Raw genomic sequence first — 458,524 nt, forward strand, 5'->3', positions numbered from 1 at the left:
TCGTCCGCAGGACGTCCAGACCCAGCGCGAAGAGGTTGCCCGAGTGCCTCAGCGCTCCGGTGGGCGACAGGCTCATATGCCCGCCCCCCTTCCGCGCACTGCGGCCCTCACCTGTCGCAGCGCCTCCCGCTCGGCGATCGCCTCCCAGCGCGGCGGGCGGGTGATCCCTGCGGTTGGCAGAAGACGTGGAGTCAGCTCGGGCAGGCCCCGCGGCACGGGATCGGCGTCATCGCCGAGCTGCGCCAGCTCCTGTTCGACCTGGGCCGCGTCCTTCTCCTCGGCCATGCCGATCGGCCCCTGCATCCGGCCGTTGAGGAATTGCCGTACCACCGGCTCCTCGCTGGTCAGCAGCTTCTCCCGGGGGCCGAACATCACCAGCTCGCGCCGGAACAGCAGCCCGATGTTGTCCGGGACCTGCCGCGCCGACGCGATGTCGTGGGTGACGATCAGAAAAGTCGCGTCGATCTGCGCGTTGAGGTCGACGATCAGCTGGTTGAGATAGGCCACCCGGACCGGGTCGAGCCCCGAGTCCGGCTCGTCGAAGAGGATGATCTCCGGATCGAGAACCAGGGCCCTGGCCAGTCCGGCCCGTTTGCGCATACCGCCGGATATCTCGCCGGGCAGCTTCTCCTCGGCACCGATCAGGCCGACCATGTCCATCTTCTCGAGCACGATCCCTCTGATCGCGCTCTCCGGCTTGCGGGTGTGCTCCCGCAGCGGGAAGGCGATGTTGTCGTAGAGGTTCATGGACCCGAACAGCGCGCCGTCCTGGAACAGCACGCCGAACAGCTTCCGCACCTCGTACAGGTCGTGTTCGCGCAGGGCGGTGATGTCCGTACCCGCGATCCGGATCGACCCGCGTTCGGGCTTGAGCAGCCCGACGAGCGTCTTGAGGAACACCGACTTGCCGGTGCCCGAAGGACCGAGCATCACCGAGACCTCGCCGGCGGGCAGCGTCAGCGAAACGTCCTGCCAGATGACCTGGTGACCGAAGGACTTGGTCAGCCCTTCCACGCAGATCTCGACACCCATCCGGTTCACCCTTCAGCCGTGTAGCAGCTCCGACATCTGCTCTACGAGGAAGGGCGGCCCGTCCGTCGCTGCGGACCGAAGATTTTTTCCGGACGGTTCCCGAAGGTTCCTACGGGTGGGGGATCGGCGACGCCGCGTCCGTCGCGTCGGCCGGTAGGGCCACCGTGGGCAGTGAGGTCGACGGCAACGGTGCCGACGGCAGGTCGGTCAGACCGGGTACCGGAACCTCCGGCACGGCCGGCACCTCCGGGACGGCCGGAGTGCTCAGCGGCAGAGCCGGCAGCGCAACCCGGGGCAATGGCGTGAGCAAGGGACCACCGGAACGCCGCCCGGCGTCCGCAGCGCCCCGCGCCGGCCCGGTGGGAGTGGATGCGGTCGGCGGTGCCGTACGGGTGAGGGCCGGCTCCCGCGCATCCGCGGCCTGTGAGACCCCGGGGGACGCCGGACGCGACGAACCGGGCCCGTCACCGTCATGAACGTACGGGAGGAGAATCAGGCCCGCGAACGCCAGCGTCGCCGCTGTAGAGGCCACCGCCACTGCGTGGGCGTTCCCGCCCCGTGGGCGGCCGTGCCCGACCAGCCACAGGGCGAGGCCCAGCGTGGCCGCCAGCGAATGGCGCAGCGTCCGGCGGGCCCGAGCCAGCAGGGACTCGACGGTGCGGTAACTCAGCCCCATCTTCACGGCGACCTGGCCGACGTCCAGATCCTCGGACTTCAGCCACAGGGCCTCGGCCTGGCGGGCGGGCAGTTCATCGCTGTGGCGGGCGAGCCACCTCGCCTCGGCGCGGTCGCAGACAGCCTCCTCGACCGGCACCGGGACCGGCGAGAGAAGCCGCGGGTTGCTGCGCACCTCGCTCTCCCGGTTGACCTGCCGGTAGCGGTCCACGCACAGCCGCATCGTCACCGTCGTCAGCCACGCGCCCAGCCGCTCGTCGTCCAGTTCCGGGTGCTCCACTGCGCGCAGCATCGCCTCGTGTACGGCGTCCTCGGCGTCCTCCGGACTCATGGATCTGCGCCGGGCCACCTTGAGCAGTTGCTCGCGGTGGCTCCACGCGCGCTGCCACCGGTCGTCGGCCGCGTTTGTGTCCGTCGCCATGAGGGCCCCTTCGCGCTCACCCGGCCGAGCATGGTTCGGCCCGGCGCGGGGAGATTACCGCCCGGTATCCGGGCTTGTGGAGGGGGCGGCTCGCATCGTTCTGGTTCCGTTGCTGGTCAGCCCACCGACGCCCGGCAGCTCGGCGATGGGGCTCGGGAGCGCGGGCAGCGGCAATGCGGGCTCCGCGCCGCCGCCAACGCTCTTCGAAGGCGAGGGTGAAGAGGAAGGTGGGGGCGAGGAGTTGGGCGTTTCGGACGCACCCGCCGGGTGACCTGGAGCCGTGGAGGACGCAGTCGCCCGCGGCTTCTTCGTCGCCTTCGGCCCGGGACGGACGGCCGGTCCAGAACCCTGGTCCGCGACGACCCGGTGGCCGTCGAGGTAGTACGCGAACCATGCCTTGACCGTGCGCAGATACGCACTGGAGCGGTTGTAGCCGAGGATCGCGCGGTCCAGGTCCGCCGCCCGGGAGAGATCGCGCCCGCCCGCGCACAGATAGCGCCCCGCCGCGAGCGCCGCGTCGTAGATGTTGCCCGGATCGCTGCGCCCGTCGCCGTTGCCGTCGGCGCCCCAGATGCCCCAGGTCGACGGAATGAACTGCATCGGCCCCACGGCACGGTCGTACGCGACGTCCCCGTCGTACGCCCCGCCGTCGCTGTCCCTGATGACCGCGAACCCATTGCCGTCAAGGCGTGGGCCGAGGATCGGTACGAGCGTCGTGCCGTCCGCTCGCACCAGGCCGCCACGTGCCTGCCCGGACTCGACCTGCCCGATCGCGGCGAGCAGTTGCCGGCGCAGCCGGCAGCCCGGCCTGCTGTCCGCGAGCTCCCCCTCGGCCTGCCGGTAGGCGGCCAGGAGGATGGCCGGCAGCGCACCTCCGACCTGTACGCCTGAGCCGCCGCTGCTCCCGGTGCCGCCCGCTGCTCCGCGCGACCGCAGGGGTGGGAGCTCGGTGCGGTACAGGGTGTCGCCCGAGACGCTCGGCCCCGACGGGCCCGGGTGAACCGTTGCCGGGGCAGGGGCGTGAGCCGCCGTCCCCGGCGCCTGCGAGGCGGTCAGTGCTGCCATGGCAGCCGTGACGACCGCAGCCGCCCGGGCACCTCTGCGCTTGACCCCTGTCATGATGCGGCCCCCTCCCGGGGCCGCTGTCGTACGGCCCGTTCACCTGCTCTACGCGGCAGCGGCGCGGGTCCGTCGGTGCGTGTCATGCCTTTTCTCCGGAGCCTCTCCAGGCCGGGAGGGCTGACAGCGGCGGCGGAGGGCGCGGCTCCGTAGCAGTCGCCGCGAGCCATGGCCCCGGGCGGCACCGGGCCACGATCCGGAAGTGTGCGTCCGATCGGGCGACCTTGCCGCGGTCGAGAGCGCTCGGGCCGGTACCCACCGACCGCTCAGGGGCGTCGGGCGCGGGTGGTGCCGGACGATGCGGCAGCTCGGCTTCGGAACACGACATCTGCGCGGGTGTGTCTGTCGAGGTAAAGCCGACGCCACTGAACGGCCAGGCGGCCGAACAGCGGTGGCGGCGCGGAGGGACGTTCGTAGGCTTGTTGGTGTCAGTCAACGGGCCTCCCGTTCGGGGGCCCAGTCCCTTGTGCTCTCGAAGGAGAGACGCCATGACCGAATCCTCCGCCCCTGGGGGCTCACGGCGTTCAGAGACCGATTCCGCCGGCTTCACGGCGTCGCCGCAGCTCGCCCGAGCCCTGCAGCAGATCGTGGTGGACCTGGTGGAACTGCAACTCCAGGGGAAGCAGGCCCACTGGAACGTGGTCGGCCACAACTTCCGGGACCTCCACCTGCAACTGGATGAGATCGTCGACGACGCGCGGGAGGCCGCCGACACCATCGCCGAACGCATGCGGGCCCTCGCGACGTTCCCGGACGGCCGTTCCGACAGCGTGGCAGCGGCCACCACCCTCCCCGCGTTCCCGGAGGGCGAGCAGAATGTGAGCACCGTCGTCGACCTCGTCACGGCACGCCTGCGCGCCACCGTCGATACGCTGCGCACCCTGCACGACCGGGTCGACAGCGAGGATCCCGCCACGGCCGACCTGCTGCACGCGATCATCGACTCGCTGGAAAAGCACGCCTGGATGGTCAGCGCGGAGAATCGATCCGTCTGACAGCGTCTCCCTGGAGCTGCCCGGAGAAAGGCCCCTGCGTGTTGCAGGAGGCTGAGCGTGCGGTGGAGCCGGGAGAGTTCGCGATCGAGACGGGCCCGTCCTCGGACCGGACCCGTGGCACCCGGCTCACCGTGACCGCCCCGACGAGCGGCAGGGAGGCGAAGAACTGAGCCAGGACGCTCAATTCCGCCCCCCTTCCCCGGAAGGGGGGCGGAATTGCGCCCGGTCGCGGTCAGTCACTGACAGTTGCTCAGACCGGGCGGCAGAAGCAGCTAACCAGATCACCCGGTTCCGAACAAAACGCCGATCGGCCAGACGGGTGTACGGCCCGTAAGTGCGGTGCAGCGACGGGTATTTGGAGACACCCTGAAGCCATGGTGACACCCCGCTGGACCATTCAGCCCCCCACACCTTCCGGAGGCAGACTTGTAACGATGCACGTCAACGGTTGCGAACGGCGGTTGGGGACCGCGCACAGCGATCACGACCTTGTCGTGCTTCTGTCCGCCGCCGGACTGGCTGACCCGGAGCGGGTTCTCGACGATCCCAGCGTGATCGAATGGCAGGGCGCCCGCGCACACGTGTACCAGGCAGGCTGACCGAGCGGCACGACAGACGACCCCTGCCCGGCCTGTCATGGGGATGTTGTCACCGGGGCCGCCCCGGTAGGTTGGGGATCTTCGGGCAGCACAATCTCCCGGAGTCCTCGAAGGCGAAACGCCATGATGAACCTCGACCGGCCCCGCGCACGACTTCGTCTCGACGCAGCGCTGGACGGCCTGGCCTCCACTTTCCGCGGGATGATCGCCCGCCCCGACGAGCACAACTGTGAGTGCCACTGGGGCAGCGCTGAAGATCTCGCGCAGCTCAAGGTGGCGGACACGGAGCTGGACCCCGACCTCCTGCGGCGCACATGGCAGGCCATCGACTGGAGCGATCACTCATCCGTGCTGCGCCGGATCCTGCCCCAGTTCGCCACGGCCCTCGCCGGCGGTCTCATCGAGTCCCACTTCCGCATGGAGGAGGCCGGGCGATCTTTCGCTCGCGGCCACTGGCAGCAGTGGCCTCCGGAGCAAGCTGCGGCAGTCAATGAATTCCTGCAGGCATGGTGGGTGCACACGCTCACCGATCCGGATCCCGGCGTACCCGCGTACGAGGTCCTCGTACTGTGCGCTGAGGCATCGAGCACCCTGAGCCCGTGGCTCCGCACCTGGGAAGTACTGGCTGCCCCCGTGGCCGACCAACACCTGGCCGTAGCGGTGGGACATTGGGGGGACGACCTGCTCGGTGACCGACTTCCCTGGCACGCGTGGGAGGACGAGGAAGAGATGCGCGTCGAGCTGACTGGCTGGCTTGTCCACCACGCACCGGCCCGGCTCCGTGGCCTGGGCGTATCCGAGGAACTGCTGCACCGGGTGCGGCTGCTGGGGGTCACCGGTCTTGATCGCTGGGAGGACCCGCATTGGCCCGGCCACCGCTACTGATACACCGGATCACTCGCTCCTTGTGTGCGTAGCGAGGCGCGTACGCTCGGGCAGGCCGTGTCGCAATATCAGCGGCAGAGCCGGTCAACAGGAGTCCGGGGTATCGACGGACTCCGGACGTCTGGCGGGAATGCCTCGCCGTCACACGCCCATCGCGCCATCGATGCGCTCGCGGAGCAGATCGGCGTGTCCGTTGTGCCGGGCGTATTCCTCGACCATGTGGATGAGCACCCAGCGCAGCGACACCACCCCGCGCCACTCGTCCTCGCCCACAATGTCCAGGTGGGGCGCGTCGGTCACGAAGGCGTCGGCGAACGCCACCTCGGCGCGCCATGTCTCCCAGGCCTTGGCCACAACGGCGGGATCGGACACCGCGCCGTCGAAGTCGCCGTCGGGCTCGGCCGACGAGGAGAAGCGCGGTGGTGCGTCCTGGCCGGCGAGGACCTGACGGAACCATCGACGTTCCACGTCGGCCAGATGCCGGACGAGGCCGAGCAGAGAGAGAGTGGAGGGCTCGACGGAGCGCCGGGACAGTTCCGCGTCCAGACCGGCGCACTTCAGTTCCAGCGTGGCGCGCTGAGCCATGAGGAATCCGACGAGCATGCCGCGTTCTTCGCCGGTCGAGGGAGCACCGAGCCGGGGGTCGTCGTCGGGTCCGACGAACATGGCGGCTCTTCTCTGTCGGCTGGTCGTACTCATGCTGTCTCTCCTTCAAGGCTTGTGGGCACTGCCCGAGTGATCAACGGCCCGAACCGGTCCAGTTGAGCCGTCGGCACCGGCGTCTGCTTCGGGATACAGGATCTGACTGATTGTGACCGGTCATCCTGATTGGAAGGTGGCGATCGGGTCACACGGATGCAATGACGTCCACTGACGCAAGGAAGGCCGGCAAGCAACGCGGGAGTTCCGAACGCCCCGAATTGTCCGGGAAGTCGGGAGAGCGTGAACCCCGCCCCGACCGCCCCCGGTGGTGGGTGAAAGCGGTCGTGCTCGGCGCGGCCGCACTCGCTCTGCTGCTCGTGGGCACTCGCCTCAGCGTGCTTCCCGGCATCGGTGACCTCTTCGGCGAAAAGACACAGGACCGCTCGGGACCAGCCGTGCTGAAGTCGATTCAGGACATGAGTTCGTACGAGGCGGCCTCCGGCAACTTCCAGGTCGTGGTGGATCTGGAGAAGGACGCGAAGTTCCTGCCGGATGCCATCCGCGGCACCCGCACCCTGTATGTCGGTGCCGGCACCGTCGGTGCGTCCGTCGACCTAGGGAAGGTGGCGAGTGACGGTGTGGTGATCAACAAGGAGCGCACCACGGCCGAGATCCGGCTGCCGCATGCCGTACTGGGCAAGCCGGCACTCGACCCGGACCGCTCCTACGCCGTCTCCAAGCAACGCGGGTTCCTCGATCGAATCGGCGACTTCTTCTCGGACAACCCCAGTAGTGAGCAGGCGGTCAACAAGCTCGCCGCCCGGCACATCGGCGAGGCTGCCAAGGACAGCGGCTTGACCGGCCGCGCCGAGAAGAACACCACGAACATGCTCAAGGGCCTGCTCGGCTCGCTGGGGTTCGACCGGGTCACCGTGCACTACGGACCGGCATCCCAGTAGTTCAGCGGCATCGCACCCACGTTGCGCCCGGTGCGGTCGGGCGCACCGAGAACGCAACGAGCTCCGAGCCGCCGTCGGCCGTGCCGCCGGTGCCTGCGGCATCGGGGCATCCGGCACACGACCCCGGAGAAGACCGACAGCCGGGCCGTCCGCCTGCGCAATGGCTCACGCGGCGGACGGCCCCGGCTTCGACGACGATCCTTACGTCCTAGCCGATGAGGGTCTCCTTCGGGCGGACTACGCAGAACTCGTTCCCCTCCGGATCGGCCAGCACGGTCCACGACTCGCTGCCGCTCTGTCCGACGTCCGCCCTGCGGGCGCCGAGTGCGAGGATGCGCTCGATCTCGGCCTCCCGGTCCTCCGCGGCGGACGTCAGATCGAGGTGCAGACGGTTCTTGACCAGCTTACGGTCCGTAACAGGCATGAAGCAGATGCCCACCGGCGCGGTCTCGTCCGGCCCGATCACGACCTCCCGCTCCCGCTCGGACAGGATCCGCCAACCCAGCACCTCAGCCCAGAACCGGGCCAGAGCGGGCAGGTCGTGGGCGTCGATGACAATGTGATGCAGCGAGACAGGCATGTCGGCCAGTGTGCCCGGCGATCGCCCGGGCAGACCCTAGTACTTGCTGATCTCCCAGAAGCGGAAGACGGTCGAGGCGTCCAGGGTCCACTCCAGGCCGGAGATGTTGTCGTGCGCCACCGCGTACTGCTTGCCCTGCCACAGCGGCAGGATCGGCAGGTCCCGGGCCACGTCGTCCTGGAGCTCGCCGAAGTCCTTCTCGGTGGAACCCCGCTCGGCCTGGGCGGCGGTGTCGGGGATGATCCGGCGAGTGATGTCGTCGTTCACGTAGCGGTTCTGCAGGACGTTGTCCTTGCCGAAGAACGGCTGGGTGAAGTTGTCCGGGTCGGGGTAGTCCGGGACCCAGCCCTTCACATAGACGCCGAGCTCGCCTGCCGCGATCCGCTTCTCGTACTGGTCGATGGGCAGGGACTTGACCTCCGCGTCGAACAGTCCGCTCGCGTTGAGCTGCTTGGCGATCGCCCGGAACGCGTCATCGGTGGCGGGGCCGTAGCGGCTCGGTGTGGACCACAGCGTGAGCTTCACCTTGTCGGTGATGCCCGCGGTACGCAGTGCTTCTTCGGCCTTGGCCGGCTGCGGGCTGCCGCCGTACATGTCGAAGTACGCGGTGTTGTGGGCCGTGATGCCGGCGGGGACGATCGAGTACAGCGGGGTGGCCGTGGAGTGGTAGACCTCGCTGACGAGAGCGTCACGATTCACCAGGTACGCGATGGCCTTGCGTACGGGGAGCTGTCCGACCACCGGATCCTTCATGTTGAAGACCAGGTGCTGTACCTCGGCGCTGGTGCCTTCGACGACGTCGATGCCCTTGTCGGCCGCGGCGGCGGAATCCTCCAGGTGGGAGATGTCCCGCGCGGTCAGACCGCGGTAGGCGACATCGATGTCTCCCTTCTGCAGCGCGGACGCCAGCTTCTTCTGGTCGCCCCGGAAGAAGTCGAGGGTGACGCCCGAATTCTTCACCCGTGCTGTGCCCTGGTAGCCGGAGTTGACCGTGAAGACGGCCTTCGACTTGTCGAGGGACTTGAGCTTGTAGGGCCCCGACCCGACGGCCTTGCCGTCCTTGCGCAGGCTGTTCGCCGGGTACTCGCTGTGGTCCACGATGGAACCGGCGCCCGAGGCGATCTTGCTGGGGAAGGTGGCGTCAGGAACCTTGAGCTGGAAGACGACCGTTCGCGCGTCCGGAGTGCTGATCTTCGCGATCGTGGAGAGCAGCGGCGCGGGGCCGGCGGGGTCATCGATCCTGATCGCTCGCTCGAAGGAGTACTTGACGTCCTCGGAGGTGAGGCTGTGGCCGTTGCTGAAGGTCAGACCGTCACGGAGCGTACACCGGTAGGTCCTGTTGCCGTCCTCGAACGAGCAGGACTTAGCCGCTTCCGGCTGGGGGGTCGTAGTCCCTCGGGGAAAGCTGAGCAGGGACTGGAAGACATTGTTGAACAGCAGCCAGGACCCCGGGTCGTAGCCCGAGGCCGGGTCCGCGGCCAGGACGTCGTCCGACATGCCCACCACGATCGAGTTGCCGGGCTCGGCTGCGCCTCCTTCGGTCTGAAGGCTGCAGCTGCTCAGCAGGGCCGCCGCGAGACCGGCCCCGACAGGAGCGCTTGTCCACCGCTTGCGTATGTTCACAGAACTGCCTCGTGTTTTCTGTCGGCCGCGCGGGGTGTCCCACGCGGCCGGGATTGATCAGGAACCATCGGTTGCGGACCTGGTGGGTCCGTTCGGGGATGGTGCAGCCGCTGCCCCACCGCCTGAGCCAGGTCCGGATGGACCGGGAGCTGTAGCCTTTGCCGCCCAAGACACGGTCAGGCCGGACCCGTGGCCGTCCGGGGCATCCGAATCTCCTCCATCACAGCGGTGCACCGGGGCAGTCGTTGCTGTTCCCAGCCTCCGTCCGCGGTCCCCCTCCGGACGCGGGGCGGCTCCGCGCATCCGGACCGGGGAAGCGAGCGTTTTCACCCTGATCATAATGGCGGGCGGCAGCTCCTCTTTGCGCCCCCAGCAGTTGGTGGTGTACGAAGGGGGTTTTTGTCCACGTGCTCCGTCAGTCCGTCGTGACCACCGGTAGCGATCGCCGGAACGCTCCGAGAACACGAAGCGTCCGGGAGGTTGCAGGACGCGATGCGGGACGATCGCGCTTCGCCCCAAAACCCCTGATATCGCCACATTTCAAGGACAGTTGGGATCTCCTGGCGGGATTATGGCTAGGTTTCCCCGGCTGGGGCACCTGTGCGCTGCTGAAGTCGCCGGCTGCACCTGCCGGAGCTGATCGATGAGGCCGCGGACGACGGGCATCAGGAGTTCCGGCCGCTGGTAGACGTCAGTCCTCAGGAACGGCGGGAGGTGATCACACTGCCGCCGAGCGCCAAGGTCACCGGCGCCGGCCGGGGACAGCGGTGCGTCGCACAGATCTGAGACAGTTCACCGTTCGCTTACTCGTCAGCAGGAGGAGGCACCGTGGAATGGGTCGTTGGATCCGGGATGATCCTTGGCGTTCTGGCGATCGTCCTGGGAACTGCGTCGATACGCACGGGGTGGACATTGCCGTGGGCGCGCCGCCGTGTCACCCGCCCGCGGATCCATGGCCTCGGGGCACTGTTGGTGGGCACGAACTGCGTGGTGCAGGGCTTGTTCTACTTCCGAATAGCACCGAGCCCGCCCTGGGAGATCCGCTTCTTCAGCACGACCGCGCTGACTCTCTGCGGACTGATCCTCATGGGAGTGGGGCAGATGCTGCCGCTGCGCCGTAGAAGCTGACCGGGCTCTGCGGGGTCGACGTCGCTGCGGCAGGCGGCCGTGGTCGGTCACACACCAGAGGTGCCGTCATTTCCCAGTGATGCCTGTCTGGGTTCGAGACGGTCACTCATCAGATCGTCGAGCCTGGGGGATCTTCCGTTCAGGTGCCCGTCAGATATTCGGCCCGTTGTCGTTCGAGAGGTCCATGCCGAAGCGGGCGCCGGGCACCGGGGCGCCCAGGTCGACCGGGTTGAAGGCGAACGCTCCCGTGGCGGTCAGGCCCGAGGAGCCGCCGCGCAGGGACCACACCGCGCCGCCGTCCGCGACTGTGCCGAGGTCCTCGCCGGGGGCGCCCGCCGCGAGGTCCGCCTTCCCGTTGCCGTTGATGTCCAGCAGCCGGACCGCGCCGCCGAAGTGGTCGCCGGCCTCCGCGACGCCGGGGATGCCCGACGTGTTCTGGTGGAACGCCTGCGCGCCGGTGCCGCCCAGGCCGCCCGAGCCGCCCTTCAGCAGCACCACCGAGCCTGCGGCCCTGGTCGTGCCGATGGCCTCGAAGGGAACACCCACGGCGAGGTCGGCGTAACCGTCGCCGTTGACGTCGCCGGCGTTGAGTCGCGCGCCGAACTGGTCGCCCTTCTCACTGACTCCGGGCACGCCCGTGGTGTTCTGCGTGATGGTCTTCGTCCGGGTGGTGCTCGGGCCGGACGCCGAGCCGTAGTAGATCTTGACGCTGCCGGCGTCGTAGGGGAGATCCTCCGTGATGCCGTTCGGGATCACCCTGGTGGCGAGGTCGGCCTTGCCGTCCTTGTCGAAATCGCCGACCGCGGTGGCGGCGGCGGAGGGCAGCGGGGTGGAGTTCGCCGACAGACCGTGCGCGGTGCCCAGCCACAGCTTGCCGCCTTCGGCGTGCTCCTCGTAAGCGTAGAAGGTGCACAGGTCGTCGATGCCATCGCCGTTGAAGTCGCCCGCCGCGGTGCTGATCATGGAGTTGTCCGTGCTGAACATGGTCACCTGCTGCTCGCGGGCGGGCGCCCCGGCGCGGGTGAACGGCCCGTACATCACGCTGCGCAGGTCGTAGTCGTCGCTGTGCGACATCATCAGGTCCGTCTTGCCGTCGCCGTCGAAGTCGCCGGCGGTGAGGTTCCCGCCGACAGTGGCGTCAGCGGGCGCCGGGATACGCACCGAGCCCTGGCCCGTGACGCCGCCACTGCGCCCCCAGAGGACGATGACGGAGCCGGAGTTGTTCGTGGCCGCGAGCGCCTCGTTGGTCACCAGGGCGAGGTCGGTGAGGCCGTCACCGTCGAGGTCGCGGGCGAACATCCGGTAGCCGAAGCCGTGGTCGTCACCAGAAGTGCCTGGCACGCCCGGGGTGTCCTGGGTGATGATCGTGGTGTGCGCCGTGCCGAGGCCCTGCGCGGAGCCGTAACTGATGGCGATGTAGCCCGCCCAGGAGTGGCCGTTGATGGTGGCGGCGGGGGCGGAGACCGCCAGGTCCTGGTAGCCGTCGCCGTTGAAGTCCTCGCGTGCGGTGGCAGCGGCCGGGCCCGCCGTGGTACTCGCGGGCGCCGCGTCGGCCATGCCACTCGAAAGCGCCGTGGCCGCGCAGACGGCGGCTGCAACCAGGGTGCGAATACCCACAATTCCTCCAAGAATCGGGTACGGAGAGCCAAGGTGGCGCCAGGCGTGAGGGCTCGACTGTGAGACACGCGTGGCACGCGGATGGTTGCCCGGTTAACAGGAAGTGAATGCGGCTGTCGGGGCCGGAGGCGAGGCTGAGTGATGCTTCCGCAGGTCGCAGCCCGGTCGCTGCACCCATGCTCAGACCTCCGAAGCCCCCGCCGAAACCTGAGGCCAACAGCCCGAACCGGGCTGCGGACGCCTACGCCGGCGCCGTCACAACCGATGTCCTGACCGAACCGAGAACACCGATCACCTAGCGGGGCGGCTTCACCTCGGAGGATCTCGTCATCCTTCTCATTGCCGACGCTGGTGTCATTGCCGCCACGGGGGACGCCTGGCGCCGCCTGGCCGGCCAGATGCTCCGGGCGTACGCCGCCCCGGGCACTCGCACCCAGCGCCCTCTGCTCGTCACGAATTCTCGGTGAAGCGGACCGACCAGGCGTAGCCACTCAAGCTGTCGTACGGGACCCGCCGGACTTCCCTGACCTGGCAACCGTCATGGGCGTACTTGCGGGCGAACCGTTCGAGGCGCTGCGCGTCGGTGAGATCCTCCATGGACAGCGGTGCTCCGACGACCAGGTCCTCGTGAAGAACTGGGTCGGTCGCGGCATTGTCCGAGCAGGCCGAGCAGAGATGCGTTTTGGGTAGGGGCATACGAACAGTGTCCTCCAACCTGGATGCCTCTACCTGCAGAGCGCGAATGGCCACGCCACAAAGCGCCTGGGTGAACCTGGCGAGGCGGCTTGTCAGTGGCTGTTGCTAGCTTCCGCTGCACTGTCGGAAGCGGATGCAGAGGCGGGGCTGTCGTGGGTGCGTCGGGGTGGGAGTACTACGTTCCTTATCAGGGGGATCTCGGAGCGGCGCTGGATGCCCTGAGGCAGGAAGTCTTCGAGGCGCAGGACTACTACTGGGATCCCTGGGACGAAGACGACGCTGACGAGGCCAGGGCCCGACCGTCAACGATTCACCAGCTGTGGGAAGACGAACAGGTTCAGGAAGAAGGGACGCACTCGATCCTGGACATGCACAGGATCTTGCGGCCGGGTGAGGATCCTGACTACGGCACCGTGCAGCCCGTTCAGCCCGCGGAGGCCCACCGGACGGCCGGGACCGACCGCCTTACGCGGGCACACGTGCAGGCCATGGCACCGCTTGCCCATCGACGTTGGTTCGGCAGATGCGCGGTCCTGCACGACGCCCATGGCCGGCCGGAGGAAATCTACTTCTGGGGCTTCTCCGGCGACTGAAAGGGACTTGCGAGCCGGTGCTCGAGAAACCACCTCGCACGACGGCTCAACCGCATGAGGTGCCCTGTCGCCTCCGTGACGAACTGGGGCCGCCCTGCATCGAACGACCGTCCGGCGCGGCGTACAACCCTGGATGAACCTCGGATGTCATCTAGGTGAGTGCAATACGGGCATTGCCCTCACCGCACTACCCCACGGGGAGGCCGCACATGATCCCACGCCGTTCTGCGGCGGGCGCGGCGGCGTTGCCCGGCACTCCCGGGCACCTGCACCGGTCTGCGCTTCGGCGTCTCGCCGGGGAACCGGCCATGCGCCTCCGCCGACGACGCCCACGCACAATCCACCGCGGCTGAGCAGGACGCCGTAGGCAACCTAGGAGACCAAGGAGGTTCTTGTGCGTCACATCAAAAGCGCGGCCCTTACGGCCGCGGCACTCCTCACCCTCGGTGGCGGCGCCGTGTTCGCGGCCCCCGCCGCAGAGGCCGCAGTGCCGTTTCCGTCCATCGGCTGGCAGCAGCGCAATTGCGACTACGACGGCAACGGTTTCGACGACGTGCTGGTCGGCGCCCCGGGCGCCACGGTGAGCGGCGCCAAGGGCGCCGGCTACGTCACTGTGCAGTACAGCTCGTCGAGCGGTCTCAGCACCACCAAGAAGAGCGTCCTCCACCAGAACACCTCGGGCGTCCCGGGCGGTGCCGAGGCCGGCGACGGCTTCGGGAAGGCCGTGGCCTCCGGCGACCTGGACAACGACGGCTACGACGACGCGATCGTCGGTATCCCCGGCGAGGACCTGGCCGGGCTGTCCGACGCGGGCGGCGCCATCGTCTTCTGGGGCTCGCCGACCGGGCTGCACGGGGCCGACAGCACCTGGCTGGAGAACCCCGACCAGCTGCGGGCCGGCGCGAACTTCGGGCGGGCGATCGAAGCGGCCCGGTACTTCGCCCCGGACCCGGCGCACCCGGACGCCAACCTGCGGGACAGCGTTGCCGTCCTGGAGAACGACGCGCTGCTGTTCTTCACCGCCCCGCCCGGCGCGACGACGCAGCAGCTGAAAGTGTCGGACCGTGGCATGCGGGCGCGGGACTTCGCACCGCTGGACACCGACTTCGAGTTCCGCAACCTCAGCCACGGCAACTACAACGAGGACTCCTGGGCCGACCTGGCGATCTCCGGGGTCACCAAAGGTGACCAGCCGGGCATCGGCTCGGTGCAGGTGCTGCACGGCGCGCCGGACATCGCCGACCTCGGTGACGGCGGCACGTTCCGGGGCGGGCCGGCCATCGTCTCCGGCGACTGGGACGGCACCGGCCAGGACGACCTCATCATCGGCGACACGGGCGTGGGCTCGCCGCTGGGCGGCGGCATCTCCGTCTATCTGGGTAGGGGCGACCTGTCCGGCCTCGAACCGGAGGAGGTGCAGACGTGGACCCAGGACTCTCCCGGCGTTCCCGGCGTCGCTGAGGCGGGCGACCAGTGGGGCGCCGAACTGTCGGCCGGCGACACCGACGGCGACGGCCACCCGGACCTCGCGATCGGCGCTCCCGGCGAGGACATCGGCACCGTGGCCGACGCGGGCGCGGTATGGGTGATGCGCGGCGCGCCGTTCGGCCTCACCGACGTCGGTGTGAAGAGCTTCGACCAGAAACTCGCCGACATCCCCGGCGTGGCCGAGACCTCGGACCGCTGGGGTGGCCAGGTCCGGCTGATCGACGCCGACAAGGACGGCCTCTTCGGCCTGCTGGCGGCGGCACCGGGCGAGAACACCGGCGACGGCTTCGTATGGGTCATCCCCGCGTCGTCGTCGGGGCTGGTCGCCAAGGGCACGTGGACCTACGACGGGGCACGCCTCGGGGCGCCGGTGGCCGATGCACAGTTCGGGGTGGCGATCGACGAATAGCGGAAACCTCGAGGAGGGCTGGGGATTCACCGGGAATCATAAAACTCACCGGTCCCGTACAACCCTGGGGCCAGGTCACACCGGTGGCCTTCCGGTCGCCGGACGAGGCGTTGTGCCCGTGACAATCGGGCACAACGCCGGACTCAGCCGTCGAGACGCGCTCTCTGCATCGCGGCAAGCCGCCGCACCACACCGATACACAGCACTCCTGCGACGGTGTACAGCGCGGCCCCGGCCATCTCTGTTGGCAGTGGGCCCCGGGAGGGGGAGGGATAGGCGAGAAGCTGCGCCGCCACGAAGAGCAGCCACCACGACGTCAGCAGCACATCGGTGCGCCGCGGCCTGTCGGGCGGAGAGCTGGCGGCCCAGATGTCATTGATGATCCGCTTGGGCAGGAAGAAGCAGGCGACCGGCACCAGCCACCCGCCTGTGGTCCAGCCGCGTTTCATCCGGTGTCCGCGGGGCGCCAGCGCCTCGGCGTTCACCCGCATCTGCCACAGCCAGCGCAGGAAGACGAATCCGGTCACCAGGAAGGCGAGCAGCCTCATGCCAGTGAGGTTGCCGACCCATATCTCCCTGTGGAAGGCAGCGTACGAGCCGTCAGTCGCGCGATAAAGCCGCAGTTGAGCGATGAGCAATGCGGCATTCACCAGCACGCAGACCCCGAGTGCGGCGATGACCACGGTCGTCATCGCCCTCGGTACGAAGAGCGGCTCGCGCTCGGTCGATGGCACGGGCGGGGATATGACAATGGCGTCGTCGTGACTCACAGGGACGCAACCTAATGCCGCGCTCGTCATGCAGTCCAGCTTGGACTCCCCCCTGGTCACAGGCCGGGCTCTGCCGCACACACGGGTGTCGGAGTGACCGGCCGACGGGCGGCACTGTCCCGGCTGCCGCGTCGAACCCGCCCACCGGCCCAAGTCCCGCATCGCCCGGATGATGCGCCGCTACCGGGTGAGCCGCAGTCGGTTTCCGCGGATCAGTGGGTTTCCCCGTATGCGGCCGCCATCAGAGCTCGCAGGAGGAGCCGGAACTCGGTGTCGTCGACAGCGTGGATGACGCGCTGCAGTTGGATGGGGGCGCGCCCCACGAGGGACGCGGCGAACTCCAGCACAGCCACTTCGCTGCTCGATGCCTTGCGTGCCGGGGGTCTGTCGGCGAGCAGGAGCAGCCCCACCGCGTTCCAGTCGATGGAAGGGTGCGGTCCGGCATGTTCGAGGAGCGGTTGGCCGGCCGCGTCCGCGAGTTCCTGGTCCTCGAAGAAGCGCCGGAGCCAGTAGCCGTCGTGGTGGGCACCGAGGAGGCGTGTCGCCGCCCTCATCTGTTCACTGCTCACGCCCTGCAGCAGGTCGTCGGCGAGCTCCTTGCCCGTGATACCGCGGGTGGCCATGAGCATCGACCGTCTCCGTTCCCTCGGTGGTCGAGGCCGGGTCGGCCCTTGCTCCACTGTGCCTGGCCGGGTCCTCCCGCCTCGCCGTACACGCCGAACGATCGCCCGTGGCGTGCTTTTTCCCCGCGCACATTGCTATTCAGGACCCGGGCCGATGCGTTGCCGTCCGGGCATCAGCACGCACTTTCGGACGGCGTGCAGGCCGATGGGGTCAGCGTCGAAGAAACGTGCGAAGCGTTCTGTCGGAGCCGACAACCGCAGTTGTCTTTTGTCGGACAAGTCCCAATCGGGGACGTTTTGCCCATGCTGGCTTCGCGGCCGCTAGGGGGCGACGGGCAGTCGGCGCTTGTGGTCGGTGAGGCGGTAGCGGCGGACGATCGTTTCGAAGGCCCGCTCGTCCACCGGCTTGCCCTCCAGGAAGTCGTCGATGTCGTCGTAGGTGACCCCGAGCGCGTCCTCGTCGGCCTTGCCCGGGTCGAGAGTTTCCAGGTCGGCCGTCGGGGTCTTCCACACCAGCTCGGCGGGCGCGCCCAGCGCGTCCGCGACGGCGCGCACCCGGCGCTTGGTCAGGCCGGTCAGCGGGACCAGGTCGGCGGCGCCGTCGCCGAACTTGGTGAAGAAGCCGGAGACCGCCTCGGCGGCATGGTCGGTGCCGACGACCAGGCCGTCGTGCGCGCCGGCCACTGCATACTGGGCGATCATGCGCTGCCGGGCCTTGATGTTCCCGTGGACGAAGTCCTGGTGGTGGGCGTCGCGGTAGCTCACACCGGCGGCCAGCGAGGCCTCGAGCGCGGCGTCGCTCGCGGGCTTGATGTCCACGGTCAGCACGTGGTCGGCCAGGATGAAGGAGAGCGCGAGCTGGGCGTCGCGCTCGTCGGCCTGGACCCCGTAGGGCAGCCGCATCGCGTAGAACCGCGCCTCGTGCCCGGCGGCCCGGGCCCGCTCGACGGCGAGCTGGCACAGCCGGCCGGTGGTGGTGGAGTCGACGCCGCCACTGATGCCGAGCACGAGCGAGCGCAGACCGGTGGAGGTCAGTCGCTCGGCGAGGAAGGCCACCCGGCGTTCGATCTCCTGCTCGGCCTCGAAAGTCTCGGCGACCTCGAGTTCCCGGGCGATCCCCTGCTGCAGGGCGATGGACGCCGGCTCGCTCACGTCTGCTCCTTGTTCCGGTTCACGGTGGGCTGTCGCGCCCACTTTACCGAGTAGGGCTTTGTTACGTGTCGGGGCCGGTTCGAGGGGGTTCGCCGGGGAGGTGTTCGTGCCATTGGCGCGTGCGGATCAGCAGGTGAGGGTCGGTTGCAACGGTGGGATCTGCTGCTCGGCGGGCGGCGGAAACGCGTACGACGACGAGATCGAGACGCCATCGCGTATTTGCGGGACCTGGCGGGGCTCAGTGAACGGAGAACCCCCCGTCGACGAAGATCGCCTGCCCGGTGACATAGGCGGAGGCGCGGCCGGCCAGGAACACCGCCGCTCCGGCGAAGTCCTCGGCCAGGCCATTGCGCCCGACCATCGTGCGCGCGGCCAGCGCAGCCACCTTCTCCGGGTCGGACGACAACCGCGCATTGAGCGGGGTCATGACGAAGCCGGGCACCAGCGTGTTGCAGGTGACACCGTGTGGCGACCACGCCTCGGCCTGGGAGCGGGCCAGTGACTCCAGCGCCCCCTTGGAGACCCCGTAGGCGCCGCTCTGGACGAACGCCCGGTGCGCCTGCTGGGAGGTGATGTGGATGATGCGTCCGAAGCCCCGCTCCGCCATGCCGGGCCCGAACCGCCGGCCCAGCAAATAGGGCGCCTCCAGGTTCAACGCCATCGTGGCGTCCCACACCTCCTCACTCAGCTCGCCCATGGGCGGCCGCAGGTTGATCCCGGCGCTGTTGACGAGAATGTCGGGCTCGCCGAACACCTCGGCTGCCTGCTCCGCCGCCGCGCGCACCCCGTCGCGGGTGCTCAGGTCGGCCCTCACCCAGGCCGCCCGGCAGCCGTCCGCCGCCAGCTCGTCGACCGTGGCGGCCAGTTCGGACTCCTTGCGCGCCACGATCACCACGCTCGCCCCCGCTCGCGCGAGAGCCCCGGCGATGGCTCGACCGATGCCGGAACTGCCGCCCGTCACCACGGCGACCCGGCCGTCCAGCGAGAACAGCTCGGAGAGATAGCTTTGCGAGATCATGCCCGCACCCTAAGGGCGGCGCTTCCACGGCGACAGCGTCGCCCAGGACCTGGGCAGGTACAACTCCCGGTTCACCAGGGCCCGCCCCTGCTCGTGGTCGGCGAACGGGGACACGACAGGTAGTGCCCGGTCAGGAGCAGTGGGCTGCTTCTGCACGGCCTGCCGTGGTGAGCGAGTACGGCCTTCGCCACGCGGTCACTCGAAGCCGAGATCATCCGCGCTCGGATCCAGAAATGGAACGTCGGCCCAACACTGTTCATCCGGAGTGTGGCGGCCGGGAAAATCCTCAAATCCGTCGCCGGTTTTCGCGGACAGATCTCCGGCGTACGAAGTTAATATCGCGACCCGCCCATCCGACTGAAACCGCGAGGCACCCGTGGCGCCCCTCAGCAAGCTCTACCTCCAGCTCGACGACGTCGAACTTCCGGACGAGATCCCTTACTCCCAGGTGAGCGCATGGGAATTGCGCTTTCTCTACCTGTTGGGACGTCATCGGCTGACTGGAGGGGGCAAGGTGATCGAGCTCGGGTCGGGCGGCGGCGGATCGACGTACGCGTTCGCACTCGGTCTGAAGGAGAACCCCGACTTCGACAAGACCACCGACAAGCTGCACGCGTACGACTTCTTCCGGGTCGGGAAGGGCACCTTCGCCTCCGAGAAATTCTTCTCTGCCGGGGTCGCACCCGAGGACACCAACTCCTTCCTCGACGACTTCAAGGACAAGCTGAAGCCATTCATCGACTTCATCGAGCTGCACCCCGGAGACATCTGGCAGACCTCCGACCCCGAGGACCACAGCCCCATCGAGTTCCTGCACGTCGACATCGCCAAGACGGCGCGGGTCTTCCGCTGTGTGGCCGAGCGCTTCCTGCCCCGCCTGGAGCCAGGCTCCGTGCTGCTGCACCAGGACTTCGCCAGCCCCCGCCTGCCCTGGCTGCACTACAGCACCGGTCTGCTGCTGCCGTACATCGAGATCGCCGGGCCGCCCATCCGCTCCACACTCGCCTTCGAGGTGATCAAGCCGATCCCGCAGGACGTGCTGCGGGCCATAGCCGAAGACGCCTTCACCACCGACGAGAAGCTGAAGCTGATGTCAGCCGTCCAGGAGGTCGTCGACCGGGACTACACCGACGGGATCCCGTTCAAGGCCGTGATCGAACTCGCCAAGGCCTATGTCGCCCACTACGAGGGTGACCACCGCCGCGCCTGGAAGATAGCCAAGCCGCTGACCTCGAACGAATACCTGAGCCGGACACGCAAGGACCACTTTGCCCAGCTGGAGAAGGCGCTCAACGAGGCCAAGCTCAACGGTGGATCCTCCCGTCTTGCCAGGCTGATCAGGAAGGTGACGCGCAAGGCGTAGCCGCCCGGTGGTGCCGGGGGCGCCGAAGCGTCCCCAGGGTGGCCCCGTCGGCTTCGACGGCAGTGCACGCGTGACCCTTGGCCTCGGATACTGAGGGCATGGAATTCGTCGTTCTCATGACCTTGCCCGGAGTGGTCATCCTGCTGACCGTGCTGGCATTCGCCGATCAGTTGTTGTTGCGCGCCGGGCGGGCCGGCGTTCTGCCGTGGCGGAACGGGGCACGTCAGGGCCAGGTATCGGCAACCGGGTTCGAGCAACTGCACGCGAGTCTTTCGCCGGGGAAGCAGAACGAACTGAAGGAACGGCATTCGGCACTGCTGATGCGGGATGACGAGGAGGACGGCGCACCGCCGAACCGGACAACGGTAGACCTGGCGAGAGGCACCGCAGTCGTCCGGATGCCGCAGGCGACTCCGACCGGGCACTCCGACCAGCACAACGGAGAAACGCTGTACTAACCGGCGTCCAACGGCCGTTCGAAGAAGGTCTCCAGAACCACCGTTGCCTGCGTCCCGCTGACCCCCTCGATCGCGTACAGGCGGCGCAACACGTCCTGGAGCCGCTCGGTGGACGCGGTGCGGACCTTCACGAGGACGGCCGCGCTGCCTGCGATGACGTGCGCCTCCTGGATCTCCGGCACTGCGGCGAAGTCCTCGGCCCGGTCGCCCATCCACGCCGTCGAGTCGACCAGCACGAAGGCGAGGACTTCGCGGTCGAGCGCCGCGGGGTCGACATCGATCGTTGTGGCCCGGATGACCCCCTGTTCCCGCAGCTTGCGCACGCGCTCGTGCGCGGCACCCGCCGACAGGCCGACCGCCTTGCCCAGTGCGGCATACGACTGGGTGGCGTCCCGCTGAAGCAACGCAATCAGCCGACGGTCAATGTCATCCACTGGTTTCATATGAAGACCATACTTGGTTCTGTCGCGTGCATGTTACGTTGAATCATGTTCTGGTCAATCCTTCCGAGAGGACGCCATGCCCGCCGACGGCCTGTACGAGATCCTGGACGATCGCTTCCGTACCGAACGCTGTGCGAACGGTGACAGCCGGCTGGAGGTCCTGCACGACGACTGTCGCTGGGCCGAGGGCCCGCTGTACCTCCCCGCCTGGCGCCAGCTGATCTGGAGCGACATCCCGAACGACCGCATCCTGCGCTGGGACGAGGCCACCGGCACGGTCGGCGTCTTCCGCGCCCCGGCCGGCCACAGCAACGGCAACACCCTCGACCGGCAGGGCCGCCTGGTCACCTGCGAGCAGGGCAACCGCCGCGTCACCCGCACCGAGCCCGACGGGACCGTGACCGTCCTCGCCGACCGGTACGCCGGCAAGCGGCTGAACAGCCCGAACGACTCCGTCGTACGCTCCGACGGCACGATCTGGTTCTCCGACCCCGACTTCGGCATCACCAGCGACTACGAGGGCCATCGCGCGGAGTCCGAGATCGGCGCGTGCAACGTGTACCGGATCGACCCCGCGACGGGCGACGTACACCTCGCTGCCGACGGGTTCGAGGGACCGAACGGCGTGATCCTGTCCCCCGACGAGAAGCGACTGTACGTCTCCGACTCGCGGACCGCCCGGATCCAGATGTTCGACATCCGCGAGGACGACACGCTCTCCGACGGGAAGGTCTTCGCCGAGGGCTGGGGCAACGTCCGCTTCGACAACATCCGCTTCGACGACGGGGGCCGCCTATGGGCCGCCGCCCTGGACGACAGCGTCCACTGCTACCACCCCGACGGCACCCTCATCGGCCGGCTGCGCGTGCCCGAGCCCGTCTCCAACATCGCCTTCGGTGGCCCGAAGAACAACCGCCTGTTCATCACGGCCACCACCTCCCTGTACTCGCTGGTGATGTCGGTGACCGGGGCGCCGCGCCTCTAGGCCGTTGCGCTGTCCATGAGCCTCGCGGTCGAACCCGGTTGGCCTGCCGCTCTGTTGACCAACCGCCTGCGCTCCGTCCTGCACGTGCTACGCCTGCCCGAGGTCAGCGACGGCGTCGCGCCACACAACACATCACACCGCTCCCCAAGCCTGCCGCAGTCAAGGAATCATGAACGGTTCCGGCTGAGCCGGCGGGGTTCCAGGGCTGGTCATACAGGGGGCTGGGGTTCGTGAGGGTGCTGCTGAGCTGTGTGATGATGCACGGACAACGACCGGCCCTGGGGAGGGACCGGGCGCGTGGGAAGGGACGGGAACACATCGTGGGCAAGGGCGGGGCGTCCATACCGGACGAGGAGTGGGAGCGCTTCCTGCGGGAGGCGGAAGCCGGGACCCAGGGCGCACTCGAGGAACCTTCGGCGCGGGCCCGGATGGTGACGCGGCGGCTGCAGGAGGAGACCGGTCCGCCGGAGGGGTGGCGGACTCACCAACTGGCCCCGCGGCGCCGGGGCAAGGGGTGGTACGCGGTCGGTCTGCTGGTTACGGTCGGCTTGCTGATCGTGGCACTCGATCCGGGGCGGGTCACTGGATGGTTCGGAGGCGGAAGCGGCGAGAGTCCGCCGCTCGCCGCGGAGTCCGAACGTCCGGATCACCCGCCGGCGACGCAGGCGGCAATCCAACTGCCCACGCTGGAGGAACCGTTCAGGGGCTCTCCCGCGGTGCGGTGGGACAACGGGACGTCAGGCATCAGCCTCCCTGCGGCACGGGCGACCGGCTGGATGAGCAAGAAGCAGGTCGCGCAGGCTCTCGATCGGACCCGGGACTTCCTTGCCGCGTCCAGTCTGGATCGTGGTGTGCTGCGCGGGGAGCGGCCGACGAAGGCGATCGCGTTGATCAACCCGCATCAGCAGGATGTCCAGGACTACCTGGCGACCGCGTTCAGCGCGCCCAGTCGGGAGAACGATCCTCTGCTGCTGTTCAGCCGTCTCGCGACAACGAAGGTGCGGCTTGTCGGCAATGTGGTCAAGACACGAGGACGGATCACCTATCGGGAAGGTAAGCGCGGCGCTGTCGAGGTGACCACCGATGTCACGTACGTCTACCCGGTCGTACGCGCTGCAGCGGGAAGCGACGAAGTCGCGCGTACCCTCGTGCGCCGCGAGGTCGTGATGAGCTGGGACAACCCGGCGAAGGTGGTCATCGAGCCGGGGACATTTTCCCTCGTCTCCTACAAGGTGGACACCACCAACGGCGGCTGCGACACCTTCACCGGCTACCTCACCCCCGAGTTCATCGCCGAGCGCGCGGCCAAGCACTCGGGACACGGCCCCGAGGTCGACCCGTACGACCGGAGCACGTCGATGGACGCGCTCATGCAGGAGTCCGGCGACAAGTGCAGGACCGCCACACGGTCGTGAGCGGCAGCGGCTCATGCGTTCGAGAGGATCTCGGGACGGCGCCCGGACGAATCCCTCCGGAGGCCGACGTGGCACCCGCTGCGCAGACATGCCGGGCTCTGGAGCAGAGACCGGGTGCGCGTACGAAGAGCCTGGGCGTGCTGCTCATCCGAGGGGCGGCCGGGGCGGTCGTCGCCGTCCGACGGTTCCGCCGGGAGCCGTGGCCGGAGTGAGAGTTCGCCGGCCGACAAGGCCGGGGGCTGCCCTGCTCCCCCCTTTCCCCCGCCGGCCCTGTCGATGGTGGCACGGGGGCAACACCTGACCATGCCGACCGACGTTCTTCGGCACAGACCGGGCGTGGGGCAGGATGTAGCCATGAGCGTCGTCAAGATCAACGTACTCACTGTCCCCGCCGAACAGCGCGAGACCCTGGAGAAGCGCTTTGCGTCCCGCGCCCACGCGGTCGAGAGCTCGGACGGCTTCGAATGGTTCGAACTCCTCCGCCCTGTTGAAGGGACTGACAACTATCTGGTGTACACGCGGTGGCGCGACGAAGAGTCCTTCAAGGCCTGGGTGGAGGGCCCGATGAAGGAGGCGCATCAGGGGGGTGGCGACCGGCCGAAGCCTGCCGCGAGTGGGTCGACGCTGTGGTCCTTCGAGGTCGTGCAGCAGGCCGCGCCGGCAGGATCGTAGGCCAGGGTGGGTGCCCCGATCATCCGGGGCGAGCCGTGACGCCGTGCGCCTCGCCTGCGCCGAGCGGGCGGCACACAGCGATGGCGATACGTTCGGGAGTCGCTGCGGCCTTCATCGCCGACCGAGCGTGGCGGTCACTTGCCGTTCCTCCAAGTCGTTCGCCCTCTCCGGCGACCGCGCTCATGGACCGGACAACTCCTTGAGGAGTGCTGGGCAAGCAGGCGGGCGCACTCCGTTCCTCCCCCCAGGGCCAGCAGCAGGATGAGGGCGGCGGCCACCAGTGCCTGAGATCCGCACGCCACCGGCAGGTCTGCCCGGTAGAAGCCGTAGCTGACCGCTACAAGGCCGGTCGGCCCGACGGTCAGCACCAGGAGGAGCCGGGCCGTCGCGCCAGGAGGACGTGCTCCCCCTGCGGCCCATTGCTTGAGGCCTTCGGCGAACCAGAACGCGACGAGGGAAGCCACCTCCAGCGCTGTGAGCACGGCTGCCGAGCCAAGGTCCACAGTCCACATGAGCATGTTCACCATGCTCCGCGAGCGGACCGCTTCGAGCCTGAGTACGGCTACTCAGACCCGGATACCACACGCTCGAGGACCGATGACACCGAACAGCCACCGGCCGGAGCGAGGATCAAGCGCAGGAGTGCGGCTGTTTCATACGTCGATGGTCTTCCGAGCGTGCTCAACGAACTGATTGCGCTTCGAGGACGCATGGTTCAGAAATCGTCTGATCCGCTGGGAATTCCTCACGGCGACGGGGCCGGTGGGACTCTCCCCGAGCGTGCCCGCATGGAGGTTGGCGACACAAGCCGAGAGCGATCAGGAAAGCTCTTCCGCCATGCGTGCCAGCTTCTCGGGCCCTTCGATCTCCACCGTCGCTTGGGCGCCGGCGAGCCCGTCGTGGAGCGCTGCCCGGGCTCGGGCGACACCCTCCCGTGCACTGTCGAGATCTGCCCCGGGTTTGGTCAGCTCCGCATCGATATCGCGCAGCAACTTGTGTACCTCGTCCGCCTTGGCGGTGAACGCCGAGTAGGCGTCACGGCGAAGCTGCCTGCGCCAGTGCCGATGATCTGCCCGGACCTGCCTCTGCGCCGATATGCCTGCGGTAGCGGCCGCAAGCGTCGTACCCACAACGCCCACAGCTGCACCTACAACCGCGGCCACCCCTGAATCCATAGGGCAATTCTGACGGCCGCATACCGTTCAGGGGAGCCGAATCCTGGTACCCGAACTCCCGAGGCGCGTCAGCACGATCATCTCGTCCGTGTCCGCCGTGTCCGGCACCGCGTAGCGCCCGGATGATGCGGTGTCGCAGAGCCGACGCCTGCGGCGTGGAACGACACCGCACCCGCTCCTCAGCCCATGCACCTGAACGGAGCCCCCGGCTCAGGACACCAGGAGCCGGGCGAGCTCGGTCGGCTTGCTGAACATCGGCCAGTGACCCGAGTCGATGTCGACGAAGTCGAGGTGCTTGGCCTTGGCGAGCTCAGGTACGTCACCGGCGCCGATCCACTCCTGAGCCTGGGCGGGGGTGAATTCGGGGCACACGAGCACGACCGGGACGTCGAACCGTCGCTCGTCCGTCAGACGCACCAGGCCCTTGGTCACCCCTGCGGGGACGGGAATCGCGGCAGACGCGATGCTACGCCTGGCCTCCTCATCGAGGTCAGCAGAGTCCGGCCCCTCGAACGGTCCCCAGCCGGGGAAGGGCATGACACCGTCCTTCGGCTCGAAGAGGTCGGCGTAGGGCTCCCCGTCGGCGGCCGGGAAGCCGCCGATGAGGACGACTTCGGCCACCTTCTCCGGCCGCGCGTCTGCGGCCAGCCAAGCCAGGGTGCAGGCAGCGGAATGCCCCACCACCATGGGCTTTTCGGGCGCTGCGTCTACGGCAGCGAGCACCGCCGTCACCTGGTCGTCGAGCGTGGCCGACGCAGATCCGTCACCCTGGCCGGGGAGGGTGAGCGGCACGGGGCGGTGGCCGAGTGCCTCGAGCGTGGGCACGACATCGTCCCACGCGGATCCGTCGAGCCACAGGCCGGCAATGAGCAGGATGTCCACGATCAGTTCTCCTTCTCCGGTGAGGTCAGATCACGTTCGGCATAAAGCCGGTGTTCCCATTCCTCGTCGAGGACGATGCTGAGACATTCCTTGAAGGGGAAGTTCTCCATCCGGGGCCGGCCGGACTCGGTGCGAGTCACCGCAGAGGCGAGTTGCTCGTCGGTGAGTGACTCCATGACGTGGCGGACCATCGCCTGGCGTTCGCGTCGGACCGTGAGCACCTCGTCGAGCGAGGGTCGTGCCTCGCGATCCCACGGGATACCGTCCCACCCGGGCGCCTCGTCCCACGGGAGGTCCAACTGGTGCCACGGCGAGGGGTCGCCGAGAATCATCCGGCCCACCCATGCGGCGCCGGCGAAGTTGAGGTGCCGCAGCGTCTGGATGAAGGACCACTCGCCGTCGATACTGCGGTGGAGCACACCTTCGGGGAATGTCCCCGCACGCGTGACGGTGCCCTCCCAGAGCCGCTCCAGGATTGCCCACGCCTCACGGAACCCGTCGGCGTCGTCAGGGCGCATCCTCGCCCGCTCGGGCATGCGACGGTTCAGTTCGGCGTCGACGAGCGGGTGCGATGTCGACGCCGTTCACGACGACGTTCTTCAGCTCGCCGCTGATCTCGACGTCGACCAACTCGACGCCGCGCATGCGGCTCTCATGGAACAGGGCGCCGCGGACCTGCGCCCCGGTGAAGTCAACTGCGTGCATACGGACGTCATTCAGGGACACCTGGGTGAAGGTGGCGGCCTGGAGGCTCACCCGCTCGAAGCATGCTCCGGTGAGGTCCTGCTCGCGGAACTCGTTCATGAGCATCACCCTAGGACCAATTCCGGACGATCCACTTCCTGCTTATCTCGTGACCATCTAATCTGCTCGCGTGCCGAACGATTCCAGCCCCACCGCACGAGCTCTGCGCGCCATCGAGATCCTCCGGAACCGCCCCGGCGTGACGGCCGACGAACTCGCCGCGTCGTTGGGAGTCACGGAGCGGGCCGCGCGTCGGTACGTCGGCATCCTCCGAGAGGCGGGCGTCCCCGTGGAGTCGACCCGGGGTCGCCATGGCGGGTACCGGCTCGGGCGCGGGACGAGGCTGCCTCCGGTCGTCTTCACGGAGCACGAGGCACTTGGCCTGGTCATGGCGGTGCTCGACGGCCAGCCGGCAGCAGCCGATGTCGACGACCTCGTCGGTTCTGCCCTGGGCAAGGTCATCCGGGCGCTGCCCGAGAGCGTCGGCCGACAAGCAGCGGCGCTGCGAGAGCACGCGTCAGCTGCGCCCGACCGGCACTCGGCCCTTCCGGATCCCTCCACCACCAGCGCACTCGTCGCTGCCATCGCGGCCCGACGTCGCGTGCTGGTCACGTACCGGAGCGAGTCCGGCAACGAGTGGGAGGCCGAGGTGGACCCCTGGGCGGTCGTCGTCCGCTACGGGCGCTGGTACCTCCTGTGTCACTCCCATCGCGCTGACGCGATCCGCACCTACCGGGTCGACCGGGTCCGCGCGGTCCAGCAGACCGCCCACGGGTTCGATCCGCCCGACGGCCTCGACCCTGTGACAGCAGTGGAAGAGAACCTGGGCACCGGGTGGGAGTTCCCCACCCACGTCGTGTTCGACGCTCCTCTGGCCGAGGTGGCGCCGTGGATCCGGCCCCCCATGGGACGGCTTGAACCATCGGGAGACGGGTGCGTGCTCGTCGGCAGCACGAGCAATCCGGCGATGTACGCGCAGGAGTGGTTGGCGAGCGTGCCGTTCGCCTTCCGCGTCGACGGCGGGCAAGAACTCCGTGCCGCCGTCGCGACGCTCGCGGCACGTTTCGCTGCCGCCCTGGCGGACCAACCCTGACAGCAATGTCGAAGGACTTGGTCGACGCGTTGCACAGCGAAGGGAGCGTGACGGTCCAGTGGCGCCGGCTCTCACGAACGACTGTGCCCGGGACTCCGGCCAAGTGGCGCCCGAAGTAACGAGCACGCGGCTCCCGCTCTCGGGCGCTGGCTCAAGTTCCCTGGCATATAGCCATGTTGGTGCACAACGGCAGCGGAACCGGCACACCGCAGGCATCGCGCCCCCCCCTTTCACCGCGACCCCGGAAATGACCAGGGCAGCGGCCTGAGGGAGTGGCGCTGACATGCGGGATACGCGTGGCGCGGGTGCAGCGTCGAGGGTCACAGCCAGCCGTTGCGCTTGAAGCCCCGGTGGATGACGAGGCAAGCGGTCGCGATGACGGCGAGAGCGAACAGGTAGCCGAAACGCCAGTGCAGTTCGGGCATGTGGTCGAAGTTCATGCCGTAGACGCCGCACACCATCGTCGGCACAGCGATGATCGCGGCCCAGGCGGTGATCTTCCGCATGTCCTCGTTCTGACCGACGGTGACCTGGGCGAGGTGGGCCTGGAGGATGGAGTCGAGCAGCGCGTCGAAGTCGGTGATCTGCTCGATGACGCGGGCCAGGTGGTCGGCGACGTCACGGAAGTACGCCTGTATCTCGCGGTCGACGGAGCGCATCGACTGAGTGGCCAGCACCTGGAGGGGGCGGCCGAGCGGGACCACAGCCCGCTTGAGTTCCAGAAGCTCGCGCTTGAGCTGGTAGATGCGACCGGCGTCGGCGCTCGGGGAGCCCTGCGGTGAGAAGACGTCCGTCTCGACCTGGTCGATGTCGTCCTGGACGGCATCGGTGACGGTCAGGTAGTCGTCGACGACGTGGTCGGCGATGGCGTGGAGCACAACGGCCGGCCCCTTGGCCAGTTGACGCGGGTCCGCTTCGAGGCCTTCGCGCAGGGCGCCCAGGGAGCCGTGGCGCCCGTGCCGTACGGTCACCACGAAGTCGGGTCCGGCGAAGACCATGATCTCGCCGGTGTCCACCACCTCGCTGGTGGCGGTCAGTTCCTCGTGCTCGACGTAGGCAACCGACTTGAAGACGGCGAACAGGACATCGCCGTACTGCTGGACCTTGGGCCGCTGGTGGGCGTGGACGGCGTCCTCGACGGCGAGCGGATGCAGACCGAACAGTGCGGCAACCCGCACGAACTCCGCCTCGGTGGGCTCGTGCAGGCCGAGCCATACGAAGCCGTCGCCACGCTTGCGTACACGGGCGACGGATTCCTCGACGCTGGGGGCGGCCTCCTGGCGGACGCCGGCGCGGTAGATGACGCAGTTGACCACGGTGGAGCCCAGCGGCGAACGGGCCGGGTGGCTGAGGTCCACAGGCCGCCCCCGCCGCGCCAGACGGGCGACTTTGCGCAGACTGCCGACCATCGACATGAAGTACTCCTTCGCCAGGTGCGGGCCAGTGTGCCAGGCGAAGGTAAAGGGGACGTCAGAGCCTGCGGCGGCCCTGCTCGTGCACACCGAGCCGAACGAAGCCGCCCCTGCGGGTTCGCCCCGAAGGCCCTGACGCCACGCTGACCAGGAACACCGTGCCCGTCAGCGTCGCGTTACGGGGCGGGGGCTCGGCGTCAAGCATCCGTCAGTGTGGCGGCCCATCCCCGGTGGGCGGGCATAGCTTCGGTGGAGCGCCCGGCCGGACCGACCGGGCGGCGCCAGTCGCCTTCTGCGAGGAGCAGCACCATGTCTCCACTCGAGATTCCCGAGGACCCCGAGCCTTCTGAACGGTTCCCGGCCGGACTCCTCTACGTCCCTGTCCGGTCGGGGCCCTCTGGATGTACGACCCGGTTCTTCCGCACCCCCCTGGGCGGCCGCACGGCCGTCGGATTCACCTCGGCGGCGAAGCTCACCGCCACTCTGGGCTCGGGTCAGGCCTGCATCAGGCTCTCCGAACCCGCGCTGCGCGCTCTCGCAGCCCCCCTGGGTGTGACCGCCCTCACCGTCGACCCGCAGTTCTCCGCCCCCGCGACAACCGATTCGGTCTCCAGGGACAGCGAACGCGCGCGCTCCTCGCGTGAATGGCATCCCCAGCACGTCGGTGTCCTGCGAGTGACTGGCGCCGCTGCTGTCGTCGCGTGTCTGAACCTGCTGATCGGCTGAGGAGACGCCATGTCAGTTTCCGTTCCGTCGCCCCTTGCGTCCACGCTTCCGGCGTCGCGCCCGGCTTCCCTGCCCTCGGATCCCCAGGCCTCGTCCCGAATCCTCGGCAACGCCGACGGCCTGTCCGTCTGGCCCCGCTCCACCCGTCCCGAGGCCGACGGGGACGTCTCCGTCGGCGGGGTTTCCCTCGCCGAGGCAGCCGACCGCTTCGGCACCCCCATCTACGTACTGGACGAACAGGAGGTCCGCGAGCGCTGCCGTACGTACCGCACGGCGTTCCCCGAAGCCGACATCGTCTACGCCGCCAAGGCGTTCCTGTGCCGTGCGCTCGCGCACTGGGTGCAAGAAGAGGGCCTGGGCCTGGACGTCTGCTCCGCAGGGGAACTTGCGCTCGCCGTCACCACCGGCTTCCCGCCCGAGAACATCGTGATGCACGGCAACGCCAAAAGCCCCGAGGACCTGCGCACCGCCATTCGGCTCGGTGTCGGACGCATCGTCGTGGACAGCCCCTCCGAGATCGCCCGCCTCGCCGCGATCACCCCTGCCGACACCCGCCAGAAGGTCATGGTTCGGGTGGTCCCCGGCATCGCCGCCGGCGGACACGCCAAGATCCGCACCGGCACCGACGACCAGAAGTTCGGCCTGTCGATCACGGACGGATCCGCGCAGCACGCGGTCACCCGGATACTCGACCAGCGGCACCTGGAACTCGTCGGCCTGCACTGCCACATCGGCTCGCAGATCGCCGCGGTCAAGCCGTACGTCGTCGCCGTGCGGCGCATGGTCGGCCTGATGGCCCGGATCAGGGACCAGCACGGCATCGCCCTCCCCCAGCTGAACATCGGCGGTGGCCACGCCATCGCCTACCGGCCCGGTGAGGAGAGCATGAACGTGGCCGTGCTGGCCGGGCGGGTCCACGCCGAGCTGGAGGACGGCTGCGCCCGCGCCGGGCTCCCCGTGCCCCGGCTCACCCTCGAGCCCGGCCGCGCACTCGTCGGACCGGCCGGAGTCGCCGTTTACCATGTGCTCGCCGTCAAGCGCACCGGCGAGCACACGTTCGTCGCCGTCGACGGTGGCATGAGCGACAACCCCCGGCCCGCGCTCTACGGCGTGCAGTACGCACCCCGCCTCATCGGCCGCCCCTCGTCGGCGCCGCCCCGCCTCGTCACCGTCGTGGGCCGGCACTGCGAAGCCGGCGACGTCCTCGCCGACGACGTAGCACTCCCGGGCGACATACGCCCCGGCGACCTCCTGGCCGTTCCGGCGGCCGGGGCCTATCACCTCTCCATGGCCTCCGGTTACAACATGATCGGCCGACCGCCCGTCGTCGCGGTGTCCGACGGCACCGCACGCGTACTCGTACGCCGCGAATCACTGGACGACATGAGCCGCAGGGACATCGGCCTGTAGCACCGGCCCCATTCCCGGCGTCCATCGAAACACTCTTTCGGTGGACGCCGCTCGGCGAGCGCGAGGTACTCCTCCCGCGCTCGCGCAGACGTGTGATCACCGCATCGATGTCCGAACTGTGAAGCATTGTGCCTGTTACCCGATTTATGCGAGCGGTGGTGGGGCGCGGGGTGTTGCGGCGCGGGGTGCAGAGGGGCCGCTAAGGGCTTGTTGGTGCGGGTGACCGGGGTGGTTGCCGTATTCAGCGAATGTCAGGGCCACGCTCATGCGGGGTCTGTGACCGTTACAGTCGTCGGTTACGGAAATATCCGCATTTTGTAACGCAGGCCGAAGTCGCCGATCACAGGCGGGCGGGTGGTTCAGAGTGTGGGTCCTCGGCTTGTTGAGCCGGGACCCGCACCGCGCAGCATGGCTCTGACCTGGGCCTGGGCGCCTCTACTTGAGGGGACATCACGTGTCTGCTTCTCGTACTGTCCGTCGTCTCGTCGCTACCGGTCTGGCGGCCGGTTCCGTTGTCGCCGTCGCGGCGATGCCGGCATCCGCCGACGACGGCCACAACCGTGGCCGTCACCACCAGTCGTACTCGCGTGTGGTGCTCGGCAGCATCCAGTACGACAGCCCGGGCCGTGACGACTACTCCAACCGTTCGCTGAACAGGGAGTGGGTCGAGGTCACCAACACCGGTTACCGGTCGGTGAATCTGGACGGATGGACACTCTCGGACCGGGACGGCAACCGTTACCGCTTCGACGACCTGCGTCTGGCCGGCCGGGCCACCGTCCGCGTCCACACCGGACGCGGCTACGACACCCGCACCGACGTCTACCAGGACCGCCGCACCGACTACGTCTGGAGCAACTACTCCGACACGGCCACCCTGCGCGACAATTACGGCCGGACCGTCGACACCGAGTCCTGGGGTCGTGACCGCGACCACCGCGGCCACGACCGTGACCACCGCAGCCACGACCGCGACCACCGCGGCCACGACGGCGACCACCGCAGCCACGACCGTGACCACCGCCGCTGACCTGACCCCCACCCGCCACTGACCGCGGACCCCCTCTCGGAACCGCTGCGTGCCGCCACCCCCCGCCCCCGGAGTGGCGGCACGCAGCTCGCGCGCTCACCGGCCTCCCCCAGGGCGGGTTGGGCGCGGGCCTGTCGGCGGGCGACGGGCCGCTCCAAGAGCCAGGACGGCACAACCTGACGAGCAGCCGCCGTCGCACCTCGGTTCGGTGCGACGGCGGCTGCGTGGACAGGGCCGTTACTACAGCTCCCGCTCGATCTGGTTCTCCGTGATCTTCTCTTCGCGCATGGTCATCTCGTTCTGGACGGCATAGCGAGTCTGTGCACCGCTGCCCTCGGCCTGCCGGATCTCACCCCGCTGGATCTCGTCCTGATGGTCCCGGTACTCCACGTGCTGTCCCTTGCGGTAGGGCATGGGGAATCTCCAAGTCTCGTGTAGGTCGACGAGGGGATCGGTCCCCGCTCGTTCCGCGGGTGACGCCCCTCCTGGCGCCCGCGACCAGCACTGGGCGCACTGACAGCCCACCCCCAACTCCGCCCTCCAGCAACCACAACGGGCCGAATGGAGGACCCGCTGCCCTCCCGACCCACACCGCGCTCACGCTGATCGACACGTCGATGACAGCGCACTGTCACAGGGCAGCCGCGACGAGCAGCACCGGACCCGGTCTCAGGGTCCGTACACCGCTCTCCAGGGACATGACGTCGGCGTCGGCGGCCCTGATGACCTCGTCGAAGATCGCAGCCCGGCCGGCCGGGGCGTGCGGGCGGAAAGCCATGTGGGCGGGCAGCCGCCACTCCAACGGCCCACACCGGCCCGGCCTGGCGGCGGCACGTGGCCATGCGTAGCGGCCGGGCATTTGTGGGCACGAGCCGGACACAGCTGTCCGACGAGTGACTCCGAGGAGCCGAGCTCGAGAGCCGGCGCGTAATCGGAAGGTGCCGAGCAACTCGGCCTTCACCCGGGCACCTTGGCTGCGAGCACCACGACTCCTCGGAGCACGCCGACACGCCTCGAACAGCGGTAGCCGGGGTTCCTCCTCGGCACGGCGTGGGAGGTGTTCCCGCTGGACGACCCCCGGAACCTCCCTTGGTCGTTTCGTGACCATGTCCCTTGTGGGGACCGGTCGTTGGACGCTGACTGATTGCTGACCTGGCCCCCACAGCAACGCTGTGACCCGAGCGTATGTCCAGGCACTGAATCCTGGACTTGAACATGGTCGTACCCTGTGCGGCAGAACGCCCTACGCTGACCCTCATGTCGACCCAGGTGCCGATCAGCGACGAGCTGCGCTCCGTAGTGGGCTCCCCCACGCGCGCCACACTGCTGGACAGCAGTCCGCGCTCCCGGGTGTGGCGGGTCGAGTTGCGCGGTGGTGGTCGCGTGATCGTCAAACAGATCGCTGACGGAGGGGGCACCGGGCCCGACGCGGATGCGCGCTACGCGCGGGAGGTCGCCGCGCTGCGGCTCGCCGCAAGGGCTGCCCGACCGACCGTCGCGCCGGCCCTGCTCGGAACGGACCCGGCGTCCCGGGTGATGGTCCTGGAGCACCTGGACGATCTTGGAGCGGCTGACGACTGGATGCCCGGCTATGCCGAGGCCCTCGCCCGGCTGCACTCACTCACCGGGCCGGCTGATACAGGCGCGCTCCCCGCTTGGTCCGGGCCGACGGCCGCCGACGCCGAGTCCTTCATCGCCCTCGCCGAGGTGCTCGGCGTCCCCGTCCCACCCGCAGTGCCGAACGAACTCGCCGCCCTGATCGACCGGCTGGACCCCACGCCTCATCATGCGCTCCTCCACGGAGACCCCTGCCCCGGCAACGATCTGCGTACCGCCAACGGCGTCCGTTTCGTCGACTTCGAACAGGCGTCGCTGGGCAATGGTCTGGTCGAACTCGCCTACTTCCGCATCGGTTTCCCGACCTGCTGGTGCGCCATGTCGGTCACCGGCACGCCGCTGGCGGAAGTCGAGGACATCTACCGTGCCACCTGGCGGAGCCTCACCGGCACGGATGTCCCCGGGGACCTCGCCGACGCCTGCGCCGGCTGGCTGATCCGAGGTGACGCGCTCGTCGAACGCGCCCACCGCGAGTCGGTCGACCACCTCGCACGGGTACCGGCAGAGGACTTCGAGTGGGGCTATGTTTCCGCTCGGGAGCGCCTCGTCCACCGGCTCGGCGCAGTCGCCGACCAGACCCGCGACCACGACGATCTGCACGCACTCGGTCATCTCAGCGCGGCAATGGCCGTACGCCTGCTGGAGCGCTGGCCCACCTTGCGCCCGCTGCCCGCGCAGGACAAACGCCCCTGGTACTGACAGTCCTACGCGGTCGAGGACCGCGTAGCGAAGGGTTCGGGGGACTGGAATGGCCGGATCACCGGGGCGGCATCCGCTGGGGCGGACGCTCCCTCACCGCAGCTGCCTGACCGTCCCGCGCACCGCGGTCAGGACAGCAGGCACCCGGGCTGTCGATCACTTGACCCGGGTGACGATGGTCCGCGCACACTCCATCGACTCGGTATGCGTAGCATCCACCTCCAGGTCGTAGGACACGCCACGGTGGACCGCATCCGCCTGTGACACCGCCATCCCGGCAACCCGGTCACCACGCGCGATCTCGCGGCCCGCGGCAATTGTGGCGTCGCACCTGACTCCTACCCACAGCACCTGCAGTCCGCCAAGAGCCTGCTGCCACCGTTGCTGGGACGCCGCTCCGCCGAGGAAGACCTCATCAACGATGATCCGTGCACCCGCACGGGCCATCGTGGCAAGCCCTTCGATCCACGCCGTTTCCAACGTCCGGAACTCAGGACCGACGATCACCTCACCGTCCGGAGCGAACACGATGCCCGCATCCGACGTCCGCACGGACGCGGGCATCGCCTCGATCAGTGTGTCGACCCCGAAGGACAGCCAAGGGTCCGGCAGCAACGCCTGCAGACACCTGGCGATCCCGGACTTCCCCGAACTGGAGCCACCGTTGAGAACGATCATCTGTGTCATCACCGCGCCACAGTAGAGGCACCTCAGTGACGACCGAAACGGGTTTCTACGGCCGGCTCCACCCCCGTGCACGTGACGCAGGCGCGGTCTACTTACCGCGTCGCAGCCGTGCCGAGAGATGGTGTTGCAACGGCTGACCGACGGCCGCGAGATCGTGGACGAACGTGAGCGTGGCGTCGTCGGCCAGGGCATAACGACGGCGGGTGGCAGTGACCTCCTTGGCGGTGGGAGTGAGGGCCACCTCGTGGGTGGAGAGGTCGACCGTGTTGTCGGTCGCACGGCCGACCGCGATCTCCGCGATGCCGGTGGGCTGGGTGATCAGTGCCTCCACGCGGCCGTCGGGCTGGAGCCGCCACCAGCCGCTCTCCCGGGCCGCCGGACGCAGCGGTGCGTCGTCGGCGTCGAGCAGCCAGGCCCGGGCCTCATAGCGAAGGAAGGGACGGCCGTCGTGGCTGAAGGTGACCTCCTGCGCGTATTCGAAGTCCCCGGCAAGCGTCGGGTACCCGCCGCGTCCGCGGCCGCGCCAGGTGCCCAGGAAGCCGATCACGGGCGACAACAGTGCGTGCGGAGCGGGCTCCTCGTCCGGTCGGTGGCCATCGGGGTACGGGGGCTCCGCTGCGGGGTCGAACACGGTGTGCGCTCCTGGGGTCGTGGCCGGTGCCGGGTGGAAGCCTAGAGTGTCGTTCCACTCGGCGACGGACAGGAAAACTCCCGCAGCGGGTGGCGGACGATTTTTCTCGGCGGGGGCGCCCGCGCTGTCCTGCGACCTGACGTCGTCGGAGCTGTCCCGCAGCTGCGGCTCGGGGCGCGGATCGGACGGGAGGACGCATTGGGACGGTGCGGCAGCCGTTGCGGACGAACCAGCCGGAGATCCAAGTACCGACTACGTACGTCCATGGCCCCGATGTCGGCCGCCTGGCTAGTTTCCGGCCATGTCGATCTCCCTGATACGCAGCAAGGCAGCCGTGACCGCGCTCGCGGCCGCGGTGAGCGTGACCGGTCTGCTCCCGGCCGCCGCTTCCGCACACGAAGGACCCGGCAGAACGTCAGGCACCACGTACTACGTGGACTGTCTGCGCGGCAGTGACCAGGCCTCGGGCACGAACAGCGGCACAGCATGGCGCACCCTCACCAAGGCCTCGCGCGCGTACGAGCCGGGCGACCGGCTGCTGCTGCGGCGTGGCCGCACCTGCACCGGGGTGCTCGCCCCGACCGGTTCCGGAACGGCCGCGGAGCCGATCTCCATCGACGCGTACGGGAAGGGGGCGAAGCCGCACATCGAGGGCGGGGGTGCCAGGGCCGCCGTGTACCTGTTCAACGTCGAGGGCTGGGAGCTGCGCTCGACATCTCCAACACCGGCGCGCACACCACGACGGACCGCCGCGCGGGACTGCTCGTGCGGCTCACCGACCACGGCGTGGGCAGCCACTACGTCGTCGACGGGGTGGACGTGCACGACGTCAACGGCGCCGACTTCAAGGACCCCGACCCCAGCGGCGGCATCCTCTTCTCCGTCACCGGCTCGGCGGTCCCGACCCGTTTCGACGGCGTACGGATCGACGACTCGACCGTCCGCCGCACCGACCGCACCGGCATCGGCACCAGCTCCAGCTGGGGCCGCAGGGCCGAGCACCCGAACGGCCCCGGCACCAGTTGGGAGGCGATCACCGGCCTGCGGATCCAGCGCAACAAGGTGTACGACGTGGGCGGCGACGGCGTCGTCGTACAGACCGCGAAGGGCGCACTGGTCGAGCACAACTACGTGAACGGCTTCAACATGCGCTCGGCCGGCTACAACGCCGGTATCTGGGCCTGGAATTCGGACAACGTCATCTACCAGTACAACGAGGTGACCGGCGGCCACGGCACCCTCGACTCGATGGCGTACGACATCGACGGCGGCAACAACCGCAACGTCTACCAGTACAACTACAGTCACGACAACGAGGGCGGCTTCCTGCTGATCTGCAACGGCGCGGGGATGACCACCGACGGCGACCGGGTCCGCCACAACATCAGCATCAACGACCGCAACACGATGTCCCCGTACGGCGTGATCTCGGTCGTCTGCGCCGCCACCACCGACACCCGGATCTACGGCAACACCATCGTCACCGACGAGGCGAACACGGCCCTCGTCTCCGACAACGGCCCGACCGGGGTCACCTTCCGCAACAACATCTTCGTCGGGGCGTCCGGCGGTTCCCCGATCAACGACACCCGGAGCGTCTACGAGAACAACCTCTACTGGCGCACGGCCCAGCCCCTCGACACCTCTGCCCTCACCGCCGACCCGCTCTTCGCCTCGGCCTCCCCGACCGCCCCGCGCGACGTCCGCCTGCGCGCGGGCTCCCCGGCACTCGGCACGGGAATCCCGGTCGCCGACGGAATCACCCGCGACTACTTCGGCAACCGGATCCCGACCCCGCCGAACCTGGGCGCGGATCAGGACCGTTAGCCCCTGGCTCGCACCCGCATCACCCCTGCCGCCCGGCCGCCGGTGCCATTTCCCACCCGGCGGCCGGGCCCTGCGCTCCCTGAGGCCCGGCGGGTACCCCCTGTTGGATGAGTGGTGCCGGGTTCTCCACCGGTCTCACCAGAACCGACCAGGACCCGCTCGGCGTACACCGTCGCCATCCGCTCGGGATACAGCCGACGCGCGCGGTCAGGCCTTGGGAGCGAGTGCGTCGACTGTCTCCGGGTCGAGCCCGATCTCGGCGGGCACCCGTCGCCTCAGTCGTGGGCGTGCAGCTGCATCACCGGTCAGGGGGTGTCACCACGCCAGTCCCACTTCAAAGGTGCGACCAGCCTGGGCTTGTACTCGGCCCGCCCGCCAGGACCGTAGGCCCCGATCTCCGTGGTCAGCCTCGCGCCTTCGCGCAGCGCTGCATCGGTCCACCCGGTGACGTCCACGAGCAGGCCGTCGAGGGGGCCGCCGACCAGCTCCCGGTACTCGTGGCCCGCTTTCGGTCCGGGGTCGGGGTCGTCGTGGTCGGCGCCGTAGACGCGACGCTGCCGCATGAGCTCGTCCATGCGAACAGCATTCCATCGAGCACTGACACCGGCTCGACCCCACTGGCCAGGAACGGCACGAAAAGCTCCAGACACCCCCGAACCGACGACGCGTTCAGCTTTCCCACGCAACCGCAGTGCTTGCTTGAACTGGAGCCGCCTCCAAGCCGTACATGATGGGTGGCGGAATCCGGCCCCCCATCCTGGTCCGCCGTGCCACCATTTGGCTTCGCACGGAAGGATCTTCGGGTGTCGCACCCTGACCGCGCTCCGATCCCACCCCATACGGATAGCGCACGCACGAAGGAGAGCCCGACACGGGACGGTTCCCCGGAGCACGTCCCAGGCTGTGACACCGCGGGCCCGGACGGCGCCGCAGGTGACGACCCCGGCGAGGCCGTCGCCCGTGGCCGGCGGGAAAGGCACCCGGTCGCGGTGCGGAGCGTGGCGTGGGTGACCACTGCCCTGGCCACCGCGCTCGTGCTCCTCGCTCTTCTTCTGCCGAACCAGGTCGGCCGACTCACACCCGGCGCATTCGCCCGTATTCCGGTGGAGGGGATCCTCGGCGTCGCCGTACTGCTCGTCCTGCCGCCGAAGGCGAGGCGGGTGGTGGCGGTGCTCGCCGGGGTGGGCCTCGGCCTGCTGACCATCCTGAAGTTCCTCGACATGGGTTTCTACGCGAGTCTCGACCGGCCGTTCGATCCGGTACTCGACTGGATCCTGCTCGACGACGCGGAGGCGTTCCTCAGGGACTCGGTCGGCCGGGCCGACGCGATCGGTGCGCTGATCGGGATCGCGGCCCTCGCTCTCGCCTTGCTCGCCTCCATGACGCTGGCCGTGGTCCGGCTGAGCCGCCTCTTGGTCCGGCACAGCGCCGTGGCGACCCGTACCACCTTGGTGCTCGGGACCGCCTGGATCACCTTCACGGCACTCGGCACGCAGATCGCCGGTGTGCCGGTCGCTTCCAGGAACACGGCCACCCTCGTCGAGGACCGTGCCGACTCGGTGCGTGCCGGCCTCAGGGATGAGCGGGAGTTCCGGAAGGAGTCTGCCGTCGATGCCTTCGGCGACACGCCGGCCGACCAGCTGCTGACCGGGCTGCGCGGCAAGGATGTCATCTTCACCTTCATCGAAAGCTACGGCCGCTCCGCAGTCGAGGACCCGGCGATGGCGTCACAGGTCGACGCGGTGCTCGCGGACGGGACCAGTCGGCTGAGCGCGGCCGGGTTCTCCTCGCGAAGCGGCTGGCTCACCTCCCCGACGACGGGCGCCGGTAGCTGGCTGGCCCACACCACCTTCATGTCAGGCCTGTGGATCGACAATCAGCAGCGCTATCGCAGCGTCACCTCGAGCAACCGCCTGACCCTCACCGGCGCCTTCCGGCGCGCCAACGCCTGGCGGACGGTCGGTATCATGCCGGGCGTCACCCGGGCCTGGCCGGAGGGGAAATTCTTCGGCCTCGACCACATCCACGACTCCCGGCAGCTCGGGTACAAGGGCCCGAAGTTCAGCTGGACGCCCGTACCCGACCAGTACAGTCTGTCCGCGTTCGAACGCCTGGAGCACGGCAAGCCGGGGCGCGACCCATTGATGGCAGAGATCATTCTCGCCTCCAGTCACAATCCCTGGGCGCCCATACCGAGGATGACCGGCTGGGACGAGGTCGGTGACGGCTCGGTGTACAACGCCATGAAGAAGGCCGGCAAGGACCCCAAAGAAGTGTGGCGGGACCCCGCCCAGGTGCGAACCGAGTACCGGCGTGCCATCGAGTACTCGTTGCACAGCCTCATCTCCTACGTGGAGAAGTACGGCGACGACAACACCGTGCTCGTCTTCCTCGGCGACCACCAGCCGGTGACGACCGTCACCGGCGGCGAGTTCGGCCGGGACGTACCGGTCGCGATCGTCGCCCGCGATCCGGCCGTGATGAACCGTGTTTCCGGCTGGGGCTGGCAGGACGGCCTGAAGCCCGGCCCGTCCGCTCCGGTGTGGAAAATGGACACCTTCCGAGACCGCTTCCTGACCGCCTTCGGTCCGCAGTCAGGCCCCGATTCGTCCCCGCCGACCCGGTGACCAGGGGCATCAGCAGGTGACAAGGTGGAGCCATGGTGTCGCGTCGGCCCGCCACAGCACAGTCGACGTCACGCCGGATGCGCGACAGAAGGAATGGAAGGTTCGCGCACTGATGCGGCAGGCCGCTCGACGAGCGGGCGAAGGGCTGCGGAGACACCGGCGGTGGCTGTTCGCACTCGTCGTGGTCGCGCTCCTCGCCGAGATGGCGGTCGCGATGGTCACGACGGCCGTGAAGCAGACCCCGACGATCGACGAGCCCGTGTACGTGGGCACGGCGGAGATCTACCTGCAGCAGCGCAGCCTGCGGTACAACCCCGAGCATCCGCCGCTGGGCAAGCTGCTCATCGCGTCCGGGACGGCATTCGCCGACGCGCACCTCGACCGCGCCTTCGTCGGCGATCAGACGGAGCTCGGACGGCACCTCCTGTACGAATCGGGCAATGATCCGTGGCGTCTGATGCTGTTGGCGCGGTTGCCGATGATCGTGCTGACGCTGCTGTTCGGGCTGGTTGTCCTCGCGTTCGCCCGTGACGTCGCCGGCCCCGTGGGCGGATTGGTGGCGCTCGGTCTGTACGCGTTCTCGCCCGACATCATCGCGCACGGGTCGCTGGCCACACTTGACGTGCCGATGGCCGGCTTCCTGCTGACGTCGGTCTGGTTGCTGTGGCGGGCGCGGCGGAGGCCTCGCCTCTGCCTCCCGCTCGCCGGAGGGGCGCTCGGCGCGGCCGTGGCCACGAAGATGAGCGCGTTGCCCGCGGTTCCGGTGCTGTTGTTCCTGGTCGTCCTGTCGGTCTGCTACGCCCACCGGACGCACAGCCCCGGCACCCGTGAGCGGATGCGGCTTCTCGTGCTCGGCGTGGCGGCCGCCTTGGTCGTGGCGCTGGTCGCGATCGCCGTGGTGTGGGCCACCTACCTCGCCGTCGACCCGCAGTTGCGATGGGCCAGACCCGAGAACCTGCCGGTCACCCACGGGTGGCGCGCACGTGTCGTCGACCGGCTCCCGTTCCCGGAGCCGTACCGGGACGGTATGCGCGTCCAGTTCGGCTTCGAGAACATGACGTGGAGCGGCTTCCTGTTCGGCCGCCTTTACCACGGTTCGCTGTGGTATTACCTGCCTGCCGCCCTGCTGATAAAGACGCCGCTGGGCATGCTCGCGCTGTGGTCGACCGGTGCCGTCGCCACCGTGAGGGTGCCCCGGTTGCGGCCTGCGGCACCGTACGTACTGGTCCCCCCGGTGGTGCTGCTGGCCGCGGCCCTGACCGGGTCCCGTGATCTCGGTGTCCGGTACGCCCTCTTCATGCCGGTGTTCCTGGCCGTCGCCGCGGCCGGCGTGACCGCCTGCCGACGGCGGTCGGCGCACATCGCGACCGCGGCGCTGATCCTTTTCGTTGCGGTGAGCTCGCTGCGGACGTACCCGTACTACCTGCCGTACTCCAACGAGGCGTTCGGCGGCCCGGCCAGGACTCACCTGCGACTGCACGACTCGAACGTCGATTGGGGTCAGGACCTGGGCCGGTTGGCCGCCCGTCTGCGGCAGCGGTACCCGGACGAGAGGATCTGGCTCGTCTACAAAGGCAGCGGCGTACCCTCCTACTACGGCATCGACGCGTCCGACCCGCGCAGGGTCCCGCCGAGCGAGGTTCACGGGCTCCTCGTCGTGTCGGACTCCTCGGTCGCCAAGGCCGATCGCCGTCTGGCGACGCTGATCAACACCAGCAGGCGCATCGACGAAGTGGGACACTCGATCACGATCTACCGCCGCGCAGCGCGCGAGGACGGGGCACTCCAGTGAAGTGGCCCCAGTGCGAAGAGGTCCCTCACAACCGTTCCACGACGTGACCGGACAAGCGAGCGATCATGCGTTTTCGAACACCCTGTCCCGGGCCTCCCCTGCGTTTTCACGGGACCTGACGCACCACAGCCACCCGATGTCACGCGCGAAGGACCAGACGAGCAGTGCCAGCGCCACGAGGACTGCTGCATACGCGGGCAGACGCGGCATGATCCCGGCGCCGACAGCGAGCAGGACGATCCCCTGCAGGGCGGCCACCGTCTTACGGGCCACGCTCGGACGTAGCGGTCCCGACAGCCACGGCAGGACCCGGGCCGCCACGACGAATACGTAGCGCATGGCACCGATCGACAGCACCCATGTGCCCAGTGACATGGCGACGTAGATGCTGAGCATCAAAATGAGGAAGGCGTCGACTTCCATGTCGAAGCGTGCCCCCAGGGAGGACGCCGTCCCGGTGCGCCGGGCGACGTGGCCGTCGACTGCATCGAGGATCAGCGCCACCGTGGTGAGGGCGACCAGGACGCCGACCGGCGGTCGGCTCACGAAGGAATCTGCGACCAGCGCGGTCACACCCCCGACGAGCGTCGTGCGGGCCAGGGTGACGCCGTTGGCGGGACCGAAGGGCCTGTTGCCCGCCTGGTCCAGTGCTCGTGTGAGGACGGCCCACACGCCGGCTGTGAAGACCAGGCCTGTCACCCATCCCGTGGTTCCCAGTCCGGTCGTCGTGCCGAGAAGAACCAGCAGGAGTGTCTGTCCGGCTGCCCCCGACGCCGTCTCCGGGCGCAGCAGACGAGTTCTGTATGTGCTACTCCGGGTCACCGCGCGCCGTCCTCCTGCCGTGTGACACATTCGCCGAGAGCCGCGTACGTTTACGCGGTCTCACGATCATCAGAACGTAAACCATCACCCGAGCGTTCAGCAGGAGGTCATCGATGGAGCGCACCGCACGCGCCTTCTGGCTCCGCTCCCCCGGCCGTGGCGAGATACGGGATGTTCCGCTGCCGGAACCGGCCGGCGACGACGTCGTGGTGCGCACGCTGTTCTCCGGTGTGAGCCGTGGCACCGAGAGCCTCGTCTTCCGCGGCGGCGTACCGGAGAGTCAGTACACCGTGATGCGGGCGCCGTTCCAGGACGGTGATTTCCCCGGTCCGGTCAAGTACGGCTATCTCAACGTCGGCCTTGTCGAGGAAGGGCCGGGTCACCTCGTGGGCCGTACGGTCTTCTGCCTCTACCCGCACCAGAGCCGGTACGTCGTCCCTGCGAGTGCTGTGACCCCGGTGCCGGACACCGTCCCCGCCGGGCGGGCCGTGCTGGCCGGAACGGTGGAGACGGCGGTGAACGCCTTGTGGGACGCCGCACCGCTGATCGGCGACCGGATCGCCGTCGTCGGAGCCGGCATGATCGGCTGCTCCGTCGCCGCTCTGCTCGCCCGGTACCCCGCCGTCCGCGTCCAGCTGGTCGATTCCGATCCCACCCGTGCCGCCGTTGCCCGGGCGCTGGGCGTCGACTTCGCGCTCCCCGAACACGCCCTCGGCGACTGCGACCTGGTCGTCCACGCCAGCGCCACCGAAGGTGGGCTCACCCGCTCGCTGGAGCTCCTTGCCCCGGAGGGCACGGTCCTGGAGCTGAGCTGGTACGGCGACCGGCGAGTCAGCCTGCCGCTCGGGGAGGCCTTCCACTCCGGTCGTCTGGTCCTGCGCGGCAGCCAAGTGGGAACCGTCTCTCCGGCCCGGAGCTCCCGCCGTACCTTCGCCGATCGGCTTGCGCTCTCGCTCGATCTGCTCGCCGACCCCGCCTTCGACGCACTGATCACGGGCGAATGCGCCTTCGAGGAGCTGCCGTCGGTGCTGGCCAGGATCGGCAAGGGTGACCTTCCCGGGTTGTGCCACCGCGTGCTGTACGACACGGCTCCGGCGCCACGGGTTCCGGCTGAGCGTTGAACGCCATTGAATCTCTCGGGCCGTGAACGCACAGCATGTTCCAGCCGTACTGAACGACAAGGGCCGCGAGCGGCCACATGGGTCGGACCAGGAGGTCACAGCCGTTGTTCAGTGTCACCGTCCGCGAGCACTTCATGATCGCCCACAGTTTCCGCGGGAAGGTGTTCGGTCCCGCGCAGCGTCTGCACGGAGCGACGTACGTGGTGGACGCCTCCTTCCGCCGTCCCGAGCTGGACGCCGACAACATCGTCGTCGACATCGGGCTGGCCACCACTGAACTCAAACGCGTGGTGGGCGAGTTCAACTACCGCAACCTCGATGACGAATCCGAGTTCGCGGACATCAACACCTCGACGGAATTCCTGGCCAAGGTCATCGCCGACCGCCTGGCCGACCAGGTGCGCGCCGGAGCACTGGGCGAGGGCGCACATGGCCTGACCGGCATCACAGTGACCCTGCACGAATCACACATCGCATGGGCGAGCTACGAGCGGCTCCTGTGAACCCCGCGGCTGCCACCACAATGACCGGGCGCTCGGTCATTGTGGTGATGCCCGGTGGCGTCGACGATCCGTCCGCGCCGAGTGGGGGCAACACCTACGACCGCAGAGTGTGCCGGGACCTGCCCCGGATCGGCTGGCAGGTCCACGAGTACGCCGTCGCGGGCACCTGGCCACAGCCCCGAGCCACCGCACGTGCGGAACTGACCCAGGTACTCGGGGAGTCGGCGGACGGCGCCGTCGTCGTCCTCGACGGACTCGTTGCCTGCGCCGTCCCCGAGATCATCATTCCCGAAGCCGAACGGCTGCGCCTGGTGGTGCTGGTCCACCTGCCGCTGGGCGACGAGACAGGCCTCACCCCTGGCACGGCAGCAGCCCTGAACGCCGGAGAGCGCAGGACGCTGCAGGCCGCGGCGGCAGTCGTGGCAACCAGTGACTGGGCGGCCGTCCGGCTCGTGACCCACCACGGACTCGACCCCGGCCGGGTCCACGTCGCCGCCCCCGGAGCCGACACGGAACCCCTGGCGACCGGCACCGCAACCGGTACCGACCGCGCACCGAGCCTGCTGTGCGTGGCCTCTGTGACTCCGCGCAAGGGGCAGCTCCAGCTGGTGGAATCCCTCGCGGCCGTCGCAGATCTTCCGTGGAACTGCGTCTGCGTCGGCGGACTGGGCCAGGATCCCGGCTACGTCGCCCGGATCCGGGAGCTGATCGGACGGTACGGCCTCGGCGACCGGGTACACCTTGTCGGCCCACGGACAGGCGCCGAGTTGAACGCGAGCTACGCCGCCGCCGACCTGCTGGTGCTCGCCTCGCACGCCGAGACGTACGGCATGGTGGCGACAGAGGCTCTTGCCCGCGGCGTCCCCGTACTGGCGACGGCGGTCGGTGGACTCCCGGAAGCAGTCGGACACGCACCCGACAGGGGCGTGCCGGGCTTCCTGGTACCACCGCAGGACCCGGCAGCGTTCGCCTCGGCATTGCGCCTCTGGCTCGGTGAGCCGGTCGAACGCCGACGGTCGAAGGAGGCCGCCTTGGTTCGGCGCACTGCGCTGGCCGGCTGGGACACGACCTCGCGCAGTCTGGCCGCGGTGCTGGAACAACTCCGCCAGGAATCCCGGGAGGCCGCGTGAGCGGGACCGGTGCAACTCGCTATGCCCCGGAGTGGCTGGCGCTGCGGGAGGGTGCCGATGCGGCCGCCCGCGCATCCGGACTCCTCGGCCCGCTGCAGCGGCACCTGGAGGCCGCAGCCAGTCGGCCCGGTGGCGCAGAACCGGCGTCAGGGCGTTCGACGTTGGTGATCCGCGATCTCGGGTGCGGCAGTGGTTCCATGGGCCGCTGGCTCGCTCCCCGCCTGAACGGCCCCCAGCACTGGATTTTGCACGACCACGACCCGGATCTGCTCGATTTGGCCGCTGCTCGGACGCCTCGTACGGCCGCCGACGGCAGTCCCGTGACCGTCACAACAGAACGCGGCGATGTCGCGCGACTGACCGCGAACGTCCTCTCAGGCACCTCGCTGGTGACGGCCTCCGCTCTGCTGGACCTGCTCACCCGCGACGAGCTGAACGGGCTGGCCGCGGCCTGCGCCGGGGCCGGTTGCCCGACGCTGCTGGCGCTCTCCGTGGTGGGAAGGGTCGACCTCACCCCGGCAGACCCGCTGGACGCCGAGATCGCGCACGCGTTCAACGCCCACCAGCGCCGCGTGGACCAGGGCCGCCGGCTCCTCGGGCCCGACGCCGTCACGGCGGCCTCCGAGGCCTTTGCGTGCCATGGCCTGACCGTACGAGAGCACGCGAGCCCGTGGCGGCTCGATTCCGGTCCTCGCTCTCTGCCCTGCGACGGGACGGGCCGGACGCAACGGGCCGATCCGTGCGGATCAGGAATTCGGGACCCGGACACCGGCGAGTCCACGCTGTTGACAGAGTGGCTTCGGGGCTGGGTCGGCGCCGCTCGTGACCAGCGGCCGGACCTCGAACAGCGTGCCGATGCGTATCTGCGGCGCCGTCTGGCGGAGTGCTGGGCAGGCGAGTTGCAGGTTGTGGTGCATCACAAGGATGTCCTGGCCCTGCCCGGACCGACGGGTGGGTCCTCGTGACACGGCAGGTCGTACGGGCCCGTCTCGGCATGCTCGTCGGAACGGCCATCGTCGTGGGGCTGCTGTGGTGGCAGGGCACCGACGTCATCGTGGACGGCATGCGTGGGATCGACGGCCCCACCCTCTTGGCCGCTCTGGGTCTCGGCATGCTCACCACCGTGTGCAGCGCGTGGCGTTGGTGCCTGGTGGCGAGGGGGCTGAGCGTACGGCTGCCGCTGGGCCGGGCCGTCGCCGACTACTACCGCGCTCTGTTTCTGAACGCGGCGCTGCCCGGTGGCGTCCTCGGCGACGTACACCGTGGTGTGCGGCACGGGCAGAGTGCGGGTGACGTCGGCCGGGGGGTCCGCACCGTCGTCCTCGAACGCGTTGCGGGCCAAGTGGTCCTCGTCGCAGTCGGCGTGACGCTCCTGCTCACGCAGCCCTCCCTGGCGCTGGACAGGATCGGCCACCTCGCCGATCGGATCGCCACTGCACCAGGTGCCCTGTCCGCTCTCCTCGTGATGTCCGGTCTGGTGGCCGTGGGTGCTGTGCGGCTCCGCGGGAAGCAGTACACGTCTCGATGGCACCGCGCGGTTCGGGCCGCGCTGGCCGAAGTGCGCCTCGGACTGCTCGCCCGGGGAAGCTGGCCGGGGGTGTTGATCTCGTCGCTTGCGGTGCTGGCAGGGCATCTCGGCATGTTCCTGCTCGCCGCCCGAACCGCAGGATCGACGGCGCCGGCGACCGAACTGGTACCGCTGATGGTGCTGGCACTTCTCGCCATGGCACTGCCGCTGAACGTCGGGGGCTGGGGGCCGAGGGAAGGGGTCACCGCATGGGCCTTCGGAGCTGCGGGCATGAGTGCCGCGCAGGGACTGACCGTCGCCGTGGTGTACGGACTACTCACCTTCGTCGCGAGCCTGCCCGGTATCGGCGTGCTCGTCACCCACTGGTTCACCGGGATGCGTCGTCCGCAGATCGAGCTCGAAGAGAGTGTCCTCGCCGAGAACGGCACGCCGGGTCGGCGGACGAAGCGCGTCGCGCATCAGCTCCGGGCCGGGAAAGCCGAGCCCCCGGACGCCGTCGCCGAGCAGGACCGGTGCCACTGTGAGGTAGAGGCGGTGCAGCGCCCGCGCGTGGAGGAAACGCGACACGGTGATTCCGCCGCCCTCGACAAGCACGCGGCCCAGCCCACGGCCCGCGAGTTCCCGCAACAGGCGTCGAGGCGCGAACGCAGCGGTGTCGGGCAGGGGCAGTATGTCGATGCCGTCCATGGCCGGAACGTCCTGACCCCGCTCCTTGTCCGCGCCCACCACCCACAGGGTGGGTGCTGCCCCGTCGCTGAACACTCGGTGGCGGAGCGGTACCCGGCGGTGCGGATCGAGGACAACACGGACCGGGTTGGTACCCGCGCAGGTACGGACCGTCAGCTGGGGATCGTCCGCAACAGCGGTGCCGGCACCGATGACCACCGCGTCGGAGAGAGCACGCAGGTGGTGCAGATGGTCGCGGTCCTCCGCGCCCGTGACGTAGTCGGCGTCGCCGGTACGGCTGGCGATGAATCCGTCCAGGCTCTGTCCCAGCTGCGCGAAGGCGAAGCGCGGACCGCCCAGGCAGAGCGGCAGATAGCGGTCGGCGAGGATATCCGCCTCGGGCGAGGCGCACCCCCACCGGCGCCGGCCGTCGGTTCCCCGGATCAGTCCGGCGGCCTCGGCATCCGCCTCGGACCGGATGCCGCGCAGCCGCTCCCAGGCTTCCGACGCATCAAGCATGCCGTCGCGTTGTTCCGCGGAGCGACCGGTCACCGCGTTCCCCGCCGGGCGACGGCCGACGGCCGGCTGTCCGCGACGCCGGACGGCCGGGACCCGGGCTCCGCCGGGACCAGGAGCTCATCCGGTGCCAGAAGTGAGAGGTACTCAGCGAAGGAATCGACGAGACCGGTCAACAACAGCTTTCCCTTTTCCGCAGATGCCAAGGAAGGACGGCCGATCACGCCGGATTCCGTATAGGCCCGCATACCGAGAGTGAGCAGATGTTTCCGGTCGTCGGCGAGGAAGTCGGAGGTCTCATGGCCCGGTCGGATCATTCCTGGATCCACATGCAGCAGGATGGACGTCTCCAATTCTCCGGCATGCATGTCGCTGTAGGAAGACGTACGTAGACCGGCCCTGTCCCGCGCCTTGTCCCAGTCGGCCGATCCGGGGAATAGCGCCATGCGGGTCCCGGTCCCCGCCGACTCCTGAACCACGTTACGCAGTGCGTAATTTCCACCGTGTCCGTTGATCAGAACCAGGTTATTGATACCGGATCGACGGAGCGATTCAGCGATGTCCCGGACAACGGCACACAAGGTGGTCGCAGAAATGCTGACCGTTCCCGGCCAAGCGGCGTGCTCGTGCGAGCAGGAGATCGTCACCGGAGGCAGACGGTGCACCGCATGGGTGGCGGCGATCTCCCGGGCGATGGCGCAGGCTATGAGCGTATCGGTCATCAGGGGCAGGTACGGCCCATGTTGCTCGAAGCTGCCGATGGGAAGAACTGCGACACCGGCCCGACCGGCCCCCGCATCCACCGTCGTCGTGTCCAGTGACAACAGATCAGATACCGGTGTGCGCCCTTGCCGTTCACTCATGTTTCCCGACCCATTCCTTCTTCGCGCCACGCGACCTGCCCACCGACCGGTCCGAATAAGGCAGCACACGGAGGGGAGTTCCGTACGCCTCCACGAGAGCAGGCTACGCAAAGTCGATGCATTCATCAGTCGAACCCGATGAACAGGAAGACCAGTTGTCTTCCTGTCATCGACTTCCGGCCCACCGGCCAAGGCTACCCGATATGATCGGGCCATGATAGAGAGCGATGGCGCACACCGCGACAGCGCGCGTTCAACAGGCGCTGAACGAGCGACAACTGTCCAGCTGTCAACCGAGCACGGTGTATTCCGTGCTGTCGGCTACTTGGATCACAATCGCAGGGATGAACAAATAGCTCTGGTATACGGCGACATCGAGGGAGACGATGCGCTCACCCGGGTACATTCGGAGTGTCTGACCGGAGATACCTTTGGATCCAACCATTGCGAGTGTGGGGACCAACTGTCCGCGGCACTGCGCGCCATCGTGGGCGAAGGACGCGGCGTACTGATCTACCTGCGGGGTCACGAGGGCCGGGGAATCGGCCTGTTGGCCAAGCTCCGGGCGATGCAGCTCCAGGCAGAGGGACTTGACACGGTCGAGGCGAATATCGCGCTCGGACTCCCTGTCGACGCGCGCGACTACCAGGTGGCGGCGGAGATTCTGCACGACCTCGGCGTCCGATCCGTGCGACTGTTGTCGAACAACCCACGCAAGCGCGAGGCGCTGCTGCAGCACGGCATCAAGGTTACCGAACAGGTTCCGCTGCTGACACAACCGCGTGAGGAGAACCTCGCCTACCTGCGGACCAAACGAGAACGCCTTGGCCATCACCTGCCGCATCTGGATGGCGGGATCGACCGGACCTGACGCGTGAGTGAAGCCCCGTGCGCGGCGCAGCCCGCACAGGGGCGTCCGGTTCCGATGCCGGGGCTCCGGTGGCGGAGTGAGCCGTTCGGTGTATCTACTGAGACGGTGCGGAGCCGGCCGCTCACGAGGCAATGCAGCAGAGCCGGACGTGACATGCCTCCGTACCGGGAGTCGGGCGCACATGGCGGTGGCCGACGTCGGCCAGGAAAATGGCGCGCGCCTCGTCAATGGCCCGCATCCTGCCCGTACGAGAACACCGCCGGCCGACTGCCTCCGCTGATCAAGGACCTCACCTCCGTGACGGTGGAAGGGGTCCGCACAACGTCGCCGGGACACCCGCGGAGGTAATCGACCCCGCGCTGCCGGACTCCATGAAGGGATGAGCGGACTATGACAGGAATCAGCGGTCCGGCCCGGCACCTGCGTGGTCTCCTGGCCGGGGCCGCCGCGGGCGCTGCCGGGACCACGGTCCTGGACACGGTCGGGTACCTGGACATGGTGATCCGCGGCCGAGGAGCGAGCACGACACCCGAGGTCACCGTGGAGCGGCTGTCGGAGACCCTGCACGTTCCGATCCCGGGCGACGAGAACGCACGGGAGAACCGCGTCAAAGGTCTGGGCCCTCTGACCGGTACAGCAGCGGGTGTGGGGATGGGCGCCCTGCTCGGCCTCGCTCTCTCCTGCGGCTGGCGGCCGGGCAACGCGGTCCTGACCGCCACGGCGACCACGGGGGCGTTGATCGGGACCAACGGCCCGATGACCGTGCTGCGCGTGACCGACCCGCGCACGTGGTCACGCTCCGACTGGGTCGCCGACATCGTTCCGCACGTGGCCTACGCGCTGGTCACCGTCGCCGTCGTCAAGGGCCTGGAACCCGGCCCGGCCGATCGCACCGGCGGGATCCGTGCGGGAGTGCGGCAGTGCGGCGCCGCGCTCCGGCACACCTTGTGCTCGTGACCGACGCGCACGCGGGAGGGGCGCGGGCAGGTTCGAGCAGGTCCTGTTCGACCAACCGCGGGCAGGTGGCGGACCATCAGCGTCGCTCATTGGGTCCGGCGGCTCCCGCGGGCAGCAGCTCCCGGCGCTCGCGCAGCGCGGTCATCAGCGGATGAGGCGTCGCCCACCATCCCTGCCTGCACGAACGGGACCGGCCGGCCTCCGCTGCGGGGCCGCCGCACGTACGCGCCAGGTCACTCCAGCAGCCCAACCCGGCTGGTCGGTGACCCGCGATGCCAACAGGCTGACCCGGGGGACCTACGATCACGTTGGGAATCCACAGAACATGGCACCCTCGCAACGACGTCCGATAGCCCGCAGGACCCGCTACGGCACCATGGTCGCGCTCCTGGTGGCGACCAGCGCGACGCTCAGTGGCTGCGCCGGCCACAGCGACCGCGCCGCCGGCAGCAGTCAGGTGGTAGCCGCCGGGGCCAAACAGATCCAGACCGAGTACGTGCCCTGCGGCAAGCCACCGGTGAAGCTGGAAAAGATCGACCAGGACTTCCTCGACTCGCTCGCGGCAGCCGGCGGCACCCCGCTGTACGAGCAGTCGTACAAGGACGCCCGGGAAGTGCTGAACAAGCTGCAGGCAGGTCCCGTGGACATGCTGCCCGCGCAGATCAGTGAGCGGACCGTGCCCGGTGGTCCGACCGGTCCGGTGTCCATCCACGTGGTCCGCCCTGACGGTGTCCAGGGCGATCTGCCCGCCGTCGTGTACATCCATGGCGGCGGCTGGGTGCTGGGCAACTTCAAGACCCATGAACGCCTCGTCCGGCAGATCGCCGACGGTGCCCGCGCCACGGTCGTCTTCGTCGACTACACCCCCTCCCCCGAGGCCCAGTTCCCCGTCCCGGTCGAGCAGGCCTACACCGTCGCCAAGTGGGTGGCCGACCACGGCCGTGAGATCGGCGTCGACCCCAGCCGACTGGCAGTTGCCGGCGACTCGGTTGGCGGAGACATGACCGCGGCCGTCACCATGATGGCCAAGGAGCGCGGAGGCCCCCACTTCAAGCAGCAGGTCATGCTCTACCCCGTCACCGACGCCGACTTCGACACCGCCTCCTACACCCGCTTCGCCGAAAACTGCTGGCTCACACGGCCGGCCATGAAATGGTTCTGGGACGCCTATGCGCCCCGCGTGGCCGACCGCAGCAATCCGCTGGCCTCCCCGCTGCACGCCACTGTCGACCAGCTGCGCGGTCTGCCGCCCGCCCTGATGATCACCGACTCCGATGTTCTGCTGGACGGGGCCAACGCCTATGCCACCAAGCTCCGCGCGGCCGGCGTCCCGGTCACCTCGTCCCACCACAGCGGCGTCACCCACGACTTCATGATGCTCAACGCACTGGCCGACACCCAGGCCGCCAAGCAGGCCGTCACCCAGACGACCGCAACTCTGCGCGAGGCGCTGCGCGCACCGACCGACCCCGGCCCCGGCAAGTAACCGGCCTCTCCCCCGTTTCGGGCCCGCCGCGATCTGCGGCGGGCCCGTCCGCGCGCGCTGCCGCCCCCGGCGCACCGAAGAGTTCGTCGAAGTGCTCCGGAGCCGCCTGTGCGCCCGACCGGGTCGCGTCGTTGTGGCTCCGGACATACCGGCTCTGACTCCTGGCGGACAGTCACCGCCCGGCCGGAGTCGCTGGTGTCGGTGGAGCCACCACACCCTCCGGCCATGGCGTGATGTGCTGCGCAGTTCCTGGCCTCATACGTGCTGGGGCAGCAGGGCGATGACCACGGACAGCGAGGCGATGCCCGCGATCGTCGAGAGCATCAGAGTCGATCCGGCGACCCTGGACTGCACGCCGAAGGGCGCGCCGAATACCAGCCCGAAGAATCCGCAGGGAATGGCGGTGAGCAGCACGGCCTCGGTGGTGCTGAGCCTGTCCAGGCCGAGCAGCAGGCACAGCCCCCAGACGAACAGCGGCATGAGCGCGTTCTTCGCCACGATGCCGTACGCCACGTTCGGCCCGAACGAGACCTTCTGCGCGGAGAGCAGGAGCCCGGTGAGGAACAGCGCCGCACCCGCACCGGCCTGACCGATGGGGGTCAGCGTCTTCTCGACCAGGTCGGGCATGTGAACGCCGCAGAGCACGAGCACGATGGCGAGCATCGGGGCCCAGAAAATGGGCCGCCGCACCGACTTCCCCAATGCCCCGCCGAAACGGGAGAGAGTGGAGCCCGGTGCATTCGGGCCCAGCATGGCGTCCTCCAGCAGAGCCAGACTGAACGGCACGATGGTCACAGCCCCTACCGCGAGGCCGATGGCGACGGCGATCGCCCCACGGGCGCCGACCACGGCGGCGGACAACGGCAGGCCGATGGAGGCATAGTTCGGGAACGCGACGGTGAGGGCCTGCACCGCGGCCTCCGCCTTCTGCAGCCGGAACGTTCTTTGCTGCAGCACGAGAGTCACGGCATACACGACAGCCAGGGCAACGACTGTCACCACGATGTACCCGGCGTGCGCGGTGATGTCGGACCGGTCCGTGGAGGAGATCGATACGAACAGCGAGGCCGGGATCGCGAAATCCATGACCAGCTTGTTGATCGAGGAAACGTCGCGGTTGTCCACGTATCCGCGCAGGCCGGCGCCGAACCCGAGGGCGAGGGCGAAGAAGACGGGGAGCAGAGCCGTCGCGATCTCGTGCACCATGCAAAAAACTATAGACTTCTGCAGGAATCGTTACGGAGAATGACTTTCCCTTATATTTCCATGAATGTGCGGCACAGGTGGCCCTTAAGTGCTCACCCGGCATGGGTGAACGCGGCCAGGACCGGGCAGGCGACTTCGGCCTGAAAGTCTCCGGACGGACGGTGCGCACGGGGTCCTGCCGGCCGAGGCGCGGGCGGCTTTCCCTCCAGGAGTCACGCGGGCCCGCGATGGCCAGGCCGGCGCTCCGACCGCGAACGCGGATGCCGCCGACACCACACACGTCCGTCGATACGAAGCCGCCGAAGCACCCATGCGTTCAACTCCTTGCGCATACAGAGCAATTACGGGGTCTTCTCGCTTCACATCTTGACGTGCCTGGTTCAGACCTTTAGGTTCACCGATCACCACCGTTCCACGAATGCACTCGACGTTCACATGTCTGGACGGGCCACGCACCTTCCGTTTCCGTCCCGATGCCTGCACCTGCGCGCCACGCTCCCACCCCCCACCGTCGGCCACGCACGAAAGGCTGTGACCCCTCGATGACCAGACATCCCCCTCTGCCCTCCACAACGCCGCACGGCACCCTCTCGACAGCGGTACTCACCCTCTCGGCCAGTGCGCTCGGCGTGTCGTCCGCCGCGGCCGCCACCGGCACGATCACCCCGCTCCCGGGCAAACGCCTCGACGTCACCGGCTGACGGACACGTCCGCCTCTCCCACCCCCCACCCCGACCCGCACAGGAGATCCCACCGTGCCCGGATCCAGGAGAGAAACCGGCCGTCGCCGGATACCGAAGCTGCTCATCGTGATCGCCCTCGTGGCCACGGCCGGAACCGGTGTCGCGGCCGCCTCGCAGGACACGGCGACCGCACAGACCGCCGCAGTGCCGACCGGTTGGGCCACCGTGGTCAACGTGGGCAGCGGCAAGTGCGTCGACGCGCGCGCCGCGGGAACGGCGAACGGCACCGCCGTCCAGCAGTACGCCTGCAACGGCAGCCAGGCCCAGCAGTGGCAGTTCGCGGCCACCTCGGGCGGATACGCCCAGGTCGGCAATCGTACCGACGCCATCAAGGTCTGGGACGTCACCGACGTCTCGACGGCGGACAGCGCGCTCGTGCAGCTGTGGACGTACGGCGGCGGAAACAACCAGCAGTGGCAGGCCGTGGCGGAGTCCAGCGGCGCGTACCACTTCGTGAACCGCAACAGCGGCAAGTGCCTCGACGTGCCGAGCGCCTCGACCGCGGACAGCGTGCAGCTCCAGCAGTACGCCTGCAACGGCAGCGCGGCCCAGTCCTTCCACGTCAACCCCGTGGATCCCCAACAGCCGCCCGGGACACCGGACCTGGGCCCGAATGTCACCGTCTTCGACCCGTCCACACCCGCTGCCACCATCCAGAGCAGTCTGAACGCGGCCTTCGCCCAGCAGGAGACCAACCAGTTCGGCACCGCCCGCAAGGCCTTCCTCTTCAAGCCGGGCACCTACGACGCCGATGCCAATGTCGGCTTCTACACCCAGGTCGCGGGGCTCGGCCTCTCCCCCGACGACGTCACCATCCGCGGTGCGGTACACGCCGAGGCGGACTGGTTCCAGGGCAACGCCACCCAGAACTTCTGGCGGTCGGCGGAGAACCTGTCCGTGACCCCGACCTCCGGCACGGACCGCTGGGCGGTGTCGCAGGCCGCCCCGTACCGCCGGATGCATCTGCGCGGCAACCTCCGGCTGGACGACGGCGGTTGGTCCAGCGGCGGCTACATGGCCGACACGAAGATCGACGGTCAGGTCACCTCGGGTTCGCAGCAGCAGTGGCTGTCGCGCAACACCGAGTGGTCGAGCTGGACCGGCTCCAACTGGAACATGGTCTACGTCGGCGCCAAGAACGCTCCCGCGAACAGCTTCCCGAGCCCGCCGTACACCACGGTCGACCAGACCCCCGTGTCGCGTGAGAAGCCCTTCCTGTACGTCGACCCGTCGGGCGCCTACAAGGTGTTCGTGCCCGGCGTACGCACCAACTCGTCCGGCACCTCGTGGAGTTCCGGAACGCCCACCGGCACGTCCCTGCCCCTCTCCGACTTCTTCATCGTCAAGCCGGGCGCGACGGCCGCACAGATGAACGACGCGCTCGCCCAGGGCAAGAACCTGCTGGTGACACCAGGTGTCTACCACCTCGACCAGACGCTCAAGGTGACCAGGGCCGGCACCGTGGTCCTGGGCCTCGGCCTGGCCACGCTCATTCCCGACAACGGGATCTCCGCCATGACGGTCGCCGACGTGAACGGCGTCCAGCTGGCCGGGCTGCTGATCGACGCAGGCACCACGAACTCGTCCCAGCTCCTGGAGATGGGGCCGAGCGGCTCGTCGGCCGACCACAGCGCCGACCCCAGTTCCCTGCACGACGTGTTCATCCGCATCGGCGGCGCGGGCGTCGGCAAGGCCACCACCAGCCTGACCATCAACAGCAACGGCGTCATCGGCGACCACCTGTGGCTGTGGCGCGCCGACCATGGCAGCGGCGTGGGCTGGACCAGCAACACCGGCGCCACGGGACTCGTCGTCAACGGCAACGACGTGACGATGTACGGCTTGTTCGTCGAGCACTACCAGAAGCACCAGACCGTCTGGAACGGCAACGGCGGCCGCACGTACTTCTACCAGAACGAGATGCCGTACGACCCGCCCAACCAGGCGTCCTGGATGAACGGTTCGACGCAGGGCTACGCCGCCTACAAGGTCGCGGACTCCGTAACGAGTCATCAGGTGTACGGCTTCGGCAGCTACTGCTACTTCAACGTCAACCCGGGTGTCACCGCCGAGCACGCCATCGAGGCGCCCAACAACGCGAATGTGCGCTTCAAGGACATGGTGACGGTCTCGCTGGGCGGCACCGGGACGATCCGGCACGTCATCAACGACCGGGGTGGCCCGTCCAACTCCACGACCAACGTCGCCAACCTCGTCAGCTACCCCTGATGCTCAAGGAAGGATCGTCGATGGACACCAGCAGATCCGGTCCGGCGCGCGCGACCCTGTGGGTCCTCGTCCTGCTGGCGACACTGCTCGGCCTGGCGGCACCACCCGACGCCCGGGCGAGCACGGCGGCAACGCCGTTCAAGGTGCTCGCCCTCTACAACGGCACCTGGGACGCCGCGCACATCAGCTTCGTCCACGAGGCCAACGACTGGTTCCCCGAGCAGGCCACGCAGAACGGCTTCACCTACACGGCCAGCAACAACTGGGACCTGCTCAGCAACGGTGGCGTGAACGCCTATCAAGTCGTCGTGTTCCTCGACGACTTACCGCAGACTGCCGCGCAGCGGTCCGGCTTCGAGCAGTACATGCGCGGTGGCGGCGCCTGGATGGGCTTCCACGTCTCCGCCTTCACGACGGACGCACAGTCCTGGCCCTGGTACCACAACCAGTTCCTCGGCAGCGGCACCTTCAGGTCCAACACCTGGGGTCCGACCACGGCCGTCCTGAAGGTCGAGGACCGCACTCACCCGTCCACCAAGAGCCTGCCCGCTACCTTCACCTCGTCGGTCAGCGAGTGGTACAGCTGGTCCAACGACCTGCGGCAGAATCCGGACATCAAGATCCTCGCCTCGGTGGACCCCAGCAGCTTCCCGCTGGGAACGGACCCCAACCAGACCTGGTACAGCGGCTATTACCCGATCCTGTGGACCAACACGAAGTACAGGATGCTGTACGCGAACTTCGGTCACAACGCGATGGACTACGCATCCAACACCGCGCTGTCGTCGACGTTCGCCAGTGAGACACAGAACCGGTTCCTGCTCGACGGGCTGAAGTGGCTGGGCGGGGCCGGAGACACCGTGCCACCGGCGGACCAGATCTCCGAGACCGCCTGGTACTCGCTGACGAACGCCGCCAACGGCACCTGTGTGGACGCCCGTTCCGCCGCCACGGCGAACGGGACCGCGATCCAGCAGTACTCCTGCAACGGGACCCTGGCACAGCAGTTCCAGTTCCGCTCGACGGACAGCGGATACACACGGATCACCATCCGCGGGAACCCGCAACAGGTCATCGATGTGACCGACCGCTCGACCGCCGCCAACGCGCCGCTCCAGCTGTGGAGTTACGCGGGCGGGCAGAACCAGCAGTGGCAGCCCGTGAAGGAGAGCAGCGGGCGATACCACTTCAGCGCCCGCCACAGCGGCCAGTGCCTGAGTTCCGCGAGCTCCTCTGCGAACAGTGTCCAGCTCACCCAGCGACCCTGCGACGGCTCCTCCGCGCAGAGCTTCACGCTCACAGCACAGCCCTGACCGCTCCATCTGACGGTGTCCCTCGCCGCTGATCCGCGGCGAGGGGCACCGGGTCGCTCTCACGACGGCACTCACGCAGGGGCGGCCGGCATCCTCCGGGGCGGCCCGCAGGTTGTTCCGGCCACTCATACCGACGAACCGCCCTTCTCACCTCCGGGTCATGCACTGACACCCGCAGGTCAGCGCACTCGCCCTCGCGGCTTCAGCGCCACCGGCGGCAGTTCGGGGGCAGCCAGCCGGCCGCCGTCGTAACCCTTCACCTCTCCGAAGCGGGACCCTTCCATCCAGCCCCTCCGAGCCTCTTCGATCTCCTCATGGGAACGGCCGATGAAGTTCCACCACATGACGATCTCTTCCTCGAACGGCTCGCCGCCCAGAAGCATGAGGCCGGCGTCGGAGGCGGCACGGAGGGGGAGTTCGGTGCGGCCGCAACCGAGGTAGAGCATCGATCCGGGCTGCAGCGGCACACCGTCGACCTCCGCCTCGCCGGACATCGACAGCACTGCGTACTCGAAGTCGGGGTCGAGCGGCAGTCGCGCCTCGGCGCCGTCCGTCAGAGCGATGTCTGCGCCGACGATGGGGGTATAGGCCGTACCCGGTGACGTGGCACCGTCGAGTTCGCCGAGGATCACCGTGGCGGTGAAGCCGGGGGCGGTGACGGTGGGCAGGTCGGTGTGGTGCTGGAAGTGCGGCTCGACCTGCCGGTGCGCGTCGGGCAGGGCCACCCAGAGCTGGGCGCCGTGCAGAAAACGGGCGTGCGGCTTCGGGCTCTCCTCGGAGTGGCTGATCGCCCGGCCGGAAGTCATCAGCCCCAGTTCGCGCGGGCGGACCGTCTGCAGACTGCCCAGGCTGTCGCGGTGCAGCACCTCGCCCTCATGGAGCCAGCTCACCGTCTGCAGACCCATGTGGGGGTGCGGCGGGACCTGCATCCCGGGCTCGTCGGCGATGTCGTCGGGGCCGTAATGATCCACGAAGGCCCAGGCGCCGACCATGCGCCGGCCGAGATTGGGCAGCAGTCGGCGGACCTCGGTGGACTCGCCGAGCTGGACGTGGCGCGGGGCGAGGAGTTCACGTACCGGCTCGGCGACGACGAAACCCCGCCCTCCGCAGACGGAGAGTGCGGCCTGGCGATCGAGATTGCTCATGGCGCTCAACCTATTCCCGTGCGGGCGCGGGTGGTCGATACCCACGCCGAGATTTTAGTGGAATGTTCAACCATTATGCTGTGTTGTCAACGTCGAACGAACGGCTGGGCGGACGACCGGACGCCCGACCGGAAGGATCCGGGAAGGCCGCGACCGAGGAGGACAAGTGAACGACAGCTACTTCGAGTTCGGTACCGCAGCCGACCGCTGGGACCGTGCCCGGATGTTTTTCGAGGCGAAGGAGTATCTCACCGCGGCCCGGATCCTGGGTGGGCTGGTCGAGGAAGCGCCGGAGCAGGTCGCCCCGCGGCTGCTGCTGGCCCGTGCCTACTACCACTCGGCACGGCTCGGCAAGGCCGAGACGGAACTGCGGGCCGTGCTGGAGCGCGACCCCGTGGAGCACTACGCGCGGCTGATGCTCGGTCGCACGCTGGAGCGGCAGGGGCGGCAGGCCGAGGCGACGCCGCATCTGCGGATGGCTGCGGCGATGTCCGGCGACTTGGGGGACGACTCGGACGTCTGAGGCGGAGCGCCTTCGAGCGGGCTGCGGGCGTGTTCCTGAGGGAGTCGAACGGGCGCAGTCCCGAGGGCCGGCGCCCCTGGCCGGTTTCCGGCCATCGGCGTCATGGCCCAGGGTTCGGCCCCTCAGCCGGACCGATCGGTTTCCGCGTCGTCCGCGGCCCGGCTTCCCGCAGCGTTCGATACGCGGTCCAGCCATTCGGTCATCAGGGCCGATTCGGCCTTGCTGAGTCCGGCGCGGGGAGAGCCGTGCATCAGGGCCCTCAGCCGGTTGGCGGCGGAGGGGATCTGCGCCTCCCCCACGTCGTCCGGCTTGCTGTCGCCCGCTTCGGGTACGAACACGGCCGCGTGCACCGCATCGCGTACCCGTTCGGACATGCTGTTGTCGGTGAACGTCGCCGGGCGGGCGACCAGCATCAGCGCGACGCCGACATTGGCAGACATGATCATCTGGGCGGCCGGGTCGGGCGCGATCCGCAGCTTTCCCTGTGCTGCGGCCCGCTCCAGGTCCCTGGTGAGGATCCGATGCGATTCCAGCGCGGCGGCCGGCGGGGTGCGCATGGCGGGGGAATTCATCAGCCGGTACAGGTTCGGATTGCGCAGGGCGAACTCGACATGGCTGTCCCAGCCGTCACGCAGGTCCTGGACGGGGTCCGCGGTGTCGCCGCGCTCCCGCTTCGTCGCCAGGTACGCATCGAAGCCATGATCGACGACGGCCGAGAGCAGTCCTTCCTTGTCGCCGAAGTACCGGTAGAGGGCCGGGGCCCCCACCTGGGCGGCCTCGCACACGGCCCGGGTGGAGACGCCCCCGTCCGGCGACTTCGCGACCAGGTCGGCCGCCACTTCCAGGATGCGTGCTCGAGTGCTCATCGAACGGACGCTATCAAGGGGAGCGTGCGGGGGTCAGCGCGCTGCATGGGGAGCCAACAGGTCGTCGAGGCCGATGCGGGTGAGGAACTCGGTGCGTATGTGGTCGGCGACGGCGCTGACCGTCTCGCTGCCGTCGTCGACGGGGTCGATGTGGACCCTGAAGGGGCGCTTGCCGTGCTCCGTCCCGACCACCCGGACGATGGCGTCGGCGACCTGGGAGACGTCGGCGTCGGCGGGTGCGAGGGCGGCCAGGCGTTGGGAGACCTGGTCCATCATCCCCGCGTAGCGCTCTTCGTACGCCGGGACGACGGTCAGGTCGGAGGGGTGGCCGCCGGTGACGAAGTGGTTGGTGCCGGAGGTGAAGGAGCCGGGCACGACGATGGTGGTTTCGATGTTGAAGCGGGCCAGCTCGGCGGCGTACGAGACGGCGAGCGCGTCCATGGCGGACTTGGCGGCGAAGTACGGGGCGAGATAGGGCGGGGTGCCTCCCCTGGTGGACGTGGAACCCACCCAGACGACCAGCCCGTGTTCCTGGGCGCGCAGGTGCGGGAGGGCGGCCCGGTTGACGCGTTGGGTGCCCAGCACATTGGTGTCGTAGACCGCCGCGAGCTCCTCTGGCGTGAACGCCTCGGTGGGGCCGGTGACCATGTGTCCGGCGTTGTGGATGATCACGTCCAGCTGTCCGGCGTCGGCGAGGACGGTGGCGACGGCGGCGTCCGCCGACTCCTGGGACAGCACGTCGAGTTCGACGGTGCGCAGGTCCACCTGGTGCTCGGCGGCGTACGCCGCCGCCTCGGCCACACGCGCGGCGTTGCGTGTCCGGGTGTTGCGTATGGCCGCGTAGACGGTGTGGCCCTCGCGGGCCAGGGCGCGGGCGGCCAGGGCGCCGAAGCCGGATCCCGCGCCGGTGATGACGATGGTCTTGCTCATGACTCAGTCCTCGGTCTTTCGGTCGGTGAAGGAGAGGAAGAAGAGATGGAGGGTGACAACGGTCGTGGGAGCGGCGGTCTGCTGCCGTCAGCGGGCGGGGTCAGACGATGCCGCCGTTGGCACGCACGACCTGGCCGTTGACCCAGCGGGCGGGACCGGCGAGGAAGGCGACGACCTCCGCGATGTCCTGTGGAGTCCCGAGGCGCTCCAGCGGTGCCTGGCCGGCGAGCTTCTCGATGGTCGCCTCGTCCTTGCCGTCCAGGAAGAGAGCGGTGGCGGTCGGCCCGGGGGCCACGGCGTTGACCGTGATGTCCTTGCCTCGCAGTTCGCGGGCCAGGATCAGGGTCATGGCCTCGACCGCGCCCTTGGTGGCGGCATAGGCGGTGTAGCCGGGGAGGGCCAGCGACAGCACGGAGCTGGAGAAGTTGATGATCGCTCCGCCGCCGCGCAGGCGGCGGGCCGCCTGCTGGTCGACGACGAACGTGCCACGGATGTTGGTCCGGTACATCCGGTCCAGCGCGTCCAGGTCCATGTCGACGAGCGGTGCGAGCGTCATGACGCCCGCGGCGTGGACGACGACGTCGACTCCGCCGAAGGTCTCCTCCGCCGCATCGAAGAGCGCCGCCACCGCGGCCTCGTCGGCGACGTCCGCACGGTGGGCGATTGCCTCGCCACCTGCGGCGGCAATCACCGCGACGACGGCCTCGGCCTCCGTCCGGTTGCCGGCGTAGTTGATGACGACGGCGAATCCGTCGGCAGCCAGGCGTTCGGCGCTCTCGCGGCCGATACCCCTGGATCCTCCCGTGACGACCGCGACCCGGCGTGCGGTGGTGGTCTGCTCAGTCAAGGCGTTGCTCCCGTTTCAAGGGGGTGCGGTGATGCCCGCTTCCCGATGGAACAACGCTAACACCATTTGCGTAGCGTCGCTACCACCACCGCGTAGCAACGTTACGAGCGCCGCTACCCACTTTTCGATCGGTCAAAATTCCGATGCGTCGAGGCTTGCCGCCGTGATAGTCCGGCGAGTCATGGAATCTCTTGTGACAACGCGGCTCGTGCTCCACCCACTGACCCCCGCGGAGGCGGAGTGCGTAGTGCAAGGCCGTCCCGGGCCGGACGCCCTCTGGGCACCTGACTACCCCAACGACGGCGACCGGGCCGGCGCGAGGCACTTCCTGGAGCACTGCGCGGATACCGGCAATCCTCAGCCGTTCGGCGCGTACGAGATCCGCCTCCGCGAGAACGGGCACGCCATCGGCGGAGTCGGTTTCCACGGTGTCCCGGACGACCGGGGGCAGGTCACGATCGGCTACGGCCTGATACCGGCAATGCGCGGAAAGGGGTACGCCTCCGAGGCCCTGCGTGCACTGCTGGAGATTGCCCGTGCCGCGGGTGTCGCGTCGGTCAGGGGCGACGCCGACCTCGACAACACCGCGTCCCAGCACGTCATGGCAGCGGCGGGCATGCACTTCGTCGGGGAGGACGACCTGCTGAGGCATTACCGGATCGACTGGACGGCCGGACCGGCGGCCGAACCCGGGGGCGGAGCGACTGCGACGAACGGAGCCGCCGGGTCCGAACCTTCTCCCGAGGTCTCCGCTCGACGTCCGTCATGACGCCGGGCACCCGGGCGGCTCTGCCCCGACCACGACTGAACCCGCCAGGCGTCTCCTGGCGGGTTCGGTCGTAGCGGATTTTCGGCCGGTCAGCCGGCAGCGGTGGCCGTGCGGGATGCCGTGCCGCCACCCGCCGGGACCGTGTCCGGTCCCGGCACCAGCAGCCGTTCGGTCAGGTAGCCGAAAAACAGACCGAAAGTGGTCCAGAGCGTGGCCTGAACGGCGAGGGTGGCGAGGCGGAACTCCCACAGCAGACCAGCCGGGAAGTCCTTGCCGACCTCGTTGAACGAGGGCAGGAAAGCGTAGGCGAGACCGATGACGAGGACGTAGCCGGCGGATGCGGCGATCGTCGCGTTCCAGTTGCCCAGGCGAGGAGCCAGCCGCTTGCCGAGGATGACGGCCGCAACGGCGAGCAGCACGCTGAGAGCGACCATGAGGAAGAACAGGGCGGTGCGTTGGCCGATCGTGTCGGGGTTGCCGACGGCCGGCGGGTTGGCCGGGTATTTGAGGAACGGCACGACATACACGGTCAGCAGGGCGCCGAACGCGATCAGTGCAGACGTGGCCCGCGGGCCGAACCTGCCGATGCGGCCGAGGGCGTAGCAGAAGACGAGCGCGGCGATGCCGCCGATGGCCACGCCGAAGACGAGGACACCGGTGGCGAGGCCGGCCGTGGACTGCATCGTGCGGCTGACGAGTTCCTCGCCGCCGCCGTGGTCGTGGCTGTGTGCCTCTTCGAGGGCGATCGCCGCGTCGACCCGCGACTCTCCGAGGAAGTAGGCGACGGCAAGTGCGAGCGCGCCCGCGACGAGGCCGGCCAGCATGCCGCGGACCAGCAGGGCTCTGACGGATATGGAGTTCATGAGGGGTTCCCCTGGCTTGCGCGGCGTGTCAGTGGCAGGGGAAACCGAGCAGGTGGCGACCGTCATGTACCCACTCGTGGACACCCTCGCCGGAGATGACCGAAGTGGCGCCCTGCTCGGCGCCGACGAAGTACAGCAGGACGAGCATGAGAATGCCGAAGAAGACCGCCCATGGGGCGATGGCCTTCAGCGAGATGGGGGTGATGGCGGGTGATGCGACGGCGGCGGGGGCAGCAGTCTGTGCCATGGCAGAACCTCCTGGGGGAACACGCGTCCCGATCGTGGTGCCTGAGACGACAGCGCTGGGTCTGACTTCCCGTACGGATACGGGTTCACAGTGGCGCGACCGTGCCGGATTCTCACCGGACTTCCATCACACCGTCGTCATGTTCGTCGCGACCATACCGTCTGGGAGCACCCCGCCGCCATGGCACCATCTGCCCACCCCACAGCCCTGGATGCCATGGTGTGCTTACTGAAGAGGCCACAGTTCAGGGAGTTGACGCGGGTGTTGACGGTACGGGTGATGTTGATCTCACCGGCGCTCAACGCGGCGCTGCGCGAGGCCCGGTTCGACGGCGACGCCCCGCTCGACGCGTCCGGCGTCCGGCGGGCGCGTGCGGCCGCGGCCGCGGTGCCTGCTGCCGATCGCCGGGTGCACGGCCCGGACGAACGGTGCACCGGGACCGCCGAGGCATTGGGTCTGCGGTCCGATCCCGAACCTGCCCTTCGTGGCTGGGACTTGGGGCGCTGGAGCGGGCAACGGCTGGCGGAGGTGAGCCGGGACGAGCCGGGGGCGGTATCGGCCTGGCTGTCCAAGCCCTCGGCGGCCCCGCACGGCGGTGAGTCGCTGCTGGATCTGCATGCGCGGGTGGGCGGCTGGCTGGATTCGCTGCATCGGGAGGGCGCCGATGACGGCAGCGTGCTCGCCGTGGCCGAACCCGCGGTGGTGCGGGCCGCGGTCGTGCATGCGCTGGGCCTTCCGCCCCAGACATTCTGGCGGTTGGACGTCGCTCCGCTGACGCTGACCGAGCTCAGCGGCCGGTCCGGGCGGTGGAACCTGCGTTGCGGGCGGCCCCTGGGCACCGGAACCGACGAGACCACCGCACTGCACAGACAGTAGCCGGACGAGTCGTATCCGTGATGGATCACGGAATCACGTGCGCCGCTTTCGCCATGCGTCACGACGGACTTCACCTCCCCGCCCCGGACCGGAGAGCCGACGCCCGAGACCGGACTCCCCCACAGCGACCCACTCCCCTCAGTGACGGGCCCGACCGTGCACTCTTCCGCTCAAGCAATGCTGACAAATAGTACGTAAAATGGCCAAGGCGATCGAGCCCACCTCCTCTTCGGAAGGGCGACCGACCATGAGCGATCAAACGCAGCTGAGCCGGCCCGAGACCACCCGCCCGGCATCCGAGTCCACGCACGGAGCGGGACCGCATGGCGAAAACCGCCGAACGGAGCCCGGGGCACGGGGGCGTACCACGATCGCCGACGGCGTAGTGGCGAAGATCGCCGGGCTGGCGGCCCGGGGCGTGCCCGGGGTCCAGAGCATGGGCGGAGGATTCGTCCGCGGTATGGGGACCGTGCGGGATCGAGTGCCCGGAGCGGGAAGCCGGTCCGTCACCAGCGGTGTCAAGGTCGAGGTCGGCGAGGTTCAGACCGCTGTCGACCTGTCGATCATCGTCGAATACGGCTTCCCGATCGTCGAGCTCGCGGGCGATGTCCGGACCGAGGTGATCGCCGCCATCGAGCGGATGACCGGTCTGGAGGTCGTAGAGGTCAACATCACGGTGACCGACGTGAAGCTGCCCGACGAGGAAGAGGAGCAGCAGGCGCCGGAGAGGCGAGTCGCGTAGTGGTTCGCCGGACCGGATCGCGCCTGGTCGAAGGGGGTGCCCATCGGCCGTGTCGTCGGCCTGGAACCTCGGCTGTCTCCCGAGGCCCATCGGATGTTCGCCTGGTACAGGGCCACTGAGGCTGCCGCACATGACGGGGATGTGGCCGACCTCGATCGGAGGACCAGATGTCCACTGGAATCATTGTTGCCATCGTCGTCGTGGTGGTGGTCCTTGTCGCCCTCGCGGTGATTGTCCGGCTCGCCATTCGGCGGCGGCATCTGCAAGAACGCTTCGGGCCCGAGTACGAGCACGCTGTTGAAACCGGTGACAGCCGCACGGCGGCAGAGCGTGATCTGCGCGACCGCGAGCAACGGCACGACGACCTCGATCTGAAGCCGCTGGCCTCGACTGCCCGTCAGCAGTACACGCAGGACTGGAGCAGCGTGCAGGAGCACTTCGTGGACCGTCCGCGAGAGGCGGTCGGTGAGGCGGACCAGCTGGTGACCCGGCTCATGAACGAACGCGGCTACCCGACCGAGGGCTACGAGCAGCAGGTGAAGGACCTGTCGGTCGAACACGGGCGCACGCTGGAGCATTACCGTGCCGCCCACGAAGTCAATGCACGAGCCGGCGGTCAGCAGACGACCACCGAGGAACTGCGGGGAGCGATGGTGCACTACCGCGCACTCTTCGACGACCTGCTCACCAACGGCGACAGGCCGGGGCAGCAACACACTTGACCCGGCGCCCGCGCATACCGGCGGGCCAAAGGATCGAGAGCCCGTCGAAACCCATTCGGACGAGGTGAACAAGCATGCAGCGCGAACACAGTGGATCGGGCGACCACAGCAGCGCGGCCGACGCGGGCCTCAGCACCGAGGATCCCGCCCGGCCTCGGGATGATCGAGATGCAGATCGTGGGACGCCGTCGGCCACGGCGGATGACGCTCCCCCGTCCACCGGGAATGCCGCTGAGAACGCCGCTGACGCTGAAGACACCGCCAAGGACGCCGCGCCAGCAGAGCAGGCCGCAGCGGGTACACCGCACGCTTCGGCGCCGGACCAGGGCCAGGAGAACGAGCCGCTTCTCGGTCCCGAGGAAGCCGAGGCCTTCAAGTCCAAATGGCGGGCCGTCCAGACAGCCTTCGTCGACGATCCGCAGGACGCCGTCCGTACGGCCGACGCCTTGGTCGCCGAGGTCATGCAGACGCTGGCGCGGTCGTTCGCATCCCGCAAGGAAGGGCTCGAAAGCCAGTGGGGCCGGGGAGAAGAGGTCCTCACCGAGGATCTGCGCATTGCCCTCCAGCGCTACCGCTCGTTCTTCAACCGCCTGCTCAGCGCCTGATCGCGGAGAAGGGGTCGGCAGGCGTGATCGACTGCGCTCCGGGCCACGGTCTGCCGGCCCCGGACGACAGTGTGACCACAGCAGTCGTCGGCCACGTGGACAAGCACGCATGCTTCGTCCGACGAGCTCGCCGCCACTTCGTCTGCACCTCGGGACGCAGGTACAGCGTGCGGGTACGCGGAGGCGACGGATCCCGACGACGCATCGACCCCGTCTCTTGCCCGGGGGTTGTGAGCTGCCGTCGGTTAGCTGAGCTGGAGTGAGTTGTAGCGAGTGGGAGTGAGTCCTGTCGGTTAGTTCGTGGGGGGAACGGGAGTTCCGGGGTCGAATGGGTGACCTTGGTGGCTGGTGCTCGTTGGGCTGGGTGGCAGGTGTCGGGCCTTGAGGGGGTGATGTGATGGGTGGTGTGCGGAAGTTGACGGCGTCCTTCGTGGTGCCCGGGCCTTGCGGGGTGGCGGTCCGGGACCGTCTCAAGCACCTCACGCCCCAGGACGAGAGGGTGCTGCGTGCGGTCGGTGAGCATCAGGGTGCGCTTGCTTCCCGTGATCTCAAGGCCCGCTGTGCGGATGGTCTCGAGCACGGTGCAGACAAGTGGGCAGCACGTAAGCGGGACCTTACGAAGGAGTCGTCGTCGCGGATCGCCGGTGCGATCACCAAGGCCACGCACGATCAGTGGGCGCTGGCCCGCCGTTGCCACGCGGCACACATCCGGAAGTTGGCAGCCGGGATCAAGACGCTGCGGCACCGCCTGGCCCTCCCAATCGGGGCGCCCGGAACGAAGCGGGCCGCGGGCGGCTACCGGTCGAAGAACGAGTGGTTCCGCAAGTCCCGCCGCCTCGCGGCACTGGAAGACCGGCACGATGCCGCTGTCGCCGACTGGCAAGCCGGACGGGTCCGGGTGGTGCGGGGCGGTAGACGTCTCCTCAACACCCGCCACCACCTCACCCAGGCCCAGCTCACTGAAGATCAGTGGCGGGAACGGTGGGAGGCGGAACGCTGGTTTCTCGCTGCCGATGGTGAGTCGGGGAAGCGGTTCGGGAACGAGACGATACGCGTCACCGACACCGGCGAAGTGTCGGTCAAGCTGCCCGTTCCGCTCGCGCACCTGGCCAACACCAAACACGGCCGGTACACCCTCACCGCCCGTATCGCGTTCGCGCACCGGGGCCAGGAGTGGGCCGACCGCATCACCGCGAACCGAGCCGTCGCCTACCGCATCCACCTCGACGTGGAGCGCGGCCGCTGGTACCTCACCGCATCCTGGCAACGCCCCGCCGTGAAAACCATCCCGCTGGAAACCGCCCGCGCCCGGGGCATGATCGGCGTCGACACCAACGCGGACCACTTCGCCGCCTACCGGCTCGACGTCCACGGCAACCCCATCGGTGACCCGCACCGCTTCCCCTACGACCTGTCCGGAACCGCCGGCCACCGCGACGCACAGATCCGGCACGCGCTCACGCGTCTGCTGCACTGGACCCAGCAGGCCGGCGCGAAGACCATAGCCATTGAAGATCTGGACTTCACCGCTGAGAAGACCCGCGAGAAGCACGGCAGCGGCAAGCGGTTCCGGCAGCTCATCTCCGGCATGCCCACCAGGAAACTCAAGGCCCGGCTCGTCTCCATGGCCGCCGAACAGGGTCTCGCGATTGTCGCGGTCGACCCCGCCTACACCAGCATGTGGGGTGCCCAGCACTGGCAGAAGCCGCTGGCCACCCCGCACCGCACCATGTCCCGTCACGATGCCGCCGGCATCGCGATCGGGAGACGCGCCCTCGGACACCCGATCCAGCGACGGACGGCACCGCCCCCACACGACCAGGGTGATCGTGCGAGGCATCGGACCGTCCAGGCCGGACCAGGCGCCCGGGGGCGTGAGGAAACCCGCCCGCCCGCAACGGACCGGCCCCCCGGAGGGCCGCCGCCGAGCGGGAAGCGAAAGCGGGAACCCAGCGCATCCAAAACCGTTCGGGATGCGCCCAGTACGCAACAGTGGGTCCAAGACTCACTTACGCCCACTGGTTAGGAACGGTCGGCCACGTCGGGATCCGTCCCACGCGCCGGCTCACCGTCCGTGCTCAGCCGCGGTACGCCTCCAGCAGGCGCAGCCAGACCTCGCTGATCGTGGGGAAGGCAGGGACCGCGTGCCAGAGCCGGTCGATGGGAACCTCGCCCGCGACCGCGACGGTCGCCGAATGCAACAGCTCGCCGATGCCCGGCCCGACGAAGGTGACGCCGAGCAGGATCTCCCGGTCGAGGTCGACGACCATGCGGGCGCGGCCCCGGTAACCGCTCGCGTAGAGGCCGGAGCCCGAGACCGCGGCGAGGTCGTAGTCGACGGCACGTACGCGATGGCCGGCCCGCTCCGCCCCGGCGAGGGTGAGACCGACGGAGGCGGCCTCCGGGTCGGTGAAGACCACCTGGGGGACGGCCGCGTGGTCGGCGGTCGCGGTGTGGGCGCCCCAGCGACCGGTCGCCTGCGGGGCGCCCTGGGCGCGGGCGGCGATCGCGGCACCCGCGATACGGGCCTGGTACTTGCCCTGATGGGTGAGGAGCGCCCGGTGATTGACGTCGCCGACGGCGTAGAGCCAGTTACTGCCCTCTACACGGCAGCTGTCGTCGACCGGGAGCCAGGATCCGGGCTTCAGGGCCACCGTCTCCAGCCCCAGGTCGTCGGTGCGCGGTGCGCGGCCGGTGGCGAAGAGGATCTCGTCGGCCTCGACGATCTCGCCGTTGTCCAGTTCGACGGTGACGGGGCCGTCCGGGGCTGTGCGGTTGACGGAGGTGGCCGATACGCCGGTACGGATGTCGGCTCCGGCCTCGGTCAGCGCCTCGGCGACCAGCTCACCCGCGAACGGCTCCATCTTCGGCAGCAGGCCCTTGCCACGGATCAGCATCGTGACCTCGGCGCCGAGCGCCTGATAGACGGTGGCCATCTCCACGCCGACGACCCCACCGCCGACGATCACCAGGCGGGCCGGGACCTCCTTCGCGCTGGTCGCCTCCCGGCTGGTCCAGGGGCGGGCATCGGCGACTCCGGGCAGGTCGGGAACCACGGCGCGGCTGCCGGTGCAGACGGCGACGGCGTGCCGCGCGGTGAGCCGGTGTTCGGTGCCGTCGGGGGTGGTGACGGAGACCTGTTTCGTACCGGCCAGACGTCCCTGGCCCCGGTAGAGATCCGCACCGACGCCCTCCAACCAGGCGACCTGCCCGTCGTCGTGCCAGTCCGCGACGTACCAGTCACGGTGGGCAAGGACCGCAGCCGCGTCCAGCGGGCCCTGCACGGCGCCGCTGAGACCGGGGACCCTGCGCGCGTCCGCACGGGCGACGACCGGGCGCAGCAGGGCCTTGCTGGGAATACAGGCCCAGTACGAGCATTCTCCGCCGACCAGCTCCGCCTCGACGACCGCCGTACTCAGCCCGGCCGCGCGGGTCCGGTCCGCCACGTTCTCCCCCACCGGCCCCGCGCCGATCACCACGACGTCGTATTCGGCGTTCTTCACAGCATCAGCATCTGTCATGGGGACAGTCTGGTGGTGGGTGTGGGCTGCGGCCACATGGGCAGGCGGAATAGCGCAAAGGAAGCCACCGTTGTCCCGGGACAGGTCCGAACGGGCACAGGAAGAGGTAAAGACGCATGAGCACCGTAGAGCTCACCAAAGAAAACTTCGATCAGGTCGTCAGCGAGAACGAGTTCATCCTGATCGACTTCTGGGCTTCCTGGTGCGGCCCGTGTCGGCAGTTCGCGCCGGTCTACGACGCGGCGTCCGAGCGCCACGACGACCTGGTCTTCGCCAAGGTCGATACGGAGGCGCAGCAGGAGCTGGCGGCGGCCTTCGAGATCCAGTCCATTCCGACGCTGATGATCGTCCGGGACAATGTGGCGGTGTTCGCCCAGCCCGGGGCGCTGCCGGAGGCTGCGCTGGAGGATGTCATCGGGCAGGCCCGGAAGCTGGACATGGACGAGGTGCGCAAGTCCATCGAGAACCAGCAGAAGGAACAGCAGCAGTAGCCCGCGCGCGCCGGAACTGCGGGTGGAGGAGGGCCCGGCCGTCGGCCGGGCCCTCTCGGCGTTGCGGAGGCGGACAGGCCCTAGAAGGGGTGGCCGGCCGGTTCGTGGCGCACGGTCGTCCAGCGCAGCTCGGTGAAGGCCTCCAGATTGGCCCCGCCGCCGAACCGTGCGCCGGTGCCGGACGCGGCGATGCCGCCGAATGGCGCGACCGCCTCGTCGTTCACCGTCTGGTCGTTGATGTGGACGATGCCGGTCGGGATCCGGTCCGCGAGTTCCAGGCCGAGCGCGGTGTCACGGGTGACGATGCCGAGGGAGAGTCCGTACGGGCTGTCGGCGGCCAGTGCCGCGGCCTCGTCAAGGGTCTCGAAGGACCGTACGGGGGCCACCGGGCCGAAGACCTCCTCGGTGTAGGCAGGCGTGTGGTCGTCGACGTCGGTGAGGACGGTGGGGCGGTAGAACAGATCGCGGTGGGTGCCGCCGGCCGCGAGCTTCGCGCCACCTGCGGTGCTGGACTCGACCAGCCGGTGGATCTTGCCGAGCTGGCCGCGGTCGATGATCGGGCCGAGGTGGACCTGCTCTCGGTGCGGGTCGCCGACCGCCAGCGCGTCCGCCTTGGCGACGAGCCGTTCGACGTACTCGTCGAGCAGCGAGGCGTGTACGAGGTGTCGGCCGGTGGTCATGCAGATCTGGCCCTGGTGGAAGAACGAGCCCCAACTGGCCTGGGCCACCGCGCCCTCCAGGTCGGCGTCCTCCAGGACGACAAGGGCGGAGTTGCCACCGAGCTCCAGGTGGGCGCGCTTGAGGAGCCGTCCGGCGGCCTCGCCGACGGCTCGGCCCGCCGCGGTGGAGCCGGTGAAGGAGATGACCGGGACGCGCGGTTCGGCGACCAGTGCCTGTCCGGCCTCGGCGCCGCCGGGCAGGACGTGCAGCAGGTGTTCGTCGAGTCCGGCCTCGGCGAAGACTGCCGCCAGCGCGAGCCCGCCGCAGACGGCGGTGCGCGGGTCGGGCTTGAGGAGGACCGCGTTGCCCAGGGCGAGCGCGGGGGCGACGGACCGGATGGAGAGGATCAGCGGCGCGTTGAACGGGGCGATCACGCCGACGACGCCGACCGGGACGCGCCGGGTGTAGGAGAGACGCTCGTCCTCGCTGGGCAGGACCTCACCGGCCGGCCGGGATGCGAGCGCGGCGGCCTCGTAGCACTCCTGGGCGGCGACGTGGAGCTCGAAGTCGGCCTTGCCGGGGATCGAGCCCGACTCCCGTACGATCCATTCGCGTAGTTCGGCGGCGTGCGCCGTGAACAGGTCGCCGGCCCGGCGCAGGACCGCGGCGCGGACGAAGTGCGGGGTGCGGGACCAGGCTGCCTGGGCGGCGGCCGCGGACCGGGCGGCTGCGGCGATGTCCTCGGGCGCGGCGAGGGTGACACGTCCGAGCACCTCGCCGGTGGCGGGCTCGACGACGTCCGACTCACCTCCCGCAAGCGTGCGGGACTGCCAGGCTTTGGGGTCGAGCAGGGACATGAAGACTCTCCAGTCGATCGGTTCGAGGGGTGGTCCCATGCGGTGGGGCGCGGGGGGGTGCGGCCGCGGCTTCGCGGGACGACGCGATCCGGCGCAACCGTGCGAGCTGCGTTCGGTGATCGAACGTGTCCCCGCTCGGTTGAACGTGCAACATGGTAGCCACGCGGCACCCACCGACAAGGGAATTGATCGAACTGCTGCTCCCTTTTGTGCTCGACGTTCGGTGCTGACCTCACGCAGCGACGGTCCCTCCCAACTCTTCCCCTTCAGAAGGAAGTTGCCCGCTTCCCGGCTCAGTCTTCGGTCTTCCGTTCCGAGACCCTGACCGAGAGGCCGTAGTCCAGTTCGGCGCCGTCGATCAGCAGGGCCTCCACGGTCCGGGTCGCCGGATCGATGTCCGCCACCATGCCCTCCCCGGCGTACCGGGGATAGCCCGAGGCCCCCGTCTCGCCCGTGGCCTCCACGACGGCCGAGCGGATGGCGGCGACGGAGTCGGGAGCCTCGGTGGTGTCGGTGTGCTCGGTGTCGTCGGTGGCCTCTGGGCGTTCGGTGGCTTCGGCCGGTTCGGTCGTGGTATCGGTGAACCCGGGGACGAGCAGGATCTCGTAACTCTGCGGATAGCTCATGGTCATGACGCTAAGCAAGCGACGCGCGGCGCGCACGTTGCCGCGCTGCCGTGTTGCAGTGCCGGGCGGGCCGGCCCGTGTGCTGCCGCCGGTGAGCCCGGCGGACCGCCGCCGCCTCAGCTCGACTCGCGAGGGATCGCCCGTGCACTCAGCAGGTCGTGGCGCTCGGGCTCGCTGCCTGGGTTCTGCACCAGCCGGTCGACGAGATCGGCCAGCGGCTGCGCCGTCGCCAGTTCCATCCGCACACTGCTCAGCCGGGGCCTCAGCAGCTTGCCCAGCATCAGGTCCCCGGCTCCGATCACGGCGGTCTCGGCCGGCACCTCGATGCCCGCGTCCTGGAGCGCCCGCATCAGTAGCATCGCGTACTCGTCGTTGTACGCGAACACGGCGTCGAGTCCGAGCGTGCGCCACCTCGCGGCGAGGGCGGCGGCCGACTCCTCCTCGTACCGCAGGGGCAGCGGTTCGATACGGGCTCCGCCACCGGCCGCGGCTCGCCGGGCTCCGGCCAGCCGGGGTTCGGCGAACACGCCGACGCCCCGTTCCTCGGGCATGACCACTCCGATCCTGCGGCGGCCGCGCTCCAGAAGATGCATGGTGGCGTACCTGCCCACCTCCCGCTCGTCCATGACCAGGGCGTGGGCGCCGTCGACCGGCTGCGGCCCGAGGGTGATCACCGCCTTGGCCCCGGAACGGCGGAGCACGGCGATGCCCTGCGGGGTGAGGGCGATCCCGCCGGGTGCGACGACGGCGACAGGACGGAGCTCGGCCCAGGCGCGGGCGGCCTCCTCGGCGTCCAGGCCCAGACTGCCGTGCCGGACCACGGTGTAGTCGAGGCGGCGCAGGCCGGACTCGAGCTCATGGAAGAAGTGGTGGTGAAGCGATCCGGCCGGATGGCTACCCGTGGGCAGCAGCACCATCCGGGTGTGTCCGGCGCGCAGACTACGGGCCGCCGCGTGCGGCACGTAGCCGAGTTCGCCGGCTGCTTCCCTGACCCGACGGCGGGTCGGATCACTGATCCGCACGGTCGAGTTGTTGTTGAGTACGTACGACACGGTGGCCCGGGAGACACCTGCGAGTCGCGCCACGTCGGCGCTCGTCGGGACCGGACCTTCGGAGGGCTGCTCGGGTAACTGGCTCATGGCGTCGGGCAGTCTTCCAGACCGGTCCTGCGTGGGTACGCTCCGGGGCATGGATGACTCGTCGATGGTGGGACTGCTCGGCCGGGTGACCGGGACGGTGGGGCCGGGGCTGGTCGGCGAGGTGATCGTACGGATCCGTGGCGGCGCCGAGCACTTCCTCGCGTACCCGTCCTCGCCGAAGGACCGCATGGAGCCGGGGACGGTGGTGACGGTGATCGACTATCTTCCCCCGCGCACGGTGTATGTGGCGTGCGCGTACGACAGTTGAGGTTCACCCACAGAACACTGGAGTTGAGGTGTGTGACGCACAGGCGTCGGGTCCGCGCCAGTCAAGAATGCGGCAAGGTTTTGCACACCCCTTCTCCGTCGCCGCGCGCAGGAGAAGACTCCGTCTGTTCAGCAGTGCCGACGGGGCACTGCGATAAGGGGGCGCATGCCGATGGTCATCGGCGTCATGGCGGGGCTGGTTCTCGCCGCCATCATTGTGTTGATCGGCCTGTTCAAGCTGATGTGGCGAGTGGCCGAGCCGAACGAAGCACTGGTCATCTCGGGCTCCAAGCACAAGACCGAAGGCCTCGGGCAGGGCATGGGGTTCCGTATCGTCACCGGGCACGGCACGCTCGTCCTGCCCGGCGTGCAAGCGGTACGGAAGATGTCTCTCGACCTCAACGAGACGGAACTGTCCGTCGATTGCGTCACCCATCAGGGGATTCCCCTGCGGGTGCGCGGTGTTGTCATCTTCAAGGTGGGCGACGACTTCGTGTCGATCGCCAATGCGGCCCGCCGTTTCCTCGACCAGCAGAAGATGATGGCGGAGCGGGTGCATAACGTGTTCGCCGGCCATCTCCGTTCCATCGTGGGCGGGTTGACCGTCGAGGACATGATCCGGGACCGGGAGAAGCTCACCGGTCAGACCCGGGCGGCGTGCGGCAGCGAGATGGAGAAGCTCGGGCTGATCGTCGATTCGCTGCAGATCCATGAGATCGAGGACCCGACCGGGTACATCAAGAATCTCGCCATGCCGCATGCCGCCGCCGTTCAGCGGGATGCCCGGATAGCGCAGGCCGAGGCCAACCGGCGGGCGACCGAGGCGGAACAGCAGGCCGCCGCCCGGATGTCGGAGGCGACCCGCGACAGCGAGATCCTGCAGGCCGGCTACCAGGCCGAACGGGACAAGGCCGCGGCCAAGTCGCGGCAGGCAGGTCCGCTCGCCGACGCAGCGGCCCGGCAGGAGGTCGTGGTCCAGGAGACCCGGGTCGCCGAGCTGGAGGCCCAGCGGCGCGAGCAACAGCTGCAGGTCGACGTACGGAAACCCGCCGATGCCCAGGCGTACGAGAAGCGCACGCTGGCGGAGGGCGAGCGCGACGCCCGGATCTCGGCCGCCGAGGCGCATGCGAAGGAGACGGAGCTCGCCGCGATCGCCGAGGCCAACCGGGTGAAGACGGCGGCGATCGCCGAGGCCGAGGCGACCAAGGCACGTGGCGCCGCCGCCGCGTCGGCGACCCGCGCGACCGGTGAGGCGGAGGCAGCAGCGGCACAGGCCAATGGGCTCGCCCTGGCCGAGTCGACCCGGGCGAAGGGTCTGGCCGAGGCAGAGGCGATCAAGGCGCGGGCCGCAGCCCTGGCCGAGAATCAGGAGGCCGTGGTCGCACAGCAGTTGGCGGAGAAGTGGCCGGAGATCGTCGAGGCCGGCGCAGGCGCCTTCAGCAGCGTCGATCACATGGTGCTGCTGAACGGGGCCGACGGCATGTCGGAGATGTTCGCGAAGGCGCTGACGATGGGTGGTACGGGGCTGGGCCTGGCCCGTCAGCTGCTGTCCACGATGAGCCAGGGCGACGGCCGGAACAACGGCGGGACGGAGGCTGCGCCCCCGGTCAACGGTGTCGCGCCCGCTGTCCCGCCCACGCCGCGCAAGGAGCACATTCCGGTGACGGGTGGTCAGGAGGGCAGCACGCCCTCCTGACCACTCGTGGCAGCTGTGGCCGGTGCTTGTCCGTCAACCACGGGCGAGTACCGGCCACAGCTATGTGCTGTCCCGTCCAGGTCCCATCGAGCGGCACGGCGCGCCCGGTGCACTCCCCAGCTCATCCGCGTCGTCCTTCCCCCTCCGCTGCGTGTTCGGTGGACCCGACTCCACGGAATGGGGCGTATACGTTCTACGGTGTCCGGATGACGATCCCTCACCGTTCAGTCGGCACATTCAGCATGACCAGCACCGACGGCTCGGCCGGCTTTCCCGGCCGTTCCGGTCCGACCGCCACCGCAGAGGCCGACCCGCACGATGTGGGCCAGGTCCGCACCTCGTACGCTCCCGACCGTGACGGCGATCCCGACCCCGGCGAGATCGTGTGGACCTGGGTGCCGTTCGAGGAGAACGACGGCCGGGGCAAGGACCGCCCGGTGCTCGTGGTGGCTCGGGAGGCGACGGGCACGCTGCTCGCCGTACAGCTCTCCAGCAAGCAGCACGACCGGGACCGCGAGTGGGTCGCCCTCGGCGCCGGACCGTGGGACAGCTCGGGCCGGCCGTCCTGGGTCGACCTGGACCGGGTGCTGCGGGCGCACGAGGACGGGATGCGCCGCGAGGCGTGCGCGCTGGACCGAGACCGGTTCGATCTGGTCGTCGGGCGGCTGCGGGAGCGCTACGGCTGGAGCTGAGCGACGGGACCGGGCCCACCGGTCGTGGCGGCCGACGTCGACCCCTCCGGCGCGACACCGTCACGGTCGGCGCCCATGCCTCCAGCTCAACCTGACGGTTACGGTTGGCACCCGCCTCTCCGGCGCGACGTCACCTCACAGTCGGTAGCCACACCCCCGGCCCGACGTCAGCCGTCACGGTCGGTGCACACTCCTATGGCTCAACGTGACCGTTACGATTGGCCTCCACCCCTCCGGCCCAATGTCACGGTTGCGTCTGCGGCTCACGACCGAACGTCCGGGCGAACGCGTTACGGGTGGCCGCTGTCCGGCTGCGGTCGAGGATGCCGAAGACGATCTGCTCGAAGTGGCCGGCGAACCGGCCCCCGTCGGCGAGCAGCGCCCGGAACGCGCCGGCCACCTGCGCCGGATCGTTCATGAACACGCCGCAACCCCAGGCGCCGAGTACGAGCCTGCGGTACCCGCGCACGGCGGCGACCTCCAGCACCCGCTCGGCACGGGACGCGAGCGCCGCAGGGATGCGGTGGGCGTCCTGGGGCGTCCGGCTGCGGATCACTCCGGCGTTGGGCGCCGGCGAGGTGAGGAAGCCGACGGTGTACGGGGTGTCCAGCAACCGCCCCCGGTCGTCACGGAACACCGGCACGCCGGGCGAGTGGATCACCCGATCGGTGTAGAAGGCGCTGCGTTCGGCCCGGTGGCGGGCGTAGTAGTCGGGGGCCCGCAGCAGCGTGGCGTACAGCGCGGAGCCGCGGCACAGGGCCTCCTCCTGGGCCTGCGCGCCGTTGAGGTAGCCGCCCCCGGGGTTACGGGCGGAGGCGTAGTTCAGGACGGCGATCCTGCCCGGCCCTTCGCCGGTCATCCGGCGCGCCGCCTGCAGGCTGCTCTCGCCGGTCACCTCGATGACCGCGGTGCGGTCGGTGTCGAGTGCGGCGACGGGCACCGGATCGGGCCCGTACAGCCGGGTCCCGGAGAGCGCGGCGGCCAGAGTGCGCTCAATACTGATCTCACGCCCCTCGGGCGTGCGGTAGAGCCCGGCTTCGACAATGGACTCGGTCTCTGTCGCGATGGCGCGCAGCCGTGCGCTCATCGGCACTCCCCCGTGTGATGCATACGGGGCATGATCGACGCTCCCGCGCTCCCTGCGCAACGGGATTATGTGCCGCGCAAGGGCACCCTTGTGCGATCTCCCCGCAAGGGTTTGGGTGGTACGGACGTACCGAAAAAGGAGGCCCCGGCATGTCACCGGACGCACCCGTCGGCCACGGTCCGACCGATTACGACCGCCCCCTCGGTGAGGGCGAGGCTGAGGATTTACTGCGATGCATCTGCTTCAAGACCGGCCCGCCCCGGACGGTCGGTGTCGAGCTCGAATGGCTCATTCACGACCGTGACCGGCCCCGTACCCCGGTCGCCCACGACCGCATCGACGCGGCCGTCGCCGCCGTGGGCGCGCTGCCGCTCAGCGCGGCGCTCACCTTCGAACCCGGCGGACAGCTGGAGCTCAGCTCACAGCCGGCGGACTCCCTGATGGCCTGTGTCGATGCCATGGCCACCGACCTGGCCGCCGTACGTGCCGCGCTCGGCCGGCTGGACCTCGTACCGGTCGGTCTCGGCGTCGATCCGTGGCATCCCCCACGTCGTCTGCTGCACGAGCCCCGCTACGACGCCTTGGAGGCCTCGCTGGACCGGTCGGGACCGGCGGGTCGCGCCATGATGTGCTCCACCGCGTCCGTCCAGGTCTGTCTGGACGCCGGCGAGGAGGAGCCGGGGCCGCTCGGCTACGGGCGGCGCTGGCAGCTGGCGCATCTGCTGGGTGCGGTGCTGGTGGCGGCGTTCGCCAACTCGCCGTACCGGGAGGGCCGGCCGACGGGATGGCGGTCCACCCGCCAGTCGCTGTGGGCCGACCTCGATCCGGTACGCAGCCTGGCACCGCCGGGCCGTTTCGCCCCGCGCGACGACTGGGCCACGCATGTGCTCGACGCCCCGGTGATGTGCATCCGGAGCGACGAGGCGCCGTGGGCCGTGCCGGTCGGTCTGACGTTCCGGGACTGGATCCGTACGGGTGCGCCGCGGCCGCCGACGCGCGCCGATCTCGAGTACCACATGACCACGCTGTTTCCGCCGGCTCGCCCGCGCGGACATCTCGAACTGCGCATGATCGACGCACAGTTCGGTGACGACGGATGGCTTGTGCCGCTCGCCGTCACCACCGCCCTGTTCGACGACCCGGAGGCTGCCGAGACCGTGTACCGCACCGTCAAACCTCTGGCCGAGATAGCAGGCGCGCGGTCCGCTCCGCGCAATCCTCTCTGGGTCGGCGCCGCCCGTGACGGCCTGGCCGACCCGGAACTGCGGGTGACAGCCACGACCTGCTTCGAAGTGGCGCTGGAGGCTCTGCCCCGACTGGGTGCGTCCGAGGCCGTTCAGCAGGCTGTGGCGGACTTCCACGACCGTTTCGTCGCCCGGGGCCGATGTCCGGCCGACGATCTGCCCGAACTGCTCGCGATGCCCTCGGTGCATGCGGTGCCCCCGGCGCTCCGTCCGGAAGAGGGAAGGAAAGCCCGCTCATGACTGAATCCCCCGCAACCCCGACGCCCGATCTCGATACGGAGGCGCTCCGGCAGCGCGCTCTCGCGGCGCTCCTCACCGCCCGGGAACGCACCACGCTCCTCACCGACAGCGTCGACGACCGTGAACTGACGGCCCAGCACTCACCGTTGATGTCGCCCCTGGTCTGGGACCTCGCGCACATCGGCAATCAGGAGGAGTTGTGGCTGCTGCGCGGAGTGGCCGGGCGGGAGGCGATGCGCCCCGAGATCGACGGGCTGTACGACGCCTTCGAGCATCCGCGGGCCAGCCGCCCCTCTCTTCCGCTGCTGCCGCCCGCCGAGGCCCGCTCGTATGCCGCGGAGGTGCGCGGCAGGGCCCTGGACGTCCTGGAGAGCACCGCACTGATCGGTGACCGTCCGCTCGTGGAGGCCGGCTTCGCCTTCGGAATGATTGCCCAGCACGAGCAGCAGCACGACGAAACCATGCTGATCACCCATCAGTTGCGATCGGGTCCGGCCGTCCTCACCGCACCGGAGCCGCCGCGACCCACCGACGCGGCCTCGCTGCCCGCCGAAGTCATGGTTGCCGGCGGCCCGTTCACCATGGGTACGTCGACCGAGCCGTGGGCGCTCGACAACGAACGCCCCGCCCATGTGCGTGAGGTGCCGGGGTATTTCATCGACACGGCTCCGGTCACCTGCGGCGCGTACGAACGCTTCATCGAGGACGGCGGCTACACCGATCAGCGCTGGTGGGCACCCGAGGGCTGGGCGATGGTCCGTGAGCACCGGCTGACCGCTCCGCTGTTCTGGCACCGGGACGGAGGCCAGTGGCTGCGCCGCCGTTTCGGGGTGACCGAGCCGGTGCCCGCCGACGAGCCGGTGATCCATGTCAGCTGGTACGAGGCGGACGCGTACGCCCGCTGGTCGGGGCGCCGGCTGCCCACCGAGGCCGAGTGGGAGAAGGCGGCGCGCCACGACCCTGCGTCAGGGCGTTCGCGGCGGTATCCGTGGGGCGACGAGGACCCGTCCCCCGAGCGGGCCAACCTGGGCCAGCGCCATCTGCGGCCCGCACCGGCCGGGGCTTATGCGGCGGGTCGGTCACCGCTAGGAGTACGGCAGTTGATCGGCGACGTGTGGGAGTGGACGTCGAGCGACTTCCTCGCCTATCCGGGCTTCTCGGCATTCCCCTACCGCGAGTACTCGGAGGTCTTCTTCGGGCCTGCCCACAAGGTGCTGCGCGGCGGCTCGTTCGCCGTGGACGCCGTGGCCTGCCGGGGCACGTTCCGGAACTGGGACCTTCCGGTGCGGCGCCAGATCTTCTCCGGATTCCGTACCGCGAGGGATCTCTGATGTGCCGCCATATTGCCTATCTGGGGCCTCCCGTGGCGCTCGGTGAGCTGCTGACCCGGCCGCCCCACGCGTTGGTCCGCCAGTCGTGGGAGCCACGCCGGCAGAAGTACGGAACGGTCAACGCGGACGGCTTCGGCGTGGGCTGGTATGCGGACGGCGACCCGGTCCCCGGACGTTACCGGCGCCAGGGACCCATCTGGGCCGACCAGTCGTTCGACGATCTGGCCAGAGTCGTACGCAGCACGGCGCTGCTCGCCGCCGTCCGGGACGCCACCGAGAGGGACGCGGACGGTGAGGCCGCGGCTGCGCCGTTCGCAGCGGGGCGGCTGCTGTTCAGCCACAACGGCGCGGTGAAGGGCTGGCCCGGATCGCTGGCGCCGCTTGCCGCCACCCTGCCCCCGGCCGAACTCCTCGCCCTTGCCGCCCGCTGCGACTCGGCCCTGATCTGGGCGCTGGTGCAGCACCGGGTCGCGGATGGCGACGACGTGCCCCAGGCGGTCGCCGACACGGTGCGCGAGGTCGCGGAGGCGGCGCCCGGTTCGCGGCTGAATCTGCTGCTCACCGACGGTACGACGATCGTGGCCACGGCCTGGGGCGACACCCTGTGGTATCTGGCCGAGCCGGGCCACCGAACGGTCGTGGCCTCGGAACCCTACGACGACGATCCGCACTGGCGCGAGGTCCCCGACCGCACTCTGCTGGCCGCGACCCGCGCCGACGTTCTGCTCACCCCGCTCAAGGAGCCCACCGAGTGAGTCCCTTTCTGCTGACCCGCACCCTGCCGGTGGACGCGACGGACGCGGCGCTGCGCGCCGATGTGCTGCACGGCCTGACCCGGCACCCGAAGACGCTGCCGCCCAAATGGTTCTACGACGCGCACGGCAGCGAGCTGTTCGAGGAGATCACCCGGCTCCCCGAGTACTACCCCACCCGCGCCGAGCGGGAGATCCTGGTCGCCCGCGCGCCGGAGATCGCCGCGGCGTCCGGGGCGAAGACCCTGATCGAGCTGGGTTCCGGCTCGTCGGAGAAGACCCGGCATCTGCTGGACGCGCTGCCCGGACTGCACAGCTACGTGCCGGTGGACGTGAGCGAGAGCGCGCTGCGAGGCGCGGCCGAGGCGCTGCTCGTGGAACGGCCGGATCTCTCGGTCCACGCCCTGATCGCCGACTTCACGGGCGAGCTCGTGCTGCCCGACACGCCGGGACCGCGACTGGTCGCGTTCCTGGGCGGCACGATCGGCAACCTGCTGCCGGACGAGCGGGCGGTGTTCCTGAAGTCCGTACGGTCGCTGCTCTCGCCGGGCGACGCGCTGCTGCTCGGCACGGATCTGGTGAAGGACGAGGAGGTGCTGGTCGCGGCGTACGACGATGCGGCCGGAGTGACGGCGGCGTTCAACAAGAACGTACTGACCGTCGTCGACCGGGAGCTGGGCGCGGACTTCGACCCGGCCGACTTCGACCATGTGGCGCTGTGGGACCGTCGGCAGGAGTGGATCGAGATGCGCCTGCGGGCCCGCAGAGCGCTGACGGTGAAGATCCCCGGGCTGGATCTGGTGGTTCCGTTCGAGGCCGGCGAGGACATGCGCACGGAGGTGTCGGCGAAGTTCCGCAAGGAGGGGATCCGTGGCGAGCTCGCCACGGCCGGGCTGAGGTTGACTCAGTGGTGGACGGATTCCGCGGAGCGCTTCGCACTGTCGCTGGCAACGGCGGTCTGAGCGGCACGGGCGAGCGCGCGGCGGCCGGGCAGCGTGCCCGCCGGGATCGGCGGCAGGACGCGGATCTCTGCGGTCAGCCCGGCCGCCGTGACCACACGCCACAGTGAGGCGGTGAGAGGATCGTCCCCGACGAAGGCGGCGGCGCCGGCGGCCGGCTCGCCCGGCCGCGCGGTGCGGTAGGTGATACGTACCGGGCGGACATCGACGTGCGCGTCGAGCGCGGCCTGGAACGCGGCGGGCCGGAACCGGCCGCCGGTTCCGCGCCCGCACCAGGTGCTGCCTTCGGGGAACACCACCACCCGGGACCCGCCGCGCAGCGCCCCCGCGATGTCGCGCACCGTCGCGGGCAGCGCCCGCAGCCGGTCGCGCTCGACGAACAGCGTGCCGCCGAGGGCGGCGAGCGCGCCGAGCACCGGCCAGCGCCGGATCTCGCTCTTGGCGAGCATCCGGCCGGGGAGCACGGCGGCGACGAGCGGTATGTCCAGCCACGAGATGTGGTTCGCGACGACGAGCGCGCCGGCGTGCGCCTCTCCGGCCGGTGGCTGCGGTCGGCCGATCACCCGTACCCGTACACCGAACGCCCGCACCACCCCGTACGCCCACCACCGGATCAACCGGTCGCGAGGTGCCTGGCCGAGCACCAGCACGGCCGGGACGCACACCACGCCGACGAGGACGACGATGCATCCCGCCACCAGCAGGGCCGAGGCCGCGAGCCGGCCGCGCACGGGGCCGGTGTGACCGGCGCAGGTGTGCGGGGTGCAGGGTGCCGTGGGCAGCCAGACGCTCATGTCAGCGGAGCGAGTGACAGGAAGTGGCGCAGATAGCGCGGGTCGGTGCGGCGCAGCGACAGCAGTACGTAGAGGTCGGCGACGTTGAAGTCCGGGTCGTGCGCGGGCGCACCGCAGACCCAGGCACCGAGTCGCAGATAGCCGCGGAGGAGCGGCGGGAGGACGGCGAGCCCGGTGCGCGCGGTGGTCCGCCCGGCGGCGCCCACGGCTCCGGTGGGGCGGGTGGCGGCGGTGGGCTGCCAAAGACGGTGCGGGGCGACCCAGTACTCCTCGGGGGCCAGGTACTTCGTCCGCACCGTGTCCCAGGAGTCGGCGGCCAGCACGCCGCCGTCGGCCAGGGAGATCGAGCAGCAGCCGGCCAGCCAGTTGTGCCCGCTGCGCTCCATGTAGCGGGCCAGGCCCGCCCAGATGAGGGCGATGACGGCGCCGTCCCGGTGGGCCGGGTGGACGCAGGAGCGGCCGACCTCGATCAGGTCGTCGCGGATCGGGCCGAGGCGGCCGAGATCGAATTCGCTCTCCGCGTAGAGACGGCCGGCGATCCGGGCCCGCTCGGGCGGCAGGAGTCGGTACGTGGCGATGACGTCGCCGCTCGCCACCTCCCGTACCAGCAGGTGGTCGCAGTACGAGTCGAAGGCGTCGCTGTCCAGGCCGGGTTCGGGGCCGTCGAGGCGGGCGCCGAGTTCACCGGCGAAGACCTGGTGGCGCAGCCGCTGAGCGGCGCGCACGTCTTCCTGGCTGACGGCGAGGGAGACCCGGTAGAGCGGCGCGGCCGGACGGTCCGACGGGGCCGGGGCTTCGGACAGTGCCGGGGTGGCCGGCACCGGGGCGGGCTGCTGCGGTACGGAGGGGACGGAGGTGAGCGGTCCGGCGACGAGTGGTGGAGTGGGCAGCGCGTTCATGACGGTCTCCGGGGACGGATCGGCAAGGGCGGCTGCCGGGCTGCCGCACTGCTGCGACGGCCCGGCCCCTTACTTCTTCCGTGACCGGCTGGATTCGACATGACCGCTGTGGAGAGCCTGGATGTGCGACGGCTGAATCCCGAGGTGCGGGGCGGCGGACCGGGCGCCCTGCCGTACATCGATCAAGCTGTCCCTCAGCTGCCCGCGAGCTGGGCGGTGATCCGTTCCGAGGCGGACTTGGCCTCCTCCAGCGGGTCGCCGCCCTGCAGGACAGCCGTCATGTACGGCTTGATGGGGTTTGCGGCCTCGACCGCCGCCCACTGGGGCGAGCTGGGGGTGGCATGCCCACGCCTGGCGCCCTCGGCCATCGCGGCGGTGCCCTCCTGGCCCTCGATGACATGGGCGAGGGTCGGCTTGTTGGGCACGTAACTCATGGTCCGGGCGAGGTCCTCCTGCCACTTCTCGCCCGCGAGCGCCGTGATCACGTCTATACCGGCGCTGCGCTCGGCCGCCTTCTCCGGAACGATCAGATCGGAACCGCCGGTGAATACGGAGCCGGGGTTCTTCACGGTCTTTCCGGGGATCGGGAAGTATCCGAGTTTCCCCTTGAGTTCGGGGTTCTTCTGCTCGATGAGCTTTGCGCTGCCCGGCACGGAAATGATCTGCGCGACATCGCCCTTGGCGAACACGTCGGTCTGCGGGGGCCTTTCCTCGTCGGCGTCCTTGGGACCTTTGCCGTACGACTGGAGATCCTTGTAGAAGGCCATACCCCTGAGTGCGGCGGGAGTGTCCAGGGCACCTTCCCATTCGCCACCGCTGTCGATGGCCAGCTCGCCGCCCTCGTCCCAGATGAACCCGGCGAGCACGTACCAGTTCTGGCCCGCGAGATACATGCCCTGGTTGCCCTTCCGATTGAGCACCCGGCTGTCCTCGATCCACTCCTGCCGGGTCTTCGGCGGGTTCCTGATGCCTGCCTGCTCGAAGAGGTCCTTGTTGTAGATCACCACACGGTTGGCCGCGTACCAGGGGATGCCGTACTGAATGCCCTCGATGCTGCCCGGGTCGGCCAGGCCGGGCAGCCAGTCCTCGCTGCCGAGGTCACGCATCGATTCGAGAGTGAGGTCGCGCAGACCGCCGCTCTCCGCGTACTGGGCGACCTGGGTGTTTCCGACTTCGATGACGTCCGGGGTGTCCTTGCCCTTGAGGGCCGCGGTGACCTTGGGGCCGATTCCACTCCAGCTCTGAATCTTGAACTCCAGTTCGATGGAGGGGTGTTCGCCCTCGTACGACTTCGTGAAGCGGTCCAGAAAGTCGGCGGAAACACTGTCCTTCATCAGCCAGATCGTGACCTTCTTGTCGCCGGACCCACCCGATCCCGGGAGATAGCCGCAGCCACCCAGTACAACGGTGGACACGAGCGCGACGGCGCCGATGAGTACGCGGTTCTTCACAGGGGTCACCTTCTGCGAAACAGCACGACTGGTACAGGACCCGATGTGGGGGGACTGCGGGCGGTGCTCGCACGGGCGTGGCTGGATTTTGGTATGGACCAATCAATTTGGTCAAGACCAGTTCACGACACGTTCCCCACCCCGACCCCTCGCGTACCAGGGCCGGATGGGGCACCGTGGTAAGGACGAAAGGAGACACACGATGTCAAGCCACACCTATCGGGTCACCGAAATCGTAGGAACCTCCCACGAAGGGGTCGATGACGCCATCCGCAGGGGCGTCGCAAGGGCTTCGGAAACGTTGCACAACCTCGACTGGTTCGAGATCACCCAAGTGCGCGGGCAGATCGTGGATGGCCGGATCGAGCACTACCAGGTAGGCCTGAAGGTGGGCTTCCGGCTCGACGAGACCAGCTGAGCCGGCGCAACCTGCACAGCCGGGCCGGCCCGACGTGACGACCCGAGCCGGCTCGACGGCGTCACGTACGCCCTTCGCGCTCCTGCGCGTCCCGCATCGAAGCCGAGGTCACGGCCCAGCGGGCCCGCACGACGGCGAACCCGGCCTGCTCGGCCGCATCACAGACCAGCTCGTCGTCATCGACCAGCATCCGCACGTCACGCTCCCGGCCCAGCCTCTTCAGGATCTCCAGCTTGGTGTGGCGGGCCGGCCGGCGGTCGTCGTTGCGGCGCATGTACACCCGCCCCTCGGGCAGGCCCTGTTCCTCCAGCCAGGCCACGGTGTCGCGGCGGCAGCGCTCGGGGCGTCCGGTGAGATATCTGATCTCGCACTCCTCGGCGCTGCTCAGCACCAGCCGTACGCCCTCGTCGAGCGGCGGATCGTCGACGGCGGCGGCGAAGAAGCCGGTCCAGTCACGCCGGGCTCCTTCCAGGAAATGCTGCCGGTGGCCGCTGTCCGCGAGCGTGCCGTCCAGGTCGAATACGGCCAGCGGCCGGGCGTCGTCCATCACGCCTCCAGTGTCCTGGGCGCCGAACAACGCGTCCACACCTCCGGACTCCCAGGTCACTTCGCACGGCCTGCGGCAGGCCTTTTCCCGGGCCCGGCCACCATCGACGCCTAGGATCATGCTGTTTGCCCTCAGGTGTCATCCCTGTCCCGATCCGTACGGAGCCCCGCGCGCATGCCCACCCCCCACGATCGGTACGTCCGGGTGCGCGGCGCCCGCGAGAACAATCTGCAGGACGTCCGGGTAGACATCCCGCGCGACACCCTCACCGTCTTCACGGGCGTCTCCGGCTCGGGGAAGTCCTCGCTCGCCTTCGGGACGATCTACGCCGAGGCTCAGCGCCGCTACTTCGAGTCCGTCGCCCCGTACGCCCGCCGGCTGATCCACCAGGTCGGCGCGCCCAAGGTCGGCGAGATCACCGGGCTGCCGCCCGCGGTCTCCCTGGAGCAGCGCCGGTCCGCGCCCGGCGCCCGGTCCTCCGTGGGGACGGTCACCACGCTGTCCAACTCGCTGCGGATGTTGTTCTCGCGCGCCGGGGAGTATCCTGCGGGCGCCGAGCGGCTGGACTCCGACGCGTTCTCGCCGAACACCGCCGCCGGGGCCTGCCCGGAGTGTCACGGCCTGGGCCTGATCCACCGCACCACGGAGGAGCTGCTCGTCCCCGACCCGTCGCTGTCGATCCGCGACGGTGCGATCGCGGCCTGGCCGGGCGCCTGGCAGGGCAAGAACCTGCGCGACGTGCTGGACACGCTGGGGTACGACATCGGCCGGCCCTGGCGCGAACTGGACGCGAAGGACCGGGAATGGATCCTCTTCACCGACGAGCAGCCTGTGGTGACGGTCCATCCGGTGCGTGACGCGGGCCGGATCCAGCGCCCCTACCAGGGCACGTACATGAGCGCGCGGCGCTATGTGATGCACACCTTCGCGGACTCCAAGAGCCGCACCCTGCGGGCCAAGGCCGAACGCTTCCTGACCGGTGTCCCCTGCCCGGTCTGCGGCGGCAGCCGGCTGCGCCCGGAGGCGATGGCCGTCACCTTCGCGGGCCGTACGATCGCCGAGCTGGCCGCACTTCCCCTCGCGGATCTCGCCCAGTTGCTGTCGGCCGCGGGCGGCGACGACACCGCGCGGGTGCTGACGGCGGATCTGCTGGCCCGGATCGAGACGGTGACCGAGCTCGGCCTCGGCTATCTCGGCCTCGACCGTACGGCTCCGACGCTGTCCTCCGGCGAGCTGCAGCGACTGCGGCTCGCCACCCAGCTGCGGTCGGGACTGTTCGGGGTCGTCTATGTGCTGGACGAGCCGTCGGCCGGTCTGCACCCGGCGGACACCGAGTCGCTGCTCGCAGTCCTCGGGCGGCTGAAGGAGGCCGGGAACTCGGTCTTCGTCGTGGAGCACCAGATGGATGTGGTGCGGCGGGCGGACTGGCTGGTCGACGTGGGGCCGCTGGCCGGCGAGCACGGGGGCAGGGTGCTGCACAGCGGGCCCCCGGCCGGGCTCGCGGACGTGCAGGAGTCGGCGACGCGACGGTTCCTCTTCGACGGGGGTCCGGTGCCGGCACGGGAGCCGCGTACGCCCTCCGGGTGGCTGGAGCTGATCGGTGTCGACCGGCACAATGTGCGCGGAGTCGACGCCGCGTTCCCGCTCGGGGTGTTCACGGCGGTCACCGGTGTCTCCGGCTCGGGCAAATCTACGCTGGTCGGCCAGGTGCTCGCCGGGGCCCTCGCCGACCGACAGGCTTCCACGACCGCCGATCTCCCCGCCGAGCGGCCCGTGCCGGGGTGCGCATCGGCGCTGGGGCTGGAGGCGGTGGACCGTCTCGTCCAGGTCGACCAGCGGCCGATCGGCCGCACCCCGCGCTCCAACCTGGCTACCTACACCGGGCTTTTCGACGTCGTACGGAAGCTGTTCACCGCGACCGACCTGGCGCGCGAGCGCGGCTACCGGGCGGGGCGGTTCTCGTTCAATGTGGCGGGCGGACGGTGCGAGACCTGCCAGGGCGAGGGGTTCGTCTCCGTCGAGCTGCTCTTTCTGCCGAGCACGTATGCGCCCTGCCCGGACTGTCATGGTGCGCGGTACAACCCGCAGACGCTGGAGGTGACACTGCGCGGGCTGAACATTGCGCAGGTGCTGGACCTGACGGTGGAGTCGGCGGCCGGCTTCTTCGCGGGGACGCCCGCCGCCGAGCGCAGTCTGCGGACGCTGCTCGATGTCGGGCTCGGCTATCTGCGGCTGGGGCAGCCGGCGACGGAGCTGTCCGGTGGTGAGGCGCAGCGGATCAAGCTGGCCACCGAGTTGCAGCGCACCCGCCGCGGCCACACCCTGTATCTGCTCGACGAGCCGACCACGGGTCTGCATCCGGCCGATGTCGAGGTGCTGATGCGGCAGTTGCACGGGCTGGTCGACGGGGGCAGCACGGTGGTGGTCGTGGAACACGACATGGCGGTCGTCGCGGGCGCCGACTGGGTGATCGACCTCGGTCCGGGCGGCGGGGACCGGGGCGGCCGGATCGTCGCCGCCGGACCGCCGGCGGAGGTGGCGGGTGCGGCGGACAGCCGGACGGCACCGTACCTGTCGGCGGCGCTACGACTGGGCTGAGCCTTCGCCCTCCGGTCCGGGAGCGGGCGGCTCCCGGACCGGAATGACGGCGAGGCCTTAGCGGTGTACCTTGCGGGTCGCTCGCAGCCACTCCTTGTTCATGGCCGAGATGGACGGCAGCGGGATGCCCTTCGGGCAGGCCGTGGCGCACTCCCCGGTGAGCGTGCAGCCGCCGAAGCCCTCGCTGTCCATCTGGTCGACCATGTCGAGCACCCGCGTCTCGCGCTCGGGGGCGCCCTGCGGCAGGACGTTGAGGTGGTTGATCTTCGCCGAGGTGAAGAGCATCGCCGAGCCGTTGGGGCAGGCCGCCACACAGGCGCCGCAGCCGATGCACTCGGCGTGCTCGAACGCGAAGTCGGCGTCGGGCTTGGGCACAGGGGTGGCGTGCGCGTCGGGTGCGGTGCCGGTCGGGGCGGAGATGTAGCCGCCCGCCTGGATGATCCGGTCGAAGGCCGAGCGGTCCACGACCAGGTCCTTGACGACCGGGAAGGCCGAGGCGCGCCACGGTTCGATGTCGATCGTGTCGCCGTCCTGGAAGGACCGCATGTGGAGCTGGCAGGTGGTCGTGCGTTCCGGGCCGTGGGCGTCACCGTTGATGACGAGGCTGCAGGCGCCGCAGATGCCTTCACGGCAGTCGTGGTCGAAGGCGACGGGATCGTCTCCGGCGAGGATGAGCTCCTCGTTGAGGGTGTCGAGCATTTCCAGGAACGACATGTCCTGCGAGATGCCGTCCACCTGGTAGGTGGACATGGCGCCGGGGGCGTCGGCGTTCTTCTGGCGCCAGACGCGCAGGGTGAGCTTCATGCGTAGCTCCGCTGAGTGGGGTGGACGTACTCGAAGACGAGGTCTTCCTTGTGCAGGACGGGGGCTTCGCCGGTGGCGCTGAACTCCCACGCGGCGGCGTACGAGAACTCCTCGTCCCGGCGGGCGGCTTCGCCGTCCGGGGTCTGCGACTCCTCGCGGAAGTGGCCTCCGCAGGACTCGGCGCGATGCAGGGCGTCGAGGCACATGAGCTCGGCGAGCTCCAGGTAGTCGACGATGCGGTTGGCCTTCTCCAGGGACTGGTTGAACTCGTCACCGGTGCCGGGGACCTTGATGCGACGCCAGAACTCCTCGCGGATCTGCGGGATCCGGTCGAGTGCCTTGCGCAGCCCCGTCTCGGTGCGGGCCATGCCGCAGTACTCCCACATGAGTTCGCCGATCTCCCGGTGGAAGGAGTCGGGAGTGCGGTCCCCGTCGACGGCGAGCAGCAGGTTCAGCCGGTCCTCGGTCTCCGCGAGGGCCTCTTCCACGGCCGGGTGCGAGGCGTCGACCTCGTCGTGGTGCGGGTTGCGGGCCAGGTAGTCGTTGATGGTCGACGGCAGGACGAAGTAGCCGTCGGCGAGCCCCTGCATCAGCGCCGAGGCACCGAGCCGGTTGGCCCCGTGGTCGGAGAAGTTGGCCTCGCCGATCGCGAACAGGCCGGAGATCGTGGTCTGCAGGTCGTAGTCGACCCAGAGTCCGCCCATCGTGTAGTGCACGGCGGGGTAGATCCGCATCGGAGTCTCGTACGGATTTTCCGCGGTGATCCGCGCGTACATGTCGAAGAGGTTGCCGTACTTCTCCTCCACCTCGGCCCTGCCCATCCGCTGGATGGCCTCCGCGAAGTCGAGATAGACGCCCTGTCCGCCGGGGCCGACGCCGCGGCCCTCGTCGCAGACGTTCTTCGCGGCGCGCGAGGCGATGTCACGAGGTACGAGGTTGCCGAAGGCCGGGTAGATGCGCTCCAGGTAGTAGTCGCGCTCGTCCTCGGGGATCTCGTTGGCCGGCCGGTTGTCGCCCTTGGCCTTCGGGACCCAGATCCGGCCGTCGTTGCGCAGTGACTCGCTCATCAGCGTCAGCTTGGACTGGTGGTCGCCGGTGCGCGGAATGCAGGTGGGGTGGATCTGGGTGAAGCACGGGTTGGCGAAGTACGCGCCGCGCCGGTGGGCGCGCCAGATGGCGGTGGCGTTGGAGTTCATGGCATTCGTCGACAGGTAGAAGACGTTGCCGTAGCCGCCGCTGGCCAGCACGACCGCGTCGGCGAAGTACGTGTCGATCTTCCCGGTGACCAGGTCGCGGGCGACGATGCCACGGGCCTTGCCGTCGACGATGATCAGGTCGAGCATCTCGGTCCGTGCGTGCAGCTCGACGTTGCCTGCGGCGATCTGACGCGACAGCGCCTGGTAGGCACCGAGGAGGAGCTGCTGCCCGGTCTGGCCGCGGGCGTAGAACGTACGGGAGACCTGGACGCCGCCGAAGGAGCGGTTGTCGAGCAGACCGCCGTACTCGCGGGCGAAGGGAACGCCCTGGGCGACGCACTGGTCGATGATCTCGACGGAGATCTGGGCGAGCCGGTGGACGTTGGACTCGCGGGCGCGGAAGTCGCCGCCCTTGACCGTGTCGTAGAAGAGCCGGTGGATCGAGTCCCCGTCGTTGCGGTAGTTCTTCGCGGCGTTGATTCCGCCCTGGGCGGCGACGGAGTGGGCGCGGCGGGGCGAGTCCTGGAAGCAGAACTGGACGACGTGGTAGCCCTGTTCGGCCAGCGTCGCCCCCGCCGAGCCGCCGGCCAGGCCGGTGCCGACGACGATGACGGTGTGCTTGCGCCGGTTGGCCGGGTTGACGAGCTTGGCCTCGAAGCGGCGGGTGTCCCAACGTTCGGCGACGGGGCCCTTGGGGGCCTTGGTGTCGACGACGGGTGCACCGGTCTCGTAGTGCGAGTAGTCGATCATGTCAGCTCACGACTCCGGTCATGACGGCGACGGGTACGGAGATGAAGCCCACCGTCAGCACCAGTGCGAGGACGTTGGCGATGGTCTTGAGAACACGGTCGCGGGTCGCTCTGCCCGCGCCGAGGGTCTGTGCGGCGCTCCAGAAGCCGTGCTGGACATGGAGTCCGACGGCGAGCATGGCGACGATGTAGATGACGTTGCCGTACCAGGTGGAGAAGGTGTCGATGACGTTCTGGTACGGATGCCCGGACTGGAAGCCGCCGGAGTGCACGGTGCCCGTGGTCAGGTCGAGGATGTGCCAGACGATGAACAGGGCGAGGATGATCCCGCCCCAGCGCATGGTGCGGGTGGCATAGCTCGCGCGGGCCCTCTTGTGGACGTACTTGCTGGGGCGCGCCCTGATGTCGCGACGGCTCAGCTGGTACGCGGAGGTGGCGTGCAGCACGACAGCCGCGACGAGCACCACCCGGACGATCCACAGGGCCCACTCGTAGTGCAGGAAGGGCTCACCCAAGGTCCGCAGCCAGTGGGCGTAGTGGTTGAACTCGCCGGACCCGAAGAAGATCTTCAGGTTGCCCGCCATGTGAACGACCAAGTAGAGGAGCATGATCAGGCCGCTCACGGCCATGATCGCCTTCTTGCCGACGGACGAGTCCCAGAGCGTGCGCGTCATGGACGGTCGTCGGTCCGTCCGGGTTGCCAATGCCATGCAGACGACGCTAGGACGGAAGGGCCTCATCAGTCCAAGACATGACATGGCTCATATCCATAGGCACGGCCTATCGCGAGGTTTATGCTGCGTGTATGCAATTCCAGCAGCTCACGTATTTCGTGGCCGTCGCCGAGGCGCGGCATTTCACTCGCGCCGCGGAGGAGGTGCATGTCTCCCAGCCGTCGCTCTCCCAACAGATCAGGGCCCTGGAGAACGAGCTGGGGGCAGAACTGTTCAGCCGGGCCCGCGGCAACATCACGCTCACCGACGCGGGCGAGGCGCTGCTGCCGCTCGCCCGCCGGATCCTGGCTGACGCCGACACCGCCCGCCACGAGGTGCAGGAGCTGGCCCAGCTGCGCCGGGGCCGGGTCAGGCTCGGCGCGACGCCGAGCCTCTGCACAGGACTGCTGCCCGACGTGCTGCGTGCCTTCCACGACCGGCATCCGGGGATCCAGCTGCTGCTGGAGGAGGGCGGCTCGCACGACCTCGTACGGGAGCTGGCGCGCGGCGCACTCGATCTCGCACTTGTGGTGCTGCCGCTGCCTGCCGCGTCTCCGGCGCTGACGACGGTGGAGCTGTTCCAGGAGGACCTGGTGGTGGTGTCGGCGGCGGAGGCTCCGCGGCCCGGGAGGGGCGGCAGCGTACGGATCGCGCATCTGGAGGGCGAGCCGTTGGTGATGTTCCGGCACGGCTACGACCTGCGGGAACTGACGGTGGCTGCCTGCCGGACGGAGGGCTTCGAGCCGTCGTTCACGGTGGAGGGCGGCGAGATGGACGCGGTGCTCGGGTTCGTACGGGCCGGGCTCGGGGTGGCGGTGGTGCCGAGCATGGTGGCGACGCGGGCGGGGCACGATCTGCGGACGACGCCGTTGGCCCCGCCGGGGTTGCGGCGCACCATCGCGCTGGCGCACCGCAGTGACGTGGCGCCGCCACGGGCGGCGCGGGAGCTGCAGAAGGTGCTGCTGGCCAGCCGGCCGGACCGGGATCAGCTCGCCGGACGGGCTTGATCTCCCCCGGACCGTGTTCGGCTGTGGGCGCCCGACGGGCTTGGTTCCGGCCTTCGTCGGCGGTTGCCGGACGGGGTGATCAAGCCCGTCCGGCGGTTGAGGACGGAACCGGTGCCCCGTCTCCCCGTTCAGACCGCGTCGGCCAGCAGCAACGAGTGGATCCGGTCCGGCGCACCGGGCCGCGCGTAGTACCACCCCTGCGCCGTGTCGCAGCCCAGCTTCCGCAGCTGCTCCGCCTGGGCGCCCGTCTCCACGCCCTCCACCGTCACTGCCAGGTCCAGGCTGTGCGCCAGCGACACGATCCCCTCGACGATCTTCAGGTCGACCGGGTCCGCCGGATGCTGCTGCATGCCCTGGGTGAAGGAACGATCCAGCTTGAGCACGCTCACCGGCAGCCGACGCAGATTCGCCAGGTTCGAGTACCCCGTGCCGAAGTCGTCGAGCGCTATGTCGACGCCCATTTCGGCCAGTTGGCGCAGCGGCTTCAGCAGATCGTCGTCCGCCCCGATGAGCGCGGACTCGGTGACCTCCAGGCAGAGCGCCCTCGGCTCCAGGCCCGAACGCTCCAGGACATCGACCGTCTCGGCAACCAGTTGCGGGTGGTGCAGCTGGGTCGGCGACAGGTTGACGTTGATCCGCAGCGGGCCGCCGTCGCTGTGCCGCTCCTGCCAGAAGTTGGCCTGCCGTACGGACTCCTCCAGCACCCAGCGCCCGAGCGGCACGATCAGCCCGGTGTGCTCGGCGAGCGGGATGAACCGGTCCGGGCCGAGCACCCCGTGCTGCGGGTGGCACCAGCGCACCAGGGCCTCCGCACCGTGCACCGTACCGTCACCGAGGTGCACGAGCGGCTGGTACTCGATGAAGAACTCGCCACGGTCCAGGGCGGCGGGCAGTGCGGTGGTGAGCCCGTGCCGGGTGATGGCGCGGGCGTCCGCCTCGGCGTCGGCGAGTTCGAAACGGTTGCCGCCCGCCGACTTGGCCCGGTACATCGTGATGTCGGCGCTGCGCAGCACTTCGGCGGCGGTGCGTTCGCCCGCCGGTCCCTCGACGACGCCGATGGAGCCACGCACCGTCAGTTCGCGGCCGTCGAGCCGGATCGGGCCGGCGAGTACGCCGAGGATCCGGCCGGCCAGCTCGTCGACCTCCTCCTCGGTGCCGGGCCCGGTGGTCAGTGCCACGAACTCGTCACCGCCGAGCCGCGCCACCATTTCCCCGGGCGCGGTCGCACAGCTCTGCAGCCGGTCGGCGACCTCGACGAGCAACCGGTCCCCTGCCGCGTGGCCCAGGCTGTCGTTGATCGCCTTGAAACCGTCGAGGTCGAGGTAGCAGAGCCCGAAGCGGCTGCCGTCGTCGGCGGACAGCGCCTTCTCCAGCCGCTCGAAGAACAGCGTCCGGTTGGGCAGCCCGGTGAGCGCGTCATGGGTGGCCTCGTAGCGCAGCCGCAGATTGAGCAGCCGGCGCTCCGTGGTGTCCTCCATCAGCGCCAACTGGTACTCCGGCCGTCCCTCGGAGTCGCGGAGCAGCGACACCGTGAGGTTGGTCCACAGCACGGTGCCGTCGTTGCGGTAGTACGGCTTCTCGACCCGGTAGTGCTCGCGTTCGCCGCGTACCAGCTCGTCGTAGTACTTCCACACGTACGGCGAGTCCTCGGGGTGGACCCACTCGTTGACCTTGTGGCTGCGGACATGGTGGTCGAGCCCGCCGAACATCCGGGTCAAGGTGTCGTTGACCTCCAGCACGTTGCCTTCCAGGTCCGCGATCCCGATGCCGATGGCGGCGTCCTTGAAGACGGCACGGAAGCGCGCCTCCGTGGCGTGCAGGGCCTGTTCGGCGTTGGAGCGGGCGGTCAGCGCCGAGCGGGCGATGGCCTCCTGCTCGGCAAGGGTCCGTTCGCGCAGCGCCTGGGTGAAGCCGCCCGCGAGGGCGTGCTGCATCCGGGCGCAGCGGGCCCGGCTGTCCTCGGTCGACAGCGCCACCGGGCCATTGCCGCCGCAGTAGAGCACCAGGTACGAGTCGACGACGCCGAGCGTGGAGCTGAGCGCCTCCGGGTCCGTGCAGTGCGCGTCGACGAGCGCGGCCCCCACCTTGTTCGCGGCCGCCGCGTCGAAGGGCCGGGCGTGCAGGATGTCACTCAGTCTGCGGGCCAGCGGCAGCAGGTGTTGCTCGAACTCCGGACGGGTCATGGAGGTGGCCGTCGACGGGAAGGTGGCCCGGCTCCAGATCGTCGCGAATCTTCGGAGCCGGTCCTCGGGACCGTCGGGCTCCGCGTCCGGTGCGTCGGACGCCTGGGCGGGAATGCTCACGCCTTGCGTCCCACTCCGGCGAAGCCCGAGAACGCATAGGGGTCTTCCGGCTCCTGCGCCGCGGAGGTATCGGGACGCCACTCCGGCATCGCCACGAGACCGGGCTCGACCATCTCGTAGCCGTCGAAGAACCTGGCAACCTCGTCGCGCGACCGCATGATCAGCGGGTTGCGGATGTTCCGGTAGACGCCGACCGCACCCCCCGCCTCCTCCTGGGTGAGCGGAATGCCCTCGTACGAGGCGTGGGTGATGATGATGAGGCTGCCGGGCGCGAGCCCCTCGCGCAGTTCGGCGACGGCCGCCTGCGGGTCGTCGGCGTCCTCGATGAAGTGGAGGACGGCTACGAGCAGCAGCGCCACCGGACGGTCCATATCGAGGAGTTCGGTGATCTCGCGGCTCTTCAGGATCTCCTGCGGGCGCCGCAGATCGGCGGTGACGATCACCGCCCGGTCGTTGCCCTCGAGTACGGCCTGGCTGTGCGCGACCGCAACGGGGTCGTGGTCGACGTACGCGACTCGGGCCTCGGGGTCGGCCGCCTGGGCGATTTCGTGGACATTGCCGAAGGTCGGTATACCGGAACCTATGTCCAGGAACTGAGTGATGCCCTCACTCACCGCATGACGCACGGCCCTGCGCATAAAGGCGCGATTGGCTTGCATGATCTTGGGAAGTCCCGGCATGAACTCCATGGCCTTGCGGGCCGCTTCCCGGTCCACCTCGAAATTGTGCGATCCGCCCAGATAGAAGTCATACATGCGTGACACGCTCGGCACCGAAATGTCAATGCCCTGCGGTGCCCAGGCGGGACGCTCCATCGATGTCTCCAACAAGTCGCCACGGCGATCCGGCCATGTTCATGGTCAGTGTGGACCAGAGGCTACTGATCGACCGCCAGGAGAGCGAGCGGAAACGGAAATTAGCGGTCCGTTATTGGTCACACACCAGTGGCATGTGCAACCGGCCCGTCGCTAAGTGTGACATTCAGCGACGGGCCGGTCCGGAACGGCTGTTGTGGGGTTACTTCGAGGCGCCCACGAGCTTTGCGTCGGGCGACACCGCGTACCATGTGCCCCCGACGCCTTGGCCGTTGGTGTCACCGGGCTTCGTGTCACCGGAGAACGTATAGATGGGCCAGCAGTTGATGGACTGCTGCTTGAGTCCGTCGGGCCGATTGAAGGTGACAAATCCCTTGGTGGTGACACCCGAAACATCATTCTTGGCCAACGGGGCGACAACCGGCCACTTCGAGAGGCAGGCCCCGGTGCAGGCCGACTTCATCGGCCAGGCGCTGTCCTTCTTGAACCGGTAGACCGTCATGCCGCGCTTGTCGACAACGATGTTCCCGAGTTTCGGGTCCTTGCGGACCGAAAGTCCCGCGAGATCGGCCTGCTCGCCACCGACAGGACCGTCGGCGTTCACCGCAGCCTTCTTGCCGTCGGGAGCGGAGGCGAACCAGGTGCCTCCCACACCCTGCCCATTGGCGTCGCCGGGCTTGGCGTCCTTCGCGTACCGGTACATCGGCCACCCCGCAATGGTGAGTTGCTGGGTGCCGTCCGCGCGGGTGACCTTGCCGATCAGAGCATCATCGGTGCCGGCGGCGGCCGTGACATTGCCCGCTGGAACCACCGGCCAGATCTTCGCGCAGTCGCCTTCGCAATTCGACTTCGGCGGACTCGCGGTGTCCTTGTCGAAGCGGTAGAGCGTGAATCCCTCGCTGTCCGTCAGCACCTTGCCGAGCTTCTTGCTGTCCCACACCGCGAGCTGTCCGGCCTGCTTCGACTTGGCGGACTGCGCCCCGGAATCGGAGCCGTAGCCGGTGTCGGAGCCGTACCCGCTGTCCGTGTCGTAGCCGCTGCCCGCCTGTCCGGCCGGGCTCGCATTGCCCACGTTCTGCCCGTTGGGGGACTCGGTTCCCTTGTCCTGACCGCACGCCGTCGTCAGCGCCAACAGGGCCGCCGCGGTCACCGCGAGCGAGGCGTTCCGCCAGGTGTTCATGTCAACTCCCGTAATTCTTCCGCTAGTTGCGACGCAAGTCCGCGCCGTTCATGGCCCTAGGTACGGGCGGCGGGTGCTTCTTTGTTCAACGCGTCCGCAGAATTTTCCGGGGCCGCAAACGTCCGGCGCCCCAGGTCCCCTCCATCAGGGGAACCTTGGCCGCGGTCCGCGTGTGGTCCGACCAGCCGGAACATGCTCCCCGTCGTGTACGGATCACTCGTAGGGCGGCTCACCGCAGCCCTCGCCCTCATCTGGCTCCTGGCCGCCCCGGTACCCGCGGCGGCCGACAACTGTTCGTACGCCTCGATCGGGGACGACAGCGAGAACGCGGCGGTCGCCACGACGGGCGACGGGCACTGCCAGGCGGGCCCGGCGCCCAAGCCGACCCCCCGGCCCGAGCCCCCACCACCGCCTCCGCCCCCTACGCCCCCTCTGCCTCCTCCTCCGCCGCCTCCTCCCCCGCCACCACCGCCACCGCCACCGCCCGCACCGGAACCGGAGCCCGCGCCGCCACCTCCGCCGCCGCCCCCGCCCCCGCCCTCCGCACGCCCCACGCCGCCCCCGCCCAGGCCGGTGGCACTACCCGCCTACCGCAGGCCGCCGCGCAAGGTCCCGCAGCGCGGTCCCTCCCTGGTCACTCTCACCCTGCTGATCACCGCCCCCGCGGTGTTCGCCGTCGCCGTGCTACGTCCCCGCTCCCGATGACCCACGGAGAAGCCCATGTCGGAATGGCTTGTTCTCACCCTCGCCATGGCCGCGGCCTGCGCCGTCGTGCTGACCATCGCCGTACTCAACAACCGCCGGATCGCGGAGGACGACGACCCGTCGGAAACCCCTGACGTCATCGAGTACATGACGATGATGATCGGCGTGGTGTACGCGATCGTGCTCGGCCTCGCCATCGCGGGCGTCTGGGAGGGTCGCAGCGCCGCCCAGGAGTACGTACGCCAGGAAGCCCAGGCCCTGCACGAAGTGAACGTCCGCTCCTCCGTCTACCCGGCCGAGGTGCGTTCCCGGATCCGCGCCGACGTCGACGCGTACGTCGGCTATGTCGTCGACGACGAGTGGCAGGCGATGAGCAAGCACGGAGATCTCACCGACCGGGGCGCGGAACTCCTCGGCCGGGTACGTGCCGATGTCACCGAATACCGGCCGAAGACCGACCACGAGGGGCAGGCCTATCAGCCACTGGTCGACCAGGTCGCCGCGGCCGACGACGCGCGCAGCGCCCGCGGGCAGAGTGCCGGCGCCACCATGCCGGGCGTCGTCTGGTTCGGTCTGATCACCGGGGCGCTGGTGACCGTCGGACTGATCTTCACCCTGCAGATCCGCAGAACGTTCCGGGAACTGCTGCTGGCCGGACTGTTCAGCGTGCTCATCGCCTTCCTGCTCTTCCTGATCTGGGACTTCGACTCCCCCTTCGGCCGCGGCATCTCCGCCACCGCGGCGCCGTTCCTGGATCTGTTCCCCAACGCGGGGGGCGGGCCGTCGTCCTGACGACATGGCGGTGCGCCGCCCGAGGGACACCCGTGCCCCATTCGCCGGACCCCGATCGCGCATGATATGCGGCACTTCTAGCGTTTCTCCCATCGAGGTGCATATCTGACGCTTTGTGGGAAACCGTTCCGCAGCTGCTCCTCGGGGACTCGGAGGAATCACCATGCGCCCCATAGGTGTCGCACCCGTCGCCCTGCTCGGCGCCACCGCTCTTGCTCTGACCGCTCCGGCCGCGACCGCGCATGCCGCGATGTCGAAGGAGGCGCCCAGCGCGACCCGACCCATCGTCGCCCCGTCGGTGGTCGCGCCGGGCGGCCAGGTCACCCTGGCCGCCCGGGGGTGCTCAAAAGCAGCGACGGCCAGTTCGGGCGTCTTCGACAGCATCACCATTCCCAGCGGGGGCACCGCCGCGGCCACGGTCGACTGGGATGCCAAACCTGGCGCTGCCTATGAAGTGACGTTCATCTGCAATACGTCCCCTACCTCCATGGCGAAGATCCGCCTCACGATCTCCGCCGGCAATCCCACACCCACCGGCTCCACGACGATCGCGCGGCACAGCGTGCAGGGTGGCCTCGGCGGCATCGGCCGGATGAGTTCCGCGGAGGTCGTCGGCGCTACCGCACTCGCAGTGGTCGCCACCACCGGCGCGGTCTTCGTGATGCGCCGGCGGAAGGAGAGCCGTCACCACTGAACGGCGCGAGCCGACGGTGGAACGTCCGTCGCCCCGGGTCCTGATCCAGGACCCGGGGCGACGCGCACACCGGACCGATGATCCGACACATCCCGTCAGCATTCATTGATCTGACGGGACCGCATGTAATGGATGGACAGAATCGTCACCCGGTCCCGGCTCCTATGAGGACGACCTCTCGGCCGGCCACTCCTTCGCTCTTCCCTGATCGCCGCCCGGGCGCCGCGCGCCTAGTGTTCCTAGCATCGCGACGAAGGGAGAACCGTGACTCCTCCCCCTCGTAAACGAGGCGGCTTCTCACCTGACCCCACGGGGTCTCATGACGGCCAAGCCCTGACCGCTGCCGAAGCAGGATCACAGGCTACTACGCAGCTTCGCGGCTCCGAATCTCAAGATGCGTTTCCCGCCAGGCCTGAAGGCCGGAATGCCCACCCAAGATCAGGGATGGGCCGGGACCACTGGCGCGTCGAGCGGACCAGATACTCGCCCTGGGGCGCGCTCGCCCTGGTACTGCTCACCGGGCTCGCCCTGGTGCGGAACGGTCCGGACCCCTCGCCGGCCCCGCCCCAACCGGTCCCCGCTGTCTCGGCCCACCGCCATCAGGCGTCCGCCGGTGCGCCTCCAGCGGACGTCACGGTGCGGGCGCCGGCCCACGCCCCCGCCTCGCGCGTGGTCATCCCCGCGATCCGGGTCGACGCGCCGCTCGTCGATGTGGACCTGGAGCCGGACGGCTCGCTCGGGACACCCCTTCCGGAGGATCCTCAGCTCGTCGGGTCGACACCATGGCGGGACCTGCGGTGTTCCACGACCTCGGTTCGCTGAGGAAGGGCAACCGGATCGAGGTGCCACGCCACGACGGCCGGGTCGCGGTGTTCGAGGTCTACGGGGTAGAGGTGCTCTCCACAGCCGACTTCCCCGGCGACCGGGTGTACCGCGACACCGGCAGGGCGGAGCTGCGGCTCATCACCCACGGCGGCTGCACGACACCCGACGGCCCCGACGGCCCCGACGGCAGTGTCGTCGTCTTCGCCCGCCTGGCCGCGACCCTCTGATACCGGGCCGAGCAGCCCGCCGCCGCGCGTTCAGCCGCGGTGCGGCACCGTGATCCGGCGGCCGTCGTCGGGAGCGGCGTCCTGCGCTCCGGAGCGCTTTGCACCCAATGGAGGGAGCGCACCCGTGGTAACCGGCGGCTCCGGACCCGGCAGCGGGGCAGCCCGGGTCGGGGGTGGCGGCGGGAGCGGCTAACCTCACTGCCGTGACAGAGCAGCAGCCCCACCAGTTCGAACGTGGCACAGACGGTCCGAAGGTGATCGTCGCGGGCCTCGACGGGTCCGATTCCTCGATGCGCGCCGCCGCGTACGCCGCCGGGCTGGCCCGCCGGCAGCGCGCCTTGCTCGCCCTCGTCTATGTGCAGCCCGTGATGCCCGCGGGTGCCGCGCTCGGCGCCCCGGTCGCCGACACGACCGGCGAGGTCGCGGAGGGTCTGGTGAGCGAGATCCGTGCGGCGACCGAGCGGCTGAAGGACATATGGGATGTGCGCTGGGAGTTCCACACCTTCCGCGGTGATCCGTACAACGGGCTGGTCACCGCGGCCGACGAACTCAAGGCGGACGCCGTGGTGGTGGGCGCGTCGGAGTCGGCGGGGCACCGGTTCATCGGTTCGGTGGCGATCCGGCTGGTGAAGGCGGGGCGCTGGCCCGTCACCGTCGTTCCGTAACCGGCCGACGATGTCGGGGCGGCCCCCGCCTTCCGGGCCGTCAGGCGTTCTTCTCGATGGACTTCTGGAACTCCCGGGCCATTTGGTCCAGCCCCTTGGAGCGCCACTCGGTCCAGAACGGCTTCCACTCGCCGATCTTCTTGCGGCCGCTGACGATGTCGTTGACCAGGTCCGTGGCCTCGGTCGACATGCGCCCGTAGTGCTCGGTGTACGCGTCGGAGTAGTGGCCCACCGTCGGGTTGGCGATGGCGGTCTCGATGAGCTTCTGCTCGACGGCGTACATCGCCTTCACGTCCTCGGGGCCGTGGGTGCCGGGAAAGGCCGAGGGCAGCAGCGCGAACGGTGCGGTCGTCGCGGTCGCCAGTCCGCTGTAGAACCCCTCGACCTGCTGCTTCCCCTTCTTGGTGCGCTGCGGGAAGCCCTGCTCGTCGTACGTGAAGTCGGCTCCCTCGGTGCCGAACTCCAGGAGCTCGCGCTCCTTGCTGCCGAACGGCGCAGCGAGGTAGTTCAGCACGCCGAGCAGCATCCGTACCCGCTTCTCGCTGCCCTTCTTGATCGCGGTGTAGCCGATCGTGCCCAGGTGGTAGTGGTGGTTCGGCCGGCGGCCGCCCGCGGCGAACGGGATCAGGATCTCCGCCGCGAGCGACGGGTCGTTGGTACGGAGGTTGGCACGGGCGCCGGACGGATTGGCGAACACCGTGGCGCCGATGGATCCCTGCGCCATCTTCAGATAGGCGTCGGCCATCTTCGGGTCGCCGGGGTAGAAGACACCGGCCTGCTTGAGTTTGAGCACGAAGTCGAGTGCCGCCAGGTACTCGTCGGTCTCCTGCCAGAAGGTGAGCGAGCCGTCCTTGTTCTGCCGCCACTTGTTCGGGGTGCCGAAGCACTGGCTCATCACGCTGACGGCATTGACATAGATCGGTTCCAGCGCCCAGACCTTGCCGCCGGTGACCTCCTTGCACTTGGCCAGGAACTCGTCCGGGCTGCTCGCGGACAGGCCACCCGCCTTCTCCCAGACCTTGGGGTTGCCGGCGTAGACCTGGCCGAACGCAGGATAGGGGCTCGGCGCGCCCCAGATCTTGCCGTTGACCACGGCGGTCTTCCAGTGTGCGGGGGTCATCGCGGCGAGGTTCGGGTAGTCCTTGACCGCGTCACCCGAGACGTACTCGGTGATGTCGGCGCACTTCGATTCCAGCAGCTGGGCAATGTGCTGGATGCCCTGGTTGGGCGGTATCCACATCAGGTCGGGCAGGTCCCCGCCGGCGACGGTGGCGGAGAACTTCTCCTCGTACCCGGGATCCGTGCCGAGGATCGCGGAGAGGTCGACGCCGAGCTCCTTGTTGATCTTCTGCCAGTGCTCGTTGGACCCTTTGGGGAGCGGCGGCTGGGTCCAGATCTCGGTGAGCAGGGTGACCTTCGAGCCGTCACCGGGGGCCTTGGGGACGCTCTGGATCAGCTCCTTGGGGTACGAGAGGTAGCCCGCGGAGAGGCCCTTCGCATTGGCCGGCAGATCGGGTGTGATCTTGGTGAAGGGGACGTACGCGGGAAGCTTCACCTTTGCCGAGGCGGCTTCGGTCCGGTGGCCGGTGGACGAACCGCAGCCGGTGAGCGCGGTGGCGGCGGCGCCCGCCGCGACGGCGGTGCTCAGGCCGAGGAAAGTGCGTCGGGACATGCCGGTCATGGAAATCTCCGCAACAGGGTGAGAGGGGGGACGGGTGAGGGGAAGGACGGCGAGGAGCGGGCGTGGGTCAGCCCTTGATCGCGCCGGTGAGCACGCCCTTGGTGAAGTACTTCTGGAGGAACGGGTAGAGCAGCAGAATCGGGATCAGCGCGATCATGACGACAGCCATGGAGATCGACTGCTGAGGCGGCAGATGGGCCACGCCGAGCTGGTCGGCCGCCATCTGCTTGTTCTGCACCACATAGGTCCGCAGCAGCAGCTGGACCGGCCACTTCCCGGAGTCGTTGAGGTAGAGCATCGCGTTGAAGAACGCGTTCCAGTACGTCACCGCATAGAAGAGCCCGACGACGGCGATGACGCCTTTGGAGAGCGGCAGCACGATCCGGGTGAGGATCCGCCAGTCGCCCGCACCGTCGATCCGGGCCGCCTGGTAGAGCTCGTCGGGGATGTTCATGAAGAACGCCCGCATCACCACCAGGTTGAAGGCGTTGACCAGGCCCGGCAGGATCAGCGCCCAGTAGGAATCGAGCAGACCGAGCTCCCTGACCAGGACGTACATCGGAATCATGCCGGGGGCGAAGAGCAGCGTGAACAGGACGAGCAGCAGGACGGGTTTGCTGCCGGGGACGCCTCGCTTGCTCAGCGCGTAGGCCAGGGCGATGGTCGTCAGGAGGGAGAGTGCCGTGCCGACGCCGGTGATCAGGACGCTGACCGTGACGGCGCGGGTGACCAGTCCGCCGGACAGGATCGTGCGGTAGGCCTGCAAGGTCGGCTCGGTCGGGAAGAGGACATACCCGCCGGCGGCCGTGATCTCCTCGCGGGAGGCGAGACTGGTGGAGAGCACGATGAGGAACGGCACTGTCATCACAGCGACGATGACAGTGATCACGACGGCCTTGGCGGCCGAGCCGAGCCGGGTGGGCGGCTCCTCCCAGGCGGCCCGGCGGTCCGTGGTCCTGGGCTTCGACAAGGGCAGTCCGATGCTCATCTGCTGTACACCCCTTGCTCTCCGAATGCGTGAGCCAGCCGGTTGGCGCCCCAGATCATCAGTGCGCCGACCACGCCCTTGACCAGGCCGGCGGCGGCGCCGATGCCCCAGTCGCCGTAGACAACGCCGTGGTAGTAGACGTAGGTGTCGAGCACCTCGGCGGCCCGGGCGCCGACCGCGTCGCGCTGCAGCAGGAACTGTTCGAAGCCGACGGACAGTACGTCGCCGAGGCGCAGCACCAGCAGCATGATCGTGACTCCGCGGACGGCGGGCAGCGTGACATGCCACATGCGCCGCCAGGGTCCGGCACCGTCCACGGCGGCCGATTCGTACAGGCTCTGGTCGACGTTGGCGAGCGCCGCCAGATAAATGATCATGCCCCAGCCGATGTCCTTCCAGATCACCTGTGCGGTGATCAGCACGGGGAAGGTGCCGGGGTCGGTCATCACGTCGAGGGCCGAAAGGCCATGGTCACGAAGGAAGTTGCTGATCAGTCCGGCGCCGCCGACCACTTGCTGGAAGAGGGCGACGACCAGCACCCAGGAGATGAAGTGCGGAAGGTAGACGACACTCTGCACGAACCTCTTGACGCGGCTGCTGACCAGGCTGTTGATGAGCAGGGCGAGGGCCAGCGGGGCCGGAAAGAAGAAGATCAGTTGCAACGCGGCGAAGGCGAGGGTGTTGCGTACGGCCTCCCAGAACGCCGGATCCGAGAACATCTCCTGGAAGTTGGCCAGGCCCACCAGGGGGCTGTCCTTGAAGCCGATGAACGGCTGGTAGTCCTGGAAGGCGACGATGTTGCCCAGCATCGGCACGTAGAAGAAGACGGCGAAGAAGAGCAGGCCCGGGGCCATCAGGGCGAGCATCACCCAGTTGTTGCGCAGCCGGACCCGCACGGGTACGCGCCGCAGCGGGGGCCGACCGCTCTCGGCCCTGGGCTCGGGTGGGGACGCGGCCCGTGGGCTGCGTGCTGTTGCAGCGGATGTCACACGTACTCCCTGGCCTGACGGCTCGACGAATTTAGAAACCAACTTTCCGAAAAGAGTGGCCACATCATCGAAGCGTCACGCCAGTAGGTCAACAGCCAATTAGTCCTGGGCAGTTGGACTTTTCTGCACGGCGTGATCGATGCGTTCCAATGCCAGCCGGGCTGCCCCGATTGCAGTTGATTCCTCGCCCAGTGCGGAGTTCCGCACGGATGGCGCATTCGGGCAGCGGCCCGCCAGCTCCGCGGCGAACGGCTCGCTTAGCAGCGCGCCGGCCCGGGAGATGCCGCCGCCCAGCACCACCAGTTCCGGATCGAGCGCGGCAACGTGGGGCGCCAGACATTCGGCGAGCGACTCGGCGAAGGCGCGCAGGGCGTACCGTGCGCCGCCGTCCCCGGCGGCCGCGGCCTCGACCACTGCGCGGGCGGCGCTGTTCCGGGTGGGCAGCTCGGCGCCCTGGTGTCCGGCGGCCCAGTCCAGGAGCCGTCGGTAGGCCGCCGACCAGCCGTCCGGGGGCAGCAGTTCGCCGGCTGCACCGCCGTGGCCCCGGTGCAGTCTGCCGTGCAGCCACAGGCCGATGCCGGGGCGGTTGCCGACGTACAAATAAATGGCGTCCCGTACGCCGACGGCCACTCCCCCGGCGCATTCGGCGAGCGTCGCAAGCTGGATGTCGTTGCCGACCAACACCGGCCCCGGCGCGCAGTCGGCGAGCTCGTGGCCCAGGTCGAGTCCGGTCCAGCCGGGCAGCGCGGTGCTCCGCACCACCCGGCCCGCCAGGTCCACCATGCCGCTGGTGCCGATCCCGGTGGCGAGGGGGCGGACCCCGGCGGCCTCCGGCTTGGCCAGGCAGGCCTCGATCGCCCCGCGGACGGCCTTGAGTCGTCGCCGAGCGGTCATGGCGGGGGTGACGACGACGCGCTGTGCGGCGACCGTGCGGCCGAGCAGGTCCACGGCGTGGACCAGCACCTTGTGCGCTCCGATGTCCACACCGACGACATGTCCCGCCTCGGCCCGGAAGCGGAACCGGCGGGCCGGACGGCCGACGGCGCCGCTGCTGGCCTCCAGCTCCACCAGCATGCCCTCACGCAACAACTGTGCCGTGAGGTCCTGGGCGGTCGGCCGGGACACCCCGATCAGCCCGGCGAGCTCCGGCACGGTCACCTCGTTGCGTTCCCGCATCACCCGTAGCGCGGCGGCCGTGTTCAGTCGGCGCAGCAGCGAGGCGTCCCCACCCCGGTCCATGGCCTCTCCCTTGACAGCGTGATCGAAGTCTCTCCATGGTGGCCCATGGCGATTGAGCAACTTACCTAATAAATAGCGCCCTTGAGGGAGTGCGGACATGGGTGAGCAGGGCCATCCCGAGCTGGAGTGCGGGCTCGGATCATGGGACAGCGACATGTACGGCAACCACCGGATCCTGGTACGCGCACCCTCGGGCGGCCCGGTGTTCGGGGCCGAACTGCCATGGCGTCGCCGGGATCCGGACCCCGCGGCGGTGGACGTCATCGTGCTCGCGCCGTCCGGTCGGCGGGTACGGAACACGGTACCGATCGAGGTGACGGCCGGGCACGGCCGGATCGCCTTCGAGCCGGTGGAGGGCGAGGGCGACTACGCCGTGCACTACCTGCCGTACGCGCATACCGGCCGGCCGTACTATCCGCAGGCCGCTTACCGGCAGCCGACACCGACCGCCGACCCCGGCTGGGTGCATCGGTGCGGGCTGAACCGGCCGGAGCGGGTCTGGGCGACGCTGCCTCGCGCGAAGGCGTTCCGGTACGAGGCCGTGAGCACCGTCGACTCCTTCGCGCCGATGGGATTCGCGGCCACCGCCGACGAGTGCGCGACGCTGACCGCGGCCCACCCGGACGAGCCGTTCCTGCTGTTCGGCGAGGACCGCGACCGTCCGCTGGGCCGGTACGACGGGCTGCCCGCCCGCTGGGCGTGCGCCGTGCCGTTCGCGCCGTTCTCGGGTTCGGCGGCGCGGGGCGAGTTCTATGTGCTGCAGACCGGGGTGTACGCGGTGCGGGCGCTGGGGGAGGTCCGTACCGAGGTCCGCGGGCTCCCCTTCCCGGTCCGGTCGCTGACCGCCGGCGGCATCGACGCACGCGGACTGCCGTTCGAGAATCGGATCGGCATCGGCGCGGGGCGCGTACACGTGCTCTGGTTCGGCCTGGACGTCCCCGAGGACACGGAGCCCGGTACGTACGAGGGCGAGGTCGCCGTACGCGCCGACGGCACCGGCGAGCGGGTACTGCCGCTGCGGATCACCGTGGGGCCGCGGACCGTCACCGACCACGGCGCAGGGGATCCGGCACGGCTGGCCCGGCTGCGCTGGCTGGACTCGACGCTCGGCCAGGACGACGAGGTCGTCCCGCCGTTCACCCCGGTGAAGGTGGCCGGAAGCCGGCTGGAGATCCTCGGCCGGGCGGTCGAGATCGGCCCCGACGGGCTGCCGCAGCGGCTCACCTCTTCGTTCACCTCGGCGGTGACCGGCACGGACGGGCCGGAGCGCGATCTGCTGGCCGGGCCGGTGACACTCACGGTCGACCGCCCGCTCGACCGGGTTCCGCTGACGCTGGACCGTACCGGACCGGCTCGGGTGCGCTGGTCGACCGAAGCCACCGGTCCCGGACTCCGCCTCGTCACCGAGGGTGAGTTGGAGGCCGACGGTTTCCTTGTCGTACGGACCACCGTCGAGGCCGTCGACGACCTCACCCTCGACGTACGGCTCGATGTGCCGGTCGTTGCCGAGATCGCCCGGTACGCGATGGGGCTCGGACTGCCGGGGCAGGTCTGCCCGGAGACGTACGACTGGAAGTGGGACACCCCCACGCGCAATCAGGACTCCCTCTGGCTCGGTTCCCCCTCGGCCGGCATCCAGGTGTCGCTGCGCGACGAGCACTATGCGCGGCCGCTGAACACCAACTACTACCGCGAGAAGCCTCTCGTCGCGCCGCGTTCCTGGGCGGGGGACGGGCACGGCGGCATCCGGCTGCGCACCGCGGACGGAGTGCGGACGGTGACCGCGTACAGCGGCCCGCTGAGGATCGCCGCCGGGGAGCGCCGCTGCTTCGAACTGCGCCTCCTGCTCACGCCGTTCAAGCCGATCCGGGTACGACGCCAACTCTCCGAGCGCTACTTCCACGCATACGCCTCCCCGGCCGAGGTCGCCGCCTACGGCGCGAACGTCGTCAACCTCCACCACGCCACCCCGCCCAACCCGTACCTGAACGACCCGCTGCTCGCCGCCGATGTGCTCCAGGAGTACACCGCCGAGGCGCACCGGCTGGGCATCCGCGTCAAGGTGTACGACACGGTGCGCGAACTTACCCGGTACAACCCGGAGTTGCCCGTCCTGGCATCCCTCGGAAGCGAAGTGCTGGCGCCGGGGCCCGGCGGTGGACACGCCTGGCTGCACGAGCATCTGGGCACGGACTACGTCCCCGGCTGGGTGGCACCCGATGTCGCCGATGTGGCCGTCGTGACCTCGGGCGACTCGCGGTGGCACAACTCCTATGTGTGCGGCATCGACCGGCTGCGCCGCCGGATCGGGGTCGACGGCCTCTATCTCGACGATGTGGCGTACGACCGGACCACCATGAAGCGCGTACGCAAGACCCTGGCCCGCTCCGGCGACACGGCGCCCCTGATCGATCTGCACTCCTGCAACCAGTACCGGGAGCCGGACGGCTTCGCGTCCAGCGCCAATCTGTACGCGGAACTGATGCCGTACACCGACCGGCTCTGGCTGGGCGAGCTGTTCGACTACGAGGGGACCGATCCCGCGTACTGGCTGGTGGAGTTGTCAGGCATCCCGTTCGGGCTGATGGGCGAGATGCTGGAGGGCGGCGGCAACCCGTGGCGGGGCCTGGTCTTCGGGATGACGGCGCGCGCCCCGATGACCGATGTGCGTCCGATGTGGCGAGCCTTCGACGAACTACGTCTGCCCGACGCCGAGTTCACCGGCTGGTGGGCGGACGAACCCTCCGTGGCCACGGGCCGGGACGATGTCCTCGCCTCCACCTGGGAGGGACCCGGTGGGACGGTGACCGCGGTCGCGTCATGGGCGGCGGAACCGGTGGGGTGTGTCCTGACTGACGCCGACGGCCCGGTGGCGGCGTATGCGCCCGCGATCGAGGGATTCCAGCCGGAACGCTCCTTCGCGGCGGGTGAGCGGGTGCCGGTGGCGCCGGGACGCGGCTGGCTGCTGTCCGTACGGCCGGCTCCGGTGCCCCGCTGACCGGCCCGTCCTCGGCCGCGGCGGCCGAGGACGGGCCGGGGGTCTGCCGAAGAAGGCCCTGAGCCCGCTCGGCGTGCGCCCGACCGTTCACCGCACCATTCGCCGCTCTGTGCGACCGCTCGTCGCACGCCTCGGTGCATCTGCTGTTCGTCTCGGCGCGAATGCGTTCGTATACGGCGCAGGCAGCGGCGCGGCGGCAGGGGCCTCCGCGGGAAAGGGCGTGCACGATGACCACGACGACGACCGATGAGCAGGCCCTGGCGAAGTTGCAGCGCGAACACGGCCCCGCGCTCCTGCACTTCCTGCTCGGTCTGACCTTCGGCGACCGGCAGCGGGCCGAGGACCTCCTCCAGGAGACGCTGGTACGGGCCTGGCAGCACCCGGAGGCGTTCGACGGTCCGTACGACTCGATGAGGCCCTGGCTCTTCACCGTCGCCCGGCGCCTCGCGATCGACGCGCGCAGGTCCCGGCAGGCCCGGCCGGCCGAGGTCGGCGACATCGCGCTGGAGAGCGCCCCGGACCGGGAGGACACCACGGAGTCCACCGTCGCCGCGCTCGATGTGCGCGAGGCGGTGCGCACGCTCAGCCCCGAGCACCGGGCGGTGCTGGTGCAGATATATTTCCGCGGGCTGAGCGTGGGCGAGACGGCGCAGGTGCTCGGCATACCGGCGGGCACGGTCAAGTCCCGCTCGTACTACGCGCTGCGCCTGCTCTCCCGTAATCTGCCCGGCTACTCCCCGAGCAGGTCCTCCTCGCTGACCAGGCCGAGCAGGGCCGCGGCCTCCGCGACCTCCACATAGTCGGCGGCGCAGCCGTCGCACTCCCGCAGATGGTGGCAGACGCGGCGGGTCTCCCCGGGCGTGAGCGCGTCGAGAACATAGGCGCCGAGCAGCTGCCGCACATGCGGGCCCTCCCCGGGATCGGCGGTCATCGCAACCTCATGTCTGTTCTGTGACGGATCCGGTCCGACGGATCCTGTCCTTCTGGCCACGCGGGGCGCGCTCCCCCGGTTCAATGCTGCGTGTAGCCCGGTGCCGAGAAGAGAAAGAGGCGAGACGGGATGCGTCCGGAACGTACGGATGGAACCAGTGGGGGCGGGCTGCTGGTCCCGATGGCCTGGATGTACGCCGAGTACATCGCCGATGAACTGCTGCGGACCGGCGATCTGATGGAGCCGTCGACGCTGGAGTACCGCGCGGGGCGCGATGCGCTCGCCCTGACCATCTTTCTCTCCGACGGAGGCGTGGCCGATGCCCTGCCCGCGACCAGGATGGACGAGCTGCGGCTGCTGACCGCGTACGGGACGGCCTGGCGCATGTGGGTCTGCGAGCGGCTCGACGCACTGGCGGCGGCTCCGGCGCCGGACGGTGAGCGGGACGGACCGGACCCCGATCTGGCGCTGGCCCGCGTCGCGTGGCGGTGGCTGGAGGAGACCGAGCTGCTCGCGGCCGACCTCGATGCGATCGGTCCGGCGCCGTGGGAGCCGGTCGATCTCGAGGAGGATCTGGAGTGGCCGCAGGACACGGCCCAGGTGTGGACGCCGGCCTGGCAGCTGGGGCTGCCGCTGGGACATCTGGCGATCCACCTGTACTGACCGCTGCCCGCCCGGCGGGTGCCGCCCGTGGCGGCGGTCATGAACCGTGCACCCCGGCGCGGTACTTCGGCAGCCGCACCGTGATCTTCATTCCTGCGCCGATCCCCGTCTCGATGACGAGCCCGTAGTCGTCGCCGTACACCTGGCGCAGCCGCTCGTCGACGTTGAGCAGGCCGATCCCGGTGGAGGTACCGCCCTCGCCGCGCAGGATCTGCCGGAGTCGTTCGGGATCCATGCCGGTGCCGTCGTCCTCGATGACGACTACCGCCTCGGAGCCCGCGTCCAGGGCGCTGATGGTGATGCGGATCGGGCTCTCCCCTGCTCGCGCGGAGTTGAGATCTCGGGGAAGGGTGACGGCGCCTTCGAGGCCGTGCTTGACCGCGTTCTCGACGAGCGGCTGGAGACAGAGGAACGGCAGGGCGACGGGCAGCACTTCGGGGGCGACCTGGAGTCTGACCGAGAGCCGCTTGCCGAAGCGGGCCCGCACGAGCGCCAGATACTGATCGATGGAGTGCAACTCGTCGGCGAGGGTGGTGAAGTCGCCGTGGCTGCGGAACGAGTAGCGCGTGAAGTCGGCGAACTCCAGCAGCAGCTCGCGGGCCTGCTCGGGGTCGGTTCGGACGAACGACGCGATGGCAGCGAGCGAGTTGAAGATGAAGTGCGGGGATATCTGGGCGCGCAGGACCCTGATCTCGGCCTCGATGAGCTGGGTCCGGGACCGGTCGAGTTCGGCGAGTTCCAGCTGTACGCAGACCCAGCGGGCGACCTCTCCGGCCGCCCTCGCCAGCACCGCGGACTCGCGCGGGGCGTAGGCGATCAGGGTGCCGAGGACCCGGTGGTCGACGGTCAGCGGTACGGCGACGGCCCAGCGCAGGGGGCAGTCGAGGTCGTCGCAGTCGCTGTGGAAGGCGGTGTCCCTGCCGCTGGCGAGGAGGCCCCGCACCTGGTCCATGACGTGCTTGCCGTGGTGGTCGCCCTCGCCGTCCCAGACGAGCACCCGGTCCCGGTCGGTGAGGCATAGTGCGTCGGTGCCGAGCAGGGAGCGCAGTCTGCGGGCGGACCTGCGGGCGCTCTCCTCGGTGAGTCCGGCGCGCAGCGGGGGCGCGGCGAGCGAAGCGGTGTGCAGGGTCTCGAAGGTGGCGTGCTCGACGGGGGTGCCGACGTCGCTGGTGCGTACGGGGCGGGCGGTACGGCGGCCGAGCAGAAAGCCGCCGCCGACCAGCAGGAGTACGAGCAGGACGAGTACGGCGTATCCGGCCCCGGTCATGGCTGTCCCCCCGTCCTCGCGGCCCCCGGCGCACCGCGTCCCTCAGCCATCGCGGCCCCGGTCATCGGTGTCTGCCGGGCATCAGCGCTTCCGGCAGGTGGAAACGCGTCATCGCGGCGTTCGTCCCGGGCGGTATGCGGCCGGGCGTGGCCAGCGACACCAGAACCATCGCGAGGAATCCGACCGGCACCGACCAGACGGCGGGCCAGGCGAGCAGCGTGTGCGGCCATCCCGGCGGACGCACCGCACCACTGACGGTGATGGCGACGGACAGGAACGCCGAGCCGCCACCGAGCAGCAGTCCGGCGATCGCGCCGGGCGGGGTGAGCCGCCGCCACCAGATGCCGAGGACCAGCAGTGGGCAGAACGACGACGCCGATACGGCGAACGCCATCCCCACCGAATCCGCCACCGGCACCCGGCTGACCATCAGCGAGCCGGCCAGCGGGACACACATGGCGAGCACGGTGGCCAGCCGGAAGTGCCGCACCCCGCGCGACGGCAGGACGTCCTGGGTGATGACTCCGGCGACGGCCATGGTGAGTCCGGAGGCGGTCGACAGGAACGCGGCGAACGCGCCGCCCGCGATGAGCGCGCCGAGCAGATCCCCGCCGAGGCCGCCGATGACCCGCTCGGGCAGCAGCAGCACAGCCGCGTCCGCGTCCCCGCCGTGGATCAGCTCGGGGGCGTACACCCTGCCGAGCGCTCCGTAGACGGGCGGCAGCAGATAGAACACGCCGATGAGGGCGAGCACGACGACGGTGGTGCGGCGGGCGTCACGGCCGTTGGGGCTGGTGTAGAAGCGGACGACGACGTGCGGCAGCCCCATGGTGCCCAGGAACGTCGCGATGATCAGCCCGTACGTGGCGTACAGCGGATGGTCGGCGCGGAAGACGGACAGCTGCTCGTCGAAGGTGCCCCGGGGATGCCCGCTGCCGTGCCAGGCCAGCACCAGGAAGATCGCGGGGACCAGGAGCGCGGTCAGCTTCAGCCAGTACTGGAAGACCTGCACGAAGGTGATGGACCGCATGCCGCCCGCGGCGACGGCTGTCACGACGACCGACGCGACGAGCACATCGCCGAGCCAGCCGGGCGCCCCGGTCAGGATTTTCAGGGTGAGCCCGGCGCCCTGGAGCTGCGGTACGAGATAGAGCCAGCCCGCCCCGACGACGAGGACGCTCACCAGCCTTCGCACCTGCCGCGATTCGAGCCTTCCCTCGGCGAAGTCGGGCAGGGTGTACGCCCCGGAGCGGCGCAGCGGCGCGGCGACGAACACCAGCAGCAGCAGATAGCCGGCGGTGTAGCCGACCGGGTACCAGAGCATGTCGGGGCCGTGCACGAGCACCAGGCCCGCGATGCCGAGGAAGGAGGCGGCGGAGAGGTATTCGCCGCTGATCGCGGCGGCGTTGAGCCGGGGTCGGACGGTGCGGGAGGCGACGTAGAAGTCCGAGGTGGTGCGGGAGATGCGCAGCCCGAAACCGCCGACGAGGAGGGTGGTGAGAACGACGGCGGCCACGGCCACCACCGCGTACGTCCGGCTCACTGTGCGGGGCGGCCTTCCACGAGCCGCGCGAAGTCGCGCTCGTTGCGCTCGGCCCGCCGCACGTACCACCAGGCGATCAGGGTCAGCGGCGGATAGGCGGCGAAGCCGAGGACCGCCCATACGACGGCGGCGCTGTGCAGGGCCTCGAAGACCAGCGGGAGCGTTCCGACAACCACGGCGAGGACGCTGAAGGCGGTGAGTCCGGCGCGCAGCTGACTGCGCATCAGTGAACGGACGTAGGCGCCACCGAGAGCGGTCTGCTCGTCGATCTCCGACTGGGTGCGGTAGCGCGGCAGCGGGCGCACCCGCCGGGGCTCCCCCGTCACCACTTCACGCCGGGGCGTCGACTCTGCGGACATGGGCCCGGAGTGTACGCAGCCGGGGGCGCTCTGGGAAGGGTTCGAACCCGGGTAGGCCCTGGTCAGCGGCCGGTCCGCCGCATCAGCAGGTCGCGCAGCGCGCGGGTGTGGCGTCGGCTCACGGCAAGCTCCGCGGTGCCGATGCGGACGCTCATGGTGCCCGCGTCGAGCCGCAGTTCGTCGATGCGGGCGAGGGAGACGAGATGGCGGCGGTGGATGCGTACGAAGCCGCGCGAACGCCAGCGCTCCTCAAGGGTGGTGAGGGGAATACGGACGAGGTGGCTGCCGGTGGCGGTGTACAGCCGCGCGTAGTCGCCCTGGGCTTCGGCGTATGCGATGTCGTCGACCGGGACGAACCGGATGACTCCGCCGAGTTCGACGGGTATCTGGTCGGCCGCGGTGTCGTGGACGGACGCGGAGTGGACAGGCGTGGAGTGCATGGGTGCGGAGCGGTCGCCGAGCTGTTCCGCGACGCGGCGCACGGCTTCGGAGAGCCGTTCGCGGCGCACGGGCTTGAGGACGTAGTCGACGGCTTTGAGGTCGAACGCGTGGACGGCAAAGCCTTCGTGGGCGGTGACGAAGACGATGAGCGGGGGCGCGGCGAACCCGGCCAGCAACTGGGCGACATCGAGTCCGGTGAGGCCCGCCATGTGGATGTCGAGGAAGACGACATCGATGGCGGACGGGTCGTCAGGTCCCGCGTCGACGGCGCTGCCGATCCGGCGCAGTGCCTCGGTGGCCCCGGTGGCGCCCTCGGCGCTGCGGATGCGCGGATCGGCGCGAAGGAGGTAGAGCAGCTCCTCCAGGGCGGGTGCTTCGTCGTCGACGGCCAGTACGCGCAGCATGAGGCCGGAGTGTAGAGCGTGTCCGGTGGAGTTGGCTTGAGTGATTCGCGGGCCGGGTCCGTACCAGACGGCATGCGCACCCCGGAACCTCATCGCAATGTCGGCGCCTATGCACTGGGCGTGCTCGGCGCTGCCGATGCCTTCCGCTTCGAGGAGCATCTGGCCCAGTGTCCCCTGTGCGAGATCAGGGCGGCGGAGTTCGGCGCGGTGACCGAGGTGCTCGCGGAGCATGCGCGGCGGACGCCGCCGGGGGTGGATCCGGTGGTTCGGGCGGGCCCGGAGTTGATGCGGCGTGCGGTGGGTGCGGTGGTGGCCGCGCGGCGCAGGAGCCGCAGGCGACGGCTGGCGCTGGTGGCGGCGGCGGTGGTCCTCGCGGTGGGCGGGCCGCTCGTGGTGGTCGGTGGATCGGACGGGCCGCCGGGGCAGGCGCAGGTGCAGCGGTGGGCGGCGGCCGACCGGTCCACGGGGATGGCTGCCGTGGTGACGACCGGGGCGAAGGAGTGGGGCACGGATGTCGGCCTGGAGGTGTCGCGCGCGCCGTTGGCGGGGGTGTGCGCACTGGTCGCGGTGGGGCGGGACGGCAACGAGGAGACGGTCACCACCTGGTCGGTGGCCGACCCGGACGAGAAGCCGCTGTCGATGCAGGGCGGGGCTGCGTTGCACCCGGCCGCCATCGACCGTTTCGAGATCCGTGCGGCGGACGGACGGCGGCTGCTGCAACTGACCCGCTGAGGGCCGGCGGTGAGCACGGCGGTGCGCTATTTGAGCAGCTTCGAGAGCCGGCGGTCGGCGAGCGGTTTGCCGCCCGTCTGGCAGGTCGGGCAGTACTGCAGTGACGAGTCGCTGAACGAGACCTCCCGGATGGTGTCCCCGCAGACCGGGCAGGGTTCGCCGGTGCGGCCGTGGACGCGGAGCCCGCTCTTCTTCTCCGCCTTCAGCTTTCCGGCCGCCACGCCGCTGGAGCGTGCCACAGCGTCGTGGAGCGTGGTGCGCAGCGCGGCGTGCAGCCGGGTGGTCTCGTCGTCGGTGAGGCTCGCGGCCAGTTTGAACGGTGACATCTTCGCGGCGTGCAGGATCTCGTCGCTGTAGGCGTTGCCGATGCCCGCGATCAGCGATTGGTCGCGCAGAGCTCCCTTGATCCGACGGCGTTCCCCGGCGAGCAGCGCGGCGAACGCGTCACGGTCGAAGGCGTCGTCGAGCGGATCGGGCCCCAGGCGGACGATGCCGGGCACCTCGGCCGGGTCGCGCACCAGATACACGGCGAGGCGTTTGGTGGTGCCCGCCTCGGTGAGGTCGAAGCCGTCGCCACCGGTGAGTACGGTGCGCAGCGCCAGGGGTCCCTTGCCGGGGCGCGGCGGGGTGGCGGGGAAGCTGTCCTTCCAGTGCAGCCAGCCGGCCCGGGCGAGATGGGCGACCAGGTGCAGCGGGCCGACGCCGATGTCCAGGAACTTGCCGTGCCGCGCGACGCCGGTGACGGTGAGGCCTTCCAGGGCGGTGAGCGGTGGGTCGTAGGTCTTGAGCACGCTGACGGCGAGCGGCAGGACGCGGGCGATCTCCTTGCCGACCAGGTTTTCGTCGAGGAAGACCCGCAGGGCCTCGACCTCCGGTAGTTCGGGCATGGTTCCCAGGGTGCCGCACCCGACGGGCCCGTGCCTATCGAAGTCCGTACACCCGCTCGGCGGTGGTCGCGAAGACCGCCGTCCGCTCGTCCTCGGAAAGGTCTTCGGTGAGGGTGCGGGCCGCGTCGACGACTTCCGCGTAACTCGCCGCGAGCCGGCAGACCGGCCAGTCGGAGCCGAACATCAGCCGGTCGGGCCCGAACGCGTCGAGAACGGTGTCGGCGTACGGGCGGAGGTCGTCGACCGTCCAGGAGCGCAGGTCGGCCTCGGTGACCAGGCCGGAGAGTTTGCAGACGGTGTTGGGGTGGTCGGCCAGGGCCTTGAGGTCGGCCGCCCAGGGGTGCAGGCTCCGGGTGGCGATGGGCGGCTTGCCGGCATGGTCGAGTACGAAGGTGAGTTCGGGCAGCAGGGCGGCGGCCGAGACGGTGGCGGGCAGCTGATGGGACTGGACCACCAGGTCGTAGACGAGTCCGGCGGCGGCCACGGCGGACAGCCCGCGGCGGACGTCGGGGCGCAGCAGCCACTCGGGGTCGGGTTCGCCCTGGACCTGGTGGCGGATGGCGACGAGCCGGTCGCCGCCGGGGAGTTCACGCAGCGCGGCAAGCGTGTCGGCGATGTCGGGCGCGGTGAGGTCGGTCCAGCCGACGACGCCCGCGACGAGGTCGTTGCCGTCGGCGAGGGCGAGGAACTCGGGGCTCTCCTCGGGGACGGTGACGGTCTGGACGAGGACGGTGGCGTACACCCCGGCGGCGCGGGCCTCGGGCTCCAGGTCGGCGAGGGTGAACGTGCGGGCGAGCGGGGCCAGTTCGTCCCCGGTGATCCACTCCTGGTCGCGTACCGCCAGGTCCCATACGTGGTGGTGGGCGTCGACGATCCGTTCCCGGCCGGTCATGTCACAGCTCCCAGGCGACGGGGAGACCGGCTGCGGCGCCGTCCGACGAGTAGTCGTGCGCGACATCGAGGAGCTCGTCCATCCGGGCCTGCCAGGCGACGTTGACGGGCAGCTGCTCGAGTTCCGCGAGGAGCCGGACGTAGTCCGCGCACTCGATGACGTGGAAGAGGTCGGTGCCGCTGCGCCAGATCGTCCACGAGGTGGCGCCCGCCGCCCGGATCGCGGTGGTGAGTTCCGCGGGGACTTCACGGTGCGCTGCCTCGTACTCCTCGATGCGGTCGGCGCGGACCTTGGTGTGCAGGGCGATCCTCATGATCAGCGTCCGTCCTCGTCGAGCGGGTCCTCGGTGAGCAGGCCCTCGGCGCGCAGGTCGTCCCAGACGGCGTCCGGGATCTCGCGGGAGAGCAGGTCGGCGGCGTCGTGCATCTCGTCCGGCGAGCGGGTGCCGACGAGCACCGAGGCGACGGCCGGGTGAGCGAGCGGGTAGTGCAGCGCGGCGGCGCGCAGCGGTACGCCGTGCGCCTCGGTGACGGCTTTGATGCGCAGGGCCCGGTCGAGCAAGGTGATCGGGGCGGCAGCGTAGTCGTAGGTCGCGCCGGGGCGCGGGTCGGCGAGCAGCCCGGAGTTGAAGACCCCGCCGATGACGACGGAGCGGCCGCGGGCGGCTGCTTCGGGCAGCAGCTCGGCCAGCGCGGACTGGTCGAGGAGGGTGTAGCGACCGGCGCAGAGCACGGCGTCGACGTCGGTGTCGCGCAGGAAGCGGGTGAGCATTGCGGTCTGGTTCATGCCCGCGCCGATGGCGCCGACAACACCTTCCGCGCGCAGCTTCTCCAGGGCCGGATAGGCCGTGCCGAAGGCTGCCTCGGCGTGGTCGTCCGGGTCGTGCAGATAGGCGATGTCGATCCGGTCGAGGCCGAGCCGTTCGAGGCTGTCCTCGATGCTGCGTCGTACACCGTCGGCGCTGAAGTCCCAGCGGCGTCGGTGGGTGGCCCTTACGGCGAATCCTTCGGAGAGACCGTCGTCCGGGGCCGGCGCGCCGGCCGGCAGGGGGTCGAGCACCCGTCCGACCTTGGTGGACACCACATACGTGTCGCGGGGCCGGTGGCGCAGGGCCTCGCCGAGCCTGCGTTCGGAGAGGCCGAGCCCGTAGTGCGGTGCCGTGTCGAAGTAGCGGACGCCCTCGTCCCAGGCGGCGTCCACGGCGGCGGCGGCCTGCGCGGGATCGACCTCGTGGAAGAGATTGCCGATGCCGGCCGCCCCGAAGGACAGCTCGGTCACCTCGACCGCACTGCTTCCCACCCTGTTTCGCCGCATGCCGTTGCCGCCCTCCCCGATGATCGCTGTTTCTGCACAACGAATATTCATCGGATCACTTGGGCACGTCAACTCCCCGAACGCCACCACGTGCCGCTTGTGCGAGGAAATTTGTCCGACCTATAGATGGACGCCTTCCGACAGCCGGGCGCCCTGGTCCGCCGGCATCAGGGCGAGCAGCTCGCGCAGCTCGTCCTCGGCGCAGCGGGCCAGCCGCTCCAGGTCCGGGACCGCTTTGCCGTCGGCAACCAGACCGATGTGCACCCGGCCGCTGTACGTGGACAGGGCGACAGCCAGGGACTGGCCGCGGGCCAGCGGCGCCATCGGATAGACGGCCTGCAGCGGGCAACCGCCGAGCGAGAGCGCCGAGCGCGGCAGCGGCACACTGGTGACCAGCACGTCGAAGAGCATCCGGGCCGCGCTGCCCGCCAGCGGGGCACCGAAGCGATGCGCCAGCGAAGGCAGTTGATCGGCGAGTACGGCGACCGCACCCGCGCCCCGCAGCGGTCCGGCGGCCTTGTTGCGGTCCATGGCCGTACGGACGGCGCGCAGCCGGTTCCACGGGTCGGCCTCGGAGACGGGGAGGCCCAGCAGATAGGCGGAGAGCCGGTTCCCGGTGGCGGCGGTGGCACCGGGCCTGCGCCGGGAGACGGGGACGAGGGCGCGCGGGTCGGCGTCGGGCAGCTGGTCGCCGCGCTCCAGCATCCAGCGGCGGAGCGCCCCGGCGACGACCCCGAGCAGGACGTCATTGGTGGTGCCGCCCACGATCCGGCGGATCCGGCGGACGGCCTCGGCGTCCAGGTCGGTGGTGGCCAGGCGCCGGGTGCCGCTGGAGGTCGCGGTGAGTGCGGGGGCGCCGCGCAGATCGAGGCGGCTGGCCCGCACGACGGAAGCGCCGACACCGAACGCCCGGCCGAGATCCTCGATCCGGCCCAGCGCGAAGCCGGCCACCTGGCGTGGCCCGGGCATCCAGGAGCGGGGCGGGACCGGGCGTGCCAGGCGGGTGCTCGAACCACCGCGGGAGCGGGCCCCGACGGAGGCGATCTCGTCGAAGATCCCGGCACCGATGGCGACCGCGCGCATTCCGTCGGCGAGCGCGTGATGCAGTTTCACGAGCACGGCGAAGGGGCCGTCGTCGGCGCCGCTGATGACGTACATCTGCCAGGGCGGCAGCCCGCGTTCGAGGGGCTGCTCCATCAGCTCACCGGCGAGCCGGGTGGCCCCTGCCATGAACCCGCCGCCCGCCGGGTCCACCTCGCTCCGGGGCAGCCGCACCCGCTTGACGTGCCGGTACACGTCGAACTCCTTGTCGACGGACCAGGCGGCGCCGCCGACCGGCAGCAGGACGTCCCGTACGCGCATCCGCAGCCGGGGGATCGCGGCCGCGCGGGTGCCGAGCAGCTGAAGGACCGCCCCCGCGTCGACACCTGGCGCGGAGACAGGGGGCGGCGAGAAGACGGCGAGCGCGCCGAGGTGCATCGGGTGCGCATCGGTTTCGAGGTGCCAGAAGGCCAGATCGAGAGGTGCCAGTAGCTCAGTGCCCAACGGATCCTCATGTCATCGAAGACAAAGATTGCCGGAGTCAACGACTGCCGCAGTCGCAGTCAATCCCCCTCGATCGGTTACGGTCAAGTACAGACATGTTACGTTCTGTTACTGTCCGGTAGTGTCCCCCGCTCCCTCCACCGGCCCAGCCCCTCCGCCCGACCCGTCATTCGCGCTCCGGAATGATGAATTCGCACCAGACGCACTTGCCGGTGCCGCGGGACTCCACACCCCAGGTGTCAGCCAGCCGGTCCACCAGCATCAGGCCCCGTCCGGACACCCCGGTCTCGCCCGCGTCCCGGCGTCGCGGCAGGGCGCTCGACCGGTCCTCGACATCGACCCGCAGCCGCCGCCCGGACCCGGTGAGCACCCGAACGGTGACGATCGCCCCGCCGTCCGTGTGCATCAGCGCATTGGTGATCAGCTCGTCGGCGGCCAGCTCGACCTCGTCCGCCCGTTCCTTCGCGCCCCAGGCGCGTACCGCGGCCCGGATCATGTGCCGGGACGAGCTCAGCGCCTCCGGGTCGTTCTGGGCCACGTTCTGCTGGAGCCGACCGCCCGGCTGGGGCGCGTGCGCGGCCTTGCGGCGCAGCAGCAGCAGCGCCACATCGTCCTCGCCGCCGCACTCCTCGACCTCCTCGCAGAGCTGGTCGGCCAGTTGCTGGAGGTCCTGCGGACCGTTGCGGATCATGGCGGCCAGCAACTGCATCCCCTCGTCGAGATCGGCGCCGGGCACCTCCACCAGGCCGTCGGTGTACAGCACCATCGTCTGACCCGGGTCCAGCTCCATGGTGCTGACCGGGTACTCGAGCCCTCCGAACTCGGCCGAAAGCCCCAGCGGCAGCCCGCCCTCGACGGGCATCCTGCGACAACTCCCGTCGGCGTCCCGGACCAGCGGATCGATATGACCGGCCCGGACCAGCTGTATGACTCCGGTGGTCAGGTCGAGCTCGGCGTACGTGCAGGTCGCGAAGCGGTCGGTGTCGAGTTCGTGGAGGAACGCGGAGGCCCGCGCCATGACCGTGGCCGGGCTGTGCCCCTCCGCCGCATACGCACGGAGCACGATGCGCAGCTGTCCCATGACGGCCGCCGCGTGCGTGTCGTGGCCCTGTACGTCGCCGATGACTGCGCCGACGCGGCCGCCGGGAAGCGGAATGACGTCGTACCAGTCGCCGCCGATGTCCTGCCCCTGCCGGGCCGAGCGGTACCGGACGGCGATCTGCGCGCCCGGTACCTCGGGGATCCGGCGGGGCAGCATGGCCTGCTGGAGGCCCTCGGCGAGGTCGTGCTCCTGCTCGTACAGCATGGCCCGCTGGAGGCTCTGGGCGATGGAGCTGCCGAGTGCGACCAGCAGATTGCGTTCGTCGCCCTCGAAGCCGTCCTTGTCGCTGTAGAGGAGTCCGAGTGCACCGATGGGCCGGGCCTGGGCGATCAGCGGCAGATAGGCGGCGGAGGTGATGCCGAGACCGCTGATGCGCGGCCACAGGATCGGGTACGAGGCGGCGAAGTCCTCGGCGGACACGATGAATCGAGGCCTGAGCGTACGGATCACTTCGCTCATCGGGTACGGCTCGTCCGTACGGGTGAAACGGGTACCCGGCACGAAGGACCCCGCGGGACCGTCCGCGACGAGATGGATGCGCCCGGCTTCGAGGAGCCCCACGACGAGGCTGGTCGCACCGAGGTGGGCCAGGCCCTGCGAGTTCTTCAGCACCTCGATGACGTCCTGGACGGTACGGGCATGGGCCAGGGCGGCCGTCGTGGTCTCGACCAGGCTGGTGCGGCGGTGCCGCTCCTCGTCCAGCTCCCGGCGGGCGGTGGAGTCGGCCAGTTCCTCGGTGGCGTCCCGGACAATGCCGATGATGCGATGGGGGCGGCCGGCCTCGTCGCGACGGATGAAGCCCTGGGTGTGGGTCCAGCGCAGCGTGCCGTCGCGCCGGAGTATGCGGAAGTACGCCCCGTAGTTGACCTGCCCGCGTTTGAGGGCCTCGGACACCATGGCATCGAGTCGTGCGGCCTCGTCGGTCGGTACCCGAGGACCGAGGCACTCCGGCCGGCCGTCGTATTCGTCGGCGCGCAGGTCGAACACGTCGAGCGCGGGCCGGTCCATATGCATGAGGCCGCTGTCGAGGTCCCAGTCGAAGCTGCCCATACGGTTCAGGGCGAGGCTGAGATCCGGGTGGGCGGGCCAGTCGTCCGGGAGTGACAGGGCACCCGCAACCCGATCATCCATGCGGGTCACTCTGCCATCAATTGTCCGATTCCTCGAATGATCCCGATCGCCGGACGCCAGAGGGCCCGGACACCGCTGTCATGGTCGGCCGCCCACCGCACCGTCGAAAGTTTCAATCATGCACCTGACAATGCATACGCCAAGATGGTCCAGACCTTCCGTCAATGGGCCTGGACCAGCGACAGGCGAGGTCGCCGAGCGGGCCGCTCGGCGCGGGAGGCTGCACGAGCAGGGCGCGGCACTGCCCGCGCCGCGCCCGAGCGGCGGCACGGAAGAGCGCATATCGTTCACTAGAGGTGGTGCGCCGGTGCGGCTGCAGTCCGCGCGCACAGCACCCCGGAATCCGTGGCGGACGGAGGACGGAATGTCAACGGCCAAGAATCTGCTGGACGCGCTCCCGCCCGAAGGGCGCGCGCGACTGCTCGAACAGGCGGCCCGCGAGGTGTCATTGCCCGTCGGCACCCGGATCTTCGAAGAGGGCCGAAAGGCCGACCGCTTCTGGATCATCCGATCCGGCCAGGTCGAACTCGACTTTCATGTGCCCGGCGGTCGTGCCGCGGTGATCGAAACGCTGGGCCGGGACGAACTGCTGGGCTGGTCCTGGCTGTTCCCGCCACGCATTTGGCATCTCGGCGCCGTCGCGATCTACCCGGTGGACGCCGTGGAGTTCGATGCCGCGGCCGTCTGCGCACTGTGCGACGAAGACGCCGAGTTGGGCCGCGCGCTGTACAAGTACGTCGCCGAGACCGTGGCGGCACGGCTGCGCGGGACCCGGACCCGGCTGCTCGCCCTGTACGGTCCACAGTCCGGCAACCGGGCGGGTACAGCCCATGAAGCGGACATCGGCCAGGACCTCGCGGACATCTGACCCGCCGCGCACGGTTGCACGCCACCCGTCCTTCCTCCACCCCCTGTCGGAGCGGCACACATCCCCGGCACCACTCCTTGAACACGTTCAAGAAAGGCTCTAGAGTCGGCACCGGCAACTACTTGAACACGTTCAAGACGGGGGATGTGCGGTGTCCGTACTGGTCGACCTGATCGTGATGCTGGGCATGCTGGTCGTCGTACCGGCCGGGCTGCGGCTGACCGGGGCACCCGAGCTCGACCGGATCCGCCGGCTGTGGCCGCTCTTCGCCGTCCCCGGCGCCGTCGCCCTCTGGCTGCCGCGCGGCGGACCCGCCACGATCCTCGCCGGCTGCTACGCGCTCGGGGCCGTACTCCTCGCCCTGCATGCGCCGCCCCGTCTGCTCCGCAAGGTCCGGGCTTCCGCCGCTCACCGCACCGCCGAGATCGCGCTGTTCACCGCCCTGGTCGCCCCGTCGGTCGCCGCCACCGCGCTGGTCGCCGAACGCTCCGGGCATGCCCTCTTCGGCTTCGGGCTCGGAATCCTCGCGCTGACCGTGCCGCACTTCCACTTCGCCGGGTTCGCCGCCGCACTGATCGCCGGACTCGTCTGCCGGGTCGCGGACGGCCCGGCCGGCCGGTTCGCCGCGTCGAGCGTGCCGCTGGGCACCCTGCTCGTGCTGATCGGCTACTTCATCGGCGACTGGGCCGAGCTGGCCGGGGCAGTCGTGCTGACGGCCGGGATGTGGACCGTCGCCCTGTTGACCTGGCGCACGATCCGCGGCAGCAGCCGGGACCGGACCACCCACATGCTGTTCGCCGTCTCGTCCGCCGTGCTCGTGGCGACCATGGTGCTCGCGCTGAGCTGGGCGCTCGGCGAGGCGACCGGGCTGCCCCACCCCACGTTGACCTGGATGGCCGCGACCCACGGTCTCGGCAACGCACTGGGCTTCGCGCTCTGCTCGGTGCTCGCCTGGCGAAGGCTCCAGGACCGTCCCGAACAGGCCCCACCCGAGCAGGCCCCACCCGACCGCCCTCGCACCGGGCGGCCCCCTGCCGACCCGGCGCTCACCACCTCGGTCCGCACCGACCCGCCCCTCGCCGGCCTCGCCCTCACCGGCCTCAAGGACAGGACGTCATGAGCACCCTCACCTATCCCGAGGTCGGCGCCACCCGGCTCGGCCCGCTCCCCGACGGGTACCACCATCTCCACCACCGGGTCGCGGTGGGCCGCGGCCGCGCCGACTTCGAGACTGCGGGCGCCGCCATCACCGACTGGCGCATGCATCGCACGTCGGGCGCCCGGGTTCGGGCTTCGGCAGCACGTGCCGAGGCCGGGGCCACCGTGCGGGTATCGATCGGGGTCGGCCCGTTCCGGTTCACCGCGCCGTGCGAGGTGGTCTGGACCGCGTACGAGAAGGAGCGCATCGGCTTCGCCTACGGCACACGTCCGCACCACCCCGAGTGCGGTGAGGAGTGCTTCGTGGTGGACCTGGCGAACGACGGCACCGTGTGGTTCACCGTGCTGGCGTTCTCCCGTCCGGTCGGTTGGTACACCCGGCTCGCCGGGCCGCTCGTGCCGGTGGCCCAGCGAATGTACGCGCGCCGGCTCGGCACCGCACTGCGCCGGATCGTATCGGCGAGCTGAACCGGCTCAGTCGCTCCGCAGCGCCGATACTGGACGTGATGGAGTGGTTCACCGCAGATGGCTACTGGCTCAGCCGGCTGATCTTCCAGCGGGCTCTCGCCGGCATCTATCTGGTCGCCTTTCTCGCCGCCGCGCTCCAGTTCCGGGCGCTGATCGGCGAGCGCGGCATGCTCCCGGTGCCGGAGTTCCTGCGGCGTACGGACTGGCGGGACGCCCCCGGTCTCTTCCGCCTCCATTACTCCGACCGCTTCTTCGCTGCCGTCTGCTGGACGGGCTGCGCCGTCGCGGTCGCGCTGATCGCGGGGGTGGACTCGTACGTGCCGCTGTGGGCCGCGATGCTGCTGTGGCTGCTGCCCTGGGCGCTGTATCTGTCGATCGTCCAGGTCGGCCAGGTCTGGTACAGCTTCGGCTGGGAGTCGCTGCTCCTGGAGACCGGCTTCCTCGCCGTCTTTCTCGGCAACGCCGGTACGGCTCCGCCGGTCCTGGTGCTGTGGCTGCTGCGCTGGGTGCTGTTCCGGGTCGAGTTCGGCGCCGGACTGATCAAGATCCGGGGCGACGAGTGCTGGCGCAGGCTGACCTGTCTGGACTTCCACCATGAGACCCAGCCGATGCCGGGCCCGCTGAGCTGGTTCTTCCACCGGCTGCCGAAGCCGCTCCACCGGGTCGAGGTGGCGGCCAACCATGTCACCCAGCTCCTGGTCCCGGTGCTGCTGTTCGCCCCGCAGCCGGTGTCGAGCGCGGCCGCCGGGCTGATGATCGCCACCCAGCTGTGGCTGGTGCTGTCCGGGAACTTCGCCTGGCTGAACTGGGTGACCATCACCCTCGCCCTGTCCGCCGTCGACTGGTCCCTGGTGGCCACGCCACCCGCACAGTCCGCCCCGCCGCTCTGGTACGAGGTGGTGGTCATCGCCGTCACCGCGCTGGTCGTCGTGCTCAGTTACCGTCCGGCGCGCAACCTGATCTCCCGTCGCCAGGTGATGAACCGCTCCTTCGACCCGCTGCATCTCGTCAATACGTACGGTGCGTTCGGCAGCATCAGCCGGGTCCGCCTGGAGATCGTGGTCGAGGGCACCGACGAGCAGCTGCTCCACCCGGGCACGGCCTGGCAGGAGTACGGCTTCCACGGCAAACCGGGTGATCCGCGCCGACTGCCGCGCCAGTTCGCCCCGTACCATCTGCGGCTCGACTGGCTGATGTGGTTCGCGGCGCTGTCCCCCGCGTACGCACAGTCCTGGTTCGGCCCGTTCGTGGAGCGGCTGCTGGAGAACGACCGGGACACGCTGCGGCTGCTGCGCCACAACCCGTTCCCCGACGTCCCGCCCACCCACATTCGCGCCAGGGTGTACCACTACCGGTACACGACCTGGCGCGAACTGCGGGCCACCGGACGCTGGTGGCACCGCACCTATGTGCGGGACTTCATCCGGCCCGTCTCGCTCGGTCCCTCGTTCCTCAGCCCGACCAGGCGACCTTGAAGACCCAGGCGTGCTTCCCGGTCCTCCGGGCGCCCGCCGGTACGTCGATCACCAGCGAGCCGCCCGTGGTGCGCCAGTGGAGCGGCCGGTCGTACCCGAGCAGGGTGACCCGGTCGCCGCTGCGGATCGGCACCGGGGCCTCGACGGTGAGGGTGGCGCCGGGCTGCGCCAGCGAGTGGATGTAGAAGGCCTTGTCCGGCCGGACGGTGAACCGCAGGTCCTCGCCGAGCTGCGGCATCCGTGACCAGTACGTGGTCCCGTGGATGGCTTCGCCGTTGGTCTTGAGCCACTCCCCCGTCTCGCGCAGCCGGCGCTGCATGATCTCGGGGATCGTGCCGTCGGCCTTCGGTCCGATGTCGAGCAGGAAATTGCCGTTCTTGGAGACGATGTCGACGAGCGAGTGCACGACCTCCTCGGTGGTCATGTACTTCTCGTCGGGTGTCTGGGCGTTGTAGCCGTACGAGAACGGGTCGAGGCCCCGACTGGATTCCCATTTCGCCGTGACGATCTGGTCGTACGTCGTGTATTCGGGCGTCGTGAAGTCGTATGTCCCGATCCCGGAGCGGTTGTTGACGGTGACATCGATGGGCCGGGCCCGGTTCTTGGCGTGGTTGAAGTACTCGGACAGCACCCGGTGGCTGTCGTTGTCGCCGCCGATGTCGCACCAGAGGATCTCGGGGTCGTACCCGTGGACCAGCTCCAGCATCTGCGGGCCCTGGAACTCGGTGACGTAGTCCTTGCCCGCCGTGTATCCGGTGTACGGGACGGGCTCCAGGGTGTACGGGTTGCGCGGGGCGTGGCCCATCCAGGGGTGGTCGGGGTTGAACCACTCGGGCATCGAGAAGTACAGCCCTCGGTGCAGTTCCGGGGTGTAGCGGCGCGAGGCGTCGAAGAGCTCCTTGACCAGGTCGCGCCCCGGCCCCATCTTCACCGCGTTGCGGTCGGAGAGCTTGGTGTCCCAGAGCGCGAAGCCCTCATGATGCTTGGAGGTGAGGACGTGGTACTGCGCGCCCGCGTCCCGGAACAGCTCCACCCAGGACCGGGGGTCGAAACGCTCGGCACGGAACTGCGGGATGAAGTCGTCGTAGTTGAAGGACTCGCCGTACGTGTCGCGGTGGTGGGCGTACGTCGGGTTGTTGGGGTCCTGCATCTGGTTCCAGTACCACTCGGCGTACTGCGTACCCACCGGAGCCCAGGCGGGTACCGAGTAGACCCCCCAGTGGATGAAGATGCCGAACTTCGCCTCCTGGAACCAGTACGGCGCCTGGTGGGTGGAGAGGGAGGTGTCGGTGGGCCGGTAGTCGGGGACGCCGAGGGTGAGCGAGCGGCGGACGGTGGCCGCCTGCTGTCCGCGGCCGCGCGCGACAACGTTGCCGTCCTGGGCGGTGCCGGGTGCGGTGCCCGGCCTGCTGCGGATGCCGATCCGGACGCGAGCCTGGTCGCCGGGGGCGAGCCGGGTGATCCGGGCGGGTTCGACGGTACGGGCTCCGGGGACGTCCACGGAGAGGCTGAGGCCGTCGGCGGCGAGGACGGCGACGGTGCCCGCGTTGACGACGGTGGCCTCGACGCTCTGCGCGCCGGAGTCCAGCAGCGAGGTGGTGGAGTGCGCGTCGCGCAGGGACAGTGCCCGCCCCTCGGCGGCCGGCTGGAGCGAGAGCGCGAAGATGTGCAGGGACGAGCTGTTGGCCTCGGCGGGCCGGGTGGTGGGCAGGGTCAGCGCGACGGCTTCCCGGCTCGGGTCGAGCGCGATCTCGGTGACGGCGATGGAGACCTGGTGCGCGTCCTTGTCACCGTCGGGGCGGTAGCGGTACGGAGCGGTGAGCGCACCGCTGCCGGAATACCAGTCGGGGCCGCCGAGGGCGGGGGTCGATGTGGTGCCGTCCGCGTAGTGGACGGTGGCCTGGCCGGAGGCGGCTCCGTAGCTGCATGCGGTGAGGAAGAGCCCGGAGAGGTAGCGGCCGGGCGGCAGATCGATGCGCTGGCCGAGGGCGACGATGTTGTTCTCGGCTCCGGCGCCGGAGGCCGGGAAGAGGAACGTGGTGCCGTCGATCTCTGTTTCTCCGGCGGGGAGCTCCTCACCGGGGAAGGTGTAGCCGGAGCCGTCGAAGTTGCCGCCACGGGCCTCGGCGGTATCGATGCCGTCGTTGTCGAACCAGCTGTCCAGGGGCACGGGGACGGCGGCGGGGACAGTGCCCCAGTCGCTGCCGTGGGCGTCCGGCCCCGGGAGTGCGGCTCCGGTTCGCGGGGCCGCATCGGCGGTGGCGGGGCTGAGCAGGGCGGCGCCGACTGCCGCCCCTGCCGTCATTCCGAGTACATGGCGTCTGGGAAGTTCGGTCATGACGTCCGATGATTGGAGCGTGGCGGAGACCTGTCAATGAAATTTTCCAGACAGAACGAAACTTCTTCCCCGCAACCATCGGATGACTGGATGCATTTGCGGTCAGGACGTGCGGTCCGCCGACCCTGCCGAACTGCTGGACCACATGCCGAAGCCCCGGCTCTCCATGGTGGCGGAGGGCCGGGGCTTCCGAGCTGACGGACCGGGGCGAGTGATCGGGCCGCGCGGGTCGGGCCGGAGGATCAGTCGATGCCCTGCAGGATGTGCGGCTCGGCGAGATCGTCCTCGTAGCCGGCCAGCCGGATCGGTGCGGATCTGGCCCAGACTTCGATGTTCCGGAGCTTCTCGGGCCGCTTGGCCTGCTCTCCGTGTCGCTCCGCCGGTCGCTTCTCGTGCTTCGTCAGTTCTGGTGTCACCGCGCACTCCTTTGTGTCACGTCACCCCGGGCGGCGCCGAGCCTCCGGCCTCAGTAACCGGAAATCGACTGCCCATAAGGGGCAGGGGCAGGAACAGTTCGGTCGCGGTGGCGCCGGGTGTGGGTCGGGGACGGCGGCCTGGTTACAGACCTGTCCCAGGACGGCCGAGGAGGTTTCGTGGATCCCTTGGTGGCGTCCGTGCACATCAGCCTAACCAAATGAGCGCGTCCGCGCTCGATGGAATGCGTGCAGTAGGTCACTTTCGGACAACCGGGTGATCTACCAGCCTGCGGGCGCGTAGTCCTTGAGGAAGCAACCGAACAGATCTTCGCCCTCTTCGCCCCGCACGATCGGGTCGTAGACCCGGGCGGCTCCGTCGACCAGGTCGAGCGGGGCGTGGAAGCCCTCCTCGGCGAGGCGGATCTTGTCGGGGTGCGGACGCTCGTCGGTGATCCAGCCGGTGTCGACGGCGGTCATCAGGATGCCGTCCTTCTCGAACATCTCCTGCGCGCTGGTGCGGGTGAGCATGTTCAGCGCGGCCTTGGCCATGTTGGTGTGCGGGTGGCCCGCGCCCTTGTAACCCCGGCTGAACACGCCCTCCATCGCCGAGACGTTGACCACATAGGCCCGCTTGGCGGCCGTCGCGGCCATCGCCGGGCGGAGCCGGCTGATCAGGATGAACGGCGCGGTGGAGTTGCAGAGCTGGACCTCGAGCAGTTCGATCGGTTCGACCTCTTCGACCGTCTGGATCCAGCTGTTGGTGTGATGCAGGTCGGGTACGAGGCCGCCCGCGTCGATCGCGGTGCCGGCGGCGATCCGTTCCAGGGACGCGGAGCCGGTGACCAGAGCGAGCTCGGTGACGTCCTGCGCGGTCAGGCCCTCCTTGCGGGCGGCAGGCAGGGCCGCGACGCGGTCGACCGAACCGCTGCCGAAGGTGCCGATGACCTCGGCGGCGGGGAGCTCGCCCGCAGGCAGCGGGGCGGATTCGGCACTCACCAGTTCGCTGTACGCCTGCGGGGAGCGGCGCACCGTCTGGGCGGCGTTGTTGATCAGGATGTCCAGCGGTCCTTCGGCGGCGACCGAGTCGGCGAGCGCGACGACCTGGGCGGGGTCACGCAGATCGATGCCGACGATCTTCAGCCGGTGGATCCACTCGGCGCTGTCCGGCATCGCCTTGAAGCGGCGGATCGCGTCGTTGGGGAAGCGGGTGGTGATCGTGGTGTGCGCGCCGTCGCGCAGCAGCCGCAGCGCGATGTACATGCCGATCTTGGCGCGGCCGCCGGTGAGGAGCGCCCGGCGCCCGGTGAGGTCGGTGCGCGCGTCGCGGCGGGACCGGTTCTCCTTGGCGCACTGCGGGCAGAGCTGGTGGTAGAAGGCGTCGACCTCGACGTACCGGGTCTTGCAGATGTAGCAGGACCGGGGCCGCTGAAGTATCCCGGCGATCTCGGCACCGGCCGAGGAGGACGGCAGGACGCCCTGGGTCTCGTCGTCGATGCGTTCGGCCGAGCCGGTGGCTGTGGCTTCGGTGACGGCCTTGTCGTGCGCGGTCTTGGCGGCCCGGCGCTCCTGGCGGCGACGCTGCTTCACGGTCCGGTAGACACCGGCGGTGGCGCGGCGCACGGCGATGGCGTCCGGGTGGTCGACCTCGATGGTGTCGAGTTCGTCGAGCACGCTGAGGCAGACGGCCAGCCGCTCCGGGTCGATACCGGGACCGAACTCCTCGATACCGGGAGCGAACTCCTGGCTGTCCTCTGTCACCGTCATTGCCGTTCCTCTGTCGCTGGTCATGGGGTCACTGGTTGCGGGCAGAGCGCCCCGATCAAGTTTGCCATGCAACGGGCGCTGCTCCGTTCGCGTGAAGCGGCGCGCGGCAGGGAATAGGCATGACTTCGCCACGGCCGGGCAGGAGCGCGTCGACAACATTCCGCCGTAGGGGAGGACGACGTCATGGCAGCCAGGTCCGCACGGACGACCGCAGTGATGGGCGTACCGGCACAACGGATCGAGCCGACCAGTGGGCTGCCACTGGTCGAGGACGCCGGCAGCGTCGCACCGACCGATGCCCGCGCGCTCTCGAAGCTGTTCTTCGACCGCCTCCAGGATCTGGAGGAGGGGACGCACGCGTACGCGTACGCCCGCAACACGCTGATCGAGATGAACATCTCCCTGGTGCACTTCGCCGCGTCCCGCTTCCGCAACCGGGCCGGTGACGACGCCGAGGACATCATCCAGGTCGGCACGATAGGTCTGATCAAGGCGATCGACCGGTTCGACCTGTCCCGCGAGGTCGAGTTCGCCACCTTCGCGGTGCCGTACATCGTCGGCGAGATCAAGCGGTTCTTCCGTGACACGACGTGGGCCGTCCATGTGCCGCGGCGGCTGCAGGAGCTCCGTGTCGATCTGGCGAAGGCCAAGGAGCGGCTCGCGCTGGAGCTGGACCGGGACCCCACCGTCACGGAGCTCGCCGCGCATCTGGAGCTGCCCGAGGACGAGATCATCGAGGGCCTGGTCGCCGCCAACGGTTACGCGGCGGGGTCCCTGGACACCCATGCGGTCGACAGCGACCACGGCAAGGACCGGCGCACGTTCGCCGACGTGCTGGGCGCACCCGATCCGGCCATGGAGAGCGTCGAGAATCTGCATGCGCTGGCGCCGCTCCTCGCCGGGCTCGACGACCGCGAACGGCGGATCGTGCAGATGCGCTTCGGTGCCGAGATGACGCAGTCGGAGATCGGGGCGGAGCTGGGGGTCTCCCAGATGCATGTGTCCCGGCTGCTGTCCCGGATCGTGAAGCGACTGCGTACCGGCATGTGCGTGGTCAGCTGAACCGCGTCGTCCACTTTTGCCTGGAGTGAGACCGTTCGCCGCGGGTAGGCGCACGGTGAGACATGGTCACCGACCATCCCTGCGTCGCCCTGGCTGGAGCACATGAACGATCAGGTCATCCTGCGGCCGACCGACCGCCCGTACGGGCATCGGCCCACGGAGGTGCTCCACAGCGCCGCGGCGTTCGACGGCGAGCCCGGCTGCATCGCGCAGGCCCGGGCCCTTGCCGACAGCTTTCTGGCGCGGCTCGCGGCCCAGTCGGGGACGGGGTTCGGTGAGCACACCCGGGGCGATCTGATGCTGGCGGTCAGCGAGCTGGTCACCAATGCCGACCGGTACAGCCAGGGCCCGTATCTGCTGGAGCTGGAGGGTACCGCCGAGCGGGTCAGCGTCACGGTGTACGACAGCAGCACGGCGCTTCCGCTGTTCTACTCCCCCGACCCGACCCGCCCCGGCGGTCACGGCATGGAGATCGTCATCGCCCTGTGCGACCGGCTGACCGCCGAGCGGGTGCCGGTGGGCAAGCGGATCCGGGCCGAGTTCGAGCTCAGCAGCTGAGCTGTGGGGCGGGCGGGACGCCGCCCACCCCACGACCACGCCGGTCAGCCCAGGGCGGGCGGAGCGTCCGCGGGCGAGGTGCCCCATGCCGAGGGCGCGCTGCCCACGGTGAAGGCGAGCGACCGCGCCGAGCGGATGTCCTCGGTGGTGAGGTACGTGCGCGACTGCGCCGCGCCGTCGATGCTCGCCGACTGGATGTAGCGGTCGGCGTCCGACGTCCCGGAAGCCTTCACCGTGAACGACCCGTGCGGGTAGTAGCGGCGGTCGAGCGTGAGGTCGACACGCTCGAAGGCCGGCGTGGACAGACCCCAGGTGTCGGTGCCGGGCTGGACCGGGAAGACACCGATCGAGGAGAGCACCATCCAGGCGGACATCGTGCCGAGGTCGTCGTTGCCCGTCATGCCCGTCGGGGCGTCGGTGAAGAGCGTCAGCGCCGCGTGCACCACGTCGGTGGTCTTCCACGGCTGCCCGGTGGAGAGATAGGTGTACGGGGCGATGAGGTCGGGCTCGTTCTGCGGGTTGTACTTGTCGGCGTTGTAGTACGCGTACGGGCCGTTGACCCAGACCTCACGGGCGGTCTTCGCGGGATCGGCGAGCAGCTTGTCGTAGGCGAAGAAGGAGTCGAGCCGCTGGTTGGCGGCGTCCTTCCCGCCGATCAGGCCGACCATGCCGGGCAGGTCCTGCGGCACGAGCCACTGGTACTGCCAGGACGTGCCCTCGTGGAAGCCCTCGCTCTGCGCCGGGTCGGCGGGGCCGGTGAAGGCTCCTGAGGCGTCGCGGGCGCGGAAGAAGCCGGTCGAGGGGTCGAAGATCTTGCGGTAGTTCTGGGCCCGGTCCTCGTACCGCTTCGCGTCGGCGTCGTGGCCGAGGTCGCGGGCCATCTCACCCAGCATCGCGTCGGAGAGGGCGTACTCCAGGGTGGCGGAGGCACCGTGGTCGAAGTCGGAGTCACCGGGCTTGGCGTGCGGACGGTCCTTGATGTACGGGGCGAACCCATCCTTCAGATACTGCACGTTGGCTTCACGGCCGACGGGCGCGGAGTCGGTGGGCGGGACGCCGTCGGCGTTCTTCTTCAGGGCGCGGTACGCCTCCTCCTCGTACCCCTTCAGCAGCCCCTGCTGGTAGGCGTTGGTGAGGAACGGGGTGACGGGGTCGCCGGTCATGATGTTCGTCTCGACCGTGCCGTAGCCCCACTTGGGCAGCCAGCCGCTCTCGGCGTCGATCCGCAGGACCGAGATCGCCATGTCGCGGGACTCGCGCGGGGCGAGCAGCGAGAGGAGCTGGGCCTGGGTGCGGTAGGTGTCCCAGAGGGACCAGTTCTGGTAGTAGGTGAAAACCCCGTCGGCAGCCACAGCGTGGTGGGTCTTCTGGTCCCAGCCGGTGTAGCGGCCGTCGACGTCGCTGCCGACGTTGGGGGCGAGGAAGGAACGGTAGAGCGACGAGTAGAAGGTGCGGCGCAGCTCGTCGCTGCCGCCCTGGGCCTTCACGTCGTCGAGCCGGTCCTCCCAGGACCGCTGTGCGGCGCGCTCGACGCGGTCGAAGCTACGGCCGCCCTCGGCCCGGAGGTTGAGTGCGGCGCCCTTTGCGTCGACGTAACTCAGGGCCGTGGTGGCCTCGACGGTGCGGTCCTTGCCGGTGTCGAAGCGCAGCCAGGCGCCGTTGCGCTCGCCGGCCGCCGAGGACACCTTCGAACCCTCGGTGACGGTGTCGCCGTTCCAGGTGCCGGACGTGGTGAACGGCCGGTCGAAGCGGGTGATCGTGTAGACGGTGTACGCCTTGGTGTCCTGACAGAAGCCGCTGCCGGTGATCGCGGTCCGGACGGTCCGGTTGTCCAGGATCTCCACCTTCGAGGACAGCGTCCGGTGCAGCGACTGGCCCGCGTTGAGCAGGACGTTGGCCTTGTCGGTGGCAGGGAAGGTGTAGCGCTGCACGCCGGTGCGGGTGCTCGCGGTGAGTTCGGCGTCGATCCCGGTCTTCAGCCCGACCTTGTAGTAGCCGGGGCTCGCCTTCTCGTCGTCGTGGCTGAACTCCGCCGCGTACTTGGCGTAGTCGGTCTGTGTGATGTCACCGGTGGTGGGCAGCGTCGGCAGATCGCCGCCGAGTCCGCAGCCGACGCCGGAGAGGTGTACGGCGGAGAAGCCGCGTATGTGGTTCTCGGCGTAGTCGTAGCCGGTGTTGTGGCCGGTGTCCGGGGAGAGCTGCACCATGCCGAACGGCACGGATGCGCCCGGGTAGGTGTTGCCCTCGTTCTGGGTACCGATGAACGGGTTGACCAGATCGGTCAGTTGCCCTTCGGCGCGGGGTGCGGCCTGGGCCGTGGCCCCGGTGGTCAGGACACCGCCGAGGAGCGCGACGGCGGCGAGTGCGGCCGCCGGGCCGCGGAGTCTCGGCCGTGGGGTCCGGTGCATCCGTGAGAGCCGGTGCATGGGGGTACTCCTCCTTGGACAACGTTGTCAGAGCGCGATCATTCTTGGTTCCCCGGTAATCCGCGTCAAGGGTTCGGACGCGAACGCTCCGGTCCGCCCCGGGCAGGGGCGGACCGGAGCACTGTCACAGGGTCAGGCGGTGGGGCATCCCGCCACGACCGGGTTGGACGCGTCGCGGACGAGTGCGTCCTGCGCAGCCTTGATCCGCTTCACGTCGGGTTTGACGATCCGTCGGTCGTAGGTGAGCAGGCCGTTCAACTCGCCCTCCACGTCCGAGATCTGGGTGTAGACGGCGCCGTTGCTGCCCTTGCAGGCGAGCTTCCGTACCTCGTCGAGCTTGGCGAGGTAGTCATCGGTGTAGGTCGACTGGTCGACCGCGATGTACGACTGCTGCACGGCCCAGGCGTGGCCCGGCACCGCCAGGCCGAGCCCGCCGTACTCGCCGCTGACCAGGGCGCGTTGCCCGTCCGGCGCGGGCAGGGCCGGGCTCGGGTAGCCGTGCTCGTCGATGATGTCCCCGGTGCCTCCGTCGACGCCCAGGTTGATGCCCGACATGCTGTTGACCAGCCGGGTCGGGTCCCAGGACTTCGCCTGGTCGGCGATGCGGGCCTCGTCGTACTGGCCCCAGCCCTCGTTGAACGTGACCCACATGACGACCGACGGGTGGTTGTAGTGTTCGTCGATCATCTCCTTCATCTCGTGCTCGTACTCGGCACGGGCGGCGGCGGACGGGTTGACGGTGTTCATCGCCGGCATGTCCTGCCAGACCAGCAGGCCCAGCTTGTCCGCCCAGTAGAACCAGCGGTCGGGCTCCACCTTGATGTGCTTGCGCACGGAGTTGAACCCCATGGCCTTGTGCATCTTCAGATCGGATGCGAGTGCCTCGTCGGTGGGGGCGGTGTGCAGCCCGTCGGGCCAGAAGCCCTGGTCGAGGGTGGCCATCATGAACACCGGCTTGCCGTTGAGAACGGTGCGCGGGGTGCCGTTCACCTTCTCCACAGCGATCGACCGCATCCCGAAGTAACTGCCGACCCGGTCGGAGCCGACGGAGACCTTCAACCGGTAGAGGTGTGGGTCGTTCGCGGACCACAGATGCGGGTCCGGTACGCGCACGTCCAGCGCCGATCCGGTGCGGCCGGCGGCCGTCCCGACCTTGCGCTTCCCGTCGTATACGGTTGCCGTCACCGGCACCCCGTCCCGTACCCCGCGCACCTCGACGGCGACCTTCTCACCCTGCACATCGGGAGTGAGCTTCAGCGAGTCGGCGTGATCGGCGGCGACCGGCTCCATCCACACGGTCTGCCAGATGCCGGACGACGGGGTGTACCAGATGCCGCTCGGGTCGAGGCGCTGCTTGCCCATCGGCGGGTTCTCGCCGTCCTGGGCGTCGGTCGGATCGTAGACGCCGACGATCAGCTCCTGGGTGCGGCCCGGCTTCAGCGCATCGGTGATGTCGGCGTTGAACTTGTCGTAGCCGCCCTTGTGTTCGGCAACCTTGTGCCCGTTGACATACACCTCGGACTGCCAGTCGACGGCACCGAAGTTCAGCTGCAGCCGCTTGCCCTGACCGACCTTCCACCCCTCGGGAACGGTGAAAGTGCGGCGGTACCACATCCGGTCCTCGTGCCGTTCGAGGCCGGAGAGCTGCGACTCCACCGGATACGGGACGAGGATCTTCTCACCGAGCTTCCTGCCGACCGGGGGCTGCTCCCCCGCCTTCGCTGCGGCGAACTCCCAGGAACCGTTGAGGTTCTGCCAGTTGTCGCGGGTGAGCTGCGGCCTCGGGTACTCGGGCAGCGCGTTGTGCGGTCCGACCTTGTCGGCCCACTTCGTACGGAGCTCGTACGTGGAGTGGTTGGGCCCGCTGGACCAGAAGGCTCCGACGGCCTTGCCGTCCTGGCCGGCCAGCCCGCCCTGCCCGTCGTAGCGGATGTCGGCCAGTCCGTTGGCGTCGCCGGCCTTGTTCCCGACGACCGGTTCCTCGAGCGCGACGGTGAGGCTGCGCGGGTCGGCGGGGTCGGCCTTGATGGCCCCGAGCGGCCACGTCGCACCGCCGATGACGGCGTTGAGATGGTTGGTGAGTCCGTCGGGCAGGGCCGCGAGTTTCTGCGCGAAGTCCAGCTTGAGGGTGCGGCCGTCGGCGAGGACGGTGGCACCGATGGCCCCGTCGTACGCGAAGTCGTCCGGCAACCGGAAGGCGGACTGCGGCACGGGCTCCTTGGTGCCACCGGGCTCGGTCCACTTGAGGTGCAGGTTGGACCCGCCGAAGTGTTCGAAGTACTCGACCTTGAAGTCGTAGGCCTTGCCCGCGGTCAGCTCGACCAGCTGCGAGGTCTGTTCCTTCTCCCAGTCGTCGACCCAGTGGTCGATGACCGGCTTTCCGTCGATCCAGAGACGGAACCCGTTGTCCCCGATCATCGAGAAGACATGGGAACCGGTCTTCTCCGGCACGATCTTCCCGGTCCACCGGATGCTGGCGTCGTCGGCCTGCCCGGTGGCCGAGCTCAGCCGCGATTCGAGGGTGGGGAAGTCGATGTCCGGATCGAATCCGGTGGCCTTGAGCTGCCCGAAGTCGAAGGCCCCTGGGGCGGACTGCGTGTAGTACTCGCCCTTCAGACCATGCACTTCGGCGGTGCCGCCGGGGTCCGGGGCGGCGGACGCGGCAGGCACACCGGACAGCCCGGCGACGCCGAGAGCGGCGGCGAGAAGCAGGACGACTTTCTTTCTGATGCGCACGGATCCTCCTTGGTGAGGAAGGGTGGCGGCTCGTTGCAACAGGATGTACAACGTTGGAAGGAACGACAGTTGGCATGACAGCACGACTCCCGTTCCACTGTCCAGGTGCATGACAGCGCGAAGGAGAGGGCCGGAGAGAAGCCTCGGAACGCCAGCAACGGACCGGCCGGCAAGACGGCCGCGCCGCCCCTTGGCCTGCGCATTCCTGGCCGCCTCCACCTCGTCGCACGCGGGCCGGCGCCATGCCGCCCGCGCGGTCCGGTCCGCTCCTGTCAGCGTCGCGGCCGACGCCGCCGAGCGGAATCTCGCCGACGGCCGACGTCTGTCATGGAGAGAGCGACGGAGCGGAAGCGCCCGGCCGGCAATCGAAGACGCAGTCCCCGCAGAGGCCGGCGCCCGGGCACCGGTAGTAGAGGCAACAGCTGTTCCTGCGGAATGCCGGGGTGTGCGGGGTCCCGGTGGTCCGCAGGTCCGGGTGGTCGAAGAGTTCGGCGGCCAGGGTGCGGGCCCGGTGCGCTGCGTCGGGGCGCTGGTGGGCGCGGGCCCAGGTGATCAGCTCGCGCAGCGCTCCGGCCAGGGCCGAGCCGGCATTGCCCCACAGCAGCCGGGGTGCGATGTGTCCGTCCCGTTGGATCGCGTCCGCGAGCGGTACGAGGTGGCCGTACTGGACGCACTCGCGGATGCGGTCCGCGGTGCCCGGCAGCGTGTCTGCGGAGTCGAGCCACAGGTCGTCCGGCGCGGGGTGCTGCGGATCCCAGCGGAGTGCGGCAGGGGAGAGATCCGGGAAGCGACCGGAGAGGACGGCCGGTCCCAGAGCGGTCGACCAGAGGCGGGCGGCCAGCCCCAGGTGCGCGACGGACGCGGCGACCCTGCGCTCGGGGGTACGCAACCGGGCGGCAACGGTGTCGATGCGGGCCGTGAGCGGTGCCGTCTCCCCCGCGTACAGGAGGGCGAGCGGACGGTGCGCGCCGCCGGGCACCGGTGTCCCGCGCAGGGCGAAGAATCCGCCCACCGACGCCGCCCCGGCCTGCTCCATGCGCTGCTCCTTCACGGGCTCCCCCGGTCACTCGTAGTGACGACCCGGCCGCCCCTGGGGCCGGGTCCCACCGTTCACCGTATCCGTGCGGATGATCGTCCTGAGGCTCGGCGGGGAGAGGACTACCGTCGGGAGGAGGACACAAAAACCACTCCCCTACTACCAAAGCAGTACGTCGGAACGCCGTCTCAGGGACGACGACTCGGCGGCTTTGAAGGGCCATCGTGGTGTACATGAGCTTCCTTGCACTGTCCGTGCTGCTGTCACTGATCTCCGCGGTCGCCTACGCGGCCGGGGCGATCGTCCAGGAGCGCGTCGCCACTGCCGGAGACGGCCGTTCGTTCGCCCCTCTGCGCAACCGCGTCTGGTGGGTGGCGGTGGCGTTGAACGGTGTGGGTGCGGTGCTGCATGTGGTGGCGCTGGCGTACGGCCCGCTCAGCCTGGTGCAGCCGCTCGGCGCGCTGACGATCGTCTTCGCCCTGCCGATGGCGGCGCTCTTCGCACGCCGCCGGGCCAGGGCGACCGCCTGGCGTGGCGCGATCATGGCGACCGTCGGTCTGGCGGGTCTGCTCGCTCTCACCGGCAACAAGGAGTCGCACACCCTGGGCGGCCCGGAGCAGCTGATGCTGGCGACCGTGACGTTCGGTGGCGTGGCGCTGCTCGTGCTGGTCGCGAAGGGCATGCGGCCACCGGTGGTACGGAGTGTGGTCCTGGCCGGGGCCGCCGGTGTCGCCTTCGGTATCGCGTCGGTGTTCACGAAGACGGTCGCGATGCAGTGGGCGTCCGGTTCGGTCGGCGCGGGGCTGCCCTCGCTCGTGGTCATAGCGGCTCTGGCGTCGGCCGGGCTGCTGCTGTCGCAGTCCGCGTACCGGGGTGCCGGCCTGACCGCGCCGCTGGCGACGGTGACTGTGGTGAACCCGGTGATCGCCTCGGCAGTCGGCATCACATTGTTCGGTGAGCAGTTCCAGCACGGCACGGCGGGCGCGCTCCTGGCGCTCGGCTGCGGTGTGGTCGCCGCGGGCGGGCTGATCATGCTGATGACGGAACGGCTGGACGCGGAGCAGCGCGAGGGGCAGCGGGTGCTCCCGGCAGGTCCGGATGTCCCGGAGGTTGCCGCGGAGGGCGCCGGGGACGCTGCGGAGGCCGAGCCCGTGCTGGTCGTTTCTCCCGAGCCCGGAAGGGCCACGGCCGTGGCCGTCGGGGCAGCCCCGCCCACCGCTGCCGCCGAAACGCTTCCGGCGCCTCTCAAGCTGGCTGTCACGATGCCGCTGGAGCGGCGACGGGTGGGGCAGGTCGACTTCGGTGGCTCCGCACGGCAGCCGCGCACCGGTTCGGGACGGCGAGGTGCGCTGTCCGCCGAGGACGGTGGCGCCGGCGATCCCACGGCGCTGCACAGGACCGTTCAGACGTTGACGCCGCCCGCCCGGAGGTAGGACAGCGGATCGACGTCGGAGCCGTAGCCGGGCCCCGTACGGATCTCGAAGTGCAGGTGCGGTCCGGTCGCATTGCCCGTGGAACCTGACCGGGCGATGCGCCGGCCGCCGCTGACGTGCTGGCCCTCGCGCACCAGCAGCGCGGACAGGTGGGCGTACTGGCTGTACTTGCCGTCGCTGTGCCGGATGACGATCTCGTAGCCGTACGCCCCCGCCCACCCTGCCGAAACGACCGTGCCGGAGGCCACCGCCTCGACCGAGGTGCCGGTGGGGACGGGGAAGTCGACGCCCGTGTGGTGGCCGCTCGCCCAGGAACCGGCCTGGTGGTACGCGGTGCCGACACGGGTCGCCGACACCGGTGCGACGAGCCCGGAGCCCTTCTCGGTCCGCTTCGGCTGCGCCTTCGCCGGCTGGTGCGGCCTCGTCGGCCGGTGACTAGGCTTCGCGGGCTGGTGCGGGTGGGTCTTCTGCTTCGCTTCGGCCGACCGGCTCGGCTTCGCGGCGGGCCTGGTTCCGCTCTTCGGGCCGGCCTGCGGGGTGGCAGCCACATCCAGGGCGAGTCGCTGGCCCGGGAAGATCAGATCGGGGTCGTCGCCGACGACCTTCCGGTTCGCCGTGTAGAGGCGCTGCCAGCCGCCCTGCACATGCTCGGTCGCCGCGATCCCGGAGAGGGAGTCGCCGCGCGCGACGGTGTACGACTCGCGCTTGCCGGGCACCGTGGTCGGGGTGGCGGGCGCGGCCGTCTTCTTCGTCTTCGGGTTCGCCTTCTTGGGCGTGGAGGTCGTTGCCGACGAGGCATCGACAGGACCGCCGGTCCGTTCCGACTGCGGCGTGACGTCTGGGGCGCCGCCGCCCCGCGTCAGGCCCGCCCTCACGGAGCAGGTCGGCCAGGCACCCGGGCCCTGTGCCTTCAGCACCTTCTCCGCGACGGATATCTGCTGTTCCCTGGTGGCCAGATCGGCACGTGGGGCATGGACCGTGCCCCCGTATGCCGCCCAGGTCGACCGATTGAACTGCAGCCCGCCGAAGTAGCCGTTGCCCGAGTTGATGTGCCAGTTGCTGGTGGACTCGCAGGCGGCGACCTTGTCCCACACATCGGCCGATGCGGCGCCCGCCGAGGCGGCGGTGATGAGGGGGAGCGCGATGCCCGCGCCGCCCGCCGTGACCGTGAGCGAGGCGCGGTTGATGCGGCTCGGCTGGTATCTGCGGTGTCGTCCGTTCGCGGCCATGACTTGGCTCCCCCACTGGCTGTAGGACACGTCGCAAGCGGTCAACTTATGGGCAGACAACGGGTGATGACAAGGCAGTGGCCGAGACCTGCCGGTCCTGGACGGATCGGGGAGCGCAGGACGGGCTTCATGGTGCCGGGGTGCGGTGGCGGTTGCGTACGACGTCGGCTGCCGTGAGGAGCCGGGCCGCGGGCACGTTCGGTGGCGCGTCCGCCGTACGGCGACGGCCGCCCCGTGCCAGGAATTCGGCCAGTGGGAGCGTCGCCGCGCCAAGGGTGACCGCGTCCGGGCCCAGCCGGCCCATCTCGACCGTGGTGCGGGCCGCCGGGTGCCGGAGCGCGTACTCCTGCGCGTACCGGCGGATGTCCGGAATCAGATGCGGTCCGATCAGCAACCCCGCCCAGCCGCCCAGCAGGATGCGTTCGGGCAGGAACAGGTTGACGAGGTCGGCCAGGGCCGCGCCGAGGCATTCGGCGGTCTCGTCGAGGATGGCGAGAGCGACCGGGTCGGGATCCGGGCCGTCGCCATCGGGGTACGCGGCGGCCAGGAGCGCTGCCAGCGCGGTTTCGTCGTCGGCGTCGCGGGGCAGCGGGCCACCCGCCTCGTGCCAGCGTTCGCGCATGGCCTGCGCACCCGCGTACGCCTCAAGGCAGCCGATGGACCCGCAGCGGCAACGGCGGCCGCGCAGCTGCACCGTCGTGTGCCCCCATTCCAGCGCCATGCTGCTGCGGTCCTCGTCGAGGATGTCGCCCCGGTTGACGCAGGCGCTGACCCCCGATCCGATCAGGGCGATCACGGCGGCCTCCGCGCCGCGTCCGCCGCCGAACCACATCTCGGCCTGGCCCAACGATTTCGCACCGTTGTCGATGAACAGCGGGACGTCGACCGGTACGTCGACCGCGTCGCGCAGCAGCCGTTCGAAGGGGACATCGCACCAGCCGATCGTCTGACCGTGCACGACGGCGCCGACTTCGCCCGGTGCGCGCGGCGCCTCACCAACGGCCCTCTCGCGGCTGGCCCGTTCGACGATGCCCGGCACCCCGATACCGATGCCGAGCAGCCGTCGCGCACTGGCATCCGCATCCGCTCCCGCTGCCCTGAGCACGTCCGCCACGCCACTGCCGACGTGGCCGACGATGCGCTCGACGTCGTAGCCGTCCTGGGCCAGCAGCCGTTCCGTGCGGGCGAGTTCGGTCAGCGACAGGTCGAAGAGCTCGACGCGGACCCGGGTCTCGCCGATATCGATGCCGATGAGGAGTCCCCCGCCGGGCGCCACGCGCAGCAGCGTGCGCGGGCGGCCGCCGTCGGAGTCGACGATGCCCGCCTCCTCCAGGATCCCCTCCGCGGCAAGCTCCGCAACGACGTTGCTGATGGATCCTGAGCTCAGCCCGGTGGCGGGGCCGAGCTCCTGGCGACTCAACGGCCCGTCGAAGTACAGCCGTTGCAGTACTCTCGCCCGGTTGCCCCGCCGCAGGTCGCGCACGGTCCGTCCGGCGCGCTCGGCCATGTTTTCCTTCCCTTCACGGAATCAAGCCCGTCGGCCGGGCGCGGAACGGGTGCGGCCGCCCCGCCGGCCGATGCCGCGCGGCACAGACCGGGCTCGCTCACCTCGTGGTGGAGAATCGCTCCGGGCACCTTCGGACGGCCGGTGCGGTTCGAGGCCGCTCATCCATCGCTCTCCCCCTCCCCGCTCCGCTGTGCGGACGGCCAACGCTCCAGTACGAGGTGCAGCGCCTCGACGCACTGCTGCCAGGACGCCTGTACGTCGCGGGGGGCACCGAAACCGCCGTTGGCCTCCAGGGCGCTGTAGCCGTGGAAGGTACTGCGCAGCAGCCGTACGGCGTCCGTGAAGTCGGGTTCGGACAGGTCGTAGGCGCGCAGCATCGCGTAGATGATCTCGATGGTGCGGTGGTACGCGGTGGACTCGGCGACGACGGCGGGATCGAGCCGGATCTGGGTCGCCGCGTACCGGCCCGGCCGTTCAAGCGCAAAGGCGCGGTAGGCATCGGCGAACGCGACGAGTGCGTCTTTTCCGGCCCGTCCGGCGACCGCCGTGCCGAGCCGGTCGGCGAACTCCCCCGCGGCCAGCAGGGCGACCCGGGTGCGCAGGTCCTGCACGCTCCTGACGTGGGAGTACAGGCTGGCGTCCTTCACCCCGAAACCGCGCGCCAGCGCGGACACGGTGACCTTGTCGAGACCGATGGAGTCCGCCAGATCGGCCGCCGCCTCCACCACGCGATCGGTCGTCAGACCAGCGCGAACCATCCGCCACCTCCACCGGAGCTAGGGGCCCTAGGCTACTACCTAGGGCCTCTGGACGGACTCCGGTCATACACAGGCGCCGCCGCTCACCGGCTGCCTACTGCTCGAAGGTGTCCGGGACGGACAGCCAGTCCCATCGGTCGACCGGCCAGACGACGGTGAAAGCTCTTCCGACCACGTCGTCGACGGGTACCGCACCGCCACCCGGCTGCTCCCGGTGGTAGCGCGAGTCCGCCGATGCCTGGCGGTGGTCGCCCATCACCCAGATGTGCCCTTGCGGAACAGTGATCTTGAATTCGGCATCCGAGCTGCAGGGGGTGTTCCCGGGGAACACATAGGGCTCGTCGAGGGCCCTGCCGTTCACCTTGACCGGGCCGGTGCCCTTGCACTCGACGGTGTCGCCTCCCACCCCGATCACGCGCTTGATCAGGTCCTTCTCGTCCGCCGACGGCATCAGGCCGACGAAGGACAGCACTTCCTGCACCGGGTTGGCGGGCGCAGCCGGGTCGGACGGGAGCCAGTTGCCCGGGTCGTGGAAGACCACGACCTCCCCGCGCTCGGGCTGCGCACCGAACCAGGGCGTGAGCTTGTCGACCAGCACACGGTCCCCGGGCTGCAGCGTGTTCTGCATGGAGTCCGAGGGGATCGAGAAGGCCTGGACCAGGAACGTCTTGATGAGCAGCGACAGCACCAGCGCAACGCCGATAAGCAGGGGCAACTCGACCCAGAACGACCGTCGTTCATTCTTCCGGGGGCGCCGCTCGGCAGGGGGCTCGCCCTCTGCGTCGCTCGAATTACGCGCTCCGACCTCTGCTTCTGTCACGCCGCCCCCGCTTCGTCGCGGCACGCCTCGGACGGCTGCCGCACGCCCCGTCCGCAACCCTTGTGAGGTCGGGACCACTTGTCTGTGCTACGCAACCACTCTAGGGGCAACGCGCTTCAGGTTTTGGCCGCCCCGACCAGGCGAACTGTGCTGTGGATCTTCCGTACCGTCGCCTCCGGCACCACGCCCGCACCACCGCTCGCGCCGACGGACGTCCGGCGAGGGAACCCGCGAAGTTCCTGGCGGCGACTGCGGTGGCCTTACCGCCCCCCTGAACGGGCGGCGGCAGCGACGGACCAGCCGCTCGGCGGCCTTCTGCCACTCGGTGATCCACAGATCGTCGGGCAGCGGAAAGGACGGCGCGCAGGCACGGTGGAAGAGTCGGACATCGAGACACGTGGAGGCGCCATGAATCACGAAGACGGCGCACCGGTACTGCGCTGCCTGGTCACCGGTGCGACGGGCTACATCGGGGGACGGCTGGTCCCCGAACTGCTCGATGCCGGGCACAGCGTGCGCTGTCTCGCACGTACGCCCGAGAAGCTGCGGGACCACCCCTGGGCGGGCCGGGCCGAGGTCGTCCGCGGTGACGTCATGGACCCGGAGTCGCTGGGGCCGGCCATGCAGGGAGTGGACGTCGCCTACTACCTGGTGCACGCGCTCGGCAGCGGCTCGGACTTCGAGGCCACGGACCGGAAGGCGGCCAGGACATTCGGCGAGCAGGCGCGCGCCGCAGGTGTGTCACGCATCGTCTACCTGGGCGGACTCACCCCCGCCGGGGTCCCCGAGCACGAACTGTCGCCGCATCTGCGCTCGCGTGCCGAGGTCGGCAGGATCCTGCTGGAGTCGGGCGTGCCGACCACGGCTCTGCGCGCGGCCGTGATCATCGGCTCCGGTTCGGCCTCCTTCGAGATGTTGCGATACCTCACCGAACGTCTGCCGGTCATGGTCACGCCGAGCTGGGTGTCGACCAGGATCCAGCCGGTCGCCGTCCGTGACGTACTGCGGTATCTCGTGGGCAGTGCGACCATGCCTGCCGAGGTGAGTCGCACCTTCGACATCGGCGGCCCGGACATCGTCACGTACCGGGAAATGATGCAGGACTACGCGGCCGTCGCCCGCTTGCCGCATCGGCTGATCCTGCCCGTCCCGATGCTGACGCCCCGGCTGTCGAGCCACTGGATCGGGCTGGTCACACCCGTCCCCGCCTCCATCGCACGCCCGCTCGCCGAATCGCTGAAGTACGAGGTCGTGTGCCGCGAGCACGACATCACACGCTACGTCCCCGACGGGCCGGGGCAGCCGTTCACCTTCCGGAGAGCGCTCGCGCTCGCACTGCAGCGCGTGCGCGAGGCGAACGTGACGACCCGGTGGTCGTCGGCGTCTGTGCACGGTGCACCGAGCGACCCGCTGCCCACGGACCCCGGCTGGGCAGGCGGCAGCCTCTACACCGACGAGCGGGAACTCGACATCGACGCCGCCCCCGAGGCCCTGTGGCGGGTCATCGAAAGCATCGGGGGCGACAACGGCTGGTATTCCTTCCCCCTGGCATGGGCCGTCCGCGGCTGGCTCGACCGTGCGATCGGCGGTGTCGGACTGAACCGAGGCCGCCGCGACGCCACCCGGCTCAGGGTGGGCGACTCGCTGGACTTCTGGCGGGTCGAGGAGATCGTGCCGGGCCATCTGCTCCGGCTGCGCGCGGAGATGCGGCTGCCCGGCCTGGCCTGGCTGGAGCTGTACGCCGAACGGAACGGGACCGGAGGCGCGCACTACCGGCAGCGCGCGCTGTTCCATCCCCGAGGGCTGCTGGGGCACGCCTATTGGTGGAGTGTCGCCCCGTTCCACGCCGTCGTCTTCGGAGGGATGGCCCGCAACATCGCTCGCGCCACCATGCTGCCCACCCGGTCGGAGCAGGTGAAGGCAGCCTCCGCCCTCTGACGGGCGACACGCGAGCGTGGCACCGCGACAACCGCACACCACACCGCCCCGGCCGGCCTCCGGCGACGCAACCGGCCGACCCGACCCGGGCGCCCCCAGGAGCCCGAGCACGGTCATCCCGCCGGCCCCTTCGCCGGAACTCCCGTTCCACCGGCCGGTCCGGCCGGCTCCCCACTCGACCGTACGGAGGTTTTGCTGCGGCGGCGTGACCGGCGTGCGGCGGCTTGAACAGGCCGTCCCCGCGCCCCGTATCCATACTGGTCATCCCGGCATCCTCGACAGATTGCAGGAGCACAGATGAGCGGCACTGCGCAGATCGGCGTCACTGGACTTGCGGTGATGGGCCGCAATCTCGCCCGGAACTTCGCACGTAACGGCTTCACCGTCGCGGTGCACAACCGTACGACTGCGAAGACCGATGCCCTGGTCAAGGAGTTCGGCGACGAGGGTACATTCGTCGCCGCGCGCACGCCCGAGGAGTTCGTGGCGGCGCTGGAACGCCCGCGCAGGCTGGTCATCATGGTGAAGGCCGGCGATCCGACGGACGCGGTGATCGAGGAGTTCGCCCCGCTGCTCGACGAGGGCGACGTCATCATCGACGGCGGCAACGCACACTTCGAGGACACCCGCCGCCGCGAGAAGGATCTGCGCGAGCGCGGCATCCATTTCGTCGGTGTCGGTATCTCGGGCGGCGAGGAGGGCGCGCTGAACGGGCCGAGCATCATGCCCGGCGGATCCACCCGGTCGTACGAATCACTGGGACCGCTGCTGGAGAAGATCGCCGCGAAGGCGAAGGACGGCACTCCGTGCACCACACACATTGGCCCCGACGGTGCCGGGCACTACGTGAAGATGGTCCACAACGGCATCGAGTACGCGGACATGCAGCTGATCGCGGAGGCGTACGACCTGCTGCGGAGGGTTGCCGGCTACTCCCCCGCGAAGATCGCCGAGACGTTCCGCAGCTGGAACACCGGCCGGCTCGACTCGTATCTGATCGAGATCACGGCGGAAGTCCTCTCCCACACGGACCCGGAGACGGGGAAGCCGTTCGTCGACATCGTGCAGGACCGGGCCGAGCAGAAGGGCACCGGCCGCTGGACCGTGCAGATCGCACTCGATCTGGGCGTGCCGGTCTCCGGCATCGCGGAGGCCGTCTTCGCCCGTTCGCTGTCGGGCCACGCGGATCTGCGGGAGGCCGCACGGGAGCTGCCGGGCCCATCGGCCACTCCACTGGCCGGAGCCGAGGCCGCGGCGTTCGCCGACCGGGTGGAGCAGGCGCTGTACGCCTCCAAGATCGTCTCGTACACGCAGGGGTTCCATCAGATCCGCGCGGGCAGCGAGACGTACGACTGGAAGATCGATCTCGGTGCGGTGGCGGCGATCTGGCGGGCCGGCTGCATCATCCGGGCGGCATTCCTGGACCGGATCCGGGCAGCGTACGACGCACGGCCGGAGCTGGTGAGTCTCCTCTCCGACCAGCAGTTCGCCCAGGAGATCGGTGCGGCGCAGGACGACTGGCGGACGGTGGTCGCCGAGGCGGTACGCCAGGGAGTGCCGACCCCCGGATTCGCCGCCGCGCTCTCGTACTACGACGGTCTGCGTGCCGACCGGCTCCCGGCGGCGCTCACTCAGGGGCAGCGGGACTTCTTCGGGGCGCACACCTACCGGCGTACGGACCGTCCTGGCTCCTTCCACACGCTCTGGGGCGGCGACCGGTCGGAGACCGCCACCGGCTGACGGGCCTCGGGCAGCTGTTCGTCCGGCCGGGTCACCCGGAGTGCGGCGGGACCGTACGTATGCGTAAGTAGCAGCGAGTCCCGCCGTACTCCTGCACCGCCGCCACGCGCGCGCTGTCGCCACCACTCCTCGGAGCCGCCGCATGCCCGACGCCGTCCCGGACCCGGCCGCCGCCCAGCCCGTCGTCTCGCCGCTGACCACCGCCGCCCTGATCCTGGTCGTCACGATCGAGCCCGGTGGTGAGGCCGCCGTACGCGAGGCACTGCCGGACCTCGGGGCATTCGCCCGGTCCATCGACTTCCGGTTCCCGGGCTCCGATCTGGCGTGTGTGACCGGGTTCGGCTCGGATGCCTGGGACCGGCTGTTCGCGGGGCCGCGGCCGGCCGGACTCCATCCGTTCCAGGAGTTGCGCGGCGCCCGCCACCACGCGCCCGCCACCCCCGGCGATCTGCTGTTCCACATCCGGGGCGAGCGGATGGACGTGTGCTACGAGTGGGCCGCCCGGCTGATCGGCAGACTCAGTGGGGCGGTGAAGGTCGTCGACGAGACCCAGGGGTTCCGCTACCTCGACCACCGGGATCTGCTCGGCTTCGTCGACGGGACGGAGAACCCGGTGGGTGCCGGTGCGCGGGCTGCGGCCCTCGTGGGCTCCGCCGACCCGGACTTCGCCGGCGGCAGCTATGTCATCGTGCAGAAGTATCTCCACGACCTGGCCGGCTGGAACTCGCTGAGCACGGAGGAGCAGGAGCGGGTCATCGGCCGCACCAAGGCCGACGACATCGAAATGTCCGATGCCGTCAAGCCCGCCAACTCCCATGTCGCACTGAACACCCTCACCGCGCCGGACGGGTCGGCGCGCGAGATCGTGCGCGCCAATATGCCGTTCGGCAGCTTCGAGCAGGGCGAGTTCGGCACGTACTTCATCGGTTACGCCGCCGACCCGGACGTGACCGAGCAGATGCTCCGCAACATGTTCCTCGGCAGTCCGCCCGGTACGTACGACCGTATTCTCGACTTCTCGACCGCGGTCACCGGCACGCTCTTCTACGCCCCCTGCGCCGACTTCTTCGACGCCCCGCCGCCGTCTCCCGTCCTGTCCGGGACCGAGTCCCTGCCGCAGCCGGCGTCCGCGCCGGTGGCCCAGGCCCCGGCTCCGACGGGTGCGGACGACGGTTCGCTGCACATCGGCAGCCTGCAAGAAAGCGCCCAGTGATGAACAACCTCCACCGCGAACTCGCCCCCGTCACGGAAGCCGCCTGGGACCAGATCGAAGAAGAGGCCCGGCGCACCTTCAGCCGCCATCTGGCGGGCCGCCGCGTCGTCGATGTGACGGACCCGGAGGGGCCCGCGCTCGCGGCGGTCGGTGACGGGCATCTGCGTGACATCGATCCGCCGACACCGGACGTCATCGCGCGGGCCCGTACGTCGAAGCCGGTCATCGAGTGGCGGGTGCCGTTCACGGTGACCCGGGCGGCCGTGGACGACGTCGAGCGCGGCTCCGACGACAGCGACTGGCAGCCCGTCAAGGACGCCGCCCGGACCTGTGCGTTCGCCGAGGACATGGCCATCATCGACGGGTACGCCGCCGCCGGGATCACCGGTCTTCGGGACGGCTCCTCGCATCCCGCGCTGCCGCTGCCGGCCGATGCCCGCGACTACCCGACCACCGTGAGCCAGGCGCTGACCCAGCTGCGGCTGGCCGGTGTGGACGGGCCGTACCGGCTGCTGCTCGGCGCCGACGCGTTCACCGAGGCGACCGAGACGTCCGACCACGGCTACCCGGTGGCCACGCATCTCGCGCGACTGCTGGACGACCAGATCCTGTGGGCGCCCGCCGTCAAGGGCGGGGTACTGCTGTCCACCCGTGGCGGCGACTTCGAGCTGCGGCTGGGCCAGGACTTGTCCATCGGCTATCAGGACCACGACGCGACCCACATCCGGCTCTACTTCCACCAGTCGTTCACGTTCCGGATGCTGACGCCGGAGGCCGTGATCCCGATCGTCGCCTGAGACAGGAGGGCCCGGAACAGCCCCGCTACTTCCGGTGGCCGGTGGCCTGGACGCTCCAGGTGAGCGTGTCGGTGGCCAGGGCGCGGACGGCGGGGTCCCGGATGGCGTCCGTACGGTCCACGGCCTCGGCCGTCACCTTGTGACTGCGACCGTCGGCACGGACGCCGAGCGAGCCGGGGGTGACGGCGGTACGGCCCCGGGCGTGGACCTTCTCGACACCGTCGACGTACCAGCGCAGATCCGTCCGGGCGAGGCCGGTGGTGCCCACGGCCAGGCTGACCGGGATCCGCTTGCCGCGCTTGACCCCGGTGTTCGTGTCGAGGGTGGTGCTGAGCGCGTTGCCCGCACGGTAGAAGCCGGCGATCATCGCCTCGCGTCCGGGCAGGTTGAATTCGGTGCTGGACAGCTCACGCATGATCGACGTGGAGGTCGGCCGGTAGATGCCGTACGGGTAGTAGGCGCTCCCCTCGTACGTGCCGACCGTGGAGCCCGTCGGGTCGCTCTGCCCCAGCCAGCGATACCACTTGGTCCGCTTCTCGATGAGCTGCGCCGGTGTGTACGTGGTGGAGTTGGGGCCGTCCGTCTCGCCGCCCGTCCAGGTGCCGTACGAGGGGTACGTGTACTCGTCCTCCAGCAGACCCACCGAGTGGCCGATCTCATGGGCGGCGATCATGCTCGACGACGAGTGGTCGGAGGAGAGGGTGGACACGCCGTTGAACGGGTAGCCCTCGGCCTGCAGACCGGAGTAGCCGGCACCGCCGTACTTGGTGGAGTTGGCGATGACGACGACGAGGTCGGCGGCGGGCGCCTGGGCCGCGTACGACGCCACCTTGTCGATGTCGGTGCAGACCAGGCGCTCGGTGTCCGCGCACCAGAAGTAGCTGGAGAGCGCTGTGTCCTTGACGACGTCGGCACCCGGATCGCCGCTGATGCCGGACTCGTTGGAGACGGCGTCGACGGTCCAGACGTTGAACAGGTTCTGGTAGCTCCGGTACGGCTCCATGGCGGTGATGTCGGCCCACTTGGCGGTGGCGTCCGCGTGGAAGTCGTCCTGCTGGTCGGCCGTGTAGCCGTCCCCGATGATCACGACATCCAGCCGGTCGTCGGTCGATCCGGTCACGGCCTGCTCGCCGACCGTACCGTCCACGGCGGCCTCGGCGGCGCTCAGGGACGCCCCGGAGCTCCGACCGGTCTGCGCGGGTGCGTCGGCCGGGACCTCGACGGTCCTCCCGGCGCCGCCGGGCTGCGGGAAGTATTCGACCTGGTGGCTTCCCCCTCGGCCGTTCCCGGTCGGGGCGGCTTCCGCGGGGGCGGTGCCGGCGGCAGTCGCTGCCAGCAGGCCGGCGAGGGCGAGTCCCGCCACCGATCCTGCCGTTCGGCGCGTGCCTGGACGTATGCGCATGTAGAACTCCTTGAGAGCCTCGGACTTCGGGCGGACGCGAGTCGGCGCAACCGTTGATTAACTTGGGAGTTAAATCGACTTAGCGCGAGACTTAACCTAGAGGTGCGTCGGACGCGGAACAAGGCCCGGACGGCCCGTGGTTGGTGTTCGTAACCGGGCAACTGCCCCTCATGGGGCGCAGGGTGAGATGTGGGAAGCAGGAGGGTGACTCAGTGGCCGCGAAGCACACCGCAGGGACGGACACCGGGCAGAAGCCGAGCGACGGGGGCGAACAAGGGGCCCGGCGTGGGCCGTCCGACGACCCCGGCGCCATCGGACGACGCGTGCACCGACTGCGTACGGAGCGCGGCCTCACCCAGCGCCAACTGGCCGAACCCGCCTACACCCCTGCGTACATCTCCACCCTGGAGGCGGGCCGGGTCCGCCCCTCGGAGGCTGCCGTACGTCATCTCGCCGACCGTCTGGGGGTGACGTACGAGGAGCTGGAGACGGGACGTCCCGCCCATCTCGCCACCGACCTCCGGCTGAAACTTGTCGAAGCCCAGCGGACCCTGGCCACCGGCGCCGCCGAGGACGCCGTGGCCGACTACACCAGGCTGCTCGCCGAGGCCGAACAGCTCGGCCTCGACGGCGAACGCGCCACGGCTCTGCTGGGGCTCGGGCAGTGCGCACTGGAGACGGGCGAGCTGCCGGTGGCCCGCGAGCGCTTCGAGGCCGCGGAGAAGCTGCTTGCGGACGCCCCGCTCCCGCAGCGCGCGCCGGCGGTGCGCGGCCGGGCCGTCGCGCACCTCCTGGCAGGTGAACTCCGGTACGCCTGCTATCTGCTGGAGAGCGCGATCGACGAACTGAACGCCTCCGGTCTGCAGGACCCCGGCGCCCTCCTCCTCCTGTACACGGCCGCGATCGCCCCCTACATGGACATGGGCGCCCACGCCCGTGCCGCGCAGGCCGGCGAACTGGCCCTGGCCCTGGCACCCCAGGTGTCAGACCCGGAGCTGGTCGCCGGGCTGCACCGGGGCGTCGCCCGTACGCTCATCGCGGCCGGTCGCACACAGGAGGCCGACGCCTCGCTCGCCAAAGCAGCCGAGATCTACCAACAGCTGCAGATCCGTACGGAGATGGCGCACTGCCACTGGATGCGCGGCTACGTCCATGCACAGGACGGCGATCTGTCCGGCGCCGAGACCGAACTGCGCGCCGCCCGCGACATGCTGGCGTCTAAGCGGGCCGCGCTCTACACGGCGCAGGTCGAGGTGGAACTCGCAGATGTCCTACGCCGACTCGGCAAGCGACAGGAGGCGGAGGCCCTGCTGCTGCGGCTGCTGGGCGAACTGCAGGCGGACCGGGGGTCGGTCCATGCGGGCGGCGTGCACCGGCTGCTCGGCCTGATCGCCGAGGAGCGGAGCGACCTCGACCGCGCCGAGGAGCATTACGTCACCGCGCTCGGCCTGCTGGAGCGGGCAGGCGCCGCCGGTGACCTTGCGGACATCTGCCGGCTTCTCGGGGATCTGTTGCGGCGGGCCGGCCGTACCGAGGCCGCGATGGACGCGTACCGGACCGGCCTCGGCCACCGGGCGGCGCCCGGCAGCACGACGCTGGGTCCGGCGCCGGTGCGCCCGCCGATCCAGTAGAGCGCAGTGCGCGGGCGGTGCATACCGCAGGGCGGGCGTCGGCAAGCTGGTCCGCTCGCTCGCCGCCCCTGTGGACGCGTCGGGCGATGGCGCACGGGCGGCCCGGCGGCTCGTCCTGCCCTCGCACACCCTGCGATACCGGCTGCGCCGCGCCCGGGAGCGGTTCGGCGTCGATCTCGACGACCCCGACACCCGGCTGCTCATCACTTCCGCCGTCCGCCTCAGCGGATAGATTTGTCCTGTATTGCTACAACCGTTCACGGCCAAGGACCGACACCGATCCTGTCCCGTCCGACAGAGACCTGCGGGGCTCCCATCACCGACTCTCGACATATGCCTCTCACCGCGCCCGCTCCCGGCCCTCCGTCCTCCGCGCGTGTCGCCGCCGCGGTCCGCCACGCCGTCGGCGCCGGGCTGCTCGGCGAGTCCCGGCCCGTCGCCGGGTTCATCGACACCGACGGGGTGCGCGAATCGGTCGCCGCCCTCCAGGACGCGTTCGCCGGGACCCCCGGCGTGCTGCACACGTTCGCCGCCAAGGCCGCGTCGCTGGTCCCCGTACTGCGGCTGCTCGCCGACTGCGGCATGGGGTGCGAAGTCGCCAGCCCGGGTGAGCTGAGGATCGCTCTCGACGCTGGTTTCGCGCCCTCGTCCATCGTGCTCGACTCCCCCGCCAAGACCCGTGACGAGATCCGTCAGGCGCTCGCGCTCGGCGTGGCGCTCAACGCCGACAGCCTCGACGAGGTGCGCCGGATCGCCTCGCTGCGGCCCAGCAGCTCGGCCTCCGTCATCGGGATACGCGTCAACCCGCAGGTGGGCGGCGGCTCCATCGGGGCAATGAGCACCGCCACGGCGACCTCCAAGTTCGGCGTGGCGCTGCTCGACCCCGGCGCGCGCGAGCGTGTCGTACAGGCCTTCGCCGACCACTCCTGGCTGACCCAGCTGCATGCCCATGTCGGTTCCCAGGGCTGTTCGCTGGAGCTGATCGCGGCCGGTGTCGCGGAGATGTACGAGCTCGCCGAGGAGATCAACAAGACGCTCGGCACCCGACAGGTCACCAGCATCGACATCGGCGGCGGCCTTCCCGTCAACTTCGACGACGACTCCGTCCGGCCCACCTTCGCCGCCTATGCGGCGGCGCTGCGGGCGGCGGTGCCGGGTCTCTTCGACGGCCGCTACGGGCTGGTCACCGAGTTCGGCCGGTCGCTGCTCGCCAAGAACGGGTTCATCGGGGCGCTCGTCGAGTACACAAAGGATGCGGGGGGCCGCCGTATCGCTCTCACCCACGCGGGGGCGCAGATCGCCACCCGTACCGTCTTCATGCCTGACGCCTGGCCCCTGCGGGCGGGGGCGTTCGACGCCGAGGGGCGGCCCAAGGAGGGCCCGCCGCTGGTCCAGGACATCGCGGGGCCGTGCTGCTTCGCCGGCGATGTCGTCGCGCACGCCCGGGAGCTGCCGGAGCTGCGGGAGGGCGACTTCGTGGCGCTGTACGACACGGGCGCGTACTACTTCTCCACACCGTGGGCGTACAACAGCCTGCCGCGCCCCGCCGTGTACGGCTTCAGCACGGTCGGCGACGGCGGGGACGACGGCTCGGACGGGGACACGGTGCGCTTCGCGCCGGTGCGTGATGCGCAGTCGCTGGACTCGATCGCCGAGGAGAGCGGCGCCGGCCACGCCGATTCGCTCCTCGGGCTCGGACCGCGGCGTGACCCGTAGCAGGTCGCGGCGGTACGTGCCGGCCCCGTCATCCGGGCGGCTGGGGCGACGGCTCCGGCTCCGGCACCGGCTCGGGCCGCGGCGGCTGCGGAATCGGGTGGGGCGACGGACCGGGCGGCACAGGGCCGGGGACGGGCGGCGCGGGCGTCGGCTCGGGCAGCGGCGACGGCGGTCCCGGCATGGGGCCGGGGGTCGGCGCGGGTGGAACGGGGTCGGGATACGGGTTGGTCATCTCGGGCCTCCGAAGGTTCGGGCGGATCTCGAGTCCACCGTCTCCCGGAGCGGCTGCCCTCGCCTGCCGAGTCCATACGTACGAGTTCCGTACCGTCGGACGAGAACCCGTACGGCGGCTCAACCCGCCGCTGCGGCCGCGGCGGAGAGCCCGGGTCGGGGGCTGGAGAGGACCGGAATCCGGGTGGCTGTGCGGGTGGCGGCATCGGCCATGGACGCCTGGGCCAGCACGATCACATCGGCGTCCGTCACCCGGTCGGCGGCCGCCGCCACCAGATCGAGGTAGCCGTCACGGTCACCGGCCCGGAACCGCGCCCATGCGCCGTCCACCAGCACCGTGCGGATGTCCACGCGCCGATTGCCGGCCTCCTCGGCGAGCAGGGCGAGCGTCGGCGGCAGGGTGTCGTCGATCGCCGCGAGGACCACCACCCGGTCCCGCGTGACGGCGGCCGCCGCCATCGGACGGTCGACGCGCAGGACGGGGACGCCGAGCGACTCCGCGGCGGACTCGGCGACCGCGCCGATCGTCGAACAGGTGCAGAGCACCGCGGTCGCACCCTCGGCGACCGCTCCCGCGAGCAGCGCCTCGATCTCGCCCCGCACCGCGTCCGGACCTGCGTCCCGGGCACGGGCGAGCAGGTCCTCATGCACGAGATGCCGCAGGGCGAGACCGGGGTGGTCGGCGTCGCGGAGCGCCTCGAAGACCGGGACGTGGACCGGGGAGGTGTGCAGGAGCGCAAGTGTCATCGGCGCGGGCTCGGATCCTGTTCGGACGGGACGGGATCGGATCGCTACAGCTCGGGGTGGGACTTGAGCTGCTGCTTTGCCTGCTCCACCAGCTCGGTGGGGGCCACCGGAGCCTGGTCGGGGTGGCCCAGGGCCCACTTCGCGGCGTACGGGCAGAGCGGGACGACGGGCACTCCCTCGCGGTCCGCCATGGCGTAGAACTCCTGGACCAGGGCTCCGGCGAAACCCTTGCCCTGGTGCTCGGGTTCGACGACGGTGTGCACGGCGACGAGCGCGGCGGGGGTGCCGTCCATCACGAAGTACGCGATGACTCCGGCGGTCCGGCCGTCCACCCGTGCCAGCAGCTTGCCGTTCGCCCGGTCGTCGAAGAATTCGAGCGCGGTGTTCTCAGCCATGGCGGGGTCTCCCTCGTGAACGGAACGGTCAGTTGGCTGCGGGAAGGGCGTACGGGCTGCGTTCGGTGGCGGTGCCGGGCACGGGTGCCGAGGCATCGGTTCCGAGCTCGACGATCCGGTTGTCGGCGTCGACATGGACGATGCGCGGAGTCAGAGCGCGGGCCTCGGCGTCGTCGACCTGGGCGTAGCTGATCAGGATGACCAGATCGCCGGGGTGCACGAGGTGGGCGGCTGCGCCGTTGATGCCGATGACACCGGAGCCGCGCTCGCCCTCGATGACGTACGTCTCCAGCCGGGCACCGTTGTCTATGTCGACGATGTGCACGAGCTCACCGGGCAGCAGATCGGCCGCTTCCATCAGCTCGGCATCAACAGTGACGGAGCCGACGTAGTGCAGATCGGCCTGGGTCACGGTGGCCCGGTGGATCTTCGACTTGAACATGGTACGAAGCATGGGGAAACTCCCGGAAATGTCTGCTCCCTGCCTGCTTTCTGCAGGTCAAGGGCGGTCTCCGCAGCCTACAACGATTCGTGTATTCGGTCAGCTCTCGCCATGTCCTCGAGGACCCGCGCTGACCGGCGACCGCGCCGGTCAGCCGGCAGTCCGGAGAGCGTCTTCTGCCCGCCCGTCGATCGCGCGAGGACCCCGGATCGCCCCTGTGACCCGGACGGTCTCGTGTCGTGCGAGTCGCAGGACGGCTCTCTTCTCTCCTCCTACCGGGAGGCCCGGTCCAGCAGCTCGAAGAAGGTGTCCCCTCTCACCACCTCGAACGGGTCGGTGAGCAGCTCACCGAGCTCGGCAATGTCGCTCGGCGTCCAGTTCCACGCGTTGACCGCCCCGGCAATGAACAGCGGGCCGTTCCCGTCCCAGTCCTCGATGTGCTTCACCAGCCCGTCCCGGTACTCCGCCGCGTTGCCCTGCGGCCAGTAGTTACCGATCACCGCCAGCCCGACGGGACGGATCTGCAGGTCACCGGTCTCCCAGGACTGGATGATGCCGCGCAACGGGGTGTTGTCCCGGTAGGAGCGGACGATGCGGTCGTCGAAGGGGACCCAGCCGTTGCCCTCCGGGAGCCGTTGGTTGTACGCGTAGACCAGATCCATACCGGTCCGCCGCAGGAACCTCCCGGTGAGCCGGGTGTACGCGTCCAGCGCCTCTCGCGGCCAGGAGCCGGGGTAGGTGTATCCGGCGCCGGACGGGCCGCTGATCAGCAGGTCGTTGGCGGTGGCCGTGCGCTGGTAGTGGGCCAGCAGCGCGGGTCCGATGTCGGCCAGGAGCGGGCTGACCGTCCAGTTGACGGGCACCTGGCCGCGCGCGGGGTTGTCCCACAGGTCACGCATGCGGCGCTGGCAGTACTGGACGTTGTCGCCCTCGCCGACGGTGAGCGTGAGGTACACCCGGTTGCGAAGCGTCGCCGGCTGGCGCGGCCGGACCCGGTCGGAAACCTTCGCCCGGGTGCCGGCGTGCACCGTGCCGTTCATGTAGTAGTCGGCGGGCACCACTTCCACCCCGTGCTGTGAGGCCCGGTCGACGCCGCCCCACTCCCCGGCCACGTCATTGGAGAACCAGCCGCAGTACGGGGTGGTCGGCTCGACCCGGCTGAACACCTCGTCGAGCAGCGCGCCGGTGGCCCCCGACGGCGGCAGCCACACCACCATGGCCCGGGCGGCGACCGCGTAGTCGCGGAAGTACGGGAAGGGCTCGACGCGGGTGGGCGCGGTGGTCGTGGCGGTGACCAGGTACTGGTTCCACAGGTCGACATCGACCGTGAGCCGGGTGGTCCCGGCCGGTGCGGTGAACCGGTAGACGAAGTAACCGCCCCCGTCGCAGAAGCGGTTGGCGTCGCCGCCGAGGGAGGAGTTGAGCCCGTCGAAGAGGTACGGGGCCTCGGCGTCCGTACCCGGCGCGAAGGAAGCGATCTCCTGGCCGTCGGCCCGTACGGTGACCCGCCCCACCGAAGCGCCCCAGCCGTCGTCCCCCAGGGAGTCCTGGAAGCGGAGGAAGGCCCCGTCCGGGCCGGGCAGTTCGGGGCTGAGGTCGAAGGTGCGCACCTCCCGGTTGGAGGAGTCGCGGATACGGTCCGGCTCGCGGGCGATCTCACGCCACTGGACACCGTCCACCTTCACGGTCCTGGTGGGCGGCAGCCCGGCCAGCAGGGTGTGGGCGCAGCGGGGGAAAAGGTTGTCCAGTTGCCAGCGGTGGACCGCCTGCGGGTCGTCGGCGAAACGGCCCCGCAGATCGGTGACAACCTTCAGGCCGTACCGGCTCGCCTGTTCGGCGGTGGCCGCGACGGCGTTCTCCAGACCGGCGAGGGTGGTGGCGACGTTGACCGAGTCGGGGACCTCGGGGTCGTGCAGGACGGCGCCGCGGACCTCGCCGCGGTAGCGGCCGATCAGGTCGAGGGCGTTGTCGTGGCGGGTGACGTCGGCGCCGGTGCCGGCCAGCCAGCGCAGGTCGACGCCGCCGGCGTCGTAGTTGAAGTAGAGACGAGGGCGGCGCCGGTTGACGACCCCCTGCAGGGTGGTCAGCAGCAGCTGATCGTCCCCGTGGAGGCTGCTCACGTCGGCGACGTCGAGGGTGGTGGCATGGCCGAAGGACGGCAGCAGGCGGGTGGGGCTGTCACGTTCGGCGGCGGTGGCCTGGCCGGGGAGGCCGAAGCCCAGTCCGGCTGCCGCCAGGATCGTTCCGTTGGTCAGCAAGAAGTCTCTTCGTGACACCATGGACGATCACTCCTCCTCGGATGCGAAGTTGACATCGTTGTCACCAGCCAGTGAAGCTAGCGACGCATGGGGCACGTGTAAAGAGTGCGGACGCCTCATTCGGCCAAGTCGGCGCCGCGGTCCGGACGAATGACAGCCCGCAGCACGGTGACCGCTCGCGGTGCGCCGTGAGCATCGGGCGCGTTCTTGCCCCGGCGACAAGGTCCGACCCGTCAGGTTGTCAGTTGCCCTGTGGGCCATCGCTCCCAGGAACGGTCACAGGTGGCAAGGCTGCTGTGTGCTGCACCTCGGCCTCCGGCGGGCAGGGGTCCCAGGCACAGGCCAGGGAACCGCCCACAAGGCCGAAGAAGAGTCCGAAAAGCAGTCCCCCGAAGTTGGCGAGGGGAAAGGAGACAAGGCTGAGCAGCAGGCCCGCGATCCCGGCGAAGACGCGCACCTGCTGATGGAACCAGAGCGTGATGCCCAAGGTCATGAGCAGGATCCCGATGATCAGTGATGCGGCACCGGCCGTGGTGGACAGGGCGACAGCGACGCCCTTCAGCGTGATGTGGACGTAAGGGAAGTAGATGATGGGCGCCCCCGCCAGGAGCAGGAACAGGCCGGCCCAGAACGGGCGCCCACCACGCCAGGTTCTGAATCTGCGTCGTGTGCCGTCGATCCTGTCGCGTAGTCCTGGGAGGGTGCCGAAAGGCTCGTTGATCACGTGCGGCTTCCAGGGTGAAGGGGGTGGGTATCGCCGGTGATGCTGCGGTTCGTGGAGTCGGTGCGGTCGGTGCCAGGTCGAACGAGTACGGATGGGCCGGCCCATGACCGCGTCCGCATGCTGTCCGGGGCCGTAGCGGTGTGCACGGAGTCAGAAGCAGCGGTGGCTGCCCTGCCTGACAGTCACGTGGAGGTCAGGGACGCTGAGGGTGGCAGCCGAGATCGCGACCGCGTCCACGCGCACGTCGGTCAGAGTGGCCGACGTGGCCTGCTGGGCGAAACCGTTGGGATCGAAGAGCCCCGAGTTCCGGTCGCCCGGGGCGATCGGGCCCTTGGTGACCGAGCCTGCGGCGACACCTACGTCCAGGTCGTTCAAGGTCGCCCGACCGGCTGACAGAGCTGTCGCGTCGATGAAGATGTCCCGCGCCTCGGCCCGGTCGCCGCCGGTGATCCGCAGTGTGTACAGGCCCAGAACCGGGATCTCGACCGCTACGGACTCGCACAGTCTCTTGATCGTCGCGTACCTGGCACCTGTGACCACGACGGGCACATGGCGGCCCTCTCTGGTCACGTCCACCATGCCGTAGATGCTCGTTCCGCGAGTGGTCAGTGTGTCCGCAGCGAACTGGAACCGATGGCCGGAGATGAAGAACGACGCGGCCAGCGCTCCTTGCGCCATGCCGATACCCAGCGCCGCGGCAGCCGCCGTGCTCGGAACCAGGACAAGGGCGAAACGCTTCCACCGCGTCCTGCCGCAGCCGTGCGACATGCCGTGCCTCTCTCCTGTGAAGTGCAGGCCGCCCCCAGACACCGTGCCCTCGGACAGGCTCGTCCGCCAGGCTGGACGGCGGACATTCCGGTCGCGACACAAGCCTTGCAGGTACCGGCGGTCCGACATGGACCACTGTCCTGCGCCTTTGATGGACTCTAGAGTGCGGACAAGGAAACCCGTCGGCACGCCAGCCCGCCCAGACGGGTGAAACAGCGGCACCGGCGACGGTCCCCTTCGACGGATCGCGGTGGTCGACGAGCTGGGTGAAAGTCAGCGTGCAGTACGGGAAGCCGCCCTTGTCCGCGACAGGCGGCGGTCCGTGAAAGCCAGGGCGCCCGAACCGTGACACCGCGCCCGGCACCGGGCCGGCCGGGGACGCCACGACAGCCTGGCGGACCATGCGAAGTGGGGCGGCGATCAGACCGGACCCTCTCCGGGCTCGGCTCGACCTCTCACGGAAGGGGTGCGGGGCGGACGACCGAGCTGAGGGCACGCCGTCGGCTCGGCCCGCTGCGGTCGCTCACACGTACCGACTCACCTTCCATGTCTGCGCGTTGACCGTGCACCGCAGCGAGCCGAGGGGAGTCGATCTCCGGAAGTCCGCGTCAACGACCCGCCGCGTCGGCCACCGTAAGCGGATCGGAGCCATTTTCAGGACAGTTCCTACGCAGCCCCGGGCCCAACGCCCCAAGGTCGCCCTGAAAGTTCTCGCTCGGGGCGCCGATGGCATGATCAAGACGTGACCGGTGAACTTACTCGATCCGCCGAAAAGTATGTCCTGTTCGATGTCGATGGCACGTTGATCGACGCAGTAGCGAATCAACGGCAGGTCTGGGGGACTTGGTCGGCGCAATACGGACTGGACCCCGATGAGGTCTACAGGGTGGCGCTGCGGACGCGGCCGATGGAGACCTTCGCGACGGTCGCTCCTGATCGGGATCCGCGGGAGTGCCTGGCGGCATTGCATGAGCTGGAGGACGAGGACGTACGGTCCGGTGTCTACGCCGCCTTCGAAGGTGCGACGGAGTTGCTGTCGGCTCTGCCCCCAGGGCGCTGGGGTCTGGTGACATCCAATTACGAGCACCGGGTACGCGGGCGGTTCGCCCGGACCGGTCTGCCGGTTCCCCGCGTGCTGGTGGATGCCGCTGTCGTCACGGAGGGCAAGCCGTCACCGGTGCCCTATCTGCTAGCTGCTGAGCTACTCGGGGCTGGGCCGGAGGACTGCCTGGTCATTGAGGACGCGCCGTCCGGTGTGAAGTCGGGGTTGCGTGCCGGCATGACGGTGTGGGGAGTCAACGCTCCTGTTGCGGTGGACGGCGTGCACCGCCATTTCGGGAGCCTGCGCGAAGCAGTACCCGAGATCCTGGCTTATGCGACGTGAGCACGCGGGGATTCCGCGGTCCGAGCTACCACCATCAGCCGCGCGAAGAGGCGGATGAACCTGACGGTGCGCCGGTCGGCGCCGCTGTCCGGGGTCTCGAAGTCCGCGGCCGACCGCATCGTCCAAGACCTAGTATGGCGTAGCAGGTGTATGGGACACCGGGCCCGTGTCGCACACGCGTGCGTCCGCCCGGAGCCGGGCATGCGCCGAGAGGCGCCCCATGCCGGAAACCCCGGCCCGATTCCGACGGGCCGGGGTTTCCATGTGATGCAGGTGGAGCTGTTACCACTTGTTGCCGTAGTGGTCCCTGACCACTCGGAAGCTGCCCACGACGCCGTTCTTGACCCACACGCCGCCGTGGACCTGGCGGGTGAAGACACCGTTGCTGGTGCTCCAGGGGCCGACAGTGGCGACCGGGGAGCCGTTGTCGCAGGTCGCCCCGCGGAAGAGCTCTACGGTCCTGCGGCTGTCGTTGCGGACGTTGAAGCTCCGCGAGCCCAGGCCGCTGACCACGGTGATGCAGCCGTCCGGCTGAGCGGAGTACGACCGCTCGTTGATGTGGATCCGACCCTTGTCGTAGCCGTCGTAGCCACCGTCGTCGCCGCCACGGCCACCGCCGCCGCCACCACCGTAGCCACCGCCACCGCCGCCACCGCCACGGCCACCGCCGCCGCCACCGCCACCGCCGTAGCCACCGCCGCCGCCGCCACCGCCGTAGCCACCGTCGTCGCCACCGCCGTAGCCACCGTCGTCGCCGCCACGGCCACCGCCGCCGCCACCGCCGATGCCACCGTTGTCGCCGCCACGGCCTCCGTTTCCGTTTCCGTTTCCGTTTCCGTTTCCGTTCCCGTCGCCGGCAGCGGGGCCCGGGGCGGGGGCTGCCTGTTGGACGGATGGGGCGGCCGGAGCGGATCCAGCAGCCGAGGCATAAGTAATGCCGGTTGTCGCGAGGACTGCGGCGCCTACTACGGCGGCAGTCACAGCGACGGTTCGCGTCGTCATGTCACTTCTCCCTGTCTCAGAGACGTCGGCCGGGAAGCCGACCTGCGATGAACGTACTAATAGTCCCTTTAGCTGTCATATCGGACATACCGATGGTGTGACTCGAAGGGGCCGACCGGGTGTACGAACGGCGGGTTTCATGGGCCGAGGCATCATCTGACGGGTCGTGAAAGCCCAGGAAAATGGGCATATCTGGCGCACCGTTGGGCTTTCCGGGCGACATGCTGCGGCCCGCTCACCCTGTCGGCAGCATGCCGCCGATTCCAGCTCGGCGAGAACGCACCGTCGCCCTCCCGTCCCGACGCCTGCGCGTCACATGTCCGGTCAGGTCTCTCCAGGTTCTGCGCCCTCATGGTGAGTCCCGCAGAACACGGACCGAATGGCCACGGCCCGGCGCCCCGCACCGGTCCCCGACCCGGATGCCCTGTGCTCGGGACGTTCCGGATGCCCCGTGCTCGGGACGTTCCGGATGCCCCGTGCTCGGGATGTTGACGATCCCTTGACCTCCCGGACCACATCCATGGCTGCTCCGGCGCTGTCCTCAGTGGTATCGAACCTGCCCCTCGTGAAGGAGTCCGCTGCCATGGATGGTGCTGTCGTTGTAGCTGTGGTTGTCGTCGTCTGCGTGCTGCTGGTGCTGCGCAGCGGGATGCGTGTGGTCAATCAGGTGGACCGAGGGGTGGTCTTCCGCTTCGGCAAGACGCTGCCCGGCCGTCGGCAGCCCGGCATCACCTTCCTCATCCCGTTCGCCGACCGGATGCGGAAGGTGAACGTACAGGTGGTGACGCTGCCCGTGCCGACACAGGAGGGCATAACCCGGGACAACGTGTCGGTGAAAGTCGATGCCGTCGTCTACTTCAAGGTCGTCGATCCGGTGCGGGCCACGATCGAGGTGCAGGACTACATCTTCGCGGTCGGCCAGGTCGCCCAGTCCTCCCTGCGCTCCATCATCGGCAAGAGCGATTTGGACGATCTGCTCTCGGACCGCGAACGGCTGCACGAAGGGCTGGCCTTGATGATCGACAGCCCGGCGGCCGGCTGGGGTGTGCACATCGACCGGGTCGAGATCAAGGACGTACAGCTGCCGGAGTCGCTGAAGCGTTCCATGTCGCGGCAGGCCGAGGCCGAGCGGGAACGGCGCGCCCGGGTGATCACCGCGGACGGTGAGTTCCAGGCGGCACAGCAGCTCGCCAACGCTTCGCGCATCATGGCCGACACGCCGGAGGCGATGCAGCTGAGGCTGCTGCAGACGGTGGTCGAGGTGGCAGCCGAGAAGAACTCCACGCTGGTCATGCCGTTCCCGGTGGAGCTGCTGCGGTACTTCGACCGGGCGGCTCGCCAGTTCGGGACGGGCAGCGATGTCGCGACACCGGTTCCGGACCCGCACGGCGAAACAGTGCCCGACCCTCGCGCGTAACGCCGTCATGGGTCCGTCAGGGTCTGCTGCCCCGGCGTCAGGGATTCGCCAACGCGCCATGATCGCCGGCGCCCTTGGGCCTTCCATGAGGTCAGGACCTGAGGTGTGGCAAGGAGTGGTGACGAAATGGAGCGAGCGGACGGGCGGCGTGTGGTGGCCGGTGTGAGCGGCACGCTGGGCAGTCTGACAGCGCTGCACCGGGCCGCGGCCGAGGCCCGGCGCACCGATGCCGTACTGCGGGCCGTACTGGCCTGGTCACCTCCCGGCGGTGAGCTCGGGCACCGCAATCAGCCGTGGCCCGAGCTGCTGACCGAGTGCCGCCGGGTGGCGGACGACCGGTTGCTCCGGGCTGTGGACACCGCCTTCGGCCCGGCAGGGCCCGGGGTGCCGATGGAGACTCTGGTCGTACGGGGCACACCGGGCCTCGCTCTGATCGCTGCGACGAACGGCCCCGAGGACCTGCTGGTCGTCGGGGCCGGGGCGCGCGGGGGGCTGCGGAGGGCCCTGCATCCTTCGGTCGCCCGGTACTGCCTCGCGCACGCGATCTGCCCTGTGCTCGCCGTACCGCCTTCTCCGCTGCAGGACGACATTGCCGCCGTCCACCGCCGGATTTCCTGGCACATGCCGTTGAACACACGGGAGTTGGCGGACTGACTCGCTGCGTCCGTGCGCGTGAGGACGGTCGCCATGAAGTGGTCGCGTCCCCGTCGCCCCGAGGGGAAGGAACAGCGGGACGTGCCATGCCGATCGGGGGACATCAGGCCGATCGCAGCCAATGCATCGAGGCCACTCGTTCGGCGGCGCATGTCGCAGTCTTCGACTGCGTGCCCTTGCGGATCCGCGAATATCGACCGGCGGAAAGAGCGGCGCTACCGTCAAGAGGCTGTCAGCAGGCCGTAAATACAGGCTGTACTGGCCGAGTAGCACCATCTGTGTCGACTAGATTCTTTTTGTGCCGCTCAAAGGCCGCGGACGCTCAGGGCCTGACCGCGCCCGACAACCCGGTCGCACCCGCGGCTGATACGCGGCGGCGTATTCTCCGCACCGCGTCCGCGCACGGCCTTTCCGGTACCGGGGCCCCGGTACCGGAAAGGCTCGGCGTCACTCCTGGCCGACTCACCCGGTGCTCGCGCTGTGCGCGCGGCCCGCCAGGGGCGCGATCATTCCGGCCAGGCCCGCCTCCGCGCATCCGGGGACCGGCTCGCTGACCTGCCGAGGGCTGCACAGCCCGCAGCCGGTCATCACGTCGACGATCATCTTCAGCACCCTGATCATCCTGGCTCCTGTCCCGCTCGCCCTGTGCGGCGTCCGCTGCGCGTCTGCCACCGCCTCGGCCGACTCGTATCAGAGGGTCGTCAGAGATTTGTGCGCCCGCTTGGGGCGGGGCATTCGACGGAGTGGGATAGGTGACGTGAACAGCGGTCTGCGACATGACGACCGGCCACCGAATACGGTGCCGCCGGAGATGCGCGTTGTTCACCCCAGGATGCGTTGACGCATTCGCCCGTGCTTCGGCACATGGTGCTCCTGCGCACCGCTTGCCGGCGGCCGCCCGATCAATGAAGCGGCCGCTTCTCCATTTCTCTTTCCTCCATCCACTGTGCACGCCTTGCCACATGCGTCCCTATGTCTCGATTCGCGGGCGGCTGGGGCTGTTCCATCGCATCAACCGGGGGAGCCGACCACGGCAGCGAAGCCGCCCACCAGCGGCTGAACCGCCCGTAGGGGCGGCCTGAACCCGGCGTACAGGCAGCCCCTTTCCCGTGCACCCGGCTCCGGAAGGCACCCACCATGATCGAACTCCTGCCGCCCCAACTTCCCGCACTCGCACGCTGGTTCCCTGCCGGAGCGCCGGGTCCGGCGGCCCTGGCCGAACATGTCCTGACCACCGGAATCGGCCGCTTCTGGGCCGACCACGACGACCAGCCGCGCGCGATCGCCGTCGACTGCGCCGCCCATGTACTGCTGCGTGGCGATCCCGGCGCACTCGTCCCCGCGGAACTCGCACCGCTCGGCTCGCGCTACATCGAGGCACCTGCCCGATTCCTTCCCGTCCTCGGCGCTTCCTTCGACCGGATCATGCCGTGGGAGCGCATGGTCTACGTACAGCAGGAGGAGCCGACGTCCGTTGCCCGCACCCCCAAGGGCGTGGCCGTACGCCGCATCACCGCCGCCGATGCGGGCGCACTCGCCGCGCTCGGCCCGGGTGCTGCCTGGATACATGCCAGCTGGGGCGGCCCGGCCGGGCTCGCCGCCTCCGGGCACGCCTGGGGCGCCTTCCGCCAAGGCGAAGCCCTCGCCGTGGCGTGCACGTACTTTCTCGGCAGCGCGTACGAGGACCTCGCCGTCGTCACCGCCCCCGACCATCGACGCCGGCAGCTCGCCCTCGGTTGTGTCACCGCACTCTGCGCCGACGTCACGGCACGCGGCCACACCCCCAGCTGGAGCTGTTCGCGCCACAACAGGGCCAGCCGGCTGCTCGCCTGGAACGCCGGTTTCCGCCTGGTACGCGAGTACGTCCACCATGCCACCGGCGCACCGGCCGTCCGCGGGATATCGGGGACGAGGATCCCTGCATGAAGCCCCAACCCGGCACACGCGGCGGCGTCGTAGAACGTGCCGGTGGCATCCCTCGACCCGGTGATTCCGTCCGTGCAGCAGAGCAGGGTCGAGCCGGGCGGGAAGGAAAAGCTGTCGATCGGGAAGGCCCAGTCCCGCAGCGTGATCATCCTCGGAGGAGGCGCCTCCTCCGAGGGCTCGAGGACCCTGGCCGTCCCGTGCACGTCGAGGTACCGACGGGGATCCACAGGGCTCTGCTCTGCTGCGCCACTCCCCCACGCTCCATGGAGGGCGCTGGCGCCGCATCCGGGACGGCACGAAATGTGTACAGGCGGCCGTCGTGGCGTGCGCGCCGTCCCATGCGGATGCGAAGTGCGGCACAAGTGGCGACGCTGGAAGTGTCAGGGTGAACGCACCGAGGAGGACCCATGTCCATGATGGACAAGATCAAGCACATGCTGAAGGGCCACGAGGACCAGGCGGGCAAGGGCATCGACAAGGCGGGTGACACCATCGACGACAAGACCCAGGGCAAGTACACCGGCCAGGTCGACACCGCTCAGGACAGGCTCAAGGGCCAGCTCGGTTCGGACCGCGGCCAGGACCAGCCGCCGCAGCCGCCGCAGCCGCCGCAGGCCTGACCCTCACCAGGCCATTGCACCGTCAATAGGCCGCTGCCGCCTCGCCTGCTCATGTCGTGAGCAGGCAGGGGCGGCCGGTATGCCCGGTCGATTCCCACGCGGTGTGGTCGGGACCCCACTCGAGCTCGTCCGCGCCGGCCGGGCGACCTGGCCGGACGCCGTGGAAGAGACGCTGAGACCTTGCGCCCGGAACCGACCGTCAAACACATCGCGCTGCGGAACGCCGTCCGTGGCACAAGGCTGTCCGGCGTCCGGACGATCCGCGAGGGCGTAGCGATCCTTCTTGGAGCGGTTCCCCACCACCGAACTCGCTGACCCGCAGCCCGTCCGGTGCTGCCTGTCCGGCTCCGTCCCGCCACGACCGTGGCCGATACGGACAGCGGCGCAACGGCGAATGTGGCGTGGAGCTACCCCGATCCCCTCCCCGCCGCGGGGGTGGTCAACGACCTCATCGCGTTCTGCAACGAAGCCGTCGACACCGTCGTGGACGGAGAGCGGCTGGAACGCCCCACCACCGGCTTCACGCGGCGTCCGGCCGGCTGACGACGCGCCGCATCGGGCTCGTACGAGCCCGATGCGGCGTCCTCGCGCTTGAGCCGGTGCCCGCGCATGCCGCGTACGCATGCAACGGGAATCGGGCATGGCCATGCGAGTCGCCCCCCTCTCTACCAGGGGCGCCACATGTCCCGGCTTCGCTTCCGCGCGCCGCGCCCGCGGGCGGCTGCTCAGCAGATCCGGGGCAGCTGCTCCCCGATCGGCAGGTCGACCACGCGCGTCCCGCCGAGCCCGGTGCGAGCGACGACCATGCCTGGATGCGCCTCCACCGCCTCGCCGATGACGGCCGCCCCCGCTCCCAGCGGATGCGCCCGCATCGCCTCCAGAACGGCTTCGGCGTGCTCCCGGGGGACGAACGCGACGAGCTTTCCCTCGTTGGCCACGTACATCGGGTCCAGGCCCAGGATGGCGCAGGCGTTGGCCACGGCCGGCGGGACCGGGATGTCGCGTTCCTGGAGGACGACACCGGTGCCGGAGGCCGTCGCGATCTCGTTGAGCGCCGCGGCCAGCCCCCCTCGCGTGGGATCGCGCAGGACATGGAGGTCGGGGGTGACCGCGAGCATGGTCTCCACCAGCCCGCCCAGGGCCGCGCAGTCGCTCTCGATCTCCACGCCGAACTCCAGGCCCTCGCGCACACTCATGATCGCCACGCCGTGCACGCCGATCGCGCCGCTGACGATCACGACGTCGCCGGGGACCACCCGCTGAGGACGGAGGTCGACGCCCGCCGGGACCAGACCGATCCCGGCGGTGTTGATGAAGATGCCGTCGCCGTGACCGGCGTCCACGACCTTGGTGTCGCCGGTCGCCACCTCGACGCCCGCCGCGCGCGCGGCTGCGCCCAGCGCGTTGGCCACGCGTGCGACGACCGAGACCTCCACGCCTTCCTCCAGGATGAAACCGCAGGAGAGGTAGGCGGCCCGGGCGCCGCTCATGGCGAGGTCGTTGACCGTGCCGTTGACCGCGAGGTCGCCGATGCTGCCGCCGGGGAAGAACAGCGGCCGCACGACGTACGAGTCGGTGGAGAAGGCCAGCCGGGCGCCGCCCAGCGATACCACGGCCGAGTCGGTCAGTTGCGCGAGCACGTCGCCCCCGTAACCGGGCGCGAAGACGTGCTGGACCAGTTCTGCCGAGAGTGCCCCGCCGCCGCCGTGGCCCATCACCACCCGCGGCTGGTCGCGCAGCGGTGCCGGGCAGGTCCATGCCGTGAGGTCGAGTACGGGTGGCTCGCCGGGAGCGGCCGTGGCGGTGCCGGTGGTGTTCAGTGCTTCGGTCGTCTCAGGCAACGGGGCTCGTCTCCCTGGCTGCGGTGGTGATGTCCAGTCGCCGGTAGAGGTAGTACGCGGCACAGGCGCCCTCGCTGGAGACCATGGTGGCCCCGAGCGGGTTGCGCGGAGTGCAGGTGGTGCCGAACGCCTCGCACTCGTGGGGCTTCAGAAGTCCTTGCAGGACCTCACCGCTTCGGCATGCGGCGGGCTCCTCGGTGTGGATGTCGGTGACGGAGAAGCGGTACTCGGCGTCGTAGTCCCGGTAGCGCGTGGAGAGCCGCCAGCCACTGTCGGGGATGGTGCCGATGCCGCGCCAGGCACGGTCGGTGACTTCGAAGACGTCGTCCAGCATGGCGAGCGCCGCGGGGTTCCCGGCCGGGTGCACGGCGCGCGGGTACGCGTTTTCCACGGTGTGCTCGCCGCGCTCCAGTTGCAGGACGGTGCGCCGTACGCCTTCGAGGATGTCCAGCGGTTCGAAACCAGTGACCACAATGGGCACCCGGAACCGTTCGGCCAGCTCCGGGTACTCCCGCGTGCCCATCACGCTGCACACGTGACCGGCGGCGAGGAAGCCCTGCACCCGGCAGCTCGGCGACTGCATAATCGCCTCGATGGCCGGGGGGACCCGCACATGGGACACCAGGAGGCTGAAGTTCGCGATGCCGAGTCTGCGTGCCTGATACACCGTCATGGCGTTGGGCGGTGCGGTGGTCTCGAATCCGATCCCGAAGAAGACCACCTCGCGATCGGGGTTCTGCTGGGCGATCTTCAGGGCATCGAGTGGCGAGTACACGACCCGCACGTCGCCACCCTCGCTGCGGACCCGGAACAGGTCACGGCCGGTTCCCGGTACCCGGAGCATGTCCCCGAACGAGCAGAAGATCACCTCGGGGCGGGAGGCGATGGCCAGCGCCTTGTCGATCACCTCCAGTGGCGTGACGCAGACGGGGCAGCCCGGACCATGAATCAGTTCGACCTGGTCCGGCAGGAGTTGATCGATGCCGTGCCGGATGATGGTGTGCGTCTGTCCCCCGCAGACCTCCATCAGCGCCCAGGGCCGGGTCACCACGGAGTGGATGTCGTCGAGCAGTCGGCGCGCCAGGTCCGGGTTCTGGAACTCTTCGATGTACTTCACTGCTGAACCTCCTGCGGTGCGTCGGCGCCACCGGACCCGGACGTCAGGCCGGCCTCCGCGGCCCGTTCCCATGAGTCCCCGAACTCCTCCTGGAGCAGGCCCAGCTCGGCGAAGAGTTCCAGCGTCTTCCTGGCCGACTCCTCGTCCAGCCGCTGCAGGGCGAACCCCACATGGACGATGGCGTATTCACCGACCTGGAGATCCGGCAGATACTCCAGGCACACTTCTTTGACCACACCGCCGAAGTCGACGGTGGCCATCCGGGTACCGTCACGCTCCTCGATGTCCATCACTCTGCCGGGTACCGCCAGGCACATGGCTGCTCCTTGCTGTGGGGGGCGTTGCCCGGCTCTGCCGGGCCGGACGTCAGTCGGCGGCTGCGCCGGTGCGCGCCGCTGCGTTGCGGGTGGCCACCATGAGCTGGCCGAGCGCCAGTCCGCCGTCGTTCGGGGGGACCTCGCGGTGGCGCAGGACGGTGAAGCCGTTCTCGTCCAGCGTCCGGGCGCACCGGGAGGAGAGCAGGGTGTTGGCGAACACGCCGCCGGTCAGAACCACTTCGTGCAGGCTGTGCTGCTCGCGGGCTGCGACGCACACCTGACGCACGATGTCCGCGACGGCCGCGTGGAAGCGTGCGGCGACCAGTGTCGGCTGTACACCGGCGCGCACGTCGTCGACGACGGCTGCGAGTACCGGTGAGGGGTCCATGACCAACGGCTGTCCGTCGCCCGGGTCCGCCGGGCGCAGCGCGAAGCCGTAACCGGGTCCGGGGTCCGCGGCGGCGCCGACCGCGGCGGCCTCCAGTTCGACGGCGGCCTGGGCTTCGTACCCGGCGCGGTGGCAGACGCCCGCCAGCGAGGAGACTGCGTCGAACAGCCGGCCCATGCTGGAGGTGGGAACGCAGTTGAGGTTGCGCTCCAACTGGCGCAGCAGCACGTGTCGTTCGTCCGGTGGACAGGCTGCCGTGCAGGGCAGATCGTCCGTCCAGCCGATGCCTGCCGCGTACAGATGTGCCAGCGCCATCCGGTAGGGCCGGTGTACGGCGGCGTCGCCGCCGGGCAGCGGCGCGTACGCGAGGTGTGCGAAGCGGTGACAGACGTCGTAGTCGGCCAGCATGATCTCGCCGCCCCACACCGCTCCGTCGTCCCCGAATCCGGTGCCGTCGAACGCGACGCCGATCACTCGACGGCTGCCGTCCCGGCCGTGCTCGGCCATCGCGGCGGCGATATGGGCGTGGTGGTGCTGTACGCGCACCACCGGTCGGCCGTCGGCCCGGCGCAGCGCCCACTGGCCGGTGCGGTAGCGGGGATGCCGGTCGGTGGCCAGGATGCCGGGCCGCACGCCTGTGAGGGTCTCCAGGTGCTGTTCGGCGCGTGCGAAGGCGTGCTGCGTGTCCAGGTCGTCCATGTCGCCGACATGGGCGGACAGCCAGGCCCTGCGCTCCTCGGCGAGGCAGAAGGTGTTCTTCAGGTCGCCGCCGGTGGCGAGGGTCGCAGGCACCGGGTGGGGCAGGGTGAGCGGCAGCGGGGCGTAGCCGCGTGAGCGGCGTACGATCAGCCGCTCCCCGTCGCAGACGCGTACCACGGAGTCGTCGCACGGCACATGGATCGGGCGGTCGTGCGTGAGCCAGGCGTCGGCCAGGTGGGCGAGCCGCTCCAGCGCCTCGTCGTCGTCCGTGACGATCGGTTCACCGGCCACGTTGCCGCTGGTCATGACGAGCAGGCGCGGTCCCGGCGGGTCACCGGGCAGGCCGAGCAACAGGTGGTGCAGCGGGGTGTACGGGAGCATGACGCCGAGGTCGGGGCTGCGTGGGGCGACGGCATCGGACGGCCAGGGGGCGCGGGGGTCCGGGCGGGCGCCGGCGCGTCGCCGCAGCAGGACGACGGGCCGGACACCGCCGGTGAGCAGGGCCCGCTCCTCGCCGCCCACATGCACGAGGTGCGCGACGTCGTCGACGTCCCGGGCCATGATGGCGAACGGTTTGTCGCCTCGGGCCTTCCGGCGGCGCAGCAGGGACACCGCGGCGGAGTTCTCGGCATCGCAGGCGAGGTGGTAGCCGCCGAGCCCCTTGACCGCGAGGACCGCACCGTCCGACAGCAGCCGGCGTGCCTCCGCGACCGGGTCGCGTCCGGCTGCGGACTGCGCGGGCGTGGTGCGGTCCGGCCGCCCGACGAGCAGTCGCAGCCGGGGGCCGCAGGCGGGGCAGGCGACCGGCTGGGCGTGGAAGCGCCGGTCCGCGGGGTCGGCGTACTCACGGGCGCAGTCGGCGCACATCGGGAAGCGGGCCATGGTCGTGTGCGCGCGGTCGTACGGCACCGCGGTGACGATCGTGAACCGGGGTCCGCAGTGCGTACAGGTGATGAACGGGTGGCGGTGGCGCCGGTCGGCCGGATCGGCCAGTTCGGTGAGACAGTCGGCGCAGGTGGCCGCGTCCGGGGAAACCAGTGTGCGGGCCGGTCCGCCGGTGTGGGAGTCCACGATGCTGAAGCGGGATCCGCCCGCGGCCGGGACCTCCGTGTGGTCGACGGAGTCAACCCGGGCGAGCGGGGGTGCCTCCGCCGCGATCCGGTCGCAGAACAGGGCGACGGCGGCCGGGGCGCCCTCGACCTCGGCGACGACCCCTTCGGTGGTGTTGGTGACGTGCCCGGCCAGGCCCAGCCCGGTGGCCCGGGCGTACAGGTAGGGCCGGAACCCGACACCCTGCACGACGCCGCGGATCACGACTCGTCGGCGCTCCACGGCTCCCGCGAGGGCGGCGGCACCGGGCTGTGGGGTCGTCACGAGCGGTACTGCGCCGCGGAGTCGGGTGCTGTCGTCATGACGAGCGGCTCGTCGGGGTGCGCGTGTGCGTGCGGGCCGGTGTGGGGGTGCTCGTGGGTACCCAGATCCGGATGTGTGTGCGTATGCATGCCGGTGTGCGCGTGGGTGTGGGTGTGCGAGCCGCCGTGCGCGCCGTGGTCAGGATGGGTGTGGGTGTCGTCGTGCGTGCTCATGTCCCCGTGGGTGTGGGTGTGCTGCTGGTACGGGTGCTGCCGGGCCATCACCGGTGTGTGGACCGGGGCGCCGTCACCGGCGGCCAGGGCCCGGTCGAGCAGCGTGCCCACCCCTTCACCGCGGCGGGCGGCGGTGAGCACCACTTCCACACCGGGGTTGACCTGCTGGACATGGGCACGGAACGCGGCCTCGTCGAAGTCGACGGCCTCTGCGATGTCGGTCTTGGTGACCACGACGAGCTGGGCCAGTCCGAATGCGGTGGGGTACTTCAGCGGCTTGTCCTCACCTTCCGTCACGGAGGCGAGGACGACCCTGAGGGTCTCCCCCAGGTCGTACGAGGCGGGACAGACCAGGTTGCCCACGTTCTCCACGAAGAGGATCCGGGTCCCGTCGGGCAGCCAGTTGTCGAGGTGGCGGCCGAGCATGCCGGCCTCCAGGTGGCAGAGTCCGTCGGTGAGCACCTGCTTGACGGGGGCGCCGGACCGGGCCAGGCGTACGGCGTCGTTCTCGGTGGCGAGGTCTGCGGTGAGTGCGGCGACCGGCACTCCTCTTTCGCGCGCCCGGCCGAGTTCGCGTTCCAGCAGTTCGGTCTTGCCGCTGCCGGGGCTGGAGAGCAGGTTGACGACGGTGGTGCCGCGGGCCGTGAGTCCGGCTCGCAGGCTGTGCGCCGTCGCGTCGTTCTTGGCGAGTACCGCCTGCTGCAGGTCGACTTCACGGCACATCGTTCAGTGCTCCTGGGAGATCGGTTCGCGGGTGTGTTCGGGTGCGGGGCCGTCCTGCCAGTGCACGCTGAGGATCTGCAGCTCGCGACCCGACAGGAGTTCGGCGGTCGCCTCGCCGCAGACCGGACAGCACAGCTGCGGCGGCATGCCGACCGCCCATTCGTCCGCGCAGGGGACGCACCGCGCGCGGGCCGCCACGGAGTCGATGACGAGTTCGGCTCCTTCCAGGACGGTCCCGGCGCAGGCGAGTCCGAAGCAGAAGGACAGGGCGTCGGGGACGACCCCGGCCAGTTCCCCGACCTGGAGCCGGACGGACCCGACCGAGGTGGCTCCGCCTGCCTGAGCCGCTTCTGCCACCTGGTCGACGACGGCCATGGCGATCGACATCTCGTGCATTGGTTCTCCGTCCTGCACTGCGTCATTACAGCGGCGGGTCACAGGGGCCGGCGGACCGGCTCGCCGGTACCCGTGCGGCACATGCACCATTCGGTGCAGCCATGGGCCGGGCCCGGGCGGCAGCTGCCGTCACATGCTGCGCATCCGCAGATAGCGCCTGACGTCGGGCAGGATCTGCGCGACGACGACGGCGACAGCGACGGCGCTCAGGCCGCAGACAAGAATCTTCTTCATGATGGTGGGTTCCTTCTGCTCAGTTCATGACAGGTCCGGCCGCCGTCCGCCGGGCGTCGGCCGGACGGTCGGCTGCTTGTACGAGGTCCAGGACCATCCGCACGGCGTGGGGCACCGCTGCGGCCACGGGGGCGCTCAGCCCGATCCCTTCGTCGACACTCTCGGGTTCGCAGCCGACGACGAGCGTGCGCCTCGGCGGTACGGCTCCGGTGCCCGCGCACAGGGTGCCGAGCAGTGCCAGGACGGCGTCGGGGGACATCCGGTGGCCGTCGAGCAGCGCGTTCTGCGGTTCGACTGCTCCGGGTTCGTCGGCCTCGATCAGATACAGGGTCCCCGGGCGGCCACCGCGTGCGGTGGCGTCGATCAGGACGAGGGTGTCGTATCCGTCGAGGAGCTGATAGGCGAGATGGACGCCCCGTACGCCGATGTCGACCATCTCGACGTCGTCGGGGAGCCGGTGCGAGGACAGTGCGCGCACCGTCTCGACGCCGAAGCCGTCGTCGCCGAGGAAGATGTTCCCGATCCCGGCGATGAGGGTTCTCGCGTGCTGCTGCGCAAAGTCGTTCACGCGTCCTCCAGGGGGGCGATCTCGTCCGGCTGGAAGTACAGGAAGCGCCCTTGCTCGCGGCGGATGTCGGCGCCCGGGTCGCCTTCCACGGTGACCGCGAGGTGCACTCCGCCGTCGACGTCGTGGAGCACTGCTTCGACCTGTGCGCTGCGGCCCTTGAGGAACAGGTCCTGGGCGTCGGTCCGCCGGAGCCCCGGTCGCAGGAGGACGCGGCTGCCCACGCCCACGGACCGTCCGTCCACCAGGATCCGGTCCCGGGCCGGGTCGGCGGTGTCGTCGCTCGCCGGGTCCCACCACGGGGTGTCGGGCCGGAGTACGCCGCGGGTGTCGATCAGGTCCACGCCGTCCGGGACCGGGTCCTGCGCGGCGGGCGGGGGCGTGTCGGGTCCGGTGATCTCCCGCAGGGCCCGTACCGCGCCGTGCAGCCGCTCCAGGACCTCGGGAGGCATCGACTCGGCCAGGTCGATGACGGCTGCCGCCCGGGGATCGGTGCCGCGTGCCTCGCGCTTCTCCTGGTCGGTCAGGGCCGCCGTGCGCAGGGCGAGGATCTCGTCGATCTCGGTGGCGTCGTAGAGCGTGCCCGGGCTCTCGGGGGCGATGGCCGGATGGTCCTCCAGGATGATCGGGGACGACAGCATCAGGTCCGCGCGCCCGGGTTCCCCGGCGAGCACCGGCCAGGTGTGCAGGTTGCGGCAGGCCGCGACCGCACCCTTGGCCCATTCGGGCGGGTCCGTCATCGACAGGAACGATCCCGCGCCGAGACCCAGCAGCAGGTGCGCGGCGACCAGCGACCGTGGGAGCGCGGCGTCCCGGTCGGCCTCGGCGGAGTCGGGCGTCCAGGCGGTGGTGTTCTCCACCACGGCGGTGAGCCTCATGACCCGGTAGGGGCCGTCGAGTTCGCGGGCGGACAGCCGCACAGCGCCGCTGATCTCCTCGCAGCGGCGGACCAGGCGGCCCACCGTCCGCCCGTCCGCGTCCAGGACGGGTTCGGTCTCCTCGCGGGCGGGCCGGGTGAAGGGGACGGTGACTCCGTCCCCGGCCAGTTCGGCGACGTCCACGACCACTTCGACGCGATCCTCGGCGCCCTCGTCCCACGGGACCAGCACCCGGTCGGCCAGGTCGAGTCGGGCCACGGTCTCGAACGTGCCGTCGTCGAGGGCCCGTTGCACCGTCCGTCGCTGGGCGTGCAGGAACCGTGCCTCGACGGCGAGCGTCGCGCCCGGCTTCGGCTCCATCAGGCACTCGGTGTGCTGGAAGTCGTGCTCCTCACGGTCGGTGCCCCAGCCGGGCGGCACGAGCACCCCGAACTGCCAGCGCAGCCGGTTCTTGGCCGCGGAAGCCCGGTACGGGTACAGCACATAGCCCTCGAAGAGGACGGTGTCGGCGACCTGCCGGGCGGTGGCGAACCGGGACTCCAGTGCGGGCGTGAACAGTGATGCGGTCACGGCGCCGTCCTCTCGGTGACGCGGGGCAGTACGGGCCGGCGCACCGGGCGCTCAGGGGGCGGCGCCCCGGCGGCTCCGGCCAGGTCGATCAGTGCCTGGACGGTCGCCTCCCAGGACGGCAGGGCCTGCCGCGAGCGGAAGGCGAGCAGCGCGTTCATGGTGTCGCGCGGCAGCCGGATCCACCCGCAGCCCGGGAAGTGCTGCTCGATCATGTCCTTCCACACCGCCACCGGCATCCGGCAGGAAGCCTCGCGGTCCCAGGGCACCGGCTCCACGTGGAAGCCGCTGTCCCCGGTGAAGGCGGTGCCGGAGAAGAGCAGGAGGAGCGGTGCCTCGCCGTCCTGGAGCGCGTCGAAGTACCGTGCCGCGGCGACGTCCAGGTCGTAGGTGCAGGGCACGACGAGGTCCACCTCGGTCTCGGTCGTGAAGGACGGGACCATGAGGGAGACCTGGGCGAACTGCACGGGCTGGAGCGTGTTTCCCCAGCGCGAGCGGTCACCGAAGAGGTCGTGCAGTCCGTCCGCCTCGGCCTGCTCGTAGCCGCGCCGGCCGGGTTCGATACGGATCTGGCAGCGCAGCGCGAGGGCATGCACCCGGGCTTCCGCCGACGCGGTGATACGCAGCCGGAAGACCAGCGTGGGGCCTGCCGCGTACGGGTCGGCGCGGACTCCGGTGCAGGTGAAGGCGAATTCCGTCACCGCGGCTGCCCCTTCTCCTGGGTCCGGGCGGCGCGTCCCTCGACGTGCGCGAAGAACGCTTTGAGGTCGGCCCTCGCCTCGGCCCCGCCGTCGAAGCCCTGCCAGAGGAGGCGCATGCGTCCCACCAGCTCGTAGCAGATGTCGATCGGTACGAGGTAGCACTCGGCCCGGCCCTCCGTGCGGCGCATCAGCAGTGCCTCGACGTCGGGTTCGAGCAGTGCGGCGAGGCGCGTGGTGCCGAGCACGGTCTGCCAGGTCTCCGGGTCGAGTTCGCTCTCGGTGGCTCCCGCCGGGCTCGGGTAGAGCGCGACCAGCCGGTCCAGCGCGGCGTTGCGGAAGAAGAACGCGACGCCGACCGGAATCTGCAGGAGTTCCCACGCACCGTCGTCGAGACGGTGGTCCGGATCGGACAGATAGCGGTCCGGGACCGTTCTGAAGCGTCCGTGGGCTGCGCCCGGCTGCTCGAAGAGCAGGGCGCACGGGGTGCACGCGCAGGCCAGCGCCCGCTTCTCGGTGTCCACGAGATGCCGATGGCCGCCCTCGGTCACGGGCACGCCGCACAGCTCGCAGCGCTCCTGCCGTGGTTCCGGCGGCGTGGTGAACCTGCGCAGGCCTCGGAGGCGGGCAACGCCCGCCGGGCGTCCGGCGGGCGCCTGGGGTGCGATCATGGCGCCTTCGCCTCAACGGCCCGCCCGGCCACGGAGGTTCCGGTCGGCGGACGGGTGGCGATCTGGAGCAACGGTGGCTCCCGGTCGGTGGTCGAGGACTCCATCTCCACCTGGTTCACTTCCGGTACGAAGCACGCCAGCGCGTCCTCGACGCTGCGCCGGGTCGCCGCGCCCGTGCTCGGGCAGCCGCAGCCACCGCCGTCACCGGCTTCGGACGAGGAACGCAGCCGCAGAATGCCGGTCTCCTCGTCGAAGCCGACGACCTCGACAGGGTCACGGACGGAGTCGAGGGCGCGCGCGATGCGTGTGCCGATGTCCTCCGGGTGCAGGTCGTGCAGGGCCAGCAGGCTCGACACCAGTTCGTCGTCGAGCAGTGCGGCGAGCGGTCCGCCGCCGGTTCCGCGGTCCGCGGGGGTGCTGAGGCGGTCGACGATACGAGCGAGGCCGGCGCCGTAGAAGTCCATCAGGACCCGCACCAGATCCTCGGCCGCGGCACCCACTTCCTGGTCTCCGATGGTGGTCAGACGGTCGAGCAGCTCTTCGACCCGCTGTCCGGCCTCCACGGCGTCGACGGCTCGCGGCGGTGCGACGGCCGACGGGGCTGCGGCGCTCATCCGGCCAGTCCGCTCAGTCCGGTGGGCACATGCATCTGTTTGACGGTCCTGCCGTCGCCCACGTACATGTGGACGCCGCACGGCAGACAGGGGTCGAAGCTGCGCACTGCCCGCATGATGTCGATGCCCTTGAAGTTCTCCGGGGTGTTCTCCTCGAAGATCGGTGTGTTCTGCACCGCGTCCTCATAGGGGCCGGGGGTGCCGAACGTGTCCCGGGTGCTGGCGTTCCACGGGGTGGGCGGATAGGGGTGGTAGTTGGCGATCTTGCCGTCCCTGATCACCATGTGGTGCGAGAGCACCCCCCGTACGGCCTCCGTGAAGCCGACGCCGATGCTCTCGTCCGGCACGTCGAACTTCTCCCAGGTCTGGGTGCGTCCGGCGCGGACCTCTTCGAGCCCCTTCTCGGCACAGTGCAGCGCGATCGCGGCGGCGTACGCCTGGAAGTAGGTGCGGGCGCGGTTGCGTTCCAGCGCGTTGCTCCACTTCGGGATCTTCCACTCGAAGGTGGTCTCGGGCTTGGTCATCGTGCGCGGCAGGTTGATGACGACGCTGTGGCCCGTGGCCTTCACATAGCCGACGTCGACGAGTCCGGACAGCGCGGTGGACCAGAGGCGGGCGATGGGGCCGCCGCCGGTGTCCAGTGCCAGGTGGTCCTTGCCGTCGAACCAGCGGGGCGACATCACCCAGCTGTACTTGTCGTCGAAGTTCCGCTTCTGCGGGGCGGGGATGGTGTGCTGGTTCCACGGGTGGCGGGGGTCCACCGGGTTGCCCAGCGGGTCGTGGGTGACGAATTGTTCCCGGCCCTGCCAGTCGTCATAGTACGAACTGCCGAGCAGGATCCGGATGCCGAGGTTGATCTCGGTGAGGTCGTTGGTGACCAGCTTGCCGTCCACGATCACGCCGGGGGTGACGAACATCTTCCGTCCCCAGTCCGTCATGTTGGCGTACGTGAAGTCGCAGTACTCGGGGTCGTTGAGCGCTCCCCAGCAGCCGAGCAGCACCCGTCGGCGGCCGACCTCCTCGTACCCGGGCAGCGCCTCGTAGAAGAAGTCGAACAGGTCGTCGTGCAGGGGAACGACCCGCTTCATGAACTCCACGTACCGCATGAGGCGGCTGAGGTAGTCCGTGAAGAGCTGGACGGACGCGATCGTTCCCACACCGCCCGGGTAGAGCGTGGAGGGGTGCACATGGCGCCCCTCCATCAGGCAGAACATCTCCCGCGTGTAGCGGCTCACTTGAAGAGCCTCGCGGTAGAACTCTCCCTCGATGGGGTTGAGGGAGCGCATGATGTCGGCGATGGTGCGGTAGCCGTGCTCCCCGGCGTGCGGCGCCTCGGTGCGCTCGGCGAGCTCCAGGACTCCGGGGTTGGTCTCGCGGACCATCTTCTCGCAGTAGTCGACCCCTACCAGGTTCTCCTGGAAGATGTTGTGGTCGAACATGTACTCCGCCGACTCGCCCAGGTTGATGATCCACTCACCGAGGTGCGGCGGCTTCACCCCGTAGGCCATGTTCTGCGTGTACACGGAACATGTGGCGTGGTTGTCGCCGCAGATCCCGCAGATGCGGCTGGTGATGAAGTGGGCGTCCCGGGGGTCCTTGCCCCGCATGAAGACGCTGTAGCCACGGAAGACCGACGAAGTGCTGTAGCACTCCGCGACCCGCTTCTGTTTGAAGTCGATCTTCGTGTGGATGCCGAGACTGCCTACGATCCGGGTGATCGGATCCCAGGCCATCTCGACGAGGCCACTGCCGTCGCCGGCCGCCTTCGTCGTGGGTGCCATTGTGTGTGCCATAACCCTTCTGGGAAGCGGGAGTTGAGGGAGGGTGAGCGGGGCGCGGGCGGGCCTTCCGTCGATCGCGGGGCGGTGGCGCCGGGCGGCCGGTCACCAGGGCGGGCGGTACCCGGTGGTCAGCTTCTTGCCCGTGTGACGCCACTTCGGTTCCTTGTCCACGGTCCTGGCCGTGACCGACCGGAGTCTGCGGATCACCGCCCCGTACGCTCCGCTGGCGCCGACGGAGACCTTGCCGCCGGGCGGTTCGTCCATGAACGGCATGAACTTGTCGGGGAAGCCCGGCATGGTGCAGGCGATACAGATGCCGCCGACGTTCGGGCAGCCGCCGATGCCGTTCATCCAGCCGCGCTTGGGGACGTTGCACTTGACGACGGGGCCCCAGCAGCCGAGCTTGACCAGGCACTTGGGCGAGTCGTACGTCGTGGCGAACTGGCCCTGCTCGTAGTAACCGGCCCGGTCGCACCCCTCGTGCACGGTGGCGCCGAAGAGCCAGGTCGGGCGCAGCTTGTCGTCCAGCGGAATCATCGGAGCGGAGCCCACCGCCTGGTAGAGCAGGTAGGTGAGGGTCTCCGAGAAGTTGTCCGGCTGGATCGGGCAGCCGGGCACGCACACGATCGGAATGCCGGCCTTCGAGGTCCAGTCCCAGCCCAGGTAGTCGGGCACGCCCATGGCACCCGTCGGGTTGCCGGCCATCGCATGGATGCCGCCGTAGGTGGCGCAGGTTCCGATGGCGACGACCGCCAGCGCCTTGGGCGCCAGCCGGTCGATCCATTCACTGGTCGTGATCGGCTGGCCGGTCTCCGGGTTGTCGCCGAAGCCGCACCAGTACCCCTCCTGCTTGATCGACTCGTTGGGGATGGACCCCTCGACGACCAGCACGAAGGGATCGATCTCGCCACGTTCGCCCTTGAAGAACCACTCGATGAAGGTGTCCGCACCGCCCACCGGACCGCATTCGAAGTCGATCAGGGGCCAGTGGACCTGGATCTTCGGCAGGCCCGGCAGCACACCGAGGACGATTTCCTCGATGCTCGGCTGCATCGCCGCAGTCAGCGACACCGAGTCGCCGTCACAGCTCAGCCCCGCGTTGATCCAGAGGATGTGGATCGGGGACTCCTCGTCGGCGGCCGCACCGTCTGCCCGGTCGCCGACCGTGTTCGCTGTTGCTGCATCCATGGGGATGTCTCCTTGGGGAGCTCTGCGCTGAAAGCCCGCTTTTCGGCCTTCATGTCCAGCTAACCTTCAGTCGGTCCGGGTACATCGGTGAGCGCCGCCGTTGCGGTGACGGCGCGGTCCCGGGTGGCGGACGGTTGTGCCGTGCGCCTTCCGGGTACGCCGACGCCGAGGTGAGGCGGTGTCCGGGTCGGGGGTTCCTTGCGTACGAAGGCACGGCGCAGGCGGTGGTACGGCGCGTCCGGGTCGAAGAAGATGGACCGCATCGCGGCCAGTTCCTCCTGCCGGTAGGCGGCCAGCGGCTTGAGCGCCTCCTGGCGCTCGAGCGCCGTCTTCTTCCGGGCGATCCGCGTCTGTGCGGCGGTCGACGAGGCCAGCCGGACGGCCAGTCGGACGGTCTCGCCCGCGAAGTCCTGGGGCCGACAGGCGATGGTCCGGTCCACCAGGCCGAGCCGCTCGGCGGCTTCGGCGCCGAGCGGCAGCGCTTCGCCGGCCAGCCGCTCGGCCGTCTCGGGCCCCACCCTGCTCGGCAGGGTGCGGGTCCAGTACTCCGAGCCGGGCAGTCCCATCAGCCGGTAGTGCGGGTTGAGCACCGAGTCCCTGCGGCACCAGACCTCGTCCGCGGCCAGCGCGAGCATCGCTCCGCCGGCGGCGGCGTTGCCGCCCACGGCGGCGACCACGAGTCGGTCGGTGGTGGTCAGCACGGCCTCCACCAGGTCGTTCATTGCGCTGATGTTGGCCCAGGACTCCTCGGCGGGGTCGGCCGCCGCCTCGATGACGTTCAGGTGGATGCCGTTGGAGAAGAAGTCCCGGCCACCGCCCAGCACCAGGACCGAGGTGGGCCGGGAGCAGGCGGTCCGGTAGGCGTCCAGGAGGCGCGTGCACTGCGTGGTGCTCATCGCCCCGCCGGAGAACGAGAACGTGAGACGTCCGACGGCGCCGGTCTCCTCGTAACGGATGTCGGTCCAGGTTTCGCGACGCCCGGGTGCGTCCGACGGGACCGGGTCCTCGGGCAGCGGCGGCAACCGGTCGCCGAGCGCCAGGACCGCGGGGAGCTTGAACTGGGCGGGCTGTCCCGGCTGCCGCCTGGCGCGCAGCTCCGGGATCCATACGGCGCCGTCGACGGTGGCCCGGCAGACCCCGCCGGCCCGCGTGGCCAGCAGCTCTCCGGGGCGGCCGCGCAGCCGGTCCTCGGGGTGCCCCCCGTGCAGGAACCACTCACCGCCGAGCAGTTCGTCCAGCACGCCGGGGTGCGAGTCGGCCGCCCGCAGCTTTCGCAGCACGGTCTCGGTGGAGTCGGACCGCCAGTCGATCCGCCGGAGCTCCTGACGGAAGTACGGCCGGGTGCCGTCCGTGGCACGTGCGCTGTCCTGGGGTCGGGGGGCGTACATCCCCGAGGCGAACCGGTCGACGGCCCGCAGCACCGCCGTCAGCGCCGCGTCGGAGACCTCGTTGCGGTACAGGTCGCTCTTGCCCACCGGCGGTACGGAGAATTCCACCGACGCCCAGACGTCTCCGGCGTCCATTTCCTCGTCGGCCTGCAGAACCGTTACGCCCCAACGGGTGACGCCCTCATGGATCGCCCAGTCGAGCGAGGACGGCCCGCGGTCGCCGACGGGTCCGGGATGGACGATGAGGCAGGTGTGCGCCGACCACACGTCGCGCGGGATGGCGGTCCTGAGCATCGGAGCCACGATCAGGTCCGGTGCGAACCCCCGGACCGCGTCCCGCAGATGACCGTCGGAGAGTGCGAGTCCGACCGCCACGGTGTGGCCCCGGTCCCGCAGCTCCGCGTGGACGCGCTGAGTAAGGCTGTTGAACGCACTCGCGACGAGCAGGATGTGCACGGCGGACTCCCAGCGGCTCTGAGGTTCTGCGGCTCCCGACCGGAGCGGGTCCGGCCGCCTGCAAGCCTCGGACACACCCGACGGGCTCCGTCATCACCGGGCGGCGGAGTCACTCGAAAGGAGGAACGTCCTGCGGCCACCCGACGCCCGATGACGCAGCCATGGGGGCGACGGTGCGGCAGGGCGGTCAGGGCGGCCCTGACGCACCGTCGGCTCAGTTCTCGGCCGCGTTCTTCCTCAGCCCCCTGGACCGCTTCCCGACGACGGCGACGACCCCGGCCGCACTGCCCGCGAAGGCGAGGGCGGCGATCCACGGCCGGTTGAGGAGGTGATAGGTCGCGTGGTCGAGGGAGTACCGGCCGGGGCCGGTCAGGCCGATCGCGGCGGCGGTGAAGCCGAGGAAGGCCGGGTACTCGTACCCGCCCCCCTGCGCGAAGAAGCCCGCGGGCACATGGACGGCGACGGCGGCCGACATGGCCCCCGCCGCAGCCGCTCCGGCGGCGGGGGTGGCGAGGCCGAGGGCCAGCAGTACGCCACTGCCCGCCTCACCGAGTCCGGCGGCGAGGGCGCTGTGCCTGGGCGGATGGAAGCCCATGGCCTCCATGCCCGCGGTGGTTGCCTCGATACCTCCGCCGCCGAACCAGCCGAACAGCTTCTGACTGCCGTGCGCGGCCAGGACCGCGCCGGTGCCGACGCGCAGGACGAGCAGGCCGAGGTCACGCCGGTCGAGGCAGGCCATGGGGGTCTCCGTGGGGGGGTCGGGTGTGTTCCGGGGTTACGGGTCCACTCTCCGCGCCGCGACGGATGGACGTGCCCCGCTGCTACTCCGTCCGGGGCCGCCGTCCGGTGGTGAGCAAATGCGACGCAGGTCATTGTGCAACTTGTTGCACAATGGCGTTTCGGTGGTCTACAACTGGCGCAACGACACTGTGTGAGGAGCCGCCGGATGACCCCGTACCCGAACCTGCTGAGCCCGCTCGACCTCGGGTTCACCACCCTCCCCAACCGGGTGCTGATGGGCTCGATGCATGTCGGCCTGGAGGAGGCGGAGCGCGGCTTCGAGCGGATGGCGGCGTTCTACGCGGCCCGCGCCCGCGGCGGTGTCGGCCTCATGGTCACCGGTGGCATCGCGCCGAACGACCGCGCCCGCCCGTATCCCGGCGGCGCCAAACTGACCACCGAGGCGGAGGCCGAGCAGCATGCTCAGGTCACCGCCGCGGTGCACGCGGCGGGCGGCCGGATCGCCATGCAGATCCTGCACTTCGGCCGGTACGCGCATCATCCGGACCTGGTGGCGCCGAGCGCGATCCAGGCCCCGATCAGCCCGTACACACCGCACGCCCTGACCGACGACGAGGTCGAGGAGACCGTCGAGGACTTCGTGCGGACCGCGGAACTGGCGCGACGGGCGGGCTACGACGGTGTCGAGATCATGGGCTCCGAGGGCTACCTGATCAATGAGTTCATCGCGGCCGGAACCAACCACCGCACCGACCGCTGGGGCGGTTCGTACGAGAACCGCATCCGGTTCCCGGTCGAGATCGTGCGCCGGGTCCGCGAGCGGGTCGGCAGCGACTTCATCCTGATCTACCGGCTCTCGATGCTGGACCTGGTGCCCGGCGGCTCCTCGCTGGAGGAGGTCGTGCAGCTCGCCCGGGCGATCGAGGCGGCCGGGGCCACGATCATCAACACCGGGATCGGCTGGCACGAGGCCCGCATCCCCACCATCGCGACGTCGGTCCCGCGCGGTGCCTACACCTGGGTCACCGAGAAGGTGCGCGGGTCCGTCTCCGTACCGCTGGTGACCAGCAACCGGATCAACACCCCCGAGGTCGCCGAGGAGATTCTCGCGTCGGGCCGTGCGGACATGGTGTCGATGGCCCGGCCGTTCCTCGCCGACCCGGACTTCGTGGCCAAGGCGGGCGCGGGCCGCGCCGACGCCATCAACACCTGCATCGGCTGCAACCAGGCGTGCCTGGACCACACGTTCAGCGGGAAGATCACCTCCTGTCTGGTCAATCCGCGCGCCTGCCACGAGACCGAGGCCGAGCTCACCCTGTCGCCGACCCGGACCCGTAAGCGCGTCGCGGTCGTCGGCGCCGGGCCCGCGGGTCTCGCGTGCGCCGTCTCGGCGTCCGAGCGCGGGCACGCGGTGACGCTCTTCGACGCGGCCGACGAGATCGGCGGCCAGCTGAATGTGGCGCGCCGGATCCCGGGCAAGGAGGAGTTCAACGAGACGCTGCGCTACTTCCGTACCCGGCTCGCGGAGCAGCAGGTCGAGCTCAGGCTCGGGACGAAGGCCACGCCGGGCACCCTCGACGGCTTCGACGAGATCGTCCTCGCCACCGGGGTCACGCCCCGCTCCCCCGCGATCGAGGGCCTCGACCACCCCAGCGTGGTCAGCTATCTCGATGTCCTGCGGGACGGGGCGCCGGTCGGTGAGCGGGTCGCGATCATCGGTGCGGGCGGGATCGGATTCGACGTCGCCGAGTTCCTGACGGACGGCGGCGACGCGGCGAGCCTCGACCCGGAGGTGTTCTTCCGGCAGTGGGGGGTCGACACCGGATACCGGGAGCGCGGCGGTCTGCGCCTCCCCGAGCGCCCCAAGCCGCCGCGCACCGTCCACCTGCTTCAGCGCAAGGCGAGCAAGGTCGGCGCGGGGCTCGGGAAGACGACCGGGTGGATCCACCGCACGGAGCTGCGGCACCGCGGCGTGACGATGATCGCGGGCGTCGCATACGACCGCATCGACGACGACGGTCTGCACCTGACGGTCGACGGCGAACAGCACCTCCTGCCGGTCGACACGGTGGTGCTCTGCGCCGGACAGGAACCGCGACGCGAACTGTACGAGGAGCTGCTCGCCGCAGGCCGTACGGCGCACCTGATCGGCGGCGCCGACGTGGCGGCCGAGCTGGACGCCAAGCGGGCGATCCGCCAGGGCACGGAGCTCGCCGCCGCGCTGTGACAACGGGCCGCTGCGCCCGGGGCCCACGGCTCCGGGCGCGGCGCCGTCCTTAGGATGCGTCCCATGTCACTCCCGCACGCGATCCTCACCGCCCTGCTCGAGAAGCCGTCGTCGGGGCTGGAGCTGACTCGCAGGTTCGACCGGTCGATCGGCTACTTCTGGTCGTCCACGCACCAGCAGATCTATCGCGAACTCGGGAAGCTGGAGGAGGCCGGACAGATCCGGGCCCTGCCGTCGACCCAGCCGGCCCGTGGCCGGAAGAAGGAGTACGAGGTGCTGCCCGCGGGCCGCGAGGCGCTGGCCGCCTGGGTGGCGCTCGCGGAGGACCCGAAGCAGATCCGTGATCCGCTGCTGCTGCGGATGCGAGCGGCGGCGGTGGTCGGCGCACCGGGCCTCACCGCGGAGCTGCGCCGCCACTTGGCGTTGCACGAGAAGCAGCTGGCCGAGTATCTGGCGATCGAGAAGCGGGACTTCCCACCCGGTCGGGACTCCGAGGGGGACCGGCTGCGGCATCTGGTGCTGCGCGGCGGAATCGATCTGGAGAACTTCTGGATCGGCTGGCTGACCCGGGCTCTGGCGCAGGACACCGGTTCGGCCACACCGGCGGGTCCGTCCGGCCCATGAGGGCAGCCCTGAGAACATCTGATCAGGACGGTCGACCGAGGCTGCCGATCAGGGTGGGGTGGCGGGCCGCTCGCGACCGGGCCGCCACCCCGCCTCGTCCCACCCGCGTCACGGCCCGCCGACCCGCGTCCCTCCCGGTTCCGGGCTGAGGACCAGCCGGTCGTCCCTCGTCCGCGGGCTGCCGATCACGACCCGGGACTGCGCGCTCGGCTCCGGTTCCGTCCTGGCCCGGTCCGCCAACGACATCGTCTCGCCCTGGGCGCGGCTGAGCAGAACGACCCCGCGTACCGCGGCGGCGGAACCCAGCAGTGCCGGGATCAGTGCGATCGTCCCGCCCTGGAGGCGTTCGCCGAGCAGGGCCAGACCGATGACCGCGGCGGCGACCGGGTTGGCGAGGGTGACCACGGCGAGCGGCGCGCCGAGACCGCCCTGGTACGCGGTCTGGGCGAGGAGCAGACCGCCCATCGCGAAGGCCGAGACGAGCAGCGCCACCGTCACCAGGCGCCAGCTGAACAGCGGGCCCGTGTGGTCCGTGGCCGCCACCGTCAGGGTCTGGGTGAGCGCCGAGGCCACACCGGACGTGATGCCGGACGCCGCCGCGTGCCGCAGCCCGGGACGGGTCCCGGGGCGGCTGAGTCCGGCGACGACCGCCATGGTCGCCGCACCGACCGCCAGCGCTTCGCCCAGGCTCAGCGTCTCGTGCGGGGCTGTGCCGCCCGCTGTGAGGAGCAGGGCGCCCAGGCCGAGCAGGGTGAGGATCGTGCCGTGCCATTCGGTGCCGGTGACCCGGCGTCCGGCGGCGCGTGCGCCCAGCGGAACGGCCGCCACCAGGGTGAGTGCGCCGAGCGGCTGAACGAGGGTGAGCGGGCCGTACTTCAGCGCCGCGACATGCAGCAGCGCTCCACCGGCGTTCAGTGCCACCGCCGACCACCAGGCCGCGCGCCCGAGCATCCGGAACACTCCGGCGCCCGGCTCGCTGCGCCCCGCGAGCCGGGCCTGCGCCACGGCGGCCGAGGCATAGGCGACGGCGGAGACCAGGGACAGCGCGACGGCTGTCAGCGTGGCGTTCATGGCCGGCCTCCGGACGACGAGGCGTACGCCTCGGAGACGGCCGGATCGGGGATACGGGACATCGGCAGCGCGGTCGGGGCGACGGTGGGCTCGGCCGCACCGGCACCGGACGGCCACGGAGTGAGTACCCGGACCGGCACCGTCCGCTCCAGCCGCAGCGCCGCGAGCGCGACGGCGAGCAACGCGCTGACCACGATCGAGTCGAGCCAGTAGTGGTTGGCGGTGCCGACTATCACCAGCAGTGTGACCAGCGGGTGCAGCAGCCAGAGCCACCGCCACCGCGAACGCGTGGCGACGATCAGCCCGACCGCGACCATCAGCGCCCAGCCGAAGTGCAGCGAGGGCATCGCGGCGAACTGGTTGGCCATCGAGTCGGTGGCCGGGGTGGCTCCGTACACCGTCGGCCCGTACACCTGCCCGGTGTCGACGAGGCCGGCGGCGGCCAGCATCCGCGGCGGAGCGAGCGGGAACAGCAGATGGAGGGCGAGCGCGGCCCCGGTGAGCACCGCGAGGATCCGGCGCGACCAGACGTAGTGCAGGGGCCGGCGCCAGTAGAGCCAGGCCAGGAAGAGCAGCGTGGCCGGGAAGTGCACGATCGCGTAGTAGGTGTTCGCGAGGTGGACCAGCGTCTCGCTGTGCAGCAGCGCGCCTTGTACGGCGCCCTCGCCCGGCAGGTGCACGGCGCGTTCGAAGTCCCAGACGTGTCCGGCGTTGCGGTACGCCTCCTCGACGTGACCGCTCGCGGCCTGGCGGCCGAGCTTGTAGATCGCGAAGAGTCCTACGACGAGAAGGAGCTCGCGCACGAGGGGCGGTCGGGCAGAAGTGTCCGGCTCCCGATCTGCGGGCTCACTGCGGGCGTACATCACCCGGTGCCCCTTTGCTGACGAAGCGGTGTTACGGCGGCATGGTCGACTCCATGACGCATCGATACGCCAGTGTACCGATACGCGAACGTATCGGAACAGCGGCGTTTCGGTACACTGGCGTATCGATGGACCTCGTCGCACAGTCGCAGAGAGGGAACAGCACATGTCGTCGCACGATTCCGTGCAGGAACCGGCTCACACGCCGCGCCGCTCGAAGATCACGCCGGAGCGGGCGCAAGAGTTCTATACGGCCGTGCTCGAACTGCTCCGGGAGAGTGGCTACGAGTCCCTCACCATGGAAGGGGTCGCGTCCCGCACCCGGTGCGGGAAGTCCACTCTCTACCGGCAGTGGGGCTCCAAGCCGGAGCTGGTCGTCGCGGCACTGCACAGCACGCGGCAGATGCTGCTGTCGCACATCGACACGGGCACGCTCGCCGGTGATCTGCGCGAGGCGGCGCGGGTCATCGGCGGGCGCGCCGGACGCGACACACCGCTGATGCATGCACTGAGCCATGCCGCGCTGCAGAGCCCGGAGCTGCTCTGCGCCCTGCGTGAAGCGCTGGTCCTGCCCGAGTTGGCGGCGATCGACGCCATGGTCCGGCGCGGCATGGAGCGCGGCGAGATCACCGCGGACAACACGGGCGCGGAGTTCGTCTCCGCGCAGCTGCTGGGCGTGATGCGCGCCAGGCCGCTGCTGGAGGCGAAGATCGCGGATGAGGCATATCTCACCCGCTTCGTGGAGAGCGCCGTTTTTCCGTCACTCGGACTGGATCCGGCAACGACCGGGTCCTGATGAACGTGGGCCGTCGTCCGAGCGGATGACGAGGGCCCGCCGGCGCCGCACCGTGGGGACGGGGGCGGCGCACCGTCCGGTCGGCCGGTGACTTCTTCGGGAGTCACCGGCCGCCCGCGTTTCGCATGCCCGTCTCCCTCGACAGCTGTCCGGTCCCGGCCACTATCTATCAAACAAACGATTGGTAGATTGCTGTCGCGATCGGCACGCACTTCGGCAACAGCAGGGGTGGACCATGGGCATCGGCAATCCCATCGACTTCACGGGGCGAGCGGTCATCGTCACCGGCGGCACGAAGGGCATCGGCGCCGCGATCGCCGAGGCGTTCCTCGCCACGGGCGCAGAGGTCATGGTCTGTGGGCGCAACCAGCCGCCGGCACTGCCCGGGGCCGGTGGGCGGACGGCTCACTTCCGGTCCGTCGACGTCCGGGACCCGGCCGCGGCTGCCGGTCTTGTCGACGCCGCCGTGGAGCGGTTCGGACGGCTGGACGTCCTGATCAACAATGCGGGCGGCTCCCCCGACGCCGATGCGGCGACCGTGTCGCCGCGGTTCGTCGAGAAGGTCGTCGCGCTCAATCTGCTGGCCCCGTTCTATGTGGCGCAGGCGGCGAACCGGATCATGCAGGGCCAGCGGGACGGCGGCTCCGTCGTCAACATCGGCAGCGTCTCCGCCCACACCCCGCAGCCGGGCACCGCCGCATACACGGCCGCGAAGGCCGGACTGCTGGCGCTGACCCGGGCGCTGGCCCTGGAGTGGGCGCCGAAGGTGCGCGTCAACCACATCACGACCGGGCTGATCCGCACCGCGAGCGCGGCGTCGGTGTACGGCGAGGACGGTGGTGCGGCGGTGGCGGGCGTCATTCCGATGGGGCGGATGGCCGTGCCCGATGATGTCGCACGCGCCTGTCTCTACCTGGCGGGCGGCCTCGCTCCGTACGTCAACGGCGCCGATCTGGCGGTGCACGGGGGTGGCGAGGTGCCGGCCAGGTTCCTCGCCGCAAAGGGCGGTCGACGTCGAGACTCGCACCCTGAACCATTCTCGTCCTCTTGACGATATTAATGACCCCCCTTATCGTCTCAATGACGAGAATTAAGGGGGATCCGACATGGCCGACATCACCAAGCGGTTCGGCTGGCGCCATCTGCGCTCCGCACCCACTGCCCACATCCGCCACCACAAGCGCGGCCAACTGGCGCACGACGGGCCCGGACTGAGCTTCTGGTACCGGTCACTGAGCGCCGCGCTCTCCGAAGTTCCGGTCAACGACCGGGAGTTGGCGATGGCTTTCCACGCCCGTACGTCCGACTTCCAGGACGTCACCGTGCAGGCCACCGTGACGTACCGGATCAGCGACCCGGCCGAGGCCGCCGCCCGGCTCGACTTCTCCGTCGACCCTGACACCGGCGTCTGGCGCGGTGCGCCGCTGGAGCAGATCACCACCCTCCTCACCGAGACCGCCCAGCAGCACACCCTGGACGTGCTGGCACGCACCCCGCTGGCCGGGGCACTGGTCGACGGAGTCGCTTCGGTACGGAACCGGGTAGCCGAGGGACTTGCGGCCGAGCCCCGACTACCCGCCACCGGCATCGACGTGGTCGCCGTACGGGTCGTCGCGATCCGCCCCGAGGCCGAGGTGGAGCGCGCCCTGCGCACCCCCGCCCGGGAGCAGATCCAGCAGGAGGCCGACCGGGCCACGTACGAACGCCGGGCCGTGGCGGTCGAGCGTGAGCGGACCATCGCCGAGAACGAGCTCGCCAGTCAGATCGAACTCGCCCGCCGCGAGGAGCAGTTGGTCGAGCAGCGGGGCACCAACACCCGCCGCGAGGCGGAGGAGAACGCGGCGGCCGACGGGGTGCGCGCCGAGGCCGAAGCGGCGCGCAAGGTGCGCCTGGCCCGTGCCGAGGCGGAAGCCGCCCGCGAAGTCGGCGCCGCTCGCGCCGAGTCGCAGGCGGCCTGGCTGCGGGTGCACGCGGAGGTGGACACCGGGACGCTGCACGCCCTCGCCGCCGGCCGGCTCGCCGAGAACCTGCCGCGTATCGACAGCGTCACCCTCTCCCCCGACGTCCTCACCGGACTGCTCACCCGGCTCGGCCGGCCCGACCCGGAGGCGCGCGCGTGAGCCTCGCGCCCCGGGCGGTGCTCGTGCACCGGACGACCGAGTACGAGGAGCTGCTCGCCCGACACGGCACGCATGGCCAGGCGGAGTTCTTCCTGTCCTCCCGGGGCCGGTCCATCCAGGAGGTGGCGCGGCGGCACGCGCGGGCCCGGCAGGCGCTCGCCGATGTGGCGGCAGCCGTACCGCTGCAGTGGCGCCAGTCCCGGGTGGAGCGCGCGGATCTCGACCGCTTCCTCTTCGGGCCCGAGGATGTGGTGGTCGTCGTCGGGCAGGACGGGCTGGTCGCCAACGTCGCCAAATACCTTTCGGGCCAGCCCGTTGTGGGCATCGACACCGACCCCGGCCGCAACCCGGGTGTGCTGGTGCGCCACCGTCCCGGCGATGCGGCCGCCCTGTTCCGGGCGGCCGCGTCCCCCGGCGGCACGACGGACGATCTCACCATGGTCGAGGCCGTCGCCGACGACACCCAGCACCTCCTCGCACTCAATGAGATCTATCTGGGCCCGCCAGGTCACCAGACGGCCCGGTACCGGCTCGGCCCCGACGCCGAGGGCTCCCCCGCCGAACCGCAGGCGTCCTCCGGCGTCCTGGTCGGCACCGGCACCGGCTCCACCGGCTGGTTGCGCTCGCTCTGGCAGGAGCGCGGGAGCGCTCTGACGCTGCCCGGCCCGACCGACCCCCGACTGGTCTGGTTCGTACGCGAGGCCTGGCCGTCGCCCACGACCGGCACCTCGCTGGTGGCGGGCGAACTCGGACACGACCAGCGTCTGCGTCTCACCGTCGAGTCCGACCGGGTGGCGGTCTTCGGCGACGGAATGGAGGGCGACGCACTGGAACTGACATGGGGTCAGACCGTGCGCATCGGAATCTCGGCGACATCTCTGCGGCTGACCGTATGAGCAGCCGTCGCGGGGCGGGCGGACAAGGGCCGCCGGGTCCTGGCCACATCCCGGTCAATGCCTCGATCGAGTGACTTCCCACCGCACGGGTGAATCGAACGTCCGATTACGACCGCTCGCCCAGCCGTACTCCGGAACACGCCTCCAACTCGAACATCAGGCCGACGATTCGCTCTCGTCCCTCCGTGACGACCTCGTGATCAGCTGCGTTCTCCGGTCGCTCGTCCCGATCGAAGCGACTCAGGAGGAACAATGAATTCCGTACGCGCCCTTCAGCGTGTTCATCTCATGTTCGATCCGCTTCCGGTGCCTCCCCTGCTTCCCCGGCATCGGGTTGACGCTGCATCAGTTCCACGCCTGACCCTGGCCGGCCCGGTCTCGGGGTGGTGGGCATGAGCCTGGAGAAGCCGCTGCCGACCGGTCCCACCGCCGCCGTCCCGCACCAGGAGGGCAGGACGAAGCCCGGTGCACCACGGCCCGCCGCACCCCCGGAACTGAGTTTCACCGGACGGGTGCACGCCAACGCGATGCAGGACGCGACCCTGTGGGACATGGCGCGCCGTATCCCGGCCGCGCTCGGCCGTACGTTTCGGCTGGCCTGGTCGGTCGACCGGCACATGGTGGTGACCGTGCTGCTCTGCCAACTGCTCTCCGGCGTCGGAACGGCCGTGATGCTCGCCTCGGTGGCGGACGCGATGGGGCCGCTGTTCGGCTCGGCGGACGCCGCGGCCGGTCTTCACCGCGCGTGGCCCGCGCTGACGGTCGCGGGCGTCGCGCTCGGGGTCGGCTCGACGGCCTGGCTGGTGGCCGACTGGGCGACGCGCCGGCTCAATCCGCAGGTGGCGTCGGCCGCCGATCTGACCATGGTGGACACGCATATGCGGGTCGAGCTGTCCGCGTACGACCAGGAGGGGTTCACCGACCGCAGCCAGGCCGCGGAGATCGGAGCGATGCGGGCGGTCGATCTCGCGGAGGACGCCAAGAGCATGACCAACGGGCTCGTCCAGCTCGTGACCGCCGCTTCCGTACTGACCGTGCTGCACCCCCTGCTGCTCGTGGTCCTGCTGCTCTCCGTCGTCCCGCGTGGTCTCGGCGGGGTGATCGCCGCCAGGATCGACTACCGGGTGTTCGACGCGTCGGTCTCGGCACGCAACACGAGGGGCATGATGCGCTGGTTCCTGACGACACCGACGCTCGCCGACGAACTGCGCGCCAACACCATGCGCCCCTACCTGCATTTCTGGTATCGCACGATGTGCGACCGGGTCGAGGGTCGGGCGCTGGCCGCGGCGCCGCTGTATCTCCGGGTCAATGCCGTCGCCGCCGCACTGAGCGGGGTGTTCACCGTCGGGATGTGGGCCTCGCTGGCCGGGCTGGTCGTGTCCGGGCGGATGACTCTGGCGATCGCCGGCACGGCCGTCATGGCCTCGCAGACCGCAGGTCGTTCGCTCAACTCCGTGATCCGGTACGGCGCTGCCATGTTCCACCACGGTCTCTACCTCGACGACTACCACCGCTTTCTCGCCCGGGCCCGCGATCTAACCACCCACCGGGGCACGGCCGTACCGCAGGCCCCGAGCGAGATCCGGCTGACCGGGGCCGGATTCAGCTACCCGAAGAAGGACACCCCGGCGCTGCACCCGGTGTCGCTCACCCTGCGCCGGGGCGAGGTCGTCGCGCTGGTCGGCGAGAACGGGGCGGGCAAGTCCACCCTGGTACGCCTGCTGACCGGGCTGACCCTGCCCACCAGCGGCACCGTGCACTGGGACGACACCGACCTGGCGACGGCGGACGCCGAAGCGGTGTGGCAGCACGTGGGGCTCGTACCGCAGCAGAGCGGTCACTGGCCGCTGGCCGCGCGCGAGAACATCGACCTGGGCCAGCCCCGGGAGCACGGCGACGACTTGGTGTGGGAGGCGGCGGCGCGTGTCGGCATGGACGAGCCGATCCAGGGCCTTCCCGACGGGATGGACACGCTGCTCGCCCGTTCCCTGTGGGGCGGACACGAGCTGTCCGGTGGCCAGTGGCAGCGCCTCGCCTGCGCACGGGCCATGTACCGCGGGCCCGGCTTCCTCATTCTGGACGAGCCCACCAGCGAGATGGACGCCCGGGGCGAGCACCAGATCTTCACGGCGCTGCGGGAGATGGCCCCGGGCCGGATCACCCTGGTCGTCACGCACCGCCTCGACAATGTGAGGATGGCCGACCGGATTCTCGTCCTCGACCGGGGCCGGATCCGGGAAGAAGGGACTTTCGACCAACTGGCTTACGGCGACGGCCTCTTCGCCGAGCTGTACGCCCTGTCGCAGGACCGCTGAACCGACGACCGCACCGACCGACGACCGCACAGGGGATCGTCGCGCCCGCTCGCACCGGGCGCGACGATCCCGGCCATCGAGGAGCACCATGGATTCCCGACCCACCGAGAGCCCCACACGCAACACCCGTCCGCCCGTCGCCCAAGCGGCGCTCGGCGTGGGCGTCGTCGTGCAGGACGAGCGGGGACGCATCCTGCTCGGCAGACACCACGGCGGTACCTGGGAACTGCCGGGCGGCAAGGTCGACCCGACGAACGAGTCGATCGCCGCGGCTGCCGTGCGTGAGCTCCGCGAGGAGACCGGACTGGACGTCACCGAGGACCGGGTGACGGTCTTCGCCATGCTTCACGACGTGGTCGGCGGTATCAACCGCGTGACCATGGCGGCCGTCGTGACCGTGCGGGCGGAGAACCCGCAGGTCACCGAACCCCATCTGATCAGCACCTGGCAGTGGACCGGCCTCGACGACCTGCCGGAGCCGCTCTTCGATCCTTCGGCCCAGATCCTCGCCGCCTGGCGCCCGGAACTGCCCGTCGAGCATCCCCCCGCCCACTGTCTGAAGGTCGTGGCCGCCCCTGCCGGAGGCGACTCTTAACCTAGGACAATTAATCGTTTGCCTAGGGCTCATAGGCATCGTTAGCGTCCTCGGCATGAAGGCCGTGAGTGAGCAGGACATCCGCGCATCGTTCGTCAATTGCTCGAAGGGGGAAGCCAAGCGTCTGCCGATGCCGCGGGATCTTGCCGAGCAGCCCTGGGACGACCTGGATTTCCTGGGCTGGCGCGATCTCGCCGAACCGGGGCGCAGCTATATCGTCACCGAGCACGACGGCGAGCTGATCGGCATCACCCTCCGGTTCCCCTCCCAGCAGCGGGGTTTTCTCCACCGCAGCATGTGTTCGCTCTGCCTGACCACACACCCGGGGAGCGGGGTGTCGCTGATGACCGCCCGCAAGACGGGCCCGGCGGGACGGGAGGGGAATTCGGTCGGCGTGTACATCTGCACCGACCTCGCCTGCTCGCTATATGTCCGCGGCAGAAGGGTCCCGGCCTCCGGCGGGCGCTTCAAGGAGTCACTGACCCTGGAGGAGCAGGTGGCGCGCACCCGGACCAACCTTGCCGCGTTCCTGCGCACGCTGTACGTGGCCTGACCGGCTTGCCGCAGATCGAGGGCCGTACCGGATCCGGCACGGGCCCTGATCTGCGGCTCCCCTGAGTCGGCGCGACCGGATTCCGGGCACCGCCGCAGCGAGGGCAACGGCGTACGTCAGTCCCCGCAGAGGGTGGCTGCAGAAGGAGTCGGCGGACGCCCCTTCACCCCCGGACGATCGTATTGAACGCAGACGCTCGATACGCTATTGGGCGTACAGTGACCTGCGAGGAGTCACTCTCCGCGTCTGTCCGTCCAGCCTTGCCACAGGGGGAGCCCATGCGACTGCATGTCGACCAGCGCCACGAGCGGGTGCTCGAGCTCGTCAGGGAGCGCGGCAGCCTCCGGGTCGCCGAGCTCGCGTCCGAACTCGGCGTCTCAGCAGTCACGTTGAGGCGCGATGTGGAGGCGCTGGCGGCTCAGGGGAGGGTGCAGCGGCTGCACGGGGCCGTGGTGTGGCCTGGTGGGCAGGCCTCGGAGGTGCCGGTACAGGCGCCGGCGACCGAGGGCGCCGTGATCGGAATGATCGTGCCGACCACCAACTTCATCTTCGCCGACATCGTGCGCGGGGCGCGCGAGACCGTGGAGGCCCAGGGCGGCCGCCTGGTGCTCGGGATGTCCGGCTATGTCGACACGGAGGACCCCGTACAGGCGGAACATCTGCTGGCGGGAGGGGCCGAGGGGCTGTTGATCGCGCCCAGTTGGTTCGGCGGAGTACCCGCCGACGGCCAGGAGAAATGGCTGCTGGAATGCCCGGTTCCGGCCGTGCTCGTCGAGCGCACGGCACCGGCCGGCAATCCCGCCGCGGGGCTCGACCGCGTACGCACGGACCGGGCGCACGGCGCCGCGGTGGCGGTCGGTCACTTCGCGAAACTGGGGCACCGGGCGGTCGCGGCGGTGCTGCAGGAAGGACCGCATGCCGCGCAGATCACCGCGGGATATCTGGCCGCGGTGGAGTCGCTCGGGCTGACGCCCGTGCCGGGATCACCGGCGGTCAGGGGGCATGGCGAGTACGACGAGACAGTGCAGTACCTGGTCGATGCGGTCGAGAAACGGAATGTCACGGCAGCGCTCGTGCACAGCGACGAGGACGCGATCGTGCTGGTGCCCAGGCTGCAGGAGCGCGGCATCAATGTGCCGGCCGACCTGGCCCTCATCGCGTACGACGACGAGGTGGCGGGCCTCTCCGATGTACCGCTCACGGCCGTCGCGCCACCGAAGCGGGCGGTGGGCGAGCTGGCCGCGAAACTGCTGCTTCAGCGACTGGCGGAGCGCGCCTCGGGCCGGACTCCGACGCCGCGCCAGCACCTCGAGCTGCTGCCTGAGCTACGGGTACGGGCGTCGTGCGGGGCCGGCGAAGTGAGCACCAACTGATCGTGATTCGATCGTTTTGATTGTTGTGTGCGTTCGCTCTTGACTGTGATCGGCATCGCGCAAATGATGTCCCTCGTTCGCCTCTCTTCCCGTACGAGGTCCCGTAGGAGCCGTGCAATGCCGCGCACTTCACGTTCGTTCCGTATAGCCGCCGTCTCTTCCGTCGCCGCTCTGGGGCTGCTCGCCACTGCCTGCGGCGGCGACGGCGGCTCGACCGACGCCAAGTCGAACGGCAAGCCGGTCACCATCAACTACTGGACCTGGACGCTGGGCGCCAAGGCGACTGCCGACGAGTTCAACAGGACCCACAAGGACATCCAGGTCAAGTTCACCGAGATCCCGAGCTCGACCGAGGGCTACAGCAAGCTGGCCAACACGGTGAAGGCGGGCAACGCCCCCGACGTCGCCACCATCGAGTACCAGATGGTCCCCGAGTTCGCGAGCCAGGGAAATCTGGTCGACCTCACCGACCTCGCGGGTGACACGGTCAAGGAGAAGTTTCCCGAGCCCATCCAGAACCTGGTGAACTTCGGCGGCAAGACCTGGACGGTCCCGTTCGACGCCGCACCGCAGCTGTACTACTACCGCACGGACCTGTTCAAGAAGTACGGCATCGAAGTCCCCAAGACCTGGGACGAGTTCAAGACCGCTGCCGCGAAGGTCAAGAAGAAGGACAAGAGCGTCCGACTGGCCTCGATGCCCAAGTCGGACCCGGGGCTGTTCGCCGCGCTGTCCTGGCAGGCCGGCGGCAAGTGGTTCTCCACCGAGGGTGACGCCTGGAAGCCCGCCGTAGACGACGCCGGCTCCAAGAAGGTCGCCACCTACTGGGACGGTCTGATCAAGGACGACCTGGTGCAGACCTTCACCGGCTGGAGCCCGGAGGAGACCAAGGCCCGGGTGGAGGGCAAGACGCTCAGCTTCCTCGGCGCCTCCTGGTCGGCGGGTGGCATGAAGACCTCGCTGCCCGACCTCGCGGGCAAGTGGGCCGCCGCGCCCATGCCGAACTGGGGCACCCCCGCCATCGGCAACTACGGCGGCACCTCCTACGGCGTACTCAAGGGCAGCAAGCACACCGAGGCCGCCGCCGAGTTCATCAAGTGGGTCACCACCAACGGCGACGCCGTCAAGGCCCGCCTGAGCGACAAGAAGTCCCCCAGCAGCGCACTGCCGGCCAACCCGGAGATGCGTGAGGTCGCCGCGTCCCAGTTCGACACCGCGTACTTCAAGGGCCAGGACATCTACAAGCTCGCCTCCGAGCAGGTCGACACCATCGTCCCCGGCTGGACCTGGGGTCCGAACCAGATGGACGTCTACACGGCGGTGCAGGACGCATCCGCCAAGGGCGGCTTCGCAGCCGGCGTCGAGGCCGGCCAGCAGAAGGCGAAGTCGGGCATCGAGGACCGCGGGCTCAAGCTCGCCAAGTGACCCGTCGGGGTCCGGCCGCGCCTGACCGCGGCCGGACCCCGTCGACCACCCTCCCCCGCAGCGTCCATCCGCCAAGGAGCCCACCGTGGCAGCACCACTCGCCAAGGCCGTGCGCCCATCACGAGCCGGCACCCCCCGCGCGAGCGCGTCCCGGCTGAAGCGCAATCAGCGCGGAGCCGCGGCCCTGTTCATCGTTCCGTTCTTCGTGCTGTTCGCCGCCGTGATGGCGGCTCCGATCATCTATGCCGTGTGGATGAGCCTGTTCCAGGAGCGCGCCTCCTCCGGGCTCGGATTCGGCGGCACCGAGCGGGCGTTCGCCGGCTTCGCCAACTTCACCAACGCCCTGTCCGACCAGGGCTTCCGCGAGTCCTTCCTGCACATCGCGGTCTACTGCGCGCTCTACATCCCGGTCATGATCGGTGCCGCGCTCGGACTGGCGCTGCTGGTGGACTCCGCGGTCGCCAGGGCCAGGAAGTTCTTCCAGCTGGCGCTCTTCCTGCCGCACGCCGTGCCGGGTCTGATCGCCTCGATCCTGTGGATCTATCTCTACACGCCCGGCCTCAGCCCGGTACTCGACTGGATCGGCGCCCTCGGCGGTTCGTGGAGCTTCTTCAGCGACGACCATGTGCTCTCGTCCATGGTGAACCTCACCGCGTGGCAGTGGATCGGCTACAACATGGTGATCTTCTACGCGGCGCTGCAGGCCGTGCCGCGTGAGCTCGTCGAGGCCGCCGTCGTCGACGGCGCCGGAGCCATCCGTACCGCCCTGCAGATCAAGGTGCCGATGATCGCCTCCGCGGTCGTCATGACCGTGCTGTTCACCTGCGTCGGAGCGATCCAGCTCTTCACGGAGCCCAAGCTCTTCAACCAGCGGGGCACCGCGTCGGTGGACACCGAGTGGTCGCCGACCCTGTTCATCTGGAAGGCCGGCTTCGTCCAGCACGACTACGGACTCGCCGCCGCCGCTTCCCTGATGCTCGCCGCCCTCGGCGTGCTGCTCTCGTACGTCGTCACCAAGCTCGGAAACCGGTGGAAGTCCGCATGAGCACTCACACGGTCACCAAGGAATCCGCCCCCGCCCAGGCGCCCGCCGCTCCCTCCGAGCGCAGACCCGCCGCGGCCGGCCGGCGGCGCAGTCCGACGCATGTGCTGCTCTCCAAGGGCGTCGTCAACGGAGTACTGCTCGTCGCCGCGTTCTACATGCTGATGCCGGTCAGCTGGCTGCTCTTCGCGGCCACCAAGAATCACCGTGACCTGTTCGCCACCGGTGGCTTCTCCTTCGGAGACTTCAACCTCTTCGCGAACATCCATGACGTCCTGACCTTCAACGACGGCATCTACCTGCGCTGGTTCGGCAACAGCCTGCTGTACTCGGTGGTCGGCTCGGCCGCCTCCGCGCTGCTTTGCACCGCCACCGGTTACGCCTTCGACAAGTACGACTTCCGGGGCAAGGAGAAGCTGTTCGGCCTGGTACTCGGCGGCGTCCTGGTGCCCGCCACGGTGATCCAGCTGCCGATGTATCTGCTGGCCTCCAAGGTCGGCGTCGTCAACACCTACTGGGCGATCCTGCTGCCCGCCCTGGTCAACCCGTTCGGCGTATACCTCGCCCGGGTCTTCTCCGAGGGATACGTACCCAACGAGGTCCTCGAGGCGGCGCGGGTCGACGGCGCCGGAGAGCTCCGTACGTTCAGCCGGATCTCGCTGCCGATGCTCGCCCCCGGATTCATGACCATCTTCCTGTTCTCCTTCACCGGAAGCTGGAACAACTTCTTCGGCGCCCTGGTCATGCTCAACGACGACTCCCTCTACCCGGTCAACCTCGGCCTGTTCATGTGGAACACCAACACGTCCCAGCAGCCCGAGTTCTACTCACTGGTGATCACCGGCTCGCTCATCGCCGTCATCCCGCTGATCATCGCGTTCATCGGCCTGCAGCGCTTCTGGCGCTCCGGCCTGACCGCGGGTGCGGTGAAGTGATGATGCTCGTACCGGAAGGCACCGTCCTGAACAGCTCGGACCGCACCCCGGCCGGCCCGCGACCGGTCACCGTGCTCGCCATGGGCGGCGAGATCCACCGCACCCTGCTGGCCGGCGGCGCCCTCGAACGGCTCGGTCACATCGCGGCGGTGGACACGTCGCTCCTGGTCACCGACTACGCCGCCGCCGATCCCGCCGTGCTCGCCGGCACCGAAGTCCTCTTCACCCACTGGGGCTCGCCGCAGCTCACCGACGAGGTACTGCGGCTCATGCCGCGACTGCGGGCGGTCGTCCATGCGGCAGGCTCCATCAAGCACCACGTCACCGAGGCGGTGTGGGAGCGGGGCATAGCCGTCTCGTCCGCGGCCGCCGCCAACGCGCTGCCCGTCGCCGAATTCACCCTGGCCGCCATCCTGTTCGCCAACAAGCGGGTCCTCGGCGCCGCGCGGCGCTACCGCGAGACACGGGGTCCCTTCGACCTCTTCCCGCACTTCGCCGGGCAGGGCAACTATCTGCGCACCATCGGAATCGTGGGCGCCTCACGGATCGGCCGACGGGTGATCGAACTGCTCCGGCCGTTCGACCTGGAGGTCCTGCTGCACGATCCGTATGTGGACAAGGAGGATGCCGCCGCCCTCGGTGTGGAGTGCGTCGGTCTCGACGAGCTCGTACGGCGCAGTCATGTGGTGTCCATCCACGCGCCCGAACTCCCGGAGACCCGGCACATGTTCGACGCGCGGCTGCTCGCGCTGATGGCGGACGGGTCCACGCTCATCAACACCGCACGCGGCTCGCTCGTCGACACCCGGGCACTGACCGAGGAACTCGTGTCGGGCCGGATCCACGGCGTCATCGATGTGACGGACCCCGACCACCTGCCTTCGGATTCCCCGCTGTACAACCTGCCCAACGTACTGCTGACCCCGCACATCGCCGGCTCCCTCGGCAACGAGCTCGGCCGCATGGCGCACTGGGCGATCGATGAAGTGGAGCGGTACGCGCAGGGTGCGCCCTTCGCGTACGGAGTCGGCCCCGACGAGCTGAACCGCTCGGCCTGAGGAGCATCCCGGATGACCTACAGCCCCGCACCGGACACCGCCTATGTCGAGGACCGTTCACCGGGCAGCGGCCGGCTCGATCCCAGGGCCTCCTTCGTACCGGACGCCCCGCAGCTGGAACTGGACGGTGCGTGGCGCTTCCGGGCAGCCGCCGGACTGCACGACCTCACCCCCGGTTTCGAGGCCCCCGGCTTCGACGACACCCGGTGGGGGCGGCTGCCCGTACCGTCGTGCTGGCAGATGCAGACCGTGGGCGCGCCCGCGTACACCAACGTCATCTACCCCTTCCCCGTCGATCCGCCCCGGGTCCCCGACGAGAATCCGACGGGTGAGTACCGCCGCGAGTTCACCCTCCCCGGGCAGTGGCCCGCGGGCCGCACCGTGCTGCGCTTCGAGGGCGTCGACTCCTGCTTCGCCGTGTGGCTCAACGGCGAACGGCTGGGTGACGGCAAGGGCAGCCGTGTCCCCACCGAGTTCGACGCCACACAGGCGCTGCGCCCGGGCCGGAACGTCCTGGCCGTCCGGGTGCACCAGTGGTCGGCCGGCAGCTATCTCGAGGACCAGGACATGTGGTGGCTGTCGGGCATCTTCCGCTCGGTGCGGCTGCTCTCCAGGCCCGAGGGGTGCCTGGACGACCTCTTCGTGCATGCCGACTACGACCATGTCACCGGGACGGGCACCCTCGCCGTCGAGACCTCGCCCCGGGCCAGGCTCACCGTGCCGGCCCTGGGACTCGTCGACGCAGATCCGGCAGGGCCGCACACCCTGGCCGGCGTCGTCCCCTGGACCGCCGAGCAACCCCACCTCTACGAGGGCGAGCTGGTCACCCCGTCCGAACGGGTACCGGTGCGCATCGGGTTCAGAAGGGTCGCCGTCGAGGACGGACTCCTCAAGGTCAACGGCCGCCCGCTGCTGCTGCGCGGCGTCAACCGGCACGAGTGGGACCCGGAGACCGGGCGAACCCTCTCGTACGCGACGATGCGCCGCGACGTGCTGCTGATGAAGCAGCACAACATCAACGCGGTACGCACCAGCCACTACCCACCGAGCAGTGAATTCCTCGACCTGTGCGACGAGTTCGGGCTCTGGGTCGTCGACGAGTGCGACCTGGAGACCCACGGCTTCGAGCTGGTCGGCTGGCGCGGCAACCCGAGCGACGACACCCGCTGGCGCGCTGCGTACCTCGACCGGATGCGGCGCGTCGTGGAGCGGGACAAGAACCACCCGAGCGTCATCATGTGGTCGCTGGGCAACGAGAGCGGCACAGGCGAGAACCTGGCCGCCATGGCCGAGTGGGCGCGCACCCGTGATCCGTCCAGGCCCATCCACTACGAGGGCGACCGGGACAGCGGGTACGTCGACGTCTACAGCCGGATGTACGCCGACCACGCCGAGACCGAGCTGATCGGCCGAGGCGAGGAACCGATGACCGAGGACCCGGGCCTCGACGCGCACCGCCGTGGGCTGCCGTTCATCCTCTGCGAATACGCGCACGCCATGGGCAACGGACCGGGCGGACTGAGCGAGTACCAGCGGTTGTTCGAACAGTATCCGCGCCTCCAGGGCGGCTTCGTCTGGGAGTGGATCGACCACGGCATCGCACGGCGCACCGCCGACGGGCGATCCTGTTTCGCGTACGGCGGGGACTTCGGCGAGCCGGTCCACGACGGCAACTTCGTCGCCGACGGTCTGGTCTTCCCCGACCGCACGCCGTCGCCCGGTCTGACCGAGTACAAGAAGGTGATCGAGCCGGTCACGATCACCGTCGATCCCGTCGGCCGCACGGTCGCCGTCCGCAACGGCCACGACTTCCGTGACACGGCGCATCTGCGCTTCGGCTGGCGCGCCGACGAAGCCGGCGAGCCGGTCGCCGCGGGCGAGCTCGACATGCCCCCGCTCGAACCCGGCGCCCGCACAAGCCTGCCATGGCCCGGCCTCCCGCCGGGCAAGGGCGGCGAGCGGCTGCTGACCGTCACCGCCGTCCTCGCCGCCGAGGAGCCCTGGGCGGGCGCCGGCCACGAGATCGCCTGGGGCCAGGCCGTCATCGCAACCGCCGCGGTGGTGAGCCGGCCCACGCGCTCGCTCCCCGTCTCACGCCACGGCTCCGCGCTCATCCTCGGACCCGGTCGCTTCGACGCCGCCACCGGACGGCTCCGGGCCGTCGGCGAGCTCGAACTCGACGCCCCCGAACTCGACCTGTGGCGCGCGCCCACCGACAACGACCGCCTCGGCGCCCGGCTCGCCGACCAGTGGCGCGCCCTCGGTCTGCACCGCCTCACCACCAAGGTCGTCGGCGTCGACATCGGCGGCACCGGTCTCACCGTGACCACACGCGTGGCGCCCGCGGGGACCGACGCCGCGATGCGGACCACGTACCACTGGAGCACGGACGGCACCTCGCTCCAGCTGCACCTCACGGTCGCCCCGGAGGGCGAGTGGCCCTGCCCGGTGCCCCGGATCGGGCTGCGCACGGGACTGCCCGGCTGGATCGACACCGTGGACTGGTACGGCGCCGGGCCCGGTGAGGCGTACCGCGACACGACGGCCGCGGCCCGTATCGGCCGGTTCCGGCGAACCGTCGACGAGATGCAGACCCCGTATGTGCGCCCGCAGGAGAACGGCAACCGCCGGGAGGTGCGCTGGGCCCGGCTGACCGGCGACGGCGGCGGGCTCCTGCTGGCCGGGGCACCCTCGTACGACCTCGTGGTACGCCGCTGGACCAGTGAGCACCTGGACGCCACCCGGCACAACGGCGACCTGGTGCCGGGCAGCCGTGTGTACGTCAACCTCGACGCGGCGCACCACGGAATCGGCACCGCGTCCTGTGGCCCCGGCACGCTGCCCCGGCACACCCTGGAGGCACGACCGACAGCCCTGCGGATCACCCTGCGCAGCAGCCGGCCGTGCAGCAGCCGACCGCCTGGGTGACCAGCCGTCAGCAGCAGCGGAACGACTTGAGCGCCCCGTCGACAACGGGCGCGGCCGGACCCGGCCACTCCGATCGAACCTGGGAAGGACTTTGTCATGTCTGGTCGTGCCCGCCGCGTCCTCGTCGTCGGCATCGACGGCGTGCGGCTCGACACCCTGAGCCGGCTGCCGACCCCGCACCTGGACGCCCTCGCACGGCAGGGCTTCTTCGCGCCGGTCGGGATCGACGACGGCACACCGACGATGTCGGGGCCGTGCTGGGCCACGGTCGTGACCGGTGTCACCGTTGCCAAGCACGGCGTGTGGAGCAACGATTTCACCGGCCACCGACTGGCCGTTTTCCCCGACTTCGCGACCCGGCTCGCGGAACAGGACGGACGGCGCACCTTCGTCGCGGCCGGCTGGGAGCCTCTGATGCTCGCCCGCGGCGGGGGCCCGCTCTTCCAGGCCCCGGCGAGGACCGCGTACGTCTCGCCCACCGCACACACCCCCGAAGGCTGGGACGCGTGCGACGCACAGATCACCGAGGAGGCCGTACGGGTCCTGGTCGGAGACGACCCGGAGGCCTCGTTCGTCTACCTCGGCGCGCCTGACGAGACGGCACACTTCCTGGGCTGCGGCAGCGAGTACGAGAGCGCCGTGCTGGCGGCCGACGAGCGCCTCGGACGGCTCCTCGACGCGGTGCGGTCCCGGCCCTCGTACGAGAACGAGGACTGGACGTTTCTCGTGGTCACCGACCACGGCCATGCGGACGCGGGCGGGCACGGCGGCCGCACCGAGGAGGAGCGCACCGCCTGGCTGATCGCCGCGGGTCCCGGCATCGCGGCAGGAGCTGCCCCCCGCGCCGTCCGCCATGTCGACGTCGCCGCCCAGGTGTTCGCCTCTCTCGGCCGGCACGTCGACCGGCACTGGACACTGGACGGACGGCCCTTCGCCGCCGCCCCGCACGCAGTCCTCTTCGACATGGACGGCACGCTCGTCGACACCGAAGCGCTGTGGCTGCGAACCGCGCGGGAGACCGCCGCCGGGCTCGGCCACGAGCTGGGCGAGACCGACCTGCCCTTCGTACTGGGCCGCGCGGTCGCCGACACGGCCGCTCATCTCCAGCAGGTCTCCGGCACCGACCGCAGTGTGCAGTCCGTGGCCGGGGAACTCGACGCCGCCTTCCTGACCGCCGTCGAGTCCGAAACCACGGTGTTGCCCGGCGCGTTGGAAGTCCTCGATCTGCTCAGGGACCTGGACATTCCCGCGGCGCTCGTCTCGGCGTCCCCGCGCCCCGTGGTGGACGCGGTGCTCAAGCTCCTTGGCACGGAGCGGTTCCGTACGACGGTCGCCGAAGGCGAGACGCCTCGTACCAAGCCCGCATCCGATCCCTATCTCGCGGCGGCGCGGGCGCTCGGCGTGGACCCGGCGGCGTGCCTCGCCGTGGAGGACAGTCCGACGGGTGTCGCCTCGGCCGAGGCCGCGGGTTGCAGGGTGCTCGCGGTGGCCTCCTTCACGGAGATCCCAGCTGCGCCGCGAAGGACGGTTCTGCGCGATCTGCGGGCGATGGAGCCACAGACCCTGTGGACCGCGGGACTTCAGGCCGGGTAGTGCTGCGGGCGGCGTGGCGCGCCTGGCGCCCCGCCGCCCGCAGCCGCATGGCTAGGAGGCGGCGAGGGCCGCGGCTGCGGTCACGGGCAAGGACGTGCGCGTGGTTCAGCCTCCGCTGGTCATGGTGACTTCGCCGTTGCTGAGGCTGTAGCCGGCGTTCGCCTTGCAGGGGCCGTAGGTGTACGCGCTCGTGTTGGTGCCGGTACCGGGCTCGGGACTGACGAACGGCTTGCCCCAGACCGCCTGCCCGTACGGGATCGAGGCGCAGTCGGCCACCGACTTGTAGTACTCGACGAAGCCGACACCGCTGGGCTTGAGCAGTCCGGCCGACGACGAGACGTTCCAGCTCCCGATCGTCGTCCAGGTGTTGGTGCTGGTGTCGACGACGTACCCGGTCCAGTTGTCCGTACCGGTCTTGATGATCTCCAGCTGGTACCAGCGGCCCTTGACGTACGGATAGGTCACGCTGCAGCTCGTCCCCGAGCCGCCGTCCGCGCCGGTGCGGCAGTTGGGGTGCGTGGTGGAGGTGCCGGAGCCGAAGACACTGAAGACCGCGAGGCCGCTGTTGACGCGCGGCTGCAGTCCGACGTAGCCGACCTGGCCGGACTTGAAGTAGTACTGCTGCGCCCAGTAGTAGCCCGCGTCGTTCGGCTGGCTGATCACCTTGAGCGGGAAGGCGAGCTTCTCGAGGCCCTCAGCGGGCGCGCCCGATATGGAGTACGAGTTGGACACCGGGCCACCCGGTGTCACCGCGGCGGCCGCGGGGCCTGTCGTGTGGAGGAGCGTGGCGAGCGCGCCGGAGAGGACGCCTGCGACGCGTGTCAGCCGTCGCATCGGTAGTGATCGCACGGTGAATCTCCCTCCGTCGGCCGGTGAGGCGGCCGACACGTGGTCTCGAGTGGTCGTCGGTTGGTTGTCGGGGGTGGCCGACCGACCGGTCAGCCGAGCTTGACGGTGACCTTCTGCGTGGCACCCGCGGTGCCGCTGAGATCGCCGAACGTGAGCTGCAGCGAAGCCCCGGTGGTGGCCCCCGTGACCGTGGCCGGCTTGGCGGTCACCGAGGCCACGGCCCTGTTCCAGGTGAGTGTCAGGGACGTCTGCATCCGCATCGGATCGCTGACGCAGATCACCGCGGTGCCGTCGCTCCTTTCACTGATCATCACCGCGCAGGGCGCGCTCGCGGTGAGTGTCCCGACGGTGCCGCCGAACCAGAAGTTGACCCCGGTGAAACCGAGTGTGGGGACGCTGACGCCCTGCTGGTTGTCGGTGTTGGCGAGGATCTGCAGCCAGCCGGTGTCCGCCGCTCTGGCGGAGGTCTGGGCCGCGGTGGCGCCCGGCAGGAGCGTGTAGGCGTACGAGGCGTTGACCGGGTTCGTGCCGTGATCGACCCACATGGTCAGGTACTTGCGGTTCAGGGTGGTCGTGGAACTGCCCTTGTTGATGGTGCTCCACTTGCCGTCGCGGGCCTCGCGCTGCGCCTTGACGGTCGCACCGCCGGGGAAGACATAACCGCCGTGACCCCCGATGTGTGCCCACATGGCGCCTGTGAGGGTCTCCGACCACGGGTAGGTCACTGGCTTGGTGGTGCCGTCGACGGTGAAGGAGGTACTGCCGGTGGGGCCGAGATTGCGGTTTTCGACGGTGGACTCCACGGCTGTGCCGTCGCTGCACTTGATGCCTGCTCCCAGACAGACGATCGCGTCGTCGAGACAGAACCAGGACTTCTTCGCCAGCAGCGTGCTCTGCAGCCCCTTCAGGTACTGCCCGATGGCCGCCCGCTGCCCGTCGGTGGCGCCGCCGACCCAGTTGACGTCCGGCATGGACGCGCCCCAGTCGCCGCCGGCGGCATCCGCGAGCGCCTTGCGGGATGCGGTGGTGCCGGGCAGCCGGTACGGGTCGACGGTGGGCCAGAAGGCGTCGCTGTACTGGCCGTTGCCGTAGGTGTCGCCCCACCAGTAGAGCATTCCGGAACCGGTGTGCCAGCCGCGCAGGTTCTCGCCGTTGCCGGTCTCGTAGTACGTGATGCGCCTGTCGGCCATGCTGATCGAGGCGGCCCAGCCGGGGCGGCGGTGGGTGGCCCGTGCCATATGGGTGAAGAGCCGGTGGCCGGTCGGTTCGGCGATGACCGAGACCGCGGTGTCGTCCTGAACGCCCTTGAGCCGGGCCAGACTTGTCAGCCCGAGCGAAGGGTTGCTCATCGGCGGGCTGTAGTAGTCCCGCTGCATCCAGCCCTTGACCAGGCCGCGCCAGCGGGTGTTCTCGGCCGCGCTCGCACCCTGCCCGAGGAGCACGATCGAGGCCAGGATCGGATGGCCGCGCAGATGGTCGTCCTGCTGGATGCTCCGCGCGTCCGATGCGGAGATCCCTCGGCTGATGGCGCGGCCCGAGACGCCGTCCATCACCAGTCCGTTGTAGAGGAACGGTGCCCAGGCGTTCTCCACCGCGTCGAACACGATCTGCCGGTCGGCGTCGGTGACAGCCCAGCTGGACCCTGCGAGCAGCGCGAACAGCATGCCGAGGCCGCCGAGCATCACCGAGCCGTACGAGCCCGTGTAGGGGACGGTGGTGTGCTGGATGAAGGACCCGTCCGTATAGAGGCCGTCGCCAACGGTGACGTACGGGAAGACGGGCGAGAGGGCGTCCCGCGCGAGCGCGATCTTGGCCGAGTTGTCACCGACGACGCCGCGCAGCGCGAGTACCCGGCACAGGTCGACGCGGTTGGCGCCGGTACTGGTACCGGTGTAGCTCGACACCGCGGAGTCGGGTACGAAGTGGTCGACGGCCTTGGCGTAGTCGGCGAGCTGGGCGGCCGACAGCTGGTCGTACATCAGGACGCAGACGTCGAGGAGGGCCTGCGGAGCGCCTATCTGCCAGCTGTACCAGTTGCCGTACCGGGTCCGGCTCTCGTTGTACACCTGGGAGTAGAGGTGGTCGAGGCCGGTCAGGATGTCGGTCGCGAGGCCGGCGTTGCCGGTCAGGCCGGTGCCCTGCTGGCAGTACGCCTGGGCCATGGTGTTCAGCCGGCCGTAACTGCTCGCCATGTTCCCCGAGAAGCCGTACGACTCCTGGTCGGTGTCGGGCTCGGGGTCGGCGAACACCAGGTCGGGCCAGAGCGAGCCGGTGGCCGGAGCCATGGACGACCGGAGCTGGGTCGCGGTGGCGCCGAGGTCGGTGAGACGGCTCTTGAAGGGCTCGGTGGTCGGGCTGAAGCCCTCGCCGAGTATCAGGGTGCGCCACTTGGCGCGCAGCGTGGAGAACTCTTCCCCGGACTCCGTCCGGAGGGAGCCCCCTGCTGCCGCGGCCTCAGGGGTCAGGAGGGGGGCCGAGGCCAGGCCGAGGGCGAGTGCCGTACTGCCGGTTGCGGCCAGGAAGGTGCGACGGGGCCAGAAACGCGTCATTGCGATCTCCGGATGAGGAGGTGGGAGGAGGCTGAGGGGGCTGGGACCGACGTTTCCTGCTCACGCAGGTGGGCGGGAACCCGGCCCACCGAGGGGTGCCGTGCGTCAGGCCGGCCGCACCTTGACCTGGTGGGTCGTGCCGTAGCTGCCGCTGAGGTCGCCGAACGTGAGGGTGAGGGAGGAGCCCGTCTGCACATCGGTGACCGAAGTTGCTTTGGAGAGAACCGACTTGACGGGTCGCTTCCAGGTGAGGGTCAGGCCCGTGACGGTGCGGGACGGGTCGGCCACCGAGATCGTCGCCGTGCCGTCGCGCTTCTCACGGATCTGCACGCTCGCCGGTGCGCTCGCCGTGACCTTGCCGACCGTGCCCGCCTCCCAGAAGTTGATCCCGGTGAAGCCGAGGGAGGGGACGCGGATGCCGTGCTGTTGCGCCGTGTGGGCGAGGATCTGCAGCCACAGCGGGTCGATGGCGCGGGCAGCGGTGCGGAGCTCGCTGGCGCCGGGCATGAGGATGTACGCGTACGAGGCGTCCTGCGGGTCGGTGCCGTGGTCCTGCCACAGCGTCAGATAGCGCCGGGTGAACGAGGTGGGGGAGCTTCCCGCGTTGATGTCCTTCCACGCGCCTGTGCGCTCCTCGCGCAGTGCGCTGACCCGGCTGCCGCCCGCCTCGGGGAAGACATAGCCCGCGTGCCCCGCGATGTGCGCCCACTTGGTGTGCGCCCGGGTGGTCTGCCGGCCCTGGGTACCGGGCTGCGCAATGCCGTTGAGGCTGAGCCGGGCGGTGCCCGAGGCGCCCAGGTTGCGGTTGTCGATCACCGTCTCGACCGCGGTGCCGTCGGCCGAGGTGATGCCGGCGCCGAGACAGACGATCGAGTCGTCGAGCCAGAACCACGACTTCCTGGCGGTCATCGTGCTGTCGACACCCCGCAGATGCTGCCCGGTGACGCCGAACTCGCCGTCGGTGGTGCCGCCCACCCAGGCCGTGTCCGGCTTCGGGTTGCCCCAGTTGCCGCCGAAACCGTCCGGCAGCGGCTTCTTCGAGACGGTGATGCCGGGCAGCCGGTACGGGTCGACCGTCGGCCAGAAGGTGTCCGAGTACTGCTCGAGACCGTGGTCGTCGCCCCACCACGACAGCCAGCCCGAGCCGGTGTGATAGCCGCGGGCGTGCTCACCGTTGCCGAACTCGTAGTGCGCGATGCGCTTGGAGGCCATGCTGACCGAGGCGCCCCAGTCGCGGCGACGGTGGGTGGCGCGGTCCATGTTGGAGAAGACCCGGTGCTCGGTCGGCTCGGGCGACGCCTTGACCGTGTCGTCGTCGAACAGCGTCTGCAGCCGGGCCGTGTTGACCAGGCTCAGCTTCGGGTTCTTCAGGGCGGGACCGTAGTAGTCGCGCTGCAGCCAGCCCTTGACCATGGCCTTCCAGCGGGCCTGCTCCTCGGGGCTCGCGCCCTGGCCGACCAGCAGGACGGAGGCCATCACGCTGTGCGCGCGGGTGTGGTCGTCCTGGGGAAGCTGGAAGGGGTCGGACACCGTCAGGCCTCGGCTGATGCCGCGGCTGGAGACGTTGTCCATCATCAGGCCGTTGTAGATGAAGGGGGCGATGGCCTTCTCGACGGTGTCGAGGAAGAGCTGACTGCCCGGGTCGCTCACCTGCCACGTCGAGTCGCGCAGCAGCGCGAACAGCCGGCCGAGGCCGTCGTGGAGCACCGCGCCGTAGCCGCCGATGTAGGGGACGTTGGTGTGCTGGATGAAGGAGCCGTCGGCGTAGAAACCGTCACCGGAGGTGACGTACGGGAAGACGGGAGACAACGCGTCACGGCCGAGCTGGATCTTGGCCGCGCTGCCGCCGACGACGCCGCGCAGGATGATCCCGCGGCACAGGTCGACACGGTTGGCGCCGGTGCTGGTGCCGGTGTACTGCGCCACGGCCGAGTCCGGCAGGAACTTGTCCACGGCTCGGCAGTAGGAGGCTATCTGCTCGGCCGACAGGTGGTCGTAGAGCAGCACGGCGGTGTCCATCAGCGCCTGCGGCGAGCCGATCTGGAAGTTCCACCAGTTGCCGAACCGGGCTTTGTTCTCGTTGTAGACGTCCGAGTGGAGATGGTCCAGGCCGGCGATGACGGCGTCCTTGAGTGCGGCGTCCCCGGTGAGCCCCGTTCCGGGCTGGGCGTACGCCTGGGCCATGGTGTTCAGCCGCGTGAAGCTGTCGTTCATCCTGGCCGAGTAGCCGTACGACTCCTGGTCGGTGTCCGGCGACGGGTCGGCATAGCTGATGCCGGGCCACAGTGAGCCGGCCGTCGGCGCCATGGTGGCCTGGAAGCCGGCTGCCTGGGTGCCGAGCGTGGCGAGCTTGGACTTGAAGGGCTCCGCGGTCGGGCTGAAGCCCTCGCCGAGGATCAGAGTGCGCCACTTGGCGCGCAGCACAGCGAATTCGTCGTCCGCCTGGGCGGCGGCCGATGCCTGGGGGCGAGTGGTGGCCGCGGCGGTGCCGGGCTCGGTGAGGCCGACCGCGAGCGCGGTGCCGCCGGTGGCCGCAAGGAAGGTGCGGCGGGACCGAGGGGGCGAGGGAGGGGGCGTCATGGGTGCTCCGGAGGCCGGGAGGTGTGCGGGATACCGCTGTGGAGTAGGCGGTTTCTAGCACGCAAGCGCTCAACCGATCAACAGAGGAAGCAGAATTGAGCATTTCGATCGTTCTGCGCGTTCATCTTTGGCCCACTATGCCCCTCTCCTATCGCTTCCTCCTCAGCTGCAGTTCGCGGTGGACGGTGTACTGCTGGGGTCCCGTGCCCGACGCGTCCCGGAGCCGGGTTCGCACGGTGGCGTGCAGCGTGCGACGCCCCGCTCCGAGGCATGGCGGATCAGCAGGAAGGGGGCGTGGTGCTGCCGACGGCGATGCGCAGGTCTGCGCCCTGGGCGTCGACCGCGCAGACCATGACGGCTGCGTCGGCGACCTCGTCCGCCAGGGTCCTGCCCGCGGCCAGCGGGGCGTCGTCGGTGGTGGAGGTGGCGGGCGTGGCGTCCACGAGCCTGTTGTGCACCGTCGAACCGCTCGTGACGATACGGACGATGACACCGTTGACCAGGGGATCGGAGGAGACGTAGTCGTCGTAGGGCGGAGTGGCGCGGCGGTATTCCAGCGACAGGTAACTGCCGTCGCCGCGCGCCAGGCGGTACTCCTGAGCCCCGTTCCCTCCGAGCACGCCCAGCTGGTAGCTGCCGCCGGATGTGACCTTGAGTACCTGGGAGTCGGGGATCCAGCCGGCGAACTGCCGGTAGTCGACCGGGTAGAGGTGCATGCCACCGCCGCCCATGGTGTCTGTCGGGTCGTCGCCTCCGGACACCGTGCAGGAGCTGTTCACCTGGGTCACGTTGCCCGTGACCGGGCAGGCCTTGAGCGTGTCGGAGTGCGAGAAGCCCAGGTTGTGGCCGAACTCGTGGGTCCACATCCACGTCTTGTAGCCCACACCGTTGGAGAGGATCCAGTTCCCGGGCTGGGAGGCCAGCCCCTCCCACGCGCAGGCCGATTGGCGCGAGATGTCGACGAAGAGGTAGTCGTACGTGTCCGGGTCGACGCCCTGCGCCAGCACCGCGGTCCTGGCCGAGTTCCGGATCGCCGTCGAGTCGCACCCGGTCGGGCGCGGTCCCAGGTCGATGCCGGTGAGCATGTCGCCCGTGAGGTCGAGCGCCCCGTCGGACACCTCCTGCAGGTACGTCCGGAGAGACGGGTAGCTGTTTCCGAGAGTCGCCTGCTGTACCGCGGCAGGATCGGCGGGGGTCGCGTCGCTCCAGTGGGTCGCCATCACCAGGGCCCGCTTCTGACCGGCGACGGGGCGAACCGGCCAGCCCGTGGCAAAGGCATCGTCGTCCCACAGACGCATCGAGGTGAGGTCGGTGGGGGTGCCCTGGGCGGTGCAGTCGCCGACCTGCACGCTGTCGCTGCCGCTGAGGGTGCGCAGGCACGTTCCCAGACCGGCATCCCCGCGGTATTTGCTCTGCAGCAGGACGTATCCGTTGCCCTGGTCCACGGCCTTCCACAGGCGCATGGAGGTGTACTCGCCGGGGCCGGGGGTGCAGTCGCCGACCTGCACGGTGTCGTTGCCGCTGAAGGTGCGCAGGCAGTTCCCGAGTCCGGCGTCCGCCCGGTACTTGTTCTGCAGCAGAACGTAGCCGTTGCCCTGGTCGACGGCCTGCCACATGCGCATGGAGGTGTACTCGCCGGTGGCGGGGGTGCAGTCACCGGCCTGCACGGTGGCGCTGCCACTGAACGTGCGCAGACACGTTCCCAGACCGGCGTCCCCGCGGTACTTGTTCCCCAGCAGGGTGTAACCCACCGACATGGTGGCGGCGAGGTTCGTCGCGGAGGTGCCGAGAACTCGCTGCTGCCCGTGTTGCGGAGGTGCCGCTGTCGCGGGCATGTACGAGAACACGGACAGGGCTGCCAGCAGAGCGGCCAGCACGATCGATACTTTCACTTTCACCCGAATCGGTTTCGCGAAAAGCGGTTTCATTTCTCCTCCACCGGCTTGCTGTTGGTTTGCAGAGTGAGACCCGAGGTCATTCGGCGCGTGCGCCGCCCTGGACCTCGGGGTGTTGGTCTCGATACGCACCGGGCAGGCCATGGCGCGTTGGCTGCCCGACAGAATGTAAGCGGTTGCTACTCAAGGCAAGAGTCCCGGCAGAGTTTCCATCATTTTCTATGGCGGATAGGCGTCCTGATTAAGTCGCTGGACGGTAAGCGCTCACATCAATGCCCCGTGGCGGACGGCCCGAACGCAAAGGTGCCCGTACCGGTGATGGGGACGCCGGTACGGGCACCGCTTGCAGGGTCGGGTCAGTGCAGGAGGTGGAGAGGGACGGCGTCGGCCATCGCTTCGGCTCCCATGTCGTTGGGATGGAGGTGGTCGCCGCTGTCGTAGCTCGGACGAAGGCGTTGCGGGTCGGCCGGGTCGCGCAGGGCCTTGTCGAAGTCGATCACCCCGTCGTACTCGCCGCCGGCGCGGATCCAGCGGTTGACGGCCTGCCGCGCGGCTTCGTTCTGCGCACTGTAGAAGCCAAGGGTGTCGTTCTTGAACGGCAGGATCGTGCCGCCGTAGACCGTGAGTCCGCGTTCGTGGGCGCGGTCGATGAGCTGGCGGTGGGCGTCGATGATGTCCTGCGCGGAGACCTTCTCCGACTCCGGGGCGACGGTGCCGGGATGACCGAGATCGTTGACTCCGAGGAGGACGATGACGTGCTCGGCCCCGGGCTGGGCCGCGACGTCGCGGTCGAAGCGGCGCAGTGCGCTCTGGCCGAAGTATGCCGCGTAGTTCTCGGCGTCGGACCCGGCCGGCGGGTTGGGATCGTGGAGGAGGCGGTTGCCGCTGATGCCTTCGTTGAGCACGCCGAGGGAGTGGGGGCCGTGGGCGGCGCGGAGGCGCTGCCCCAGGAAGTCGGGCCAGCGGTGGTTGGCGTCCGCCTCGGTGTTCGCGCCGTCCGTGATGGAGTCGCCGAGTGCGATGACGGCCGAGGAGCGGTCCGGCCGGCTGGTGCTCACGCTCACGCCGGTCAGGAAGTACCAGCGGTCGATGGTGGAGGTCGCCTCGATACCGGCCCGCCCGGTGACGTTGCCGGACGCGACGTAGTTGTGCTGGAGGGCGAACGCGTGGACCGTCGAGCCGGGGGTGCGCTCGGGCAGGTGGATGCTCACCACGAGGTCGGAGCCGGCGGGCAGTCGCAGGGAAACCGGGTCGCTGACGGCCGGCGCGCCCGCGGGGATCGTCACGGAGGTGCGGCCGCCGAAGGTGAGCGGGCGGTCGGTGCTCGGGTCGGTGCGCGAGGCCGGACCGCCGTGCGCCGGGCGGGCGACCCGGGCCTCGCCGATGACCAGGGGCCGATCGCCGAACTCGTTCGACAGGCGGATGCGCACCCGGTCCCCACCGATGCTGGTGTGCACGGTCTGACGGATGGTCTGGTTGTCGAACTCCGTGGTGTCCGAGGCCGGTACGGCCGTGGGCGTGGTTGCCCACGTACCGACCCAGGCCCCGGCGTTGCCCTTCTCCACCGGCCCCGTCCGGGCGACGGCCTCAGCAGCAGCCGAGGTCGGTGCGGCAGGCGCGGAGTGCGCCGTGCTCAGCAGCAGCGCTCCGGTGAGCAGGGCCACGACATAACGGCCGGAGCGTTGTGCGCGGCCCCGGACGGGGAACCACGCGAGGTGTGCTCTCATACGGATCTCCTGGAGCGTCGTGAGTGAAGGTCAGCCACGGCGGGCCGGCCTGTCGAAGTGCCAGCCCTCGGCTCTGAGCAGGGGGATGAGCCGGTCTACGGCGTCGACGGTCTGGCTGCGGTCGCCTCCCCCGTCGTGCATCAGGATCACGGCCCCGGGCGTGATGCCCTCCTCGACGCGGCGGACGAGCTCGTCGGTGCCGGGCGGTTCCCAGTCGCCGATCGCCAGGCGCCATCCCAGCGGCTGCATCCCCAGGTCGGCCGCCACCTGCGAGGTCTTGCCCCAACTGCCGTACGGTGCACGGAAGTAGGGGATCCGTGCGCCCGGCGCGGCCCGGCGTATCTCGGCATTGGTCCGCTCCAGGTCCGCGCGGATGTCCTCCGCCGACCAGGTGCCCATGTCGTCGTGGTGCATGGTGTGGTTGCACAGCGTGTGGCCGCCAGCGACGATCGCGCGCACGAGTTCGGGGTGTTCCTTGACATGGTCGCCCCACAGGCAGAACACCGCCTTGACGTGGCGCTTGCGCAGCACTTCCAGCAGGCGAGGGGTGTCGGCAGGGTTCGGGCCGTCGTCGAAGGTGAGGGCGACGGCCCTGCCGCCGTGCCGGGTGGAGTCGACGACCTGGGCGTTGGCCTGCCGGGCCTGGGCCGGCCCCGCCACGGTCAGTGCGCCCAGACACATTCCGCCGGAGAGCAACAGGGGTGTCGCGAGACGGCGCAGCCGGCGTGCGCGCCGGGAGCGCGTCCTTTCACGGACGGCCCTCTCGGTGGTGCTGGTGGTGGTCAAGCTGCTTCCTTTCCTGGCGTTGCCGGGCCCGACGCTCCGTCGCGGCAAGGCCGTCCCGCCGGCGCGAGCCGGGACCTCGTCGGAATCCTCCGGTCGAGCGGGGAGAACGTAGAAAGGCCCGGCGCCGACGTCAAGAGCGGTCCATTGCTCCGTCCAGGGGTGCGTTTTTGCAGGTCACAGCTGTTTGAGGAGGCCTGTGGGGGCTGGTCGCCGCCACATACCCGGTGAAAAAACGCGATGTTGTCGGGTGGGAGCCGTGGATCTCCCGACACCCGTCTGATGACCTGGGGGAACGTCCATGACACGGTCTCACCGGACGCCACGCCGTCTCACGGAACGCCGTCCCCGTACCCCGTACTCCGTACTCCGTATGCCGACGATCGGAGCAGGACATGCTCTCGCGCCACCGGTTCGATCCCGAACTGGCCGCCGCGCTCGTCATGATGCCCGAGGTCGACATCTCCGATGTGGACATGGCCCGGGCCGCGCAGGCGGAGCAGCTGGCCGCGGTGGTCGCGGCGGCGGACACGACGGGGGTGGATGTCGAGGAGGTCTCCGTACCCGGCCCGGACGGCGCACCGAACCTACGGCTGCGCATCTACCGGCCGCAGGGGGTACAGGGGCTGCTCCCCGCCGTCTACAGCATCCACGGCGGCGGCTTCGTCCTGGGTTCGCCCGACGTCGATCACGACTGGAACCTGTTGCTCTGCCGGGAGTTGGCGGCGCTGGTGGTCTCCGTCGACTACCGCCTGGCCCCCGAGCACCCCTTCCCCGCCCCACTGGAGGACTGCTACGCCGGGCTGCGCTGGCTGGCGAAGAACGCCGGCGGGACGGCCGTCCGGGCCGACCGGATCGCGCTGTGGGGCGACAGCGCCGGAGCCGGTCTCGCCGCCGCACTGACCCTGCTCGCCCGTGACCGCGGCGGGCCCGCGGTCTGCTTCCAGCATCTGTGCAGCCCCGCACTCGACGACCGGCTGGAAACCCCGAGCGCCCGGCTGTTCACCGACACGCCCGTGTGGAACCGGCGCAGCGCCCGCCTCAGCTGGGACGCCTATCTCGGGTACGGGGTACGGGGTACCGCAGACGTATCCCCTTACGCCGCCCCCGGTCGCGCCGGGACCGTCACCCTGTCAGGGCTGCCGCCCGCGTACGTCTCGGTCATGGAGTTCGACCCGCTGCGGGACGAGGGCATCGACTACGCCCGCGCCCTGCTGGCCGCGTCGGTACCCACAGAGCTGCATCTGATCCCCGGCACTTTTCACGGCGCGTGGGCCGTGGAGCACGCCGCCGTCATACAGCGCGCGACCGATGAGGCGATCACGGTGCTCCGCAGGGCGCTGGGGCGATGAGCCGGTGCGGGCTCATCCGCCGTCGCCGGCGCCGTGGCCGCCATGTCCGTCGCCTTCGCTTTCACCTTCGCGGTCCTCGGACAGCCGCAGCGCGTACAGCGCGAGTTGGGCGCGGAACCGGTCCTGCGGGTCGCGCAACCGCCACCCCAACTCGTCCTCGACGTGCGCCAGACGGGCGGCCACCGAGCTGTGGTGCAGGTGCAGTTCCGTGGCGGCCTGGCGCAGCGAGCCCGTACGGCAGAAGGCGGCCAGGGCATCCAGAAGGTCGCTGCCGTGCCCGGACCTGCCGCCCCGGTCAGCGCACTCCAGCTTCGCCAGCCTCCGTACGTCGGCCTGGGCGCGCAGCCGGTCCACCGGGATGTCCGCCAGCAGTGCGACCGGGCCGAGTTCGTCATGGTCGGCCACCGCCTCCTCCGGGGTGCCCGTCCCCGCAAACCGCAGGGCCGCGCGCGCCTGTGCCCAGGAGTCCCGCGCGTCCAGCGGATCGGCGCCGCCGCCGACTCCCACACGTATCGCGTGCGCGGACCTGCGGGACGGCCCCCGGTCGCGGAGGCGTTCACGCAGGGCCGTACGGAGCTCCGCGGCCGGTGAGGCGGTACGGCCCGAGGGCTCGTCACCGGGCGCGGAACCGGCCGGGTAACCGATCGGTCGCTGTACCAGCACCGCGCCCACGGACCCGACCTGCGCCACTCGGACGATGCCGTGCAGCGAGCCGCGCCCCAGCAGCGCCACCGCCTCCACCCCGACGTCCGCCCCCGGGCCACCGGACACCGCGGCCACCCGCAACGGCGCCTCGGGGTCCAGGCCCAGCAGCCGCAGAGCGCGGGCCCGGTCGGAGGCATCCTCCCGCCCGGACAGCACCAGCTCGACGAGCGCCGGATCGGCGGCCGAGGGCACCCGGGTCTGCCGCGGCCGGCCCGCCAGCACCCGCGCGGTGATGGCCATCCACTCCAGGACCAGTTCGTCGAACGGGCCCGGCGCACCGGGCCGCTCCAGCCAGACGCGTCCGTCCGGCTCCAGATCGACCCGGCCGGATACCTGCTCGGGTGCGCCCGGCAGGGCGACACCGGCCGAACCGAACCGCGCCGAGCGGCCGTCGGGCAGCTCCAGCCCCGCGGCGCACCCGGCCAGCGCGGCGGTGGACCGGGTCAGGGACACCGGATCGAGACCGCCACCGAGCAACGCCTCGAAGTGGGCGATCACGCGGACGGCGGTGGCGGCATCCGCATCCAGTGCCGACAGCCGCAGCAGCAGTCCCTTCACGGCCGTCATTCTAAGGGCTGTGCCGTAATCCCTGGCGGGCGCGCGACGACAGCTACGGCACCTCGTCGCATTGTCGGAACGCCCGAATACGCCCGGTATGAGGACGCTCCTCCGCCTTGCGATGCACCGCATCCGACGCCGCGCCCCGATCCACCAGGGATTACGGGACAGCCCGTAGGAAGGAAGAGACCATGACCGACAGATCCATGCACAGACTCGCCTTCAGCGCAGGTCGGCCCGCGCGGGGCTGCCGTCGAGGAAGCCGCCCGACTGGTGCTGCCACAACTTCGCGTAGGAACCGTCCGACGCGAGCAACTCCTGGTGGGTGCCCTGCTCGACGATCCGTCCGCGGTCCAGGACGACGAGCTGGTCCATGGTGGCGACCGTGCTCAGCCGGTGCGCCACCACAAGCGCCGTCCGCCCGTCCATGAGCCGCCACAGCGCCTCCTGGACGAGGATCTCGCTCTCGGAGTCCAGGGCGCTGGTCGCCTCGTCGAGCAGCAGGATCGGCGCGTCGCGCAGGATCGCCCTGGCGAGGGCGACCCGCTGGCGCTGTCCGCCGGACAGCTTGACACCGCGCTCGCCCACCATGGTGTCGAAGCCGTCCGGCAGCGCGTCGGCGAACTCCGTGACGTGCGCCGCCTCGGCCGCGCGGCGGATCTCGGCATCGGTGGCGTCCGGCCGGGCGAACGCGAGGTTCTCCCGCAGCGTGCGGTGGAACATCGCCGGGTCCTGCGGCACGTAGGCGATCAGGCTGCGCAGGTCGGCCTGACGCAGCCTGCTGATGTCCTGACCCCCGATCAGGATCCGGCCGGCGTCGATGTCCGTCAGCCGGAGCAGCAGCCGGGTGAGCGTGGTCTTGCCCCCGCCGGACCGGCCGACGAGACCGATCTTCGCCCCGCTGGGCACGGCCAGGTCGAGGCCCTCGAAGAGCGGCTTCCCGCCCCCGTGGGCGAAGTTCACCTGCTCGAAGCGGACGTCGGCGGCCTGGGACAGCAACGGCTCCGGCGACGCCGGGTCGAGCACGGTCGGCGGCGTCAGCAGCAGTTCGGTGAACTGCGCGGCCTCCGTCATCGAGCTCTCCAGGCGGCGATAGATCTGGTTGAACTCGAACATGATCCGCGTCGCGTTGCTGTAGTACGTGAAGGCGACCACGACCGCCTCCACGCCGTGCCCGCCCCCGCCGAGCGTGACCGCGAGCAGCAGGCCCAGCGCGTTGGTCAGCACGGACATCGGCGCGACCAGTGTGTCGATGCGCAGGTTGCCGTAGTCCCACGACCTCAGCGTGAGCCGCCGCGACTGCGCGACGCGGGACCGATGCTCGGCGGCCTCACGTTCCTGGGCGGCGAACGCCTGGACCGTGTCGATGTTCGTCAGGCTGTCGGCGACGTGGCCCGACACCCGGGCGATCGCCTCCTCGCGCTGCTTGACGAGCGCCTGGCGGCGACGGATGAGGGGCACCACGCACAGCGCCGTCAGTGCGATCATCGCCAGGAGCCCGACTACGAGCAGCGGGTCGTAGCGCCACAGCACCACCGACCCGAACAGCAGCGGCACGAAGCTTCCCACGACCGAGAACGTAAGCGTGTCGATGAACTCCTCGAAGCGAGAGGCGAAGCTGAGGACCCGTTTGGTCAGCGACCCGGCGAAGTTGTCATGGAAGAACGCGGCGTCCTTGGCGAACAGCTCGTCCATGCCGATCACGTACAGGTGCTCGATGGCGAGGGCGGCTACGCGGTTCAGACAGTGGAAGCCGATACGCCACAGCGTCTCCGCGAACAGAAGGACGCCGGCGAAGCCGAGAACGTAGGGCAGCGTCGAACCGATGGAGATACCGTTGTCGTCGGCGATTCGGCCGACGAGCTTCGCGACAACCAGCGGCGCGATGTAGTTGATACCGATGTTGCCCAGCGCCGGCAGCAGCATCGCGGGCACCGTCAACCGCGGGCACCGGGCCAACTCCCGTCCGTAGTAACGAAGTGCGAGGAGTACCGAGCCCCTGCTCCGAGGAGCCTCGCGCGATTCAGGTAAGCCCATCCCAACCTCGTGTTGTCGTGCGGCAGCCCGCCGTGCGCCTCTCGGGGCATGCCGCTGTCTCCATGGCCGTGCGGAGCTCCGGTTCGAGTGAGTGCCCGCGCTCGGGTCGTCCTCCGACAGGCGGGGCACGACGACAAAGCCCCCCGCGCAGATCGCGGCGACGCCACCGTGCGAGTACGGGCGGGCCAGGAATCACAGTGTCCCGCGACGGCGCCCGCAGAGTCCAAGCGTTTTTGTTCAGCAGGCGACACACCGCACACGAGTGCGACCCTGGCCGGACAGGCGTGGCCGGCGGCACTCATGCGCCCGTCACATGAGTGCCGATACGCCGACCGCCCGAATCCGTCGGGCGGCCATGGTCTCGACTGCGCGGCGATGTGCCTGTTCTCCGGTGAGGATGACAGGCGCCACGAGCCCGTGGATCAGAACCACTCGGGCCGGCTGTCCGCCGCGGTGCGGTCCAGGCTGTCGAGCAGGTCGAACTGAGGTCCCGTACGCGGTAGTTCCACGCGGAAGAAGTACCGGGCCGCCTGTCGCTTGCCCTCGTGGAAGTCGTCCGTGCCGTCCTTGAGCGCGAGGAACTGCTCCAACCAGATCCAGGCCAGCACCACGTGGCCGACGGCTTCCAGGTAGACGGAGGCGTTGGCCAGGGCGGTCGCGGGGTCTCCGGTCGACCAGAGCCCGGCCGTGGTGCGCCCGGCTCGGGCCGCGGCCTGCTCCAACGACGCGGCCAGCTCGGCCGCCTCGCCGCCGCCCGCCGTGGCGCGGGCGACGGTTGCCGAGATGGTCTCCAGGAGCAGACGCAGCCCTGCTCCGCCGTTCGTGACGACCTTGCGGCCGAGCAGGTCCAGTCCCTGGATCCCGTGCGTGCCCTCGTGGATGGCGTTGAGACGGTTGTCCCGGTAGAACTGCTCGACGTTGTACTCGCGGGTGTAGCCGTAGCCGCCGTGCACCTGGATGGCGAGGTCGTTGGCGGCCAGGCACCACTGCGACGGCCAGCTCTTGGCGATGGGCGTCAGGACGTCCAGCAGCAGCCGGGCGCGTGCGCGTCCGGGCTCCTGCTCGGCGGTGCGTTCCTCGTCGAGCAGGCGGCTGCAGTAGAGGCTGAGCGCGAGGGCGCCCTCCACGTAGCTCTTCTGTGCCAGCAGCATCCTGCGTACGTCGGCGTGCTCGATGATGGGGACCTGCGGGGCGTTCGCGTCCTTGCCCGTCAGCGGTCGGCCCTGCGGGCGGGTGCGGGCGTAGTCGAGGGCGTGCAGATAGCCGGTGTAGCCGAGCGCCGTGGCTCCGAGCCCGACGCCGATGCGGGCCTCGTTCATCATGTGGAACATGTACGCCAGCCCGTGGTGGGCCTCGCCCACGAGGAAGCCCACGGCGCCCGGGGCGCCGCCCGGGGTGTGCCGGCCCTCGCCGAAGTTGAGCAGGGCGTTGGTGGTGCCGCGGTAGCCCATCTTGTGGTTGAGGCCGGCCGGCACCACGTCGTTGCGCTCGCCCGGGCTGCCGTCCGGCTCGACCAGGAGCTTGGGCACGATGAACAGCGAGATGCCCTTCACGCCCGCCGGCCCACCGGGGATCCTGGCCAGCACCAGGTGGACGATGTTCTCGCTGAGCTCGTGGTCACCGCCGGAGATCCACATCTTGGTACCGGTGATCCGGTACGTACCGTCGTCCTGCGGCACCGCCCGGGTGGTGATGTCGGCCAGCGAGGAGCCGGCCTGCGGCTCCGAGAGGCACATGGTGCCGAAGAACCGGCCCTCGACCATGGGCCGCACATAGGTGTCGACCTGCTCCTTGCTGCCGTGCGCCAGGAGCAGGTTGGCATTGCCGACCGTGAGGAACGGATACGCGGCGGTGCCCACGTTGGCGGCCTGGAACCAGGACATGCAGGCGTTGGCGACCACGGTGGGCAGTTGCTGCCCACCGACCTCGTAGTCCATCGCGGCGCCGGTCAGGCCGGCCTCGGCGAAGACCCGCAGCGCCTGCCCGACCTCCGGGATGACATGCACCCGCTCGCCGTCGAAGCGCGGCTCCTCGGCGTCGTTCTTCTTGTTGTGCGGGGCGAAGTGCCGGGTCGCGATGGCCTCACTGAGGTCCAGTACCGCATCGAAGGTGTCCCGGTCGTGGTCGGCGTAACGGGGGTGGCGGGTCAGGGCGGTGACGTCCAGCCAGTCGTGGAGCAGGAAGTCCAGGTCGCGGCGGGAGAGCAGCAGGGAGTCCATGGGTACGGGTCCGATCGGGGAGGGCAGCGGAAACGGGTACGCGTCCGAGCGGCGGTTCAGACGGTGGTGCCGATGCCGCCGTCGACGGGGATCACCGCGCCGGTGACGTACGCCCCGGCCCGGCTGGAGAGATAGACCGCCACGCCGGCCATGTCATCAGGGCGTCCGATCCGGCGCAGCGGAGCGGACTCGACCACGGCGTCGCCCTGTGCCTTCAGCGTGGCGGCCATCATCCTGGACTCGAACGGGCCGGGGGCGATCGCGTTGACGGTGATGCCCTGCGGGCCGAGTTCCTTGGCCAGCACCCGGGTCAGATGGTGCAGTCCGGCCTTGCTCGCCGCGTAGGAGTAAGTGGGCAGCGGGTTGACGTGCAGGCCGTCGATGGAACCGACGTTGATCACGCGTGCAGGGTCGTCATGGGAGCCGGCCTTGCGCAGCAGCGGCAGCAGTGCCTGGGTCAGCAGGAAGGGGCTGCGCAGGTTGAGGTCCATCACCTTGTCCCAGCCGCTGACCGGGAACTCGTCCAGTGGGGCACCCCAGGTCGCGCCCGCATTGTTGACCAGGATATGCAGCCGCTCCTCGCGTTCGGCGATCTCCGCGGCGAGCCGGTGGCACTCCTCCTCCTGCGACAGGTCCGCGGGCAGTGCGATCACCTCGCCGAGCTCGGAGAGCTCACGCGCGGCCTCCTCGCAGGCCGCTGCGTTGCGGGAACTGACGTAGACCCGGGCCCCGGCCTCGACCAGGCCTCGGGCGATCATCAGGCCGATACCGCGGGACCCTCCGGCGACCAGGGCGGTTTTGCCGGAGACGGAGAACAGTGAGGTCACGGCGGACTCCAGGGGCGGTGATCGGGCGGGTGCGGACCTTCTGGATACTAAGCGGTCGCTTAGAACGCGTCAACCAGCCTGTTTCCGCCGGGGGCGCCGCGACAAGCGGGCCTTGCCCATGCACCTGGGCGGCGGCACCAAAGGCCGGGCGGCGCAGCAGCGGCCGGACGCATCGTGCCGTCGGGCTCCGCACCCCGGGCTGCGGCCCTCGGCGGCAAGCAGGCTGTTCGGGGGAACGGCAGGTGTCGTGCATCGAGGTGCAGGGGTCGGGGCTCCTACGGTCGGCTGGCATGACGCACGTATCGAAGGACGCAGCCGGCCTCAGTCGGCGGACCGCGCTCACCGGGCTCGCCGGTGGGGCCGGGGTTTTGCTGGCAGGTGGCTGTACACCCTCGGGCGCAACTTCCGCGCAGGGGCCCACACCCAGTCGTACGGGATCGGCCACCGGCTCCGCGGACGGTGCCACGCCCGGGGTGATGACCCTGTTCAAGGATCCGGGGTTCAACTTCAACGGGCTTCTCGCACTCGGCGCCGCGGGCCAGGGTGCCGGCGAAGTGGGCGAGGTGCTCACCGCCGTGAACGAGATCAACAAGGCCGGGCCTTCCGCGCAGACGTACACCGGGACGTTCAAGAACCTCGGTGATCAGCTGATGGTGGCGCCCGTGGCGAGCAAGGCCGGGACGGAGACGACGCGCCTTCGCGCGCTGCGGGCATCGCAGTACTACGGCCAGGCGCTGTTCTTCGTCCTCGGCTCCGACGACCCCGGCGGTGAGGAAGGGCTGTACAAGTCCGGGCGCCGCGGCTGGGACACGTTCTGCAGGCTGTCCGCCCCGCCCCCGGTGACGGCGGACGTCCCGTTCGGGAGGACGCCGCTTCCTGTCTGGTTCTTCAGGCCGGACGACTCCGGCGAGCGACGCCCCACCGTGATCCTCACCAACGGCAGCGACGGTCAGAACGTCGACATGTGGACCTACGGCGTCCAGGCCGCCCTGGAGCGCGGCTGGAACGCCCTCGTGTATGACGGACCAGGTCAGGGGCAGTTGCTCTTCGTGGACCGGGTGGTGTTCACGCCGCGCTGGGAAACGGTCGTCACTCCCCTCGTCGACTGGCTGGTCGCCCGCACCGACGTGGACGCCGGGAGGATCGCCCTGACCGGGCTGAGCATGGCGGGCGACCTGTCACCGCGGGCCGCCGCCTTCGAGAACAGGATCGCCGCCCTGGTGGCGATGCCCGGCGTTCTGGCTCCGTGGCTGGGTTTCCCCCCGGAGATCCGGAAGATCCTCACCCCGGACAAGGCGGAGACGAACAACATCTGGAACAAGCAGGTCGTCCCCGGGTTGACTCCGGCCGAGGCCGCGACGTTGAAGAAGCGGTTCGAACCCTTCTCCGTGCCGGCGATGCTCGCTGCCCGTGACGGGAAGATGTTCACGGACTTCTACACCCCCGCCCAGCTGATCAAGTCGCTCGACATCACGGATGTCGTAGGGCGCATCAAGATGCCCACGCTGGTCCTGGACTACGACTACGAGCAGTTCTATCCGGGGCAGCCGCGACAGATGTTCGACAAACTGACGTCCCCCAAGGACTACGTGAAGCTCACAGCTGCGACCGGCGCGCAGCTGCACTGCTCCCCGATGGCCCCGCAGCAGCACTGCGAGGTCGTCTTCGACTGGCTGCAGGAGACGTTGCCCGGGCGCTGACCGCGCGTGACACCGCCTCGTGGACAACGCTCGGCATGATGCCGCCGCTTCGGCGTCCGAAGAGGGCTCCCGCACGGCCCCCGCCCACGCGTGAGGGGCGCTCCGAAGAGCGCCCCTCACCTGCGGAAAATTCCGACATCTCTGTCGGGACGACAGGATTTGAACCTGCGACCCCTTGACCCCCAGTCAAGTGCGCTACCAAGCTGCGCCACGTCCCGCTACGACTCCCCCGGTGTTCCCAGGCGGCCGCGCAGGACAAACATTACCTCACTCCGTTGACCGGATCGACGCCCGTGCCTGGTGGGCGCGGGTGGCGAGCGATTCGGCGCCGCACGCGGTGGCAAGTTTCTGCGCCCGGGCGAGCTCCTTCGGGGAGCGGATCGCGACGCCGTAGTCGAAGCGGGCCAGGGCATGTTCGTACGCGGACGGGGAGGCCTCCAGGTGCCGGACCGCGTCGGCGAGCAGGTGCTGGGCGTCCTCGGGGCGGGCGAACAGCGAGACGCAGCGCAGCGCCTCGCCGATCGCGGTCTCCGTGCCGAACCTCTCCGCGTGCACCCGGGCCGAGGTCGCGAGTTGCGCGGCGCGGGCCGGGTCGTCGTCGGCCAGGGCGCGGGCGAGATCGCCGGCCCAGGGGGCCCAGATGCCGTTGAACCTGCCGCGCGGCTCGAGTGCCTGGCCGGCCGCTTCCAGTTCGGTGACGGCCTCCTTCGTACGGCCTTCGGCGAACAGGAGACGGCCCCGGACGCACGGCGCGTCGGGCAGCACCATGGCGCTGGGATAGGGCAGCCCGAAGTGGTACCTGTCAGCTATCGTGCGGGCCTCGGAGACGCGGCCGCGGGCCAGCAGTGTGTCGATGAGCAGGCAGGCGGCGTCCCAGTGGACGGGCAGACCGCTGCCGACACGGTCGGCGAGCCGCAGCCCTTCGCGCAGGAAGCCCTCGGCCTCGGCCAGTCGGCCGCGACGGCGGTGGACCAGGCCGAGGAGGGTGTGCGCGAATGCGAGGTGGGCGCCGCTCCAGCCGGAGATCTCGAAGGCGCGCACTGCCTCGCTGAAGAGTTCCTCGGCCCGGTCGAGCTGGTCGGTGAAGGCATAGGTGATACCGACCAGGGTGGGGAACTCGAAGCCCCATTCGGTGTCGGTCCAGCCGAGACCGCGGGCGGGGCGCCCGTCGACCAGGGCGCGTTCGCAGAGGTCGACAATGAGTTGGGAGTTCTCGCCGCGCAGCATGGCGTCGAACGCGCGGATGGTGAGCAGGGCGCGTTCGGCGTTGTCCTTGCCGGTGAGATGGTCGGCGTTGCGCGCGAGCCGACGGGAGCGGCCGGGGCCGTCGTCCTCGGCGGCCTGCATGCCCTCCCACATGAAGTGCGCGGCCTGGAGGCGCATCTGACCCGGGCCGGGGGCGGTGCGTCCGGCCTCGGCGGCGAGGGCGAGCGCGGCTTCCTTCAGCTGGTTGTTGTGGGAGAGGGCCGCGGCCAGCCGGAAGGTGGCGTCGACCCGTACGTCGTCGTCGAGTCCGGGCAGATCGAGGGCGGCACGCAGATGCTGGACGGTGGTGGGCGGGGAGCTGAGCAGTGTGGCGCAGCCCAGTTCGTACAGCAGCGTGGCGCGCACCTGGTGGCGCGGCGGTTCCCGCAGGGCTCGCTCCAGGCAGCGGCGCGCGGCCTCGGGTGCGCCGACAGCGAGGTGCTGGCCGGCTGCTTCACGGAGTTGCTCGACCAGTTCCTGGTCGTCGTCCGGGTGGACTTCGAGGAGGTGGCGGGAGGCCGCGGCGGCACCCAGTCCGGCCCGGGCGATCGCCCAGGCGGCCCTGCCGTGCATGGCGGTGCGGGTGGCCGGCGGGATGGAGCGGTAGACGGCGGTGGCGATCAGCGGGTGGACGAATTCGAGCGGGTCGAAGCCGCTGACGATACGGGCGTCGCGCAGCCGTGCGGTGCAGTCGGCGGCCTCGGCTGGGCTCATCCCGGCGAGGGTGGCGGCGAGGTCCTGGGAGATGTCGGTGCCGAGGACGGCGGCGGCCCAGGCGAACCGGTTGGCGTTGGTGCCGAGCCGTTCGAGCCGGGCGACGAGTCCGCTGCCGCGGGCCGATGCGCCGAGTTCGCGCAGCAGTCCGGCCGACTCCTCCAGTGGCGGCAGTTCGCGGTCCTGCACCTTGGCGACGAGTTCGACCGCCTCGTACGGGTTGCCGCCGGTGACGGCCCACACCTCGCGGCAGAACGGATCGTCGGCGTGGTCGCCCAGCGCCGCCCTGACCAGTTCGGCGGTGGCGTCGGGGGTGAGGGCGCGCAGCGCGACCCGGACCTGTGCCGGGTGTCCGCTGCCGTTGCCGCCCTCCGTCTTCCGCGCCGCCAGCTCGTCCGGGCGGTGCGCCTGGACGACCAGGACGGGCAGTTCGCCGAGGCGCGCGGTGAACGAGGCCAGCCAGGCGAGGGATTCGCCGTCCGCCCAGTGCGCGTCGTCGATGATCAGCAGCAGCGGACGGTGACTCAGCCGTGAGGCGAGCCGCGCGACGACCCAGTCGATCCCGTCCCGCACACCCTGCGGATCGGGCTGCGGGCCGGTGGGTTCGGCGAGCCCGAGGGCGGGCGCGGCGATCTCGTACCAGGACCCGAAGAGACTCTTCACCTCGTCGGGCGGGAACTGGTCGAGGCCGGGCTGCAGGAGTTGGCGTACGACGTGGAACGGTACGGACGTGACCGTCTCGCCGCCGCGCGCGGACCAGACGGTGCAGCGGTCCGCCGCCAGGGTCTCGATCTCGGCGAGCAGTGCGGTCTTGCCGATGCCTGCCTCGCCACTGAAGATCAACAGCCCGCCGACGGCCTGGGCGCCGCACAGGGCATCCACGGCTTGTGCGGCGGCAGCGAGTTCCGGATCGCGCTCGTACAGCGGCCGGGACGGCTTCATGCCTACCCTCCCCATAGTGGTACGGATGACTCCCGACACTAGTCGTGCGCGGGGGGCCACCGACAGTGGTTCGGACAGTTCGTCGCAGGTGCGGGGCACAATCGAAGGGTGGACGAGACACACAGGGACCGCGACGCCGAGGGCCGGGCGCGCAACGCGCGCCCCCGGGACGGGCTGGGGCGCCCGCTGCCGTACGGGACGCCCGGGGTGGAGCGGCAGCCGGAGGGGGTGATCCGCTCACCCGACGAGACGCTGCGGGAGGCGCAGCGCCTGCTGGACGCGGGGATGCCGTTCCATGCGCACGAGGTGTTCGAGGATGCGTGGAAGTCGGGTCCTGAGGAGGAACGGGAGTTGTGGCGCGGGCTGGCACAACTGGCGGTGGGGCTGACGCATTCGGCCCGCGGCAACACGACGGGCGGGGCGCGGCTGTTGCGACGGGGTGCGGCGGCGCTCGCGGAGTGTGCGCAGTCCGGCGGGTTCGTGGAACCCGGGGAGTTCGGGGACGCGGTCCCCTACGGGATCGGGGTCCATGGACTGATCGGCTGGGCGCAGGAGCTGGCCGGACGGGTGGAGGCGGCGGACGCGCAGCCGGTGGATGCGGCCGAGGAGGCGCCGTGTCTGCGGCCGGGGCGCCGGTAGACCGGTGAGGCGGCGAGCCGGTCGGCTGCGATCGTTTTCGGGCTCCCCTCGCCCGGACGGGCGAACACGACGCCGCGAAGCTATTACCATCCCGCGTCATGAGCACTTCTGACCAGGACCAGTCCGTGGACACCCCGATACCCGCCCCCGAAGCCGGTACAGCGGCCGAGGTCGAGGCCGAGACAGAGGTTGAGGCCGCGGCAGAGGGCGAGGCCGCGGCAGAGGGCGAGGCCGCGGCAGAGGGCGAGGGCCGCAGACTGACGCCACGTCAGGCGAGACGGCTGCGGATCGCCCTCTCGTCGGTCGGCATGGTGGCGATGGCGGTCGTGCTCGGGCTGCGGATCGCGAGCCGGTCGTCCGTTCTGGTGGTCGGGGTGTACGGGCTTGCGCTGATCCTGTGCGGGGTCGTGATCGAGCTCAGCCGCAACGGCCGCACGCGGCTGGGCAGTTGGCTGCTGGCCGTCGGCCTGGTGGCGGCGATCGGTTCGGACTGGCTGCTGATCCCCTGACGCCGCGCCTAGGTCTTTCGTTCGGATCAGGCCGGATCAGGGACAAACGAGAGGCCCCAGGTCTCAGTGCACCGTGATCCGCACGGTTCCGCCGTGCGGGTCCACCCGGTCGAGCCAGTCACCCCGCAGCCGGAACGACCGGTTCGGCACGGCGGGCAGCAGCAGCCGCTCCCGGTGGAGTACGTGTCCGTCCTGGCCGACGACGAGGATCGGGCGGAGCAGCCGCCGGCCGGTGCGCAGAGTGAAGCGGTCGTGCAGCGGGCGGCTGCCGTCCAGGGCGACGAGGTTCGGCGCGATCCACTCCAGCGGGGCGTCGACGGCGAGCGCCGGACGGCCGGTCGGCCAGGGATCCGCTGCCAGGTGACGCAGTACGGACGCGGCCACGGCCCGGCCCTCGGCGGCCGCGGTCCCCGCGCTCTCCACCCCGTGCAGCAGATTGCCGACGGCGAAGACACCGGTCGCCAGGGTGCGGTACGAGGCGTCGTATGCGGGTCCACGGGTGCCGGGGTCCAGGGTCGCCCCGCCGCGCCGGGCCAGCTCGTGATCGGGGATCCAGTCGCCGGTGAAGACCACGGTGTCGCAGGGCAGGGTCGTGGTCCGGCCGTCGCGGTGGCGCAGTGAGACCCCGGTGAGCCGCTCCCGGCCGGTGAGTCCGGTGACGGTGGCGTGGGTGAGGCGTGGTGTGCGGTGCCGTGCGCGTACCGGGGCGGCGGGCAGCGGGGACGGCGGCTGGTCGGTGACCAGGGCGATCACGTCGAGGCCGGCCACCCTCAGCGTGTCCGCCGCGGCGTGGCTGACGGGTTCGTTGCCGATGACGACCGCTCGCGTACCGATCCGCTGCCGGAAGAGGTGGACCGCCTGTTGCAGTTCACCGGTGGTGTAGACGCCGGGCGGGCGGGTGCCGGGGACGAGCCGGGCGCTGCGCGGGCGTTCGCGCGCGCCGGTGGCGAGGACGACGGCGCGCGCGGTGATGCGTTCGAGTCCGGTGGGTCCGGTGGTGTCGAGCGTGCGGGGTCCGGCCCAGCCGGTGACGGTGACTGAGGTACGGAGGGTGGCTCCGGCCCGGACGGCCGCGGCCACGCACTGTCGTGCGTACACGGGCCCGATGGCCCCTCCCCCGATGCGGCCGGCACCGAATCCGCCGTGGAAGCAGTGGCGCGGGATGCCGCCCGCGGTCTGTTCGCGTTCCAGGATCTCGACGTGGCCCGCGCCGGACGCGGCGAGTTCGGCCCCGGCGCCGAGACCGGCCGGTCCCGCCCCGACGACCAGGACATCGACGGTCCGCTCGCGCCGGGTCATGGCCGGGCCTCCTCGATCAGGGCACGGACCGCGGCCCCGCAGTAGAACCCCTGGCAGCGTCCGCCGCCGGCCCGGGTCCGGCGCCGCAGCCCGTCCTTCGACCGCGCCGGGATCGTACTGGTCAGCGCGTCCCGGATCTCGCCCGCGGAGACCCGTTCGCAGTGGCAGACGAGGGTGCCGTAGGCCGGGTCGGCGGCGATCAGCTCCGCACGCCGGTACGGGCGGGGGAAGGCCTCACCGAGCTGGGGCATGACCAGCGGCGGCAGTTCGGTCGGTGTACCGAGGTCGAGGCCGGTGCCGGCGAGCAGTTCGGTGACGTACGCGGCGATGGCCATGGAGGCGGTGAGGCCCGTGGAGCGGATACCGCCGACGGCGACGTACCGCTGGTCGGGGTAGGCCCGGATGCGGTAGTCCTCGTGGCCGGTGGCGGCGCGCAGTCCGGCGTAGACGGCCGTGACTTCCTCGTCGAGCAGTCCGGGCAGGATCCGGCGGCCCTTCTCGCGCAGGAGCGCGAGACCGTCGGCGCTGGATCCGGTGGCGGTCTTGTCGTCGAGCTCTTCGGCGGTCGGCCCGAGCAGGACGTTGCCGAAAACGGTCGGTGCCACCAGGACGCCCTTGCCGGCCGCGGTGGGAACCGGAAGCAGGATGTGGTCGACGAGATCGCGGGCGAGCTTGTCGAAGACGATGAGCTGGCCGCGGCGCGGAGTGACGGTGAAGGCGTCGTGGCCGAGTTGCCGGTCGAGTTCGTCGGCGTACAGACCGGCGACGTTGATCAGGTAGCGGGTGCGCAGCGGGCCGCGCGTGGTGGTGAGGGTGTGGACGTCCTGACCACTGTCGATGTGCCGGACCCGGCAGTTGAGGTGGAGATGGACTCCTGCGCGCACGGCCTGGGTGGCGTACGCGAGAGGCGTCGTCCAGGGGCAGATGATGCTCTCGTCGGGGATCTCCAGCGCGCCGAGCGCACCCGGGCCCAGATGGGGTTCACGGGCACGCAACTCGCCGGCTTCGATGATGCGTGCCGCGTGGTAGTCGTTGCGTTCCGCCTTTGCCGCCAGGGCGGGGAGTGCGGCGAGCTGTTCCTCGTCCCAGGCGACGAGGAGGGCGCCGACGCGTTCGACCGGGATGCCGGTCACGGCGGCGTACGCGGCGAGCCTGCGTTGACCGTCGCGCACGAGGCGGGCTTCCAGCGAGCCGGGCACGGCGTCGAAACCGGTGTGCAGGATCGCGGTGTTGGCCTTCGACGTCCCGTTGCCGATGTCGTCCGATCCGTCGATGAGGGCGGTGCGCAGCCGGTAGCGGGCGAGTTCGCGGGCGACGGCGGTGCCGACGACTCCTGCACCGATGACGGTCACGTCGTACGTCGTCGCGTCCCCGTCCCCGTCAGGCAGGCGGTGCGCCAGGGCTCCGGTCGCGGTGATCGTCGGTGTCATGTCGTCTCTCCCGGGCCGCGCCGGTCGGCGATGCCCGTCATGCGCGGTCCAGCAGGGTCTCCACCGCCGCGCGGAACCGGGCGAGACGTTCGGCGGCCTCGTCCGCGCCGATCCGCGGTTCGTAGACGGCGGCCGGTTCCCATGCGGGTACCGCCTGGTGGAGCGGCAACTGCGGGTCGAGGCCCAGCCGGGCGACGGCCCCGACGCCGAGTGCGGTGACGTCCGGCAGCGCGGACACCTCGACCGGCCGCTGCAGCAGGTCGGCCTGGGTCTGCATGAGGAGCGCGGAGCGGGTCAGGCCGCCGTCGACGCGGAGCGAGGTCAGCGGTCCGCCGAGGTCGGTGGCAACGGCATCGGCCAGTTCGACGACCTGCGCGGCGATGCCGTCGCACAGGGCCCGCACCAGGTGCCCCGCGGTGGTGTCCAGGCCGAGGCCGGTGACCGAGCCGCGCAGATCACTGCGCCACCAGGGTGCGGCAAGTCCGGCGAGCGCCGGTACGAACGTGACCGTGCCGGCGTCGGGGACGGTGGAGCCGACCGGGTCGAGGTCGGCGGCGCCGGAGATCACTCCGAGGTCGGTGAGCCACCGGACGGCGGATGCGGCGGTGTACACCTGCCCGTCGAGGCAGTAGCTGGTACGTCCGCCGAGCTGCCAGGCGACACAGCTGACCAGCCCGGTGGAGCCGCGGCGCGGCGTGGGCCCGGTCTGGGCGAGGAGGAAGGCACCGGTGCCGTAGGTGCATTTGGCGGTGCCCGGTTCCAGGGCGCCCTGGGCGAGGAGGGCGGCCTGCTGGTCGACGAGCAGTCCGGTCAGCGGGAGTTCACCGCCGAAGACGCGCGTCACACCGACGGGCCCGGCGGCGTCGACGACGGACGGGAGCCGTTCACCGGAGAGGCCGAAGATGTCCAGGGCGGCGGGTGACCAGCCGACCCGGTCGAGGTCGAGCAGCTGGGTTCGTCCCGCGGTCGCCGCGTCCGTGACGAACGCCCCGGTCAGTCGGTGGACGAGCCAGGCGTCGCTGGTGGTGACCACGCCCTCGCGGGTCAGCTCGCGGCGGATCCAGGCCATCTTCGGGGCGGCGAAGTACGGATCGAGCGGCAAACCGGTGAGTTGTTTCAACTCCTGGCCGTGACCGGCGAGTTCGGCGCACAGCGATGCGGACCGCCGGTCCTGCCAGACGATGGCGTCGGTGAGCGGCCGCCCGGTCGCGGGGTCCCAGGCGAGCACGGTCTCCCCCTGGTTCGCGAGTCCGACGGCGGCCACCGGCTCGCCGGCTTCGTGCACCGCCTGCCGTCCGGCGTCGACGACCGAGGCGAGCAGCTCGGCGGGGTCGGCCTCGACCACTCCCCCGGCGCCGTACCGAGGCCGCACCGGAGCCGATCCGGAACCGATCACTCCGCGCTCCGGGCAGATCACCAGCGCCTTGGTGCCGGATGTGCCCTGGTCCACGGCGAGTACCGGGCCTGTCATCGACACTCCAGCTGTACGGAAGCTCTGCGGCTTGAACGGAATCGTGATCACTGGTCGCTGATGCACACAGTGGTGCAGACCACCGCGTACGTCAAGCACCGTCCGTACCCCTGACGGAGCGACCGCATGGTGGTCAACTCACCTTTGATTCAGAGGACTTGAGTAAGATCCGCGAATCGGTCAGGTGGTCGGCACCAGGCGTTCTACACTCACCGCCGAGCAACAACCGGACACTCCGGAGCAGTTCACTCTCCAAAGGCTGCTTCACCCCCCACGTGCTTGAGGATTGATGAGACCGACACACTTTCCCGTGCACCGACATCACGGTCACCGGGCCTTCCGCTCCTGCATGGCTGTACCGCCTCCGGGCGGCGTGACGTGCTGAGAACACCCCCGATCCGCCCCGTTCGGCCCTGTCGCACGGGAGCGGGGCGAGCCCATGGCCAACAGTGATTTCCGGCCGGTCTATCACCCTGCCGGACATGACAACGAGTTACGTGCCGCGTTACAGGACCTGCGTACCGGTCGCTGGGTCTCCATGCGCAATCTGTTGGAGAGCACTCCGGACTGGACGCTGTGGACCCAGCGCACCCAGGTGCTCGGAGCGGTCGCCGCGGGATCCGACGCCGTACAGGCCTGGCGGGCCGAGGAGCCCGGGAGCGTCGCAGCTGTCGTGATGCACGCACGGGTCGTCGTGGAGCGGGCGGTACGCGCTCATCGCGAAGGACACCACCGGGCGCAGGAACTGTGGCAGGAAGCCTGGGAGGCCTGCAGCGCCGCCGCCTACGCCACCCCGGCCGACCCGGTGCCATGGGTGTGCCTGCTGGCCCTGTCCCAACTGGACGAGGAGCAGCGACTGAAGGAGCACCGGCTGCATCCGCCGGGGCCGATGCTCTTTCCCGGTCCGTGGGGCCTGCTGGCGGAGGCCGACCGGCGCGATCCGGGCAACCGCGAGGCCTACCATCGGATGCTCCAGTTCGTATACGCGCGCAAGGCCGGCGGCACCCTCTCGGAGGCGGTCAATTTCGCCCAGTGGGCGGCCTCCTCGGCACCCGACGGCTCCGCGCTCCATGTCCTGCCGCTGTATGTGCGGGTCGAGCGCTACCGCCGCGAGCACGGGCAGGAGAAGGCTCTGGACCTTCACTGGGTCACCGAGGACGCCGAACGGGATGCCGAGCGGGCCCTGCGCCTGTGGTTCCACCGCACGGATCCCGCCGGACAGTCCCTGCTCGACGTCAATCATCTCGCCCACGCGCTGTGGGGCTCCCTGCGGTTCGCCGACGCGGTCCCCGTGTTCCGGGCGCTCGGGCCGTACTTCACCACGCTGCCCTGGTCGCACCGCACCCGCACCCCCCACGACCCCTCGGCCGCCGAGGACGTGTTCCTGCGTGCCCGGAGCCGCTGTCTCGCCACAGCACGCGAACCGGGACGCGGACCGCACGGCTGAGCCCACGGTGCCGTCGCCCCGCAGAAGACCATCCCATCCCCATCCCGCTCACGGAGGTATCTGTCATGTCCATATCCACCTCGGCCCAGCCGGGCGCGGAGGCCAACCCCCAGAAGGACGAGGAGCAGCGGCTGCGCGAACTCGGCTACCAGCCGGTGCTGGCCCGTCGCATGGGCGGCTTCGGCAACTTCGCCATCAGCTTCTCCGTCATCTCGATCCTGTCCGGCTGCATGACCCTGTACGGCTTCGGCATGTCGACCGGCGGACCGTCGGTGATGCTCTGGGGCTGGGCAGGTGTCGGCCTGTTCGTGCTCTGCGTCGGCATGGCGCTCGCCGAGGTCACCAGCGCGTACCCGACGTCCGGCGCGCTGTACTACATGGCGGACCGGCTCGGTGGCCGCAAGTGGGGCTGGTACACCGGCTGGCTGAATCTGCTCGGCCTGCTCGGTGCGATCGCGGGCATCGACTACGGCGCCGCTCTGTTCACCGGCGCGCTGATGAACCTGCAGTGGGGCTTCGACCCGACGCCCGGCCACACCATGATCATTTTTGTCTGCATCCTGCTGTTGCATGCCGTGCTGAACCTCTTCGGGGTCCGCCTCGTCAGCGTTCTCAACTCGATCAGCGTGTGGTGGCATCTGGCCGGTGTCGCCGTGATCGTCGCCGTGCTGGCGATCGTCCCCTCGCACCACCAGTCGCCGTCGTTCGTCTTCACCGAGTTCGTCAATGACACGGGATGGCAGAACCCGCTCTATGTGGCGGCGATCGGTCTGCTCCTCGCGCAGTACACCTTCTGCGGTTACGACGCCTCCGCCCATCTGTCGGAGGAGACGTCGAACGCCTCGGTGACGGCGGCCCGCGGCATCGTCCGCTCGATCTGGGTCTCCTGGATCGCCGGGTTCGTGCTGCTCGCCGGTCTGACGTTCGCGATCCAGGACTACGCGGGCACCCAGGACACCGCCACCGGTGTACCGCCCGCCCAGATCCTGATCGACGCGCTCGGCACCTCGGGCGCCACCGCCATGCTGCTGATCGTGATCGCGGCCCAGCTGTTCTGCGGCAACGCCGAGGTCGCCGCGGCGAGCCGGATGGTGTTCGCGTTCAGCCGGGACAACGCGCTGCCGGGTTCGGCGCTGTGGCGCAAGGTGAGCGCCCGCACCCAGACACCCGTGAACGCGGTATGGCTGTCGGTCGTCGTCGCCGGACTGCTCGCGCTTCCGTCCCTCTACTCCGCGACCGCGTACGGTGCGGTGACCGCGATCAATGTCATCGGCATCACGCCCGCCTATGCGATCCCGATCTTCCTGAAGCTGCGCGCGGGCGACCGCTTCCAGCGCGGCCCCTGGCACCTGGGCCGCTGGTCGAAGCCGATCGGCTGGATCGCCGTGGTGTGGGTGGCGATCGTGACCGTACTGTTCCTGCTTCCGCAGTCGTCGCCGGTGACCATCGACTCGATGAACTATGCCTCGATCGCACTGGTGGCGGTCCTGGTGCTGGCCACCGTGTGGTGGTTCGTCGCGCGCCGTTCGTACGGCACGCCGTCCGCGTACGGGAACGCCCGTGAGCAGGCGGAGATCGCGGCGGACATCGTCTGACGCGGGGGCTGTCGCGGCCTCTTCAGGCCCTCCCGGACCCTCGGGTCCGGGAGGGCCCTGCCGTGCCGCCGGGTGCGGTCAGCCCACGAGCAGCTGGAGGCCGCCGAGCACGGTCGCGCCGATCACCAGTCGTTCGAAGAGTTTCTGGTTGATCCGGTCCACGCACTTGCGACCGATATAGGCGCCGGGAATGACGAACAGCAGCATCGCGGCGTCCAGCAGCAGCGACTGGGCATCGATGAGGCCGAGGCCCACGCTGAACGGCACCTTGGAGGTGTTGACGATCAGGAAGAACCACGCCGACGTACCAAGGAAGCCGAGCTTCCGGAAACCGGCCGAGAGCAGATAGAGCGACATCACCGGGCCGCCCGCGTTGGCGACCATGGTGGTGAAGCCGCCGAGCACTCCGTACGAACGGGCCTTGAGCCGACCCGTCCGGGACGGGCGGCCGGACTCCTCCGGAGGTTCCTTGCCCTCGGCGCCGGAACGGCGGCGCCAGACGGTGACGCCTGCCATGAAGAGCAGAATCGCGCCGATCGATGTCCTTACCGCGTCGTCGTCGGCCCACATCATGAAAAGCGTGCCGGCCACCACGCCAACAGCGACGGCGGGGAACAGCCGCAGCAGCGTCGGCCAGTGCGCGTGCCTGCGGTAGGTGAGGACGGCGAGCACATCGCCCGCGATGAGGATCGGGAGCAGTACCCCGGTGGACTCGCGGGCCGGGAGTACGGCCGCGAAGACCGCGAGACTGATCGTATTGGCACCGCTGACGGCCGTCTTGGAGAAGCCTACGAGTGCGGATGCCGCGGCCAGCGCCGCCAGTTGCCAGAGTGTGAGGGTGTCCATGCCAGGAACAGATGGTAGTCGCACCCATTTTCGGGCCGCGATCGAGTCCCTCGCTCAACGCCCGACTTTGCACCGACTCATCCGATGTGTTGTCACACGACTCCCTCCATCGCCAGCCCAATTGACCCTACCTACTGGGTAGTTGCACGTCAGGAGTCTTGACCTCGGACAGGGGCGTTGTAAGCATCGGATGTCTCAGTGGGCAGCCACCGTGGCTCCACCCACATCGGCCCCGGCGAGAGGGCGACGGCCATGCCATTCGTACCGCACAGCCGCACATCTCCAGCACTTCGGCCAACGGGCAGACCACGCACCTCACCGGCGGGGCGCAGATGGACCCTGTTCTGTCTGTCCCTGGCCCTGGCCATGGCAGCGGCCCTCCTCGGCGCACCCGCCGCCACCGCCGAGGTCCAGCATCCGCGCCAGCAGTGGATGCGCGAGTCCACGGCGGGTCTGTTCCTCCACTGGGGCATGTTCACCGCGCCCCGCCATGTCGACTGTGAGGCGTGGGAGCACGACGTCACCGCGGGCGGCTGGACCGCCGACTACTGGGTCGACGAGGCCCGCAAGCTCGGCGCCTCGTACATCGTCCTTGCCACCTTCCACAGCAGACTGGGCTATGCGCGGCCGTGGCCCTCGAAGATCCCCGGCAGCTGCTCCACGGAGCGCGACTTCCTCGGCGAGCTCGTGAACGCGGGCAAGGCCAAGGGCATCGAGGTCATGCTGTACATGACCGACGATCCGCAGTGGCACAACGAGGTGCCGGGGGTGCAGACGCTCGACTCGGACGCGTACTCCGCGTACAAGGGCGAGAAGGTCGACCTGACGACGCGCGACGGGTTCGGCCGGTTCAGCTACGACCAGTTCTTCGAAGTGATGGAGAACTACCCGGATCTGGCCGGGTTCTGGATCGACAACGACAACGAGTACTGGGAGAACCATCACCTCTACGAGCAGATCCGGGCGAAGCGGCCGTCCTGGTTGTTGACCAACAACAACGAGGACACGCCGATCATGGACACGGTCAGCAATGAGCAGAAGACCGGCATGACTCCGGCGTACGACTATCCGTCGGCCGCGTTCACGCCGATGCCCCGCATCTCCGAGGGTGACTACAAGCTGCCGACCAGCGGCGACTGGTGGTACGACGGCAAGGACCACCCGGTGGACTTCCGGCTGAGCACGGGCCGGTACATCACCAACGCGGGCTCGTCCATGAAGTCGCTGATGGCGGAGACGGCGATGGTGAACGGCAGGTTCCCGCCGAGCCAGCAGGAGTACAACGACTTCATGGCCGACTGGACCGCCCCGATCCGGTCCTCGCTGCAGGGCACCGAGGGCGGCGGATACATGTACGGCGGGATGCAGCCCGGCTTCTGGAACGACGGCGCGCACGGTGTCGTCACCGTCGGGCCCGGGGCACGGACTCAGTACGTGCATGTGGTGACCCGGCCCCGAACGGATCTGGTGCGCCTGCGGGACAACGGATACCGCGCGACGGGGGTGACCGATGTGCGCACCGGGAAAGCGATGGCGTTCAGCCAGTCCGGGGGCTATCTGACGATCCTCGGGATCGCCGACTGGGATCCGTACGACACGGTGTTCAAGGTCGAGACGGACGGCCGGCAGCAGTCCTACTACCCGCAGAACTCCCTGCGGGCCACGGCCTCGTCCGCGGCCACCGGGCACCCGGCCGCCGATGTCGTCGACGGAAGTCACGAGAACTACTGGGACAGTGACGGGAAGCTCCCCGCGTCCGTGACGATCGATCTCGGCAGCCGCCGCAAGGCGACCTCGCTCGCGGTCAACCAGCGCGAATGGTCACCGACGCACGCCCGGTCGACGTTCGGCAGGCCGGAGGACTCCGCGCGGATCAAGGACTACTCGGTCTCGACGAGCGACGACGGAAGGCACTGGAGGACGGTTCGTACCGGGGCGCTGCCGAGCGCCCGTGGGGTGCAGTTCATCGACATCGGTGAACGGACGGCCCGCTATCTGAAGCTCGACGTACGGAACACCTGGGCCGGTCCGCAGGCACCGGACTTCTTCGGCCGGCTCAGGATCGACGAGATCAAGGTGGCCCACGGGGCGCCGGTGTCGGGCTCGGCGCAGGTGCCGCTGGAGGCGGAGTCGCGGAGCAACGACCGGGACGGTGGCGTACGGGCGTCCGCGTGCGGGGCCTGCTCGGGTTCGTCCCGGCTCGTCGGGTTCGGCGGCGGAGCACGTAGCTCCGTGACGTTCCGCGACGTGACGGCCGCCGAAGCCGGGAACTACCGGCTCCAGTTCGACCACACCGCCGGATCCGCGACCTCGCTGTCGGTGCGGGTCAATGGCGCCGCGGCCATCGATGTGGCGGTGCCCGCGGGCAACCCGGACGTGCCGGGGTCCACAGCTGTCTCCGTGCCGCTGGTCGCGGGCGCCAATACGGTCGAGGTGTTCAGCAGGGCGGCCCGGGGACCGGGCCTCGACCGGATCGCCGTCGGACCGCTGCCGCCGACGTCGTACGTGCCCAAGACGACGATGACGGTCGATCCGCACGGGCTGCAATGGGTCGGCGCCGGGCAGCAGTCGATCAAGGTGACGGCGAAGCTGCGGCTCGACGCCGACGACATACTCGACGGTGTCCGGCTCGCCCCGAAGGTTCCTGCGGGCTGGTCGGTCGAGGGCGATCCGGCGACGGCGTCGTCGATGCGGCTGGGCGAAACCCTGGCGGCGAGCTGGACGCTGACCTCGCCGCCCGGCGCGGATGTCGCGTCGACGACGGTGCCCGTCACCGCGGCCTTCCTGACGCTCGGCACACCGCACGAGGTGACGCAGAGCGTCGGCGTCCGGCCGCGCCCGGCGGACCGGGTGTTCATGCGCGAGGCCGAGGACTCGCGGAACACGCTCGGCACCGCGGGTCTGACCGGCTGCTCGCCCTGCTCCGGCGGCGAGAAGGTGCGCAACATCGGGGGCAGCGCGGCTGCCGATGTCCGGTTCCCCGATGTCATCGTGGACCGGGCCGGCACATACACGCTGTTCATCGACTACACGGTGAACGGGGATCGTTCGTTCCTGGTGAGCGTCAACGGAGGAGCGCCGGTCGAAGCAGCGGTGAGCGGCATCGGGAACAGCACCCCGGCGACGACCACCGTTCCGGTGACGCTCGCCGCGGGCGCCAACACGATCAGGATCTACAACGACGAGGAGTCCGCGCCCGACCTCGACCGGCTGTCGCTGGGACAGCCGTAGAGTCGCCGGCGGATCCACCTCAGGGGCCGTTTCCCAGCGGCCCCTGAGGTGTGCCGGGCGTCCGCCAGGTCGGGGACCACTGCGCCTCCCACGCCACCAAGGGGCAGGCACGGGACCTGTTCCCGTCGCCCGCCCCTTTCGACGATCTTCGGCCATGGAGACCACGCAGGCCTCGGCCGCCATGGACGGCGCCGAGCTGATCGCTATGCTGCGACGCAAGCGCTCACAGGAAGCGTTCAAACGAACAATGCGCGGCGGTACGGCGAGGGGGCCAACAGCATGCGGGAGCCGGTTGAACTCAGGCGTCAGCGAATCCTGTCGGTGGTGCAGTCGCGGGGCGCCGTCAAGGTCAGCGTGCTCGCCGCCGAGCTGGATGTCTCGGTGGTCACGATCCGGCGGGACGTGGAGGAACTGACCCGGGTGGGGAGGCTGCGGCGGGGACACGGGGTGGCCCGTCCGGTGGTCGACGTGCCGGAACCCGCCACGGTCCCGGCAGCACGGACCGGGGAGCCGGCCGGGGACGGCGCTGCGGTGGCCCTCGTCGTACCGGAGCGGCATTCGTACCTGTACGAGACGCTGCACGGCGCCCGGACCGTGCTGGAGGAGTCCGGGATGCGGATCGCCCTGCACATCGCGCCGCAGTCGGCGGGCGCCGAACGGCCGCTGGTGGAGCGGGCCCTGGCGGACGGGGCCCGCGGGCTGCTGATCGCCCCACGGTGGCGCAACGCGCTCTCGGAGGAGTTGGACTACGGCTGGCTGGCGGAGGTGGGGGTGCCGACCGTGCTGATGGAGCGGCGGCCCCGGCCGGGCAGTGCGCTGCACGCGCTGGACTCCGTCTGTTCCGACCACTGGTACGGGACACATCTGGCCGTGGACCATCTGGTGTCGCTGGGCCACCGCCGTATCGTCCTGGCCGCCCGCGACGACAGTCCGACGGCGCGCACCATCCGGACGGCGTTCGCCGAGATCGCGGCGGCCCGTCCGGAGGTGGAGGACTGGTCGATAGTGCTCAGTTCGCCGGCGGCGGTGCCCGGCCCCGGTCCGCAGACGCCCGGCGCACCGGCCGAAGCCGCGCCCGCTCCCGAACCCGAGGACGATGCCACAGCGGTCGACCTTGCCGCGCTGCTGCGCGAACGGGGCGCCACGGCGGCTGTTCTGCACGGCGATGTGGACGCGCTGATGCTGGTGCAGCGACTGGCGGAGGGCGGCGTCCAGGTGCCGCGGGACTGCTCGGTGGTGGCGTACGACGATGTGGTCGCCGCCCTGGGCAGTACGCCGCTGACCGCGGTGGCGCCACCGAAGGCGGAGATCGGGCGGGCGGCGGCCGAGCTGCTGCTGTACCGGCTGGCCGGGACCGTCGGTGCCACCGGTCCGGTGCGCAGGACGGAGTTGCTGCCCACTCTGAAGATCCGCGGTTCGGCGCAGTCGCTTCCCACTTCCGAAGTCTGATCGTTTGACCGCTTTAATTTTCTTCTGAGCGATCTATTGACCCGTACCGATCAGCCGATCAGGATTCCCGTGTCTCGAATCAGGAGCCGCGGGAGGCACCCATGCCTGGTCGACAGAGCCGTCGATCCGTGCTCGCCTCGATCGCCGCCCTGCCGCTGACGGGCGCTCTCAGCGCCTGCAGCAGCAGTGACGGCGCATCGAAGTCGGGCAGCACGAGCAAGACCAGCACCATCAGCAGCAAGGGCGCGAAGCGCGCCACGCACATCACCTTCTGGTCGGCCCTGCGCGGCAGCCAGGAGGTCGTGGACGCGTTCAACCGCACCCACGACCGCGTCCAGGTCGACTTCCAGCAGATCCCCACGGGAGGCCAGGGCGGTTACGCCAAGCTCAGTAACGCGTCCCGGGCGGGCAACGCCCCGGATGTCGCGACCATCGAGTACCCCCAGGTCCCCGGCTTCGCCATCGACGGGGTGGCACGCGAGCTCACCGATCTGATCGGCGACGGACTGCGCGCCAAGCTGCTGCCGCAGGCGCTGGGACTGACCACTTTCGAGAAGCGCGTCTTCAGTGTGCCGCTGGACGTCGAGCCGATGCTGATGCACTACCGCACCGACCTGTTCCAGCAGTTCGGTCTCGAAGTGCCGCGCACCTGGGACGAGTTCGAGGAAGTGGCCCGGACCGTCCGCCGCCGGGCCCCGGACCGGCGCCTGGCGACCTTCGCCACCGACGGTGCCATGCAGTTCGCGGCGCTCGCCTGGCAGGCCGGCGCCCAGTGGTTCGACACCTCGGACGGCGCCTGGAACGTGTCGCTCGCCGACGAGCCGACCCGCCGCGTCGCGTCGTACTGGCAACGGCTGATCGACCAGGACCTGGTCTTCATGAACGCCGTGGACAGCCGGCAGAGCGACGCCCAGATCAGCAACGGCCAGATCCTCGTCCGGCTCAGCGGCGCCTGGGACGCCGGGGCGCAGATGAACGCCCGGCCTGCCCAGAAGGGCCAGTGGGCTGTGGCCCCGCTCCCCCAGTGGGATCCGGCGAATCCGGCCGTCGGCACCCACGGCGGTTCCACCTTCGCGGTCACCAAGGACAGCCGGCACCCGGAGGCCGCCCTGGAGTTCATCGAGTGGCAGGTGTCGCACCCGGACGCACTGCGCGCCCGGCTCTCCAGTGGCAGCAGCAGCCAGTATCCGGCCGCCCCCGGTCTCGTCGCCGTCGGCCGCAAGGCCTTCGACCGCAGCTACTACAACGGCCAGGACATCTACACGGTCTTCGAGGAGGAGGCGCGCAAGATCCGGCACGGCTGGCTCTGGGGACCGCGGATGACCGCCACCGGAAAGGTGATGCAGGACGGCTTCGCGCGGGCGGGCGGCGGCCAGGGTTCGTTGATCGACGCGGTACGCGCCGCCCAGCAGGGCACCATGCCGGACCTCAAGGCACTGGGCCTGGCCACCACCGAGCGCAGCGACTGACCCCGTTCGCCACTTCCCACGTTCCCAGCAGCAGAGAGGCAGGTGACACTCATGACCGCCCCCGCTTCCACCCCCTCGATCACCCCCGTGCACCCGGCGAACGCCCGGTCGGCCGCCGCGCCCGCGCGCTCCGCCCGCAGGTCGGCCCGGCGCCGTGAACTCGGTGCCTGCGGCGCCCTGATGACACCGTTCTTCGTACTTCTCGTGACGGTCTTCCTGATCCCCGTCGGAACGGCCGTCTGGCTCAGTTTCTTCAGCGACGACCAGCCGGGGCTCGGCTTCGGCCCGGAGCGCACCGTCTTCGTCGGACTGCGCAGCTATACGGCCGTGCTCACCGACCCGACGTTTCTCGGTGGTCTGGCCACCGTCTTCCTGTACTGCGTCATCTACATCCCGGTGATGGTGATCGCCGCGCTCGCGCTGGCGCTGCTGCTGGACTCCGGGGTGGTGCGGCTGCGCTCCTGGGCCCAGCTCGGCCTGTTCCTGCCGCACGCCGTGCCCGGCATCATCGCCGCCGTCATCTGGCTGTATCTGTACACGCCCGGGCTCAGCCCGGTGATCGATCTGCTCGGCAAGGCCGACATCACCATCGACTTCCTCGGCGTGCACACCGTCCTGCCCTCGATCGTGAACATCGCCCTGTGGAGCAATCTCGGCTACAACATGGTGGTCTTCTACGCCGCACTGCAGGCCGTGCCCCACGAGGTCATCGAGGCCTCGGTCGTCGACGGGGCCGGACCGGTGCGTACCGCGCTCCAGGTCAAGACGCCGCTGGTGCGTTCGTCCATCGTCATGGTGGCGATGTTCACCCTGATCTTCGCGCTCCAGCTGTTCACCGAGCCGATGCTGCTCAGCCAGTCCACCCCCATGATCAACTCGCGGTTCTCGCCCAGCATGTACATCTACGACGCGGCGTTCACCCGTAACAACTACGGCCTGGCCGCAGCCGCCTCGGTCGTCCTGCTGATCTGCACGATCGCCCTCTCCTACGGCGTCACCCGCTGGACCAACCGCGCCAACGCCCCCGAGGAGGACGCCCGATGAGCGCGACGAGCCCCACCCGTACCGCCGCCACGCTGCGGCCCCGGCTTCTCGGCCGCTCCGTCGTCAATGTGGTGGTGGGCATCTCGGTGCTGTACACGCTGCTGCCGGTGCTGTGGCTGGTGCTCGCCGCGTCGAAGAACCGGGACGCCCTGTTCGGCAGCAACGTGCTGTCGCTGAACCACTTCGCCTTCGTGCAGAACCTCAAGGACCTGTTCGCGATGGACGGCGGACTGTACGGGCGGTGGTACGGGAACAGCCTGCTGTACGCGGTCCTCGGCGCCGCGCTCGGAGCCCTCGTGAGCATCGCCTGCGGCTACGCCTTCGACAAGTACCGCTTCCCGCACAAGGAGAAGCTGTTCGGCCTGGTCCTCGCCGCCGTCATGGTGCCGCAGACGGTGCTGGCCCTCCCGCTGTATCTGATGGCGTCCGGCACCGGGCTGGTCAACACCTTCTGGTCGGTCTTCATCCCGGTGCTCTTCAATCCGTTCGGTGTGTATCTCGGCCGGATATTCAGTCAGGGGTACGTGCCGAACGAGGTGCTCGAAGCGGCGCGTGTGGACGGCGCCGGTGAGCTGACCACCTACTTCCGGGTCGCGCTGCGGATGCTGGGGCCCGGTCTGGTCACCGTCTTCCTCTTCCAGCTCACCGCCATCTGGAACAACTTCTTCCTGCCGATGGTGATGCTCTCCGACCAGGACCTGTATCCGGTCAGTCTGGGGCTCTACACCTGGAACAGTTCCGCCACTGTGTCCCCCGAGTACTACCCCGTCGTGATCATGGGCTCGCTGCTCGCCGTCCTCCCGCTGATCCTCGCCTTCGCACTGCTCCAGCGGTTCTGGAAGTCGGGGCTCACCGCGGGCGCCGTCAAGTAGCCGGGCCACCCGGACCACTCCCGTACCAGGAGCAAGATGCCCAGCACCACCCTCACCGCAGCCCGTCGGCCGCGCGCCGCCGTCGCCATGAAGCCGGATGCCGCGGCCGCCGTCCTCGCCCCCCGATCCCTGGCCGCACTCGCCGAGGTGTGCGCTCTCGCCCCGCTGCCCGTCCTCGACGACTTCACCACCGACCGTGCCCGCGCCGCACTCGCGGACGCCGAACTCCTGGTCACCGGCTGGGGCTGCCCGCCGCTCGACGAGGCCGTGCTGGCGGCGGCTCCCCGGCTGCGCGCCGTCGTGCACACGGCGGGCTCCGTCCGCGGGCACATCACCGAGGCCTGCTGGGACCGGGGCATCGAAGTGTCCTCGGCCGCCGCCGCCAACGCGCTGCCGGTCGCGGAGTACACCGTCGCGATGATCCTGCTCTCCGGGAAGCGGGCCCTGGAGCGGGCCCGCGACTACCGGGCCGAGCGCCGCCGCGACGACTGGCTGCGCACCTCGCCCGAGGTCGGCAACTACGGCCGCACCGTGGGCATCCTGTCCGCCTCGTTGATCGGCCGGCGCGTCATCGAGCTGCTGCGTCCGTACGACCTGCAGGTGCTGCTGCACGATCCCTACGTCTCCGCGGCGGACGCCGCCGAGCTGGGTGTCCGGCCGGTCGAACTCGCCGAGCTGTTCGCGCAGAGCGACGTGGTGAGCGTCCACACCCCGCTGCTGCCCGCCACCCGCGGGCTCGTCAGTCGTGAACTCCTCACCTCGATGCGCCCGGACGGTGTGCTCATCAACACCTCGCGGGGCGCCGTCGTCGACCAGGACGCGCTCACCGACGTACTCCGTCAGGACCGGATCCGCGCCGTCCTCGACGTCACCGACCCCGACACGCTGCCGTCCGCACACCCCCTGTGGGAGTGCGACAACGCCCTGATCACTCCGCATCTCGCGGGCTCGCAGGGCAACGAGTGGCAGCGGCTGGTCGACCTGGCGGTCCGCGAGATCGGCCGCTGGGCCGCGGGCGACGGTTTCGCCCACCCCGTACGACGCGAAAGGCTGGCATTCCTCGCATGACCTCCCCCCTTGAACTTCCCTCCGACGACCGCGACCTGAGCCCGTACACCGGCTACACCCGGGCGCACTGGGAGGCGGCGGCGGACGGCCTGCTGCGGGCCGCATGGCAGTGGTCGACACCCGGCCGCGCGCTGCTGGACCTGCCGGGCCGGCCGTCCGGATCCGGGGTGCGCTCGGACGGTCTGGAGGGCTATGCCCGTACGTTCCTCGCGGCGGCGTTCCGGGTCGCGGGCGCGGACGGGAAGGATCCGCACGGCTGGCTCGACCGGTACGCGGACGGACTCGCCGCCGGTACCCGGACGCCCGGCCGGGACGATCCGGAGTCCTGGCCGCTGATCCTCGACCACCATGTGCAGGGCCAGCCCATGGTCGAGTCCGCCTCGGTCGCCATCGGGCTGCGGCTGACCCGCCCCTGGTTGTGGGACCGGCTCGATCCGGGCGTCCAGGACCGGGCCGAGGAGTGGCTGCGCGGTGCGCTGCGGCACACCCCCGCACCCAACAACTGGTATCTGTTCCCCTACTCCGTGGCCGCGTTCCTGGAGTCGGTCGGACGCGGCGACGCGGAGACGACCCGGGCGAAGGAGCGGGCGCTCGGCCTGCTGGAGGGCTGGTACTGCGGACAGGGGTGGTACTCCGACGGGGACCACCGAGCCTTCGACCACTACAACGGCTGGGCGCTGCACCTGTATCCGGTGCTGGACGCGCATCTGTCGGGCGACCCTGAGCTGTCCACGCACTTCGGCTCCCGGCTGCGCGAACACCTGGACAGCTTCTCGCTGCTGTTCGGCGGCGACGGCGCGCCGATCCACTTCGGCCGCTCGCTGACCTACCGCTTCGCGGCCGGTTCGGCGGTCGCGCTGGGCGCCGTCACCGGGCACACCCCGCTCTCCCCCGGTGCCTCGCGGCGGGTGATCAGCGGATCGTTGCGCTACTTCCTGGACCGCGGCGCGACGGGCACGGACGGGCTGCTGAGCCTGGGCTGGCACGGTCCGCACGAGGCGACGCTGCAGCACTACTCGGGCCCCGCGTCCCCGTACTGGGCGTCCAAGGCGTTCGTCTCGCTGCTGGCCCCGGAGGGCCATCCGCTGTGGACCGCGACCGAGGAATCCGCGCCCAGCGAGGGCCCCGACCGGGTGCTGGCGCTGCCCGCGCCCGGCCTGCTGATCCAGTCCACCCGGGCGGACGGCATCGTACGGCTGCACAACCACGGCAGTGACCATGTCCGGCCGCACGAGGGCGAGTCGGGTGTGCAGGACGATCCGCTGTACAGCCGTCATTCGTACTCCACGGTGACCGGCCCCACGTCGAACGTGAACGCGGCGGACAACCATCTGGCCGTCGTCGTCGCGGGGGTGCGCAGCGGCCGCCGCAGCATCCGCCCGCTGGGCGCCGGGCAGGGTGACGGCTGGGGCTGGGCCGCGTCCTGGCACCGCCCCGTCTTCACGTCGGGTGCGCCGATGGTGCCGGGGCTGCGGGTCGAGAGCGTCACGGTGGTCCGCGGGAGGTATGAGCTGCGGGTGCACCGGGTGCTGGGCGCGCCGGCCGGGGCACGGGTGGAGCAGACGGGCTGGGCGACCGGCCCGGGCGACGGCGTACGGTCCGCGCTGCACGGACTGCACGGCTGGGAGACTTGGGACGAGGTACGGGCTCCGCAGGGCACGGCGTACACCCGCTGGGCGGTGGTGCCGCGGCTGGGCGCGGACGCGGAGGGGACGGTCCTGCTGGTGTCCCTCGCGTCCCTGACGGCGGAGCCGGACGCGACGGCGCTCGCGGCGGCGGTGAGCGGGGTGAACAACGTGGACGGCGACACGGTCGAGGTCGGCTGGGCGGAGGACGGGGCGACGACCCGTATCGCCTTCGAACCGCTGAAGGTCGAGCACCGCTGACCAGCTGACCAGCTGTCCGCCGGACCGCCTCATGGCCGTCCGGCGGACGACCCGCCCTACGCGTCGATGCGGATCACCACCACCAGCGACCGCGGTCCGTGCACCCCCTCGACCCGCTCCAGCTCGATGTCCGAGGTGGCCGACGGCCCGCTGATCAGCGTCGTCGGCCGCTCCGGCACCAGCCGGCCCACCGCCTCCGGCACCCCCACCTCGACCGCCGACAGATCCACCACGCACACGTGCAGGTCGGGGACGAGCGACAGCGCCCGTCGCCCCTGGTCGGGCGATCCGTCGAGGAAGATCGTGCCGGTCTCGGCGCAGCCGACGGCCGCCCCGGTGACGACACCGTCCAGCGCATCGAGCCGGGGCGCCGGAATGTCGGCACAGTCCTGCTGGACCTCCCCGTCGTACGCGTCGAGCCACCGCTCGTCGAGGCCGGCGGGCACCCCGATTTTCCGGGCACCACGCTCCCGCAGGACCTGCGCGATCACTTCGGCGGTGCGGTCGCCGGTGGACGTGTGCACCTGTGCCTTGTAGTCGACGAGCCGGTCGGTGAAGAGCGCGAGGCGCTCGTCGTCGGGGAGTGTGCGGCCGGTCCGGTAGTCGCGTGGGACGGTGGTGTCGGGGGTGGGTGCGAGAGCCAGGGCGTCCCGGATCCGGCCGAGCACCGTTTCGCGAGCGGTCGTCACTTCTCCTCCTGCTGCTGGTTCCTGCCGTCCTCGGCGGCGGCCCGCATGGTCGCGGCGCCCTCGTCCGACGCCAGCCAGGCGCGGAAGGACTGCTTCGGCGGCGCCGCGGTGTCACGGCTGTCGCTCCACCCGTTGAACGGGGGCGGCAGATGCGAGATCTTCCCGTCCCGCCCGGCGAGGACCCGGCCCAGCCCGGCGGCCTTCTGCGCGGCCGTGAACAGTGTCGGTCTCCTCATCACGCCGGCCGCCGCCTTCATGGCCAGCTTCTCCGCCGTCGTACCGGACTGTTCGGTGTGCTGGTGGCGCAGCTCGACCAGCAGCGACGGGATGTCGATCTTGACCGGGCAGGCGTCGAAGCAGGCGCCGCAGAGAGTGGAGGCGTACGGCAGGGAGCTGTTGGGGTCGTCCTTGGCCGCGTGCATGCCGGCGAGCTGGGGGGTGAGGACCGCCCCGATCGGGCCGGGGTAGGTCGATCCGTACGCATGGCCGCCGGCCCGTTCGTACACCGGGCAGACGTTCAGACAGGCCGAGCAGCGGATGCAGTTCAGCGCCTCGCGCCCGATCCGGTCGGCGAGCGCGGCGGTGCGTCCGTTGTCGAGGAGGACCAGGTGGAAGTCCTGCGGACCGTCGCCGGGCGTCACCCCCGTCCACATCGAGGTGTACGGGTTCATCCGCTCCCCGGTCGACGAGCGCGGCAGCAACTGCAGGAAGACTTCGAGGTCCTGATAGCGCGGCAGCACCTTCTCGATACCCATGACGGTGATCAGGGTGTCGGGCAGGGTCAGGCACATCCGGCCGTTGCCCTCGGACTCGACGACGGACAGGGTGCCGGTCTCGGCGATCCCGAAGTTGGCGCCCGAGACCGCCACCTTCGTCGTCATGAACTTCTCGCGCAGATAGGCGCGGGCCGCGGCGGCCAGATGGGCGGGGACGTTGTCGAGCCGCGGGTCCACACCGGGGATCTCCTTGAGGAAGATCTGCCGGATCTCGTCGCGGTTGCGGTGGATCGCGGGCACCAGGATGTGCGACGGCTTGTCGTGGGCGAGCTGCACGATGAGCTCGGCGAGGTCCGTCTCGTACGGGGTGATGCCGATCGATTCGAGGTGCTCGTTGAGGCCGATCTCCTGGGTGGCCATCGACTTGACCTTGATGACCTCCTTCGATCCGGTCGCGCGGACGAGCCGGGCGACGATCTCGTTGGCCTCGACGCCGTCGCGCGCCCAGTGGACGGTGCCGCCGCGCTCGGTGACCTTCCGCTCCAGCTGCTCAAGGAGTTCGGGGAGCCGGTTCATGGTGTCGGTCTTGATGGCCGAGCCGGCGTCGCGCAGCTGCTCCCAATCGGGCAGTTCACCGGTCACATTGAGGCGTTTGGCGCGGATCGTACGGGTGGCCTTGCCAAGGTTGCGGCGAAGCTGTTCGTTGCGCAGCTCGTCGTGGGCGGCCGCGGGGAACTTCCGGTCGCCGCGCAGATTGCCCGTGCCGTACGGGGAGCGGGGCGGGGTGGCGGGCATGCCGAGGAAGGTGCTGCTCATCGGACGGCCTCCGTCAGGACGTACGGCGAGGTGCGGGTGGAGGAGAGGATCTGTGCGAGGTGCAGGGTCCGGGTGCCCGATGCGATGCGGGAGAGTCCGCCGCCGATGTGCATCAGACAGGACGAGTCTCCCGCGGTGCACACGGCTGCCCCGGTGGTGGTGATGTTGCGCATCTTGTCCTGGAGCATCGCGGTCGACGTCTCCGCGTTCTTCACGGCGAAGGTGCCACCGAACCCGCAGCAGGAGTCGGCTTCTGGAAGCTCGACGAGGTCGATGGAGTCGACGGCCCGCAGCAGCTTCAGGGGCTTCTCACCCACGCGCACCATGCGCAGGGAGTGACAGGTGGGGTGGTACGTGACGCGGTGCGGGAAGTACGCGCCGACACCGGTGACGCCCAGGACGTCGACGAGGAACTCCGACAGCTCGTAGGTCTTGGACTTGACCGTGGCGACGCCCGCGCGCAGCGCCGCGTCCCCGTACCGCTCGGCGATGATCTCGTGCTGGTGGCGGACCGACCCGGCGCAGGATCCCGAGGGCATGACGACTGCGTCGATCGACGCGTCGCCGAACTGCTCGGCGAAGTTCCGCACGAGCGGGACGGGTTCGCGCTGGTAGCCGGTGTTGACGTGCATCTGGCCGCAGCAGGTCTGCTCCGGCGGGAACACCACCTCATGCCCCAGGCGGGCGAGCAGGACCGCGGTGGATTTCACCGCCTCGGGAAAGAGCGTGTCTCCCAGACAGGTGGCGAAGAGTCCGATACGCATGGGGCCTCTCCGATCGTTTCTCTGGCCTTTGTATGGTCGGACCATACTAGCCTCGGTCCGGAACGTGAAGAGGGTCAGGACATACCGAGGGGACGGCACGCGTTCGCACCGTCCCCTGGTTGCTGTCGTGTTGCGGCTACGACTTCTCGTCCACCAGCGTGCCGTGCAGGCTGCGGATGTGCCGCTCGACCAGACCGGCCGCCTTCGCACCCTTGCCCGCGCGCACCAGCCGCAGGAGTTCGGTGTGCTCGGCGTTGAGGCCGGACGCCGTGGCCGGCCAGTCCTCGGCCTCCTCCAGTGCGCGCAGGATCAGCGGGCGCACGGACTCGCGCACGGCGGAGGTGAGCGTGGAGGTCAGTTCATTGCCGGAGCTGCGGGCGATCTCGACGTGGAACCGGGTGTCCAGATCATTGAACTCGGCCACGCCGACGTCCGGCTCCGCCATCCGCACGACCAGTTGCTCCGCTTCGTCGAGGTCCTCCGCGGAGGCATGTGTGGCCGCCGCCTCGAAACTGGACCGCTCCAGCACGACGCGCGCTTCCAGGACGTCCTCCAGGCTGTAGCTGCCGAGGGCGAAGTGCAGTCGCAGCAGCCGGCCAAGGGCGCCATCGGGGTTGCGTACGATCCGTGCCCCGGCATCCGGGCCACGGCCGGGCTGGGCGACGAGGACTCCGATCGTCTCGAGCACCCGCAGCGCCTCACGCAGCGCGGATCTGCTGACCCCGAGGACCGGCGCGAGCTCCCGCTCGGGCGGCAGCCGGTCCCCGGCCTTGAGCTCTCCGGCGAATACCCGCTCCTCGATGCTCTGGAGCACGAGTTCATGTGTACGGGACTGCCGTACGGGTTGCCACTCGACGGGCATCGTTCACCCCCTGCCTCAGCCTCTTCATCTCACTATGTCACACACGACATGTGGTCGGACCAAACACTCGGTACCGAAAGAAGACGCTGCGGCGCCCATTCGCGGGAATGCCGCGCGGCAAGCGAACCGCGATCGCGGTACGAAAAGTGATCCAGAACCACGTTTCCGCCGTCGCTCGCAGACAGGCCCGACTCTTTTGCACTCTTCACTGTTGCCAAGCGCTACTGCATCGGAAGTCGCCGAGACGCCACAGAACCTCACACGCCCGACTCGCGCTTCCGTTCGCGCTCGGGCCCGCGACAGCCTCCGACTGCCCCGTCCGGTGGCGACGTGAAGGACATCCCCTCCCGGCGAACCGTGCAGCGCGGCGTCCGCCGTGGAGGGGGAGTCGAGTTCGTCCACCAGCGCAGCACACCCTCGCGACCTGCACCGAGGTCGCACCGGAGATCGCCACGCCGGGCAGGGGAGGCCAACAGTTCCGCCTCATCGGGTCCATAGATACGACAGGAAGATGGTGCCTGCGGCACATCACCGCCCTTTGGGTGATCTTCATCCACGACACGGAACCTTCCGCACACGTTCAATCACGGAGAGTGAAGGATGCCGATGTCCGTGGCTGCGAGCGACGTGACACGCATGCAAATTAACCGCGCTTATCGAGTGCGCCCGCACGCGGTGTGGTCACTCCGAATTCCGTGAGGAAGGTTCCCTAGGTGAGCCGTAAAACGATCCGAAGCTCTCGCATCAAAACCGCGACGCTGGTTTCGGCGGGCACCCTTGCCGTTGTGCTCAATGTCGTCCCGAGCACGGCGGCGATCGCCGACGCGATCCACAGGTCCGGCACCGAGAACAGCATGGGGCTGCCGGGCCCGAACGGCGCCACCACTGCCGACCGCGACCGCGACGGCGACCGCGGCCCGGAGGGCCCGCGGGGACCAAGGGGCCCGCAGGGACCGCGGGGCCAGGTAGGCCTGCAGGGACCTCAGGGTGTCCCGGGCCAGGACGGCGTGGACGGCGTCGACGGCGTACAGGGCCCGCAGGGTGCGACGGGCGTGGGCACTCAGGGCCCTCAGGGTCACCAGGGCCTCCCGGGTGCCCTCGGTGGCCCCGCGGGCCTTCAGGGCCCCCAGGGTGAGCCGGGCGTGGACGGCGTGGACGGCGTCGACGGCGTGGACGGCGTGGACGGCGTGCAGGGTCCCCAGGGCGGCACGGGCACGCAGGGCGCGCAGGGTGCCCTCGGCTCCCAGGGCACCCAGGGCTCCCAGGGCGTCCCTGGCCTGAGCGGCACGCAGGGCCCCCAGGGCGGCACGGGCACGCAGGGCACCCAGGGTCCCCTCGGCTCCCAGGGCATCCAAGGCTCCCAGGGCTTCCAGGGCTTCCAGGGCGTGGACGGCACCGACGGGACCGACGGGACCGACGGAGCCGACGGCGCACAGGGCCCGCAGGGCGACCTCGGCCCCCAGGGCGGCCCCGGCGTCCAGGGCGGCCCCGGCGTCCAGGGCACACCCGGCACCAACGGCATCAACGGAGCCGACGGAGCCGACGGAGCACAAGGCCCCCAGGGCACCACGGGCACACCCGGCACCAACGGCATCAACGGAACCGACGGAGCCGACGGAGCACAGGGCCCGCAGGGCGAACTCGGCCCCCAGGGCGGCCCCGGCGTCCAGGGCACACCCGGCATCAACGGAACCGACGGCGCACAGGGCCCGCAGGGCACCACGGGCATCCAGGGCACGCCGGGCACACCCGGCATCAACGGAACCGACGGCGCACAGGGCCCGCAGGGCGAACTCGGCCCCCAGGGCGGCCCCGGCGTCCAGGGCACACCCGGCACCAACGGCGTCAACGGCACCGACGGAGCCGACGGAGCACAAGGCCCCCAGGGCACCACGGGCACACCCGGCACCAACGGCACCAACGGCACCGACGGAGCCGACGGAGCACAGGGCCCGCAGGGCGAACTCGGCCCCCAGGGCGGCCCGGGCGTCCAGGGCACACCCGGCATCAACGGAACCGACGGCGCACAGGGCCCGCAGGGCACCACAGGCATCCAGGGCACGCCGGGCGTGAACGGCACCGACGGAGCCGACGGAGCACAAGGCCCCCAGGGCACCACGGGCACACCCGGCACCAACGGAACCGACGGCGCACAGGGCCCGCAGGGCACCACGGGCATCCAGGGCACGCCGGGCGTGAACGGCACCGACGGCGCCGACGGCGCACAGGGCCCGCAGGGCGAACTCGGCCCCCAGGGCGGCCCGGGCGTCCAGGGCACACCCGGCATCAACGGCACCGACGGAGCCGACGGAGCGCAGGGCCCGCAGGGCACCACGGGCACACCCGGCATCAACGGAACCGACGGCGCACAGGGCCCGCAGGGCGAACTCGGCCCCCAGGGCGGCCCGGGCGTCCAGGGCACACCCGGCATCAACGGCACCGACGGAGCCGACGGAGCGCAGGGCCCGCAGGGCACCACGGGCACACCCGGCATCAACGGAACCGACGGCGCACAGGGCCCGCAGGGCGAACTCGGCCCCCAGGGCGGCCCGGGCGTCCAGGGCACACCCGGCATCAACGGCACCGACGGAGCCGACGGAGCACAGGGCCCCCAGGGCACCACGGGCACACCCGGCACCAACGGAACCGACGGCGCACAGGGCCCGCAGGGCGAACTCGGCCCCCAGGGCGGCCCGGGCGTCCAGGGCACACCCGGCATCAACGGCACCGACGGAGCCGACGGAGCACAGGGCCCCCAGGGCACCACGGGCACACCCGGCACCAACGGAACCGACGGCGTACAAGGCCCGCAGGGAACCCTCGGCCCCCAGGGCACGCCGGGCGTGAACGGCACCGACGGAGCGCAGGGCCCCCAGGGCTTCGACGGCACACAGGGCCCGCAGGGTGGCCTCGGCCTCCAGGGGACGCAGGGCGACCTCGGTCCGCAGGGATTCCAGGGTGACGCCGGCCCCCAGGGTGCGCAGGGTGCGGCGGGCGAGGACGGCGTCGCCGGTGCGCAGGGCGCATCGGGCGCACAGGGCCTCCAGGGCGTCCAGGGCACCCAGGGCCTCCAGGGCGCCCAGGGCGCAGCGACGCTTGACACCTACGTCGCGACCGGCACCCAGGGGCCCCAGTCGACTGCCACGTGCGACCCCGGCGACGTTGCCACCGGCGGCGGATACCAGTCCGCCCTCGTAAGCGCCAACGGCGTCGAGCAGAGTCAGCCGGTCACCACCGTCACCGGGCCGCCCGACGGCTGGCAGGCTTCCGACACTCTCGGAGCGCTCACCGCTTACGCGATCTGCCACAACGCGTCATAACTTCCGTGTGAGCGGTGGTGCCGTACAGGCTCTCCGCTTGACCTGGGAATGAGTGGGCGGTGCCCCGAGGCTTCGGCCTCGGGGCACCGTCCGCGTTTCCGATCAGGAAGCAGCTCGGCCATCGGTACAACTCGCGGTCCGGGGCTCACCTTTGTCATGAACAACGGCTCCGGACGACGGCGCCGAGCCTGCCGAGGCGGCGGCCACAATCTTGAGCGGCGCCGGCGTCCGGCATCTCGCGCGGGCCTGCGGGGACAGCCCCGCTGCCCTGCTGCACATTTCCACCGATTACGTGTTCCCGGATGACGCCCGTCAGCCGGACCCCGACCACGCGCCGCCCGGTCCCGTCAACGCGTACGGACGAGACAAGCCGGCGAGGGTCGGGCAGTCGTCGATCTACTGCCGCACACCGGCCCCCCGTGTCGGCTGCCACGAATCTGCCGTGCCCTCGACTCGACCGGAAAGGAGGCGCCCCGCGGAGCTGTCAGCTCCGCGGGGCGCCTCCTTTCGGGACAGGTCCTGGACTGCCCTAGACCAGCAGTGGTCCGCCGCAACGTGCGGCGCCGTCCTTCACCGCGATGAGGTTCGCCACGACGTAGGAGATGTTGTTCCTGGAGTGCCAGTCGGTCGGGTAGTAGGTGACCAGCCGTGAATTCTGGAACCGGGCCTCGATCTCGGGCACGAAGGTCCGGTACTGGTTGTCCGTGTAGTACCAGAAGGAGTTCTCGTTGTAGAAGGCGACGTGTGTCGGATCCTGGTACGCGCCGCGGCCGTCGGAGCTCGGCGTCATGGTGAGGAGCATGCCCCCGGGAGCCAGCAGCCGGTACAGCTCGTTGATCAGCGGCACCTTCGCGGGCACATGCTCGAGGAAGTCCACCGCCCGCAGCAGGCCGACGGAGCCGTCGGGCAGGTCCAGTTTCCCTGGCAGGGTCGCGACGATGTCGACCCCCTCTCCCGGATGCTGGTCCACGCCCAGATAGCCGGGCGGCTTCCGGTGGGCTGCGCCGAGGTCCAGCGCGAACAGTCCGCGGCGCCGGGTCCAGGCCAGGGCGTTGGCCTCGACGTACTTGTCGTACAGGGCGACCGTCTCACGCTGGATGTGTGCGTTGATCTCCGGATCACGCTGCGTGTTCGCGGGGTGGATCCGCTGCAGGTACAGGCAGCGAGGGATGTGGTGGAAGTCGCCGGCCTGGAAGAGACGGCACATCAGGTCCTGGTCGTCCAGGACCGTACGGGTGGCGTCGTATCCACCGACCTTCTCGTAGATATCCTTGCGGAACGCCCGTACGTGGTTGGGCGCGTACCAGATGTACGAGACGTTGTGCGGCGTCGGAGCCATGGACAGAGCCTGCAGTAGCCGACGGCCGTCGACGTTCACATCCTCGTACTGCCAGCCGTGCTCCTTGTTGAAGCGGCTCTCGTCCCGGCCCCCGTCCTGGGTGATCTGTGCGGTGTTGCTGTACACGAAAACGGCCTCGGGATTGGCGTCGAACGCCTCGGCGAGCTCCGCCAGGCATCCCTTCGCCAGCAGATCGTCGTGGTCGAGTTCCACGAGGATCTCCCCGCGCGCCAGTTCACAGGCCCTTCGCTTGGCGGCCCCGACGCCGTGGACATCGTCCGCGATCTCCACACGGACACGCTCGTCGGGCTGCTCCGGCCTCCACCGGGCGCCGTTGTTGAGCAGGACGATCCACTCCCAGTCCGAACAGGTCTGTGCCTGCAAGGTGGTCAGGCACTCATCGAGGAATCGCGGCCTGTGACTGGGGGTGAAGACGGAGAACCTCGGTGTCGCAGTCGACGTCATTCGGTAGTACCTGCTTGGCTAGTTGACGGTGATGGGCTTGCGGAATCCTGGAAGGGTTCCGGCACGAGAGAAAGCAGTTTGGGGTCGACCGCAACGGCGCGGCCGAATGCGTCCTGGGCCTCGTCGTCGCGGCCTTTCTTCGCCAGAACCTGCCCCAGGTGCAGGTAGGCCGTGGAGGCCTTCGAGTTGTGGGCGACGACACGCTTCAGGAGACTGATGGCGCGGTCGGGCTCGCTGGACTTGAGCAATAGCGCCTCATTGAAAAGGGCGGAGTCGAACGATGGATCGATCTTCAACGCCTTGTCATAGGCCGCGCGGGCATCAGCCTTCTTGCCGTCCCGCTGCGCGATGACACCCAGGTTGTACCAGGCGATTTTGTTGTGCGGATCCAGGGCCACCACCCGCTTGAAGGTGGTGGTCGCCCCGGAGAAATCCTGGTACTGCGACTGCATAAGGCCGGCGCTCAGAAGCGTCTGCGCCTCCGAGGCGGCCGATTTGGCCTCGGATTCCGAGGTGGCGGCCGGCTGGGACAGAATCGCCCAGACTGCTGCCCCGGTGGCAACCACGGCCGTTGCGGCGAGTCCTGTCCACAATCGCCTACGTTTCACTTGGTCACATCTCATGGAGTCGGTGTGGGGTGGGATGGAATGGATCCGGCTGATGCCGATCGACCGACTCGGGCGCCCTGAGGGCGGTGCCGAAGAGACCGGATTCCGAACCTCCTTCATTGTCACCAAAGTTACGAGGTGACCGTTATGGCGTCACGATTCGTCAGGGACTTAGGGCATACAGACCACCCGAACGTACGCATCCAGGGGCGCCATTCACTTGAAGTCGACGATGCGAATCCCGGGGTGACACTGCATTCTTGAGCGGGCTCACCGGCAATTCGTCGGCTGACGAGGGTGGTCATCGCGGTCAAGAGTCTGATGATCTGCATGAGAAAGTCCCACTGCCACACCCGGCGCAGCATTTTCCGCACGGTGAAGTCAGCCAGAGTCCCGGCGAGTTCATCGGCTCAGACGTCAACATCGTTCCATTTCGGAATGTGTGACAGTATCGGCGGCCCGTGGCGATCTCAGCCGACACTGATCTGACCGAGGTGCCGGCCGAACCGCTCGCCCCGCTGTCACGCTCGCCAAGTGATGGGCCACCCCGTCGCGCAGGCGCACGCGCCCAGTTCAGGCGTACGTATCACGCCACCCACGCCCTGCATGCCAATTCCGGCGTCACACACGACATGTGGGCGAACCGATCACGCGGCGCGCCGGCAGGACAGCGACGATCAGCCCGGCCGCCGTGGCGGCGACGCCCGTGCCGGCCACCGCGGACCAGCCGCCGCCCACCCAGGCGACTGTTCCGACGAGCGAGCCGACCGCGATGCCGAGGAAGCGGAACGTGAAGTAGAGCGTGTTGAGGCGGTTGTGCAGAGCGGGATCGAGAGTGAACAGAGCGGTCTGACAGGCGGCTTGGCTGCCCCAGACACCCACATCCAGGACGACCACACCGGCGATGAGCCACCCGAGCCCGGTGCCGCCGGGCAGGAGTACGAGCCAGCCCACGGCGACCAGGCCGATCAGCGCGGCCAGGGCACCCCGATGCCCGAGGCGGTCGGCCAGCCGCCCGGCGTACGGAGAGGCGAGGGCGCTGGCCGCGGCGACGAGTCCGAACAGCCCGATCACGGTCGGTCCGAGGCGGTAGTGCCCCTCCAGCAGAAAGGTCAGCGCGGTCCAGAACGCGCCGAACGCGATCCCGACCAGCACACCGGAAAGCGTGATGCGGCGGACCAACGGGTGGGCGGCGAAGAGCCGCGGCAGCGAGGACAGGGTCGCCCGGTAGCCGATGTCCCCCGCGGCCGGGACGTACGGCAGCGTCCGCCGAAGCACGAGCATCAGCAGCAGGGTCAGCGCAGCGGAGCACCCGTAGACGGGCCGCCATCCGACCAGTTCGCCCAGCGCCCCCGCGTAGGCGCGGGAGGCCAGCACCCCGACCAGCAGGCCGCCCTGTACGGTGCCGACGATCCGTCCCCGGCCCCCGCTCCCTGCCAGCGCGACGGCGAGCGGGGTGACGAGCTGCGGGACCGGGGAGAGCAGCCCGACGGCGAAGCTCGACACGATCAGCGCGCACACGCCGGTCGACACTGCGCAGCCGGCGAGCGCGAGCGCGGACGCCGTACCGAGGCCGAGGATCAGCCGCCGCCGGTCCCGGCTGTCGCCGGCGGGCACGAGCAGGAGGATTCCTGCCGCGTAGCCGAGCTGGGTCGCGGTGGGTACGGCCCCGAGTGCGTCGGGCGCGACGCCGAACGACGCGGCAACGGCCCCCAGCAGCGGCTGGTTGAGATAGACGTTTGCCGCAGTGACGGCACTGGTGGTGGCGAGCAGGACGGTCAGCTTCTGGATCACATGCGCCGACGCTAGGCCGACCCCGTACTGGCATACTTTCGCCGGAGTGCCAACACCTGTCGAGAGTGCGCCAATGTACGGGAAGAGCGAGCAGCGCGACGACTACCAGGACGTGCCGAGGCCGGTCGCCGCGATGGCGCGCGATCTGCCGGACGGGCATCACATCCCGCCGCACGAACACCGGCGGGCGCAGCTGATCTACGGCACGACGGGTGCCATCACGGTCGTCACCGACCATGGCGCCTGGGTGGTTCCCGCCACCCGGGGCGTCTGGCTCCCGGCCGGCCTCACCCATGCGATGACGTGCGCGGGCGCGGTCGCCATGCGCACGCTCTACATCGAGCCCCAGCCGGACTGGCGGCTGCCCGCCGACCCCACGGTCGTCTCGGTGTCCCCGCTGCTGCGTGAACTCATCGACGAGGCGACGCGGCTGCCCGTGAAGTACGAGCGCACGGGCCGGGACGGCAAGATCATGGAACTGCTGCTCCTGCTGCTCGCACCGCGCCCGGTTCCCGCGCTGCATCTTCCCGCCTCCGCCGATCCCCAGCTGCTCGGACTGTGCGAGGCGATCCGGCAGGCGCCGGGCCGGCCGTGGACGACGTCACTGGCCGCGGCATACACGCACATGAGCCCGCGGAGTCTGCAGCGGAGGTTCACCGCGGCGACCGGTCTGAGCCTGGCCCGCTGGGTGCAGCAGGCCAGGCTCGTCCATGCGGTGACGCTGCTCGCCAGGAACACCCCGGTCACCGCTGTCGCCACCGGTCTCGGCTACGCGACACCCAGTGCGTTCACGGCGATGTTCCGCCGCGCGCTGGGAACGACCCCTTCGGCATACTTCGCCGACGAGGAAGAAGCCCACCGGCAAGTGGGGCCTCAGTAGGTCACGACGATACGGCGGGCGGGTCCGTCGACCCGGATGTTCCCGCCGTACGGGATCACCATCTGCGGGTCCGTGTGGCCGAGGTCGACATCGAGGACGGCCATCGTGTCGGGGGCGTACTCGCTCAACGCGCGCAGAACGGCCTGCCGTTGCTCCGCACGGAACCGGTCTCCCTCCTCGGCGTCGAGCGGCTGTGCGAACGACCAGCACTTCGCCCGCCCCATGATCAGCACGGGGAACTGCTGCAGGAGCCCACGCTCCCCCATGCTCCGCAGGATCCGGTAGACCTCGTCGGCAGAGGGCATCTCCTCGGACGTCTCCAGGAAGAGCACGCTGCCTGCGTAGTCGCGGACCGGCCGGATCTCGCGGTCGGCCATGAGCAGCCACGCCAGGATCTCCAGGTTGCCTCCCCAGCCGGGTCCTTCGACGACCCGGTCGGCGTTGTGCCAGATCCAGCCGTCGGCGGGTCGCATCTCGGGCTCGGAGTCGAAGGTCCGGGGGTCCTCCCAGCGGCGGTTGACGTGGTCGGTCTCCTTGGCGGGAGTCAATTCGTAGGTGCCATGGGTGAAGAGGGCCGCTCGCAAGGAGTCGGCGGTCAGCGGGTGCATCGCACCGGGGCGTCCGAGTTCGACCATCACCGACCCGCCGTGGTAGCCCACGATGCCCAGGTTCCGGAGCAGGGCCAGCAGGTTGGTGTTGTCGCTGTATCCGAAGAACGGCTTGGGATTGGCGCGCAGGAGCTCGCGGTCCAGGTGTGGAAGGACGGTGATCTGGTCGTCACCGCCGATGCTGGCGATCACCGCCTTGATCTCGGGGTCGGCGAATGCCGCGTGGATATCGGTGGCCCGCTCGGCCGGGGTCGACCCCATGGTCCGCGTCGTCGGATACTCCACCACTTCGAGCCCGAACTCGTCGCGGAGTCTGCGCAGCCCCAACTCGTAGGGCAGGGGCAGAATTCCGGGAAGTCCGGAGGACGGGGAGACGACGGCGATGCGGTCGCCGGGGCGGGGCTTGTCCGGGTAGCTGGGTGTCGTCATCCGGCGAGCGTAGGACGGGCCCGTTTCCGGTGTCAGCCGGGTTTCGGCTCACTCGTCGAACGACCCGTGGCGGCCCGCACCGTCGCCGAACCGGTCGGCACCGGCCTGGGTCTCCCCCGCGGTCAGCGGAACCAGGCCGTGCCGGTACTCGGCCGCCAGGGCGTCCGGCTCGGAGAGGCCGTGCTGTTCGCGGACGGAGAGCCTGTCGTGACGCAGACAGAGCTGGGGGAACGCGGCGATCTCCCGGGCGAGTTGCTCCGCCGCGCGACGTGCTTCACCGGTCGGCACGAGCCGGTTGGCGAGCCCGATGTCGTAGGCCTCCGTTGCCGGGACCGGGCGGCCGGTGAGGATCAGGTCCATCGCACGGCTCTCACCGATCAGGCGGGGCAGCCGCACCGTGCCGCCGTCCACCAGGGGCACGCCCCAGCGCCGGCAGAAGACACCGAAGACCGCGTCCTCCTCGGCGACCCGCAGATCGCACCAGACGGCGAGTTCCAGGCCGCCGGCCACGGCGTGTCCGGAGACCGCGGCGATGACCGGTTTGCTCAGCCGCATCCGGGTGGGCCCCATGGGCCCGTCGCCCTCGGCGTGGACTTTGTTGCCGCGTTCCGTGCCGATGCCCTTGAGGTCTGCTCCGGCGCAGAAGGTGCCGCCCTCGCCCCACAGCACGGCGACAGATGCGTTCGGGTCGGACTCGAACTTGCGAAAAGCATCGGCCAGTTGATCGGCGGTCGGCCCGTCGACGGCATTGCGGACCTCGGGGCGGCTGAGAATCACCGTGAGGACGGGGCCGTCGCGCTCGATCCGTACGGCGGGGTGTTCGGTCGTCACTTTCCCTCCCACAGGGGGTCGCGCAGGGCCCGGCGGAGGATCTTTCCGACCGGCGAGTACGGGATGGTCTCGACGAAGTGCACGGTCTTGGGCACCTTGTAGCCGGCCAGCCGCGCGCGCACATGATCGCGCAGGGCCGCTTCGGACACCATGGCCCCGGGCCGCAGCGTGACGAAGGCGGTGACGGCCTCGACCCAGGTGGCGTCGGGGGCACCGACAACGGCGCACTGCCCGACCGCGGGGTGGCTCGCGAGGGCGTCCTCGACCTCGCGCGGGTAGACGTTGTAGCCTCCCGTGATGATCATGTCGCTGCTGCGGTCGACGAGGTGAAGGTAGCCGCGGTCGTCGAAGCGTGCGAGATCCCTGGTGCGGATCCAGCCGTCGTCGGTGAGGCTCGCGGCGGTCAGCTCGGGCGCGTTGTAGTACCCGGCCATGGCGAACGGTGCCTTGACCCGGACCTCGCCGATCCCGCCCGGTGCGACCGGGGCGCCGTCCCCGTCGGTGAGGACGAGCCGCGCGTCGACCGCCGGGTGTCCGGCGGCGCCGAGCAGATCACCGCCCTCGGCATGGTCTTCCTTGTCGAGCACGGTCAGACACAGCGGCGCCTCGGTCTGTCCGAAGTACTGGACGAACTTGGGGCCCCAGGCGTCCAGTGCGTGCTCGATGAGGGGGCGCGGCATCGGGCTGGCCCCGTAGACGACGGTGTGCAGTCGGGCGAGGTCGGCGCGCTCGGCGCTCCCGTCGGCGAAGAGCATGCCGAGCATGGTGGGGACGAGGTTGACCGCGGTCACCCCGTAGCGGCCGATGGCCGCCAGGTACTCGTCCGGGTCGAAGCCGCCGAGGACGACGGAGGCGCCACCGCGTACCCAGTAGGGCAGTACGAAGGTGCCGCTGGCGTGGATGAGCGATGCGGCGTGCAGCATCACATCGTCCCGGCCGGGTGAGACGAGGTTGGACAGGATGTTCGCGGTGATCGCGGCATAGCCGGCCTGCGTGTGCTGCACGGCCTTGAGGGTTCCGGTGGTGCCGGATGTGTAGAGGATCAGGATCACGTCGTCCGCCGCCGCAGGCAGCATCGGGTCTGCGGGGCTCGCCTCGCGCATGGCCGACAGCAGGTCGAGGTGGCCGGCCGCGTCGGGGCTGCCGAGGCAGGCGAGCGCCGGCCCCGGTACGGCGGCGCCGAGTTCGAGCGCACGCTCGGCGAGTTCCGGCCCGTACACCAGCAGGGTCACACCGGTGTCCTGGAGCATGCGGGTGTGTTCGGCGGCGGAGAGGCGGCCGTTGAGGGGGACGCGGGCGGCCCCGGCCTTCAAGCAGGCGAAGTCGACGGAGATGGACCACAGCCCGTTGCCGAGGAGCAGCCCGACCCGGTCGCCAGGGCCGACGCCCAGTCCTGCGAGGACGTGGGCCAGGCGGTTGGCGGCCTCGTCGACCTCCGCATAGGTGAGGGAACGGTTTTCGAAATGCACGGCGGTACGTCCTGCGAAACGCGCGGCACCGCGGCGAACCAGGTCTACGGCAAGCATGCGCCGGACGATAGACCCGTCACATACAGTCCGTCCAGACTGTTTGTTGGTTCCCTGTCCTGTCGTACGCTCGCTGCCATGCCCGCTCCACGCCGCACCCAGCAGCAACGCCGGGAGGAGACCCGGCAACGCCTCCTCGATGCCACGATCGACTGTCTGGTCGAGCACGGCTTCGCGGGCACCACGACCCAGCGGGTACAGGAGCGGGCGGGCGTCTCCCGAGGCGCGCTGCTGCACCACTTCGCCTCGAAGGCCGATCTGCTGGCGGCCGCCACCCACCATGTCGCCGAGATGCGACTCGCACACATCCGCCGCGAGACGGACGGCGGCGCACGGAGCCGCGAGAAGGGACTCGCCCTGCTGCGCACGGCGATGTCCGGCCCGTACTTCCTCGCGGGCCTGGAACTGTGGCTGGCGGCCCGCACCGACGCCGACCTCAGGGCGGCACTCCTTCCGGCCGAGCGGGAAGTGGGCGCGGCCCAGCGTGCGGTGATGGCCGATATCTTCGGCCCGGAGACAGCGGGGCGCGAGGACTTCGCCCTGCTCTGCGAATCACTGCTGGTCCTGCACCGCGGCCTGGCGCTCACCGGCGTGCTGCGCGAGGACCCGACATTCGACGACGAGCTGCTGCGGCTGTGGGCGGACCGGTTTCTGGCAGCCCGGGATTAGGGTCTTTCGTCCCGGGGCCGGGCGTACGGACATGGGGAGCTACGACCGTGCTCGGCGGTGATGCGCGCGGAGGTCTCTTCACCGAGGCGGACGCTGTGCCCGAGGCCGGTTCTCGCCTCCGCTCCGGGCTCCGCGGCCAGGACTCACCCCGTGCGGTAGAGCGCCGTGAGCAGTTCGATCACGGCCTGAGTGGCGGGATGCGGGTCGTCCCGCCACCAGGCGAGCCGCACCGCGATCGGCTCGGCGTCGCGCACCGGCCGATAGACGATGCCGGGCCGTGGGTACTGGTTGGCGGTGGACTCCGCCGTCATCCCCACGCAGCGGCCCGTGGAGATGACGGTGAGCCAGTCGTCGACATCGTGCGTGTCCTCGGTCGACGGGCGGGAGTCCGGCGGCCACAGCTCCGTGGTGGTGGTGCCGGTCCGCCGGTCGATGAGCAGCGTACGCCCGCTGATGTCGGAGAGCCTGACCGAGCGGCGCCTGGCCAAGGGGTCGTCGGCGGCCATGGCGCACAGACGCCGCTCCAGCCCCACGATGGCGGAGTCGAAGCGGCGGTCGTCCAGCGGCCTGCGCACCACGGCGAGGTCGCAGGCGCCCTCCGCCAGCCCGGCGGTACCGGAGTTGACGCGGACGAGCTGCAGGTCCGTCTCGGGGTGCGTGCCGCCCCAGCGCCGCTGAAAGGCGAGCGTGTGGCGGCCAAGGGCCGACCAGGCGTATCCGATCCGCACGCGGGTGTGGCCCGACGTGGCCTCCCGGACGAGATCCGCCACCTCGCCGAGCACCCGTCGGGCCTGCGCCACCACCCGCAGCCCGGTCGCGGTCGGAGTCACCTCACGGGAGGTCCGCCGCAACAGCCGCACCCCAAGGGCGCGTTCGAGCGAGGCCAGCGTGCGGGACACGGCCGCCTGGGAGACACCGAGCGCGAGGGCGGCATCGGTGAAACTGCCCTCGTCGACGATCGCGACGAGACAGCGCAACTGCCGCAGCTCCACATCCATGACTCAAGCGTATAGATGGATCGACCAATGCATTTTGCGCAAGGGGCGGGCGGTCGCACGATCGGGGCATGCAAGCAGCTCCCGCAGGCCCAGCAGCACCCGCGCACCGCACTGCCTCGACGCCCCCGGCCCCGGGGCCCGGCGGAAAGCGCCTGGCCGGTGTGGTCACCATGTTCGGCAGCGGCCTCTCCAACCAGAGCGGCGCCGCGATCGGTTCCCTGGCCTTCCCCGTCCTCGGGCCTGTCGGTGTCGTCGCAGCACGCCAGTACGTCGCCGCCATCGTCCTGCTGGCCGTCGGCCGGCCCCGCCTGCGGACCTTCACCTGGCGTCAGTGGTGGCCGGTACTGCTGTTGGCGCTGGTGTTCGGAACGATGAACCTGTCGCTGTACAGCGCCATCGACCGCATCGGCCTCGGGCTGGCGGTGACCCTGGAGTTCCTCGGACCACTCAGCATCGCCCTGGCCGCCTCACGCCGTCGCGTGGACGCGTGCTGTGCGGTGATCGCCACAGCGGGCGTCGTCACCCTGATGCGCCCGCAGCCTTCCACCGACTACGTCGGGATGGGTCTGGGGCTGCTGGCCGCCGTCTGCTGGGCGTCCTACATCCTGCTCAACCGCACCGTCGGCCGCCGCATCGCCGGAGCAGAGGGATCGGCGGCCGCGGCCGGCCTCTCCGCCCTGGCGTTCCTGCCGGTCGGACTCGTCGTCGTCGTACAGCACCCGCCGACCGCAGGGGCCGCCGCCTGCGCTGTCGCCGCCGGCATTCTGTCCTCGGCCGTGCCGTATCTCGCTGACCTGTTCACGCTGCGCCACGTGCCTGCGCAGACCTTCGGTCTCTTCATGAGTGTCAACCCCGTCCTCGCGGCCGTGGTCGGATGGATCGTTCTGGGGCAGAACCTGGGCTGGACCGAGTGGGCCGGCATGGCAACCGTCGTCTCGGTCAACGCGATCAGCATCCTCACGCGTCGCACCTGACGGAACGCCCCGCACGTCCAGGTTCCGGAATGCAGCCGCACGCACGGTGCCTGGCCATCTCGCCCTGCGCATCGCCCCGCGGGCATCGGACGACGCCTGGAGTTCTCGGAAGCAAGCCGCTTGACGACCCGACGCCTCGGTCACCGGATGCCGGGCGGCAAGGGGAGGGCGCTGCGCCAGTCGGCGGGGTCGATGGTGGTGAGGGGCGCGGCGGCGTAGGCAGGGAATCCGGAGGTCCACCGGCGGCTGCCGTCGGGCAGCATCGCGAGCGCCTCCAGTCCGTCGACCGTCTCCATGGTGTCCAGGCAGTCCGGCCCCATGGCGAAGCCTGCCGTGGCCCAGACGTCGGTGCGGGTGAGGCCGGTGCCGAGTACGGTCAGCGAGGCGAGTGCGGTCGCCGGCCGGCCGGTGTGCGGGTCGAGGATGTGGGCGCCCCGTTCCGCGGTGCCGGATGTGGCCACGGCCAGGTCCTGGCCGGCGACCACCGTCGCGAGCAGGCCGGGTCGCTGCGGGTGGGCGACGCCGATCCGCCAGGGCCGCCCCGGCGCGGGCCCGCCCACTGTCTGGACGTCCCCACCGCCGGTGATGCTGTGGCGCACCGACCCCGCCTCGCACAGTAGGTGCGAGGCTTGTTCGACGGACCATCCCTTGACGTATCCGGAGGGGTCGAGGCGGTCTGCGGGCCGGGAGCTGAACCAGCCGCCGGTTTCCCTGCCGGCCGCCGCGCAGGCCTGCAGCACCTCGGCCACCTCGGGTTCGCACGCGTCGAGGGTCAGCTCGCCACGGTCGAACCGGCCGATCTGGCTGTCGGCGCGGTAGGTGGAGAACAACTCGTCGATGCGGTGCAGGCGTTCCACGGCGCATCGCAGCGCGTCCTGGACGGCGGCCCTGCGCGCTCCCGAACCGGCGTCGCGGATGTCGAAGGAGAAGACGGTGCCCATGACGTGTTCCACGTGCCGCAGCGGTGCACCGGTCACAGCCCCGCCTTGTCGATCGCGCTCTGCAACGAGTTGATGTAGCCGTCGCTCGTGAAAGTGGCGCCGGAGACGGCGTCGATCTCGGCGCTCTGTGCGCTGATCGCCTCCTGGTTGAGGGTCGGCAGGGCGTAGCTGTTGATCTCCTGGTCCTTCGGGTTGTCGCTGGGGTACTGGAGCACCGCGACGTTGGTGATCTTGCTTCCCTCGACGGTGATCCTTACCTGGACGGGGCCGAAGCGGGTCTGCTCCGCCTCGCCGGTGACGGACCGGGTGGCTGCGGAGGAGCCGGAGTCGCTGCCGGTGCCGGGCGTGGCAGCCGAACTCCCGCCGCCGGCCTCCGTGGTGCTGCCGCCCGGGGATGCGCCGGTGGAGAACGGTGCGCCGGAGGCGGTGGCGCCGGAGTGTGGTTTGAGCGAGAGCAGCAGCACCACACCGGAGACGGTGGCGGCACTGGTGATGACGATTCGGCGCACAGCGAGCTCCTGGAACGTGCGGGAGGGATCAGAAGGTGAACGACTCATGGTGGATACGGCGGCGGGACACACCGGCTGCTCGCAGCGCGCTCACCGCGGTGACGGTCATCGCCTCAGGGCCGCACAGGAAGACGTCGTGCCGGGCGAGGTCCGGCACCAGATGGTTCAGGGTGTGGGCGTTGAGGGGCTCACCCACCTCCCGGCGCGGGCCGACCAGGAAGTGGAGCCGGGCGCCTCGGGCGGCTGCGATGTCCTCGAGTTCGGCACGGAAGATCAGATCCTCCGGCCGGCTGCCCCGGTGGACCAGAGTCAGGTCCCCCGGGGCAGCAGGCAGCGTCTCGAACAGCGCGCGCAGCGGGGTGATGCCGACGCCTGCCGCCAGCAGCAGCACCTTGCGTGACCGTCGGCGTGCCGCGGTGAAGGCCCCGTACGGTCCCTCCGCACGCACCCGGGTGCCCGGCCGCAGCCGCGCCACCGCCGCGCTGTGCCCGCCCAGGTCCTTGACGGTGAAACGCAGGTACTGCGGGTGCACGGGGGCGGACAGTGAATACGGGTTGGCGGCCCAACGCAGGCCGGGGGCCAGGAACTGCAGCCGGAAGAACTGACCCGGCTCCGCCTTGATCCTCTCCAGGTGCCGTCCGGTGAGGTAGACCGAGACCGTCCCGGGCGCCTCGGGCCGTATCTCGGCCACCTGCAGCCGGTGCCGCCGGTCGGCGAGGAACGGCACGACGAGCCGGTACCAGCCGAGCAGCGCGGCCGTCCCCAGGTACAGGCCGTACCAGGCGGCGCGAGCCGGCGGCCGGGAGACGAAATCGGCACCGTTGGCCAATTGATGGCCGAAGCCGAGGGCGACCGCCAGATAGGTGGCCAGGTGCAGGTAGTACCAGGTCTCGTAGCGCATCCGGCGGCGGGCGGCGCGCGCGGAAACCGCGGCCACGCCCAGCAGCAGCACGGTCGCGATCGTGGCCTTGAGCATCTCCGGGTAGTGGAAGACGATCTCCACCGTCTCCCCCGCCACGCCGCTGCCGTCCGTGAGCGCGTAACCCCAGATGATGAGCACGACGTGAGCCAGGACCAGGCTGACCATGTACCGCCCGCCCATCGCGTGCCAACGCGCCAGCCGGTCCGCGCCGACTCCCCGTTCCAGGAAGGGCAGCCGGGCCATGAGCAGAACCAGCACCGGCGCGGCATAGCCGGCCAGCAGTCCCGTGATCCGCCCGGCGCCGGTGAGCCAGGCCGCGGCCCCGGCGACGGACGGGGTGCCCACCCACCACAGGGCGAGCACCGCGGCGGCACCACACCAGATGAGCACGAGTATCGCCGCGGGCAGCGCCCCGGGCGGCAGGGCGGCGGTCGGTGGCCCGGAGTCACGGTGCCGGGCGCGCGGCCGACGGGGAGCCGGGCGGCCGTCCACAACAGTGGTCACGACAGCTGGTCTCCATTCTGCGCCGCTGGTCGCGGCCGGACGTTCCGGATACCGCGGCACGGCACAATCCTGGCGGCGCAACTTCTGCGTTCCCTCTGAGCCACCGGCGTCGTGAGACCGGCGCGGAAGCAAACACACAGGTGAACGGCGTCATACGGGATGGCAGTCCGCTCGGTCCGGGCCGACGTTTCTCAGAAGGTTCTCAGCCGGAGTCCTCTGTGGTGATCGCTGCATGGCGGCTTGACGCTGCGAGTCGTACGCGTCTCCTCCGGCGCCGTTGTCCGGCGGGCGTGCACGCTTCACGTATCCGGAGGGTGTGCCGACGCCCTTGCCTCTCCACCGACCGGGATCACCTCCGTCCCATGTCTTGCGCCGACAGCGAGCAGCAATCAAGATGCTGACTGCATGTGACCGCCGGTAACCGCCGCCCATCAGGGCTGGGACGTGAAGAAGGTCCTGCTGTGCCCGTACTCCGCCACACGACGAACGCCCTCGGCGCCCTGTCGACAAGCGTCCGCCTCACCGTCTTCGGCGCAGTGGTGGCGGCAGCCGCCGCGCTGCTCCCCGCCGCTTCCGCCTCGGCTGCAGAGCCAAGCGTCGGTGGTTACACCGACCCCTCGTACGCCTCCGCGTGCACCTTCCACCGCTACGGCGAGGGCGAGACGCCGCCACTCTCCCTGTTCGGCGCCGACCCGCTGTGCGTGGAGTACGCCAAGCGGGACATCACCGTGACCAACGGTGGCGCGGCGCGCTTTCTGCTGGCCGAGCCGGCGCGCTTCGCCATCGCCGTACCTGCTTGCCGTTACTGGCAGTTGGACCATTGGAGCGTGCAGGCCACGGCCGGCGGAACCGAACTGGTCGGCTGGGACGGCAGTTACTGGTTCGACAAGGCGGAGGGCAGCGCCGCGGCGAGGGTACGCAACATCACCGTCGCCGGGCAGCCCGCGCAGGCCGAAGACGCCGCGAGGGTGATCCGGCCGTATGACGCCCGGCTCGCCGACGCGCTCGTGCGCGACGCCGCGGGTGTGACGGTGCGGCTGCCGGTGAGCGGGCTGTGCTGAGCGAGCCACCCGCACGTCCCACTCGGCGCCGGCTGCTCGTCGGGCTGACCGCCGCCGTCGCCGCCCTACGGGCAGGGGAACCGGCCGCCGAAGCCGCGCCTTCGGCGCGTCCCGTCCCCGAGCCGGTCCCGGTGGCTCGGGCCGGGCTGCTGCCCGCCTCCCTCGCACTGCCCGACCCGACGACCGCCACGCTGGAGGCGTTTGCGGACACCATGGTCCCGGGCGAGAAGCGGTACGGCGGAGACGTGGCGATCGCCGGGGCGGCCCCCGGTCCCGGCGCCGTACAGGCGGGGGCCGTCGAGCTGCTCAACCTTCCCGACCTCGGCATCGGCATCCTGCTGCCCGAGCTGGCGCTGCTCGTCAACACCCGCGCCCTCGCCTACGCGGCCACCCACGGCCGGGTCCTGCTGCCCACTCAACCTCCCTTCGTCGCCCTCCGGTTCACCGACCGCACCGCGCTCGCCGGAGAGCTGCTCACGCCCGGCGCCCCGGACCGGCAGCTGTATGTGCTGCTCGCGCTCTTCGCCGCCGCGGCCTTCGACACCGCAGCCCATCTGCACACCGCCGCAGCCGTCCGGCAACGCCACCCGGGCCTGGCCTGGATCGGCTTCCCGGTGCCCGACGCCGACGGACTGTGGCGCTTCCCCGACTACTCGTACGGTCGAAGGCTCGCCTCCGAGCACCCGCTCACCACCCCCGGAGGGCACCCCGCATGAGCGCCACCGAACGCACCGACGTGCTGGTCATCGGCAGCGGTTTCGGGGGTGCCATCCCCGCCTACCATCTGGCCGCGGGTGGCGCCGAGGTGGTGATCCTGGAACGCGGACCGCACCTCACCGCCCCCGACTTCACCCATGACCTGCGCCTGGGCAGCTACACCCGGATCGTCGACCTCGTGCAGGGCGACGGCATCACTGTCGTCGCCGGGAACTGCGTCGGCGGGTCCAGCGTGGTCTACTTCGCCGCTTCGCTGCGCGCTCCGGGCTTCGTCTTCGATCGCCGCGGCAGTCTGGGCCATCGCCTGTGGCCTTCGACCCTGACGCGCGCGGCACTCGACCCGTGGTACGACCGGGTCGAGGAGGCTCTGCCGGTCGCCGAGCAGAGCTGGGACCAAGTCCCTTACCCTGGGGGACTGTTCGCTGCAGCGTGCGCCCGTGCGGGCCGCACCTGCAATCCTGTGCCCGTCGCCGTCGACCTGGCCCGCTGCACCAACTGCAACTGGATGCTCAACGGCTGCCACTTCGACGCCAAGCGCTCCATGCTGCTGAACTATCTCCCCGCCGCGACCGCGCACGGCGCCGAGATCCGCCCACTCCACGAGGCGCAGACGATCGCGCCTGCCACCACACCCGGTTACCGCTACCGCGTCTCGTACACACAGCTCGACGCCGGCGACTACCGGCTGCCGGTCGGCGTGGGCGCGATCGAGGCCAAGACCGTGGTGCTGGCCGCAGGCGCTCTGGCCACGCCGGTGCTGCTGCAGCGCTCGGCTCCCCTGCTCGGCGGTGTCCCGCAAGCCGTCGGACGCTATTTCTCGGGCAACGGCGACCGCGTGTCCATCGCCGACGTCGACGAAGGCAAGGTGCGCGACCTGCTCGGTCTCGAGCGCGCCCCGGGCATCCCGTACCAGGGATTCCCGATCGGGAAGCCCATCGGCTCCATGTCGTACGACCGGCTCGACCCGGCAACGGCGGAGTTCACCCGTTTCTCCCTTCAGCAGATCTACTTCCCCGGCATCACCGACCTGCTGGCCCAGGCCACCGACACCCCGGCGACGAGCTGGTTCGGCGTCCGCAAGAAGGAGATGCGGGCACGCTGGCCGTCGTGGCTCTCCGTGCTCGCCATGACCGAGGACGACAACGAGGGCGTCTTCGGCCCGCCGCCGCCCACCGGAAGCTCGACGCGCGTGGCCACGTCGCTCTGCCTGTCGACGCTCTCGTACCGGCCGACAGCGAACACCCTGCGCGGCTGGGCCGCCGCGGATGCCGAGGCCCGCGCGGTGCTGGAGCGCGACGGTCTTGCGCGGGTGCGGCCCTGGAGCGAGAACCCCGCCGGGTCCGTGAGCGCGCACCCCCTCGCCTCCTGCCGGATGGGTGACGACCCCGCCACCTCGGCACTCGATGAACGCGGCGAACTGCGAGGCCATCCCGGCCTGTTCGTCACCGACGGCTCGGCAGTGCCGACCTCGCTCTGCGTCAACCCCTCACTGACGATCGCGGCGCTGGCCGAACGGGCCTGTCCCGGCATCGTGGAGAGCACCGCCGAGGCAGGCGTGCGCGTACGGTACGGGGCCCCCGCGCCCCGGTGAAAGGAACCCTCGTGAACTCGCTCTACCCGCCGCGGATGACCGGCCGCCCAGGGCGGCTCGAAGTCTGGTACGCGACGTTGACCGATCCCCGTACCGGCACCGGCGTATGGATCCACCACGAAGTGGTGGCACCCAAGCACGACGGCCCGGCCCGGGCGCATGGCTGGATATCCGTATTCCCGCCGGACGGACCGCCGGTCACCGAGCGGTTCGGGGCCCCGGATTCCCCACCGCCCCAGGGCGAGGCGTACTTCGAGGTGCCGGGGGTGCGGGCAACGCCCCGGCTGCTGGAAGGCACCGCGGGCGCGATCACCTGGCACCTGGCGGTCACCGGCGGCGGAGAGCCCCTCTACACCTTTCCGCGCTGGTCCTGGCAGCGTGAACTGCTGCCCGCCGCCCAGGTCGTGCCTGCCCCCGACGCCGTTTTCTCCGGGGAACTCGTTGTCGGAGAAAGGCGGTTCGCCCTCTCCGAGGCCGTGGGAGGCGTCGCCCGGATCGCCGGGCACGGCAATGCCCAGCGATGGGCGTGGCTCCATGCGGGCCTCGGCGGCGGGGACGTACTCGAAGTGGTGGCCGCCGTCGCCCGCCGTCCCACGATGCGGTGGCTGCCACCGCTGCCCATGCTTCAGCTGCGGATCGGCGGCACCGACTGGCCGCGCGACCCGTTGCTGACCGCGCCGCTGCTGCGCGCACGGATCGGGCTGCCCGACTGGTCGATCGCAGGCGGCACCGCGCGGCGCAGGGTACGGATCGATGTGACCCAGGACCCGGCCGACTGTGTGTCGCTCTCCTACACCGACCCCGACGGAGCGACCGCCACGTGCACCAACACGGAACGTGCCTCCGTCGACGTGATCGTCGAACGCCGCACCGGGCTGCACCGCTTCGAGGTGGAACACCGCTGGCATCTGGATCGCACGGGTCACGCGGAGGTGGGAACGCGCCCGTGAGCACGGCGCGCCGCCCCCGTGACGCGGACGGCGCATCCACGCCACCGACGAACCCACCGAGTCTGCCGCGCAGACCTCCGTGCAGGTGTGCAAAGGGACCGGGTTAGTCTGACCGTCGTACCGGACACGGGGTGCCCTACCCGAGGGCTGAGATCACACCCGTCGAACCTGAACCAGTTCGCACTGGCGGAGGGATGTCTTTCATGCCTTTGACGCATGTTTCCGGCGGGCTGCCCGCCGACGGCCGGCAGACCGTCTTCGACGGACGGATGCCAACGGCCCCCGGTGACCTCCGCGTCGAGACGCACGGCATCGAGCCGGTCCCCGAGAGCAACCGCTACGGCGGTCCCGGGCGCCTGTTCACCGTGTGGTTCGCTCCCAATCTGACCATGACCGGCGTATTCACCGGCACCGTCGGCATCGCACTCGGCCTGGACTTCGCCACCGCGCTCGCCGCCGTCGTACTGGGCACGGTGCTCGGCGCGGTGCCCACCGCCTACCTGGGCACCTGGGGGAGCCAGACCGGTGCCGGGCAGCTGCCGCTGGCCCGGCTCGCCTTCGGCCGGGCCGTGACGGTGCCCGGCATCCTGCAGTGGCTGTCCTCCGTCGCCTGGGACGCGCTGATCGGGCTGTTCGGTGGGGACGCGCTCGCGCGGCTCTGCGGCTGGCCGTTCTGGCTCGGCGTCCTGGCCATGATGGTGGCCCAAGGCGCCCTCGGCGTCCTGGGCTACGAGGCCATCCACCGGCTCCAGATCGTCATGACCTTCGTGCTCGCCGCCGCGTTCGCGCTGATCGCCTGGCGGCTGCTCGACGGTGTCCATGCGGTCGGCACCGGCACCGCGCACGGCGCCGACCAGGCCGGCGCGTTCGTCCTGACCAGCACCATCGCACTGAGTCTGGCCCTGTCCTGGGCTCCGTACGCCAGCGACTTCAGCCGCTATCTGCCACGCACCACCTCGCGCCCGCGCATGTTCTGGTTCACGCTGCTCGGCCTTGTGGTGTCCTTCGTGGCCGTCCAGGCCCTCGGGTTGCTGGGCGCGTCCGTGCTGACCGACCAGACCGCCGCGGGTGTGGACAAGCTGCTGGGCGGTGGGGCGTTGGGCGCGTTCGGGCTGCTCGCCGTGGCGCTGGCGGCCCTCTGCAGCAACGCCATGAACGACTACAGCGGTTCCTTGGCTCTGCAGACCGTCGGCGTGCGTCTTCCACGCCCGGCGGCCGCCGCCCTCGCCGCCGTGCTCGGCTTCCCTCTGGTGCTGTGGATGCACGCTGCCGACACCACTGCCCGCTTCCAGAACGTGCTGCTGTTCGTCGGCTACTGGATTCCCGGTTTCGTGGCGATCGTCGTCGTCGACTGGATCGCACGGGCCGGGGCACGGGGCGGCGCGGCGATCGACCTCGCCGCCGAGACCGCCCGGCCGCAGTCCGGATGGCCCCCGTTGCTGGCATTCGCCGTCGCCTTCGCTGCGGCCGTGCCGTTCATGGACACCAGTCTGTACGTGGGCCCGGTGGCGGCCGCCCTGCACGGCGCCGACCTCTCGTACTACGTGGCGTTCCTCGTGGCGCTCGCCGTCTACGCGCCGCTGCGGCTACGCCGCCGCCCGCAGGACTGACCTGCCGCCGGCCGACTGACCCCGGACGTCGCTCGGCACCCGAACGACATCCCCTCCCCCACGGAGCGATATCCCATGCCCGCTACATCCGCCGATCACACCGCCTTCGCCCCGCAGGCCCTCGCACGCGTGCGGGCGGACTCCCCTCTCGTCCAGTGCCTGACCAACTCGGTGGTCACGGGCTTCACCGCCAACGTCCTGCTGGCGCTGGGCGCTTCACCGGCCATGGTCGACCTTCCGGAGGAGGCCGGCCCGTTCGCCCGGATCGCCTCCGGTGTGCTGATCAATCTAGGCACCCCGCACGCGGAGCAGCGCTCCGCCATGGTCGAGGCCGCACGGGCGGCGGGTCCGGCCGGCACGCCGTGGGTCCTCGACCCGGTGGCGGTCGGCGCGCTGCCGGTGCGTACCGCGCTGGCGCGAGAGCTCCTGCGGCTGCGACCGACTGTGATCCGGGGCAACGCGTCCGAGATCATCGCGCTTGCGGGCGCGGGCGACGGCGGCCGCGGTGTGGACTCCTCCGACGGCGTCGGGGCCGCCGAGGAGTCAGCACGCGAGCTGGCGCGTACAGCCGGCTGTGTGGTCGCCGTCTCCGGGCCCGTCGACTTCGTCACCGACGGGGCGCGCAGCGCCCGGATCGCCAACGGTGATGCCCTGTTGACCCGGGTGACAGGGGGCGGCTGCGCGCTGGGGGCCGTGATGGCTGCCTTCGCGGCGGTCGACGAGGACCGGTTCGCCGCGGTGGTGGCCGCCGTCACCGCGTACACGGTCGCCGCCGAGCTGGCCGCGAAGGAGGCGTCCGGGCCCGGCAGCTTCGCCGTCGCCTTCCTGGACGCGCTCGCCGCGCTGGAGGAAGCGGACCTCACCGAGCGGGCGGCTCTCTCGTGACCGCGGCACCGGTGGATCTGTCGGTCTACCTGGTGACGGACACCGCCCAGTGCGCGGCCCGCGGCCGGAGCGTGGCCGAGACCGTCGCCCTGGCAGTCGCCGGGGGCGTCACCGCCGTGCAGATCCGGGAGAAGCACGCCGCCGGGAGGGAGTTCCTCCGTACGGTTCTGGAGGTGGCCGCCGTCCTCCCCGAACGAGTGACGCTGATCGTCAACGACCGGGTGGACGTGTTCCTGGCGGCCCGGGCCGCCGGCGCACGCGTGACGGGTGTTCACGTCGGCCAGTCGGATCTGCCGCCGGCCGCCGTACGCGAACTGATCGGAGAGCACGCGGTTCTGGGCCTGAGTGCAGCCACCCCCGATCAACTGCGCGCCGCCGCCGAGGATCCGGCGCGAGTCCACCACGTGGGCATCGGCGCGCTGCACGCGACCCGGACCAAGGCGGACGCCCCGGCCCCGCTCGGCCATGCCGGCTTCGCCCGCCTCGCCCGGCTCAGCGACCTGCCCGCCGTGGCCATCGGCGGCATCACCCCGGCCGACCTGCCACGCCTGCGAGACGCCGGGGCGGTGGGAGCTGCCGCCGTGTCCGGCATCTGCGCCGCCGCGGACCCCCGTGCGTCGGCCCACGCCTACGCACGGGCATGGGACCGTGCCCGGGAGGAGAGGTACGCATGACCGAGCCGACCCGCGTACGGACGATCGCCGGATCCGACTCCGGCCAAGGAGCCTGACTTCACGTCCTCGACACCGGACTGCCCGACGACCGGCCCCACGAGCGCTAGGCGTGGCACCGACCGCTCAGTCCCTACTGGCCCACTGCCGCTGTCGACGGGCGCGACTTGCTCGCCTTCTTGCGCGCACGGTACGCGGCCGCCTTCACCCTGTTTCCGCACGGGTCCATGGCGCACCACTCCCGGCGATTTCCATGTGACCGGTCGATGTAGATCTGTGTGCACTCGGGCCTGGTGCACTCCTTGATCAGCAACACCTCCGGTCCGCTGAGCACACGGATGGCCTGTCGGGCTATCGAGGACACAGCCTGCTGCGGGGTCGCCTCGATGCGGCGCCCCTCCCTGGTGAGCTGCGGGACTGCGGACGGCTTACGCGCCTCACGGTTGACCAGGGCGAGGGCGTCGGGGTCGTAGCTCTCATCCACCAGCCTGGCGGCCACGAGCGTGTAGATCGCCTCGCGAAGAGCCACCGCCTCCGCCACGTCGGACGGCTCGCAATGCGTATCGCCGTCAACGATTCCGGACTCGCTGAACCAGGCGTCGAGACTCTCCGGCGACGCGAGCATCTCGAGAGGCTCGGCGTTGCGCCGTGCGCGCAGGGTCCCTACGAAGTCCAGCACGGGGGTGCCGCACTTGAAGACATGCATCATGTCACCATTTTGACAGGTGACGAACAAGAGAACAAGGAGCGCACACCTCTCCTCGCAGACCGGCCGCGATCCGGGACTCCGTCGCGGCAATCCCGCTCGCGGCCTTCGCGGCAGCAGCCTGCCGTACGCCGGATGTCAGGAATCAGCCGCGGTTTGCCCGCTCGGGGTCGCGACATGCTGCAGCGCGGCCGTGAGCTGGGGGAGGTCCTGGCCGCTGAAGTGGTCGACGAGATTGCGTCGCACGCTGACCAGGAATGTCGGCCAGGCCTGTTCCAGGCGGGCGAGCCCGGCATCGGTCAGCACGGCGTTCCAACCGCGCCCGTCCTGGCTGCACTTGGCACGTTGGACCCAGCCCTGATTCTCGAGCCGGATGACGACGCGGGTGATCCCGCTGAGGGAGAGGTTGCAGGCGGCGGCGAGTTCACTCATCCGCATCAGCTTCCCCGGAGCCTCGGACAGGTGCATCAGAGGCGTGTACTCGGAAAGCGGCAGCCCCGCTCCGCGCACCAGGTCGGCGTCGACCACACGCGGCAGGGCCAGCAGCACCCGGCTCAGCGCACGCACAAACGCTTCCTCGACCGGATCGAGGGGCTGCAACGGCTGCTCTTCGGATGACATCCCCCCACTTTAGCTCCTTGACGGATCAACGAGTCGACCTTCGCGTGAATAGTCGACCGGTCTGCTATTTAGTTCGCCACGGTGCGCGGAGCTCCGGCCCGGGCGTCGCGACACCGCACCCCAGGAAGGGGTGTGACTCACATCTACTTGACGCGTCAAGCAGTCGGGTATCTACTTCACAAGGCAAGTATCCACTTGACGAGGCAAGTACATGTTCAAGCTGTTCACGAAGCGCGAAGAGGCCACCATGACCAAGATCGGCATCATCATCGGAAGCACCCGCCCGGGACGGAACGGCGAGGCCGTCGCCCGCTGGGTCCACGAGACCGCCGCCCAGCGCACCGACGCCGACTTCGAAATCGTCGACCTGCTCGACTACAAGCTCCCGCTGCTCGACGAGGCCTACCCCCCGTCGATGGGCCAGTACACCCAGCCGCACACCCACGCATGGGCGGAGAAGATCGCGTCCCTCGACGGCTTCATCATCGTCACCCCCGAGTACAACCGCTCCGTGCCCGGCGCACTGAAGAACGCCATCGACTTCCTGTACACCGAGTGGACCAACAAGGCCGTCGGCTTCATCAGCTACGGCGGCACCGGCGGCACCCGCGCCGTGGAGCACCTGCGCGGCATCGCCGGCGAACTGCAGATGGCCGACGTCCGCTCCCAGGTCGCCCTCTCCCTCTTCACCGACTTCGAGAACTTCTCCACCTTCAAGCCCGCCGCCATGCAGAGCGACACCCTCAACACCACCCTCGACCAGGTCATCGCCTGGACCAACGCCCTCGCCCCCCTGCGCACCAGCTGACACCGCACAGAGATTCACCACGACGGCCCGAAGTCATCACCTTCGGGCCGTCGTCAGAGTGATTCCGCGGCGTGACCGAACCGCGGATCGAGGTCAGCGGGCCGCACAGCGGCACCGGTCGAATGACACAGCGGCACCTCGTGAACTCCGCAGACGCGGCGGCGGCCCGGTGGCGCCGTGAATCCGGCAAACCGGCTCCGCATAGATGCATCCCGACACGACGCACCCATGGTCCGCCCGTCATCCATCCGGAGCAGGCGGATCACCCCGGGCGGACGCACGCCGATGAGGACGACACCGGGAGTCGGCTCGAGGAAGAAATTCCTCAGGCCGCCGCCATCGCCGCGTACCGCGACATGGCCGGACCCGGAACCGCTCAGCACGAGCCCGCACTGTCCGTCAAGCGCCGCGTCGGGTTAGGATCGTCAATAGACGGTCGGTCGTCTATCAACTTCCCGCGACGCTTCGCCAGGACCTGGCCGAGCGTCACGACTCAACCGGGCCCGGATGGACCGGGCGTCGCCGCCGGCCCGGGACGGCCCCCGTACCCGTGCGGCCCATCGCGAACATGGAGATGCGAACACATGAACGTCGAGATCTGGACCGATATCGCCTGCCCCTGGTGCTATATCGGCAAAGCGCGTTTCGAGCGGGCACTCGCGGCCTTCGAGCACCGCGACCACGTCGAGGTGGTGTACCGGTCATTCGAACTCAACCCGAAGGCCGCCAATGGCACGACACCGATCATCGATGCCGTCGCCGCCCAGTACGGTCGCACCCGTGAGCAGCAGGTCGCCAGGGAGGAGTACGCCGCATCCGAGGCGCGCGCCGAAGGGCTCGGTTTCCGGATCGGCGGACGCGTTCACGGCAACACCTTCGAGCTCCACCGCCTCCTGCACTTCGCCAAGGCCCGCGACCTCCAGACCGAGTTGATGGATCTCGCCTTCCAGGTGAACTTCACGGACGAGCGCTCGATCTACGACCAGGAGACCCTGGTGAGCATGGCGGTCGAAGTGGGGCTGTACGAGGCAGCGGTCCGCGAGGTGCTCAACGATGCCGACGCATACGCCGAGGACGTACGGGCCGACGAGCGGCAGGCCGCCGAACTAGGTGCAGGCGGCGTGCCGTTCTTCGTACTGGACCGGCAGTACGGCGTGGCCGGCCTGCAGTCCGTCGAGCTGTTCACCCAGGCGCTGGAACAGGCATGGCAGAACCGGTCGACAGCTCGGCACTGACACCCGGCCGCTGCAGCGCTTCTCTGTTTCCTTCACGGCAGGGCCCCTCTGCCGGGGAAGCTCCCCCGGCAGAGGGGCCCTGCCGCACCCTGAATCGGGCAGTACCCGTCCTCCGCGGCCCGGCCTCGGTCGCCCATGTGCCCGGATCCGGCGCCCGGGGAACCGCATTCGGGGAGCTCCTGCGCACCTGTCGGGTGCCGGGGCTCCGCCGTGAGGAGATCGCCCAGGTCGCGGGAGTCAGGTCAGCAGGGTCACAACGATCGCTGGGCCGGCTCGGCACCGGGAGCAGTGCTCCCGGTGCCGAGCCGGCCCAGCGGTGAGCGAACCGGGTCAGTCGAAGACAGGACCGACGGTGCGGCTGCGCTTCATCTCGTAGAAGCCCGGTATGGAGGCGACGATCAGGGTGCCGTCCCACAGCCGTCCGGCCTCTTCGCCCTTGGGGGCGGGTGTGACGACCGGGCCGAAGAACGCCACTTGGCCGGCATCGGTGGCCGAGGCCGGTACTGCGATGACGGGACTGCCGACATCCTCACCGACCAGAGCGATGCCCTTCTGGTGCGAGGCCCGCAGCGCCTCGTCGTAGGCCTCTGTGTCGCCGGTATCGGCCAGGCCCACGGGGAGTCCGACATCGCGCAGGGCGGCTTCGATGGTCGGGCGGGTCCTGGGCTGTTGCTGCAGGTGAAATCGGGTGCCGAGCGCGGTGTACAGAGGCTCCAGCACGTCGGGGCCGTGGGCCTGCGAGGCTGCGGTCAGGACACGAACCGGTGCCCACGCCTGCCCCATCAGGACACGGATGCGTTCGGGCAGTTCGTCGAGGCGGCCTTCATTGAGGACGGCCAGGCTCATCACATGCCAGGTGGTGGTGACGGGCCGGACTTTTTCGACCTCCAGCATCCAGCGGGAGGTCAGCCAGGTCCACGGGCACACGGGGTCGAACCAGAAGTCGACCGGCGTGTGGGTGCGGGGGTCGTTCACGAGGGAATCCAAGCGCAGTCAGGGAGCCCGCAGGACGGGCCGGGGAAGGTTGAGCGGTCGGATGGCACCGATGCGGGTGCCGGAAGGCGGCAGGGCGTGGCACGGCTGCCCCTGCCGCGGTGCGGACCGGCCTGGTCACGGAGAGTATGAGATAGCCGACCGGTCACCTATCAGACTGGACGGCTGGTCGAGAATTGTCAAAGTGCCGACGGACGGAACTCGACTCCCCGCCTCGACCATGCCTGGGCGGTGGGGAGCCGAGCACAGGTAGAGATGTGCGGTCAGACGGCGCGGGCGATCCCGCCCGGGTCGTTGGGGTGTGACTGGACAGCGGTGACCACCGCCGCCATCCATGGCCACAGGGGCAGCGTGCCGAGCACCCCCTCGTACAGCTCGGCCTCGTCGGCGGCTCGCCACAGACCGACGCTGCGCAGTTCACCCACCGGGCGCCACAGCCTGACCAGATGGCCTGCGGCGGCCAGCTCGCCGGCCCGGACGGCTTCGGCCGCGCGGCGGCGGTCGACCTCGGCCGGATCGGTGCCCTCGGGAACGGTGGTGGTGAGCCCGACCAAGAACTCCTGCATGGTCTTACCTCTCTCAATACTGATGGGACTTGGGTGCGCCGGGACGCACGGAACGGGGCGGTGCCGGATTTCCCCGGCACCCGGTGCCCGCCGAGGCGAGCACCATCAGACGCACTGCCGGACCGACCGTCGCCCGCGACAGGACCGGTGATGCGAACCAGTTGCGCCCTGGGACCGCCCCGGATGCCGGCCGGGCACCTGCACGGTGACGTACTGCCGCTTCTCCACAGCCCTGCAGTCCGCCGGCAATCAAGGACACCACCGATTTCGGGTCAATAGTCGACCGGTCTATTAGACTATAGTCGAGCGGTCATATACTGGCGACATGGGACGGACCAGTGATGCCAAAGAGAAGATCCTCAGCGCCGCGCACACGCTCATCGAGCTGCGCGGCTACTCGGCTCTGGGTGTGGCCGAGATCTGCAAGACAGCCGGAGTGCCCAAGGGCAGCTTCTACTACTTCTTCGAGTCCAAGGAGGCTCTCGCGCTCGCCGTGATCAACGAGCAGTGGGCCGAACAGCAGCGCGACTGGACCCGCATCCTGAAGAGCGAGGCGCCGCCACTGCAGCGGCTGCGGCAGCTGTTCGAGGAGACAGAAGCCGACCAGCGGGCCGGCCAGCAGAGCTGCGGGACCGTTTCGGGCTGCATGTTCGGGAATCTCACCCTGGAGATGAGCAACCAGACCGAAGCTGTCCGCGAGCACCTACAGGCGATCTTCGAGGCCCAGGTCGAGATGGTCGACTCGGTCATCACCGAGGCCCTGGGGCGTGGCGAGGTCACCGTCACCGACACGCGTGAAGCTGCCCGGTCCGTGGTCGCGCAACTCGAGGGCCAGGTCTTGTTCGCCAAGCTCTACAACAACACTTCCCAGCTCAGCGCCCTCTGGACGAACTGCGTGGCACTGCTGGGCGCCCGCACGGCGCAGGCGCCGGCCAACGCCTGACACCGCAGCTGCAGACCTCGAGCTGCAGCTCGTCGTGGCCGGTGGGGCAGGGCGGTTCCGGAGAAGCCTTGGGTCCGGTGGCGGAATGCTGCCCGGGCCGGGCGACACGCACCACCTCGCACGACAGGTCGGCGACCGTCCCGCGTGCCGACCGGAGCGCGGTTCGCGGGAGACCCGACAAAGCGGGCGTCACCGCCTCGCAGGAGGAACACACGCATCATGATCTCGCCACTGGCCGCTCTCGGAGTGAGCACCCCGATTCTCGCCGCACCGATGGCCGGCGGCCCCACCACGCCCGCGCTGGTCACCGCGGCGGCCCGGGCGAACAGCCTCGGGTTTCTTGCGGGCGGCTACCGAACCGCCGACGCCCTGGCCGGGCAGATCGCCAAGGTCCGCTCCGACGGCGTGGGCTTCGGGGTCAATCTCTTCGCGCCCAACCCCGTTCCGGTTGAGCCGGAAGCCTTCCGGCGCTACGCCCGCGCTGTCGCACCCGAGGCCCGGGCCTACGGCGTCGACGTCCATACAGCCGAAATCGTCGAGGACGACGACAACTGGCAGGACAAGGTCCACCTGCTACTGACCGACCCGGTACCGGTCGTCAGCTTCACCTTCGGCATCCCGGAGGCAGCGGTGATCGCCGCGCTGCGCGCCGCGGGGACCCTGGTCGTCCAGACGGTCACCTCGGCTGCGGAGGCCCGCCTGGCCGCGGAGGCCGGCGTGGACCTGCTGGCCGTGCAGGCCTCGGCAGCAGGAGGACACTCCGGCACGCTCACCCCGCAGCACATTCCGGCGGCCGTCCCCCTGACCGACCTCCTGGGCGAGGTGCGCCAGGCGGTGTCCCTGCCGCTCGTCGCCGCAGGCGGAGTGGCGACCCCGGCGGACGTGGCCGGGGCACTGCGTGCCGGAGCCACAGCTGTCATGGTCGGCAGCGTCCTGCTGCGTGCCGACGAGGCCGGCACCTCACGACCCCACAGGGCTGCGCTCGCCGACCCGGCACGGCGCCGGACCGTGGTGACCCGGGCGTTCACGGGGCGTCCCGCACGGGCACTGCGCAACGACTTCACCGACCGCTACACCGACCTCGCCCCCGCCGGCTATCCCGCACTGCACCACCTGACCAGCCCGATGCGCAGAGCTGCCGCCGCCGCGGACGATCCCGAACGGATCAATCTGTGGGCCGGCACCGGATACCGGCATGCCGCAGCCGAACCCGCCGGGCAGATCCTGCAGGGGCTGGCGTCCGAGCTCTGACCGGCACACCGTGCACGACGTCCGGCACGCTCCGGGCGACGCCGGCGCAGGACATCGGGGCCCTCAGACCAACGAAACTCCGAGCAGGGCCTCCAGCTGCGCGATCGTCTCTTTCGGGTCCTTGGCGTGGACGCCCGCCAGCCCCAACTCCGCTGCCGGCGCGAGGTACTGCTCGGTATCGTCCACGAAGACACAGTCCTCGGCGGGCTTGCCGAGCATCTCCAGCATGAGCTGGAAGACGGCCGGCTCGGGCTTGCGCATCCCGTGTTGCTCGGAGATCACCACGGCGTCGTACAGCTGGTCCAAGTCGTACCCGTCGTACAGATTCCACGGGTCGAGACCGACGGAGTTGGACAGGATCCCCACCGCCACCCCGGCCCGCCGGGCGGCGGCCGCAGCCTTGATCATGGTGGTCTCCGGACGCAGATCCGCGAAGATACGGCCCATGAGATTGTCGGCGGCCACACCGAGCTTCCTCGCTGCCGCGATGTTCCACTCCGCCTGAGTGACCGCTCCGCGTTCGAGGTCGTGGGTGCGCCGGACTGCGTCCTCATCGAGGTACAGCGCGGCGACGCAGGCGCCTTCAGCCAGACCCTCGCGCTGCTCGAAGGCGAGCACGGCGGGCAGGAGAGGCGTAGTCAGAACGCCGCCGAAGTCGAGGATGAGGCCGGTGCGGTGGGTCATGACGGAACTCCAGATGCAGTAGCAGGGGCACGGGCGCCGCCTGACCGGAACGGAAAGTGGTGTGGCGGGACGTCAGCCGGGCCTTGTCGGACGAACCCGTCCACGACCGTCCCGACGTCGAAAACGCCCGACTCGCCTGCGCGCTGCCGAGGGAGGGGACTGCTCAGCGGCTCCGCTGTGCGTGGTCCTGCAGGAGGCCGGCGACATCGGACGCCTGCACCCCCTCCTCACCCCAGGGCCTGACTACGGTATCGCAGGCCTTCAGGGCGTCGGACTGCCCACCTGCACTCCTCGATGTCACCGTCGCGTCTGTCGTCGACGTCGACGGCTTCTGACGCCCGCTCCGGTCCTCGCGTTCCACGGGCAGCAACGCCGGTCCGGTCCCCTCACGACAGCCGCGATCTCGCTGTTCCGCTGACGTACTGTTCGGCGGCGGCCCGCGTCGCCGGAGACCTTCGGCGCCTCGAAGGATCCGAAGAAGGCCCCCAGAACCTTCGCCCGCAAGCCGCCGGCCGCTCACGGCGTCGGCCTCGACGAGATCCAGGCACCCCGAAGCGGCACAGGCCGGCACACCATGGCTCAGGCGTCCGGGATCGGCACGTCCAGAGAGACGGTCTTGCCACGGCCGTTCGGGGAGCTGTTCCACAGCCCGGCCAGGGCCTCCACGATAAGGAGACCACGGCCGTGCTCGGCCTCTGCGTTTCCCTCCTCGGAGAGCGACAGGGGCGAAGGTACGGGCGGGTTGCTGTCGGAGTCCCGCACCTCCAGCCGCACGCGATCCGTGTACGCCCGCAGCCGCACATCGACGTCGCTGCCCGCGTGGATGATCGCGTTGGTCACGATCTCGGAGACCATGAGCTCGAGGTCGTCCGACATTTCCGCCAGCCCCCAGGACCGCAACCTCTGCTCCACGAAACTGCGGGCCGCCTTGACCCCGTGCAGGTCGCGACGCTGGATGTGCAGACTCCCCGTCCGCGTCACACCCTCGACACCGGCTCCTTCATAGCGGGCGAGGAGCAGCACCGCGTCATCGCGGCGCTGATGGGGGCCCGCCGCCTCGGCGATCAGGCGGTCGGCCAACTGCTCGAGATCGGACCCGGCCTCGCTGCTGCCGGAGCCGAGCAGCGTTTCCAGAGTGGCCCCCGGGCCGGTCGCGGCGCAGTCGACCAGGCCATTCGAATACAGCATCAGGACGGACCCGGGGTCAAGAACGTGCTCACGCCCGCGGTAGCCGTCCATCGTCGCGACGCCCAGAGGCACGTTGGCAGGTGCTTCCAGAGGGCCGATGCTCCCGTCGGGCCGTTGCACCAGCGGCTGGGGATGACCGGCCAAGGCCACCTCGGCCATGCCGTCTGCCGTGTCCAGGGCGACGACGCAGCACGTCACGAGCAGTTCCGTACCCAGTTCGGCGAGCAGCCTGCCGGTCCGGTCGATCACCGCGGCGGGGCGGTGGCCCTCGGTTGCGTAGGCCACCACCGCACTACGCGCCTGGCCCATGACGGCGGCGCTCGCCATGGCGTGGCCTTCCACGTCACCGACGACCAGCACGACTCTCTCACCCGGCAGTTTGATCACGTCGTACCAGTCACCGCCCACCTGGGAAGTGACCGTGGCAGGCCGATAGCGCGCTGTGGTGGTCAGTCGGGGCAGCTCGGAGAGCGTGGCCGGGAGGAGCCACCGTTGGAGGCATTCGGCAACCGCGCGCTGCTCCATGCCGAGTTGGACGCGCTCCACCGCCGCGCCCAGGGCTCCTGCCATCATGCTCAGGATGGCCCTCTCCTCGGGCGGGAAGCCGCGGGGCGCGTCGAACGACAGGCAGCAGACGCCGACGACATTCTTGCTCTCGATGAGAGGAAGATCGATGACGTGCCTGCTTCCGACGAGAGGGAGGTACGCCTCGGCTTCCGGCTCGTCCTCGGGGCAGTCGGAGTCGGTAGCCGACAGCCGGCCGCCGGAGAAGAACAGCGGACGCCCCCGGACCGCCTCCGCCGCCGGCGTCCGGGCGTCCAGCCTGGCGCCATGGAGGTTCCGGACCATGCCGGAGGAGTCCCCGCTGTGCCCGAGAACCCACAGGCGGCCCTCGTCGACCGAGGCCAGGACCAGGCCCTGGGCGCGAAAGGGGGACATGACGCAGTACCGGGCTGCCCCGACGATGTGGTCCATGGTCGTGGCCTGGTTCAGCATGTCGGCAAGACGCTTCTGCGGGTACAGGAGGCTCGTGCCCGCGGAGCCAGGAACGCCGGGCACCCCCCAGCCCGGCGTGCAGAGGGCTGGATCCGCACCGAATGCCGGCACGAGTACCGGCATGTGACCTGGTGTGATCGCGACGCCGCTCTCCGCCAGTTCCGTCAGGGCCACCGCCAACTCGTCACCGATCTCCGTCAATCCTGTGCAGTCCGCTGCCTCGCAGCCGCCCTGGGTCTCCAGCCGAAGGACGGTGATGGCGCCGAAGCGGTGGTTCGCGGCGATGACAGGAGCCGAAATGGCGATGTACGGATAGGGCGGCACCGGCTGCTGGTCCGCCGCGGCCGGGTCGGGATCGGTCAGGACGGTCAGCCGTCCTGAGGCCAGGGCACGTGCGGAGGCGTAGGGCGCGTCCAGCTCCATCCGCCCGGGGAGTGTGAAAGAGGAAGGCGGGCTGCCGCCGATCATCGCGGCCCGGAGTCGGGTGTGGTCTTCGTCCAAGAGGTAGACCACTGCCGCCACGGCATCCAGCCGGTGCACGGTCTCGCGGAGCGCGCGGTACAGGGTCGCCGCCACATCAGTGCCCCGGATCCGCGTGGACCCGCCTCTGCGGCGGTGTTCTCCGACTGCGCTGGTGTTCTTCACAGAACGGCTCCCTATACCGGGAGTATAAATTCAGCGGTGGCCCGTCGCTCATGAATGAGCAGGCACTGAGCCCTGGGGCGAGTGTCAGGGGCAGGACGCCCGGTCGAGCGGACCACCACTCACCACCCGGTAGACATTGGGCAGGCCGGAGACAGTCCGGGGGCTGGTCTTCCCGTCCAGGGTCGCGGTGACGGTGCCACCGGCATCGAGGTCCGCCGCGCCAGTGCCCCCGGTCGGAAATCGAGCGCTGGAGCACGTCACGCGAGTGCGTAGGGCGTCACGGCCTTCGCCGCGGCGCACGTCGAGGGCGCGGAGGACCGCGCCCTCGACGGCCCGGAAGGCTGAGGCGGCTGCGGCCTCAGGCGACGGTGGCCTCGATGGCGACCGGGATGTCGAGCGCCTTGGAGTACGGGCAGATCTCGTGGGCGCCCGCGCCGAGTTCCTCCGCGGTCTTCTGGTCCACCCCGCTGAGCTCCAGGTGAAGAACGGCGCTGAGGCTGTAGTCGCCCGTCTCGTGCTTGTGGTGCAGGGTGACCTCGGCGACGACGGCCAGGTCCTTCAGAGAAACCTTTCTCTTCGCAGCAGTGATCTTGACCGCACCCAGGAAGCAGGACGCCCACCCCGCGGCGAGAAGCTGCTCAGGATTGGTGGCTCCGCCGGCGCCGCCCATCTCCTGCGGGATGGCAAGGGTGAGGTCGAGCAGACCGTCGGTGGACTGGGCGCGGCCGCCGTTGCGGCCCTCGCCGGTCGCGGTGACAACGGCCGTGTAGTTCGTCTCAGCCATGCTGATGCCTTTCTCGCTCGCCCCAGGTGGACCACCCAGGAGCGTCACCCGTCTGGATGGTGATGACCTTGCCATGGCAATCCGTCACCCGTCAAACAGGTGACGAATTGCCTTGCCGTGAGGGCGCACGTCACGTCGGGACCCGTGGACTCCGGACACCGGGGCCCGCAAGACGGCAGCTCGGGCCCCGCCCCAGCGGCGCTTGACACATTTAAGACGACCGACCATATTGAAATTCCGGAGCGGGCACGTGCACCGCTCCGAAGCACCGCGGGCAAGGCGTGCCGCCGCTTGCGCCGCCACTGCCGCGGTACCGGCGCCCAGCCGCCCGCACCCGCCATCAGCCAAGGAGAACCATGTCCACCTATCGCGCAATCGAAGTCACAGGGGCGCGGAACTTCGAGCTGGTCACCCGAGAGGTCCCCACGCCGCCCGCCGGGCACGTGAGGCTGCGGGTGGAGAGCTGCGGGGTCTGCCACTCCGACGTGCTTGCCGTGGAGGGCCTGCGGGCCGATCCGGCGCAGCCGATCGTTCCCGGCCACGAGGTCGTCGGTGTCATCGACGCCGTCGGCGAGGGTGTGCACACCTGGCACATCGGGGACCGGGTGGGCGTCGGCTTCCTCAACGGCCACTGCGGCGAGTGCACGCCCTGCCGCCGCGGAGACTTCGTCAATTGCACGAACCAGCCCCAGACCGGGACGACCACGGACGGCGGATACGCGGAGGTGCTCATCGCCCGCAGCAGCGGCCTGGTCCGGGTGCCGGACGGCATGTCCCCCGTCGATGCCGCCCCGCTGCTCTGCGCCGGCCTGACCACCTTCAGCGCCCTGCGCCAGCTCGACGCCCGCCCCGGCGCCCTCGTCGCGATCCAGGGCATCGGAGGCCTCGGGCATCTCGGACTCCAGTACGCCACCCGGCTCGGCTACCGCGTCGCGGCCATCGCCCGGGGTCAGGAGAAGGAGCAGCTCGCTGTCGAGCTGGGCGCGAGCCACTACATCGACAGCTCGGCGGAGGACCCCGGTGCCGCGCTCCAGAAGCTGGGCGGGGCCGACGCCATCATCGCCACCGCGGCAAGCGGCGGCTCGATGACGCCGCTGATCCCGGGCCTGGCTCCGCGCGGGCACATGGTGGTGGTCGGCATCGCCCCGGACCCCGTCTCGATCTCCACACCGGATCTCGTCCTGGGCACGCGCACCATCAGCGGGAGCCTCACCGGCTCCTCCATGGAGAACGAGGACAACCTCGACTTCAGCAGCCGCTTCGGCATCCGTCCGATGGTGGAGACGTTGCCGCTGGCGCAGGCGCCCGAGGCGTACGAGCGGATGATGTCCGGCCGGGCCCGCTTCCGGGTCGTACTGGACATGACCGCCTGAGTACGGCCCGGGGGTGCCCATGAGCCGCCCGCCAGGCGCCGTTTGACTATGCCGAGGCGACCGACCATATTGCGATGCGGAGGTGGGATCATGGCCCGACGAAGCATGCGTGAAGAGATCGTCGACGCGGCGGTCGCGCAGTTCCACTCGAAGGGGTACAACGCCGCCGGCGTCAAGGACATCACCGATGCCGCCGGCACCCCCAAGGGGTCGTTCTACAACCACTTCGAGAGCAAGGAGTCACTGGCCGTCGTCGCCCTGAACCGCTACGGCGCGAGCCGGCGGCTGGAGGACCTGGCAGCGTCCGGCATCGCACCGCTGGTGCGTCTGCGCAAGCACTTCGAGTTCCTGCGCGACGAGACCGTGGACGCGGGATTCGCCCGGGGCTGCCTGATCGGGAACTTCGGGACCGAGGTCGCCGACCACAGCGAGACGATCCGTGCCGGTGTCCGCGAGTCGCTCGGCCAGTGGGCCTCGATGATCTCCGGCGTGCTCGTCGAGGCACAGCAGGCCGGCGCGGTGCGAGCGGACCTCGACACGGAGAAGACGGCGCGGTTCCTCCTCAACGCATGGGAGGGCACGCTCATCGCCGCGCGCTCCAGCCGGTCGCGCGACGACTTCGACGACTTCTTCGACACGGCCTTCGGGACGCTGCTCGCGCCGCCGCCGGCAGAGGCTCAGCCGTAGAACCACGGGTGGGAAATGCCACCCGCCATGCCGGAGGGAAGGGCCCAGCCCCTCCCTCCGGATCAAGATCCGGACACTCCCCCGTCCACCCGCAGCGTCCGGCACCGTCCACGCCGCTCCCCCGCACGCCCAGGCCGCCCTGCGGCGCACCGGTACGCGTGGCCCCGGCCGGACAGGACCCGTTCCGCAAGCTTCGGCTTTCACGAGCCCTCCCCTTGATCGAAACAGCACGACGCGAGCCGACGGACCCAGTACCGCCCGGCGGGCCCGCGCGTTCCCGGCGGTGCCTGCACTCGCGTCCTGTCGGCGAGCGGCATCCCCCTCCAATTTCTTGACAGCTCAAGGACGCGGTATTTCTACTTGACCTCGCAAGCATATGATTGACGAGACAAGTAAACTTGTCGCGTTCGGGTAGGCGAAGGGTCAACCGGTCAGGATCGGCATCATCCTCGGCGGCACCCGCGCGGCGAGTACCTGTGCCTGACGGGTGCGGAGGCCCGCCCTTGTCGGTCGTCCGAGGACGGGAACGACCGACGGCGCAGACCGAGCAGCACACCGGAGAAGGAGCCTGTCATGACCAACCGTTCCGCGCCCCATGGGGACGGGCATCCGATCACCCTTGGATTGGACACCTTCGGCGACGTGACCAACGACGCCCAAGGTCGGCCGCTCACGCATGCCGAGACGATCCGGAACCTGGTGGAGGAGGGAGTACTGGCCGACCAGGTCGGCCTCGACCACTTCGCCATCGGGGAGCATCACACCGACTGGATGCCGCTCTCGGCGGCCGACGTGGTCCTCGCCGCGATCGCCTCACGCACCTCGCGCATCCGCCTCGGATCGGGCGTCACCGTCATCAGCTCCGACGACCCCGTCCGCGTCTACCAGCGATACGCCACGCTGGACGCGGTTTCCAACGGCCGTGCAGAGGTGATTCTCGGCCGCGGATCGAGCACCGAATCCTTCCCGCTCTTCGGCTACGAACTCAGCGATTACGACCGTCTTTTCGAGGAGAAGGTCAGCCTGTTCGCCGAGCTTCTGAAAGAGAAGCCGGTCTCCTGGTCCGGTACCACCCGGCCGAGCCTGGACGGCCTGTCCGTCTTTCCGCACAGCGAGTCGGGCGCGATCCCGACCTGGCTCGGTGTCGGCGGCAGCCCCGAGTCGGTGGTCCGCACGGCTCGGCACGGCTTCTCGCTGATGCTCGCGATCATCGGTGGCCCGACGGCCCGGTTCGCTCCGTTCGCCGATCTCTTCCGTGAGGCCCTCGACAAGCTCGGTCAGCCGGCCCGGCCCGTCGGTGTCCACTCTCCCGGCCACGTGGCTGCGACGGACGAGCAGGCGGTGGATGAGTTCTGGCCGTACTACGAGAACACGATGCGGATGGTGGCACGCCAACGCGGTTTCCGCGCGCCGACGTTCGAGCACTTCAGGCACGACGTCGGCCCCGATGGAGCCTTGTACGTCGGGTCGCCCGAAACCGTGGCACGGAAGATCGCCACCACGCTCCGGACACTGGGCGCGAGCCGTTTCGACCTGAAGTACGGGATGAACGGTCTGCCGCACAAGGAACTGATGACCACCATCGAGCTCTTCGGCACCCAGGTGGCGCCGCTGGTGCGCGACATGATGACCTCCTGAGGCATCACGGCATCACGTTCAGCGGGACCCGGCGGAAACTGCCCTGCCCCCGCCCCACGGGCGGCACCACAGGGCAGTTGTTCCGGACAATCGCCCCCTCGGCAGGCTTTGTCCTGCAAAGCTGGCGAGGTGATGTATGTCGTGACGGTGGATGCCCAGACCGCCGGTGGCACCCCGGAGATGGACGAGTTGCAGCGGGTCGGGGCCGTCGCGCTGCTGGAGCAAGGTTTCGACTCGTTGAGGGGGTCGAGTCCGAGGACGGGATGGAGGTGGAGGTCATCGACACCATCGTCGCCGTCCGTCCCGGTGGCGCGCTGTTGAAGGTCTTCGCGCACGCCCCGACCCTGGAGACCGCCGAGGAGGCAATCCGTGCCCTCGTTGAAGAGATCCTGGAACGTACGGAATCGCTTCCGAGTGGATTGTCGGGAGGTGCGAGGTGCCGCTCCACCCGGATCTCACCCAGGAAAGCCTGGACGCCGCCACAGGCGCGGACACCCCGCCCGCTGATCCCTCCGCGCGACGCGCCTACCTGGCCCGGACTCCCCACCCGTCCGCGCCGAGCGAGGCGGAGCCGGCGGCGGATGCCGCGAAGATCCGCCGCCAGATGCTGTCCCTTGCCGCCGGTCTCAAGGCCTTCGCGCCGGGCATGTTCGGTGTGGTCACCGAAGAGGACGAGGAGAGTTTCGGCGACTACGAGGGCACCGCACAGGAGGACGCACAGCTCGCCGCCGGCGCCCTGATGTGGGCGACGAACGTGATGGTCGATCAGCTGTTCGTGACTCCTCCCCGGCGTGAACGCCGGGGCTTCTCACTAAGCCGTGTCGGCGTTGCGACGGACCAGCCCGGCCCGTAGAACGTTCAGGGCGCCCACCGTGTCGGCGTGCGCGGTGTGGCCGCACGCGGTGCAGTGGAACTTCGCCTGTGTGGGCCGGTTCTCCTTCGCGGTGTGCCCGCATGCGGGACACCGCCGGGAGGTGTTGCGGGGGTCCACGGCCATCACTTCCCGCCCGGCACTCTCAGCCTTGGCATTCAGGATCGCGAGGAACACCCCCCAACCAGCATCTGCAATGGAACGGTTGAGCCCGGCCTTGGCGGCGGCCCCGTTGGGCAGGAAACTGCCGGGGACCTCGGGGTCCGGTCTCGGTGCGGGCGCCTTGCTCATGTTGCGGATCTTAAGGTCTTCGTGCGCGATGAAGTCGTGCTCACGGACCAGGTGGAGGGCGGTCTTGTGCGCGTGGTCGAACCGCTGGCGCCGCACCTTGCCGTGCAGGGACGCGACCTTCTCCACCGCACGCTGATGGTTGGCCGTGCGGTTCTTCACCTTGCGCCGCGGGAACCGGGACAGGGCCTGCTGCGCGGCCTGAAGCTTCACAGCGGCCTTGCGAGCGTGCCTCGGGTTGGGCACGAACCCGCCGCCCGAGTCGGCGAGGAAGTTCGCGATGCCCAGGTCGATGCCGACCATGCTGCCCGTTGCCGGGAGCCGTTCGGGCTGGTCCTGTTCGGCAGTCAGCACGACGAACCACTTGCGGCCCTCACGCTTGACCGAGACGGTCTTGACCTTGCCGGCCACGGGCCGGTGCTGGTTGACCTTGACATGCCCGATGCCCTGGAAGCGGACGCGGGTCACCCGGTCGTGCGGGGTGGAGTCCCACCGGACCCCGTCGCCCTCCTTCGGGAACTCCACCGTGTCGAACCAGCTCACCCCACGAAAACGCGGATACCCCGGAGTCTGGCCGACTGTGACCCGGCGGAAGAACGCGACGAAGGCCTTGTCCAGACGGCGCAGCGTGGCCTGCTGCGAGGAGAACGACCAACGCCCCTGACGCTCCGGATCGAACGCCCGGATGTCCTTGAGCTGGGCGGACTGCTGCCCGTACCTGATGCTCGTCTTCGAGGGATGACGGTAGGCATCGCGCCGTTCCTCTAACGCCCCGTTGTACAGGGAGCAATGATCGCGCAGCATCTCACCGAGCGCGACCGACTGCCGGGCGGTGGGCCGCATCAGAAACTTGTACGCACGAATCACCCGGCCCACCCCCCTTTGCGGTCAGTACGGTCAACATAGCTGGCGCCACTGACAACGCAGGGCGCTCCGCGCCTCCGGGCCAAGGATCGCATTCCCGCCCGGCCTGAAGGCCGGGATTCCCTGCGAAGATCAGGGATGGACGTCCAGACCCTCACCGACGAGGAGGGACAATCGTTGGAACAGTAGTAGCTTCCGCTGACGACGGCATCGCTCCTGCCGGCCTCTGGCGGCAACCCGACTCTTCATCATCAACAGTCCAGCGAAAGGCCGCCCATGAAGCGAACGTTCACGTTGATCACCGCGCTGGTCTTCACCGTACTGTCGCTGACAACGGCGCACGCCGCGGTCAAGAAGGCCAAGCCCCCGCTCAGTTGCGAGTCTCGGACGTTCACCTCCAGCCCGGGCCCGCGCTTCAACGACCCGGAGGACCCCGCCGCCCAGATGAAGATCATGGGCCCGATCATCGAATCGATCAACAGCGCCAGCTGCGGGCAGACCATCCGCGTCGCCATGTACTCGATCAGCATCGCACAGCCGGGCCCGGACTTCGCCAACGCCCTTATCGCCGCGCACCAGCGCGGCGTCATCGTAAAGGCGCTGATGGACGCTCACAGCGACAATTCGATCTGGCAGTCGATGGTCACCGAGTTGGGTAACGACCCGCGAGCCTCCAGCTTCGCCGCGCTGTGCCCGGGCGGCTGCCTGTCCCACTACGGCGGCTCCGCCCTCCACGCGAAGTACTACATGCTCAGCGGCGGGCTCGATGCGAACAGGACCGTGACCGTCAGCAGCGCCAACCCCACCTCCGCCCAGGCCAGCACCGCGTGGAACAGCAGCGCCACCGTCAAGGGCAACGTCGACCTGTACAACTCCTACGTCCGCTACTTCACCGCCATGGCCAGGGGGGCGATCTACGGCCCGGGCCCGCTGGCACCCGACTACTACAACTCCACCAGCGCCACGGCCGCCAGGAAACTGTCCCCGCCCTCCTACCAGTGGCCCAAGGCGCGCAACAGAAGCGACACCTGGGTCGACTTCCTGAGCAACATCAAGGCGCCGGCCACGATCAACATCGCCATGTTCCAGTGGACCTCTCACGGGCAGCCGGGCGACCGGAACTATCTGGAGCTGCCGAAGAAGCTGGTGAGTCTGGCACGAACCGGCGTCAAGATCCACATTCTCATCACCGCCGGCCAGGTAGATGACAGCGTGCAGAGCTACCTGAAGAACCGGCCGAATATCGACGTGCACGACACCACCCACGGCACCGACGCGAACGGCAACGCTCTGCACTACACGCACGACAAGTACATGATGGTCAGCGGCAGTTACGCGGGTGCGTCCGACTCCAGGATCGTGTTCGTCGGGTCCTCGAACTGGACGAGCAACGGCGTCTGGCACAACGACGAGTCGAACCTGAAGCTGATCGGCCGGTCCAGCTACGACACGTTCATGGCGGACTGGCAGAACCAGTACGACCGCTGCTGCGGGACCGTGCCGCGGCAGTTGAGCGCCGAGAAGCGCGCCGAGAATACGGCACGAGAGATTCCGATCGATCCGAGGCAGGTCCAGGAATAGGCGTTCTGGGTCCGAACAGTGCCAGCGAGCTCCAACCTGGCTGGTATGGCGGATAGTTGGGGCGAGTGGCGTCCGGACGTGAAGATGCTCCTGATAGACGAGGTCACGACCAAGATCGCCTGTCCACCAGGAGCTTCCGCGTGCCTGTCTGCCCAGCCGGCGTCGATCGTCCACCTCGGCTCTGCGCTACCTCGCCTGTGAGCTCGCCGCACGTTCGCCGGGAACAGGGCACGCGCTGGGCGTCGGCTGTCCGCCGGACGGCAAGCGCTGCTGGTTCTGGCGCATCTGCGCTGCGGTCACACCTACGCCCGACTGAGCGCCGGGTTCGCCATGGGCATCACCACCGCCTACCGGGCGTCGCCGAGACCGAGGTCGTCCGTGTTCCCGACCGCGGCCACTGGGACAAGCTCTCCCCAGGGTCAGCAGGACGTTCTTCCCCGGCCTGGAACGGGCACTGGACCTGACCAACACCGGCCCGCTCATACTGCTGACCGGTCCTTGAAATCGGACATGGGCCCAAGATTTCGCATGGCCCCATACCGTCGGCCCCGGTTATGGGGACGCCGCTCCCAGCCCCGCTCCCACGAGGAGCGAGCGTGACCTGCACGAAGAGCGCAAGCCCATACCCATAAGCCCCCCGAACGACGGGAGCCAGCGGTCACAAAACGGATACGAATGTGAACGCGCGGGCAAGAAGTCGAATACGTGGACAGCGGTCCGAGTGGGAGCAATACGTTAAGGGAACTTGGAGCGAGTGCGCTCCCTGGGAGCGAGCCCGGGAACAGAAAAAGGGCCGTTATGAAAACGGCCCTTCACCTGCGACGTTCGATACGTTCGAACTGTCGGGACGACAGGATTTGAACCTGCGACCCCTTGACCCCCAGTCAAGTGCGCTACCAAGCTGCGCCACGTCCCGATGCGCGCCTGACCTGGGCTTTTCTCCTGGCCGAACGCGCATGAGAACAATACCGCACTTGGGCCGGTGCTCACGAACGCCTTTCGGTACTTGACCTCGACCAAACTTGAGGTTGAACGCTGGGACGCATGACGATCAAGACCGCCGCACCGGCGCTCCCGTACCGCGACCTGAACCGCCTGATGAGCCTGATGACGGGCGACGAGAAACACGGGCCCGCGGCCACCTCGACCCTCGACGCACTCTGGGTGCTGTACCACCGCGTGCTGCGCGTCACACCGGCCACGGTGGACGATCCTGAGCGCGACAGGTTCCTGCTCTCGAAGGGGCACGGGCCGATGGCGTACTACGCCGTCCTCGTCGCGCACGGCTTCTTCGACGAGGATCTGCTGCCCGGTTTCGGCGGGTACGACTCGCCGCTGGGACACCACCCGGACCGATTGCTCGTCCCGGGCGCCGAGATCGGCAGCGGATCACTGGGACACGGGCTGCCGCTGGCCGTCGGCAGCGTGCTCGGCCTGCGGGCGCAGGGGCTCACCGGTCCCCGGGTCTGGGTCCTGATCGGGGACGCCGAGCTGGACGAGGGCAGTAATCACGAGGCGATCGCCTACGCCGGTCCGGCCGGCCTCGACCAGCTGCACACCCTGGTGATCGACAACGCCTCCGCGACCCATGGCCGGCCCGGCGGCATCGCGTCCAGGTTCGAGGCGGCCGGCTGGTGGGCCCTGACCGTGGACGGGCGCGATCACGAGGCGCTGTACGCGGCGTTCACCGCAGCGCACCCCGGCCGACCCCTCGCAGTGATCGCCCGCGTCGCCCCCAAGAGCTGAAGACCGCACCACGGCACACCAGCACATCCGCTCACCGGAACGAGGAGTACCACCTCTCATGGACACCATGCGTGAACGCTTCATCACCACCGCGTCCCACCTCCTGGACGACGACCCCAGGCTCGCCGTCGTGCTGGCCGAGATCAGCCGCGACGGCTTCGACCGGGCCGAGCGCACCCATCCGGACCGGGTGATCAATGTCGGCATCCGGGAGCAGCTGCTGATCGGCGCCGGGGCCGGACTGGCGCTGACCGGGATGCGGCCGATCATCCACACGTTCGCCCCCTTCCTGGTGGAGCGGCCGTTCGAGCAGGTGAAGCTCGACTTCGGGCATCAGGGCGTGTCCGGGGTACTGGTCAGCGCCGGAGGTTCGTACGACTGGCCGGCCGCGGGCATCACCCATATGGCACCGGGCGATGTCGCCCTGATGGACACCCTCGACGGCTGGACCGTGCAGGTCCCGGGCCACCCCGACGAGGCCGAGACCCTGCTGCGCGAGGCCGCCGCCGGGGAGGGCCGGGTCTATCTGCGGCTCTCGCTCCAGCAGAACGAGCGGGCCCGGCCGGTCGGCGCCGGGTCCGGATCGACTCCGGTGCGGGAGGGGAGCCAAGGCGTGGTGATCGCCGTCGGGCCCATGCTCGACAATGTGCTCGCAGCGACGGACGGCCTGGATGTCACGGTGCTGTACGCGACGACGGTGCGCCCGTTCGACGCGGCGGGGCTGCGGCGGGCGGTCGGGGCGAGGGAGACGGCGGACGCGGTGATCGTGGAGCCGTACCTGTCGGGCACCTCGACGGGCGTGGTCAACGACGCACTCGCCGATGTGCCGCACCGGGTACTGGGGCTCGGGGTGGGCAGGGCCGAACTGCGCCGCTACGGGCAGATGGACGAGCAAATCGCCGCGCACGGCCTGGATCCGCGCGGGCTACGGGAGCGGATCGGCGGCTTCCTGAACAGCTGAAACCGCGTGGGGGACACAGTGCGCCTCCTGCAACGGGATGAGGCCGGCCCCAGGTGGCCGGTCGACCCGTCAGCCGCTGAGAGGCCTGGCGACGGGGTCCGGCCCGCCCGCACCAGCCCGCACTCCCCGTCACAGCGAAGTCACAGAGAGCCCTTCCGACCCATTGACCCCGCGGATGACGTGAACCTACTCTGAACGGCGTACTCCAGAAAGCGCTTTCTACATCCCGCAGTCGGCATCTACCGCACAGGGAGCGCCCATGAGTCACCACCCGCCCCTCAGAGATCCGCTGAGCAGACAACACCTGCCGAGCAGGCACCCCTCGCGAGGATTACCGTCGCCTCTCCTCGCTCTCACCGCACTCCTGGCCCTGGTCCTCGGCCTGCTGGTGGCCTCGCCACCCCGCGCCCACGCGGCCCCCTTCCGGGTCCTGGTCTATTCCGAGGTCACCAACTTCAGGCACGACTCGATCCCCGCAGGGGTCGACGCGATCAAGAAGCTCGGCGCGGAGAACGGCTTCGACGTGGAGGCCACCGACGATTCGGCGGTCTTCAACGACACCGATCTCGCCCGCTTCCAGGCCATCGTCTTCAACAACACCAACTCCACCCCGGAGACAGGTGACTTGCTGAGTGCCGACGAGCGGGCCGCCCTGCAGAAGTTCATACGCGGGGGCGGCGGCTGGGTAGGGCTGCATGCCGCGTCCGCCAGCGAACGCGACTGGGACTGGTACGAGGGACTGGTCGGCGCGATCTTCGACCAGCATCCCGCCGTGCAGACCGGCCGGATCAAGGTCCTCGACCATGCGCACCCGTCCACCAAGGGCCTTCCGGACCTCTGGGAGCGCACGGAGGAGTGGTACAACTGGCGCACCAACCCGACCTCCAAGGTGCACACGCTCGCGCAGATCAAGGTGCGCGACGGCATCACCGGTCTGGACGAGGGCGTGGACCATCCGTGGTCCTGGTGCCAGAACTACGACGGCGGACGCTCCTGGTTCACCGCGGGCGGGCATGCGGCGTCGGCCTTCCAGGAGCAGGGCTTCGTCAAGCATCTGCTGGGCGGCATCGAATGGGCCGCGGGTGCCAAGTCGGGTGACTGCACGGCGACCCGTACCGGTTCGTTCCAGCGCACCGCCCTGGCCACCAGCGATCTCGCCGACCCGTTCGAGCTGGCCGTCGCCCCCGACCGCCGGGTGTTCTTCGCCCAGCGCACCGGGAAGCTGAAGGTCATCGACCAGCAGACCATGAAGGTCACGACGGCACTGGACTTCGCGTACACACCGGAGATGACCAGCCAGTCCGACGGGCTGCTCGGCCTCGCGCTCGATCCCGGCTTCGCCACGAACAACTGGCTCTATCTCCTGCACTCCGACAAGACGGAGAAGCGGCTCAACCTGTCCCGCTTCACCGTGACCGGCAACACGGTCGACCCGGCGTCGGAGAAGCGACTGCTGACCATTCCGACCTGGCGGGGCGAGGGCCGGGCCAACTCCCACATGGCAGGTTCGCTCGCCTTCGACAAGGACGGCAATCTGTACGCGGCGACGGGCGACAACACCGACCCGTTCGCCTCGGACGGCTTCAACCCGATCGACGAGAGCGAGGGCCGGCGCGCCTGGGACGCCCAGGGCACGGCGGGCAACACGAACGATCTGCGCGGCAAGATCCTGCGCATCACGCCGAAGGACGACGGCACGTACACCGTCCCGGAGGGCAATCTCTTCTCGCCCGGTAAGGAGAAGACGCGTCCGGAGATCTACGCGATGGGGATGCGCAACCCGTTCCGGATCACCACGGATCCGCTGAGCGGCGCGCTGATGGTCGCCGACTACGGCCCGGACGCCAAGGCCGCGGTCGCCGACCGCGGGCCCGAGGGCACGGTCGAGTACACCCGTATCACCAAGGCGGGGAACTTCGGCTGGCCGTACTGCATCGGCAACAACACCCCTTTCAACGACTACGACTTCGCGGCGAAGAAGTCGGGCCCGAAGTTCGACTGTGCGGCGCTCGTCAACGATTCGCCGAACAACACCGGGCTGCGGGAGCTGCCGCCTGCCCAGCCGGCCACGGTCTGGTACGCCTACTCCGCGTCCGCCGAATTCCCGGAGCTCGGCACCGGCGGTGGTGGCCCGATGAGCGGTCCGGTCTACGACTACGACCCCGACAACACGTACCGCACCAAGTTCCCCGAGTACTTCGAGGGGAAGTGGCTCACCTACGAGCTGACCCGCCAGTGGTTCAAGACGTTCTCGTTCCAGCAGAAGGACCAGACGTTCACCGATCCGCGGTTCGCTCCGGTCAAGGCCGGTGATCTCCAGTCGATCAACGGCGTCTTCGCGGACATGAAATGGAACCAGCCGTTCGATGCCGACTTCGGCCCCGACGGAGCGCTGTACGTCATCGACTTCGGCCTCGGCAGCGGCACCGGACGCGGCGGCAGCAACGAAGGGGCGGGCATCTACCGGATCGACTACGTCGGTGACGGACGGCTGCCCAACGCGAAGATCACCGCGAGCCGGGACAGCGGTCCGGCACCGCTCACCGTCGCGTTCTCCAGCGCGGGATCCGGCCTGCCGGAGGGTCAACCGGTCACCTATGCCTGGGACTTCGACGGCAACGGCACCACCGACTCGACGGAGCCGAACCCCTCGTACACGTACCGCACCAAGGGGCTCATCACGGCACGCCTGACCGTCACCGGGCCCGGTGGTCTGACCGCGCAGGCCGTGCAGGACATCACCGTCGGCAACACCAGGCCCGAGGTGACGATCAAACAGCCGCCGAACGGGGGGATGTTCAGCTTCGGCGACACCATTGCGTTCACGGTCAAGGTGAAGGACAAGGAGGACGGGCGGAACGGGCAGCCGATCGACTGCTCCCGGGTGGTCGTACAGTCGCAGCTCGGCCACGACACCCATCTGCATCCGCTCGACAACTACACCGGCTGCACGGGCGAGATCGTCACGGACGCCGGGGACAGCCACGGCCCGGGACAGAACCTGTACTACGGGATCACCGCCCAGTACGAGGACAAGGGTGCCCCCGGCGCACCCGCGCTCACCGGCTCGACCTCGCTGACGCTGCGCACCACGTTCCGTGAGGCGGAGCACTTCACGGCGACCGGCGGCGCGCACGACGGTGTGGTGGTCGCGAGCAGGGCCGACGCCTCCGGCGGTAAGCGGCTGACCGAGATCGAGGACGCCGACTGGATCAGCTTCGATCCGGTGCATCTGAAGAACATCGACTCGGTGACGGTCGGCGCGGCCTCCGGCGGGATCGGTGGCACCGTGGAGTTCCGGTCCGGGTCCCCGACGGGTCCCCTGCTCGGCAAGGTGACCGTTCCGAACACCGGTGACTGGGGCAAGGTCGTCTCGCCGACGACGGCCCTGGAGAACCCGGGAAGCAGTGTGAAGCTGTACGCGGTGTTCAGCAATCCGGATTGGTCGAGCGACAAAGCAGATCTGTTCGCGGTGGACTGGCTGCACTTCAACGGGCCCGGCGTCGAGAAGAAGCCCGGTACGAAGGTCAAGGTGAAAGCGGCCCCGGCCACAGGCACGTCGCCGCTCGCCGTCGCGCTGAGCGGTGTGGTCGAGCCGGTCGCCGGTCGCACCATCACCTCGTACCACTGGGACTTCGGCGACAACGTCAAACCCACGGGCGCGGAAGGCGCGACCGCGACACACACCTACGACCGCAAGGGTGCGTACACCGCACATCTGACCGTCACCGACGACAAGGGCGACACGAGCACCGGTTCCGTCCGCATCGACGTGAGCTGAGCGCGCGTCGACTGAGAGGAGACATATATGAACAGCACACGACGTGCGTTTCTCGGTACGGCTCTGGGTGCCGCCGCGGCCGCCGGTCTCGGTACGGCCCCGGCGTCCGCCGCAGGGTCCGACCGCTGCCGCCGCATACCGCCGTCCGGGATCGGCATGCACCTGTACACGATGCGCACGACGCTCGCGACGGACTTCCGGGGCACGCTGGAACGGCTCGCGGAGATCGGGTACGCCACGGTCGGGGTGAGCGGCCGGCACGGCAACAGCGCCGCCGACATCCGGCGGATGCTCGACGAGACACGGCTCAAGGCGGTCCTCGAACATGTCGGGTACGACATCGTGCGGGGAGCCGGGCTGCCGCAGGCGCTGGAGGACATCCACACGCTGGGCGGCAAGTGGATCGTCGTGCCGAGTCTGCCGGGGTCGCTGCACAGTCCGGCCGGATACCGGGAGGCGGCACGGGAGTTCAACAAGGCGGGGCTGGCGGCCCGCGAATCCGGGCTGAAGCTGCTGTACCACAATCACGGCACGGACCATCAGGTGGTGGACGGTGTCAGCCTGTACGACATCCTGCTCGCCGAGACCGATCCGGAACTCGTCGGCTTCGAGCTGGATCTGTACTGGGCGGCCAACGGGGGCGCCTCGGCGCCCGGCGAGCTGTTCGTACGCCATCCCCGGCGCTTCCCGGCGCTGCATGTGAAGGACATGGCTCCGGACGGGGACTTCGCCGATGTCGGGTCGGGGGTGCTGGACTTCCCCACGATGTTCGACACTGCGCGACAGGGCGGGGTGAAGCAGTGGCTGGTGGAGCACGACTCGCCGGCTGATCCGTTCGCGTCGGCACTCGCCAGCTATACGTATCTGTCGCGGCTGCGGTACTGAACGGTCCGGCGTGCGGCACGGCCCCGGAGAGCGTTGCTCGGGTCTCCGGGGCCGCTGCGGTGCTCAGTGGGCGGCAAGCAGCTGCTCGTACCAGGCGAGGGTTGCGTCGACCGTGGCCGGGTCGGAGATCAAGGAAGCCGCCCTCCGGAAACTCGCCGAGGGGGGTGTCGCGGCGCTCGCGCTGACCCGTATCGCCAAGGACATGGGGCTCTCCGGCCCGGCGCTCTACCGCTACTTCGCCAGCCGCGACGATCTGCTGAACGCGCTGATCAGGGACGCGTACGACGAAGCGGCGGCGGCCATGGCCGAAGCGGCCGCCCGTTCCACGGCCGCCTCACAAGGCCCGCGCGCACACCTGCACTCACTCGCGGAGGCCTACCGGGCCTGGGCCGTCGCCGAGCCGCATCGCTACCTGTTGATCCAGGGCGCCCCGGTGCCGGGCTATGTCGCACCGGCCGACACCCTGGACCGGGCCCGGGCCGTGCTCGGGCCGTTCCTGCCGGTCTTCGCGGGCGGGTCGCCGGAGGCCGAAGTGGTCGGCGTGGTGGACCAGATGACGGCGTGGGCCGGGTCGGACGCGGCCGTGGCCGTGGCCGGATGGGTGGCCGAGTATGTGCCGGCCGCCGCCGGCGACACCGGGATGTCGGGGCTGGCTCTGGCCGGCGCCGTGCTCGCCTGGGCGCAACTGCACGGATCGGTCGGGCTCGAGGCGGCCGGCCAGTTCGCGGGTATGGGACACGGCGGCGACACGCTGCTGGCCGCGCAGACCGAGATGCTGGCGAACGCGTTCGCACTGGCGTGAGGTCCGGGTCCGTGGGAACGGGGACAGCGGCCTGCGCGCGAGGGCCGGGGCGCAGGCGGCTTCGTACAAGGGCCGGTTCGCAGGCGTCGGCGCACGCAGACCCGGGCGTCGGCACATCCGCGCGCAGACCGGGGCGTCGGCGGCTGTGCACGCGGGCCGGGGCACCCACGCACGAAGGCCGGGGCGATGCGCCCCGGCCCCTTGCCTCGTCAGTCGTGCGCGGACGCCGCCCCGAGCAGATCGCGGATGTGGGCGGCCGCGTCCCGGAACTCCGGGCGGCCGAGCGTCTCGCCGTACTCCCGTTCCGCGTCCAGTCCCACCTCGATGATCTCGGTGATGGTGCCCGGCCGTGGGCTCATCACCACCACCCGGTCGGCCAGATAGACCGCCTCCGATATCGAGTGGGTGACCAGCAGCACGGTGGTGCCGGTCTCCCGCCAGATGCGGTTGAGCTCCATGTTCATCTGCTCGCGGGTGAGGGCGTCGAGCGCGCCGAACGGCTCGTCCATCAGCAGGACCGGCGGTTCGTGCAGCAAGGCCCGGCACAGCGCCACCCGTTGCTGCATGCCACCGGACAACTCGTGTGGATACGCGTCCTCGAAGCCGTCCAGCCCGGTCATCCGGATCAGTGCGTCGACCCGTTCGCGCGCCCGGGCCGCGGGCATCTTCCGGATCTCCGCCTGGAGCAGGATGTTGCGGCGCGCGGAACGCCACTCGAGGAGAGCGGCGCGCTGGAAGACGTAACCGATGTCGTGCCGTGGGCCCGTGACCTGTTCACCACCGAGCCGGACCTCGCCCGTGGACGGCTTCAGCAGTCCCGCGACCAGCTTGAGCAGGGTCGACTTGCCGCATCCGGACGGACCGACCAGGGCCACGAACTCGCCCGGCGCCACATCGAGCGAGACGTCACGCAGGGCGGTGACGTCGCGGTTCCTGCCGCGGAACCGCACCGAGACGTCCGACACCCCGACGGCCGGAGTGACGGCGCCGCGGTCGCCCGCGGACAGCGGGTCCCGCTCCAGGGGCTTCGCCTCCTGCTTGGGCATCGTCATCCCTTCAGCGCTGTCTTCGCGTCCCAGTACTCCCCGACGGCCTTCGGCTCGGCGACCATGCCGGCTTCGGCGAAGACATCGATGGTCTGCTGCCAGTCCGCCTCGTTGTTGACCCCGGGTGCCTTGCCCTCGGTCGACGAGGTGTGCAGCAGCGTGAGCGTCGTCTTGAACTGCTCCGCCAGCACGTTCTTCGGCGGCAGCTGCTCCGACGCTCCGTCCATCGCCGCAACCGCGGGACCGGGCGCCTTCTCCGCGGCGGCCCACGCCTCGCTGACCGCCTGCGCCATGCGCCCCGCGAGCTCGGGCTTCGAGGCGAGAAGCTTCTGCCCGGCGAGCAGGCCGTTGGAGTAGAAGTTCAGCCCGTTCTCGGAGAAGCGGAGGTAGGAGACGGGCTTCTTGGCCTTGTCCTGCATGGTCGGGCCCTGGTCACTGGCGTATCCGAGCAGTCCGTCGGTCTTCCCCGAGATCACCGCGGCGATCTTGCCCGCCGGGTCGGTGTTCTGGACCTTCACGTCCGACTCGTCGATGTTGTTCTTCTTGAGGAAGATCGGGAACGTCTTGGAGAGCGCGTCCCCGGCCGTCCCGGCGATCGTCTTCCCCTTGAGATCGGCGGGTGACCCGATGCCCTTGGCGTCGAAGGACTGCACGGATGCGGGAGTGGTCTGAAGGAAAACGCCGAGGCTCTTGACCCGTACCCCTTGGTCGACCGCGGCCAGCAGCGCCGGGGTGTCGGCCCAGCCGAAGTCGGTCTGCCCCGCGGCGGTCGCCTGCACCGTCTTCTGCGAGCCCTGGCCCGCCTGAATCGTCAGATCGATGCCGTGCTTCTCGAAGATCTTCTGCTGCTTGCCGTAGTAGAACGGCGCGTGTTCGCCGTACGGATACCAGTTGAGCGTCAGCGTGACCTTGTCCAGCTTCTTCCCCGATTCACCGGTGGTGGTCGACGCGTCGTTCCCGCCGCAGGCCGTGGCCAGCAGAACAAGAGGTACGACACCGATCAGGAGTCTGCGCGGGTGCATGGGCTGGCCCTTCTCGCGACGGGGTCCGTGACAGCAGTCAGTGGGTGGCGTTCAGTACGAGGTGGTGGCAGGTGCGTCCCGGCGGCTGGCGTGCCACGGGAGCAGGAGCTTCTCGGCGATCTCGACGGCGACGAAGAGGACGACACCGATCAGGGACATCACGAGCAGCCCGGCGAAGAGCATCGGGGTGTCGAGGTTGCCGTTGGCCTGGAGGATCACATAGCCCAGCCCCTCGTTGGCACCGACGAACTCGCCGACGACCGCACCCGTCACGGCCAGGGTGACCGCGACCTTGAGGCCGGAGAAGAGATGAGGGAGGGAGGCCGGGAAGCGGATCTTGAGGAAGGTCTGCCAGGGCTTGGCCCCCATCGTCGCCGACAGCTGCAGCATCTCCGGGTCGACCGCCTTGAGGCCGGTGACCATGGAGATCACCACGGGGAAGAAGGCGATCAGGACGGCGATGAGGATCTTCGGTGCGATACCGAAGCCGAGCCAGACCACGAACAGTGGCGCGATGGCGATCTTCGGTACGACCTGGGCGAACAGCAGAATCGGGTAGAGCGTGCGCTCGACGGTCGACGAGTACACCATGATCACGGCCGCCAGCACGCCGACGGCCACCGCGATCACGAAGCCGAGCAGCGTCTCGTACGTGGTCACCCAGCTGTGCTGCCAGAGATAACTCGCCTTGCCCGTGAGGACATCGAGCGTCGCCCCCGGTGACGGTACGAGATACGGCTCCACCAGCTCGGCTGCCGAGATCACCCACCAGGCGACGAAGCAGGCCAGCAGCAGGGCGACCGGACGCCAGCTCTGCTCGGCCGCCCGCGCGAACCGCTCAGCTGCCGACGGCCCGGACCGCCGGGCAACTCCCGCCACTTCGGCGGGACTTTTGGCCAACACGCTCTGGCTCACTTGAACTCCCTGAGGTTCGGCGGCAGTTGTGGAGAGCTGTGCGATTTCGCGATGACGGAGAAGGCGCTTTCAGAAAGCGCTTTCTGGTAAGGTGCCGCCACGCTAATGACTGCCTGCACGCATGGTCAAGAGGTCGTCCCGAAGTTTCGGGACCCTGCCGCCACCGCGCCCCTAGGAGTCGAGTTGAATCAACCGGTGACACGGGCGACGCCAGACCCTTCGGGGCCGGGGCGCAGCATCGGGACCGCGACCCATGTGACGCTCGACGCCGTCGCCCGGGAGGCCGGGGTCTCACCGGCCACCGCCTCGCGGGCGCTGAACGGCACGGCAAGGGTCCGTGACGACCTGCGGGAGCGGGTGCACGCGGCGGCCGACCGGCTCGGCTACATCCCGAACGCCCACGCGCAGGCACTGGCCGGCGCGGCCAACAACCGTACGGTGGGCCTGATCTGTCATGACGTCAGTGACCCGTACTTCGCCGCGATCTCCAGCGGGGTGATGCGGGCCGCGGCGGAACGGGGGCTGCTCGTGATGCTGGCCTCGACGTTCCGCGAACCGGCCCGGGAGGTCAGCTACGTCTCCATGCTGCGGGCCCAACACGCCCGGGCGATCCTGCTGATCGGCTCGGGCTTCCAGGACCGCGCCTGGGAGCGTGCGATGGACGCCGAACTGGAGCCGTACGTCCGGGTCGGCGGCCGGGTGGCGGTCATCAGCCGGCACCGCAGCCTGCGGGTGGACACCGTGCAGCCGGAGAACCGGGCGGGGGCCGCGGCGCTCGCCAGGGCGCTGGTCGACCTGGGGCATCGGACGTTCGCGGTGCTCACCGGGCCGGCCGCGTTGACCACGGTCTCGGACCGGCTGGCAGGGTTCCGGGCAGGGCTCGCCGAGGCGGGCATCGGGCTCGGGCAGGTGGTGGAGGGGGCGTTCACCCGCGACGGCGGGTACGAGGCGGCCCGGCGGCTGCTGCTCGATGCGGGGCGGGCGCCCTTCCGGGCACGGCCGACGTGCGTGTTCGCGGTGACCGATGTGATGGCGGTCGGTGCTTTGGCGGCGCTGCGGGAGGCGGGGTTGCGGGTGCCGGAGGATGTGTCGCTGGCCGGGTTCGACGACATTCCGCTGGTGCGGGAGCTGTCGCCGCCGCTCACCACGGTGGCGCTGCCGCTGACATCGATGGGCGAGCGCGTGATAGCACTTGCGCTCCGGGAGACGGGGGCGGTACGGAGGGCGCGGGTGGTGCGGGTGGAGGGGGAAGTGGTGCTGCGGGGCAGTACGGGGGTGCCCGGGGGCGGAGTGCGGTGACCGGGGGCGTCCGGGGCCTGCTTTGTCCTCAATCGCCGGCCTTGATCGTGCCGGCGATCGAGGACGCAGCCGTCCACCATGAACGCTCAGGACGTGGACCTACGGGTGGATCAGGACCTGGGACAGGGCCACCCGCCCCGTTCCCGACACCGCGATCTTCACCGTGCGGGTCCGGCTGTCCAGGTCGAGGACCGTCGGGCGCAGTGCCTTGCCGCTCACGTGGACCGTGCCGTCGTCCGTGATGACGTCGAAGTCGGCGGTCGTCGTCGACGAGTTGTTCCAGATCTCGATCTGACGGATGTGCTTCGTCGCGCCCAGGTCGACCTGCCACCAGGCGCCCGCCTCGGACAGCGTGCGGGTGTCCGTGTTGGTGTCGGCGTCGAGGGCGAGCCCGGCACCCGCCGTGCCCTCGGTGGAGGACTGGGTGGCGGTGCCGGTGCGGGCGAGGTCGGTACGCAACTGCTCCACCGGGCCGCCGTGGGCGCCGGCCCGTGCGGCGACGGCGAGTGCTTCGGCCGGCAGCCGGTCCAGGCCCGTGCGGTTGTCCGTCATGACGGATCCCGTTCCGGCGAGAGCCGGCGCGGCGGTGTCGGTCCAGTTGGCGCGGGCGGTGTTCCGGATGCCGTAGTCCGCCCAGTTGGAGACCCACTTGTAGCCGATGCGGGTGATCACGTTGTTCTCGACGGTGATGTGCGAGGACTGCTCGTCGAGGTAGATGCCGTTGCCGTCGCGCTCGGTGTTGCCGAAGGCGGAGCGGTTGATGTAGTTGCCGGACAGAACGGTGCCGGGCTGGGCGCCCTGGGTGTAGATCGCGCCGCCGTCGTGCTGCTGCTGCGCGACCTCCATGACGTTCGTGATCCGGTTGTCGGTCACCTTGTTGTCGCGCAGCACGGACTGCTGCGCCTCGGGCTGGTTCCAGCCCCAGCCGACCGAGATCCCGGAGTACGGGAGGTGGTCGATGCTGTTGTGGTCGACGGTCAGCTCGGCCTCGTATCCGGCCCAGATACCCACCGAGTCGGTGTACTCGACACCGGAGCGGGTGATCGTGTTGTACGCGATCGTGTTCCGCTCCCCCGCGAGTGAAGCGTCGGGCTTCGGCTCGGTGTCGCCCACGTAGACCGCGCCCGAGGAGAGGTCGGTGAATGTGGAGCGGGTCAGAGAACTGTCCTTGGTGCCCGCCTCGAGTATCGCGCCCGCTCCGCCGAGGTGGCTGAACCGAGCGTTCTCGATGGAGATGTGCTGTCCGCCGCGGACGGTGACCGCGGCGGACGGCTTGGTGTAGAAGCGGCCCGCATGGTCCACGGGCCCGGTGGCTCCGGTCAGGGTGAGACCGGCCTGCATGCCCGCATAGCCCTCGTCGGTGTCGGGCCGGCGGTACGCCGCATACGCGAAGCCGATCCCCTTGACAGTGACGTCGTGGGCGCCGTCGAGGACGAGCAGCTGTTCGGTGTGCGGAGTGAGGGCCTGCGCGCGGTTCATGTCCTCGCCCTTGCGCGGCAGGTAGGTGACGGTTCGGGTCCCGGAGTTCCAGACGAACTCGCCCGGCCGGTCGAGCAGTTCGGGGGCGTTCTCGAAGAAGGCGACGCCGCTGTAGCGGGTGGAGTCGACCGTCGTGGTGTCCCAGGCGGGCCCGGTGCGGTTGGTGCCGCTCGCGGAGTTGGTCCAGCAGGGCCGGTCGAAGGTGAGCAGGTCGCCGCTGACGCCGGCGATCCGGCAGTGGTAGTTGCGCCAGCGGACCCGGATGACGGCTTCGGCGTCGGTGGGACGCTGCCAGTCGGCGATGCCGGTGGCTTTCGCCCCGGTCATGGCGGTCTTGGTGGCGTCGCAGACGCTCGCCGCGCACGCCTCGCCACGGGCGCGGACGGCGCGCTTTCCGTCGATGAAGAGCTGACGCGGGGTGACTCCGACGGGGACGTCGGCGGTCCAGGTGGAGTCGGCGTTCTGTGTCCAGCCGGTGATGTCCCGGCCGCCGGAGAGGACGGGCCGGACGCCGGGAGCAGCGGTCCAGGTGACGGTGTGTCCGTCCGTCCCGGAATCTTCGGCGCCGAGCCGCAGGGGTGCGTCCAGGTGGTACGTACCACCCTTGAGGAGGACGCGGATGTCACGGCCGGTCTCGGTGCGGGCCTGGTCGCGGGCGCCTTCCGGCGAACACGGGCGCGCGACCGTGCAGGTGGTGCCGTGGCCGTCGGGGGCTGCGTACAGGGTTCGGGCGCCGGGTGCGGCCTGGGCGGCCGGGGCTGCGACGAGGGCGGTCAGGGCCGCGGCGGTGACGGCGGCGGCGGTTCTCCGTATGACGTTCATCCGATGGTTCATGCGGCGGCCTTCCAGTCGGGGTGGCCCGGCATGGGCGGGTTCATCGCTCCGAAGAGCCAGTCGCGCAGGAACGGGTCGAGGGACGGGTCGCCGGTGACGTCGACGGTGTGGGCGATGAACTGCTCGCTGGTGTACGTGGAGTCCTTGAAGCGCTTCACCCACTCCCGCATGACCCTGTCGAACTTCCGCTGACCGATCTGAAGGCTGAGGGCGTACAGGACGAGCGCGCCGCCGTCGTAGATGTTGGTGCCGCCGAGCGCCTTGGGCAGTCCGGGCGGGCCGTCGGCCGCGCGGACCGCGTCGAGCTTCTCGTACGTGGCCTTCATCTTGTCCTCGAGGACCGACCAGCCGCGCTCCTCGCCGTACAGCCCGGCGTAGTACACGGCGGGGCCCTCGTTGAGCCAGGCCTGCTGCCAGTTGTCGGGGGTGACGGAGTCACCGAACCACTGGTGGGTGAGCTCGTGGACCATGGTGGTCTCGTAGCCCGGCCGGCCGTTGGCGTTGAGCTTGAACCAGTTGGTGGAGAAGAGGGACAGGGTCTGGTTCTCCAGGGCGTCGGTGTAACCGTCGTAGATGTGGAGGCCGTACACGGAGAACGGGTAGCGGCCGAACTTCGCCTCCAGCCAGGCCAGATGGTCGGCGGTACGGGCGACGATCGGGCCGTACTTGTCCTCCTGGCCCTGCGGGACGATGTGCCGCAGCGGCAGTCCGCGGTGGCTGGTGCCGTACAGATAGGTGCCCTTGACCACGGCGATGCCGATGAGCTCCGTCGCCATCCGCTCGCGCAGGGCGAAGTGCCAGACGGTGGAGCCGTCGGCGCGCAGCGTCCTGTCGAGCAGTTCGCCGTTGGCGGTGGCGACGTAACCCTGCGGCGCGCTGATGTGGAAGGTCCAGGTTGCCTTGTCGGACGGGGTGTCGTTGCAGGGCAGGAAGGTGTCGGCGCGGGAGGACTGGGCGGCCGAGGCGAAGCCGCCGTCGGTGCCGAACTTCCAGCCGGTGAGGCCGAGTCGGGGCGCCTTGCCGTTGCCGTGGTAGCGGATCTCGACGGTGAACGCCTGTCCGTCGTGCAGCGGCCGGGCGGGGGTGACGGTGAGTTCCTGGCCGCTCCGGCCGGCCGACAGCGCCCAGTCGGCGGTGCGGCCCCCGACGCTGACCGAGTCGATGGTGTGGCCGTCGGTGTCCAGGTTGAAGGCGGACAGATCCTGGGTCGCCTTCGCGTGGATCTTCACGGTGGCGGTGAAGTCGTAGGTCACCGGGGTGAAGTCGAAGGTCAGGTCGTAGTGGACGACCTGGTAGCCGCCGTTGCCGAGGGTCGGGAAGAGCGGGTCGCCGACGCCGTCGGAACCGGGGGTCGGGTCGAAGCCGTGGCCGCGGGCGCTGGCCGGCGAGCCCAGGACGGGTACGGCGACGGCTGCCGCTACGGCTGCGCCGCCGAGCCGGAGTACGGATCGTCTGCTGGTGGAAGCGGTCATCACTTCTTGCCCTTCTGGACGGCCTCTTCGAATTCGCCACGGGCCTGCTCGCCGCCCTTGGCCAGGTAGTCCTTGACCAGTTGGTCGTAGGCGGACAGGGGCTTGCGGCCGGCGATGATGTCCTTCAGTCCGTCCTGCTTCAGCGTGTAGAGGCTGCCGGACCCCTTGGAGTCCCAGGTGGGCGAGGAGTACTGAAGGGTCGGGTCCGGCTCCATCATCGGGATCATCTTGGTGAACGCGTCATGGACATGGCGTACGCCCTGCTCGGAGTCGGCGCTGAAGATCGCGGGGACGGCGGACGCCATGAACTTCCACGGCACGGTGACGTCCTGGGTGCCCTGCTTGGTGAGGGCCGGGTTGCCCTTGTCGTCGCGGGTGAAGTCGGTTCCCTCGACGCCGTAGTTGATCAGCGTGTACTCCTCGCTGCCGAACGGCGAGGCGGCGAAGTCGGCGAGTGCGAGGATCTGCTTGACGCGGTCGGCCGAGGCCTTCTTGATGTGTGTGTTCTGCAGAGCGATGTTGTCCATCCAGGCGATGGCGTCCTTGCCGACCGGGACGAACGGGCGCGGGTCGTACTTCTTGTCGATCGCCTTCATGGCGGCGACATAGCCGACGCCGGGGGCGAGGTAGCTCGGCATTCCGTCGTAGACGTACGCGCCCTTGCCGTTCTTGAACATGTCCGTGTACTGGGCCTTCTGCGCCCCGGACATCTGGAGGGTGCCGGGGTAGAAACAGCCCGCCTTGTACAGCTCGCGGGCGGTCTCCACGGCCTTGCGGAACTCCGGTGTCTCCAGATCGGAGGTGAACTTGCCGGTCGTGGCGTCCAGCCGCCAGTAGGACGGGGCGCCCGCCGACATCGCGAGGACATTGGTGAGGCCTGTGATGATCGCGTACTGGTCCTTCTTGGGGCGGGTCAGCTCCTTGCAGAGCTCGACGAACCTGTCGAGGTCGGTGATCTGGTCGAGGCTGCTGACACCGACCTCCTCGAACAGGTCGTGGCGGTAGAAGCCCGCGCCGCCGGTGCCTGTGCGGGCGATCGGCAGACCGTACAGCTTCCCGCCGAAGACGGCGGCCTGCCAGGCGCCCTTCGGGATCGCGGCCAGGTTCGGGTAGTCCTTGATCTTGTCCCCGGCGAGGAACGGTGTCAGGTCGGCGCACTTGGCCTGGAGGAAGGCCGCCTTGTTGTCGACACCGCCGGACTCCGGGTACATGAAGAGATCAGGCAGGCTGTCGCTGGCGACCATGGTGGAGAACTTGGTGCCGTAGTCGTCGGCCGGAACGGCGGTGATGTCCACCTGGCCGCCGAGGAGCTTCTCGATCTGCTGCCAGGCGGCGTTCTTGCCGCGCGCGGGCGGCGGCGGGGAGAACGTCTCCATCGTCGCGCTGATCGGCTTCGCGCCCCCCAGCGGAGTGCCCTTGGTGGCGCGCAGCGGCTTGGCCGGGTAGCTGAAGAAGCCCTGCGGGACTCCGGCGGCAGTGCCCTGGAGGTCGGGCTCGAGGCCGATGTTGCGCACTGCGGTGTTCGGCAGCAGTGAGGCGCTCTTGGCCTCCGCCTTGGCAGTCGTGCCGCCGTCGCCACAGGCGGCGAGCAGCGGGGCGGCGGCCAGACCGAGACCGATGCCCGCACCCATGCGGAACAGGGATCTGCGGTTGATGGGGGTGGAGCTCGACACCTGGAATCTCCTTGCGAGAGAGGGACGGAGGACCGGGGGGTGGCGGGGTGGCGGTCAGCCCTTGATGGCGCCGGTGAGCACGCCCTTGGTGAAGTAGCGCTGGAGGAAGGGGTAGACGCAGAGGATCGGTACGACGGCGATCACCAGGACAGCCATCTGTACGGCCTGCTGCGGGGCGAGCACCTCACCGGCCGATGCGGCGTTCAGGCTCTGGCCCTGGAGGACATAGGTGCGCAGCACCATGGGCAGCGGCCACTTGTCGGAGTCGTTGAGGTACAGCAGCGAGTTGAAGAAGGCGTTCCAGTACGTCACCGCGTAGAAGAGACTGATGACGGCGAGGACGGCTTTGGAGAGCGGCAGGACGATCCGTACGAGGATGCGGAAGTCGCCGGCCCCGTCGACCTTGGCCGCGTCGTACAGCTCCTCGGGCAGGTTCATGAAGAACGACCGCAGGACGACCAGGTTGAAGGCGCTGACCAGGGTGGGCATGACGAGCGCCGCGTAGGTGTCGTACAGGCCGAGACCCTTGACCAGAAGGAAGTTGGGGATGATGCCTGCGTTGAACAGCATGGTGAACAGGGCGGTCATCAGGATGAAGCGGGATCCTGTGACATCTCGGCGGGAGAGACCGTACGCCATGCCCACGGTGACGAGCAGGCTGGCGAGCGTGCCGAACACCGTGATGCCGAGACTGACGACGAGCGCCCGGGTGACGACTCCGCCGGTGAAGATGGTGCGGTAGGCGTCGACGGTGGGGTGGTCGGGCCACAGGACCAGCCCGGAGCTGCGGATGATGTCGGTCTGCGAGGCGAAGCTGGTGCCGATGACGCCGAGCAGTGGATAGGCGACGGCGGCGACCACGACGACGACAGCGAGGGCCTTGGCGGCCTGGCCGATGCGGGTCGGCTTCTCCATCCACGGCGGCCGGCCGTCGGACTGCTTGTCGTTACGGGGGGTCTTCTTCGCCGGCGCCGTGGGTACGGATGCGGCGAGCGGCTTCTCAACGGTCAGCACCGCGGTACACCCCTTCGTGGCCGAGGCGGTGGGCGAACTTGTTCGCGCCCAGGACGAGTGCGGTGCCGATGACCGCCTTGACAAGTCCGACGGCGGCGGCGACGCCCCAGTCGTTGTCCTTGATGCCGTGGTAGTAGACGTAGGTGTCGAGGACCTCACCGGCGTCCGGGCCGACCGCGTCGCGCTGGAGCAGGATCTGCTCGAAGCCGACGGAGAGGATCTGCCCGAGGTTGAGGATCAGCAGCAGGATCAGGACCGGTGCGATGCCGGGCAGGGTGACGTGCCAGAGGCGGCGTCGGGGTCCTGCGCCATCGATCGCGGCGGCCTCGTACTGGCCCTTGTCGATGCCGAGCAGCGCCGCCAGGATGATGATCGTTCCCCAGCCGGCGTCCTTCCAGGCCACTTGGAGGGTCAGCAGCCAGGGGAAGGCGTCGGGGTCGCTCATCATGTCGTAGCGCGGCAGTCCCATTCCGCCGAGGACGTCGGGCAGCAGTCCGGCGCCGCCCAGGATCTGCTGGAAGATCGAGACGATGATGACCCAGCCGATGAAGTGCGGCAGATAGACGACGCTCTGCACGAAGCGCCGGATCCGGTCGCTGGCGATGCTGTTGAGCAGCAGGGCCAGGGCGACCGGCACGGGGAAGAAGAACACCAGCTGGATGAGGGCGATCTCCAGGGTGTTGAAGGTCGCGGACCAGAAGGCGGGCTCACCGAAGGCCGTGGTGAAGTTGGCGAACCCCACCCAGACGCTGTGCATGTAGCCGAGGTACGGCTGGTAGTCCTGGAACGCCACGACATAGCCGAGCAGCGGTACGTAGTGGAAGACGATGAAGTACAGCAGGCCCGGCAGGGTCAGCAGCAGCATCACCCGGTCCCGCTTGATCCGCTGCCGGAGGGTCAGCCTGTTCTGCACGAGAACGGCCGGGGTCGGGGACGGCGAAGACGCTTCGGTCTTCCGGTGTCGTCTCGACCGCTTCTCCCGGGGCAGCGGGGGTGCTGTTTCAGCCATGGTGCGTCCTGTTCGGCCGGGTGGCGCGTGGTGAGCTTCTGCGGCGGCAAGTTAGTAAGCGGTTAACCCAAGCGTCAAGGGATCTGAAGAAACAGCTGAGTTACGCGGAACCTCCTCCGATCAAATCCACAAGGATGAATCGGCAAAATAGCTGACGAAAAAGGCAGTTGATCAGGCGTCATGCTTGACGATCGGGCATCGGGCTCCTTAGCGTGCCGGTCATTCCACAGAACACGCTTACTGTCCGGAGGCAGGGTGCGAACCACCGAAGAGGCACCGGCTCATTCCGGTTCCGGCACTGCGGAGACGCCCCCGAGGCGGCCGCGCACGGTCCTGGTCATGAGCCCCGGACTGGTCGACGACGTCTTCCCGCCGGCCGTACGGGCCCGGCTGGAGGAGTCCGCCGACCTCCTCACCCCGGCCGCGATCAGCGAGTTCGCCTCGCCGGAGGCCGCCGAGGCGCTCGCCTCGGCCGAGGTCCTGCTCACCGGCTGGGGCTGCCCACCGGTCGACGCGGCCCTGCTGGACCGGGCCCCCGGGCTGCGCGCCGTGATCCATGCGGCCGGCACGGTGAAAACGTTTCTGTCGCCCAACGCGTTCGACCGCGGGATCGTCGTCTCCTCCGCGGCGGCGGCCAACGCCGTACCGGTGGCGGAGTACACCCTGGCCGCGATCATCATGGGCGCGAAGCGGGTGTTTCCGCTGGCCGGGCTGTTCCGTACCCGGCGGACCCACCGCACCGGCGCCGATCTCGACCGCCAGCACTGGCTCGGCACGCACGGACTGACCATCGGCGTCGTCGGCGCCTCCCGGATCGGCCGCCGGGTCATCGAACTCCTCCGGATCCTCGACGCCGACGTGCTGCTCCACGACCCGTACGTCGACGCCGGCGAAGCGGCACGGCTCGGGGTCACCCCGACCGATCTGGACACCCTCGTGGCGACCAGCGACGTCGTCACCGTGCACGCACCGGACACACCCGAGACCCGCGGGCTGATCGACGCACGCAGGATCGGCCTGATGCGACCCGGCACCCTGCTCGTCAACACCGCGCGCGGCCCCCTCGTGGACACCGAGGCGCTGACCGAGCACCTGGTCAGCGGGCGGCTGGACGCGGTCCTCGACGTGACGTCGCCCGAGCCGCTGCCGGACGGGCACCCCCTCTGGGAGCTGCCGAACGTCTTTCTCACGCCGCATCTGGCGGGCGCCCAGGGCAACGAGGTGGGGCGGCTCGGGGCACTCGCCGTCGACGAGCTGGTGCGGTACGCGCAGGGCGCCCCTCTCGCCCACCCGGTCCACCGGGCCGACCTGGGGAGGATTGCTTGAACCCCACCCGTTCGCAGGCTCTAGGCTCGACGTCACACAACAGTCCCCAGGGGGTGAGCCGGATGCGCCGGCAGAGCACGGCCGCGGACGGGCAGCGCAGAGCCACCGTCACCGATGTGGCCCGGCAGGCGGGCGTCTCGACGGCGACGGTCTCGCGTGTCATGAACCGCAACTACCCGGTCGCGGAAGCCACCCGGGCGCGCGTCGAAGCCGCCATGCGCGACCTCGGGTACGTCGTGAACGCGCATGCCCGCGCCCTCGCCGGGGTCTCCGGCCGCACCGTCGGCATCATCGTCAACGAGCTCATCGACCCGTTCTACGCGTACATCGCCCGGGGCGTGGAGCGGGAGGCCGCACTCGGCGGGCGGCTCTGTCTGGTCTGCTGCGCCCAGGGAGACCCCCAGCGCGAGCTCGCCTTCGTCGAGCTGATGCACGAGCGCCGGGCGGATGCGGTGATCGTGGTCGGTGGCAGCGTCGCCGACCGCGGCTACACCTCGGAGCTGGCCCGCCGCGCCCGCGAGCTGGACGCCGGCGGATCGAAGCTCGTGCTGTGCGGCAGGCCGCCGCTGGGCGAGCAGGCACCGACGGCCGCGGTCGAGTACGACAACGAGGGCGGCGCCTTCGCCATCACCGACCATCTGCTGATGCAGGGGCACGAGCGGATCCTCTATCTGGGCGGGCCGCCCAAGCTCTCCACCACCCGCGACCGGCTGGCCGGACACCGGCGGGCCCTGGAGCTGCGCGGGGTGACACCGGACCCGGAACTCACTCAGACCGGTACCTTCAGCCGGAACTTCGGCTACCGGCGGATGGCCGAACTGCTGCAGGACGGCCTGGAGTTCACCGCGGTCTTCGCTGCCAACGACATCGTGGCGGCAGGTGCGGCCCAGGCGCTGGAGGAGGCCGGGGTGCGGGTTCCCGAGGACATCTCCCTGGTGGGGTACGACGACATCCCGGTCGCCCAGGAGCTGCGCCCGCGGCTGACCACCGTCCATGTGCCGCTGGAGGAGATGGGACGGCAGGCCGTGCGGCTGGCCGTCGGCGGCGGGGACGAGGACGACTGGCGCGAGCCGACCGCGGGCGCGCTGCGGCTCGGCACGCACATCGTGGTACGCGATTCTGTCGCGCCGCGAGCCGGACGGACCGCCCGGATGTGACCGGTTACTGCGTCACTGCCCGCAGTTGGCCATAGTAAAGAGCAGTAACTTCCCCACCCCTCTTGCGGCTGCATAGCAACCGCTTACATGCTGACGGCGAGCTTCACCCGTTCCCGCACGCTTCCGCCCCTCATTTGTTTCTGCAGGGAGAGTTCCGCATGCGTAAGTCCCGTTTCACCGCCGTCAGTTCCTCCGGTCCGAGCTCGGCGCCGAGCTCCTCCCCCGTCGGCCGCCGGTCGGTTCTCGCCGCGGCCGCCGGTGCCGGAGCGGCTGTCGCACTCGGCGCCACGGCACACTCCGCCCGGGCCGCGACGCAGAGCGCCGCCGGATCCGCCCGCCCCGTGAAGGTGACCGTGACCGCCCGGCCCGCCGCCGAGGCGGAGCGGCTGCGGCTCGGACAGGCCCTGCGCGGCTCCGAGTTCCAGCCCACCGGCCTGTACGTCCCGGCCGGCACCGCGCTCTCGTTCACCGTCCAGCCCGACGACGACCTGCTGCCCACCCTCTGGATCGGCGCCTGGGACTACTACGGCGAGGTCACCGAGCCCCGCAGCTACCCGCTGACCGCGGGCGCGAACACCGTGACCGACCCGCACGGCGGCCCGGTCTATCTGACCCTGACGGGGAGCGGCGAGCGGGCCGGCGTGGTCTTCCGGTCCGGTGCCGTCCCGATGCCGGTCTTCACGCTGGGCTGTACCTCCGAGGCCGACTACCAGCACCAACTCGACACGCTGACCACCTCGCCGTACGTCGAACTGCACGCCCCGCACACGATCATGACGCTCACCCGCGACGGCGCGCTCCTGTACCGCGGCGAGGACCATTCCGCGCTGCTCGGACTGGTCGAGACGATCATCGACTCGCACGCCCGGATCAGCGGCCTCGACGGTTCGAAGCCGGTGCACCGGCGCAAGGCGGGGCCGTACCACTTCACCGAGGTCAGCAAGGTACCGACCGGCGTCGGCGCCTACGCCACACACGGCTACAACGGCTTCCCCCGCGCCTACCTCGACCGGGCCACCACGGTGGAAGGACTACGGACCCGCGGCTGGGGGCTGTACCACGAACTCGGCCACCTCCATCAGCAGATGGCGTACAAGCCGGGCGGTCTGACCGAGGTCACGGTCAACATCTATTCGCTGGCCGCGCAGCGCACCCTGCGGCAGCCGTCCAACCTGCTCACGGTCGACGCGACGACCGGGCTCACCTACTTCCAGTCCGCGCAGCGCAAGTTCGGCACGGCCGGGCTCACGTACGAGAAGTCCTTCGGCGCCTACGAGAAGCCTGCGTCAGCTGGAACTCGCCTTCGGCGACGACTTCTGGCCGCGCCTGCACAAGCTCGTGCGCGAGGAGAACCCGCAGTCGGACTACACGGAGACCGACAAGCGCTACCGGGCACTCGCCACCTACTCCAGCCGCGTCGCCGGGTACGACCTCACGGACTTCTACGTGAACACCTGGGCGTTCCCGATCGATGCCACGGGCAAGGCGGAACTGGCGGCACTCCATCTGCCGAAGCCGCCCGTCGACCCGAGCACGCTGACCGACTGACCGCAGGCGCAAGGAGTCACCATGAATCTCAGCAGACGAACCCTTCTCGCCGCGACAGGCGCCACCGCGGCCGTATCCGCCACGACACTCGCCACATCGGCCGGTGCCGCGCACGCGCAGTCCGGCGACGCAGCCGGCGAAGCCTCCGAGGCGGTCGCCACCGTCGGTTTCGACGCGCTTCTGAAACGCGCCGAAACCCTCCTGACCGGCGGTGCGTTCGACCCTTCGGACGCCGATTTCGCCGCCGCGGCAGCGGCCCTGAACGCCACGGCGAAGGGGCTCTGGGACACCCTGGACCGCAGTGCGGGGCGGACCGCCCTCTGGCCGGACCTCTCCCCCGTCACCGACCCGGGCAACTTCGGCCAGAGCTACACCCGGCTGCGTACGCTCGCCACCGCCTGGGCCACCCCCGGTACCTCACTCGCCGGCAGCGCGGAGGTGGCGGACGCCCTCGTCGCCGCGCTGCGCTTCGCCCACGACACCGCGTACAACCCGGCCAAGCGCGAGACGGGCAACTGGTGGTTCTGGGAGATCGGCGCCCCCCGTGCGCTGATGGACTGCGCCGTCCTGCTGCGCGATCGTCTTCCGGCCGCCGACCTCGCGGCCTATCTGGCGGTCGTCGACCGCTTCTGCCCGGACGCGGACCGTCGCACCAACTCCCCCACGTTCGCCGAGACGGGGGCCAACCGCACGGACAAGGCCGTCATCGTCGCGCTGCGCGGGCTGCTGGGACAGGACGCGGCCAAGCTGGCATCGGCCCGCGACGCCCTCTCCGACGTACGCGACTCGGGACGCAACAGCCTGTTCCAGTACACGAGTTCGGGTGACGGCTTCTACGAGGACGGGTCGTTCGTCCAGCACGATGTGGTCGCTTACACGGGTACGTACGGCGCGGTGCTCCTCGGCGGCGCCGCCTATCTGCTGTCCCTGCTCGCGGACTCCGAGTGGGCGGTCGCCGACCCGAGCGTCTCCGTGATGTACGAGGCCGTCGAGCGGTCCTTCGCGCCGGTGGTCTTCGACGGGCTGATGATGGACTCGGTGCGCGGCCGGGCGATCTCCCGGGAGCGCGCCGGTGACCACCGGGACGGTGCGGCGGCCGTCGCCGCGATCCTGCTCCTGGCGACCGGCGCACCCGCCACGTACGCCGACCGCTGGCGTGAGCTGGTCAAGGGCTGGCTGACCCGCAACCGCACCACCCCGTTCGCGGCGCTCGCCACGCTCCCCCAGCTCGCCCTCGCCAAGGCTGTGCTGAACGACCGGAACATTCACCCCGGACCGCGCACCACCGGCCACTTCGTCTTCGCAGACATGGACCGGGTGGTGCACCGCCAGGCGCGATGGGCCTGCGCGCTGTCGCTCTCCTCGAAGCGCATCTCGGCGTACGAGGCGGGCAACGGCGAGAATCTGCATGGCTGGTACACCGGCGACGGCATGACGTATCTGTACGACGGCGACGACCTCGGGCAGTTCAACGACGGCTTCTGGCCGACCGTCGACCCGTACCGGCTGCCCGGCACCACGGTCGACACCCGGGAGCGAACCGATCTCGGCACCGCCGCCGGCACCTCCACCTACCGGCCGGCGAACACTGTCGCGGGCGGAGCGGTGCTCCACGATCGGTACGGTGCTGCCGCAATGGAGCTGATCGGCCCCGCAGGCACCACCCTGCGGACCAAGAAGTCGTGGTTCCTGCTGGACAACGCGGTGATCGCGCTGGGCGCGGGCATCTCGTCGAGCGACGGCCGCACGGTCGAGACGATCGTCGAGAACCGCAACCTCGGCCCGGACGGCACACAGCGGCTGCTGGTCGACGGCGTCCGGCAGCCCGCTGAGCAGGGCTGGACGGAGGAGTTCGGCCACGCCCGGTGGGCCCATGTCGACGGCGTCGGCGGCTACGTCTTCCCCGACCCCACTGCTCTGCACGCGCTGCGCGAGGAGCGGACCGGGAGCTGGCGGGCGATCAACACCGGGGCGGACACCGGCGGCGACACAGATCCGGTCACCCGCCGCTATCTCACGCTCTGGGTCGACCACGGTGTCTCCCCCGCCGGTGCCGGCTACTCCTATGTGCTGCTGCCCGGCGCCTCCGCGGCCGCGACCGCGGTCTGGTCGCACTCGCGACCGGTCCGGATCGTCGCCAACGACGCCACCGCACAGGCCGTGGAGGCCCGCAGGCAGGGGCTGACGGCAGTGAACTTCTGGGGCGCGGGCACCGCCGCCGGGATCACCGCATCCGGTCCGGCCTCGGTCCTGGTCCAGCGCCGGGGCCAGGAGCTCGCCGTCGCCGTCGCCGACCCGAGCCGCACCCTGACCTCGCTCACTGTCGAACTTCCCTTCCGTGTCAGCCGGGTGGTCACCGCGGACGACACCGTGTCCCTCGCACCGGGCCCGCGCCCCGTGCTCACGGTCGCGGTCGGCGGATCACGCGGCCACACGCACACCGCCGTGCTCTCCTGACCGGCCACCGGCGGCCGGTCCGTCAGCACCGGCCGCCGGTCCCCCGTTCCTCCTTGAGCTCACTGGTTACGATCTCACCGGCTTCTACGTCGACATGTGGGCGTACCCGATCGGCGCGGACGGCAAGGTCGCCGCCCTCGCCACGCTCGACCTGCCCATACCGCCCGTAGACCCGTCGCCCCTGACGGACTGAGGAGCACCACCCGCATGACCGCGCCCTTCCTGCACCTTCCCCCGACCGACCGGCTGCTGTCCTCGCGGACCGGCTGGACGCGCGCGCACTGGGAAGTCACGGCCGACCGCGTGCTCGATGCGATCGTCCCGTACGCGACCCCGGGCTTCGCCCAGTACCGGCTCCCCGGTCGGGCCAGTTGGTCGGGGGTGGTCTCGGACGGACTCGAGGGGTACGCACGCTCCTTCCTGATGGCGGCCTTCCGCATCGCCGGAGCGCAGGGGAACGTCGATCCGAAGCTGATCGAGCGCTACACGCAGGGTCTGACAACCGGCACCGACCCGGGGTCGGCCGAGGCCTGGCCCGAACTCACCGACTGCTCGCAGCAGATGGTCGAAGCGGCCTCGATCGCCGTGGGGCTGCACGAGACCCGCCCCTGGATCTGGGACAAGCTGGACACGCGCGTCCAGGAGCGGGTTGTCGACTGGCTCTCCGGATTTGTCGGCGGCCGCACCTGGGACAACAACTGGCGGCTCTTCCAGGTGGTGTCCGAGCAGTTCCTCGCCTCGGTGGGCGCCCCGTACAACCGCTCCGACATCGAGAGCAACCTGGACAGGATCGAGGACTGGTACGTCGGGGACGGCTGGTACACCGACGGGGACGGCCGGAACTTCGACTACTACATCGGCTGGGCGATGCATCTGTATCCGCTGCTCTGGTCGCGCATGGTGGGCCCGGACGACGACGGGGGCAGGACCGAGGTCTACCGGCAGCGGCTTTCCCGGTTCCTCGAGGACTACCCGCAGTTCTTCGGCTCCGACGGTGCGCCGGTGCACCAGGGGCGTTCGCTGACCTACCGGTTCGCGGCACTCGCACCGGTCTGGATGGGGGCGCTGGCCGACTGCACGCCGCTCGCGCCGGGGCTGACGCGCCGGCTCGCCTCGGGCACCCTGCGGCACTTCGTGGAGCGCGGCGTCCCTGACGAGCGGGGGCTCCTGACCCTCGGCTGGTACGACACGTTCCTGCCCAGCACCCAGCCGTACTCCGGTCCCGCGTCCCCGTACTGGGCGAGCAAGGGCTTCCTCGGGCTGCTGCTCCCGGCGGACCACCCGGTGTGGACGGAGCGCGAACTCCCGCTCCCCATCGAGGAGTCCGACCAGTACACCGCGCTGCCGGCACCGGGGTGGCTGCTGCACGGCACCCGGCACGACGGCATCGTCCGGCTGATCAACCACGGCAGCGACCACAACCCGCCGGCCGCGACCGACGACGCACCGCAGGCGGGCGAGGAGGATCCGCACTACGCGAGGCTCTGCTACTCGACGGCGACGGCCCCCGAGTCCGCTCCGCACGCCGTGGCGCGTTCCGTCGACGGCCATCTGGCGCTGCTCGCACCGGACGGCACCCCGTCACGACGGCGCAGGATCCATCCGTTGCGCTGCGAGGACCGGATCGCCTCGTCCTGGTACGCGGCCGAGCTGCCCGGTGACGAGCGTACGTACCGGATCGAGACGACGAGTGTGCTGCACGGCCCGTGGGAGATCCGGGTGCACCGGGTCGAGGCGCCGGAGGGTGCGATCGTGCGGGAGGGCGGTCATGCCGTGGCGCACGAGGAACGGCCGCGCGGCTCGTCGGGCCCCGGCTGGGCGATGGCGCGCACGGCCGACGGTCTGACCAGTGCCGTTGTCGCACTGTACGGCTGGGACACCGAGGAGGACTCGGAAACCGAGGGCGGCGCGGCGGGCGAGGACTGCTCGGAGGCCGTGCGGACCGCGCAGGCCGAGAGGGCCGCGGACGGCCCGGAGACCACGTACGGGTCCGGTGTCGCGCGGGACGTGCAGTCCAACGCTTACGGGCCGCACTCCGCGATCCCGTATCTGCGTGCCGATCGCCGTCCGGGCGGGCGGAGCGTCCATGTCTCGCTGATCGCGCTGTCCCGCGACACCGTGCATCCGCAGGCGTTGCGCACGTCGGTGGTGGTGCGGGCGGGTGCGGAGTCGGTGGTGCTGACCTTCCTGGACGGCACCACGGTCGAGGTGTGAGCGCCGGCGGCGGGGCGGTCAGGGCTCGATGCCCTGGTTGTCCTCCCGTCGGTCGATGTGCCCGATGAGTTCCTGCGCCAGGGACTTGATCGTGTCGAGGCCGGCCCTCTCCAAGGGGCGGGGCACGGTGTCGACGGCGCAGACGGCGCCCGGTGCGACGCCCGTACGGTCGATGAGCGGCGCCCCCAGACAGGAGCGGATGCCTGTCTCGTCGACGACCGGGTTGTCGGCGAATCTCGGGTGGTCGCAGACGTCCTCCAGGACCAGCGCCTTGCGACGTGCGACGACGTGCGGGCAGTAGCCGTGGTCGACGGGGGTCAGCAGCGGCCGCCCGGTCGCCTGCCGGCTCACGGATGGGCTCCGAAGCCGGAGAGCGGGGCCGGTGCCGAGGTGGCGTTGATCAGGTGCTGCACCAGCGTGACCAGCGCTCCGGTGCCCGAGCTGGCGATCCGGGCGTCGCAGAGGACGACGGGCACGTCGGGTCCGAGGTCGAGCGCGGCACGTACCTCCTCGGGGCCGTAGCGGTAGGAGCCGTCGAACTCGTTGACGGCGACGATGAATCCGATGCCGCGCCGTTCGAAGAAGTCGACGGCCGGGAAGCACTCCTCGAGTCTGCGGGTGTCCGCCAGCACGACCGCGCCGAGCGCGCCCTGGGAGAGCTCGTCCCACATGAACCAGAAGCGCTCCTGGCCCGGGGTACCGAACAGATAGAGCACATGCTGCTCGTCGAGGGTGATGCGGCCGAAGTCCATGGCGACCGTGGTCGCGGTCTTGGACTCGATCCCCTCGAGGCTGTCGGTCGCCACGCTGACCTGGGTCAGCAGCTCTTCCGTGCTCAGCGGTGCGATCTCGCTGACCGCGCCCACGAACGTCGTCTTGCCGACGCCGAAGCCACCCGCGACCAGGACCTTGAGTGCGACGGGGAAGTACTCGGTGCCCCCGGTGCCGTCACCCCCGGCCGAGCCGCGGAAGCCGTCAGAGCTGTCGTCGTAAGCCATCGAGCACTGCCTCCAGCAGGGATCGGTCGGTGGGCATGTCGTGAAAAGCCGGCGGATGCGCGGTGACTGCGCCGCAGTCCACCAGGTCGGAGACGAGCACCTTGGTGACCACCGCGGGCAGCCGCAGATGCGCGGCGATCTCGGCCACCGAGGTGGGGCCGCCGCACAGCCCCAGCGCCACGGAGTGCTCGGGGCCGAGATGAGTCTGCGGATCGCTGCCCGTGGCCATGACCAGGGAGAGCAGGTCGAGCACGGTCGTCGGACGGGTACGGCCGTCGCTCACGGTGTACGGACGGATGAGCCGGCCGGCCGCATCGTCGAGCAACGGCCCGTCCTGCGGGGCCGACACCCTCACAGCCCCGTGACGCTCGGTGCCCCGGCCGCTTGTCTGGCCGGGGTCATCAGATACGGCCGGACACTCTTGACCAGCATGGTCATCTCGTATCCGAGCACGGCGGCATCCGCTTCGCGTCCGGCGAGGACGGCGAGACAGGTGCCGGAACCGGCGGTGGAGACGAACAGCAGCGTCGAGTCGAGCTCCACCACCACCTGACGGACCTCTCCGTTGTCGCCGAAGCGCGCCCCGGCGCTGCGGCCGAGGGAGTACAGGCCGGCGGCCAGCGCCGCCATGTGGTCGGCGCTGTCGGCGTCCATGCCGTGGAGGGATTTCACCAGCCCGTCGGCGGAGAGCAGGACCGCGCTGCGCGTGTACGGCACACGCTGTACCAACCCGCTCAGCAGCCAGTCGAGGTCCGAGACCTGACCGGACGGCATATCGGTCGCCATGGTGCATCTACTCCTTGAGGGTGTTCGTTTCGAGCGGGTCCGGGACAGGGTGCGACGGTTCGGCGGGCGCGGTGAGTCCGCGGACCGGCAGCGGTTCGAGTGGGGCCGGCGGTTGCCAGGCCTGCGGTGCGGGCCCGTCGGGGGTGGCGTCCGGGGCCTGCGCGGTGTCGTCGTCCGAGGCGCTGCGGGCCTCGGCGAGCTCGATGCCCCGGCGGAAGGACGCCATCAGGCCGGGATCGTGCAGGACGGGTTGTTCGTCCTCGGTGCGCGGCGCGGGGGCCTCCCTGAGCTGCGGGACCAGGTGTTCCTGGTTGGCGCGCCTGGGGAGTTGGGGCCGGCCCATGGTGCCGCGTACGACTCCGGGGTCGGGCTGGAGCGCCGGCATCGCGTCGTCCGGGCGCTGGACGCCGGGCCGGGTGTCGGCGGGGGTGGGCCGGTCGACGCGCTCGGCCCGCAGCGGCAGTGGTGGGGCTTCGCCCTGCCTTCGCAACTGCTGCGGTGGCTGATGCAGCCGCAGCGGCTGACTGGGCACCTGCGGCTGCCGGTTCGGGGCCGGGGCGGGGCTCAGGTTCCGCTGGTGCGCGGTGTCGTCCTGGGCCGGTGGCCGGTGTACGGGGCCGGGCGGCGGGACCGGGCCGGCGTCGGCCGTCGTGGGCACGTCCCCTTCGACCCCGAGCAGGGACTGCGGCAGCACCAGTACGGCCTGTGTGCCGCCGTAGATGTTGCTCTGCAGCCGGACCGCGATGCCGTGTCTGCGGGCCAGTGATGCGACGACGAACAGTCCGATCCGGCCGTCCTGCAGCAGATGGGCGACGTTGACCCGGTCGGGGGCGGCGAGCAGCGTGTTCATCCGCTTCTGTTCGTTGCCCGGCATGCCGAGCCCGCGGTCCTCGACCTCCAGGGCGAGCCCGGCGGTGACGTGCTGGGCGCGCAACAGCACCTGGGTGTGCGGGGCGGAGAACACGGTGGCGTTCTCAACGAGTTCGGCCAGCAGATGGATCACATCGGCCACGGCGTGCCCGCGCAGCGTGCCGTCGATCGGCGGCACCAGCTTGACCCGCGGATAGTGCTCGACCTCGGCGATCGCCGAGCGCAGCACCTCGGTCATGGTGACCGGGTTGCTCCACTGCCGCCGGGAGACGGCGCCGCCGAGGACGGCGAGGTTCTCCGCATGCCGGCGGATGCGGGTGGCGAGATGGTCGACGTGGAACAGGCCCTTGAGCAGATCGGGGTCCTCGACCTCGTTCTCCAACTCGTCCAGCAGCTGAATCTCACGGTGTACGAGCGACTGGAGCCGGCGGGCGAGATTGACGAAGACCTCCACCCGCTGTTCCTCGCCCGATTCGTGGGTGAACCGGGCCGCCTGCACCACTGCGGCCACAGCCCCTTCGTGCGAGCGGCCCATTTCCTGCGCGAGCAGGTCGAAGGCGTCACTGCCCGGTGGGACGGGCTGCGGGGACCGCCGCGCGGGCATCGGTTCGCCGTTGCGCAACTGCTCCACCACCCGCTGCAGTTCGGCCTGCCCCTGTGCACTGGCACGGCGCAGGGCCAGACACCGGCCGAGGACGGTGGTGGCGACCCGGTTGGCGCCGAGGAAAGCGGCGACCACAGCGGCGACGGCCAGCGCCGCGGATCCGCCCAGCGCGGTCCAGAGCTGGGTGGTCATCGGTGCACTCGTGGAGCGGACGGTGATGATGACTGCCGCGGCGCCGCTCAGTGCCACGGCGATGGCCGGCAGCACGGCCGTGCGGAAGATCTGAGGCCGTATGCGGGCATCGGGGGACAGCTGTGCGGCGCGCGGCCTGGCGGTGGCCGAGTGGGCACGGGCCCCCGGCCGGCCGTGCCGTCCGCCTTCTCGGCGTTCCGGTCGCGCTTCGGGTGCGCGAAGTTGAGACATCAGCGTCCTCGGTACGTGGGGCACCAGGAATCGGCGTTCATGTGGTGGCCCTTACGTTGGTCGGTCAGGCTCGGGTCATCGGTCGGGCAGGCCCGAAAGATATGAGCCCACCGTTGATCACCGGCCACACACGGTAGTCGTCGATCGAGCATCCGTGGCGGGCAGTTGTAGAACTTGCCCGCCATCCGTCCCGCTCTGGTATGAGCTCTCGCACGGACAACCGAATGCGTCCACGAGCACGGAGGGTGCGCCGCGAAGGTCCCGCACTTCGATCACCGTGAGCCGATGCTCACCGAGGACGAGGTCTACGTGTATCGGCAGGCCGATCTGACCTGCGCGGAGCGAGGCGAAGCGCGCATGCCGCGGCCGACAGGCGCGGAGGGGTTGCCACGGGTCGGCAAGAGGCGGAGCGTTGAGACACGGGGGGAACAGCAGAACTCGGGGGTCTCCGCAGGACGAGGTTCATCATGAACAGAACTGTGCGTAGACGAATCCCAGCGTTCGTGTGTGCATCCGCCTTGGCCTCAGCGCTTGCGTTCTCCATAGCTGCGCCAACAGCCCAGGCGGCCCCACAGGTTCCGGCACAGACCACCGCGTCACAGGCCGCACCCACCAACTGGTGCGACTGGCACCCGTACGAGTGTGGATGGGGGCCCGCCACCTATCCCGTGTACCCCGTCTACCCTGTCTATCCCGTGTACCCCGTCTATCCCCTCTACGTCTACTAGTCACGACTCAGGCGATCTGTGGTTCGAGTAGGCACAGAACGATGGTGCGGCTGACGGGGCGGGTTCCCGGGGCGACTCAGCTGCGGGTCCGGTAGCGCAGGCTGGGGTTCGGTCTTGACACTCAACGTCGGCGCGGCAAGGGCGAGCACGCCATGCGCCGGCGCCGCTGCGTGCGACCGGTCTCACGGTCCGATGCACGGAGGCCCCACTCCGCCGCCTGGCCGGAAGAGTGGGGCCTCGGTGTGACGACTCGGCGATCCGCGTCTCGACGTGGACGCCGGATGGCGTCCTGCGTCAATGCGGTCAGGCCTTCATCCCTGCCCCGTCACCGCTCACCCGCAAGATCAAGATCGCGGTTGTCCTGTCCCTGAGCAACGTCCGTTGCTTTGTTCCGGCGCCAGGGGTGTGCGATCGGGGCAGCCACGGCCCGCCACCAGGGATCGAGGGGAAGCGTTCCCGCGGGCTCGAACGGCTCGCCCGGTTGGGGGAACGCAGCCGGCTGCTCGGCTTCCTCAGCGGCGTCCTTGGTCCACTCGCCGGGCTCCGCCCAGGGGTGAACGGCGAGATTGAAGGTGCCCCAGTGGATCGGCAGCATGACACCGTGCGGCTTGCCCCCTTGCAGGTCGAGCTGCGCCTGGATGCCCTCGTCGGGTGTCATATGGATGTCGGGCCAGTACTCCGAATACGCACCGATCTGGATCATCGTCGCGTCGAACGGGCCGTGCTCGGCGCCGATGTCCTTGAAACCGGGGAAGTAGCCGGTGTCCCCGGAGTGGTAGATCCGGTGCTCGGGGCCCGCGACGACCCAGGACGCCCAGAGCGTGTGCTGCTGGTTGCGCAGGCCGCGCCCGCAGAAGTGCCGGGCCGGGGTCGCGGTGAGGCTGATCCCGGCGATGTTCGTGGTCTCGTTCCAGTCGAGCTCGCGCACCCGGTCGGCGGACACGCCCCAGCGCTCCAGGTGGGCGCCGACACCGAGCGGCACCGCGAAGACCGTGTCCGTGCCCGCCAGGGCTCGGATCGTCGGCAGGTCGAGGTGGTCGTAGTGGTCGTGCGAGATCACGACCACGTCGAGCGGGCCGAGCGTCGCGAGCGGCAACGGCACCGGGTGCAGCCGCTTGGGCCCGGCGAACGCGAAGGGCGAACAGCGCTCGCCCCACACCGGGTCGAAGAGCACCCGGCGGCCGTCGATCTCGGCGAGCACGCTCGAGTGGCCCATCCAGGTGAGCCGCAGCCCTGAGGCGGGCGGCCGGGCGAGGTCGGCGAGGGTGGTCGCATGGACGGGCACCGCGCCGTTCGGCGACCTGCGTACCCGGTCCTCCTTGCGGAAGTAGACCTTCGCGAACTCCAGCGTCGAGCCGGACGGCCTGGTCCGCGCCCCCACCGGGTTCTGGAAGACCCCGTCGGCGAAATTGGGTGAGTTCCGGATGCGCTCCATGCGGGCGCCCCCCGGGTCGGCGCCGAATGCGGCGGGTCGCAGCGAACGCAGCCGGGTACGGAGCGGATGCAAGGAGTCAGCGCCGGTCACAACATCTCCTGAGGGAGTCGGTGTCGTTTCATTATGAGCAGGGGGTACGACGGCGCGAGTACGGGGCAGCCAACGGAATGACGGCCGGACCCCGCCGCCTCAGCCACGCGGCTGCCCGTACACGTGTTCGACATACAGCCGCAGTACGATCCGCCGGTCGCGGACCATCGCGCTGCGGTAATCGTCCCAGTCGGGGTGCTCGCCCTGCACGTCCCGGTAGAGCGTGATCAGCTCCTCGACGGTCGCGTCGGACGGATCGGCGGCGACCGGCGAGAGCTCGGCCGTGCCGTCCGCGACCGTCCAGGCCCAGCGGTCCTCGCTGGTGACGTGGTAGCTCGCCCGCGGATCGCGCCGCAGGTTCCGCGTCTTCGCCCGGTCGTCGGTGATCGAGACACGGATGATGCGCTCCGCGGGATAGTAGAAGTGATTGACATTGGACAGCTGGGGCCGGCCGTCCCGCTTCAGTGTCACGAGCACCCCGCCACTCTCCTCGGCGACCAGCCGAAGGAGCGCGTCCTGCTGTGCATCGATTCCCGTCATGCCGAATCCAACGTGCGTAACCATCGCAGGATTCCGCATTCGGCCACTCGCTCATGTCACATCCGGCGGCCGTCGCCCGTCGCATCCGTGACAGCAGCCCGCCGACACCGGTGGACACCCCACAAGGAGGCCGGCCATGACCGCCCGCATCTCGCTCGACCCGCCCCGCACCCTCCTCTTCCGCGCCGTGTCGTGGTATTCGAACCGTACGTACGGGAAGGTCATCGATCCCGTACGGGCCACCGCCCACCACACCGAGGTGCTGTGGGCCGGGCTCCGCTTCGAGCTGGCGGTCGGCCGCTGGAAGGCACTGGACCCGCAGCTGAAGGCACTCGCGGTGATGACGTCCGCGTCGACCATCGGCTGCAGCTGGTGCATGGACTTCGGGTACTGGGAGAACCACCGGCAGGGGATGGACACCCGCAAGCTGCGCGATGTGCCGGTGTGGCGGGAGAGCGAGGCGTACACGCCGCTGGAGCGCGACGTCATGGAGTACGCGGAGGCGATGAGCCTCACCCCACCCGAGGTCGGGGACGAACTGGTGGACCGGCTCAGGACCGCGCTCGGCGAGAAGGCACTGGTCGAGCTGACGACCATGGTCGCCGTGGAGAACATGCGCTCCCGCACCAATTCCGCACTCGGCCTGACCAGCCAGGGCTTCAAGGACCAGTGCGAGGTGCCGAGGCCCGCCGCGCAGCGCGCGGCGGACGCCGGCCACTGAACAGTGATTCAGCAAGGGCCACATTGACAGGGGTGCTCCCGCCTTCGGATACTGACTGGCGATTCAGTAAATCGCCGGTCGCGGCGGCCACGCCGAACAGCCGGACGCGCTCGCCCGGGCCCTGGCCCGGACCACTCCGGGGCCCACCCCGATCCCTGTTACCGAGGAGACACTCCGATGACGACACCGACGACGGCGCCGACGGTGTCCCCGTCCGCTCTGCCCGCCCCGCTGATCTCGCTGACCTGGACGGACCACGTCACCGGACGCCAGGGCCATCTGGTCGTCGACCGGCTGGTGCGCGGCGTGTCGAGTGGTGGGCTGCGGATGCGGGCCGGCTGCACGCTCGACGAGGTGGCGGGGCTTGCCCGGGGCATGACGATGAAGGAGGCCCTGCACTTCGATGCCGATGACACACAGGCGCGCTACATACCGCTCGGTGGCGCCAAGGGCGGCATCGACTGCGACCCGCGCGACCCGGAGGCGTACGGGGTGCTCGTGCGCTATCTGCAGGCCGTGCGTCCGTATATAGAGAACGTCTGGACGACCGGTGAGGATCTCGGACTCACCCAGGACATCGTCGACCGGGCGGCGGCCGAGGCGGGGCTCGTCTCCTCGATCCAGGCGGTCTATCCGCTCCTGGACGACGAGACGGCGGCGCGTCAGCGGCTCGCCGACGCGTTCGCCGTCGAGGTGGACGGCATCGGGCTCGACGAGCTGGTCGGCGGCTGCGGGGTAGCCGAGTCGGCGCTCGCCGCGCTGGACCGGGCGGGTGTCTCGTACACGGAGGCCAGGGTCTCCGTACAGGGGCTCGGCACCATGGGCGGGGCGACGGCGCGGTTCCTCGCCCGGGCCGGACTGAAGGTCGTCGCCGTCGCCGACATCAAGGGGACGATCGCCAACCCGGCGGGCCTCGATGTCGAGGCGCTGCTCGCGGCCCGGGACGCGTACGGAACGGTGGACCGCGGTGCCCTGCGGGACGGAGACCAGGAGCTGCCCGCCGACGCGTGGCTGACACAGGAGGCGGAGGTGCTCGTACCGGCAGCGGTCTCGTACGCCGTCGACGCCACCAACCAGGCCCGGATCAGCGCCCGTTGGATTGTCGAGGCGGCAAACATGCCGGTACTGCCGGAAGCGGAGGCACTGCTCGCCGAGCGCGGGATCACCGTACTGCCCGACGTGGTCGTCAACTCCGGTACGAACGCATGGTGGTGGTGGACGCTGTTCGGCGACATCGGCGCCGATGCCGAGGAGGCGTTCGGACACACCCGTCGCTCGATGCGGGCGCTGATCGGCCGGATGCTGGCCCGTGCCGAGGCCGACGGCTCCACACCCCGGGCGGCGGCCCATGCCCTCGTCGCCGAGCGGCTTCCGGTGATGGCCGAGCGGTTCGGCTGGTACCGGTGAGCCTGCCGTGCCGCCGGGCCCGCTGAGCCGCTGGACCTCTGTGGGGGCCCGACTCCCGTTTCCTCAGGGGCCGTACGGCGAATAGCTGCCATGGCAGCTTCCCGCCAGCTCCGACCGCCTCTGTTACGCCATGCTCCTGACAGTCTCACCTCACCACCCCCTGAAAACACACGAGTTCACGAGGTGAGAATGAGACGGACCAGATGGGCGGCGGCCTGCGCCACAGCGCTCGCCGCCGCCCTTGCCGGAGGATCGCTCCCTGCCGCCGCCGACCAGGCACCCACGTTCGCCGACCCGGCCCTGTCCCCGGGAGCGGGCGGCGGAATCCGCACCGTCACCCTGCTGACCGGCGACGTGGTGACGTACTCCGGCAGCGGGAGCGCCGTACAGATCAGCTCGATCGTGCCGGGATCCGGCCGCGAGGGCATGGGCTTCACCCGGTTCCGGGCGGACGGCCACGAGTACGCGGTGCCGATCGACGCCGTCGGGCAGATCTCGCAGGGCCGGGTGGACCAGCGGCTCTTCGACGTGACCGAGCTGGTCGCCTCGGGGTACTCGGACAGCAGCACCGACACGCTACGGGTCCTGGTCGGCGGCGCCACGCCGTCCGCCGGGAGCCCGGACGCGCCGAAGGGCGCCCGCGTCGCCGCGGCCTTCCGGACCACCGGGACCACGGCCCTGACCGTGCCCAAGAAGTCGGCCGGCACCGTGTGGAAGCAGCTCGGCACGGCCTCCCGGGCCCGCACCGAAGGCATCGGAAAGGTCTGGCTGGACGGCAGGGTGCGGGCCACGCTCGACACGTCCGTACCGCAGATCGGCGCGGACAAGGCGCACCGGGCCGGGATCACCGGGAAGGGCACCAAGGTCGCGGTTCTCGACACCGGCTACGACCGTGACCACCCCGATCTGAAGGACGCCGTCACCGCTTCGCAGAACTTCACCGAGGACGGCGACGTCCAGGACCTGCAGGGCCACGGCACCCATGTGTCATCGATCATCGCCGGTTCCGGAGCGGCGTCCGAAGGCCGCTACGCGGGCGTCGCGCCGGGCGCGGAGCTCGTCGAGGGCAAGGTCCTCGGCAATGACGGCTACGGCTACGACTCCTGGATCCTCGCGGGCATGCAGTGGGCCGTCGACCAGGGCGCCCGGATCGTCAATATGAGCCTCGGGTCGAACCTGGCCTCCGACGGCACCGACCCGCTGTCCACCGCGGTCGACAAGCTCTCCGCCGAGCACGGCACGCTGTTCGTGATCGCCGCGGGCAACAGCGGCGACCGGACGATCAGCGGGCCCGGCGCCGCCGATGCCGCCCTGACGGTCGGTTCCGTCACCAAGTCCGGTGAGATGTCGGCGTTCTCCTCGCGTGGACCGCGCGAGGGCCGGCCCGCGGTCAAGCCGGAGATCTCCGCGCCGGGCAGCGCCATCGTGGCCGCCCGCGCCGCCGGCACGCTCGACGACGCGGCCGTCACCGAGCAGTACGCCTCACTCTCCGGTACGTCGATGGCGAGCCCCCATGTCGCGGGCGCCGCCGCCCTGCTGGCCCAGCGCCACCCCGACTGGTCGGGGGCGCAGCTGAAGTCCGCACTCATCGGCAGCGCCGCCCCGGTGGCGGGTGCGTCGGTCGCCGACACGGGCGCCGGTCTCACCGACGTGCCGGCGGCGCTGGCGGCCAAGGTGGTCGCCGAACCCGCCACCCTGGCCGCCCACACCACGTACCCGAACGCCTCCGCCGCCGCGCAGAGCCATGAGGTGACGTGGACGAACACCACGGACAAGCCCGTGAAGCTGCGGCTGTCCGGGTCCGGCCGGGCGATCCGGCTGGGCGCGGAGACCGTGACCGTGCCCGCGCGCTCGTCCGCGGTCACGGACGTCACCCTCGAACCGTCGCGGGTCGAGGCGGGTACGACGTTCGGCGGGGCGGTCACCGCGACCTGGCCGGGCGGCGGCCGGGCGACGGTGCCCGTCTCGGTCGAGGCCGATCCTGAGACGTACACCCTCACCCTGACCGGTCCCGCACCGCGCGAGGGCGCCGAGCGCACCTCGACGGGTGCGGTCCTGCAGAACGAAAGGACCGGCGCGTCCCAGCTGATCGGGCTCGACGGCGCCAAGCCGAGGACGGTGACGCTGCCGCGCGGCAGTTACCGGATCCTGGGGCACACCTGGGAGTACGACACGGTGGGCAACACCGTCGTCGGGACCGCGGCGATCCACTTCGCCCGGCGGGTCACGGTCGGCCGGGACAGCTCCGTCACACTGGACACCGAGGGTGCGAAGCCGGTCAGGATCGGCGTGGACGACGGGTCGGCGCGGGTGTCACTGCAGTCGGCGACCGGGATCGTGTCACGCATCGGTTCCGGCACGGGCGCCCGGGACACCGGTCTGGTCGCGCCGAGCTCCGCCGGTCAGTACCGGGTGGAGGCGGTACCCACCACCGGTGGGACGCTGGACGGGCTCAGCTTCTTCGGCGGGCTGAGCTGGCAGCAGCGGGAGGTCGACGCGCATGAGCCCGGCTCCTCGGCCGACGCGCTGAAGCTGCTGCTCTCGCAGTACAGCATCTACAGCTGGCTGGGTACGGCCACCGGCGAGGTCGTCGACATCGGCACCGGGGCGGACACCGACCCGGCGGCCATGGACCTCAAGGGCAAGATCGTCCTGTGGACACCGGCCACCAGCCAGACCGCGTTCAACAACGCGCTCTACCAGAAGCTGTCGGACGCGGGCACGGCCGCCATCGTGTACGTGGGCTACGGGCTCTCGGTCTACAGGCCGACACCGGTACTCAGGCTGGACACGGCCAGTGTGCCCGCCCTGCGGGCCCGGCTGGCCGAGGGGCCGCTCACGCTGACGCTCGACGGCGTCAACAGCTCGGCGGACGCCTACTTCCTGCACCACTCGGTCGACGGCAGGGTCCCGGCCGGGGCCGACTGGTTCGACCGGCGGTCGGAACTGGCCAAGGTGACGACGGTGCAGCGCACGCACGGCTACCCGTCCGACCCCAAGGGCATGTACGCCTGGACGACCTGGCACGGGCTGACGCTCTTCCAGCAGTCCACCCGCTACCGTCCGCCGTCGGAGCAGACGCTCTACTACACCCCGGACGTGGCGTGGACGACGGCGACCTTCCACTACCAGTACGACGTCGCCGAACGGGTCTACCCGTTGGGGACGCTGGTCAGCGCACCGACCGTGTACCGCGCCGGCGGTGACTACCGGGACGACTGGATGTCCGCGCCCTTCAACCCGGCGCTCGGCAAGCAGGCCGGGCCCGCGCAGATCACCCGGGACGGCGACAAGCTGAACGTGGCGCTCCCGATGTTCTCCGACGCGGCCGGCCATCGCGCCGAGACGGCGCCGGTCGCGGACACCGGCAGCACGGTGCTGGCGGACGACAGCGGGAGGGTACTGGCCCGCAACGGCGCACCGGGCCGCGCCACCTTCGATCTGCCGCGCAAGGACAACTGGTACCGGCTGACCGTCGATGCCACCCGTACGTCGCCGGATCCGGTGACGTGGATGCTCGGGTCGCAGGTGGCCAGCGAGTGGCGGTTCCGCTCCGGCCACGAGAAGTCCGCTGCCGCGGCCCCGCTGCTGGACCTCGACTACCGGCTGCCGCTGACCGGCGAGAACGCGGCGGACGCGGGCAAGCCGCTCGACTACACGGTCGGCCTGACCGCACAGGGAAGCCGGCGGGCGCTTCCCATCGGGTCGTTGAAGGTCTGGTACGCGACGGACGGCACCGACTGGAAGCAGGCCACGGCGGCGCGCGCGGCAGACGGCCGGTGGAAGGTCACCGTGCCTTCCGCGGGCACCGCCAAGGTCGATCTGCGGACAACCGTCACGGACACGACCGGTGCGTCGCTGACGGAGACCCTGATCGACGCGTACAACTCGGGCTGCGCCGATATCTGGTGCTGACCGGGGCCTGACAGCTGGAAGCGAGTCGGGGGCGGGCCGCTTGCGGTCCCGCCCCCGACCTGTCGGGAACCCGTGCATTGGTTAGGGTGACGCCGTGGCGAGAGTGCGGTTGGGCGTGGCGGAACGACGCGAGGAGCTGCTGCGCGCTGCCGTCGAGCAGATCGAGGTGCGGGGCGTCGCCGCGGTACGGATCGCCGATGTGGCGTCCGTCCTCGGGGTGAGCAACGCCCTCGTGCTCTACCACTTCTCGACCAAGGAGAAGCTGGTCGCGGCTGCCTTCGCGCATGCGGCCGAGGCCGACCTGGCCCATCTGCGCAAGCTGCTCAGCCGCCGCACCAGTGCGGTACGGAGACTGCGCGCCGCCGTCCGCTGGTACGCGCCGACCGGGCAGGCCAAGGGGTGGCGGTTGTGGATCGAGGGCTGGGCGGTCTCGTTGCGCGATCCGGCGCTGCGCAATGTGGCCGGCGATCTCGACCAGCAGTGGAAGGCCGAACTGGCCGAGGTCCTCGAAGAAGGGGCCGCCGCAGGGGAGTTCCACTGCGACGATCCGATGTCCGTGGCCTGGCGGCTGACCGCCCTGCTGGACGGTCTGGCCGTCCAGATGACGTCGTACGCCGGTCCGCTCTCCCGGGCCACGATGCTGGCGTGGACCGACGAGGCGCTCGCCCGCGAGCTGGGCATCGACCAGGAGGCACTGACGGCCTGACCCTGCCGGCTCCCCTCTCCGCACTCCCCGTTTCCTCCCGGCTCCCTCCCGTCCTGTCCGACGATCAGGTCTGACGCAGTGGGGCGTAGGTCTCGCCATCGAGTCCGAACGTCCAGGCCACACCCTCCTTCGCGGTCCTGGTCGTCGGCGGCACCCGCAGCCAGTACGTACGGTGCGTCCCGTCCGGCTCCGGGGTGGAGTTGACCACCTCGACCATCACCACGTCCTCGTCGCCCTGAAGCGCGATCCGCCAGAGGGTTCCCGTCTCGTCCCGGTGCACCGGCTCGGCGCCCGACTCGGCGAGGTAGCGGTCGTAGCCGTAGAACTCCAGCATCACGCGACGCAGTTCCGCGTTCTCCTCGTTGCGTATCCGCTCGGGGGTCAGGGCCGCCAGTTCCGCGAGGAACTCGGCGGGGACCGGCATGCCGCGCCAGGCGTGGAGCGCGAACCCGTCGCGGTACGAGAGGGCCGGGCCGTCCCCGCGGTCCAGCCGGCCCGCCTCGTCGCGGTGGAGTGCCTCCGGGCGTTCGCTGAGCACCACCGTGCGCTCGTAGGGCCACCACCAGCCCGCGTTCCTGGCCACCGCCGCCAGGCCCTCGAGCCGGTCCCCGCGGCCGTCGAATGCGGCGAGCCACGCGGCGTCGTGCTGGCCGAGCACCGCGTCGAGCAGCACCAGCCGTACGTCCGACTCGTCCTCGGGCCGCTGGGCGAGGGCCGCGACGACACCCGCCCGTATCCGGTCGGCGAGCGCCGCCGTGGTCTCCCAGAGCTGGGCGCCCGTGGCCGCCCAGAGGGCGGACCAGCCGGCCGGGCCCAGCTCGTCGTACATCCGGCGCCGTTCGTCCGCCCACGGGCGGGTCCGTACCTCGTCGCGCACCGAGCGTCCCGCGCCGACGAGTTTCTCGACGGCCTCGACGGCCGCCTTCGGCGAGTCGGCCCAGACGAATTCCTCCGGCTCCGCAAGTCCCGCACTGCGGTAGGCGAGGCGGACGCCGTCCTCGGCCGCGGCCCGGTCCGCCGCGCCGGTCGCCGCCGCCACGGCCCGCCATGAGTCCACATACTGCATCGGTTGTCCCCGTCCCCTGTTTCGCTGTCCGGTCCTGAATCTCTGCTGTTGCACGCCTTGTCCGCTGCCCACCGGGCGCTCCGGGCGTGCCGGTCAGTCCGCGACGATGCGAACCGCGCCGGGTGCGTACTCCCGCTGGCGCACCACGCGGTACCAGCCCTTCGACAGCGGGATCGCCGCATGCTCCTCGTGCACCACCCGGCCACCGTCGGGGAGATGGAGCAGCATCGGGCCGAAGGCGCCCGCCTCGCGCATCAGCCGGCCGGGCCCCTGAACCGCATGCGCATGACCGGTGACCTCGCCGAGGGCGAGCACCAGTCGCCCTCGGGCGTCCCGCGGCTCTCCCGGCGCGTCCACCAGATGCGCGGGCACCGCCGACTCCTCCAACGACACGATCAGTACATCGCCCTGCCGGTACACAGACGTCTCCCCTCCACGGCGGCACCCGCTGTGCCGGCCATGGAGAAAACGCTACGAGGAGGGTCTGACAATCGGTCACGACCGGTCCCGCCCGCCGCATTGTCAGTGCCGCTTGATAAACCTTGCGGACATCAGCCGATCCCAGTCTCAGGAGTTCAGGGCCATGTCCGGTGTGGATCACCTGCACGAGTTGCTCGGCCTTCCGGCCGTCGACTTCCAGCACGCGACGGGCGAGGCCCCGGCGCAGCCCGCGGACGCCGCGGCCTGGCGTATCTCGGTCGACCCGTACGACGACGAGTCCGAGATGACCTGGGAGGAGGCGTTCCAGGCGTTCCTCGGGGCGGTCGACCCGGGCGGTGTGCGGGCCCTGATCATCGGACAGTGGGGGGAGGCGACCGACGAGACGTCGTCCTACCCGATCGGCCTGGTGATCGCCGCGGCCGACCGGCTGACGTCACTGGAGGCGATATTCGTCGGCGACATGACGAGCGAGGAGCACGAGATCTCCTGGATCGAGCAGTGCGACGTCACCGCGCTGCTGACCGCGTTCCCGGCGCTGCTCGAACTGGGTGTGCGCGGCGGCACCGATCTGAGGTTCTCCCCCTTGAAGCACGATCGGCTGCGTTCGCTGACCATCGAGACCGGCGGCCTTCCGGTCGGCGTGATCCGCGGCATTCTGGACAGCGAGCTGCCGGCGCTGGAGCGGCTCGATCTCTGGCTGGGCGTCTCCGAGTACGGCGGCGACGCGGATGTCGCGGACCTGGCCCCGCTGCTCTCCGGCTCGCGGTTCCCCCGGCTTCACCACCTCGGCCTGCGCAACAGCGAGCTGCAGAACGAGATCGCGGGCGCCGTCGCGAGCGCCCCGGTCGTCGCCCAGCTCCGCACCCTCGACCTGTCGAACGGCACGCTGGGCGACGAGGGCGCGGCCGCGCTGCTCGAAGGCCAGCCGCTGACCCATCTCGAACGGCTCGATCTGCACCACCACTTCCTCACCGAGCCGATGGAGCGCCGGATCAAGGAGGCGCTGGAACCGCACGGTGTGCAGGTCGATCTCTCCGAGCGCGAGGTGCCGTGGGGCAACCGCGGGATCGAAGGCCGCTACACCACGGTTGCGGAGTGATGCGCGATGACGGACATCGAACACCCCGAGTCCTGGCACGGGTTGCCGGTCCTCACGCTGCCCGGCCCCGACCTGCCGCACGCTGATCCTCTCCCGGCGGCGGACGCGGTCGCCTGGCGGCTGGAGAGCGCCTGGCAGGACGACCTGACGTTTGCCGCACTGTGGGAGCACTTCCTCGACACGGTGGACACGACCGCGGTGCGGGCCCTGCTGATCGGCCCCTGGTGGGAGGAGGACTACACCCCCCTCGCGCCGGTCGTCGAGCTGCTGTGTGCTCATGCGGACCGCTTCCCGTCCCTGAGGGCGCTCTTCCTCGCCGATGTCGTCAGCGAGGAGTGCGAGCTCTCGTGGCTGCAGATGTCCGACATCACCCCTGTGGTCGAGGCGTTCGAGCACCTGGAGGAGTTGACCGTACGCGGATGCGGCGAGCCGATCGAGGGCACGGAGATCCTCGGCCTGCAGCCGGTGCGGCACACATCGCTCAGGTCGCTTCGGTTCGAGTCGGGCGGGCTCCCGGCCGGCGTCGTGCGGGCGATCGGTGCTTCGGAGCTGCCCGCGCTGGAGCATCTCGAACTCTGGCTGGGCGTCACCGAGTACGGCGGCGACTCGACGGTCGACGACCTCGCCCCGCTGCTGTCCGGTGCCGCGTTCCCGAAGCTGCGCCATCTGGGTCTGCAGAACAGCGAGATCCAGGACGAGATCGCGGCCGCGGTGGCCTCGGCCCCGGTCGTCGCCCACCTGGAGTCGCTCTCCCTCGCGATGGGGACCCTCAGCGACAACGGCGCCGAGTCGCTGCTCGCGGGCCAGCCCCTCACTCATCTGACCTCGCTGGATCTGCACCATCACTACATCAGCGACCCGTTGGTCGACCGGCTCAGGGGTCTGATCGGACCGGACCGGGTGAACGGCGAACCGCACGAGGTGGAGTACTGGGATCCGGATGAGGACGACGAGCGTTATGTCGCCGTCTCCGAGTAGCCCGGGCGGTCCGGTGCCACGCTTTGCCGTCGTCGGCGTTCCCGGGAACCGTCGGGTGACGCTGTTCCAGGACGCGGTACGCGCCGCCGGGCTGCCGGCCGCGCGGGTCGTGCCCTGGCCGGCGGTGCTGCGCGGCGAGGCGGCGTTCCGGCCGGGCGAGACCGTACGGATGGACTCGCCCGGTGAGGATGCCGAGGTGGAACGGCTGCTGCGGGCGGTGGACGATCCGACGAGGGTCGAGGGCACCGCTCTCTGGTATGCCCACTTCACCGCGGCCGTACGGGAGGTGGCGCGGGCGGCAGCTGAGGCCGGTGCCGAGTTGCTCGACGATCCGGGCGATGTGGCGGTGCTGTTCGACAAGCGGCTCTGCCATGGCGTACTGGACGGCGCCGCAGTTCCCGTGCCTGCGTCCGCGACCTCCGGGGCCGGGGCGCCCGTGGTCCGCGGCTGGGCGGACGTGCGTGCGCTGATGGCCGGGCACGGTATGCCGCGGGCCTTCGTGAAGCTCGCGCACGGCTCGTCCGCCTCGGGGGTGCTCGCCGTGGAGACGGCCGGGCCGGGCCGCGTGCGGGCGACGACGTCGGTGGAGCGCGACGCCGCCGGGCGGCTCTTCAACTCGTTGCGGGTACGCCGCTGTACGACGGAGCGCGAGGTGGCGGCGATCGTCGACACGCTCGCACCGGACGGACTGCACATCGAGCGCTGGCTGCCCAAGGCATCGCAGCATGGGCGGTCGGCGGATCTGCGGGTCGTGGTGGTGGCAGGTCGCGCGACCCATGCCGTCGTACGGACCAGCCGCTCCCCCATGACCAATCTTCACCTGGGCGGGGAGCGCGGAAGTCTTGACGAGGTCCGCGCGGCCGTCCGGGCGGCGGGCGGCAGCTGGGCCGAGGTCCTCGCCGTGTGCGAGCGGGCCGCCGCCTGCTTCCCGGAGACGCTGTGCGTGGCCGTCGATCTGCTGCCCGCGACGGGCTGGCGTCGGTTCGCCGTCGGCGAGGTCAACGCCTTCGGCGATCTGCTGCCACGCCTGACCGGCCTCCCGGGCAGTGGCGCCGAGGGTCTGGACACCTATGCGGCGCAGGTCGCCGCCGTACTGAACAGAGCAAGGAACCACCGTGCAACCACCACTGCCTGATACCGGCGCCTCCCCCACCGACGCCCGGAACCCGGACATGAGCGAGATCGTGGGCAGCCACGATCTGTTGCTGATCACGCTCGACACCCTGCGGTACGACGTGGCGGCGGAGCTCGCCGCCGCCGGCCGCATCCCTCATCTGGCCCGTCATCTCCCGGGCGGAGCATGGGAGGAGCGGCATGCTCCCGGCAGCTTCACGTACGCCTCCCACCAGGCGATCTTCGCGGGCTTCCTGCCGACGCCCGCTGCCCCCGGCCCGCATCCGCGGCTGTTCGCGGCGCGTTTCGCGGGCAGTGAGACCACGGCCTCCCGCACCTTTGTCTTCGACACCCCCGATCTGGTGTCCGCTCTCGCCGGGGCCGGTTACCGCACGGTGTGCATCGGTGGCGTCGGGTTCTTCAACCGGCAGGGCCCGCTCGGTTCGGTTCTGCCGGGCATGTTCCAGGAGAGCCACTGGGAACCGGAGTTCGGGGTTGCGTCGCCCACTTCCTTCGAGGCCCAGGTGGCCCGGGCCGAGCAGGTCGTGGCCCGGCTTCCGGCCGAACAGCGGCTGTTCCTCTTCGTCAACGTGTCGGCGCTGCACCAGCCCAACTGGTTCCACCGGACGGGCGCCACCCCGGAGGCGGGTGACTCCCGCGCCACGCATGCCGCCGCCCTGGAGTACGTCGACGCGCACATCGGCCGGCTCTTCACCGTCGCGGGCAGCCGCCGCCGTTGCTTCGCCATCGTCTGCTCCGACCACGGCACGGCGTACGGGGACGACGGCTACACCGGTCACCGGCTCGGCCACGAGTCCGTCTGGACCGTTCCGTACGCGCACTTCTTCCTGGAACCGGGGGCCACCGCATGCTGACGAGTCAGCCGACCATCCGTCCGTACCAGAGCTATGTCTACGCCTATCCGCACAAGACGGCGTACGGAAGGCTCGACGCACACCCCGCCGGGCGGCCCGCACTGCGCGAATTGTGGGCAGCGGAGCGCAAGGACGCGCTGTCGCTCTATCTCCACATACCGTTCTGCGAGGTCCGCTGCGGCTTCTGCAACCTCTTCACCAGAATCGGCGCTCCCGATGAACTGACGACCCGCTACCTCGACGCGCTGGAGCGACAGGCCACCGCCGTCCGGGACGCGCTGGGGGACGAGTCGCCGGTACGGTTCGCCGCGGCGGCGTTCGGCGGCGGCACCCCCACCTTTCTGACCGCCGCGGAACTGGAGCGGCTCTGCGACATCGCGGAGCAGCGGATGGGTGCCGACCTGCGCTCGGTACCGCTGTCGGTCGAGACGTCGCCGTCGACCGCGACGGCCGACCGGCTGGCCGTTCTCGCCGACCGCGGGACGACCAGGATCAGCATCGGCGTACAGAGCTTCGTCGACGCGGAAGCCCGCGCGGCGGTCCGCCCGCAGCACCGCGCCGATGTGGAAGCCGCCCTCGGCCGGATCCGTGACGTGCGCATCCCGGTCCTCAACATCGACCTGATCTACGGCATCGACGGGCAGACGGAGGACAGCTGGCGCACCTCGCTGGACGCCGCGCTCGGCTGGCAGCCGGAGCAGCTCTATCTCTATCCGCTGTACGTGCGCCCGCTGACCGGTCTGGGCCGGTTCGGCGCCGACGTCGAGGCCGCGGCGGACGCGGCGTGGGACGAGCAGCGGCTGCGGCTGTACCGGGCGGGCCGGGACCATCTTCTCGCCCACGGCTACGAGCAGGTGTCGATGCGGATGTTCCGCCGCGCGGACGCCCCGCAGGAGGGCCCCGCCGACTACGCGTGCCAGACGGACGGCATGATCGGCCTGGGCTGCGGCGCCCGTTCGTACACCACACGGCTGCACTACTCGTTCGACTACGCGGTGGAGATGCGTGAGGTGCGGGCGATCATCGACGGCTACACCGCCACCGAGGACTTCTCACGCGCCGAAGTGGGCCGCTACGTCGACGGCGACGAGGCGCGCAGACGCCATCTCCTGCAGTCGCTGCTCCAGGCCCGGGGGCTGCAACCGGCCGACTACCGCGAGCGGTTCGGCACCTTGCCCGGTGACGACTTCCGCGTCGAGCTGGACCGGTTCGAGGCGCGCGGCTGGCTGGACGGCGCCGCCGACGCGGCCGGGCTGCTGCGGCTGTCGCCCGAGGGCCTCGCACACTCCGACGCCCTGGGTCCCGAGCTGTTCTCCCCCGCCGTACGGGCCGCGATGGCCGCGTACGAACTGAAGTGAGCGCACCCATGGACCTGACGATCCTGTACCGCGGTCCACTGGCGTCGTGCGACTACGACTGCCCGTACTGCCCGTTCGCGAAGCGGCGCGACAGTCCGCAGCAGCTGCGTACGGACCGTGCCGCGCTGGAGCGGTTCACCGCGTGGGTGGCGGCGCCGACCGGCGACCGGATCTCGGTGCTGTTCACGCCATGGGGCGAGGGGCTGGTCCGCTCCTGGTACCGCCGGGCGCTGGTCGAACTCGCGCAGCTGCCGCACATCGGCCGGGTCGCGATCCAGACCAATCTCAGCGGCCGCACGCGGTGGCTGGCCGAGGCGGGTGGGGCCGCCCGCGACAAGATCGCGCTGTGGTGCACCTACCACCCGGGACAGACGCCGTACGACCGCTTCCTCGCCAAGTGCCGGGAGCTGACCGGCCTCGGTGTCCGGTACAGCGTCGGTGTCGTCGGTCTCGACGAGCATCTCGACGAGGCGCGGCGGCTCCGTGCCGACCTGCCCGGCGAGGTCTATCTCTGGGTCAACGCGGCCGAGGGGCGGAGCTACACGGACGAGGAGGCGGACCGCTGGACGGCCCTCGACCCCCTCTTCCCGTACAGCCGGGATCCGCATCGCTCGGCCGGAATGCCGTGCCGGACCGGCGAGTCGGTCATCTCGGTGGACGGGGACGGGACGGTCCGCCGCTGCCACTTCGTCCCGGCCGAGCTCGGCAATCTCTACGACGGCAGCTACCGGCGGGCGTTGGGCCCGCGGGCCTGTCCGCTCGCCGTGTGCGACTGCCACATCGGATATGTGCATCTGGAGACGCTGCCGCTGTACGACGTCTTCGCAGGCGGCGTACTGGAACGCATACCGGCCGGCCGGGCGCCCGAACCGGCGCACCGGGATCAAGCGTTGCTGCCGTTGTTCCCGGTCGCCGGACGGGCCTGAACGAACCGGACGGGCTTCGGCGGACAAGCCCGTCCGGCCGAAGAGGACACCGCGCCGATTACAGCGGCAGCAGGTCGGGCCGCTTCGCCTCGACGTGGTCACCGGAGGACTCGCCGCGCAGCCGCCGCCCGATCCACGGCACCAGATATTCGCGCGCCCAGTGGATGTCGTCGCGCCGCACCTCGAGCGTGCCGCGCTGCGCCTGCGGCGGCCACTCCTGGTCGGGGTCGGCCGGCACGTCGAGGCCGAGGACCTGGGCGGCGCGCAGCGCGACCCGGGTGTGTCCCTCGGGCGACAGATGGAGCCGGTCGTCGTCCCAGGCGCGCCTGTCCTGCACGGACCGCAGTGACCACAGGTCGAGGACCGGGCAGTCGTAGCGGTCGGCGATGGACCGCACATGGGCGGTGTAGGTGGCGATCTTGCCGCGCAGGTGGCGCAGCACGGGAACGCCCCGGGTGTCGAAGCCGGTCGTGACCATGACGGTGCCGACCGACCGGGTCAGGTCGGCGACCGCGCGCTCGAAGCGCTCGGCCACGTCGTCGGGGTCGGTGCCGGGCCGGATGATGTCGTTGCCGCCCGCGCAGAAGCTCACCAGGTCGGGGGCGAGCTCCTTGGCGCGCGGCACCTGCTCCTCGACTATCTGGTCGAGGAGGCGTCCGCGTACGGCGAGATTGGCGTACCGGAAATTCCCGTGAGCCGAACCGGCGGAACCATCGGTGTTCGTCGCTGCATCGAGGTCGGGGAGCTGGTCCGCGAGGAGTACAGCGAAACGGTCTGCCCAGCCGACGAAGGTTCCGTCCGGGCCGGGGTCACCGACCCCCTCGGTGAAGCTGTCGCCAATCGCTGCGTACGACCCGATGGCGCCATGTCGGTTGTTGACGCCACGTTGATTTTTTCTCGAATCGTCTGCCACAAGGGCACATCCTGCACTGCCGAATGTGACCTACGCGACCGTAATAAGGGGTTGACGGGAGGTGAGATAGACCACCCGGTCAGGTTTTGGTAAAGAGGGAATAAGTGAAGGGGCGGTGCGCCGCCGCGCACCGCCCCTTCACCAAGCCGTTCGGATCAGGCCTGATCGGATCAGATCAGACGGAGATTCCGTGCGAAGCCAGGAAGGCGACCGGGTCGATGTCCGAGCCGTACGCGGGGCCGGTGCGGACCTCGAAGTGGAGGTGCGGGCCGGTGACGTTGCCGGTGGCACCGGAGAGGCCGATCTGCTGGCCGGCAGAGACGGTCTTACCCACCGAGACGGAGAGCGCGGACAGGTGGCCGTACTGCGAGTAGTGGCCGTCGGCGTGCTTGACGACGACCTCGTTGCCGTACGCGCCACCCCAGCCGGCGGTGACGACGGTGCCGGAGGTGATCGCCTTCACGCTGGTGCCGGTGGCGACCGGGAAGTCGATGCCGGTGTGGCTACCACTGGACCAGTTGGCGCCGGAGGCACGGTAGTTGGTGGTGTGCTTGCCCGGGACCGGGGCGACGTAGCCGGAGCTGCTGCTCTGGGCGGCCGAAGGGGCGGCGGGCTTGGGGGTCACCGGAGCCTTCGACGGGGCCGGGGCGGCCTGCGTGGCGCCGGTGGCCGCGGCGGAGCCGCCGAGGGTCAGCTTCATGCCCGGGAGGATCAGGCTCGGGTTGCCGCCGATGACCTCGCGGTTGTCCTGGTACAGCTTCTCCCAGCCGCCGTCGACCTTGTTGTCGGCGGCGATCTTCGCCAGGTAGTCGCCGGCGACGACGGAGTACGTCCGGGTCTCGGCCTGCTTCTTCGCGACCGGGGCGGCCGGGGCGGCGTGCGTGGCGGCGGCCGAGTGCGCGGCGGGGGCGGCCTGCACTGCGGCGTGGGCACCGGTGGCACCGAGCAGCGGGAGGGCGATGACGGCCCCGCCGGCTCCGGCGGCGGCAACGCCACGAGCGATGGTGCTGGACTTCGGACGACGGTGCTTACCCGATATGGGCATGAAGAATTTCCTCTCCGGCGCCTACGAGGTGAGCTGTCGGGTTCGGGCTGGAGATGCCCGGTCGCACGAAGTGCGACTTAACCCCGAGCCGGCCGGATTTCTCCGGTCGGCGGCTTACCTGGTTCCCCCGCTCCTGCCACACGATGAGTGGGTACGAATTCCGGTCGGCGGCAGGATTAGGCGGTCCGTCCGGATTGACGGTGACCGTAAACGAGTGAGGACGAGTAGAACAAGCCATCGGTTGCGTGCCGGAATCCGCGCCGGGAAATCGGCGCGGAATTCCGGTCACACTCCGTGGATTAGGGATCTTGGCTTTCCGCGCGGTGTACGGATTACCCGGCCGCCGCGCCACCACACACCGTCACGGATATGATCCCGCTCACGAGATGCCCCTCATCTCCCGCATAAGTAGGGCATGTTCGACTAAATGCCCCAATACGGACATGTCATGAGCATCATCCGCGGCGGAGCCTCAGCACCTTCGCGTCCAAGTCCCCTCGCAGGCCGGTGTGCAGCCCCTGATGCAGCAGCACGGAACCGTGATGGACAGCCCCGGTGTCCACACAGGTGTAGGTCGCCGTGGGGTCGAGCCCGCGCAGCCGCAGGGCCGGCGGCAGCTCCCCGTACCTCTGCGCCTCCAGCCACATGAGCACCACGGCCTCGTCACCGTGCGTGTACTGCACGGCGCTGAGCCCGCCGCGCGGCGCACGCAGCCGGTACAGCGCCCCGTGCTGCACCACCGGGCGGATCTCCTTGTACAGGTTCACCCAGCCCCGGGCCTCGGCCAGCTCCTCGTCGCTCCACTCGGTGAGGTCTCCGCCGACCCCGAGCACCCCGGCCATCGCGCTCACGAAGCGGAAGCGCAGCGAGCTGACCCTGCTGTTGAGCTGGACATTCGGGCTGTCGGTGACCCAGGCGGCCATCACACGAGCCGGATGGATCTGCCCGAAGCCCTCCTGGATGGCGAGCCGGTCCAGCGGGTCGGTGTTGTCGGAGGTCCACACCTGGTCGGTGCGGGCGAGGATGCCCAGATCGATCCTGCCGCCGCCGCCCGAGCAGGACTCGAAGGCGACACCGGGGTGAGCGGCCCGCAGCCGGTCGATCAGCGCGTACAGCGCATCCACATGCTCGATCCAAAGCTTCTGCGAATACTCCTCGCCCGGCCAGCCCGCATCGGTGAAGCACCGGTTGAAGTCCCATTTCACATAGTCGATCGGGGCGCTGGAGAGCAGTGAGTCGAGCTGTTCCCACAGATAGTTCTGCACATCGGTCCGGGCCAGATTCAGCACCAGCTGATTACGGAACTCCGTGCGGGTACGCCCGGGAAAGTGCTGCACCCAGTCCGGGTGCGCGCGGTAGAGGTCGCTGTCGGCGTTCACCATCTCCGGTTCGACCCAGATGCCGAACTGCATGCCGAGTGTGTGCACTTCGTCGGCGAGCGGCTTCAGCCCGCCGGGGAAGCGCTCGGGGTTCGGGGTCCAGTCGCCGAGTCCCGCCCGGTCGCTGGTGCGCTGCCCGAACCACGCGTCGTCCACCACGAACAGTTCGACACCCATTGCTGCGGCGCGCACGGCCAGGGCGCGCTGCTGGTCCTCCGCGATGTCGAAGCCGGTGGCCTCCCAGGAGTTGTAGAGCACCGGGCGCAGGCTCTCGGCGTCCGGAACGACGTGGGCCAGCTGCCAGGCGTGCCAGGCCCGGCTCGCCCCGCCGAACCCTTCGGCGCTCCACAGTCCGGCGAACACCGGTGTGGTGTACGTCTCCCCCGGTGCGAGCCGCAGCAGCCCCGAGTCGTCGTAGCCGGCCCCGCCGGTGATCTGTACGAGCCCGTCGGGGAGCTGCTGCACGGCGATCCGCCACGAGCCGGACCAGGCGAGCGCGCAGCCGTACACCTCGCCGTGCTCCTCGGTGGCGGCTCCGTCCGCGTCGAGCGCGACCCAGGGCAGAAACTGGTGCCCGGTGTGACCGCGCCTGCTGGAGAGGACCTTCTCGCCGTACGTCAGCTCCGACCGCACGAGCTGCGTCTCCGCCGCCCACCGCCCGTGCAGATGGCTGAGGCGCCAGCCGTCGCGGGCGGGCAGCGCCCAGGTGGCCGCGTCGGCGCGCAGCAGCTCCAGCGGCGGTCCGTCGGGTCCGGCGTGGCTGACGGTGGCCCAGCGCTCGATCACATCGGAGTCGTCCCGCATCCGGTAGTGCAGTGCGAGCGCGAGCTGCTGTACGGAGTCGGAGAACGCGATGCGCAGTTCGTCGCCCTCCACCGACGCCTCGGCGTAGACCCATTCGGTGCCGCGGACCTCGGGGGTGCGTACCGAGAGGGCGGGCCGGACGAACCGGGGGCCGCCCTCCACCGGGTACTCCTCGCGGCCGTCCAGCTGCGATTCGAAGCCCCGGAAGGGCAGGTCCGGTGACGCGGCGAGGGCCTCGGCGACCGCGAGGGTGATCCGCGGCCCCCAGTGCAGATGCAGCAGTTCGTCCCGGTCCGTGAGATGCAGCGCATAGCTACCCGTCGCCCCGGTCAGCAGCCAGGTCCGACCTGTCTCACCAGTCTCGATCATGTCATCCCCACATTCACACAGTTCCGCACATCATCAAGCTCCGACGGGTGGCCGGGCAACGCCCGCGCAAGGGGGAATTCACCAGCGGGCAGGGCGAGAAAGGCCGAGATGATTGTCCGAGCCACCGATGTCGTATCGTCGCGGGAGTGACCTCGCCGGCGAGCCGCGCCGACGCCAGAGATTCCAGGAGACACCGTGACGCAGCAGGTGCCGCAGATCCCGTCGACGGAACCCGAGCTGTCAGGCGTGCGCAACTTCCGCGACGTGGGCGGGCTGCCCACCGTCGACGGACGCCGGGTGCGGCACGGACGGCTCTTCCGCAGCGGTCACCTCGCACACGCCACCTCCGAGGACGCGGCGTTCCTCGGCGGTCTCGGGCTGCACACGATCTTCGACTTCCGGAATGCGGCCGACCACAAGCTCGACGGCCTGGACGTGGAGCTGCCAGGTGTACGGAATGTGAGCATCCCGCTCTCCGACCCGGCCGACGGCGCCGAGTTCTGGCGGATGGTCCGCGACGGCAACATCGAGCAGCTGCGCGTGCTCCTCGCCGACGGCAAGGGAGCGGCCCGGATGACCGCCTCGTACCGGACGATCGTCAGGGACCGCACCGCCGAGCACAGCCGGGTGCTGCACGCCCTGGCCGAGGACAGCGTCCCCGCGCTGATGCACTGCGCGGCGGGCAAGGACCGGGCCGGGATCTCGATCGCGGTGTCGCTGCTCGCCGTCGGGGTCGAGCGCGAGGCCATCGAGGCCGACTACCTCAAGTCCAACCACCCGCACCGCCGGTACAAGGTGCGCCGCAGCGACACCTCGGAGACCGGGATGTCGCCCGAGGTGATGGAGCTGCTCAGCCCGCTCTTCGACGCCCGCGCCGAATATCTCGCCCAGGCCTTCACCACCATCGAGGAGACCTGGGGCAGCACCGACCGCTATCTCGCCGAGGGGCTGAAACTCACTCCGCAGACGCTGGAGCGGCTGCGCGGACGGCTGCTCGACGAGGCGTAGCCGGACCGCCGGCGGTGGTGGCCGGCGATCAGCCCTTGCCTGCCACCGCGAAGAGCAGGTAGAGGAAGGCCGCGAAGACGTGCCCGGCGACGAGATAGGCGACCAGCCGGATCACCACGCCGCGCGGAAATTTCCCCTCCTGCGATCCGTCCTTCCTGGACCTGGCCGGGGTGAGCGGATCGAAGTTCTCTGAATCGGACATGACAGTCCTCTCTGGCGACCGGGCGGACCGGTCTCAGCGACGGTGGATGCCCCTGCCGAGGCACAGCTCGGCGGCAGGACTCTGGAGCAGGGTGTGGACGAAGAGGAGCTCGGATCCGTCGCGGTCGGCGGCGGCGATCCGGTGCGGGATGAGCGAGTCGAAGTGGGCACTGTCCCCGGGGTCGAGATCGTGCACCGTGTCACCGAGGCTCACCCGTAGCCGCCCGGCGAGGACGTACAGCCACTCCTCGCCCGGATGGACGCGTACGAGATCGCCCTGCGCGCCGTACGGCACGCGGACGCGCAGCGCCTGCATCGCCCGGCCGGAGCCTCCGGCCTGCTGATACATCCAGCCGTCGGCCTCGGCGCCCTCGAAGCTGCCGGCGCGGACGATCGCGTCACGTTCCGGCGGAGTCTCGCCGAGCAGCTCGGAGACCGTCGTACCGTAGATCCTGGCAAGTCCGAGGAGCATCGGCAGCGAGGGCTGTCGTCGGCCCGTTTCGAGCCGGGAGAGATGGGCGGGGGAGAGCCCCGCGCGCTGCGCGGCGCCCTCGAGGGTGAGACCACGGCGGCGGCGCAGATCGCGCAGGCGTGGCGCGACCCCGGGCAGCTCGTCGGCCACCCCTCCATCGGGAGGATTCATATGTCCATTGGGCCAGGATTCTGCCTCAGAGGCAATTTTCTTGCCTCGGAGGCAAATCCTGTGGGGCTCAGCGGTTGGCGACCGCCTGCTTGACCAGTGTCCTGCCGAAGTCCCACATCAGCCCGCCGCCACTGTGCGCGTCGTCCATCACCGCCGTGAACGCGGTCACGAACCGGTCCACCTCCGGCTCACCGATGACCAGCGGCGGAATCAGCTTGATCACTTCCAGATGGTCACCGGAGACCTGGGTGAGGATCCGGTGCTTCTGCAGCAGCGGTACGACCACCATCTGCGCGAAGAGACCCTTGCGGGCCGCCTGGAGCACGGTCCAGCGGCTGCGCAGCTTCAGCGAGGACGGCCGGCCGAACTCGATGCCGATCATCAGCCCGCGGCCACGGACCTCGTGCAGCATCTCGTACCGCCCGATGAGCGCGGCGAGCCGCTCGCGCAGCAGATCGCCGGTGCGGCGGGCGTTGGCGACGGTCTCCTCGTCCTCCATCACCGCGAGGACCGCGAGCCCCGCCGCCATCGCCTGGGCGTTGGAGCCGAAGCTCGCCGAGTGGACCAGAACCCGGTCCATCGACGAGTAGACGCGTCTGAAGATCCAGTCCTTCCCGAGGGTCGCTCCCACCGGCACATAGCCGCCGGAGAGTGCCTTGGCGACACAGACCAGATCGGGTTCGACACCTTCCTCGTGCTCGTACGCGTAGAAGTCACCGGTCCTGCCGAGGCCGGTCTGCACCTCGTCGGCGATGAGCAGTGCCTTGTGCCGGTGCAGCAGCTCCTGCGCGGCGCGCAGGAAGCCGGGCGGCGCCTCGTGGACGCCCTTGCCCTGGATCGGCTCGACGACGAGCGCCGCCACATCGCCTCGTTCGAGTTCACGCAGCAGCGCGTCGAGGTCGCCGAGTTCGATGGCGGTGTCGGGCAGCAGCGGTGCGAAGCCGTCCCGGAAGCCGGACTCGCCGTTGACCGAGAGCGAGCCGGTCGTCAGGCCGTGGAAGGCGTGGGTGCAGTAGAGCACGCGCGTCTTCCCGGTGGCGTACCGGGCGAACTTCAGCGCGGTCTCGACGGCTTCGGTGCCGCTGTTGCCGAAGAAGACCCGGTCCAGGTGCGGGCTGTGCGAGAGCAGCTTCTCGGCCAGCAGTCCGGGCAGCGGCTGGCAGTCGAAGCGGGTGAGGTCGGCGAGCGAGGCATCCAGGACGTCGTGCAGTGCCTTGCGGACGACGGGGTGGTGGCGGCCCAGCCCCATCACGCCGAAGCCGGCGAGCATGTCGAGGTAGTCGTTGCCGTCCGCGTCCCAGAAGTACGCGCCCTCGGCCCGCTCGTAGACGTTGTCGAAGCCGATGGTGTGCAGCATCCGCGGCAGCTGGTGGTTGAGGTATTTCGTGTGCAGCTCATAGCGTTCGGCGCCGCGCTCCGCGAGGAGTTGCGCCAGATCGAAACCCTTGGGGCCGCCGTCCTTCATTCCCCGCTCTCCTCGATCCCCTCGACTGCGGCCTTGGCGGCCAGCGCGGCACTGATCCGGCCGGCGATCTCGACCGGTGTGAGCCCGATGTCGGCCAGCACCTCGGCGCGCTTGCCGTGCGCGAGGAACTGCTCGGGGATGCCGAAGGTGCGCAACGGTACGTCGACACCGGCATCGCGCAACGCCTGTCCGACCGCCGAACCGACGCCTCCCGCCCGGCTGTTGTCCTCGACGACGGCGACCAGCCGGTGCCGTCCGGCGAGCGGGGCGAGCTGTTCGTCGACCGGTTTGACCCAGCGGGGGTCGACGACCGTGCAGCGGATTCCGCCGCCCGCAAGGAGGTCGGCAGCCTGCAGACAGACGGAGGCGAGCACGCCCACCGCCACGATGAGCACCTCGGGGTCGTCGGCGCGGTGCAACACGTCCATGGCACCGACCCGGCCGATCGCCGGGACGGGCTCCCCCACCGACTCCTTCGGGAAGCGCAGCACGGTCGGCGCGTCGTCGACGGTGACGGCTTCGCGCAGCTCCTCCCGCAGCCGGTCGGCGTCGCGCGGGGCGGCGATCCGGAGCCCGGGCACGACCTGGAGCACGGACAGGTCCCACATGCCGTTGTGCGAAGGACCGTCCGGGCCGGTGACTCCCGCCCGGTCGAGGACGAACGTCACACCGCATCCGTGCAGCGCGACGTCCATCAAGAGCTGGTCGAAGGCGCGGTTGAGGAACGTGGCGTAGACGGCGACGACCGGATGCAGCCCGCCGGTGGCGAGCCCCGCCGCGGAGACCGCCGCATGCTGCTCGGCGATCCCGACGTCCCACACCCGGTCAGGGAACGCCTCGGCGAACTTCGTCAGCCCGACGGGGTGCAGCATCGCCGCCGTGATCGCGACGACGTCCGGCCGATCCGCACCGATCGCGGCGATCTCGTCCCCGAACACCGAGGTCCACGACGGGCTGACGAGCGGTGCGAGCGGGGCACAGGTCAGCGGGTCCATCGCGCCGACGGTGTGGAACCGGTCGGCCTCGTCCTCCAGCGCGGGCGCGTACCCGCGGCCCTTCTCGGTGAGACAGTGCACCAGCACCGGGCCGTGGAAGCGCTTCGCCCGGCTGAGCGCGGACTCGACGGCCGCGATGTCGTGTCCGTCGATCGGCCCGACGTACTTGAGCCCCAGGTCCTCGAACATGCCCTGCGGGGCGAACGCGTCCTTGAACCCCTTCTTCGCACCGTGCAGCGACTCGTACAGCGGCTGTCCGACGACGGGTGTGCGCTGGAGGACGTCCTTGCCCCATGACAGGAATCGCTCGTACCCGTCGGTGGTACGGAGGGTGGCGAGGTGGTTGGCGAGGCCGCCTATGGTCGGGCCGTACGAGCGCTCGTTGTCGTTCACCACGATGATCAGCGGCCGGTCCCTGGCCGCCGCGATGTTGTTGAGCGCCTCCCACGCCATGCCGCCGGTGAGCGCCCCGTCCCCGATGACGGCGACGACGTGGTCGGGGCGGCCGAGCACCTCGTTCGCCTTGGCCAGGCCGTCCGCCCAGCCGAGCACGGTCGAGGCGTGCGAGTTCTCGATGACGTCGTGCGCGGACTCCTCGCGAGACGGGTAGCCGGAGAGGCCACCCTTCCCGCGCAGCTTGGAGAAGTCCTGCCGTCCGGTGAGCAGTTTGTGTACGTAGCTCTGGTGCCCGGTGTCCCACAGGATGCGGTCCACGGGTGAGTCGAAGGCCCGGTGCAGGGCGATGGACAGCTCCACCACCCCCAGGTTGGGCCCCAGATGGCCGCCGGTCCTGGCCACCGCCTCGATCAGGAACTTCCTGATGTCCTCGGCGAGTTCGCCGAGTTCCGGTCCGCTCAGTGCCTTCAGGTCGTGCGGCCCCCGAATGGTCTCCAGAATGGTCACGCTCGGGCCCCCTCTCGGTCCTGTTTCAGCTCACGGTGACGGCGGGGACCCCTGATGGCGTTCCCGCGTCTTCCATGCTCTCGGCGATCTTCAGGGCTTCCTCGATGAGCGTCTCGACGATCTTCGACTCGGGAACCGTCTTGATGATCTCGCCCTTGACGAAGATCTGCCCCTTGCCGTTACCCGACGCCACACCCAGATCCGCCTCACGGGCCTCACCCGGACCATTGACGACACAGCCCATCACGGCAACCCGCAACGGCACCTCCATGCCCTCAAGACCCGCAGACACCTGATCCGCCAGCTTGTACACATCCACCTGCGCACGACCGCACGACGGACACGACACGATCTCCAACCGCCGCTGCTTCAGATTCAACGACTCCAGAATCTGCAGACCGACCTTGACCTCCTCGGCCGGCGGCGCCGACAGCGACACCCGGATCGTGTCCCCGATCCCCTCACTCAACAAGGCACCGAACGCCACCGCAGACTTGATCGTCCCCTGGAACGCCGGCCCCGCCTCCGTCACCCCCAGATGCAACGGGTAATCACACTGAGCCGCCAACTGACGGTACGCATTCACCATCACCACCGGATCGTTGTGCTTCACCGAGATCTTGATGTCCCGGAACCCGTGCTCCTCGAACAGCGACGCCTCCCACAACGCCGACTCCACCAGAGCCTCAGGAGTCGCCTTCCCGTACTTCTTCAACAACCGCGCATCCAACGAACCCGCATTCACACCGATCCGGATCGGCGTCCCCGCATCGTTCGCCGCCCGCGCGATCTCCTTCACCTTGTCATCGAACTGCTTGATGTTCCCCGGATTCACCCGCACCGCAGCACAGCCCGCATCAATCGCCGCGAACACATACTTCGGCTGGAAATGAATATCCGCGATCACCGGAATCTGCGACTTCCGCGCAATCGTCGCAAGCGCGTCCGCATCATCCTGAGTCGGACACGCAACCCGCACGATCTGACAGCCCGACGCCGTCAGCTCCGCGATCTGCTGCAACGTCGCACCGATGTCCGACGTCCGGGTCGTGGTCATCGACTGCACCGACACCGGCGCATCCCCACCGACCGCCACCGACCCGACCTGGATGCGCCGCGAAGGACGGCGCATCGCGAGCGGCCGGGCCGGCAGCTCGGGGAGACCCAGCGCGACTGGTTCTCCAGTGGTCATGACGTCACCGGCTCCCGGCGACGGTCTCGCGCGCGGCACGCAGGGACTCCTTGAGCGAGCCCATCGTGGCGAGGACGGCAGTGGGCTCGTAGCCGCAGTGCGCCATGCAGTTGGCGCAGCGCGGATCCTTGCCGCGACCGTACTTGTCCCAGTCGGTGTCCTCGATGAGTTCCCGGTACGTCGGGACGTACCCGTCGCTCATCAGATAGCAGGGCCGCTGCCAGCCGAAGAGCGAGTAGTTGGGGATCGCCCAGGCCGTGCACGGGAAGTCCGCCTTGCCCTCGAGGAAGTCCAGGAAGAGCGGCGAGTGGTTCAGCCGCCAGCGGGCCCGGTTGCCGCCCGCGAAGGACTTCTTGAAGAGCTCGCGGGTCTGCTCGACGCCGAGGAAGTGCTCCTGGTCGGGAGCCTTCTCGTACGCGTAGGCGGGCGAGATCATCATCTCGTCGACCTTCAGGTCGTCATTGAGGTAGTTCAGGACCTCGATGACGGTCTGCGGGGTGTCGGTGTTGAAGAAGGTGGAGTTCGTGGTGACCCGGAAGCCGCGCCGCTTGGCCTCCTTGATCGCCGCCACCGCCTCGTCGAACACGCCTTCCTTGGCGACCGATTCGTCGTGCCGCTCGCGCAGACCGTCGATGTGCACGGCGAAGGCGAAAAACGGGGACGGGGTGAATTTCTCCATCTTCTTGCGCAGCAGCATCGCGTTGGTGCAGAGGAAGACGTACTTCCTCCGCGCCACCAGCTGCCGCACGATTTCGTCGATCTGCGGGTGCATCAGGGGTTCACCGCCCGCGATGGACACCATGGGGGCACCCGATTCCAGCACCGCGCCGACGGCCTGGGCCACCGGCATGCGCTGCTTGAGTACTCCTGCCGGATGCTGGATCTTTCCGCAGCCCTCGCACGCCAGATTGCAGGCGAACAAAGGCTCCAGCTCGACAATGAGCGGGAATTTGTCCCGCTTGCGGAGCTTCTGTTCAATGAGGTACGTCGCAACCTTGATGGTCTGACGGAGCGGCATGGCCATCTAGCTCACCTCCTGGGGAGCAGCAAAGATCGGTGCCATTCATAGAAAGCCGGCAGGACAGCACGGAGAACACGGAAAGCCGATATTCCACCGCGTACCGTGCCGATGCGGACGAGCTCGTGCTCCGGAGCGTCCACGACCACCCGTACGGCCGCAACGGGGCGTACCCCGGTGCGCAGGGCGGTGCGGAGGGTGGCGGCGGACTCCATGTCCACAGCGATCGCTCCGGTGGCCCGCAGCTCGGCCCGCTCATGTCCGCGCACGACATGGCCGGAGCCGGTCAGCGGACCGGTGTGGACGGTGCGGCCCGGCACCGTCCTGGCGAGTGCCTCGGCGAGCAGACCCGCACCGGTGCAGGCCGTCGAGTCGCCGGCCTCCCGGGTCTCGTCGGCGACCACCAGGTCTCCCGGGTGCATGCCGGGCGCGAGCCCGGCACAGAACCCGGCGGCGATGACCGCGGCGCCGAGCGCCCGGTCCTGGCCGAGCGCGTGCGCCACGGCCGTCTCGGCGGCTTTCGGGCCCATGCCCGTACGGAGCACGGTCACCTGGCCCGGGGCGTCGCCCGCCTTTCCTCTGCCACTGCGCAGGGCGAGTTGCTCGATGCCGAGCGCGCAGGCGATCAGCAGCGGCGCCGCGGGGCCGGACGGCCCCGGTGCATCGCCCATCAGGCTCCCTCCCGGACGACCGTGCGATCGGCGAACGGGTCGCCGTACACGTACCGCCCGAGTGCGGTGAGCGGGAAGACCTGCCGGTAGAGGTGGTAATTGATGGAGAAGTCCCAGGGGAACCCGGTGCCGGTGAAGTACGGCTCGTCCCAGGACCCGTCAGCCTGCTGGGCCTCGGTCAGCCATGCGATGCCCCGGGTCACCGCCGTGCTCTCGCGCCGGCCGGCCGCGAGGAGGGCAAGGAGCGCCCAGGCGGTCTGGGACGCGGTCGACGCACCGTTCCCGATCCACTTCTCCTCCTGGTACGAGCGCAGGTCCTCGCCCCAGCCGCCGTCGTCGTTCTGAACGGACTCCAGCCAGCCGACCGCCCGGCGGATCGCCGGATGGGCGGCGGGCAGCCCGGCAGCGACCAGGGCGGGCACCACCGACCCCGTTCCGTATACGTAGTTGACGCCCCAACGGCCGAACCAGGCACCGCTCGCCTCCTGTTCGGCAAGCAGCCACTCGATGCCGCGCCGGGTGGCGGGGTGATCGGACCGCCCCTCCATGGCCAGCATCTCCACCACATGTCCGGTGACATCGGCGGACGGCGGATCGATGACCTCTCCGAAGTCACAGAAGGGCAGCCGGTTGGGGAACGGGCTGGTGTTGTCGGCGTCGAATGCGCCCCAGGCCCCGTTGCGGGACTGCATGCCGAGGTTCCAGCGCACCCCGCGTTCGATGGCGGCCTCGACACCGGCCGGATTCGGATGCCGGACCCGGCGCAGTGCCAGGACCACTTCGGCGGTGTCGTCGATGTCCGGGTAGTTGTCGTTGTGGAACTCGAACGCCCATCCGCCCGGGTCAAGTCGAGGCCGACGCACGGACCAGTCGCCGGGCCTGACGATCTCCTCGCCGAGCATCCAGTCCGCCGCTTTCACGAGCGCGGGATGGTCGGGCCGGACTCCGGCATCGGCGAGCGCGATGGTGGCGAGGCAGGTGTCCCAGACCGGTGACTGACAGGCCTCGATCATGCGGGCGCCGTCCTCGCGCCAGATCGCGAACCGGTTCAGCGAGTCCAGGCCGGCCCGCATCACCGGGTGGTCGAGGTCGTAGCCGAGGAGATGCAGGGCGATGACGGAGTACACGGCGGGCGGCTGGATGCCGCCCCAGCAGCCGTCGTTCTCCTGGCGCTCGATGATCCAGCGGGCCGCCGCATTCATGGCGATCCGGCGCAGCCTGCGCGGGGCCACCTTGTGGTAGACGTGCAGTGCCTTGTCCAGGCGCTGGAAGACACCGTCCCAACTGACCGCCGGGGCACGGCGCTTGGGCGGGTTGGGGACGAGCGGGTCGGTGTGCAGTTCGTCGAGGGTGAAGGGCGCGGGCCGTACCGGACGCTTCGCCGAGACGACGGTCAGCGGCACAATCGTCTGCCGGGCCCAGCAGCCGAAGTCGTAGATGTTGAGCGGGACCCACCTCGGGAAGAACATCAGCTCCGGTGGGAGCTCGGGCAGGTCGTCCCACTTCCACCAGCCGAACAGGGCCAGCCAGATCCGGGTGAAGACGCGGCTCTCGGCGATGCCGCCCTGTTCCCTGATCCACCTCGAGGCGCGGGCCATGTGCGGGTCGTCCGGCCGGTCTCCGGCCAGCCGCAGCGCGACGTACGCCTCGATGGTGGTGGAGAGCTCGCCCGGGCCTCCGTGGAAGGTGGCCCAGGTGCCGTCGCCGAGCTGTTCGCCGCGGATGAAGCGGGCGGCCGACTCGACGGTGGCCGGGTCCTGAATGCCGAGGAACTGACGGAGCAGCAGATCCTCGGCGTCCATGGTGACGTTGGTGGCGAGGTCGCCCTTCCACCAGCCCTGGTCGTCCTGTCTGCCGAGGAGATGCTCCACCGAGCGTTCCGCGGCCCGCCGCGCGGCGGCGAATACGTCGTCCGCGACGATGGTTGATTCGGTCGGTTCGCTGGCCGAGGCTGCGCGGGGGTCAACGGCCCCGGTGCTTCCGTCGGTCGTCGCTGTCATGGCTTCCCCTTCGTGCAGTTGGTCCTCTGCTGTGCTGGGGTCTCCGTCGGTCGGCGCCCTTCGAGGGCGCCGACCGGCGACTGCGAGTCATATGCGAATGATGATCATCTCTTTCGTACGACGACGAAGTCCGCGAGCGCCGTGAGCTGCGCACGCACGGTTTCCGGCATGTCGACACCGTGCAGCGCCTCGATGGCGACCGCATGCTGCCGACGGGCCTCCTGGGCGGTCCACTCACGGCCGCCCGCCTCCTCGATGAGCGCCGCCCGGGCGGCGAACTCCTCCTCGGAGAAGCTGTCGAAGTCGGTGCTCTTGGCGTCCGCGGCGAGCAGCTCGCCGAGGCGCTCCGAGGCCGGTCCGCCCGCGGCGAGCGCGGCGACGACCGGCAGGGACTTCTTGCGCTGACGCAGATCGCTCCAGGTCTGCTTTCCGGTGGACTCCGGGTCGCCCCAGATACCGAGCAGATCGTCGACGGCCTGGAAGGCGAGGCCGAGGTGGTAGCCGTACGCCTCCAGGGTGTCGGCTGTGCGGTCGTCGGCGCCGCCGAGCACCGCACCGATGGAGACGGCGCAGGCGAGCAGGGCGCCCGTCTTGTTGCCCTCCATCTCCAGGCACTCCTCGACGGTGACCCGCTCGCGGTGCTCGTAGGAGATGTCCTGGGCCTGCCCGTCGATGAGCTTGCGGGTGGCGGTGGTCAGCCGGCGGGCCGCGCGGCCCGCCTCGACCGTGCCGAGCTCCAGCAGGATCTCGTTGGCCAGCGCGAACAGCGCGTCGCCGACCAGGATCGCCTGCGCGGGGCCGTGCACCTTCCATACGGTGTCACGGTGCCGGCGCTGCTCGTCGCCGTCCATCAGGTCGTCGTGCAACAGCGAGAAGTTGTGCACGAGTTCGACGGCGACCGCGCCGGGAATGCCGGCCTCGGCCGCGGCCCCCGCCGCCTCGGCGGACAGCAGGGCCAGCGCCGGGCGGACGGCCTTGCCGCCGTCGCCGTCGGAGGGCCGGCCCTGGGCGTCGATCCAGCCGAAGTGGTAGGCGGCGACGGTGTCCATGGGCGGTGCGAGCCGGTCAACGGCGGCCCGGAGCACCGGAGCGGACAGGGCCCGTCCGCGCTCCAGAAGCGCGGTGACGTCCGCGGTGTCTACCACGGTGTCGAAAGCCGGATTCGCCGGGGTCACTGACTCTCCTCTTGTTCCGGTGGTACTGCTCATGCCGCCTCCTGCAGCGGAAGTTCATGATGGGTGCGGCCGAGCGCACGGAGCGCGGCGTCCGCGGCGCTGGACCCGCTGCGCACCGCACCCTCCATCGTCGCGGGCCAGCCGGTGGCGGTCCATGCTCCGGCCAGATAGAGGCCGGGGGCACGGGTGCCGGTTCCGGGGCGCAGTCGGCCGACGCCGGGAGCGGGCGCGAAGGTCGCTGTGCGTTCCCGGGTGACGAAGAAGTCCCTGATGCCGGCTCCGCGGGCGGCCGGCAGGAGTCGTTCCAGCTCGGGCAGATAGCGCCTGCGCAGTTCGGCGACGGGCAGGTCGATCTCGTCGTCGGCCGCGGACTGGGAGAGCGCGAGGTACTGTCCGGGGCCGGTCAGCCCGGAGGCGTCCGTACGGTCGAAGACCCACTGGACCGGGGAGCCGAGCGCGGCGAAGAACGGGCGGCGCAGCACCTTGCGGTCGTAGACGACGTGCACATTGAGAATCGGCGAGGTACCGATGGAGAGCAGCCTGCCCGGCTCGTCCAGTGCGCCTTCGGGCAGCAGGTCGTACGTCTCGCGCTGCGGGACGGCGAGGACGACGGTGTCCGCCTCGATCCGTTCGGCTCCCGTGTCGACGATCCAGCGTCCGTCGCCGGTGCGGGTGACGGTGTCGGCCTTGGTGCGCAGCTCGGTCCGTACGCCGGCGGCGTCGAGCGCCTTGCGGGTCAGCGTGTCGTGCACCTCGCCGAGCGGCACGCTGGCCCAGCCGATGTCGGCGGCGCCGGGCTCGGAGAGGAGTCCGGTCTTGAAGACCTTCGCGGCGAGGGCCAGCGAGGAGTTCGGGGCGGTGGCGTTGAGTGTGGCGACGCCGACGAGGTCCCAGAGGGCCTCGATGGTGCGCGGGGACTGACCGTGGCGGGTCAGCCAGCTGCCGAAGTCGATGGCGTCGAGCGCCGGGTCGTCCGGGTCGAGCCGGCCGAGTGCCAGTGCGGCGCGCCCGACACCTGCCCGCTCGGCGAGCGAGAGGTGCGGGTAGCGGGCCAGCCCGGCGGCAAGGTGGAACGGCACCGGCAGGGCGTTGCGGCGCAGCCGTCCGAGCCGGGGCCCCGAAGGGCGTCCGACATCGAGAACGGGCACGTCCAAACGGTTTTGCAGCGGTGCCAGACGGGCACCGCCGACCCGGTCGAGGAACCAGCGGTAGGCGGTGCAGCAACGAAGATAGACATGCTGGCCGTTGTCCACCGTCAGTTCGCCGCGTTTGAAGGAGAAGGCGAGTCCGCCGAGCCTCGGCCGTCCTTCGAGCAGGGTCACGTCAAGCCCGGCGTCGGCGAGACGGAGGGCCGCGGTGATGCCGGCCAGTCCGCCGCCGATCACGACCGCGCGGGAGGAACGCAGGGCCTCGTCGGTCACGCGTCCCCCTTTCGCCAGCTCGCTCCGGCCGGCCCGGCCGTTCGGGCCGGGCTCGTCTTTTCGGTCAGGCATGTTGTTTCAGTCAGGGACGCGTCGGACCACCGCAGGGTTGCCCAAGGTCTGGACCGATCGTCCGTGATGCACATGGTGCGCAAGATATCTGCATTACGCATCAGACGCGCCCCCGGGCCGTCCGGCGCGAGATGTACCGCGCGTCCAGACCCGACAGGCCGCGCACCGCGACGTACGCCTTCTCGTGGCCCGGCAGCGACACCCGGCCGCGCAGCACCGCCTCGGGGTCGCGCTCGATCCGGTCGAGCAGGCGGCGGTAGATACCGGCCATGGCGGCCACACAGGCGCCGCTGCGGCGGTCCAGCATCGGCAGCAGCCGGTAGCCCTCGGCGAAGAGGGTGCGGGCGCGCCGCACCTCGAAGTGGACCAGGCCGGCGAAGTCGGAGCCGGGCGGCGGCGTGGCCCGGTGGAAGCCGGTGGAACAGCCGAACTTGGCGAGGTCGTCGGCGGGCAGATACGTACGCCCGTTGCCCGCGTCCTCGCGGACGTCGCGCAGGATGTTGGTCAGCTGCAGGGCGAGACCGAGCGTGTCGGCGTACTCCGCGGCGCGGTCCGCGCCGGGTGCGCCCGGTTCCGTACCGAAAACGCCCAGGCTGAGCCGGCCGATGGCCCCTGCGACACACCGGCAGTAGGCCTTGAGGTCGTCCCACGTCTCGTACGTCGTGCCGCGCACGTCCATGAGCACGCCGTCGATCAGCTCGTCGAGCCCGCCGAGCGGCAGCGGGAACCGGCTCGCGGCGTCGGCGAGCGCGACGGCCACCGGGTCGGTGTCGTCCTCGTCGATCGCGCCGTCCCGGATCCGGTCCAGCAGCGTGCGGGTGCTCTCCAGCCGGAGCCGCTTGGTCTCCGGCTCCAGCTCGCCGTCGCCGATGTCGTCGACCCGGCGGGAGAAGGCGTACAACGCCGACATGGCCTGCCGCTTCTCGGCAGGCAGCAGCCTGATTCCGTACGCGAAGTTACGCGCCTGCTGTCCGGTGACGGCCTCGCAGTAACTGTATGCGGCCTGCACCGGCGCCGACATGTACGTCGTCTGTCCCTCCACGGTCCGGCTCACCCCTCTCTACGCGCTCTTCGCAAGACAACTCCCACCTCGCGCAGCAAGCTGGGCTTGGTGGGCTTGGGCGGTCCGGGCAGTACATCGAACCCGGCGGCCGCGATCGCGGTGAGGGCGGCACGCCCCCCTCCCACAAATCCGGCGAGAAGCAGCTTGAGCCTGCCGTGGACGCTACCCACCAAGGGGGTGCCTTCATTCAGCAGGTTCCGGGCGCGTTCTGCTTCGTATGCAACCAGTGCGCGCACCGATGCGCCCCCGGAGGGGGTTGCCAGGTCGGCCTCGGTGACATGGAACCCGGCCATGTCGTCGGCCGGCAGATAGATCCGGTCGCGGCCGAGGTCCTCGGTGACGTCCTGGAGGTGCTCGACGAGCTGCAGGGCGGTGCAGACGGCGTCGGAACGCCGGATCCGCTCGGGGCTCGCGGTGCCGGTGATCTGGAGAACCAGGCGGCCGACCGGGTTTGCGGAGAGTTCGCAGTAGGCGAGGAGCTCCTCGTACGTCCCGTACCGCCGGACCTTCTGGTCCTGCCGGTTGGCCTCGATGAGCCCGAGGAACGGCTCGGGCGTGAGGGAGCAGCGCCGCACGGTGGGGCGCAGCGCACGCAGCAGCGGGTGGTGCGGGCCGTCGCCCGCGGTGTCGAAGACGCGGTACAGGTCCGCCTCGAACGCGTCGAGCATCGCGAGCCGGTCATCGGTCTGCGCGGGGTCCAGCCCGAGGTGGCGGGCGTCGGCGCCGCCGGGGGCGAGATCGCCGTCACCGATGTCGTCGACCAGGCGGGCGTAGCCGTACACCGCCATCAGATCGTTACGCCAGGCGCGTGGCAGGAAGAAAGGGGCCACGGGAAAGTTCTCGTCCGCGGCCTTGTCGAGCGTGGCGGGCACAGCGGCGTCATGGCGCGCCTGCCGGGTACGGGTCACCACTGACCGTCCGGCGCGGGGACGGCATATACACCTCGGAGCTGGAGATTTTCCGTCATTGCCGTCACATCTCCCGTTCTACACTGCTGACCCAAAACATCCCATTCCGGACACGCCGCCCGCTCTCCCGAGTGCGGAGGACCGCCTACGGGCGGTGCACCCAGGCAATATCGCCCCACTTGCCACGAATCAGCACCGGTACAGCTTACGTTGTACAACGCCCAGGCATACGCCAGGGTGTAGCGCGCATTACAACAACGCTGCGTTCTCCGCCAACCTTCCCCGCGTGCAAGGAAATTGACGTCATCCGGCGGGAGGAGATCTTCCCCGGGCGTGCGCCGACGCGGCGCGCGCCCCCACGGCGTCCACGGTCCGGACACGGCAGCGGCCTCTGCCGGAGTGCTCCGGCAGAGGCCGCTGCGGTGTCGGAGAGCGGTGGGGGTGCTACTTCCCGGTCTCCCGCTCGTACGCCTTGAGGACCTCGTCGGTGGGGCCGTCCATCAGCAGCTCGCCCTTTTCCAGCCACAGCACCCGGTCGCAGGTGTCCCTGATGGACTTGTTGCTGTGGCTGACCAGGAAGACCGTGCCCGCTTCCTTGCGCAGCTCGCGGATGCGCTTCTCGGAGCGGATCTGGAACTTGCGGTCGCCGGTGGCCAGCGCCTCGTCGATCATGAGGACGTCGTGCTTCTTGGCAGCGGCGATGGAGAAGCGCAGCCGGGCGGCCATACCGGAGGAGTACGTCCGCATCGGCAGGGTGATGAAGTCGCCCTTCTCGTTGATGCCCGAGAAGTCGACGATCCCCTGGTAGCGCTCGCGGATCTCCTCGCGCGTCATACCCATCGCGAGCCCGCCCAGCACCACGTTCCGCTCGCCGGTCAGGTCGCTCATCAGCGCCGCGTTCACACCGAGCAGCGACGGCTGGCCGTCCGTGTACACCTTGCCGTGCTCGGTCGGCAACAGACCGGCGATGGCCCGCAGCAGGGTCGACTTGCCGGAGCCGTTGGAGCCGATGAGGCCAATGGCCTCGCCCCGGTAGGCGGTGAAGGAGACGCCGCGTACGGCGTGCACCTTCCGGACTCCGCGCGCCTCGCCCTTGCCGCGGCGCAGTATCCGGCTCAGCGCCGCGGTGGCACTGCCCTTGCCCCCGCCGCCGGCGTTGACCCGGTACACGATGTGCACATCGTCGGCGATGACGGTGGGGACGCGCCCCGAAGTGTTGTCCTCAGCCACGGCCGTACCGTTCCTCTGCCTTCCAGAAGTACACAAAGCCCGCGACGCCGATGAAGGCCGCCCAGGCGAGCCCGACGATCCACACGTGCGGCGGCAGGTTCTCGGAGCCGTACCCATCGATCAGCGCGAAGCGGATCAGGTCCATGTAGATGGCCGCCGGGTTGTACTGCAGCACCCTGCCGATCCACTCCGGCTTGTCCTGGAGCATCACCGGGATGGAGAACATGACACCGGACGCGTACATCCAGGTGCGCATGACGAACGGCATCAGCTGGGCCAGGTCCGGGGTCTTGCTGCCGAGCCTGGCCATGATCAGGGCGAGACCGGTGTTGAAGACGAACTGCATGACCAGCGCGGGAACGATCAGCAGCCAGGACAGCGACGGATAGCTGCCGAAGCCGACCACCACGACCGCCATCACGATCATCGAGTACAACAGCTGCTGGAGCTGTTGCAGCGAGAACGAGATGGGCAGCGAGGCGCGCGGGAAATGCAGTGCGCGCACCAGTCCGAGGTTTCCGGAGATCGCCCGTACGCCCGCCATCACCGAGCTCTGGGTAAAGGTGAAGACAAAGACGCCCGTCACCAGGAAGGGGATGAAGACCTCCTGAGGCATTCCCTTCCTCGTGCCCAGAATCAGCCCGAAGATCAAGAAGTAGACCAGGGCGTTGAGCAGCGGCGTTGCCACCTGCCACAGCTGGCCGAGCTTGGCCTGGCTGTACTGGGCGGTCAGCTTCGCCCGGGAGAACGCCATGATGAAGTGGCGGCGCCCCCAGAGCTGCTGCACGTACTCGAACAGCCCGGGCCGGGCTCCGCTCACCGTCAGGCCGTACTTTCCGGCCCTCTCGGCGGCGCTCAGGCCGTCGTCGGCGGATGGCGCGGTGCTCAGCGCGACCGCACCATCATGGGTTGTGTCACTCACCAGATGAAACTCTCGTATTCAAGATGCGCAGCCAGTCGCGGGCGCGGTTCAGGCGGACAGGTCCCGTAAAGAAAAAATACGCCTCATGCTCTCAGAGGAGAGCCTCTCAGATCACGGGAGGTCGGCCGAGTCTGGTCAGCCGCCATACCGTACGCCACTTCATCGGACGGCGCGGTCCGCAGGACTTCGCCCAGCCTTCCCGGAAGCCGCCGAACCACGCTTTGAGGGCGGGGCCCGAGGGCTTGCGGAGCAGGGTCAGCAGCAGCCAGACGCCGAGGTAGACCGGCACCAGTGGTGCGGGCAGATTGCGGCGTGCCAGCCAGACCCGGTTACGGGCCACCATGCGATGGTAAACCGCGTGCCGCGACGGAGCAGTGGTCGGATGGTTGAGGACCATGTCGGCGCGGTAGTCGATCATCCAGCCGGCGTCCAGTGCCCGCCAGGCGAGATCGGTCTCCTCGTGCGCGTAGAAGAAGTCGCCCGGCAGCCCGCCGACCTCGGCGAGGACCCGGGTCCGGACGGCATTGGCGCCGCCGAGGAAGGTCGTCACCCGCGACGAGCGCATCGGGTCGGCGGCGCGCAGCCGTGGGACGTGCCGGCGCTGGGTGACACCGGTGTCCGGGTCGGCGATCCGGAAGCTGATGATCCCCAGCTTCGGGTCCTGCTCGAACGCCTGCCGGCACAGCTCGGCGGTGTCGGTCAGCGGCAGCAGTCCGTCGTCGTCGAGGAAGAGCAGGGCGTCGACGTCGGCGCCGGACGGGCCGAAGGCCTCGATTCCGACGTTGCGGCCGCCGGGGATGCCCAGGTTCTCGGGGAGCTCGACCGTCCGGACGCCGGCGGGAACGTCCGGGACGGGGGCGCCGTTGCCGACGACCACCGTCTCGATCCGGTCGCCGTCCTGCTTGGCGACCGAATCGAGGAGGGCGCGCAGCTCGTCAGGACGGTTTCCCATCGTGATGATGACCGCGCCGAGCTTCATGGGGGTGCTCACTTCAGCCTGCTCGATGCCAGGACCGACACGAGGTGGAGCAGGGTCTGCAGCAGGGCGATGCCGGCCAGGACCGCTATCGCGAGGCGGCTGAAGAAGAGATCGTCCCTGACCGAGTCCAGAACGGCCGCGACCAGAATCACCAGTGACGCCTCGACGCACAGGATCAGCCGGTGGAACTTGAGCGCACCGGCGGCCCGGCGGGCGAGCGCCATGCCGGACGAGCGCGGCTCGGACGCGGCCTCCTTGACCGGCGGCAGCCCGCCCTGGTGACGTGCGACCCCGACGAGGTCGGTCTCCGCCTTGATCAGGATGGCGCCCAGGGCCGCGAGCGTACCCAGGAAGGCCCAGAGCCAGTCGATCCGTCCGCTGCCCCACAGGTCGGCGGCGCGCAGGCCGAAGCCGACCAGCACGGCCGCGTCGCAGAGATAGGCACCGACACGGTCCAGGTAGACGCCGCCCAGGGAGAACTGTTGCTTCCAGCGCGCCAGCTCGCCGTCGACGCAGTCGAGCAGCAGGTAGAGCTGGACCATGAGAACCCCGAGCAGCGCGCCGGGGATACCCGGGACGAGCAGGGCCGGAGCGGCGAGCACGCCGGCGACGGTCATCAGGTAGGTCAGCTGGTTGGGTGTCACCCTGGTGTTCACCAGATACCGGTCCACACGCAGTGAGAGCTCACGCATGTAGAGCCGGCCCGCCCAGTGTTCGCCGCTGCGCCGGTCCTTGACGCCCGGAGGGTGAACGACCGGACGGAGTTCAGCTACGGATGGTCTTGGCATAGTCGGCGTACGCGTCCCTGATCTGGTCGGTGGACAGGTTGAGGTGTTCCAGGATCGTGAAGCGTCCCGGGCGCGTCTGCGGGGCGTAGTCGACGGCCTGGACGAACTCGTCGGCGGTGAAGCCGATCTCGTCGGGCAGGACCGGCAGCCCGTGGCGGCGCAGGGCGGCCGCCATGAGCAGCGACTCGTCCCGCGCGCCCCGCAGGTGCATGGCGAAGCAGGCGCCGAGGCCGACCTGTTCGCCGTGGCTGGCGGCGCGCTTGGGATACAGCAGATCGAAGGCGTGGTTGATCTCGTGGCAGGCGCCGGAGGCCGGCCGGGAGTCCCCCGCGACCGACATGGAGATGCCGGTCAGCACCAGGCCCTCGGCCAGCACCTTCAGGAATGAGTCGTCGCCGACCCCGCCGGGGTGGCGCAGCACGGCCTCGCCGGCCTGCCGGGCCATGGCCGCGGCGAGTCCGTCGATCTCCTCGCCGTTGACCTTGTGGGCGAGTTCCCAGTCGGCCACGCACGAGATGTTGGAGACCGCGTCGCCGATGCCGGAGCGCACATAGCGGGTGGGCGCCTCACGGATGATGTCGAGGTCGATGACGACGGCGATCGGGGTGGGGACGCCGTACGAGCCCCGGCCGTTGTCGTTGTCCAGGGTCGCGACCGGCGAGCAGAGACCGTCGTGCGAGAGGTTCGTCGCGACCGCGACCATCGGCATGCCGACGCGCGCCGCGGCGTACTTCGCCACGTCGATGATCTTGCCGCCGCCGAGGCCGACCACCGCGTCGTACCGGTCGCCCTTGATGTCGTCGGCGAGCTTGACCGCCGAGTCGATCGTGCCGTCGGCGACCTGGAACCAGTGGGCGCCGGGCAGCGCCGGGGCGAGCCGCTCACGCAGCGCCAGGCCGGAACCGCCGCTGATCGCGACGGCGAGCTTGCCGGAGGCGGAGATCCGCTGGTCGGCGAGGAGGGCCGCCAGATCGTCCAGGGCTCCGCGCCGGATGTCGACGACGACCGGCGACGGAATGAGCCGGCTCAGTACTGGCATGCGATCTCACGGCCCTTCGCGAGGTCGTCATGGTTGTCGATCTCGACCCACGTCACGTCGCCGATGGCGGCCACGTCGACGGTGAAGCCGCGGTTGACGAGCTCCTGGTAGCCGTCCTCGTAGTACAGGTCGGGGTCGCGCTCGAACGTCGCCTTCAGGGCGTCGGCCAGCTCTGCGGCGGCCTCGGGCTCGATCAGGGTGACGCCGATGTACTCGCCGGTCGCGGTGGCCGGGTCCATCAGCTTGGTGATGCGCCGCACGCCCTTGTCGCCGTCGGTGATGACCTTCATCTCCTCGTCGGCGAGGTTCTTCACCGTGTCGAGGGCGAGGATGATCTTCTGGCCGTTGCCGCGGGCGGCGAGGAGCGTCTTCTCGACGGAGACCGGGTGCACGGTGTCGCCGTTGGCGAGGATCACGCCTCGTGCGAGCACGTCACGGGCGCACCACAGGGAGTAGGCGTTGTTCCACTCCTCGGCCTTGTCGTTGTCGACGAGGGTGAGCGTCAGACCGTACTTCGCCTCGAGCGCAGCCTTGCGCTCGTAGACGGCCTCCTTGCGGTAGCCGACGACGATCGCGACCTCGGTGAGGCCGATCTCCGCGAAGTTGGCCAGCGTGAGGTCGAGCACGGTCTTCTCGCCGTCGACCGGCACGAGGGCCTTCGGAAGCGTGTCGGTGTAGGGGCGCAGACGCCGTCCGGCACCGGCTGCGAGTACGAGGCCGATCATGCGGGTTCTCCTTCGTCGTGAACGGCAGGTGCTCCGGAGGAGACCCAGAAACGGATGGACTCGACAAGCACCACCAGTGCCACGGCCACTGCGAGAGCGGTGAGTGCCACGGTGAAGCCTGAATGCTGAGTGAATACGGCGGCGAGTACGGCCACCACCAAGGTCCGGCCCTCGTGCCCACCGATCGTCCGCACCAGCCACTGGGGCGGCGCGCCGGTGCCCCCGCGAATGCGGTACACCGTGTCGTAGTGATGGTAGGCAACGGCCGAAATCAGCCCGAAAGCCGCAGGAAGTGCTTGATCGACATCGCTGCGTGCGGCCAGAGCAAGGATCGTGCAGTACTCCGCCGCCCTGAATATCGGGGGTACGAGCCAGTCGAGTGCGCCCTTGAGCGGGCGGGCCACGGCGACGCCTGAGCAGACCGCGTAGAAGACCGCGGCGACGATCATCTGCCGGCTGCCGAACGGCTGCGTCAGGGCGGCGGCGACCAGGGCGAGCGCGCCGACGAGGGCTGCCGCCGGTGCGGCCCAGCCGCTCCCGATACGGGGTCCCCGCGCCGCCACGAACTGGGCCAGCGGCCCGGAGTCCGCGAGGTCGGCGAGCGCCCCGGCGGCCCGGTCGGTGCGCTGCGCCTTGCGGGTCAGCGAACGCAGCAGGCGGCCGGCGGTGGTGTAGCAGGCCGCGACGGCGCACCCGACCAGCAGGGCGTAGAAGACGATCCGCGGGGTGGACACCGCGGTCAGCACGGCGATCATCGCCCACCGCTCACCGATCGGCAGCACTATCATCCGGCGCAGCCAGACCGTCCAGCCGACACTGTCGAGCTTGTCGGAGAGCGCTGCCGTCGGGCTCGAATTGGCGACCGCGTCGTGGTTGGCCTCGTTGAACGAGAAGTCGACGACATGGCGGCAGGTCTGCAGCACCATCGCGCCGAGCGCGAGCGCCCACACGTCGTCGCCGTTGCGGGCGGCGCCGAGGGCGAGTCCCGCGTAGTACGCGTACTCCTTGGCCCGGTCGAACGTGGCGTCCAGCCAGGCGCCCATCGTCGAGTACTGCAGCGAGTAACGGGCGAGCTGCCCGTCGGTGCAGTCCAGGACGAACGAGAAGAGCAGCAGCAGCCCTGCGGCGATGTAACCGCCGCGGCTGCCGGTGGCCGCGCAGCCCGCCGCGATCAGCGCGGTGAGCAGGGAGGCGGTGGTGACCTGGTTCGGGGTGAGGCCGCGGCGCGCGCACCAGCGCGCGATGTAGCGCGAGTACGGGCTGATGAAGAACGTGGTGAAGAAGCCGTCGCGGGCCTTCACGGCGCTGCGCAGCCGTACCGCCTCGTCGTCGACCGCGGCCACGGCGGACTGCGCGGTGGCGCGGGCGGCCTGGTCGGCGGGGACGGCGGCGACGAGCGAGCCGAGCTCGGGCCGCTGCACGGCGGTGCCCTCGGCCTCCAGTGCGACGGCGATGCGGCCGGGCACGGTGCGGTCGGTGACGTGCACGGTGTCCGCGCCGCCGGCCCGTCCCACAGGGATGCCCGCGCCGACTGCCGCAGCGGTGCTGCGCAGGGCCTGGACGAGCGCGGCACGCACCTCAGGCTGCGCGGTGAGTGCACCGGGCACGGTGACGGCGGGGAAGCGGGGGTCGGTCAGTCCGAGCCGGAGGGCGTGGACATGCCCGACGAAGCGGGGGTCGACCAGGGCGACACGGGCGTCGGCGGGAGCCGCGGCGAGCAGCTCCGCGGCTTCGGTGACATCAGCGGCGGCCTGTACGTCGAAGCCCAGTGACCTCAGATCGTCCTCGAGCGACGACCCGGGTACCGGCGCACCGGTGAGAATGGCGGTCGACAGACGAACTCACTCCTTGGTGCTGACAGGGTCGGCGCGCGACAGTGCGGCCCGGATGCGGGCCGGCGGCACGTCGGCAGAGGCTATCTGATGAACGGAAGTGGGAGTTCACCGCCCGTTTATGTTCCGTTCGGGGTGGGCCGCCATCATGCGGCGCCGCGCGCGATCATCATCGTCGATCCCTGCCTTGCCCGACAAACCGCGGTGGCCACGGCCCCGGCCTCGGCCGATGACCGCGGTGGCATGGACCTAGGGTGACAGACATGACATGGCTGATCACAGGCGGAGCGGGATATATCGGGGCACATGTGGTGCGTGCCATGACGGGCGCCGGGGAGCGGGTGGTCGTCCTGGACGACCTCTCCACCGGCATTCCCGAGCGGCTCCCGGCCGATGTACCGCTGGTCCGCGGCTCGGCCGCCGACCGCACACTGCTCGACCGGGTGCTCGCCGAGCACGGCGTGACCGGTGTGGTGCATCTCGCAGCGAAGAAGCAGGTCGGAGAGTCCGTCGAGAAGCCGCTGCTCTACTACCGGGAGAACGTCTCGGGGCTCGCGGTTCTGCTCGAGGCCGTCGTCGCGGCCGGTGTGCAGCGCTTCGTCTTCTCCTCCTCGGCCGCGGTGTACGGCGTACCGGACGCGGAGCTGATCGCCGAGGAGACCCCCTGCACCCCGATCAATCCGTACGGTGAGACGAAGCTCGCCGGGGAATGGCTGGTCCGGGCGGCCGGGAAGGCGCACTCCCTGTCCACCGGCTGTCTGCGCTACTTCAATGTGGCGGGAGCGGCCGAACCGGAACTGTCGGACACCGGCGTCTTCAATGTCATTCCGATGTTCTTCGACCGGCTGACCCGCGGCGAGGCCCCGCGGATCTTCGGCGACGACTATCCGACGCCGGACGGCACCTGCATCCGCGACTACATCCATGTCGCCGACCTCGCCGACGCCCATCTCGCGGTGGCCCGCAGGCTGAGCGAGCGGGGCGCTCCCGCGGACCTGACCGTGAACATCGGCCGCGGCGAGGGCGTCTCGGTGCGCGAGCTCGCCGATCTGGTGGGCGAGATCACCGGCCACCACATCAAGCCGGAGACCGAGCCGCGCCGGCCCGGCGACGCGGCCAGGGCCGTCGCCTCCGCCATGCGGATGTCCGAGGAACTGGGCTGGACGGCCCGGCGCGGGGTGCGGGAGATGGTCGAGTCGGCCTGGGAGGGCTGGTGCCTGCGCCACCCCCAGGCACTCGGCACATGACCCGCGCATGATCGCCCAACTGCTCTGACCTGCGACCGTTTCCGCAGGTCAGAGCAGTTGACAACGGTGTTCAGTACCGTGTTGCCGGATACCCCCCACCCGTAGTTCACTGGCCTTCTCGGGCCAGTACGGGCCCGGGTCCGCGAAACGACCGGAGGCGTCCCCATGGGGGCTGGGCACGATCACGGGCACACACACGGCGGGCCGCCGCCGACCGGTACCGCGGCCGCCGCGTACAAGGGGCGGCTGCGGGTCGCGCTCTGCATCACGCTCACGGTGATGGTCCTGGAGATCGTCGGCGGTCTGCTCTCGGACTCGCTGGCGCTGATCGCCGACGCCGCCCATATGGCGACCGACGCACTGGGACTCAGCATGGCGCTGCTGGCGATCCACTTCGCCAACAAGCCGGCCGGACTCAACCTAACCTTCGGCTACGCCCGGGCGGAGATCCTCGCCGCCCTGGCCAACTGTCTGCTGCTGCTCGGGGTCGGCGGCTATCTGCTGTTCGAAGCGGTCGAGCGCTTCATCACACCGACCGAGACCCGGGGCGGCCTGACGATCGTGTTCGCGCTGGTCGGCCTCGTCGCCAACATGATCTCCCTGTCGCTGCTGGTGCGCGGACAGAAGGAGAGCCTCAATGTGCGCGGCGCCTATCTGGAGGTGCTGGCGGACGCGCTCGGCTCGGTCACCGTGCTGGTCTCGGCGAGCATCATCCTGGCCACCGGCTGGCAGGCCGCCGACCCGATCGCCTCGCTGCTGATCGGCCTGATGATCGTGCCCCGCACGGTGAAGCTGCTCCGGGAGACACTCAACGTGCTGCTGGAGTCGGCCCCGAAGGGTGTCGACATGGGAGAGGTACGGGCCCACATCACCGCCCTGCCCGGAGTGCTGGACGTCCACGACCTGCACGCCTGGACCATCACCTCGGGCATGCCGGTGCTCTCCGCCCATGTGGTGGTGCACCAGGAACTACTCGACTCGGTGGGGCACGAGAAGCTGCTGCACGAACTGCAGGGCTGCCTCGGCGTCCACTTCGATGTCGAGCACTGCACATTCCAGCTCGAACCCATCGGTCATGCGGAGCACGAGGCCAAGCTCTGTCACTGAACGGCCCCTGGGGGGACGGGTGTAGGGTCCCCCCAGGGGCATTCGAGCCTCGCCCGTGTCTGAGAGAGGAGCTGAGGTTGATGACCGTCGCGACGGCGCCTGCCCGGCGCAGCATCCGGTCCTTCTTCAGCTCCCGGGTTCCCGGCTAGCACCCCGACTCACGCCGAGTCGCGACGTTGGCCGGAGCCCTCTCACTCAAGGGTTTCCCACGTTGACCGACAACGACCACGCCGTTCGTGACGATCACGCCGTTCGTTACGAGGCGTTCTTCTCCCTGCACCACAACCTGCCCCGGCAGAGCCCCGGCTCCGACGCCACCACCCGGCAGATGCTCGCCCTCACCGGCCCGCTGCCGCACCGTCCGCGCGTCCTCGATCTGGGCTGCGGCCCCGGCAGGGCCGCACTGCTGCTCGCCGCCGAGGCGGGTGCCGAAGTGACAGCCGTCGACACCCACCAGCCGTTCCTCGACGAGCTGCGGGTGGCTGCCGAGGCGCGCGGGCTCGGCGACCGGATCCGTACCGTCCGGGCCGATATGGGCAAGCTCTCCGGCCCCGGCACACCGGACCTCCCGGACGGGTCGTTCGATCTCGTCTGGGCCGAGGGGTCCGCGTACATCATCGGCTTCGACACCGCGCTGCGGGACTGGAAGCGGCTGCTCGCCCCGGGGGGCTCAGTGGTCCTCAGTCACTGCGTCTGGACGACGGACGAGCCGTCGGACGAGGCGCGCGCCTTCTGGGACCAGGACGGCCCGATGCTCCCGGTGGCCGCGCAGACCGCGGCGGCCCTCGCGGCCGGCTATCACGTCCTCGGGGTGCGGGTGCAGCCCGACAGCGACTGGGACGAGTACTACGTGCCGCTCGCCCGGCATGTCGAAGCCGCGGATCCTTCGGCGCCCGGCATGGCGTGGGCGGTCGCGTCCACCCGTGCGGAACTGGCCATGCGCCGCGACCACGGCAGGGAGTACGGCTACGCCGCGTACGCCCTGCGTCCCGCCGACCCCCGCTGGACCACCCGGCCGGAGACGGCGTCGGAGATCGAGGCCGTGCACGCGGTCAACGCCGCCGCGTTCCCGACACCGGACGAGGCCCGTCTCGTCGACGCGCTGCGGACCGATCCGGAGGCCTGGCTGCCCGGCCTGTCGTACGTCGCACAGGACGGGGCGGACGGTGACATCGCCGCGTACGCGCTGCTGACCCGGTGCCGGGTCGGTGACGTGCCGGCGCTGGCGCTGGCACCCGTGGCGACCGTCCCGGACCGGCAGCGCGAGGGGGCGGGTCAGGCGGTGGTGCGGGCCGTGCTGGATGAGGCCCGGCTGCGGGGCGAACGGCTCGTGCTGGTGCTCGGGCATCCCGAGTACTACCCGAGGTTCGGCTTCGTACCGGCTTCCCGGTACGGGATCCGTCCGGGCTTCGACGTACCGGACGAGGCGATGATGGCGCTGGTGCTCGACGATTCCACGCCGGTGCCGCAGGGCATGATCCAGTATCCGGCGGCATTCGGGGTCTGAAGCGTGGTCCGGTCCCACCGCATCCGTACAGTGCGGTGGGGCCGGACATGCCAGGACCCGAAGTACGGACAAGCCGCTTTTGTACGGCAGACTTGAGCAGACTCGAGGGGACCGGCGCACGGTGCCGGGGACCATAGCGAAGGATGGGTATGCCGACCACACCAGCCACCGCGGCGAACAGCTCGTCGAACGGCGCAGCAGAAGCGATCATGCTCGAACTGGTCGACGAGAACGGCACCACCATCGGCACTGCGGAGAAGCTCGCCGCCCACCAGGCACCCGGTCAACTGCACCGCGCGTTCTCCGTGTTCCTCTTCGACGAGCAGGGCCGGCTGCTGCTGCAGCGTCGTGCGCTCGGCAAGTACCACTCCCCCGGTGTCTGGTCGAACACCTGCTGCGGTCACCCGTATCCGGGCGAGGCGCCCTTCGCCGCTGCCGCCCGGCGTACGTACGAGGAGCTCGGGATCTCGCCGTCGTTGCTTGCCGAGGCCGGCACCGTCCGCTACAACCACCCCGACCCGGCATCCGGGCTGGTGGAGCAGGAGTTCAACCACCTTTTCGTCGGGCTGGCACAGGCACAGCTGCAGCCGGACCCGGAGGAAATCGGCGAGACGGCGTTCGTGGCCGCCGACGAGCTGGCGAAGCGGCATGACGAGGCGCCGTTCTCGGCCTGGTTCATGACGGTGCTCGATGCGGCGCGCCCGGCGATCCGGGAGCTGACCGGCCCGTCCGCGGGCTGGTAGCAGCAGACCGGCGGGACGGGGTCGGCGGCACGGGCCACGGCGGGTACGGGCGGTCAGAGCTTCGCGCTCAGCGGCAGCGCCGCCCAGATGATCTTGCCGCCGGCGGCGGTGTGCTCGACGTCGCAGGTGCCGCCCGCTTCGAGCGTGATCTCCCGGACCAGCAGCAGCCCGCGCCCACCGGTCTGCGCGTAGTCCGTCTCCAGGGCCGTCGGCCGGTACGGATGGTTGTCCTCCACGGACACCCTGACCCATTCGGCGCCGACGGCCACCTCCACGGCGAGCTCCGGGGAGAGCAGCGCGGCGTGCTTCACCGCGTTGGTGACCAGCTCGGAAACGATGAGCAGCAGGCCCTGGGCGATGTCCTCGTCCATCGGCACGCCCTGGCGGTTCAACAGATCGCGTACGGCGTGCCTGGCCTGCGGTACGGAGACGTCGACGGCAGGCGCGGTGAAGCGCCAGACCCCTTCGTACGACACGGGCCGGGCCGGGACACTCCCGCGGCTCTCCATAGTTCCGGCACCCGCTCTCCACTCGTTGGTCACTGCACGTCGAGTACAGAGTGCGGGGAGTGGTTGGTCCGGACCGTACTACTGAACAAAAGTCGACCCTTATCGACAGAATTTGATCGATCAAGTAGGACGACGTCACTTCTCAGACTGTTTCTGATCTTCTTCTACGGCTTGTCCGGCAGCTCCTCGGTCACCGTCCGATCCGAGGCCAACGAGACGATGCGGCGGCCGCCCACCCCGATCGCGATCAGGCCGAGACCGTCGAAGAGCAGCGCGAGCGAGAAGAACAGGCCGAGCACATAGAGGCTGCTGTGCGGCCAGTCGAAGAGCACGAGCAGCCCGAGCAGCAGGCCGAAGGCGCCCTGCAGCAGCGTCCAGCCGAACTGCGGTCCGCGCACCACGACACTCCCCACCAACCGGAACACCCCACCGGTCAGGAAGAGCAGCGCGGCGAACATGGTGAGCGCCTCGGCCGTGCCGTGCGGATGACGGATCACGACGACTCCGGCAGCGATGTTCAGCGCGGCGACCACGACACCCAGCCAGAAGTAGTTGGTGCCGCGCGACTGGATCGCGTGGAGCAGACCGACCAGGCCGCCGATCAGCAGCAGCCAGCCGAAGAGGATCATCGAAGTGAGGGTCGCGACTCCGGTGTAGACGAGGCCGACCAGGCCCGCCACGACGAGAAGGGCACCGAGCAGGGCGAGCAGGCCGAAACTGCGGCTCAGCTTCCTGCTCCGGACTGCGGGATCGGCCATCCGACAGCTCCTCACGGTGCGTGCCTGCTTCGCGACCCCTTCTTGATCATAGGTTCGAACAGTACGGATAGCATCCGGCGCATGGACCGTGAGGAACCGCAGCTGAAGCACACCGTCGCGGACGGCGTCGCCACCGTCGTGATCAGCAACCCGGCCAAGCGCAACGCGATGACGGCCGCGATGTGGCAGGCGCTGCCCGCACTGCTGGAGCGGCTGGCCGCCGACCCCGCCGTGCGCGCCCTGGTCCTGACCGGCGCCGGGGACACCTTCTGTGCGGGTGCGGACATCTCCTCGCTCCGGAACCGGGCGGGCGATCCTGACTACGATCCGCAGGCGCTCGCCGTGGCGGCCGAGGGGGCTCTGGCGGCCTTTCCCCGGCCGACGCTCGCCGCCGTGCGCGGCTTCTGCGTGGGCGGCGGCAGCCAGCTGGCGGCCGCCTGCGATCTGCGGTTCGCCGAGGAGGGCGCGTCCTTCGGCGTCACCCCGGCCAAGCTGGGGATCGTCTATGCCGCGTCGTCCACCCGGCGGCTGGTCGCGCTGATCGGCCCCGCCGCGGCAAAGCATCTGCTGTTCTCCGGCGAGCTGATCGGGACGGAGCGCGCGCTGCGGACCGGTCTGGTGGACGAGGTGCTGCCGGCCGGTGAGCTGGACAAGCGGGTGGAGTCGTACGTACGGATCCTGGCCTCGCGCTCGCAGCTGACGCAGGCGGCGGCGAAGGAGTTCGCCGCGGGACGTGAGGACCGGGACGCGTACTGGGCGGAGCAGGCGCGCCGCAGCGGCGACACCGCGGAGGGTGTCGCCGCCTTTCTGGAGCGGCGGGCACCGCGCTTCACCTGGACGACCTGAGCGTCGGACCGGGACAGCCCTCAGCGGAGGATGAAGCGGCTCTTGGCGCGGAATTCCTCGACGAGCGCGGCCGGCGCCTTCTCCGGTGACCCCGCGTCGTACGGCGGCTGGGGGTCGTACTCCGTCAGCAGCTGTACGGCCTGGGCGTGCTCGTCGCCTGCGATCCGGCCGAGCAGGGTGAGCCCCATGTCGATGCCGGACGATACGCCGGCGGCCGTGACGTACTTGCCGTCGATGACGACGCGCTCGCCGGTCGGCTCGGCGCCGAACGTCTTCAGGACATCCAGGGCGAGCCAGTGCGAGGTGGCCCGCCGCCCCTCCAGCAGACCGGCCGCGGCGAGCAGCAGCGAGCCGGTGCAGACGGAGGTCGTCCAGGTGCTGCCGGCATCGGCGGCGCGCAGCCAGCCGAGCAGCGTCTCGTTCTCCATCTGGGCGCTCTGGCCGGGGCCGCCGGGGACGATCACCAGATCCGGGGCGGGTACGTCGGCGAGGGTCCGCTCGGCGACGAGCGCGAGGCTGCCGCTGTCGTTGCGCACGGGGCCGGTCCGCTCGGCGACGAAGACGGTCTCGGCGCCGGGGGTGCGGGAGAGGATTTCGTAGGGGCCGACGGCGTCGAGTGCCGTGAAGCGGTCGAAGAGGACGATGGCGATCTGCATGGCAAGCCTTTCAGCTGGTGCTGGTCACGGGCTGGGGACGGAACCGCCGCCGGTACTCGGCGGGCGCGGTGCCGAGGGTCTTGATGAAGGCGCGGCGCATCCCCTCCGGGGTGCCGTACCCGCAGGCGTGAGCGATCTGGGCGACCCCGTCGGTGGTGTCCTCCAGGAGCCGCCGGGCGTGTTCGAGCCGGACACGGTCGACATACCGGCCCGGTGTCTGCCCCGTCTCGGCCTGGAAGGCGCGGGCGAAGTGGCGGGGCGAGAGGCGGGCGCGGGCGGCGAGCGCCTCGACGGAGAGGTCGTCACCGGGGTGCCCGGTGATCCAGTGCTGGACCTCGCGCAGTGGTTCGCGGCAGGCGATCTGCGAGGTGAGCTGCGCACTGAACTGGGCCTGGTTGCCCGGCCGCCGCAGAAAGACGACGAGGTGCCGGGCGACGGTGAGCGCGATCTGCCTGCCGAAGTCCTCCTCGACGAGAGCGAGGGAGAGATCGATGCCCGCGGTGACACCGGCGGACGTGGCCAGCTTCCCGTCGCGTACGAAGATCGGGTCCGGATCGACCTCGACGGCCGGATAGCTGCGGGCGAGGTGCTCGGCGACCACCCAGTGCGTGGTCACCCGGTGCCCGTCCAGCAGTCCGGCCTCCGCGAGCAGCAGGGCTCCGGTGCAGACCGAGACGAGCCGCTCGGCGTGCGGGGCGTGCACCCGCAGCCAGTCGACGAGTGCCGGGGCGGGAGTACGGGTGCCCTGGCCGCCGGGGACGAGGAGGGTGTGGGGCGGTTCCGCGTCGGCGAGGCTGCCGTCCGGTACGAGAGTCAGTCCGACGCTCGTGCGGACCGGTGCGCCGTCCAGTGAGGCGGTACGCAGGTCGTACGTGACGTCCGGGAAGCGGGCAGCCCCCGCGAAGACCTCCATGGGCCCGGTCACATCGAGGCTCTGGACGCCGTCGAAGAGGACGACGAGTACGGATCGCTGCGTCATGTCGTCCATCCTTGTAGGGCGCGAAGATGGCCGCAATGACGAATAACCCACCTTTCCTGCCATCCGGGATCCGTGCGGACCGGACCTCGCCCCCCGGGGTTCCGTCACGTACCGACCAGTCGGTAACGTGCGGGCATGAGTACTCTGCCGCCGCTCGCCGGACGCCGCTGCCACAACGCCGTCAACCCGCTGCACTCGACGGTCTACTTCTCCCCCGACCTCGGCAAGGAGCTCGGAGAGCTCGGCATCGACGACTCGAATGCCGCCTACTTCGCCGCACGCGGGGCGGCGCTGGGAGCTGTCGGACCGGGCACCGTCACCGCGACCTTCTACAACTTCAACCACGAGCTCGTCGCCCGGCACCTGCCCGCGGTGTGGTCCGTCGCCTCACCGGAGGCGGTCCTGGACGCCCGGCTGCGCGCCGTCGACACGACGCTGCGCCGGCTGCTCGGCCCGGAGATCATCGACTCCCCCGAACTGGCGGAGGCGGCGGAGCTGGCGCTGCGCGCCGCCGAGGCGTGCACCCGACACGCCCGGCCGTTGTACGCCGCCCACGCCGATCTGCCCGTGCCCGAGCAGCCGCACCTGGCGTACTGGCATGCCGCGACACTGCTGCGCGAACACCGCGGCGACGGCCATCTCGCCGCGCTCCTCGCCGCCGGTCTCGACCCGGTCGAGGCCCTGGCCAGCCACACCGCGACCGGCAAGGGCATGTCGCCTCGCTGGGTTCTCGCCACCCGCGGCTGGCGCCGCACCGACTGGGAGGACGCGACCGAGCGGCTGCGCGGCCGTGGACTGCTCGACAGCGAGGGCGAGTTGACCCAGGCCGGCGTGGCGCTGCGCGCGGAGCTGGAGGACGTCACCGACCGGATGGACGCGGCACCGTACGAGCATCTCGGCGCGGAGGGCGTGGCGCGGCTGACCGAGCTGGCGCGCGGGTTCCTGTTCACGGCGGCTTCGGAGGGTGCGTTCCCGGCCGATCTGATCGGCAAGGGCTGAGCCGCCGACCGGTCGACAAACGGGGTGGTCGGGCGACACGGCGCCCGACCACGCGGCACAATGCTGGCGAAGGAGCCACGGCGTGCCCTGGCCCCCGGTAAGCACAGCCAGTACGAGAAGGCGAGTCGGTAGAAACCGTGACGACGTCCATCGAAGGCAGGATCGCCGAGGAGCTCGGCGTACGCGAGCGGCAGGTGAAGGCGGCCGTCGAGCTGCTCGACGGCGGGTCGACCGTGCCGTTCATCGCGCGCTACCGCAAGGAAGCGACCGAGATGCTCGACGACGCGCAGCTGCGCACGCTCGAGGAGCGGTTGCGGTATCTGCGGGAGCTGGAGGACCGGCGTACCGCGATCCTCGACTCCGTTCGCGAGCAGGGCAAGCTGGACGAGGCCCTGGAGGCGCAGATCCGGGCGGCCGACACCAAGGCCCGTCTTGAGGACATTTATCTGCCGTTCAAGCCGAAGCGGCGGACGAAGGCGCAGATCGCCCGGGAGGCTGGGCTCGAGCCGCTCGCCGACGGGCTGCTGGCCGACCCGTCGGTCGAGCCGCTCGCCGCGGCGGCTGCCTTCGTGGACGCCGACAAGGGCGTCGCGGACGGGGCGGCGGCGCTGGAGGGCGCCCGCGCGATCCTGGCCGAGCGCTTCTCGGAGGACGCGGATCTGATCGGCGAGCTGCGCGAGCGCATGTGGTCCCGCGGGCGGCTGGCGGCGAAGGTGCGGGACGGCAAGGAGGAGGCCGGCGCGAAGTTCGCCGACTACTTCGACTTCGCCGAGCCGTTCACCGCGCTGCCCTCGCACCGGGTGCTCGCGATGCTGCGGGGCGAGAAGGAGGACGTTCTCGACCTGGTCCTGGAGCCGGAGGAGCCGTCGGCCGAGCCGGGCCCGTCGACGTACGAGAACATGGTCGCCCGCCGCTTCGGCGTGGCCGACCGCGGCCGCCCCGGCGACAAATGGCTGGGCGACACCGTGCGCTGGGCGTGGCGGACCCGGATCCTCGTCCATCTCGGGATCGATCTGCGGCTGCGGCTGCGTACGGCGGCGGAGGACGAGGCGGTACGGGTCTTCGCGTCGAACCTGCGCGATCTGCTGCTCGCCGCGCCGGCCGGGACGCGGGCCACGCTGGGGCTCGACCCCGGCTTCCGTACCGGGGTGAAGGTCGCGGTCGTCGATGCGACGGGCAAGGTCGTGGCGACGGACGTGATCTACCCGCACGTCCCGGCGAACAAGTGGGACGAGTCGCTGGCCAAGCTGGAGCGGCTGGCGAGGGAGCACTCCGTCGACCTGATCGCGATCGGCAACGGCACCGCGTCCCGCGAGACGGACAAGCTCGCCGGTGAGCTGTGCGACAAACACCCGGAGCTGAAGCTCACCAAGGTGATGGTGTCCGAGGCGGGCGCCTCGGTCTACTCGGCCTCGGCCTTCGCCTCGCAGGAACTCCCCGACATGGACGTGTCGTTGCGCGGCGCGGTGTCCATCGCTCGGCGCCTGCAGGATCCGCTGGCCGAACTGGTGAAGATCGACCCGAAGTCGATCGGTGTCGGCCAGTACCAGCACGATCTGTCCGAGGTGAAGCTGTCGCGTTCGCTGGACGCGGTTGTCGAGGACTGTGTGAACGGCGTCGGTGTCGACGTCAACACCGCGTCGGCGCCGCTGCTCTCACGGGTCTCGGGCATCGGCTCCGGCCTCGCGGAGAACATCGTCGCGCACCGGGACGCGAACGGCCCCTTCCGGTCCCGGAGGGCGCTGAAGGATGTGGCGCGGCTCGGTCCGAAGGCGTACGAGCAGTGCGCGGGCTTCCTCCGGATCCGGGGCGACGACCCGCTGGACGCGTCGAGCGTGCACCCTGAGGCGTACCCGGTGGTGCGGGCGATGGTGAAGAGGACGGGCAGTGACGTCGCTTCGCTGATCGGCAACACGGGAGTGTTGCGGTCGCTGCGGGCCGACGACTTCGTGGACGAGAAATTCGGTCTGCCGACGGTCACGGACATCCTGAAGGAGCTGGAGAAGCCGGGGCGCGACCCGCGGCCGGCGTTCAAGACCGCGACCTTCAAGGAGGGCGTCGAGAAGATCGGCGATCTGGTGTCCGGGATGGTGCTGGAAGGGGTTGTCACGAACGTTGCCGCGTTCGGGGCGTTCGTGGACATCGGCGTCCACCAGGACGGTCTGGTGCACGTATCGGCGATGTCGAAGACCTTTGTGAAGGACCCTCGGGATGTGGTGAAGCCGGGCGACATCGTGAAGGTCAAGGTGATGGACGTCGACATCCCGCGGAAGCGGATCTCGCTGACGCTGCGGTTGGACGACGAGGCGTCGGCGGGGGCGGCGCCTCAGGGCGGCGGCGCGAAGCGGGAGCGGGCCGAGCGGGGCGGTCAGGGTGGCCGGCCGCCGCGGCAGCGGCAGGGCCAGAGCCAGGGCGGTCAGGACCGCGAGCGGCGTGGTGGCGGTGCCTCTGCCCGTCCGGCGCCGGCGCCGGTGAACAGTGCGATGGCGGATGCGCTGCGGCGGGCGGGACTGGCGGATCCGAAGCAGGGCGGGAAGAAGCGCTGACGACGGCGCGGGTGGGGGCGCTCCGCCGAGCGGGGCTGCCCCCACCCCGCCCCTTCCCGAAACCGGGTCTCTGACGCCGGACGGGCTGAAGGTGTCCGTCCGGGGAAAGCCCAGCCCGTCCGGCGACATCATCCGGGCGTCGCCGGCGATTGAGACCCGGAGCCGGGGCGGAGCCCCGGAAGGCCGTCAGGCCTCGGTCACCCTGCCCGCCGCCACCTCGACGCGCCTCGTCGTCCGCACCGCCTCCAGCATCCGCCGGTCATGCGTGACCAGCAGCAACGTCCCGGTGTACGAGTCGAGCGCCGATTCCAGCTGCTCGATCGCGGGCAGGTCGAGGTGGTTCGTGGGCTCGTCCAGGACCAGGAGGTTCACGCCCCGACCCTGGAGGAGGGCCAGTGCCGCGCGGGTGCGTTCGCCCGGGGAGAGCGTCGTCGCGGGGCGCATCACATGGTCCGCGCGCAGCCCGAACTTGGCGAGCAGCGTGCGGACTTCGGCGGGTTCGGTGTCCGGGACGGCCGCGCAGAACGCCTCCAGCAGCGACTCCGAGCCGTGGAACAGCTTCCGGGCCTGGTCCACCTCGCCGACCACCACGCCCGAGCCGAGCGTCGCATGGCCCGAGTCCAGCGGGAGGCGGCCGAGCAGCGCCGCGAGGAGGGTGGACTTACCGGCTCCGTTGGCGCCGGTGATCGCCACCCGGTCCGCCCAGTCGATCTGCAGCGACGCCGGACCGAACGCGAAATCGCCGCGTACGACCTGTGCGTCACGCAGTGTCGCGACGACCGAACCGGAACGCGGGGCCGTCGCGATCTCCATCCGCAGTTCCCATTCCTTGCGCGGTTCGTCGACGACATCGAGCCGTTCGATCATGCGCTGGGTCTGCCGGGCCTTCGCGGCCTGCTTCTCGCTCGCCTCGCTGCGGAACTTGCGGCCGATCTTGTCGGAGTCGGTGGCCTTGCGGCGGGCGTTCTTGACGCCCTTGTCCATCCAGCCGCGCTGCATCTGCGCCCGCCCCTCGAGGGCGGAGCGCTTGTCGGCGTACTCCTCGAACTCCTCGCGGGCGTGCCGGCGGGCGCGGTCGCGCTCCTCCAGGTACGCCGCGTAACCGCCGCCGTACAGGTTGATCTGCTGCTGGGCGAGGTCGAGTTCGAGGACCTTGGTGACCGTGCGCATCAGGAACTCGCGGTCGTGGCTGATCACAACCGTGCCTGCGCGCAGCCCGGAGACGTAGCGCTCCAGGCGCTCCAGGCCGTCCAGGTCGAGGTCGTTGGTGGGCTCGTCGAGCAGGAAGATGTCGTACCGCGACAGGAGCAGCGAGGCGAGTCCGGCGCGGGCGGCCTGGCCGCCGGAGAGTGCGGTCATCGGCAGGTCGAGGCCGACGGTCAGACCGAGGTCGGCGGCGATCTCCTCGGCACGCTCGTCCAGGTCGGCGCCGCCGAGGGACAGCCAGCGTTCGAGGGTGTCGGAGTACGCGTCGTCGGCGCCCGGCGCCTCGTCGACCAGGGCCTGCGTCGCGGCGTCCATCGCCGCCTGGGCGTCGGCGACACCGGTCCGGCGGGCGAGGAACTCCCGCACGGTCTCGTCCGGGCGCCGCTCCGGCTCCTGCGGGAGGTGGCCGACGGTGGCGGTGGGCGGGGAGAGCCGCAGCTCGCCCTCCTCCGGCCGGTCGAGTCCGGCGAGCAGCCGGAGCAGCGACGATTTTCCGGCTCCGTTGACTCCGACGAGACCGATCACGTCGCCGGGCGCGACGACGAGGTCGAGCCCGGCGAAGAGTGTGCGGTCGCCGTGTCCGGCGGCGAGGTCCTTGGCGACGAGAGTGGCAGTCATCAGGGTCCCGATCCTAATCGGCGCCCGGCCTCGCCCTCGACGGGTGTCAGAGCAGGCCGGCCAGTCGGTAGAGGGCGAGAGATCCTGCCACGGCAACGTTCAGGCTGGCGCCGGTGCCGATCATCGGGATCTCGACGCAGGTGTCGAGGAGATCCAGGGCCTCGGGAGGGATGCCCTGCTGTTCGTGGCCGAGGACCATCACGGTCGGTTCGCGGGCCGCGGGAAGGTCGGCGAGGCGGATCGCCTCGTCAGCCAGTTCGACACCGACGATCCGCAGACCGCGCTCGCGCTGTTTCTGCAGCCAGCCGAGGGGATCGCCGGTCCAGTGGGTGCAGAGAGGTTTGCGGAGGGTGTTGCCGCGGGCCAGGGCCTCGGGCACCCACGGGTGGCGGGGCACGGTGAGGCAGGCGCCGACGGCGTCACAGGTGCGGGCCAGGGTGCCGAGATTCGCGCCGTGCAGCGGCCAGAGCGGAGCGGCGTAGAGGTGGTCCCAGCAGGAATGTGCGCGCGGGCGCCGGGTGCGGCGGAGTTCCGTGCGGGTACGGGTACGGATCGCGGGCCCGCTCCGGTCGCCGCTCATCGCGGCTCGGAGGCGGACCTCCCGGACGAGTGGTGGTGCGTACGAGGCATCGTGTGCGGCGATTGGCGGCTCGCCGGGGCCATCGACTTCCAGCTCAGTGGTGCACCATCGGTGCGACCAGCACGCTCCCCATGGTGCGCGCCACGATGAAGGATTGCCCCTTCACCGCCCGTGCGTCCAGTGGAATTCGGTGCTCGCCCGGTTCCAGGACGCCGTCGAAGACCTCCTGGGTGTGGGTGCGGTACAGCCGGTCGAGGCGGTACGCGACGAGGCTGACCCGGCAGGACGAGGTGACGTGGACTCCGGCCGTGCCGTCCGCCGCCGCCAGCCGGACCAGACGGCGCTGGGCGGGTGCGCTGCGGTCCAGGGCATGTTCGATCTGGGCGACCAGCACGGGGATGACCGGGGCGAGGCCGTCGACGTAGGCGACGTCCGCACCGGCCCGGGTGAATGCCCGCCGCACGGCGGCGCGTTCGTCTTCGGTGATCGCACGGCCGAAGGCCACAGCGCGGTAGCCGCGGAGCTCGTCGGGCGCCACCTGGGCGACGTCGGCGGTGATGTCGGCGCCGATCCCGATGGCGCGGAGTGCGGCGGCGAGCTTGGCGAGTACGGCGACGCGGGCGCCGATCAGTAGGACGCGGCGCCCGGCGGGCACGTCCGGCCCCGGCTCGGAGCCCTCCGCCGGCACGGGCGGAAGCAGTCGTTCCAGTTCCTGCCGGTACTGGAAGCCGTCGAAGCGGAACGGCCCTATGCCGTGGTAGCCGCTCTGCTCCAGGTCGACGGTCTCGTACGTCTGCCAGGCGAAGTCGCGCCAGACGATGTCGGTGCCGTCGCGTTCGATGACAGCGGTGACCGCCCCGCATTCGAGGCTCTCGCACTCGGGGCAGCCGTAGATCACGTAGCGCCCGTCGGCGAGCGGGGCTTCCACTTCGAGGAGCAGGCGCCGCACGTGCGTGGTGAAGATCGCGGGCGGTACGTCGGAGGCGAGCGGGGACACGGCGTCGAGGTCGGTGAGCTGGAACAGCAGCGGGCGGCCGTCGACGATGAAGTCCATGAAGTCCCGGTGCACCTGATAGTCGCCATGGGCGAGGACTCCACCGGCTCGCATCGCCGGCGCAAGGCCGAAGGTCGCGTACTCGGCAGACATGACCCGAGTATTCCCGGCTCGGACCTCTTGTGAGCACGGCATCGGGCATTCCGTTAGCGTCCCCGTGAGCAGCGCATGGGCCGATGGGACGGGCGGGGCAGAAGTGTCGGACGTGATCGTGGTGGGCGGCGGGGTCAGCGGACTGACCACGGCGCTGGTGCTGGTCGAGCGCGGTCACCGGGTGCGGGTCTGGTCCCGGGAGCCGGCGATGGCGACCGCATCGGCCGTGGCGGGCGCGTTGTGGTGGCCTTACCGGATCGAGCCGGCGGAGCTGGTCGGTGACTGGTCACTGACGTCGCTGCGGAGGTACGAGAAGCTGGCCGGGCGCTCGGAGGAGACCGGTGTACGGCTGGTCACCGGCCTGCACCGGGGCGAGCGGCTCGCCGTGCTCGGGCCGTGGGCGGGGCAGCTGAAGGACCTGGTGGAGGTGGCGGACGGGCTGCGGGCCCGGCTGCCGCTGATCGACATGCCGGTGTACCTGGGGTGGTTGGAGCGGCGGCTCGGGGCGGCAGGGGTTGCGGTCGAGCAGCGCGCGGTCACCGCGTTCGACGAAGCGGCGGCGGAGGCCACGGCGGTGGTCGACTGCACCGGTCTCGGGGCCCGGGAACTGGTCCCGGATGCCGGGGTGCGAGCGGTGCGCGGCCAGTTGGTACTGGTGGAGAACCCGGGGATCGAGGAGTGGTTCACCGAGGCGGACCCGGCGTCGGAGGCGACCACGTACTACTTCCCGCAGCCCGGGCGGCTGATCCTCGGCGGCACGGCCGAGGTGGACAACTGGAGCACGGTGCCCGATCCCGGTACGGCCGGGGAGATCGTGGCCCGGTGTGCCCGGATCCGGCCGGAGATCGCTCGGGCGCGGATCATCGGGCACGTGGCGGGGCTGCGTCCGGCCCGCGACGCGGGTGTCCGGATCGAGGCCGAACCGCTGCCGGGCGGGGGGCGGTTGATCCACAACTACGGGCACGGTGGCGCGGGGGTGACGGTTGCCTGGGGCTGCGCGGAGACAGCGGCCCGGTTGGTGGGCTGAGCCGCCGGGTGCGGGGGCTCGGGCCCCGTTGTGTCCTCAATCGCACGGCCGCCACGCGCCGGTGACGACGCCCGTGCCGGTCCTGGGGCGGGTCGCCGGGCAGATCCGCCGTTACCGGTAGATCCCCCCGGCCACCCGTCCCCTGTTCGTCCTGCGACACGAGTGGCACCTTTCACGGAAGCCGAAATTCGCTCTCCGTAGCCAGTACCACACGCATCGTGCCGTTCACTGGATCAACAAGCGGTATCGGCTTGCCCGTTTGTGAGGTGATATGTGGCCCGCTCGTCCAGGAGGAGGGGGACCAGGTTCCGGGCCGACTGGCGCAGCGGTACGTACGCTCCGTCACCGTCGCGCCGGAACGTCACACCGTGCAGGGCGAGTTCGTCCTTGACGTCGGCGAGCTGAGCGGCGGTCAGCCGGTAGCCGCAGGGCGGGTCCTGCAGGATCTCGGCGGGCTCGGCCGCCTCGTTGTCGGCGCCGCCGAGGTAGACGGGACCGCGGTCCTTGAACCCTGCCGTACGGGACGCGGCCGTGGCGGCCTCGATGCGCCCGCGTCGCTCGTCGGTGAAGCTGAACAGCCCGTCGAGTGCGGCCAGCTGCGAATCGACGCGACGTCGGCTGTTGAGCGCCGGGTCGGCCTTCTCGGCGTCGGTGAGGGCGTCGACCCGGGACTCGATGAGCAGGCCCACCGCATGCTTGATGCCCGCGGTGTTGCGCAGAATGCGCTCCTGTCCGTCGCCGGCGGTCTGCTTGATCGGGTCGCCGGTGACCGGGTCGGTCCATATGCCGTAGAGACCGCTGCTGTAGCCGGCCTCCTTGGCGGTGGGCCGGACATACTCTTCGGCCAGCGTCTGCGATTCGCCGTGCACCCGGTCGTCGGTGTTGAGGTTGCGGGGCCAGAGGACGAACAGGTCCTTGTCGTAGTACGGCGGGGTGGCACCGTACTCGTGCAGGTCGTAGATCACATCGGGCTTCCGGTCACGGATCACCGCGGCCATGGCACGGGCCTCGGCGGTCTGCAGGGCGATGTGGTCGCGGTTGATGTCGACACCGTCGGAGTTGCCGCGCGTGTTCGCGGCCCGCCCGTCGGGGTTCGCGGTGGGGACGACGAGGACATCGGTCCGGGAGAGGAAGGCGCGGGTCGCGGGGTCCTTGGCGTACGCGAGATCCCGGACGGTGGTCAGACAGGCCTCGCGGCCGGACGGTTCGTTGCCGTGCTGGCTGCAGATCAGCAGCATCGTGTCGGACGTGGGGTGGTGGTTGCCGATACGGACGAGCTGGACCGGGCGGCCCTGTTTCGTCGTGCCGATCCGGTCGATGGAGACGCGGTCGCTGCCCCGGTCGACGGCGGCGAGGAATGACTGTTCCTCGGGCTGATCGGTCCAGTGGGCCCCGTTGCTGATCTCGAAGCCGGTACGGGGCGGGGTGTGCGCGGCCTCGGCCGGGACCGTGACCAGGGGCACGGCCAGAACCGCGGCCGCGGCCGTCAGGGACAGGTACCGGGCCCCCGGCCGACGGATGCCGAGGCGACCAGGGCGCGGCCGGGCGCGGAGCTGACGGACGATCGGGATACGGGGTGTCATGAGCGGCTGCCTCCCGGGATGCGGTGTGCGGGACGCGGCGGTGCCACGCCCTCGGGACGGGATACGCGGGGGGTGGCTGTCGCGGGCGCGGGGCCCGCGGTGGCGCGCACGAACGCTGCGGCGCCGCCGACGAACGGCAGCTTCGCGGACGTACGGGCCAGGTCGAGGGTGAGCGTGGGGGTGGAGTCCGGCGGGTCGATGAGGTCCTTGTCGGTGCCCGCGACGATCAGGGCGAGGCGGTGTCCGGCCGGCACGACGTGGTCGCTCGCGGCGAGGTCGACGGTGATCGTGTAGCGCTCGCCCGGGGTGAGCGGGCGTCCCTTGCCCGCGGAGGCGTACGTCCCGAGGTCGGCCCAGCCGCGGCTGAAGACCGTCCGGTCGACGGTGGTGGTCCTGGCCTCGGTCGCCTTGAAGCAGGAGCTGTCCCCGGCGGTGCTCGCGCCCCAGCAGGTGCGGTCGGTGAGGGTGGTGATGCCTTCACCGGATGCGGCGTAGTCCCGGATGGTGTCGGGGCCGACGTCGACGAGGACCGCGGAGAGATGCGCGGTGGCGGTCGTCGGGGTCGCCGTGACGGTCACCTGCGAAGAGCCGGCGAGCCGCAGGTCGTGGGCGAGCGGTGCGGTGAGAAAACCGGCCTTGGCGCCCGTGGTCCTCTCCAGGTCGGCGGCCCAGTCCGTCTCGCCCTGCTTCGGGTCGTCGGTGAACGTCTCCGTGGCGCCGGGGCGGGCGGGCCTGCGGGTGAGGGTGCCGACACCGGGCGTGGTGCCGGTGCCGGGGCGCACGGTGGTGGCCGCGGTGGTGCGCGGCGGCCAGACCTTGTCGGTGGACCACTGGCCGGGGTGGCGTTCGATGTCGGCCATCGGTTCGCGGTCGATGCCGTTGTCGTAGCCGAGGAGGTAGTGGTCGAACCAGCGGTGCAGGGTGTCGGCCCACTCGGCGCGCCGGTAGTCGAACGGGTCGACGTGCCCGGTCTGGGAGAGCCAGATCTTGCGCTCGACGCCCCGGTCCGCGAGGGCGTCCCACCACTGGCCGAGGTGCTTGGTGCGGACGTTGAGGTCCTGCATCCCGTGGACGGCGAAGACACTGGCCTTCACCTTGCGGGCGTCCTTCACGTAGTCGCGCTCGTTCCAGAGCTTCGTCCGGTCGCCGGTGCGGGGCGCCTCGTCGACGAGCTTCTGCTGGACGGCGGCGCAGCGGGCCCGCGCCTCGGGGCTCTCGACATAGTCGGAGAGCCATTCGGGGCCGCTGTCGTAGAGGGGGGCGCCCTGCGCGAAGTAGTAGTCGTACCAGGAGGAGATGGAGCCGATCGGAACGATGGTCCGCAGACCCTCGACTCCGGTCGCCGCCACCCCGTTGGCGATGGTGCCGTCGTAACTCTTGCCGATCATTCCGGTGCGGCCGTTGGACCAGCCGGCTCCGGTGCGTTCGGTGCCGGTGCGTGTGGTGTAGCCACGGGCCCGGCCGTTCAGCCAGTCGATGACCGCCTTGGCGGACTGGACGTCGGAGCGGCCTCCGACATCGACGCATCCGTCGGAGCGATTGGTGCCGGCCAGATCGACGGCGACGAAGGCATAGCCGCGCGGGACGAAGTAGTTGTCGTAGTACAGCGGGAACCGGACCGGATTTCCCTGGCTGTCGTACGTCTTCAGCTGACTCTCGTTGCCGCGCCCGCAGCAGGAGTAATACGGGCTGGCGTCCATGATCACGGGTATCTTCCGGCCCTGCGCTGCGGGTTCGCGCGGCCGCACGATGTCGACGGCGACCCGGTCGCTCTTTCCGTTTCCGTCGCCGTCCAGTCCGGTGTCCACCCAGACGGACTCCCGGACGGCGTTCCCGTACGAGTAGACGGGTCTGCTCTCCCGCGGGCTCGCGCCCTGCGCGCCTGCCGGTGAGAGCAGGACGGTCATCAGGGCGGCCGAGGCCGCCACCACCAGCGATCTGTACGTCAAGCGGGTGCCCCGCGCACGTATCGGCATCTGCGGAAGGTACCCCGGTCAACTCCTGTGCAACAGGGGGCGATTCCGCGCCGACGTGACGTGGAAGCAGTCGAGGGTGCCATGACGGCCGAAGGGCGACCGTGTGACAGCAGAGGTCATGGACACGTCCGGGACTGCCCCGAAGGGCCGGTCCGCGCGCCGCCTTCCCCGGTGGGGCACGGCGCGCGGTCTCGGGCCGGTGGCACCGGTCGGGCGGGACGTCGCGGACAGCACCCCCTAGGCTGGTGGGGTTCGTGCTGTTCCGCCAGCCTCGGCCGATTCCGGCCGGTTCCCGCGCGTACGAGGAGCGTCCCTTGCCCGGTCCGACCCCCGATTCCTCCCGTGATGCCCGTCCCACGCTGGAGGCCGTGGCGGCCCGCGCCGGGGTCTCGCGGGCTACGGCCTCCCGGGTCGTGAACGGCGGGGCGGGGGTTCGGCAGCCGCTGGTGGACCAGGTCCGCAAGGCGGTCGAGGAGCTCGGGTACATACCGAACCATGCCGCACGGACCCTGGTCACCCGGCGCAACGGCGCGGTGGCCGTGATCATCGACGAGCCGGAGTTCCGGATCTTCTCCGACCCGTTCTTCTCCCGGCAGATCCGTGGCATCAGCCGTGAACTGAACGTGCACGACGCCCAACTGGTGCTCCTCCTGGTGGAGGGCAGCGGGGACTTCGACCGGGTCACCCGCTATCTGGCCGGTGGCCATGTGGACGGCGTGCTGGCGTTCTCACTGCACACCGACGACGAACTTCCCGCCGTCATCCGCCGGTTCCGGGTGCCCACGGTCTACGGCGGCCGCCCCGGAACACCGGGGGACGCATCGGAACACGCCGTCCCCTACGTCGACTGCGACAACCGCGGCGGCGCCCGCGAGGCCGTACGCCATCTGGTCTCCCTCGGCCGGCGGCGGATCGGGCACATCGCGGGGCCCCGCGACCAGACGTCGGCGCTCGACCGGATCGACGGCTACCGCGATGTGCTGCCCGACGCCGATTCGTCACTGATCGTGGAGGGCGACTTCACCGTCGAGGGCGGCGCCCGGGCGATGGCCGAGCTGCTGGAGCGCCACCCCGGCCTCGACGCCGTGTTCGCGTCCAACGACCTGATGGCGTCCGGCGCCCTTCGGGTGCTGGGCGAGCACGGCCGCCGGGTACCGGAGGACGTGGCGCTGGTCGGCTTCGACGACATGGAGCAGGTCGCCGAAACGACCGATCCTCCCTTGACGACTGTCCGTCAGGATGTCGAAGGCATGGGGAGGTTGATGGTGCGACTGCTGATGCAGCGGCTGAACGGCGAAGGGGAGCAGCCCGATTCGGTGATCACACCGACCGAGCTCGTCCGGCGGGCCTCGGCCTGACCCGTCCGGGCGGAGGACGTCATCGGCACCGGCGCCCCCGCCCGCGTACGAGCCCGTGCGGCCGCGACCGGCCGGCAGACGCCCGCGGTCGCCGAAGGCGCATCGGCCAACTGAACACCGCGGGCCCGGCTGAGCTCAGCGGGTGCCCCGCATCCGGTGGGCGGCTCGGGCCCGGCGCGCGTACGGCAGATAGCGCAGCCGCTCAGGCAGCACGGGCACCACGGCCCGGACGACACGGCAGAACCGCCTGAGCTTCCGCTCCTGCGCGTCCGTCCATTCCAGACCGATCGCCTCGCGCGCGTCCGGCGGCATGAGACCGATGGTGATGAACCTGCGGAACCGGGCCAGCGGCGGGAACAGGACCGGCCACAGGGCCTTGAGCAGCAGCCTGACCGGCAGCGGACCCCGGTCCGGCGGCGGTACCGGCCGGTCGGTGGCGACCAGCTCCTCGACGACGACGGTCGCCTCTATCTCGTCGGCGAGCACCTTGCGGTAGTACGGCCAGAACTCCTCGATCGACTGCGGCATGTCCCGGTCGTTGATGCCGAGGATCCGGCCGACCTGGAGCCATTCCCGGTACAGGGCCCGCTCCTGCGCCTCGGTGAGCGGGCGGACGAGATACCGCGTGCCGTGCCGGTAGATGGGAAAGCCCGTGGCGTGCACCCACGCATAGTTCGCGGGTGACAGCGCATGGTAGCGGCGCCCGCGGGTGTCGGTGCCCTGAATGGTGCGGTGCAGCTTCCGGAGCCTGCGCCCCTCCTCGGCGGCTTCCTCACCCCCGTACACCCAGAGTTGGAGCGAGCGCAGGGACCGTTCGCCGCGGCCCCACGGGTCCGTACGGAACACCGAGTGGTCGTCGACGCCCGCGCCGACCGCCGGATGGGCGACCTGGAGGGTGAGGGCGGCGGGCAGCATCAGCAGGGCGCGGACGTCTCCGGCAAGGCTCCAGAGCACTCCGCCGGGCGGCGGCGGCTCGGGCTCCCGCTTCCGGTCCCTGCCCCGGGGTGCTTCGCTGCTCATGCGGGGGCTCCCAGCAGTCGACGGACGCGCGGGCCGGTGCCCGGCTGATGTGTATTCCAGTATGCGATCGCGGGCAGGCCGGCGAGCAGCAGGGGCGACGGGACCGGTGAGGCCGGTCCGGCCGGCGGCCACTGTGTGCACAGCGGCACGGTGCCTCGTGTCACCGCCAGCCGACCGCTTCCAGCACCGCGGCCGCGGCCTCGTCGACGCGGTGGTAGGTGGCGTCGAGTGTGAAGTCCTCCACCCGGGACCGGTCGAGGATCCCGTCCAGCTCCCCCGATCTGTCCAGGTGCCACCGCAGCGCGTCGGGCTCGTCCGCGTGGCGCCGGGACAGCCGCTGCCGGACCACCGGCAGGTCGACCCGGAGCCGGCACACGGACAGGCCGACACCCACCGCCTTCTCGCACTGTTTCCGGTCCTCCGCGTCCTCCACGACGCCCGCGAGTACGAGCCGGGTGACGCCCGCATCGAGGTAGTTGCCGACCATGCACCTGAGATTGCGCAGGAGCAGGGCGAAGTTGAAGCGGTCGTCGGCGGGCGCGGGCCAGGTCCGGCAGAGCCAGTCCATGTCGATGACGGCGTTGGGCACGCCGGCGCCGGTGAGCAGCTCTCCTGCGGCCCCGGCCACCGACGTCTTGCCGGCCCCGACGGTGCCGGTGATCAGAAGGGCGCGGACTTCCGGAGCGCTGTCGGTTCGCATGACCGGGAGCCTACGGTGGGCGATGGTTCACCGGTGACGCGGGCTCAGCGCCCGGCGCCCTACTCGTAGTCGTACACCGTCACGGCTATGCCCCGGCTCAGCAGCCGACGCTCGATCAAGGGCTCTGTTCGGGACCACTTACCGCCTGCGAGGCCGCATCCGATCCGGGGCATGTGGACCGATGCACCCAGCTCGACGGCCCGTTCGGCCACGGATTCCAGCGCCGTGTCCATCGCCTCGTACCGCACGGGTACACCTTTGCTGCCCGTACGCATGCCCCGCTGCCCCACCATGTTCGCCACCCACACATACGGCCCGACCTGGACGAACTGCACCGCGCCCAGGCCGAAGTCGTTGCCCGCGCGCTCGCGGTGCCAGCGGCGGTACGCGGCCTCCGGCTCGGGCCAACGGCGCGACACGGCGAGGACGAATCCCTTGCCCCAGCCGCCGAGGTCGTTGCAGACATGCGCGATCAGCTTGACGCCCTTGCCCTGTGGTGCGGTGGCGTCCCCCCGTACATACGTGATCTCCGGCATGACACCACCGTACGGACCACCACTGACAACCGGCCGGGTTCAGCTCTCCCCGTACAGCGCCTCGATGGACCCTGCGTACCTGCCGTGGATCACCCGGCGACGCAGTTTCAGCGACGGGGTCAGTTCGCCCGTCTCCGGACCCCATTCCGCAGACAGCAGCCGGTACCGCTTGACCTGCTCCGTCCGGTTGAGCCTGGCGTTGGCCGCCTCGACGGCGCGGGCGATCTCCTCCCGTATGGCTGGGTGGTCGGCCAGTGCGGCCGGATCGCTGTCGATGCCCCGGGCCGCCGCCCAGGCCGGGGCCATCTCGGCGTCCAGGACCAGCAGGGCGACCAGGTAGGAGCGGCCGTCGCCGTGGACGAGGGCCTGGCCGATCAGCGGGTGTTCCTTGAGGGTGTTCTCGACGAGGGCCGGGGAGACGTTCTTGCCGGTCGAGGTGACGATCATTTCCTTCTTGCGATCGGTGAGCCACAGGTACCCGTCCTCGTCGATCCGGCCGATGTCACCGGTCGCGAACCAGCCGTCCGGGTCGAGCGCGCGCTCCACCGTGCCGTCGGCGCGCAGATAGCCGGTGAAGACCGTCTCGCCGCGCACCAGGATCTCGCCGTCGTCCGCGGTCCTCAGTTCCAGGCCCTCCAGCGGCCGGCCCACCGAGCCGAGCCGGAAGCCGGTCGGACTGTTGCAGGTGAAGACGCCGACCGTCTCGGTCAGCCCCCACGCATCCATGATCACAATGCCGAAGCCGGCCCAGAAGCGGACCACGTCGAGCGGCATCGGCGCGGACGCGCTCGCCGCCCACACCAGTCTGTCGAAGCCGGCCTGTGCGAGGAGCGGTTCCAGCACCGTCGTCCTGGCCTGCCGGTAGGCGGCTTCCAGCTCGGCCGGCGGCTGTTCGCCGCGCTCGCGGTGGGCGACGTGCTCACGGGCCGTCCCGGCCGCTGCGTCGATCGCCGCGCGCTGTTCCTCCGGCAGGGCTGCAAGGGCGGCCCGCACAGATGCGGCGAGCTTCTCCCAGACTCGCGGGACACCGAAGAACTGGGCAGGGTGCAGAGCCCGCGCCGCAGCCGCGACCGCCGCCGGGTCGGGGCAGAGGTGGACGTGCGAGGCGCGGAAGACCGGCAGGTAGATGCCGAGCATCCGCTCGGCGATATGGGCGAACGGGAGGTAGCAGATGTGCGCGACATGGTCGGGGAGCTCGACCACCCGGTCCAGGGCGAGCGCGTTGACGACGACGCTGCGGTGGGTGATCGGGACGGCCTTGGGATCGCCGGTGGTTCCGGAGGTGTGGACGACCGTGAGGGGGTCGTCGGCCCGCGACTCCTGCCAGGCCTTCTCGAAGGCGTCCGGCCGGTACAGCCGGGCTCCGGTGGCGTGCAGCGAACCGTAGGAACGGTGGGGTCCGGCCTCTGCGGCCTCGACGACGACCAGCTTCTCCAGCGGTACGGTGACGTCGGCGAGCAGCGGCTCCCAGCGTTCCCGTTCCCGCGCCCCCTCGACGATCGCGAACCGGGCGCGACTGTGCCGGGCGATGTGCGCGATCTGTTCGGGGGCCGCGGTGCCGTACACCGTGACGGGGACGGCTCCCAGGTGGGTGAGGGCGAGGTCGGTCAGCCAGTGTTCGGGCCGGTTGCCGATCATCATGAGAACCTGCTCGCCGCGTTCCACTCCGAGCGCGGTGTACCCGGCGGCGAGTACGGCGGTCTTGCGCCGTACCTCGTGCCAGGTGAGGGTCGTCCATCCGGACTCCGCCCCGTCGGCGCGCCACGAGAGGGCCGGCAGATCACCGTGATCCTCTGCGTTGCGCCGCAGCAGAGCGGGGAGCGTGAGTTGCCCGGGTTCGGCGGGAAGTCGCAGGATCGTGGTCACGGCCGCCTCCTGGCGCCATCGGCCGGACCGTGCGGGTCCGTACCGGCGGTTGGGACTGCGCTTCGATGGTGCCGGAGACTTTCACAACAGTGGTGAGACAGCAATACTGTTGAACCGGATTGATGCACACGGATGCGGGCAGTGCCGCGGTACGGACGTAACCGGGGACAGCACTGCCGGCGGTCAGCAGCAAGGAGCAGACATGGCGACCGGGACCGAGGAGCCGACGCTCACTGTCGACGAGCTGGCGGCGCGCGCCGGAGTGACCGTACGCACCGTGCGTTTCTACAGCACGCGGGGACTGCTGCCGCCCCCGGTGATCGGGCCGCGCCGGGTCGGGCACTACGGGCACGCCCACCTGTCCCGTCTGGCGCTGATCGAGGAGCTGCAGCACCAGGGCATGACGCTCGCCGCGATCGAACGCTATCTGGAGCAGCTGCCACCCGATCTGAGCGCCCACGATCTGGCGATCCACCGGGCGCTGGTGGCGTCCTGGGCACCGGACTCGGCGGCGGAGGCGACCCGGGCGGAGCTGGAGCGGCGCGCGGGGCGGGCGCTGACCGAGGACGACGTGGACCGGCTGGCCGCGATGGGTGTGCTGGAGCGCGCGGAGGCTGCGGACGGCAGCTTCCGGGTCGATCCGGGGATGCTGCGGCTGGGCGTCGAGCTGCTCGACGTACCGATCGCCAACGAGACGATCCTCGCGGCTCGCACGGTGCTGCTGGAGCACACCCGTTCCGCTGCGCACGAGCTGACGCGGCTGTTCCGGGACGAGGTGTGGAACCCGTACCGGGAGCGGGAGTCGGACCCGGAGCATGTGGCGGCGATGAAGTCACTGTCGGCCCATATGCAGCCGATGGTGCTGCAGGCGCTGGTGACTGCGTTCCAGCGGTCGCTCAAGGAAGAGCTGCGGGCCGCGTTCACGGCGGAGTGAGTCCCCGCCGCAGGCGGCCGCAGCACCTTCCCGGCGTGTGGTCCGTTATCCGACGGCGCCGTCCCACAGCTGGGTGGTGTGGGCGTCGATGAGTGCGCCGATCCGGTCCAGGAAGGCGTCGGCGGGCTGCGGGTCGAGGCGGCGTCCGTCGCGCAGCCGTACGGCGACGTGGTCGTCGGCGGCTTCCCTCGCTCCGATCACGACTTGGTAGGGCACCAGGCGGTCCTCCCGGATGCGGGCGCCCAGGGTGCCGCGTTCCGGCCCGGCGACCTCGGCCCGCAGCCCGCGGTCGGTGCATCGCTCGGCCAGCGCCACGGCGTTGGGCAGTTCCGCCTCGGAGATCGGAAGGATCGCCAGCTGGGTCGGGGCGAGCCAGGCGGGGAAGGCGCCGCCGTGCTGTTCGATGAGATGGGCGACGGCCCGCTCCACGCTGCCGATGATGCTGCGGTGGACCATGACCGGCCGGTGCTTCGCGCCGTCCGCGCCGATGTAGTGCAGGTCGAACTGCTCGGGCTGGTGGAAGTCGACCTGGACGGTGGACAGGGTGGACTCCCTGCCCGCACCGTCGGTGACCTGGACGTCGATCTTCGGGCCGTAGAACGCGGCCTCGCCCTCCGCCGAGTCGTAGGGCAGGCCGGAGCGGTCGAGTACCTCGGTGAGCAGGGCGGTGGACCGCTGCCACTTCTCGGGCGCGGCCACGTACTTGCCGCCGGGTCCGGGGAGGGAGAGCCGGTATCGGGCCGGGCGGATGCCCAGTGCCTCGTACGCGCTGCGGATCATCTCCAGGGCGGCCCGCGCCTCGTCGGCGACCTGGTCCAGGGTGCAGAAGATGTGCGCGTCGTTCAGCTGGATGGCCCGGACGCGGGTCAGTCCGCCGAGCACGCCGGAGAGTTCGGAGCGGTACATGCCGCCCAGTTCGGCCATGCGCAGCGGCAGCTCGCGGTAGCTGTGGGAGCGGGAGCGGTAGATCACCGCGTGGTGGGGGCAGAGACTCGGCCTCAGGACGACCTGCTCCGATCCCAGCTCCATCGGCGGGAACATGTCGTCGCTGTAGTGCGACCAGTGCCCGGAGATCTCGTACAGCTCCCGCTTGCCCAGCACCGGCGAGTACACGTGGCGGTAGCCGGCCCGCCGCTCGGCGGTGCGGATGTACTCCTCCAGGGTGTGCCGCACGGTCGCGCCGTCGGGCAGCCAGTACGGAAGTCCCGCGCCGATCAGCGGGTCGGTGTCGAACAGGGCCAGTTCGCGGCCGAGCTTGCGGTGGTCGTGCATGGCGGTCTCCTCGCGGTCATCGGGCGAGTGACCTCCCTCAGGCTCTCGGCTTCGCTCGAGCAGTGAGGAATCCCCGTGCCGAAGCCCCGGGGCACTCGCCCCGGGGCTTCGGACTGAGACATCTGTCAGCGCGCCGGGACACTCTCCGGCGTCGTCGTCATGGCAGCGCGCTTCATGGCGCTGACGCTAGCAGGGTGCCCCGCTGTCCACCCGGTATTTTCCGGCCGGAGGGTGCGGATACCGCAGCCTCCGGCCGGTACGTGGCCCGCCGGGGCCGCCGGTCAGTCGTGGAAGGTCTCGCCCTTCTCGGCCTTCTCCACCAGCAGCGCGGGCGGCAGGAACCGGTCACCGTACTTCTCGGCGAGTTCCCGGGCGCGTGCCACGAAGCCGGGCAGGCCGCCCTCGTACCCGTTGATGTACTGGAGCACGCCGCCGGTCCACGGCGGGAAGCCGATGCCCATGATGGATCCGATGTTGGCGTCGGCGACCGAGATGAGGACGTTCTCCTCCAGGCAGCGCACGCTGTCCAGTGCCTCGGAGAAGAGCATCCGCTCCTTCATGTCCTCGAACGGGACGTCGGCGTCCGGCTTGGCGAAGTGCTCGCGCAGCCCCGGCCACAGCCCGGCCCGCTTGCCGTCCTCGCCGTACTCGTAGAAGCCCGCGCCGCCGCTGCGTCCGGTACGTCCGAACTCGTCGACCATCCGGTCGATGACCGCGTCCGCAGGGTGCCCGGCCCAGGTGCCGCCCGCCTCCTCGACCGCGCGCTTCGTCTCGTTGCGGATCTTGCGCGGCAGGGTCAGCGTCAGCTCGTCCATCAGCGAGAGGACCTTGGCCGGGTAGCCGGACTGTGCCGCGGCCTGCTCGACCGACGCGGGCTCGACGCCCTCGCCGACCATGGCGACGCCCTCGTTGATGAACTGGCCGATGACACGCGAGGTGAAGAAGCCGCGCGAGTCGTTGACGACGATCGGCGTCTTCTGGATCCGGCGGACCAGGTCGAAGGCGCGCGCCAGGGCCTCGTCACCGGTCTGCTCCCCCTTGATGATCTCCACCAGCGGCATCTTGTCGACGGGCGAGAAGAAGTGCAGGCCGATGAAGTCGGCGGGGCGCGTGACCCCCTTGGCGAGGACCGTGATCGGCAGGGTCGAGGTGTTCGAGCAGAGCAGTGCGTCGGGCTCGATGATGTCCTGGATCTCCTGGAACACCTTGTGCTTGAGCGCGGTGTCCTCGAAGACCGCCTCGATGACGGCGTCGCAGCCCGCCAGATCGGCCGGGTCACCGGTCGGGGTGATGCGGGCCAGCAGCTCGTCGCGCTTCGCCTCGGTCGTACGGCCCCGGGAGAGCGCCTTGTCGAGCAGCTTCTCGCTGTAGGCCTTGCCCTTGGCGGCCGCCTCGGTGGAGACGTCCTTGAGGACGACCTCGATACCGGCGCGGGCGCAGGAGTACGCGATGCCGGCGCCCATCATCCCGGCGCCGAGGACGGCGACCTTCCTGACCTGGCGCTCCTCGATGCCCTTGGGGCGGTTGGCGCCGGAGTTGACGGCCTGGAGGTCGAAGAAGAACGCCTGGATCATGTTCTTCGAGATCTGGCCGGTGACGAGCTCGGTGAAGTACCGGGCCTCGATGGTCAGCGCGGTCTCGAAGTCGACCTGGGAACCCTCGACGGCGGCGGCCAGAATGTTGCGCGGCGCAGGCATGGGGGCGCCCGCGAGCTGCTTCTTCAGGTTGGCCGGGAAGGCGGGCAGGTTGGCGGCGAACTTCGGGTGGGACGGGGTGCCGCCGGGGATCTTGTAGCCCTTGACGTCCCAGGGCTGCTGGGACTCGGGGTGGGCGTCGATGAAGGCGCGGGCCTTGTCGAGCATCTCCTCGGGCGTGGCCGCGACCTCGTGGACGAGACCGTTCTCCAGGGCGCGCTTCGGGGTGTACTGGGTGCCCTGGAGGAGGACCTTCAGCAGCGCGTCGGCGACGCCCATGAGCCGCACGGTGCGGGTGACACCGCCGCCTGCGGGCAGCAGGCCGAGGGTGACCTCGGGCAGGCCGATGCGGGAGCCGGGTGTGTCGAGCGCGATGCGGTGGTGGGAGGCGAGGGCGATCTCGTAACCGCCGCCGAGGGCCGCTCCGTTGATGGCGGCGACGACGGGGATGCCGAGGGTCTCGATGCGGCGCAGCGAGTGCTTGATGGCGGTGCCGACGTCGAAGGCGTCCTGGGCGTTCTCCGGACCGACCTTGATCATGTCCTTGAGGTCGCCGCCCGCGAAGAAGGTCTTCTTGGCGGAGGTGAAGATGATGCCGCGGATGGCGTCCTTCTCGGCTTCCGCGCGGTCGGCGATGGCCGCGATGGAGTCCTTGAAGGCCTGGTTCATCGTGTTGGCGGACTGGTTGGGGTCGTCGAGTACGAGGGTGACGACGCCGGTCTCGTCCTGTTCCCAGCGGATGGTCGTGCTCTCGGTCATTGCTGTGTTCTCCGTAGGCAAGGGTTGGCCGGGGACGGTCAGAGACGCTCGATGACGGTGGCGATGCCCATGCCGCCGCCCACGCAGAGGGTGGCGAGGCCGTACCGCTTGTCCTGGCGCTCCAGTTCGTCGATGAGCGTGCCGAGGATCATCGCGCCGGTGGCGCCGAGCGGGTGTCCGAGCGCGATGGCGCCGCCGTTGACGTTGATCTTGTCGAGGGAGAGCCCCATGTCCCGGGCGAAGCGGAGGACGACACCGGCGAACGCCTCGTTGATCTCGACGAGGTCGATGTCGTCGATGGTGAGTCCGGCCTTGGCGAGGGCCTTGCGGGTGGCGGGGGCGGGGCCGGTCAGCATGATGGTCGGCTCGGAGCCGGAGACCGCGGCGGAGACGATCCGGGCGCGCGGCGTCAGGCCGTACCGCTCGCCGGTCTCCTTGTTGCCGATGGCGACGAGTGCGGCGCCGTCCACGATGCCGGAGGAGTTGCCCGCGTGGTGGACGTGGTCGATCTTCTCGACCCAGTGGTACTTCTGCAGTGCCACGGCGTCGAAGCCGCCCAGCTCGCCGATGGTGGCGAACGAGGGCTTGAGGGCGGCCAGCGAGTCGGCGGTGGTGCCGGGGCGCATGTGCTCGTCGTGGTCCAGGACGACGAGGCCGTTGCGGTCCTTGACCGGGACGACGGAGCGCGCGAAGCGGCCGTCCTTCCACGCCTCGGCGGCCCGCTCCTGGGAGAGCGCGGCGAACTCGTCGACGTCGCGGCGCGAGAAGCCCTCGATGGTGGCGATGAGGTCGGCGCCGACGCCCTGCGGGGCGAAGCCGGTCTCGTAGTTGGTCATCGGGTCCATCGCCCAGGCGCCGCCGTCGGAGCCCATCGGCACCCGCGACATCGACTCGACACCGCCTGCGAGGATCAGGTCCTCCCAGCCCGAACGGACCTTCGCTGCGGCCAGGTTGACGGCTTCCAGGCCGGAGGCACAGAACCGGTTCTCCTGGACGCCCGCCACCGAGTCCGGGAGTCCGGCGGCGATGGCGGCGATCCGGGCGATGTCGGAGCCCTGGTCGCCGAGCGGGCTGACCACGCCGAGGACGATGTCGTCGATGGCGGCCGGGTCGAGGCCGGGGAAGCGGTTGCGGATTTCGTGGATGAGGCCGACGACGAGGTCGATCGGCTTGGTGCCGTGCAGGGCGCCATTGGCCTTGCCGCGGCCGCGCGGGGTGCGGATCGCGTCGTAGACAAATGCTTCGGTACTCAAGACAGCAGCCTTTCGGGGGTGGTCGATCGTCGGGGTCAGGCGAGCAGCGAGCGGCCGATGATCTCCTTCATGATCTCGGTCGTTCCGCCGTAGATGGTCTGGATGCGGCCGTCGGTGAACGCCTTGGCGACCCGGTATTCCGTCATGTAGCCGTAGCCGCCGTGGAGCTGGAGGCATCGGTCGGCGACGCGCTTCTGCAGTTCGGTGGCCCACCACTTGGCCATCGAGGCGTGTACGGCATCGAGTTCGCCGTTCGAGTGGTCGACGATGCACCGGTCGATGAAGGTCCGGGTGACGGCGCACTCGGTGGCCATCTCGGCGATCTCGAACCGGATGTGCTGGAGCTTGGAGAGCGGCCGCCCGAAGGCTTCGCGCTCCTTGACGTACTGGGTGGTGATCTCCAGGAGGTACTCGGCGGCGGCGATACCGGCGACCGCTATGCCCATCCGCTCCTGTGCCAGGTTGGTCATCAGGTGGATGAACGCGCCGTCGCGCTCACCGAGCAGGTTCTCCTTGGGGACGCGGACGTCGTTGAAGAACAGCTCGGCCGTGTCCTGGGACTTCTGGCCGATCTTGTCCAGGTTGCGGCCCCGCTCGAAGCCCTCCGTGCCGCGTTCGACGACGATCAGCGAGAGTCCCTTCGCGCCGCCCTCCGGGGTGGTCTTCGCCACGACGACCACCAGGTCGGCGAGGATGCCGTTGGAGATGAACGTCTTGGAGCCGTTGAGCAGCCAGTGGTCACCCCTGTCCTCGGCGGTGGTGCGGATGCCCTGGAGGTCGGAGCCCGCGCCGGGTTCGGTCATCGCGATGGCGGTGATGATCTCGCCGCTGCAGAAGCCCGGCAGCCAGCGCCGCTTCTGTTCCTCGGTGGCGAGCCCGGTGAGATAGGGGCCGATGATGTCGTTGTGCAGGCCGAGCGCGAGTCCGGGGGCGCCGGCCCGGGTGAACTCCTCCGCGAGGACGGCGCTGTAGCGGAAGTCGGTGGTGCCGCCGCCCCCGTACTCCTCGGGTACGGCGAAGCCGAGCAGCCCCTGCCGGCCGGCCGCGAGCCAGGCCTCGCGCGAGACGATGCCGTCCTTCTCCCACTGCTCGTAGTGCGGGAGGACTTCCTTGGTCAGGAAGGTCCGGACGGTCTCACGGAACGCGTCGTGCTCCTCGGTGAAGATCTGCCGCTGCACTGCGGGCCCCCTAGAGCCAGTTCTTGACGGTGGAGATCAGCCGGGCCGGATCGGGGCCGACCGGGATGACGTTGAGCATGGTGACGCCGGACTCGCGGAACGCCTCGACGCGGTCGCGTACGTACCCCTCGGGCCCGCACAGCGACATGAGCTCGCAGAACTCGTCCGGGACGGCGGCCTCGGCCTCCTTCTTCTTCCCGGACAGGTAGAGCTCCTGGATGAGCGCGGCTTCCTGCTCGTATCCGTACGCGACGGCGAGGTCGTTGTAGAAGTTCTTGCCCTTGGCGCCCATTCCGCCGACGTACAGTGCGATCTGCGGGCGGGCGAGGTCCCTGAGCGCGGCCGCGTCGTCGCCGATGGCCAGCAGCCCGCCGGCGACGGTCTGCAGCGCGCCGCGCGCCGGGTCGCGCTCGGCAGCGCCCTCCGCGAGGGCCGTGCCCCACACCTGCTTGGCCTTCTCGGGGAGGTAGAGGGTGGGCAGCCAGCCGTCGGCGATCTCGGCGGTCAGCCGGACATTGGCGGGGCCGAGCGAGGCGATGTAGAGCGGGATCTCCTCGCGCACCGGACGGGTGAGGATCTTCAGGGGCTTGCCGAGCCGGCCGCCCTTCTCCTTGGGCAGCGGCATGTCGGTGATGCCGTGGTGGTCGATGACCTCGCGGCGCCAGATCCGGCGGCACAGTTCGACGGTCTCGCGGGTCCGGCCGAGCGGCTTGTCGTACGCCTTGCCGTGCCAGCCCTCGACGACCTGCGGCCCGGACGCGCCGAGCCCGAGCAGCGCCCGGCCGCCGGAGATCGCGTCGAGTCCGGCGCCGGTCTGGGCGATCAGCGCGGGGGTGCGGGAGTAGACGTTGAGGATCGCCGCGCCGATCTTCATGCGTTCGGTGCGGGCGGCCAGATAGCCCATGAGGGTGGGCGAGTCGAAGCCGTAGGCCTCCGCGACCCAGACGGCGTCGAGTCCGGCGGACTCCAGGGCTGCGACCTGGTCGCAGGCCTCGCGCGGGTCGCCCGCGTAGTTCAGCGGCAGGGAGAGTTCCATCAGTCGGTGGTGTCCTTCCGGGGCCGGTGCATGCTCGGTACGTCCCAGTCGCGGGCGACGTCCTCGGTGTCCGCGCCGGGCTGCGCGGGTCCGCTGCGTACGGAGACGGGTGTGGACGAGAAACGGGGTGCGGGGGCGGGCTGGGTGAGCCCGCCGTGTTCGACGAAGGTGGAGCGGGCGGCGAGGTGCGGGTGGTGCGGGGCCTCGCGGAGCGAGAGGACGGGGGCCACACAGGCGTCCGTGGCTTCGAAGACCTCGGTCCACTCCGCACGGGTCCGGGTCCTGAACCGGTCGGCGACGACCGTGCGCAGCTCCTCCCAGCGGGTGACGTCCTTGCGGTCCGGGGCCCGGTCCTCGATGCCGAGGAGCTTGATGAACTCGTCGTAGAACTGCTGCTCCAGCGGGCCGACCGCCATGTACTGGCCGTCGGCGGTCTCGTACGAACCGTAGAACGGACAGCCGCCGTCCAGGAGGTTGGAGCCTCGCCGGTCCTGCCAGCCGCCGGCCGCCAGCATCCCGTGGATCATCGTGGCGAGATGGGCGGCGCCGTCGACGATCGCCGCGTCCACGACCTGGCCCGTGCCGCCGGGGGTGCGTGCGTGCTGGAGGGCGGCAAGGACGCCGACGACGAGATAGAGCGAGCCGCCCGCGTAGTCGCCGACCAGATTGGCGGGGACGGTGGGCGGCTCGCCGGGCTTGCCGATCATGGAGAGCGTGCCGGTGAGTGCGATGTACGCGATGTCGTGTCCGGCCCGCTCGGCGAGTGGCCCGTCCTGGCCCCAACCGGTCATCCGCCCGTAGACGAGGCCGGGATTGCGGGCGAGACAGGCGTCGGGGCCGACGCCGAGACGTTCGGCGACGCCCGGCCGGTAGCCCTCGATCAGGATGTCGGCACGTTCGACCAGGTCCAGGACGCGGTCCGGGCCGCCCTCGGCCTTGAGGTCGACGAGCACGGAGCGTTTGTTGCGGTTGGTGAGGTCGTACGCGGGATCGATGCCGAGTCCCGATCCGGCGGGCCGGTCGACCCTGACGACATCGGCGCCGAGGTCGGCCAGGAGCATCGCGGCGAACGGGCCGGGGCCGATGCCCGCCAGTTCCACCACGCGTACGCCCGCCAGTGGGCCGTGCTCTGTCGTTGCCATCAAGCCCCCAGCGGTGTGACACAACTGATGTAACAGCGATGATGCTAAGAACGTGCTGCGCTCCGCACAACCCCTTGAGCCGAGCAAGCGCTTAGTTCTTTCCCCTGGATCCTCCCTCACGATCGCCGCCCGGCTGTACACCGCCACGACCCCCTCCGCTAACCTCTGCCTGCTACATCGGCGCCGGCCCCTGCGGAGGCACTCGTGAACAGGCAGAACGGGGCACAACGCCCCTATGACATAGTCCTTTTCGGCGCCACCGGCTTCGTGGGTGCCCTCACTGCCGAATATCTCGCCGCCCACGCACCCGACAGCTGCCGCTGGGCGCTGGCCGGCCGCAGCCCGGCCAAGCTGGCCGAGCTGCGCGACCGCCTGACCGCGATCGATCCGCGCTGTGCGGACCTTCCGCTGCTGCACGCCGACGCCGACGCCCCCGACGCGCTGCGCGAACTCGCCGAATCGGCACATGTGGTGGCCTCGACCGTGGGTCCGTACGTCTGGTACGGCGAGAAGCTGGTCGCCGCCTGCGCGGAGGCCGGGACGGATTACACGGACCTGACCGGTGAAGCGGAGTTCGTCGACCGGATGTACCTGGAGCATGACGCGCGGGCCCGCGAGACCGGGGCCCGGCTCGTGCACGCCTGCGGCTTCGACTCCGTACCGCACGACCTCGGGGTGTACTTCACCGTCCAGCAGCTGCCGCAGGACGTGCCGCTGACGATCGACGGTTTCGTCCGCAGCAATGCCGTCTTCTCCGGCGGTACGTTCGCATCCGCACTCACCGCGATGGGCCGCGGCCCGCAGATGCTGCGCGCCGCCCAGGAGCGCCGGCTGCACGAACCACGCCTGGTCGGCCGCCGCGCCCGCGCATCGCTCGGCACCCCGCACTTCAGTGCGGAGACCGGCACCTGGGCGCTGCCCCTGCCGACACTGGACCCACAGGTCGTCGAACGCTCGGCGCGGCGGCTGGCGCGGTACGGCCCCGACTTCCGCTACCGCCACTTCGCCTCGGTGAAGCGCCTGCCGGTGGCGCTCGGCGGCACGGCCGCGATCGGCGCGCTCCTCGGCATGGCTCAGCTGCCGGCCGCACGGAACTGGCTGATGGACCGGTACGAGCCGGGGGCGGGCCCGGACGCGGAGCGCCGCAGGCGGAGCTGGTTCACGGTGCGCTTCGTCGGGGAGGGCGGCGGCCGCCGGGTCTTCACGGAGGTGTCCGGCGGCGACCCCGGCTACGACGAGACGGCGAAGATGCTCGCACAGGCGGCGCTCTGCCTCGCCCTGGACGAGCTTCCGCCGACATCGGGGCAGGTCACCACGGCCGTCGCGATGGGTGACGCGCTGCTGGAGCGGCTGCGCGGGGCCGGGCTGCGCTTCCGGGTCGCGGCGGTCCGCTGAGCGGATCGGCCACTCGCCCCGTCGCGGGAGGACTCGGCAGGCCGGCGGAGCTGCCGGTCAGAGCATCCAGGACGCGAGCGTACAGATCATCGAGATGGTCCACACGACGCCCGCGAGGACCCCGAGGGTCATTCCCACGGCGAGGCGCCGTTGGGCGACATGGACAGTTCCGGTACGTGCAGACGTTCGATGATCGTTCATGCGTACAAGGGTGCCGGTCATGATCGGCAGGCGATATCCGTACACATACTCAGGTGGGGGCGGCCGCCCGTACTCAGGCGGTCGCTTCCCTGAGCACGTGCCTGCACAGCGCGTCGGCCCTGCGGGTGGTCTCCGGCTGGCGAAAGTCCCTGGCCAGCAGGAGCGTGTACGCGCAGGCGTTGTCCAGGCCGGTCCGGTGTCCGACCGAGACGTACACCGGTTTGGTGCCGTCCTGGGTGCGCAGTGCCCGGCCCACCTCCTCGTCCCCGTCGAGGAGCGGCGAGGAGTCACCGCGCCGGGGGCCCGGCTGTTCGTACGTGAAGGTGAACGGGTTCTTGGCGACGCCGATGACGGGGAGTCCGGTGAGAACGCCCAGGTGGCTGGCGAGCCCGAAGCGGCGCGGGTGCGCCCTGCCGTAGCCGTCGCAGACGACGAGACCGGGGTCGACCGGCAGGGCCTCCAGCGCGGCCAGCACGGTCGGGATCTCCCGGAAGGCGAGCAGTCCCGGGACGTACGGAAAGGTGACCCGCCCGACGGCGGTGGTCTCCGCGACGACGTCCAGAGTCGCCGCGTCGAGCACGACCGCCGCCGCGACCACGACATCGCGCTCGTCGTCGTAGGCGACGTCGACACCGGTCGCCCGTCCCGTGCCGGGCGGCGGGCCCGGCTCGTCCAGCACCACGCGGGCGCGGAGGGCGTCCTGGATGGCGCGGGCTTCGGCTGCGTCGGCGGGAGTGCGGAAGGTCGTCATGGTGCCGACCAGCTTAGAAGTCCCGTCCGGGCGGGCTCCGATGCGGCCTCGATAGGGTGCCATTCATGTTCGTACTCGAGTTGACCTACACCGCCCCCGTCGAGCGTGTCGACGCGCTGATGGAGGCGCATGTCGCCTGGCTGGACACGCAGTACGCGGCCGGGGTCTTCATCGCGTCCGGCCGCAAGAACCCGCGCGACGGCGGTGTGATCCTCGCCGTGGGGGACGACCGCGCGCAGATCGAGAAGATCGCGGCGGCCGACCCCTTCGCGGCCGAGGGCGTGTGCGCGTACCGGATCACGGAGTTCATCGCGACGAAGACGTCGGACGAACTCGCCCCGTACCAGCAGCAGTTGCCCTGACGTCGGCCCCTAGGCCGACCGGGCGATCCGCCCCTTCTCGCCCGCCGCCCAGCAGCCGCCGTCCGGTGTGCAGTCCACGGTGTCGTACGAACCCGTGTCGACCGTGCGCCAGGTGCGCCCGCCGTCCGTCGTCAGGTCCGTCCCGGTCGGGCCGACGGCCAGTGCCGTGGAGCGGGTGTGCGGAACCCAGGCGACACCGGAACGGTAGGCGGGCGGCGCGGTGGTGGACTGCTGCCAGCTGCGGCCTCCGTTGCCCGTGACGGCGGCGGCGTCCGGCGAGGCCTGGTCGGCCCGGTAGTCACCGCCGACCGCGATGCCGTGCGTACGGTCACGGAACGCCAGGCCGAAGACGCCTCGGGCCGGGTCTCCGGCCGGGATCGTCGATTCGGTCGCGGTCCAGGTCAGCCCGCGGTCGGCGGAGTGCAGCACCCGGGCGGTGGCCGCGCCGCCCGTCGCCAGCCAGACGTCCTTCGACCCCGAGCTGACCAGGCACTGGCCGCCGGCGGCGAACCCCGCCTCGCCTGCCTGGGCGTCCGGCATCCCCGCCGTGGGCAGCACCTTCCAGCTGCGGCCGCCGTCCGCGGTGGACAGGATGCGGAATTTTCCGTCCACCGGATCGCTCATGGCGAGGCCGTGCCGGCTGTCGAAGAAGGTGAGGCAGTCGTAGAAGGCACGGGCATCGGTGTTGCGGAAGGACTCGGTCCAGGTGGTCCCGCCGTCGTCCGTACGGAACACCCTGGAGGCGTCGCCCTCCCCGATGGCCAGTACCACCGCGCGCCGTGCGTCGAAGGCCTCGATGTCGCGGAACTCCAGGGCCGCCTCCGCCGCGCCGGGCGGCGCCACGTCACGCCAGTGGCGGCCACCGTCGGTGGTGCGCAGGACCGTGCCCTTCGAGCCCGCGGCCCAGGCGGTGCGGCTGCTGACGGCGGCGAGGCCGCGGAAGCGGGCATCGGTTCCCGTCTCCGTGAGCGTCCAGGCGGGCCGGTGGCCGGGTCCGTGCCGCTCCCCCGGTGCTGCCTGCGCGGCCGGAGTGGCCAGTGCGGCGGTCAGCGCCGCCCCGCACAGTCCCCATGACATCAGTCGTCTCGTCTTCCCCTTGAGCCTCATGGCGCAGGAAGCTAACCCACCGTCAGTACGCCGTCCAGGGTGCGCCCCCTCGAAGCTGACATCCCGATCGCGGCAACGTCACACGGTGACGCAGCTCACGCCGTCCACAGGGCACGGTTCGGAGACTTCTGTCGTCTCTGTCGGTGCCGGACCGTTCATCCGGCCCGAGGGGGAGCAGGTCGTGTCCATCGTTATCGAGCAGTCCGTGCAGGCCCGCATGGTCGCGTCCGCGCCGCGCATGGAGACCCTTCCCGCCACGCTGCAGTACGACCGCAGAGACCCGTTCGCCGTACGCATGGCGTTCCCTGCTCCGGCGACGCTGGAAGGCGCCGAGGTGGCCTGGGAGTTCTCCCGCGAACTGCTGGCGGCGGGCATGGACGCGCCGGCCGGTGACGGGGACGTACGGATCAGGCCGTTCGGTTACGACCGTACGGTTCTGGAATTCCATGCCGCCGAGGGCATCGCGATGGTGCATGTTCGGACGGGGGAGCTGCGCCGCTTCCTCCGGCGGGCGCAGGCGCTGGTCCCGCCGGGCGATGAGCACCGGTACCTGGATCTCGACCGCAGTCTGGCGGACCTGCTCGGCGGAGCCTGCTGACCAGGACTCCCCCGGCGGCTCCACCGGCCCGGGTTCCGCCGCACCCGTCGGCGCGGCCGGGATCGACGTAAATCGTTTGCTGCCCCGCGAAGCCCGGTCGTACCGTTCGTGACGTCCTTGTTGTCGTCGGATCGGAGAAGGACGTTGCTCGTCTGAGGCCGTGAGACACCGCGTTGCGCGCCGTGTCCGGACAGTTCATGCCCGTCCATGTCTGTCATGTCTGCGCGCCCGAGTGCGACCTCAGCTCTTCGAGCCGTCCTCCGCAACCGGGGCTCCTCCTTGGCCGTGCGCCATGCCTGTGGAACGCCCTTGACCGGTGTCTCACCCGTTGCCTCCTGACCCTTCCTCGCAACCGGGAGATCCGTATGTCTGCCCCCATGACTCACATCGCCTGTTCGTCGCTCTCCTTCGCCTGGCCGGACGGCAGTGAGGTCTTCGACGACTTCCAGCTGGCCGTGGGCCCCGGAAGGACCGGCTTGATCGGTCTCAACGGCTGTGGAAAATCAACACTGTTGCGGCTCATCGCCGGTGAGCTCACCCCCGCCGACGGCTGTATCCGGACACTGGGCGAGATCGGCCACCTGCCGCAGAACCTGGTCCTCGACACGGCTCTGCGGGTCGATGCCGCCCTCGGCATCGCGGAGATCCGGGCCGCACTGCACGCCATCGAGGCGGGTGACGTCCGCGAGGAGTTGTTCGCGGCCGTGGGTGACGACTGGGACGTGGAGGAGCGCGCCCGCGCCACCCTCGATCAGCTCGGCCTCGGTCACATCGGACTCGACCGCACCATCGGCGAGCTGTCGGGCGGCGAGTGCGTGCTGCTGCGCCTCGCCGCACTCCTGCTGGCCCGTCCCGGGGTGCTGCTGCTGGACGAGCCGACGAACAATCTGGATCTGTACGCCCGCCGGCGGCTGTACGAAGCGATCGATGCCTGGACGGGTGTGCTGATCGTCGTCAGTCACGACCGTGAACTCCTGGAGCGTGTCGACCAGATCGCGGATCTGCGGGACGGTCAGGTCACGTGGTACGGCGGGAACCTCACGGCGTACGAGCAAGCACTCGCCGTCGAGCAGGAGGCGGCCGAGCGCATGGTGCGGGTCGCCGAGGCCGACGTACAACGCCAGAAGCGCGAACTGGCCGACGCCCAGTTCAAATTGGCCCGGCGAAAGCGCTACGGGCAGAAGATGTGGGACACCAAGCGCGAGCCGAAGGCGGTCATGGGCAACCGTAAGCGGGCCGCCCAGGTATCGGCCGGCAAGCACCGCGTCCTGCACGCCGGGAAGCTGGCCGAGGCGAAGGAACGCCTCGGCGAGGCTGTCGAGGCCGTGCGCGACGACGACGAGATCCGGGTCGAACTGCCTCACACAAAGGTCCATCCGGGCCAGGGGGTGCTCGTACTGCGCGAGCTCGAACTCGCTTACGGGGCCCGGGTGCCCGGAGAGTTCGAGGTGCGCGGCCCGGAGCGGATCGCCCTGGTGGGCCGCAACGGCGCGGGCAAGACGACTCTGCTGCGCACGCTGGCCGGTGAGCTGACACCGGCGGCCGGTGAGGCAACGGCCCATCTGCCGCTGCGTTTTCTTCCGCAACGCCTGGATGTGCTCGACGACGGGATGAGCGTCGTGGAGAACGTGGCGCGGTTCGCACCGGACGCGACGGAGAACCGGATCAGGGCGAAGCTGGCGCATTTTCTGTTCAAGGGGCCGCGGGCGGACCGGCCTGCGGGAACGCTGTCGGGCGGGGAACGTTTCCGTGCGGCGCTGGCTGCGCTGCTGCTCGCCGAGCCGGCGCCGCAGCTGCTGTTGCTGGACGAACCGACGAACAACCTGGACATGGCGAGCGTGCGCCGGCTGACGGCGGCTCTGGAGTCGTACGAGGGGGCGCTGATCGTGGCGAGCCACGATGTGCCGTTCCTGGAGTCGCTCGGGATCACGCGCTGGCTGTTGCTCGACGGCGGACTGCGTGACACGACGGCCGAGGCGGTACGCGCGGAAATGTGAGGAGTGCGGGCGGATCGGCGGACGGATTAGGACCGGACGGGGGGCGGTGGCAGCGCTCGCCACCGGGGCGCGATCCCGGCCGCCGTACCCCTGCATCAGTGAGTTCGCGACACTCGGAAACTGCGTGATGTACCTCTCCGCACACCGAGCGTGACCTGCATACATAACGGTACGTAAGCGAATTCCGGGTGAGTGGGCTTGGCGGGGGCCTTACTCCCGCCTTAACCTACGGTCTCGTAACCTACGAGGCCGTAAGTAATTCTCCCGTCCCCAGGAGCCCCCGTGACGATCACCTCTCCCCACCTCGGCAGTTCGCAGGCGTGGACAGACGCCCAGCTGCTGTATGCCCTGGAAGAGGTGGTGGAGAAGGAGCTCAACCGCCATCTCAAGGTCGCCAAGGACTGGATGCCCCACGAGTACGTGCCGTTCTCGGACGGCAGGAACTTCCCCGGCATCTTCGAGGACGGCGAGGCCTGGCAGGCCGACCAGTCCAAGGTCACCGACATCGGCAAGATCGCACTGGTCGTCAACCTGCTGACCGAGGACAACCTCCCCAGCTACCACCACGAGATCGCCTCCCTCTTCGGCCGTGACGGCGCCTGGGGCACCTGGGTGCACCGCTGGACCGCCGAGGAGGGCCGGCACGGCATCGTGATGCGCGACTACCTGCTCACTTCGCGGGCGGTCGACCCGGACAAGCTGGAGCAGTTCCGGATGGCGCACATGGCGGAGGGCTTCGAGTCCGACAACCGCCACTCGATGCTGCACTCGGTGGCGTACGTCGCTTTCCAGGAGCTCGCGACCCGCGTCTCGCACCGCAACACCGGTCACCAGTCGGGCGACCCCGTCTGCGACCGCATGCTGTCGCGCATCGCCACCGACGAGAACCTGCACATGGTCTTCTACCGCAACCTGCTCGGTGCGGCCTTCGAGCTCGCCCCGGACCTGACGATGCAGGCCGTGCGCGACGTCGTGGTCAACTTCCGGATGCCCGGCCACGGGATGCCCGGCTTCGAGCGGGCCGCCGCGCAGATGGCGATCGGCGAGATCTACAACATGCGGATCCACCACGACGACGTGATCCAGCCCGTGCTGCGCTACCTGAAGGTCCTGGACATCGACGGGCTCGGCCCGGACGGACTGAAGGCGCAGGAGGAGCTGGGGCTGTACATGGGCGGCCTGGACAGCGAGGCCGCCAAGTTCGACGAGAAGCTGGCCGCGCGCAAGGCGCGGATGGCAGCCCGCGCGGGCGCCTGACCCACGGACCCCACAGCTCATCGACGGCCCACGAGCCCGCTCACTCGTGGGCCGTTCTGCGTGGACGGCGTCGCGCACGTCGGGGACCGGGTGCCGGCGCAACAGCCTCAGCTGGGTGCGGCGTGCGGCGGCGGAGTCACCATGCCGCTTCCCGGTAGTCCTTGAGGAAGACGCCGGAGACGGGCGATCCCGCCTCGCCGCACACGACCGGGTGATAGACGCGGGCGGCGCCGTCCACGATGTCGAGCGGAGTACGGAAGCCTCCCGCGGCGATCCGTTCCTTCTTCGGCACCGGATTCTCGTCGGTGATCCAGCCGGTGTCGACGGCGCACATATGGACGCCCTGGGCGGCGAGTTCGGCGCCGCTGGTGCGGGTCAGCATGTTGAGGGCGGCCTTCGCCATGTTGGTGTGCGGGTGCCCGCCGGTCTTGTTCCGTACCGCGAACCGGCCTTCCACCGCCGTCACATTGACGATGTAGCGGCGCGGCCGCGGGGAGGCCAGCAGAAGGGGGAGCAGCCGGTCGCAGAGGAGCGCGGGGGCCAGAGCGTTGACGAGCTGGGTCTCCAGGATTTCGGCGGGGTCCAGTTCACCGATCCGCGCTGACCAGGAGTTCACGGGCGCGGTGTCGGGGAGCAGGCCCGCCTCGTCGACGGCGGGCAGCGGACCCGCGTCGTCGGTGCGGCGCAGCAGTCCGGTCTCCACGGCGTCGGGCAGCACGAGCGCCAGTGCGCTCGACGCGGAGGGGCGTTCGAGGGCGGTCATCGGTGCATAACCGGGGGCACGGAGCACACCGGCGGGCAGTGTTCCGTACTCCCCCGCCGCCAGCGACGCATACGACCGGGGTGGACGGCGCACGGTCTGGGCGGCGTTGTTGATCAGGATGTCGAGCGGCTCGCCCGTTTCCCGCAACTGCTCGCACAGGCCGAGGACCTGGCGCGGGTCGCGGAGGTCGACGGCGGCGACGGTGAGCCGGTCGAGCCATTTCGGGCTGTCTTCGACGGCCCGGAAACGGCGCAGGGTGTCGTGCGGGAAGCGGGTGGTGACGACGAGTTCGGCGCCGTCCCTCAGCATCATCAGCGCCAGTTGGAAGCCGATCTTGACCCGGCCTCCGGTGAGGAGGGCGCGGCGTCCCGACAGATCCGTGGAGAGCGCGCGACGGGACCGGTTCTCCGTCGCGCATTCCGGGCAGAGCAGATGGTAGAAGGCGTCGACCTGCCGGTACCGGGTCTTGCAGATGTAGCAACGCCGGGCCCGCGCCAGCGTTCCCGCCGGACGCACGGGTACCGCGCCGGAGTCCAGCGGGGCGTCCTCGCGCCGGTCGGCCGCACCGGTCGCCGTCGCCGAGGTGACGGCTGCGTCGGCCACGATCCGCTGCTCGCCGCGTATTTTGCGGCGCCCCAGCCGGCCGTCGCGGGTGAACGAGGCGGCGACCTGTTCGGCGCGCAGCCGGGCGGGGGCGTCGGCGGGCAGTGCCCGGAGCCGGCCGACGAGCCGGTCGAAGGCCGCCAGGTCCTCGTCCGTGAAGCCACTGTCCATCGATCCGCCCCTCGCGGTCCCCGGCCGGAATCGAACCGGCGTCCTTCCGCATGCCGTGCGGACGCGACTGCCTCTGCGCTACGGGGCCCCGAGAGGAGGACCTGCCAGAACGGCCGGATTCGAACCGACGTATCCACCCCGGCGAGGCGGCGCGCCTGCCTCTGCGCTACGTCCGGGCATTGGGGAGATCCTAACCAGCTGTCACCCTTGCGTCCTCACGAATTATTTCGGCCGCCCGCTCGGCGATGGCCACCGTGGGCGCATGGGTGTGTCCACGGGTGATGCGTGGCATCACCGACGCGTCGACCACCCGCAGCCCCGCCACGCCGCGCACCCGCAGCCGGGGGTCGGTCACCGAGGCCGCGTCCTCGCCCATCCTGCAGGTGCCGACCGGATGGTAGAGCGTCTCGGCTCCGGTACGGATCGCCTCGGCGAGACGCGCGTCGTCGACCGGGCCGGGGTACGGGCCCATCGGACCCGAGGTGTGCGCGGCCAGGGGCGCGGCGGCGAACAGGGACTCGGCGCGGCGGACTCCGGCGACCATGCGCTGCAGGTCCGACTCGGCGGTCAGATAGCCGGGGTCGATGCGGACGCCCGGGGCACCGTCGGCGTTCTCACCGGTGTCCGGGTCCAGGGTGATACGGCCGGCGCTCTCGGGCTGGAGCAGAACCACGCCGATGGTGATGCCGTGTTCGGTCGGGGCGGTCAGACCGTGGTTGATGAACGGAGCCGGGGCAAATATCAGCTCCAGGTCGGGCGCGGCGAGTTCCGGGGTGGAGCGGATGAACGCCACCGCTTCGGCGAGGTTCGAGGTGAGCGGCCCACGACGCGCCAGCAGGAAGCGGCCGACATTGGCGAGACTGTCGGCTCCGGTCATGGTCACCGGCTGCGGACAGTGCACGGTCACGGCGAAGGACAGATGGTCCTGGAGATTGCGGCCCACGTCCGGGGATGCGGCCCGCACCTCGATGCCGGACTCACGCAACTGGTCCGGGTCGCCGATGCCGGAGCGAAGCAGCAGCTGCGGTGATCCGATCGCTCCGGCACTGAGGATGACCTCGCGGCGTGCGGTGAGCGTGGCCGCGCCGTGGCCGCCTTCGGTGACGACGCCGGTGACGCGGGTGGCGTCGTCGGTGTCGAAGGCCAGGCTGCGGATGCGGGTTCCGGTGAGGACGTCGAGGTTGGCGCGGCGGCCGGCCGGCTTGAGGTAGCCGTCGGCGGCGCTCCAGCGGCGGCCCCGGTGGACACTGACCGGGGTGAGGGCACTGCCACTGTGGTCGGGGGCGTTCAGCTCGGGCAGGAACGGCAGACCTTCCAGCGAGCAGGCGTCGAGGAAGGCGGCCGTCAGTGGGCTGGGGGCGCGTGGCGGCGAGATGAAGAGGGGACCCTCGGTGCCGTACACCGTGCCGTCGCCGGTCGGACCGGTCCACCGCTCCGCTCGGCGGAAATACTGTACGAGCGCATCGTGGGACCAGTCCGCACCGGCTGACCCGGCCCAGGCGTCGTAGTCGTCGCGGTGCCCGCGGACCCACATCATGGCGTTGATCGACGAGCATCCGCCGAGGGTGTGGCCCCGGGGCCAGTACAGTTCCCGGCCGCCGAGGGCCGGTTGCTTCACCGTACTGAAGTCCCAGTCGTACGCGGTCTTGAAGAGCTTCGGGAAGGCGGCCGGAATCCGGATCTCCGGCTTTCGGTCACGCCCGCCCGACTCGACGAGCGCGACCCGGACGGTGGGGTCCTCGGAGAGTCGCGCGGCCAGCACACAGCCGGCCGACCCCGCCCCGACGACGATGTAGTCGTACTCGCTCAACTCGGCTCCTCCTGGACTGTGGACTCAGGAACGCGCAGGGCCGAATTGTGGCATGTACAGGGGAAGTTCAGGCCTGCTTGCGCTCAACTCTGCGCAACCGTTCCCGCTCCTTCTCCGAGAGGCCGCCCCAGACGCCGAACCGCTCGTCGTTGTCGAGGGCGTACTCCAGGCAGGCCTCCCGGCCCTCGCAGGCGTTGCACAACTGCTTGGCCTCACGTGTGGAGCTGCCGGGGGCAGGGAAGAAGAATTCGGGTCCCGCTTGCGCGCACAGCGCTGTCTCCTGCCAGGCGAGTGCGGGGTCGGTCACGGTGTTGATCAGCATGGCGGACACAGTGCCCGGTCGCGATAAACGACTGATCAACGACGCATCAATGCGGAGCTCGCACGGCCTCCGGTCAGCTCCCCGGTGTCCCGGCGCTCTTGATCACCGCGAAGTGTGCCCCGTACGGATCGGCGACATTGGCGAGCGTGCCCACACCCTGCACGTCCATGGGTTCCAGCGTCAGCTTGCCGCCCAGCCGCTCGACGTCCGCGACCGCGGCGTCGCAGTCGTCGACTTCGAAGTACGGCAGCCAGTGCGGTCCCAGAACGGCCTGGGTCGGAACGGTGTTGAGGGGTACGATCCCGCCGAAGTCGGCCTCGTCGCCGCCACCCTCGGTGCGGATCGCAGTGTAGGACCCACCGCCGCCGGGGAACGGCGTCCGGGAGGTGTCCCACCCGAAGACAGCGCGGTAGAACGCGGCGGCCGCGGGCACGTCCGGGGTGTACAGCTCGGCCCAGCAGAGCGTGCGCGCAACGCCCACCGCGCCCAGGCCCGGGACCTTTCTCGGCTGCCAGGTCCCGAAGTACGCCCCGCCCCGGTCGGTGAAGCCGCCCATCCGGCCGAAATCGAGGATGTCCATGGGCGGGAAGGGCACCGTGCCGCGGGCCTGCTCGACCGACTTCGCCGTGGCATCGACGTCAGGCGTCCGGAAGTAGACCGACCAGGACGACTTCGCCTGCTCCGGCGGGACGGTCATCGCGCCCGCGACAGACTTCCCGTCCAGCATGAACATCCCGTATCCGCCGGTCTCGGGACCGCCGGGCACGAATTCCCAGCCGAAGAGGCCTCGGTAGAAGGTGGTGGCCCCATCGAGGTCGGGCGTGCCGAGATCGAGCCAGTTGGGGGATCCGGTGACAAAATCGGTGGTGAGCATCGCGCGGCTCCTTCAGCGAGTCCCGTACCTGTACTGCAGCGGTATCTCCTGACCTTCCGAGTCTTGCACCGGGCGCTGACAACCGCGGTCCGCGCAACGCCGGAATCCATTGCGCCGGAGCACGGCGGCCTCGGTGCCGCCCGCCGCAGGTCATGTGCGGGTCGCTCCGGCGGTACGGGCGACGTCCGCGCTGATCACGCAGGCGCGCACCGAGTGGTTCCTGACGCAGGCGCGGACCTGTGTGTCGGCCCTGGAGGCCCTGCCGCTCGTCCCGGTCGAACGCCGCCCGCCCGCACCCTGGCCGTCCACCGTTACCGGCCCGCCCGGCCGTCCCTGTCATCGGCCCGTGGCACGATATGTCTCACTCGGGCAGGTGTCGGGCAAGACGGCAGCGGGGCTGCGCGGACAGAGGAACGTACATGACAGAGGCCGGGGAGACGGATACCGGGGCTCCGACGGGGAAGGCCGCCCGGGAGTTGCTCGCGCGCGCCGAGCAGCTGCTGGGCGCCGCTCGTGCGGTGCTGTCCGATCACACCCGCGCCGTCGAGGCCATACACGCCGAACTCACCCCGATCCTCGACTCCCTGATCCGCCGCGAGCTGGCCGCCATCCCGGTCTCCCGGCTCAAGGACGTCACCGAGGGCCGGTTGCGCATCGGCGCGGTCGAGCAGGCCGGTTACGCCACCGTCGGCCAGGTCCACGAGGCCAATCGGTACGAGCTCCGTCAGATTCCCGGCGTCGGTGCGCAGACCGCCGACCAGGTGCTGGCCGCCGCCGGGCAGATCGCCCACGCGGTACGCGACACGGTCGCCGTCCGGATCGATGTGGAAGCGCCGGACGAGTCCACCACCGCCCTGATCACGGCCCTGCACCGGCTGGTCGAGGCCGGACCGGACGTCCGGCGGGCGGTGGACGCGGCCCGACGGCTCGTCGGCCGACTGGAGCCGCTGCTGACGGAGGCCGGGCCGGCCCGTGGGCGGCTGCGCATGCTGTTCTCCGGCCGGCAGGCCCGCGCGACGGCGCTCGCCGCCGTCGCGTCCGTACGGACCGTCGTCACGGACGCGGCGGAGCGCGGACTTCCGCTGCTGTTCGGGCAGGTGTCGGTCGATCTGCTGCGGGCCCCGGAGTCGGACGTCGCGGCCTGGGTCGACTTCGAGCTGCGGTCCGCCGAGTACTACAGCCTGCTCGCCGAGGTGTCGGGCACCGGCCCCGACCGGCACGCCGCCGAGGGGTTCCTCCCCTCCGGGATCGCGGACCGGGTGCGCGGGGTGCGGCTCGACGACGCGCACCTGCGGGTCTCGCTGCGCGGATACCAGTCGTTCGGCGCCCGTTTCGCGCTCGCGCAGAAGCGGGTGATTCTCGGCGACGAGATGGGGCTCGGCAAGACCGTGCAGGCCATTGCCGCGCTCGCGCACCTCGCGGCGCGGGGCGAGACGCACTTCCTGGTGGTGTGCCCGTCGAGCGTGCTGATCAACTGGGCGCGCGAGGTCCGGGCCCGCTCCACGCTGCGGGTCCTGCCGGTGCACGGCCCCGAGCGGCAGGAGGCGTTCGCCGAGTGGCACGAGCGCGGCGGGGTCGCCCTCACCACGTTCGACGCTCTGCACACCCTGCCGGCCGCCCGGGACGGAGGGAAGCGGCCCGGCATGCTGGTCGTCGACGAGGCCCACTACGTCAAGAACCCGGCCACCCGCCGCTCGCGCGCGGTGTCCGGCTGGGCAGGACACACCGACCGGGTGCTCTTCCTGACCGGTACGCCGATGGAGAACCGCGTCGAGGAGTTCCGCAGCCTGGTCCGCCATCTCCAGCCCGAACTGGCCCCGTCCATCAGCACCACCCATGGTGTCGCGGGTTCGCACGCCTTCCGCAGAGCCGTCGCGCCCGCCTATCTGCGCCGCAACCAGGAGGACGTGCTGACCGAACTCCCTGCGCTGGTGCAGGTCGACGAGTGGGAGGAGTTCAGCGAGGCCGATCTTGCCGTCTACCGCGAGGCGGTCGCCGCCGGGCAGTTCATGCGGATGCGCCGGGCGGCGTACGCCCGCCCCGAGACCTCGGCAAAGCTGAACCGGCTGCGCGAGCTGGTCACGGAGGCCGCCGGCAACGGGCTCAAGGTCGTCGTGTTCTCGTACTTTCGCGAAGTGCTCGCCACGGTCCGGGAGGCCTTGGGCGAAGGCATGTTCGGACCGGTCTCCGGGAACGTTCCGGCCGCCCGGCGGCAGGAGCTGATCGACGAGTTCAGCGCGGCGGACGGCCATGCGGTCCTGCTGAGCCAGATCCAGGCAGGTGGCGTCGGACTGAACATGCAGGCCGCGTCGGTGGTCATCCTCTGCGAGCCGCAGATCAAGCCGACGATGGAGCACCAGGCCGTGGCCCGCGCCCACCGGATGGGGCAGATACGCACGGTCCAGGTGCACCGGCTGCTCGCGACGGACAGTGTCGACCAGCGGATGCTGGACATCCTGGCCCGCAAGGAGCGGCTGTTCGACGCGTACGCACGGCGCAGCGATGTCGCCGAGACGACACCGGACGCCGTGGACGTGTCGGAGAGAAGCCTGGCCCGGCGCATCGTCGAGGAGGAGCAGCTGCGCCTCGCGACGGGCACGACCGGAGGCTGATCCTCAGGACTTCTCAGCCTTTGGCGGGTCGGTCTTCATGTCATGCATGTCATGCATGTCGTGCGGGTCGTAGCCCGGGACCGTGCCGTCCGCCTTGGCGACCAGCAGCAGTCCGGCCATGCCCATGTCGGAGTGGCTCTGCACATGGCAGTGGTACATCCAGGCGCCCGCGCCCACGTGTTCGCCCGCGATGACCTGGAAGCCGAAGGAGTCCGCCGGGCCGACGATCTTCGTGTCGATGACCCGGCTGGGGTCGTCGGGGCCGGTGAGCAGCCCCGTGCGGTTGTCCGCCCAGCGATGACCGTGGATGTGGAAGGTGTGGTAGTACTCGCCGTGCGTGATCATGACCACTTCGAGCCGGTCACCCACGGTGGCCTCGAAGTTGGGGCTCTCGGTCGCCGGCTTGTTGTTGATCGTCATGTCGTTGAAGACGATGGTGATCGTCTTGTCCGGCAGGATGTCACCCTTGCGCCGGACGATCACCGGACCGTACAGCCCCTTGCGGATGCCGCCCGAGCCGTGGTCCGTCCCGACGACATGGTCGTGGTAGTGCCAGTAGCCCGCACTGCCCGGCTGCCAGGTGCCGTCCTTCCTGCGGCCCGGCGCATGGGTGCGCCAGGTGTACGTGCGTGTGCCGCCCGGTTCGACGATGCTCTTGTTCATCCGGGTGCCGTCGCTCGCGATGTCGTAGTCGACGCCGTGCGCGTGGAGGCTGGCGGCCACATCCATGGTGTTCTCGAACTCGATGTGCAGGGTGTCGCCCTCGTTGATCTCGATGAGCGGCCCCGGGACCGTGGCCTTGCCCTTTTCGAACCCGTAGCCCATCCGACCGTCCGCCAGCTTCTCCGCGTACAGCTTGAGATGGCGGACCACGCCGCCCGCCGGAGCGGTTTTCGGCGGGGGCTCCGCCGAGGTGGCCTCGATCGTTCCTAGAGACAACGATGTCACTCCGGCCGCCGCGGCGACCCCGCCGCCCACCAGGAACCGGCGATTGAAGTTCCTTCGATCCATGTCGAACTCCCCACTGTCATAAGGGTATTTGCGGAGGTTTCCAGAGACCGGCGGGGTGCACGTGACCCCTGGGACGGGCCATACGGTAGCCCGGAGATTTTCGTTTATCCACACTAAGGACAAAGTTCGCGCCATTGCCGCCATAGCTATTGGCGAGTCGCGAAAAGAGGTCTAGCTTCATCCGCTGTTGCAGTGACTCCATGCTGTTGCAGTGACCAAAGAGGGGTGGGTGACCACATGCAGCGCACACCACATCACCGGTCCAGATCGCGACGCGGACTTGCGGCGGCCGTGGCGGCCGGCGCGCTGACCGTCTCATTACTCGGCCAGAACGCCGCCGATGCCAGACCTCATCCGGTGGACACGCAGTCGATGGCGACAACGTTGTCCCTGCCGTCTCCGCCCGGCGGCACCAACGTGAAGGTGCTGGTCTTCCACGCCTCGGCGACCGACGAGTCCCCGACCGTCGACGCCGGTATCGCGACGATCGAGAAGATCGGACTCACCGGACCGGAGGCCGGGCGGTTCAGAACTGTCGCGACCGACGACCCGGCCGTCTTCACCAACGGCAAGCAGCTCGGCAAGTACAACGCCGTCGTCTTCCTGACCGGCGGCGGCGATGTCCTCGACCCGGAACAGGAGGCCGGTCTGGAGGCGTACATGGAGGCCGGCGGTGGCTTCCTCGGCATCCATGACGCGGCGCGCACCGAACCGTACTCGGACTGGTTCACCGGCCTGGTCGGCGCCCGTCCGGCAGCCGACAGCCCAACCGCCGTACAGCGGGCCACGGTTGAGATCGGGGACCGGCAGCACCCGGCGACGAGGAACCTGCCGCTGGAGTGGAAGCGCCCCGACAGGTGGCTGAACTGGACGAAGAACCCGTCCGGCGATGTGCACACCGTGGCCCGCGTCCGCGAGATCACGTACAAGCCGGGGGCCAGTGCCAACGGCTGGGACCACCCGGTGTCCTGGTGCCGTGACTATGACGGCGGCCGGTCCTTCTACACCGCGATGGGCGGTACGGTCGACAGCTTCGCGGAGACGGACTTCCGCGACCATCTGCGGGGCGCACTCGCCTGGACGACCCGGATCTCGCGGGCCGACTGCAAGGCGACGATCACCTCCAACTACAAGGCGGAACGGGTCACCCAGCCCAATCAGCCCGGTCAGAACGACCAGATCGGCGAGCCGCACGGACTGGTCGTCGCGCCCGACGGACGGGTGCTGTACATCGGGCGCGGTGGCGCCGACAGCAGCAAGCCGGTGGTCACCGACTGGAACGACCCGAACATCGGCAAGGGCCTGGGCCAGATCCATGTCTACGACCCCAAGACCAGGAAGGTCACCCTCGCCGGAGAGCTGACCGTCTTCGGGAACAAGGGCGGCGGTGACGAGCTGGTCAAGGTCGAGGAGGGCCTGCTCGGGATCGAGCTGGACCCGGACTTCGAGACCAACGGCTGGGTGTATCTGCACTACACGCCCCACTCGAAGATCGACCGCGACAAGCAGATGGCGGTGCGTCAGGTCTCCCGGTTCACTCTGGACCTGGCCACGAACAAGCTGGATCTCTCGTCCGAGAAGGTGCTGCTGCACTGGCCGGTCCAGATCCACAGCTGCTGCCACGCGGGCGGCGGGATGGCCTGGGACTCCAAGGGCAACCTGTACATCGCGACCGGTGACAACAACTCCTCCGGATTCAGCGACGGTTATTCCGGCAACAACCCGGCACCGAACTACAAGGGCGTGTCGTTCGCCGATGCCCGGCGCACCGCCGGCAACACGAACAACCTCAACGGGAAGATTCTGCGGATCCACCCCGAGGACGACGGCACGTACACCCTGCCCGAGGGCAATCTCTTCACCGGCAAGGAGCCGGACGAGGGCGGCGGCAGGACCCGCGGCGAGATCTATGTGATGGGCGTACGCAACCCGGCCCGGATCTCCGTCGACAAGACCACCGACACCCTGTACGCGGGCTGGGTCGGCCCCGACGCGGGCGCGCCGAGCACCACGTGGGGTCCGGCGAAGTACGACACGTTCGCCGCGATCACCAAGGCGGGCAACCACGGCTGGCCGTACTGCATGGGCAACAAGCAGCCGTACCGGGACCGCAATCTTCCGGACCCGAGCAAGCCGCTCGGCTGGTACGACTGCGATCATCCCAGGAACGAGTCGCCGAACAACGACGGTCTGGTGAATCTGCCGCCGATCACGTCCAACACCATCTGGTACTCGCCGCAGGGCGGTGGCGTGGACTACCCGCGCGACGCGAACGGCATACCCAGCTACAAGGTGGCGGAGCAGAAGCAGTTGCTGCCGTGGCTCAAGGGCGGCGGCCAGGCGACGATGAACGGCCCGGTGTACCGGTACGACGCGGCGAGCGCCAGCGCCGACAAGTGGCCGTCGTACTGGGACGGCAAGTGGTTCGTCGGTGACTTCTACGACGACACGCAGCCGCGGCATGCCGTGCTCACCGACCCGAAGACGGTCGGCAAGGGCGGTCTGCCCACCCACGCCGAGTCCCTGAAGAAGATCATCCCGGTCGGGGCGGACGGCATCCGCAACCTGATGGACTGGAAGTTCGCCCCGGACGGTTCGCTGTACGTCCTGGACTACGGGCGCGGCTTCTTCACCTCCGACTCCAAGTCCGCGCTGTGGCGTGTGACGTACAAGGGCGGCGAGCCGACCCCGGCCGCCTCGGATCTGGCCAGGAAGGCGGCAGTGCAGTGAGACACCGTTCGTTCTTCGCGCGACCCCGGTACCGGCCCGCCCGGTTGTGGCTTGCTCTGCTGGGTTCGTTACTGATGGTTCTGGGGCTGACGTCGACGGCCGCGTACGGTCGTGATGCCGGCCGGGAGGCAGCGGCGGCCGATCAGGTCCTCACCTGGACCGCGGGCGACCCCATCGACCACTATCTGTCGGCTCCCACGACCGCGGTGGCCGGCAAGGCGACCATCGTCTTCGAGAACAGCACGGCGACCGGCAACACGACGAGCATGCCGCACACGCTGACGTTCAGCGTCTCGGACCCGGAGTTCAACAACGACGTGCCGCTGAACATCCTGGCCAACCCCGGTGACGACCAGGGCGGCAGGCACACCGTCGAGGTCACGCTCACACCCGGCCGGTACTTCTACCACTGCACCATGCCGGGGCATCAGGCGATGCAGGGCATTCTCACCGTGACCGACGGCGGTGGCGGCGAGGACACCACCGCGCCCGAGACGTCGGCGAAGGTCGACGGCGACAAGAACGCCGACGGCGCGTACATCGGTCAGGCGACGGTCACCGTCTCGGCGACGGACGACGGTTCGGGCGTCGGCACCCTCGAGTACGCGGTCGGGGCGGACGGCGCCTGGCAGCCGTACACCACGCCGGTGGTGGTGAACGAGGTCGGCACGCACAGCATCCGGTACCGCGCCACCGACAAGGCGGGCAACACGGCCGCCGAGAAGTCCGTGGACTTCGCGGTCGCCGCGCCGCCGACGGACGACAGGACGGCGCCGGAGACCTCGGCGACCGTCTCCGGTGAGAAGGACGCCCAGGGTGCGTACCTGGGTATGGCCACGATCACCGTGACCGCGTCCGACACCGGGTCCGGCGTCAACACCATCGAGTACGCGGTCGGGGCCGGCGGCGCCTGGCAGCCGTACACCGCACCGGTGATGGTCCACGAGGTGGGGACGCACACGGTCCGCTACCGGGCCACCGACAAGGCGGGCAACACCGCCGCCGAGAAGTCCGTCGACTTCACCGTCGTCGCGCCGCCCACGCAGGACACGACCCCGCCGGAGACGACGGCGAAGGTCGAGGGCGACAAGAATTCGGACAACGCCTACCTCACCAGCGCCAAGGTGACGGTGACGGCGACCGACGCCGAGTCGGGTGTGGACAGGATCGAGTACTCGCTCGACGGCGGCCCGTACCTCGCGTACACGGCCACGGTCATCGTCGACCGCGTCGGCTACCACACCGTCGCCCACCGGGCGACGGACAAGGCGGGCAACACCTCCGAGGCGAAACAGGTGTCGTTCACCATCGCGGAGAGCGGTGGCGTGCCCGCGCCGAACTGCCCCGAGTTCGACGAGCGGCTGACCGTCATCGTCGGCACGGTCGACACGGGCGTTCCCAACCGCATCACCGGCAACCGCTGCACGATCAATGAGCTGATCGAGGACGAGAAGGACTGGTCGTCGCACGCGCTGTTCCTCAAGCACGTCGACAAGGTCCTCGACAAGCTGCTCACCGCCGGGGTGATCGACGCCCGCGAGCACAAGAAGATCTACCGGGCGGCCAAGCAGTCGGGCATCGGCAGGCCAGGCCAGGACGAGGGGTACAAAAAGCTCTTCGACGGCACGGCGGACTCGTTCGCCAAGTGGCAGCAGGTCGGCGGCGGAAAGTTCGGGCTCAACGCCGATGGGACGATCACCAGCTCCACCACGGTGGACGGCATGGGCATGCTCTGGTTCCCGGGGCGGCAGTACGACGACTTCTCGTTGAAGCTGCAGTGGCGCGACGACGCCCCCGGCACCGGCAACGCCAACAGCGGGGTGTTCGTCCGCTTCCCGAACGTCCACGACAACCCTGAGGAGTCCCGTCCGGAGTGGGTCGCCATCAAGTACGGCCATGAGGTGCAGATCCTCGACCGGCCGGACGGCGACATGTACAAAACGGGTTCGATCTACGGGTTCGACCGGATCGGTCTGGCCGGCGCCGGGGTGACGCCCAAGGGCACCTGGAACGACTACGAGATCCGGGTGGTGGACCAGCACTACTCGATCTACCGCAACGGTGTCCTGCTGAACGAGTTCGACAACACCGGCGGCCAGGTCTTCGAGCCGCCGCGGGGCGACGACCCGGGCACCGACGGCCGCAGGTTCTCGTCCGGCTACATCGGACTCCAGGTCCACAGCACCACGGATGTGGTCTCGTACCGCGACATCCGGATCAAGGAGCTGTAACCGCTCAGGAAGATGTCAGGTGGCCGCGGCCGCATGCTGAGGCATGTGGTCGCGGTCCACCGGGTACCGGTGGCGCCACACCAGGAACACGGCGCAGGAGACCAGCGACCATCCGGCGAGCACCAGGTACGGGAAGACCCGCTGATGACCGTGGTAGTAGACGGCGGCGTGCTGGGCGTTGACCGAGGCGCCCGGGGGGAGCCAGCGGCCGATGAAGCCGAGAACCGACGGCAGCAGCGGCCAGGACACCGCACCGCCTGAGGACGGGTTGCCGAGCAGCACCATCAGTCCCCAGGTGGGAATCATCGCCCAGCGACCCATCAGGGCGTTGAACATGGTGAAGACCATGCCGGTGGTGAACATGGTGAGGGAGAGGATCATCCACGACTGGAGGAACGGCAGCTTGACGGAGCTGAGCAGCCAGTCCACCACGGCGGCGATCGCGAACCCCCCGAGCAGGGCGTAGACGACGGTGAACCCGATCCGGTCCAGCGGGGCCAGCGCCTTGGCGTGCACAGTCAGCTGGATGGCACCGACGAATCCGATGATCACCGCGGCGAGCGAGATGTAGAAGAGGGCGAGGCCGCGCGGGTCGCCCCGCTGCAGGGGTTTCACGTCCTTGACCTTCACCGGCACATGGACCGCTTCCCCCACCTTCAGCGTGGACTCGGCGAGCAGTTGGGCGACCGAGGCTCCGGACGCGCTCGCGACGTCCAGACCGACGCCGCCGTTCTCGGACCGCAGGATGCCGAAGACCTTCTGCCCCTCCAGTGCGGTGCGGGCTTCGGCTTCGGTGGCGTACTCACGGAGCACCAGCGAGGTGTCGAGCGCGCGCTCCAGCCGGTCGAGGAAGACCTTGTCACGCACGCTGCCGAGGTCGCCGACCACGGCGGCCGGGATGTTGCGCGGGGTCGGGTTGGCCATCGCGTACGTGTAGGAGCCTGCGAAGAGACCGGCGGCGGCCGCGATGATGAACAGGAGTACGACGGCAGGCAGATACGGGGACGCCTTGAACGCCGCCCACCGGTCACCGCGGGCCGGGGGCCGGGCATGTTCCCCGTGCGGTGTGACGGGTTCCAGGTCGGGCGCGCTCATGCATCCCCGTCCTCGTCGTGCCGGGCGCGGCTCGGCTGGACCCGTTTGGGTTCGCCGGGCATCTTCGGGTACTCCGGCGGGTACGGCATGTCGCCGAGCCCGCGTTCCTGCTCGTCACGGTCCGCCAGTTCCAGCAGACCGTCGAGCCGGAAGGCGTGGTCGTCCATGTCCGCGTGCACATCGCCCACCTCCGCGTACCGCTTCGGCATCGTCCTGATGTCGAAGTCGCTCGGCTCGGCGTCGTCGATCTCGTCCCAGCGCAGAGGCGCGGAGACCGGGGCGTGCGGGTGGGGCCGTACGGAGTAGGCGGAGGCGATCGTCCGGTCGCGGGCGGTCTGGTTGAAGTCGACGAAGATGCGTTCGCCGCGCTCCTCCTTCCACCAGGCGGTGGTCACCCGGTCCGGCATCCGGCGTTCCAGTTCGCGTCCGGCCGCGATGGCGGCGCGGCGGACCTCGGTGAACGTCCAGCGGGGTTCGACAGGTACGAAGACATGGATGCCGCGGCCGCCGGAGGTCTTGGGCCAGCCGCGCAGCCCGTGGTCGTCGAGGACGGCCCGCAGCTCATGGGCGGCGGTGACCGCGTCGGCGTAGTCCGTTCCGGGCTGCGGGTCGAGGTCGATGCGCAGCTCGTCGGGGTGATCGGTGTCGGCGCTCCGTACCGGCCACGGGTGGAAGGTGAGCGTGCCGAGGTTGGCCGCCCACAGGACGGCGGCGAGTTCGGTGGGGCAGATCTCGTCGGCCGGCCGGCCGCTGGGGAAGGTGATCCGGGCGGTGGGGATCCAGTCGGGGAGGTTCTTCGGGGCGCGTTTCTGGTAGAAGAAGTCGCCGTCGACTCCGTCCACGAAGCGCTGGAGGGTGGTCGGTCTGTCTCGCAGGGCGCGGGTGATCCCGGCACCCACGGCGAGGAAGTACTCGGCGACGTCCCTCTTCGTGTAGCCCTTCTCCGGGAAGTACACCTTGTCCGGGCTGGACAGCCGCACCGCCCGCCCGTCCGCATCCAGCTCCACCGCTGTTCCCGCTGCGCCCATGGGGCCACGCTAGGCCGGGCTCACATATGCCGCATATCGGGAGCCTGATCGGGCTGTCCGGGTAAGAATCGCTCCATGGATCTGCCGGTGATGCCGCCCGTGAAGCCGATGCTCGCCAAGTCCGTGTCCAAAATCCCGCCCGGGATGCAGTACGAGGCCAAATGGGACGGCTTCCGGGCGATCGTGCACCGCGACGGCGACGAGGTGGTGATCGGCAGCCGCACCGGCAAGCCGCTCACCCGCTACTTTCCTGAACTGGTCACGGCGGTTCGGGAGAATCTGCCACCGCGCTGTGTGATCGACGGGGAGATCGTCGTCGTGTACGACGACCGGCTGGACTTCGACCGGCTCAGCGAGCGCATCCATCCGGCCGCTTCACGGGTGCGGCTGCTGGCCGAACAGACCCCGGCCAGCCTGGTCGCCTTCGACATCCTCGCGGTGGGCGACGACGCTCTGCTGAGTACCCCGCAGGTGGACCGGCGCGCGGTGCTGGAGGCGGCGCTGTCCGGTGCCTCGGCCCCTGTCCATCTGGCCCCCGCGACCACGGACCCGGCCGTCGCCCAGGAGTGGTTCGAGCGGTACGAGGGGGCCGGGCTCGACGGCGTCGTCGCCAAGCCGCTCGATCTGCCGTACCGCTCCGACGTCCGCGTCATGTACAAGATCAAGCACGAGCGGACCGCCGACTGTGTGGTGGCGGGCTACCGCTTCCACAAGAGCGGCCCGATCGTCGGCTCCCTGCTGCTCGGCCTTTACGACTCCGGGGGCGTCCTGCAGCACGTCGGGGTGTGCGCCGCCTTCCCGATGAAACGCCGCGAGGAGCTGGTGGCGGAGCTGGAACCGCTGCGGACCGACTCCGCCGACCATCCGTGGGCGGCCTGGGCGGACGCCACCGCGCACGAGAGCGCCCGGCTGCCCGGTGCGCAGAGCCGGTGGTCCGCGAAGAAGGACCAGTCGTGGGTGGCACTGCGTCCGGAGCGGGTGTGCGAGGTGGCGTACGACCACATGGAGGGCGACCGGTTCCGGCACACGGCCCAGTTCCGCCGGTGGCGGCCGGACCGCACCCCCGGCGGCTGCACGTATGCGCAGCTGGAAGAGGTGGTGGGGTACGACCTGGCCGAGGTGCTGTCAGCCCACTGACGTCGAGCCCGACGGTGTGGCGCAGGGGTCGGGACAACCCTCAGGGCTCACCGTCGCCGGTCCGGCGGCCGGGGTCATCAGGGTCGTCGGACGTCTGCCACTGATCGGTCACCGGGTGGTCCGGCATGGCCGCCACCATGTCCGTGAGCCGCGCACAGAGCCGTTTGATCTCCCCGTGGGTGCGGTTCCGCTCGGTGATGACCGCCGCGAGCAGCAGCGCGGTGAGTGCCGTGGCCCCGTTGAAGGCCTGGAGCGTGACCATGTTGGTGAAGAGATCCTTGTGGGCGAACGGGCCGACCCCCTGGCCGGCGGCCAGAATGGCCAGCGTGGAGACTCCCAGCGCGCACGACGCGGCACCGGCAAGTTCGAAGCGGAACGCGGCCCAGATCAGGAACGGGAAGACGAGGAAGAGCAGGGAGGCGCTGGTGCCTGCCGTCGCCAGGAGCGCGGCTGCAAGGGTGCCGAGCGTCAGGGCAGCTGCCTCGGCCCACCGCCGCAATGCCACACCCCGTGGCCACCGCGCCTTGCGAAGGACGAGCAGAAACGGTGCGACGACCAGCACGCCCATCGCATCGCCTGTCCACCACACCGACCAGGTGCGCCAGAAGTCGCCTGCGGGCAGCGCACCCGAGAGCACCAGCACGCTGCTGCCCACGGTCGCGCTGATGAGCATCCCGCCCAGGGCACCCAGGAAGACCAGCGCCAGCGCGTCGCGCAGCCGGTCCAGGTCGTTGTGGAAGCCCGCACGTCTCAGCAGCAGGTAGGAACAGACCGGTGCGAGCGTGTTTCCCACCACGATGGCCAGGACGGTGAGAGGTGTCGGCCCGATGGCCGCATTGGCGAGAAAGGCGCCGAGCGCGACACCCGGCCAGATCCGCAGTCCGAAGACGAGCAGACCGGCCACGGCGATACCGGTGGGCGGCCAGAGCGGCGTGACCTGCCCACGCACCAATTGTTCGAGAAGGCCCAGCCGGGCAGCCCCGTAGTAGACGGCGGCGACAGCGAGGACCAGCAGAGTCGCGGCGCCTCTGCGCCGGAGCTCCTGATTGGTCACCACGCCAGTCATCAGACACCACCCGGAAGGGCCCTGCCGGCCAGGACGCGCCGGAAGACATCTCCATCGTCGCAACGCGGAACATGCGGGACGACTGCACGCGGCTACTCCGCGGATGGAATGCCGGCATAGCGGACGACGAGGACTGCGGCATCGTCGCGGTGCCCCGTCAGATCGGCCACCTTGATCACGTCACCGGCCAGCCGGTCGGGATCTCCGTCGTAACCACTGCTCACCAGCTGAACCACTTTGTCGAGCCCTTTCTCGAGCGGGCAGGACGGCCCTTCCACGACCCCGTCGGTGACCAGGACCAACGATCCCTGCTCCGTCAGCCGTCGTCGCGTCACCGGATAGGTCTCGCCGGGGAGAATTCCGAGGGGCGGGCCCCCGCTGTCGAGAACGATGCCGGACCAGCCGGTGGCGGTGGCCCAGACCATCGGGATGTGGCCTGCGCGGGAGATGGCGAGCGCGCCGCTGACCGGGTCGAAGGTGAGGAAGCAACACGTCGCGAAGAGGCCGCAGCTCATCGAGATGAGCAGGTCGTTGGTGCGGCTCAATATCTCGCCCGGATCGGTCGTGGCACTGGCGAGGGCCCGCAGGCTGGTGCGGGCTTGGCCCATGAAGGCGATGGCCTCCACGTCGTGCCCCTGCACGTCACCGATCGTGACCCCGACCGAACCGTTCGTCATCGGAAAAGCGTCGTACCAGTCGCCCCCGACATCGAGACCGTCGCGCGAGGGGGTGTAACGGGCCGCAATGGCTATATGAGGCAATGCAGGCAGTTGAGGCGGGAGCAGATGACGCTGCAGCGCCTCGGCCAGTTCCACGCGGGCCCGCTGGATCCTGATCCGCTCCAGCGCCTGATCGACGAGACGCCCGAGGGTGAGCAGAGCTTCCTGGGCGCTGTCGACGTGGGTGGTGCGGTGGTGGCGCATGGCCCCTCCGGGGGCGTTCTTGCATGATCCGTAATCCACCTTAGTTCTCTTCGTAACGGTGGGCCGGACCACATGCCCCCGAGACCGGTTCGCCCCATCTGCTCGGACGACACCTGCGGCACCGCGGCCCGGACGGGGGAACTGCTCGACGTACAACCGCAGACGGTCCGCTACCGGATGCGTAGTCTGGAGACCGTCTTCGGCGAACAACTCGTCGACCCGAGTCACGGTTCTCGACCGAGGCCGTGCTGCGTGCGATGCAGTTGCGCGCTCGCAGCAGCGACGCGCCTTTATGAACGACGCGGTGCGGATTCCGACCCGAGCACGTACCTCACGAGGAGTCAACTTACTTACGAGTAAGGGAAAATAGCCGGTCACTCCCGAACGGTTGCCAGACGGAGACGTTCTCAACGAGAAAACCGGAACTGCGTCCCGTTACATAAGGAGAAGTCGACCGCTCATCCGGCGGCCGCCCAGCACCACCTCCTGGTCAACCATCCGAGAGGGAAACCCCCCATGACCGCCTCGCACCTCCTAGTCCCCGTACCGATCCCGGACCGGGTCGCCGCACTGATCGGGTCCTGCATCCCGCCGCACATCGTGCAGGCGGAGTTCGACGCCGAGTGCGCCGCCCGCGAGGTCCGCAGGTTCCGCGGCCCCCGGCTCGGCATCGAGGACCAGGCCGACCGCGAGCAGGCCCTGTCCGAGCTGGCCCGGGCCAACAAGGTGCTCGCCGCCCACCACCCCGGGCTGCCGGTGCGTCCCGGCAGCTCCTGGTGACTGCCACGCCACCGACATCGGCAGCACGTGATCCACGGGACCACGGAGAACATCTGCACCCGCATCGGCCGGCCTGACGGCCGCCGGTCGGACCGCGGTGACCAGGGTGAAGCGGACCAGGAGAGAATGTCGGGCAGCAATGCCACCGATCCCCTGTTCGCACACACCCCCTGGGAAACGCCATGCCCGCCGGTCCGCGCCCGTCCGTCCTCTTCGTCACCGATCTTGCCTACGAGGCGCGCGGCCGGCGCTACTGCGACGAGGACATCTTTCTGACCTCGCGGCTCCGCGACGAGTTCGACGTAGCACTCTGCCATCCGCGGGATGCGGCCGCGCTCCTGGACGGCTTCGACGTCGTCGTCGTACGCAACAGCGGTCCGGTGCTGCACTACCAGGAGGCGTACGACGCGTTCTGCGCCCGCGCACGCGAGCGGAACGTGCCGGTGTACAACCCGCTCACCGGACTCGGTGACATGGCCGGCAAGCAGTATCTGGTCGACCTGAGTGCCGCGAAGTATCCGGTGATCGCGACCGTGGACCGGGCAGCCGATCTGGGGCTGCTGCCCGAGGCCGCGGAGTATGTGATCAAGCCGAAGCTCGGTGCGGACTCGGTCGGGCTGCGGTTCGTCGCACCGGAGCTGCTCGCCGCCGAGGTGGCCGCCGAACCGGTCGGCACCGTGCTGGTCCAGCCGAAGATCGACTTCAGCTACGAGGTGTCCTTCTACTTCATCGACCGGGACTTCCAGTACGCGTTGTACGCACCGCACACCGACAGGCGCTGGGTGCTGGAGCCGTACGGGCCGACGGCGGCGGATCTGGAGTTCGCCCGGCGGTTCGTGGACTGGAACGCTCTCGCCCACGGCATCCAGCGGATCGACGCCTGCCGGACGGCCGACGGCGAGCTGCTGCTCGTCGAGCTGGAGGACCTCAATCCGTACCTCTCGCTCGACCGGGTGACGGAGCCGGTTCGGGAGGCGTTCGTCGCAAGGATGAAAACGTCGGTACACGAGCTGATCCGCTGACTCGTCCGGCCGTCCCCCACATGCGGCAGGCAGGGGCCGATGTGAGGGTGCAAGCGTGACCACTGCCAGCGAGACCGCCCCCGCCGCGCAGAGTGCCGCCGCGCCACCCGTGCTCGACCCGCGTCGCCGGAACATCGTCTTCATCACGATCGTGCTGGGGATTCTGCTGGCCGCCCTGGACCAGACGATCGTGGGCACGGCGCTGCCCACGATCGTCTCGGATCTGGGCGGTGCCGCCCATATGTCCTGGGTGGTCACCGCGTATCTGCTCGCCGAGACGGTGGCGACGGTCCTGGTCGGAAAGTTCGGTGACCTCTTCGGCCGGAAGATCGTCTTCCAGGTCTCGGCGATCATCTTCATCACCGGCTCCTTCCTGTGCGGTCTCGCAACCAATATGTCGATGCTGATCATCTGGCGAGGGCTGCAGGGCATCGGCGCGGGCGGGCTGATGGTCACCTCGATGGCGCTGATCGCCGACGTGATCCCGCTGCGCGAACGCGGCAAGTACCAGGGTGCGATCGGTGCGGTCTTCGGGGTGGCCACGGTGGTCGGGCCGCTGCTCGGTGGGCTGTTCACCGACCATCTCTCGTGGCGCTGGGCGTTCTACGTCAATGTGCCGATCGCGATCGTGGTGGTGATAGCCGCCGCCCGGACTATCCCGGCGGTCAAGGCGGCCGGGCGGCCGGTCATCGACTATCTGGGCATCACCTTGGTGACGATCGGTGCGAGCGCCCTGATCCTGGCGACGAGCTGGGGCGGCAATCAGTTCGCCTGGGGGTCGCCCGTCATCATCGGTCTCTTCGCGGGCGGTCTCGTCGCGCTGGCGCTCTTCTGCCTCGTGGAGTTCCGGGCGAAGGAACCGATGCTGCCGATGCGGCTGTTCCGGAACCCGGTCTTCACCGTCTGCTCGGTCCTCAGCTTCATCGTGGGCTTCGCGATGCTCGGCGCGATGATCTTCCTGCCCACATATCTGCAGTTCGTGGACGGGAACTCGGCGACCCTGTCGGGCGTGCGGACTCTGCCGCTCGTCATCGGTCTGCTCGCGGCCTCCATCTTCAGCGGCAATGTGGTCAGCAAGACCGGCAGGTACCGGATCTTCCCCATCATCGGTTCGCTGATCATGGCGGCCGGGCTGTACCTGCTGTCCCGGATGGGTCCGGGAAGCGGGGTCTGGCTGGAGTCGCTGTACATGCTGGTGCTCGGTGTCGGCATCGGGCTGGCCATGCAGGTGCTGACGATCGCCGTGCAGAACACGGTCGACTACGCGGACCTCGGCACGGCGACGTCCGGTGTGACGTTCTTCCGTACGCTCGGCAGCTCCTTCGGCACCGCGGTCTTCGGCACGATCTACGCCAACGCGCTTGGGCCGAACCTGACCCAAGGGGTCGCGGCTGCGGCGCGGGCGGGCGGCGACCCCGCAGTCGTGGCAAAGGCGGCGCAGAGCCCGAAGGGGCTGCACAGCCTGCCGCCCGGGCAGTCCGCACCGCTGGTCCAGGCATATGCGGACACGCTCCACACCGTGTTCCTCTGGACGGTGCCGGTCGCACTGCTCGGGTTCGTCGTGGCCCTCTTCCTGAAAGAGGTGAAACTTCGGGACACCGCACGGGTCGCCTCGACCGACATGGGCGAAGGATTCGCCTCCCCGAACGACGGGGACTCGGCGAAGCTGCTGGAGTACTCGGTGGCGAAGATCCTGCGGGGCATGGGCCCGGACACGGCCCGGCGGATCGTCGCCGCCTCGGACACCCGGCTCGACATGGCCGGCGCCTGGGCAGTGATGCAGGTGGAGCTGTTCACCCGGATGGTCGGCCATGCGGGCCTCGGTCTGATCGCGACAAGGCACCGGATTCCGCCCGAGGTGCTGGTGCCGGTCTTCGACCGGATGATCGAGGAGGGGTATCTCAGCGGGGACGGTCATCTCTTCACGCACACCGAGGCGGGCCGCCGGGAGGCGGCGACGATCTCCCGTGCCTGGGGCGCCTGGCTCAATGAACAAGTGGACCACGACGGTGCCCGCCCCGACGACGAGCAGCTGCGGGCCGCGGTCCATGTCATCGCCAAACGGCTGCTGGCTGAGGACCTGACGCAGGAGCTGTCCCCGGCGGACGCGGCCGGTGCGTCACGGGTGCCCGCCCCGGCCTGACACACCGGCGCCGCCTGCTCGCTCCACCGCCCGCAGGGTCGTGGTGAGCACTTTCGACGTGATGCCGCTCAGCGGATCGCGGAGTGATCAGTCGGCGAAGACCGCCGTCGAGTAGACCCAGGCGCCATCGTGCCGGACGAATCGGCTCTGTTCGTGGAGCGAGTCCGGCCGGCCGTTGTCCGTGTAGTGGGCGCGGAAGGTGACCGTCCCCGTGGTGTGGAAAGCGCTGCCGTCAGTCGTCGCCAGGATCTCCAGGCGCACCCAGCGCATTGCGGGATCGAAGTCGATGACCGGCGGCCGGGTGTCCGGGTGCCAGGTGCGGAGCAGGTACGCCGCGTCCTGGACGACGAACGCGGCGTACCGCGAACGCATCAACGCCTCACAGGTCGGCGCGGCGGCCCCGGCGTGCAGTCGACCGCAGCAGTCGGCGTACGTGGCGGAAAGGCCGCAGGGGCACGGCGAGGCCGGAGTGATCGCGGTGGCCGGGGCGATCCGGGTACGCGCGGCGGAAGTCTGCCGGGGGCGTGAGCTGCGTCGGGACATGGCCCCATTGTGACCTGCGACGGGACCGGGCAGGTGCACCAGGGCGGACGCTGCCGTACCGGACCGGTGCGTCATCGTGTCCCTGCGAATCGGCGGCGGTACTCGGTGGGGGTGAGCCCGGTACGGCGGCGCAGCTGGGCCCGCAGGTTCGTCGCCGTACCGAGTCCGCTGACGCGGGCGACCACGTCGATCCGTTCCTCGCCGCGCTCCATCAGACGGCAGGCGAAGGTGATCCGCCGCTCGGTCAGCCAGGCGAGCGGGGTGGTGGCGAGCTGGGAACGGAAACGGCGGTGCAGGGTGGCAGGGCTGACAGCGGCGTGCGCGGCAAGGCCGGACACCGTGAGCTCCGTACCGAGGCGCTCCTCGGCCCAGGCGAGCAGCGGGCCCAGCGAGGTGTCGGGCACGTCGGGCAGCGGATGCTCCACGAACTGCCGCTGGCCACCGTCGCGGTGGACCGCGAAGACCAGCCGGCGGCTGACGGCTGCGGCGATCTCCGCGCCGTGGTCGCCGCGGACGATGTGGAGGCCCGTGTCGAGGGCGGCGGCGCTGCCCGCCGCGGTGATGATCTGCCCGTCGTCGACGAACAGCACATCGGGCTCGAGGCGGACCTGCGGGAAGCGGGCGGCGAAGGCATCGGCCCAGCGCCAGTGGGTGGTGGCGCGGCGGCCGTCCAGCACACCGGCCGCGGCCAGCGTGAACGTACCCGTGCAGAAGCTGACCAGACGGGCACCCCGGCCGGCGGCGCGACGGATCGCGTCGAGGACGGCCGGGTCTGGGTCGGTGTCCGGGTCGGGGCGGTTCGGCACGATGACGGTGTCGGCCCGGTCGACGGCGTCGAGTCCGGCGACTCCGGTGAGCTGGAAGAAGCCGTGGTGCATGCGCACGGTCGGGGTCGCGGCGCAGAGCTCGAATTCGTACCAGGGCACCGGCAGCTCGGGGCGGCGCAGCCCGAAGAGTTCGGTGGCCACGCCCAGCTCGAACGGGTTGGAGCCGGCGGAGACGATCATCACGACCCGGTGCGAGGATTCTTGCGCCATGTGCGATTCGTAGCACTCGCCCGAAGCGGAGTCCACCGCCGAGGATGGGACGCATGAGCGATCACACGGCGACGGCCGGCCCGGACCCGATCCTGCTGAGCGATGCCCTCAAGACATTCGAGGCGCTGTGGAGCCCCCGCATCGTGACCCGCGTCAACGACTACGACGTGCGGGTCGCCAAGGTCCGGGGCGAGCATGTCTGGCACGTCCATGAGGAGACCGACGAGTTCTTCCTCGTCCTCGACGGCGCCCTGGACATCGCGCTGCGCGAGGCCGGCGGGGAGCGGACGGTCACCCTCGACCGGGGCGCGGTGTTCGTCGTCCCGCGCACCACGTGGCACCGGCCGTACTCGGCGGCCGGTGCGTCACTCCTGCTGTTCGAGCCGTCCGGAACGTCATCGGTGGGCGACCGGCACGACGAGGTGCCCGACCATGTCGAGGCGACATCCGGACACGTGCTGAAGACCTGAAAGCGGCGGGGACAGCAGGGTTGTGGGCTGCTGTCGGTCCACTGAGCCGAAGTGAGCTGTGCGGCTCGGAGTCAGGGCTTGCGGGCCACACCCGCGTATCCCGGGATCGGCTCGTCGCCCGGCACGTCGATGACCTCACCGAGCTCCGGGTGCCAGTCCGCGGAGAGGGTGACGCCCGGCTCGACGAGCTCCAGCCCGTCGAAGAACGCACTGAGTTCGGCATGCGAGCGCGGACGCAGCGTCATCCCGCGGGCCTTGTACATGGCGGAGGCCTGGGCCGCACCCTCGGGGTTGAAGTCCCCGGTGGTGTGCGAGAGCACCAGATAGCTGCCCGAGGGGAGCTGCGCCACGAGCCGGTCGACGAGCTCGGCCGCACCGTCCTCGTCGTCGAGGAAGTGCAACAGCGCCAGCAGGGACAACGCGATGGGGCGGCTGAAGTCGAGGACCTTGCCCGCCTTCTCGAGGATGGCCTCCGGCCGGCGGGCGTCGACCTGGATGTACTCGGTGGCGCCCTCGGGGGTGGAGCGCAGCAGGGCCGCCGCGTGCGCCAGGACGATCGGGTCGTTGTCGCAGTAGACGATGCGCGCATCCGGGGCGGTCTGCTGTGCGATCTGGTGAAGGTTGGGCTCGGTCGGGATGCCGGTGCCTATGTCGAGGAACTGGCGTACGCCCCGCTCGGCGAGCCAGCGGGTGGCGCGGTGCATGAACGCGCGGTTGACCCGGGCCATGTCACGGCCCCGTGAGTCGAGGGCCAGGAGCTGCTGGGCCATCTGTTCGTCGACCGGGTAGTTGTCCTTGCCGCCGAGGAACCAGTCGTACATCCGGGCGGGATGCGGCTTGCTGGTGTCGATCTCGATGGGCTGCGGCTCGTGCCCGGTCATAGCGCGCTCCTTGGGTCCGTGGATCGGCGAACAGAGAATGACGTGTGGCGCGGAACAGGCGCCGGCTCTTCAGGGTCCGGTACGGCCGCGTCAGGTTCCGGTCAGGAGGAAGTCCGCCTGCCCGGCCTTGGCGCCCTGGATGAATGCGGCGATCTCACGGGGGGTGTAGATGAGGGCGGGGCCGTCGGGATCCGCGGACTGGCGTACAGCGACTCTGCCGTCGGCCAGCCTCATGGCCTCGACGCAGTTGCCCCCGTTGCCGCCGCTCCACGGCTTGTACCAGCCTTCGGAGCCGAGTTCGGCGGCCGGCATGCCGTTGTATATGGGGTCGATCATCACAGCTCCTTGCGGAAGTCCCGGAGGATTTCCTTCGTGCGTTGTGCAGTTGCGGCCTGAGCCGCCATGCGGTCCATGACTTCGAGGTAGGAGGCCACCTCGGGGCGCGCGTCGAAGTAGACGGCGCCGGTCAGGTACTCGCTGTACACCATGTCGGGCAGTTCGGGGACGGCGAAACGGAAGAGGACGAACGGGCCATAGGTGCCGGGGTGGTGGCCGGTGGCGAACTCCGCGATCTGCAGCGTCACATTGGGCATTTCGGTCGCCTGGAGCAGCCGGTCGGTCTGCTCGCGCATGGCATCGGCGCTGCCGACGGGACGGCGCAGGACCGTCTCGTCCATCACCACCCACAGCTTCGGGGCGTCCGGGCGTGTCAGCAGTGCCTGCCGCTCCATCCGCAGCGCCACATGGCCCTCGATGTCCTCGGGCCGGGTCTGGCCGACGGCGCCGGTACGCATCACCGAACGTGCGTAGTCCTCGGTCTGCAGGAGTCCGGGGACGAAGTGCGGTTCGTACATGCGCAGGAGGCTTGCGGCGCCCTCCAGGCTGACGTACATGCTGAACCAGTCGGGCAGGACGTCGTGGAACCGCTGCCACCAGCCCGGCTTGTTCGCCTCCTCGGCGAGCTCGACGAAGGAGTCGGCCTCGCCGTCGGCGATCCCGTAGGCCTTCAGGAGCAGTTGCACATAGGGGATCTTGAGAGCGACCTCTGCGGTCTCCATCCTGCGAATCGTCGCAGGAGCGACCCGCAGCACCTTGGCAGCCTGGTCACGGCTCAGGCCGACACGCTCCCGCAGGTCCTGCAGGCGCTTGCCGAGAACGACCTGACCCACGGTCGGGGCGGACCGCGGTTCGCTCACTTCAGACCTCCCGATGCGCTGTTTGCGAGCAGTGTGCCATGCGTATGCCTTCAAAGACACAGTCACTCTGAAATTTTCAGAGTGCCCCTTGCCAAGTGTTCGCGACAGGGGGAGAGTTGGTGAGTGAACCAGTTCACTTAGTCATGCCCGCTCCCTCCCCCCGGGATGCGGAGCGTGGCGCAGCCCCCCACTGTGAGGAATCGGTCGTGGCACCTGGCAGTGCGCTCATCCCCCGGCACGTCGACCTCAGCCCCGGGACGGAAGCGCTCCGGTACTGCTTCGCGTTGCCCGCCCACCCGGAATCGGTGGCCGGTGCGCGGCGGCTGACGCGGGCCCGGCTGGACGAGTGGCGGCTGGACGCGGATGCACACGACGCGGCGGTCCTGATCGTCTCGGAACTGGTCACCAATGCGGTGGTGCACACCGCGAGCGCTCGCGTCGTGTGCGAGCTGCACCGCCTCGACAGACGGCTGCGCATAGCCGTACAGGATCAAGGACACCAGCCCGGTGGCCCGAAGCTGCGCCGCACCGCCGACGACGAACACGGACGCGGCCTGCTGCTCGTCGACGCGATGAGCAGCGCCTGGGGGTCCCGCGACGCCGGGGACGGCTCGGGCCGCATCGTCTGGGCAGAACTGCCGTACGGCACGGAGCAGTCATGTTGAGGAACGCAATGTCCCAGTTGCTCGGAACGCGCCGCTCCCGTGAGCACCAGCCACCCGGCGCCGGCGACGGCGGGGTGCAGCTGCCGGTGCCCCCCGCACTGTCGGCGAGTCTGGGCTGCGACGCGGTGGGGGTCCCGGCCGCACACGGCTTCCGGCTGCTGTCCCATCTGCCACGCACCGGTTGTGTCTTCGCGGACGCCGACCGCTGGTGGTGGATCGTCCCGGCGGGTTCGGACCTCGAACTGGACTGGCCGGCGCAGGTCGCGTACGCCAGGGGTGCGTACGTCCCCGCGACGCGGCCGCGGCTGATCCACGCGCCCGACAGCCGTACGCCCTACACCCCGCCCATTCCGCTGTTCCTGATGGTGTGCCAAGTCACCGGCGTGACACCGTCCTGGGCAGTGACCGATGGCCCCCGCGCGGTGCCCGCCGGCTGACCCCAAACCCCTTCACTACGCCCCCGACCTGGTATTTTTCCCGCTCGGTGCACCGTCACGCTGCGTTGTCAGTGGCGGGTTCTAGTGTGGCAGCACTGATCGAGAAGCCCGCCGCGAAGCGGGCTGTCCAGGTGTGAAGGGGGCGGGCCGGTGCGGCGCTGGGAGTACGTCGAGGGCAGTGCATCGAAGTTCTGGGAGACCGGGGCCGACGGCGCCGTGGTGACGGTGCGGTACGGGCGGTGCGGAAGCGACGGGCGCACGCAGAGCAAGGAGTACGCGTCGGCGGACGCCGCGCGGGATCAGGTCCTCAGGACGATCGCGGAGAAGGAGCGCAAGGGCTACCGGGAGGTGGGCCGGGCCACGGTGGCCGCCGAAACGTCCGAACAAGCCCTCACGCAGGCCGCCGATGCTGCCGACGCGACTGTGGGTGCGCTGCCCGACGAGGACACCTTCGAGCTGCCGGCCGCCTGGCGGCGCCAGCTGCACCCGCGGCGCGGCGGTGTGCGGCGCTCTGCGGGCAAGGCCTCACAGGAAGCGCTGGACGCGGTGGAGCGCAGGCTCTCCGAGGAGCGTGGGTGGATCGCCGAGCTTCTGGCGGCTCCGAGCAGCGACGACCGGCTCGTCGAGTCCGCCCGGGCGCATCTGGCGGGCAGTCCCGATCCCGTCGGGGCGGCGGTCCTCGCCGCCGTGGTCGGCCTCCACCCGTTGACACAGGCGGCATGGGCGGACAGCTGGACCGAGGCGTACGGGCTGCCGTTCGCCGCCCGGGCCGCCGTGGAGCTCTTCACCGTCGAGGCGCACTGGATCCAGAAAGGAACGCGGCGGTACGACCCGTGGCTCGAGGCCCTCACGGGCCCCCGCAACGGGTACTGGACGGGGGCGCGCCGGCCGGCTGCCGACCGGATCCGCGCCCTGCTCGCGAACGCCGACGAGGAGGCCTACCGGTCGACGGTCGCCGCGCTCGCCGGGTGCCGCGACGATACGGTGCGCCGGATCGTCGTGTCGTACCTGGTGCCGAGCGAGACGGAGTGGGCGGCCGAGCTCTGTGCGAACCCGCAGGTGATCGCGGAGAGCGACCAGACCCTGCGCTCCATGGTGTTCTGCTCGCTCAACTCGTCCGAGCAGGTCGGCGAGCTCGCGGAGCGGCCCGGCGTCGGCTGGTCGGTCGCACTGATCGGGACGGTCGCGGAGGGCATCGGAACGGCGGTCGCCCCGCTGCTGGCGGGCCGCATGAGCGACCGTTACAACACCGACTATCTGAAGTTGATCGCGAACGCCCTCGTGGAGCTCCCGTCGGACGAGGCCTTCGGTCTTCTCCTCACCCACTCGGACGCGAAGCATGTCCGGGCCGCGCTGTTCAAGGCCGCGCACCGCTACCCGGTACGCGCGCTGAGACTGCTCGCCGCAGCCGTGCGCGACGGTTCGGGACCGGGCTCCGCCGAGTCGACCCGGCTGCTGCTCGCCGGACACATCGGCGCCCATCGCGAGCTGGTGGAGACGGTGCTCCCCACGCTCGACGCCGACCTGGCCGCGCTGGTCGATCCGCTGCTCAACCCCGTCGGCCGGGTCGCCGACGCCTCCTCCCGGACGCTGCCGGAACTGCTGGTCTCCCCTCCGTGGTCCCGTCCGCGCAAGCCCACCCGCACGACGGTCGTCGACGGGCTGACGGCCGAGGCCGAACCGGGCATCGCCTGGCTGCCGGGCGAGAAGGAGAAGTGGGCTTCCTGCCGCACCTGGCACAACCGCGAGCGTGAGCACACGCACGGCGAGGCGAAGTACTGGGAGGAGCAGGCGGCTTCGTACGCGGCGACGGAGACGCTGACCAGCCTCCAGCCGGCCTGGATGTTCCTGCACGGCCCCGAGGAGACGGTCCGGCCGTGGCTCGGCAAATGGGCCCCGGACGATCTGTGGGACGCCGAGGAGACACTCAAGCCGGTCGCCGCCCGCTTCGGGCTCGACGCACTGCCGGTGCTGCTCCGTGCGGCACCCCACCAGCCGGGTTCGCTCGCCTCGCTGTTCCTGCCGTACGTGGATGTTGCGGTGGCGCGGCACATGGCGGACTGGTCGATACGGCTCAAGTCGGTTGCAACGACGGCCCGTTCCTGGTTCGTCCGGCACGGCGCCACGGCGGCCGCCTACCTGGTGCCGGACGCGGTCGGCAAGGCCGGGGCCGGTCGTCGTGCCGCCGAGCAGGCCCTGCTGCAGATCGCCGCGGTCCACGGCGACGCGGTGGTGCGGGAGGCCGCCGCCGGATACGGCGCCGGGGCGGCAGGCGTGATCGACGAGCTGTTGTCGGCCGACCCGCTGGAGCGGGCGCTGCCCGCCAGGATGCCCGTCGTGCCCGCGTGGGCGGAGCCGGCCCTGCTACCGCAGATCCGGGTCAGGACCGGCGGCGCGCTGCCGGAGGAGTCCGTCCGGCATGCCCTGATGCTCCTGGCGCTGTCCCGGCCCGGGGAGACCTATCCGGGGGTGGCCGTCCTCAGGGAGACGGCGGAGCCGGAGTCGCTCGCCGCGTTCGCCTGGGCGCTGTTCGAGCAGTGGCGGCTGTCCGGGATGCCCGCCAAGGAGTCCTGGGCGCTGCACGCTCTCGGGCTGCTCGGCGACGACGGAACGGTACGGAGTCTCACACCGGTCATCAGGGCCTGGCCCGGCGAGGGCGCACATCACCGGGCGGTCGAGGGTCTCGATGTGCTGGCGGCCATCGGCACCGATGTGGCGCTGCTGCATCTGCACGGCATCTCGCAGCGCGTGAAGTTCAAGGCGCTGAAGGTACGGGCCCAGGAGAAGATCGCCGAGGTGGCCTCGGGGCTGGGGCTGACCGGCGAGCAGCTCTCCGACCGGCTGGTGCCCGACTTCGGGCTGGACGCCGGGGGTTCGACGGTCGTCGACTACGGCACCCGCCGTTTCACCGTCGGCTTCGACGAACAGCTGCGGCCGTATGTGCTGGACGGTGACGGCAAGCGCCGCAAGGATCTGCCGATGCCGGGTGCGCGGGACGACGCGGAGCTGGCCCCCGCGGAGCGCAAGCGGTTCATGGCGCTGAAGAAGGATGTGCGGACGGTCGCCTCCGACCAGGTGCGGCGGCTGGAGGCCGCGATGGTGGCGCAGCGTTCCTGGACGACGGCGGAGTTCCGTGAGCTGTTCCTCCGCCACCCGCTGCTCTGGCACCTCGTGCGCCGGCTGGTGTGGCTGAGCGAGACCGACGGGGTGACCACCGCGTTCCGGGTGGCGGAGGACCGTACGTTCGCGAATGCCGAGGACGACCCCTTCGAGCCGGCCGACGGCGCGGCGGTACGGATCGCGCACCCGATGGCGCTGGGTGAGGAGCTCGACGACTGGTCCGAGGTGTTCGCGGACTACGAGATCCTGCAGCCGTTCCCGCAGTTGGGGCGCGCCGTGTTCCGTCTGGCGGACGAAGACGCACATGGCTACCGGCTGACCCGGTTCGAGGGGCTCAAGGTGCCGACGGGCAAGGTGCTCGGGCTGGAGCGGCGCGGCTGGGAGCGGGGTGTGCCGCAGGACGCCGGGGTCGAGCGGTGGATCTCCAAGCAGCTCGCCGACAACGTCTGCCTGGTGATCGCGCTGGACAGCGGCATCGCGGTCGGGGTCGTCGACATGTTCCCGGACCAGACCCTCGAAACGGTGTGGCTGGACGATCAGCCCAACGACCATTATCCGTTGCGCACCTATCCGCTGCGGTTCGCCGATCTCGACCCGGTGACCGTCTCCGAGCTGCTGGCCGATCTGACGGAGCTGACCGAGGGCGTCGCGTCATGAGCGTACGGGGGACGGATGCGGAGCCGGTGCCGGAAGGCCAGGCCGGCGGGCTGTCGGTCGGTGTGGAGGCCGGGCCGTCCGTGCAACGGCCCCCGGCCGAGGTCCGGTACGCCCAGGAGCTGGCCGCGCTGCGCTCCGACGACCGCGATCCGCGGCCGCCGGGCTGGGAGTTGAGTCTGCGGGCGGCGCGCAGGTTCGTCATCGGTGACATGGACGCGGGCATCAGCCGGAAGTTCGTCGGCAATCCGTCGCTCGTCGACCGGGCGCTGGTGACCCTGGCGACGAGCCGCGGGCTGATGCTGGTGGGCGAGCCGGGCACCGCCAAGTCGCTGCTGTCCGAGCTGATCGCGGCGGCGGTCAGCGGGGACTCCACGCTGACGGTGCAGGGTGGCGCGGCCACCACGGAGGACCAGATCAAGTACGGCTGGAACTACGCGCTGCTGGTCGCCGAGGGACCGTCGACACGGTCGCTCGTCCCGGCGCCGATGCTGCGCGGGATGGCGGAGGGCCGGCTCGTACGGTTCGAGGAGATCACCCGCTGCCCGCTGGAGGTGCAGGACTCGCTGCTCTCGCTGCTGTCCGAGCGGGTGGTGGCGATCCCCGAGCTGACCGGTCCTGACGGCATGGTCTTCGCCCGGCAGGGCTTCAATGTGATCGCGACGGCCAACACCCGGGACCGGGGCGTCAATGAGATGAGCGCGGCGCTCAAGCGGCGGTTCAACTTCGAGACGGTGTTCCCGATCCCGGACCTGGACACGGAGCTGGCGCTCGTCGAGGCCGAGGTGAGCACCCTGTTGCGGCGCTCGGGCGTGGAGCCGCCACCGGACCGGGACGTCCTGGAGGTCCTGGTCGGTACGTTCCGCGAGCTGCGCGCGGGTGGCGGGTCGGGCGGTCCGGACGGCTCGGGTGCGGGCCCGGACCGGCCCTCGGCCGTGATGAGTACGGCGGAGGCGGTCTCGGTCGCCCATGCCGTCGGCGTGCGCGGCTGGTTCCTGCGCGGCGAGCCGGGCAGCGCGGCCGATGTGGTGGCGTGTCTGGCCGGCACGGCTGCCAAGGACAGCCCGGAGGACCTGGCCCGGCTGCGCCGCTACCTGGAGCAGCAGGTGCCGCGCCGCCGCGGCCCGCAGTGGCAGGCCCTGTACGACGCACGTCATCTGCTTGCCGACTGATGCCCGCCGTGTTCCTGGGGGTGCGCCACCACTCCCCCGCCTGCGCCCGGCTCGTCGAGCGGACCATCGAGGAACTGCGCCCCGCCCATGTGCTGGTGGAGGGCCCGGCCGAGATGAACGCCCGGCTGGACGAGCTGCTGCTCGGGCACGAGCTGCCGGTCGCGGTGTTCAGCCACTACCGCGACGGGCATCGGGCCGCGACGTCCTGGGCGCCGCTGTGCGACTACTCGCCGGAGTGGGTCGCGCTGCGGGCGGGCCGGGCGGCCGGGGCCGAGGTCCGCTTCATCGATCTGCCGGCCTGGCATCCGGCGTTCGCCGAGCGCGCCAACCGGTACGCCGACGCGGAGGTCCGGTACGCAGAGGCCACCGAGCGGCTCTGCCGGCACTTCGCGGTGGACTCCTCGGACGCGCTCTGGGACCGGTTGTTCGAGGTGGAGCCGGACGACGGTCTCGCCGCACGTCTCGACGCGTACTTCGCGCTGGTGCGCGGGGACGCGGAGGCCGATGCGGGTGACCGGGCACGCGAGGCCTATATGGCGGCGTGGGTGCGGAGGGCGGTGGCTGCGGCCGGGGAACGGCCGGTGCTGGTGGTGACCGGTGGCTTCCACCAGCCGGCGCTGCGCGCGCTCGCCGGGGTCCGTGGCACCGACGGGATCGTTGCCCCCTCTGGCGAGGCTGTCGGTGCCGTCGGCGCTGCCGGCGAACTTCCTTTCGGCGGCGGTGGGGACGGTTGGGCACTCGGGGCTGACGGGTGGCCGCAGGTGCCCGCTCCTCCGGCGGAGGCACGGGCGGGGAGTTTCCTCGTGCCGTACTCGTTCCGCCAGTTGGACGCGTTCGCCGGGTACCAGTCGGGCATGCCGTCGCCCGGCTACTACCAGCAGGTGTGGGAAGCGGGCCCCGAGGCCGCGGCGGACGGGCTGCTGCGGACGGTCGTCGAGAGGCTGCGGGCCCGGAAGTTCCCGGTGTCCACCGCCGATCTGATCGCGGCACGCAGTCTGGCCCAGGGGCTCACCGCGCTGCGCGGCCATCCGCGTCCTGCCAGGATCGATGTGCTGGACGGTCTCGCGGGTGCCCTGATCACGGACGACCTGGACCGCCCGCTGCCGTGGACGAGCCGGGGTACGTTGTCGACGGGCAGCCATCCCGCGGTCGTCGAGATGGTGGCGGCCTGCAGCGGCGACCGCACCGGGCGGCTGCATCCCGCGACCCCGGCGCCGCCGCTCGTACACGATGTGGCGGCGCAGCTCGCCCGGCTGGGGCTCGACGGCGGTCACGGCTCCTCGTACCGCCTCGACCTCACCGACGCCACCGATCTGGAGCGCAGCCGGGTGCTGCACCGGCTGCGGGTGCTGGGGATCCCCGGTCACGGGCGGACCGCCGGTCCCGAGCACGGCATCGACCCGGTGTTCACCGAGCGCTGGGAGCCACGGCCGTCGCCGGGGCGCGAGGCCGCGCTGGTCGAGGCGGGAGCGTACGGGGCGGGACTGGCGGAGGCGGCAGCGGCCGCGCTCACCGAGCGGACACATGACGCGGAGGCCGGGGCCGACGCGCCGGCCGGGGTGCTGTTCGACGCCGTGCTGTGCGGGGTGGGCACCCTCTCGGAGCAACTGCTCGCCGAACTGGCTGCGCGCGTCGGTGAGCTGAAGACGCCGGGGCCGCTCGGCGACGTGCTCGCCACGGCTCTGGGCCTGTGGCGGCACGACCGCGTGTACGGGGTGGCGCGCGGCCCCTTGCTCGGCGCCGTGATCGACGGGGCGACGGGACGGCTGCTGTGGCTCCTGGAGGGCGCGCGCGGTGCGTCGGGGGTGGACTTCCCCCGGTTGCGGGCCGTGGTCGCCGTGCGGGATGCGGTGCTGCACGCGCCGGAGTTGCTTGCGGCGTCGCGGGCGACAGTCGCCGGGATCGCCCAGCGGATCAGCCGTGACCCGGACGCCCCGATCGATCTTCGGGGAGCCGCATTCGGCCTGCACCGGGCGCTGGGAGCGGTGCCGGGGACATCGACGGATCCGGCCGAGGCGGTGCGTACGGTGGCGGCGGCCGGCCCGGATGCGCTCGGCGACTGGCTGGCCGGGCTGTTCGCGCTCGCCCGTGACGAGGTGACGGGTGCGGTGGAGAGCGGTGGTGGAGACGGCGGCGCCACGGAGTCGCTGGTCGATGTGCTGGACAGCCTGGTCTGTGCGCTGCCCGACGGCGACTTCCTGTCGGGTCTGCCCGCGCTGCGCCAGGCCTTCGCGTTCTTCCCACCACGTGAACGCGAGCGGATCGCCGGAAAGTTGCTGGAGCGGCGCGGGGTGCGCGGCTCGGCGCGCAGTCTGCTGCGGACCACCGCGGACCCGCTGCTGATCGCCCGCGCCGGCGCCCTGGAGGAGAACGTGTCCCGCGTGCTGTCCCGTTACGGCCTGGGAGCCGCATCATGACCACGACACCCGAACCGACCACGCCCGACGCCGGGCTGGAGCGCTGGCGGCTGATCCTCGGCGCCGCCGCCGAACGGCACACCGGACCGCTGGGGCAGGGCCACGCCGCGCAGGATGCGGCGCTCGACTGGCTCTACGGCCGTGACCCCGACCTCGCCAGGCGCGGGGTGCGCCGCTCGGGGACGAGCACCCGTCGCACCGGTGGGGACGGGCCTTCGCCGGTGACCGCGATCGACTGGCTCGACGACATCCACCGGCTCTTCCCGAAGGAGACCATCGAGCGACTGGAGCGGGACGCCGTCGAGCGGTACGGCATCCAGGAGATCGTCACCGACCCGGCGGTTCTGGAGCGGGTCGAGCCGAGCCCCACACTGCTGCGGGCCGTGCTGCGCACCAAGCACCTGATGAACCCGCAAGTGCTGCGGCTTGCCAGGCGCATCGTCGCGTCGGTGGTCAAGGAGCTCCTGGCCAAGCTGCAGCCGGAGGTCCGCCGGGCGTTCCACGGCACCCGCTCCCGCAAGCCGAGCCAGGTGCCCCTGGCGAGGGACTTCGACTTCCGGCAGACCGTACGGGCCAACCTCGCCCACTACCAGCCGGCGGAGCGGCGACTCCTGATCGAGCGGGCGCACTTCCACTCCCGCACCCAACGCCACCTCACTCAGTGGCAGTTGATCCTGCTGGTCGACCAGTCGGGTTCGATGGCAGGTTCGGTGATCCACTCCGCGGTGACGGCCGCCTGCCTGTGGGGGCTGCCGGGCCTCAAGACGCACCTCGTCGCCTTCGACAGCAATGTGGTGGACCTGACCTCCGAGGTGTCGGACCCGGTGGAGTTGCTGATGCGGGTCCAGCTCGGCGGCGGCACGGACATCGCGCGGGCCGTGCAGTACGGCGCGGATCTGGTGGAGAACCCTCGCCGCACGATCGTCGCGCTGATCACCGACTTCTACGAGGGCGGCGACTCCTACCGGCTGCTGCGCACGGTGCGCGGGCTGGTGCAGCAGGGCAGCACGGTGCTCGGTCTGGCCGCTCTGGACGAGGAAGCGAACCCCGACTACGACCGCGAGCTGGCCGGTCGGCTCGCCGAGGCGGGGGCACACATCGGGGCGATGACACCGGGCCGGCTCGCCGAATTCGTCGCCGAGAGGCTGGGCCGATGACCGAAACGACCACCGGGCCCGTGTCCCGCGCCGATCTGCTGGCCCTCACCCCCGACACGCTCAGCGCGCTCGCCAACCGCGGCCTGGTCAAACGGGCCACGAAGGAGCTGGACGCGGGCACCGCGCCCAGCCTCACGACCGAGCCCGACACCACGGTCCGTGCTCGCTTCGACGACGGCATCACCGCGGTCCTTCCGCCCGGTGTCGGTCTGGACAAGGGCAGTTGCAGCTGCGCCGCCCCCGGCGTGTGCCGCCACCTCGTCGCACTCGTCCTCGCCTATCAGCGTGATGCCGGGGCCGGTGCGGACGGCGCCCCGGTCCCTGTCCCCGTCACGGACTGGTCCCCCGGCTCCACCGACGACCGTGCGCTGGCCGATGCTCTCGGCGCCCGCACACTCGCCGCGGCCCGTCGCACCTTCGAGCGTGGTTACGGCGCCCTGGTGCACCGCCCCACGGCCGAGCGTCCGGAGCCCTGGGTCGAGTTGCCCACCTGTACGGTGCGGTTCCCGGTGCCCGGCGAGATCGCGTACGCGCTGACGGACGTGGCCGCCGCGGTGCGGGACGAGATGGTGGCGCTGGCGGTCTGGGCGTTCCGGGTCGCCGACGAAGCGGGGACCGAGGACCGGTCCACCACCGTCCAGGTCGGCGGGCGCCCCACTGCCCGGCCCACGGCCCGCCCCGAACTGGACGCGGCGGCGGCGCTCGCCGACGAGCTGCTGAGGGAGGGGGTGGCCCATGCCGGACCGGTGCTCCGAGGTGCCCTGGCCCGTGCCGGTGACGCGCTGACCGCCGGTTCGCTGCACTGGCCGGCCGGCGCGGTCGCCGAACTGACCGGCCAGCTCGCGGCCTACGCCGACCGCACCGCCCACTACCGCCCCGAGCTGGTCGCCGCCCTGCTCACCGAGGTCCACGCCCGGCAGCGGGCCGCCGCGGTACCCGGTGCACTCGGCACCCGGGAGGCCGGGGACACCCCGCTGCGCCGGGTCCGGCTCACCGCGCTGGGCTGCCGGGTCCGCGGCACGGCCGAAGCCCTGGTCGCCGAGGTGTACTTCGCGCACCCCGGCGCGGGCTCGGTCCTGGTCCTGCGCAGGGAGTGGACGGCCGACGGCCGGGAGCTCACCGGGCGCCGGCTGGCCACCCGCCGTGTCCTGTCCACTTCGCTCTCCGCGCTGGCCACCGGCAATCTGGTCAGCGAGAGCGTCCGGCGCACCGCGAGCCGCGCCCTGACGATCGCCCGGGGCCGGCTCGGAACCACGAGCATCACCCCGGTCGGCGCCGCGTGGACGGATCTCCCCGAGCCCCTCCTCGTACGCGACCTGTCGGCTCTCACGGCAAGTTGGCGGGGGCGGCCGCCGCGGCTGATCCGCCCGAGGGTCGAGGCGGAATCGGTGCGGGTCGTCGCCCTGTCCGAGGTCGGGAGTATCGGGTACGACCCCGCCGAGCAGTGTCTCGAAGCGCATGTCCGGGACGCTGCGGGAACGTCCGCCGTGCTGACGTCCGCCTATCGCCCGGAGTGCCCGGGGGCGCTGGACGCCCTGGCCGACGCGTTGGGGAGTGGCGCCACGCATATCAGCGGTTCGGTGCACCGCTCCGGCGGCAGCATCGTCATCGACCCGATCGCGGTGCTCACCCCGGCCGGGGTGACCGTGCCCGATCTGGCCGCCGGTGACGGCTCCACGGCCCTGGCGGCGGCCGGAAGCCGCTCACCGGATCCGCTGACCGCGGCGCTCGACGAGGCGATATCCGCGCTCGCCGCCGCGGCCCACAGCGGGCTGTCCCGTCCGACCGCCCCGACCCGGTCCCGTATCGACGAAGCGGCGACCGCCCTGTCACGGACCGGGCTGGCCCGCGCGGCGGCATTGCTGCGGGCGTTCCTGAACGCGCTGGACGGGCAGGCGGAGAGCGGACGGACCGCCGCCTGGCTGGAGGCCCAGCTCCACCTCATGGTCAGCAGCGAGCTGCGGGCCGCCGAAAGCTGATGGCGCTCCGGGGTGAGCAGCCGTGTCCCGGTCAGGCCCGGTTCAGATAGGCGAGTCCGGGATGAGCCTTCGTATATCCGTCGACGAGTCGGCGGGCGACCGAGACCGAGTCGACGAGGGGGTGCAGTGCGAAGGCCTGTACGGCGGTGGCGCGTGAGCCGGTTGCCGCCGCGTCGAGGACCGCGCGCTCGACGGCTTTGACCGCCGTGACCAGGCCGACGGCGTGATACGGAAGGGGGTCGACGGTCACGGGGTGGGCGCCGTTGGCGTCGACGAGGCAGGGCACCTCGATGACGGCGTCCACGTCGAGCACGGACAGCGTGGTGCGGTTGCGGACGTTGAGGATGAGGGAGGTCCGCTCGTTACGCGCGACGGCCCGCATGAGGGCCAGGGCGACCTGTTCGTACCCGCCGGACTCCAGATCGCTCTCGTCCCGCTCGCCGGCCCCGGCGACCTCCCTGTTCTCCGACATGTAGGTGGCCTCGCGTTCGGCGCGGGTGCGGTCCCAGGTCGGCAGGGCGGCGGTGGCCGGGTCCTTCATCCGGGCGTAGAAGCCCTCCTGCTGGTCGCGGAGGAAGGCGCCGCGGGTCTGCTCGGCGTCCTGGTAGGCGCGGACGGCTTCCCGGTTGAAGTAGTAGTAGTGCAGGTACTCGTTGGGGATCGCACCGAGTGAACGCAGCCAGTCGGTGCCGAAGAGCTTGCCCTCCTCGAACGAGCCCAGCAACTCCGGGTCGGCGAGCAGGCGCGGCAGTTCGTCGCGGCCGTCGATGTGCAGCCCGCGGACCCAGCCCAGGTGGTTGAGGCCGACGTAGTCGATCCAGGCGCGGTCGGGGTCCGCGCCCAGGGTCCGGGCGATACGGCGGCCGAGGCCCACCGGCGAGTCGCAGATGCCGATGACCCGGTCGCCGAGGTGGCGGGACATGGCTTCGGTGACCAGACCTGCCGGGTTGGTGAAGTTGATGACCCAGGCGTGCGGGGCGAGCCGGGCGATGCGGCGGGCGAGAGCGTCCGCGACGGGGACGGTGCGCAGCCCGTACGCGATGCCGCCCGCGCCGACTGTCTCCTGACCGAGCACGCCTTCGTCGAGGGCGACCCGTTCGTCGGCGGCACGGCCTTCGAGGCCGCCGACACGGATGGCGGAGAAGACGAAGTCGGCGCCCCGCAGTGCCTCGTCGAGCTCGGTGGTGGCGAGAACGGTGGGTGCGTCCGGCACCCCCTCGGCCTGATCGGCGAGGACACGGGCGACGGCGGTGAGCCGGTCGGCGTCGGTGTCGTAGAGGGTGACGGCGGTGACGCGGCCTTCGGCGTGGTCGGCGAGCAGCGCCCCGTACACCAGGGGGACCCGGAATCCGCCGCCGCCCAGAATTGTCAGCTTCACGCTTCCGCATGGTACGGGCCCGAAGCTCCGCACCGTGCCCGCCGCCGTCACCGCGGCAAGCGCGCGGGCCGGTGGTCCCGGACTCCGAGGTCCGGGACCACCGGCCCGTAACTGCGCTCGTGCCGACCGTGCCGGTCGGTGCGCGGGCAGCCAGGTCAGTAGCCGCTCCACCAGCGCGTCACCGCGTGCCACAGCCTCGACGGTGCGGCCGGCTTGCGCCGGCGCGGGATCCGGCCGGCTGCCGACTGCCCCGCGGCCGTGTTCTCGGGCGCCGTCTCGGTCTGCACCCCGCCCCTCTGCACGTCAGCGGCCCCGCCGGAGGCGGCCTGCGCTTCGGCACCGGCCGGAACGGGCGAGGGCGCCGGAGTGCGCACCGACGCGGGCGGCGTGTGCCGGACCGGCGACTGCACTTCCCAGTTCTCGCGCGCCGGGTTGCGCCGGCCCGTCGACGGCGGTTCGCTGTCGTCCTGCGGCGGGCGGGCAGCGAAGTCCGCGGGCAGTTCCACGAGATGCCGGGACATGATGTTCCCGATCCACTGCAGCTGGCTCTCGTCGACGGCCAGTTCGAGGTCCGGCAGGCGCATCAGCAGGGCGTCGACACCGACGTCCGCGATCGCTCGCCCGATGTCCTGGCCGGGGCATTCGTGCGGGCCGCCGCTGAACGCGAGGTGGGCGCGGTTGCCCTCCATGTTGGCGGTGAGATCGGGCCGTACCACCGGGTCCGTGTTGGCGGGTGCGATGCCGACGATCAGCGCGTCGCCCTCCCTGATCCGCTGGCCACCGAGCTCCGTGTCGCCGACCGCCCAGCGGCCGAACACCGCGGTGAACGGCGGCTCGTCCCACAGCGTCTGCTCGACCGCCTCCGGCACCGTCATGTGGCCACCGCTGAGTCTGGCCCGGAAACGCGGGTCGGTGAGCACCATGCGGAGCACGTTGGCGATCAGGTTGGCGGTCGCCTCGTAGGCGGCGATGAGGATCAGCCGCAGATGCTCGGTGACCTCGGTGTCGGTCATTCCCGCGGGATGCTCGACGAGCCAGGTGGCGAAGTCGGCGGCGGGTTCGGTCCGGCGCCGTTGGACCAGCCGGCTCAGCGCGGCAACGACATAGGCGTTGCTCGCGACAGCGGTCGCCGTGCCCCGGGTCATGTCGCGGGCGGCCTGCACCATGCGGTCGTTGTACTCCTCGGGCATGCCGAGGATCGCGCACATCACCATCATCGGCAGCTGCTCGGCGAACTGGCTGACCAGGTCGACGCGGCCTTCCTGGCAGAAGTCGTTGACGAGGCGGTTACTGAAGCGGTTGATGTGACGGCGCACGCCGCGGTGGTCGATGCGCGCCATGCTGTCGGTGACCGCGCCGCGCAGCCGTTCATGGGTGTCGCCGTCGGCGAACACGCACACCGGCTGCCAGGTGAAGATCGGGGCCAGCGGGTGGTCCGGGGCGACACTGCCGTCCTGCAGGGCCCGCCAGCGCCGGGAGTCGCGGGAGAACTGCGAGGGGGTGCGGGTCAGGTGCAGGTTCTCGCTGTGCCCGAGCACCAGCCAGGCGGGTACGTCCCCGTGCAGCAGGATCGGTGCCACCGTGCCGTGTTCGGCCCGCAGCTTGTCGTACAGCCCTGCGGGGTCCCGCTCTGCCTCGGGGCCGTAGAACCGGCGCAGCCCGCCGGGTCCGATACCGAGGCCGTGGG

At 70.1% G+C, this 458,524-nt stretch carries 395 protein-coding genes, 4 tRNA genes, 8 pseudogenes and 3 riboswitches (2 of these 410 running past the window's edge); of the genes and pseudogenes, 185 read left to right on the plus strand and 222 right to left on the minus strand.

Going from position 1 to position 458,524, the window contains the following annotated elements; all coding sequences use genetic code 11:
* From OHA88_RS08930 to OHA88_RS08945, 4 genes are all read right to left on the minus strand, one after another.
* Positions 1-76, minus strand: partial view of an MlaE family ABC transporter permease gene (locus OHA88_RS08930; RefSeq protein ID WP_328625009.1) — the 5' end (the start) only. The gene continues 695 nt to the left of window position 1, outside the view; only the first 76 of its 771 coding nucleotides appear in the window; the start codon lies at positions 74-76; its stop codon lies off the left edge, out of view.
* Positions 73-1,032, minus strand: a complete 960-nt coding sequence (locus OHA88_RS08935) for an ABC transporter ATP-binding protein (protein WP_328625010.1) — start codon at positions 1,030-1,032, stop codon at positions 73-75. Before OHA88_RS08935 ends, OHA88_RS08930 begins: the two co-directional genes overlap by 4 nt.
* Before the next feature lie 109 nt (positions 1,033-1,141).
* Positions 1,142-2,128 carry an RNA polymerase sigma factor gene (locus OHA88_RS08940; RefSeq protein WP_328625011.1) on the minus strand — a complete coding sequence of 329 codons (987 nt, stop codon included), beginning with the start codon at positions 2,126-2,128 and terminating at the stop codon, positions 1,142-1,144.
* 54 nt (positions 2,129-2,182) lie between these two features.
* Positions 2,183-3,247 carry a lytic transglycosylase domain-containing protein gene (locus OHA88_RS08945; RefSeq protein ID WP_328625012.1) on the minus strand — a complete coding sequence of 355 codons (1,065 nt, stop codon included), beginning with the start codon at positions 3,245-3,247 and terminating at the stop codon, positions 2,183-2,185.
* 488 nt (positions 3,248-3,735) lie between these two features.
* Here OHA88_RS08945 and OHA88_RS08950 point away from each other — a divergent pair, with 488 nt between their 5' ends.
* The 4 genes from OHA88_RS08950 (at position 3,736) to OHA88_RS08965 (ending at position 5,726) form a co-directional block, all read left to right on the plus strand.
* Entirely contained in the window at positions 3,736-4,242 is a 507-nt protein-coding gene (locus OHA88_RS08950; protein WP_328625013.1) for a Dps family protein, read from the plus strand.
* A gap of 38 nt (positions 4,243-4,280) precedes the next feature.
* Positions 4,281-4,412 carry a hypothetical protein gene (locus OHA88_RS08955; protein ID WP_328625014.1) on the plus strand — a complete coding sequence of 44 codons (132 nt, stop codon included), beginning with the start codon at positions 4,281-4,283 and terminating at the stop codon, positions 4,410-4,412.
* Positions 4,413-4,676: 264 nt separating this feature from the next.
* A complete protein-coding gene (locus OHA88_RS08960; RefSeq protein ID WP_326625343.1) occupies positions 4,677-4,841 on the plus strand; it encodes a hypothetical protein in 165 nt (54 codons plus the stop codon).
* 126 nt (positions 4,842-4,967) lie between these two features.
* Positions 4,968-5,726 (plus strand): hypothetical protein, encoded by a 759-nt coding sequence (locus tag OHA88_RS08965; protein WP_443044359.1) that lies wholly within the window; start codon positions 4,968-4,970, stop codon positions 5,724-5,726.
* A gap of 141 nt (positions 5,727-5,867) precedes the next feature.
* Here OHA88_RS08965 and OHA88_RS08970 read toward each other — a convergent pair whose 3' ends face one another.
* Complete coding sequence (locus OHA88_RS08970) at positions 5,868-6,425, minus strand: DinB family protein (protein ID WP_328625016.1); 558 nt, start codon at positions 6,423-6,425, stop codon at positions 5,868-5,870.
* 161 nt (positions 6,426-6,586) lie between these two features.
* Between OHA88_RS08970 and OHA88_RS08975 the strand changes: the two genes are divergently transcribed.
* Positions 6,587-7,327, plus strand: a complete 741-nt coding sequence (locus OHA88_RS08975) for a DUF4230 domain-containing protein (protein ID WP_328625017.1) — start codon at positions 6,587-6,589, stop codon at positions 7,325-7,327.
* 208 nt (positions 7,328-7,535) lie between these two features.
* Here the strand turns inward: OHA88_RS08975 and OHA88_RS08985 are convergent, their stop codons facing one another.
* Together OHA88_RS08985 and OHA88_RS08990 are read right to left on the minus strand one after the other, a co-directional pair.
* Positions 7,536-7,907, minus strand: a complete 372-nt coding sequence (locus OHA88_RS08985) for a VOC family protein (RefSeq protein WP_328625018.1) — start codon at positions 7,905-7,907, stop codon at positions 7,536-7,538.
* Between the two features lie 36 nt (positions 7,908-7,943).
* Positions 7,944-9,530 carry an ABC transporter substrate-binding protein gene (locus OHA88_RS08990; protein WP_328625019.1) on the minus strand — a complete coding sequence of 529 codons (1,587 nt, stop codon included), beginning with the start codon at positions 9,528-9,530 and terminating at the stop codon, positions 7,944-7,946.
* 828 nt (positions 9,531-10,358) lie between these two features.
* On the opposite strand from OHA88_RS08990, the gene OHA88_RS09000 reads away from it, so the two are divergent.
* Complete coding sequence (locus tag OHA88_RS09000; RefSeq protein WP_328625020.1) at positions 10,359-10,658, plus strand: hypothetical protein; 300 nt, start codon at positions 10,359-10,361, stop codon at positions 10,656-10,658.
* Positions 10,659-10,808: 150 nt separating this feature from the next.
* Here the strand turns inward: OHA88_RS09000 and OHA88_RS09005 are convergent, their stop codons facing one another.
* Positions 10,809-12,275 (minus strand): FG-GAP-like repeat-containing protein, encoded by a 1,467-nt coding sequence (locus tag OHA88_RS09005; RefSeq protein ID WP_328625021.1) that lies wholly within the window; start codon positions 12,273-12,275, stop codon positions 10,809-10,811.
* A 450-nt stretch (positions 12,276-12,725) separates the two neighbouring features.
* Complete coding sequence (locus OHA88_RS09010; RefSeq protein WP_328625022.1) at positions 12,726-12,971, minus strand: hypothetical protein; 246 nt, start codon at positions 12,969-12,971, stop codon at positions 12,726-12,728.
* A gap of 152 nt (positions 12,972-13,123) precedes the next feature.
* Between OHA88_RS09010 and OHA88_RS09015 the strand changes: the two genes are divergently transcribed.
* Complete coding sequence (locus tag OHA88_RS09015; RefSeq protein ID WP_328625023.1) at positions 13,124-13,564, plus strand: hypothetical protein; 441 nt, start codon at positions 13,124-13,126, stop codon at positions 13,562-13,564.
* 394 nt (positions 13,565-13,958) lie between these two features.
* A complete protein-coding gene (locus OHA88_RS09020; protein ID WP_328625024.1) occupies positions 13,959-15,461 on the plus strand; it encodes an FG-GAP repeat protein in 1,503 nt (500 codons plus the stop codon).
* Between the two features lie 143 nt (positions 15,462-15,604).
* Here OHA88_RS09020 and OHA88_RS09025 read toward each other — a convergent pair whose 3' ends face one another.
* From OHA88_RS09025 to OHA88_RS09040, 4 genes are all read right to left on the minus strand, one after another.
* Positions 15,605-16,195 carry a DUF4328 domain-containing protein gene (locus OHA88_RS09025; protein WP_328625025.1) on the minus strand — a complete coding sequence of 197 codons (591 nt, stop codon included), beginning with the start codon at positions 16,193-16,195 and terminating at the stop codon, positions 15,605-15,607.
* Between the two features lie 248 nt (positions 16,196-16,443).
* A complete protein-coding gene (locus OHA88_RS09030) occupies positions 16,444-16,860 on the minus strand; it encodes a hypothetical protein (protein WP_326625354.1) in 417 nt (138 codons plus the stop codon).
* Positions 16,861-17,175: 315 nt separating this feature from the next.
* A complete protein-coding gene (nadE, locus tag OHA88_RS09035; protein WP_328625026.1) occupies positions 17,176-18,006 on the minus strand; it encodes an ammonia-dependent NAD(+) synthetase in 831 nt (276 codons plus the stop codon).
* A 238-nt stretch (positions 18,007-18,244) separates the two neighbouring features.
* Positions 18,245-19,024, minus strand: coding sequence for an SDR family NAD(P)-dependent oxidoreductase (locus OHA88_RS09040; protein ID WP_328625027.1), 780 nt, complete (start codon positions 19,022-19,024; stop codon positions 18,245-18,247).
* Between the two features lie 376 nt (positions 19,025-19,400).
* On the opposite strand from OHA88_RS09040, the gene OHA88_RS09045 reads away from it, so the two are divergent.
* Positions 19,401-20,387, plus strand: coding sequence for a class I SAM-dependent methyltransferase (locus OHA88_RS09045; RefSeq protein WP_328625028.1), 987 nt, complete (start codon positions 19,401-19,403; stop codon positions 20,385-20,387).
* A 98-nt stretch (positions 20,388-20,485) separates the two neighbouring features.
* Positions 20,486-20,845, plus strand: coding sequence for a DUF6191 domain-containing protein (locus OHA88_RS09050; protein ID WP_328625029.1), 360 nt, complete (start codon positions 20,486-20,488; stop codon positions 20,843-20,845).
* Here OHA88_RS09050 and OHA88_RS09055 read toward each other — a convergent pair.
* Positions 20,842-21,279 carry an Lrp/AsnC family transcriptional regulator gene (locus OHA88_RS09055; RefSeq protein ID WP_328629629.1) on the minus strand — a complete coding sequence of 146 codons (438 nt, stop codon included), beginning with the start codon at positions 21,277-21,279 and terminating at the stop codon, positions 20,842-20,844. The genes OHA88_RS09050 and OHA88_RS09055 overlap by 4 nt on opposite strands.
* An 85-nt stretch (positions 21,280-21,364) precedes the next feature.
* On the opposite strand from OHA88_RS09055, the gene OHA88_RS09060 reads away from it, so the two are divergent.
* The 3 genes from OHA88_RS09060 to OHA88_RS09070 all read left to right on the plus strand — a co-directional run bounded on the left by OHA88_RS09060 (position 21,365) and on the right by OHA88_RS09070 (position 24,360).
* Positions 21,365-22,273 (plus strand): SMP-30/gluconolactonase/LRE family protein, encoded by a 909-nt coding sequence (locus OHA88_RS09060; protein WP_328625030.1) that lies wholly within the window; start codon positions 21,365-21,367, stop codon positions 22,271-22,273.
* A gap of 320 nt (positions 22,274-22,593) precedes the next feature.
* Positions 22,594-23,688, plus strand: a complete 1,095-nt coding sequence (locus OHA88_RS09065; protein WP_328625031.1) for a hypothetical protein — start codon at positions 22,594-22,596, stop codon at positions 23,686-23,688.
* A gap of 354 nt (positions 23,689-24,042) precedes the next feature.
* On the plus strand, positions 24,043-24,360 hold the full coding sequence (locus OHA88_RS09070; RefSeq protein WP_328625032.1) for an antibiotic biosynthesis monooxygenase family protein: 318 nt from the start codon (positions 24,043-24,045) through the stop codon (positions 24,358-24,360).
* A 134-nt stretch (positions 24,361-24,494) separates the two neighbouring features.
* Here OHA88_RS09070 and OHA88_RS09075 read toward each other — a convergent pair whose 3' ends face one another.
* From OHA88_RS09075 to OHA88_RS09095, 5 genes are all read right to left on the minus strand, one after another.
* The gene (locus OHA88_RS09075) at positions 24,495-24,878 is read right to left on the minus strand and encodes a DUF6234 family protein (protein ID WP_328625033.1); all 384 of its coding nucleotides are present in this window, start codon (positions 24,876-24,878) and stop codon (positions 24,495-24,497) included.
* A 300-nt stretch (positions 24,879-25,178) separates the two neighbouring features.
* Positions 25,179-25,499 carry a hypothetical protein gene (locus tag OHA88_RS09080; protein ID WP_328625034.1) on the minus strand — a complete coding sequence of 107 codons (321 nt, stop codon included), beginning with the start codon at positions 25,497-25,499 and terminating at the stop codon, positions 25,179-25,181.
* 246 nt (positions 25,500-25,745) lie between these two features.
* Positions 25,746-26,417 carry an alpha/beta fold hydrolase gene (locus OHA88_RS09085; RefSeq protein ID WP_328625035.1) on the minus strand — a complete coding sequence of 224 codons (672 nt, stop codon included), beginning with the start codon at positions 26,415-26,417 and terminating at the stop codon, positions 25,746-25,748.
* Positions 26,418-26,419: 2 nt separating this feature from the next.
* Positions 26,420-26,935, minus strand: a complete 516-nt coding sequence (locus tag OHA88_RS09090; RefSeq protein WP_328625036.1) for a DinB family protein — start codon at positions 26,933-26,935, stop codon at positions 26,420-26,422.
* On the minus strand, positions 26,925-27,221 hold the full coding sequence (locus tag OHA88_RS09095; protein WP_328625037.1) for a pentapeptide repeat-containing protein: 297 nt from the start codon (positions 27,219-27,221) through the stop codon (positions 26,925-26,927). Before OHA88_RS09095 ends, OHA88_RS09090 begins: the two co-directional genes overlap by 11 nt.
* A gap of 70 nt (positions 27,222-27,291) precedes the next feature.
* Here OHA88_RS09095 and OHA88_RS09100 point away from each other — a divergent pair, with 70 nt between their 5' ends.
* Positions 27,292-28,254, plus strand: coding sequence for a helix-turn-helix transcriptional regulator (locus OHA88_RS09100; protein WP_328625038.1), 963 nt, complete (start codon positions 27,292-27,294; stop codon positions 28,252-28,254).
* Between the two features lie 320 nt (positions 28,255-28,574).
* Here the strand turns inward: OHA88_RS09100 and OHA88_RS09105 are convergent, their stop codons facing one another.
* Positions 28,575-29,669, minus strand: coding sequence for a magnesium and cobalt transport protein CorA (locus OHA88_RS09105; RefSeq protein WP_328625039.1), 1,095 nt, complete (start codon positions 29,667-29,669; stop codon positions 28,575-28,577).
* 306 nt (positions 29,670-29,975) lie between these two features.
* On the opposite strand from OHA88_RS09105, the gene OHA88_RS09110 reads away from it, so the two are divergent.
* From OHA88_RS09110 to OHA88_RS09120, 3 genes are all read left to right on the plus strand, one after another.
* Entirely contained in the window at positions 29,976-30,392 is a 417-nt protein-coding gene (locus OHA88_RS09110; RefSeq protein WP_328625040.1) for an SAV_915 family protein, read from the plus strand.
* A 9-nt stretch (positions 30,393-30,401) separates the two neighbouring features.
* Complete coding sequence (gene lysA, locus OHA88_RS09115) at positions 30,402-31,802, plus strand: diaminopimelate decarboxylase (protein ID WP_328625041.1); 1,401 nt, start codon at positions 30,402-30,404, stop codon at positions 31,800-31,802.
* Between the two features lie 454 nt (positions 31,803-32,256).
* Entirely contained in the window at positions 32,257-32,832 is a 576-nt protein-coding gene (locus OHA88_RS09120; RefSeq protein ID WP_328625042.1) for a lamin tail domain-containing protein, read from the plus strand.
* 240 nt (positions 32,833-33,072) lie between these two features.
* On the opposite strand, the gene OHA88_RS09125 is transcribed toward OHA88_RS09120, so the two are convergent.
* Entirely contained in the window at positions 33,073-33,246 is a 174-nt protein-coding gene (locus OHA88_RS09125; protein ID WP_267008485.1) for a hypothetical protein, read from the minus strand.
* Positions 33,247-33,463: 217 nt separating this feature from the next.
* Positions 33,464-33,634, minus strand: coding sequence for a hypothetical protein (locus tag OHA88_RS09130; RefSeq protein ID WP_328625043.1), 171 nt, complete (start codon positions 33,632-33,634; stop codon positions 33,464-33,466).
* 455 nt (positions 33,635-34,089) lie between these two features.
* Here OHA88_RS09130 and OHA88_RS09135 point away from each other — a divergent pair, with 455 nt between their 5' ends.
* Positions 34,090-35,148, plus strand: a complete 1,059-nt coding sequence (locus tag OHA88_RS09135) for a phosphotransferase (protein WP_328625044.1) — start codon at positions 34,090-34,092, stop codon at positions 35,146-35,148.
* 156 nt (positions 35,149-35,304) lie between these two features.
* Here the strand turns inward: OHA88_RS09135 and cpt are convergent, their stop codons facing one another.
* From cpt to OHA88_RS09150, 3 genes are all read right to left on the minus strand, one after another.
* Positions 35,305-35,835 carry a chloramphenicol phosphotransferase CPT gene (gene cpt, locus OHA88_RS09140; protein WP_328629630.1) on the minus strand — a complete coding sequence of 177 codons (531 nt, stop codon included), beginning with the start codon at positions 35,833-35,835 and terminating at the stop codon, positions 35,305-35,307.
* A gap of 88 nt (positions 35,836-35,923) precedes the next feature.
* Positions 35,924-36,466: an FABP family protein gene (locus tag OHA88_RS09145; protein WP_267008482.1), complete on the minus strand. Its 543-nt coding sequence runs from the start codon at positions 36,464-36,466 to the stop codon at positions 35,924-35,926.
* 429 nt (positions 36,467-36,895) lie between these two features.
* Positions 36,896-37,153: a hypothetical protein gene (locus OHA88_RS09150; RefSeq protein ID WP_328625045.1), complete on the minus strand. Its 258-nt coding sequence runs from the start codon at positions 37,151-37,153 to the stop codon at positions 36,896-36,898.
* Positions 37,154-37,231: 78 nt separating this feature from the next.
* Between OHA88_RS09150 and OHA88_RS09155 the strand changes: the two genes are divergently transcribed.
* Positions 37,232-38,293 carry a right-handed parallel beta-helix repeat-containing protein gene (locus OHA88_RS09155; RefSeq protein WP_328625046.1) on the plus strand — a complete coding sequence of 354 codons (1,062 nt, stop codon included), beginning with the start codon at positions 37,232-37,234 and terminating at the stop codon, positions 38,291-38,293.
* Positions 38,294-38,598: 305 nt separating this feature from the next.
* Here OHA88_RS09155 and OHA88_RS09160 read toward each other — a convergent pair whose 3' ends face one another.
* Positions 38,599-38,868 (minus strand): hypothetical protein, encoded by a 270-nt coding sequence (locus OHA88_RS09160; RefSeq protein WP_328625047.1) that lies wholly within the window; start codon positions 38,866-38,868, stop codon positions 38,599-38,601.
* 228 nt (positions 38,869-39,096) lie between these two features.
* Here OHA88_RS09160 and OHA88_RS09165 point away from each other — a divergent pair, with 228 nt between their 5' ends.
* Entirely contained in the window at positions 39,097-40,920 is a 1,824-nt protein-coding gene (locus OHA88_RS09165; protein WP_443044201.1) for a sulfatase, read from the plus strand.
* Positions 40,921-41,032: 112 nt separating this feature from the next.
* On the plus strand, positions 41,033-42,712 hold the full coding sequence (locus tag OHA88_RS09170) for an ArnT family glycosyltransferase (protein ID WP_328625049.1): 1,680 nt from the start codon (positions 41,033-41,035) through the stop codon (positions 42,710-42,712).
* Between the two features lie 63 nt (positions 42,713-42,775).
* Here the strand turns inward: OHA88_RS09170 and OHA88_RS09175 are convergent, their stop codons facing one another.
* Positions 42,776-43,534: a CDP-alcohol phosphatidyltransferase family protein gene (locus OHA88_RS09175; protein ID WP_328625050.1), complete on the minus strand. Its 759-nt coding sequence runs from the start codon at positions 43,532-43,534 to the stop codon at positions 42,776-42,778.
* A gap of 113 nt (positions 43,535-43,647) precedes the next feature.
* Here OHA88_RS09175 and OHA88_RS09180 point away from each other — a divergent pair, with 113 nt between their 5' ends.
* The 5 genes and pseudogenes from OHA88_RS09180 to OHA88_RS09200 form a co-directional block, all read left to right on the plus strand.
* Entirely contained in the window at positions 43,648-44,655 is a 1,008-nt protein-coding gene (locus OHA88_RS09180) for a zinc-dependent alcohol dehydrogenase (RefSeq protein ID WP_328625051.1), read from the plus strand.
* A gap of 104 nt (positions 44,656-44,759) precedes the next feature.
* Positions 44,760-45,158, plus strand: coding sequence for a 6-pyruvoyl trahydropterin synthase family protein (locus OHA88_RS09185; protein WP_326607045.1), 399 nt, complete (start codon positions 44,760-44,762; stop codon positions 45,156-45,158).
* Positions 45,131-46,288 carry a glycosyltransferase family 4 protein gene (locus OHA88_RS09190; protein WP_328625052.1) on the plus strand — a complete coding sequence of 386 codons (1,158 nt, stop codon included), beginning with the start codon at positions 45,131-45,133 and terminating at the stop codon, positions 46,286-46,288. Before OHA88_RS09185 ends, OHA88_RS09190 begins: the two co-directional genes overlap by 28 nt.
* Positions 46,216-47,253: an SAM-dependent methyltransferase gene (locus tag OHA88_RS09195; RefSeq protein WP_443044360.1), complete on the plus strand. Its 1,038-nt coding sequence runs from the start codon at positions 46,216-46,218 to the stop codon at positions 47,251-47,253. Before OHA88_RS09190 ends, OHA88_RS09195 begins: the two co-directional genes overlap by 73 nt.
* Before the next feature lie 29 nt (positions 47,254-47,282).
* A pseudogene (locus OHA88_RS09200) lies at positions 47,283-48,098 on the plus strand (lysylphosphatidylglycerol synthase transmembrane domain-containing protein); the annotation flags it as partial.
* A gap of 30 nt (positions 48,099-48,128) precedes the next feature.
* Here the strand turns inward: OHA88_RS09200 and OHA88_RS09205 are convergent.
* Together OHA88_RS09205 and OHA88_RS09210 are read right to left on the minus strand one after the other, a co-directional pair.
* Positions 48,129-49,001, minus strand: coding sequence for a RibD family protein (locus OHA88_RS09205; RefSeq protein WP_328625054.1), 873 nt, complete (start codon positions 48,999-49,001; stop codon positions 48,129-48,131).
* A 29-nt stretch (positions 49,002-49,030) separates the two neighbouring features.
* Positions 49,031-49,861 carry a creatininase family protein gene (locus OHA88_RS09210; RefSeq protein ID WP_328629631.1) on the minus strand — a complete coding sequence of 277 codons (831 nt, stop codon included), beginning with the start codon at positions 49,859-49,861 and terminating at the stop codon, positions 49,031-49,033.
* Between the two features lie 214 nt (positions 49,862-50,075).
* Between OHA88_RS09210 and ribA the strand changes: the two genes are divergently transcribed.
* The 3 genes from ribA to OHA88_RS09225 all read left to right on the plus strand — a co-directional run bounded on the left by ribA (position 50,076) and on the right by OHA88_RS09225 (position 53,175).
* The gene (ribA, locus tag OHA88_RS09215) at positions 50,076-50,732 is read left to right on the plus strand and encodes a GTP cyclohydrolase II (protein ID WP_328625055.1); all 657 of its coding nucleotides are present in this window, start codon (positions 50,076-50,078) and stop codon (positions 50,730-50,732) included.
* Between the two features lie 390 nt (positions 50,733-51,122).
* Positions 51,123-51,689 carry a hypothetical protein gene (locus tag OHA88_RS09220; protein ID WP_328625056.1) on the plus strand — a complete coding sequence of 189 codons (567 nt, stop codon included), beginning with the start codon at positions 51,123-51,125 and terminating at the stop codon, positions 51,687-51,689.
* Positions 51,690-52,014: 325 nt separating this feature from the next.
* Positions 52,015-53,175: an alpha/beta hydrolase gene (locus OHA88_RS09225; protein ID WP_328625057.1), complete on the plus strand. Its 1,161-nt coding sequence runs from the start codon at positions 52,015-52,017 to the stop codon at positions 53,173-53,175.
* 255 nt (positions 53,176-53,430) lie between these two features.
* Here OHA88_RS09225 and OHA88_RS09230 read toward each other — a convergent pair whose 3' ends face one another.
* Entirely contained in the window at positions 53,431-54,381 is a 951-nt protein-coding gene (locus OHA88_RS09230; RefSeq protein ID WP_328625058.1) for an AEC family transporter, read from the minus strand.
* Between the two features lie 542 nt (positions 54,382-54,923).
* On the opposite strand from OHA88_RS09230, the gene OHA88_RS09235 reads away from it, so the two are divergent.
* The 3 genes from OHA88_RS09235 (at position 54,924) to OHA88_RS09245 (ending at position 58,666) form a co-directional block, all read left to right on the plus strand.
* Complete coding sequence (locus OHA88_RS09235) at positions 54,924-55,082, plus strand: hypothetical protein (RefSeq protein ID WP_328625059.1); 159 nt, start codon at positions 54,924-54,926, stop codon at positions 55,080-55,082.
* Between the two features lie 120 nt (positions 55,083-55,202).
* Positions 55,203-57,353 carry an RICIN domain-containing protein gene (locus OHA88_RS09240; RefSeq protein ID WP_328629632.1) on the plus strand — a complete coding sequence of 717 codons (2,151 nt, stop codon included), beginning with the start codon at positions 55,203-55,205 and terminating at the stop codon, positions 57,351-57,353.
* A 20-nt stretch (positions 57,354-57,373) separates the two neighbouring features.
* On the plus strand, positions 57,374-58,666 hold the full coding sequence (locus tag OHA88_RS09245; protein WP_328625060.1) for a ThuA domain-containing protein: 1,293 nt from the start codon (positions 57,374-57,376) through the stop codon (positions 58,664-58,666).
* 179 nt (positions 58,667-58,845) lie between these two features.
* Here OHA88_RS09245 and OHA88_RS09250 read toward each other — a convergent pair whose 3' ends face one another.
* A complete protein-coding gene (locus tag OHA88_RS09250; protein WP_328625061.1) occupies positions 58,846-59,811 on the minus strand; it encodes a pirin family protein in 966 nt (321 codons plus the stop codon).
* Positions 59,812-59,977: 166 nt separating this feature from the next.
* On the opposite strand from OHA88_RS09250, the gene OHA88_RS09255 reads away from it, so the two are divergent.
* Entirely contained in the window at positions 59,978-60,334 is a 357-nt protein-coding gene (locus OHA88_RS09255; RefSeq protein WP_328625062.1) for a tetratricopeptide repeat protein, read from the plus strand.
* Positions 60,335-60,456: 122 nt separating this feature from the next.
* Here OHA88_RS09255 and OHA88_RS09260 read toward each other — a convergent pair whose 3' ends face one another.
* From OHA88_RS09260 to OHA88_RS09270, 3 genes are all read right to left on the minus strand, one after another.
* Positions 60,457-61,200: a TetR/AcrR family transcriptional regulator gene (locus OHA88_RS09260; RefSeq protein ID WP_328625063.1), complete on the minus strand. Its 744-nt coding sequence runs from the start codon at positions 61,198-61,200 to the stop codon at positions 60,457-60,459.
* A gap of 33 nt (positions 61,201-61,233) precedes the next feature.
* Positions 61,234-62,130: an SDR family oxidoreductase gene (locus OHA88_RS09265; RefSeq protein WP_328625064.1), complete on the minus strand. Its 897-nt coding sequence runs from the start codon at positions 62,128-62,130 to the stop codon at positions 61,234-61,236.
* Positions 62,131-62,230: 100 nt separating this feature from the next.
* On the minus strand, positions 62,231-62,977 hold the full coding sequence (locus OHA88_RS09270) for an SDR family oxidoreductase (protein ID WP_326607031.1): 747 nt from the start codon (positions 62,975-62,977) through the stop codon (positions 62,231-62,233).
* Positions 62,978-63,170: 193 nt separating this feature from the next.
* Between OHA88_RS09270 and OHA88_RS09275 the strand changes: the two genes are divergently transcribed.
* Positions 63,171-63,746, plus strand: coding sequence for a GNAT family N-acetyltransferase (locus tag OHA88_RS09275; RefSeq protein WP_328625065.1), 576 nt, complete (start codon positions 63,171-63,173; stop codon positions 63,744-63,746).
* 89 nt (positions 63,747-63,835) lie between these two features.
* Here the strand turns inward: OHA88_RS09275 and OHA88_RS09280 are convergent, their stop codons facing one another.
* Both OHA88_RS09280 and OHA88_RS09285 read right to left on the minus strand, forming a co-directional pair.
* Positions 63,836-64,609, minus strand: coding sequence for a CbtA family protein (locus OHA88_RS09280; RefSeq protein WP_328625066.1), 774 nt, complete (start codon positions 64,607-64,609; stop codon positions 63,836-63,838).
* A 28-nt stretch (positions 64,610-64,637) separates the two neighbouring features.
* Complete coding sequence (locus OHA88_RS09285) at positions 64,638-64,856, minus strand: CbtB domain-containing protein (protein WP_267008456.1); 219 nt, start codon at positions 64,854-64,856, stop codon at positions 64,638-64,640.
* A gap of 3 nt (positions 64,857-64,859) precedes the next feature.
* A riboswitch (adenosylcobalamin (AdoCbl) riboswitch) is annotated at positions 64,860-65,008 on the minus strand.
* Positions 65,009-65,135: 127 nt separating this feature from the next.
* Here OHA88_RS09285 and OHA88_RS09290 point away from each other — a divergent pair.
* The 5 genes from OHA88_RS09290 (at position 65,136) to OHA88_RS09310 (ending at position 69,827) form a co-directional block, all read left to right on the plus strand.
* Positions 65,136-65,732 carry a histidine phosphatase family protein gene (locus OHA88_RS09290; protein WP_443044203.1) on the plus strand — a complete coding sequence of 199 codons (597 nt, stop codon included), beginning with the start codon at positions 65,136-65,138 and terminating at the stop codon, positions 65,730-65,732.
* 247 nt (positions 65,733-65,979) lie between these two features.
* Positions 65,980-66,474: an Asp23/Gls24 family envelope stress response protein gene (locus OHA88_RS09295; RefSeq protein ID WP_328625067.1), complete on the plus strand. Its 495-nt coding sequence runs from the start codon at positions 65,980-65,982 to the stop codon at positions 66,472-66,474.
* A gap of 167 nt (positions 66,475-66,641) precedes the next feature.
* The gene (locus OHA88_RS09300; RefSeq protein WP_328625068.1) at positions 66,642-67,196 is read left to right on the plus strand and encodes a hypothetical protein; all 555 of its coding nucleotides are present in this window, start codon (positions 66,642-66,644) and stop codon (positions 67,194-67,196) included.
* Positions 67,197-67,270: 74 nt separating this feature from the next.
* Positions 67,271-67,801, plus strand: coding sequence for a hypothetical protein (locus OHA88_RS09305; RefSeq protein ID WP_328625069.1), 531 nt, complete (start codon positions 67,271-67,273; stop codon positions 67,799-67,801).
* A 397-nt stretch (positions 67,802-68,198) separates the two neighbouring features.
* A complete protein-coding gene (locus OHA88_RS09310) occupies positions 68,199-69,827 on the plus strand; it encodes an IS200/IS605 family accessory protein TnpB-related protein (protein ID WP_328625070.1) in 1,629 nt (542 codons plus the stop codon).
* A gap of 52 nt (positions 69,828-69,879) precedes the next feature.
* On the opposite strand, the gene OHA88_RS09315 is transcribed toward OHA88_RS09310, so the two are convergent.
* Positions 69,880-71,322 (minus strand): dihydrolipoyl dehydrogenase family protein, encoded by a 1,443-nt coding sequence (locus OHA88_RS09315; RefSeq protein WP_328625071.1) that lies wholly within the window; start codon positions 71,320-71,322, stop codon positions 69,880-69,882.
* Positions 71,323-71,438: 116 nt separating this feature from the next.
* Between OHA88_RS09315 and trxA the strand changes: the two genes are divergently transcribed.
* Positions 71,439-71,813, plus strand: coding sequence for a thioredoxin (trxA, locus tag OHA88_RS09320; RefSeq protein WP_030933996.1), 375 nt, complete (start codon positions 71,439-71,441; stop codon positions 71,811-71,813).
* An 80-nt stretch (positions 71,814-71,893) separates the two neighbouring features.
* Here trxA and OHA88_RS09325 read toward each other — a convergent pair whose 3' ends face one another.
* The 3 genes from OHA88_RS09325 to OHA88_RS09335 all read right to left on the minus strand — a co-directional run bounded on the left by OHA88_RS09325 (position 71,894) and on the right by OHA88_RS09335 (position 75,095).
* A complete protein-coding gene (locus OHA88_RS09325; protein WP_328625072.1) occupies positions 71,894-73,330 on the minus strand; it encodes an aldehyde dehydrogenase family protein in 1,437 nt (478 codons plus the stop codon).
* Between the two features lie 293 nt (positions 73,331-73,623).
* Positions 73,624-73,956, minus strand: a complete 333-nt coding sequence (locus OHA88_RS09330; RefSeq protein ID WP_389724823.1) for a hypothetical protein — start codon at positions 73,954-73,956, stop codon at positions 73,624-73,626.
* Between the two features lie 116 nt (positions 73,957-74,072).
* Entirely contained in the window at positions 74,073-75,095 is a 1,023-nt protein-coding gene (locus OHA88_RS09335; RefSeq protein WP_328625074.1) for a LacI family DNA-binding transcriptional regulator, read from the minus strand.
* A 49-nt stretch (positions 75,096-75,144) separates the two neighbouring features.
* Between OHA88_RS09335 and OHA88_RS09340 the strand changes: the two genes are divergently transcribed.
* The 3 genes from OHA88_RS09340 to OHA88_RS09350 all read left to right on the plus strand — a co-directional run bounded on the left by OHA88_RS09340 (position 75,145) and on the right by OHA88_RS09350 (position 77,750).
* Positions 75,145-75,363, plus strand: a complete 219-nt coding sequence (locus OHA88_RS09340; protein WP_328625075.1) for a hypothetical protein — start codon at positions 75,145-75,147, stop codon at positions 75,361-75,363.
* 165 nt (positions 75,364-75,528) lie between these two features.
* Positions 75,529-77,058: a flotillin family protein gene (locus OHA88_RS09345; RefSeq protein ID WP_328625076.1), complete on the plus strand. Its 1,530-nt coding sequence runs from the start codon at positions 75,529-75,531 to the stop codon at positions 77,056-77,058.
* Between the two features lie 242 nt (positions 77,059-77,300).
* Positions 77,301-77,750: a type II toxin-antitoxin system PemK/MazF family toxin gene (locus OHA88_RS09350; RefSeq protein ID WP_328625077.1), complete on the plus strand. Its 450-nt coding sequence runs from the start codon at positions 77,301-77,303 to the stop codon at positions 77,748-77,750.
* A 244-nt stretch (positions 77,751-77,994) separates the two neighbouring features.
* Here the strand turns inward: OHA88_RS09350 and OHA88_RS09355 are convergent, their stop codons facing one another.
* Positions 77,995-78,837: a TIGR02452 family protein gene (locus tag OHA88_RS09355; RefSeq protein WP_328625078.1), complete on the minus strand. Its 843-nt coding sequence runs from the start codon at positions 78,835-78,837 to the stop codon at positions 77,995-77,997.
* A gap of 149 nt (positions 78,838-78,986) precedes the next feature.
* On the opposite strand from OHA88_RS09355, the gene egtA reads away from it, so the two are divergent.
* From egtA to egtD, 4 genes are read left to right on the plus strand one after another with little or no spacing between them, the layout of a single operon-like run.
* A complete protein-coding gene (gene egtA, locus OHA88_RS09360; protein ID WP_328625079.1) occupies positions 78,987-80,321 on the plus strand; it encodes an ergothioneine biosynthesis glutamate--cysteine ligase EgtA in 1,335 nt (444 codons plus the stop codon).
* The gene (gene egtB, locus OHA88_RS09365) at positions 80,318-81,652 is read left to right on the plus strand and encodes an ergothioneine biosynthesis protein EgtB (protein ID WP_328625080.1); all 1,335 of its coding nucleotides are present in this window, start codon (positions 80,318-80,320) and stop codon (positions 81,650-81,652) included. The genes egtA and egtB overlap by 4 nt, the downstream gene beginning before the upstream one ends.
* A complete protein-coding gene (egtC, locus tag OHA88_RS09370) occupies positions 81,652-82,407 on the plus strand; it encodes an ergothioneine biosynthesis protein EgtC (RefSeq protein WP_326607016.1) in 756 nt (251 codons plus the stop codon). Before egtB ends, egtC begins: the two co-directional genes overlap by 1 nt.
* On the plus strand, positions 82,404-83,366 hold the full coding sequence (egtD, locus tag OHA88_RS09375) for an L-histidine N(alpha)-methyltransferase (protein ID WP_328625081.1): 963 nt from the start codon (positions 82,404-82,406) through the stop codon (positions 83,364-83,366). Before egtC ends, egtD begins: the two co-directional genes overlap by 4 nt.
* Here the strand turns inward: egtD and OHA88_RS09380 are convergent.
* The 3 genes from OHA88_RS09380 to OHA88_RS09390 all read right to left on the minus strand — a co-directional run bounded on the left by OHA88_RS09380 (position 83,309) and on the right by OHA88_RS09390 (position 86,507).
* Positions 83,309-84,157 carry a lysophospholipid acyltransferase family protein gene (locus OHA88_RS09380; RefSeq protein WP_328625082.1) on the minus strand — a complete coding sequence of 283 codons (849 nt, stop codon included), beginning with the start codon at positions 84,155-84,157 and terminating at the stop codon, positions 83,309-83,311. The two genes, egtD and OHA88_RS09380, sit on opposite strands and share 58 nt — an antisense overlap.
* The gene (locus OHA88_RS09385; RefSeq protein WP_328625083.1) at positions 84,154-85,056 is read right to left on the minus strand and encodes a GNAT family N-acetyltransferase; all 903 of its coding nucleotides are present in this window, start codon (positions 85,054-85,056) and stop codon (positions 84,154-84,156) included. The genes OHA88_RS09380 and OHA88_RS09385 overlap by 4 nt, the downstream gene beginning before the upstream one ends.
* 194 nt (positions 85,057-85,250) lie before the next feature.
* Complete coding sequence (locus tag OHA88_RS09390) at positions 85,251-86,507, minus strand: extracellular solute-binding protein (RefSeq protein ID WP_328625084.1); 1,257 nt, start codon at positions 86,505-86,507, stop codon at positions 85,251-85,253.
* Positions 86,508-86,709: 202 nt separating this feature from the next.
* On the opposite strand from OHA88_RS09390, the gene OHA88_RS09395 reads away from it, so the two are divergent.
* Positions 86,710-86,925, plus strand: a complete 216-nt coding sequence (locus OHA88_RS09395; RefSeq protein ID WP_030933957.1) for a dodecin — start codon at positions 86,710-86,712, stop codon at positions 86,923-86,925.
* 61 nt (positions 86,926-86,986) lie between these two features.
* Here OHA88_RS09395 and OHA88_RS09400 read toward each other — a convergent pair whose 3' ends face one another.
* Entirely contained in the window at positions 86,987-87,475 is a 489-nt protein-coding gene (locus OHA88_RS09400) for a phosphatase domain-containing protein (protein WP_328629634.1), read from the minus strand.
* A 171-nt stretch (positions 87,476-87,646) separates the two neighbouring features.
* On the opposite strand from OHA88_RS09400, the gene OHA88_RS09405 reads away from it, so the two are divergent.
* Positions 87,647-90,070: an excinuclease ABC subunit UvrA gene (locus tag OHA88_RS09405; protein WP_328625085.1), complete on the plus strand. Its 2,424-nt coding sequence runs from the start codon at positions 87,647-87,649 to the stop codon at positions 90,068-90,070.
* 57 nt (positions 90,071-90,127) lie between these two features.
* On the opposite strand, the gene OHA88_RS09410 is transcribed toward OHA88_RS09405, so the two are convergent.
* Genes OHA88_RS09410 through OHA88_RS09420 form a run of 3 tightly spaced genes read right to left on the minus strand, consistent with a single transcriptional unit; the run spans position 90,128 to position 93,529 of the window.
* A complete protein-coding gene (locus tag OHA88_RS09410; RefSeq protein WP_267008436.1) occupies positions 90,128-90,874 on the minus strand; it encodes a succinate dehydrogenase/fumarate reductase iron-sulfur subunit in 747 nt (248 codons plus the stop codon).
* The gene (locus OHA88_RS09415; RefSeq protein ID WP_328625086.1) at positions 90,871-92,820 is read right to left on the minus strand and encodes a fumarate reductase/succinate dehydrogenase flavoprotein subunit; all 1,950 of its coding nucleotides are present in this window, start codon (positions 92,818-92,820) and stop codon (positions 90,871-90,873) included. The genes OHA88_RS09410 and OHA88_RS09415 overlap by 4 nt, the downstream gene beginning before the upstream one ends.
* A gap of 1 nt (position 92,821) precedes the next feature.
* Positions 92,822-93,529 carry a succinate dehydrogenase gene (locus OHA88_RS09420; protein ID WP_328625087.1) on the minus strand — a complete coding sequence of 236 codons (708 nt, stop codon included), beginning with the start codon at positions 93,527-93,529 and terminating at the stop codon, positions 92,822-92,824.
* Between the two features lie 95 nt (positions 93,530-93,624).
* On the opposite strand from OHA88_RS09420, the gene OHA88_RS09425 reads away from it, so the two are divergent.
* Positions 93,625-94,539, plus strand: a complete 915-nt coding sequence (locus tag OHA88_RS09425; RefSeq protein WP_328625088.1) for a LysR family transcriptional regulator — start codon at positions 93,625-93,627, stop codon at positions 94,537-94,539.
* A gap of 128 nt (positions 94,540-94,667) precedes the next feature.
* Here the strand turns inward: OHA88_RS09425 and OHA88_RS09430 are convergent, their stop codons facing one another.
* The 3 genes from OHA88_RS09430 to OHA88_RS09440 form a co-directional block, all read right to left on the minus strand.
* Positions 94,668-96,842, minus strand: a complete 2,175-nt coding sequence (locus OHA88_RS09430) for a putative bifunctional diguanylate cyclase/phosphodiesterase (protein WP_328625089.1) — start codon at positions 96,840-96,842, stop codon at positions 94,668-94,670.
* Complete coding sequence (locus tag OHA88_RS09435; protein ID WP_328625090.1) at positions 96,839-97,657, minus strand: SAM-dependent methyltransferase; 819 nt, start codon at positions 97,655-97,657, stop codon at positions 96,839-96,841. Before OHA88_RS09435 ends, OHA88_RS09430 begins: the two co-directional genes overlap by 4 nt.
* Before the next feature lie 202 nt (positions 97,658-97,859).
* Positions 97,860-98,837 carry an SCO0930 family lipoprotein gene (locus OHA88_RS09440; protein ID WP_328625091.1) on the minus strand — a complete coding sequence of 326 codons (978 nt, stop codon included), beginning with the start codon at positions 98,835-98,837 and terminating at the stop codon, positions 97,860-97,862.
* A 573-nt stretch (positions 98,838-99,410) separates the two neighbouring features.
* On the opposite strand from OHA88_RS09440, the gene OHA88_RS09445 reads away from it, so the two are divergent.
* The 5 genes and pseudogenes from OHA88_RS09445 to OHA88_RS09465 all read left to right on the plus strand — a co-directional run bounded on the left by OHA88_RS09445 (position 99,411) and on the right by OHA88_RS09465 (position 102,745).
* Entirely contained in the window at positions 99,411-99,542 is a 132-nt protein-coding gene (locus tag OHA88_RS09445) for a hypothetical protein (RefSeq protein ID WP_328625092.1), read from the plus strand.
* A gap of 15 nt (positions 99,543-99,557) precedes the next feature.
* On the plus strand, positions 99,558-100,334 hold the full coding sequence (locus OHA88_RS09450) for a bestrophin-like domain (RefSeq protein WP_328625093.1): 777 nt from the start codon (positions 99,558-99,560) through the stop codon (positions 100,332-100,334).
* 163 nt (positions 100,335-100,497) lie between these two features.
* Positions 100,498-101,028 carry a hypothetical protein gene (locus OHA88_RS09455; protein ID WP_267008428.1) on the plus strand — a complete coding sequence of 177 codons (531 nt, stop codon included), beginning with the start codon at positions 100,498-100,500 and terminating at the stop codon, positions 101,026-101,028.
* A gap of 444 nt (positions 101,029-101,472) precedes the next feature.
* A pseudogene (locus OHA88_RS09460) lies at positions 101,473-102,080 on the plus strand (sortase domain-containing protein).
* A gap of 203 nt (positions 102,081-102,283) precedes the next feature.
* Positions 102,284-102,745, plus strand: coding sequence for a universal stress protein (locus tag OHA88_RS09465; protein WP_328625094.1), 462 nt, complete (start codon positions 102,284-102,286; stop codon positions 102,743-102,745).
* A 40-nt stretch (positions 102,746-102,785) separates the two neighbouring features.
* Here OHA88_RS09465 and OHA88_RS09470 read toward each other — a convergent pair whose 3' ends face one another.
* The 4 genes from OHA88_RS09470 to OHA88_RS09485 all read right to left on the minus strand — a co-directional run bounded on the left by OHA88_RS09470 (position 102,786) and on the right by OHA88_RS09485 (position 107,642).
* Complete coding sequence (locus tag OHA88_RS09470) at positions 102,786-104,417, minus strand: extracellular solute-binding protein (protein ID WP_328625095.1); 1,632 nt, start codon at positions 104,415-104,417, stop codon at positions 102,786-102,788.
* A gap of 76 nt (positions 104,418-104,493) precedes the next feature.
* On the minus strand, positions 104,494-105,414 hold the full coding sequence (locus OHA88_RS09475) for a carbohydrate ABC transporter permease (RefSeq protein WP_328625096.1): 921 nt from the start codon (positions 105,412-105,414) through the stop codon (positions 104,494-104,496).
* Entirely contained in the window at positions 105,411-106,280 is an 870-nt protein-coding gene (locus tag OHA88_RS09480; RefSeq protein WP_443044361.1) for an ABC transporter permease, read from the minus strand. Before OHA88_RS09480 ends, OHA88_RS09475 begins: the two co-directional genes overlap by 4 nt.
* A 222-nt stretch (positions 106,281-106,502) precedes the next feature.
* Positions 106,503-107,642, minus strand: a complete 1,140-nt coding sequence (locus tag OHA88_RS09485; protein ID WP_328625097.1) for an ROK family protein — start codon at positions 107,640-107,642, stop codon at positions 106,503-106,505.
* A gap of 97 nt (positions 107,643-107,739) precedes the next feature.
* Here OHA88_RS09485 and OHA88_RS09490 point away from each other — a divergent pair, with 97 nt between their 5' ends.
* Positions 107,740-110,640 (plus strand): glycoside hydrolase domain-containing protein, encoded by a 2,901-nt coding sequence (locus OHA88_RS09490; RefSeq protein WP_328625098.1) that lies wholly within the window; start codon positions 107,740-107,742, stop codon positions 110,638-110,640.
* A gap of 227 nt (positions 110,641-110,867) precedes the next feature.
* A complete protein-coding gene (locus OHA88_RS09495) occupies positions 110,868-111,440 on the plus strand; it encodes a sigma-70 family RNA polymerase sigma factor (RefSeq protein ID WP_328625099.1) in 573 nt (190 codons plus the stop codon).
* Here the strand turns inward: OHA88_RS09495 and OHA88_RS09500 are convergent.
* Complete coding sequence (locus tag OHA88_RS09500; protein ID WP_326606996.1) at positions 111,371-111,571, minus strand: zf-HC2 domain-containing protein; 201 nt, start codon at positions 111,569-111,571, stop codon at positions 111,371-111,373. The two genes, OHA88_RS09495 and OHA88_RS09500, sit on opposite strands and share 70 nt — an antisense overlap.
* A gap of 129 nt (positions 111,572-111,700) precedes the next feature.
* Between OHA88_RS09500 and OHA88_RS09505 the strand changes: the two genes are divergently transcribed.
* Entirely contained in the window at positions 111,701-112,234 is a 534-nt protein-coding gene (locus OHA88_RS09505) for a hypothetical protein (protein ID WP_267008420.1), read from the plus strand.
* A 37-nt stretch (positions 112,235-112,271) separates the two neighbouring features.
* Here the strand turns inward: OHA88_RS09505 and OHA88_RS09510 are convergent, their stop codons facing one another.
* The 4 genes from OHA88_RS09510 to OHA88_RS09525 form a co-directional block, all read right to left on the minus strand.
* Positions 112,272-113,501 carry a sensor histidine kinase gene (locus OHA88_RS09510; protein WP_328625100.1) on the minus strand — a complete coding sequence of 410 codons (1,230 nt, stop codon included), beginning with the start codon at positions 113,499-113,501 and terminating at the stop codon, positions 112,272-112,274.
* A gap of 61 nt (positions 113,502-113,562) precedes the next feature.
* The gene (locus OHA88_RS09515) at positions 113,563-115,044 is read right to left on the minus strand and encodes a sodium/solute symporter (RefSeq protein ID WP_328625101.1); all 1,482 of its coding nucleotides are present in this window, start codon (positions 115,042-115,044) and stop codon (positions 113,563-113,565) included.
* The gene (locus tag OHA88_RS09520) at positions 115,041-115,403 is read right to left on the minus strand and encodes a hypothetical protein (RefSeq protein ID WP_052189755.1); all 363 of its coding nucleotides are present in this window, start codon (positions 115,401-115,403) and stop codon (positions 115,041-115,043) included. The genes OHA88_RS09515 and OHA88_RS09520 overlap by 4 nt, the downstream gene beginning before the upstream one ends.
* Before the next feature lie 62 nt (positions 115,404-115,465).
* Complete coding sequence (locus tag OHA88_RS09525; protein ID WP_328625102.1) at positions 115,466-116,248, minus strand: LytR/AlgR family response regulator transcription factor; 783 nt, start codon at positions 116,246-116,248, stop codon at positions 115,466-115,468.
* A gap of 36 nt (positions 116,249-116,284) precedes the next feature.
* Here OHA88_RS09525 and OHA88_RS09530 point away from each other — a divergent pair, with 36 nt between their 5' ends.
* Entirely contained in the window at positions 116,285-116,980 is a 696-nt protein-coding gene (locus OHA88_RS09530) for a zf-HC2 domain-containing protein (protein WP_328625103.1), read from the plus strand.
* A gap of 26 nt (positions 116,981-117,006) precedes the next feature.
* On the opposite strand, the gene OHA88_RS09535 is transcribed toward OHA88_RS09530, so the two are convergent.
* From OHA88_RS09535 to OHA88_RS09560, 6 genes are all read right to left on the minus strand, one after another.
* Positions 117,007-117,867, minus strand: coding sequence for an Fpg/Nei family DNA glycosylase (locus OHA88_RS09535; RefSeq protein ID WP_328625104.1), 861 nt, complete (start codon positions 117,865-117,867; stop codon positions 117,007-117,009).
* A 34-nt stretch (positions 117,868-117,901) separates the two neighbouring features.
* The gene (locus OHA88_RS09540) at positions 117,902-118,759 is read right to left on the minus strand and encodes an amidohydrolase family protein (protein WP_328625105.1); all 858 of its coding nucleotides are present in this window, start codon (positions 118,757-118,759) and stop codon (positions 117,902-117,904) included.
* A gap of 1 nt (position 118,760) precedes the next feature.
* Positions 118,761-119,072: an L-rhamnose mutarotase gene (locus OHA88_RS09545; RefSeq protein WP_328625106.1), complete on the minus strand. Its 312-nt coding sequence runs from the start codon at positions 119,070-119,072 to the stop codon at positions 118,761-118,763.
* Positions 119,073-119,074: 2 nt separating this feature from the next.
* Positions 119,075-120,073 (minus strand): aldo/keto reductase, encoded by a 999-nt coding sequence (locus OHA88_RS09550; protein ID WP_328625107.1) that lies wholly within the window; start codon positions 120,071-120,073, stop codon positions 119,075-119,077.
* A 120-nt stretch (positions 120,074-120,193) separates the two neighbouring features.
* Positions 120,194-121,618 carry a wax ester/triacylglycerol synthase family O-acyltransferase gene (locus OHA88_RS09555; protein ID WP_328625108.1) on the minus strand — a complete coding sequence of 475 codons (1,425 nt, stop codon included), beginning with the start codon at positions 121,616-121,618 and terminating at the stop codon, positions 120,194-120,196.
* A gap of 166 nt (positions 121,619-121,784) precedes the next feature.
* Entirely contained in the window at positions 121,785-123,851 is a 2,067-nt protein-coding gene (locus OHA88_RS09560) for a SpoIIE family protein phosphatase (RefSeq protein ID WP_328625109.1), read from the minus strand.
* A 364-nt stretch (positions 123,852-124,215) separates the two neighbouring features.
* Between OHA88_RS09560 and OHA88_RS09565 the strand changes: the two genes are divergently transcribed.
* The 4 genes from OHA88_RS09565 to OHA88_RS09580 all read left to right on the plus strand — a co-directional run bounded on the left by OHA88_RS09565 (position 124,216) and on the right by OHA88_RS09580 (position 127,820).
* On the plus strand, positions 124,216-124,719 hold the full coding sequence (locus tag OHA88_RS09565) for a Crp/Fnr family transcriptional regulator (protein ID WP_328625110.1): 504 nt from the start codon (positions 124,216-124,218) through the stop codon (positions 124,717-124,719).
* 151 nt (positions 124,720-124,870) lie between these two features.
* Entirely contained in the window at positions 124,871-125,839 is a 969-nt protein-coding gene (locus tag OHA88_RS09570; RefSeq protein WP_328625111.1) for a YndJ family protein, read from the plus strand.
* Complete coding sequence (locus OHA88_RS09575; RefSeq protein WP_328625112.1) at positions 125,836-126,345, plus strand: DUF1990 family protein; 510 nt, start codon at positions 125,836-125,838, stop codon at positions 126,343-126,345. The genes OHA88_RS09570 and OHA88_RS09575 overlap by 4 nt, the downstream gene beginning before the upstream one ends.
* Before the next feature lie 38 nt (positions 126,346-126,383).
* The gene (locus OHA88_RS09580; RefSeq protein ID WP_328625113.1) at positions 126,384-127,820 is read left to right on the plus strand and encodes a lipase maturation factor family protein; all 1,437 of its coding nucleotides are present in this window, start codon (positions 126,384-126,386) and stop codon (positions 127,818-127,820) included.
* Here the strand turns inward: OHA88_RS09580 and OHA88_RS09585 are convergent.
* The 3 genes from OHA88_RS09585 to OHA88_RS09595 form a co-directional block, all read right to left on the minus strand.
* Positions 127,798-130,158: an alpha-L-fucosidase gene (locus tag OHA88_RS09585; protein WP_328625114.1), complete on the minus strand. Its 2,361-nt coding sequence runs from the start codon at positions 130,156-130,158 to the stop codon at positions 127,798-127,800. The genes OHA88_RS09580 and OHA88_RS09585 overlap by 23 nt on opposite strands.
* Before the next feature lie 242 nt (positions 130,159-130,400).
* The gene (locus OHA88_RS09590) at positions 130,401-130,574 is read right to left on the minus strand and encodes a hypothetical protein (protein WP_267008405.1); all 174 of its coding nucleotides are present in this window, start codon (positions 130,572-130,574) and stop codon (positions 130,401-130,403) included.
* 279 nt (positions 130,575-130,853) lie between these two features.
* Positions 130,854-132,338, minus strand: a complete 1,485-nt coding sequence (locus OHA88_RS09595; RefSeq protein WP_328625115.1) for an SDR family NAD(P)-dependent oxidoreductase — start codon at positions 132,336-132,338, stop codon at positions 130,854-130,856.
* A gap of 183 nt (positions 132,339-132,521) precedes the next feature.
* Between OHA88_RS09595 and OHA88_RS09600 the strand changes: the two genes are divergently transcribed.
* The gene (locus tag OHA88_RS09600) at positions 132,522-133,400 is read left to right on the plus strand and encodes an RNA polymerase sigma factor SigF (RefSeq protein ID WP_425897552.1); all 879 of its coding nucleotides are present in this window, start codon (positions 132,522-132,524) and stop codon (positions 133,398-133,400) included.
* Between the two features lie 102 nt (positions 133,401-133,502).
* Complete coding sequence (locus OHA88_RS09605; protein WP_326606976.1) at positions 133,503-133,958, plus strand: ATP-binding protein; 456 nt, start codon at positions 133,503-133,505, stop codon at positions 133,956-133,958.
* 44 nt (positions 133,959-134,002) lie between these two features.
* Here the strand turns inward: OHA88_RS09605 and OHA88_RS09610 are convergent, their stop codons facing one another.
* From OHA88_RS09610 to OHA88_RS09620, 3 genes are all read right to left on the minus strand, one after another.
* Positions 134,003-136,366 (minus strand): GH92 family glycosyl hydrolase, encoded by a 2,364-nt coding sequence (locus tag OHA88_RS09610; RefSeq protein ID WP_328629637.1) that lies wholly within the window; start codon positions 136,364-136,366, stop codon positions 134,003-134,005.
* A gap of 150 nt (positions 136,367-136,516) precedes the next feature.
* On the minus strand, positions 136,517-139,120 hold the full coding sequence (locus tag OHA88_RS09615; protein WP_328625116.1) for a PA14 domain-containing protein: 2,604 nt from the start codon (positions 139,118-139,120) through the stop codon (positions 136,517-136,519).
* A gap of 325 nt (positions 139,121-139,445) precedes the next feature.
* Entirely contained in the window at positions 139,446-140,156 is a 711-nt protein-coding gene (locus tag OHA88_RS09620) for a (2Fe-2S)-binding protein (RefSeq protein ID WP_326606974.1), read from the minus strand.
* 224 nt (positions 140,157-140,380) lie between these two features.
* On the opposite strand from OHA88_RS09620, the gene OHA88_RS09625 reads away from it, so the two are divergent.
* On the plus strand, positions 140,381-141,589 hold the full coding sequence (locus OHA88_RS09625) for a DMT family transporter (protein ID WP_328625117.1): 1,209 nt from the start codon (positions 140,381-140,383) through the stop codon (positions 141,587-141,589).
* Here OHA88_RS09625 and OHA88_RS09630 read toward each other — a convergent pair.
* The 4 genes from OHA88_RS09630 to lepB all read right to left on the minus strand — a co-directional run bounded on the left by OHA88_RS09630 (position 141,559) and on the right by lepB (position 145,960).
* Complete coding sequence (locus tag OHA88_RS09630; protein WP_328625118.1) at positions 141,559-142,818, minus strand: transglycosylase family protein; 1,260 nt, start codon at positions 142,816-142,818, stop codon at positions 141,559-141,561. The two genes, OHA88_RS09625 and OHA88_RS09630, sit on opposite strands and share 31 nt — an antisense overlap.
* Positions 142,819-142,945: 127 nt before the next feature.
* A complete protein-coding gene (locus OHA88_RS09635) occupies positions 142,946-144,325 on the minus strand; it encodes an ROK family transcriptional regulator (RefSeq protein ID WP_328625119.1) in 1,380 nt (459 codons plus the stop codon).
* Between the two features lie 158 nt (positions 144,326-144,483).
* Positions 144,484-145,083, minus strand: coding sequence for a TetR/AcrR family transcriptional regulator (locus OHA88_RS09640; RefSeq protein ID WP_328625120.1), 600 nt, complete (start codon positions 145,081-145,083; stop codon positions 144,484-144,486).
* A 94-nt stretch (positions 145,084-145,177) separates the two neighbouring features.
* Entirely contained in the window at positions 145,178-145,960 is a 783-nt protein-coding gene (gene lepB / locus OHA88_RS09645) for a signal peptidase I (protein WP_425897540.1), read from the minus strand.
* 351 nt (positions 145,961-146,311) lie between these two features.
* On the opposite strand from lepB, the gene OHA88_RS09650 reads away from it, so the two are divergent.
* From OHA88_RS09650 to OHA88_RS09665, 4 genes are all read left to right on the plus strand, one after another.
* Positions 146,312-147,841 (plus strand): SDR family oxidoreductase, encoded by a 1,530-nt coding sequence (locus OHA88_RS09650; protein ID WP_328625122.1) that lies wholly within the window; start codon positions 146,312-146,314, stop codon positions 147,839-147,841.
* Positions 147,842-148,138: 297 nt separating this feature from the next.
* Positions 148,139-149,581, plus strand: a complete 1,443-nt coding sequence (gndA, locus tag OHA88_RS09655) for an NADP-dependent phosphogluconate dehydrogenase (RefSeq protein ID WP_267008394.1) — start codon at positions 148,139-148,141, stop codon at positions 149,579-149,581.
* Between the two features lie 142 nt (positions 149,582-149,723).
* Positions 149,724-150,794 (plus strand): Dyp-type peroxidase, encoded by a 1,071-nt coding sequence (locus OHA88_RS09660; protein WP_328625123.1) that lies wholly within the window; start codon positions 149,724-149,726, stop codon positions 150,792-150,794.
* Entirely contained in the window at positions 150,794-151,591 is a 798-nt protein-coding gene (locus OHA88_RS09665) for a family 1 encapsulin nanocompartment shell protein (RefSeq protein ID WP_267008392.1), read from the plus strand. Before OHA88_RS09660 ends, OHA88_RS09665 begins: the two co-directional genes overlap by 1 nt.
* A 25-nt stretch (positions 151,592-151,616) precedes the next feature.
* Here the strand turns inward: OHA88_RS09665 and OHA88_RS09670 are convergent, their stop codons facing one another.
* Complete coding sequence (locus OHA88_RS09670) at positions 151,617-152,993, minus strand: M64 family metallopeptidase (protein ID WP_328625124.1); 1,377 nt, start codon at positions 152,991-152,993, stop codon at positions 151,617-151,619.
* Positions 152,994-153,304: 311 nt separating this feature from the next.
* Here OHA88_RS09670 and OHA88_RS09675 point away from each other — a divergent pair, with 311 nt between their 5' ends.
* From OHA88_RS09675 to OHA88_RS09685, 3 genes are all read left to right on the plus strand, one after another.
* Positions 153,305-154,624: a helix-turn-helix domain-containing protein gene (locus OHA88_RS09675; protein ID WP_328629638.1), complete on the plus strand. Its 1,320-nt coding sequence runs from the start codon at positions 153,305-153,307 to the stop codon at positions 154,622-154,624.
* A 46-nt stretch (positions 154,625-154,670) separates the two neighbouring features.
* Positions 154,671-154,856: a helix-turn-helix domain-containing protein gene (locus OHA88_RS09680; RefSeq protein WP_328629639.1), complete on the plus strand. Its 186-nt coding sequence runs from the start codon at positions 154,671-154,673 to the stop codon at positions 154,854-154,856.
* 101 nt (positions 154,857-154,957) lie between these two features.
* The gene (locus OHA88_RS09685; RefSeq protein ID WP_328625125.1) at positions 154,958-156,340 is read left to right on the plus strand and encodes a diaminopimelate decarboxylase; all 1,383 of its coding nucleotides are present in this window, start codon (positions 154,958-154,960) and stop codon (positions 156,338-156,340) included.
* Positions 156,341-156,691: 351 nt separating this feature from the next.
* Here OHA88_RS09685 and OHA88_RS09690 read toward each other — a convergent pair whose 3' ends face one another.
* The 6 genes from OHA88_RS09690 to OHA88_RS09715 form a co-directional block, all read right to left on the minus strand.
* A complete protein-coding gene (locus tag OHA88_RS09690) occupies positions 156,692-157,318 on the minus strand; it encodes an aspartate/glutamate racemase family protein (protein WP_328625126.1) in 627 nt (208 codons plus the stop codon).
* 44 nt (positions 157,319-157,362) lie between these two features.
* Positions 157,363-157,713 (minus strand): GNAT family N-acetyltransferase, encoded by a 351-nt coding sequence (locus OHA88_RS09695; RefSeq protein ID WP_328625127.1) that lies wholly within the window; start codon positions 157,711-157,713, stop codon positions 157,363-157,365.
* A gap of 28 nt (positions 157,714-157,741) precedes the next feature.
* On the minus strand, positions 157,742-158,167 hold the full coding sequence (gene panD, locus OHA88_RS09700; RefSeq protein ID WP_328625128.1) for an aspartate 1-decarboxylase: 426 nt from the start codon (positions 158,165-158,167) through the stop codon (positions 157,742-157,744).
* 260 nt (positions 158,168-158,427) lie between these two features.
* Positions 158,428-160,434, minus strand: coding sequence for a GxGYxYP domain-containing protein (locus OHA88_RS09705; protein WP_328625129.1), 2,007 nt, complete (start codon positions 160,432-160,434; stop codon positions 158,428-158,430).
* A 220-nt stretch (positions 160,435-160,654) separates the two neighbouring features.
* Positions 160,655-161,137 carry a DUF6114 domain-containing protein gene (locus tag OHA88_RS09710; protein WP_328625130.1) on the minus strand — a complete coding sequence of 161 codons (483 nt, stop codon included), beginning with the start codon at positions 161,135-161,137 and terminating at the stop codon, positions 160,655-160,657.
* Between the two features lie 150 nt (positions 161,138-161,287).
* A complete protein-coding gene (locus OHA88_RS09715) occupies positions 161,288-161,905 on the minus strand; it encodes a DUF6230 family protein (RefSeq protein WP_328625131.1) in 618 nt (205 codons plus the stop codon).
* A gap of 742 nt (positions 161,906-162,647) precedes the next feature.
* Between OHA88_RS09715 and OHA88_RS09720 the strand changes: the two genes are divergently transcribed.
* Positions 162,648-163,289: an HAD family hydrolase gene (locus OHA88_RS09720; RefSeq protein ID WP_328625132.1), complete on the plus strand. Its 642-nt coding sequence runs from the start codon at positions 162,648-162,650 to the stop codon at positions 163,287-163,289.
* A gap of 282 nt (positions 163,290-163,571) precedes the next feature.
* Here OHA88_RS09720 and OHA88_RS09725 read toward each other — a convergent pair whose 3' ends face one another.
* Entirely contained in the window at positions 163,572-164,291 is a 720-nt protein-coding gene (locus OHA88_RS09725; RefSeq protein WP_328625133.1) for a hypothetical protein, read from the minus strand.
* A 583-nt stretch (positions 164,292-164,874) separates the two neighbouring features.
* Here OHA88_RS09725 and OHA88_RS09730 point away from each other — a divergent pair.
* Positions 164,875-165,708 carry a slipin family protein gene (locus OHA88_RS09730; protein WP_328625134.1) on the plus strand — a complete coding sequence of 278 codons (834 nt, stop codon included), beginning with the start codon at positions 164,875-164,877 and terminating at the stop codon, positions 165,706-165,708.
* 126 nt (positions 165,709-165,834) lie between these two features.
* Positions 165,835-166,362 (plus strand): universal stress protein, encoded by a 528-nt coding sequence (locus OHA88_RS09735; RefSeq protein WP_328625135.1) that lies wholly within the window; start codon positions 165,835-165,837, stop codon positions 166,360-166,362.
* A gap of 462 nt (positions 166,363-166,824) precedes the next feature.
* Here the strand turns inward: OHA88_RS09735 and OHA88_RS09740 are convergent, their stop codons facing one another.
* A complete protein-coding gene (locus OHA88_RS09740) occupies positions 166,825-166,983 on the minus strand; it encodes a hypothetical protein (protein WP_328625136.1) in 159 nt (52 codons plus the stop codon).
* Between the two features lie 516 nt (positions 166,984-167,499).
* Here OHA88_RS09740 and OHA88_RS09745 point away from each other — a divergent pair.
* On the plus strand, positions 167,500-168,288 hold the full coding sequence (locus OHA88_RS09745) for a GNAT family N-acetyltransferase (RefSeq protein ID WP_328625137.1): 789 nt from the start codon (positions 167,500-167,502) through the stop codon (positions 168,286-168,288).
* Between the two features lie 32 nt (positions 168,289-168,320).
* Here OHA88_RS09745 and OHA88_RS09750 read toward each other — a convergent pair.
* Positions 168,321-168,515: pseudogene (locus tag OHA88_RS09750) on the minus strand (SpoIIE family protein phosphatase); the annotation flags it as partial.
* A 180-nt stretch (positions 168,516-168,695) separates the two neighbouring features.
* On the opposite strand from OHA88_RS09750, the gene OHA88_RS09755 reads away from it, so the two are divergent.
* Both OHA88_RS09755 and OHA88_RS09760 read left to right on the plus strand, forming a co-directional pair.
* Entirely contained in the window at positions 168,696-168,908 is a 213-nt protein-coding gene (locus OHA88_RS09755; protein ID WP_328625138.1) for an antitoxin, read from the plus strand.
* A gap of 363 nt (positions 168,909-169,271) precedes the next feature.
* Positions 169,272-169,451, plus strand: a complete 180-nt coding sequence (locus OHA88_RS09760) for a DUF427 domain-containing protein (protein ID WP_425897507.1) — start codon at positions 169,272-169,274, stop codon at positions 169,449-169,451.
* 182 nt (positions 169,452-169,633) lie between these two features.
* Here OHA88_RS09760 and hypE read toward each other — a convergent pair whose 3' ends face one another.
* The 16 genes from hypE to OHA88_RS09835 form a co-directional block, all read right to left on the minus strand.
* Positions 169,634-170,728, minus strand: coding sequence for a hydrogenase expression/formation protein HypE (hypE, locus tag OHA88_RS09765; protein WP_328629640.1), 1,095 nt, complete (start codon positions 170,726-170,728; stop codon positions 169,634-169,636).
* 13 nt (positions 170,729-170,741) lie between these two features.
* Positions 170,742-171,866, minus strand: a complete 1,125-nt coding sequence (gene hypD, locus OHA88_RS09770) for a hydrogenase formation protein HypD (RefSeq protein WP_328625139.1) — start codon at positions 171,864-171,866, stop codon at positions 170,742-170,744.
* Entirely contained in the window at positions 171,863-172,183 is a 321-nt protein-coding gene (locus OHA88_RS09775) for a HypC/HybG/HupF family hydrogenase formation chaperone (protein ID WP_267008374.1), read from the minus strand. Before OHA88_RS09775 ends, hypD begins: the two co-directional genes overlap by 4 nt.
* 49 nt (positions 172,184-172,232) lie before the next feature.
* A complete protein-coding gene (gene hypF / locus OHA88_RS09780; RefSeq protein WP_328625140.1) occupies positions 172,233-174,644 on the minus strand; it encodes a carbamoyltransferase HypF in 2,412 nt (803 codons plus the stop codon).
* The gene (gene hypB, locus OHA88_RS09785; protein WP_328625141.1) at positions 174,641-175,579 is read right to left on the minus strand and encodes a hydrogenase nickel incorporation protein HypB; all 939 of its coding nucleotides are present in this window, start codon (positions 175,577-175,579) and stop codon (positions 174,641-174,643) included. Before hypB ends, hypF begins: the two co-directional genes overlap by 4 nt.
* A 3-nt stretch (positions 175,580-175,582) precedes the next feature.
* Positions 175,583-175,975 (minus strand): hydrogenase maturation nickel metallochaperone HypA/HybF, encoded by a 393-nt coding sequence (locus tag OHA88_RS09790; RefSeq protein WP_267008371.1) that lies wholly within the window; start codon positions 175,973-175,975, stop codon positions 175,583-175,585.
* Positions 175,976-176,104: 129 nt separating this feature from the next.
* Complete coding sequence (locus OHA88_RS44565) at positions 176,105-176,209, minus strand: DUF6893 family small protein (protein WP_383922730.1); 105 nt, start codon at positions 176,207-176,209, stop codon at positions 176,105-176,107.
* A gap of 19 nt (positions 176,210-176,228) precedes the next feature.
* Positions 176,229-176,777 carry a hydrogenase maturation protease gene (locus OHA88_RS09795; protein ID WP_328625142.1) on the minus strand — a complete coding sequence of 183 codons (549 nt, stop codon included), beginning with the start codon at positions 176,775-176,777 and terminating at the stop codon, positions 176,229-176,231.
* On the minus strand, positions 176,774-178,222 hold the full coding sequence (locus OHA88_RS09800) for a hypothetical protein (RefSeq protein ID WP_328625143.1): 1,449 nt from the start codon (positions 178,220-178,222) through the stop codon (positions 176,774-176,776). Before OHA88_RS09800 ends, OHA88_RS09795 begins: the two co-directional genes overlap by 4 nt.
* A complete protein-coding gene (locus OHA88_RS09805) occupies positions 178,219-178,920 on the minus strand; it encodes a DUF6084 family protein (protein WP_328625144.1) in 702 nt (233 codons plus the stop codon). Before OHA88_RS09805 ends, OHA88_RS09800 begins: the two co-directional genes overlap by 4 nt.
* Positions 178,917-179,588 (minus strand): DUF5947 family protein, encoded by a 672-nt coding sequence (locus OHA88_RS09810; protein ID WP_328625145.1) that lies wholly within the window; start codon positions 179,586-179,588, stop codon positions 178,917-178,919. Before OHA88_RS09810 ends, OHA88_RS09805 begins: the two co-directional genes overlap by 4 nt.
* Entirely contained in the window at positions 179,585-180,202 is a 618-nt protein-coding gene (locus OHA88_RS09815; protein ID WP_328625146.1) for a hypothetical protein, read from the minus strand. Before OHA88_RS09815 ends, OHA88_RS09810 begins: the two co-directional genes overlap by 4 nt.
* Positions 180,199-181,983 carry a nickel-dependent hydrogenase large subunit gene (locus OHA88_RS09820; protein WP_328625147.1) on the minus strand — a complete coding sequence of 595 codons (1,785 nt, stop codon included), beginning with the start codon at positions 181,981-181,983 and terminating at the stop codon, positions 180,199-180,201. The genes OHA88_RS09815 and OHA88_RS09820 overlap by 4 nt, the downstream gene beginning before the upstream one ends.
* A gap of 102 nt (positions 181,984-182,085) precedes the next feature.
* The gene (locus OHA88_RS09825; RefSeq protein ID WP_267008364.1) at positions 182,086-183,171 is read right to left on the minus strand and encodes a hydrogenase expression protein HypE; all 1,086 of its coding nucleotides are present in this window, start codon (positions 183,169-183,171) and stop codon (positions 182,086-182,088) included.
* Between the two features lie 59 nt (positions 183,172-183,230).
* Positions 183,231-185,015 carry a hydrogenase maturation protein gene (locus OHA88_RS09830; RefSeq protein ID WP_328625148.1) on the minus strand — a complete coding sequence of 595 codons (1,785 nt, stop codon included), beginning with the start codon at positions 185,013-185,015 and terminating at the stop codon, positions 183,231-183,233.
* 214 nt (positions 185,016-185,229) lie between these two features.
* Positions 185,230-185,754 (minus strand): DoxX family protein, encoded by a 525-nt coding sequence (locus OHA88_RS09835; RefSeq protein WP_328625149.1) that lies wholly within the window; start codon positions 185,752-185,754, stop codon positions 185,230-185,232.
* A gap of 207 nt (positions 185,755-185,961) precedes the next feature.
* On the opposite strand from OHA88_RS09835, the gene OHA88_RS09840 reads away from it, so the two are divergent.
* Positions 185,962-187,983, plus strand: coding sequence for an NADPH-dependent 2,4-dienoyl-CoA reductase (locus tag OHA88_RS09840; RefSeq protein WP_328625150.1), 2,022 nt, complete (start codon positions 185,962-185,964; stop codon positions 187,981-187,983).
* A gap of 63 nt (positions 187,984-188,046) precedes the next feature.
* Positions 188,047-188,607, plus strand: coding sequence for a PadR family transcriptional regulator (locus OHA88_RS09845; protein WP_328625151.1), 561 nt, complete (start codon positions 188,047-188,049; stop codon positions 188,605-188,607).
* A gap of 108 nt (positions 188,608-188,715) precedes the next feature.
* Here the strand turns inward: OHA88_RS09845 and OHA88_RS09850 are convergent, their stop codons facing one another.
* Together OHA88_RS09850 and OHA88_RS09855 are read right to left on the minus strand one after the other, a co-directional pair.
* Positions 188,716-189,678, minus strand: coding sequence for a hypothetical protein (locus OHA88_RS09850; protein WP_328625152.1), 963 nt, complete (start codon positions 189,676-189,678; stop codon positions 188,716-188,718).
* Complete coding sequence (locus tag OHA88_RS09855; RefSeq protein ID WP_425897478.1) at positions 189,675-190,541, minus strand: phosphatase PAP2 family protein; 867 nt, start codon at positions 190,539-190,541, stop codon at positions 189,675-189,677. The genes OHA88_RS09850 and OHA88_RS09855 overlap by 4 nt, the downstream gene beginning before the upstream one ends.
* A 166-nt stretch (positions 190,542-190,707) precedes the next feature.
* Here OHA88_RS09855 and OHA88_RS09860 point away from each other — a divergent pair, with 166 nt between their 5' ends.
* From OHA88_RS09860 to OHA88_RS09925, 14 genes are all read left to right on the plus strand, one after another.
* Positions 190,708-191,337, plus strand: coding sequence for a TetR/AcrR family transcriptional regulator (locus OHA88_RS09860; RefSeq protein WP_328625154.1), 630 nt, complete (start codon positions 190,708-190,710; stop codon positions 191,335-191,337).
* 235 nt (positions 191,338-191,572) lie between these two features.
* On the plus strand, positions 191,573-192,388 hold the full coding sequence (locus OHA88_RS09865; RefSeq protein ID WP_328625155.1) for an SDR family oxidoreductase: 816 nt from the start codon (positions 191,573-191,575) through the stop codon (positions 192,386-192,388).
* A 55-nt stretch (positions 192,389-192,443) separates the two neighbouring features.
* On the plus strand, positions 192,444-193,457 hold the full coding sequence (locus OHA88_RS09870) for an SPFH domain-containing protein (RefSeq protein ID WP_328625156.1): 1,014 nt from the start codon (positions 192,444-192,446) through the stop codon (positions 193,455-193,457).
* Positions 193,454-194,353 (plus strand): hypothetical protein, encoded by a 900-nt coding sequence (locus OHA88_RS09875; RefSeq protein WP_328625157.1) that lies wholly within the window; start codon positions 193,454-193,456, stop codon positions 194,351-194,353. Before OHA88_RS09870 ends, OHA88_RS09875 begins: the two co-directional genes overlap by 4 nt.
* 392 nt (positions 194,354-194,745) lie before the next feature.
* Positions 194,746-196,671, plus strand: a complete 1,926-nt coding sequence (locus OHA88_RS09880; protein WP_443044204.1) for an ABC transporter ATP-binding protein — start codon at positions 194,746-194,748, stop codon at positions 196,669-196,671.
* An 88-nt stretch (positions 196,672-196,759) separates the two neighbouring features.
* Positions 196,760-197,266, plus strand: coding sequence for a nucleotide triphosphate diphosphatase NUDT15 (locus tag OHA88_RS09885; RefSeq protein WP_328625158.1), 507 nt, complete (start codon positions 196,760-196,762; stop codon positions 197,264-197,266).
* Between the two features lie 55 nt (positions 197,267-197,321).
* Positions 197,322-197,819 (plus strand): FBP domain-containing protein, encoded by a 498-nt coding sequence (locus OHA88_RS09890; RefSeq protein ID WP_328625159.1) that lies wholly within the window; start codon positions 197,322-197,324, stop codon positions 197,817-197,819.
* Between the two features lie 278 nt (positions 197,820-198,097).
* Positions 198,098-199,192 carry a substrate-binding domain-containing protein gene (locus OHA88_RS09895; RefSeq protein WP_328625160.1) on the plus strand — a complete coding sequence of 365 codons (1,095 nt, stop codon included), beginning with the start codon at positions 198,098-198,100 and terminating at the stop codon, positions 199,190-199,192.
* Between the two features lie 117 nt (positions 199,193-199,309).
* Positions 199,310-200,617, plus strand: coding sequence for an ABC transporter substrate-binding protein (locus tag OHA88_RS09900; protein WP_328625161.1), 1,308 nt, complete (start codon positions 199,310-199,312; stop codon positions 200,615-200,617).
* 85 nt (positions 200,618-200,702) lie between these two features.
* The gene (locus OHA88_RS09905; RefSeq protein WP_328625162.1) at positions 200,703-201,662 is read left to right on the plus strand and encodes a carbohydrate ABC transporter permease; all 960 of its coding nucleotides are present in this window, start codon (positions 200,703-200,705) and stop codon (positions 201,660-201,662) included.
* A complete protein-coding gene (locus OHA88_RS09910; RefSeq protein WP_328625163.1) occupies positions 201,659-202,594 on the plus strand; it encodes a carbohydrate ABC transporter permease in 936 nt (311 codons plus the stop codon). The genes OHA88_RS09905 and OHA88_RS09910 overlap by 4 nt, the downstream gene beginning before the upstream one ends.
* The gene (locus OHA88_RS09915) at positions 202,594-203,652 is read left to right on the plus strand and encodes a hydroxyacid dehydrogenase (RefSeq protein WP_328625164.1); all 1,059 of its coding nucleotides are present in this window, start codon (positions 202,594-202,596) and stop codon (positions 203,650-203,652) included. The genes OHA88_RS09910 and OHA88_RS09915 overlap by 1 nt, the downstream gene beginning before the upstream one ends.
* 12 nt (positions 203,653-203,664) lie before the next feature.
* Entirely contained in the window at positions 203,665-206,580 is a 2,916-nt protein-coding gene (locus OHA88_RS09920; RefSeq protein WP_328625165.1) for a glycoside hydrolase family 2 TIM barrel-domain containing protein, read from the plus strand.
* A gap of 96 nt (positions 206,581-206,676) precedes the next feature.
* Positions 206,677-208,173: an HAD-IA family hydrolase gene (locus tag OHA88_RS09925; protein WP_328625166.1), complete on the plus strand. Its 1,497-nt coding sequence runs from the start codon at positions 206,677-206,679 to the stop codon at positions 208,171-208,173.
* Between the two features lie 105 nt (positions 208,174-208,278).
* Here the strand turns inward: OHA88_RS09925 and OHA88_RS09930 are convergent, their stop codons facing one another.
* From OHA88_RS09930 to OHA88_RS09955, 6 genes are all read right to left on the minus strand, one after another.
* Positions 208,279-209,022 (minus strand): DUF3472 domain-containing protein, encoded by a 744-nt coding sequence (locus OHA88_RS09930; RefSeq protein ID WP_328625167.1) that lies wholly within the window; start codon positions 209,020-209,022, stop codon positions 208,279-208,281.
* 89 nt (positions 209,023-209,111) lie between these two features.
* The gene (locus OHA88_RS09935) at positions 209,112-211,571 is read right to left on the minus strand and encodes a polysaccharide lyase 8 family protein (RefSeq protein WP_328625168.1); all 2,460 of its coding nucleotides are present in this window, start codon (positions 211,569-211,571) and stop codon (positions 209,112-209,114) included.
* A gap of 105 nt (positions 211,572-211,676) precedes the next feature.
* Entirely contained in the window at positions 211,677-214,151 is a 2,475-nt protein-coding gene (locus OHA88_RS09940; RefSeq protein ID WP_328625169.1) for a polysaccharide lyase 8 family protein, read from the minus strand.
* A gap of 278 nt (positions 214,152-214,429) precedes the next feature.
* Positions 214,430-216,043, minus strand: a complete 1,614-nt coding sequence (locus tag OHA88_RS09945) for a hypothetical protein (RefSeq protein ID WP_328625170.1) — start codon at positions 216,041-216,043, stop codon at positions 214,430-214,432.
* Between the two features lie 359 nt (positions 216,044-216,402).
* The gene (locus OHA88_RS09950; protein WP_328625171.1) at positions 216,403-217,773 is read right to left on the minus strand and encodes an SGNH/GDSL hydrolase family protein; all 1,371 of its coding nucleotides are present in this window, start codon (positions 217,771-217,773) and stop codon (positions 216,403-216,405) included.
* Positions 217,774-217,803: 30 nt separating this feature from the next.
* Complete coding sequence (locus tag OHA88_RS09955; protein ID WP_328625172.1) at positions 217,804-218,559, minus strand: polysaccharide deacetylase family protein; 756 nt, start codon at positions 218,557-218,559, stop codon at positions 217,804-217,806.
* A 392-nt stretch (positions 218,560-218,951) separates the two neighbouring features.
* Between OHA88_RS09955 and OHA88_RS09960 the strand changes: the two genes are divergently transcribed.
* Positions 218,952-219,908, plus strand: a complete 957-nt coding sequence (locus OHA88_RS09960; protein ID WP_328625173.1) for an alpha/beta hydrolase — start codon at positions 218,952-218,954, stop codon at positions 219,906-219,908.
* A 12-nt stretch (positions 219,909-219,920) separates the two neighbouring features.
* On the opposite strand, the gene OHA88_RS09965 is transcribed toward OHA88_RS09960, so the two are convergent.
* The 4 genes from OHA88_RS09965 to OHA88_RS09980 all read right to left on the minus strand — a co-directional run bounded on the left by OHA88_RS09965 (position 219,921) and on the right by OHA88_RS09980 (position 226,254).
* Positions 219,921-221,171: a PucR family transcriptional regulator gene (locus tag OHA88_RS09965; RefSeq protein WP_328625174.1), complete on the minus strand. Its 1,251-nt coding sequence runs from the start codon at positions 221,169-221,171 to the stop codon at positions 219,921-219,923.
* A gap of 222 nt (positions 221,172-221,393) precedes the next feature.
* Positions 221,394-223,208 (minus strand): ABC transporter ATP-binding protein, encoded by a 1,815-nt coding sequence (locus OHA88_RS09970; protein WP_328625175.1) that lies wholly within the window; start codon positions 223,206-223,208, stop codon positions 221,394-221,396.
* 422 nt (positions 223,209-223,630) lie between these two features.
* A complete protein-coding gene (locus tag OHA88_RS09975) occupies positions 223,631-225,427 on the minus strand; it encodes an acyl-CoA dehydrogenase (RefSeq protein WP_328625176.1) in 1,797 nt (598 codons plus the stop codon).
* 56 nt (positions 225,428-225,483) lie between these two features.
* Entirely contained in the window at positions 225,484-226,254 is a 771-nt protein-coding gene (locus OHA88_RS09980; protein WP_328625177.1) for an SDR family oxidoreductase, read from the minus strand.
* A gap of 476 nt (positions 226,255-226,730) precedes the next feature.
* On the opposite strand from OHA88_RS09980, the gene OHA88_RS09985 reads away from it, so the two are divergent.
* A complete protein-coding gene (locus OHA88_RS09985; protein WP_328625178.1) occupies positions 226,731-227,954 on the plus strand; it encodes an alpha/beta hydrolase family protein in 1,224 nt (407 codons plus the stop codon).
* 144 nt (positions 227,955-228,098) lie between these two features.
* Here the strand turns inward: OHA88_RS09985 and OHA88_RS09990 are convergent.
* Both OHA88_RS09990 and OHA88_RS09995 read right to left on the minus strand, forming a co-directional pair.
* Positions 228,099-228,172 (minus strand) — tRNA-Pro (locus OHA88_RS09990).
* A 49-nt stretch (positions 228,173-228,221) separates the two neighbouring features.
* The gene (locus tag OHA88_RS09995) at positions 228,222-230,855 is read right to left on the minus strand and encodes an ATP-binding protein (protein WP_328625179.1); all 2,634 of its coding nucleotides are present in this window, start codon (positions 230,853-230,855) and stop codon (positions 228,222-228,224) included.
* 108 nt (positions 230,856-230,963) lie between these two features.
* Here OHA88_RS09995 and OHA88_RS10000 point away from each other — a divergent pair, with 108 nt between their 5' ends.
* The gene (locus OHA88_RS10000; RefSeq protein ID WP_328625180.1) at positions 230,964-231,494 is read left to right on the plus strand and encodes a DUF309 domain-containing protein; all 531 of its coding nucleotides are present in this window, start codon (positions 230,964-230,966) and stop codon (positions 231,492-231,494) included.
* A 98-nt stretch (positions 231,495-231,592) separates the two neighbouring features.
* On the plus strand, positions 231,593-232,003 hold the full coding sequence (locus OHA88_RS10005) for a hypothetical protein (protein ID WP_328625181.1): 411 nt from the start codon (positions 231,593-231,595) through the stop codon (positions 232,001-232,003).
* 63 nt (positions 232,004-232,066) lie between these two features.
* On the opposite strand, the gene OHA88_RS10010 is transcribed toward OHA88_RS10005, so the two are convergent.
* Genes OHA88_RS10010 through OHA88_RS10020 form a run of 3 tightly spaced genes read right to left on the minus strand, consistent with a single transcriptional unit; the run spans position 232,067 to position 236,203 of the window.
* Positions 232,067-233,302, minus strand: coding sequence for an FAD-dependent oxidoreductase (locus tag OHA88_RS10010; protein WP_328625182.1), 1,236 nt, complete (start codon positions 233,300-233,302; stop codon positions 232,067-232,069).
* Positions 233,299-234,732, minus strand: a complete 1,434-nt coding sequence (locus OHA88_RS10015; RefSeq protein WP_328625183.1) for an FAD-dependent oxidoreductase — start codon at positions 234,730-234,732, stop codon at positions 233,299-233,301. Before OHA88_RS10015 ends, OHA88_RS10010 begins: the two co-directional genes overlap by 4 nt.
* 37 nt (positions 234,733-234,769) lie before the next feature.
* The gene (locus OHA88_RS10020) at positions 234,770-236,203 is read right to left on the minus strand and encodes an FGGY family carbohydrate kinase (protein WP_328625184.1); all 1,434 of its coding nucleotides are present in this window, start codon (positions 236,201-236,203) and stop codon (positions 234,770-234,772) included.
* A 439-nt stretch (positions 236,204-236,642) separates the two neighbouring features.
* Between OHA88_RS10020 and OHA88_RS10025 the strand changes: the two genes are divergently transcribed.
* A complete protein-coding gene (locus OHA88_RS10025; RefSeq protein ID WP_328625185.1) occupies positions 236,643-237,650 on the plus strand; it encodes a hypothetical protein in 1,008 nt (335 codons plus the stop codon).
* A 65-nt stretch (positions 237,651-237,715) separates the two neighbouring features.
* On the plus strand, positions 237,716-239,245 hold the full coding sequence (locus tag OHA88_RS10030) for an amino acid permease (protein WP_328625186.1): 1,530 nt from the start codon (positions 237,716-237,718) through the stop codon (positions 239,243-239,245).
* Between the two features lie 78 nt (positions 239,246-239,323).
* Here OHA88_RS10030 and OHA88_RS10035 read toward each other — a convergent pair whose 3' ends face one another.
* Positions 239,324-240,091, minus strand: coding sequence for a sulfite exporter TauE/SafE family protein (locus OHA88_RS10035; protein WP_313940326.1), 768 nt, complete (start codon positions 240,089-240,091; stop codon positions 239,324-239,326).
* A 366-nt stretch (positions 240,092-240,457) separates the two neighbouring features.
* Between OHA88_RS10035 and OHA88_RS10040 the strand changes: the two genes are divergently transcribed.
* The 7 genes from OHA88_RS10040 (at position 240,458) to OHA88_RS10070 (ending at position 251,110) form a co-directional block, all read left to right on the plus strand.
* A complete protein-coding gene (locus OHA88_RS10040; protein WP_328625187.1) occupies positions 240,458-243,322 on the plus strand; it encodes an alpha-L-fucosidase in 2,865 nt (954 codons plus the stop codon).
* 279 nt (positions 243,323-243,601) lie between these two features.
* Positions 243,602-244,771: a substrate-binding domain-containing protein gene (locus OHA88_RS10045; RefSeq protein ID WP_328625188.1), complete on the plus strand. Its 1,170-nt coding sequence runs from the start codon at positions 243,602-243,604 to the stop codon at positions 244,769-244,771.
* 101 nt (positions 244,772-244,872) lie between these two features.
* The gene (locus OHA88_RS10050; protein WP_328625189.1) at positions 244,873-246,240 is read left to right on the plus strand and encodes an ABC transporter substrate-binding protein; all 1,368 of its coding nucleotides are present in this window, start codon (positions 244,873-244,875) and stop codon (positions 246,238-246,240) included.
* Positions 246,241-246,291: 51 nt separating this feature from the next.
* A complete protein-coding gene (locus tag OHA88_RS10055) occupies positions 246,292-247,284 on the plus strand; it encodes a carbohydrate ABC transporter permease (RefSeq protein ID WP_326625573.1) in 993 nt (330 codons plus the stop codon).
* Positions 247,281-248,156 carry a carbohydrate ABC transporter permease gene (locus tag OHA88_RS10060; RefSeq protein WP_328625190.1) on the plus strand — a complete coding sequence of 292 codons (876 nt, stop codon included), beginning with the start codon at positions 247,281-247,283 and terminating at the stop codon, positions 248,154-248,156. The genes OHA88_RS10055 and OHA88_RS10060 overlap by 4 nt, the downstream gene beginning before the upstream one ends.
* 36 nt (positions 248,157-248,192) lie before the next feature.
* Positions 248,193-249,224, plus strand: coding sequence for a hydroxyacid dehydrogenase (locus OHA88_RS10065; protein ID WP_328625191.1), 1,032 nt, complete (start codon positions 248,193-248,195; stop codon positions 249,222-249,224).
* Entirely contained in the window at positions 249,221-251,110 is a 1,890-nt protein-coding gene (locus tag OHA88_RS10070; protein WP_328625192.1) for a DUF2264 domain-containing protein, read from the plus strand. The genes OHA88_RS10065 and OHA88_RS10070 overlap by 4 nt, the downstream gene beginning before the upstream one ends.
* Before the next feature lie 56 nt (positions 251,111-251,166).
* Here OHA88_RS10070 and OHA88_RS10075 read toward each other — a convergent pair whose 3' ends face one another.
* The 4 genes from OHA88_RS10075 to OHA88_RS10090 all read right to left on the minus strand — a co-directional run bounded on the left by OHA88_RS10075 (position 251,167) and on the right by OHA88_RS10090 (position 254,957).
* The gene (locus OHA88_RS10075) at positions 251,167-251,799 is read right to left on the minus strand and encodes a LutC/YkgG family protein (RefSeq protein WP_328625193.1); all 633 of its coding nucleotides are present in this window, start codon (positions 251,797-251,799) and stop codon (positions 251,167-251,169) included.
* Entirely contained in the window at positions 251,796-253,331 is a 1,536-nt protein-coding gene (locus tag OHA88_RS10080; RefSeq protein WP_328625194.1) for a LutB/LldF family L-lactate oxidation iron-sulfur protein, read from the minus strand. The genes OHA88_RS10075 and OHA88_RS10080 overlap by 4 nt, the downstream gene beginning before the upstream one ends.
* A complete protein-coding gene (locus OHA88_RS10085) occupies positions 253,328-254,095 on the minus strand; it encodes a (Fe-S)-binding protein (RefSeq protein ID WP_267008299.1) in 768 nt (255 codons plus the stop codon). The genes OHA88_RS10080 and OHA88_RS10085 overlap by 4 nt, the downstream gene beginning before the upstream one ends.
* 136 nt (positions 254,096-254,231) lie before the next feature.
* On the minus strand, positions 254,232-254,957 hold the full coding sequence (locus OHA88_RS10090) for a FadR/GntR family transcriptional regulator (protein WP_328625195.1): 726 nt from the start codon (positions 254,955-254,957) through the stop codon (positions 254,232-254,234).
* Positions 254,958-255,670: 713 nt separating this feature from the next.
* Between OHA88_RS10090 and OHA88_RS10095 the strand changes: the two genes are divergently transcribed.
* Both OHA88_RS10095 and OHA88_RS10100 read left to right on the plus strand, forming a co-directional pair.
* Complete coding sequence (locus OHA88_RS10095; RefSeq protein ID WP_328625196.1) at positions 255,671-258,277, plus strand: hypothetical protein; 2,607 nt, start codon at positions 255,671-255,673, stop codon at positions 258,275-258,277.
* A gap of 211 nt (positions 258,278-258,488) precedes the next feature.
* A pseudogene (locus OHA88_RS10100) lies at positions 258,489-258,587 on the plus strand (sugar nucleotide-binding protein); the annotation flags it as partial.
* A 219-nt stretch (positions 258,588-258,806) separates the two neighbouring features.
* Here the strand turns inward: OHA88_RS10100 and OHA88_RS10105 are convergent.
* Together OHA88_RS10105 and OHA88_RS10110 are read right to left on the minus strand one after the other, a co-directional pair.
* On the minus strand, positions 258,807-260,081 hold the full coding sequence (locus tag OHA88_RS10105) for a glycosyltransferase (protein ID WP_328625197.1): 1,275 nt from the start codon (positions 260,079-260,081) through the stop codon (positions 258,807-258,809).
* Positions 260,078-260,647 (minus strand): tetratricopeptide repeat protein, encoded by a 570-nt coding sequence (locus OHA88_RS10110; protein WP_266999453.1) that lies wholly within the window; start codon positions 260,645-260,647, stop codon positions 260,078-260,080. Before OHA88_RS10110 ends, OHA88_RS10105 begins: the two co-directional genes overlap by 4 nt.
* A 302-nt stretch (positions 260,648-260,949) precedes the next feature.
* Here OHA88_RS10110 and OHA88_RS10115 point away from each other — a divergent pair, with 302 nt between their 5' ends.
* Complete coding sequence (locus OHA88_RS10115; RefSeq protein ID WP_328625198.1) at positions 260,950-261,135, plus strand: hypothetical protein; 186 nt, start codon at positions 260,950-260,952, stop codon at positions 261,133-261,135.
* 175 nt (positions 261,136-261,310) lie between these two features.
* On the opposite strand, the gene OHA88_RS10120 is transcribed toward OHA88_RS10115, so the two are convergent.
* On the minus strand, positions 261,311-262,483 hold the full coding sequence (locus OHA88_RS10120) for an MFS transporter (RefSeq protein ID WP_328625199.1): 1,173 nt from the start codon (positions 262,481-262,483) through the stop codon (positions 261,311-261,313).
* A gap of 73 nt (positions 262,484-262,556) precedes the next feature.
* On the opposite strand from OHA88_RS10120, the gene OHA88_RS10125 reads away from it, so the two are divergent.
* A complete protein-coding gene (locus OHA88_RS10125; protein WP_328625200.1) occupies positions 262,557-263,363 on the plus strand; it encodes an AraC family transcriptional regulator in 807 nt (268 codons plus the stop codon).
* Here the strand turns inward: OHA88_RS10125 and OHA88_RS10130 are convergent.
* From OHA88_RS10130 to OHA88_RS10140, 3 genes are read right to left on the minus strand one after another with little or no spacing between them, the layout of a single operon-like run.
* Positions 263,357-264,400, minus strand: a complete 1,044-nt coding sequence (locus tag OHA88_RS10130; RefSeq protein WP_328625201.1) for a S66 family peptidase — start codon at positions 264,398-264,400, stop codon at positions 263,357-263,359. The two genes, OHA88_RS10125 and OHA88_RS10130, sit on opposite strands and share 7 nt — an antisense overlap.
* Positions 264,401-264,448: 48 nt before the next feature.
* Entirely contained in the window at positions 264,449-265,231 is a 783-nt protein-coding gene (locus tag OHA88_RS10135) for a crotonase/enoyl-CoA hydratase family protein (protein WP_328625202.1), read from the minus strand.
* On the minus strand, positions 265,228-266,757 hold the full coding sequence (locus OHA88_RS10140) for an AMP-binding protein (protein WP_328625203.1): 1,530 nt from the start codon (positions 266,755-266,757) through the stop codon (positions 265,228-265,230). Before OHA88_RS10140 ends, OHA88_RS10135 begins: the two co-directional genes overlap by 4 nt.
* Before the next feature lie 78 nt (positions 266,758-266,835).
* On the opposite strand from OHA88_RS10140, the gene OHA88_RS10145 reads away from it, so the two are divergent.
* Positions 266,836-267,426, plus strand: coding sequence for a TetR/AcrR family transcriptional regulator (locus OHA88_RS10145; RefSeq protein ID WP_328625204.1), 591 nt, complete (start codon positions 266,836-266,838; stop codon positions 267,424-267,426).
* 143 nt (positions 267,427-267,569) lie between these two features.
* Here the strand turns inward: OHA88_RS10145 and OHA88_RS10150 are convergent, their stop codons facing one another.
* On the minus strand, positions 267,570-268,424 hold the full coding sequence (locus tag OHA88_RS10150) for a LysR family transcriptional regulator (protein ID WP_328625205.1): 855 nt from the start codon (positions 268,422-268,424) through the stop codon (positions 267,570-267,572).
* A gap of 68 nt (positions 268,425-268,492) precedes the next feature.
* Here OHA88_RS10150 and OHA88_RS10155 point away from each other — a divergent pair, with 68 nt between their 5' ends.
* The gene (locus tag OHA88_RS10155) at positions 268,493-269,398 is read left to right on the plus strand and encodes an EamA family transporter (RefSeq protein WP_328625206.1); all 906 of its coding nucleotides are present in this window, start codon (positions 268,493-268,495) and stop codon (positions 269,396-269,398) included.
* A 140-nt stretch (positions 269,399-269,538) separates the two neighbouring features.
* Here OHA88_RS10155 and OHA88_RS10160 read toward each other — a convergent pair whose 3' ends face one another.
* From OHA88_RS10160 to OHA88_RS10170, 3 genes are read right to left on the minus strand one after another with little or no spacing between them, the layout of a single operon-like run.
* Complete coding sequence (locus OHA88_RS10160; RefSeq protein ID WP_328629642.1) at positions 269,539-270,339, minus strand: FAD:protein FMN transferase; 801 nt, start codon at positions 270,337-270,339, stop codon at positions 269,539-269,541.
* Between the two features lie 32 nt (positions 270,340-270,371).
* Positions 270,372-270,848 carry an FMN-binding protein gene (locus OHA88_RS10165; RefSeq protein WP_328625207.1) on the minus strand — a complete coding sequence of 159 codons (477 nt, stop codon included), beginning with the start codon at positions 270,846-270,848 and terminating at the stop codon, positions 270,372-270,374.
* A 28-nt stretch (positions 270,849-270,876) separates the two neighbouring features.
* A complete protein-coding gene (locus OHA88_RS10170) occupies positions 270,877-272,274 on the minus strand; it encodes a ferredoxin reductase family protein (RefSeq protein WP_443044206.1) in 1,398 nt (465 codons plus the stop codon).
* Positions 272,275-272,735: 461 nt separating this feature from the next.
* Between OHA88_RS10170 and OHA88_RS10175 the strand changes: the two genes are divergently transcribed.
* The 7 genes from OHA88_RS10175 to thiE all read left to right on the plus strand — a co-directional run bounded on the left by OHA88_RS10175 (position 272,736) and on the right by thiE (position 279,762).
* Positions 272,736-273,335: a hypothetical protein gene (locus OHA88_RS10175; protein ID WP_328625208.1), complete on the plus strand. Its 600-nt coding sequence runs from the start codon at positions 272,736-272,738 to the stop codon at positions 273,333-273,335.
* Between the two features lie 212 nt (positions 273,336-273,547).
* Positions 273,548-274,051, plus strand: a complete 504-nt coding sequence (locus tag OHA88_RS10180) for a DUF5987 family protein (protein WP_425897650.1) — start codon at positions 273,548-273,550, stop codon at positions 274,049-274,051.
* Entirely contained in the window at positions 274,048-275,643 is a 1,596-nt protein-coding gene (locus OHA88_RS10185; protein ID WP_328625210.1) for a GMC family oxidoreductase, read from the plus strand. The genes OHA88_RS10180 and OHA88_RS10185 overlap by 4 nt, the downstream gene beginning before the upstream one ends.
* An 11-nt stretch (positions 275,644-275,654) precedes the next feature.
* The gene (locus tag OHA88_RS10190; RefSeq protein WP_328625211.1) at positions 275,655-276,593 is read left to right on the plus strand and encodes a hypothetical protein; all 939 of its coding nucleotides are present in this window, start codon (positions 275,655-275,657) and stop codon (positions 276,591-276,593) included.
* A 117-nt stretch (positions 276,594-276,710) separates the two neighbouring features.
* Positions 276,711-276,805: riboswitch (TPP riboswitch) on the plus strand.
* Positions 276,797-278,203, plus strand: a complete 1,407-nt coding sequence (locus OHA88_RS10195; protein WP_328625212.1) for a purine-cytosine permease family protein — start codon at positions 276,797-276,799, stop codon at positions 278,201-278,203. Its footprint overlaps the riboswitch before it by 9 nt.
* A 75-nt stretch (positions 278,204-278,278) precedes the next feature.
* Positions 278,279-279,088, plus strand: a complete 810-nt coding sequence (gene thiM / locus OHA88_RS10200; RefSeq protein WP_328625213.1) for a hydroxyethylthiazole kinase — start codon at positions 278,279-278,281, stop codon at positions 279,086-279,088.
* On the plus strand, positions 279,085-279,762 hold the full coding sequence (gene thiE / locus OHA88_RS10205; protein ID WP_266999481.1) for a thiamine phosphate synthase: 678 nt from the start codon (positions 279,085-279,087) through the stop codon (positions 279,760-279,762). Before thiM ends, thiE begins: the two co-directional genes overlap by 4 nt.
* A 130-nt stretch (positions 279,763-279,892) precedes the next feature.
* On the opposite strand, the gene OHA88_RS10210 is transcribed toward thiE, so the two are convergent.
* Both OHA88_RS10210 and OHA88_RS10215 read right to left on the minus strand, forming a co-directional pair.
* The gene (locus OHA88_RS10210) at positions 279,893-280,465 is read right to left on the minus strand and encodes a CGNR zinc finger domain-containing protein (RefSeq protein WP_328629644.1); all 573 of its coding nucleotides are present in this window, start codon (positions 280,463-280,465) and stop codon (positions 279,893-279,895) included.
* A 138-nt stretch (positions 280,466-280,603) separates the two neighbouring features.
* Positions 280,604-281,086, minus strand: coding sequence for a MarR family winged helix-turn-helix transcriptional regulator (locus tag OHA88_RS10215; protein WP_328625214.1), 483 nt, complete (start codon positions 281,084-281,086; stop codon positions 280,604-280,606).
* 247 nt (positions 281,087-281,333) lie between these two features.
* On the opposite strand from OHA88_RS10215, the gene OHA88_RS10220 reads away from it, so the two are divergent.
* Both OHA88_RS10220 and OHA88_RS10225 read left to right on the plus strand, forming a co-directional pair.
* The gene (locus OHA88_RS10220) at positions 281,334-281,894 is read left to right on the plus strand and encodes an NADPH-dependent FMN reductase (RefSeq protein WP_328629645.1); all 561 of its coding nucleotides are present in this window, start codon (positions 281,334-281,336) and stop codon (positions 281,892-281,894) included.
* 584 nt (positions 281,895-282,478) lie between these two features.
* Complete coding sequence (locus tag OHA88_RS10225) at positions 282,479-283,129, plus strand: DsbA family oxidoreductase (RefSeq protein ID WP_328625215.1); 651 nt, start codon at positions 282,479-282,481, stop codon at positions 283,127-283,129.
* A gap of 330 nt (positions 283,130-283,459) precedes the next feature.
* Here OHA88_RS10225 and OHA88_RS10230 read toward each other — a convergent pair whose 3' ends face one another.
* Complete coding sequence (locus tag OHA88_RS10230) at positions 283,460-284,104, minus strand: mycothiol-dependent nitroreductase Rv2466c family protein (protein WP_328625216.1); 645 nt, start codon at positions 284,102-284,104, stop codon at positions 283,460-283,462.
* A 281-nt stretch (positions 284,105-284,385) separates the two neighbouring features.
* A complete protein-coding gene (locus OHA88_RS10235; RefSeq protein WP_328625217.1) occupies positions 284,386-284,688 on the minus strand; it encodes a muconolactone Delta-isomerase family protein in 303 nt (100 codons plus the stop codon).
* Between the two features lie 325 nt (positions 284,689-285,013).
* Here OHA88_RS10235 and OHA88_RS10240 point away from each other — a divergent pair, with 325 nt between their 5' ends.
* The gene (locus OHA88_RS10240) at positions 285,014-285,631 is read left to right on the plus strand and encodes a TetR/AcrR family transcriptional regulator (RefSeq protein ID WP_328625218.1); all 618 of its coding nucleotides are present in this window, start codon (positions 285,014-285,016) and stop codon (positions 285,629-285,631) included.
* A gap of 219 nt (positions 285,632-285,850) precedes the next feature.
* Positions 285,851-286,882, plus strand: a complete 1,032-nt coding sequence (locus tag OHA88_RS10245) for a nitronate monooxygenase (RefSeq protein ID WP_328625219.1) — start codon at positions 285,851-285,853, stop codon at positions 286,880-286,882.
* A 63-nt stretch (positions 286,883-286,945) separates the two neighbouring features.
* Here OHA88_RS10245 and OHA88_RS10250 read toward each other — a convergent pair whose 3' ends face one another.
* From OHA88_RS10250 to OHA88_RS10260, 3 genes are all read right to left on the minus strand, one after another.
* A complete protein-coding gene (locus OHA88_RS10250) occupies positions 286,946-287,566 on the minus strand; it encodes an HAD-IA family hydrolase (RefSeq protein ID WP_328625220.1) in 621 nt (206 codons plus the stop codon).
* Between the two features lie 579 nt (positions 287,567-288,145).
* Positions 288,146-290,395, minus strand: a complete 2,250-nt coding sequence (locus OHA88_RS10255; RefSeq protein WP_328625221.1) for a SpoIIE family protein phosphatase — start codon at positions 290,393-290,395, stop codon at positions 288,146-288,148.
* A 358-nt stretch (positions 290,396-290,753) separates the two neighbouring features.
* Complete coding sequence (locus OHA88_RS10260) at positions 290,754-291,179, minus strand: Ohr family peroxiredoxin (protein ID WP_328625222.1); 426 nt, start codon at positions 291,177-291,179, stop codon at positions 290,754-290,756.
* A gap of 356 nt (positions 291,180-291,535) precedes the next feature.
* Here OHA88_RS10260 and OHA88_RS10265 point away from each other — a divergent pair, with 356 nt between their 5' ends.
* From OHA88_RS10265 to OHA88_RS10280, 4 genes are all read left to right on the plus strand, one after another.
* On the plus strand, positions 291,536-292,552 hold the full coding sequence (locus tag OHA88_RS10265; protein WP_328625223.1) for an alcohol dehydrogenase catalytic domain-containing protein: 1,017 nt from the start codon (positions 291,536-291,538) through the stop codon (positions 292,550-292,552).
* A gap of 90 nt (positions 292,553-292,642) precedes the next feature.
* A complete protein-coding gene (locus OHA88_RS10270) occupies positions 292,643-293,239 on the plus strand; it encodes a TetR/AcrR family transcriptional regulator (protein ID WP_328625224.1) in 597 nt (198 codons plus the stop codon).
* A gap of 573 nt (positions 293,240-293,812) precedes the next feature.
* Complete coding sequence (locus OHA88_RS10275) at positions 293,813-294,877, plus strand: LLM class flavin-dependent oxidoreductase (RefSeq protein WP_328625225.1); 1,065 nt, start codon at positions 293,813-293,815, stop codon at positions 294,875-294,877.
* 436 nt (positions 294,878-295,313) lie between these two features.
* Positions 295,314-295,730: a hypothetical protein gene (locus OHA88_RS10280; protein ID WP_328625226.1), complete on the plus strand. Its 417-nt coding sequence runs from the start codon at positions 295,314-295,316 to the stop codon at positions 295,728-295,730.
* Here the strand turns inward: OHA88_RS10280 and OHA88_RS10285 are convergent.
* A complete protein-coding gene (locus tag OHA88_RS10285; RefSeq protein ID WP_328625227.1) occupies positions 295,689-296,903 on the minus strand; it encodes an RNA-guided endonuclease InsQ/TnpB family protein in 1,215 nt (404 codons plus the stop codon). The two genes, OHA88_RS10280 and OHA88_RS10285, sit on opposite strands and share 42 nt — an antisense overlap.
* Positions 296,904-297,176: 273 nt before the next feature.
* On the opposite strand from OHA88_RS10285, the gene OHA88_RS10290 reads away from it, so the two are divergent.
* Together OHA88_RS10290 and OHA88_RS10295 are read left to right on the plus strand one after the other, a co-directional pair.
* A complete protein-coding gene (locus tag OHA88_RS10290; protein ID WP_328625228.1) occupies positions 297,177-298,481 on the plus strand; it encodes a phospholipase D-like domain-containing protein in 1,305 nt (434 codons plus the stop codon).
* A 140-nt stretch (positions 298,482-298,621) separates the two neighbouring features.
* Positions 298,622-298,835 (plus strand): annotated as a pseudogene (locus OHA88_RS10295) (transposase family protein); the annotation flags it as partial.
* 488 nt (positions 298,836-299,323) lie between these two features.
* Here the strand turns inward: OHA88_RS10295 and OHA88_RS10300 are convergent.
* Positions 299,324-299,397, minus strand: a tRNA-Pro gene (locus OHA88_RS10300).
* Positions 299,398-299,525: 128 nt separating this feature from the next.
* Here OHA88_RS10300 and OHA88_RS10305 point away from each other — a divergent pair.
* From OHA88_RS10305 to OHA88_RS10325, 5 genes are all read left to right on the plus strand, one after another.
* On the plus strand, positions 299,526-300,227 hold the full coding sequence (locus tag OHA88_RS10305) for a transketolase (protein ID WP_328625229.1): 702 nt from the start codon (positions 299,526-299,528) through the stop codon (positions 300,225-300,227).
* 58 nt (positions 300,228-300,285) lie between these two features.
* Positions 300,286-301,188: a transketolase family protein gene (locus OHA88_RS10310; protein ID WP_328625230.1), complete on the plus strand. Its 903-nt coding sequence runs from the start codon at positions 300,286-300,288 to the stop codon at positions 301,186-301,188.
* Positions 301,189-301,447: 259 nt separating this feature from the next.
* Positions 301,448-304,969 (plus strand): ThuA domain-containing protein, encoded by a 3,522-nt coding sequence (locus OHA88_RS10315; protein WP_328625231.1) that lies wholly within the window; start codon positions 301,448-301,450, stop codon positions 304,967-304,969.
* A gap of 27 nt (positions 304,970-304,996) precedes the next feature.
* Positions 304,997-305,854, plus strand: a complete 858-nt coding sequence (locus OHA88_RS10320) for a sugar phosphate isomerase/epimerase family protein (protein WP_328625232.1) — start codon at positions 304,997-304,999, stop codon at positions 305,852-305,854.
* A 112-nt stretch (positions 305,855-305,966) separates the two neighbouring features.
* On the plus strand, positions 305,967-306,656 hold the full coding sequence (locus OHA88_RS10325; RefSeq protein ID WP_328625233.1) for a TetR/AcrR family transcriptional regulator: 690 nt from the start codon (positions 305,967-305,969) through the stop codon (positions 306,654-306,656).
* Between the two features lie 209 nt (positions 306,657-306,865).
* Here OHA88_RS10325 and OHA88_RS10330 read toward each other — a convergent pair whose 3' ends face one another.
* The 3 genes from OHA88_RS10330 to OHA88_RS10340 are packed head-to-tail and all read right to left on the minus strand — an operon-like array spanning position 306,866 to position 309,639.
* Positions 306,866-307,708, minus strand: a complete 843-nt coding sequence (locus tag OHA88_RS10330; protein WP_328625234.1) for an ABC transporter ATP-binding protein — start codon at positions 307,706-307,708, stop codon at positions 306,866-306,868.
* On the minus strand, positions 307,705-308,724 hold the full coding sequence (locus tag OHA88_RS10335; RefSeq protein ID WP_328625235.1) for an ABC transporter substrate-binding protein: 1,020 nt from the start codon (positions 308,722-308,724) through the stop codon (positions 307,705-307,707). Before OHA88_RS10335 ends, OHA88_RS10330 begins: the two co-directional genes overlap by 4 nt.
* Positions 308,725-308,775: 51 nt before the next feature.
* Positions 308,776-309,639, minus strand: a complete 864-nt coding sequence (locus OHA88_RS10340) for an ABC transporter permease (protein ID WP_328625236.1) — start codon at positions 309,637-309,639, stop codon at positions 308,776-308,778.
* Between the two features lie 255 nt (positions 309,640-309,894).
* Between OHA88_RS10340 and OHA88_RS10345 the strand changes: the two genes are divergently transcribed.
* Positions 309,895-310,938 (plus strand): LacI family DNA-binding transcriptional regulator, encoded by a 1,044-nt coding sequence (locus OHA88_RS10345; protein WP_328625237.1) that lies wholly within the window; start codon positions 309,895-309,897, stop codon positions 310,936-310,938.
* A 99-nt stretch (positions 310,939-311,037) separates the two neighbouring features.
* Here the strand turns inward: OHA88_RS10345 and OHA88_RS10350 are convergent, their stop codons facing one another.
* The 5 genes from OHA88_RS10350 to OHA88_RS10370 form a co-directional block, all read right to left on the minus strand.
* Positions 311,038-313,251, minus strand: a complete 2,214-nt coding sequence (locus OHA88_RS10350) for a right-handed parallel beta-helix repeat-containing protein (RefSeq protein ID WP_328625238.1) — start codon at positions 313,249-313,251, stop codon at positions 311,038-311,040.
* Complete coding sequence (locus tag OHA88_RS10355) at positions 313,248-314,723, minus strand: M1 family metallopeptidase (RefSeq protein WP_328625239.1); 1,476 nt, start codon at positions 314,721-314,723, stop codon at positions 313,248-313,250. Before OHA88_RS10355 ends, OHA88_RS10350 begins: the two co-directional genes overlap by 4 nt.
* Entirely contained in the window at positions 314,723-316,396 is a 1,674-nt protein-coding gene (locus tag OHA88_RS10360; RefSeq protein ID WP_328625240.1) for an extracellular solute-binding protein, read from the minus strand. Before OHA88_RS10360 ends, OHA88_RS10355 begins: the two co-directional genes overlap by 1 nt.
* 54 nt (positions 316,397-316,450) lie before the next feature.
* Positions 316,451-317,311, minus strand: coding sequence for a carbohydrate ABC transporter permease (locus OHA88_RS10365; protein WP_327240923.1), 861 nt, complete (start codon positions 317,309-317,311; stop codon positions 316,451-316,453).
* A gap of 85 nt (positions 317,312-317,396) precedes the next feature.
* Positions 317,397-318,419 carry an ABC transporter permease gene (locus tag OHA88_RS10370; protein WP_328625241.1) on the minus strand — a complete coding sequence of 341 codons (1,023 nt, stop codon included), beginning with the start codon at positions 318,417-318,419 and terminating at the stop codon, positions 317,397-317,399.
* 339 nt (positions 318,420-318,758) lie between these two features.
* Between OHA88_RS10370 and OHA88_RS10375 the strand changes: the two genes are divergently transcribed.
* From OHA88_RS10375 to OHA88_RS10400, 6 genes and pseudogenes are all read left to right on the plus strand, one after another.
* Positions 318,759-319,745, plus strand: a complete 987-nt coding sequence (locus tag OHA88_RS10375) for a hydroxyacid dehydrogenase (protein WP_328625242.1) — start codon at positions 318,759-318,761, stop codon at positions 319,743-319,745.
* Between the two features lie 62 nt (positions 319,746-319,807).
* Positions 319,808-320,902 (plus strand): LacI family DNA-binding transcriptional regulator, encoded by a 1,095-nt coding sequence (locus tag OHA88_RS10380; RefSeq protein WP_328625243.1) that lies wholly within the window; start codon positions 319,808-319,810, stop codon positions 320,900-320,902.
* A gap of 158 nt (positions 320,903-321,060) precedes the next feature.
* Positions 321,061-322,011, plus strand: a pseudogene (locus OHA88_RS10385) (M60 family metallopeptidase); the annotation flags it as partial.
* 229 nt (positions 322,012-322,240) lie between these two features.
* Complete coding sequence (locus tag OHA88_RS10390) at positions 322,241-322,450, plus strand: hypothetical protein (protein ID WP_328625244.1); 210 nt, start codon at positions 322,241-322,243, stop codon at positions 322,448-322,450.
* A gap of 21 nt (positions 322,451-322,471) precedes the next feature.
* Complete coding sequence (locus OHA88_RS10395; RefSeq protein ID WP_328625245.1) at positions 322,472-324,907, plus strand: polysaccharide lyase 8 family protein; 2,436 nt, start codon at positions 322,472-322,474, stop codon at positions 324,905-324,907.
* Positions 324,908-325,114: 207 nt separating this feature from the next.
* Positions 325,115-327,121 carry a DUF2264 domain-containing protein gene (locus OHA88_RS10400; protein ID WP_328625246.1) on the plus strand — a complete coding sequence of 669 codons (2,007 nt, stop codon included), beginning with the start codon at positions 325,115-325,117 and terminating at the stop codon, positions 327,119-327,121.
* 18 nt (positions 327,122-327,139) lie between these two features.
* On the opposite strand, the pseudogene OHA88_RS10405 reads toward OHA88_RS10400, so the two are convergent.
* The 7 genes and pseudogenes from OHA88_RS10405 to OHA88_RS10435 all read right to left on the minus strand — a co-directional run.
* Positions 327,140-327,430 (minus strand): annotated as a pseudogene (locus OHA88_RS10405) (GAF domain-containing protein); the annotation flags it as partial.
* A 38-nt stretch (positions 327,431-327,468) separates the two neighbouring features.
* Positions 327,469-328,119, minus strand: a complete 651-nt coding sequence (locus OHA88_RS10410) for a GTP-binding protein (RefSeq protein ID WP_328625247.1) — start codon at positions 328,117-328,119, stop codon at positions 327,469-327,471.
* Positions 328,097-328,468 (minus strand): DUF742 domain-containing protein, encoded by a 372-nt coding sequence (locus OHA88_RS10415; RefSeq protein ID WP_326625636.1) that lies wholly within the window; start codon positions 328,466-328,468, stop codon positions 328,097-328,099. Before OHA88_RS10415 ends, OHA88_RS10410 begins: the two co-directional genes overlap by 23 nt.
* 2 nt (positions 328,469-328,470) lie before the next feature.
* Positions 328,471-328,905 (minus strand): roadblock/LC7 domain-containing protein, encoded by a 435-nt coding sequence (locus OHA88_RS10420; protein WP_326606840.1) that lies wholly within the window; start codon positions 328,903-328,905, stop codon positions 328,471-328,473.
* A gap of 7 nt (positions 328,906-328,912) precedes the next feature.
* A complete protein-coding gene (locus OHA88_RS10425; RefSeq protein ID WP_328625248.1) occupies positions 328,913-330,802 on the minus strand; it encodes an ATP-binding protein in 1,890 nt (629 codons plus the stop codon).
* Between the two features lie 1,053 nt (positions 330,803-331,855).
* Positions 331,856-333,055: an MBL fold metallo-hydrolase gene (locus OHA88_RS10430; RefSeq protein WP_328625249.1), complete on the minus strand. Its 1,200-nt coding sequence runs from the start codon at positions 333,053-333,055 to the stop codon at positions 331,856-331,858.
* Positions 333,056-333,154: 99 nt separating this feature from the next.
* Positions 333,155-333,595 carry a PPOX class F420-dependent oxidoreductase gene (locus OHA88_RS10435; protein ID WP_328625250.1) on the minus strand — a complete coding sequence of 147 codons (441 nt, stop codon included), beginning with the start codon at positions 333,593-333,595 and terminating at the stop codon, positions 333,155-333,157.
* A gap of 136 nt (positions 333,596-333,731) precedes the next feature.
* Between OHA88_RS10435 and OHA88_RS10440 the strand changes: the two genes are divergently transcribed.
* The 4 genes from OHA88_RS10440 to OHA88_RS10455 all read left to right on the plus strand — a co-directional run bounded on the left by OHA88_RS10440 (position 333,732) and on the right by OHA88_RS10455 (position 340,344).
* Positions 333,732-334,316: a carboxymuconolactone decarboxylase family protein gene (locus OHA88_RS10440; protein WP_328625251.1), complete on the plus strand. Its 585-nt coding sequence runs from the start codon at positions 333,732-333,734 to the stop codon at positions 334,314-334,316.
* 177 nt (positions 334,317-334,493) lie between these two features.
* Entirely contained in the window at positions 334,494-335,723 is a 1,230-nt protein-coding gene (locus OHA88_RS10445; protein ID WP_328625252.1) for a glutamate dehydrogenase, read from the plus strand.
* Positions 335,724-335,912: 189 nt separating this feature from the next.
* Complete coding sequence (locus OHA88_RS10450) at positions 335,913-339,638, plus strand: S8 family serine peptidase (protein ID WP_328625253.1); 3,726 nt, start codon at positions 335,913-335,915, stop codon at positions 339,636-339,638.
* 115 nt (positions 339,639-339,753) lie between these two features.
* Entirely contained in the window at positions 339,754-340,344 is a 591-nt protein-coding gene (locus tag OHA88_RS10455; protein WP_425897647.1) for a TetR/AcrR family transcriptional regulator, read from the plus strand.
* A 64-nt stretch (positions 340,345-340,408) separates the two neighbouring features.
* Here the strand turns inward: OHA88_RS10455 and OHA88_RS10460 are convergent, their stop codons facing one another.
* Complete coding sequence (locus OHA88_RS10460) at positions 340,409-341,410, minus strand: DUF6745 domain-containing protein (RefSeq protein WP_328625255.1); 1,002 nt, start codon at positions 341,408-341,410, stop codon at positions 340,409-340,411.
* 93 nt (positions 341,411-341,503) lie between these two features.
* Positions 341,504-341,830: a hypothetical protein gene (locus OHA88_RS10465; protein WP_093769959.1), complete on the minus strand. Its 327-nt coding sequence runs from the start codon at positions 341,828-341,830 to the stop codon at positions 341,504-341,506.
* 163 nt (positions 341,831-341,993) lie between these two features.
* Here OHA88_RS10465 and OHA88_RS10470 point away from each other — a divergent pair, with 163 nt between their 5' ends.
* Genes OHA88_RS10470 through OHA88_RS10495 form a run of 6 tightly spaced genes read left to right on the plus strand, consistent with a single transcriptional unit; the run spans position 341,994 to position 348,200 of the window.
* Positions 341,994-342,950 carry an STM4015 family protein gene (locus tag OHA88_RS10470; RefSeq protein WP_328625256.1) on the plus strand — a complete coding sequence of 319 codons (957 nt, stop codon included), beginning with the start codon at positions 341,994-341,996 and terminating at the stop codon, positions 342,948-342,950.
* 6 nt (positions 342,951-342,956) lie between these two features.
* On the plus strand, positions 342,957-343,928 hold the full coding sequence (locus OHA88_RS10475) for an STM4015 family protein (protein ID WP_328625257.1): 972 nt from the start codon (positions 342,957-342,959) through the stop codon (positions 343,926-343,928).
* Positions 343,909-345,063, plus strand: coding sequence for an STM4014 family protein (locus tag OHA88_RS10480; protein WP_328625258.1), 1,155 nt, complete (start codon positions 343,909-343,911; stop codon positions 345,061-345,063). Before OHA88_RS10475 ends, OHA88_RS10480 begins: the two co-directional genes overlap by 20 nt.
* A gap of 37 nt (positions 345,064-345,100) precedes the next feature.
* A complete protein-coding gene (locus tag OHA88_RS10485) occupies positions 345,101-345,916 on the plus strand; it encodes an STM4013/SEN3800 family hydrolase (RefSeq protein WP_328629646.1) in 816 nt (271 codons plus the stop codon).
* On the plus strand, positions 345,910-347,274 hold the full coding sequence (locus tag OHA88_RS10490; RefSeq protein ID WP_328625259.1) for an STM4012 family radical SAM protein: 1,365 nt from the start codon (positions 345,910-345,912) through the stop codon (positions 347,272-347,274). The genes OHA88_RS10485 and OHA88_RS10490 overlap by 7 nt, the downstream gene beginning before the upstream one ends.
* Positions 347,275-347,282: 8 nt before the next feature.
* Positions 347,283-348,200 carry an STM4011 family radical SAM protein gene (locus tag OHA88_RS10495; RefSeq protein ID WP_328625260.1) on the plus strand — a complete coding sequence of 306 codons (918 nt, stop codon included), beginning with the start codon at positions 347,283-347,285 and terminating at the stop codon, positions 348,198-348,200.
* 58 nt (positions 348,201-348,258) lie between these two features.
* Here OHA88_RS10495 and OHA88_RS10500 read toward each other — a convergent pair whose 3' ends face one another.
* The 3 genes from OHA88_RS10500 to OHA88_RS10510 all read right to left on the minus strand — a co-directional run bounded on the left by OHA88_RS10500 (position 348,259) and on the right by OHA88_RS10510 (position 352,710).
* Positions 348,259-349,113, minus strand: coding sequence for an SGNH/GDSL hydrolase family protein (locus OHA88_RS10500; RefSeq protein ID WP_328625261.1), 855 nt, complete (start codon positions 349,111-349,113; stop codon positions 348,259-348,261).
* A 175-nt stretch (positions 349,114-349,288) separates the two neighbouring features.
* Positions 349,289-350,158: a M23 family metallopeptidase gene (locus tag OHA88_RS10505; RefSeq protein WP_328625262.1), complete on the minus strand. Its 870-nt coding sequence runs from the start codon at positions 350,156-350,158 to the stop codon at positions 349,289-349,291.
* A gap of 3 nt (positions 350,159-350,161) precedes the next feature.
* Positions 350,162-350,322: riboswitch (cyclic di-AMP (ydaO/yuaA leader) on the minus strand.
* A 291-nt stretch (positions 350,323-350,613) separates the two neighbouring features.
* Positions 350,614-352,710 (minus strand): alpha-galactosidase, encoded by a 2,097-nt coding sequence (locus OHA88_RS10510; RefSeq protein ID WP_328625263.1) that lies wholly within the window; start codon positions 352,708-352,710, stop codon positions 350,614-350,616.
* Positions 352,711-352,905: 195 nt separating this feature from the next.
* Here OHA88_RS10510 and OHA88_RS10515 point away from each other — a divergent pair, with 195 nt between their 5' ends.
* Complete coding sequence (locus OHA88_RS10515; protein ID WP_328625264.1) at positions 352,906-353,718, plus strand: tyrosine-protein phosphatase; 813 nt, start codon at positions 352,906-352,908, stop codon at positions 353,716-353,718.
* Positions 353,719-353,746: 28 nt separating this feature from the next.
* Here OHA88_RS10515 and OHA88_RS10520 read toward each other — a convergent pair whose 3' ends face one another.
* From OHA88_RS10520 to OHA88_RS10610, 19 genes are all read right to left on the minus strand, one after another.
* Positions 353,747-353,920 carry a DUF6126 family protein gene (locus OHA88_RS10520; RefSeq protein WP_266999596.1) on the minus strand — a complete coding sequence of 58 codons (174 nt, stop codon included), beginning with the start codon at positions 353,918-353,920 and terminating at the stop codon, positions 353,747-353,749.
* Between the two features lie 33 nt (positions 353,921-353,953).
* Positions 353,954-354,562 carry an XRE family transcriptional regulator gene (locus OHA88_RS10525; protein WP_328625265.1) on the minus strand — a complete coding sequence of 203 codons (609 nt, stop codon included), beginning with the start codon at positions 354,560-354,562 and terminating at the stop codon, positions 353,954-353,956.
* A gap of 67 nt (positions 354,563-354,629) precedes the next feature.
* A complete protein-coding gene (locus tag OHA88_RS10530) occupies positions 354,630-356,027 on the minus strand; it encodes an aspartate aminotransferase family protein (RefSeq protein WP_328625266.1) in 1,398 nt (465 codons plus the stop codon).
* Positions 356,024-357,925: a 1-deoxy-D-xylulose-5-phosphate synthase gene (gene dxs / locus OHA88_RS10535; protein WP_328625267.1), complete on the minus strand. Its 1,902-nt coding sequence runs from the start codon at positions 357,923-357,925 to the stop codon at positions 356,024-356,026. The genes OHA88_RS10530 and dxs overlap by 4 nt, the downstream gene beginning before the upstream one ends.
* A 25-nt stretch (positions 357,926-357,950) precedes the next feature.
* On the minus strand, positions 357,951-359,117 hold the full coding sequence (gene ispG, locus OHA88_RS10540) for a flavodoxin-dependent (E)-4-hydroxy-3-methylbut-2-enyl-diphosphate synthase (RefSeq protein ID WP_328625268.1): 1,167 nt from the start codon (positions 359,115-359,117) through the stop codon (positions 357,951-357,953).
* 4 nt (positions 359,118-359,121) lie between these two features.
* Complete coding sequence (hpnH, locus tag OHA88_RS10545; protein WP_328625269.1) at positions 359,122-360,141, minus strand: adenosyl-hopene transferase HpnH; 1,020 nt, start codon at positions 360,139-360,141, stop codon at positions 359,122-359,124.
* 5 nt (positions 360,142-360,146) lie between these two features.
* Complete coding sequence (locus tag OHA88_RS10550) at positions 360,147-360,806, minus strand: phosphorylase family protein (RefSeq protein WP_328625270.1); 660 nt, start codon at positions 360,804-360,806, stop codon at positions 360,147-360,149.
* Positions 360,806-362,806 carry a squalene--hopene cyclase gene (gene shc, locus OHA88_RS10555; RefSeq protein ID WP_328625271.1) on the minus strand — a complete coding sequence of 667 codons (2,001 nt, stop codon included), beginning with the start codon at positions 362,804-362,806 and terminating at the stop codon, positions 360,806-360,808. Before shc ends, OHA88_RS10550 begins: the two co-directional genes overlap by 1 nt.
* 104 nt (positions 362,807-362,910) lie before the next feature.
* A complete protein-coding gene (locus tag OHA88_RS10560) occupies positions 362,911-364,014 on the minus strand; it encodes a polyprenyl synthetase family protein (RefSeq protein ID WP_266999613.1) in 1,104 nt (367 codons plus the stop codon).
* Positions 364,011-365,402 carry a hydroxysqualene dehydroxylase HpnE gene (hpnE, locus tag OHA88_RS10565; RefSeq protein ID WP_328625272.1) on the minus strand — a complete coding sequence of 464 codons (1,392 nt, stop codon included), beginning with the start codon at positions 365,400-365,402 and terminating at the stop codon, positions 364,011-364,013. The genes OHA88_RS10560 and hpnE overlap by 4 nt, the downstream gene beginning before the upstream one ends.
* 172 nt (positions 365,403-365,574) lie before the next feature.
* The gene (gene hpnD, locus OHA88_RS10570) at positions 365,575-366,495 is read right to left on the minus strand and encodes a presqualene diphosphate synthase HpnD (RefSeq protein ID WP_443044362.1); all 921 of its coding nucleotides are present in this window, start codon (positions 366,493-366,495) and stop codon (positions 365,575-365,577) included.
* 29 nt (positions 366,496-366,524) lie between these two features.
* Complete coding sequence (gene hpnC / locus OHA88_RS10575; protein WP_328625274.1) at positions 366,525-367,445, minus strand: squalene synthase HpnC; 921 nt, start codon at positions 367,443-367,445, stop codon at positions 366,525-366,527.
* Between the two features lie 444 nt (positions 367,446-367,889).
* Positions 367,890-368,675 carry an ABC transporter ATP-binding protein gene (locus OHA88_RS10580; RefSeq protein ID WP_313940238.1) on the minus strand — a complete coding sequence of 262 codons (786 nt, stop codon included), beginning with the start codon at positions 368,673-368,675 and terminating at the stop codon, positions 367,890-367,892.
* Positions 368,668-369,597, minus strand: a complete 930-nt coding sequence (locus tag OHA88_RS10585; protein ID WP_328625275.1) for an ABC transporter permease — start codon at positions 369,595-369,597, stop codon at positions 368,668-368,670. The genes OHA88_RS10580 and OHA88_RS10585 overlap by 8 nt, the downstream gene beginning before the upstream one ends.
* Before the next feature lie 106 nt (positions 369,598-369,703).
* Complete coding sequence (locus tag OHA88_RS10590; RefSeq protein WP_266999621.1) at positions 369,704-370,588, minus strand: glycosyltransferase family 2 protein; 885 nt, start codon at positions 370,586-370,588, stop codon at positions 369,704-369,706.
* The gene (locus OHA88_RS10595; RefSeq protein WP_326606810.1) at positions 370,585-371,364 is read right to left on the minus strand and encodes a CDP-alcohol phosphatidyltransferase family protein; all 780 of its coding nucleotides are present in this window, start codon (positions 371,362-371,364) and stop codon (positions 370,585-370,587) included. Before OHA88_RS10595 ends, OHA88_RS10590 begins: the two co-directional genes overlap by 4 nt.
* Positions 371,342-372,403: an iron-containing alcohol dehydrogenase family protein gene (locus OHA88_RS10600; protein WP_266999625.1), complete on the minus strand. Its 1,062-nt coding sequence runs from the start codon at positions 372,401-372,403 to the stop codon at positions 371,342-371,344. The genes OHA88_RS10595 and OHA88_RS10600 overlap by 23 nt, the downstream gene beginning before the upstream one ends.
* Positions 372,391-373,128 (minus strand): phosphocholine cytidylyltransferase family protein, encoded by a 738-nt coding sequence (locus tag OHA88_RS10605; protein ID WP_266999627.1) that lies wholly within the window; start codon positions 373,126-373,128, stop codon positions 372,391-372,393. Before OHA88_RS10605 ends, OHA88_RS10600 begins: the two co-directional genes overlap by 13 nt.
* Complete coding sequence (locus OHA88_RS10610) at positions 373,125-374,735, minus strand: DUF5941 domain-containing protein (protein ID WP_328625276.1); 1,611 nt, start codon at positions 374,733-374,735, stop codon at positions 373,125-373,127. Before OHA88_RS10610 ends, OHA88_RS10605 begins: the two co-directional genes overlap by 4 nt.
* 488 nt (positions 374,736-375,223) lie before the next feature.
* Between OHA88_RS10610 and galE the strand changes: the two genes are divergently transcribed.
* The 4 genes from galE to idi all read left to right on the plus strand — a co-directional run bounded on the left by galE (position 375,224) and on the right by idi (position 379,564).
* A complete protein-coding gene (galE, locus tag OHA88_RS10615; RefSeq protein ID WP_328625277.1) occupies positions 375,224-376,207 on the plus strand; it encodes a UDP-glucose 4-epimerase GalE in 984 nt (327 codons plus the stop codon).
* A gap of 165 nt (positions 376,208-376,372) precedes the next feature.
* Positions 376,373-377,314, plus strand: a complete 942-nt coding sequence (locus OHA88_RS10620) for a cation diffusion facilitator family transporter (RefSeq protein ID WP_328625278.1) — start codon at positions 376,373-376,375, stop codon at positions 377,312-377,314.
* Between the two features lie 211 nt (positions 377,315-377,525).
* Complete coding sequence (locus OHA88_RS10625; RefSeq protein ID WP_328625279.1) at positions 377,526-378,821, plus strand: bifunctional class I SAM-dependent methyltransferase/N-acetyltransferase; 1,296 nt, start codon at positions 377,526-377,528, stop codon at positions 378,819-378,821.
* A 149-nt stretch (positions 378,822-378,970) separates the two neighbouring features.
* The gene (gene idi, locus OHA88_RS10630; protein ID WP_328625280.1) at positions 378,971-379,564 is read left to right on the plus strand and encodes an isopentenyl-diphosphate Delta-isomerase; all 594 of its coding nucleotides are present in this window, start codon (positions 378,971-378,973) and stop codon (positions 379,562-379,564) included.
* Positions 379,565-379,617: 53 nt separating this feature from the next.
* On the opposite strand, the gene OHA88_RS10635 is transcribed toward idi, so the two are convergent.
* Positions 379,618-380,073, minus strand: coding sequence for an ATP-binding protein (locus tag OHA88_RS10635; RefSeq protein ID WP_030979770.1), 456 nt, complete (start codon positions 380,071-380,073; stop codon positions 379,618-379,620).
* A gap of 164 nt (positions 380,074-380,237) precedes the next feature.
* The gene (locus tag OHA88_RS10640) at positions 380,238-380,831 is read right to left on the minus strand and encodes an HdeD family acid-resistance protein (RefSeq protein WP_328625281.1); all 594 of its coding nucleotides are present in this window, start codon (positions 380,829-380,831) and stop codon (positions 380,238-380,240) included.
* Between the two features lie 81 nt (positions 380,832-380,912).
* Here OHA88_RS10640 and OHA88_RS10645 point away from each other — a divergent pair, with 81 nt between their 5' ends.
* The gene (locus OHA88_RS10645) at positions 380,913-381,677 is read left to right on the plus strand and encodes an enoyl-CoA hydratase/isomerase family protein (RefSeq protein ID WP_328625282.1); all 765 of its coding nucleotides are present in this window, start codon (positions 380,913-380,915) and stop codon (positions 381,675-381,677) included.
* A gap of 20 nt (positions 381,678-381,697) precedes the next feature.
* Here the strand turns inward: OHA88_RS10645 and OHA88_RS10650 are convergent, their stop codons facing one another.
* Together OHA88_RS10650 and OHA88_RS10655 are read right to left on the minus strand one after the other, a co-directional pair.
* The gene (locus OHA88_RS10650) at positions 381,698-382,333 is read right to left on the minus strand and encodes a DJ-1/PfpI family protein (protein WP_328625283.1); all 636 of its coding nucleotides are present in this window, start codon (positions 382,331-382,333) and stop codon (positions 381,698-381,700) included.
* 10 nt (positions 382,334-382,343) lie between these two features.
* Positions 382,344-383,312, minus strand: coding sequence for a GlxA family transcriptional regulator (locus OHA88_RS10655; RefSeq protein ID WP_328625284.1), 969 nt, complete (start codon positions 383,310-383,312; stop codon positions 382,344-382,346).
* 135 nt (positions 383,313-383,447) lie between these two features.
* Here OHA88_RS10655 and OHA88_RS10660 point away from each other — a divergent pair, with 135 nt between their 5' ends.
* Both OHA88_RS10660 and OHA88_RS10665 read left to right on the plus strand, forming a co-directional pair.
* Positions 383,448-384,311, plus strand: a complete 864-nt coding sequence (locus tag OHA88_RS10660; RefSeq protein WP_328625285.1) for an SCO6745 family protein — start codon at positions 383,448-383,450, stop codon at positions 384,309-384,311.
* A 137-nt stretch (positions 384,312-384,448) separates the two neighbouring features.
* Positions 384,449-386,857, plus strand: a complete 2,409-nt coding sequence (locus tag OHA88_RS10665) for a Tex family protein (RefSeq protein ID WP_328625286.1) — start codon at positions 384,449-384,451, stop codon at positions 386,855-386,857.
* Between the two features lie 186 nt (positions 386,858-387,043).
* On the opposite strand, the gene OHA88_RS10670 is transcribed toward OHA88_RS10665, so the two are convergent.
* The 3 genes from OHA88_RS10670 to OHA88_RS10680 form a co-directional block, all read right to left on the minus strand.
* On the minus strand, positions 387,044-388,681 hold the full coding sequence (locus OHA88_RS10670) for an ABC-F family ATP-binding cassette domain-containing protein (protein WP_328625287.1): 1,638 nt from the start codon (positions 388,679-388,681) through the stop codon (positions 387,044-387,046).
* A 46-nt stretch (positions 388,682-388,727) separates the two neighbouring features.
* Positions 388,728-389,261 carry a TrmH family RNA methyltransferase gene (locus tag OHA88_RS10675; protein ID WP_030930134.1) on the minus strand — a complete coding sequence of 178 codons (534 nt, stop codon included), beginning with the start codon at positions 389,259-389,261 and terminating at the stop codon, positions 388,728-388,730.
* A gap of 94 nt (positions 389,262-389,355) precedes the next feature.
* Positions 389,356-390,408, minus strand: coding sequence for an oxidoreductase (locus tag OHA88_RS10680; protein ID WP_328625288.1), 1,053 nt, complete (start codon positions 390,406-390,408; stop codon positions 389,356-389,358).
* A gap of 103 nt (positions 390,409-390,511) precedes the next feature.
* On the opposite strand from OHA88_RS10680, the gene OHA88_RS10685 reads away from it, so the two are divergent.
* Positions 390,512-391,435, plus strand: a complete 924-nt coding sequence (locus OHA88_RS10685; protein WP_328629647.1) for an NAD(P)/FAD-dependent oxidoreductase — start codon at positions 390,512-390,514, stop codon at positions 391,433-391,435.
* Between the two features lie 233 nt (positions 391,436-391,668).
* Here OHA88_RS10685 and OHA88_RS10690 read toward each other — a convergent pair whose 3' ends face one another.
* Both OHA88_RS10690 and OHA88_RS10695 read right to left on the minus strand, forming a co-directional pair.
* Positions 391,669-393,018, minus strand: a complete 1,350-nt coding sequence (locus OHA88_RS10690) for a M14 family metallopeptidase (protein WP_328625289.1) — start codon at positions 393,016-393,018, stop codon at positions 391,669-391,671.
* Positions 393,015-394,994: a Xaa-Pro dipeptidyl-peptidase gene (locus OHA88_RS10695; protein ID WP_328625290.1), complete on the minus strand. Its 1,980-nt coding sequence runs from the start codon at positions 394,992-394,994 to the stop codon at positions 393,015-393,017. The genes OHA88_RS10690 and OHA88_RS10695 overlap by 4 nt, the downstream gene beginning before the upstream one ends.
* 314 nt (positions 394,995-395,308) lie before the next feature.
* Here OHA88_RS10695 and OHA88_RS10700 point away from each other — a divergent pair, with 314 nt between their 5' ends.
* Positions 395,309-396,352, plus strand: coding sequence for a LacI family DNA-binding transcriptional regulator (locus OHA88_RS10700; protein ID WP_328625291.1), 1,044 nt, complete (start codon positions 395,309-395,311; stop codon positions 396,350-396,352).
* A 135-nt stretch (positions 396,353-396,487) separates the two neighbouring features.
* On the opposite strand, the gene OHA88_RS10705 is transcribed toward OHA88_RS10700, so the two are convergent.
* The 4 genes from OHA88_RS10705 to OHA88_RS10720 all read right to left on the minus strand — a co-directional run bounded on the left by OHA88_RS10705 (position 396,488) and on the right by OHA88_RS10720 (position 400,474).
* The gene (locus OHA88_RS10705) at positions 396,488-397,372 is read right to left on the minus strand and encodes an oxygenase MpaB family protein (protein WP_328625292.1); all 885 of its coding nucleotides are present in this window, start codon (positions 397,370-397,372) and stop codon (positions 396,488-396,490) included.
* Positions 397,373-397,532: 160 nt separating this feature from the next.
* Entirely contained in the window at positions 397,533-398,072 is a 540-nt protein-coding gene (locus tag OHA88_RS10710) for an AAA family ATPase (protein ID WP_328625293.1), read from the minus strand.
* A 59-nt stretch (positions 398,073-398,131) separates the two neighbouring features.
* The gene (locus OHA88_RS10715) at positions 398,132-398,608 is read right to left on the minus strand and encodes a macro domain-containing protein (RefSeq protein ID WP_328625294.1); all 477 of its coding nucleotides are present in this window, start codon (positions 398,606-398,608) and stop codon (positions 398,132-398,134) included.
* Positions 398,609-398,647: 39 nt separating this feature from the next.
* Positions 398,648-400,474, minus strand: coding sequence for an AMP-dependent synthetase/ligase (locus tag OHA88_RS10720; protein WP_328625295.1), 1,827 nt, complete (start codon positions 400,472-400,474; stop codon positions 398,648-398,650).
* Between the two features lie 202 nt (positions 400,475-400,676).
* Between OHA88_RS10720 and OHA88_RS10725 the strand changes: the two genes are divergently transcribed.
* On the plus strand, positions 400,677-401,408 hold the full coding sequence (locus OHA88_RS10725) for a MerR family transcriptional regulator (protein WP_328625296.1): 732 nt from the start codon (positions 400,677-400,679) through the stop codon (positions 401,406-401,408).
* Positions 401,409-401,453: 45 nt separating this feature from the next.
* On the opposite strand, the gene thrS is transcribed toward OHA88_RS10725, so the two are convergent.
* The 6 genes from thrS to OHA88_RS10755 form a co-directional block, all read right to left on the minus strand.
* A complete protein-coding gene (gene thrS, locus OHA88_RS10730) occupies positions 401,454-402,743 on the minus strand; it encodes a threonine--tRNA ligase (RefSeq protein ID WP_425900440.1) in 1,290 nt (429 codons plus the stop codon).
* A gap of 218 nt (positions 402,744-402,961) precedes the next feature.
* On the minus strand, positions 402,962-405,133 hold the full coding sequence (locus OHA88_RS10735; protein ID WP_328625297.1) for a 3-hydroxyacyl-CoA dehydrogenase NAD-binding domain-containing protein: 2,172 nt from the start codon (positions 405,131-405,133) through the stop codon (positions 402,962-402,964).
* A 38-nt stretch (positions 405,134-405,171) separates the two neighbouring features.
* Positions 405,172-406,386 (minus strand): acetyl-CoA C-acetyltransferase, encoded by a 1,215-nt coding sequence (locus OHA88_RS10740; protein WP_266999679.1) that lies wholly within the window; start codon positions 406,384-406,386, stop codon positions 405,172-405,174.
* Between the two features lie 35 nt (positions 406,387-406,421).
* Positions 406,422-407,564 carry an acyl-CoA dehydrogenase family protein gene (locus OHA88_RS10745; protein WP_266999681.1) on the minus strand — a complete coding sequence of 381 codons (1,143 nt, stop codon included), beginning with the start codon at positions 407,562-407,564 and terminating at the stop codon, positions 406,422-406,424.
* A gap of 10 nt (positions 407,565-407,574) precedes the next feature.
* Positions 407,575-408,600 carry an LLM class F420-dependent oxidoreductase gene (locus OHA88_RS10750; protein ID WP_328625298.1) on the minus strand — a complete coding sequence of 342 codons (1,026 nt, stop codon included), beginning with the start codon at positions 408,598-408,600 and terminating at the stop codon, positions 407,575-407,577.
* Positions 408,600-409,742: a CaiB/BaiF CoA transferase family protein gene (locus tag OHA88_RS10755; protein ID WP_328625299.1), complete on the minus strand. Its 1,143-nt coding sequence runs from the start codon at positions 409,740-409,742 to the stop codon at positions 408,600-408,602. Before OHA88_RS10755 ends, OHA88_RS10750 begins: the two co-directional genes overlap by 1 nt.
* Positions 409,743-409,946: 204 nt before the next feature.
* Between OHA88_RS10755 and OHA88_RS10760 the strand changes: the two genes are divergently transcribed.
* On the plus strand, positions 409,947-411,137 hold the full coding sequence (locus OHA88_RS10760) for a saccharopine dehydrogenase family protein (RefSeq protein ID WP_328625300.1): 1,191 nt from the start codon (positions 409,947-409,949) through the stop codon (positions 411,135-411,137).
* 57 nt (positions 411,138-411,194) lie between these two features.
* Here OHA88_RS10760 and mmpA read toward each other — a convergent pair whose 3' ends face one another.
* Both mmpA and OHA88_RS10770 read right to left on the minus strand, forming a co-directional pair.
* The gene (mmpA, locus tag OHA88_RS10765; protein WP_328625301.1) at positions 411,195-411,338 is read right to left on the minus strand and encodes a morphogenic membrane protein MmpA; all 144 of its coding nucleotides are present in this window, start codon (positions 411,336-411,338) and stop codon (positions 411,195-411,197) included.
* A 73-nt stretch (positions 411,339-411,411) separates the two neighbouring features.
* Positions 411,412-412,089: an endonuclease V gene (locus OHA88_RS10770; RefSeq protein WP_328625302.1), complete on the minus strand. Its 678-nt coding sequence runs from the start codon at positions 412,087-412,089 to the stop codon at positions 411,412-411,414.
* 65 nt (positions 412,090-412,154) lie between these two features.
* Here OHA88_RS10770 and OHA88_RS10775 point away from each other — a divergent pair, with 65 nt between their 5' ends.
* Positions 412,155-412,451, plus strand: a complete 297-nt coding sequence (locus OHA88_RS10775; protein WP_328625303.1) for a YciI family protein — start codon at positions 412,155-412,157, stop codon at positions 412,449-412,451.
* A 9-nt stretch (positions 412,452-412,460) separates the two neighbouring features.
* Here OHA88_RS10775 and OHA88_RS10780 read toward each other — a convergent pair whose 3' ends face one another.
* Positions 412,461-413,558 carry a WD40/YVTN/BNR-like repeat-containing protein gene (locus tag OHA88_RS10780; RefSeq protein WP_328625304.1) on the minus strand — a complete coding sequence of 366 codons (1,098 nt, stop codon included), beginning with the start codon at positions 413,556-413,558 and terminating at the stop codon, positions 412,461-412,463.
* A gap of 181 nt (positions 413,559-413,739) precedes the next feature.
* Between OHA88_RS10780 and OHA88_RS10785 the strand changes: the two genes are divergently transcribed.
* The 3 genes from OHA88_RS10785 (at position 413,740) to OHA88_RS10795 (ending at position 417,410) form a co-directional block, all read left to right on the plus strand.
* Complete coding sequence (locus OHA88_RS10785) at positions 413,740-414,156, plus strand: SsgA family sporulation/cell division regulator (RefSeq protein ID WP_326606776.1); 417 nt, start codon at positions 413,740-413,742, stop codon at positions 414,154-414,156.
* 365 nt (positions 414,157-414,521) lie between these two features.
* Positions 414,522-416,153, plus strand: a complete 1,632-nt coding sequence (locus tag OHA88_RS10790; protein WP_328625305.1) for an ABC-F family ATP-binding cassette domain-containing protein — start codon at positions 414,522-414,524, stop codon at positions 416,151-416,153.
* A 282-nt stretch (positions 416,154-416,435) separates the two neighbouring features.
* Positions 416,436-417,410: an acyl-ACP desaturase gene (locus OHA88_RS10795; RefSeq protein ID WP_266999701.1), complete on the plus strand. Its 975-nt coding sequence runs from the start codon at positions 416,436-416,438 to the stop codon at positions 417,408-417,410.
* Between the two features lie 136 nt (positions 417,411-417,546).
* Here the strand turns inward: OHA88_RS10795 and OHA88_RS10800 are convergent, their stop codons facing one another.
* From OHA88_RS10800 to OHA88_RS10825, 6 genes are all read right to left on the minus strand, one after another.
* Positions 417,547-418,947: an SDR family NAD(P)-dependent oxidoreductase gene (locus OHA88_RS10800; RefSeq protein WP_328625306.1), complete on the minus strand. Its 1,401-nt coding sequence runs from the start codon at positions 418,945-418,947 to the stop codon at positions 417,547-417,549.
* A 14-nt stretch (positions 418,948-418,961) separates the two neighbouring features.
* Positions 418,962-419,035 (minus strand) — tRNA-Ala (locus OHA88_RS10805).
* Positions 419,036-419,049: 14 nt separating this feature from the next.
* Positions 419,050-419,125 (minus strand) — tRNA-Gly (locus OHA88_RS10810).
* Positions 419,126-419,137: 12 nt separating this feature from the next.
* Positions 419,138-420,757 (minus strand): GMC family oxidoreductase, encoded by a 1,620-nt coding sequence (locus OHA88_RS10815; protein ID WP_328625307.1) that lies wholly within the window; start codon positions 420,755-420,757, stop codon positions 419,138-419,140.
* 67 nt (positions 420,758-420,824) lie between these two features.
* Positions 420,825-421,079, minus strand: coding sequence for a WhiB family transcriptional regulator (locus OHA88_RS10820; RefSeq protein ID WP_093779462.1), 255 nt, complete (start codon positions 421,077-421,079; stop codon positions 420,825-420,827).
* Between the two features lie 73 nt (positions 421,080-421,152).
* Positions 421,153-421,953 carry a VOC family protein gene (locus OHA88_RS10825; RefSeq protein ID WP_328625308.1) on the minus strand — a complete coding sequence of 267 codons (801 nt, stop codon included), beginning with the start codon at positions 421,951-421,953 and terminating at the stop codon, positions 421,153-421,155.
* 419 nt (positions 421,954-422,372) lie between these two features.
* Here OHA88_RS10825 and OHA88_RS10830 point away from each other — a divergent pair, with 419 nt between their 5' ends.
* Positions 422,373-424,565, plus strand: a complete 2,193-nt coding sequence (locus tag OHA88_RS10830; protein WP_328625309.1) for a DEAD/DEAH box helicase — start codon at positions 422,373-422,375, stop codon at positions 424,563-424,565.
* A 3-nt stretch (positions 424,566-424,568) separates the two neighbouring features.
* On the opposite strand, the gene OHA88_RS10835 is transcribed toward OHA88_RS10830, so the two are convergent.
* Complete coding sequence (locus OHA88_RS10835; RefSeq protein WP_328625310.1) at positions 424,569-425,576, minus strand: multicopper oxidase domain-containing protein; 1,008 nt, start codon at positions 425,574-425,576, stop codon at positions 424,569-424,571.
* Positions 425,577-425,813: 237 nt separating this feature from the next.
* On the opposite strand from OHA88_RS10835, the gene OHA88_RS10840 reads away from it, so the two are divergent.
* Together OHA88_RS10840 and OHA88_RS10845 are read left to right on the plus strand one after the other, a co-directional pair.
* Complete coding sequence (locus OHA88_RS10840) at positions 425,814-428,306, plus strand: ThuA domain-containing protein (protein WP_328625311.1); 2,493 nt, start codon at positions 425,814-425,816, stop codon at positions 428,304-428,306.
* A 74-nt stretch (positions 428,307-428,380) separates the two neighbouring features.
* Positions 428,381-430,537: an OmpL47-type beta-barrel domain-containing protein gene (locus OHA88_RS10845; RefSeq protein ID WP_443044208.1), complete on the plus strand. Its 2,157-nt coding sequence runs from the start codon at positions 428,381-428,383 to the stop codon at positions 430,535-430,537.
* Positions 430,538-430,552: 15 nt separating this feature from the next.
* On the opposite strand, the gene OHA88_RS10850 is transcribed toward OHA88_RS10845, so the two are convergent.
* Positions 430,553-431,632: an ABC transporter permease gene (locus OHA88_RS10850; protein WP_328625313.1), complete on the minus strand. Its 1,080-nt coding sequence runs from the start codon at positions 431,630-431,632 to the stop codon at positions 430,553-430,555.
* Complete coding sequence (gene ligD / locus OHA88_RS10855) at positions 431,629-432,639, minus strand: non-homologous end-joining DNA ligase (protein ID WP_328629649.1); 1,011 nt, start codon at positions 432,637-432,639, stop codon at positions 431,629-431,631. Before ligD ends, OHA88_RS10850 begins: the two co-directional genes overlap by 4 nt.
* Positions 432,640-432,735: 96 nt before the next feature.
* Here ligD and OHA88_RS10860 point away from each other — a divergent pair, with 96 nt between their 5' ends.
* Entirely contained in the window at positions 432,736-433,797 is a 1,062-nt protein-coding gene (locus OHA88_RS10860) for an ATP-dependent DNA ligase (RefSeq protein WP_328625314.1), read from the plus strand.
* 40 nt (positions 433,798-433,837) lie between these two features.
* Here the strand turns inward: OHA88_RS10860 and OHA88_RS10865 are convergent, their stop codons facing one another.
* Positions 433,838-434,863 (minus strand): MASE1 domain-containing protein, encoded by a 1,026-nt coding sequence (locus OHA88_RS10865; RefSeq protein WP_328625315.1) that lies wholly within the window; start codon positions 434,861-434,863, stop codon positions 433,838-433,840.
* Between the two features lie 92 nt (positions 434,864-434,955).
* Positions 434,956-435,786: a PP2C family protein-serine/threonine phosphatase gene (locus OHA88_RS10870; RefSeq protein WP_328625316.1), complete on the minus strand. Its 831-nt coding sequence runs from the start codon at positions 435,784-435,786 to the stop codon at positions 434,956-434,958.
* 108 nt (positions 435,787-435,894) lie between these two features.
* On the opposite strand from OHA88_RS10870, the pseudogene OHA88_RS10875 reads away from it, so the two are divergent.
* The 4 genes and pseudogenes from OHA88_RS10875 to OHA88_RS10890 all read left to right on the plus strand — a co-directional run.
* A pseudogene (locus OHA88_RS10875) lies at positions 435,895-436,082 on the plus strand (helix-turn-helix domain-containing protein); the annotation flags it as partial.
* 220 nt (positions 436,083-436,302) lie between these two features.
* Positions 436,303-436,566, plus strand: a complete 264-nt coding sequence (locus OHA88_RS10880) for a hypothetical protein (protein WP_030980463.1) — start codon at positions 436,303-436,305, stop codon at positions 436,564-436,566.
* Positions 436,567-436,748: 182 nt separating this feature from the next.
* Positions 436,749-437,588 (plus strand): hypothetical protein, encoded by an 840-nt coding sequence (locus tag OHA88_RS10885; protein WP_328625317.1) that lies wholly within the window; start codon positions 436,749-436,751, stop codon positions 437,586-437,588.
* A gap of 55 nt (positions 437,589-437,643) precedes the next feature.
* The gene (locus tag OHA88_RS10890) at positions 437,644-439,731 is read left to right on the plus strand and encodes an MDR family MFS transporter (RefSeq protein WP_328625318.1); all 2,088 of its coding nucleotides are present in this window, start codon (positions 437,644-437,646) and stop codon (positions 439,729-439,731) included.
* 87 nt (positions 439,732-439,818) lie between these two features.
* Here the strand turns inward: OHA88_RS10890 and OHA88_RS10895 are convergent, their stop codons facing one another.
* Together OHA88_RS10895 and OHA88_RS10900 are read right to left on the minus strand one after the other, a co-directional pair.
* Positions 439,819-440,274: a YchJ family protein gene (locus OHA88_RS10895; protein ID WP_266999751.1), complete on the minus strand. Its 456-nt coding sequence runs from the start codon at positions 440,272-440,274 to the stop codon at positions 439,819-439,821.
* A 71-nt stretch (positions 440,275-440,345) separates the two neighbouring features.
* On the minus strand, positions 440,346-441,311 hold the full coding sequence (locus OHA88_RS10900) for a helix-turn-helix domain-containing protein (RefSeq protein WP_328625319.1): 966 nt from the start codon (positions 441,309-441,311) through the stop codon (positions 440,346-440,348).
* 53 nt (positions 441,312-441,364) lie between these two features.
* Here OHA88_RS10900 and OHA88_RS10905 point away from each other — a divergent pair, with 53 nt between their 5' ends.
* Positions 441,365-441,781 carry a cupin domain-containing protein gene (locus tag OHA88_RS10905; RefSeq protein ID WP_328625320.1) on the plus strand — a complete coding sequence of 139 codons (417 nt, stop codon included), beginning with the start codon at positions 441,365-441,367 and terminating at the stop codon, positions 441,779-441,781.
* 71 nt (positions 441,782-441,852) lie between these two features.
* Here OHA88_RS10905 and OHA88_RS10910 read toward each other — a convergent pair whose 3' ends face one another.
* From OHA88_RS10910 to OHA88_RS10920, 3 genes are all read right to left on the minus strand, one after another.
* Entirely contained in the window at positions 441,853-442,662 is an 810-nt protein-coding gene (locus OHA88_RS10910) for an SAM-dependent methyltransferase (RefSeq protein WP_328625321.1), read from the minus strand.
* 90 nt (positions 442,663-442,752) lie between these two features.
* The gene (locus OHA88_RS10915) at positions 442,753-442,995 is read right to left on the minus strand and encodes a DUF397 domain-containing protein (protein ID WP_030930006.1); all 243 of its coding nucleotides are present in this window, start codon (positions 442,993-442,995) and stop codon (positions 442,753-442,755) included.
* A 2-nt stretch (positions 442,996-442,997) separates the two neighbouring features.
* Entirely contained in the window at positions 442,998-443,858 is an 861-nt protein-coding gene (locus tag OHA88_RS10920; protein WP_328625322.1) for a helix-turn-helix domain-containing protein, read from the minus strand.
* A 206-nt stretch (positions 443,859-444,064) separates the two neighbouring features.
* Between OHA88_RS10920 and OHA88_RS10925 the strand changes: the two genes are divergently transcribed.
* The 7 genes from OHA88_RS10925 to OHA88_RS10955 all read left to right on the plus strand — a co-directional run bounded on the left by OHA88_RS10925 (position 444,065) and on the right by OHA88_RS10955 (position 455,459).
* On the plus strand, positions 444,065-444,523 hold the full coding sequence (locus OHA88_RS10925; protein WP_328625323.1) for an ATP-binding protein: 459 nt from the start codon (positions 444,065-444,067) through the stop codon (positions 444,521-444,523).
* Positions 444,517-444,960: a hypothetical protein gene (locus OHA88_RS10930; RefSeq protein WP_328625324.1), complete on the plus strand. Its 444-nt coding sequence runs from the start codon at positions 444,517-444,519 to the stop codon at positions 444,958-444,960. The genes OHA88_RS10925 and OHA88_RS10930 overlap by 7 nt, the downstream gene beginning before the upstream one ends.
* A gap of 150 nt (positions 444,961-445,110) precedes the next feature.
* Positions 445,111-448,737: a DUF4132 domain-containing protein gene (locus OHA88_RS10935; protein WP_328625325.1), complete on the plus strand. Its 3,627-nt coding sequence runs from the start codon at positions 445,111-445,113 to the stop codon at positions 448,735-448,737.
* Complete coding sequence (locus tag OHA88_RS10940; RefSeq protein ID WP_328625326.1) at positions 448,734-449,906, plus strand: ATP-binding protein; 1,173 nt, start codon at positions 448,734-448,736, stop codon at positions 449,904-449,906. The genes OHA88_RS10935 and OHA88_RS10940 overlap by 4 nt, the downstream gene beginning before the upstream one ends.
* Positions 449,906-452,323 (plus strand): DUF5682 family protein, encoded by a 2,418-nt coding sequence (locus OHA88_RS10945; RefSeq protein ID WP_328625327.1) that lies wholly within the window; start codon positions 449,906-449,908, stop codon positions 452,321-452,323. Before OHA88_RS10940 ends, OHA88_RS10945 begins: the two co-directional genes overlap by 1 nt.
* Positions 452,320-453,480 carry a VWA domain-containing protein gene (locus OHA88_RS10950; RefSeq protein ID WP_328625328.1) on the plus strand — a complete coding sequence of 387 codons (1,161 nt, stop codon included), beginning with the start codon at positions 452,320-452,322 and terminating at the stop codon, positions 453,478-453,480. Before OHA88_RS10945 ends, OHA88_RS10950 begins: the two co-directional genes overlap by 4 nt.
* The gene (locus tag OHA88_RS10955) at positions 453,477-455,459 is read left to right on the plus strand and encodes a hypothetical protein (RefSeq protein ID WP_328625329.1); all 1,983 of its coding nucleotides are present in this window, start codon (positions 453,477-453,479) and stop codon (positions 455,457-455,459) included. Before OHA88_RS10950 ends, OHA88_RS10955 begins: the two co-directional genes overlap by 4 nt.
* Before the next feature lie 31 nt (positions 455,460-455,490).
* Here OHA88_RS10955 and OHA88_RS10960 read toward each other — a convergent pair whose 3' ends face one another.
* Positions 455,491-456,837, minus strand: coding sequence for a 6-phospho-beta-glucosidase (locus OHA88_RS10960; RefSeq protein WP_328625330.1), 1,347 nt, complete (start codon positions 456,835-456,837; stop codon positions 455,491-455,493).
* A 155-nt stretch (positions 456,838-456,992) separates the two neighbouring features.
* Positions 456,993-458,524 carry the 3' portion of a cytochrome P450 gene (locus tag OHA88_RS10965; RefSeq protein WP_328625331.1) on the minus strand. The gene runs 67 nt beyond the window's last position, so the window shows 1,532 of its 1,599 coding nt (coding positions 68-1,599); its start codon lies off the right edge, out of view — the gene reads right to left on this strand; it ends in the stop codon at positions 456,993-456,995.

This window comes from Streptomyces sp. NBC_00353 (assembly GCF_036108815.1).
Lineage (GTDB): Bacteria > Actinomycetota > Actinomycetes > Streptomycetales > Streptomycetaceae > Streptomyces.

Bases quoted from the DNA above. Each gene is read 5' to 3' on its own strand.
- OHA88_RS08935 (WP_328625010.1), bottom strand. From the start codon at position 1,032: ATGGGTGTCGAGATCTGCGTGGAAGGGCTGACCAAGTCCTTCGGTCAC.
- OHA88_RS08940 (WP_328625011.1), bottom strand. From the start codon at position 2,128: ATGGCGACGGACACAAACGCGGCCGACGACCGGTGGCAGCGCGCGTGG.
- OHA88_RS08945 (WP_328625012.1), bottom strand. From the start codon at position 3,247: ATGACAGGGGTCAAGCGCAGAGGTGCCCGGGCGGCTGCGGTCGTCACG.
- OHA88_RS08950 (WP_328625013.1), top strand. From the start codon at position 3,736: ATGACCGAATCCTCCGCCCCTGGGGGCTCACGGCGTTCAGAGACCGAT.
- OHA88_RS08960 (WP_326625343.1), top strand. From the start codon at position 4,677: ATGCACGTCAACGGTTGCGAACGGCGGTTGGGGACCGCGCACAGCGAT.
- OHA88_RS08965 (WP_443044359.1), top strand. From the start codon at position 4,968: ATGAACCTCGACCGGCCCCGCGCACGACTTCGTCTCGACGCAGCGCTG.
- OHA88_RS08970 (WP_328625016.1), bottom strand. From the start codon at position 6,425: ATGAGTACGACCAGCCGACAGAGAAGAGCCGCCATGTTCGTCGGACCC.
- OHA88_RS08975 (WP_328625017.1), top strand. From the start codon at position 6,587: ATGACGTCCACTGACGCAAGGAAGGCCGGCAAGCAACGCGGGAGTTCC.
- OHA88_RS08985 (WP_328625018.1), bottom strand. From the start codon at position 7,907: ATGCCTGTCTCGCTGCATCACATTGTCATCGACGCCCACGACCTGCCC.
- OHA88_RS09010 (WP_328625022.1), bottom strand. From the start codon at position 12,971: ATGCCCCTACCCAAAACGCATCTCTGCTCGGCCTGCTCGGACAATGCC.
- OHA88_RS09030 (WP_326625354.1), bottom strand. From the start codon at position 16,860: ATGCTCATGGCCACCCGCGGTATCACGGGCAAGGAGCTCGCCGACGAC.
- OHA88_RS09040 (WP_328625027.1), bottom strand. From the start codon at position 19,024: ATGATCTCGCAAAGCTATCTCTCCGAGCTGTTCTCGCTGGACGGCCGG.
- OHA88_RS09050 (WP_328625029.1), top strand. From the start codon at position 20,486: ATGGAATTCGTCGTTCTCATGACCTTGCCCGGAGTGGTCATCCTGCTG.
- OHA88_RS09060 (WP_328625030.1), top strand. From the start codon at position 21,365: ATGCCCGCCGACGGCCTGTACGAGATCCTGGACGATCGCTTCCGTACC.
- OHA88_RS09070 (WP_328625032.1), top strand. From the start codon at position 24,043: ATGAGCGTCGTCAAGATCAACGTACTCACTGTCCCCGCCGAACAGCGC.
- OHA88_RS09075 (WP_328625033.1), bottom strand. From the start codon at position 24,878: ATGCTCATGTGGACTGTGGACCTTGGCTCGGCAGCCGTGCTCACAGCG.
- OHA88_RS09090 (WP_328625036.1), bottom strand. From the start codon at position 26,935: ATGCGCCCTGACGACGCCGACGGGTTCCGTGAGGCGTGGGCAATCCTG.
- OHA88_RS09095 (WP_328625037.1), bottom strand. From the start codon at position 27,221: ATGAACGAGTTCCGCGAGCAGGACCTCACCGGAGCATGCTTCGAGCGG.
- OHA88_RS09105 (WP_328625039.1), bottom strand. From the start codon at position 29,669: ATGTCGATGGTCGGCAGTCTGCGCAAAGTCGCCCGTCTGGCGCGGCGG.
- OHA88_RS09110 (WP_328625040.1), top strand. From the start codon at position 29,976: ATGTCTCCACTCGAGATTCCCGAGGACCCCGAGCCTTCTGAACGGTTC.
- lysA (WP_328625041.1), top strand. From the start codon at position 30,402: ATGTCAGTTTCCGTTCCGTCGCCCCTTGCGTCCACGCTTCCGGCGTCG.
- OHA88_RS09125 (WP_267008485.1), bottom strand. From the start codon at position 33,246: ATGCCCTACCGCAAGGGACAGCACGTGGAGTACCGGGACCATCAGGAC.
- OHA88_RS09135 (WP_328625044.1), top strand. From the start codon at position 34,090: ATGTCGACCCAGGTGCCGATCAGCGACGAGCTGCGCTCCGTAGTGGGC.
- cpt (WP_328629630.1), bottom strand. From the start codon at position 35,835: ATGACACAGATGATCGTTCTCAACGGTGGCTCCAGTTCGGGGAAGTCC.
- OHA88_RS09160 (WP_328625047.1), bottom strand. From the start codon at position 38,868: ATGGACGAGCTCATGCGGCAGCGTCGCGTCTACGGCGCCGACCACGAC.
- OHA88_RS09170 (WP_328625049.1), top strand. From the start codon at position 41,033: ATGCGGCAGGCCGCTCGACGAGCGGGCGAAGGGCTGCGGAGACACCGG.
- OHA88_RS09180 (WP_328625051.1), top strand. From the start codon at position 43,648: ATGGAGCGCACCGCACGCGCCTTCTGGCTCCGCTCCCCCGGCCGTGGC.
- OHA88_RS09190 (WP_328625052.1), top strand. From the start codon at position 45,131: ATGGGCGAGCTACGAGCGGCTCCTGTGAACCCCGCGGCTGCCACCACA.
- OHA88_RS09205 (WP_328625054.1), bottom strand. From the start codon at position 49,001: ATGCTTGATGCGTCGGAAGCCTGGGAGCGGCTGCGCGGCATCCGGTCC.
- OHA88_RS09210 (WP_328629631.1), bottom strand. From the start codon at position 49,861: ATGAGTGAACGGCAAGGGCGCACACCGGTATCTGATCTGTTGTCACTG.
- ribA (WP_328625055.1), top strand. From the start codon at position 50,076: ATGATAGAGAGCGATGGCGCACACCGCGACAGCGCGCGTTCAACAGGC.
- OHA88_RS09220 (WP_328625056.1), top strand. From the start codon at position 51,123: ATGACAGGAATCAGCGGTCCGGCCCGGCACCTGCGTGGTCTCCTGGCC.
- OHA88_RS09225 (WP_328625057.1), top strand. From the start codon at position 52,015: ATGGCACCCTCGCAACGACGTCCGATAGCCCGCAGGACCCGCTACGGC.
- OHA88_RS09230 (WP_328625058.1), bottom strand. From the start codon at position 54,381: ATGGTGCACGAGATCGCGACGGCTCTGCTCCCCGTCTTCTTCGCCCTC.
- OHA88_RS09235 (WP_328625059.1), top strand. From the start codon at position 54,924: ATGACCAGACATCCCCCTCTGCCCTCCACAACGCCGCACGGCACCCTC.
- OHA88_RS09245 (WP_328625060.1), top strand. From the start codon at position 57,374: ATGGACACCAGCAGATCCGGTCCGGCGCGCGCGACCCTGTGGGTCCTC.
- OHA88_RS09250 (WP_328625061.1), bottom strand. From the start codon at position 59,811: ATGAGCAATCTCGATCGCCAGGCCGCACTCTCCGTCTGCGGAGGGCGG.
- OHA88_RS09260 (WP_328625063.1), bottom strand. From the start codon at position 61,200: ATGAGCACTCGAGCACGCATCCTGGAAGTGGCGGCCGACCTGGTCGCG.
- OHA88_RS09265 (WP_328625064.1), bottom strand. From the start codon at position 62,130: ATGAGCAAGACCATCGTCATCACCGGCGCGGGATCCGGCTTCGGCGCC.
- OHA88_RS09280 (WP_328625066.1), bottom strand. From the start codon at position 64,609: ATGAACTCCATATCCGTCAGAGCCCTGCTGGTCCGCGGCATGCTGGCC.
- OHA88_RS09285 (WP_267008456.1), bottom strand. From the start codon at position 64,856: ATGGCACAGACTGCTGCCCCCGCCGCCGTCGCATCACCCGCCATCACC.
- OHA88_RS09290 (WP_443044203.1), top strand. From the start codon at position 65,136: ATGTTGATCTCACCGGCGCTCAACGCGGCGCTGCGCGAGGCCCGGTTC.
- OHA88_RS09295 (WP_328625067.1), top strand. From the start codon at position 65,980: ATGAGCGATCAAACGCAGCTGAGCCGGCCCGAGACCACCCGCCCGGCA.
- OHA88_RS09300 (WP_328625068.1), top strand. From the start codon at position 66,642: ATGTCCACTGGAATCATTGTTGCCATCGTCGTCGTGGTGGTGGTCCTT.
- OHA88_RS09305 (WP_328625069.1), top strand. From the start codon at position 67,271: ATGCAGCGCGAACACAGTGGATCGGGCGACCACAGCAGCGCGGCCGAC.
- OHA88_RS09310 (WP_328625070.1), top strand. From the start codon at position 68,199: ATGGGTGGTGTGCGGAAGTTGACGGCGTCCTTCGTGGTGCCCGGGCCT.
- OHA88_RS09315 (WP_328625071.1), bottom strand. From the start codon at position 71,322: ATGACAGATGCTGATGCTGTGAAGAACGCCGAATACGACGTCGTGGTG.
- trxA (WP_030933996.1), top strand. From the start codon at position 71,439: ATGAGCACCGTAGAGCTCACCAAAGAAAACTTCGATCAGGTCGTCAGC.
- OHA88_RS09325 (WP_328625072.1), bottom strand. From the start codon at position 73,330: ATGTCCCTGCTCGACCCCAAAGCCTGGCAGTCCCGCACGCTTGCGGGA.
- OHA88_RS09330 (WP_389724823.1), bottom strand. From the start codon at position 73,956: ATGAGCTATCCGCAGAGTTACGAGATCCTGCTCGTCCCCGGGTTCACC.
- OHA88_RS09335 (WP_328625074.1), bottom strand. From the start codon at position 75,095: ATGAGCCAGTTACCCGAGCAGCCCTCCGAAGGTCCGGTCCCGACGAGC.
- OHA88_RS09340 (WP_328625075.1), top strand. From the start codon at position 75,145: ATGGATGACTCGTCGATGGTGGGACTGCTCGGCCGGGTGACCGGGACG.
- OHA88_RS09345 (WP_328625076.1), top strand. From the start codon at position 75,529: ATGCCGATGGTCATCGGCGTCATGGCGGGGCTGGTTCTCGCCGCCATC.
- OHA88_RS09350 (WP_328625077.1), top strand. From the start codon at position 77,301: ATGACCAGCACCGACGGCTCGGCCGGCTTTCCCGGCCGTTCCGGTCCG.
- OHA88_RS09355 (WP_328625078.1), bottom strand. From the start codon at position 78,837: ATGAGCGCACGGCTGCGCGCCATCGCGACAGAGACCGAGTCCATTGTC.
- egtA (WP_328625079.1), top strand. From the start codon at position 78,987: ATGTCACCGGACGCACCCGTCGGCCACGGTCCGACCGATTACGACCGC.
- egtB (WP_328625080.1), top strand. From the start codon at position 80,318: ATGACTGAATCCCCCGCAACCCCGACGCCCGATCTCGATACGGAGGCG.
- egtC (WP_326607016.1), top strand. From the start codon at position 81,652: ATGTGCCGCCATATTGCCTATCTGGGGCCTCCCGTGGCGCTCGGTGAG.
- OHA88_RS09380 (WP_328625082.1), bottom strand. From the start codon at position 84,157: ATGAGCGTCTGGCTGCCCACGGCACCCTGCACCCCGCACACCTGCGCC.
- OHA88_RS09385 (WP_328625083.1), bottom strand. From the start codon at position 85,056: ATGAACGCGCTGCCCACTCCACCACTCGTCGCCGGACCGCTCACCTCC.
- OHA88_RS09395 (WP_030933957.1), top strand. From the start codon at position 86,710: ATGTCAAGCCACACCTATCGGGTCACCGAAATCGTAGGAACCTCCCAC.
- OHA88_RS09405 (WP_328625085.1), top strand. From the start codon at position 87,647: ATGCCCACCCCCCACGATCGGTACGTCCGGGTGCGCGGCGCCCGCGAG.
- OHA88_RS09410 (WP_267008436.1), bottom strand. From the start codon at position 90,874: ATGAAGCTCACCCTGCGCGTCTGGCGCCAGAAGAACGCCGACGCCCCC.
- OHA88_RS09415 (WP_328625086.1), bottom strand. From the start codon at position 92,820: ATGATCGACTACTCGCACTACGAGACCGGTGCACCCGTCGTCGACACC.
- OHA88_RS09420 (WP_328625087.1), bottom strand. From the start codon at position 93,529: ATGGCATTGGCAACCCGGACGGACCGACGACCGTCCATGACGCGCACG.
- OHA88_RS09425 (WP_328625088.1), top strand. From the start codon at position 93,625: ATGCAATTCCAGCAGCTCACGTATTTCGTGGCCGTCGCCGAGGCGCGG.
- OHA88_RS09435 (WP_328625090.1), bottom strand. From the start codon at position 97,657: ATGGAGCGTCCCGCCTGGGCACCGCAGGGCATTGACATTTCGGTGCCG.
- OHA88_RS09440 (WP_328625091.1), bottom strand. From the start codon at position 98,837: ATGAACACCTGGCGGAACGCCTCGCTCGCGGTGACCGCGGCGGCCCTG.
- OHA88_RS09450 (WP_328625093.1), top strand. From the start codon at position 99,558: ATGTCGGAATGGCTTGTTCTCACCCTCGCCATGGCCGCGGCCTGCGCC.
- OHA88_RS09455 (WP_267008428.1), top strand. From the start codon at position 100,498: ATGCGCCCCATAGGTGTCGCACCCGTCGCCCTGCTCGGCGCCACCGCT.
- OHA88_RS09470 (WP_328625095.1), bottom strand. From the start codon at position 104,417: ATGTCCCGACGCACTTTCCTCGGCCTGAGCACCGCCGTCGCGGCGGGC.
- OHA88_RS09475 (WP_328625096.1), bottom strand. From the start codon at position 105,414: ATGAGCATCGGACTGCCCTTGTCGAAGCCCAGGACCACGGACCGCCGG.
- OHA88_RS09480 (WP_443044361.1), bottom strand. From the start codon at position 106,280: ATGCTCGCCCTGATGGCCCCGGGCCTGCTCTTCTTCGCCGTCTTCTTC.
- OHA88_RS09485 (WP_328625097.1), bottom strand. From the start codon at position 107,642: ATGGACCGGGGTGGGGACGCCTCGCTGCTGCGCCGACTGAACACGGCC.
- OHA88_RS09490 (WP_328625098.1), top strand. From the start codon at position 107,740: ATGGGTGAGCAGGGCCATCCCGAGCTGGAGTGCGGGCTCGGATCATGG.
- OHA88_RS09495 (WP_328625099.1), top strand. From the start codon at position 110,868: ATGACCACGACGACGACCGATGAGCAGGCCCTGGCGAAGTTGCAGCGC.
- OHA88_RS09500 (WP_326606996.1), bottom strand. From the start codon at position 111,571: ATGACCGCCGATCCCGGGGAGGGCCCGCATGTGCGGCAGCTGCTCGGC.
- OHA88_RS09505 (WP_267008420.1), top strand. From the start codon at position 111,701: ATGCGTCCGGAACGTACGGATGGAACCAGTGGGGGCGGGCTGCTGGTC.
- OHA88_RS09510 (WP_328625100.1), bottom strand. From the start codon at position 113,501: ATGACCGGGGCCGGATACGCCGTACTCGTCCTGCTCGTACTCCTGCTG.
- OHA88_RS09520 (WP_052189755.1), bottom strand. From the start codon at position 115,403: ATGTCCGCAGAGTCGACGCCCCGGCGTGAAGTGGTGACGGGGGAGCCC.
- OHA88_RS09525 (WP_328625102.1), bottom strand. From the start codon at position 116,248: ATGCTGCGCGTACTGGCCGTCGACGACGAAGCACCCGCCCTGGAGGAG.
- OHA88_RS09535 (WP_328625104.1), bottom strand. From the start codon at position 117,867: ATGCCCGAACTACCGGAGGTCGAGGCCCTGCGGGTCTTCCTCGACGAA.
- OHA88_RS09540 (WP_328625105.1), bottom strand. From the start codon at position 118,759: ATGACCGGCCGGGAACGGATCGTCGACGCCCACCACCACGTATGGGAC.
- OHA88_RS09545 (WP_328625106.1), bottom strand. From the start codon at position 119,072: ATGAGGATCGCCCTGCACACCAAGGTCCGCGCCGACCGCATCGAGGAG.
- OHA88_RS09550 (WP_328625107.1), bottom strand. From the start codon at position 120,073: ATGCGGCGAAACAGGGTGGGAAGCAGTGCGGTCGAGGTGACCGAGCTG.
- OHA88_RS09560 (WP_328625109.1), bottom strand. From the start codon at position 123,851: ATGGATGATCGGGTTGCGGGTGCCCTGTCACTCCCGGACGACTGGCCC.
- OHA88_RS09565 (WP_328625110.1), top strand. From the start codon at position 124,216: ATGTCAACGGCCAAGAATCTGCTGGACGCGCTCCCGCCCGAAGGGCGC.
- OHA88_RS09575 (WP_328625112.1), top strand. From the start codon at position 125,836: ATGAGCACCCTCACCTATCCCGAGGTCGGCGCCACCCGGCTCGGCCCG.
- OHA88_RS09580 (WP_328625113.1), top strand. From the start codon at position 126,384: ATGGAGTGGTTCACCGCAGATGGCTACTGGCTCAGCCGGCTGATCTTC.
- OHA88_RS09585 (WP_328625114.1), bottom strand. From the start codon at position 130,158: ATGACCGAACTTCCCAGACGCCATGTACTCGGAATGACGGCAGGGGCG.
- OHA88_RS09595 (WP_328625115.1), bottom strand. From the start codon at position 132,338: ATGACGGTGACAGAGGACAGCCAGGAGTTCGCTCCCGGTATCGAGGAG.
- OHA88_RS09600 (WP_425897552.1), top strand. From the start codon at position 132,522: ATGGCAGCCAGGTCCGCACGGACGACCGCAGTGATGGGCGTACCGGCA.
- OHA88_RS09605 (WP_326606976.1), top strand. From the start codon at position 133,503: ATGAACGATCAGGTCATCCTGCGGCCGACCGACCGCCCGTACGGGCAT.
- OHA88_RS09610 (WP_328629637.1), bottom strand. From the start codon at position 136,366: ATGCACCGGACCCCACGGCCGAGACTCCGCGGCCCGGCGGCCGCACTC.
- OHA88_RS09620 (WP_326606974.1), bottom strand. From the start codon at position 140,156: ATGGAGCAGGCCGGGGCGGCGTCGGTGGGCGGATTCTTCGCCCTGCGC.
- OHA88_RS09630 (WP_328625118.1), bottom strand. From the start codon at position 142,818: ATGGCCGCGAACGGACGACACCGCAGATACCAGCCGAGCCGCATCAAC.
- OHA88_RS09635 (WP_328625119.1), bottom strand. From the start codon at position 144,325: ATGGCCGAGCGCGCCGGACGGACCGTGCGCGACCTGCGGCGGGGCAAC.
- OHA88_RS09640 (WP_328625120.1), bottom strand. From the start codon at position 145,083: ATGGTTCGCGCTGGTCTGACGACCGATCGCGTGGTGGAGGCGGCGGCC.
- OHA88_RS09650 (WP_328625122.1), top strand. From the start codon at position 146,312: ATGAATCACGAAGACGGCGCACCGGTACTGCGCTGCCTGGTCACCGGT.
- gndA (WP_267008394.1), top strand. From the start codon at position 148,139: ATGAGCGGCACTGCGCAGATCGGCGTCACTGGACTTGCGGTGATGGGC.
- OHA88_RS09660 (WP_328625123.1), top strand. From the start codon at position 149,724: ATGCCCGACGCCGTCCCGGACCCGGCCGCCGCCCAGCCCGTCGTCTCG.
- OHA88_RS09665 (WP_267008392.1), top strand. From the start codon at position 150,794: ATGAACAACCTCCACCGCGAACTCGCCCCCGTCACGGAAGCCGCCTGG.
- OHA88_RS09670 (WP_328625124.1), bottom strand. From the start codon at position 152,993: ATGCGCATACGTCCAGGCACGCGCCGAACGGCAGGATCGGTGGCGGGA.
- OHA88_RS09685 (WP_328625125.1), top strand. From the start codon at position 154,958: ATGCCTCTCACCGCGCCCGCTCCCGGCCCTCCGTCCTCCGCGCGTGTC.
- OHA88_RS09690 (WP_328625126.1), bottom strand. From the start codon at position 157,318: ATGACACTTGCGCTCCTGCACACCTCCCCGGTCCACGTCCCGGTCTTC.
- OHA88_RS09695 (WP_328625127.1), bottom strand. From the start codon at position 157,713: ATGGCTGAGAACACCGCGCTCGAATTCTTCGACGACCGGGCGAACGGC.
- panD (WP_328625128.1), bottom strand. From the start codon at position 158,167: ATGCTTCGTACCATGTTCAAGTCGAAGATCCACCGGGCCACCGTGACC.
- OHA88_RS09705 (WP_328625129.1), bottom strand. From the start codon at position 160,434: ATGGTGTCACGAAGAGACTTCTTGCTGACCAACGGAACGATCCTGGCG.
- OHA88_RS09715 (WP_328625131.1), bottom strand. From the start codon at position 161,905: ATGTCGCACGGCTGCGGCAGGACGCGGTGGAAGCGTTTCGCCCTTGTC.
- OHA88_RS09725 (WP_328625133.1), bottom strand. From the start codon at position 164,291: ATGACGACGCGAACCGTCGCTGTGACTGCCGCCGTAGTAGGCGCCGCA.
- OHA88_RS09730 (WP_328625134.1), top strand. From the start codon at position 164,875: ATGGATGGTGCTGTCGTTGTAGCTGTGGTTGTCGTCGTCTGCGTGCTG.
- OHA88_RS09735 (WP_328625135.1), top strand. From the start codon at position 165,835: ATGGAGCGAGCGGACGGGCGGCGTGTGGTGGCCGGTGTGAGCGGCACG.
- OHA88_RS09740 (WP_328625136.1), bottom strand. From the start codon at position 166,983: ATGATCAGGGTGCTGAAGATGATCGTCGACGTGATGACCGGCTGCGGG.
- OHA88_RS09745 (WP_328625137.1), top strand. From the start codon at position 167,500: ATGATCGAACTCCTGCCGCCCCAACTTCCCGCACTCGCACGCTGGTTC.
- OHA88_RS09755 (WP_328625138.1), top strand. From the start codon at position 168,696: ATGTCCATGATGGACAAGATCAAGCACATGCTGAAGGGCCACGAGGAC.
- OHA88_RS09775 (WP_267008374.1), bottom strand. From the start codon at position 172,183: ATGTGCCTGGCGGTACCCGGCAGAGTGATGGACATCGAGGAGCGTGAC.
- hypB (WP_328625141.1), bottom strand. From the start codon at position 175,579: ATGTGCCGTGAAGTCGACCTGCAGCAGGCGGTACTCGCCAAGAACGAC.
- OHA88_RS09790 (WP_267008371.1), bottom strand. From the start codon at position 175,975: ATGCACGAGATGTCGATCGCCATGGCCGTCGTCGACCAGGTGGCAGAA.
- OHA88_RS44565 (WP_383922730.1), bottom strand. From the start codon at position 176,209: ATGAAGAAGATTCTTGTCTGCGGCCTGAGCGCCGTCGCTGTCGCCGTC.
- OHA88_RS09810 (WP_328625145.1), bottom strand. From the start codon at position 179,588: ATGATCGCACCCCAGGCGCCCGCCGGACGCCCGGCGGGCGTTGCCCGC.
- OHA88_RS09815 (WP_328625146.1), bottom strand. From the start codon at position 180,202: ATGAGCGCCGCAGCCCCGTCGGCCGTCGCACCGCCGCGAGCCGTCGAC.
- OHA88_RS09820 (WP_328625147.1), bottom strand. From the start codon at position 181,983: ATGGCACCCACGACGAAGGCGGCCGGCGACGGCAGTGGCCTCGTCGAG.
- OHA88_RS09825 (WP_267008364.1), bottom strand. From the start codon at position 183,171: ATGGATGCAGCAACAGCGAACACGGTCGGCGACCGGGCAGACGGTGCG.
- OHA88_RS09835 (WP_328625149.1), bottom strand. From the start codon at position 185,754: ATGGCCTGCCTCGACCGGCGTGACCTCGGCCTGCTCGTCCTGCGCGTC.
- OHA88_RS09840 (WP_328625150.1), top strand. From the start codon at position 185,962: ATGACCCCGTACCCGAACCTGCTGAGCCCGCTCGACCTCGGGTTCACC.
- OHA88_RS09845 (WP_328625151.1), top strand. From the start codon at position 188,047: ATGTCACTCCCGCACGCGATCCTCACCGCCCTGCTCGAGAAGCCGTCG.
- OHA88_RS09850 (WP_328625152.1), bottom strand. From the start codon at position 189,678: ATGAACGCCACGCTGACAGCCGTCGCGCTGTCCCTGGTCTCCGCCGTC.
- OHA88_RS09855 (WP_425897478.1), bottom strand. From the start codon at position 190,541: ATGTACGCCCGCAGTGAGCCCGCAGATCGGGAGCCGGACACTTCTGCC.
- OHA88_RS09860 (WP_328625154.1), top strand. From the start codon at position 190,708: ATGTCGTCGCACGATTCCGTGCAGGAACCGGCTCACACGCCGCGCCGC.
- OHA88_RS09865 (WP_328625155.1), top strand. From the start codon at position 191,573: ATGGGCATCGGCAATCCCATCGACTTCACGGGGCGAGCGGTCATCGTC.
- OHA88_RS09870 (WP_328625156.1), top strand. From the start codon at position 192,444: ATGGCCGACATCACCAAGCGGTTCGGCTGGCGCCATCTGCGCTCCGCA.
- OHA88_RS09880 (WP_443044204.1), top strand. From the start codon at position 194,746: ATGAGCCTGGAGAAGCCGCTGCCGACCGGTCCCACCGCCGCCGTCCCG.
- OHA88_RS09885 (WP_328625158.1), top strand. From the start codon at position 196,760: ATGGATTCCCGACCCACCGAGAGCCCCACACGCAACACCCGTCCGCCC.
- OHA88_RS09890 (WP_328625159.1), top strand. From the start codon at position 197,322: ATGAAGGCCGTGAGTGAGCAGGACATCCGCGCATCGTTCGTCAATTGC.
- OHA88_RS09895 (WP_328625160.1), top strand. From the start codon at position 198,098: ATGCGACTGCATGTCGACCAGCGCCACGAGCGGGTGCTCGAGCTCGTC.
- OHA88_RS09900 (WP_328625161.1), top strand. From the start codon at position 199,310: ATGCCGCGCACTTCACGTTCGTTCCGTATAGCCGCCGTCTCTTCCGTC.
- OHA88_RS09910 (WP_328625163.1), top strand. From the start codon at position 201,659: ATGAGCACTCACACGGTCACCAAGGAATCCGCCCCCGCCCAGGCGCCC.
- OHA88_RS09915 (WP_328625164.1), top strand. From the start codon at position 202,594: ATGATGCTCGTACCGGAAGGCACCGTCCTGAACAGCTCGGACCGCACC.
- OHA88_RS09920 (WP_328625165.1), top strand. From the start codon at position 203,665: ATGACCTACAGCCCCGCACCGGACACCGCCTATGTCGAGGACCGTTCA.
- OHA88_RS09925 (WP_328625166.1), top strand. From the start codon at position 206,677: ATGTCTGGTCGTGCCCGCCGCGTCCTCGTCGTCGGCATCGACGGCGTG.
- OHA88_RS09935 (WP_328625168.1), bottom strand. From the start codon at position 211,571: ATGACGCGTTTCTGGCCCCGTCGCACCTTCCTGGCCGCAACCGGCAGT.
- OHA88_RS09940 (WP_328625169.1), bottom strand. From the start codon at position 214,151: ATGACGCCCCCTCCCTCGCCCCCTCGGTCCCGCCGCACCTTCCTTGCG.
- OHA88_RS09950 (WP_328625171.1), bottom strand. From the start codon at position 217,773: ATGAGAGCACACCTCGCGTGGTTCCCCGTCCGGGGCCGCGCACAACGC.
- OHA88_RS09960 (WP_328625173.1), top strand. From the start codon at position 218,952: ATGCTCTCGCGCCACCGGTTCGATCCCGAACTGGCCGCCGCGCTCGTC.
- OHA88_RS09970 (WP_328625175.1), bottom strand. From the start codon at position 223,208: ATGGGCTTACCTGAATCGCGCGAGGCTCCTCGGAGCAGGGGCTCGGTA.
- OHA88_RS09975 (WP_328625176.1), bottom strand. From the start codon at position 225,427: ATGGACTCCCTGCTGCTCTCCCGCCGCGACCTGGACTTCCTGCTCCAC.
- OHA88_RS09985 (WP_328625178.1), top strand. From the start codon at position 226,731: ATGACCCTGTTCAAGGATCCGGGGTTCAACTTCAACGGGCTTCTCGCA.
- OHA88_RS09995 (WP_328625179.1), bottom strand. From the start codon at position 230,855: ATGAAGCCGTCCCGGCCGCTGTACGAGCGCGATCCGGAACTCGCTGCC.
- OHA88_RS10005 (WP_328625181.1), top strand. From the start codon at position 231,593: ATGAGCACTTCTGACCAGGACCAGTCCGTGGACACCCCGATACCCGCC.
- OHA88_RS10010 (WP_328625182.1), bottom strand. From the start codon at position 233,302: ATGACCCGGCGCGAGCGGACCGTCGATGTCCTGGTCGTCGGGGCGGGA.
- OHA88_RS10015 (WP_328625183.1), bottom strand. From the start codon at position 234,732: ATGACACCGACGATCACCGCGACCGGAGCCCTGGCGCACCGCCTGCCT.
- OHA88_RS10020 (WP_328625184.1), bottom strand. From the start codon at position 236,203: ATGACAGGCCCGGTACTCGCCGTGGACCAGGGCACATCCGGCACCAAG.
- OHA88_RS10025 (WP_328625185.1), top strand. From the start codon at position 236,643: ATGGCCAACAGTGATTTCCGGCCGGTCTATCACCCTGCCGGACATGAC.
- OHA88_RS10030 (WP_328625186.1), top strand. From the start codon at position 237,716: ATGTCCATATCCACCTCGGCCCAGCCGGGCGCGGAGGCCAACCCCCAG.
- OHA88_RS10035 (WP_313940326.1), bottom strand. From the start codon at position 240,091: ATGGACACCCTCACACTCTGGCAACTGGCGGCGCTGGCCGCGGCATCC.
- OHA88_RS10040 (WP_328625187.1), top strand. From the start codon at position 240,458: ATGGCAGCGGCCCTCCTCGGCGCACCCGCCGCCACCGCCGAGGTCCAG.
- OHA88_RS10045 (WP_328625188.1), top strand. From the start codon at position 243,602: ATGCGGGAGCCGGTTGAACTCAGGCGTCAGCGAATCCTGTCGGTGGTG.
- OHA88_RS10050 (WP_328625189.1), top strand. From the start codon at position 244,873: ATGCCTGGTCGACAGAGCCGTCGATCCGTGCTCGCCTCGATCGCCGCC.
- OHA88_RS10055 (WP_326625573.1), top strand. From the start codon at position 246,292: ATGACCGCCCCCGCTTCCACCCCCTCGATCACCCCCGTGCACCCGGCG.
- OHA88_RS10060 (WP_328625190.1), top strand. From the start codon at position 247,281: ATGAGCGCGACGAGCCCCACCCGTACCGCCGCCACGCTGCGGCCCCGG.
- OHA88_RS10065 (WP_328625191.1), top strand. From the start codon at position 248,193: ATGCCCAGCACCACCCTCACCGCAGCCCGTCGGCCGCGCGCCGCCGTC.
- OHA88_RS10070 (WP_328625192.1), top strand. From the start codon at position 249,221: ATGACCTCCCCCCTTGAACTTCCCTCCGACGACCGCGACCTGAGCCCG.
- OHA88_RS10080 (WP_328625194.1), bottom strand. From the start codon at position 253,331: ATGAGCAGCACCTTCCTCGGCATGCCCGCCACCCCGCCCCGCTCCCCG.
- OHA88_RS10085 (WP_267008299.1), bottom strand. From the start codon at position 254,095: ATGCGTATCGGACTCTTCGCCACCTGTCTGGGAGACACGCTCTTTCCC.
- OHA88_RS10090 (WP_328625195.1), bottom strand. From the start codon at position 254,957: ATGCCCGTCGAGTGGCAACCCGTACGGCAGTCCCGTACACATGAACTC.
- OHA88_RS10105 (WP_328625197.1), bottom strand. From the start codon at position 260,081: ATGACGTCGACTGCGACACCGAGGTTCTCCGTCTTCACCCCCAGTCAC.
- OHA88_RS10125 (WP_328625200.1), top strand. From the start codon at position 262,557: ATGTACGGGAAGAGCGAGCAGCGCGACGACTACCAGGACGTGCCGAGG.
- OHA88_RS10130 (WP_328625201.1), bottom strand. From the start codon at position 264,400: ATGACGACACCCAGCTACCCGGACAAGCCCCGCCCCGGCGACCGCATC.
- OHA88_RS10140 (WP_328625203.1), bottom strand. From the start codon at position 266,757: ATGCTTGCCGTAGACCTGGTTCGCCGCGGTGCCGCGCGTTTCGCAGGA.
- OHA88_RS10145 (WP_328625204.1), top strand. From the start codon at position 266,836: ATGCCCGCTCCACGCCGCACCCAGCAGCAACGCCGGGAGGAGACCCGG.
- OHA88_RS10150 (WP_328625205.1), bottom strand. From the start codon at position 268,424: ATGGATGTGGAGCTGCGGCAGTTGCGCTGTCTCGTCGCGATCGTCGAC.
- OHA88_RS10155 (WP_328625206.1), top strand. From the start codon at position 268,493: ATGCAAGCAGCTCCCGCAGGCCCAGCAGCACCCGCGCACCGCACTGCC.
- OHA88_RS10160 (WP_328629642.1), bottom strand. From the start codon at position 270,339: ATGGGCACCGTCTTCTCCTTCGACATCCGCGACGCCGGTTCGGGAGCG.
- OHA88_RS10180 (WP_425897650.1), top strand. From the start codon at position 273,548: ATGGTCCCGGGCGAGAAGCGGTACGGCGGAGACGTGGCGATCGCCGGG.
- OHA88_RS10185 (WP_328625210.1), top strand. From the start codon at position 274,048: ATGAGCGCCACCGAACGCACCGACGTGCTGGTCATCGGCAGCGGTTTC.
- OHA88_RS10195 (WP_328625212.1), top strand. From the start codon at position 276,797: ATGCCTTTGACGCATGTTTCCGGCGGGCTGCCCGCCGACGGCCGGCAG.
- thiM (WP_328625213.1), top strand. From the start codon at position 278,279: ATGCCCGCTACATCCGCCGATCACACCGCCTTCGCCCCGCAGGCCCTC.
- OHA88_RS10210 (WP_328629644.1), bottom strand. From the start codon at position 280,465: ATGCATGTCTTCAAGTGCGGCACCCCCGTGCTGGACTTCGTAGGGACC.
- OHA88_RS10215 (WP_328625214.1), bottom strand. From the start codon at position 281,086: ATGTCATCCGAAGAGCAGCCGTTGCAGCCCCTCGATCCGGTCGAGGAA.
- OHA88_RS10220 (WP_328629645.1), top strand. From the start codon at position 281,334: ATGACCAAGATCGGCATCATCATCGGAAGCACCCGCCCGGGACGGAAC.
- OHA88_RS10225 (WP_328625215.1), top strand. From the start codon at position 282,479: ATGAACGTCGAGATCTGGACCGATATCGCCTGCCCCTGGTGCTATATC.
- OHA88_RS10235 (WP_328625217.1), bottom strand. From the start codon at position 284,688: ATGCAGGAGTTCTTGGTCGGGCTCACCACCACCGTTCCCGAGGGCACC.
- OHA88_RS10240 (WP_328625218.1), top strand. From the start codon at position 285,014: ATGGGACGGACCAGTGATGCCAAAGAGAAGATCCTCAGCGCCGCGCAC.
- OHA88_RS10245 (WP_328625219.1), top strand. From the start codon at position 285,851: ATGATCTCGCCACTGGCCGCTCTCGGAGTGAGCACCCCGATTCTCGCC.
- OHA88_RS10250 (WP_328625220.1), bottom strand. From the start codon at position 287,566: ATGACCCACCGCACCGGCCTCATCCTCGACTTCGGCGGCGTTCTGACT.
- OHA88_RS10260 (WP_328625222.1), bottom strand. From the start codon at position 291,179: ATGGCTGAGACGAACTACACGGCCGTTGTCACCGCGACCGGCGAGGGC.
- OHA88_RS10265 (WP_328625223.1), top strand. From the start codon at position 291,536: ATGTCCACCTATCGCGCAATCGAAGTCACAGGGGCGCGGAACTTCGAG.
- OHA88_RS10270 (WP_328625224.1), top strand. From the start codon at position 292,643: ATGGCCCGACGAAGCATGCGTGAAGAGATCGTCGACGCGGCGGTCGCG.
- OHA88_RS10275 (WP_328625225.1), top strand. From the start codon at position 293,813: ATGACCAACCGTTCCGCGCCCCATGGGGACGGGCATCCGATCACCCTT.
- OHA88_RS10290 (WP_328625228.1), top strand. From the start codon at position 297,177: ATGAAGCGAACGTTCACGTTGATCACCGCGCTGGTCTTCACCGTACTG.
- OHA88_RS10305 (WP_328625229.1), top strand. From the start codon at position 299,526: ATGACGATCAAGACCGCCGCACCGGCGCTCCCGTACCGCGACCTGAAC.
- OHA88_RS10310 (WP_328625230.1), top strand. From the start codon at position 300,286: ATGGACACCATGCGTGAACGCTTCATCACCACCGCGTCCCACCTCCTG.
- OHA88_RS10315 (WP_328625231.1), top strand. From the start codon at position 301,448: ATGAGTCACCACCCGCCCCTCAGAGATCCGCTGAGCAGACAACACCTG.
- OHA88_RS10320 (WP_328625232.1), top strand. From the start codon at position 304,997: ATGAACAGCACACGACGTGCGTTTCTCGGTACGGCTCTGGGTGCCGCC.
- OHA88_RS10330 (WP_328625234.1), bottom strand. From the start codon at position 307,708: ATGACGATGCCCAAGCAGGAGGCGAAGCCCCTGGAGCGGGACCCGCTG.
- OHA88_RS10335 (WP_328625235.1), bottom strand. From the start codon at position 308,724: ATGCACCCGCGCAGACTCCTGATCGGTGTCGTACCTCTTGTTCTGCTG.
- OHA88_RS10350 (WP_328625238.1), bottom strand. From the start codon at position 313,251: ATGAACCATCGGATGAACGTCATACGGAGAACCGCCGCCGCCGTCACC.
- OHA88_RS10355 (WP_328625239.1), bottom strand. From the start codon at position 314,723: ATGACCGCTTCCACCAGCAGACGATCCGTACTCCGGCTCGGCGGCGCA.
- OHA88_RS10365 (WP_327240923.1), bottom strand. From the start codon at position 317,311: ATGGAGAAGCCGACCCGCATCGGCCAGGCCGCCAAGGCCCTCGCTGTC.
- OHA88_RS10370 (WP_328625241.1), bottom strand. From the start codon at position 318,419: ATGGCTGAAACAGCACCCCCGCTGCCCCGGGAGAAGCGGTCGAGACGA.
- OHA88_RS10375 (WP_328625242.1), top strand. From the start codon at position 318,759: ATGAGCCCCGGACTGGTCGACGACGTCTTCCCGCCGGCCGTACGGGCC.
- OHA88_RS10380 (WP_328625243.1), top strand. From the start codon at position 319,808: ATGCGCCGGCAGAGCACGGCCGCGGACGGGCAGCGCAGAGCCACCGTC.
- OHA88_RS10395 (WP_328625245.1), top strand. From the start codon at position 322,472: ATGAATCTCAGCAGACGAACCCTTCTCGCCGCGACAGGCGCCACCGCG.
- OHA88_RS10400 (WP_328625246.1), top strand. From the start codon at position 325,115: ATGACCGCGCCCTTCCTGCACCTTCCCCCGACCGACCGGCTGCTGTCC.
- OHA88_RS10410 (WP_328625247.1), bottom strand. From the start codon at position 328,119: ATGGCTTACGACGACAGCTCTGACGGCTTCCGCGGCTCGGCCGGGGGT.
- OHA88_RS10420 (WP_326606840.1), bottom strand. From the start codon at position 328,905: ATGGCGACCGATATGCCGTCCGGTCAGGTCTCGGACCTCGACTGGCTG.
- OHA88_RS10425 (WP_328625248.1), bottom strand. From the start codon at position 330,802: ATGTCTCAACTTCGCGCACCCGAAGCGCGACCGGAACGCCGAGAAGGC.
- OHA88_RS10435 (WP_328625250.1), bottom strand. From the start codon at position 333,595: ATGACGGGAATCGATGCACAGCAGGACGCGCTCCTTCGGCTGGTCGCC.
- OHA88_RS10440 (WP_328625251.1), top strand. From the start codon at position 333,732: ATGACCGCCCGCATCTCGCTCGACCCGCCCCGCACCCTCCTCTTCCGC.
- OHA88_RS10445 (WP_328625252.1), top strand. From the start codon at position 334,494: ATGACGACACCGACGACGGCGCCGACGGTGTCCCCGTCCGCTCTGCCC.
- OHA88_RS10450 (WP_328625253.1), top strand. From the start codon at position 335,913: ATGAGACGGACCAGATGGGCGGCGGCCTGCGCCACAGCGCTCGCCGCC.
- OHA88_RS10460 (WP_328625255.1), bottom strand. From the start codon at position 341,410: ATGCAGTATGTGGACTCATGGCGGGCCGTGGCGGCGGCGACCGGCGCG.
- OHA88_RS10470 (WP_328625256.1), top strand. From the start codon at position 341,994: ATGTCCGGTGTGGATCACCTGCACGAGTTGCTCGGCCTTCCGGCCGTC.
- OHA88_RS10475 (WP_328625257.1), top strand. From the start codon at position 342,957: ATGACGGACATCGAACACCCCGAGTCCTGGCACGGGTTGCCGGTCCTC.
- OHA88_RS10480 (WP_328625258.1), top strand. From the start codon at position 343,909: ATGTCGCCGTCTCCGAGTAGCCCGGGCGGTCCGGTGCCACGCTTTGCC.
- OHA88_RS10485 (WP_328629646.1), top strand. From the start codon at position 345,101: ATGAGCGAGATCGTGGGCAGCCACGATCTGTTGCTGATCACGCTCGAC.
- OHA88_RS10490 (WP_328625259.1), top strand. From the start codon at position 345,910: ATGCTGACGAGTCAGCCGACCATCCGTCCGTACCAGAGCTATGTCTAC.
- OHA88_RS10495 (WP_328625260.1), top strand. From the start codon at position 347,283: ATGGACCTGACGATCCTGTACCGCGGTCCACTGGCGTCGTGCGACTAC.
- OHA88_RS10505 (WP_328625262.1), bottom strand. From the start codon at position 350,158: ATGCCCATATCGGGTAAGCACCGTCGTCCGAAGTCCAGCACCATCGCT.
- OHA88_RS10510 (WP_328625263.1), bottom strand. From the start codon at position 352,710: ATGATCGAGACTGGTGAGACAGGTCGGACCTGGCTGCTGACCGGGGCG.
- OHA88_RS10520 (WP_266999596.1), bottom strand. From the start codon at position 353,920: ATGTCCGATTCAGAGAACTTCGATCCGCTCACCCCGGCCAGGTCCAGG.
- OHA88_RS10525 (WP_328625265.1), bottom strand. From the start codon at position 354,562: ATGAATCCTCCCGATGGAGGGGTGGCCGACGAGCTGCCCGGGGTCGCG.
- OHA88_RS10530 (WP_328625266.1), bottom strand. From the start codon at position 356,027: ATGAAGGACGGCGGCCCCAAGGGTTTCGATCTGGCGCAACTCCTCGCG.
- ispG (WP_328625268.1), bottom strand. From the start codon at position 359,117: ATGACCACTGGAGAACCAGTCGCGCTGGGTCTCCCCGAGCTGCCGGCC.
- hpnH (WP_328625269.1), bottom strand. From the start codon at position 360,141: ATGGCCATGCCGCTCCGTCAGACCATCAAGGTTGCGACGTACCTCATT.
- OHA88_RS10550 (WP_328625270.1), bottom strand. From the start codon at position 360,806: ATGGGCGATGCACCGGGGCCGTCCGGCCCCGCGGCGCCGCTGCTGATC.
- shc (WP_328625271.1), bottom strand. From the start codon at position 362,806: ATGACAGCGACGACCGACGGAAGCACCGGGGCCGTTGACCCCCGCGCA.
- OHA88_RS10560 (WP_266999613.1), bottom strand. From the start codon at position 364,014: ATGAGCAGTACCACCGGAACAAGAGGAGAGTCAGTGACCCCGGCGAAT.
- hpnD (WP_443044362.1), bottom strand. From the start codon at position 366,495: ATGTCGGCGCCGGTGCAGGCCGCATACAGTTACTGCGAGGCCGTCACC.
- OHA88_RS10595 (WP_326606810.1), bottom strand. From the start codon at position 371,364: ATGCCAAGACCATCCGTAGCTGAACTCCGTCCGGTCGTTCACCCTCCG.
- OHA88_RS10600 (WP_266999625.1), bottom strand. From the start codon at position 372,403: ATGCCAGTACTGAGCCGGCTCATTCCGTCGCCGGTCGTCGTCGACATC.
- OHA88_RS10605 (WP_266999627.1), bottom strand. From the start codon at position 373,128: ATGATCGGCCTCGTACTCGCAGCCGGTGCCGGACGGCGTCTGCGCCCC.
- galE (WP_328625277.1), top strand. From the start codon at position 375,224: ATGACATGGCTGATCACAGGCGGAGCGGGATATATCGGGGCACATGTG.
- OHA88_RS10620 (WP_328625278.1), top strand. From the start codon at position 376,373: ATGGGGGCTGGGCACGATCACGGGCACACACACGGCGGGCCGCCGCCG.
- idi (WP_328625280.1), top strand. From the start codon at position 378,971: ATGCCGACCACACCAGCCACCGCGGCGAACAGCTCGTCGAACGGCGCA.
- OHA88_RS10635 (WP_030979770.1), bottom strand. From the start codon at position 380,073: ATGGAGAGCCGCGGGAGTGTCCCGGCCCGGCCCGTGTCGTACGAAGGG.
- OHA88_RS10640 (WP_328625281.1), bottom strand. From the start codon at position 380,831: ATGGCCGATCCCGCAGTCCGGAGCAGGAAGCTGAGCCGCAGTTTCGGC.
- OHA88_RS10645 (WP_328625282.1), top strand. From the start codon at position 380,913: ATGGACCGTGAGGAACCGCAGCTGAAGCACACCGTCGCGGACGGCGTC.
- OHA88_RS10650 (WP_328625283.1), bottom strand. From the start codon at position 382,333: ATGCAGATCGCCATCGTCCTCTTCGACCGCTTCACGGCACTCGACGCC.
- OHA88_RS10655 (WP_328625284.1), bottom strand. From the start codon at position 383,312: ATGACGCAGCGATCCGTACTCGTCGTCCTCTTCGACGGCGTCCAGAGC.
- OHA88_RS10660 (WP_328625285.1), top strand. From the start codon at position 383,448: ATGAGTACTCTGCCGCCGCTCGCCGGACGCCGCTGCCACAACGCCGTC.
- OHA88_RS10670 (WP_328625287.1), bottom strand. From the start codon at position 388,681: ATGACTGCCACTCTCGTCGCCAAGGACCTCGCCGCCGGACACGGCGAC.
- OHA88_RS10675 (WP_030930134.1), bottom strand. From the start codon at position 389,261: ATGAGCGGCGACCGGAGCGGGCCCGCGATCCGTACCCGTACCCGCACG.
- OHA88_RS10680 (WP_328625288.1), bottom strand. From the start codon at position 390,408: ATGTCTGCCGAGTACGCGACCTTCGGCCTTGCGCCGGCGATGCGAGCC.
- OHA88_RS10690 (WP_328625289.1), bottom strand. From the start codon at position 393,018: ATGACACCCCGTATCCCGATCGTCCGTCAGCTCCGCGCCCGGCCGCGC.
- OHA88_RS10695 (WP_328625290.1), bottom strand. From the start codon at position 394,994: ATGCCGATACGTGCGCGGGGCACCCGCTTGACGTACAGATCGCTGGTG.
- OHA88_RS10705 (WP_328625292.1), bottom strand. From the start codon at position 397,372: ATGAGCAGCGAAGCACCCCGGGGCAGGGACCGGAAGCGGGAGCCCGAG.
- OHA88_RS10710 (WP_328625293.1), bottom strand. From the start codon at position 398,072: ATGCGAACCGACAGCGCTCCGGAAGTCCGCGCCCTTCTGATCACCGGC.
- OHA88_RS10715 (WP_328625294.1), bottom strand. From the start codon at position 398,608: ATGCCGGAGATCACGTATGTACGGGGGGACGCCACCGCACCACAGGGC.
- OHA88_RS10725 (WP_328625296.1), top strand. From the start codon at position 400,677: ATGGCGACCGGGACCGAGGAGCCGACGCTCACTGTCGACGAGCTGGCG.
- OHA88_RS10735 (WP_328625297.1), bottom strand. From the start codon at position 405,133: ATGACCGAGAGCACGACCATCCGCTGGGAACAGGACGAGACCGGCGTC.
- OHA88_RS10750 (WP_328625298.1), bottom strand. From the start codon at position 408,600: ATGGAACTCTCCCTGCCGCTGAACTACGCGGGCGACCCGCGCGAGGCC.
- OHA88_RS10755 (WP_328625299.1), bottom strand. From the start codon at position 409,742: ATGGCAACGACAGAGCACGGCCCACTGGCGGGCGTACGCGTGGTGGAA.
- mmpA (WP_328625301.1), bottom strand. From the start codon at position 411,338: ATGAACGATCATCGAACGTCTGCACGTACCGGAACTGTCCATGTCGCC.
- OHA88_RS10770 (WP_328625302.1), bottom strand. From the start codon at position 412,089: ATGACGACCTTCCGCACTCCCGCCGACGCAGCCGAAGCCCGCGCCATC.
- OHA88_RS10775 (WP_328625303.1), top strand. From the start codon at position 412,155: ATGTTCGTACTCGAGTTGACCTACACCGCCCCCGTCGAGCGTGTCGAC.
- OHA88_RS10780 (WP_328625304.1), bottom strand. From the start codon at position 413,558: ATGAGGCTCAAGGGGAAGACGAGACGACTGATGTCATGGGGACTGTGC.
- OHA88_RS10790 (WP_328625305.1), top strand. From the start codon at position 414,522: ATGTCTGCCCCCATGACTCACATCGCCTGTTCGTCGCTCTCCTTCGCC.
- OHA88_RS10800 (WP_328625306.1), bottom strand. From the start codon at position 418,947: ATGGACAGTGGCTTCACGGACGAGGACCTGGCGGCCTTCGACCGGCTC.
- OHA88_RS10820 (WP_093779462.1), bottom strand. From the start codon at position 421,079: ATGCTGATCAACACCGTGACCGACCCCGCACTCGCCTGGCAGGAGACA.
- OHA88_RS10825 (WP_328625308.1), bottom strand. From the start codon at position 421,953: ATGCTCACCACCGATTTTGTCACCGGATCCCCCAACTGGCTCGATCTC.
- OHA88_RS10830 (WP_328625309.1), top strand. From the start codon at position 422,373: ATGACAGAGGCCGGGGAGACGGATACCGGGGCTCCGACGGGGAAGGCC.
- OHA88_RS10835 (WP_328625310.1), bottom strand. From the start codon at position 425,576: ATGGATCGAAGGAACTTCAATCGCCGGTTCCTGGTGGGCGGCGGGGTC.
- OHA88_RS10840 (WP_328625311.1), top strand. From the start codon at position 425,814: ATGCAGCGCACACCACATCACCGGTCCAGATCGCGACGCGGACTTGCG.
- OHA88_RS10845 (WP_443044208.1), top strand. From the start codon at position 428,381: ATGGTTCTGGGGCTGACGTCGACGGCCGCGTACGGTCGTGATGCCGGC.
- OHA88_RS10850 (WP_328625313.1), bottom strand. From the start codon at position 431,632: ATGAGCGCGCCCGACCTGGAACCCGTCACACCGCACGGGGAACATGCC.
- OHA88_RS10860 (WP_328625314.1), top strand. From the start codon at position 432,736: ATGGATCTGCCGGTGATGCCGCCCGTGAAGCCGATGCTCGCCAAGTCC.
- OHA88_RS10865 (WP_328625315.1), bottom strand. From the start codon at position 434,863: ATGACTGGCGTGGTGACCAATCAGGAGCTCCGGCGCAGAGGCGCCGCG.
- OHA88_RS10870 (WP_328625316.1), bottom strand. From the start codon at position 435,786: ATGCGCCACCACCGCACCACCCACGTCGACAGCGCCCAGGAAGCTCTG.
- OHA88_RS10880 (WP_030980463.1), top strand. From the start codon at position 436,303: ATGACCGCCTCGCACCTCCTAGTCCCCGTACCGATCCCGGACCGGGTC.
- OHA88_RS10885 (WP_328625317.1), top strand. From the start codon at position 436,749: ATGCCCGCCGGTCCGCGCCCGTCCGTCCTCTTCGTCACCGATCTTGCC.
- OHA88_RS10895 (WP_266999751.1), bottom strand. From the start codon at position 440,274: ATGTCCCGACGCAGCTCACGCCCCCGGCAGACTTCCGCCGCGCGTACC.
- OHA88_RS10900 (WP_328625319.1), bottom strand. From the start codon at position 441,311: ATGGCGCAAGAATCCTCGCACCGGGTCGTGATGATCGTCTCCGCCGGC.
- OHA88_RS10905 (WP_328625320.1), top strand. From the start codon at position 441,365: ATGAGCGATCACACGGCGACGGCCGGCCCGGACCCGATCCTGCTGAGC.
- OHA88_RS10910 (WP_328625321.1), bottom strand. From the start codon at position 442,662: ATGACCGGGCACGAGCCGCAGCCCATCGAGATCGACACCAGCAAGCCG.
- OHA88_RS10930 (WP_328625324.1), top strand. From the start codon at position 444,517: ATGTTGAGGAACGCAATGTCCCAGTTGCTCGGAACGCGCCGCTCCCGT.
- OHA88_RS10940 (WP_328625326.1), top strand. From the start codon at position 448,734: ATGAGCGTACGGGGGACGGATGCGGAGCCGGTGCCGGAAGGCCAGGCC.
- OHA88_RS10945 (WP_328625327.1), top strand. From the start codon at position 449,906: ATGCCCGCCGTGTTCCTGGGGGTGCGCCACCACTCCCCCGCCTGCGCC.
- OHA88_RS10950 (WP_328625328.1), top strand. From the start codon at position 452,320: ATGACCACGACACCCGAACCGACCACGCCCGACGCCGGGCTGGAGCGC.
- OHA88_RS10955 (WP_328625329.1), top strand. From the start codon at position 453,477: ATGACCGAAACGACCACCGGGCCCGTGTCCCGCGCCGATCTGCTGGCC.